408 protein-coding genes, 1 other RNA gene, 23 pseudogenes, 4 riboswitches and 4 other annotated features (2 of these 440 cut by a window edge) are annotated in these 461,373 nt (G+C 40.9%); of the genes and pseudogenes, 340 read left to right on the forward strand and 92 right to left on the reverse strand.

The annotated features are described in order from the left end of the window. The 3 genes in view from gcvT to gcvPB are tightly spaced (at most 19 nt apart) and all read left to right on the forward strand, a layout consistent with a single transcriptional unit that may run on beyond the window. Window positions 1-661, forward strand: partial view of a glycine cleavage system aminomethyltransferase GcvT gene (gene gcvT, locus N1I87_RS06195; protein WP_270583216.1) — the 3' portion only. Its footprint begins 437 nt before the window's first position; only the last 661 of its 1,098 coding nucleotides appear in the window; the start codon falls outside the window, past its left edge; it ends in the stop codon at window positions 659-661. A gap of 19 nt (window positions 662-680) precedes the next feature. After that, window positions 681-2,021, forward strand: a complete 1,341-nt coding sequence (gene gcvPA / locus N1I87_RS06200; RefSeq protein WP_341101056.1) for an aminomethyl-transferring glycine dehydrogenase subunit GcvPA — start codon at window positions 681-683, stop codon at window positions 2,019-2,021. After that, complete coding sequence (gene gcvPB, locus N1I87_RS06205; RefSeq protein WP_327824000.1) at window positions 2,021-3,481, forward strand: aminomethyl-transferring glycine dehydrogenase subunit GcvPB; 1,461 nt, start codon at window positions 2,021-2,023, stop codon at window positions 3,479-3,481. The genes gcvPA and gcvPB overlap by 1 nt, the downstream gene beginning before the upstream one ends. A gap of 263 nt (window positions 3,482-3,744) precedes the next feature. Here the strand turns inward: gcvPB and N1I87_RS06210 are convergent, their stop codons facing one another. Then, window positions 3,745-4,128 carry a rhodanese-like domain-containing protein gene (locus N1I87_RS06210; protein WP_390895380.1) on the reverse strand — a complete coding sequence of 128 codons (384 nt, stop codon included), beginning with the start codon at window positions 4,126-4,128 and terminating at the stop codon, window positions 3,745-3,747. Between the two features lie 162 nt (window positions 4,129-4,290). Here N1I87_RS06210 and N1I87_RS06215 point away from each other — a divergent pair, with 162 nt between their 5' ends. From N1I87_RS06215 to N1I87_RS06225, 3 genes are all read left to right on the forward strand, one after another. Beyond that, window positions 4,291-5,130, forward strand: coding sequence for a lipoate--protein ligase family protein (locus N1I87_RS06215; RefSeq protein ID WP_341101058.1), 840 nt, complete (start codon window positions 4,291-4,293; stop codon window positions 5,128-5,130). Between the two features lie 343 nt (window positions 5,131-5,473). Beyond that, window positions 5,474-8,038, forward strand: a complete 2,565-nt coding sequence (locus N1I87_RS06220; protein WP_270583237.1) for a vitamin B12-dependent ribonucleotide reductase — start codon at window positions 5,474-5,476, stop codon at window positions 8,036-8,038. Window positions 8,039-8,188: 150 nt separating this feature from the next. Continuing rightward, window positions 8,189-9,067: a patatin-like phospholipase family protein gene (locus tag N1I87_RS06225; RefSeq protein ID WP_048623669.1), complete on the forward strand. Its 879-nt coding sequence runs from the start codon at window positions 8,189-8,191 to the stop codon at window positions 9,065-9,067. 17 nt (window positions 9,068-9,084) lie between these two features. Here N1I87_RS06225 and N1I87_RS06230 read toward each other — a convergent pair whose 3' ends face one another. Next, window positions 9,085-9,423, reverse strand: coding sequence for an SA1362 family protein (locus tag N1I87_RS06230; protein ID WP_048623668.1), 339 nt, complete (start codon window positions 9,421-9,423; stop codon window positions 9,085-9,087). A gap of 57 nt (window positions 9,424-9,480) precedes the next feature. Then, a complete protein-coding gene (locus N1I87_RS06235; protein WP_270583238.1) occupies window positions 9,481-10,377 on the reverse strand; it encodes a DUF1385 domain-containing protein in 897 nt (298 codons plus the stop codon). Between the two features lie 357 nt (window positions 10,378-10,734). Here N1I87_RS06235 and N1I87_RS06240 point away from each other — a divergent pair, with 357 nt between their 5' ends. The 27 genes from N1I87_RS06240 (at window position 10,735) to N1I87_RS06370 (ending at window position 34,966) form a co-directional block, all read left to right on the forward strand. Next, window positions 10,735-11,310, forward strand: coding sequence for a YqhR family membrane protein (locus N1I87_RS06240; protein ID WP_328202013.1), 576 nt, complete (start codon window positions 10,735-10,737; stop codon window positions 11,308-11,310). Window positions 11,311-11,451: 141 nt separating this feature from the next. Further along, complete coding sequence (gene aroQ / locus N1I87_RS06245) at window positions 11,452-11,898, forward strand: type II 3-dehydroquinate dehydratase (RefSeq protein ID WP_341101060.1); 447 nt, start codon at window positions 11,452-11,454, stop codon at window positions 11,896-11,898. Then, complete coding sequence (locus N1I87_RS06250; RefSeq protein WP_341101061.1) at window positions 11,898-12,959, forward strand: M24 family metallopeptidase; 1,062 nt, start codon at window positions 11,898-11,900, stop codon at window positions 12,957-12,959. The genes aroQ and N1I87_RS06250 overlap by 1 nt, the downstream gene beginning before the upstream one ends. 20 nt (window positions 12,960-12,979) lie before the next feature. Further along, window positions 12,980-13,537, forward strand: a complete 558-nt coding sequence (gene efp / locus N1I87_RS06255) for an elongation factor P (protein WP_003355307.1) — start codon at window positions 12,980-12,982, stop codon at window positions 13,535-13,537. Window positions 13,538-13,701: 164 nt separating this feature from the next. Further along, window positions 13,702-14,631, forward strand: a complete 930-nt coding sequence (spoIIIAA, locus tag N1I87_RS06260; RefSeq protein ID WP_341101063.1) for a stage III sporulation protein AA — start codon at window positions 13,702-13,704, stop codon at window positions 14,629-14,631. After that, entirely contained in the window at window positions 14,628-15,140 is a 513-nt protein-coding gene (gene spoIIIAB / locus N1I87_RS06265; RefSeq protein ID WP_341101065.1) for a stage III sporulation protein SpoIIIAB, read from the forward strand. Before spoIIIAA ends, spoIIIAB begins: the two co-directional genes overlap by 4 nt. A gap of 18 nt (window positions 15,141-15,158) precedes the next feature. Next, window positions 15,159-15,362 carry a stage III sporulation protein AC gene (spoIIIAC, locus tag N1I87_RS06270; protein ID WP_003355303.1) on the forward strand — a complete coding sequence of 68 codons (204 nt, stop codon included), beginning with the start codon at window positions 15,159-15,161 and terminating at the stop codon, window positions 15,360-15,362. 26 nt (window positions 15,363-15,388) lie between these two features. Continuing rightward, window positions 15,389-15,772, forward strand: a complete 384-nt coding sequence (spoIIIAD, locus tag N1I87_RS06275) for a stage III sporulation protein AD (protein ID WP_340402347.1) — start codon at window positions 15,389-15,391, stop codon at window positions 15,770-15,772. Window positions 15,773-15,902: 130 nt separating this feature from the next. Beyond that, on the forward strand, window positions 15,903-17,096 hold the full coding sequence (gene spoIIIAE, locus N1I87_RS06280) for a stage III sporulation protein AE (RefSeq protein WP_341101067.1): 1,194 nt from the start codon (window positions 15,903-15,905) through the stop codon (window positions 17,094-17,096). Between the two features lie 9 nt (window positions 17,097-17,105). Continuing rightward, entirely contained in the window at window positions 17,106-17,723 is a 618-nt protein-coding gene (spoIIIAF, locus tag N1I87_RS06285) for a stage III sporulation protein AF (RefSeq protein ID WP_003355300.1), read from the forward strand. After that, window positions 17,707-18,351 (forward strand): stage III sporulation protein AG, encoded by a 645-nt coding sequence (gene spoIIIAG / locus N1I87_RS06290; RefSeq protein WP_445285683.1) that lies wholly within the window; start codon window positions 17,707-17,709, stop codon window positions 18,349-18,351. Before spoIIIAF ends, spoIIIAG begins: the two co-directional genes overlap by 17 nt. Window positions 18,352-18,368: 17 nt before the next feature. After that, complete coding sequence (locus N1I87_RS06295) at window positions 18,369-18,929, forward strand: SpoIIIAH-like family protein (RefSeq protein ID WP_048623662.1); 561 nt, start codon at window positions 18,369-18,371, stop codon at window positions 18,927-18,929. A gap of 580 nt (window positions 18,930-19,509) precedes the next feature. Then, window positions 19,510-20,019, forward strand: a complete 510-nt coding sequence (accB, locus tag N1I87_RS06300; protein WP_341101071.1) for an acetyl-CoA carboxylase biotin carboxyl carrier protein — start codon at window positions 19,510-19,512, stop codon at window positions 20,017-20,019. A 12-nt stretch (window positions 20,020-20,031) separates the two neighbouring features. Then, window positions 20,032-21,384 carry an acetyl-CoA carboxylase biotin carboxylase subunit gene (gene accC / locus N1I87_RS06305; RefSeq protein WP_341101072.1) on the forward strand — a complete coding sequence of 451 codons (1,353 nt, stop codon included), beginning with the start codon at window positions 20,032-20,034 and terminating at the stop codon, window positions 21,382-21,384. Window positions 21,385-21,404: 20 nt separating this feature from the next. Further along, a complete protein-coding gene (locus tag N1I87_RS06310; RefSeq protein WP_003355295.1) occupies window positions 21,405-21,815 on the forward strand; it encodes an Asp23/Gls24 family envelope stress response protein in 411 nt (136 codons plus the stop codon). Between the two features lie 221 nt (window positions 21,816-22,036). Beyond that, entirely contained in the window at window positions 22,037-22,432 is a 396-nt protein-coding gene (gene nusB, locus N1I87_RS06315; RefSeq protein WP_048623660.1) for a transcription antitermination factor NusB, read from the forward strand. Window positions 22,433-22,445: 13 nt separating this feature from the next. Next, window positions 22,446-23,312: a bifunctional methylenetetrahydrofolate dehydrogenase/methenyltetrahydrofolate cyclohydrolase FolD gene (folD, locus tag N1I87_RS06320; protein WP_327796997.1), complete on the forward strand. Its 867-nt coding sequence runs from the start codon at window positions 22,446-22,448 to the stop codon at window positions 23,310-23,312. A 115-nt stretch (window positions 23,313-23,427) separates the two neighbouring features. Beyond that, window positions 23,428-24,783: an exodeoxyribonuclease VII large subunit gene (xseA, locus tag N1I87_RS06325; RefSeq protein ID WP_327824004.1), complete on the forward strand. Its 1,356-nt coding sequence runs from the start codon at window positions 23,428-23,430 to the stop codon at window positions 24,781-24,783. Next, complete coding sequence (xseB, locus tag N1I87_RS06330; RefSeq protein WP_003355290.1) at window positions 24,773-25,003, forward strand: exodeoxyribonuclease VII small subunit; 231 nt, start codon at window positions 24,773-24,775, stop codon at window positions 25,001-25,003. The genes xseA and xseB overlap by 11 nt, the downstream gene beginning before the upstream one ends. Before the next feature lie 6 nt (window positions 25,004-25,009). Then, the gene (locus N1I87_RS06335; protein WP_340395946.1) at window positions 25,010-25,897 is read left to right on the forward strand and encodes a polyprenyl synthetase family protein; all 888 of its coding nucleotides are present in this window, start codon (window positions 25,010-25,012) and stop codon (window positions 25,895-25,897) included. Between the two features lie 581 nt (window positions 25,898-26,478). After that, on the forward strand, window positions 26,479-28,371 hold the full coding sequence (gene dxs, locus N1I87_RS06340; protein WP_341101073.1) for a 1-deoxy-D-xylulose-5-phosphate synthase: 1,893 nt from the start codon (window positions 26,479-26,481) through the stop codon (window positions 28,369-28,371). 2 nt (window positions 28,372-28,373) lie between these two features. After that, a complete protein-coding gene (locus N1I87_RS06345; RefSeq protein ID WP_003355287.1) occupies window positions 28,374-29,222 on the forward strand; it encodes a TlyA family RNA methyltransferase in 849 nt (282 codons plus the stop codon). A gap of 295 nt (window positions 29,223-29,517) precedes the next feature. Beyond that, window positions 29,518-29,967 (forward strand): transcriptional regulator AhrC/ArgR, encoded by a 450-nt coding sequence (ahrC, locus tag N1I87_RS06350; RefSeq protein ID WP_040341761.1) that lies wholly within the window; start codon window positions 29,518-29,520, stop codon window positions 29,965-29,967. Between the two features lie 22 nt (window positions 29,968-29,989). Continuing rightward, on the forward strand, window positions 29,990-31,681 hold the full coding sequence (gene recN / locus N1I87_RS06355) for a DNA repair protein RecN (protein WP_341029937.1): 1,692 nt from the start codon (window positions 29,990-29,992) through the stop codon (window positions 31,679-31,681). Window positions 31,682-31,789: 108 nt separating this feature from the next. Continuing rightward, complete coding sequence (gene spoIVB / locus N1I87_RS06360) at window positions 31,790-33,079, forward strand: SpoIVB peptidase (RefSeq protein WP_341101075.1); 1,290 nt, start codon at window positions 31,790-31,792, stop codon at window positions 33,077-33,079. A 178-nt stretch (window positions 33,080-33,257) separates the two neighbouring features. After that, entirely contained in the window at window positions 33,258-34,046 is a 789-nt protein-coding gene (gene spo0A, locus N1I87_RS06365) for a sporulation transcription factor Spo0A (RefSeq protein WP_270583233.1), read from the forward strand. A 176-nt stretch (window positions 34,047-34,222) separates the two neighbouring features. After that, complete coding sequence (locus N1I87_RS06370; protein WP_341101077.1) at window positions 34,223-34,966, forward strand: glycerophosphodiester phosphodiesterase; 744 nt, start codon at window positions 34,223-34,225, stop codon at window positions 34,964-34,966. A gap of 180 nt (window positions 34,967-35,146) precedes the next feature. Here N1I87_RS06370 and N1I87_RS06375 read toward each other — a convergent pair whose 3' ends face one another. Beyond that, window positions 35,147-35,383, reverse strand: coding sequence for a DUF2627 domain-containing protein (locus tag N1I87_RS06375; RefSeq protein WP_003355280.1), 237 nt, complete (start codon window positions 35,381-35,383; stop codon window positions 35,147-35,149). A gap of 120 nt (window positions 35,384-35,503) precedes the next feature. Between N1I87_RS06375 and N1I87_RS06380 the strand changes: the two genes are divergently transcribed. The 6 genes from N1I87_RS06380 (at window position 35,504) to N1I87_RS06405 (ending at window position 44,019) form a co-directional block, all read left to right on the forward strand. Continuing rightward, on the forward strand, window positions 35,504-37,558 hold the full coding sequence (locus N1I87_RS06380; RefSeq protein WP_341101078.1) for a sigma 54-interacting transcriptional regulator: 2,055 nt from the start codon (window positions 35,504-35,506) through the stop codon (window positions 37,556-37,558). Window positions 37,559-37,933: 375 nt separating this feature from the next. After that, a complete protein-coding gene (bcd, locus tag N1I87_RS06385; RefSeq protein ID WP_270583153.1) occupies window positions 37,934-39,031 on the forward strand; it encodes a branched-chain amino acid dehydrogenase in 1,098 nt (365 codons plus the stop codon). Between the two features lie 125 nt (window positions 39,032-39,156). After that, window positions 39,157-40,581 carry a dihydrolipoyl dehydrogenase gene (lpdA, locus tag N1I87_RS06390; RefSeq protein ID WP_341101079.1) on the forward strand — a complete coding sequence of 475 codons (1,425 nt, stop codon included), beginning with the start codon at window positions 39,157-39,159 and terminating at the stop codon, window positions 40,579-40,581. A gap of 26 nt (window positions 40,582-40,607) precedes the next feature. Then, complete coding sequence (locus tag N1I87_RS06395; protein ID WP_003355275.1) at window positions 40,608-41,606, forward strand: thiamine pyrophosphate-dependent dehydrogenase E1 component subunit alpha; 999 nt, start codon at window positions 40,608-40,610, stop codon at window positions 41,604-41,606. Window positions 41,607-41,618: 12 nt separating this feature from the next. Beyond that, window positions 41,619-42,602 carry an alpha-ketoacid dehydrogenase subunit beta gene (locus N1I87_RS06400; RefSeq protein WP_003355273.1) on the forward strand — a complete coding sequence of 328 codons (984 nt, stop codon included), beginning with the start codon at window positions 41,619-41,621 and terminating at the stop codon, window positions 42,600-42,602. 133 nt (window positions 42,603-42,735) lie between these two features. Beyond that, window positions 42,736-44,019, forward strand: coding sequence for a dihydrolipoamide acetyltransferase family protein (locus tag N1I87_RS06405; RefSeq protein WP_341101081.1), 1,284 nt, complete (start codon window positions 42,736-42,738; stop codon window positions 44,017-44,019). A gap of 156 nt (window positions 44,020-44,175) precedes the next feature. Here N1I87_RS06405 and N1I87_RS06410 read toward each other — a convergent pair whose 3' ends face one another. Further along, window positions 44,176-45,036, reverse strand: a complete 861-nt coding sequence (locus N1I87_RS06410) for a DUF1002 domain-containing protein (protein WP_048623650.1) — start codon at window positions 45,034-45,036, stop codon at window positions 44,176-44,178. Window positions 45,037-45,632: 596 nt separating this feature from the next. On the opposite strand from N1I87_RS06410, the gene N1I87_RS06415 reads away from it, so the two are divergent. The 3 genes from N1I87_RS06415 to N1I87_RS06425 all read left to right on the forward strand — a co-directional run bounded on the left by N1I87_RS06415 (window position 45,633) and on the right by N1I87_RS06425 (window position 47,983). Continuing rightward, the gene (locus N1I87_RS06415; RefSeq protein ID WP_003355270.1) at window positions 45,633-46,070 is read left to right on the forward strand and encodes a BrxA/BrxB family bacilliredoxin; all 438 of its coding nucleotides are present in this window, start codon (window positions 45,633-45,635) and stop codon (window positions 46,068-46,070) included. 290 nt (window positions 46,071-46,360) lie between these two features. Beyond that, window positions 46,361-47,353, forward strand: coding sequence for an aromatic acid exporter family protein (locus N1I87_RS06420; protein WP_341097371.1), 993 nt, complete (start codon window positions 46,361-46,363; stop codon window positions 47,351-47,353). 129 nt (window positions 47,354-47,482) lie between these two features. Beyond that, on the forward strand, window positions 47,483-47,983 hold the full coding sequence (locus N1I87_RS06425; protein ID WP_371836614.1) for a L,D-transpeptidase: 501 nt from the start codon (window positions 47,483-47,485) through the stop codon (window positions 47,981-47,983). A 56-nt stretch (window positions 47,984-48,039) separates the two neighbouring features. On the opposite strand, the gene prli42 is transcribed toward N1I87_RS06425, so the two are convergent. Further along, window positions 48,040-48,135: a stressosome-associated protein Prli42 gene (gene prli42 / locus N1I87_RS06430; protein WP_003355267.1), complete on the reverse strand. Its 96-nt coding sequence runs from the start codon at window positions 48,133-48,135 to the stop codon at window positions 48,040-48,042. 320 nt (window positions 48,136-48,455) lie between these two features. Between prli42 and N1I87_RS06435 the strand changes: the two genes are divergently transcribed. Both N1I87_RS06435 and N1I87_RS06440 read left to right on the forward strand, forming a co-directional pair. Then, complete coding sequence (locus N1I87_RS06435) at window positions 48,456-49,580, forward strand: tripeptidase T (protein ID WP_003355266.1); 1,125 nt, start codon at window positions 48,456-48,458, stop codon at window positions 49,578-49,580. A 63-nt stretch (window positions 49,581-49,643) separates the two neighbouring features. Further along, window positions 49,644-50,114 (forward strand): chemotaxis protein CheW, encoded by a 471-nt coding sequence (locus N1I87_RS06440; protein WP_341096839.1) that lies wholly within the window; start codon window positions 49,644-49,646, stop codon window positions 50,112-50,114. Between the two features lie 273 nt (window positions 50,115-50,387). Here the strand turns inward: N1I87_RS06440 and N1I87_RS06445 are convergent, their stop codons facing one another. Both N1I87_RS06445 and N1I87_RS06450 read right to left on the reverse strand, forming a co-directional pair. After that, window positions 50,388-51,596 carry an acyl-CoA dehydrogenase family protein gene (locus N1I87_RS06445; protein ID WP_327824017.1) on the reverse strand — a complete coding sequence of 403 codons (1,209 nt, stop codon included), beginning with the start codon at window positions 51,594-51,596 and terminating at the stop codon, window positions 50,388-50,390. A 15-nt stretch (window positions 51,597-51,611) separates the two neighbouring features. Further along, window positions 51,612-52,799: pseudogene (locus tag N1I87_RS06450) on the reverse strand (CaiB/BaiF CoA transferase family protein). A gap of 413 nt (window positions 52,800-53,212) precedes the next feature. On the opposite strand from N1I87_RS06450, the gene N1I87_RS06455 reads away from it, so the two are divergent. The 17 genes and pseudogenes from N1I87_RS06455 to N1I87_RS06535 all read left to right on the forward strand — a co-directional run bounded on the left by N1I87_RS06455 (window position 53,213) and on the right by N1I87_RS06535 (window position 76,050). Beyond that, window positions 53,213-54,403, forward strand: a complete 1,191-nt coding sequence (locus tag N1I87_RS06455; protein WP_341101083.1) for a DNA polymerase IV — start codon at window positions 53,213-53,215, stop codon at window positions 54,401-54,403. Between the two features lie 241 nt (window positions 54,404-54,644). Next, window positions 54,645-56,058, forward strand: a pseudogene (gene gndA / locus N1I87_RS06460) (NADP-dependent phosphogluconate dehydrogenase). A gap of 635 nt (window positions 56,059-56,693) precedes the next feature. Next, window positions 56,694-57,857 (forward strand): PucR family transcriptional regulator, encoded by a 1,164-nt coding sequence (locus N1I87_RS06465; protein ID WP_327797009.1) that lies wholly within the window; start codon window positions 56,694-56,696, stop codon window positions 57,855-57,857. 125 nt (window positions 57,858-57,982) lie between these two features. Next, on the forward strand, window positions 57,983-59,350 hold the full coding sequence (locus N1I87_RS06470) for an aminotransferase class III-fold pyridoxal phosphate-dependent enzyme (RefSeq protein ID WP_048623642.1): 1,368 nt from the start codon (window positions 57,983-57,985) through the stop codon (window positions 59,348-59,350). An 18-nt stretch (window positions 59,351-59,368) separates the two neighbouring features. Beyond that, window positions 59,369-60,520 (forward strand): iron-containing alcohol dehydrogenase family protein, encoded by a 1,152-nt coding sequence (locus tag N1I87_RS06475; protein ID WP_048624489.1) that lies wholly within the window; start codon window positions 59,369-59,371, stop codon window positions 60,518-60,520. Window positions 60,521-60,688: 168 nt separating this feature from the next. Then, a complete protein-coding gene (locus N1I87_RS06480) occupies window positions 60,689-61,915 on the forward strand; it encodes a Zn-dependent hydrolase (RefSeq protein WP_048623641.1) in 1,227 nt (408 codons plus the stop codon). 116 nt (window positions 61,916-62,031) lie between these two features. Further along, a complete protein-coding gene (locus N1I87_RS06485; RefSeq protein WP_048623640.1) occupies window positions 62,032-63,558 on the forward strand; it encodes an NCS1 family nucleobase:cation symporter-1 in 1,527 nt (508 codons plus the stop codon). 92 nt (window positions 63,559-63,650) lie between these two features. After that, window positions 63,651-65,000, forward strand: a complete 1,350-nt coding sequence (locus tag N1I87_RS06490; protein WP_340395939.1) for an NAD(P)-dependent oxidoreductase — start codon at window positions 63,651-63,653, stop codon at window positions 64,998-65,000. Window positions 65,001-65,017: 17 nt separating this feature from the next. Continuing rightward, window positions 65,018-66,298, forward strand: a complete 1,281-nt coding sequence (preA, locus tag N1I87_RS06495) for an NAD-dependent dihydropyrimidine dehydrogenase subunit PreA (RefSeq protein ID WP_048623638.1) — start codon at window positions 65,018-65,020, stop codon at window positions 66,296-66,298. A gap of 19 nt (window positions 66,299-66,317) precedes the next feature. Further along, complete coding sequence (hydA, locus tag N1I87_RS06500; RefSeq protein WP_048623637.1) at window positions 66,318-67,733, forward strand: dihydropyrimidinase; 1,416 nt, start codon at window positions 66,318-66,320, stop codon at window positions 67,731-67,733. Window positions 67,734-67,791: 58 nt separating this feature from the next. After that, window positions 67,792-68,028, forward strand: a complete 237-nt coding sequence (locus N1I87_RS06505) for a hypothetical protein (protein ID WP_048623636.1) — start codon at window positions 67,792-67,794, stop codon at window positions 68,026-68,028. Window positions 68,029-68,387: 359 nt separating this feature from the next. Continuing rightward, a complete protein-coding gene (locus N1I87_RS06510) occupies window positions 68,388-70,115 on the forward strand; it encodes an ABC transporter ATP-binding protein (protein WP_445285711.1) in 1,728 nt (575 codons plus the stop codon). Between the two features lie 163 nt (window positions 70,116-70,278). Then, a complete protein-coding gene (locus tag N1I87_RS06515) occupies window positions 70,279-71,127 on the forward strand; it encodes a MurR/RpiR family transcriptional regulator (protein ID WP_341101087.1) in 849 nt (282 codons plus the stop codon). A gap of 152 nt (window positions 71,128-71,279) precedes the next feature. After that, a complete protein-coding gene (murQ, locus tag N1I87_RS06520) occupies window positions 71,280-72,164 on the forward strand; it encodes an N-acetylmuramic acid 6-phosphate etherase (protein ID WP_048623634.1) in 885 nt (294 codons plus the stop codon). A gap of 20 nt (window positions 72,165-72,184) precedes the next feature. Continuing rightward, on the forward strand, window positions 72,185-73,564 hold the full coding sequence (locus N1I87_RS06525) for a PTS transporter subunit EIIC (RefSeq protein WP_048623633.1): 1,380 nt from the start codon (window positions 72,185-72,187) through the stop codon (window positions 73,562-73,564). Window positions 73,565-73,713: 149 nt separating this feature from the next. Continuing rightward, entirely contained in the window at window positions 73,714-74,787 is a 1,074-nt protein-coding gene (locus N1I87_RS06530) for a DUF871 domain-containing protein (protein WP_341101089.1), read from the forward strand. 393 nt (window positions 74,788-75,180) lie between these two features. Then, window positions 75,181-76,050 (forward strand): Cof-type HAD-IIB family hydrolase, encoded by an 870-nt coding sequence (locus N1I87_RS06535; protein ID WP_341101090.1) that lies wholly within the window; start codon window positions 75,181-75,183, stop codon window positions 76,048-76,050. A gap of 281 nt (window positions 76,051-76,331) precedes the next feature. Here N1I87_RS06535 and pdxK read toward each other — a convergent pair whose 3' ends face one another. The 4 genes from pdxK to zwf all read right to left on the reverse strand — a co-directional run bounded on the left by pdxK (window position 76,332) and on the right by zwf (window position 80,368). After that, a complete protein-coding gene (pdxK, locus tag N1I87_RS06540) occupies window positions 76,332-77,153 on the reverse strand; it encodes a pyridoxine/pyridoxal/pyridoxamine kinase (RefSeq protein ID WP_003355250.1) in 822 nt (273 codons plus the stop codon). 172 nt (window positions 77,154-77,325) lie between these two features. Continuing rightward, window positions 77,326-77,754, reverse strand: a complete 429-nt coding sequence (locus tag N1I87_RS06545; RefSeq protein WP_341101091.1) for a YueI family protein — start codon at window positions 77,752-77,754, stop codon at window positions 77,326-77,328. Window positions 77,755-78,064: 310 nt separating this feature from the next. Then, window positions 78,065-78,682 (reverse strand): cyclase family protein, encoded by a 618-nt coding sequence (locus tag N1I87_RS06550; RefSeq protein WP_341101092.1) that lies wholly within the window; start codon window positions 78,680-78,682, stop codon window positions 78,065-78,067. A gap of 183 nt (window positions 78,683-78,865) precedes the next feature. Further along, window positions 78,866-80,368 (reverse strand): glucose-6-phosphate dehydrogenase, encoded by a 1,503-nt coding sequence (gene zwf, locus N1I87_RS06555; RefSeq protein ID WP_341101093.1) that lies wholly within the window; start codon window positions 80,366-80,368, stop codon window positions 78,866-78,868. 331 nt (window positions 80,369-80,699) lie between these two features. On the opposite strand from zwf, the gene rnz reads away from it, so the two are divergent. Further along, entirely contained in the window at window positions 80,700-81,638 is a 939-nt protein-coding gene (rnz, locus tag N1I87_RS06560; protein WP_341101095.1) for a ribonuclease Z, read from the forward strand. Between the two features lie 41 nt (window positions 81,639-81,679). On the opposite strand, the gene namA is transcribed toward rnz, so the two are convergent. Next, the gene (gene namA / locus N1I87_RS06565; protein WP_341101096.1) at window positions 81,680-82,696 is read right to left on the reverse strand and encodes an NADPH dehydrogenase NamA; all 1,017 of its coding nucleotides are present in this window, start codon (window positions 82,694-82,696) and stop codon (window positions 81,680-81,682) included. Window positions 82,697-82,882: 186 nt separating this feature from the next. Beyond that, window positions 82,883-83,752 (reverse strand): pyrroline-5-carboxylate reductase, encoded by an 870-nt coding sequence (gene proC / locus N1I87_RS06570; RefSeq protein ID WP_341096883.1) that lies wholly within the window; start codon window positions 83,750-83,752, stop codon window positions 82,883-82,885. Window positions 83,753-83,814: 62 nt separating this feature from the next. Beyond that, window positions 83,815-84,027: a binding site (T-box leader), on the reverse strand. 257 nt (window positions 84,028-84,284) lie between these two features. On the opposite strand from proC, the pseudogene N1I87_RS06575 reads away from it, so the two are divergent. After that, window positions 84,285-85,079 (forward strand): annotated as a pseudogene (locus tag N1I87_RS06575) (SDR family NAD(P)-dependent oxidoreductase). 102 nt (window positions 85,080-85,181) lie between these two features. On the opposite strand, the gene N1I87_RS06580 reads toward N1I87_RS06575, so the two are convergent. Further along, window positions 85,182-85,358 carry a YqzH family protein gene (locus tag N1I87_RS06580; protein ID WP_003355241.1) on the reverse strand — a complete coding sequence of 59 codons (177 nt, stop codon included), beginning with the start codon at window positions 85,356-85,358 and terminating at the stop codon, window positions 85,182-85,184. 180 nt (window positions 85,359-85,538) lie between these two features. Between N1I87_RS06580 and N1I87_RS06585 the strand changes: the two genes are divergently transcribed. From N1I87_RS06585 to N1I87_RS06595, 3 genes are all read left to right on the forward strand, one after another. Next, window positions 85,539-86,795: a Y-family DNA polymerase gene (locus N1I87_RS06585; protein ID WP_327802861.1), complete on the forward strand. Its 1,257-nt coding sequence runs from the start codon at window positions 85,539-85,541 to the stop codon at window positions 86,793-86,795. A gap of 15 nt (window positions 86,796-86,810) precedes the next feature. Beyond that, entirely contained in the window at window positions 86,811-87,134 is a 324-nt protein-coding gene (locus tag N1I87_RS06590) for a YolD-like family protein (protein ID WP_270583134.1), read from the forward strand. Window positions 87,135-87,281: 147 nt separating this feature from the next. After that, window positions 87,282-87,611, forward strand: coding sequence for an iron-sulfur cluster biosynthesis family protein (locus N1I87_RS06595; protein WP_341101098.1), 330 nt, complete (start codon window positions 87,282-87,284; stop codon window positions 87,609-87,611). A 35-nt stretch (window positions 87,612-87,646) separates the two neighbouring features. Here N1I87_RS06595 and N1I87_RS06600 read toward each other — a convergent pair whose 3' ends face one another. Further along, window positions 87,647-88,561, reverse strand: a complete 915-nt coding sequence (locus tag N1I87_RS06600) for an alpha/beta hydrolase (RefSeq protein ID WP_341101100.1) — start codon at window positions 88,559-88,561, stop codon at window positions 87,647-87,649. Between the two features lie 161 nt (window positions 88,562-88,722). On the opposite strand from N1I87_RS06600, the gene N1I87_RS06605 reads away from it, so the two are divergent. Beyond that, entirely contained in the window at window positions 88,723-88,962 is a 240-nt protein-coding gene (locus N1I87_RS06605) for a YqkE family protein (protein ID WP_270583131.1), read from the forward strand. A 187-nt stretch (window positions 88,963-89,149) separates the two neighbouring features. Here N1I87_RS06605 and N1I87_RS06610 read toward each other — a convergent pair whose 3' ends face one another. Both N1I87_RS06610 and mciZ read right to left on the reverse strand, forming a co-directional pair. Further along, a complete protein-coding gene (locus N1I87_RS06610; RefSeq protein WP_340395928.1) occupies window positions 89,150-90,061 on the reverse strand; it encodes an aldo/keto reductase in 912 nt (303 codons plus the stop codon). A gap of 64 nt (window positions 90,062-90,125) precedes the next feature. Beyond that, entirely contained in the window at window positions 90,126-90,251 is a 126-nt protein-coding gene (mciZ, locus tag N1I87_RS06615; protein WP_082142307.1) for a Z-ring formation inhibitor MciZ, read from the reverse strand. Window positions 90,252-90,490: 239 nt separating this feature from the next. Here mciZ and N1I87_RS06620 point away from each other — a divergent pair, with 239 nt between their 5' ends. The 17 genes from N1I87_RS06620 (at window position 90,491) to N1I87_RS06700 (ending at window position 106,332) form a co-directional block, all read left to right on the forward strand. After that, window positions 90,491-91,042, forward strand: coding sequence for an NUDIX hydrolase (locus N1I87_RS06620; RefSeq protein ID WP_003355232.1), 552 nt, complete (start codon window positions 90,491-90,493; stop codon window positions 91,040-91,042). A gap of 217 nt (window positions 91,043-91,259) precedes the next feature. Next, the gene (gene spoIIM / locus N1I87_RS06625; RefSeq protein WP_048623618.1) at window positions 91,260-91,895 is read left to right on the forward strand and encodes a stage II sporulation protein M; all 636 of its coding nucleotides are present in this window, start codon (window positions 91,260-91,262) and stop codon (window positions 91,893-91,895) included. A 111-nt stretch (window positions 91,896-92,006) separates the two neighbouring features. Continuing rightward, window positions 92,007-92,483 carry a ferric iron uptake transcriptional regulator gene (gene fur, locus N1I87_RS06630; protein WP_003355230.1) on the forward strand — a complete coding sequence of 159 codons (477 nt, stop codon included), beginning with the start codon at window positions 92,007-92,009 and terminating at the stop codon, window positions 92,481-92,483. Between the two features lie 144 nt (window positions 92,484-92,627). After that, window positions 92,628-92,846 (forward strand): YqzK family protein, encoded by a 219-nt coding sequence (locus N1I87_RS06635; RefSeq protein ID WP_003355229.1) that lies wholly within the window; start codon window positions 92,628-92,630, stop codon window positions 92,844-92,846. A 6-nt stretch (window positions 92,847-92,852) separates the two neighbouring features. Further along, window positions 92,853-93,746, forward strand: coding sequence for a site-specific tyrosine recombinase XerD (gene xerD / locus N1I87_RS06640; RefSeq protein ID WP_003355227.1), 894 nt, complete (start codon window positions 92,853-92,855; stop codon window positions 93,744-93,746). Between the two features lie 233 nt (window positions 93,747-93,979). Then, window positions 93,980-95,185, forward strand: coding sequence for a phosphopentomutase (gene deoB, locus N1I87_RS06645; RefSeq protein WP_341101102.1), 1,206 nt, complete (start codon window positions 93,980-93,982; stop codon window positions 95,183-95,185). A gap of 133 nt (window positions 95,186-95,318) precedes the next feature. Then, window positions 95,319-96,623: a pyrimidine-nucleoside phosphorylase gene (locus N1I87_RS06650; RefSeq protein ID WP_003355225.1), complete on the forward strand. Its 1,305-nt coding sequence runs from the start codon at window positions 95,319-95,321 to the stop codon at window positions 96,621-96,623. Window positions 96,624-96,803: 180 nt separating this feature from the next. Further along, window positions 96,804-97,985 (forward strand): D-alanyl-D-alanine carboxypeptidase family protein, encoded by a 1,182-nt coding sequence (locus N1I87_RS06655; protein WP_270583127.1) that lies wholly within the window; start codon window positions 96,804-96,806, stop codon window positions 97,983-97,985. A 141-nt stretch (window positions 97,986-98,126) separates the two neighbouring features. Beyond that, entirely contained in the window at window positions 98,127-98,477 is a 351-nt protein-coding gene (gene spoIIAA, locus N1I87_RS06660) for an anti-sigma F factor antagonist (RefSeq protein WP_003355223.1), read from the forward strand. A 1-nt stretch (window position 98,478) separates the two neighbouring features. After that, window positions 98,479-98,919 carry an anti-sigma F factor gene (gene spoIIAB / locus N1I87_RS06665; RefSeq protein WP_048623616.1) on the forward strand — a complete coding sequence of 147 codons (441 nt, stop codon included), beginning with the start codon at window positions 98,479-98,481 and terminating at the stop codon, window positions 98,917-98,919. Window positions 98,920-98,931: 12 nt separating this feature from the next. Continuing rightward, window positions 98,932-99,696, forward strand: a complete 765-nt coding sequence (gene sigF / locus N1I87_RS06670) for an RNA polymerase sporulation sigma factor SigF (RefSeq protein ID WP_341101103.1) — start codon at window positions 98,932-98,934, stop codon at window positions 99,694-99,696. A 186-nt stretch (window positions 99,697-99,882) separates the two neighbouring features. Beyond that, the gene (locus tag N1I87_RS06675; RefSeq protein ID WP_040341908.1) at window positions 99,883-100,503 is read left to right on the forward strand and encodes a stage V sporulation protein AA; all 621 of its coding nucleotides are present in this window, start codon (window positions 99,883-99,885) and stop codon (window positions 100,501-100,503) included. Then, the gene (locus N1I87_RS06680) at window positions 100,496-100,915 is read left to right on the forward strand and encodes a stage V sporulation protein AB (RefSeq protein ID WP_003355218.1); all 420 of its coding nucleotides are present in this window, start codon (window positions 100,496-100,498) and stop codon (window positions 100,913-100,915) included. Before N1I87_RS06675 ends, N1I87_RS06680 begins: the two co-directional genes overlap by 8 nt. Before the next feature lie 51 nt (window positions 100,916-100,966). Then, window positions 100,967-102,454 (forward strand): spore germination protein, encoded by a 1,488-nt coding sequence (locus N1I87_RS06685; RefSeq protein WP_341101104.1) that lies wholly within the window; start codon window positions 100,967-100,969, stop codon window positions 102,452-102,454. Window positions 102,455-102,743: 289 nt separating this feature from the next. Continuing rightward, window positions 102,744-104,120, forward strand: a complete 1,377-nt coding sequence (locus tag N1I87_RS06690; RefSeq protein ID WP_341100208.1) for an ISLre2 family transposase — start codon at window positions 102,744-102,746, stop codon at window positions 104,118-104,120. Between the two features lie 319 nt (window positions 104,121-104,439). Then, window positions 104,440-105,762: a diaminopimelate decarboxylase gene (lysA, locus tag N1I87_RS06695; RefSeq protein ID WP_341101105.1), complete on the forward strand. Its 1,323-nt coding sequence runs from the start codon at window positions 104,440-104,442 to the stop codon at window positions 105,760-105,762. Between the two features lie 201 nt (window positions 105,763-105,963). Next, window positions 105,964-106,332, forward strand: coding sequence for a GNAT family N-acetyltransferase (locus tag N1I87_RS06700; RefSeq protein WP_048623612.1), 369 nt, complete (start codon window positions 105,964-105,966; stop codon window positions 106,330-106,332). Window positions 106,333-106,452: 120 nt separating this feature from the next. On the opposite strand, the gene N1I87_RS06705 is transcribed toward N1I87_RS06700, so the two are convergent. Further along, complete coding sequence (locus N1I87_RS06705) at window positions 106,453-106,995, reverse strand: DUF309 domain-containing protein (protein ID WP_341101106.1); 543 nt, start codon at window positions 106,993-106,995, stop codon at window positions 106,453-106,455. A 192-nt stretch (window positions 106,996-107,187) separates the two neighbouring features. Here N1I87_RS06705 and N1I87_RS06710 point away from each other — a divergent pair, with 192 nt between their 5' ends. From N1I87_RS06710 to N1I87_RS06770, 13 genes and pseudogenes are all read left to right on the forward strand, one after another. Then, window positions 107,188-107,931 (forward strand): segregation/condensation protein A, encoded by a 744-nt coding sequence (locus N1I87_RS06710; protein WP_327824033.1) that lies wholly within the window; start codon window positions 107,188-107,190, stop codon window positions 107,929-107,931. Window positions 107,932-107,934: 3 nt separating this feature from the next. Further along, window positions 107,935-108,525 carry an SMC-Scp complex subunit ScpB gene (gene scpB / locus N1I87_RS06715; RefSeq protein WP_327802853.1) on the forward strand — a complete coding sequence of 197 codons (591 nt, stop codon included), beginning with the start codon at window positions 107,935-107,937 and terminating at the stop codon, window positions 108,523-108,525. A 276-nt stretch (window positions 108,526-108,801) separates the two neighbouring features. Beyond that, the gene (locus tag N1I87_RS06720; RefSeq protein ID WP_341101107.1) at window positions 108,802-109,944 is read left to right on the forward strand and encodes a D-alanyl-D-alanine carboxypeptidase family protein; all 1,143 of its coding nucleotides are present in this window, start codon (window positions 108,802-108,804) and stop codon (window positions 109,942-109,944) included. Continuing rightward, on the forward strand, window positions 109,937-110,527 hold the full coding sequence (locus tag N1I87_RS06725; protein ID WP_270583121.1) for a nucleoside recognition domain-containing protein: 591 nt from the start codon (window positions 109,937-109,939) through the stop codon (window positions 110,525-110,527). The genes N1I87_RS06720 and N1I87_RS06725 overlap by 8 nt, the downstream gene beginning before the upstream one ends. Window position 110,528: 1 nt before the next feature. Further along, window positions 110,529-111,062: a spore maturation protein gene (locus N1I87_RS06730; RefSeq protein WP_048623608.1), complete on the forward strand. Its 534-nt coding sequence runs from the start codon at window positions 110,529-110,531 to the stop codon at window positions 111,060-111,062. Between the two features lie 630 nt (window positions 111,063-111,692). Further along, window positions 111,693-112,418: a pseudouridine synthase gene (locus N1I87_RS06735; protein WP_328202655.1), complete on the forward strand. Its 726-nt coding sequence runs from the start codon at window positions 111,693-111,695 to the stop codon at window positions 112,416-112,418. 276 nt (window positions 112,419-112,694) lie between these two features. Then, on the forward strand, window positions 112,695-113,228 hold the full coding sequence (gene resA / locus N1I87_RS06740) for a thiol-disulfide oxidoreductase ResA (protein ID WP_003355205.1): 534 nt from the start codon (window positions 112,695-112,697) through the stop codon (window positions 113,226-113,228). Between the two features lie 18 nt (window positions 113,229-113,246). Further along, a complete protein-coding gene (locus N1I87_RS06745) occupies window positions 113,247-114,875 on the forward strand; it encodes a cytochrome c biogenesis protein ResB (protein ID WP_341096900.1) in 1,629 nt (542 codons plus the stop codon). Next, window positions 114,872-116,056 carry a c-type cytochrome biogenesis protein CcsB gene (gene ccsB, locus N1I87_RS06750; RefSeq protein WP_340397227.1) on the forward strand — a complete coding sequence of 395 codons (1,185 nt, stop codon included), beginning with the start codon at window positions 114,872-114,874 and terminating at the stop codon, window positions 116,054-116,056. The genes N1I87_RS06745 and ccsB overlap by 4 nt, the downstream gene beginning before the upstream one ends. 122 nt (window positions 116,057-116,178) lie before the next feature. Continuing rightward, window positions 116,179-116,322: pseudogene (locus tag N1I87_RS06755) on the forward strand (zinc ribbon domain-containing protein); the annotation flags it as partial. A 261-nt stretch (window positions 116,323-116,583) separates the two neighbouring features. Further along, entirely contained in the window at window positions 116,584-117,288 is a 705-nt protein-coding gene (locus N1I87_RS06760; protein ID WP_327796659.1) for a response regulator transcription factor, read from the forward strand. Further along, window positions 117,285-119,060 (forward strand): ATP-binding protein, encoded by a 1,776-nt coding sequence (locus N1I87_RS06765; protein ID WP_341101108.1) that lies wholly within the window; start codon window positions 117,285-117,287, stop codon window positions 119,058-119,060. The genes N1I87_RS06760 and N1I87_RS06765 overlap by 4 nt, the downstream gene beginning before the upstream one ends. A 239-nt stretch (window positions 119,061-119,299) precedes the next feature. Beyond that, window positions 119,300-119,476: a hypothetical protein gene (locus tag N1I87_RS06770; RefSeq protein ID WP_003355200.1), complete on the forward strand. Its 177-nt coding sequence runs from the start codon at window positions 119,300-119,302 to the stop codon at window positions 119,474-119,476. Window positions 119,477-119,558: 82 nt separating this feature from the next. On the opposite strand, the gene N1I87_RS06775 is transcribed toward N1I87_RS06770, so the two are convergent. Further along, a complete protein-coding gene (locus N1I87_RS06775) occupies window positions 119,559-120,056 on the reverse strand; it encodes an inorganic diphosphatase (protein WP_327796629.1) in 498 nt (165 codons plus the stop codon). A 414-nt stretch (window positions 120,057-120,470) separates the two neighbouring features. Between N1I87_RS06775 and N1I87_RS18005 the strand changes: the two are divergent. Together N1I87_RS18005 and N1I87_RS18010 are read left to right on the forward strand one after the other, a co-directional pair. Further along, window positions 120,471-121,208 (forward strand): annotated as a pseudogene (locus N1I87_RS18005) (MCP four helix bundle domain-containing protein); the annotation flags it as partial. A gap of 126 nt (window positions 121,209-121,334) precedes the next feature. Further along, entirely contained in the window at window positions 121,335-122,159 is an 825-nt protein-coding gene (locus N1I87_RS18010) for a methyl-accepting chemotaxis protein (RefSeq protein WP_416333754.1), read from the forward strand. A 367-nt stretch (window positions 122,160-122,526) separates the two neighbouring features. On the opposite strand, the gene N1I87_RS06785 is transcribed toward N1I87_RS18010, so the two are convergent. Further along, on the reverse strand, window positions 122,527-122,775 hold the full coding sequence (locus tag N1I87_RS06785) for a ferredoxin (RefSeq protein ID WP_048623602.1): 249 nt from the start codon (window positions 122,773-122,775) through the stop codon (window positions 122,527-122,529). 259 nt (window positions 122,776-123,034) lie between these two features. Between N1I87_RS06785 and N1I87_RS06790 the strand changes: the two genes are divergently transcribed. The 5 genes from N1I87_RS06790 to N1I87_RS06810 all read left to right on the forward strand — a co-directional run bounded on the left by N1I87_RS06790 (window position 123,035) and on the right by N1I87_RS06810 (window position 127,242). Next, window positions 123,035-124,102, forward strand: coding sequence for a helix-turn-helix domain-containing protein (locus N1I87_RS06790; protein ID WP_341101111.1), 1,068 nt, complete (start codon window positions 123,035-123,037; stop codon window positions 124,100-124,102). Beyond that, window positions 124,092-125,573: a RecQ family ATP-dependent DNA helicase gene (locus tag N1I87_RS06795; protein ID WP_341101112.1), complete on the forward strand. Its 1,482-nt coding sequence runs from the start codon at window positions 124,092-124,094 to the stop codon at window positions 125,571-125,573. Before N1I87_RS06790 ends, N1I87_RS06795 begins: the two co-directional genes overlap by 11 nt. Continuing rightward, window positions 125,560-126,153, forward strand: coding sequence for a CPBP family intramembrane glutamic endopeptidase (locus N1I87_RS06800; RefSeq protein WP_327824040.1), 594 nt, complete (start codon window positions 125,560-125,562; stop codon window positions 126,151-126,153). The genes N1I87_RS06795 and N1I87_RS06800 overlap by 14 nt, the downstream gene beginning before the upstream one ends. A gap of 3 nt (window positions 126,154-126,156) precedes the next feature. After that, window positions 126,157-126,660 carry a LysM peptidoglycan-binding domain-containing protein gene (locus N1I87_RS06805; protein WP_341101113.1) on the forward strand — a complete coding sequence of 168 codons (504 nt, stop codon included), beginning with the start codon at window positions 126,157-126,159 and terminating at the stop codon, window positions 126,658-126,660. 126 nt (window positions 126,661-126,786) lie between these two features. After that, window positions 126,787-127,242 carry a DUF2663 family protein gene (locus N1I87_RS06810; protein WP_003355189.1) on the forward strand — a complete coding sequence of 152 codons (456 nt, stop codon included), beginning with the start codon at window positions 126,787-126,789 and terminating at the stop codon, window positions 127,240-127,242. A gap of 24 nt (window positions 127,243-127,266) precedes the next feature. On the opposite strand, the gene N1I87_RS06815 is transcribed toward N1I87_RS06810, so the two are convergent. The 3 genes from N1I87_RS06815 to N1I87_RS06825 form a co-directional block, all read right to left on the reverse strand. After that, window positions 127,267-127,836, reverse strand: coding sequence for a manganese catalase family protein (locus N1I87_RS06815; RefSeq protein WP_341101114.1), 570 nt, complete (start codon window positions 127,834-127,836; stop codon window positions 127,267-127,269). Window positions 127,837-127,945: 109 nt separating this feature from the next. After that, window positions 127,946-128,203 carry a spore coat protein CotJB gene (locus tag N1I87_RS06820; protein WP_341101116.1) on the reverse strand — a complete coding sequence of 86 codons (258 nt, stop codon included), beginning with the start codon at window positions 128,201-128,203 and terminating at the stop codon, window positions 127,946-127,948. Next, window positions 128,187-128,444 carry a spore coat associated protein CotJA gene (locus tag N1I87_RS06825; RefSeq protein WP_048623596.1) on the reverse strand — a complete coding sequence of 86 codons (258 nt, stop codon included), beginning with the start codon at window positions 128,442-128,444 and terminating at the stop codon, window positions 128,187-128,189. The genes N1I87_RS06820 and N1I87_RS06825 overlap by 17 nt, the downstream gene beginning before the upstream one ends. Before the next feature lie 163 nt (window positions 128,445-128,607). On the opposite strand from N1I87_RS06825, the gene N1I87_RS06830 reads away from it, so the two are divergent. Further along, a complete protein-coding gene (locus N1I87_RS06830) occupies window positions 128,608-128,976 on the forward strand; it encodes a hypothetical protein (RefSeq protein ID WP_341101117.1) in 369 nt (122 codons plus the stop codon). A 172-nt stretch (window positions 128,977-129,148) separates the two neighbouring features. Here the strand turns inward: N1I87_RS06830 and N1I87_RS06835 are convergent, their stop codons facing one another. Beyond that, window positions 129,149-130,336, reverse strand: coding sequence for an IS701 family transposase (locus N1I87_RS06835; RefSeq protein WP_341101118.1), 1,188 nt, complete (start codon window positions 130,334-130,336; stop codon window positions 129,149-129,151). A gap of 895 nt (window positions 130,337-131,231) precedes the next feature. Here N1I87_RS06835 and N1I87_RS06840 point away from each other — a divergent pair. The 3 genes from N1I87_RS06840 to N1I87_RS06850 all read left to right on the forward strand — a co-directional run bounded on the left by N1I87_RS06840 (window position 131,232) and on the right by N1I87_RS06850 (window position 134,826). Beyond that, the gene (locus N1I87_RS06840; RefSeq protein WP_270583498.1) at window positions 131,232-131,552 is read left to right on the forward strand and encodes a MerR family transcriptional regulator; all 321 of its coding nucleotides are present in this window, start codon (window positions 131,232-131,234) and stop codon (window positions 131,550-131,552) included. Between the two features lie 1,014 nt (window positions 131,553-132,566). Further along, entirely contained in the window at window positions 132,567-133,160 is a 594-nt protein-coding gene (locus N1I87_RS06845) for an adaptor protein MecA (protein ID WP_341101119.1), read from the forward strand. Window positions 133,161-133,851: 691 nt separating this feature from the next. Then, a complete protein-coding gene (locus N1I87_RS06850) occupies window positions 133,852-134,826 on the forward strand; it encodes a YpdA family putative bacillithiol disulfide reductase (protein WP_341101120.1) in 975 nt (324 codons plus the stop codon). 400 nt (window positions 134,827-135,226) lie between these two features. Here the strand turns inward: N1I87_RS06850 and N1I87_RS06855 are convergent. Together N1I87_RS06855 and N1I87_RS06860 are read right to left on the reverse strand one after the other, a co-directional pair. Further along, window positions 135,227-135,370, reverse strand: a pseudogene (locus tag N1I87_RS06855) (zinc ribbon domain-containing protein); the annotation flags it as partial. 166 nt (window positions 135,371-135,536) lie between these two features. Further along, complete coding sequence (locus tag N1I87_RS06860) at window positions 135,537-136,415, reverse strand: IS982-like element ISGsp1 family transposase (protein ID WP_011231214.1); 879 nt, start codon at window positions 136,413-136,415, stop codon at window positions 135,537-135,539. Between the two features lie 271 nt (window positions 136,416-136,686). On the opposite strand from N1I87_RS06860, the gene N1I87_RS06865 reads away from it, so the two are divergent. Further along, window positions 136,687-138,006 carry an MFS transporter gene (locus N1I87_RS06865; protein ID WP_341101121.1) on the forward strand — a complete coding sequence of 440 codons (1,320 nt, stop codon included), beginning with the start codon at window positions 136,687-136,689 and terminating at the stop codon, window positions 138,004-138,006. Between the two features lie 215 nt (window positions 138,007-138,221). Here the strand turns inward: N1I87_RS06865 and N1I87_RS06870 are convergent, their stop codons facing one another. From N1I87_RS06870 to N1I87_RS06880, 3 genes are all read right to left on the reverse strand, one after another. Beyond that, entirely contained in the window at window positions 138,222-138,638 is a 417-nt protein-coding gene (locus N1I87_RS06870; protein WP_048623585.1) for a CBS domain-containing protein, read from the reverse strand. Window positions 138,639-139,054: 416 nt separating this feature from the next. Next, the gene (locus N1I87_RS06875) at window positions 139,055-140,338 is read right to left on the reverse strand and encodes an IS110 family transposase (RefSeq protein ID WP_270584767.1); all 1,284 of its coding nucleotides are present in this window, start codon (window positions 140,336-140,338) and stop codon (window positions 139,055-139,057) included. A 199-nt stretch (window positions 140,339-140,537) separates the two neighbouring features. Beyond that, a complete protein-coding gene (locus N1I87_RS06880) occupies window positions 140,538-141,515 on the reverse strand; it encodes an asparaginase (protein WP_341101123.1) in 978 nt (325 codons plus the stop codon). A gap of 107 nt (window positions 141,516-141,622) precedes the next feature. Between N1I87_RS06880 and prsW the strand changes: the two genes are divergently transcribed. The 43 genes and pseudogenes from prsW (at window position 141,623) to N1I87_RS07095 (ending at window position 184,852) form a co-directional block, all read left to right on the forward strand. Further along, on the forward strand, window positions 141,623-142,297 hold the full coding sequence (gene prsW / locus N1I87_RS06885; RefSeq protein WP_341101124.1) for a glutamic-type intramembrane protease PrsW: 675 nt from the start codon (window positions 141,623-141,625) through the stop codon (window positions 142,295-142,297). Window positions 142,298-142,604: 307 nt separating this feature from the next. Next, window positions 142,605-143,513 (forward strand): polysaccharide deacetylase family protein, encoded by a 909-nt coding sequence (locus tag N1I87_RS06890; protein WP_341101126.1) that lies wholly within the window; start codon window positions 142,605-142,607, stop codon window positions 143,511-143,513. Window positions 143,514-143,619: 106 nt separating this feature from the next. Further along, on the forward strand, window positions 143,620-144,822 hold the full coding sequence (locus N1I87_RS06895; protein ID WP_096550413.1) for a transposase: 1,203 nt from the start codon (window positions 143,620-143,622) through the stop codon (window positions 144,820-144,822). A 206-nt stretch (window positions 144,823-145,028) separates the two neighbouring features. Continuing rightward, the gene (locus N1I87_RS06900; RefSeq protein ID WP_341101127.1) at window positions 145,029-145,352 is read left to right on the forward strand and encodes a polysaccharide deacetylase family protein; all 324 of its coding nucleotides are present in this window, start codon (window positions 145,029-145,031) and stop codon (window positions 145,350-145,352) included. Between the two features lie 678 nt (window positions 145,353-146,030). After that, the gene (sleB, locus tag N1I87_RS06905) at window positions 146,031-146,792 is read left to right on the forward strand and encodes a spore cortex-lytic enzyme (protein WP_327802871.1); all 762 of its coding nucleotides are present in this window, start codon (window positions 146,031-146,033) and stop codon (window positions 146,790-146,792) included. 12 nt (window positions 146,793-146,804) lie between these two features. Further along, window positions 146,805-148,151 (forward strand): germination protein YpeB, encoded by a 1,347-nt coding sequence (ypeB, locus tag N1I87_RS06910; protein ID WP_003355169.1) that lies wholly within the window; start codon window positions 146,805-146,807, stop codon window positions 148,149-148,151. Window positions 148,152-148,269: 118 nt separating this feature from the next. Further along, complete coding sequence (locus N1I87_RS06915; RefSeq protein WP_169799145.1) at window positions 148,270-148,917, forward strand: flagellar brake protein; 648 nt, start codon at window positions 148,270-148,272, stop codon at window positions 148,915-148,917. 479 nt (window positions 148,918-149,396) lie between these two features. Then, entirely contained in the window at window positions 149,397-150,077 is a 681-nt protein-coding gene (cmk, locus tag N1I87_RS06920; RefSeq protein ID WP_003355164.1) for a (d)CMP kinase, read from the forward strand. Beyond that, window positions 150,074-150,655 carry a lysophospholipid acyltransferase family protein gene (locus N1I87_RS06925; RefSeq protein WP_341101128.1) on the forward strand — a complete coding sequence of 194 codons (582 nt, stop codon included), beginning with the start codon at window positions 150,074-150,076 and terminating at the stop codon, window positions 150,653-150,655. Before cmk ends, N1I87_RS06925 begins: the two co-directional genes overlap by 4 nt. 96 nt (window positions 150,656-150,751) lie before the next feature. After that, the gene (gene rpsA, locus N1I87_RS06930) at window positions 150,752-151,888 is read left to right on the forward strand and encodes a 30S ribosomal protein S1 (protein WP_003355162.1); all 1,137 of its coding nucleotides are present in this window, start codon (window positions 150,752-150,754) and stop codon (window positions 151,886-151,888) included. Window positions 151,889-152,682: 794 nt separating this feature from the next. Beyond that, window positions 152,683-153,297 (forward strand): YphA family membrane protein, encoded by a 615-nt coding sequence (locus N1I87_RS06935; protein WP_341101129.1) that lies wholly within the window; start codon window positions 152,683-152,685, stop codon window positions 153,295-153,297. Further along, window positions 153,290-154,186: a YIEGIA family protein gene (locus N1I87_RS06940; protein ID WP_327796616.1), complete on the forward strand. Its 897-nt coding sequence runs from the start codon at window positions 153,290-153,292 to the stop codon at window positions 154,184-154,186. The genes N1I87_RS06935 and N1I87_RS06940 overlap by 8 nt, the downstream gene beginning before the upstream one ends. 2 nt (window positions 154,187-154,188) lie before the next feature. Next, window positions 154,189-154,374, forward strand: a complete 186-nt coding sequence (locus N1I87_RS06945; RefSeq protein WP_040341891.1) for a capping complex subunit for YIEGIA — start codon at window positions 154,189-154,191, stop codon at window positions 154,372-154,374. A gap of 223 nt (window positions 154,375-154,597) precedes the next feature. Continuing rightward, window positions 154,598-155,908 carry a ribosome biogenesis GTPase Der gene (der, locus tag N1I87_RS06950; RefSeq protein WP_341096964.1) on the forward strand — a complete coding sequence of 437 codons (1,311 nt, stop codon included), beginning with the start codon at window positions 154,598-154,600 and terminating at the stop codon, window positions 155,906-155,908. 19 nt (window positions 155,909-155,927) lie between these two features. Further along, complete coding sequence (locus N1I87_RS06955; RefSeq protein ID WP_327805774.1) at window positions 155,928-156,983, forward strand: NAD(P)H-dependent glycerol-3-phosphate dehydrogenase; 1,056 nt, start codon at window positions 155,928-155,930, stop codon at window positions 156,981-156,983. A gap of 646 nt (window positions 156,984-157,629) precedes the next feature. Next, the gene (locus tag N1I87_RS06960; RefSeq protein WP_341101130.1) at window positions 157,630-159,189 is read left to right on the forward strand and encodes an amidase; all 1,560 of its coding nucleotides are present in this window, start codon (window positions 157,630-157,632) and stop codon (window positions 159,187-159,189) included. A 624-nt stretch (window positions 159,190-159,813) separates the two neighbouring features. Next, complete coding sequence (locus N1I87_RS06965; RefSeq protein ID WP_003355153.1) at window positions 159,814-160,014, forward strand: DUF2768 domain-containing protein; 201 nt, start codon at window positions 159,814-159,816, stop codon at window positions 160,012-160,014. 75 nt (window positions 160,015-160,089) lie between these two features. Continuing rightward, window positions 160,090-160,797, forward strand: a complete 708-nt coding sequence (locus N1I87_RS06970) for a hypothetical protein (RefSeq protein ID WP_341101132.1) — start codon at window positions 160,090-160,092, stop codon at window positions 160,795-160,797. Between the two features lie 172 nt (window positions 160,798-160,969). Further along, window positions 160,970-162,448 (forward strand): stage IV sporulation protein A, encoded by a 1,479-nt coding sequence (gene spoIVA, locus N1I87_RS06975; protein WP_003355151.1) that lies wholly within the window; start codon window positions 160,970-160,972, stop codon window positions 162,446-162,448. Between the two features lie 156 nt (window positions 162,449-162,604). Beyond that, window positions 162,605-163,807 (forward strand): transposase, encoded by a 1,203-nt coding sequence (locus tag N1I87_RS06980; protein WP_327825349.1) that lies wholly within the window; start codon window positions 162,605-162,607, stop codon window positions 163,805-163,807. Between the two features lie 608 nt (window positions 163,808-164,415). Further along, a complete protein-coding gene (locus N1I87_RS06985) occupies window positions 164,416-164,688 on the forward strand; it encodes an HU family DNA-binding protein (RefSeq protein ID WP_003355150.1) in 273 nt (90 codons plus the stop codon). Between the two features lie 552 nt (window positions 164,689-165,240). Next, entirely contained in the window at window positions 165,241-165,810 is a 570-nt protein-coding gene (folE, locus tag N1I87_RS06990) for a GTP cyclohydrolase I FolE (protein ID WP_003355148.1), read from the forward strand. A 30-nt stretch (window positions 165,811-165,840) separates the two neighbouring features. Further along, complete coding sequence (gene mtrB, locus N1I87_RS06995) at window positions 165,841-166,065, forward strand: trp RNA-binding attenuation protein MtrB (RefSeq protein WP_003355147.1); 225 nt, start codon at window positions 165,841-165,843, stop codon at window positions 166,063-166,065. Window positions 166,066-166,253: 188 nt separating this feature from the next. Then, window positions 166,254-167,066 carry a heptaprenyl diphosphate synthase component 1 gene (locus tag N1I87_RS07000; protein WP_270584608.1) on the forward strand — a complete coding sequence of 271 codons (813 nt, stop codon included), beginning with the start codon at window positions 166,254-166,256 and terminating at the stop codon, window positions 167,064-167,066. A 3-nt stretch (window positions 167,067-167,069) separates the two neighbouring features. Continuing rightward, entirely contained in the window at window positions 167,070-167,783 is a 714-nt protein-coding gene (gene menG / locus N1I87_RS07005) for a demethylmenaquinone methyltransferase (protein ID WP_270584609.1), read from the forward strand. Between the two features lie 17 nt (window positions 167,784-167,800). Continuing rightward, complete coding sequence (gene hepT / locus N1I87_RS07010) at window positions 167,801-168,763, forward strand: heptaprenyl diphosphate synthase component II (RefSeq protein ID WP_341101133.1); 963 nt, start codon at window positions 167,801-167,803, stop codon at window positions 168,761-168,763. Between the two features lie 101 nt (window positions 168,764-168,864). After that, a complete protein-coding gene (gene ndk, locus N1I87_RS07015) occupies window positions 168,865-169,311 on the forward strand; it encodes a nucleoside-diphosphate kinase (RefSeq protein ID WP_048623568.1) in 447 nt (148 codons plus the stop codon). Window positions 169,312-169,670: 359 nt separating this feature from the next. Continuing rightward, window positions 169,671-170,444, forward strand: a complete 774-nt coding sequence (locus N1I87_RS07020) for a CheR family methyltransferase (RefSeq protein WP_048623567.1) — start codon at window positions 169,671-169,673, stop codon at window positions 170,442-170,444. Window positions 170,445-170,770: 326 nt separating this feature from the next. Beyond that, window positions 170,771-171,937 carry a chorismate synthase gene (gene aroC, locus N1I87_RS07025; RefSeq protein WP_341101134.1) on the forward strand — a complete coding sequence of 389 codons (1,167 nt, stop codon included), beginning with the start codon at window positions 170,771-170,773 and terminating at the stop codon, window positions 171,935-171,937. A 1-nt stretch (window position 171,938) separates the two neighbouring features. Next, window positions 171,939-173,030, forward strand: coding sequence for a 3-dehydroquinate synthase (aroB, locus tag N1I87_RS07030; RefSeq protein ID WP_341101136.1), 1,092 nt, complete (start codon window positions 171,939-171,941; stop codon window positions 173,028-173,030). Between the two features lie 86 nt (window positions 173,031-173,116). Next, window positions 173,117-173,500: pseudogene (gene aroH / locus N1I87_RS07035) on the forward strand (chorismate mutase). Window positions 173,501-173,576: 76 nt separating this feature from the next. Further along, window positions 173,577-174,674, forward strand: coding sequence for a histidinol-phosphate transaminase (gene hisC / locus N1I87_RS07040; RefSeq protein ID WP_341101137.1), 1,098 nt, complete (start codon window positions 173,577-173,579; stop codon window positions 174,672-174,674). A gap of 18 nt (window positions 174,675-174,692) precedes the next feature. Further along, window positions 174,693-175,802: a prephenate dehydrogenase gene (locus N1I87_RS07045; RefSeq protein WP_341101138.1), complete on the forward strand. Its 1,110-nt coding sequence runs from the start codon at window positions 174,693-174,695 to the stop codon at window positions 175,800-175,802. 20 nt (window positions 175,803-175,822) lie between these two features. After that, a complete protein-coding gene (gene aroA, locus N1I87_RS07050; RefSeq protein ID WP_003355135.1) occupies window positions 175,823-177,097 on the forward strand; it encodes a 3-phosphoshikimate 1-carboxyvinyltransferase in 1,275 nt (424 codons plus the stop codon). Between the two features lie 427 nt (window positions 177,098-177,524). Then, on the forward strand, window positions 177,525-178,781 hold the full coding sequence (locus N1I87_RS07055; RefSeq protein WP_341101139.1) for a tetratricopeptide repeat protein: 1,257 nt from the start codon (window positions 177,525-177,527) through the stop codon (window positions 178,779-178,781). Between the two features lie 38 nt (window positions 178,782-178,819). Further along, entirely contained in the window at window positions 178,820-179,362 is a 543-nt protein-coding gene (locus tag N1I87_RS07060) for a ReoY family proteolytic degradation factor (RefSeq protein ID WP_003355131.1), read from the forward strand. 239 nt (window positions 179,363-179,601) lie between these two features. Beyond that, window positions 179,602-180,063, forward strand: a complete 462-nt coding sequence (locus tag N1I87_RS07065; protein WP_341103303.1) for a YpiF family protein — start codon at window positions 179,602-179,604, stop codon at window positions 180,061-180,063. A gap of 147 nt (window positions 180,064-180,210) precedes the next feature. Beyond that, a complete protein-coding gene (locus tag N1I87_RS07070; RefSeq protein ID WP_003355129.1) occupies window positions 180,211-180,717 on the forward strand; it encodes a ubiquinol-cytochrome c reductase iron-sulfur subunit in 507 nt (168 codons plus the stop codon). A gap of 14 nt (window positions 180,718-180,731) precedes the next feature. Then, window positions 180,732-181,406 carry a menaquinol-cytochrome c reductase cytochrome b subunit gene (qcrB, locus tag N1I87_RS07075; protein WP_003355128.1) on the forward strand — a complete coding sequence of 225 codons (675 nt, stop codon included), beginning with the start codon at window positions 180,732-180,734 and terminating at the stop codon, window positions 181,404-181,406. Window positions 181,407-181,462: 56 nt separating this feature from the next. Continuing rightward, a complete protein-coding gene (locus N1I87_RS07080; RefSeq protein WP_341101141.1) occupies window positions 181,463-182,227 on the forward strand; it encodes a menaquinol-cytochrome c reductase cytochrome b/c subunit in 765 nt (254 codons plus the stop codon). 210 nt (window positions 182,228-182,437) lie between these two features. Next, complete coding sequence (locus N1I87_RS07085; RefSeq protein WP_341101143.1) at window positions 182,438-183,049, forward strand: DUF1405 domain-containing protein; 612 nt, start codon at window positions 182,438-182,440, stop codon at window positions 183,047-183,049. Window positions 183,050-183,133: 84 nt separating this feature from the next. Next, entirely contained in the window at window positions 183,134-183,925 is a 792-nt protein-coding gene (ypjB, locus tag N1I87_RS07090) for a sporulation protein YpjB (protein ID WP_270583542.1), read from the forward strand. 246 nt (window positions 183,926-184,171) lie between these two features. After that, entirely contained in the window at window positions 184,172-184,852 is a 681-nt protein-coding gene (locus N1I87_RS07095) for a zinc metallopeptidase (protein ID WP_003355124.1), read from the forward strand. A gap of 95 nt (window positions 184,853-184,947) precedes the next feature. Here the strand turns inward: N1I87_RS07095 and N1I87_RS07100 are convergent, their stop codons facing one another. After that, window positions 184,948-185,820 carry a YitT family protein gene (locus N1I87_RS07100; protein WP_048623558.1) on the reverse strand — a complete coding sequence of 291 codons (873 nt, stop codon included), beginning with the start codon at window positions 185,818-185,820 and terminating at the stop codon, window positions 184,948-184,950. Window positions 185,821-186,077: 257 nt separating this feature from the next. On the opposite strand from N1I87_RS07100, the gene N1I87_RS07105 reads away from it, so the two are divergent. The 16 genes from N1I87_RS07105 (at window position 186,078) to N1I87_RS07180 (ending at window position 201,212) form a co-directional block, all read left to right on the forward strand. After that, entirely contained in the window at window positions 186,078-186,431 is a 354-nt protein-coding gene (locus tag N1I87_RS07105) for a nucleotide pyrophosphohydrolase (protein ID WP_341101144.1), read from the forward strand. Next, window positions 186,418-187,218 carry a 4-hydroxy-tetrahydrodipicolinate reductase gene (dapB, locus tag N1I87_RS07110; RefSeq protein ID WP_341101145.1) on the forward strand — a complete coding sequence of 267 codons (801 nt, stop codon included), beginning with the start codon at window positions 186,418-186,420 and terminating at the stop codon, window positions 187,216-187,218. Before N1I87_RS07105 ends, dapB begins: the two co-directional genes overlap by 14 nt. 12 nt (window positions 187,219-187,230) lie before the next feature. Then, window positions 187,231-187,635: a methylglyoxal synthase gene (mgsA, locus tag N1I87_RS07115; RefSeq protein ID WP_048623555.1), complete on the forward strand. Its 405-nt coding sequence runs from the start codon at window positions 187,231-187,233 to the stop codon at window positions 187,633-187,635. A gap of 164 nt (window positions 187,636-187,799) precedes the next feature. Then, window positions 187,800-188,930, forward strand: a complete 1,131-nt coding sequence (gene bshA / locus N1I87_RS07120) for an N-acetyl-alpha-D-glucosaminyl L-malate synthase BshA (protein WP_341101146.1) — start codon at window positions 187,800-187,802, stop codon at window positions 188,928-188,930. A gap of 13 nt (window positions 188,931-188,943) precedes the next feature. Beyond that, window positions 188,944-190,134: a CCA tRNA nucleotidyltransferase gene (locus tag N1I87_RS07125; RefSeq protein WP_341101148.1), complete on the forward strand. Its 1,191-nt coding sequence runs from the start codon at window positions 188,944-188,946 to the stop codon at window positions 190,132-190,134. Further along, entirely contained in the window at window positions 190,119-191,090 is a 972-nt protein-coding gene (locus N1I87_RS07130) for a biotin--[acetyl-CoA-carboxylase] ligase (RefSeq protein ID WP_341101149.1), read from the forward strand. Before N1I87_RS07125 ends, N1I87_RS07130 begins: the two co-directional genes overlap by 16 nt. Before the next feature lie 263 nt (window positions 191,091-191,353). After that, the gene (gene panB, locus N1I87_RS07135) at window positions 191,354-192,193 is read left to right on the forward strand and encodes a 3-methyl-2-oxobutanoate hydroxymethyltransferase (protein WP_341101151.1); all 840 of its coding nucleotides are present in this window, start codon (window positions 191,354-191,356) and stop codon (window positions 192,191-192,193) included. Next, window positions 192,190-193,041 (forward strand): pantoate--beta-alanine ligase, encoded by an 852-nt coding sequence (gene panC, locus N1I87_RS07140; protein ID WP_327824226.1) that lies wholly within the window; start codon window positions 192,190-192,192, stop codon window positions 193,039-193,041. The genes panB and panC overlap by 4 nt, the downstream gene beginning before the upstream one ends. Before the next feature lie 13 nt (window positions 193,042-193,054). Beyond that, window positions 193,055-193,438: an aspartate 1-decarboxylase gene (gene panD / locus N1I87_RS07145; protein ID WP_003355113.1), complete on the forward strand. Its 384-nt coding sequence runs from the start codon at window positions 193,055-193,057 to the stop codon at window positions 193,436-193,438. 192 nt (window positions 193,439-193,630) lie between these two features. Continuing rightward, on the forward strand, window positions 193,631-196,438 hold the full coding sequence (dinG, locus tag N1I87_RS07150; RefSeq protein ID WP_341101153.1) for an ATP-dependent DNA helicase DinG: 2,808 nt from the start codon (window positions 193,631-193,633) through the stop codon (window positions 196,436-196,438). Window positions 196,439-196,782: 344 nt separating this feature from the next. Further along, a complete protein-coding gene (locus N1I87_RS07155) occupies window positions 196,783-196,953 on the forward strand; it encodes a YpmA family protein (protein ID WP_003355111.1) in 171 nt (56 codons plus the stop codon). Window positions 196,954-196,966: 13 nt separating this feature from the next. Further along, the gene (locus tag N1I87_RS07160; RefSeq protein ID WP_341101154.1) at window positions 196,967-197,443 is read left to right on the forward strand and encodes a cell wall elongation regulator TseB-like domain-containing protein; all 477 of its coding nucleotides are present in this window, start codon (window positions 196,967-196,969) and stop codon (window positions 197,441-197,443) included. Between the two features lie 132 nt (window positions 197,444-197,575). Then, a complete protein-coding gene (gene asnS, locus N1I87_RS07165; protein WP_048623547.1) occupies window positions 197,576-198,868 on the forward strand; it encodes an asparagine--tRNA ligase in 1,293 nt (430 codons plus the stop codon). Window positions 198,869-199,187: 319 nt separating this feature from the next. Then, complete coding sequence (locus N1I87_RS07170) at window positions 199,188-199,877, forward strand: DnaD domain-containing protein (RefSeq protein ID WP_048623546.1); 690 nt, start codon at window positions 199,188-199,190, stop codon at window positions 199,875-199,877. Window positions 199,878-200,023: 146 nt separating this feature from the next. Beyond that, window positions 200,024-200,710, forward strand: coding sequence for an endonuclease III (gene nth, locus N1I87_RS07175; protein ID WP_040341728.1), 687 nt, complete (start codon window positions 200,024-200,026; stop codon window positions 200,708-200,710). Beyond that, on the forward strand, window positions 200,676-201,212 hold the full coding sequence (locus N1I87_RS07180; RefSeq protein WP_270583534.1) for a YpoC family protein: 537 nt from the start codon (window positions 200,676-200,678) through the stop codon (window positions 201,210-201,212). Before nth ends, N1I87_RS07180 begins: the two co-directional genes overlap by 35 nt. A gap of 151 nt (window positions 201,213-201,363) precedes the next feature. Here N1I87_RS07180 and N1I87_RS07185 read toward each other — a convergent pair whose 3' ends face one another. Further along, window positions 201,364-204,108: a transglycosylase domain-containing protein gene (locus N1I87_RS07185; RefSeq protein WP_327797354.1), complete on the reverse strand. Its 2,745-nt coding sequence runs from the start codon at window positions 204,106-204,108 to the stop codon at window positions 201,364-201,366. 77 nt (window positions 204,109-204,185) lie between these two features. Next, entirely contained in the window at window positions 204,186-204,800 is a 615-nt protein-coding gene (gene recU / locus N1I87_RS07190) for a Holliday junction resolvase RecU (protein WP_048623542.1), read from the reverse strand. A 219-nt stretch (window positions 204,801-205,019) separates the two neighbouring features. On the opposite strand from recU, the pseudogene N1I87_RS07195 reads away from it, so the two are divergent. Next, window positions 205,020-205,805, forward strand: a pseudogene (locus tag N1I87_RS07195) (DUF2515 family protein). Window positions 205,806-205,961: 156 nt separating this feature from the next. Here the strand turns inward: N1I87_RS07195 and N1I87_RS07200 are convergent. Beyond that, entirely contained in the window at window positions 205,962-206,069 is a 108-nt protein-coding gene (locus N1I87_RS07200) for a spore protein (RefSeq protein ID WP_270583530.1), read from the reverse strand. A 190-nt stretch (window positions 206,070-206,259) separates the two neighbouring features. On the opposite strand from N1I87_RS07200, the gene N1I87_RS07205 reads away from it, so the two are divergent. Both N1I87_RS07205 and N1I87_RS07210 read left to right on the forward strand, forming a co-directional pair. Then, window positions 206,260-206,490: a hypothetical protein gene (locus N1I87_RS07205; RefSeq protein ID WP_327805304.1), complete on the forward strand. Its 231-nt coding sequence runs from the start codon at window positions 206,260-206,262 to the stop codon at window positions 206,488-206,490. A 283-nt stretch (window positions 206,491-206,773) separates the two neighbouring features. After that, entirely contained in the window at window positions 206,774-207,175 is a 402-nt protein-coding gene (locus N1I87_RS07210) for a YppE family protein (protein ID WP_082142380.1), read from the forward strand. Window positions 207,176-207,329: 154 nt separating this feature from the next. Here N1I87_RS07210 and yppF read toward each other — a convergent pair whose 3' ends face one another. Next, a complete protein-coding gene (yppF, locus tag N1I87_RS07215) occupies window positions 207,330-207,545 on the reverse strand; it encodes a YppF family protein (protein ID WP_003355095.1) in 216 nt (71 codons plus the stop codon). A 173-nt stretch (window positions 207,546-207,718) separates the two neighbouring features. Between yppF and N1I87_RS07220 the strand changes: the two genes are divergently transcribed. Further along, window positions 207,719-208,195, forward strand: a complete 477-nt coding sequence (locus N1I87_RS07220; protein ID WP_341101156.1) for a YppG family protein — start codon at window positions 207,719-207,721, stop codon at window positions 208,193-208,195. Window positions 208,196-208,391: 196 nt separating this feature from the next. Then, on the forward strand, window positions 208,392-209,270 hold the full coding sequence (locus N1I87_RS07225) for an IS982-like element ISGsp1 family transposase (RefSeq protein WP_011231214.1): 879 nt from the start codon (window positions 208,392-208,394) through the stop codon (window positions 209,268-209,270). Here N1I87_RS07225 and N1I87_RS07230 read toward each other — a convergent pair. Further along, window positions 209,234-209,737: an Hsp20/alpha crystallin family protein gene (locus N1I87_RS07230; RefSeq protein ID WP_341101157.1), complete on the reverse strand. Its 504-nt coding sequence runs from the start codon at window positions 209,735-209,737 to the stop codon at window positions 209,234-209,236. The two genes, N1I87_RS07225 and N1I87_RS07230, sit on opposite strands and share 37 nt — an antisense overlap. Before the next feature lie 156 nt (window positions 209,738-209,893). On the opposite strand from N1I87_RS07230, the gene N1I87_RS07235 reads away from it, so the two are divergent. The 18 genes and pseudogenes from N1I87_RS07235 (at window position 209,894) to N1I87_RS07325 (ending at window position 230,205) form a co-directional block, all read left to right on the forward strand. After that, the gene (locus N1I87_RS07235; protein ID WP_341101158.1) at window positions 209,894-212,182 is read left to right on the forward strand and encodes a DEAD/DEAH box helicase; all 2,289 of its coding nucleotides are present in this window, start codon (window positions 209,894-209,896) and stop codon (window positions 212,180-212,182) included. 5 nt (window positions 212,183-212,187) lie between these two features. Beyond that, the gene (locus N1I87_RS07240; RefSeq protein ID WP_341101159.1) at window positions 212,188-213,477 is read left to right on the forward strand and encodes a ribonuclease H-like domain-containing protein; all 1,290 of its coding nucleotides are present in this window, start codon (window positions 212,188-212,190) and stop codon (window positions 213,475-213,477) included. A gap of 285 nt (window positions 213,478-213,762) precedes the next feature. Then, entirely contained in the window at window positions 213,763-213,999 is a 237-nt protein-coding gene (locus N1I87_RS07245) for a CotD family spore coat protein (protein WP_327805297.1), read from the forward strand. Window positions 214,000-214,153: 154 nt separating this feature from the next. Beyond that, window positions 214,154-214,729: a DUF1273 domain-containing protein gene (locus N1I87_RS07250; protein ID WP_341103305.1), complete on the forward strand. Its 576-nt coding sequence runs from the start codon at window positions 214,154-214,156 to the stop codon at window positions 214,727-214,729. Window positions 214,730-214,843: 114 nt separating this feature from the next. Next, the gene (gene gpsB, locus N1I87_RS07255; RefSeq protein ID WP_003355088.1) at window positions 214,844-215,182 is read left to right on the forward strand and encodes a cell division regulator GpsB; all 339 of its coding nucleotides are present in this window, start codon (window positions 214,844-214,846) and stop codon (window positions 215,180-215,182) included. 81 nt (window positions 215,183-215,263) lie between these two features. Further along, window positions 215,264-215,664, forward strand: an RNA gene (gene rnpB, locus N1I87_RS07260) — RNase P RNA component class B. A 123-nt stretch (window positions 215,665-215,787) separates the two neighbouring features. Continuing rightward, a pseudogene (locus N1I87_RS07265) lies at window positions 215,788-216,636 on the forward strand (THUMP domain-containing class I SAM-dependent RNA methyltransferase); the annotation flags it as partial. A 98-nt stretch (window positions 216,637-216,734) separates the two neighbouring features. Further along, window positions 216,735-218,108 carry an IS1380-like element ISGsp2 family transposase gene (locus N1I87_RS07270; RefSeq protein ID WP_339195758.1) on the forward strand — a complete coding sequence of 458 codons (1,374 nt, stop codon included), beginning with the start codon at window positions 216,735-216,737 and terminating at the stop codon, window positions 218,106-218,108. A 141-nt stretch (window positions 218,109-218,249) separates the two neighbouring features. Next, window positions 218,250-218,618 (forward strand): annotated as a pseudogene (locus tag N1I87_RS07275) (class I SAM-dependent RNA methyltransferase); the annotation flags it as partial. Window positions 218,619-218,834: 216 nt separating this feature from the next. After that, window positions 218,835-220,346 carry a carboxypeptidase M32 gene (locus N1I87_RS07280; RefSeq protein ID WP_341101160.1) on the forward strand — a complete coding sequence of 504 codons (1,512 nt, stop codon included), beginning with the start codon at window positions 218,835-218,837 and terminating at the stop codon, window positions 220,344-220,346. Window positions 220,347-220,740: 394 nt separating this feature from the next. Next, a riboswitch (purine riboswitch) is annotated at window positions 220,741-220,842 on the forward strand. Window positions 220,843-220,978: 136 nt separating this feature from the next. Then, the gene (locus N1I87_RS07285) at window positions 220,979-221,563 is read left to right on the forward strand and encodes a xanthine phosphoribosyltransferase (RefSeq protein ID WP_048623532.1); all 585 of its coding nucleotides are present in this window, start codon (window positions 220,979-220,981) and stop codon (window positions 221,561-221,563) included. Further along, window positions 221,560-222,867, forward strand: a complete 1,308-nt coding sequence (locus N1I87_RS07290) for a nucleobase:cation symporter-2 family protein (protein WP_003355084.1) — start codon at window positions 221,560-221,562, stop codon at window positions 222,865-222,867. Before N1I87_RS07285 ends, N1I87_RS07290 begins: the two co-directional genes overlap by 4 nt. A gap of 230 nt (window positions 222,868-223,097) precedes the next feature. Beyond that, window positions 223,098-224,162 (forward strand): annotated as a pseudogene (locus N1I87_RS18015) (type III polyketide synthase). Between the two features lie 28 nt (window positions 224,163-224,190). Then, complete coding sequence (locus N1I87_RS07305; protein ID WP_341101165.1) at window positions 224,191-224,727, forward strand: isoprenylcysteine carboxyl methyltransferase family protein; 537 nt, start codon at window positions 224,191-224,193, stop codon at window positions 224,725-224,727. 84 nt (window positions 224,728-224,811) lie between these two features. Further along, window positions 224,812-224,976 (forward strand): hypothetical protein, encoded by a 165-nt coding sequence (locus N1I87_RS07310; RefSeq protein WP_341101168.1) that lies wholly within the window; start codon window positions 224,812-224,814, stop codon window positions 224,974-224,976. A gap of 262 nt (window positions 224,977-225,238) precedes the next feature. Next, window positions 225,239-228,865 (forward strand): dynamin family protein, encoded by a 3,627-nt coding sequence (locus N1I87_RS07315; RefSeq protein ID WP_341101170.1) that lies wholly within the window; start codon window positions 225,239-225,241, stop codon window positions 228,863-228,865. 13 nt (window positions 228,866-228,878) lie between these two features. Then, window positions 228,879-229,082 (forward strand): hypothetical protein, encoded by a 204-nt coding sequence (locus N1I87_RS07320; protein ID WP_341101171.1) that lies wholly within the window; start codon window positions 228,879-228,881, stop codon window positions 229,080-229,082. 211 nt (window positions 229,083-229,293) lie between these two features. Then, window positions 229,294-230,205 carry a 5'-3' exonuclease gene (locus tag N1I87_RS07325; RefSeq protein ID WP_341101174.1) on the forward strand — a complete coding sequence of 304 codons (912 nt, stop codon included), beginning with the start codon at window positions 229,294-229,296 and terminating at the stop codon, window positions 230,203-230,205. An 88-nt stretch (window positions 230,206-230,293) separates the two neighbouring features. On the opposite strand, the gene sspL is transcribed toward N1I87_RS07325, so the two are convergent. From sspL to N1I87_RS07350, 5 genes are all read right to left on the reverse strand, one after another. Next, window positions 230,294-230,431 carry a small, acid-soluble spore protein L gene (gene sspL / locus N1I87_RS07330; protein WP_341101176.1) on the reverse strand — a complete coding sequence of 46 codons (138 nt, stop codon included), beginning with the start codon at window positions 230,429-230,431 and terminating at the stop codon, window positions 230,294-230,296. Between the two features lie 805 nt (window positions 230,432-231,236). After that, window positions 231,237-231,677, reverse strand: a complete 441-nt coding sequence (locus N1I87_RS07335) for a hypothetical protein (protein ID WP_003354865.1) — start codon at window positions 231,675-231,677, stop codon at window positions 231,237-231,239. Between the two features lie 13 nt (window positions 231,678-231,690). Further along, on the reverse strand, window positions 231,691-232,428 hold the full coding sequence (locus tag N1I87_RS07340; protein ID WP_199426585.1) for a hypothetical protein: 738 nt from the start codon (window positions 232,426-232,428) through the stop codon (window positions 231,691-231,693). A 12-nt stretch (window positions 232,429-232,440) separates the two neighbouring features. Beyond that, window positions 232,441-233,334 (reverse strand): ABC transporter ATP-binding protein, encoded by an 894-nt coding sequence (locus tag N1I87_RS07345; RefSeq protein WP_341101178.1) that lies wholly within the window; start codon window positions 233,332-233,334, stop codon window positions 232,441-232,443. Window positions 233,335-233,407: 73 nt separating this feature from the next. Then, the gene (locus N1I87_RS07350; protein ID WP_341101179.1) at window positions 233,408-233,896 is read right to left on the reverse strand and encodes a hypothetical protein; all 489 of its coding nucleotides are present in this window, start codon (window positions 233,894-233,896) and stop codon (window positions 233,408-233,410) included. Between the two features lie 215 nt (window positions 233,897-234,111). Here N1I87_RS07350 and N1I87_RS07355 point away from each other — a divergent pair, with 215 nt between their 5' ends. Continuing rightward, window positions 234,112-235,293 carry an IS701 family transposase gene (locus tag N1I87_RS07355; RefSeq protein ID WP_003353085.1) on the forward strand — a complete coding sequence of 394 codons (1,182 nt, stop codon included), beginning with the start codon at window positions 234,112-234,114 and terminating at the stop codon, window positions 235,291-235,293. 155 nt (window positions 235,294-235,448) lie between these two features. Here N1I87_RS07355 and tnpC (N1I87_RS07360) read toward each other — a convergent pair. Both tnpC (N1I87_RS07360) and N1I87_RS07365 read right to left on the reverse strand, forming a co-directional pair. After that, window positions 235,449-236,898: pseudogene (tnpC, locus tag N1I87_RS07360) on the reverse strand (IS66 family transposase). 220 nt (window positions 236,899-237,118) lie between these two features. Then, entirely contained in the window at window positions 237,119-238,018 is a 900-nt protein-coding gene (locus N1I87_RS07365) for a DMT family transporter (RefSeq protein ID WP_341101180.1), read from the reverse strand. Window positions 238,019-238,487: 469 nt separating this feature from the next. Between N1I87_RS07365 and N1I87_RS07370 the strand changes: the two genes are divergently transcribed. Both N1I87_RS07370 and N1I87_RS07375 read left to right on the forward strand, forming a co-directional pair. Then, on the forward strand, window positions 238,488-239,141 hold the full coding sequence (locus N1I87_RS07370) for a reverse transcriptase-like protein (protein WP_270583556.1): 654 nt from the start codon (window positions 238,488-238,490) through the stop codon (window positions 239,139-239,141). A gap of 40 nt (window positions 239,142-239,181) precedes the next feature. Continuing rightward, window positions 239,182-239,355, forward strand: a complete 174-nt coding sequence (locus tag N1I87_RS07375) for a zinc-finger domain-containing protein (protein ID WP_081473103.1) — start codon at window positions 239,182-239,184, stop codon at window positions 239,353-239,355. A gap of 848 nt (window positions 239,356-240,203) precedes the next feature. Here the strand turns inward: N1I87_RS07375 and cspD are convergent. Beyond that, window positions 240,204-240,404 (reverse strand): cold-shock protein CspD, encoded by a 201-nt coding sequence (gene cspD / locus N1I87_RS07380; RefSeq protein ID WP_003355070.1) that lies wholly within the window; start codon window positions 240,402-240,404, stop codon window positions 240,204-240,206. Between the two features lie 289 nt (window positions 240,405-240,693). Between cspD and mntR the strand changes: the two genes are divergently transcribed. Continuing rightward, on the forward strand, window positions 240,694-241,119 hold the full coding sequence (mntR, locus tag N1I87_RS07385; RefSeq protein ID WP_048623526.1) for a transcriptional regulator MntR: 426 nt from the start codon (window positions 240,694-240,696) through the stop codon (window positions 241,117-241,119). Window positions 241,120-241,204: 85 nt separating this feature from the next. On the opposite strand, the gene N1I87_RS07390 is transcribed toward mntR, so the two are convergent. Then, the gene (locus N1I87_RS07390; RefSeq protein ID WP_327824216.1) at window positions 241,205-241,423 is read right to left on the reverse strand and encodes a DUF3892 domain-containing protein; all 219 of its coding nucleotides are present in this window, start codon (window positions 241,421-241,423) and stop codon (window positions 241,205-241,207) included. 120 nt (window positions 241,424-241,543) lie between these two features. On the opposite strand from N1I87_RS07390, the gene N1I87_RS07395 reads away from it, so the two are divergent. The 8 genes and pseudogenes from N1I87_RS07395 to N1I87_RS07430 form a co-directional block, all read left to right on the forward strand. After that, the gene (locus tag N1I87_RS07395) at window positions 241,544-242,233 is read left to right on the forward strand and encodes a class I SAM-dependent methyltransferase (protein WP_341101182.1); all 690 of its coding nucleotides are present in this window, start codon (window positions 241,544-241,546) and stop codon (window positions 242,231-242,233) included. 59 nt (window positions 242,234-242,292) lie between these two features. After that, window positions 242,293-243,981, forward strand: a complete 1,689-nt coding sequence (locus N1I87_RS07400; protein WP_341101183.1) for a formate--tetrahydrofolate ligase — start codon at window positions 242,293-242,295, stop codon at window positions 243,979-243,981. Between the two features lie 57 nt (window positions 243,982-244,038). Then, window positions 244,039-244,524 carry a hypothetical protein gene (locus tag N1I87_RS07405; protein WP_003355065.1) on the forward strand — a complete coding sequence of 162 codons (486 nt, stop codon included), beginning with the start codon at window positions 244,039-244,041 and terminating at the stop codon, window positions 244,522-244,524. 378 nt (window positions 244,525-244,902) lie between these two features. Next, the gene (locus tag N1I87_RS07410; RefSeq protein WP_341103308.1) at window positions 244,903-246,777 is read left to right on the forward strand and encodes an ABC-F family ATP-binding cassette domain-containing protein; all 1,875 of its coding nucleotides are present in this window, start codon (window positions 244,903-244,905) and stop codon (window positions 246,775-246,777) included. 86 nt (window positions 246,778-246,863) lie between these two features. Next, the gene (locus N1I87_RS07415; RefSeq protein WP_341101184.1) at window positions 246,864-248,006 is read left to right on the forward strand and encodes a conserved virulence factor C family protein; all 1,143 of its coding nucleotides are present in this window, start codon (window positions 246,864-246,866) and stop codon (window positions 248,004-248,006) included. Further along, entirely contained in the window at window positions 248,003-248,440 is a 438-nt protein-coding gene (locus N1I87_RS07420) for a BrxA/BrxB family bacilliredoxin (RefSeq protein WP_327797333.1), read from the forward strand. The genes N1I87_RS07415 and N1I87_RS07420 overlap by 4 nt, the downstream gene beginning before the upstream one ends. 178 nt (window positions 248,441-248,618) lie before the next feature. After that, window positions 248,619-249,368, forward strand: coding sequence for a TerC family protein (locus N1I87_RS07425; RefSeq protein WP_341101186.1), 750 nt, complete (start codon window positions 248,619-248,621; stop codon window positions 249,366-249,368). 74 nt (window positions 249,369-249,442) lie between these two features. After that, window positions 249,443-249,565: pseudogene (locus N1I87_RS07430) on the forward strand (excisionase family DNA-binding protein); the annotation flags it as partial. Window positions 249,566-249,626: 61 nt separating this feature from the next. Here N1I87_RS07430 and N1I87_RS07435 read toward each other — a convergent pair. Next, window positions 249,627-250,808 (reverse strand): IS701 family transposase, encoded by a 1,182-nt coding sequence (locus tag N1I87_RS07435; protein WP_040037972.1) that lies wholly within the window; start codon window positions 250,806-250,808, stop codon window positions 249,627-249,629. Between the two features lie 124 nt (window positions 250,809-250,932). On the opposite strand from N1I87_RS07435, the pseudogene N1I87_RS18020 reads away from it, so the two are divergent. The 11 genes and pseudogenes from N1I87_RS18020 to N1I87_RS07490 all read left to right on the forward strand — a co-directional run. Further along, window positions 250,933-251,043, forward strand: a pseudogene (locus N1I87_RS18020) (hypothetical protein); the annotation flags it as partial. A gap of 136 nt (window positions 251,044-251,179) precedes the next feature. Next, window positions 251,180-251,911, forward strand: coding sequence for an anthrax toxin lethal factor-related metalloendopeptidase (locus N1I87_RS07445; protein ID WP_341101188.1), 732 nt, complete (start codon window positions 251,180-251,182; stop codon window positions 251,909-251,911). A 215-nt stretch (window positions 251,912-252,126) separates the two neighbouring features. Further along, complete coding sequence (locus N1I87_RS07450; RefSeq protein WP_048624472.1) at window positions 252,127-252,921, forward strand: thymidylate synthase; 795 nt, start codon at window positions 252,127-252,129, stop codon at window positions 252,919-252,921. Beyond that, window positions 252,918-253,400, forward strand: coding sequence for a dihydrofolate reductase (locus N1I87_RS07455; protein ID WP_270583544.1), 483 nt, complete (start codon window positions 252,918-252,920; stop codon window positions 253,398-253,400). The genes N1I87_RS07450 and N1I87_RS07455 overlap by 4 nt, the downstream gene beginning before the upstream one ends. A gap of 162 nt (window positions 253,401-253,562) precedes the next feature. Further along, complete coding sequence (locus tag N1I87_RS07460; RefSeq protein WP_328201109.1) at window positions 253,563-254,558, forward strand: ABC transporter substrate-binding protein; 996 nt, start codon at window positions 253,563-253,565, stop codon at window positions 254,556-254,558. A 62-nt stretch (window positions 254,559-254,620) separates the two neighbouring features. Beyond that, window positions 254,621-255,640: an ABC transporter permease gene (locus N1I87_RS07465; protein WP_048623519.1), complete on the forward strand. Its 1,020-nt coding sequence runs from the start codon at window positions 254,621-254,623 to the stop codon at window positions 255,638-255,640. Then, complete coding sequence (locus tag N1I87_RS07470; RefSeq protein ID WP_341101191.1) at window positions 255,615-256,409, forward strand: ABC transporter ATP-binding protein; 795 nt, start codon at window positions 255,615-255,617, stop codon at window positions 256,407-256,409. The genes N1I87_RS07465 and N1I87_RS07470 overlap by 26 nt, the downstream gene beginning before the upstream one ends. Window positions 256,410-256,557: 148 nt before the next feature. Then, complete coding sequence (locus N1I87_RS07475) at window positions 256,558-256,809, forward strand: DUF2535 family protein (RefSeq protein ID WP_003354935.1); 252 nt, start codon at window positions 256,558-256,560, stop codon at window positions 256,807-256,809. 584 nt (window positions 256,810-257,393) lie between these two features. Then, window positions 257,394-258,200: an SGNH/GDSL hydrolase family protein gene (locus N1I87_RS07480; RefSeq protein ID WP_270584233.1), complete on the forward strand. Its 807-nt coding sequence runs from the start codon at window positions 257,394-257,396 to the stop codon at window positions 258,198-258,200. Further along, complete coding sequence (locus N1I87_RS07485; RefSeq protein ID WP_270584234.1) at window positions 258,201-258,779, forward strand: YpmS family protein; 579 nt, start codon at window positions 258,201-258,203, stop codon at window positions 258,777-258,779. Between the two features lie 319 nt (window positions 258,780-259,098). Then, a complete protein-coding gene (locus tag N1I87_RS07490) occupies window positions 259,099-260,232 on the forward strand; it encodes a zinc-dependent alcohol dehydrogenase (RefSeq protein WP_341101195.1) in 1,134 nt (377 codons plus the stop codon). Between the two features lie 81 nt (window positions 260,233-260,313). Here the strand turns inward: N1I87_RS07490 and N1I87_RS07495 are convergent, their stop codons facing one another. Continuing rightward, window positions 260,314-261,687 (reverse strand): RsmF rRNA methyltransferase first C-terminal domain-containing protein, encoded by a 1,374-nt coding sequence (locus tag N1I87_RS07495; RefSeq protein WP_341101197.1) that lies wholly within the window; start codon window positions 261,685-261,687, stop codon window positions 260,314-260,316. Window positions 261,688-261,812: 125 nt separating this feature from the next. After that, on the reverse strand, window positions 261,813-262,499 hold the full coding sequence (locus tag N1I87_RS07500) for a DUF4397 domain-containing protein (protein WP_341101199.1): 687 nt from the start codon (window positions 262,497-262,499) through the stop codon (window positions 261,813-261,815). Between the two features lie 304 nt (window positions 262,500-262,803). Here N1I87_RS07500 and msrA point away from each other — a divergent pair, with 304 nt between their 5' ends. The 5 genes from msrA (at window position 262,804) to N1I87_RS07525 (ending at window position 266,875) form a co-directional block, all read left to right on the forward strand. Continuing rightward, window positions 262,804-263,355: a peptide-methionine (S)-S-oxide reductase MsrA gene (gene msrA, locus N1I87_RS07505; protein ID WP_003354945.1), complete on the forward strand. Its 552-nt coding sequence runs from the start codon at window positions 262,804-262,806 to the stop codon at window positions 263,353-263,355. Next, window positions 263,345-263,791: a peptide-methionine (R)-S-oxide reductase MsrB gene (gene msrB, locus N1I87_RS07510; protein ID WP_003354946.1), complete on the forward strand. Its 447-nt coding sequence runs from the start codon at window positions 263,345-263,347 to the stop codon at window positions 263,789-263,791. Before msrA ends, msrB begins: the two co-directional genes overlap by 11 nt. A gap of 6 nt (window positions 263,792-263,797) precedes the next feature. Then, entirely contained in the window at window positions 263,798-264,298 is a 501-nt protein-coding gene (locus tag N1I87_RS07515; protein WP_270584237.1) for a PTS sugar transporter subunit IIA, read from the forward strand. A 109-nt stretch (window positions 264,299-264,407) separates the two neighbouring features. Beyond that, a complete protein-coding gene (locus N1I87_RS07520) occupies window positions 264,408-264,620 on the forward strand; it encodes a YjcZ family sporulation protein (RefSeq protein ID WP_270584238.1) in 213 nt (70 codons plus the stop codon). A 782-nt stretch (window positions 264,621-265,402) separates the two neighbouring features. After that, entirely contained in the window at window positions 265,403-266,875 is a 1,473-nt protein-coding gene (locus tag N1I87_RS07525) for an NAD(P)/FAD-dependent oxidoreductase (RefSeq protein ID WP_341101202.1), read from the forward strand. 109 nt (window positions 266,876-266,984) lie between these two features. On the opposite strand, the gene N1I87_RS07530 is transcribed toward N1I87_RS07525, so the two are convergent. Further along, window positions 266,985-267,215 (reverse strand): YozE family protein, encoded by a 231-nt coding sequence (locus N1I87_RS07530; protein WP_003354950.1) that lies wholly within the window; start codon window positions 267,213-267,215, stop codon window positions 266,985-266,987. Between the two features lie 476 nt (window positions 267,216-267,691). Here N1I87_RS07530 and N1I87_RS07535 point away from each other — a divergent pair, with 476 nt between their 5' ends. From N1I87_RS07535 to N1I87_RS07550, 4 genes are all read left to right on the forward strand, one after another. Next, on the forward strand, window positions 267,692-267,904 hold the full coding sequence (locus N1I87_RS07535; protein ID WP_341101205.1) for a hypothetical protein: 213 nt from the start codon (window positions 267,692-267,694) through the stop codon (window positions 267,902-267,904). A 79-nt stretch (window positions 267,905-267,983) separates the two neighbouring features. Further along, entirely contained in the window at window positions 267,984-269,267 is a 1,284-nt protein-coding gene (locus N1I87_RS07540; protein ID WP_270584767.1) for an IS110 family transposase, read from the forward strand. Between the two features lie 491 nt (window positions 269,268-269,758). Then, a complete protein-coding gene (locus tag N1I87_RS07545; RefSeq protein WP_341101207.1) occupies window positions 269,759-270,142 on the forward strand; it encodes a hypothetical protein in 384 nt (127 codons plus the stop codon). Window positions 270,143-270,269: 127 nt separating this feature from the next. Beyond that, a complete protein-coding gene (locus tag N1I87_RS07550) occupies window positions 270,270-270,452 on the forward strand; it encodes a YozD family protein (RefSeq protein ID WP_341101208.1) in 183 nt (60 codons plus the stop codon). Between the two features lie 220 nt (window positions 270,453-270,672). Here the strand turns inward: N1I87_RS07550 and N1I87_RS07555 are convergent, their stop codons facing one another. Then, entirely contained in the window at window positions 270,673-271,875 is a 1,203-nt protein-coding gene (locus N1I87_RS07555; protein ID WP_027725900.1) for a transposase, read from the reverse strand. Window positions 271,876-272,132: 257 nt separating this feature from the next. On the opposite strand from N1I87_RS07555, the gene N1I87_RS07560 reads away from it, so the two are divergent. Beyond that, window positions 272,133-272,921, forward strand: a complete 789-nt coding sequence (locus N1I87_RS07560) for a sporulation protein (RefSeq protein ID WP_003354953.1) — start codon at window positions 272,133-272,135, stop codon at window positions 272,919-272,921. 178 nt (window positions 272,922-273,099) lie between these two features. After that, window positions 273,100-273,408, forward strand: a complete 309-nt coding sequence (locus tag N1I87_RS07565; RefSeq protein ID WP_234395490.1) for a YodL domain-containing protein — start codon at window positions 273,100-273,102, stop codon at window positions 273,406-273,408. Between the two features lie 30 nt (window positions 273,409-273,438). On the opposite strand, the gene N1I87_RS07570 is transcribed toward N1I87_RS07565, so the two are convergent. Then, the gene (locus N1I87_RS07570; protein ID WP_003354956.1) at window positions 273,439-273,561 is read right to left on the reverse strand and encodes a hypothetical protein; all 123 of its coding nucleotides are present in this window, start codon (window positions 273,559-273,561) and stop codon (window positions 273,439-273,441) included. A gap of 167 nt (window positions 273,562-273,728) precedes the next feature. Here N1I87_RS07570 and deoD point away from each other — a divergent pair, with 167 nt between their 5' ends. The 7 genes from deoD (at window position 273,729) to N1I87_RS07605 (ending at window position 280,374) form a co-directional block, all read left to right on the forward strand. Next, entirely contained in the window at window positions 273,729-274,433 is a 705-nt protein-coding gene (deoD, locus tag N1I87_RS07575; RefSeq protein ID WP_048623510.1) for a purine-nucleoside phosphorylase, read from the forward strand. A 123-nt stretch (window positions 274,434-274,556) separates the two neighbouring features. Continuing rightward, entirely contained in the window at window positions 274,557-275,327 is a 771-nt protein-coding gene (locus N1I87_RS07580; protein WP_048623509.1) for a M15 family metallopeptidase, read from the forward strand. 456 nt (window positions 275,328-275,783) lie between these two features. Continuing rightward, window positions 275,784-277,265 carry a S41 family peptidase gene (locus N1I87_RS07585; RefSeq protein ID WP_341101210.1) on the forward strand — a complete coding sequence of 494 codons (1,482 nt, stop codon included), beginning with the start codon at window positions 275,784-275,786 and terminating at the stop codon, window positions 277,263-277,265. Between the two features lie 225 nt (window positions 277,266-277,490). Then, on the forward strand, window positions 277,491-277,937 hold the full coding sequence (locus N1I87_RS07590) for a MarR family winged helix-turn-helix transcriptional regulator (RefSeq protein ID WP_270584691.1): 447 nt from the start codon (window positions 277,491-277,493) through the stop codon (window positions 277,935-277,937). A gap of 165 nt (window positions 277,938-278,102) precedes the next feature. Next, window positions 278,103-278,366, forward strand: a complete 264-nt coding sequence (locus tag N1I87_RS07595; protein WP_341101212.1) for a hypothetical protein — start codon at window positions 278,103-278,105, stop codon at window positions 278,364-278,366. A 315-nt stretch (window positions 278,367-278,681) separates the two neighbouring features. Then, entirely contained in the window at window positions 278,682-279,398 is a 717-nt protein-coding gene (locus tag N1I87_RS07600) for a CAP domain-containing protein (RefSeq protein WP_341101214.1), read from the forward strand. Window positions 279,399-279,600: 202 nt separating this feature from the next. Further along, window positions 279,601-280,374, forward strand: a complete 774-nt coding sequence (locus N1I87_RS07605; protein ID WP_341101216.1) for an SDR family oxidoreductase — start codon at window positions 279,601-279,603, stop codon at window positions 280,372-280,374. Between the two features lie 66 nt (window positions 280,375-280,440). On the opposite strand, the gene N1I87_RS07610 is transcribed toward N1I87_RS07605, so the two are convergent. The 3 genes from N1I87_RS07610 to N1I87_RS07620 form a co-directional block, all read right to left on the reverse strand. Continuing rightward, complete coding sequence (locus N1I87_RS07610) at window positions 280,441-281,817, reverse strand: MATE family efflux transporter (protein WP_341101218.1); 1,377 nt, start codon at window positions 281,815-281,817, stop codon at window positions 280,441-280,443. Between the two features lie 291 nt (window positions 281,818-282,108). Further along, window positions 282,109-282,666, reverse strand: a complete 558-nt coding sequence (locus N1I87_RS07615) for a GNAT family N-acetyltransferase (RefSeq protein WP_048623505.1) — start codon at window positions 282,664-282,666, stop codon at window positions 282,109-282,111. 768 nt (window positions 282,667-283,434) lie between these two features. Then, window positions 283,435-284,031 carry a DedA family protein gene (locus N1I87_RS07620; RefSeq protein WP_341101220.1) on the reverse strand — a complete coding sequence of 199 codons (597 nt, stop codon included), beginning with the start codon at window positions 284,029-284,031 and terminating at the stop codon, window positions 283,435-283,437. Window positions 284,032-284,580: 549 nt separating this feature from the next. After that, window positions 284,581-284,726: riboswitch (FMN riboswitch) on the forward strand. 196 nt (window positions 284,727-284,922) lie between these two features. On the opposite strand from N1I87_RS07620, the gene ribD reads away from it, so the two are divergent. From ribD to N1I87_RS07650, 6 genes are all read left to right on the forward strand, one after another. After that, window positions 284,923-286,008 carry a bifunctional diaminohydroxyphosphoribosylaminopyrimidine deaminase/5-amino-6-(5-phosphoribosylamino)uracil reductase RibD gene (gene ribD, locus N1I87_RS07625; RefSeq protein ID WP_341101222.1) on the forward strand — a complete coding sequence of 362 codons (1,086 nt, stop codon included), beginning with the start codon at window positions 284,923-284,925 and terminating at the stop codon, window positions 286,006-286,008. 46 nt (window positions 286,009-286,054) lie between these two features. Continuing rightward, window positions 286,055-286,705: a riboflavin synthase gene (locus tag N1I87_RS07630; RefSeq protein ID WP_341101223.1), complete on the forward strand. Its 651-nt coding sequence runs from the start codon at window positions 286,055-286,057 to the stop codon at window positions 286,703-286,705. Window positions 286,706-286,722: 17 nt separating this feature from the next. Further along, complete coding sequence (locus N1I87_RS07635) at window positions 286,723-287,916, forward strand: bifunctional 3,4-dihydroxy-2-butanone-4-phosphate synthase/GTP cyclohydrolase II (protein ID WP_048623501.1); 1,194 nt, start codon at window positions 286,723-286,725, stop codon at window positions 287,914-287,916. Between the two features lie 37 nt (window positions 287,917-287,953). Beyond that, window positions 287,954-288,424: a 6,7-dimethyl-8-ribityllumazine synthase gene (ribH, locus tag N1I87_RS07640; RefSeq protein WP_003354975.1), complete on the forward strand. Its 471-nt coding sequence runs from the start codon at window positions 287,954-287,956 to the stop codon at window positions 288,422-288,424. A 153-nt stretch (window positions 288,425-288,577) separates the two neighbouring features. Next, window positions 288,578-289,573: a diaminopimelate epimerase gene (gene dapF / locus N1I87_RS07645; protein WP_341029804.1), complete on the forward strand. Its 996-nt coding sequence runs from the start codon at window positions 288,578-288,580 to the stop codon at window positions 289,571-289,573. Window positions 289,574-290,029: 456 nt separating this feature from the next. Then, window positions 290,030-291,232, forward strand: a complete 1,203-nt coding sequence (locus N1I87_RS07650; protein WP_063210481.1) for a transposase — start codon at window positions 290,030-290,032, stop codon at window positions 291,230-291,232. 235 nt (window positions 291,233-291,467) lie between these two features. Here the strand turns inward: N1I87_RS07650 and N1I87_RS07655 are convergent, their stop codons facing one another. Then, entirely contained in the window at window positions 291,468-293,291 is a 1,824-nt protein-coding gene (locus N1I87_RS07655; RefSeq protein WP_341101225.1) for a DNA ligase D, read from the reverse strand. A gap of 126 nt (window positions 293,292-293,417) precedes the next feature. Here N1I87_RS07655 and ku point away from each other — a divergent pair, with 126 nt between their 5' ends. The 5 genes from ku to thiE all read left to right on the forward strand — a co-directional run bounded on the left by ku (window position 293,418) and on the right by thiE (window position 297,540). Beyond that, on the forward strand, window positions 293,418-294,242 hold the full coding sequence (gene ku, locus N1I87_RS07660) for a non-homologous end joining protein Ku (protein ID WP_003354978.1): 825 nt from the start codon (window positions 293,418-293,420) through the stop codon (window positions 294,240-294,242). Window positions 294,243-294,272: 30 nt separating this feature from the next. Then, a complete protein-coding gene (locus N1I87_RS07665) occupies window positions 294,273-294,959 on the forward strand; it encodes a phosphatase PAP2 family protein (RefSeq protein ID WP_341101226.1) in 687 nt (228 codons plus the stop codon). A gap of 90 nt (window positions 294,960-295,049) precedes the next feature. Continuing rightward, window positions 295,050-295,164, forward strand: a riboswitch (TPP riboswitch). Window positions 295,165-295,280: 116 nt separating this feature from the next. Beyond that, entirely contained in the window at window positions 295,281-296,081 is an 801-nt protein-coding gene (gene thiD / locus N1I87_RS07670; protein WP_341101228.1) for a bifunctional hydroxymethylpyrimidine kinase/phosphomethylpyrimidine kinase, read from the forward strand. A gap of 27 nt (window positions 296,082-296,108) precedes the next feature. Continuing rightward, entirely contained in the window at window positions 296,109-296,918 is an 810-nt protein-coding gene (gene thiM, locus N1I87_RS07675; protein WP_341101229.1) for a hydroxyethylthiazole kinase, read from the forward strand. Continuing rightward, window positions 296,905-297,540, forward strand: coding sequence for a thiamine phosphate synthase (gene thiE / locus N1I87_RS07680; RefSeq protein WP_341101231.1), 636 nt, complete (start codon window positions 296,905-296,907; stop codon window positions 297,538-297,540). Before thiM ends, thiE begins: the two co-directional genes overlap by 14 nt. Window positions 297,541-297,939: 399 nt before the next feature. On the opposite strand, the gene N1I87_RS07685 is transcribed toward thiE, so the two are convergent. Beyond that, window positions 297,940-298,281 (reverse strand): antibiotic biosynthesis monooxygenase family protein, encoded by a 342-nt coding sequence (locus tag N1I87_RS07685; protein WP_341101233.1) that lies wholly within the window; start codon window positions 298,279-298,281, stop codon window positions 297,940-297,942. Between the two features lie 650 nt (window positions 298,282-298,931). On the opposite strand from N1I87_RS07685, the gene coxB reads away from it, so the two are divergent. From coxB to N1I87_RS07720, 7 genes and pseudogenes are all read left to right on the forward strand, one after another. Continuing rightward, window positions 298,932-299,894 carry a cytochrome c oxidase subunit II gene (gene coxB / locus N1I87_RS07690; protein WP_341101235.1) on the forward strand — a complete coding sequence of 321 codons (963 nt, stop codon included), beginning with the start codon at window positions 298,932-298,934 and terminating at the stop codon, window positions 299,892-299,894. A gap of 67 nt (window positions 299,895-299,961) precedes the next feature. Next, window positions 299,962-301,932 (forward strand): cbb3-type cytochrome c oxidase subunit I, encoded by a 1,971-nt coding sequence (locus N1I87_RS07695; protein WP_341101236.1) that lies wholly within the window; start codon window positions 299,962-299,964, stop codon window positions 301,930-301,932. Further along, the gene (gene cyoC / locus N1I87_RS07700) at window positions 301,932-302,528 is read left to right on the forward strand and encodes a cytochrome o ubiquinol oxidase subunit III (RefSeq protein ID WP_048623491.1); all 597 of its coding nucleotides are present in this window, start codon (window positions 301,932-301,934) and stop codon (window positions 302,526-302,528) included. The genes N1I87_RS07695 and cyoC overlap by 1 nt, the downstream gene beginning before the upstream one ends. A gap of 1 nt (window position 302,529) precedes the next feature. After that, window positions 302,530-302,826 carry a cytochrome o ubiquinol oxidase subunit IV gene (gene cyoD / locus N1I87_RS07705; RefSeq protein ID WP_004439978.1) on the forward strand — a complete coding sequence of 99 codons (297 nt, stop codon included), beginning with the start codon at window positions 302,530-302,532 and terminating at the stop codon, window positions 302,824-302,826. A 246-nt stretch (window positions 302,827-303,072) separates the two neighbouring features. Beyond that, window positions 303,073-303,828 carry a threonine/serine exporter family protein gene (locus N1I87_RS07710; RefSeq protein ID WP_341101237.1) on the forward strand — a complete coding sequence of 252 codons (756 nt, stop codon included), beginning with the start codon at window positions 303,073-303,075 and terminating at the stop codon, window positions 303,826-303,828. Between the two features lie 73 nt (window positions 303,829-303,901). Beyond that, a complete protein-coding gene (locus N1I87_RS07715) occupies window positions 303,902-304,384 on the forward strand; it encodes a threonine/serine exporter family protein (RefSeq protein WP_341101239.1) in 483 nt (160 codons plus the stop codon). A gap of 674 nt (window positions 304,385-305,058) precedes the next feature. After that, window positions 305,059-305,982: pseudogene (locus N1I87_RS07720) on the forward strand (aldehyde dehydrogenase family protein); the annotation flags it as partial. Between the two features lie 46 nt (window positions 305,983-306,028). On the opposite strand, the gene tnpC (N1I87_RS07725) reads toward N1I87_RS07720, so the two are convergent. From tnpC (N1I87_RS07725) to tnpA, 3 genes are all read right to left on the reverse strand, one after another. Next, window positions 306,029-307,606 (reverse strand): IS66 family transposase, encoded by a 1,578-nt coding sequence (gene tnpC / locus N1I87_RS07725; RefSeq protein WP_048623352.1) that lies wholly within the window; start codon window positions 307,604-307,606, stop codon window positions 306,029-306,031. Window positions 307,607-307,667: 61 nt separating this feature from the next. Then, on the reverse strand, window positions 307,668-308,024 hold the full coding sequence (gene tnpB / locus N1I87_RS07730) for an IS66 family insertion sequence element accessory protein TnpB (protein WP_003352857.1): 357 nt from the start codon (window positions 308,022-308,024) through the stop codon (window positions 307,668-307,670). Beyond that, window positions 308,018-308,338, reverse strand: a complete 321-nt coding sequence (gene tnpA, locus N1I87_RS07735; protein WP_003352856.1) for an IS66 family insertion sequence element accessory protein TnpA — start codon at window positions 308,336-308,338, stop codon at window positions 308,018-308,020. The genes tnpB and tnpA overlap by 7 nt, the downstream gene beginning before the upstream one ends. Before the next feature lie 85 nt (window positions 308,339-308,423). Here tnpA and N1I87_RS07740 point away from each other — a divergent pair. The 3 genes and pseudogenes from N1I87_RS07740 to N1I87_RS07750 form a co-directional block, all read left to right on the forward strand. Continuing rightward, a pseudogene (locus N1I87_RS07740) lies at window positions 308,424-309,014 on the forward strand (aldehyde dehydrogenase family protein); the annotation flags it as partial. A 294-nt stretch (window positions 309,015-309,308) separates the two neighbouring features. Further along, a complete protein-coding gene (locus N1I87_RS07745; protein ID WP_341101241.1) occupies window positions 309,309-310,091 on the forward strand; it encodes a basic amino acid ABC transporter substrate-binding protein in 783 nt (260 codons plus the stop codon). A gap of 113 nt (window positions 310,092-310,204) precedes the next feature. After that, window positions 310,205-310,861, forward strand: a complete 657-nt coding sequence (locus N1I87_RS07750) for an amino acid ABC transporter permease (protein ID WP_004439960.1) — start codon at window positions 310,205-310,207, stop codon at window positions 310,859-310,861. A 275-nt stretch (window positions 310,862-311,136) separates the two neighbouring features. Here N1I87_RS07750 and N1I87_RS07755 read toward each other — a convergent pair. After that, a protein-coding gene (locus tag N1I87_RS07755; protein WP_341101242.1) for an IS630-like element ISBs2 family transposase occupies window positions 311,137-312,181 on the reverse strand; the annotation gives its coding sequence in 2 pieces (ribosomal slippage) (window positions 311,137-311,676 and window positions 311,678-312,181; 1,044 coding nt in all). 250 nt (window positions 312,182-312,431) lie between these two features. Here N1I87_RS07755 and N1I87_RS07760 point away from each other — a divergent pair. The 4 genes from N1I87_RS07760 (at window position 312,432) to N1I87_RS07775 (ending at window position 316,997) form a co-directional block, all read left to right on the forward strand. After that, entirely contained in the window at window positions 312,432-313,793 is a 1,362-nt protein-coding gene (locus N1I87_RS07760) for an IS4 family transposase (protein WP_003353499.1), read from the forward strand. 210 nt (window positions 313,794-314,003) lie between these two features. After that, window positions 314,004-314,273: an ACT domain-containing protein gene (locus tag N1I87_RS07765; RefSeq protein WP_040342136.1), complete on the forward strand. Its 270-nt coding sequence runs from the start codon at window positions 314,004-314,006 to the stop codon at window positions 314,271-314,273. Window positions 314,274-314,287: 14 nt separating this feature from the next. Continuing rightward, window positions 314,288-315,643, forward strand: coding sequence for a PFL family protein (locus N1I87_RS07770; protein WP_048623486.1), 1,356 nt, complete (start codon window positions 314,288-314,290; stop codon window positions 315,641-315,643). Window positions 315,644-316,202: 559 nt separating this feature from the next. After that, window positions 316,203-316,997, forward strand: coding sequence for a TIGR00266 family protein (locus tag N1I87_RS07775; RefSeq protein ID WP_341101243.1), 795 nt, complete (start codon window positions 316,203-316,205; stop codon window positions 316,995-316,997). Window positions 316,998-317,745: 748 nt separating this feature from the next. On the opposite strand, the gene hpaB is transcribed toward N1I87_RS07775, so the two are convergent. Then, window positions 317,746-319,182 (reverse strand): 4-hydroxyphenylacetate 3-monooxygenase, oxygenase component, encoded by a 1,437-nt coding sequence (hpaB, locus tag N1I87_RS07780; protein ID WP_341101244.1) that lies wholly within the window; start codon window positions 319,180-319,182, stop codon window positions 317,746-317,748. A 1,038-nt stretch (window positions 319,183-320,220) separates the two neighbouring features. Here hpaB and N1I87_RS07785 point away from each other — a divergent pair. The 3 genes from N1I87_RS07785 to N1I87_RS07795 all read left to right on the forward strand — a co-directional run bounded on the left by N1I87_RS07785 (window position 320,221) and on the right by N1I87_RS07795 (window position 323,963). Then, entirely contained in the window at window positions 320,221-321,120 is a 900-nt protein-coding gene (locus N1I87_RS07785) for an aldo/keto reductase (protein ID WP_341029783.1), read from the forward strand. Window positions 321,121-322,440: 1,320 nt separating this feature from the next. Then, a complete protein-coding gene (gene cas6 / locus N1I87_RS07790) occupies window positions 322,441-323,190 on the forward strand; it encodes a CRISPR-associated endoribonuclease Cas6 (RefSeq protein ID WP_327805134.1) in 750 nt (249 codons plus the stop codon). A 584-nt stretch (window positions 323,191-323,774) separates the two neighbouring features. Then, entirely contained in the window at window positions 323,775-323,963 is a 189-nt protein-coding gene (locus N1I87_RS07795; RefSeq protein WP_004439945.1) for a preprotein translocase subunit YajC, read from the forward strand. Window positions 323,964-324,299: 336 nt separating this feature from the next. Here the strand turns inward: N1I87_RS07795 and N1I87_RS07800 are convergent, their stop codons facing one another. Together N1I87_RS07800 and N1I87_RS07805 are read right to left on the reverse strand one after the other, a co-directional pair. After that, window positions 324,300-324,467, reverse strand: coding sequence for a hypothetical protein (locus N1I87_RS07800; RefSeq protein ID WP_004439942.1), 168 nt, complete (start codon window positions 324,465-324,467; stop codon window positions 324,300-324,302). Window positions 324,468-325,549: 1,082 nt separating this feature from the next. After that, window positions 325,550-326,593 carry an IS30 family transposase gene (locus tag N1I87_RS07805; protein ID WP_048622401.1) on the reverse strand — a complete coding sequence of 348 codons (1,044 nt, stop codon included), beginning with the start codon at window positions 326,591-326,593 and terminating at the stop codon, window positions 325,550-325,552. 74 nt (window positions 326,594-326,667) lie between these two features. Here N1I87_RS07805 and N1I87_RS07810 point away from each other — a divergent pair, with 74 nt between their 5' ends. After that, window positions 326,668-327,588 (forward strand): hypothetical protein, encoded by a 921-nt coding sequence (locus tag N1I87_RS07810; RefSeq protein ID WP_341101247.1) that lies wholly within the window; start codon window positions 326,668-326,670, stop codon window positions 327,586-327,588. A gap of 376 nt (window positions 327,589-327,964) precedes the next feature. Here the strand turns inward: N1I87_RS07810 and N1I87_RS07815 are convergent, their stop codons facing one another. From N1I87_RS07815 to N1I87_RS07835, 5 genes are all read right to left on the reverse strand, one after another. Then, on the reverse strand, window positions 327,965-329,272 hold the full coding sequence (locus N1I87_RS07815) for a (Fe-S)-binding protein (protein ID WP_341101248.1): 1,308 nt from the start codon (window positions 329,270-329,272) through the stop codon (window positions 327,965-327,967). Window position 329,273: 1 nt separating this feature from the next. Continuing rightward, window positions 329,274-330,392, reverse strand: a complete 1,119-nt coding sequence (locus N1I87_RS07820) for an FAD-binding oxidoreductase (protein WP_341101250.1) — start codon at window positions 330,390-330,392, stop codon at window positions 329,274-329,276. 161 nt (window positions 330,393-330,553) lie between these two features. After that, window positions 330,554-331,723, reverse strand: coding sequence for an IS256 family transposase (locus tag N1I87_RS07825; protein ID WP_341100451.1), 1,170 nt, complete (start codon window positions 331,721-331,723; stop codon window positions 330,554-330,556). 93 nt (window positions 331,724-331,816) lie between these two features. Next, window positions 331,817-332,125: an FAD-binding oxidoreductase gene (locus N1I87_RS07830; RefSeq protein ID WP_341101251.1), complete on the reverse strand. Its 309-nt coding sequence runs from the start codon at window positions 332,123-332,125 to the stop codon at window positions 331,817-331,819. Between the two features lie 24 nt (window positions 332,126-332,149). Continuing rightward, window positions 332,150-332,857: a FadR/GntR family transcriptional regulator gene (locus N1I87_RS07835; protein ID WP_048623477.1), complete on the reverse strand. Its 708-nt coding sequence runs from the start codon at window positions 332,855-332,857 to the stop codon at window positions 332,150-332,152. Window positions 332,858-333,158: 301 nt separating this feature from the next. Between N1I87_RS07835 and N1I87_RS07840 the strand changes: the two genes are divergently transcribed. From N1I87_RS07840 to lhgO, 5 genes and pseudogenes are all read left to right on the forward strand, one after another. Beyond that, window positions 333,159-334,514 (forward strand): MFS transporter, encoded by a 1,356-nt coding sequence (locus N1I87_RS07840; protein WP_341101252.1) that lies wholly within the window; start codon window positions 333,159-333,161, stop codon window positions 334,512-334,514. An 84-nt stretch (window positions 334,515-334,598) separates the two neighbouring features. Then, window positions 334,599-335,777: an iron-containing alcohol dehydrogenase gene (locus N1I87_RS07845; protein ID WP_341101253.1), complete on the forward strand. Its 1,179-nt coding sequence runs from the start codon at window positions 334,599-334,601 to the stop codon at window positions 335,775-335,777. 125 nt (window positions 335,778-335,902) lie between these two features. Continuing rightward, window positions 335,903-337,186: pseudogene (locus N1I87_RS07850) on the forward strand (MFS transporter). 233 nt (window positions 337,187-337,419) lie between these two features. Next, a complete protein-coding gene (locus N1I87_RS07855; protein WP_341101254.1) occupies window positions 337,420-338,787 on the forward strand; it encodes an ISLre2 family transposase in 1,368 nt (455 codons plus the stop codon). 384 nt (window positions 338,788-339,171) lie between these two features. Beyond that, window positions 339,172-340,404 carry an L-2-hydroxyglutarate oxidase gene (gene lhgO / locus N1I87_RS07860; protein WP_341101255.1) on the forward strand — a complete coding sequence of 411 codons (1,233 nt, stop codon included), beginning with the start codon at window positions 339,172-339,174 and terminating at the stop codon, window positions 340,402-340,404. 175 nt (window positions 340,405-340,579) lie between these two features. Here the strand turns inward: lhgO and N1I87_RS07865 are convergent, their stop codons facing one another. Beyond that, the gene (locus N1I87_RS07865) at window positions 340,580-341,350 is read right to left on the reverse strand and encodes a TSUP family transporter (protein ID WP_341101256.1); all 771 of its coding nucleotides are present in this window, start codon (window positions 341,348-341,350) and stop codon (window positions 340,580-340,582) included. A 428-nt stretch (window positions 341,351-341,778) separates the two neighbouring features. On the opposite strand from N1I87_RS07865, the gene N1I87_RS07870 reads away from it, so the two are divergent. Beyond that, window positions 341,779-342,567, forward strand: a complete 789-nt coding sequence (locus N1I87_RS07870; RefSeq protein WP_341029750.1) for a TrmB family transcriptional regulator — start codon at window positions 341,779-341,781, stop codon at window positions 342,565-342,567. Window positions 342,568-342,897: 330 nt separating this feature from the next. Here N1I87_RS07870 and N1I87_RS18025 read toward each other — a convergent pair whose 3' ends face one another. Both N1I87_RS18025 and N1I87_RS07875 read right to left on the reverse strand, forming a co-directional pair. Next, the gene (locus N1I87_RS18025) at window positions 342,898-343,212 is read right to left on the reverse strand and encodes a class I SAM-dependent methyltransferase (RefSeq protein ID WP_445285712.1); all 315 of its coding nucleotides are present in this window, start codon (window positions 343,210-343,212) and stop codon (window positions 342,898-342,900) included. Between the two features lie 220 nt (window positions 343,213-343,432). After that, entirely contained in the window at window positions 343,433-344,770 is a 1,338-nt protein-coding gene (locus tag N1I87_RS07875) for a 5'-deoxyadenosine deaminase (protein ID WP_270583782.1), read from the reverse strand. 928 nt (window positions 344,771-345,698) lie between these two features. Between N1I87_RS07875 and N1I87_RS07880 the strand changes: the two genes are divergently transcribed. The 3 genes from N1I87_RS07880 to N1I87_RS07890 are packed head-to-tail and all read left to right on the forward strand — an operon-like array spanning window position 345,699 to window position 349,350. Next, window positions 345,699-346,574 carry an FAD binding domain-containing protein gene (locus tag N1I87_RS07880; RefSeq protein ID WP_340395878.1) on the forward strand — a complete coding sequence of 292 codons (876 nt, stop codon included), beginning with the start codon at window positions 345,699-345,701 and terminating at the stop codon, window positions 346,572-346,574. Beyond that, window positions 346,571-348,868 carry a xanthine dehydrogenase subunit D gene (gene pucD, locus N1I87_RS07885; protein ID WP_341101258.1) on the forward strand — a complete coding sequence of 766 codons (2,298 nt, stop codon included), beginning with the start codon at window positions 346,571-346,573 and terminating at the stop codon, window positions 348,866-348,868. Before N1I87_RS07880 ends, pucD begins: the two co-directional genes overlap by 4 nt. Further along, window positions 348,847-349,350 carry a (2Fe-2S)-binding protein gene (locus N1I87_RS07890; RefSeq protein WP_340395880.1) on the forward strand — a complete coding sequence of 168 codons (504 nt, stop codon included), beginning with the start codon at window positions 348,847-348,849 and terminating at the stop codon, window positions 349,348-349,350. Before pucD ends, N1I87_RS07890 begins: the two co-directional genes overlap by 22 nt. Window positions 349,351-349,469: 119 nt before the next feature. Here N1I87_RS07890 and uraH read toward each other — a convergent pair whose 3' ends face one another. From uraH to N1I87_RS07910, 4 genes are all read right to left on the reverse strand, one after another. Next, on the reverse strand, window positions 349,470-349,832 hold the full coding sequence (gene uraH, locus N1I87_RS07895; protein WP_341101260.1) for a hydroxyisourate hydrolase: 363 nt from the start codon (window positions 349,830-349,832) through the stop codon (window positions 349,470-349,472). Then, a complete protein-coding gene (gene pucL, locus N1I87_RS07900; protein WP_445285684.1) occupies window positions 349,829-351,337 on the reverse strand; it encodes a factor-independent urate hydroxylase in 1,509 nt (502 codons plus the stop codon). Before pucL ends, uraH begins: the two co-directional genes overlap by 4 nt. Before the next feature lie 12 nt (window positions 351,338-351,349). After that, window positions 351,350-352,648 carry a nucleobase:cation symporter-2 family protein gene (locus tag N1I87_RS07905; protein ID WP_341103309.1) on the reverse strand — a complete coding sequence of 433 codons (1,299 nt, stop codon included), beginning with the start codon at window positions 352,646-352,648 and terminating at the stop codon, window positions 351,350-351,352. A 235-nt stretch (window positions 352,649-352,883) separates the two neighbouring features. Further along, window positions 352,884-354,500, reverse strand: a complete 1,617-nt coding sequence (locus tag N1I87_RS07910) for a PucR family transcriptional regulator (RefSeq protein ID WP_270583779.1) — start codon at window positions 354,498-354,500, stop codon at window positions 352,884-352,886. Between the two features lie 157 nt (window positions 354,501-354,657). Here N1I87_RS07910 and N1I87_RS07915 point away from each other — a divergent pair, with 157 nt between their 5' ends. The 4 genes from N1I87_RS07915 (at window position 354,658) to N1I87_RS07930 (ending at window position 360,332) form a co-directional block, all read left to right on the forward strand. Beyond that, window positions 354,658-355,896 carry an allantoate amidohydrolase gene (locus N1I87_RS07915; protein WP_341101264.1) on the forward strand — a complete coding sequence of 413 codons (1,239 nt, stop codon included), beginning with the start codon at window positions 354,658-354,660 and terminating at the stop codon, window positions 355,894-355,896. A gap of 32 nt (window positions 355,897-355,928) precedes the next feature. Further along, window positions 355,929-357,185 (forward strand): ArgE/DapE family deacylase, encoded by a 1,257-nt coding sequence (locus tag N1I87_RS07920; protein WP_341101265.1) that lies wholly within the window; start codon window positions 355,929-355,931, stop codon window positions 357,183-357,185. A gap of 277 nt (window positions 357,186-357,462) precedes the next feature. Beyond that, window positions 357,463-358,941: an NCS1 family nucleobase:cation symporter-1 gene (locus N1I87_RS07925; protein WP_341101267.1), complete on the forward strand. Its 1,479-nt coding sequence runs from the start codon at window positions 357,463-357,465 to the stop codon at window positions 358,939-358,941. A gap of 26 nt (window positions 358,942-358,967) precedes the next feature. Beyond that, complete coding sequence (locus N1I87_RS07930; protein WP_340395885.1) at window positions 358,968-360,332, forward strand: allantoinase; 1,365 nt, start codon at window positions 358,968-358,970, stop codon at window positions 360,330-360,332. Window positions 360,333-360,771: 439 nt separating this feature from the next. Here the strand turns inward: N1I87_RS07930 and N1I87_RS07935 are convergent, their stop codons facing one another. Together N1I87_RS07935 and N1I87_RS07940 are read right to left on the reverse strand one after the other, a co-directional pair. Next, window positions 360,772-361,773, reverse strand: a complete 1,002-nt coding sequence (locus N1I87_RS07935; RefSeq protein WP_341101269.1) for an aldose 1-epimerase — start codon at window positions 361,771-361,773, stop codon at window positions 360,772-360,774. Window positions 361,774-361,791: 18 nt separating this feature from the next. After that, the gene (locus tag N1I87_RS07940; protein WP_341101271.1) at window positions 361,792-362,967 is read right to left on the reverse strand and encodes an ROK family protein; all 1,176 of its coding nucleotides are present in this window, start codon (window positions 362,965-362,967) and stop codon (window positions 361,792-361,794) included. A gap of 245 nt (window positions 362,968-363,212) precedes the next feature. On the opposite strand from N1I87_RS07940, the pseudogene N1I87_RS07945 reads away from it, so the two are divergent. Continuing rightward, window positions 363,213-364,034 (forward strand): annotated as a pseudogene (locus N1I87_RS07945) (xylose isomerase); the annotation flags it as partial. A 60-nt stretch (window positions 364,035-364,094) separates the two neighbouring features. Here the strand turns inward: N1I87_RS07945 and N1I87_RS18030 are convergent. Then, window positions 364,095-364,178, reverse strand: a pseudogene (locus N1I87_RS18030) (RNA-guided endonuclease InsQ/TnpB family protein); the annotation flags it as partial. 760 nt (window positions 364,179-364,938) lie between these two features. Between N1I87_RS18030 and N1I87_RS07950 the strand changes: the two are divergent. The 5 genes from N1I87_RS07950 (at window position 364,939) to N1I87_RS07970 (ending at window position 371,410) form a co-directional block, all read left to right on the forward strand. Then, a complete protein-coding gene (locus N1I87_RS07950) occupies window positions 364,939-366,033 on the forward strand; it encodes a CotS family spore coat protein (RefSeq protein WP_341101272.1) in 1,095 nt (364 codons plus the stop codon). Window position 366,034: 1 nt separating this feature from the next. Next, entirely contained in the window at window positions 366,035-367,483 is a 1,449-nt protein-coding gene (locus tag N1I87_RS07955) for a glycosyltransferase family 4 protein (protein WP_341101274.1), read from the forward strand. A gap of 210 nt (window positions 367,484-367,693) precedes the next feature. After that, window positions 367,694-368,581, forward strand: a complete 888-nt coding sequence (gene galU, locus N1I87_RS07960; RefSeq protein WP_341097131.1) for a UTP--glucose-1-phosphate uridylyltransferase GalU — start codon at window positions 367,694-367,696, stop codon at window positions 368,579-368,581. Between the two features lie 384 nt (window positions 368,582-368,965). Continuing rightward, a complete protein-coding gene (locus N1I87_RS07965; RefSeq protein WP_341101275.1) occupies window positions 368,966-370,279 on the forward strand; it encodes a UDP-glucose dehydrogenase family protein in 1,314 nt (437 codons plus the stop codon). Between the two features lie 144 nt (window positions 370,280-370,423). Beyond that, a complete protein-coding gene (locus N1I87_RS07970) occupies window positions 370,424-371,410 on the forward strand; it encodes an NAD-dependent epimerase (protein ID WP_341101276.1) in 987 nt (328 codons plus the stop codon). Between the two features lie 125 nt (window positions 371,411-371,535). Here N1I87_RS07970 and N1I87_RS07975 read toward each other — a convergent pair whose 3' ends face one another. Beyond that, window positions 371,536-372,915, reverse strand: coding sequence for a globin-coupled sensor protein (locus N1I87_RS07975; RefSeq protein ID WP_341101277.1), 1,380 nt, complete (start codon window positions 372,913-372,915; stop codon window positions 371,536-371,538). A gap of 176 nt (window positions 372,916-373,091) precedes the next feature. Here N1I87_RS07975 and N1I87_RS07980 point away from each other — a divergent pair, with 176 nt between their 5' ends. Continuing rightward, window positions 373,092-374,993 carry a protoglobin domain-containing protein gene (locus tag N1I87_RS07980; protein WP_341101279.1) on the forward strand — a complete coding sequence of 634 codons (1,902 nt, stop codon included), beginning with the start codon at window positions 373,092-373,094 and terminating at the stop codon, window positions 374,991-374,993. 415 nt (window positions 374,994-375,408) lie between these two features. Here the strand turns inward: N1I87_RS07980 and N1I87_RS07985 are convergent, their stop codons facing one another. After that, window positions 375,409-375,753: a hypothetical protein gene (locus N1I87_RS07985; protein WP_340397640.1), complete on the reverse strand. Its 345-nt coding sequence runs from the start codon at window positions 375,751-375,753 to the stop codon at window positions 375,409-375,411. A 639-nt stretch (window positions 375,754-376,392) separates the two neighbouring features. Here N1I87_RS07985 and N1I87_RS18035 point away from each other — a divergent pair. Both N1I87_RS18035 and N1I87_RS18040 read left to right on the forward strand, forming a co-directional pair. After that, a pseudogene (locus tag N1I87_RS18035) lies at window positions 376,393-376,923 on the forward strand (protoglobin family protein); the annotation flags it as partial. Window positions 376,924-377,163: 240 nt separating this feature from the next. Then, the gene (locus N1I87_RS18040; protein ID WP_429770346.1) at window positions 377,164-377,685 is read left to right on the forward strand and encodes a methyl-accepting chemotaxis protein; all 522 of its coding nucleotides are present in this window, start codon (window positions 377,164-377,166) and stop codon (window positions 377,683-377,685) included. Between the two features lie 312 nt (window positions 377,686-377,997). Here N1I87_RS18040 and N1I87_RS07995 read toward each other — a convergent pair whose 3' ends face one another. Further along, window positions 377,998-379,179 carry an IS701 family transposase gene (locus N1I87_RS07995; RefSeq protein ID WP_003353085.1) on the reverse strand — a complete coding sequence of 394 codons (1,182 nt, stop codon included), beginning with the start codon at window positions 379,177-379,179 and terminating at the stop codon, window positions 377,998-378,000. 155 nt (window positions 379,180-379,334) lie between these two features. Between N1I87_RS07995 and N1I87_RS08000 the strand changes: the two genes are divergently transcribed. The 4 genes from N1I87_RS08000 (at window position 379,335) to N1I87_RS08015 (ending at window position 381,070) form a co-directional block, all read left to right on the forward strand. Next, a complete protein-coding gene (locus N1I87_RS08000) occupies window positions 379,335-379,931 on the forward strand; it encodes a plastocyanin/azurin family copper-binding protein (protein WP_341101282.1) in 597 nt (198 codons plus the stop codon). Between the two features lie 119 nt (window positions 379,932-380,050). Continuing rightward, on the forward strand, window positions 380,051-380,434 hold the full coding sequence (locus N1I87_RS08005) for a DUF302 domain-containing protein (RefSeq protein WP_043968598.1): 384 nt from the start codon (window positions 380,051-380,053) through the stop codon (window positions 380,432-380,434). 240 nt (window positions 380,435-380,674) lie between these two features. Continuing rightward, the gene (locus N1I87_RS08010; protein WP_341101283.1) at window positions 380,675-380,920 is read left to right on the forward strand and encodes a hypothetical protein; all 246 of its coding nucleotides are present in this window, start codon (window positions 380,675-380,677) and stop codon (window positions 380,918-380,920) included. Between the two features lie 21 nt (window positions 380,921-380,941). Beyond that, window positions 380,942-381,070 (forward strand): hypothetical protein, encoded by a 129-nt coding sequence (locus tag N1I87_RS08015; protein ID WP_257790145.1) that lies wholly within the window; start codon window positions 380,942-380,944, stop codon window positions 381,068-381,070. 464 nt (window positions 381,071-381,534) lie between these two features. Here N1I87_RS08015 and N1I87_RS08020 read toward each other — a convergent pair whose 3' ends face one another. Then, window positions 381,535-382,497 carry a multicopper oxidase family protein gene (locus N1I87_RS08020; RefSeq protein ID WP_341101286.1) on the reverse strand — a complete coding sequence of 321 codons (963 nt, stop codon included), beginning with the start codon at window positions 382,495-382,497 and terminating at the stop codon, window positions 381,535-381,537. A gap of 301 nt (window positions 382,498-382,798) precedes the next feature. Here N1I87_RS08020 and N1I87_RS08025 point away from each other — a divergent pair. The 16 genes and pseudogenes from N1I87_RS08025 to N1I87_RS08100 form a co-directional block, all read left to right on the forward strand. Then, window positions 382,799-382,963, forward strand: a pseudogene (locus N1I87_RS08025) (DUF255 domain-containing protein); the annotation flags it as partial. Between the two features lie 71 nt (window positions 382,964-383,034). Then, on the forward strand, window positions 383,035-384,891 hold the full coding sequence (locus N1I87_RS08030) for a thioredoxin domain-containing protein (RefSeq protein WP_341101288.1): 1,857 nt from the start codon (window positions 383,035-383,037) through the stop codon (window positions 384,889-384,891). Between the two features lie 500 nt (window positions 384,892-385,391). Next, a pseudogene (locus tag N1I87_RS08035) lies at window positions 385,392-386,341 on the forward strand (acyl-CoA dehydrogenase family protein); the annotation flags it as partial. A 319-nt stretch (window positions 386,342-386,660) separates the two neighbouring features. Then, window positions 386,661-387,704, forward strand: a complete 1,044-nt coding sequence (locus N1I87_RS08040) for an IS30 family transposase (protein ID WP_341101289.1) — start codon at window positions 386,661-386,663, stop codon at window positions 387,702-387,704. Between the two features lie 328 nt (window positions 387,705-388,032). Beyond that, window positions 388,033-389,334, forward strand: a complete 1,302-nt coding sequence (locus N1I87_RS08045) for a homoserine dehydrogenase (RefSeq protein WP_004439852.1) — start codon at window positions 388,033-388,035, stop codon at window positions 389,332-389,334. Next, complete coding sequence (thrC, locus tag N1I87_RS08050) at window positions 389,331-390,392, forward strand: threonine synthase (RefSeq protein ID WP_341101291.1); 1,062 nt, start codon at window positions 389,331-389,333, stop codon at window positions 390,390-390,392. The genes N1I87_RS08045 and thrC overlap by 4 nt, the downstream gene beginning before the upstream one ends. Next, window positions 390,389-391,312 carry a homoserine kinase gene (gene thrB / locus N1I87_RS08055; protein ID WP_341101292.1) on the forward strand — a complete coding sequence of 308 codons (924 nt, stop codon included), beginning with the start codon at window positions 390,389-390,391 and terminating at the stop codon, window positions 391,310-391,312. Before thrC ends, thrB begins: the two co-directional genes overlap by 4 nt. 436 nt (window positions 391,313-391,748) lie before the next feature. After that, entirely contained in the window at window positions 391,749-392,999 is a 1,251-nt protein-coding gene (locus N1I87_RS08060) for an MFS transporter (RefSeq protein WP_341101293.1), read from the forward strand. A 287-nt stretch (window positions 393,000-393,286) separates the two neighbouring features. After that, window positions 393,287-394,639, forward strand: coding sequence for an Nramp family divalent metal transporter (locus tag N1I87_RS08065; protein WP_341101294.1), 1,353 nt, complete (start codon window positions 393,287-393,289; stop codon window positions 394,637-394,639). A 534-nt stretch (window positions 394,640-395,173) separates the two neighbouring features. Beyond that, window positions 395,174-395,416, forward strand: a binding site (T-box leader). A gap of 44 nt (window positions 395,417-395,460) precedes the next feature. After that, window positions 395,461-395,698: a binding site (T-box leader), on the forward strand. Between the two features lie 68 nt (window positions 395,699-395,766). After that, on the forward strand, window positions 395,767-397,161 hold the full coding sequence (trpE, locus tag N1I87_RS08070; RefSeq protein ID WP_445285685.1) for an anthranilate synthase component I: 1,395 nt from the start codon (window positions 395,767-395,769) through the stop codon (window positions 397,159-397,161). Continuing rightward, a complete protein-coding gene (locus N1I87_RS08075; protein WP_341101295.1) occupies window positions 397,162-398,769 on the forward strand; it encodes a bifunctional anthranilate synthase component II/anthranilate phosphoribosyltransferase in 1,608 nt (535 codons plus the stop codon). Beyond that, window positions 398,770-399,552, forward strand: coding sequence for an indole-3-glycerol phosphate synthase TrpC (gene trpC, locus N1I87_RS08080; protein ID WP_341101297.1), 783 nt, complete (start codon window positions 398,770-398,772; stop codon window positions 399,550-399,552). Window positions 399,553-399,557: 5 nt separating this feature from the next. Continuing rightward, window positions 399,558-400,172 carry a phosphoribosylanthranilate isomerase gene (locus N1I87_RS08085; RefSeq protein ID WP_341101299.1) on the forward strand — a complete coding sequence of 205 codons (615 nt, stop codon included), beginning with the start codon at window positions 399,558-399,560 and terminating at the stop codon, window positions 400,170-400,172. Continuing rightward, window positions 400,169-401,371, forward strand: a complete 1,203-nt coding sequence (gene trpB / locus N1I87_RS08090; protein ID WP_004439828.1) for a tryptophan synthase subunit beta — start codon at window positions 400,169-400,171, stop codon at window positions 401,369-401,371. The genes N1I87_RS08085 and trpB overlap by 4 nt, the downstream gene beginning before the upstream one ends. After that, window positions 401,368-402,153: a tryptophan synthase subunit alpha gene (trpA, locus tag N1I87_RS08095; protein ID WP_341101300.1), complete on the forward strand. Its 786-nt coding sequence runs from the start codon at window positions 401,368-401,370 to the stop codon at window positions 402,151-402,153. The genes trpB and trpA overlap by 4 nt, the downstream gene beginning before the upstream one ends. A 185-nt stretch (window positions 402,154-402,338) precedes the next feature. After that, a complete protein-coding gene (locus tag N1I87_RS08100; protein ID WP_004439822.1) occupies window positions 402,339-403,157 on the forward strand; it encodes a YihY/virulence factor BrkB family protein in 819 nt (272 codons plus the stop codon). 95 nt (window positions 403,158-403,252) lie between these two features. Here the strand turns inward: N1I87_RS08100 and N1I87_RS08105 are convergent, their stop codons facing one another. Further along, the gene (locus N1I87_RS08105) at window positions 403,253-404,050 is read right to left on the reverse strand and encodes an ABC transporter ATP-binding protein (RefSeq protein WP_341101302.1); all 798 of its coding nucleotides are present in this window, start codon (window positions 404,048-404,050) and stop codon (window positions 403,253-403,255) included. Between the two features lie 251 nt (window positions 404,051-404,301). Beyond that, complete coding sequence (locus tag N1I87_RS08110; protein ID WP_341101304.1) at window positions 404,302-404,796, reverse strand: spore gernimation protein GerT; 495 nt, start codon at window positions 404,794-404,796, stop codon at window positions 404,302-404,304. Between the two features lie 498 nt (window positions 404,797-405,294). Between N1I87_RS08110 and sucA the strand changes: the two genes are divergently transcribed. Further along, window positions 405,295-408,138, forward strand: a complete 2,844-nt coding sequence (gene sucA, locus N1I87_RS08115; protein ID WP_048624459.1) for a 2-oxoglutarate dehydrogenase E1 component — start codon at window positions 405,295-405,297, stop codon at window positions 408,136-408,138. Between the two features lie 196 nt (window positions 408,139-408,334). Then, window positions 408,335-409,603 (forward strand): 2-oxoglutarate dehydrogenase complex dihydrolipoyllysine-residue succinyltransferase, encoded by a 1,269-nt coding sequence (gene odhB / locus N1I87_RS08120; RefSeq protein WP_341101305.1) that lies wholly within the window; start codon window positions 408,335-408,337, stop codon window positions 409,601-409,603. Window positions 409,604-409,934: 331 nt separating this feature from the next. Here odhB and sda read toward each other — a convergent pair whose 3' ends face one another. Next, window positions 409,935-410,057 carry a sporulation histidine kinase inhibitor Sda gene (gene sda / locus N1I87_RS08125; RefSeq protein ID WP_307190439.1) on the reverse strand — a complete coding sequence of 41 codons (123 nt, stop codon included), beginning with the start codon at window positions 410,055-410,057 and terminating at the stop codon, window positions 409,935-409,937. A 328-nt stretch (window positions 410,058-410,385) separates the two neighbouring features. Further along, complete coding sequence (locus N1I87_RS08130; protein ID WP_044899598.1) at window positions 410,386-411,759, reverse strand: IS1380-like element ISGsp2 family transposase; 1,374 nt, start codon at window positions 411,757-411,759, stop codon at window positions 410,386-410,388. A gap of 253 nt (window positions 411,760-412,012) precedes the next feature. On the opposite strand from N1I87_RS08130, the gene N1I87_RS08135 reads away from it, so the two are divergent. The 5 genes from N1I87_RS08135 (at window position 412,013) to N1I87_RS08155 (ending at window position 418,108) form a co-directional block, all read left to right on the forward strand. Then, window positions 412,013-413,470 carry an NAD(P)H-hydrate dehydratase gene (locus N1I87_RS08135; RefSeq protein WP_341101306.1) on the forward strand — a complete coding sequence of 486 codons (1,458 nt, stop codon included), beginning with the start codon at window positions 412,013-412,015 and terminating at the stop codon, window positions 413,468-413,470. 4 nt (window positions 413,471-413,474) lie between these two features. After that, window positions 413,475-413,684, forward strand: coding sequence for a DUF6501 family protein (locus N1I87_RS08140; protein WP_004439805.1), 210 nt, complete (start codon window positions 413,475-413,477; stop codon window positions 413,682-413,684). Between the two features lie 896 nt (window positions 413,685-414,580). Further along, a complete protein-coding gene (locus tag N1I87_RS08145) occupies window positions 414,581-415,747 on the forward strand; it encodes an IS256 family transposase (RefSeq protein WP_341100373.1) in 1,167 nt (388 codons plus the stop codon). Between the two features lie 290 nt (window positions 415,748-416,037). Further along, on the forward strand, window positions 416,038-416,475 hold the full coding sequence (locus N1I87_RS08150) for a Rok-like winged helix domain-containing protein (protein WP_004439798.1): 438 nt from the start codon (window positions 416,038-416,040) through the stop codon (window positions 416,473-416,475). Between the two features lie 256 nt (window positions 416,476-416,731). Then, the gene (locus N1I87_RS08155; protein WP_341101307.1) at window positions 416,732-418,108 is read left to right on the forward strand and encodes an ISLre2 family transposase; all 1,377 of its coding nucleotides are present in this window, start codon (window positions 416,732-416,734) and stop codon (window positions 418,106-418,108) included. A 266-nt stretch (window positions 418,109-418,374) separates the two neighbouring features. Here the strand turns inward: N1I87_RS08155 and N1I87_RS08160 are convergent, their stop codons facing one another. Then, window positions 418,375-419,934: an IS1182 family transposase gene (locus N1I87_RS08160; protein ID WP_270584763.1), complete on the reverse strand. Its 1,560-nt coding sequence runs from the start codon at window positions 419,932-419,934 to the stop codon at window positions 418,375-418,377. 644 nt (window positions 419,935-420,578) lie between these two features. Here N1I87_RS08160 and N1I87_RS08165 point away from each other — a divergent pair. Continuing rightward, window positions 420,579-421,451 carry a MoxR family ATPase gene (locus N1I87_RS08165; protein WP_327797247.1) on the forward strand — a complete coding sequence of 291 codons (873 nt, stop codon included), beginning with the start codon at window positions 420,579-420,581 and terminating at the stop codon, window positions 421,449-421,451. A gap of 8 nt (window positions 421,452-421,459) precedes the next feature. Then, entirely contained in the window at window positions 421,460-422,197 is a 738-nt protein-coding gene (locus N1I87_RS08170; protein WP_341101308.1) for a hypothetical protein, read from the forward strand. A 194-nt stretch (window positions 422,198-422,391) separates the two neighbouring features. Here the strand turns inward: N1I87_RS08170 and N1I87_RS08175 are convergent, their stop codons facing one another. Next, window positions 422,392-423,765 (reverse strand): IS1380-like element ISGsp2 family transposase, encoded by a 1,374-nt coding sequence (locus N1I87_RS08175; RefSeq protein WP_044899598.1) that lies wholly within the window; start codon window positions 423,763-423,765, stop codon window positions 422,392-422,394. A gap of 102 nt (window positions 423,766-423,867) precedes the next feature. On the opposite strand from N1I87_RS08175, the pseudogene N1I87_RS08180 reads away from it, so the two are divergent. The 3 genes and pseudogenes from N1I87_RS08180 to brnQ form a co-directional block, all read left to right on the forward strand. Beyond that, window positions 423,868-425,052, forward strand: a pseudogene (locus N1I87_RS08180) (vWA domain-containing protein); the annotation flags it as partial. A gap of 235 nt (window positions 425,053-425,287) precedes the next feature. Next, entirely contained in the window at window positions 425,288-426,991 is a 1,704-nt protein-coding gene (locus N1I87_RS08185; RefSeq protein WP_341101309.1) for an ABC-ATPase domain-containing protein, read from the forward strand. A gap of 267 nt (window positions 426,992-427,258) precedes the next feature. Continuing rightward, window positions 427,259-427,490: a binding site (T-box leader), on the forward strand. Window positions 427,491-427,670: 180 nt separating this feature from the next. Then, window positions 427,671-428,999 carry a branched-chain amino acid transport system II carrier protein gene (brnQ, locus tag N1I87_RS08190; RefSeq protein WP_003352443.1) on the forward strand — a complete coding sequence of 443 codons (1,329 nt, stop codon included), beginning with the start codon at window positions 427,671-427,673 and terminating at the stop codon, window positions 428,997-428,999. 913 nt (window positions 429,000-429,912) lie between these two features. Here the strand turns inward: brnQ and N1I87_RS08195 are convergent. The 3 genes from N1I87_RS08195 to N1I87_RS08205 all read right to left on the reverse strand — a co-directional run bounded on the left by N1I87_RS08195 (window position 429,913) and on the right by N1I87_RS08205 (window position 431,509). After that, window positions 429,913-430,191, reverse strand: coding sequence for an acylphosphatase (locus tag N1I87_RS08195; RefSeq protein ID WP_003352441.1), 279 nt, complete (start codon window positions 430,189-430,191; stop codon window positions 429,913-429,915). Between the two features lie 226 nt (window positions 430,192-430,417). After that, window positions 430,418-431,179 (reverse strand): membrane protein insertase YidC, encoded by a 762-nt coding sequence (yidC, locus tag N1I87_RS08200; protein WP_341101311.1) that lies wholly within the window; start codon window positions 431,177-431,179, stop codon window positions 430,418-430,420. A 12-nt stretch (window positions 431,180-431,191) separates the two neighbouring features. Then, complete coding sequence (locus tag N1I87_RS08205) at window positions 431,192-431,509, reverse strand: hypothetical protein (protein WP_048623430.1); 318 nt, start codon at window positions 431,507-431,509, stop codon at window positions 431,192-431,194. Window positions 431,510-431,768: 259 nt separating this feature from the next. On the opposite strand from N1I87_RS08205, the gene N1I87_RS08210 reads away from it, so the two are divergent. From N1I87_RS08210 to N1I87_RS08235, 6 genes are all read left to right on the forward strand, one after another. Beyond that, a complete protein-coding gene (locus tag N1I87_RS08210; RefSeq protein ID WP_003352438.1) occupies window positions 431,769-431,996 on the forward strand; it encodes a FeoA family protein in 228 nt (75 codons plus the stop codon). Next, window positions 431,993-433,990, forward strand: coding sequence for a ferrous iron transport protein B (gene feoB, locus N1I87_RS08215; protein ID WP_341101312.1), 1,998 nt, complete (start codon window positions 431,993-431,995; stop codon window positions 433,988-433,990). Before N1I87_RS08210 ends, feoB begins: the two co-directional genes overlap by 4 nt. Before the next feature lie 16 nt (window positions 433,991-434,006). Continuing rightward, window positions 434,007-434,174: a FeoB-associated Cys-rich membrane protein gene (locus N1I87_RS08220; protein WP_003352435.1), complete on the forward strand. Its 168-nt coding sequence runs from the start codon at window positions 434,007-434,009 to the stop codon at window positions 434,172-434,174. A 268-nt stretch (window positions 434,175-434,442) separates the two neighbouring features. Next, window positions 434,443-434,682: a YlmC/YmxH family sporulation protein gene (locus N1I87_RS08225; RefSeq protein WP_040340808.1), complete on the forward strand. Its 240-nt coding sequence runs from the start codon at window positions 434,443-434,445 to the stop codon at window positions 434,680-434,682. 261 nt (window positions 434,683-434,943) lie between these two features. After that, window positions 434,944-435,849 carry a dipicolinic acid synthetase subunit A gene (gene dpaA, locus N1I87_RS08230; protein WP_341101314.1) on the forward strand — a complete coding sequence of 302 codons (906 nt, stop codon included), beginning with the start codon at window positions 434,944-434,946 and terminating at the stop codon, window positions 435,847-435,849. Continuing rightward, entirely contained in the window at window positions 435,846-436,445 is a 600-nt protein-coding gene (locus tag N1I87_RS08235; RefSeq protein ID WP_003352431.1) for a dipicolinate synthase subunit B, read from the forward strand. The genes dpaA and N1I87_RS08235 overlap by 4 nt, the downstream gene beginning before the upstream one ends. Before the next feature lie 179 nt (window positions 436,446-436,624). Here the strand turns inward: N1I87_RS08235 and N1I87_RS08240 are convergent, their stop codons facing one another. Then, window positions 436,625-437,827 (reverse strand): transposase, encoded by a 1,203-nt coding sequence (locus N1I87_RS08240; protein WP_096550413.1) that lies wholly within the window; start codon window positions 437,825-437,827, stop codon window positions 436,625-436,627. Window positions 437,828-438,089: 262 nt separating this feature from the next. Here N1I87_RS08240 and asd point away from each other — a divergent pair, with 262 nt between their 5' ends. The 19 genes from asd to rny all read left to right on the forward strand — a co-directional run. Next, window positions 438,090-439,136 carry an aspartate-semialdehyde dehydrogenase gene (gene asd, locus N1I87_RS08245; RefSeq protein WP_270583314.1) on the forward strand — a complete coding sequence of 349 codons (1,047 nt, stop codon included), beginning with the start codon at window positions 438,090-438,092 and terminating at the stop codon, window positions 439,134-439,136. A 32-nt stretch (window positions 439,137-439,168) separates the two neighbouring features. Beyond that, complete coding sequence (gene dapG, locus N1I87_RS08250) at window positions 439,169-440,416, forward strand: aspartate kinase (protein ID WP_003352429.1); 1,248 nt, start codon at window positions 439,169-439,171, stop codon at window positions 440,414-440,416. A 20-nt stretch (window positions 440,417-440,436) separates the two neighbouring features. Then, window positions 440,437-441,309 (forward strand): 4-hydroxy-tetrahydrodipicolinate synthase, encoded by an 873-nt coding sequence (gene dapA, locus N1I87_RS08255; RefSeq protein ID WP_003352428.1) that lies wholly within the window; start codon window positions 440,437-440,439, stop codon window positions 441,307-441,309. Between the two features lie 723 nt (window positions 441,310-442,032). After that, window positions 442,033-443,700: a ribonuclease J gene (locus N1I87_RS08260; protein ID WP_003352426.1), complete on the forward strand. Its 1,668-nt coding sequence runs from the start codon at window positions 442,033-442,035 to the stop codon at window positions 443,698-443,700. A gap of 100 nt (window positions 443,701-443,800) precedes the next feature. After that, a complete protein-coding gene (locus N1I87_RS08265) occupies window positions 443,801-444,550 on the forward strand; it encodes a ClpP family protease (RefSeq protein WP_003352424.1) in 750 nt (249 codons plus the stop codon). Then, entirely contained in the window at window positions 444,547-444,768 is a 222-nt protein-coding gene (locus tag N1I87_RS08270) for a YlzJ-like family protein (RefSeq protein WP_341101316.1), read from the forward strand. The genes N1I87_RS08265 and N1I87_RS08270 overlap by 4 nt, the downstream gene beginning before the upstream one ends. A gap of 184 nt (window positions 444,769-444,952) precedes the next feature. Further along, complete coding sequence (locus N1I87_RS08275) at window positions 444,953-446,329, forward strand: ISLre2 family transposase (protein WP_341101318.1); 1,377 nt, start codon at window positions 444,953-444,955, stop codon at window positions 446,327-446,329. A 339-nt stretch (window positions 446,330-446,668) separates the two neighbouring features. After that, the gene (locus N1I87_RS08280) at window positions 446,669-448,978 is read left to right on the forward strand and encodes an FtsK/SpoIIIE family DNA translocase (protein ID WP_327825375.1); all 2,310 of its coding nucleotides are present in this window, start codon (window positions 446,669-446,671) and stop codon (window positions 448,976-448,978) included. A 561-nt stretch (window positions 448,979-449,539) separates the two neighbouring features. Next, window positions 449,540-450,820, forward strand: coding sequence for an EF-P 5-aminopentanol modification-associated protein YfmF (yfmF, locus tag N1I87_RS08285; RefSeq protein WP_341101320.1), 1,281 nt, complete (start codon window positions 449,540-449,542; stop codon window positions 450,818-450,820). Next, window positions 450,820-452,106 carry an EF-P 5-aminopentanol modification-associated protein YfmH gene (yfmH, locus tag N1I87_RS08290; RefSeq protein WP_412677378.1) on the forward strand — a complete coding sequence of 429 codons (1,287 nt, stop codon included), beginning with the start codon at window positions 450,820-450,822 and terminating at the stop codon, window positions 452,104-452,106. The genes yfmF and yfmH overlap by 1 nt, the downstream gene beginning before the upstream one ends. Before the next feature lie 251 nt (window positions 452,107-452,357). Then, the gene (ymfI, locus tag N1I87_RS08295; protein WP_003352419.1) at window positions 452,358-453,083 is read left to right on the forward strand and encodes an elongation factor P 5-aminopentanone reductase; all 726 of its coding nucleotides are present in this window, start codon (window positions 452,358-452,360) and stop codon (window positions 453,081-453,083) included. A 113-nt stretch (window positions 453,084-453,196) separates the two neighbouring features. Beyond that, complete coding sequence (locus tag N1I87_RS08300; RefSeq protein ID WP_003352418.1) at window positions 453,197-453,454, forward strand: DUF3243 domain-containing protein; 258 nt, start codon at window positions 453,197-453,199, stop codon at window positions 453,452-453,454. Window positions 453,455-453,557: 103 nt separating this feature from the next. Further along, entirely contained in the window at window positions 453,558-454,349 is a 792-nt protein-coding gene (locus tag N1I87_RS08305) for a DUF3388 domain-containing protein (protein WP_048623417.1), read from the forward strand. An 18-nt stretch (window positions 454,350-454,367) separates the two neighbouring features. After that, on the forward strand, window positions 454,368-455,267 hold the full coding sequence (locus N1I87_RS08310) for a helix-turn-helix domain-containing protein (protein WP_341101322.1): 900 nt from the start codon (window positions 454,368-454,370) through the stop codon (window positions 455,265-455,267). A 55-nt stretch (window positions 455,268-455,322) separates the two neighbouring features. Continuing rightward, entirely contained in the window at window positions 455,323-455,901 is a 579-nt protein-coding gene (pgsA, locus tag N1I87_RS08315; protein WP_003352414.1) for a CDP-diacylglycerol--glycerol-3-phosphate 3-phosphatidyltransferase, read from the forward strand. A gap of 128 nt (window positions 455,902-456,029) precedes the next feature. Further along, complete coding sequence (locus N1I87_RS08320; protein ID WP_003352413.1) at window positions 456,030-457,265, forward strand: competence/damage-inducible protein A; 1,236 nt, start codon at window positions 456,030-456,032, stop codon at window positions 457,263-457,265. Between the two features lie 84 nt (window positions 457,266-457,349). After that, a riboswitch (SAM riboswitch) is annotated at window positions 457,350-457,464 on the forward strand. 130 nt (window positions 457,465-457,594) lie between these two features. Further along, a complete protein-coding gene (locus N1I87_RS08325; RefSeq protein WP_048623414.1) occupies window positions 457,595-458,902 on the forward strand; it encodes an O-acetylhomoserine aminocarboxypropyltransferase/cysteine synthase family protein in 1,308 nt (435 codons plus the stop codon). Window positions 458,903-459,327: 425 nt separating this feature from the next. Further along, entirely contained in the window at window positions 459,328-460,383 is a 1,056-nt protein-coding gene (recA, locus tag N1I87_RS08330) for a recombinase RecA (RefSeq protein ID WP_003352410.1), read from the forward strand. A 933-nt stretch (window positions 460,384-461,316) separates the two neighbouring features. Further along, window positions 461,317-461,373, forward strand: the 5' end (the start) of a protein-coding gene (gene rny, locus N1I87_RS08335; RefSeq protein ID WP_048623412.1) for a ribonuclease Y. 1,503 nt of this gene lie beyond the right edge of the window; only the first 57 of its 1,560 coding nucleotides appear in the window; the start codon lies at window positions 461,317-461,319; its stop codon lies beyond the right edge, outside the window.

Here is a 461,373-nt window from a genome sequence, read left to right on the forward strand (position 1 = left end):
GGCGATTCAAGGACCGTTGGCGGAAAAAGTTTTACAAAAATTAGTGGATATGGATCTTTCTAAGCTAAAAGCTTTTACGTTTCAAACGAATGTGGATATCCAAGGTTCAAAGGCGCTGGTTTCCCGGACAGGATATACGGGAGAAGACGGGTTTGAAATTTATTGCCGCGCTAGCGATTCCCCTGATATTTGGAATCATCTTTTAGAGGCCGGAAAAGAAGAAAAGGTGCTTCCTTGTGGATTAGGCGCAAGAGATACGCTCCGATTTGAAGCTTGCTTGCCGTTGTATGGCCAGGAGCTGTCGGCTGATATCACTCCGATTGAGGCCGGCATCGGGTTTGTTGTAAAACTCCATAAAGACGAGTTTATCGGAAAAGAAGCGTTAAACATTCAAAAAGAAAGAGGGACACAACGAAAAATAGTCGGTTTGGAAATGATCGATAGAGGGATCCCTCGAAATGGATATCCTGTTTTTTCGGATGATCAGCCAATAGGATATATCACATCCGGCACGCAATCGCCGACATTAAAGAAAAATATCGGGCTTGCTCTTCTAAAGAGTGAATTTGCCCATCTTGGCAGCGAGATTCAAGTGGAAATTCGCCAACAAAAGCTGGCGGCCAAGGTAGTTGAGACACCTTTTTATAAGCGTTCGAAATAGAGAAGGGGAGGAGAATGGAATGAAGCATCGTTATTTGCCTATGACAGAAACGGATCAACAAGAAATGCTGAAAGCCATCGGTGTGGAGTCGGTGGACGAACTTTTTCGTGATATACCGGAAAAAGTGCGATTCCAAGGTGAGTACAATATTAAAAAAGCGTCACCAGAATCGACGTTGAAAAAGGAATTGACCCAGCTTTCCCGTAGAAATGCGAACACAAAAGAGTATATATCCTTCTTAGGAGCGGGTGTTTACGATCATTACATTCCCGCGATTGTGGATCATGTTCTTTCACGCTCTGAATTTTATACCGCCTATACACCTTATCAGCCGGAAATTTCTCAAGGGGAATTGCAGGCCATTTTCGAGTTTCAAACAATGATCTGTGAATTAACTGGAATGGATGTAGCCAATTCTTCGATGTATGACGGGGCGACGGCTCTTGCTGAGGCGGCGCTGCTTTCCGCTGCCCAAACGAGACGCAATAAAGTGCTGATTTCTTCCGCCGTTCATCCGGAATCAAAAGAAGTTCTGAAAACGTATGCGAAAGGACGACGGCTTGAAGTGGTGGAAATCACGGCGACTGAAGGTACGACGGACGTACATGAGTTAGCCAATCAAATCGATTCGAATACTGCGGCGGTCATTGTTCAGTATCCGAATTTTTTGGGCAGAGTCGAACCGCTCGTTGAACTGGCGGATATCGCTCATTCCGAAAAGGCGATGTTTGTTGTTTCCGCCAATCCGCTTGCTCTTGGGGTTTTAGAGCCGCCTGGAAAATTCAGGGCAGACATTGTGGTCGGCGACTGCCAGCCCTTCGGAATTCCTGCAGCATTTGGGGGACCGCATTGCGGCTATTTTGCCGTCACGGAAAAATTGATGCGGAAAATCCCCGGAAGGTTAGTGGGGCAAACGGTAGATGAAGATGGCAAAAGAGGATTTGTATTAACTCTCCAAGCACGGGAACAGCATATCCGCCGCGATAAAGCGACATCCAATATTTGTTCCAACCAAGCTTTAAACGCTTTAGCAGCTAGCGTAGCGATGACGGCTCTTGGCAAAAAAGGATTAAGAGAAATGGCGGAACAAAACGTGCAAAAAGCTTATTATGCGAAAAAACAGCTTCAGAAAAATGGCGCCATCGTCGCTTTTGACGGACCCTCTTTCAATGAATTTGTCATTCGTTTAAATAAACCGGTGAAGGACGTAAATAAGCGGCTTTTTCAAAAAAAGATAATCGGCGGGTACGATTTAGGCAAAATGGATCCAATGCTTCAAAATCATATGCTGATTGCGGTAACGGAACTTCGCACAAAAGAAGAAATTGATTTATTGGTCAAAGAATTGGGGGGATTATGATGAACAAAACGGATCAGCCTCTTATTTTTGAAATTTCCAAGTCTGGCCGCATCGGATACAGTTTGCCGGAGCTGGATGTCCCTAAGGTTGACGTGGCGGACATTCTTCCAACGTCATATATAAGGCAAGAAGAGCCGGATTTGCCGGAAGTATCTGAGTTGGATATTATGCGTCACTACACGGCTCTTTCCAAACGAAACCACGGTGTTGATTCCGGGTTTTATCCGCTCGGTTCCTGTACGATGAAATATAATCCCAAAATAAATGAAGATGTCGCCCGGTTGGAAGGCTTTCGTCATATTCATCCGCTGCAGGACGAAGAAACCGTTCAAGGTTCACTGGAGTTGATGTACGATCTTCAGGAACATTTAAAAGAAATAACAGGAATGGATGAAGTGACTTTGCAGCCGGCTGCCGGAGCACACGGCGAATGGACAGGTCTTATGATGATTCGCGCCTATCACGAAGCGCGAGGCGATGACAAACGAACGAAAGTGATCATCCCCGATTCCGCTCACGGTACCAATCCCGCATCGGCGACCATTGCCGGATTTGATACCATTACGGTAAAATCGAACGAACAAGGTCTTGTCGACTTGGAAGATCTACGGAGAGTAGCGGGGGAAGATACAGCGGCCTTAATGCTGACGAATCCGAATACGTTAGGGCTCTTTGAGGAGAATATTCTTGAAATCGCTGAAATCATTCATCAAGTCGGAGGAAAGCTTTATTATGACGGCGCTAATTTAAATGCCGTTCTTTCAAAGGCGCGTCCGGGTGATATGGGCTTTGATGTAGTCCATTTGAATCTTCACAAAACTTTCACAGGACCGCATGGGGGAGGCGGACCCGGTTCTGGACCTGTCGGTGTGAAAAAGGAATTAATCCCTTATTTGCCCAAGCCCGTTTTAACAAAAAAAGATGGGATCTTTGTTTGGGATGAGGACCGTCCGTATTCTATCGGCAGAGTGAAACCGTATTACGGCAATTTCGGCATTCTTGTTCGCGCTTATACGTATATTCGTTCCATGGGGCCGGACGGTTTAAAAGCGGTCAGCGAAAATGCCGTCATTAACGCCAACTATATGATGAGAAAGCTGGCTCCATATTACGAACTGCCATATGACCGGCATTGTAAACATGAGTTTGTGCTAAGCGGAAAACGCCAGAAAAAATTGGGCGTTCGGACATTGGACATTGCGAAACGGCTGTTGGATTTTGGCTTTCATCCCCCGACCATTTATTTTCCGCTCAATGTGGAAGAATGTCTGATGATCGAACCGACGGAAACGGAATCGAAGGAAACGCTGGACTCTTTTATTGAAGCGATGATTCAAATTGCGAAAGAAGCGGAAGAACAGCCGGAAATCGTCCAAGAAGCTCCTCATACCACTGTGATCCGCCGCTTGGATGAAACGGCCGCTGCCCGAAAGCCGATTTTGCGATTTAAACGATCATAACGGTTGATGGAGTTTTCGCATTTCCATCCTTCCTTATCAAGGAAGGATGGAAATCAGGAAGACGGCCTACAAGCGAGGACGAATGGACAGAAAAAAGAACGAAACCATGGAAAACGACCAAATGGTTGAACATAAATAAGTCCGATCGTTTGCAGAAAAAAAGAGACTGGTTCAAGAAAAAGGAATATTTGGCCTATTTGCTGCGAACTCCCTTTTCTCGTCCAGTCTTTGTCATGATGTTCGTTTAAAATGACGAAATTTCGTTATTTTCCGGTTTTGATTTTCCCCGTCCATTTTTTGAAGCCGCCTTCTAACTGATAAAGTTGACGGTAACCGTGCCGGTATAAATATTGTGCAGCTCGTCCGCTTCTTAAACCGCTTTGACAATAAAGATACACCGGTTTGTCCGGACGGATTTCCTTCATTCTCATTTTGATTTGTGTGAGAGGAATGTTGCGGGCTCCCAGGATGTGACCGGCTTCAAATTCATTCGGTTCCCTGACGTCGATCAGTTGCGCTTTTCTGTAGCCGGCTTTAAATTCATCTTCTTTTAATGTTTTGACAACTCTTTTTTGTGTAAAATACACGAAGAGAAAATAAATAAGAACAACTACGATAATCGTGGCTAGCGTATACAGCAAGTTTATAGCTCCTTTCCCTTAAGATGCACTAATATTTATTATAGTCATCGCTGTTCTTTTAATCAAAATCTTTTCTATGATTTTTTGTGCAGAATTCTTTCTTTGTGTTTTCACGGATCGTTTGATAGACTAGAGAAGGAAATTTTCAGGTTAAAGAGGGTGAATGGAATGGAAAAAAAAGAAGTGTGGAAATTTATTGATTCCGGTAAATGTTCGCCTTCTTTCAATATGGCCCTTGATGAAGCTCTTTTGGATTGGCACAGCAAAGGAGACATTCCTCCTGTGATCCGCTTTTACGGATGGAATCCACCGACGTTATCGATCGGTTATTTCCAAAAAGCGGAAAAAGAAATTGATCTGGAAGCTGTTAAAAAACACGGCTTAGGATTTGTACGTCGCCCCACAGGCGGAAGAGGCGTTTTGCATGAACATGAACTTACATACAGTGTCATTGTAACGGAAGAGCATCCGCGCATGCCGAAAACCGTAACGGAAGCTTACAGGGTGATTTCCGAAGGAATCCTTAAAGGGTTCCAATACCTTGGTTTAGACGCATATTTTGCCATCCCCCATACGGAAGAAGAAAAAAACAAATTAAAGGATCCGCGTTCTTCTGTTTGTTTTGATGCCCCAAGTTGGTATGAACTAGTAGTGGAAGGACGGAAAGTGGCAGGAAGTGCTCAAACAAGGCAAAAAGGAGTCATTCTGCAGCACGGTTCCATTTTGCTTGATTTGGATGAAGAGAAACTTTTCAGTTTGTTTCGCTATCCGAGTGAAAGAGTAAAAGAACGGATGATGAAATCGTTCAAAAACAAAGCGGTGGCCATTAATGAAATCAGTGCAAATCCTGTTACCATTGAAATGGCAAAGGAAGCTTTTAAAAAAGGATTTGAAGATGGCTTAAATATCCGATTGGAACCATACGAGCTGTCCGAACAGGAAAAGGCGTTTGTGGAAAAATTAGCCAAAGAAAAATACGAATCGGATGAATGGAATTTCAGACGTTAGCTACTGGGGAGAAAGCGGAGGCCGCATCCGCTTTTTCTCTTTTTTCGTTGCCGTGCCTTCTTTTTGCTGGAGGGCAGTGGTGATACATGTTGCCTTTCATTCTGCAAGTTTCAGAAATGATCATTTTTCGGCAATTATGGTCGTTTTCCCCTAAATATCTCTATTCTCCCAACGAAACCATCTTTTTTTTCGCTTGACAAAAAAGCGAATATAAATCAATATATAGTAATAGTGGAAGGGGTAATAGCACAATATATTGTGCGGTGCGTTTTTGTGAGTATAATATATGGCTTGGGTTTGTCCAAATGAAGAAACGTTTAAAGCTAGAAAAGGAGTTGTCGATATGTCTGTTGCGTTGAATAAAAACATGACGATTAACAAGGAACGTTTAAACAAGGATATACAGCTTTTCCCTCAGGTTCATCCCATTACGGATGACATGAAAATCACCTTTAAAGGTGTATCCCGGCTGGTCATGATCGATCGATATTCGTTTAAAGATACAGAGAAAATTACTTTGGCAGAAGGGGATTTTGTCGTTTTAACGGTGAAAGAGGATCCAAAATTTCCGGCCCGCGGATTAGGGTATATCGTCGGGATTGATTGGGAAGCCAAGAAGGCAGATGTATGGATTGAAGAGGAATACCGCAGTGCCATTGACGATCCGAAAGAATTGGAAACAGGTATCGTTCGTCGGCCGCTCAATGTCATTGAAAAACCTCTGGAAGTCTATTATGAACAAATCGCAAAGAGAAACGCAACAGGCCTAGCCTCCGTTGAAAAAACGGAAGAAAAAAGAAAAGAATGGTTTGAAAAATTTTATCGCGAGCTCGTCAGTTTGAATTTTGTTCCGGCTGGACGTGTGCTGTACGGAGCGGGATCCGGAAAGGATGTTACTTATTTCAACTGCTATGTGATGCCGTTTGTAAAGGACTCCCGTGAAGGCATCTCCGAACATCGCAAACAAGTAATGGAAATTATGTCGCGAGGCGGTGGGGTCGGAACGAACGGATCAACGCTTCGTCCTCGTCATGCATTGGCAAGAGGGGTAAATGGAAAATCATCAGGATCCGTTTCTTGGCTGGATGATATTGCTAAATTAACCCACCTGGTGGAACAAGGCGGTTCAAGACGTGGAGCTCAAATGATTATGCTGGCAGACTGGCATCCTGATATTGTGGAATTTATTATATCCAAAATGCAAAATCCGCGTATTTTGCGTTTCTTAATTGAAAATTCAAACGACGAACAAATTAAAAAGGCTGCGAGCGACAAACTGAAATTCACACCGCTTACTGAACTGGAAAAAGCGATGTATCAAGGGATTCTCAATTATAAAAACATTCCGGGACAAGGCGGTTTTGGCGAAAAAATTATTCAAGAAGCCGAAGAAAAGCTTCGTACAGGTGGAGTATATTCTGTCCATAATCCGGACTTTTTGACGGGAGCGAATATTTCGGTCTGCTTAACGAAGGAATTTATGGAAGCAGTCGAAAAAGATGAAGAATATGAACTCCGTTTTCCGGCTGTGGAATCTTACGATGAAAAAGAAATGGAAATTTACAATAACGAATGGCACAAAGTCGGAGATGTGCGCGAATGGGAGAAAATGGGCCACAAAGTGAAAACATACCGTAAAATTCGTGCACGTGAATTATGGAACTTAATCAACATTTGTGCTACATACTCTGCAGAGCCGGGCATTTTCTTTATTGACAATGCTAATGAAATGACGAACGCGGTAAGCTACGGACAAAAAATAGTGGCAACCAATCCGTGTGGTGAACAGCCGCTGGCTCCGTATTCTGTGTGCAACTTGGCAGCAGTCAACCTTGCCGAAATGGTGGATAAAGAAAACAAGACGGTTGATTTTGAAAAATTAAAACAGACGGTGGAAGTGGGCGTTCGCATGCAAGACAATGTCATCGATGCCACTCCTTACTTCCTGGAAGAGAACCGAAAACAAGCCCTCGGCGAACGTCGTATCGGTTTAGGCGTGATGGGCCTGGCGGATTTGCTGATCTACTGCGAGAAAGAGTACGGTTCGGAAGAAGGCAACAAGCTGGTTGACCGGGTATTTGAAACGATTGCAACGACGGCTTACAGAACATCGATTGAATTGGCGAAAGAAAAAGGAAGCTTCCCATATTTGGTAGGAGAAACGGAAGAAGAAACGAATAAGCTTCGCGAGTCCTTTATTCAATCCGGTTATATGAAAAAAATGCCGGAAGATATCCGTCAAGATATTTTGAAATACGGAATTCGCAATTCTCATTTATTAACGGTGGCGCCGACTGGATCCACAGGAACGATGGTGGGCGTATCCACAGGATTGGAACCGTATTTCTCCTTTACTTACTACCGCAGCGGCCGGTTAGGAAAATTTATCGAGGTAAAAGCGGATATCGTACAAGAATATTTGGATCAACATCCAGAAGCTGATCCGGATCATCTGCCGCACTGGTTTGTAACGGCGATGGATTTGTCTCCGGAAGCTCATGCCGATGTACAATGTGTGATTCAACGCTGGGTAGACAGCTCGATTTCCAAAACGGTCAACGCTCCTCGCGGTTATACGGTTGAACAAGTGCAGAAAGTGTACGAGCGTCTCTATAAAGGCGGGGCAAAAGGCGGAACCGTTTATGTTGACGGAAGCCGTGATTCACAAGTATTAACGTTAAAAGCAGAAGAAAACCATCCAGAGGAAGAGCCGATTGTGAATGATGCGGAAAAATCGGAACAACATGTCGTCATACTAGATACGATTCAAGATGTTCGTTCAACATCTGTGAAAATAGGCAACGAAGTCGGCGATACATGCCCTATCTGCCGCAAAGGGACGATTGAAGAAATCGGCGGCTGCAATACTTGTACAAACTGCGGTGCACAATTAAAATGTGGACTATAAAATAAAACTTCTGCTGTTTTTCAGAGAAATCTCTTTCTAAGAGGCTGATTCGCATTTAGAGTCAGCCTCGTTTTTTGTATCCAGAAGTTCTAATTGTCGTGCCCCATTCTTAAACATATAAAAGAAAGTTTGCATCGAAGGAGGGACCGTATGAAAATCGATGGAGTTTTTTCCGGAGGGGGAATAAGAGGTTTTGCGTTAATTGGCGCTTACCAAGAACTGGAAGAGAAAGGATATCAATTTATCAGACTTGCGGGTACAAGTGCCGGTTCGATCATTGCCGGTTTTATAGCGGCCGGTTATAGAAGCAGCGAAATTTACCAATTAATAGATGAAGTGGACTTGAAGGATTTGTTGGACGATTCTCCACGATACTTTCCGGCATTTTTAAATTGGCTAAAAGTCTATTGGAAATTAGGACTTTATAAAGGAGATTCATTAGAAGCATGGTTAAGCGAAAAATTGGCGCAAAAAGGTGTTCGGACATTTGCTGATTTACCTCCCGAGACACTGAGAGTCGTCGCTTCCGATTTGACAAACGGCCAGTTAATCGTTTTGCCGGATGATCTTCAGCCCTACGGCATTTCGCCTGAGAATTTTTCCGTCGCTCGAGCGATTCGCATGAGCTGTTCGCTCCCTTATTTTTTTCAGCCGGCAAAGCTTAAAACAGCTAAGGGAACAGCGTTGATCGCAGATGGAGGCATTTTGAGCAACTTTCCCATGTGGATTTTCGGCCAGGAGGGTAGAAAACGTCCGGTGATCGGCATTAAGCTGGTTCCGCGAGATTCCGATATTCAGGAAAAAAACATTCATAATGCCATTGAGTTGTTTAGCGCCCTTTTTAAAACGATGAAAGATGCTCACGATGCCCGTTATATATCCCGTAAACTGGAGAAAAACATTGTATTTATTAAAACGAATGGAATTAGTTTGACGGAGTTTGAATTAAATGATAATGAAAAACGCGTCCTTGTGGAATTAGGACGCGAACAAACTCGGCGGTTTTTAAAAAACTGGAGCTATGGTTAATGGAAGCGAGCCAAGGGTTAAGCTCGTTTTTTCTTTTTCCCTTTTTTTCCTTCGATGACGGTCAGATGGACGTCGTTTCTTCTGCGAATCGGTTTTCTTTTTTGGGTAGAAAGTCGGGATGATTGACGTTTCCTGATTCTTTTCTTGGATTTTTTAGCTGCTCTTAAAAATGCTTGCTGGTCTTTGCGTACCGGCTTTTTGATTCCCATTCTGTAGACGATATACAGAAGACTTGCAACAAAGATTAAAAACAGGATTCGCTTTCCCAGTGCATTAGGAGAGCCTGCAAAGAAAGACAATAACCCGATGGCGGCAAGACCCGTGATTAAAAAGAAAACGAAAGTGCGAATCTTCAAGAAACCCACCTCCCTGCCAGCATGAAATTCATTGTCGATGGATGATCTATTGATAGTTTAGACAATTTTCTGTTCTTTTAATCTTTTTTCTTCCATCATTTCCAAACGGAGTAGTTCGTTAAAGGAAGCGATGGCCACTTCTACTTGATCATCACTCGGTTCTTTTGTCGTCAGCAATTGAAGCCATAAGCCAGGATAGCCTAAATATTTTAATATCGGCACTGTTCGCAGTTTGTTGGTGATCTGCAGCATTTCAAAAGACAGACCCAGCACAACAGGTATCAGAGCAATCCGGTTTACTACTCTCAGCCAAAGAGGGTGAACCGGAACAAACATATATACAAATATTCCGACAATGACGGTAAAAAGAAGAAAACTGCTGCCGCAGCGATAATGCAAGCGCGACTGAGATTGAACATTTTCAACGGTTAAATCGAGACCATTTTCAAAGGCATTGATCACTTTATGCTCTGCTCCGTGATATTGCAACACTTTTTTTACAAGGGGAGTCAACGAAATAAAATGAATATATGCTAGAAGCAGTAGAAGTTTAAACATACCTTCTATGAAAATTTGAGTCAAATCTCCGGGAAAAATGGGACGGGTGAATTCTGCCAAAAACACGGGCACAAGGGTGAAGACAAATTTGGCAAACAGAAAAGACAGAATACCGACGATCGCTGCATTTAAGGCCATCGTCCATTTTTTTGTTTCTTTTTTTGGAGCTTCATCATCCATGTCTTTTTCCCAATTGGATTCATACAGATCGGAAGAAAATTGAAGATGTTTTGAGCCGGTGGTGGTTGCGATGATGATGGCCGCGATCCCCCGCAGCAATGGGATGTGTTTGATTTTTTGAAAGATCGGTTTTTGTTCTCGAGAAAGGCGGTAAAACTCCATTTCACCGTCTTTTTTCCTGACAGCGGTGACCGTAAAGTGTCTACCCCCAAACATCACTCCTTCGATTACGGCTTGGCCTCCATATAAAGGCTTTGTTTGTTTCAATGGAATCCCTCGCTCATCGTAAACTTTTATTATCCCTATTTTAACTTTCTTTTCTGAATAAGGAAAGGTCTGCACGAAAGGACGAAAAAGTTTTTTTAGATAGGGCATATTAAAAGAGGACTTCAATAGAAGAGGCTTCGTGGTGAAGGAGGAAATAGCTTTGGTCTTGAATCATGCGTGTTTAGGAACTTCACGATGATAAATAATCCTTCCAACGACTTACAGATAGGTTAGCGAATTCATTTTGGTCATTTTTCACAAAATATCAAAGGGAATATGTCAGATGCAAGTCAGGAGAGAATCTTTATGATGAAGCGATATGTTCACGTCAAGAACCGTCAGATGGAGGTGGGCAACATGGACGGAAATGAAAACGGAAAGAATCAATCAGAACACAGTCAGCAAACGATGTCAATGTTTGCATATGTGGCCGTTACAGGCTTTTTTGGAGGATTGTTATGGAGTTTTGTGGCTTATTTTGCCTACTGGTTTCATTTTACCACGATTGAACCGAACGTTTTGCTGGAACCGTTTACTGTAGGAAAATGGCGGGAAACATGGATTGGTTTTTTCATGACATTGTTCGCTTATGGAATCGTTTCGATCCTTGCGGCCTTTATCTACTATCTTTGTTTCAAAAAAGTAAAATCTATGTGGATGGGAGTAGGGTATGGGATTGCCTTGTTTTTGGTTGTCATATTTATTTTCAATCCGATTTTTCCCGGCATAAAACATTGGAAACACATTTCTTTTCATACTTATGTGACAAGTCTTTGTCTCTATTCGCTTTATGGCTTATTTGTCGGATTTTCCATTTCTTATCAATATGGAGAAGTATATGGTCAATATTATAAAAAGCTTCAAAAACAAGAAAATAAATAATAGGTCATAGTTAAAAGCTTCCTGTTTATTATACGCTCTCCCCCAACGGAAAAGTACGGTCTTTCCGAGAAGGCTAATGAAAGATATGGGATATTTGTGATAAAATGTTTTAAAGAAATCTTTTTCAATAAGGTGGTCGCTGTGCATATACTTTTATTAAACGGCCCGAACTTAAATCGTTTAGGAAAACGAGAACCGGCGATTTATGGAACCGAAACATTGGATTCCATCGAGAAAAGAGTTCGGGAAAAAGGAAAAGAGTTTGGAGCAGAGGTGGTTTGTTTCCAATCTAGCTATGAAGGGGCCCTGATTGACCGCATTCATCAAGCAGAAGACGAAGGGATAGAAGGCGTCATTTTCAATCCAGGGGCTTTTACGCATTACAGCTATGCGCTAAGAGATGCAATAGCTTCCGTTCAAGTCCCGGTGATAGAAGTTCATTTGTCAAACATACATCGACGTGAATCCTTTCGACACCATTCTGTCATCGCTCCCGAAGCCATTGGTCAAATTGTCGGATTGGGGGCACTGGGTTATGAGTTGGCGCTTCAAGCCATTATTCAGTACATACAGGGGAGAGAATCTTAATGGAAAAAATCAAAAGACTTCGTGAACAATTTGCTCAAGCCGGTATTGATGGGATGCTAGTGACAAGCCCCTTTAATCGACGCTATATGACAAATTTCACCGGAACGAGCGGAGTAGCGCTTATTTCTGAGTTAAAAGCTTTATTTATTACTGATTTTCGCTACGTGGAACAAGCTGGGAATCAGGCAAAAGGATATGAAATTGTCCAACATGCCGTTCCCATTCATGAAGAAGTGGCGAAACAGGCTGAAAAGCTAGGCATTCAAAAATTAGGCTTTGAAAAAGATCACTTAACCTTTTCCAATTATCAAGACTATCAGAAAGCTTTTAAAGGCGAGCTAGTTCCTGTCGGTGATATCATCGAAAACTTGCGCTTGATTAAGAGCGAATCAGAGATTAAGATATTAAAGGAAGCTGCCGATATTGCCGATGCTGCGTTTAAACATATTTTGGACTTTATCAAACCGGGAATCACTGAGCTTGAAGTCGCCAATGAACTCGAGTTCTTTATGAGAAAGTGCGGGGCAACTTCTTCTTCGTTTGATACGATCGTTGCTTCAGGAAAAAGATCCGCTTTGCCACACGGAGTGGCCAGCGATAAAATCATCGAAAAAGGGGACTTAGTCACTCTTGACTACGGAGCCCTTTACAAAGGATATGTGTCCGATATCACTCGCACGGTTGCCGTTGGCGAGCCTTCCGACGATTTGAAAAACATTTATCAAATTGTTCTCGAGGCTCAATTGTTGGCGGTGGAAAAAATCAAACCGGGAATGACCGGGAAAGAAGCAGACGCGATTGCGAGAAACTACATAGCAGAAAAAGGTTTCGGCGATCGATTTGGCCATTCTCTTGGTCATGGAATTGGATTGGAAGTTCATGAAAAGCCTTTATTGTCTATGCGTTCGGATATTGTGCTGCAGCCGGGAATGGTTGTAACGGTTGAACCGGGGATCTATGTGCCCGGCCTTGGCGGAGTACGCATTGAAGACGATACGATTATCACAAGCAGCGGCAATGAAACGATCACACATTCAACAAAAGAATTGATTATTTTGTAAATTACAGGAGGAAGCCATACATGATTTCAGTAAATGATTTTCGAACAGGTTTGACGATTGAAGTTGATGGAGAAATTTGGCGCGTACTGGATTTCCAGCACGTGAAACCGGGTAAAGGAGCGGCATTTGTTCGTTCGAAGCTGCGCAATTTGCGTACAGGCGCCATTCAAGAAAAAACGTTTCGCGCCGGCGAAAAAGTAGAAAGAGCACAAATTGATAATCGAAAAATGCAATACTTGTATGCAAACGGCGATCAACACGTTTTCATGGATAATGAAACATACGAACAAATCGAATTAAGCAGCTCCCAAATCGAGTACGAATTAAAATTCTTAAAAGAAAATATGGAAGTTTTCATTATGATGTATCAAGGAGAAACAATCGGTGTGGAACTTCCGAATACAGTGGAATTGACGGTCGTGGAAACGGAACCAGGAGTTAAAGGAGATACAGCATCAGGCGGTACAAAACCAGCAACGCTTGAAACAGGGCTTGTCGTACAAGTTCCGTTCTTTGTAAATGAAGGCGACAAACTCGTTATTAACACATCAGATGGTTCCTACGTTTCAAGAGCGTAATCATACTACATTTTAAGTTGAAGGAAGCCAGATCAAGATCCTTTTATGGGTTTTGATCTGGCTTCTTTTTTTTCCTGCTTTTGGATTTGGGTGAAATGAAGTCATACTTCCTTCGATCGAAAATATATTTGTAGTAGAGGGGGCTTGTACTAGGAGGAATGAATGTGGAAGAAATTTTTGATTATTTGCCAAAGACAATTGCGGATGAAATGAAGCGACTGCCCGACAATTATTGGATGAAAGTGGAAGAGATCCGTATGAGAATTGGTCGTCCGCTTGAGATCGCTGTCAAGGGACGCCCCCTGTTTCTTTCTCATGTTGTCACGAAAGAGGACGGGGAAACGTTTTTGAGTAAAATAAGCCACCATTCTTTTTATACGCTGGAAGAAGAATTGAAACGGGGGTACATTACCATCGAAGGAGGGCATCGAGTGGGGCTGGCGGGAAAAGTCATCCTTGAAAATGGACAAGTCAAGGGATTGCGCCATTTGTCCTCTTTTAATATAAGAATTGCCCGGGAGATCATAGGGATTTCACGTCCTCTTATCCCTTTTTTATTTGAAAAAGGATGGAAACATACGATGATTATCGGGGCTCCCCAGACAGGAAAAACGACTCTTCTCCGTGATATCGCCAGAGTCGTTTCGACCGGTTGTGACCAATTGAATATTCCACCCTTAAAAGTAGGAATTGTCGATGAACGTTCCGAAATCGCCGGCTGTATGTTTGGGATTCCTCAGCTTTCCTTTGGACCAAGAGTGGATGTGTTGGATGCATGTCCAAAAGCGGAAGGCATGATGATGATGATTCGTTCGATGAGTCCAGATGTTTTAGTAGTAGATGAAATCGGGCGGGAAGAGGATCGGATGGCTGTGCTGGAAGCGGTCAATGCAGGGGTAAAGCTTGTCATGACGACACACGGAGATTCTCTTGAAGAGATTCAAAAACGCCCTCTTCTTGCTGATATTGTCAATCGGCAATTAATCGAAAGGTATGTGGAACTGACACGAGAAAAAGGTCCCGGTACTATTTCCGTCATTAGAGGAGAAAAAGGGCAACGGCTGTCCCGCCAAATGAGGGTGGAAAAAGGATGAAATGGATTGGTGCCATCTTGATTCTGGGGTCTGCTGTCTGGTTCGGATTCGAACAAGCAAAACAATTAGCCGATCGGACGAAGCAATTGAAAATGATGATCGCGGCGCTGCAGTCGTTGGAGGCGGAAATTATGTACGGGCATACCCCTTTGCATGAAGCAGCGAGAAAAATCGGTCATCAATTCGGATTCCCTGTATCCCAGTTGTTCCTTACTTTTGCCGAGACGATTTTATCAACAGAAATTTCAGTCGATGCAGCATGGAAAAACAGTCTCCATCTTATCAGAAATAAGGCAGCCTTTAAGCGGCCGGAATATGAAATTATAGAACAATTTGGCGGATCGTTAGGCAAACATGACCTTCTGACCCAGCAGAAGCACATTCTTCTGACCCTTGCCCATTTGCAAAGAGAAGAGGAAGAAGCGCGGGAAAATCAAAAAAAATACGAAAAAATGTACAAAAGTTTAAGCATTTTAGTAGGGCTGCTTTTGGTCCTTTTGCTTTTCTAAAACCAGGGGGAATCGTACATGGGGATAGATGTGGATATTATTTTTAAAATCGCCGGTGTCGGACTCGTTGTCGCCTTCTTGCATACGATTTTGGACCAAGTAGGAAAAAAAGAGTATGCCCAGTGGGTTACATTATTTGGATTTATCTATATTTTGTTTGTTGTTGCCACCATCGTTGGGGATTTGTTTGAAAAAATCAAATCTGTATTTTTGTTTCAGTAGAAAAGGGGGAGAGGAAGATTGACATAATCAAAATTGCGGGGATCGCGCTTATTACAGTATTTTTAACTCTCCTCTTAAAAGAACAAAAGCCCAATTTTGCTGTGTTGCTTGTTCTATTTGTCAGTGTTGGAATTTTTTTGTTTTTAATCGATCAAATTCAATCCATTATTCAAATGATTCGTGAAATTGCTTCCAAAACAGACATCAACATGGTGTATGTGGAGACGATTTTGAAAATTATCGGGATCGCCTATATTGCCGAACTGGCTTCTCAGATATCAAAGGATGCGGGACTTTCGTCTCTGGCATCAAAGGTTGAATTAGCAGGAAAAATCTTGATATTGGCCATGGCTGTTCCTATTATATCAGTCCTGCTCGAGACGATTATTTCTTTAATTCCGGCAAAATAAATCAATATTCATCGTCGACCATTACTCAAGAGGAAAAACTTCATCCGACTTTTAACCTGAATGCGTTATCCGGGACTTTTGTTCCGGTCGAGGAAAGCAGGACAGAGCCCTTTTAGGATGGTGAAAAAGATTGCGTGTCTATTCAATGCTTTTCGTCTTCGCTCTCTATTCTTTTGCCTTTTCTGGAACTGTTGTCCATGCGGAAGGTTCTTCGGATTCTCGTGAACACCCTTCCCAAAAGGAAATGGTGCAAACCCAGCTGGAAAACCTAGGGGTAGATGAGCTGATGCAATATTGGAAAGAAGTAGTCAATGAATATGGCGGATATCTTCCTGAATCTCAAACAGGATCCCTTATGGATTATTTAAAAGGCGAAAAGCAGTTTTCCATCCAAGCATGGTTTTCAGCCATAGTCAAATTTTCTATTCAAGAAGTATTAAAGAGTGGAAAACTTTTGGGATCGTTGATCGTGCTCACTGTTTTATGCGCCCTTCTGCAATCGCTTCAAAATGCTTTTGAGCAGGGGACCGTCAGCAAAGTGGCGTATGCCGTTGTTTTTATGGTGCTGATTGTCATTGCATTGAATAGTTTTCACATTGCCATTCAATATTCAAAAGAATCGATTGAACGGATGACTCATTTTTCATTGGCTCTTATTCCTTTGCTTCTTGCGCTTATTGCTGCATCGGGGGGAGCTGTTTCCGCTGCCTTTTTCCATCCCGTTATGATCTTTTTAATGAATACGAGCGGGTTGTTTATTCAAAACATTGTGTTTCCCCTGCTTTTTCTATCTGTCGTGGTCAGCATGGTCAGTTTGTTTTCAAAGGAGTATAAAGCCACTCAGCTTGCCTCCTTGTTAAGAAATTGGAGCATCGGCCTTTTAGGGATTTTGATGGCCGTTTTTCTGGGAGTCGTTTCCGTTCAAGGGACTGCCACCGCTGTGACGGATGGCTTGGCGGTGAGGACTGCGAAATTTGTAACGGGTAATTTTGTCCCTGTTATCGGACGGATGCTCACAGAAACGGCCGATACCGTTATCAGCGCCTCCGTGTTGTTAAAAAATACGGTCGGTATAGCCGGTATGGCGATCATACTCATTATTGCCGCTTTTCCGGCTGTAAAAATTTTGCTCATTGCCTTGATCTATAAGGTAGCCGCCGCTGTTTTGCAGCCGATTGGAGCAGGTCCCGTCATAACTTGCTTAGATATTATGAGCAAAAGCATTCTTTATGTCTTTGCCGCTTTGGCGATTGTTTCCATCATGTTTTTTCTCTGTATTACGATAATTGTGACAGCCGGAAATATCACGATGATGATGCGCTAGGAGGTTGACATGGATTTTTTTTCGAAATGGATTGCCAACATCATTCTTTTGCTTTTATTTGCTGTCACCATCGAAATGCTGCTTCCCTCTTCGACCTATCAAAAATATCTGAAAATCATCGTTGGACTTATTTTAATCGTTGTCCTGTTAACGCCGCTGCTCTCGGTGTTTTCCGGCCAATTCCAGCAAGAAATCGTTTCGGCGATCAAAACGAGCGGCGGAGAAACCTGGGAAGCAGAAAATCAATTGAATCAAAAGAAAAATGAAATACAAGCGTCTCAGCGTGAATATATTTTAAAACAGATGGCTGTCCAATTAAAACATTCGGTGGAAAAGGAGCTGATGAAGAAGTACAAAAAAGAAATTGTGGATATTCAAGTGGAAATGAAAGATCAACATGGGTATAAGCAGGAGGATATAAATAAAATCAAGGTGGTTTTAAAAGACGCAAAAGACGGAATGACAGAATCTGTTCAAGAGGTCAATATCGACATTCACGATTCTCGAAGTTCAAAGCCGCATGAAGAAGAGAAAAAAATCGCTGCTTTTTTAGCCAAACAGTGGGGAGAGGATCCGGAAAAAATCGTGGTACTGGATGAAGAGGGGACGGATGGGCATGGATTCTAAAAACAGTTCTGATAAAAAATGGCTCCCGCTAAAACTAGGCGATGGGGAGAACGATAAGAAAAAGAACAAATTGCTGTTTTTGGTGGTCGCTGCCGTTATTGGAGCCGCCTTGATGGCCGCAAGTGATATGTGGAACAAGAAAAATCAGGCAGTTACGACAACTGTGCAGCCCCCTTCGCAAAAAGATGTGGAAACCTTTGCGACAGATAAGAAAACAAAGCCGAAAAACATCCAAGATTACGAAACTCAATATGAAAATCAACTAAAAGAAGCACTTGATGAAATGCTGGGCGTCAATAATGTCACGGTTGTCGTAAATGTAGAAGCAACAGAAAAAAAAGTATTGGAAAAAAACACGAAAACCCAAAAGCAAACGACGGAAGAAAAGGATAAACAAGGAGGGAAAAGAACCATTCAAGATGAAACAAAAGAAGAAAACGTGGTGATGGTCCAAAAAGGTGAAACGGATGAACCGCTCGTCGTAGAAACGATGAAACCGAAAATACGCGGGGTTCTAGTTGTAGCGGAAGGAGCAGAAAACATTGAAGTCAAAAAATGGATTATTGAAGCGGTTACGAGGGTATTGGATGTTCCTAGCTACAGAGTGGCCGTAATGCCTAAAAAATAGAAGGAGGATTCTGAAAAATGCTTTTAAAAAAACAGACTGTATGGCTATTAACCATGCTTAGCCTAGTTGTGGTGCTATCGGTATATTACATTACTTCTCCCGAACAGCCGAAAAACGGCGGCGAATTGGCAGAACAAAAACAAACCAATCCAGCAGCGGATGAATCGGCAAAAGATAAATCGGCCAAAAACCATAATGTGGAAGTTATTACGAAATCTGCGGGGGATGAAGCATTCGAAGCTCTGCGTCTGGAAATTCAAGATGAACGCAGCAAATTGCGGGAAGAGCTGACCAACAAATTAGCTTCTTCTGATTTGTCTCCTGAAGAAAAAAACAAAGCCTATGATGAGATGGAAAAGCTGACGGAAATGGCGACAAAAGAAAATGTTCTTGAAACGCTGATCAAATCGAAAGGATATAAAGATGCGCTGGTTCGCGATGACGGAAAGCAAATATTAATTACAGTAAAATCGAATGAACATTCCGCTAAAGATGCGAACGAGATCATTCACCTTGTTGAAAAAGAAATGGATAATCAATATTTGCCAATTGCCGTGGAATTCCAGCCTTCTAAATAGCGTATAAGAACAGTCTATAGGAATGGAAAACGGCGGACGATAAATCAGTGATATTTCTCAATAGATTTTGAGAGAGGGTATGAGGTTTCACTCACCTGATTCATCTATCTTTGCTTATGAACTTGTTTTTCGGATTGTATGAAAAAGACCTCAAAGCGAGGGATGAAGAAGGAATTTCATTGAAGCCAAAAGGGATTCAAACAACAAATGTTTTCTGAATATTCCGTGTTATGGAATGGAGCCTTGTCATTCATTTTGAGACAAGGTTTTATTTGTGGGCTGAATGATTTTTCAACGTATTTCTGGTTTTCAAAGAGTGGGACTTGATCGTCTTACGAAAAAAAGTATATGAATTTTTTCTTTTTCGAAAAGCAGGATTGTCATTTGTTTTGGCGAAAACTGAAAAAGTCCGGGAGGAAGAAAAACAATCCTGATCTTTATTATTGCATGAAAAATAGCTAAAATAGGGATATTCATGGAAACATGAATAAAGCTGTTCTTGTCTTTTCACAAATTCTTATCGTATGATGTTATTAATTAGGCTTATTATTTAGTCATTATTTAGGAAAGGGTGCTAAAAATGAAAGTCCAAGAAATTAGGGAGCTAATTAAGCTTGTCGATCAATCAAGCATTGACGAGTTTGTATATGAAGAAGACGGCGCTAAAATCCAAATGAAAAAGCGTGCCGGTGTTACATATGTACAGCAAGAGCCTGTTTCTGTTCAACCTGCAGCATCTCTGCAGCCTGTTGCCGGCCAAGTAGCGGCGCCAAAAGAACAGGTGGCTTTGGAAAAAGCTTCGACAGAGACGGCACAAGAGAAAACAGAAACATCCAATACGGACTCAGCATTACATAAAATTACATCTCCAATGGTCGGAACGTTTTATCAATCTCCGTCTCCAGACGCTGATCCTTACGTAAAAGTAGGATCAAAAGTACAGAAGAATACAGTGGTTTGCATTATAGAAGCCATGAAGTTATTTAATGAAATAGAGGCAGAAGTAGATGGAGAAATTGTGGAAGTGCTAGTAAAAGACGGACAATTGGTGGAATATGGGCAACCGTTGTTTCTAGTGAAAACAGAATAAGGAGAGATCGGCATGATAAAAAAACTACTGGTTGCGAACCGTGGGGAAATTGCGGTCCGAATTATTCGCGCTTGTCGGGAATTAGGTATAGAGACCGTCGCCATTTATTCGGAAGCAGATAAAGAAGCGCTCCATGTCCAGCTTGCGGATGAAGCTTATTGCGTTGGTCCGAAGACATCAAAAGAAAGCTATTTGAACATGACGAATATCATCAGCGTAGCCACCTTGACTAACTGTGATGCGATTCACCCTGGATATGGATTTTTGTCGGAAAACGCCGATTTCGCAGAATTATGCCGTGAATGCAATATCACGTTTGTTGGCCCTTCACCGGAAGCCATTTCTAAAATGGGAACGAAAGACGTAGCGAGAGAAACGATGAAAAAAGCCGGTGTTCCAATCGTTCCGGGATCTCATGGGATTATCAAAAACATCGATGAAGCCCTATCACTGGCTGAGGAAATTGGCTATCCTGTGATTATAAAAGCGACCGCAGGCGGTGGCGGAAAAGGCATTCGCGTTGCCAGAAATCCACAGGATCTGGAAAAAGGAATCAATATTACTCAACAAGAAGCGGCTACTGCTTTTGGCAACCCCGGTGTATACATCGAAAAATACATTGAAGATTTCCGACATGTAGAAATCCAAATTTTGGCGGACCAATACGGCAACGTCATTCATTTAGGTGAACGGGATTGTTCGATACAAAGACGTCTGCAAAAATTGTTAGAAGAATCTCCATCACCTGCTTTAGACGGTGAAATTCGAAAAGAAATGGGAGAAGCGGCCGTGAAAGCGGCAAAGGCGGTTGATTATACGGGAGCCGGTACGATAGAATTTATTTATGATTATCGTAACCGCCAATTTTATTTCATGGAAATGAATACCCGGATTCAAGTGGAGCATCCTGTAACAGAACTGGTTACTGGCGTTGATCTTGTGAAAGAACAAATTCGTATCGCTTCTGGAGAACAACTTTCCCTTAAACAAGAAGACGTGACTTTTCATGGATGGGCGATTGAATGCCGTATCAATGCAGAGAATCTTGAGAAAAATTTCATGCCTTCCCCGGGCAGAATCCAAATGTATTTGCCGCCGGGAGGGCTTGGAGTTCGTGTGGATTCCGCTGCGTATCCAGGCTATATGATTCCTCCTTATTACGATTCTATGATCGCCAAATTAATTGCTTACGGCGATACCCGCGAAGAAGCGATCGCCCGGATGAAACGTGCTTTAAGCGAGTTTGTCATTGATGGTGTTCATACAACCATTCCGTTTCATTTGAAATTATTAGCGCATGAAAAGTTCGTGGAAGGAGACTTTAATACAAAGTTTCTTGAGATGTATGATGTGATGAACACATAATATGCCCGGAGGTGCAGAAAATGGTTGAAAATAACCAACTGTTGGAAATGAACAATGATGAAAATGAGCTGGGGAAAATAGAGATTGCGCCTGAAGTCATTGAAGTGATTGCCGGAATTGCCGCTTCTGAAGTAGAGGGCGTTGCTCAAATGCGCGGAAGTTTTGCGTCGGGTGTAGCGGAACGTTTAGGACGGAAAAACCATGGGAAAGGTGTAAAAGTAGAGTTGACAGACGAAAGCATGAAGGTGGACGTCTATTGTGTCGTCCATTTTGGCATCTCCATCCCGTCTGTAGCTCAAAAAGTTCAAGACAGTATTCGCCAGGCGCTGCTCAATATGACATCGCTTGAGGCTGATGAAGTAAATGTCCATATTGTAGGAGTACAATTTGAAACGAAAACGAATGACGGCGAAATTGAACAAGAAGTGTAAAAATAGCTGACCCCATGCCGAGGATCATGTCCCTCCTCATCTTTGTCTGAATAAAGACAACAATTCTTGAGTGATAAGGAGGGGCGGGTCTTTTTGGGTCGGCCTCTTTTTGTACGTGCCGTTATGCAAATGGTTGCTTAATTGGTCGGAACTTCTTTTCTCATTTTTGATTGTCTTGATATAATACCAGCAAGAAATACATAAAAAGAAGGAGAGCACGAATGAACAGAAGAGAAGCGCGCGAAAAAAGTCTGCAAGCGTTATATCAGATCGATGTAAGCGGTGCGGATCCAGCGGAAGCTATCCGAAATGTAGTCCCTGAAGAAGTGGACGACAGTTATGTGCATCAATGTGTACTCGGTACATATGAACATCTGGATGAAATAGATGGCTGCATTAAACAGCATTTGGAAAATTGGTCATTTGACCGCTTGGCAAAAGTCGACCGCAATATTTTAAGATTGGCTGTCTACGAAATGAAATATCGGGAAGATGTTCCTGCCAATGTGGCAATCAATGAGGCTGTAGAAATCGGCAAACGATTTGGAGACGAACGTTCAGGAAAATTTATTAACGGTGTTTTATCAAGAATTAAAAAGTCGCTAGAGAATAAATAGGAGGCGAAAAGCATTGGCAGGCAAACTAATTGATGGGAAAGCAGCGGCAAAGGAAATTCGTGAAGAAATAAAAAAAGAAGTGGATGAATTAAAAGCGCAAGGTGTTGTTCCGGGTCTTGCCGTGATACTGGTCGGAGATGATCCCGCATCCCATACGTATGTAAGGAATAAAGAAAAAGGCTGTAAGGAAGTAGGCATTCATTCGGAAATTTATAAATACCCTGCTGCCATTTCGGAAGCCGAGCTGCTCGATAAAATCCGCGAATTGAATGAGGATAAGCGAATTCATGGCATTCTTGTTCAGCTGCCGCTTCCTGGTCACATTTCCGAATCAAAAGTCATTGACACGATTTCTCCAGAAAAAGATGTCGATGGGTTTCATCCGGTGAACGTTGGGAAAATGGTAATAGGAAAAGAAGGGTTTTTGCCGTGTACCCCATATGGCATTATGAAACTGCTGGAAAGGGAACAGATCGATTTGCAAGGAAAACGGGCAGTTGTCATTGGGCGGAGCAACATTGTTGGAAAGCCTGCCGGACTTTTATTACTTCAGCGTAATGCGACTGTCACTTATTGTCATTCTAAAACAGAAGATCTTTCGTATCATACGAAACAAGCCGATATCATCATAGCGGCAGTTGGAAAAGCGAAATTTTTAAAAGCAGAAGATGTGAAAGAAGGGGCTGTCATCGTTGATGTCGGTATGAACCGCGACGAAAACGGAAAGCTTTGCGGGGACGTTGACTTTGAATCCGTTCGAGAAAAAGCAAGCTTCATTACTCCTGTGCCTGGTGGAGTTGGACCGATGACGATTACGATGTTGCTTTACAATACGGTTCAATCAGCCAAAAGAATGGTAAAAGATCGCATTTCCAATTGATTCATAGTACAATAATAAAAAAGAAGGCTGCCTTCCAGCGATTGGCGTGGAATGCAGCTTTTCTTATGACATTCCGGCAGCCGTAGCCGGGAAAAAGACGAAAAGGTGATTTTTTATGAATCAGCCAGCGTATTTAACGGTGAAGGCATTAACGAAATATCTCAAAAGAAAATTCGATGCGGATCCGTACCTTCGAAACGTCATGGTAAAAGGTGAAATTTCCAATTTCAAACAGCATACGAGCGGACATATGTATTTTACGTTAAAGGACGACCAGGCGAGAATTTTGGCCGTGATGTTTTCCACGATGAATAGACGATTAAAATTTCAACCTGAAAATGGCATGCAAGTGTTAGTTAAAGGGGAAATCACGGTTTATGAAGCGAGCGGCCAGTATCAAATTTATGTCAAGGAAATGCAGCCGGACGGGATTGGCGAATTGTTTCTGGCCTTTGAACAATTGAAAGAAAAATTGGAAAAAGAAGGCCTCTTTCGTCAGGAAATAAAGAAAAAAATCCCGTCATTTCCTGCGGCTGTTGGAGTCGTTACTTCTCCGACAGGAGCCGCCATTCGTGATATTATAACGACTATTAAAAGACGATTTCCCATCACTAAAGTATATGTTTATCCGGCGCTTGTTCAAGGAGAAAATGCCGCTAGTTCTGTGGCGAAAGCCATTGCTGAAGCGAATCGCAATGAAGAGATTGATGTCCTGATCGTTGGGCGCGGCGGTGGATCGATCGAAGAGCTATGGGCATTCAATGAAGAAGTGGTGGCCAGAGCCATTCACCATTCCCGCATCCCGGTTATATCCGCCGTCGGACATGAAACGGATTTCACCATCGCGGATTTCGTTGCCGATATGAGAGCGCCGACGCCAACGGGAGCCGCTGAATTGGCCGTACCGCAAATAGAGGACGTATTGGAGAAAGTGTTGACGAAAAAAATGCGCTTGATTCGGGCCGTTTCCGAAAAGGTAAATAGAGAACGAAAACGTTATGAAGCGGTGAAGGATTCTTATGTTTTGCGCAATCCGGCATCGATATACGTTCAGAAAATGGAGAAAGTGGACAGGCTGACGGAAAAATTAATAAGGGAACAGAGATTTCAGTTTCATCGTTTGCAAGATTATTATTCTTATTTGAGCAAACAACTATTCAAACATCATCCGGGAAAACGAATTCAACTAGCTTCAGAAAATGTAGAACATCAGCAGCTTGAGCTTCACAAACAAATGGTTCGCTATTTGAATGAGCATAAGAAAAAGCTGGGAAATACTTTATCGGTTTTTAGCGCCCTCAATCCTATGAAAATTATGGAAAGAGGTTATGGCGTTGTGTTTTCGGAAGATCAAACGGTCATCAAAAGCACCGAACAAGTGGATCGAGGAGACAATATTCAAATCCGTCTTTCAGACGGTCAATTGGATTGCCGAGTAACGGAAGTAAGGAGGGATCATAATGGCAATTGAGCAGGAACTATCATTTGAACAAGCGATGGAACAATTGGAGGACATTGTGAGAAAGCTGGAAGAAGGAAATGTTCCGTTGGAAGAAGCGATTTCAATCTATAAAAAAGGTATGGAACTTTCTAAGCTTTGCCATGATAAATTGCAAGATGCGGAAGAACAGGTAGCAAAGCTCATGACTGAAGAAGGCGAAAGAGAATTTCGCATTCAAGAGGAGGAGTAGAAGACATTGTCCAAATCTACGTTGGCCGATTTTATGAAAGAATACAAACAAAAAATAGAACAGAAATTAAGATTTTATATTTCCTCTTTGGACTCTCCTCCCGTTTTAAAAGAAGCAATGGATTATTCTTTACAGGCGGGCGGAAAAAGAATACGTCCGGTTCTTTTATTTGCTGCTATTAACAGTTTTGGGAAAGACCCTGAAAGGGGAATGGATGCAGCAGCCGCTCTCGAAATGATTCATACTTATTCTTTAATCCATGATGACTTGCCAAGTATGGATGATGACGATTTGCGCCGCGGAAAACCGACGAACCATAAAGTTTACGGAGAGGCAAACGCTATTTTGGCAGGAGATGCGCTATTGACGTACGCTTTTCAAATTATCGCTCAATCACCTGACTTGTATGAAAAAGAAAAAGTGGCTATCATAGAGCAATTGGCTAAAGCGGCGGGACCGGAAGGAATGGTAGCAGGGCAAGTCGCAGATATGGAAGGTGAAAAAAAAGCTCTTACTTTAGAGGAACTAGAAGCCGTTCATAGAAATAAAACCGGGCGATTGATTGCCTTTAGCGTAAGAGCCGGGGCTTTGATCGGCGGGGCAACGGAAGCAGAATTGGCTATTTTCGAAAAATATGCCTACCACATCGGAATTGCGTTTCAAATTCAAGATGATATATTGGACATAGTCGGCTCAGAAGAAAAACTCGGAAAAAGAGTCGGAAGTGATATAGCGAACCACAAAAATACGTATCCGGCTTTATTAACCGTTAGAGGGGCGAGAGAAAAATTAAAAGAACATGTCGATCAAGCGATAGAAGAGTTGAACCGTTTAGACATTGAGACAGCTCTTTTAAAAGATATTGCCCTAATGATTGCCACCAGGGACAGCTAATGACGTGAAATTTCCATCATCGGGAGTGTTTGCATCCTTCTCTGATGAGTCGAACCAATCGGGTATATCCGGTTAGTCTACATTGTTTTTCAATGGAGATTCGAGTCTCTGGATAAAGGGTTACACTATCTCTCAAAATGGTTTGTGGGGTCATTCGTTTTGTGATATGATCAAATACAAAGTGACATTGGCGTCATCGAGATGCTGTTTATTCGCTCAGGTTCCAGTCATATCAATCAATAGAGGCACTGCCGAAAAATGAAGTTTCTCATACGCAAAAAAGCGGATAAGGCTTAGTGGACGGAAGTTTTAGGAAAAGACGGCAGCTGAAAAGCCCGATTTGAATATCGGGATGATGCGGACGTTTAAGCGGTCGAAGAAAAGAGCTGCTGTCATAAAGGTGTGAGCGTTTTTGCCCAACGTCCTTGTGCTTTCCGTTCGATGTATTGAGATTTATTGCATTGAGTTTTTGAGGCAAGTGCTCCTAAACAAATGGCTTCTTCCAATGTTTAGGAAACGGTCTTAATGCCTGTTTAAGCAGAATCATTGAAATCTGAACAGAATGAAAGCGAGTGATCCTCTTGGATCTATTATCAATAAAAGACCCTTCTTTTTTACGAAATTTAAGCATACAAGACTTAGAAGCATTAAGTGCTGATATACGTCAATTCCTGATCGAAAAACTTTCTAAAACAGGCGGGCATATCGGACCCAATCTCGGGGTAGTGGAGTTAACCATTGCGCTCCATCGTTGTTTTCAAAGTCCACAGGACAAAATTCTATGGGACGTCGGCCACCAGTCTTATGTCCATAAAATTTTGACGGGACGCGCCGATCAATTTGATACGCTTCGCCAATATAAAGGCCTCTCTGGTTTTCCAAAGCATTCTGAAAGTGAACATGATGTTTGGGAAACGGGCCATAGCTCCACTTCGTTATCTGCAGCGATGGGAATGGCCATTGCCAGAGATTTAAAAAATGAATCGTCTTATATTGTACCCGTTATTGGAGACGGAGCGTTAACAGGAGGAATGGCATTAGAGGCGCTGAATCATATTGGTCACGAAAAAAAAGACATGATCGTCGTCTTAAATGACAATGAAATGTCGATCGCTCCAAATGTAGGCGCTCTTCACAGTATGTTGGGCAGATTGCGAACAGCGGGGAAATATAATCGAGTGAAGGACGAATTAGAACAATTATTGAAAAAAATCCCGGCTGTAGGCGGAAAGATTGCCCAAACGGCTGAGAGGTTAAAAGACAGCTTGAAATATTTGGTTGTCAATGGCGTTTTTTTTGAAGAACTCGGATTCAAATATTTCGGGCCGATTAACGGCCACGATTTTCATGAATTGATTGAAAATATTCAGTATGCCAAAAAAACAAAGGGACCTGTGCTTCTTCACGTCATTACGAAAAAAGGGAAAGGGTACCAGCCTGCCGAGTCGGACAGAAAAGGAACATGGCATGGAACCGGACCATATAAGATTGAAACTGGGGATATCATCAAACCGGTAGATGCTCCTCCGGCTTGGAGTGCAGTGGTCAGTGAAACCGTCCGAAAATTGGCCAGAACGGACAAACGAATTGTGGCGATTACTCCGGCGATGCCGGTCGGATCGAAATTGCTTGGGTTTGCCGAAGAATTCCCGGATCGGATGTTTGATGTTGGAATTGCAGAGCAGCATGCAGCCACGATGGCCGCCGGTTTGGCTACACAAGGCATGAAACCTTATTTAGCTATATATTCCACCTTTTTGCAAAGAGCATATGACCAGGTAGTTCATGATATATGCCGTCCTAATTTGAATGTGTTCATTGGTATTGACCGCGCCGGACTTGTGGGCGCAGACGGGGAAACGCATCAAGGCGTCTTTGATATTGCCTTTTTAAGGAGCTTGCCTAATCTTGTTTTAATGATGCCAAAGGACGAAAATGAAGGCCAAAACATGGTGTATACCGCGTTGCAATATGATGATGGCCCCATTGCGATGAGATTCCCCCGCGGAAACGGGCTAGGCGTACCAATGGACGAGGAATTTACAGCCATTCCGATTGGAACATGGGAAGTGTTGAAAGAGGGCAAAGATGCGGCTATTCTTACTTTTGGCACAACCATTCCTATGGCATTGGAGGCAGCGAAAGAATTGGAGAAGCAGGGGCAGTCTGTCAAAGTGGTCAATGCCCGCTTTATTAAGCCGCTTGATGAAGAGATGCTGCTCTCGATTTTAAAGGAAAACATCCCTATTCTCACGATCGAAGAAGCGGTTCTTCAAGGGGGATTTGGAAGCGCGGTGATGGAATTTGCCCACGACCGTGGTTTCCACCATACCGTCATTGAACGCATGGGAATACCGGACCGTTTTATTGAACATGGCAGTGTCAACAAGTTGCTGGAAGAAATGGATCTTACTTTTGAACATGCAGTGAAGATTCTTCATTCCATCATTCCAGAAAAAAAGAAAAGGGCTTGATTATGAAAGTAAAAAAACAGCGACTAGATGTGCTACTTGTGGAAAGAGGATTAATAGAGACAAGAGAAAAAGCAAAAAGAGCAATCATGGCGGGAACCGTTTTCTCCAACGAGACTAGGCTTGAAAAACCGGGAGACAAGGTTCCGGAGGACATTCCTTTAGAAATAAAGGGAAATCCGTTGCCATATGTTAGCCGTGGGGGTTTAAAGCTAGAAAAAGCATTAAAAGAATTTGATGTGGATATAAAAGGAAAAATTTTATTGGATATCGGAGCTTCTACTGGAGGATTTACGGATTGTGCTCTTCAAAACGGAGCAAAAATGTCGTATGCATTGGATGTCGGATATAATCAATTAGCATGGAAATTGAGAAAAGATGAACGCGTAGTGGTCATGGAACGTACTAATTTTCGCTATGTACAGCCGGAAAATTTTACAAAAGGCTTGCCTAATTTTGCTACCATTGATGTTTCATTTATCTCATTGCGATTGATTTTTCCGGTGTTGAAAAAAGTGCTGGTGCCTTCCAGTGATTGCATTGCCTTAATTAAACCGCAGTTTGAAGCGGGAAGGGAACAAGTAGGAAAAAAAGGAATCGTTCGTGATCCTCGCGTTCATCAAGAAGTAATCGAACAAACAATCGATTTTGCTGCCAAAGAAGGATATATAGTCAAAAATTTATCGTACTCTCCCATTACAGGAGGAGACGGAAATATTGAATTTTTGCTCCATCTTTTTTGGCCGGGAGAGAGCCGATCGATCGAGCAGGAGGATCAAAAATATCCTTTTTCGATTGAATCGATCGTAAAAGAAGCTCATGAGCAGTTCAAAAAATCAAAAGATCCATCTTAAAAACAGGAGACGGACGGAATTGCCTTGCTTCCGGGAGGCGGCCGGGTCTCCTTTTCAATGTAATGGCGGCTCTTTAATGGTAGGCCGTTTTTCTTTTTGTTTTCGCATATTTGTTTTACACAATAGGAGACACAATAGGAGATACTACAATACAGATTCTCGGCATCGGCTTTTGAAAAGAACGCGGCAGACCCGGATGCCCGGGCGAAGAACTATGACTATACTTCCTCGTTTATTTAATATATGATAAATGTATAAACAAGCATGTTTATACAAAGTTTATGGGGTGTTATACATGAATAAAGGACAACGCCATATTAAAATTCGCGAATTTATTGCACATCATGATATTGAGACTCAAGACGAGCTTGTTGAATATTTGCGAAAAGCAGGATTTAATGTTACACAGGCGACTGTTTCCAGAGATATAAAAGAATTGCACCTTGTCAAAGTGCCATTGCCGGATGGCAGATACAAATACAGTCTTCCGGCTGATCAGCGTTTTAATCCGTTGCAAAAATTGAAAAGAGCTTTGCTTGACGCTTTTGTCAGCATTGATTCCGCAGGGCATTTCGTGGTGTTGAAAACGCTCCCCGGCAATGCTCATGCTGTAGGAGCTCTGCTTGATAATTTAGATTGGGAAGAAATTTTGGGAACCATCTGCGGCGACGACACTTGCTTAATTATTTGCAGAGAACCGGAACATACAGAATTGCTGAAAAAACGATTTCTGGAAATGCTGTAATAACAGGTTTGGAGGGATGTAATTGCTGCAAGAACTATCCATCCACAATTTTGCCATTATCGATGAACTTTCCCTCTCCCTCGATAAAGGATTGACGGTTTTAACCGGTGAAACAGGGGCCGGTAAATCGATTATTATTGATGCTATTTCGCTGTTGATAGGCGGAAGAGGTTCTGCTGAGTTTGTCCGGCACGGAGAAAAAAAGGCAGAAATTGAAGGGTTGTTTTTGCTGGATAATCCCGATCATCCTTGTTATCAAAAAGCAGAGGAATTGGGAATTGACATTGAAGATGGAATGATTGTCCTTCGCCGGGAGATTTCGACTTCTGGAAAAAGTGTCTGCCGAATTAATGGGAAGCTGGTCACGATATCCATTTTGAGGGAGATTGGCGCCTCCCTCGTCGATATTCATGGTCAGCATGAGCATCAAGAACTGTTAAATCCCGCTCTCCATTTGCAATTGCTGGACGAATTTGCAGGCAAAGAATTGGAGAAAGCCAAGATGAGCTATCAAGAGCTGTATGAGCAATACGTAAAAACGAAACAAAGAATTAGCCAATTAAGCGAGAATGAACAAGAGATGGCTCATCGACTCGATCTCATTCAATTCCAACTGAATGAAATTCAAAGCGCTGACTTGCAGCTGAATGAAGATGAAAAGCTGCTGAATGAAAAACGAAAACTTTCCAATTATGAAAAGTTATATGAAGCCATTACGACAAGCTACGATGGCCTGCAAGGGGAAGGAAAAGGACTCGATTGGGTCGGCCTTGTCATGAGCTATTTAGAGACAGCTGCTGAACTGGATAGTGAATACGAACCCGTTTATAAAAATGTGTCAAACGCTTATTATATGCTGGAAGACGCTGCAAGGCAAATCAGCGGAGAAATGGATACGATCGAATTTGATCCTAACAGATTAAATGAAATTGAAGCCCGATTGAATGAAATCAATCTTCTGAAAAGAAAATACGGACAAAGCATTGAAGAGATTTTAGAGTACGGGGCCAAAATAGAAGAAGAGATCGAAACTTTAACCCATAAAGAAACCAGGCTCGAGGATTTGGAAAAAAAATTAGCGTCCATCAAACAAGATCTGTTATTGGAAGCGAAAAACTTGAGCAATTTGCGCAAAAAATGGGCAGAAACACTGACTGAAGCGATTCACCACGAATTAAAACAGCTTTATATGGACAAGACTGTATTTGAAATTCGATTCCTACCTGTGGAAGAAGACACATTCCATAAAGACGGGATCGATCAAGTGGAATTTTATATTTCAACCAATCCTGGCGAACCCTTGAAACCTTTAGCAAAAGTGGCTTCTGGAGGAGAATTGTCGCGGATTATGCTGGCGTTGAAAACGATTTTCTCCAGCCACCAAGGGGTTACTTCCATCATATTTGATGAAGTGGATACAGGGGTTAGCGGCCGCGTCGCACAGGCGATCGGCGAAAAAATTTATCAAGTATCTGTTCAATCCCAAGTTCTGTGCATTTCTCATCTGCCGCAGGTCGCGGCCATGGCGGACACTCATTTATATATTTCCAAAGAGACCGACAAAGGACGGACTAGAACGTCTGTCAAACCGTTGGAATATGAAGAAAAAGTAAAAGAGATCGGCCGGATGATTTCGGGAGTAGAAATGACCACTTTGACGAAGCAGCATGCAAAGGAACTGCTTGACTTGGCCAAATCCATTAAACAAGTTTGAAAAGCTATCCTAAATTGGATAGCTTTTTGCTGTTTACACAGTTATAAATCCATTCCGGAAAGGTCAAATTAAAAGTGTAGCCTAATAAGAAGCGAGGAGAGTGAAAAGATGAGTTTGGATCGTCTAAGGAAAATAATTGGTGGAATTCTCCTTGTTTCTTTGATCATGGCTTTGGTGTGTCAGCCTGTTGAAAAATACATGTCCATACCAAAATCGATATCTTTGCCAGAAGAAGAACAAATTTCTTTCGGCAAATCTCAAGCAGTGAGTGCATTTGCTTCTTCAAAGGACCATGTTGATGTTCATAATCGAAAAAGTGCGTTTTCTATAAAAGGAAAGGATATAGGAAAAGAAGAAGTATTGCTGGAATATGCAGGATTTCCAATGAAAAAAGTGGATATACGAGTAGTCAAAAACATTAAAATCATACCCGGCGGCCAATCGATAGGGGTAAAATTAAATTCGCTAGGCGTCCTCGTCGTAGGTCATCACTTGGTAGATTCTGCATCTGGGAAAAAATCACCTGGTGAGGAAGCCGGCATTCGAGTCGGTGACATTATAACGGAAATCAATGGTCACCCCGTAGAAAAATTAAACGATATTTCTCGATTAATAAAGCATGCCGGCATTGAAAAAAAGCCGCTGGAAGTCATAGTGATAAGAGATAACCAAAAAATCAAAACAAAACTTCTTCCACTAAAAGACAAAAACGAAAATACCTACAAACTGGGGCTTTATATCCGAGATTCAGCAGCAGGAATCGGTACGATGACCTTTTATGATCCAAAAACAAAAAAATATGGCGCTTTGGGTCATGTCATTTCCGATATGGATACAAAAAAACCGATCCTTGTTCATGATGGCAATATTGTACGATCGACCGTGACTTCTATTGAAAAAGGACGTCATGGCGATCCTGGAGAAAAGTTAGCCCAGTTTTCAGAAGATCGCCAAACGATCGGCGATATTCGCAAAAACAGCTCATTTGGCATTTTCGGCAAATTAAATCAAAATATCTCGAATGGAGTATTAAACAAGCCGATGCCAGTGGCTTTATCTTATCAAGTAAAAGAAGGACCGGCTAAAATATTGACGGTTTTAAATGGTGAAAAAGTGGAGTCTTATGATATTGAAATTGTCAGCACGATTCCGCAAAAATATCCCGCTACCAAAGGAATGGTGATCAAAATAACCGACCCGAGACTACTCGATAAAACAGGCGGAATTGTTCAAGGGATGAGCGGGAGCCCCATTATACAAGATGGAAAAATTGTGGGTGCCGTAACCCATGTTTTTGTCAACGATCCAACTTCCGGCTATGGCGTTCACATTGAATGGATGTTGCATGAAGCGGGGATCGATATTTACGGAAATAAAAATAAAAAAGCAGCAAGTTAAAAACCAGATGGAGCAATCCACCTGGTTTTTTCTTTCCGAAAACGAAAACTGCTAAAATCTTCATTAAAAATTTGAAAACTTAAAGGATTTTTTTTGGATTTGTCGAAAAAATAATTCAGAGAATGAATATAATGAGAAATATAAAAGAGAGAAATCAGGATTGAGGAGGAAACCTGTAGTGAAAAAAATAAAAGTGGCTGTTGTTGACGATAATCGCGAATTGGTGAATTTGTTGGTAGACGCTATTTCTTCTCAAGAAGATATGGAAGTAGCGGGGGTTGCTTACAATGGACATGATTGCTTGGAAATGCTCCCAAGAACGGCTCCCGATGTGTTAATATTGGATATTATCATGCCTCATTTTGATGGATTGGCTGTACTGGAAAGTATCAGGGAGAATCCTTTGGAGAAAACGCCGAATGTCATTATGCTAACAGCTTTTGGACAAGAAGATGTGACGAAAAAAGCTGTTGAATTAGGAGCTTCTTATTTTATTTTAAAGCCTTTTGATATGGAGAATTTGATCAGCCATATTCGTCAAGTAAGCGGAGCAGCACCATCGATTCTAAAAAAATCCACTCATTTTTCCCGAATGGCCTCCGAGCAAAAGCCGAAAAATTTAGATGCAAGCATTACGAGCATTATTCATGAAATTGGTGTGCCGGCTCATATTAAGGGCTATTTATATTTGCGCGAAGCTATCGCAATGGTGTACAATGACATTGAACTGTTGGGATCCATTACCAAAATCCTGTATCCGGATATCGCTAAGAAATACAATACGACCGCAAGCCGAGTGGAGCGGGCGATCCGTCATGCCATCGAAGTTGCTTGGAGCCGTGGAAATATTGAATCCATTTCTTCTTTATTTGGTTATACGGTGAGCATGTCGAAAGCAAAACCTACGAACAGTGAGTTTATCGCGATGGTAGCCGATAAGCTGAGATTGGAGCATAAAGCTTCTTAAATATCGTTTGGACGATCATTTTAACGATCGTGGCAATGTCTGATCCATTTTTACTCGGCGTTAAAGACTTCTTTCATTTTTATGTATGAACATTCTTTTTTGGTCAAATGGTAAGCCTCTGAAAGAATGTTCTTTTTTGTTTCAAAGGAAAAATGGATAAAGGGGATGAGTGGTTCGTGACTCTCATATTTGCCCATAGAGGGTTTTCCAGCATTGAGCCGGAAAATACGATGTCGGCTTTTCAAGAAGCGGAAAAATGCGGTGCTGATGGAATCGAATTAGATGTGCAATTGACAAAAGACGGCGAAGTAGTGGTTATTCATGATGAAAAGGTGGATCGTACCACCAATGGAAAAGGGTATGTAAAAGATTACACGTTGAGCGAACTGCAGCAATTGAACGCACACTATATTTTTAAAAAACAGAACGAAAAAGTGCGAATTCCAACGTTAAAAGAAGTGTTTGACTGGTTGGCCGGAAATCATTTGATTTGCAATGTAGAAATAAAAAGCCACGAATTTCAGCAATTCCATTTAGAGGAAAAAGTCATTGCATTCATCCGCCGCTATGGATTTGAAAAACGAGTGATTCTTTCTTCTTTTAATCATTACTCGATCGTTCATTGTTATCGGCTGGCGCCCGATGTGGAAACGGCCCTTTTGTATTCCTACGGGATTTATTTACCGTGGGTCTATGCGAAAGGATTACATGCAAGAGCCATTCATCCCCATTATCAGACATTAACGGAAGAAATCGTTCAAATGTCCCGTCAAAATGGAATTAAAGTACGTCCTTATACCGTTAACCTTGAGAAAGACATGAAACGCCTTTTCGCGATGGGGTGTGACGCCATTATCACGGACGAACCGAAGAAAGCACTCCGGCTGCGGCAAAGTGATGGCCAATCGTTTTCATCATAAAAAGAACGACAATGTGGATATTTTATGTACTCAATGGAAATGGATTAGATCAGTTAAATGAAACGGCTTCGAGGGAAACATTCCCTTGAAGCCGCTAATCTTGTTTGTGGACAATCTTTTCAAGCAAAATCCATTTTGCGAACACGAAGAGCAAGATGGTCATTCATGAATCCATTCTTTTTATCTTTTTTGGAATCTTTTTTGTACTTTGTTTCTTTTGCGGTCGCGGTAAAAAACAAAACCCCCTACAAACGAAAGCCCGGCTCCAAACAGTAAAAAGCCGATAAGAAATTGCAGCCATAAAGAAAGAAAGGGCGGGTGTAGAATACCGAATACCGTATCTCTCATCCACTTTATTCCCAGACCCGCGAGAAGCGCGGGGATGACCAATATTAATAGCGCAAAAATACGAGCCATGACTTTCTCCCCTTTTTTTCCGTATGACCAAATAGTATCCAACTTTTCAAAATTGTCAAGCGGATATTTTCCATTAAAATGTAAAAGATGAAAAAACTCTCAAAGCGTGGTGAAGCGACATTGCAAAAGGTGTTAATTGTCGGTGCAGGAAGAGGCGGAATGACGATCTTAAAATTTCTTCAGGAAACAGCGCTGTTTCAAATAGCGGCCATTGTCGATATCCATGAGAATGCTCCGGGCATGAAATTGGCCAGAAAGATGGGGATACGGACAGAATCCGATTGGAAGCTGCTTTTAACAGATGAAATCGGAATGGCTGTCGAAGTGACAGGGGATGAAAAGGTATTTCAAGAGATGAAAGAAGTGTGCGGAAAGCAAACGGTCTTGATTCCCGGCAATATCGCCCATATGATGGCTCGTCTGTTGCAAGAAAAAGAATCGCTCATTCTCCAGCTGAAAAATGAACAAAATAAGCATAATGTCATTTTTGATTCCACAGATGAAGGAATGGTCGGAATTGATCTTCGCGAAAAAATTATTCTCTATAATAAAAGCGCGGAACGAATCATCGGAATCAAAAAAGAACAAGCGATAGGCACTCCCGTACGGCAAATCATCCCCACAAGCCGGCTTCCTCGTATATTAAGGACAAAAAAAGCGGAAGTCAATCAAGAACAAGTATTGGCGAACGGCTTGAAAATTATTACGACGCGAATACCGATGATGGACGAAAATCAAAATATGATGGGAGCGTTCGCCGTCTTTCGGGATATTACGGAAGTACTGAACCTCGCCGAAGAGATCACCAATTTAAAAGAAGTTCAAACCATGCTCGAAGCGATTATCCATTCAAGCGACGATGCCATTTCCGTAGTGGATGAAAAAGGAAGAGGCATTTTAATCAATCCTGCCTACACAAGAATCACGGGTTTAACGGAAGAACAGGTGATCGGAAAACCGGCCAATGCGGACATATCCGAAGGGGAAAGCGTCCATATGGAGGTATTGGAGAAACGTAAACCGGTTCGAGGAGTGAAAATGAAGGTTGGTCCGAAACGGAAAGAAGTGGTGGTGAATGTAGCGCCTATTATTGTCAATGGCACACTGAAAGGAAGCGTCGGTGTGATCCATGATGTTTCAGAAATACAGGCGTTGACTCAAGAATTGAATCGGGCTAGACAAATTATTCGTACGTTGGAAGCGAAATATACGTTTGAAGACATAGTGGGTGAATCAGAAGAAATCAAATTCGCGATTGAACAGGCCAAGCTAGGTGCGAATACCCCTGCTACCGTACTATTAAGAGGGGAGTCGGGCACAGGAAAGGAATTGTTTGCTCACGCTATACATAATGCCAGTGATCGCCGCTACAATAAATTTGTCCGCGTGAATTGCGCTGCGATATCGGATACGTTGTTGGAAAGTGAATTATTTGGTTACGAAGAAGGGGCTTTTTCCGGTGCGAAAAGAGGGGGCAAGATTGGACTGTTTGAAGAAGCAAATAACGGCAGCATTTTTCTGGATGAAGTTGGAGAATTGAGCCCGAATACACAAGCCAAATTATTAAGAGTTCTTCAAGAACAGGAAATTGTTCGTGTAGGCGGCACAAAACCTATTCCCATTAATGTTCGGGTGATTGCCGCAACAAACGTTTCTTTAGAAAAAGGCATTGCGGAAGGAACATTCAGGGAAGATTTATATTATCGTTTAAATCGAATGCCCATTCAAATCCCTCCTTTGCGCCGAAGGAAGACGGATATTCCATTGCTTTGCCGATACTTGCTGGCAAAAATCAACCAGGATTACGGACGAAATGTGGAAAGAATTTCTTCGGAAGCAATGAAAAAGTTAATGGATTATGACTGGCCAGGGAATGTAAGAGAACTAGAAAACGTATTGGGAAGAGCTGTGATTTTTATGAATTATCATGAGACGATGATGGATGTCGATCATTTATTCTTTTTGCAATCCCAGCCAAAAGAATATCCTCTTGAATCCCCGATTCATGGCTTAAAAAAAGGGACAACCCTATCTTCTTTGATGGATGAATATGAAAAAAACATTATTCAAGAAACGCTTATGCAGACGGGAGGAAACAAAACCGAAGCTGCGAAAAGGTTAGGAATTTCCATTCGTAATTTGTATTACAAAATTGCAAAGTACAAACTGCAATAATTTGCATGCAAATGATGACACTTTTGCAAGAAACGGCAAAATCAAGGGGAAAGGACGACTGGAAAAACGATTTTTTCTTATTGGCATCCATTTTGCATGACAATGAATGAAGAAAGTTAGGAATCGTCTTTCTTTTTTGCGCTCATTCAGACAGTAAAAAATGGAATTAACCATGAGCGATGCTACGATTTCGGTGATTCGTACGATATCCTTTGTCGGATCTTATTCTCGATCACTATTGTTTATGCGCATACGAGCAATGGAATGATAGTCAGGAAATCCTGCATTCCCATGTAGGGACGACAAAGACGACAAGTAGTATGTTTTTGTCCTTTAGTTTATAATGGATTCAGTATCATGAGGGAGGAATAGAGAATGGAAATATTTCGCTATATGGAAAAATACGATTATGAGCAGCTATTGTTTTGCCAAGATCAAAATTCAGGTCTAAAAGCTATTATTGCCATACATGACACGACGTTGGGACCTGCCCTCGGCGGAACGAGAATGTGGACTTATGAATCGGAAGAAGCGGCAATCGAAGACGCCCTTCGATTGGCAAGAGGCATGACATATAAAAATGCAGCAGCAGGATTGAATTTGGGCGGAGGAAAAACCGTCATTATTGGCGATCCTCATAAAGATAAAAATGAAGAAATGTTTCGTGCGCTCGGACGATTTATTCAAGGTTTAAACGGGCGTTACATTACCGCGGAAGATGTCGGCACAACGGTAGCGGATATGGATATCATTCACGAAGAGACCGATTTTGTCACCGGCATTTCACCTGCTTTCGGGTCTTCAGGAAACCCCTCTCCCGTTACAGCGTACGGCTGTTATGTCGGAATGAAGGCAGCGGCAAAAGAAGCATTTGGATCAGACTCATTAGAGGGATTAACCATAGCGGTGCAAGGAGCAGGAAATGTTGCTTATCATTTATGCAAATATCTTCATGAAGAACGGGCGCGTTTGATTGTAACGGATATTCATAAAGAACCGGTTCAACGCATTGTTCAAGAGTTTGGGGCGGAAGCGGTTGATCCAAATGACATCTATTCTGTAGAAGCGGACATCTTTTCACCTTGCGCCCTTGGTGCCATTCTGAACGATGAAACCATTCCGCAATTGAAAGCGAAAGTCATCGCTGGTTCTGCCAATAATCAACTAAAAGAGGCGAAACACGGGGATATGTTATATGAAATGGGCATTGTTTATGCTCCGGATTATGTGATTAATGCCGGTGGAGTAATCAATGTTGCCGATGAACTTTACGGCTACAACCGCGAACGCGCATTAAAAAAAGTAGAACAAATTTATCAAAACATTGAAAAGGTATTCGAAATTTCTAAAAGAGACGGGATTCCGACTTATATTGCGGCCGACCGTATGGCAGAAGAAAGAATTGAAAAAATCCGCCATTCTCGGAGCCAATTTTTAACCAACAGCAAACATATACTCAATCGCCGTCGCTAAGAGATTTAAAAAGGCAGCCATATGGGCAGAATTTGTAACAACCATAATCCATAACGGAAAAAATCGATCCTTTCTATAGAACGTGAATCAGCGGCCAATTTGGTTTTGATAAGGAGGATTTCCTGATGGCAAAAGAATATGACATCGTGATTTTAGGAGGAGGGACGGGTGGATACGTAGCAGCCATACGGGCTTCCCAACTTGGATTGAAGACCGCGGTTGTCGAAAAAGAAAAACTTGGAGGCACTTGCCTTCATAAAGGATGTATTCCAAGCAAATCCCTTTTGAGAAGCGCGGAAGTTTTTGCGCAAACAAAAAACGGTGAAGAATATGGCATACTTGCCAAAGAAATTAAACTCGATTTTCAAAAAGTACAAATACGAAAGCAACGGATTGTGGATCAGCTGCATCGTGGTGTTCAACAGTTAATGAAAAAAGGAAAAATTGATCTGTATCATGGGGTCGGACGGATTTTAGGCCCTTCCATTTTTGCTCCGGTTGCCGGGACGATTTCCGTTGAAATGAACAATGGGAATGAAAACGAGATTTTGATTCCTAAACATGTCATCATCGCTACTGGTTCACGGCCAAAGACGTTGAATGGTTTGGAAATCGATGGGGACTTTATTTTGTCTTCCAACGAAGCATTGGAGTTATCCAATGTTCCGTCCTCCGTTTTGATTGTTGGTGGAGGGGCGATTGGGATAGAATGGGCCTCGATGCTAAAGGACTTTGGATCGGATGTCACGATCATCGAATATGCCAACCGTCTTCTTCCATCTGAAGATCACGATATTTCAAGAGAATTGGAAATAAGGCTGAAGAAAAAAGGAATCCAAATTGTAACAAATGCCAAAATTCTCACGGATACGGTTCAAAAAGAAAAGACAACGGCTACGGTCCAAGTAGAAGTAAACGGGGAACGACTGGCGTATTCAGCTGAAAAAATTCTGGTTTGCGTTGGCCGTCAAGCGAATATTGAAGATATCGGTTTGGAAAACACCGATATTCAAGTGAATCAGGGGGTCATTCAAGTCAACGATTATTTTCAAACAAAAGAACGCCATATTTATGCGATTGGGGACGTCATTGGAGGATTGCAATTGGCTCACGTGGCTTCCCGTGAAGGAATGATTGCAGTCGAGCATATTGCAGGCTTGAATCCTGAACCGCTTGACTATTCGCTTGTTCCGAAATGCATTTATTCATCCCCTGAAATCGCCAGTGTTGGCTGGACGGAACAAGAAGCAAAGGAAAAAGGACTGAATTTGAAAATTGGAAAATTTCCGTTCCGAGCTGTTGGAAAAGCGCTTGTTTACGGACAGTCCGATGGATTTGTCAAGTTGATTGTCGATCGGGACACGGATGACGTATTAGGAGTTCATATGATTGGACCGCATGTGACCGATATGATATCCGAAGCCGGATTGGCGCGCTTTTTAGATGCTGCTTCTTGGGAAGTGGCTCATGCCATTCATCCGCATCCGACTTTGAGTGAAGCGTTGGGAGAGGCAGCCTTTTCCGTTGATGGAAAGGCGATACATCTGTGATGAAGAGAAGGAATGGAGGGTTTCAAATGGTTCAAAACCGACATAAGGAATTGGGCCTTAGCGACGATAGAGTTTTAGAGATGTATAAAACGATGCTTATGGCTCGTAAGATAGATGAACGTATGTGGCTTCTGAATCGTTCAGGAAAGATTCCGTTTGTCGTTTCTTGCCAAGGACATGAAGCAGCCCAAGTGGGAGCAGCCTTTGCGCTTGATGCAAAAAAAGATTATGTACTCCCTTATTACAGAGGTGTAGGGATTGTACTGTCCTTTGGAATGACGGCGAAAGATTTAATGCTTTCGGGTTTTGCGAAAGCGGAAGATCCAAATTCAGGGGGCCGACAAATGCCGGGGCATTTCAGCCAAAAGAAGCTGCACATTGTCACCGGATCCTCTCCGGTCACCACGCAAGTGCCTCATGCAGTCGGCATTGCACTGGCGGGAAAAATGGAGAAAAAAGATTTAGTAGCGTTAGCAACGTTCGGCGAAGGTTCATCCAATCAAGGCGACTTTCATGAAGCGGCTAATTTTGCGGGCGTTCATAAGCTTCCAGTTATTTTTATGTGCGAAAATAATCAATATGCGATTTCTGTTCCGCTAGAAAAACAGCTTGCCTGCGAAAGAGTGTCCGATCGAGCCGTCGGTTATGGAATGCCGGGCTATACGGTGAACGGCATGGATCCGCTCGAAGTTTACAAGGTGGTAAAAGAAGCTGCGGACCGTGCCCGCAAAGGAGAAGGTCCGACCTTAATTGAAGCATTGACCTATCGGTTGACGCCGCATTCTTCAGATGACGATGACCGCAGCTATCGTTCTCCGGATGAGGTGGCGGAAGCGAAAACAAAAGATCCGATTATCGTTTTTGGCGCTTATTTAAAAGAAGCAGGTGTCATGGATGACCAGCTTGAAAAGGAAATCCATAACGAAGTAATGGAGATCGTGAATGAAGCAACGGAGTATGCGGAGCAAGCACCATATGCTTTGCCGGAAGACGCACTGAAATATGTCTATAAGGAATCATTGTAAGGGGGATTCAACATGCCTGTCATTTCCTATATTGAGGCTGTGACCATGGCGATACGCGAGGAGATGGAACGAGATCCTCGTGTATTCGTGCTTGGAGAAGATGTCGGCAAAAAGGGCGGAGTATTCAAAGCGACCCAAGGATTATTTGAACAATTTGGGGGAGAACGAGTAATCGATACCCCGTTGGCTGAATCGGCGATAGCCGGTGTAGGAATTGGAGCGGCCCTTTATGGGATGCGGCCCATTGCCGAAATGCAATTTGCTGATTTTATTTTGCCCGCTGTCAACCAAATTATTTCGGAAGCGGCTAAGATTCGCTATCGCTCGAACAATGATTGGAATTGTCCGCTTGTGATAAGAGCTCCATACGGTGGAGGAGTTCATGGCGCTCTTTACCATTCTCAATCGATGGAAGCCGTTTTTGCCAACCAGCCGGGTTTAAAAATTGTGATGCCTTCCACTCCTTATGATGTGAAAGGTCTGTTGAAAGCGGCTGTTCGCGACGATGATCCCGTTTTATTTTTTGAACATAAGCGGGCCTATCGGCTGATCAAAGGAGAAGTGCCTGAAGAGGATTATGTGCTTCCAATCGGAAAAGCGGATGTAAAACGAGAAGGAGATGATGTGACCGTTATAACGTACGGTTTATGTGTTCATTTCGCTCTTCAGGCCGCAGAAAGACTCGCGAAGGATGGAATCGAAACGTATATATTGGATTTACGAACTGTTTATCCTCTTGATAAAGAAGCGATTATAGAAGCAGCCAAAAAAACAGGAAAAGTGCTGCTTGTTACAGAAGATACGAAAGAAGGAAGCATCATGAGTGAAGTATCGGCCATCATTGCAGAGCATTGTTTATTTGATCTTGACGCTCCTATTAAGCGGCTCGCAGGACCTGATATTCCGGCAATGCCTTATGCCCCTACCATGGAAAAATTCTTTATGGTAACTCCTGAAAAAGTGGAAAACGCCATAAGAGATTTAGCTGAGTTTTAACCGCACTTTCTTTAGAACCCTTTTTCGGAAGGGCCGACATAATGCAAATCTTATCTTTTTGGAGTCTATTACACGTCTATTTTGAGTGAGTCGCATGGTTTAAGGAGCAATGAAGATACAAGGAGTGGTTACGATGGCACGGGAAAAAATGACGATGCCGCAGCTAGGCGAAAGTGTGACGGAAGGAACCATTAGCCGGTGGCTAGTAAAACCGGGTGATCATGTCAAAAAATACGATCCGATTGCGGAAGTTTTAACCGATAAAGTAAACGCTGAAGTCCCTTCTTCTTTTACCGGCACAGTCGTTGAACTTGCTGCCGATGAAGGTGAAACGCTCGAAGTGGGGAAAGTGATCTGTGTCATTGAGACAGAAGAAGAACGTTCGACACAGAAAGAAACAACAGAGCAAGAAGTGCCGGCAGCCGGAATGACAATGAAACAGAAGGCGGTGGTTTCGGAGGCAAAGACCCGTTTCTCTCCGGCTGTATTAAAGCTTTCACAAGAGTATGGGATTGATTTATCAAAAGTTCCAGGCACCGGAAAAGGGGGGCGTATTACCAGAAAAGATGTATGGAAATGGATTGAATCGCATCATCATTCGAAAACTTCTGGGGAAGCACCTGCAACTGTTCATTCGGATGCTGTGGAAGAACGACCATTGAATGATCCTGAAAAGAACGACGTGAAAAAGCACTTGCATTTGTCCGGAGCTCACGGTGATTTGGAAATACCGGTGACAGGAGTGCGCAAAGCCATTGCCCAACATATGGTTCGAAGCAAACAAGAAATCCCTCATGCTTGGACCATGATGGAAGTCGACGTTACCAATCTTGTTCAGTACCGCGATTCTATCAAAGAAGAATTTAAAGAGAGGGAAGGTTTTAATTTAACGTATTTTGCCTTTTTTGTAAAAGCAACAGCTCAAGCCTTGAAAGAATATCCGCAAATGAATTCGATATGGGCAGGGGATAAAATCATTCAGAAAAAAGATATTAACATTTCGATCGCTGTAGCGACGGATGATGCGCTGTATGTACCTGTCATAAAGCATGCAGATGAAAAAACGATCAAGGGCATCGCAAGGGAGATTCATGAATTGGCTGTGAAGGCCCGTAACGGCAGCTTAAAGCAAGAAGATGTGGAAGGCGGCACGTTTACCGTTAATAACACAGGTTCCTTTGGTTCCGTGCAATCCATGGGAATTATCAATTATCCGCAAGCCGCCATTTTGCAGGTGGAATCGATCGTCAAGAGACTCATGGTAATGGATAACGGAATGATTGCGGTTCGCGATATGGTCAATCTTTGCCTCTCTATCGATCATCGAATACTGGATGGGCTTATTGCCGGGCGTTTTTTGCAAAGGGTGAAACAAATTCTCGAAAATATTTCCAAAGAGAATACACAGATTCATTGATCATTATCTCGAATCAAATACCTTTATCTTTCAAGATTTTAATCAAAAAATGATTTCTATCAAGTAAAAGGCCAGACTCAAAAAAACAGGGCTGGTTCCTCCTATCCACGATAAGGAGGAATCAGCCCTTTCATAATGGGTCGGCCTTTTTAGAGATTATTTAAAAAGGCTTGCAATGGAGTTAACGATCGATTGCAAAAAGTCGATGATCGATTGGAGGAAGCTTTTTCCTTCGTCCGAATTTTTAAATTCATTCCATTTCTCTTTTGCTTTTTCAATTTGAGAATTGACTGCATTCCAGTTGATGTTTAAGTTTTTCATTTTGTCAAACAAAGAGACAAGCTGATCCTTTTGATCCGGTGTCAAGGAAATATTTAATTCATTGGCAACGTTATTGACGATCACTTGAATATCTTCTTTTGTTTGAGGATGTTGTTTAGCGATTTCTTCTTTGATTTTTTCGATTAATTGTGTGGCATCGTTTTTCCCGATATCATCGGCTAGTTTGGCGGTTGTCACCATTTCTTGGTTGGCCACTTGCTTTTGTGCTTCCGGAATTTGTTTGCCTGTTGTGGATTCATAGGCTTTAATGATTCCGGTAAGCGCAGCCGTTCCGGATACGTCAAAAGGTGCCGTGATATAAATATCGGCGTCTTTTACACCAGCCGTTGTCAACGCGTTCATGTACATTTCTTTCGATACCCACGTGATATGATTGGTTTGCACTTTCAGGCCATATCCACTTTCTTTAGTGGTAATTTTGCTGGAAGAAATGGCTTTCGTACCAATTTGCGAATTGGGAATATAGTTTCCCAAATATTTATGTTCTTCGGCGTTCGTAACTGTGATCGTATTGACATCACCGGATACGCCCATTTCATTTAAAACTTGCTCTTTTTGCTGAGGGGTTAAATCCGCTCCGAGAGTAACGGTTGTTTCGCCCGTAATGCTGTCAGCCTGCACAGACATGGTGAAACCCAATGTAAAGATGGCAAGCAACAAAAATAATTTTTTCATAAAATCCTCTCCTGTACAATTTACCTTTCGTTTTGGAATACAATGAGACTTCAGCTACGCTAAAGCAGTCGCTGAATGTTCATGGCGGAAGGTTGATTTTGACAGATTTGATCAAACCCGGGATTCCGCCGGCATCGTCCTTTCTCTCACCTTTCGCTTTTAATCGGATCAGCGAGGGAAAAGGACTTTTCTAATTCTTTATTTTAATCGAAATACAAATGGTTCTACAACTTTTTCTGTGATCCGTATTTCAAGTTGTTACTTTCGTCCTTTGCAGGAAATGATTTCTATAATGAAATAAGCAGGTATTTGTATGCGTATATTCATGAATGGAAAAACGATCGTCTTTTTTCGAAAAGAAGATGCCAAAGACTTACACATTGGCCCAATGAAGATCAGAAAAAACTTTGCCGGCTAAAAAAGGAGCGCCGTAGATCGACGCCCCGATGATTAGGGAGTTTAGGGTATGGATCTCGTTGTATCATGATTTTACCCTAATTTTTGATGGATAAACCTTTTATCGTACCATAAAAAATTTGAAAATTAAGGTAAATTCCTTTATGATAGGTACATGATACGGAAAGGAGGAACGTTCCATGAGCATGAATTTTAACATTTTTATGAATGATGTCGTGAATCAGTCTCGTAAAGAAATTGTCGACGCTGGTTATAGAGAACTTAGAACTCCGGAAGAAGTGGATGAAGCGTTGCAGAAGAAAGGCACGACTCTTGTGATGGTGAATTCGGTTTGCGGCTGCGCCGGGGGAATTGCACGTCCTGCTGCCGCTTATGCGATCCACTACGATAAACGTCCGGATCAGCTTGTTACAGTTTTTGCCGGACAGGATAAAGAAGCAACAGCGAAAGCTCGCAGTTATTTTACCGGCTATCCACCTTCTTCTCCATCTTTTGCACTTTTAAAAGACGGGAAACTGGTTGCCATGGTTGAACGACATGAGATTGAAGGACATGAGCCTATGGATGTTGTTCAAAAATTGCAAGCGGCTTTTGATCAATATTGCGACGAAGTGTAAGAAGTGTAAGATGGCAGCGATTTCGTTCTGCGATCACAACGTTTAAACGAAAAACGTGCCAAGGATGGAACAGAAAAATCCATGTCCGATAGATCCACTTTCATGCTGGCTCAACAAGGTCAGCCCTTTCAAATGGGAGATTTTTTTATTCTGCATTTGAAAAGGCTTTTTGAGGCTCCTTGTGATCCAGCTTTTTTATTGATTATCCGGTCCAAAGTGTGATCTTGCTTGAAAACAAAGAAAGGGTTGAGCATACTAGAGGAGAAAATAATGGATTTGAGGTTATGGATATGTTTCGAATCGGTTATCGAACGATCAAAACAGCGGTAGGTACAACATTGGCGATCATGATTTCGCAATGGCTTCACTTGCATAATTTTGTCTCTGCCGGGATCATTACAATATTATGTATCAAAAATACGAAAGTGAAATCATTTGAGGCAGCATGGACGCGTTTTTTCGCTTGTGTGCTGGCGATGATTTTTTCTGCTTGTTTCTTTGAAGGAATTGCTTTTCATCCAGTTGTGATTGGTCTCATGCTATTGTTTTTTATTCCAACAACCGTAAAGTTAAAAGTAACAGAAGGCATTGTTACAAGCAGTGTCATTATTCTTCACATTTATTCAGCCGGTCATGTCACCCTTTCTTTGTTGTTGAATGAGCTGTGCCTCATTGTTGTCGGCATCGGCATTGCTTTATTGATGAACCTTTATATGCCCAGTGCAGATGAAACGTTGTATCGCTACCAGGAAGAAATTGAAAAGAACTTCCGGAGGATTTTTGAGGAAGTGATTTCGTATTTACGCAGTCATAAAAATGATTGGGATGGAAAAGAAATAACGGAAACGGCGCGTCTGTTGAAAGAAGCAAAATCACTCGCTTTAAAAGATGCAGAAAATCATCCAACAAGAGAAGAAAACTTATTTTATCACTATTTTGTCATTCGTGAAAAACAATTTGAAATACTCGAACGATTGTTGCCGATTTTAACGTTTGTCTCCTACCAAACAAAACAATCCCACATGGTTGCCGATTTTTTGGAAGAGTTAAAAGACAATATTCATCCTGGAAATACAGCTCATTTTTATTTGAAAAAACTATACGATTTGAAGGTGGAATTTGAAAGAATGGAGTTGCCTAAAACAAGGGAGGAATTTGAAACAAGAGCGGCTCTTTTTCAATTTGTCCGAGAAATGGAACAATACTTGATCATCAAAAGTTCGTTTAAGGGTTTAAAACGAAAGGCGAATAAAAACAGCCAAAAATCCGCAACATACTCTTAAATAAACCCATCCCGGCAAGCAAAGATTGCGCTGGGGTGTTTTAGCAACATTTGATTTTCCGTTTCCCGACTGTTTTTCCATTCAAGCATCTAACGGTCGGTGAAGCGGGAAAGAAAAGTGGTGATCAAGTTGAAAAAACTTTGGTTAATTCTATTCATATTCGCTTTTTTGTTTCCGAATTCGACCTTTGCACAAGGCTCTCCTCTTATTGTCATCAATAAAAAAACAAATGAATTAGCATTTTATAACCATGGCAAGCTGCAAATGAGGGAAAAAGTGGCCACTGGAAAAACGAATGAACTGACACCGGAAGGGCTGTTCACTGTAACGGTCAAAGCGAAAAATCCTTTCTATCGGAAGAAAAATATTCCCGGCGGGCATCCAAATAACCCGCTTGGAACGAGGTGGATCGGATTTAATGCCAAAAATACCGGCGGCCGGATCTATGGTGTCCACGGAACTAATAATCCATCTTCCATCGGGCACTATATTTCCAACGGCTGCATTCGTATGAACAATCAGGCGATTGAAAGATTGTATGAAAATGTTCCCATTGGAACGAAAATCAAGGTGGTCACATCCACACAATCGTTAGACCAGATAGCCAGGCAGTACGGTGCCATTCATTAGGAAAATAACCAAAATGAAAAGCAATCGGCTTTCCAGCTGATTGCTTTTTTTCGTTTTTACAAAAACATTGTAAGCCCGGCGAGGACTGTTGTGGCAATCATTGCCAATAACATGATATAGACAACGACTTTTTGGAATTTCTTATTTCTCATGATCTCCTCTCCTTCAATTCCGCTGTCTTTATATTATCGATTTTTCCAGTTGTCATCAACATGATCCTATAGAGGGATGGGTAAGATTTTTTGAAAAAAGAGTTTTTAAAAATTATATCGAATATTGGAATGAAAAAATACTTGAACGTTGTCGCCCCTTTTGCCATTGACTTTTTATGCCGCCATACCCTAAAAATTCAAGAAAATTGATATTATTCGAAAAATAAAGCCATATGATCAGAATCTACCTTTCGTTTGTAGACTTTTTTTCAAAGGAGTATACTGAATAGTGAGTACATAAATTGGAGGTAATTTTTGCTATGGTGAATAAAGAAAGATTAGTCAATGAATTTTTGGAACTTGTACAAATTGACTCGGAAACCAAAAACGAAAGCGAGATTTCTAAAGTTTTAAAACAAAAATTTACAGAATTAGGCTTGGATGTCTATGAAGATAATGCGAAAGAAAAAACAGGGCATGGCGCCGGAAACTTGATTTGTACTTTACCGGGAAATAAAGAAGGCGTGGATCCTATTTATTTTACTTCACATATGGATACCGTCGTTCCCGGAAAAGGGGTGAAACCTTCCATTAAAGACGGTTACGTCGTCACGGACGGAACGACGATTTTAGGTGCTGATGATAAAGCCGGATTGGCGGTCATGTTTGAAGCAATCAGAATGATTAAAGAACAGAACATTTCTCATGGGACGATTCAATTTATCATAACAGTGGGGGAAGAATCCGGCTTAGTGGGAGCCAAAGAGCTTGATCCATCGCTTATTAAAGCGAAATATGGGTATGCTCTCGACAGCGATGGGAAAGTGGGAAATATTGTCGTAGCAGCTCCAACACAAGCAAAAATCAAAGCGGTGATTCTTGGAAAAACGGCTCATGCAGGTGTGGCTCCTGAGAAAGGGGTTTCCGCCATCACGATCGCCTCAAAAGCTATCGCAAGAATGCCGTTAGGACGAATCGACGAAGAAACCACTGCCAATATCGGCCGATTTGAAGGCGGGCAAGCAACGAATATCGTATGTGACCGTGTCGATATTTTGGCGGAAGCAAGATCGTTAGTTCCTGAAAAAATGGAACAACAAGTAGCCAAAATGAAAGAAGCTTTTGAAAGTGCCGCCCAAGAAATGGGAGGACGGGCAGAAATTGATGTGCAGGTTATGTACCCTGGTTTTAAATTTGGCGAAGGAGATAAAGTGGTGGAAATTGCGAAAAAAGCAGCGGCGAAAGTGGGCCGACCTTCTGAATTGCTGCAAAGCGGCGGCGGAAGCGACGCGAACGTGATTGCCGGATTAGGGATTCCTACTGTCAATTTAGCTGTAGGATATGAGGATATTCATACAGTGAATGAAAAAATGCCTATTGAAGAACTAGTGAAATTGGCAGAAATGACAGTGGCTATTGTGGAAGAAGTAGCGAATCCATCGTAATTTCTTTTGAAAAGAGAGCTCTCCGGCTCTCTTTTCGACCGTTTTCAAAAGGGGGCATAAGAAATGGAAGAAACAAAAATGGTTGTTTTTCAATCAGGCAAGGAAGAATATGCCGTTCCGATTCAATATGTCGTTTCGATTGAAAAATTGGATCATATTAATCCCATTCCTCATTTGCCTGCTTATTTAAGGGGAATTGTCAAAAATCGTGGTGAATTGATTCCGGTCATTGATTTTGAGCAAGTTCTATATTCTCAATTTATCGAAAATTTGTCTGAAAGCCGTCTGATTGTTCTTCAAGTAGAATCATTCCTTTTCGGAATATTAGTAAAAGAGGCGAAAGAAATCATTGACATTCCGATTGAACTCCAAAAACAGATCGGCCTAATGGCTTACGAGGGAACCCGTTATTTTTCAGCAGTGGCAAACATGGAGAAACGCTTAGTGACCATCATTGATCCTAAAATTCTGGTGGAATCGCTAGAAGGCATTCAAGACATACAAGAATATATGAAAACGATGCAAAATGCCTGACGGTTGAATTTCCTGTTGTTATATCCAACCGTTTTATCGCTGATCATAATATAGCAGATTCCTGCAGGCCACTTGTTATAACAGAAAAAATTGAATATAAGGAATAGCTGTTTATTTTGTCATTTGATAGAAGAAGGGAGCTAAAAGTTCCCTTCTTAGGATTGGCTCATAAAATTTGGTTGCGAAGCTACGATTTCCATTTTGTTTATCGCGATAGGCGAGTAAATGCATGGCGTTACAAGCTCTTGAAAGAATAGGTGAATCTTTATTCATTCAGCTTGAAACGGAATCCTCTGTGAACGGCCATGCGGGGAGCATTTTATGGAGCGGTTTATCCTGTCGGTAGCCGAGAGCGTATTCTGCTTGCATGATCGTATGAATCTCCCTCGTTCCTTCGTAAATAACCGGTGCTTTGGAATTTCTTAAATATCGTTCCACGGGATATTCATTGGAATATCCGTATGCGCCATGAATTTGCACCGCGTCATCCGCCGCTTTGTTGGCAAAATCACAGGCTTGCCATTTGGCTAAGGAGGTTTCGCGTGTATTGCGTCGGCCTTTGTTTTTCAATTCGCCTGCTCGATAGACAAGAAGCCGACTTATTTGCAGTCCTGCTTCCATGTTGGCGATCATTTGTTGAACGAGCTGATGGCGGCCGATTTCTTTTCCAAATGTCTTGCGTTCGTGGCAATATTTGACGCTTGCTTCCAGGCAGGCCATGATGAGGCCGCAGGCTCCGGCTGCGACAGTAAATCGACCGTTGTCAAGAGCCGACATAGCGATTTTAAATCCTTCACCTTCTTCGCCAAGCAAGTTTTCTTTTGGAACCCGGACGTTGTCAAAAAACAGTTCTCCCGTATTTCCGGCTCGAATTCCCAATTTTCCTTTAATCGCTTTGGAAGAAAATCCGGGCATGGTCCGTTCAACAATAAAGGCGGAAATCCCTTTATGTTTTTTGCTTTTGTCTGTATAGGCGAATACAAGAAAATGATCCGCCACGTCGCACAAGGAAATCCAAGTTTTTTGTCCGTTTAAAATATAGTCGTCGCCGTCTCGAGTCGCTGTCGTGCCTAAAGCGGCTACATCAGATCCTGCTCCAGGCTCAGTTAATCCAAAGGCGCCGATTTTTTCACCTTTCGCTTGAGGAACAAGATAAGTTTGTTTTTGATATTCGTTGCCCCATTGAAGAAGAGTCAGGCTATTCAGTCCGGTATGGACCGACACGGCTGTCCGAAATGCTGTATCTCCTCTTTCTAGTTCTTCGCACACAATCGCAAGCGAGTTGTAATCCATTCCGCTTCCACCATACTCTTCGGGAATACAGACACCCATCAAGCCGAGTTCAGCCAATTTTTTAATGATGTTTGTTTCAAAATGATGGTTTGCATCCCATTCGCCGATATACGGCATGATCTCTTTATCCACGAACTGGCGCACGGTTTTTCTTAATAGTTGTTGCTCTTCCGAAAATTCAAAGTTCATGGGCTCATCGCTCCTTTAAATAATTTGATTCGTTTTCAAATCTTCAATCTCTGCATCAGAATAGCCTAAATGGCTCAAAATGAGTTCGTTGTGTTCCCCGGGCAAAGGAGGATATTGATTTTGTTTTACGGGTGTTTTCGAAAGTTTTAAAGGACTGCCAACGACTTGAATAGTCCCTGCTGTTGGATGTTCCATGGAAAGAAACATTTCTCGTACTGTCAGCTAAGGGTCACAAACCATTTCATCTAATTTTTGAATAGGTCCGCACGGTATTTTTTTCTGTTGACAAGCTTCAATCCAGTAGGCGGTTGATTTCATTTGAAACCGTTTCTCTAAAATTGGGATAAGCTCTGTTCGGTGCTTCACCCGCTCCGGGTTTGTGGAAAAACGCGGATCGCTGGGAAGTTCCCGCATTTCCAACACGCTGCATAAATCTTGAAACTGCCGATCGTTCCCTACCGCAATGACCATTTCTCCATCAGCTGTGCGAAATGTTTGATAAGGTACGATATTAGGATGGCGGTTTCCCATTTTGGGCGGCACCTTTTTAGTCATGAGATAATTGCTGGCAACGTTGACTAGTGAGCTGACAGCGCAGTCATATAAAGAAAGATCGATCTTTTGCCCCCTTCCTGAACGGTCCTTTTCTAACAATGCTGCTTGAATGCCAATACAGGCGTACAGCCCGGTTAAAATATCCGTAATGGCTACTCCGGTTTTGAAGGGAGGCGTATGTTCGTCACCGGTAATTGACATAAGCCCACTCATTCCTTGAATGATAAAATCATATCCTGGCAGATCTTTATAAGGACCTGTCTCGCCAAATCCGGTAATGGAGCAGTAGATAAGTTTCGGATTGCATCGGGACAACTCCTCATATCCCAAACCGAGCCGGTCCATTGTGCCTGTTTTAAAGTTATGAATGACAACATCGCTTTTTTCCACTAGTTGATAAATGATCTTTTTTCCTCTTGGATCTTTTAAATTGACAGTTAGGCTTTTTTTATTTCGATTGGCGCATAAATAGTATGCGCTTACACCGTTTTGAAACGGAGGCCCCCATTTTCTTGTTTCATCGCTTCCGCCGGGGGCTTCTACTTTAATCACTTCCGCGCCTAAATCGCCTAAAATCATCGTACATAATGGTCCTGCAAGCACTCTTGTCAAGTCGAGAACTTTTACACCGTCTAACGCCCCAACCATCGTTATCACTCCTTTCATACGTTATAAATGAAAAAGCCGGCTTCTTTCCGGCTAATAAACTGCGGAACGAAAGAAACGGGCTCGTATCTGCCTGGATCGTACGGACAATCAAGGTTGAAAAAATGAAAAGTTTTTTGCTTCAAACTGCCTTACCATGGCGGTAAGCTGAGATGAACAAGTATAGGCGGTAAACTATTATCCCGTTCTTTTTTGTACTTTTCTACTTTATATTATTCTGAATAGTAAAAAAATAGTAGGGGATATGTTGAAAAGGAACGGAAAATCCCTTGATGGTAAGCAGGAGAAGGAAGGAAATCTTTTAGTTGCTTTCATTCATTGGAGGAGCGCTCCATTGTTTTCTTCAAGCTGACAATTGGTATAATAAATTACAGAATGAATGGAGGTGGACGGAGGTGAAGCGGTATTACCCTAAAAACGGTCGAGTGATTTTACATGTCGATATGAATAGCTTCTATGCTTCGGTTGAAATGACCTACGATCCATCCTTAAAGGGTAAACCATTAGCGATTGCAGGTGATCCTAAGCAACGAAAAGGGATTGTCGTCACATGCAGCTATGAAGCTAGAAAGTTCGGAGTAAAAACGACTATGCCAATATGGGAAGCGAAAAAACGCTGCCCGGAACTGATTGTGAAACCGCCGAATTTTGATCGGTATCGGACCTTATCTCAGGCGATATTTAACATTTTGCGTGAATACACTCATCTGGTAGAGCCTGTTTCCATCGATGAAGGGTATATGGATATTACAGAAAGCTATGAATGGGGAACGCCGATTGAAATCGCCGAAGACATCCAAAAAAGACTTCAAAACGAATTGGACTTACCTTCCAGCATAGGGATTGCTCCCAACAAATTTTTAGCGAAAATGGCTTCCAATATGAAAAAGCCGATGGGCATCACAATATTGCGCAAAAGAGATGTGCCTGTTCGATTATGGCCGCTTCCTGTTGAGGAGATGCACGGAGTGGGGGAGAAGACGGCTGCGAAATTACGAACGATTGGCATTCAGACGATTGGCGATTTGGCAAAAGCGAACGATATCCAGCTGAGATCTCTTCTAGGCATCATCGGGGTGCGTCTTCGCGAGCGGGCAAATGGTCGAGATGATCGAAAAGTGGATCCGGAGTCAGTAAATGAGCGCAAAAGCATTGGAAATTCAATGACTTTGCCTCAAGATGCGGAAAGTGAAGAGGAATTGTCCGAGGTGACTCACAAGCTGGCTGAAAAAGTCTCATCTCGTCTTAAGGAGCGGGGACTGCTCACGACCCATCTTTCGGTTATGATTCGCTTTCGAAACAGACATACGATCACGAGAAGCAAGAAATTGGACAGTCCGACGGATTCAGTGGGAGACATTCAGCGGATTTCTCGGGCGTTGGTTTTAGAACATTGGAATGGCACCCCTGTTCGTTTGCTTGGCATCACAGCACAAGATTTAGTGGAAAAAGAAGAGGCTTACAAGCAGCTGGATTTATTTACGTACCAAAAAGAAGCCAAAATAGAGCCTCTGTTGGAAACGATGGAAAAACTGAAAGAAAAATTTGGCAGCCAAATCATTCAAAAAGGGTTCCCGCGTTCTTAACAAATGAAAAAGTGGCGTTTTTCTTTTTTAAAACATCCCGATTTGGAATGAATAGTGAGAAAGGCGATTCTTTCACCATCGGGAAGATTGTCAGAAGAAATCATGGTCTCTATTTGAACGTTTTTCCGTTATATAGGAAAGACGATGGTCTGATTCAATCATTTGCAACCCACGTCGAAAATTGATACAGTAAAATAGCGATAACAGCTTTAAATATAGTGCAGAAGGGGCGTAAGAAATGATGGCAAAACAACAAATTGGTGTAATCGGATTAGCTGTTATGGGGAAAAATTTAGCACTCAATATTGAAAGCAAAGGGTACTCTGTTTCGGTTTATAATCGTTCAAGAGAAAAAACAGATGCCTTATTAGAAGAAGCAAAAGGAAAAAATATTGTCGGAACATATAGTATTGAAGAATTTATTGATTCCTTGGAAAAACCGCGGAAAATTTTGTTGATGGTCAAAGCTGGAGCTCCGACGGATGCAACGATTGAACAATTAAAACCGCATCTCGAACCGGGCGATATTTTGATTGATGGAGGAAACACTTTCTTCAAAGATACACAGCGCCGTAATAAAGAGTTGAGTGAATTAGGCATTCATTTTATCGGCACTGGGGTGTCCGGAGGAGAAGAAGGAGCATTGACCGGTCCTTCCATTATGCCCGGTGGACAAAAAGAAGCATATGATCTTGTTTCGCCCATTTTAAAGGATATTTCGGCTAAAGTGAATGGCGATCCATGTTGTACATATATTGGTCCAGACGGTGCCGGCCATTACGTGAAAAATGGTTCATAATGGCATCGAATACGGCGATATGCAGCTGATTTCAGAAGCATACTTTTTACTGAAGAATTTGCTTGGTTTAAATGCTGATGAACTGCATCAAGTTTTTGCCGAATGGAATAAAGGTGAGCTGGACAGCTATTTGATTGAAATTACTGCTGACATTTTTACGAAAAAAGATGAAGAAACCGGAAAACCGCTGGTAGATGTGATTTTGGACAAAGCGGGTCAAAAAGGAACAGGAAAATGGACCAGTCAGAGCGCGCTCGACTTGGGAATTCCGCTCCCGCTTATTACCGAGTCGGTTTTTGCCCGCTTTATTTCTGCGTTGAAAGAGGAAAGAGTAAAAGCAAGCAAGCTTTTAAAAGGGCCGGAAACAAAAGGATTCGAAGGGGATCGCAGCAAACTGATCGAATCGATCCGCAGAGCGCTTTATATGAGCAAAATCTGTTCTTACGCCCAAGGATTTGCACAAATGAGAGCAGCTTCGGAAGAATACAATTGGAATCTTCGCTATGGTGACATCGCCATGATTTTCCGTGGCGGCTGCATCATTCGCGCGCAATTTTTGCAAAAAATTAAAGAAGCATATGATCGAGATCCAAACTTAACGAATTTGCTATTAGATCCTTATTTCAAAGAGATCGTCGAAAAATATCAGTCTTCTTTGCGTGAAGTCGTTTCGTTGGCTGTCCTTCAAGGAATCCCTGTTCCTGCTTTTTCTGCTGCTTTGGCTTACTATGACAGCTATCGGACAGAAACATTGCCTGCCAACTTAATTCAGGCGCAAAGGGACTACTTCGGCGCTCACACTTATGAAAGAGTGGACAAAGAAGGCATTTTCCATACAGAATGGATAAGCAAGTAATTTTGAAAAAGAAACTTTGTTTTCATATATGAAGAGAGTCCCCTCATAGCAGAAAAATCTGTTTGCTATGAGGGGATTTTTCTATGGAAAAATTTGATCGTCTTTTAAGGTCCACTTTTTAACTGCGGCAGATCAGCGAAGATTTTTCCATTCTACCATTGAGAATAGAGTAGTTTTTTGTGAAACAGTATTTTAAGTTTAAGAGAATTTTCGAATTTCACAAATGCCCTTCAAAATCACTTTCATACTAGATAATGAAGAATCCAAACAGAATGGAATTTTAGGCAGTAATAGCTTTGACAACCATCGAAGCAAATCATGAGTATTCCTTTTATCCCGTCGCCTCAAAACAAATATACATACATACTAATGGGCTACACATGTAGAAACCTCATCCATCCCTCTTTTAACGCTGTCATAAGAAGGTTTTCAACATTCAGCAGTTTTATGAATTCGTCACATTTGGGAATTTTTACTTTCCCAACATGTCATTCTTGTTATATTATTTAACAATTAAATCATAAAAAATGGTTGTCTGTTTTACGCATGGAAGATCCATTTATAAGCATTTTACATTGGGGAATCAGTATGATTGACTGATTTTTTACTTTGAAATGAAAGGAGTTTGAACGAATGTGGTGACTTTAAAAAAAATGGTCAATTTACCTGATTTTCAAATGCTTAAGTTGGTTGCCGGAGAAAAAGGGATGGATCGTATGATCACAGGAGTAAACGTAACGGAAAGTGTAGATTGGGTGGATTTTTTCAGACCAAATGAACTAATCGTGACAACCGGAATTAATATGGAAAATAATCCGGAGAAAGTGGTGGAAATGGTTCGATCTGCCTATCGGCGCAAGGCTGTTGGCATTGTGTTAAATACGGGGCCATATATCCCCGATATTCCTGAAGAAGTTTTGCATTTTGCTGAAAAATATCAGTTTCCTGTTTTTCAAATGCCTTGGGAATATCGTGTTGCCGATTTTATAAAAATGACCGTTCAATTTTTAATTTCGGAACAACACAAACAAACGAAAGCTGAACAACTTCTTTCGGATCTGTTATTTAACCATGATATTCATGAAGGAACAGTGGCGAAAGAACTGGCCCAACTCGGATTTAAAGAAGATGCCGATTTCGGAATCATCGTATGTACACCATCCCAACGCTCTAATAAATCTTCTTCTTTCGTTCAAATTATTGAACATGCCTTTACAAATAGATATGAAAATTTTCTTTCGATTATTTATCAAGATGAAATGATCTATCTTGTAGATCGTTCAAAAGTTCGTACACCGGAAGTTCCTTTTATCAAAACGGTAGAACATATACAAATGATGATTAACAAACAAGAAGCGAATGTAAAACTGTTAGTTGGGATGGGGAATTTTTATAGAAATATTTTCGATATTCCTAAAAGTTATTTTGAAGCCAAAAAGGTTATTCATCTTGCCCGGCGTCATTCTGCCCCATTCATTTGTAAGTACAAAGATATTGGCGCTTATAAAATTATTATGGCCGTGAAAGATCGCAACATGATTGAGATGTTTCATCAAGATATGTTAGGTCTTCTTTATCGTTATGACAAGCTGCATAAAACGGATTATGTACATTTTCTTCGTGTATTTCTTGAAGAGGACGGCCAGACGACCAATATCAGTCGAAGAGAGTTCATTCATCGCAACACGGTGCTTTATAAAATGAAAAAAATAGAGTCAATATTAGATGTGGATTTATCACACTCTTATACAAAAACGAATTTATTACTCGCGTTTATGATTGAAGATATTTTGAGATAATATTCTCCTTGTCATATGTGCAAATGCACAATTTATTTTGTTTGAATATTCATTGTTTTCCGAATGATAAATAATGTATTCTTTATATGTAAGAATTAATAACATTGAATGGAGTTGCGAATCAAATGAAAACGATGGATGTGATTCAAACAAAAAAAGAAGATCAACAGTATGTCTTGCATTCATGGTCCAAACAAAAGAATATTCATCCGAAAGTCATCACGAAAGCTGAAGGCATTTTTTTCTGGGATGATGAAAACCGAAAATACTATGATATGTGTTCACAACTCGTTTACTTGAATGTTGGACATCAGCATCCTAAATTGTTGGAAGAATTTAAGCATATGGATGAAATTCCTATCGCTGCACCATCATTTGCGACACCATCAAAATCAGAACTCGCTCGCAAAATTATTGAAGTTGCGCCGGACAACATGGCGAAAGTATTTTTTGCAAACGGTGGAGCAGATTCAAATGATCATGCTATTAAAATCGCAAGGATGGTCACAGGACGTTATAAAATTTTTTCAAGGTATCGTTCGTACCACGGTGCCACATTCGGCGCCGGCAATTTAACCGGTGAAAATCGTCGATTTGCTGTTGAACCTGGGATGCCGGGTTTTATTAAATTTGATACACCTTATTTGTACCGGGAGTCTATTAATTTTGAAAATGAAGAAGCGGCAGCAAAGTTTTACCTTGATCGGTTGCACAATCAAATGCTATATGAAGGACCGGAATCCATTGCTGCTGTATTTCTTGAACCCATTCCGGGCAGCAATGGTGTTCTCATTCCGCCAAAAGGATATCTTGAAGGGGTGCGTGAATTATGTGACCGCTACGGAATTCTTATGGTTTGTGATGAAGTGATGTCGGGATTTGGAAGAACGGGAAAAATGTTCGCGGTCGATCATTTTAACTTCCAACCAGATATGATGACGTTTGCTAAAGGGGTAACAAGTGGTTATAGCCCGCTTGGCGGTGTGATTGTCAGCCGAAAAGTGGCGGAGTTTTTCGATGACCATGTATTAATGACAGGTTTAACATACAGCGGACATACCGTTTCAACCCAAATCGGGTGTGCAACGCTTGATATTTATAAAGAAGAAGGTCTCATTGAAAATGCTTCTGAAGTAGGTGAAGTGCTAGGAGCAAGATTGGAAAAACTAAGAGCGTTTAACTCAGTTGGTGATGTTCGTCATATCGGTTTATTCGCAGCCGTTGAACTTGTTAGAGACAAAAAGACAAAGGAACCGATTATATCGTATGGGATGGATTATGGAAAAGATGAAGCGGGATTAATGAAAACATTCATTCATTTATTGAATGAAAAGGGATTTTATACGTACTCGCATGAATCCAGTGTGATCATTGCACCTCCATTAATCATTACAGAACAACAGATAAATGAGGCGATGGATCTTTTCGAAGAAGCATTGACCAAGTTTGAAAAGGAGCATTTATTCTCTGCTGGAACATTGGTAACTAAATAAATGAAAGGAATTCACGGAATGGAAAAATTTTTTTATAAACAACCAGTACCGATTGATTTTGGCCCAGGCAAAATAAACTTATTACCACAAATCATAAAACGATTAAATAGGAAGCGCGGGATATTAATTAGTGCCCCGTCGATGGTTCGCAACGGTACGGCACAAAAAATTATGGATCAAGCGGAGGGGCGTATTGTAACGATATTTTCGGATATTCAAACAAACCCGACTGTGTATAACACGGATGCCTGCGCCCGCATCATTCGCGAATACAAATGTGATTTTGCCGTGGCTTTAGGAGGAGGGAGCATTTTAGACTGTGCAAAGGTTGCTTGTTTTGTGGCCGAAACGCCCTATAGTTCTGCTGACTTTTTATCTCGTGAACGTTCAGTGACGAAGCCTGGAATTCCTTTAATCGCTGTACCGACAACGGCTGGAACGGCGAGTGAAGTGACATCTGTTTCAGTGCTGACAGACACGGAAAGAAATGTGAAGGCTCCTCTCTCAAGCGATTATTTCTATCCGGCCTATGCGTTAATAGATCCTGAACTAACGGTCACTTGTCCGCCCGATGTGACTGCATCGAGCGGTCTGGATGTCCTGGCCCATTCACTGGAGGCATACTACGGAAAAAAGCATCAGCCTTTCACCGATATGGCGGCGGAAAGAGCAGCGTCGATTGTTTTCAAATATTTATTAACCGCCTATCATGAGCCTGAAAATATGGAGGCAAGAGCAAAAATGAGTGAAGCTTCCGTTACGGCAGGTCTGGCATTTAATATGACACAAACGGCTGCTGCGCATGCATGTTCTTATCCACTGACACAAGAGTTTCATATTCCTCATGGCGAGGCTTGTGCTTTTACTCTTCCTTCCTTTTGGAAAATCAATAGCCGGCTTGGGTTCGAATCGGAACGTCTTCAAGCGTTCAGTAGGAGGCTGGGTTTCAAAGATTCGGAAGACTTGGCGGATCGAATAGACGAAATGAAAAAGGAAATGGGGTTAAGAATGACATTGGAAGAAATAGGGGTGTTGACAGAAGGAGATTTAGATAAACTTGTATCTCATAGTTTTTTTCCTAATATGATGAATAATCCAGTTTTGATGACGAAAGAAAGTTTAAAAGAAATGTATAATGCTTTGCGGAAAAAAACTAAAAAAATTGTGTGATGAAATATGACATTAATTCAGCAGAATGGAAGTTTTCTTGGTTTGAATTATCGTAATTTTCTTTAAATGATTTTAGGCTGGCTATTTCTTCAATGAAGGAATAAGGAAATAGATAAAATAAGGCGATCAATACGACAATTTGAAATTGTAAATAAGGAGGACTGCCAAATGCAACAACAAAAGATCTTAATTCATTCGGACAGATTGAAAAAGACGTTAGAAACGTTTGCGGAATTTGGTCGTACAAAAAATAATGGGGTCACACGATTATCTCTTTCAAAGGAAGATATAGCGGCTAGAGATTATTTTGTTTCGTGTTGTAAAGAAATAGGAATGACAGTAAAAATGGATGATATGGCTAACATTTATGCAACGATGGCAGGTGTTGAAGACAAACCTCCTCTTGTGATGGGTTCACATTTAGATTCGGTAACGAAAGGCGGAAGGTTTGACGGTGTTCTTGGCGTGGTTGCTGCATTAGAAATTGCTCGTACGCTTCATGATCATCATATTCAACCAAAGATTCCATTTACGATTGTCAATTTTACAAATGAAGAAGGAGCAAGATTTGAACCGGCCATGATGTCTTCAGGTGTACTTTCCGGGAAGTTTGAGAAAACGGAAATGATGAAGAGCCGAGATACTGACGGGATCACATTTGGTGAAGCCTTAGCTGCTAGTGGATATAAAGGTGATATTGAAAATCGTTTGAAGGAAGCTACCGCTTTTTTAGAAATGCATATTGAACAAGGGCCGGTATTAGAAAGTGAAAATGTGAAGATTGGCATCGTAGAAGGTGTAGTTGGAATGGTGAATTATGAAATGGAAGTAACCGGTGAATCAGATCATGCCGGCACAACACCAATGAACATGAGAAAAGATGCCCTCTTTACAGCAACGGATATTATGACTGATTTGCGTAAAAAACTAAATCAATTAGACAGTGATTTAGTGTACACGGTGGGAAGAATGAACGTTCTTCCCAATATACACACGGTGATTCCGAATAAAACTATTTTTACGCTTGAAGCAAGACACAAAGATCCGAAAGTCATCCATCAAGTTGAAGAAGCCATTCAAGATTTACCGAAATCGCTAAAAGGCTGCGCTATATCCGCAAGAAAACTATGGGGGCGTGATACGGTAGTGTTCGATCAAAAACTATGTGATCGACTGGAAAAATCAGCTCAATCGCTCGGTTATTCAAGTAAAAGAATGTACAGCGGAGCGGGGCATGATGCCCAATTTATTGCCAGTTATCTGCCTACAGCTATGATATTTGTACCAAGCGTCAATGGAAAGAGCCATTGTGAAGAAGAGTTTACATCTTATGAAGAATGTGCGAATGGAGTGAATGTCGCTTTGGATACGGTTCTTTCCATTTTGGATTATTGATTCGTACCGTTGAAAAATATGTATAAATCATTGAGTGTTGATTTTTAAATCTGAATATTACGTTTATTCAAAAAACAATTTATTGATCATCATAAATTGATTAAAGGGTGAAGTCTATGAAATCGCAAATAGAAGAAAATGGCATAGTCACTTTAACCAATGAAGCAATGGATAGTATAAAAGGGAGCAACTTATGGAATGAAGACTTAAGGCCGACAACGAAAGAAGAACATTCATGGTCGGGCATGAATTTTGCTACTTTGTGGATGGGGATGTGCCTTATCATTCCTTCTTATACAATGGCCAGTGGCATGATTTCGCTGGGAATGAACTGGTGGCAGGCATTGCTCACTATTTTTCTTGGGAATTGTATCGTCTTGATTCCCATTTTATTAAATGCACATGCTGGAGCAAAATTCGGTATCCCATATCCGGTGTTTGCCAGATTATGGTTTGGTTCCAAAGGAACTCACATCCCCACCTTGGCACGTGCCATTGTTGCGGCTGGTTGGTTTGGAATTAACACATGGATTGGCACAACAAGTATAGACGCTCTTTTTGCCCGTGTTTTTTCGGGATGGGTGAATTTTCCTTTTCATACAGCGATTGTATTTATGATTTTTTGGGCGCTGAATGTTGGCATAGGAGTGAAAGGGCCTGAAGCGATCAAATGGCTAACGATCATTGCAAGTCCGATTGTCGGTCTTTCTTCCATCATCTTATTCATTTGGGCAATGACCCATATTCATGGTTGGGGGCCGATTTTAACAGCACCAAGTAAATTTCATTCTCTTGGAGAATTTTTGTCCACTTTCTTCCCTGCTTTAACGGGTGTTATAGCTTTTTGGGCAACCTTAGCCCTAAATATTCCTGATTTTGCTCGTTATGCCCGACAACAAAAATCGATGATGGTTGCACAAAGCTTGGCTCTACCCATAACTATGACGGTATTTTCTTTTATTGGGATATTTGTCACATCCGCAACCGTTGTGATTTTTGGAAAGGCTATTTGGGAACCCGTTGAATTATTAGCAAAATTTCCGACATTCATTGTTTTCCTTGGAGCCATTGTCATTGTTATTTCATCCATAACCGTAAATGTAGGGGCAAATCTTGTCGCTCCTGCCCGAGCTGCAGAAAACTTGTGGCCAAGGAGAATTACATTTTCCATTGGTGCTATACTGACCGGTTTATTTGCTATAGCGATGCAGCCATGGTATCTCATGTCGAATTTTCAAAACTTGATTTTTGGTTTTCTTGGAGGATACGGCGCTCTTCTCGGACCTATCGACGGTATTGCCATCGCAGATTATTGGATTGTTCGTCGACGCCGTTTGGCGTTGAGAGAATTATATCAAGTGAATGGACGTTATAGTTATTCTTCAGGAGTGAATAAAAACGGCATTTACGCTTTAATCATTGGAATTGTGATTCCGCTGGCAGGTTTAGTTATTCCGAGTTTGTCTTTCCTATGGAGCAATGCTTGGACGATAGGTTTGCTCGTGGCAATGGCGGTTTACAGTTATCTTATGCGCGACGATAAAAGTCTTCTATCATTAAAAGAGTATGAGGAAATAACCCTTTTTATGAACAACGATGAAACAAGTCAGAATCAATCAGCTGCGGTGAATGAGCTAAATTAAGTGACAGAGAATGAGGTCAAGGTAACAATAGATTATCAGATATTATGAAAGTTAGGAAAGGATTTAAAAAACCAGATAAAAGGGGTGTTCGAATGCAATCTTCAGTGACGTTGGATGATTTGCCATTGAATTTTCAAGAAGTAAAAAAAGATTTAAGTCCTAAAGAAGCGGTTGATGAAGCAAACCGATGTTTATATTGTTACGATGCCCCATGTACGAAGGCCTGTCCGACTGGTATTAACATTCCTGCTTTTATCAAAAAGATCGCTTCTGAAAATTTAAAAGGGTCTGCTCGTGTTATATTAGATGCTAATCCATTGGGAGCGACGTGTGCAAGGGTCTGCCCGACAGAGGAATTATGCGAAGGAGCTTGCGTTTTAAATGATATTTCAGTTCCTGTTATGATTGGGCAGTTGCAAAGGCATGCAACGAATTGGGCAATCCATCATCATCAACCGCTTTTTAAAAAAGGAAATCCTAATGGTAAGAAAGTGGCCATCATCGGAAGCGGTCCGGCGGGATTGTCTGGTGCCAGGGAACTTGCCCGATTAGGATACGAAGTAACGATTTTTGAGGCAAAAGAAAAAGCCGGGGGCTTGAACACTTATGGTATCGTGCCGTTTCGATTGCCGCAAGAAATTTCACTTTGGGAGGTAGAACAAGTAAAACAGCTGGGGGTAGAAATTCTGACTAATACAATTTTTGGTGAAGATATTATGGTAAACGAGGTGAAGGAAGATTATGATGCAGTATTGCTGGCTATTGGAATGGGAAAGGTTCCGATGCTCGGCATCCCGGGAGAAGAGCTGCATGGAGTGTATGATGCGATTCAATTAATTGAAGAAATTAAAGATGGTGATATCACTGATCGTTTTATTGGAAAGCGTGCAGCAGTGATTGGAGCGGGAAATACAGCTATCGATGCGGCTACTTGTTTAAAACGTATGGGAGCATCTAATGTAAAGATCGTTTATCGAAGAAGTGAATCTGAGATGACGGCTTATGCCAGTGAGTATGAATTTGCCAAGCAAGAAGGAGTGGAGTTTAGATGGTTGACCCAACCGACAGAGATCATTGACGACGGGAACGGAAATGTGGGGAAATTGAAATGTTCTCGAACGAAATTAGGAGAACTTGATCATTCGGGAAGACGTTCCGTTGAAATAATTGAAAATTCCGATTTTTCGATGGATGTAGATATTGTCGTGAAAGCCATTGGTCAAACCCGTCATAAAAAATTGATTGAAGAACTTGGTTTAGAACATGATCAAGGCATCGTCAAAATTGATCCCGTAACCCATCAAACCTCTAATAAAAAATTATTTGCCGCCGGGGATGTCGTTTTTGGGAAGGGACAAGGTGATGCAATGGTTGTCAGTGCCGTTGAACAAGGAAAAAAAGCAGCACGCGCCATTCATAGGCACATACAAAGCAGCTTGTAAAAAAGGGGGAAAACGAATTGGCAGATTTACGAATTCATTTTGCCGGAATTCAATCAATGAATCCTTTTTGGTTGGCATCCGCGCCGCCAACCAATTCAGGATATCAAGTTCAGAGGGCTTTTGAATCAGGTTGGGGCGGAGTCGTTTGGAAAACGTTGGGCGATCCGATTCTGAATGTTTCTTCACGTTTTGCTGCATTCAATTATAACGGTCAAGTGATGGCGGGCTTTAATAACATTGAATTAATCACTGACAGACCGTTGGAAGTCAACTTAAAAGAAATTTATGAAACAAAAAAGAAGTTTCCTAAACATGTGATCGTTGCTTCTTTAATGGTAGAACCAAATCAAGAAAAGTGGCATGAGATTGTAAAAAGGGTGGAAGACGTTGGCGTTGACGGACTTGAATTAAATTTTGGCTGTCCGCATGGCATGGCAGAAAGAGGGATGGGAGCTGCCTCGGGGCAAGTCCCTGAATTGGTTGAAAAACAAACGTATTGGGTAAAAGAAGTAGCTCAAACCCCCGTGATAGTGAAATTGACCCCCAATATTACGGATATTACAGCAACGGCCTATGCTGCTGTTCAAGGCGGCGCTGATGCCATCAGCTTGATAAACACTATTAATAGTTTGATGGGGGTTGATTTGAATACATGGAACACGATTCCGAATGTAGCGGGAAAAGGAACGCACGGCGGTTATTGCGGTCCGGCTGTTAAACCTATTGCATTAAATATGGTGGCTGAATGTGCGCGTCATCCGGATATTTCTGTACCCATTTCGGGGATCGGAGGCATATCTACTTGGAAAGACGCAGCGGAATTTATGTTGATGGGAGCGACAAATATACAGGTATGTACAGCTGTCATGCAGCATGGATTTAGTATAGTGGAAGACATGATTGATGGGATGAATAACTATCTTGAAGAAAAAGGCTTACATTCAGTTATGGATCTTATCGGCCAATCTGTACCGAAGTACACAGATTGGGGCGATCTGGATCTCAATTATAAAGTAGTTGCCCACATTAATAATGAATCATGCATTCATTGCAATAAATGTTACATTGCCTGCGAAGACGCTTCACATCAATGTATTGAAATGCTATCAGATGAAAATGGTGAAAACATCTTAAAGGTAAGAGAGGAAGATTGTGTCGGTTGTAATCTTTGCTCCATCGTTTGCCCGGCAGAGGGGGCTATTGATATGGTGGAAAAACCAAGTCCAATCCCTCTCACATGGAATGAACGGCAGAAATTAATTGACCGTTTCTTATCCAATCAAAAGATGATTAGTTAAAAGATATGGAGGGAAAAAGATGAAAAAATTAATTAAAAATGGAACTATTGTAACGGCTGTTGATACGTATCAAGCGGATATTCTCATTGAAGGAGAAAAAATTGTTCAAATAGGTTCTGACTTGCTTGCCGATGGTGCAGAAGTAATCGATGCAGAAGGCGCATACGTATTTCCTGGGGGCGTAGATCCACATACACATTTGGATATGCCGTTTAATAACACGGTGACTGATGATGATTGGGAAACGGGAACGATTGCTGCCGCGTTCGGCGGAACCACTACGATTCTTGATTTTTGTCTTTCAACGGAAGATGACACTTTGAAAAAAGCCGTTCAAAGATGGCATGAAAAGGCGAAAGGAAAAGCGGCCATTGACTATGGATTTCACTTAATGCTATCCAATTTAGATGAACAAGTCGTTCAAGAATTGCCTGAAGTGCTTGAAAGTGAAGGAATCTCTTCTATAAAAATTTTTATGGCATATGCCAAGGAATTCCAAGCAGATGATCGGACGTTGTTTCGAACTTTTCAAATAGCTAAAGAAGCAGGAGCATTAGTGATGGTTCATTGTGAAAACGGAACAGTTATTGATGAACTTGTTAATCAAGCCTTGTCGGAAGGACACACTGAACCTATCTACCATGCTCTAACCAGGCCGCCTGAAGTTGAGGGAGAAGCAACTCACCGAGCCATTGAATTGGCTAAAATCGCCGATTCACAATTGTATGTGGTCCATGTTACATGCCTGGAAGCAGTCAAACAAATTGCTGAAGCACGCGCTAAAGGATATAAAGTATGGGGAGAAACGTGCCCGCAATATTTGGTTCTTGATCAATCTTATTTAGAGAAACCGGATTTCCAAGGGGCAAAATACATTTGGTCGCCGCCTCTTCGTGAAAAATGGAATCAAGATGTTTTATGGAATGCATTAAAGTCAGGCGTGTTGCAAACAGTGGGTTCTGACCATTGCTCTTTTAATTTTAATGGGAAAAAACAACTTGGTCGCCATGATTTTTCGAAGATTCCAAATGGCGGACCCTTTATTGAGGATCGATTCAGTATTTTATTTTCTGAAGGCGTGAAAAAAGGTATTTTGACATTAAATCAATTTGTTGATATTGTTTCCACTCAAGCCGCTAAATTATTTGGAATATTCCCTCAAAAAGGCACGATCGCTGTAGGAAGTGATGCGGATATTGTCATTTTTGATCCTAATGCAAAACGCTCGATTTCCGCTAATACCCATCATATGAACGTTGATTATAGTGCGTTTGAGGATATGAAAATTGTAGGAGAACCGATTTCGGTGCTTTGTCGCGGTCATTTTATTATTAAAGATAAGCAATTTGTAGGCACATTAGGAAGCGGTAAATATTTAAAACGCAGAAAATTCAACCAGGAAATAACGCCGACGGTATCTCAAGCAAAGATATAAAAAACGTATTGATTAAAAGCTACAGTTGGTCTTACCTGTTAAACAGGAGGTGTTCGAGATGTTTGATTCTGAATTATTCAGGGATGAAAAAAGAGAGATTGATACATTATTAGAAAAAGGGTATCAAATTGTAGCTGTGACGGAAAATTTAAGCGGTGCTTTTGTCGATTTTCGAATAACAGACAATCACAAACAAACTGAAGAAATAAAAACATTGCATATTATGACACCGAATGGTAGAAAATACTACTCAACAAAAATGCTTTTAAGAAAAAAGTTTTCTGAAACGATATAAATAACTATAAAAAATAAGAAAGAAATAAATTCCCTTATAGCAGATAACTATTATTTGTTATGCTATGCAGGGAATTTTTTTATGCTCTTCAAAATATAAGAGATTCCTAGTGAAGACGAACTTCGTTTACGGTTGTTTTTCAATGTTTGAGTTTGTTTTATCGCAGTGTTCCCGCCAGCAAATCCTGTATAAGCGTATCCTTGATCTGAAACAGGATTAGTTGTTTATCTTCTCTGTTGGATCGTATTGTAAAGTGCTTAATGTTGCTTTTCCAAGAAGAGAGGAATCGATTGCAACGTTGTTGAAATATTTAGCGATAGAAGGAGTTGATTGGAGTGGAGAAAAATCGCCAAATACAAATGGACAATTGGAAAACTTTTTGGCAGTTAATCCGGAGCACGGATCCTCCCAAATGGATTTTGTTTTTGGCTGTAGCTCTCAGTTTGATCGAGACAGCGGTTGGACTCATAGTACCGTGGTTTACTAAATCTCTTGTTGACCAGATTTCTGAATCCGCGTTAAAGCCATCCATCATTCTTTTACTTGCTGCTTCATTTATCGTTCAAACGATCACTTCCGGTTTTTCTTACTACTTCCTTACCTATATTGGAGAATATGTGGTGGCGGCGATTCGTAAAAAGCTTTGGAATCAGGTTTTATTACTGCCTGTTCCTTTTTTCGACAATCACGAATCAGGAGAAACGATGAGTCGAATTACTCAAGACACCAATACGGTGAAAATGCTGATCACCCAACATTTCGTGACGTTTCTGACCGGATTCATTTCGGTGGGAGGGGCAGTCTGTATTCTCCTTATTATCGACTGGAAAATGACCCTTATGATGGTGACGGCAGTTCCGGTTTCGCTTCTTCTCCTTTGGCCGCTTGGACAAAAAATGTACAAAATTTCAAAAGCCACCCAGGATGAAATGGCCGGTTTTTCCGCTCATCTTGGCAGAGTTTTGTCCGATATTCGTCTTGTCAAAGCTTACAGTGCAGAGAAAGAGGAACAAAAAAACGGGGAACAAAGGATTCATCATTTATTTCAATTCGGTCTAAAAGAAGCGAGAATACAGTCTGTCATTTCCCCTTTTATGACATTTGTGATGATGCTTGTTTTAGTTCTATTAATCGGCTATGGCGGCGTTCGTGTAGCCTCGGGCACGCTTTCATCCGGCTCGCTTGTCGCCATCATTATTTATATGGTTCAAATCGTTGTTCCTTTTAGCCAGATGGCTGTATTTTTCACCTCATTTCAAAAAGCGATGGGCGCAACAGAACGAATCCAAAGCATTTTGTCCTTTGAGAAAGAACCGATCGACAGATTGCCGGCAGTACAAAATTACGATCAAGACATACATTTTCGAAATGTTTCCTTTTCTTATAAAAAGGGAGAGCCTGTACTCAAACAAATAACACTCACTATTCCTTCAGGAAAAACAACAGCGATCGTTGGTCCTAGCGGCGGTGGAAAAACGACTTTGTTTGCTTTGTTAGAGCGATTTTACACCCCCGACGAAGGAGAAATATTGCTAGGGAAAACCAATATTGAAGAATTTCACTTACATTCGTGGCGCCGCAATATCAGTTATGTCTCACAAGAAAGCCCGATGATGTCAGGAACGATACGAGACAATATTTGTTATGGACTAAGTAGAGACGTTTCCGATCAAGAAATCATACAAGCGGCTAAACTGGCAAACGCAGCGGAATTTATCGATCGGCTTCCAAAAGGATATTGGACTGAAGTGGGGGAACGGGGAATCAAATTATCAGGTGGACAGCGGCAGAGAATCGCCATTGCACGCGCTCTTATACGCGATCCTAAAATCCTTCTTCTGGATGAAGCGACCTCGAACTTAGACAGTTCATCGGAAGTTCTTGTTCAAAAGGCCTTGCAGCGGCTGATGGAGGGAAGAACAACCATTGTTATTGCCCATCGTCTCTCAACGGTTATCGACGCAGACCAAATGGTTGTATTAGAGAAAGGGGTTATCACCGGGATCGGCACACATAGAGAATTGCTGCAAACCCATCCGCTCTACAGAGAACTTGCCGAACAACAACTACAAACTAGTTCGGAGTAATCATAAATGATATTTTTTGGATCGCAATGTTCAGACATGCCGTATAAGAAAAATATTTGTGTTTAAAGGATAGAAACGATACTTACGATTCCTTTATCAGTTGACTCCTTTTTCAAATTCATTTTATAGTGAAACAAAGTAGTTGCATAATGGGGGAAATCATGTGAATTCGTTACTCGAGAGAATTAAGAAAGAATGGCGTAAACTTACGGATGCAGAGCGGAAAATAGGTGAGTATATTTTAGAGCATCCTGAATTGGTTCCACATATGACGACGAAAGATTTATCGGAGAAAACGGGAGTCAGTGAATCAAGTGTAGTGAGGTTTTGCAAATCCATTGGTATGACGAGTTTTAAAACGTTTAAGATGGAGCTAGTCAAACATTTAACATTATCTGAAACGAATATTTCTGATTTCTCCATTTTACAGAAAAAAGATTTACCTTATGATTTATTTCAAAAAGTGACGTATGTGAACAAGTTAGCGATTGAATCCGTACTGACATCGTTGGATCGGAGAGAATTAGACAAAGCAGTAGATGTGATGCAAAAGGCAAGAAAACTCGTTTTTTACGGTGTCGGCGGCTCAGCAACGGCTGCTTTTGATGCTCAGTACAAATTTACAAAACTGGGATTTCAATCGATCATGGCTCATGATTTTCACTACTTGCTTTCTCTTATTCCTTATTTAGATGAACGGGATGTTTTTGTGGCGATCAGTATGTCGGGGAAAACGAAGGATGTCCTTGAATTAGCTCAATTTGCCAAAAGAAAAGGCGCAACAGTGATCGCTATAACCAATATGGATAAATCTCCTCTTTATAAGAAAGCAGATATTCGGCTTTGTACACCGGTTGTCGAACAAGATTTTCGGATAGGAACCATTTCTTCAAGGATGGCACAACTTGATATTGTGGATGCCCTTTATGTAAGCGTGTTTAATCGAATTGGAGAGAAAGTAGTGGATCGGTATTATGAGGCAAGAAATGAAGCAGTGAAATTGCGTAGATAACCTTGAATCCAAAAAACATCCTTGGAAACGAAGGATGTTTTTTAATTTCTGATAAATGAAACAAAATTTCAAAAATAAAAATGTAATTATTGACATTTTATTTCAGTCATATACAATAAAATCAAAAAATAAGTTTTAAAAAGGATGATTAGATGCTTGAAAAATTGACAACAGAACAAAGAAATGCCAGCACGATGGACTTAGATTTAATGTCAACAAGAGAAATATTGGAGGTGATGAACCGAGAAGACCAAACGGTTCCGCAAGCAGTTGCGACGCAAATCCCTTTGATTGAAAAAGCTGTTCAGTTGGTGATCCGATCTTTTCAAAATGGAGGCCGATTAATTTATGTAGGGGCTGGTACAAGCGGGAGATTAGGGGTTCTCGATGCAGTAGAGTGTATGCCTACATTTAGTGCACCTAAAAACATGGTAAGTGGTATTTTAGCAGGAGGTTTGGAAGCGCTTACTAAAGCGGTGGAAGGAGCTGAGGATAACGAATCTTTAGGAAAAGATGATTTGAAATCGATTTTCTTAAATGAAAACGATACGGTCATCGGATTAGCTGCGAGTGGAAGAACGCCCTATGTAAAAGGAGCGCTGTCATATGCAAAAGAACAAAAAGCGAATACGGTGAGCATTAGCTGCAATAAACAGGCAGAGATTAGTCAGTTGGCTGATGTGGCTATTGAAGTCGAAACAGGACCGGAGGTGTTAACGGGTTCTACAAGACTAAAAGCAGGAACCGCGCAAAAGCTCGTACTGAATATGATTTCAACAGCTTCCATGATCGGAATAGGGAAAACCTATCAAAATTTAATGGTAGACGTACAACCGACGAATCAGAAGCTAGTAGAAAGATCAAAGCGAATCATTATGGAAGCGACGGATGTTGATTATGAAACAGCCAGCCAATATTTTGAAAAAGCCAATCATCATGTAAAAGCAGCCATTATTATGATTTTACTTAAATGTTCATATGAGGAAGCCATAAAAAAACTGGAGAAGGCAAAAGGGTTTATTCGCAAAGCACTTTAGATCGGCTTGGAGGGAGAAGTATGACAAAAGAAGAACAGATTGCAAAGAAGATTCTCCAATACACGGGCGGTAAAGAGAATATCCGCAAATTGGCACACTGTATGACGAGAGTACGTCTTGAATTGAAAAACGAAGAAAAAGCGGATATAGAGGCATTACGGCAAATAGAAGGCGTCATGGGGGTCGTGGATGACGGCACTTTACAAATTATTGTAGGTCCGGGAACCGTTAATAAAGTAGCCGATGCCATTAGCCGTTCGACAGGGATTAAAATAGGAGAAGAAACGGCGGAACCAGATGAATTGACTTTTGAGGAAAGAGCGGCACTTAAAAAAGCCAATATAAAATCGAAAAATCAGACGCCTTTTAAAAATTTCTTGAGGAAAATAGGGAATATTTTTATACCTTTAATCCCTGGTCTTGTAGCTTCAGGGATTATCAATGGAGCAGCGAACTTTGCAAAAAATGTTGGTGTAGATGACAAGACGACTTGGATGCAAATTTTATTGCTAGTTGGTAGTTGTATTTTTACGTATTTAGCTGTTTTAGTAGGTTGGAATACGGCAAAGGAATTTAATGGCACTCCGGTTCTTGGAGCCATTGCCGGCATGCTGTTGTTTAATCCGGGTCTTGCTGAAATTCATATTTATGGAGATGCTCTTATCCCTGGGCGAGGCGGTTTATTCGGAGTCATTTTTGCTGCTTGGTTGATGACGGTTGTAGAAAAACAAATCAGAAAGATCATGCCGAATTCAATTGATATTATTTTTACTCCACTGATTACGGTATTGATCGTTAGTATTTTAAGTCTTTATGCGATACAACCTGTTGCAGGAGTCGTGGCCGATGGCATCACGACCGGAATCAAAGCTATCTTAGATGTCGGTGGCGTTATAGCGGGTGCGATATTAGCCGGATTCTTCTTGCCGCTTGTCATGCTTGGATTGCATCAAGGATTAACGCCTATTCATCTTGAATTAATTCATGCTACAGGGAGCACCCCGTTATTGCCTGTTTTAGCCATGGCAGGCGCCGGTCAAGTTGGTGCTGCGATTGCCATATTTGTCAAAACTAAAAATAAAAAATTAAGAAGTATTATTAAAGGGGGATTACCTGCAGGCTTTCTTGGAATAGGGGAACCGTTATTGTATGGAGTTACTTTGCCGTTGGGAAGACCGTTTGTAACAGCTTGTTTAGGGGCAGCGGTTGGCGGGGCCTTTCAAGCTTTTATGAAAACAGCTGCTTCTGCTATAGGAGTATCAGGTTTGTCCCTTACACCACTTATTGTTGATAATAAATATTTTTATTATCTAATAGGCATTGTGATCGCTTATGCATGTGGCTTTATTTTCACTTACCTATTTGGTTATAAAGAAGAAATGTCGGAAAACATAAAATAATAGAAATATATTTTCATTCAATGAAGAGAGAAGTGTCTGACAGCCAATCCATCTTATATATAGGATTTTTCTATAAGAGTGGCCCCTATATAGATCGATGTCTGACACTTTTCTTTTTTATTAGTAAGATTTGAAAAGGAGCAATAGTGATGCGTGGAATATCGATTTACTTATCAGATTCAATCTCTCGTCATGAAGGATATATTGCCAAAATGAAGTCAGCGGGCTTTACTTCTATTTTTACTTCTTTGCAGATTCCTGAAGAAAATCCGGATCTGTTTGTAAAACGTCTAAAAGAGCTGGGGAAATTGGCTAAAAAATATGGGATGGAATTAACGGTAGATATATCTCCGAAATCGCTGCAGCGTTTAGGCTGCACATGGGAATCAATAGATCAGCTTACATCATGGGGATTAACGGGGTTGCGCATCGATTACGGAATCAGTGAAGAGATCATGGTTGAATTATCTCGTAAAATGAAGATAGCTTTAAATGCAAGCACATTAACGAAGGAGGGGATGAAACGTTTAAAATCGTTAGGACTTTGCATGGAAAATATAGAAGCATGGCATAATTATTATCCTCGACCTGAAACGGGATTGGATAGAAATGATTTTTCGCAGCAAAATGACTGGCTACAAAAGGAAGGAATTCTTGTTGCAGCCTTTATTCCCGGAGATGAGGAAAAGAGAGGCCCATTGTATTCAGGATTGCCGACATTGGAAGATCATCGCCGTTCTTCACCTTTTTTAGCATATCTCGATTTAAAAATAAATGAGAGCGTTGATAAAATCTTGATCGGTGATGTTCGGATCAGCGAGAAAGCATTGGAGCAGTTTTCTGCATTCAATCAAAATATTATTTTACTGCGAGCGAAACCTTTCGTTAAAAATGATATCCTACAAAAAGACATGACTGTAGTGCAAACGAATCGAGTAGATGCAGCAAGAGATGTGATCCGTTCTCAAGAATCACGCGAAAATGGGTTAGTTGGTAAACCATTATTGGAGCCTATCCATACAATCGCGCGAAAAAAAGGGTCCATTACAGTAGATAATCTTCTGTATGGACGTTATCGAGGAGAGATTCAAATCGTAAAACGCGATTTGCCGGCAGATGAGAAAGTAAATGTAATCGGAAAGGTCATCGATGAGGATTTGTCCCTTTTGCCATTTATAAAAGGCGGAACAAAGTTTAAGATCAAATGGATGGACATCGAATAGACAAATTTTTTTGCGTGAATGAAATTTATAAGTATTTTATAATTTCGTAAAAGGCCCTTAATAATTCTTTTTTAATATAGAAAGTGCAAGGAAACCAATTGATCGATTGATTTGAACCTCGAATCACTCAATCGCCCCCTTACAACAGCGTTAAATTCTTTTCATAGTCCAAGAAGGTGATTCAAAAAATGGCGGATTCAAAAGCATATTGGAAAGAAAAATGGAGTACATATGATGAAGAAATGGTGATGGATTGGTTTTCAACATTATTTAAGCAATGGGAGCTGCTGGTAAGAAAAAATTAGAAAGGAAATTCATGAACAAAGGAAAAAAGAAGATGGAGGGCAATTTGAAAAAGATCACCGAATATAAGCGAAGAAAGGTGTGGACCTCATGATTCGATGCATTGCGTCTGATATGGACGGGACCTTATTAAACTCCAAACAACAAATTAGTCCGGCAAATCGTGACGCGATTCAATTAGCTCAAGAGCAAGGAGTCGAATTTGTGATTGCAACGGGGCGTTCTTATCAAGAAGCAAAAGAGGTTTTAGACGAAGCAGGGATTCGTTGTACAGTGATTGGGTTAAACGGTGCGGAAGTAAGAAATGAAGCAGGTGAAATTACTCATAGATCTGTCATTAGCGCCAAAACTGCCTCTCAAGTGGCGGATTATCTTGAAAAATTCGGGCTTTATTATGAATTTTTTACCAATAAAGGCATTTTTACAGAAGACTATGAAACAAGCATCGAAATGTTGGTGGATATTTTCCAATCGGCTAATCCCGAAGTTTCAGAAGAAGAAATCCGCATCCATCTTAAAAATCGCGGTGATATTCGACATATCCAAAACGTATACGACTCAAAAGAAATTTTCAATGATCCTTCCATTCGTTTTTTTAAAATATTGGCATTCGATAAAAAAGAGTCGCTGTTTGAAGAGCTCAGCACCAAGCTGGAGTATGAACTGGACGATATTCACGTGACGTCGTCAGGGTTTCGCAACATTGAAATCAACCATATCTCCGCACAAAAAGGTATTGCCTTGGAACGCTTTGTGAAAGAAAAAGGAATTTCTTTACAACATACGATGGCGGTGGGAGATAATTTGAATGACCTTTCGATGTTAGAAAGAGTCGGTTTTCCGATTGCGATGGGAAACGCGGTACAAGCAGTGAAAAATCTTTGTCCGTATGAGACAATTAAAAACGATGAAGATGGCGTAGCCAAAGCGATACATAAGATTTTAGAAATCTGTAAATAACCAAGAATGGACCAGATATCTTTCATCCATGGAAAAAGAGGCTTTATGGAAGATGGCTGATCCTTTGTATTGGCGTGATTGTATTTCCAATCTTATGGCTGAAAACATTTTTATGTAGCCGTTTGTTGATCCGATTATTCAATGCACACCTACCTGATTGCTGACATCATCCAGCGGCTAAAATCAAAGATAATAACAAACATCCTAGGAAATGAAAAAAGGCATGCAGGGTTATAACATGCCTTTTTTCATCATGCATTTCTATGTGCTGGTTTAGCATTTCATACGGTTGCTTTAGAAACAAATCGGGTATAAGCACCGTGCATAACCGGGCCAACATACTGATTCAATTTAAAGCCGTGTTCAATTGCTGCATGAACAAAATCTTTTGCAAAACGGACGGCTTCTTCCACTGAGCTGCCTTTTGCTAGTTGAGCTGTGATGGCGGCGGCAAAAGTACAGCCTGCACCGTGATTATAAGTGGTATCAATTTTTTCCGATTCAAATACACGGAAGTTTTGACCATCGTAGAATAAGTCAACGGCTTTTTCGTGCTGCAGCTGTTTTCCGCCTTTGATCACGACATTTTTGGCCCCTAATTCATGGATTTTCACAGCCGCTTTTTTCATATCCTCAATCGTTTTAATAGGGCCGGTTTGTGCTAATTGCCATGCTTCAAAAAGGTTTGGAGTGACAATCGTTGCACGCGGCAGCAATAATTCGCGCATCGCGTCTGTATTTTCAGGTTGAAGAACTTCATCTTCTCCTTTACATACCATCACCGGATCAATCACGACTTTATCTAAATGATATTCATCAATTTTACGGGCGGCGAGTTCAATAATGTCTACAGATCCGAGCATACCCGTTTTCATGGCGTCAATCCCGACGGAAAGAATGGTTTCTAGTTGTGGTTCAACCGTTTTTACATCCACCGGAAAAACGTTATGATGCCAGTTGTTTTTTGGATCCATGGCAACAATGGAAGTAATGGCTGTCATTCCATAGACGCCCAGCTCTTGGAATGTTTTCAAATCAGCTTGAAGACCGGCTCCACCACTGGAATCCGAACCAGCAAGCGTAAAGGTTTTCTTTAAACTCATAACCCACATCTCCTTCATAGCAACGATTATGAATAGGACTACTCTATCTTTAGAATATATTTTTCGATTAGAAAAGACAAATATGAGATACTTTTTTTGTTTATGAAGGTATATAGGAAAAAAAGAATCTCCAATCGTTAAGCAGGATTTCATTATTGAATCATTTTTATTTTTATTTAAAGATTTTAGAAAATAATCCATTCTTTTTCTTTTTTTGTTCTGTAGAGGCTGGCTTCTTTTTGGATGCCCAAATCATCTCTTTGTCGACAGCGTGTTTATGAGCGACTACCATGCCGATATCCGTTTCCGCTTCATGATTTTGGATGATGGTATAAGAAATGTTTTGGTCGTTGGCTAGTCTGATATATTTGCTAATATGAGAATAGTCTATTTTTCCGTTTAAAAGCAGGCGGACGCCGGGTTTTCGAATCCATTCTTTCACTTCCGGATAGATGTCCAGCTCTTGTACTTGGCTAATCGTCAAGGCACCTTCCACGCGTTCTCGAAACGTTCCTAAAAATCGTTTTCGCTCTTCAGGTTTCAATTCTTTTTTTCCGTATAATCCTTCTTTTAACACGTCATCGATCTTTTTTCCAACCACCGGAACCGCCTCCTAAACTAATATTTTCAAGCCTATATTATGTTGGCTGGTTTAGTTACACCTATTCGGGATGGCTGAAAAAGGTTCAAATATCGGTCAAAATGTCCGTTTTTTCCTAAAGGTAATGGATCATGAAAAGAGTCCATTTTCATCAATAAAAGAAATTTGGCAACGATGAAGGCAAAACCTCGATGAATCTAAACGGATAGATAGGCAGGAAGTTCCAGGCGAAATGGGGATGACGAAACATGATTACCAAAAAAAGAACAGCCTGTGAAGCGCACAAGCTGCTCTTTTTCATCTCATTTCTTTATTTCCAATTATCCAGCAAAAGAACTCGGGCTGGAGAGGCATCCGTTCCTTGAATATTTAAAGGAGCCGCAATCATAAAATAGGATCCTTCTTCCACGTCCGCCAATTGAAGTCCTTCGATGACCACGATGTCTTTGTCCATCAGAGAACGATGAGTGGGGTGCTCCGGCTGAGCACGTTCTATGCCTAAGGAATCGATGCCGACTCCGGCGATTCCGATTTCCGCCAAGTAGCGGGCTGCATCTTCAGCAAGATAAATGAAATCAAAATTAAATTCTTTATCAAACGAGTTTTTCGTTTTCAATAAAATAAAGTCGTCTTTTTGAATATCCACATTTTCTACATCGGATTTCGTAATTTTTTCATGGACATGTGTCAAATCGATCACTTTGCAAGGACGAACAAGTTTTTCGATCGAGATCGTTTCAATCGTTTTTCCGTCGTTCATCATATGGAGCGGAGCATCGACATGTGTACCGGTATGTACGTCCATGCAAATTCGTGACTCCGTTACATGACCATTTGTTTGAGTAGTAATCGATGGCTGTTTTTCCGGCTTATTTTTATAAACCGGCATTCCTTCATAAATTGGAGCAGTTATGTCAATAATTTTCAATTTTGTAACCTCCTTTTCCTTTTGCACGGTTCGGCTTAACTCGTTCGGATTCTCGCTTGAAAGAGTCTTTGACGTAAAATGCCTAAGTATTGGATGGCAGTGAACGGTGGCAGTACGTGTATCCAATGATAAGCGTGTCAGCAATCATCAGCGGAAAGAAAATGACCGCTGATGATTGGATTTTTATTGACAATTGTCTACATCAAGCCGATCAATAGGCCACCAGAAGAATCCGTCTTTTTCAAGCAGTTGGTCAGCTTCTTTCGGTCCTATAGAACCGGCTTCATAATTAGGGAAATGGGCGGAAGTGTTGGCCCATACTTCAGAAATTTCATCGACAAAACGCCATGAGAGGGAAACTTCATCCCAGTGGGTAAAGTTGGTCGCATCTCCCCGAATGGCATCGTATAAAAGCTTTTCGTAGGCTTCAGGCGTGTTGATGGCGTCAAAACTGTTATTTCCAAAGCTTAGTTTGATTGGAATCATGCCTGTACTTTGACCGCTTTGTTTTGTGTTTAAATGAAGGGTGATTCCTTCCTCAGGCTGAATATGGATCACAAGCAGATTAGGGGATAACGGTTGATCCATTTTGTAATAAAGATTCATCGGGACATCTTTAAATTGGACGACAATTTTCGTTGATTTCGTAGCCATCCTTTTACCTGTTCGAATGTAAAAAGGTACGCCGGCCCAGCGGAAATTGTCTATCATGACTTTCCCGGCTACAAACGTTTCAGTATTGGAATGAGGATCGACGTTCGGTTCTTCCCGATAAGCGACCACTTCTTTGCCATTAATGACTCCTTTTCCGTATTGGCCGCGGACGAAGTACTCGTGCACTTGATCTCCTTTTATTGGACGAAGCGCGCGCAAAACTTTTACTTTTTCGCTGCGGATTTCATCTGTTGTCAATTTAATCGGTGGTTCCATGGCAAGCAGTGCCACCATTTGCAGCATATGGTTTTGGAACATATCGCGCAGTGCACCGCTGTTTTCGTAATACCGTCCCCGTTCTTCTACTCCCAGCGTTTCGCTGGAAGTCACTTGGATGTTTGAAATGTAGCGGTTGTTCCATAATGGTTCAAACAGGGCATTAGCAAAGCGGATCGCTTCAATATTTTGCACCATGACTTTTCCTAAATAGTGGTCAATCCGATAGATCTCAGATTCGGAAAAGGCCGTTCGAATTCGTTTATTCAATTCGATGGCTGATTCTAAATCATGGCCAAACGGTTTTTCGATGACGAGACGGGTGAATCCATTTGTGTCTGTCAATCCGTCTTTTTTCAAATGTTCGGCGATCGTTCCAAAAAATTCCGGAGCCATTGCCAGATAAAAGATCCGGTTCCCTTCAAGGTTGTATTGTTCATCCAATGTTTGTGCCAACTTTTTCAAAGCAACATACGACTCTGAGTCTGACACATCATGAGGCTGATAATAAAAATGGGAAATAAACTCATCGATATTGTCCACTTTTCCGATTGAAGCAATAACGGAGTCTTTTACATGGGATTGGAAGGTTTCCTTTGACCATTCTCTTCTGGCTACGCCAATGACGGCAAATCGCTCTGATAATTTCTTTTTTCGAAATAGATGGTAAAGAGAAGGAAACAGCTTTCTCTTCGCTAAATCCCCTGTTGCACCGAAAATCATAATTAAAGTTGCTGGAGATTCTGATTGTTTCACTGTATATGACCTCACTTTTTACATCTTTTATGTAACAAAAGTTTGCTGCTGTTTAAAGGATGTTCTATGCTCTGTTAGTTTTCGCCAAACAGGCTAAAACCAAACACCTCTTTTCTATTTCCAAAGCATGAACATTTTCTCCTATACAGGTATTTAATTTTAGACGTTCTGACGCCTTTAGGCAACTATTATGCGCAAGGCTTGCCGTGAAAAAGGAGATGGATGACGTTGTTTTAGATGGCAAAATTCATGTTTTGTTGGAAAAAGACGTGCATTTATGACAGAATGGAAGAACGGGAAACAGGTAGTTTGTTAAAAGGGTGTGAGTTGTTTGGAATTGTTGTTTTTAGGAACAGGAGCGGGTGTACCGGCCAAAGCAAGAAACGTCAGTGCCTTGGCTTTAAAACTCCTCGCTGAACGAGGAACGGTATGGTTGTTCGATTGTGGAGAAGGAACACAGCATCAGATTCTTCGCACATCGTTAAAACCGAGAAAAATTGAAAAAATTTTTATTACCCACTTGCACGGTGATCATATTTTCGGTCTTCCGGGGCTTTTGGGAAGCCGTTCGTTTCAGGCAGGGGAGACTCCTTTGACGGTATACGGACCTAAGGGTATTGCCGATTTCTTGCGCGTCAGCTTGGAGGTCAGCGAAACGAGGCTGCGCTATCCGCTCATCATTGAAGAAATTGAAGAGGGAATTGTTTTTGAAGATGAGCAAATGATCGTGGAAACACGGCTTTTGGAACACGGGATTCCATCGTACGGGTATCGGATTACAGAAAAGGATAAACCCGGTGTTTTGCTTGTAGATAAATTAAAAGAAATGGGAATTATGCCGGGGCCTCTTTATAAAAAAATAAAAAATGGCGAAACAGTTGTGCACGAAGACGGCCGCGTCATCGACGGAAAAGAATTTGTCGGACCTTCCAAGAAAGGAAAGGTCGTCGCCATTCTTGGCGATACCCGTCCTTGCCAAGCTGCTGTAGATCTGGCTAAGGATGCGGATATGCTAGTTCATGAAGGCACATTTTCCGCTGAAAGTGCAGAGATGGCGTATGAATATTTTCATTCGACCACGGCTCAAGCAGCTGAAATTGCTAAAAAAGCGAATGCAAAAGCGTTGTGCTTAAATCATGTCAGCTCCCGTTATCCTGTGGAGGAATGGGATCACTTGCAGAAAGAAGCGGAATCGATTTTTCAGCCGACTGTATTGGTTCATGATTTTATGGAAGTCAAAATCGAAGACATCACAAAAAAGGAAGGCTAATGTTGGCCTTCCTTTTTTCTTGAAAAGAGGGTGAGATCTTTTTACCAGCCTCGGCTGTATTGAATCGGTGCTTCGATTGCAGCATTTAATTCTTTTGCGGCTTTGCGTGGCCAATAAGGCTCGCGAAGCAATTCGCGTGCGAGGAAAACAAGATCGGCGCGATCATTTTGCAAGATTTCTTCGGCTTGAATGCTGGAAGTAATCAAGCCTACTGTTCCAACCGGTATTCCGGCTCCGTGTTTAATTTTTTCCGCAAATGGCACTTGATAGCCCGGATAAGCATGGATTTTGGCCGGAACGACTGCTCCAGAGCTGACATCGATTAAGTCCACGCCTTGTTCTTTTAATTGTTTAGCAATTTCCACGTAGTCGTCAGGGGTTAATCCTTTTTCGTGGTAGTCGTTAGCCGATACCCTTACAAACAAAGGACCATCCCAGACTTCTTTCACCGCTTTGATCGTTTCTATTAGAAAACGCAAGCGGTTTTCCGCTGAACCACCATATTCGTCCGTCCGCTTGTTGGACAGCGGGGAAAGAAATTGGTTGATTAAGTATCCGTGCGCCGCATGGATTTCAATTACGTCAAAACCGGCTTCTTTGGCCCGTCTTGCTCCTTCTTGAAAGGCGCGAATCGTTTTTTGTATATCTTCTTTTGTCATTTCTTTCGGCGTTTTGGATGTTTCGTTAAAGGCAATCGCTGACGGCGCATAAATATCGCCTTCCAAATCGGCTTTTCTGCCCGCGTGCCCTAATTGAATGCCGATTTTGGCTCCATGTTTTTGGACCATGGAAACAAGTTTGGCAAAGCCTTCAATATGGTCGTCGCTCCATATGCCCAAATCTTTAGGAGAAATTCTTCCTTCCGGCAACACGGCAGTCGATTCTACTATGATTAATCCGACTTGGCCGACTGCCCGAGTTGTGTAATGGACATAATGCCAGTCTTCCAAAAAACCTTGTTGATTTTCAGCCGAATACATGCACATCGGTGACATGACGATCCGGTTTTTGAAGGTTACATTTTTCACCGTATACGGTTCAAAAAGTTTTACCGCCATTTTATCTCCTCCTTTTTGACGTACTTTTCATTATAACAATTTTTTTCATCGATTATAAATAATTTGATTTTCCCGATCGACATAATCCAATAAGCCTAAAAGAAAAGGGCGTAATCCTTTTTTGACGGATCAGCCCTTTAAGAGAAAACATCCTCAGTATTGCAAGAATGAAAGGCAGCAGTGACTTTACCGGTTGGATATTTGTTTTAGAAAAGGAAGTCCCAGTTTTTTGGATTGAGCAGTCGCGGCTTTGATGCAATCGATCACAGCTTCTCTCATTTGTCTTTCTTCCAAGACGCGCAGGCCGGCTTCAGTGGTGCCGCCGGGACTGGTCACTGCTTTGCGCAAATCTTCTGCTTTTTGTCCGGTTGTCGAAAGCATTTTCGCTGCTCCTAATAAAGTTTGGATGATCAACGGTTTGGCGGTGTCTTCATCCAAGCCGATTTCAGCGGCTGCTTTTTCCATCGCTTCTACCAGATAATAAATATAAGCAGGGCCGCTTCCTGATAAACCGGTTACGGCATCAATCTGATCTTCTTCTACGATGGCCGTTAAGCCAATGGCTGAGAAAAGATTCAAGGTGTATTTTTGCTGCTGCTCCGTTACATGGCGGTTCAATACGATTCCAGTTGCTGATTGCCCGATTGCGGCTGAAGTATTAGGCATTGCGCGGACTACGGCGCAAGGAATTTCCAACGTTTCCTCAATAAAAGAGATGGATACACCGGCAAGCACGGAAATAACAAGTACAGTGGAAGGAACGTGAGGCTTGATCGCTTCCAGCGCCTCTTTGGCGTCTTTTGGTTTCATAGCCAAGATGACGACATCGGCTTCCCGTAAAGCTTCGTCAAGGCGGTCCCGGCCACAAGAGGAAATGCCGTACTTTTCCTCTAATTCTTGCAAACGTTTTTGGTTGGATCGATTTGTCACAATTACTTCTTCTTTTGTCAGTGCCTTTTGGCTGAGTCCGCCGGCAATGATGGCTTCTGCCATAGAACCGGCGCCGATAAAGACGACTTTCATGTTGTTTTCCTCCTTTAGAACGTTTTTAGTCAAGAGCAGATGATGGGAATATTTTTTGCTTTTTTCTATTTCAAATAAAAAAACCTTTCATCCTTTAAAAGGACGAAAGGGAATCTTCCGTGGTACCACCTTTATTTGCAAATGGAATCATTTGCACGCTCGTTTCCGTTAACGCGGGATAAACGGTCAAGTATCTTGACAGCTCATAAGGTAGGTTCAATAGAAAAGAGGATGATGAAGCTTCGCAGCCCAGGAGCTTCACTCTCTTACATCATTTTCTATTTACTGGCCTTATTCATTGCTTTTTGCTTCACACGATTATTACAAAATTATGCAAAAAAAAGACCTCATTGTCAAGGGTATTTTCGGAAAAAACTGACGATTAGAAGCGCTTTTGAATGAAGAAAACAGCACTTTTGCCACGGTTCCAATCCGATGATTATGTATGAAAAGTTGTTTCCAACGCCCTTAGACATTCTAAACATTTTGTGTTTTATTGAGCGGAAAAATGGTATGATGATGGGTAGCAATCCTGCCATATTTCCTTATGGAGGTGAAGTATTTTATGAATCCGCGGATTCACGGAAAAAACGTGGTGATAACCGGCGCTTCAAGCGGGATCGGCGAACAGATGGCGATCAAAGCGGCAGAAAGCGGGGCTAATCTTGTGCTGCTTGCTCGTCGGGTAGAAAAGCTGGAGGAACTGAAGTCTTTTCTTGAATCCCGCTATTCCAATAAAGTGTGGATCCATTCTTTGGACGTCTCTGAACGGGAAAATGTTTAAGCGGTTTTTTCGGCTATTTTTGCAGAGGCCGGAAAGATAGATGTTTTAGTCAATAATGCTGGTTTCGGGATTTTTGAAGAAGCCCATCTTGCCAAATGGGGAGACATTGAAAGGATGTTTGCTGTCAATGTGCTCGGATTAATTTCCTGTACCCAAATGGTGATTGAGCATATGCAAAAGAATCGTTCCGGCCATATTGTCAATATCGCCTCTCAGGCCGGGAAAATCGCAACACCCAAATCGAGCATTTACGCGGCGACAAAACATGCTGTTCTAGGATTTTCCAACAGTTTGCGAATGGAGCTTTCTACATACGGCGTCTTTGTGACAACGGTTAACCCCGGGCCGATTGCGACCAACTTTTTTGAAATTGCTGATCGTTCCGGCACTTATGTGCAAAATATCCAACGCTTTATGTTGAAGCCGGAAAAAGTGGCCGAAAAAGTGGTGGCTGCCATGCTCACGAATACCCGCGAAATTAATCTTCCAAGATGGATGAACGCCGGAAGCGTTTTTTATACGCTGTTTCCTCGGCTTGTAGAAAAGGTTGGCAAAAACGCCTTTTTTAAAAAATAGTTTCTTCAAAGGCTGGCTCTAGAAAGGGCTGCCTTTTTCTTTTTGAAAATATTAGAAGCGGATTGCGGTTGAAAGCCTCTTGAATTAGGGGAGGATCGCTTTTTACTTGGTTATATATTCGTAAACCACATCTTCCGTGATTTCATGCAGTTCTCCTTTCTCGGATTTCTGCCTGATCATCACTTCTTTTGCAAGATCTTTCAGTTCCTTATCGGTCAATTCCGGACTTTTATATTGCTGCAGTTTTTTTTGAATCATAAGGATAATCATCTTTTCCATCTATCTATCACCTGCCTTTATCCCGTATCCGACGGATCAATTCCTTTGATTATTATAAACCGAATTTGGCAATTATTAAGTGGTTTTCCATTGAAAATAAATTGATGCAGAACGTATATTCCCCTAGAATAAAGAATATATTAGAACAAACGTTCGCTAACAAAGGGGTGGCAAAAGCGAATGAATGATTTGGCGCTTCCAAAGGAAAATATTCTTTGTATCGATATTAAAAGCTTCTATGCCAGCTGTGCGGCTGTCATGCACGGCTTGAATCCGCTGGAGTGCTACTTGGCGGTCATTAGCGATAAAGAAAGGAAGGGAAGCCTCGTTCTGGCTGCTTCTCCAAAACTGAAAAAAGAATTTGGCATACGCACCGGTTCCAGGTTGTTTGAAATTCCGGATGATCCGAGGATTGTGTTGGTTGAGCCGAATATGGAAACGTATTTACGCATTTCAACGGAAATTACGAAAGTCTTTAATCGATACGTTCCGAAAGAATCCATTCAAACGTATAGCGTGGACGAAAGTTTTGTAAAAGTGGATGGAGCTTTTCATTTGTGGGGAGACAGCGAGACGATCGCCAGAAAAATAAAGGATGATCTTGAAAGGGAGTTTCAATTGCCTGCTGCGATTGGAATCGGCTCCAATATGCTTTTGTCAAAGCTGGCTTTGGATTTGGAAGCGAAAAAAACGGGAATTGCCAGATGGACATATGAGGATGTTCCCGAAAAATTGTGGCCGGTTTCTCCTTTGAGCAGTATGTGGGGAATCGGAAAACGACTGGAGAAAACGCTCAATCGCATGGGCATCTTTACGGTCGGACAGCTGGCGAACTACCCATTAGATGTACTGAAAGCCAAATTTGGCATCATGGGAGTTCAGCTTTACTACCATGCTTGGGGAATTGATTTGTCCCATATTGGCGCTCTTGTTTCTGAAAATCAGAAAAGTTTCGGAAACAGTCAAATTTTGCTGAAAGATTATACAAGAGAAGAAGACATTCAACACGTATTGTTGGAGATGTGTGAAGAAGTAGCCAGAAGAGCAAGGGAACATAAAAAAGTCGGAAAAACGATCAGTCTTAGCATTGGGTTTAGCCATAAAGAAAACGGAGGAGGCTTTGCCCGTTCTCGGACGAGGGAAGAGCCGACGAATTCCACAATGGAACTGTACGAAACGTGCTTGGCATTATTCCGCGAACATTACAACGGCCAGACCGTAAGGCAAATTTCTGTTTCACTCTCTCATTTGTCCGATGACGGCGAATTACAATTAAGTTTATTTGAACCAAATCGTTGGCGACAAAAACAGCTGGGCTATGTCGTCGACCGCTTGCGTCGGAAATACGGATCCCATATTTTGCTTAGGGCCGTTTCTTATACCGAAGCAGGAACATCAAGAAGGCGCGCTCGATTAATGGGCGGACACAAAATATAGAAAGAAGGGGTTGTCATGATCAAGGACAGAGGAAATATAAAATGGACATCCATGATGCTTCCTGAACATGTGGAAATGCTGCGTCAATGGGTAAAAGAAGATCAAGCGGAACCGCAGAAAGAACTGGATGAGCAGCAGCTTGAATTTTTAAACGAAGCACTGCTTGAAGCGATGGAATTTCATCATACTGTGACGATCACCTATTACTCCCACCGCCGCTATCAACAAATAACCGGTATAATCCATTCCTGCAACGAACAGGAACAAACCCTTCATTTGGCAGATCACACCGGAAAAGTTCACTCTATCCCACTCAACACGATTATTGATATATACTGATAAGAGAAGTCCTCCATCCAAATGTTCTTTCAGCAGAAAACGGTTATGGATTTTCGCGAAAGATCATTTTGCAAATGAGTTGAAAGCGGAGGTTGAATGGATCCGAAACGGGAGCACGCCTCCACTTGAAAGAAAGGGGAAAAAACGATGAACATCACCATAACGGAAAAAGCTGCAGAAGCTTTAAAACAAAAAATGAAAACACCATCCAGTTACATCAAATTGCATTATGACACAGAAGGATGCGGCTGCTCTGTCGACGGTGTGCCCGTTTTATGGCTGGTCGATTCCAAGAATCAAGAAGATGAAGTAGTCGAAACCAATAAATATCCTATTTTAGTGGAAAAATCCAAAAAACTCTTTTTTGATGATTGCTTAACGCTTGATTGGAATACAAACGGCACATTTCAATTAAAAAGTGCGAACGAGATTTTAAATGGTTGGATGACGTTAGTGGATAAGACAGGTCGAGATTAACGGGAAAAGAGGGCCTTGCAGTCAAGATGAAAGAGTTAAAGCGAAAGACCGACAGTATCGTGCAAAAACTCCCGAACCACATTTTCATATTCTTCCGGATTTTCGAGATAGGAACGGGCGTGGGCTCCATTTTTAGCCAAATACAATTTTTTAGGCCCTTTTTTCCGTTCATATAATTCTTTTGACATATCCGGAAGAATATAATCGTCTTCTTCGCTATGGATAAATAAAACCGGATGGCGAATAGCACTGACCGCGGCAAGGGGAGAAATCGATTTTAAAGAAAAACCATCCCGCCATAATACCGACCATTCCGCAAGTTGAACAAGCGGCTTAGGGGCAAATCCTAATTCTTGTTTCATTTGGCGGGCGATTTGTTTGCGAAAATCAGAGAAAGGGCAGTCAGCGATATAAAAATCGGCGCGGTCTTCAATCTCGCCTGCGTATAAAAGCGCGGTCGCGGCGCCCATCGATTCGCCGTGGATCCCGAAAAAGACGCCGTCGCCTTCCCGTTTGATCAGCTCGTCTACTACGGCTTTTAAATCATGCTTTTCATAAAATCCATAGCTAGTCGTTTTGCCGCCCGATTCTCCATGGCGGCGGTGGTCGTAAATCACGCCGTTGAAACCAAGTTTTAAAAATAAATTCAAATATTTGATTGAACTGATTTTATTTTCTGTCACACCGTGGCAAAAGATCATAAATTTTTTATGAGGATACGGGCGGATCAAGACTGCTTTTAACGAATAACCAAATGGCGACGAAATCCAAAACTCTTCTTTTGGCAGCCGGTTAAATTCCTCAGGGTGAAACTGTTTTGCATCCATTTCCCGTTTTAAAATGAACGGATCATCCTTTTTCTTTATGTATAAAAGGCGATTGGAAAAATAATATCCAACACCTGCAGCCGCAGCCAAACAAGCAGTTAATCCCGATTTCCATTTCTTCATTTTTCATCCCTCCCTAAGGTTGAACTAAGTATAGCAGATTCCCTGCACTGCCGGAAGTGGTGCTGTCGGGAAATAAAATCGATATAGCAAAGTGAAAATCTTTTGTTTGAAAGCCGAATTCGGTATGATGAAAAGAAAGAACAGAAGAAAGGAAGTTCGTCATGAGAAAGGCAAAGGAAAAGAAAGTCGATCAAGAATCCCAGCTAACATTGAAAGACGCACTCAACGAAGAAATATTAAAGCAGCTAAAGATGACGCAAAAAGAACTTGAAAAGCAGGAAGAAATGAAGAAAAAAGCAGAAGCAGAAAAAAAGCGCGAAGAAAGAAAAAGAAGAGAAAAAAATAAAAGTTTTGAAGAATTGCTGAATGAAAGCCGATTAGATTGGAAGGATTTTAAATAAAATTCCCGCCTGCACACGGCTGGCAGGCCGATCATTCCTCAACGGAAAGGAAGCGGGAATCTGCGAGATTGGCCGTTGCTTCCTTTCTTGCTGAAAAGTACATAACATGAATCAAATCAGGATATTGAAAGGGATTAAAGAGAGGCCGCGCAAAAATCTTCCACGCCTCCCATGAATCCCTTGAGGTTTAGCGGTGCTGTTCGTACAGGTCAGTTTTGGTCATCTTCTTTAAGAAAGAGTATTCTTCTTCAGAAAGCGGCGGACGATTAACAGCCCGAACATTTTCTTTCAGTTGTTCAACAGAGCTGGCTCCGACAACGACAGCAGCCACTGCGGGATGGGATAAGTTGAATTGAAGAGCAACCTCCGTTAGAGTCCGAGTGTTTTGAAAATAGTCTTCGATTGACGATAGGAGGTTTTTCAATTCCGGATAGGAATAATTTAAGTATCCGGAGTCATCTGCTTTTTCGCGCCAGCGTGTGCTCAGCAGTCCTTTGGCAACAGGGCCGCGCGTGACGACGCTGATTTGATGTTCGTGCAGAAGCGGAAGAGCTTTTTCTTCCGGTCTCCGGTCTAAAAGATTGTATTGCATCATGACGCTGACAATGTCCGAGTGTTTGGCGTATGCGCGAATCACATTCGGACGAATGGAGGAAATGCCGTAATACCGGATGATTCCTTCTGCTTTCAGCTCCTCAAAAGCTTCAATGGTCTCTTCTATCGGATCGTCGATTGTTCCTCCGTGCAATTGATAAAGGTCGATATAATCGGTGCCTAAACGGCGAAGGCTGTCTTTCACTGCTTCTTTGATATAAGATTTGCTGGGGTCCCAATGCCAGCCGTCTTTTTTATCATTCCAGCGGTTTCCCACTTTTGTTGCGATGATCACTTGATCTCGCACACTTTTTAACGTTTGTCCGACTATTTTTTCGTTTTCGCCGTAATCATATAAATCGGCCGTGTCAAAATAATTGACTCCTTCATCAAGAGCTGCTTCTATAATCGTTCTTGCTTGTTTTGCATCGGTGCCTAAAGACATGCATCCCAGCCCTAATTTGCTGACCATAAGAGCGGAACGGCCCAGCTGTCTTTTTTCCATGGTATATAACACCACCTTTTTCTTTTATAATATCGAATCGAGAAAAGAGAAGACAATGTTCTTTTTAGAGTCGCTTTTTCAGCAATTCTGTTACCCATATATGATGTTTGGCGTATTGTTTTAGCATAGAGCAAATTTCCCGCGCTTTTCCTGTCAGTATGAGTCTTTCTTCTCCTATGTACACTCTCATTTTCTATCCTCCCGGTACCGCTTATTTCCGCAAAATGTGGAGCAGCAGCCAAATCCTCCACACCGTTTTTGTTTATTTAGAGAAATGTGTTTGTTTCCATAGTGATGTCATTTTGGAAAGTTTCCGATTTTTAGCCGATATCAAGAAAACACCACAGATCGGTAATCGCTTTATGGTACACTTTATGATGGGAAAAGCAGAATAGAACAAAGGGGTCCATGAAAAGAGGAGTGGTGAAAATGTCGCGTTTGGAAGAAAAAACATTGTCAACGGAACCCATTTTTGAAGGAAAGATTATTAAAGTTCAAGTAGACGAAGTGGAACTGCCGGATGGAAAACGATCGAAGCGGGAAATTGTCAAGCATCCCGGAGCCGTAGCCATCCTTCCTATTACAAAAGATGGAAAGATTGTGATGGTGGAACAATACCGAAAGCCGTTGGAACGGACGCTCGTGGAAATTCCGGCGGGAAAACTGGAACCGGGGGAAGACCCGGAACAAACTGCTCACCGGGAATTGGAAGAAGAGACCGGCTATGTATGCGAAAAATTAACCCATATTATTTCATTCTACACGTCACCGGGATTTGCAAATGAAATCGTTCATCTGTATTTGGCAGAAGGATTAAGCAAAAAAGAGAATGCCAAAGCCGCTGATGAAGATGAATTTGTGGAATTGATGGAAATGACTTTGGAGGAAGCAGAACAATATATAAAAGAAAACAAAATAGCAGATGCGAAAACGGTTTATGCGATACAGTATTTGAAATTAAAAAAAGGCAATCGTCTCTGAACCTATCGCAAATCTTCCATAAGAAATAATAAAAAAGCAAACACCATCGAGAAGCTGGCCGAAAGTTAGGTGAGCTTCTTTTTAAACTTTTTCTTAAAGATTAAAGATATGGACGTTGTCGGACGTTTTTTAGCTTCTGATGACTCAGGACGCTTTTTGGGTATAAAACAGAATGGGACAGCATACAGTGTAGTAACTAAATTTAGGAGGAAAACATATGCAGAAAAAGACCACGTCCCATTCTATCGTTCAACATGTACAAGCCAATTCCTCAATTTATTTGTTTATCATGACGCTTTTTCTGATGGGGATCGTATTTGGCGCGGTGATTGTCAACAGCCTTTCGTACGTCCAAAAAGAAGATTTGTTTTATTATTTGCAGCGGTTTTTTGGACAAGTTTCCAAAGGAAATATCGCTGCGAGCGAAGACCTTTTTCAGCAAAGTTTTTGGCATAATTTAAAATATTTAGGGCTTATATGGGTGCTTGGCATTTCCATTATCGGCTTGCCGTTGATTTTTATATTCTTGTTTATGAAAGGAATTGTCGTCGGCTTTTCCGTCGGTTTCTTAGTGAATCAGATGGGCTGGAAGGGATTCTTAGTTAGTATTGCGGCGGTGCTTCCTCAAAATTTGTTTATCATACCCGCTTTTATTTTAATAGCGGCATCAGCTGTCGCGTTTTCTTTGCAATTGATCAAAAAAATCTTCGTCCATCAGTCAGGGCATTTTCCTATTTTGCCGATGTTTTCGCGATATGTGATCTATTTTATCATTGCGGTTGGGATCGTGACCATCGCGGCAAGTGTCGAAGCTTACTTATCGCCTAGCTTAATGAAAATGGTATTAAAATAATGATTATTAAAAAAGAATATCTTTTGCTATCAAATGAAAATGATTTTATTTTGCTTATTCCTCCCTTTTTGTTATAATAAGAAGGACATCGGCTAGGGAGGGAAAACATAAATGGAAAGCCGAATTGAACGAATCAAAAAACAATTACATTCCGCAAGTTATAAACTAACACCTCAGCGGGAAGCGACGGTTCGGGTGCTATTGGAAAATGAAGCCGACCATTTAAGCGCTGAAGATGTTTACCTCCTAGTGAAAGAGAAATCACCAGAAATAGGGCTTGCGACTGTTTACCGAACGCTGGAACTTTTAACGGAATTAAAAGTGGTAGACAAAATCAATTTTGGCGATGGCGTCTCCCGATACGATCTTCGGCAAGAAGGGGCAGCCCATTTCCATCATCACCTTGTCTGTATTGAATGTGGAGCAGTGGATGAAATCCAAGAAGATTTACTGGAAGAAGTAGAAGCGATCGTTGAAAAACGCTGGAAATTTAAGATTAAAGACCATAGGCTTACTTTTCACGGCATTTGCCATCGTTGCCAAGAAAAAGCGGAAAAAGAAAATCGTGAAAAACAGCATGCCAACTAAAAACCTTCGTTATTTGGAAGGTTTTTTTATTTTCTCCTTAAAATTTCAAGAATGATGTATAAACCTCTGTAAAATCGTCATAGCCTGTAATAAAAACGATTTGTTTTTTGGGGCAAGACAAGCTATGGTCCGGGAGGCATGTGAATGTTTCGAACGATTTGGCAGACAATTAAAGTGTTTCTACTTTTTACAGGATGCACGATTTTCTTTTACTATGGTATTATATGGATAAGTCAAGAGTATCAAACGAATCATCGATACGAAAAGCCAAAAGGTTCCGCGGTCAAAGTTTTTCAATCCGTGGAAGACAATCATGTTCATTGGCAAGATCGATTGCTACTTTTTTATCATGATGGGGAGTAATGGGCTGTGAATGACTATTTACAAGATTTTCTTCACTTTTTAATTGTGGAAAAAGGATTGGCCAAAAACACAATCGTTTCTTATGAACGGGATTTGAAAAGCTATTTGCATTACTTGCAAACGGTGGAGCAAATCACCGATGTGAATCAGATCACTAGAATTCATATCATTCAATTTCTTAACCACTTGAGAAAAGAAGGGAAATCCGCCAAAACATTGGCAAGGCATGTTGCTTCTCTTCGCTCCTTTCATCAATTTTTATTAAGAGAAAAAATGGCGGATCAAGATCCTTCTGTTCATATAGAATCCCCTCATCTTGAACGTTCCCTGCCGAAAGTGCTGACATTGTCAGAAGTGGAGGCGCTTCTAGAGGCTCCGGATAGATCTAAGCCCTCGGGATTGAGAGACGCGGCCATGCTGGAGCTGCTTTATGCTACCGGGATACGCGTGAGCGAGCTGGTAAATTTGAATTTAGACGACCTTCATCTCACAATGGGATTTTTGCGCTGCATTGGAAAGGGAAATAAAGAAAGAATTATTCCGGTCGGAAAAACGGCTCTTCATGTACTGGATCAATATTTGCAATACGGCCGTCCGAATATGCAATCAAAAAAATATCGGACAGATGCCTTATTTTTGAATCATCATGGAAACAGGCTGACAAGGCAAGGGTTTTGGAAAATTTTAAAAGGTCTGGCCAAAAAAGCGAATATTGAAAAAGAATTAACCCCCCATACGCTAAGGCACTCTTTTGCCACTCATTTGCTGGAAAACGGAGCCGATTTAAGAGCTGTACAGGAAATGCTGGGGCATGCGGATATTTCCACTACTCAAATCTATACCCATGTCACCAAAACGCGTTTGCGGGAAGTGTATTCCAAATTCCATCCGAGAGCGTAAATAACCGGTCAACCTCCATTACAAGTTGTTTTTGAAAACGGGCATAGGTTAAAATGTAAGTAGACTTGGTGGCAATGAAGAGAAACCGAGGAAGCCGGTCTTTATGAAAATGAGGAAGAAACTGCTGGATAAAGAAATGAAATCGTTTTAAAAAGGGGGCTCTTGATCCGAAATCGATTGATTAAAGCGGGTGGAAACCTGATCGACCGGTTTGCGATCAAGTCATGACATCGATGGATAAGGAGGTTGTACAGGTGGAAAAAGGTACATATAAACGTGTTCATTTAATCGTGATGGATTCTGTAGGAATAGGGGAAGCTCCCGATGCTGAAAAATTTAACGATAAAGGCGCAGATACGCTTGGACACATCGCAGAGCGTATGAATGGCTTGAACATGCCGAATATGGCGAAGTTGGGCTTAAGTAATATAAGACCGTTAAAAGGAATTCCAATAGCAGAAAAACCGCTGGCTTATTATACAAAGATGCAAGAAGCATCAAAAGGAAAAGATACGATGACAGGGCATTGGGAAATCATGGGGCTCCGAGTTGACAAGCCTTTTAAGGTATTTCCGAATGGATTTCCCGAGGAATTAATTCGCCAATTGGAAGAAAAAACAGGTCGGAAAGTGATTGGAAACAAACCGGCTAGCGGTACGGCCATTATAGAAGAACTGGGAAAAGAACATATGGAAACCGGGGCTTTGATTGTTTATACGTCTGCAGATCCGGTTTTACAAATTGCCGCCCATGAAGAGATTGTACCGTTGGATGAGTTATATAAAATTTGCGAAATTGCCCGAGAGATGACGTTAGATGAAAAATATAAAGTGGGACGGGTGATTGCACGCCCATTCATCGGTGAACCGGGCCATTTTACTAGAACGTCCAATCGCCATGACTATGCGTTAAAGCCATTTGGCCGTACTGTTATGAATGAATTGAAAGACAGCGGCTTCGATGTCATCGCGATTGGGAAAATTTCTGATATTTATAATGGCGAAGGGGTGACCGAAGCCATTCGGACCAAATCCAATATGGATGGAATGGATAAATTCATTTCGGTCTTTGATCAAGATTTTACCGGTTTGAGTTTTATCAACTTGGTAGACTTTGATGCTTTATACGGTCATCGCAGGGATCCGATCGGATACGGGAAAGCACTTGAAGAATTTGATGCCAGATTGCCTGAAGTATTCGACAAAATGACGGATGAAGACTTGTTGATTATCACAGCGGACCACGGCAATGATCCAATTCACCACGGAACGGATCATACACGCGAATTTGTGCCGTTGCTCGTTTACTCCAAACGTTTTCATGGAGGAAACGAGCTGCCGATCAGAAAAACGTTCGCAGACGTCGGGGCAACTGTGGCGGATAATTTCCAAGTCCGTATGCCGGAGCATGGGGAAAGCTTTTTACCCTATTTAAAATGAATGAACAGGATCAAATGGTTCTGCCCTCATGAAAGGGTATTGTACGGCAATTTCATCAGGAAAAGCATGAAAAAGCGATGGATGGAACGAAGTATAAAATAACATTGAAATCGTTCAAAAGCGGTGAGAACAGATGAGAATGGTAGATATTATTGAAAAAAAGAGAAACGGAAATGAGCTTTCTACAGAAGAAATTCAATTTTTTATTAACGGCTACACAAAAGGAGAAATTCCGGATTATCAAGTAAGCTCGTTGTTAATGGCCATATTTTTTCAGGGAATGACAGAAAGAGAGCGTGCAGATTTGACGATGGCGATGGTGCGTTCCGGTGATCAAATCGATTTATCGGCGATTCACGGAATCAAGGTCGATAAACACTCTACTGGAGGAGTGGGCGATACGACGACGCTTGTACTTGGACCGCTTGTGGCTTCGGTTGGCGTACCGGTTGCTAAAATGAGCGGGCGCGGTTTGGGCCACACCGGCGGCACCATTGATAAACTAGAGTCTGTACCAGGTTTTCACGTAGAAATTGACAATCAAGAATTTATAGAACTCGTAAACCGAAATAAATTGGCTGTTATTGGGCAAAGCGGGAACTTAACGCCTGCAGATAAAAAATTATATGCTCTCCGAGATGTAACGGCTACGGTAGACAGTATCCCGCTGATAGCCAGTTCCATTATGAGCAAAAAAATCGCCGCAGGTGCCGATGCCATTGTACTGGATGTCAAAACCGGGGCGGGTGCCTTTATGAAAACAAGGGAAGAGGCGCGTCAGCTTGCGGAAGCGATGGTTCGCATCGGCAATCAAGTTGGACGTAAGACGATGGCCATCATTTCGGATATGAGTCAGCCCCTTGGCTATGCGATCGGCAACGCATTGGAAGTAAAAGAGGCGATGGATACATTAAAAGGGGAAGGACCGAAAGATTTAACCGAACTTTGTTTAACTTTAGGCAGTTACATGGTCTTGCTGGCAGAACAAGCAAATACGCTGGAAGAAGCGCGTGAGAAACTGCTTACGTCCATTCAAAATGGATCAGCATTGCAAACGTTCAGAACTTTCTTGGCTGCCCAAGGAGGCGATGCTTCTGTAGTGGATCAACCGAATAAACTGCCGCAGGCAAAGTACCAAATCGACTTGCCTGCTAAGGAAGACGGTTATATAGCAGAGATGGAAGCGGACAGCATTGGAACGGCAGCAATGTGGCTGGGGGCAGGAAGAGCCACAAAAGAATCGACAATCGATCTGGCAGTGGGTCTTGTACTGAAGAAAAAAATCGGCGACGAAGTCAAAAAAGGCGAATCGATCGTCACCATATACAGCAATCGCGAAGATGTTGAAGATGTAAAAGAAAAGTTATATGAAAGCATCAAGATTTCCAAAGAAAAAGTGACGGCACCGACGTTAATATACGAAGTCATTTCAAAATAAAAACGGCTAGCATCGCTTTTATGAGGCTGGCTTCTCCCAATTCCTCAATAGACAGATCTGTCTGGGATGCGGAGAGGTCGGTCTTTTCTTTTTATTTATTTCAGGAAAACTTTGCATAAATTTTATGAAACTGGAAAAGATGGGTTTAGATAGCTTACAAAACAAATGGAGGGTAGAAAAATGAAACGATTCTTGATCGTCTTCGCGGCTTTGTTCCTATGGATATCATCTATGTCATCACTTGCTTTTGCAGAAGAAAAGCAAAAGGATGGATCAAAATCGGAACTTGCTGATGAAGCAAAATCCGCTGTTTTAATTGAAAGAGATACAGGAGCGGTTCTTTATGACAAAAACAGCCATGAACGGCTTCCTCCGGCATCTATGACCAAAATTATGACGATGATTCTCATTATGGAAGCTATACAAGAAGGGCGCCTTCATTGGAATGATAAAGTAAGAGCAAGCGAAAAAGCGGCTTCCATGGGGGGGTCACAAGTCTTCTTGGAGCCTGGTGAAGAGATGACGGTGAAAGAAATGCTAAAGGCCATCGCGGTGGGATCTGCAAATGATGCCTCTATTGCAATGGCAGAGCATATTGCGGGGAGCGAAGAAGAATTTGTGAAAATGATGAACAAAAAAGCCAAGGAGTTGGGATTGAAAGATACCAAGTTTCAAAATCCGACTGGGCTTCCGGCAAAAGGCCATTACAGTTCTGCTTACGATATGGCTTTGATGGCAAAAGAGCTGTTAAAGTACCCACAAATTACAAAATATACGGGGCTTTATGAATCCTATCTCCGTGAAAACACCGATAAAAAATTTTGGCTCGTCAATACGAATAAGCTAGTCAAACATTATCCAGGAGTAGATGGTTTGAAAACCGGTTTTACGAACGATGCGAAATATTGTTTAACTGCTACAGCGAAAAAAAATAATATGCGCGTCATCGCAGTCGTATTTGGAGCACCTACTCCAAAGTCAAGAAATACACAAATTTCCAAAATGCTGGATTATGCTTTTGCGCGCTATGAAACTTCCCCGATTTACGGACAGGGAGAAACGTTGGGGCAAGTCAAAATTTCCAAAGGTAAAAAATCCAAAATTGATGCCAAAACGGCTGAAAGCGTCTCGGTTCTTATTAAAAAAGGCGAGGCGTTGAATAAGCTGCAGAGGGATATACACCTGAAAAAAGATATAAAGGCACCTGTTCATAAAGGCGACAAAATTGGTGAACTCGTTTTGAAAAAAGATGGAAAAATTCTGTCCAAAACGCCGTTGATCAGCGAAGAGAATGTAGCAAAAGCCGGCTGGTGGCAATATTACAAGAAAGCGTTTAACTTATTCACAAAGGCAAAGGAATAGAACCTTTGATTTAGAAGATGGAGGTTTTTGTATAAAATCCACTGGTTCTGGCGAATAGATACTATTTTTGTCATGGAGAAGGATTCCATGATTCATAAGTCGAATTGACTCACTAGCAAAGGATTAAAGGAGGAAAACGCTGTGAGTCTTGCGATTGATATGGAAGTGAAAACGGATGTGCTCTGCATTCGATTAAGCGGCGAATTGGACCACCACACGGCTGAATCATTGAGAAAACAGGCGTCAGAAACCATCGAAGCATACGATATTCGTCATATTGTTTTGAATTTGGAGCATTTGTCCTTTATGGACAGCTCCGGACTCGGTGTCATATTAGGCAGATATAAGCAAATTCAGCAAAAACATGGTGAGATGGTCGTTTGCGCCATATCTCCATCTGTCAAGCGGCTGTTTGAAATGTCGGGACTGTTCAAAATCATTCGATTGGAACAATCAGAGACAGGCGCTTTGGTAAGATTGGGGGTAGCGTAGAATGCGAAATGAAATGAGTTTGCAATTTAGTGCTATTAGCGAAAATGAATCATTTGCTCGAGTGACGGTGGCTGCTTTTATTGCACAGCTGGATCCGACGATGGATGAATTGACGGAAATCAAAACGGTCGTGTCAGAAGCTGTGACGAATGCCATCATTCATGGATATGAAAACAATCCTGCAGGAATCATCTATATTTCTGTCGCCATTGAAGATGGCGTCGTCGACATGGTCATACGGGACGAAGGGATTGGGATAGCCAATATCGAAGAAGCTCGCCAACCTTTGTTTACAACAAAGCCTGAATTGGAACGCTCAGGCATGGGCTTTACGATTATGGAAAATTTTATGGATGAAGTCGAAGTGATCTCACAACCTGGAAAAGGCACCACGATTCGATTGACCAAACACATCGCCAACAGTAAAGCATTGTGTAACTAAGGAGTCGTGCCTATGGACGTGGAATTGAAAAAGGATAAAGGTAAACCATCCATCTTAAAAGATCATGAAGTGAAAGATTTGATCCAAAAGAGCCAGCAAGGCAATCAAGAGGCAAGAGAGCTCCTTGTCCAAAAAAATATGCGGCTAGTCTGGTCTGTTGTACAGCGTTTTTTAAACAGGGGATATGAACCGGATGATTTGTTTCAAATTGGCTGTATCGGATTATTAAAATCTGTAGATAAATTTGATTTGACATACGATGTGAAGTTTTCGACTTATGCGGTCCCCATGATCATCGGGGAAATACAAAGGTTTATAAGAGATGACGGTACAGTAAAAGTGAGCCGTTCCTTGAAAGAAATGGGAAACAGAGTACGCAAAGCAAAGGATGAATTAACGAAACGTTTAGGGCGGGCTCCTACAATCAACGAATTGGCAGCGCATTTAGAGCTTTCGCCGGAAGAAATCATTATGGCGCAAGAAGCTAGCAAAATGCCTACCTCTATTCATGAAACAGTGTATGAAAATGACGGTGATCCTATTACCTTGCTGGATCAAATCGCCGATCAAAATGATGAGCAATGGTTTGATAAAATGGCGCTAAAAGAGGCGATCCGTGAATTGGATGAACGGGAAAGGCTGATTGTCTATTTGCGCTATTATAAAGATCAGACGCAATCTGAAGTGGCTGAAAGGCTGGGAATATCTCAAGTGCAAGTGTCAAGGCTTGAGAAAAAGATTTTAATTCAAATGAGAACGCACATGAATCAATCATAACGATTCATGTGCTTTTTTTTGTTCAAAATGGTTGATTTCCTATCTTGCATCAAATTCCATGGGCTTTTGCCAATGGATGGATACCATATGTTTAGGATGACTGACAGTTATTGGATTGAAAAAAATAACCAAAACGGCCCATACTATGAACAGAAACAAACTGATCGCTCAGGAAGTGGTAAAACTATGGAAAAAACAATCTACATTCGGATGAGAAACAAGCTACAATGTCCCGAGTTGCAAAAACTATTATTAAAAGATCTTGCTCAAATTATTGCTCCAGAACCGTATTTGAACACTTTGCAAAACTTGCCCATTTATCAGATTAGAAAAGAGGATAAAAATTTTATTATTATCGATGTCATCAAGGTAATTGATCAAGTTTTGAAAGTATTTCCACAGGCAGATGTTCAGACCATCGGGCCGGCTCAGACGATTGTAGAAGTGATTTATAAGAAAAAGAAAGCTTCCCCGCTCTTGTTTATCAGCGTCTGGCTGCTGTTATTTATCGGAGCGGCTTTTACCATTATGAACTTTCATGAAGATGTGAGCATGGGAAAAGTTCATAGGGAGCTGTATCGAATTATCACGGGAAAAGAGGATCAAAATCCGCTGATTTTCCAAATTCCGTACTCGCTTGGTTTAGGTGTGGGAATGATTTTATTCTTCAATCATGTCTTTCAAAAACGGATTAACGAAGAACCGAGCCCTTTGGAAGTCGAAATGTTCAATTACCAGCAAGATTTAGACCAATACATGATTGTACATGAAAACAAAGAAAGCATGAAGGAACTGAAAGATGATTAAAGAGGCGATAGCAGCCTTTGTCGGGCTTGCTGGTGGCTTATCTGTCGGAGGAGGATTCGTCGCTTTTCTAAGTGTGCTGGGAATTGTGCCGCGTCTTACTCAGCTGACGAAAACCGTCAACAAGATTAGCTATTATGAATGGGCGATCGTGCTTGGAGCATTGTTCGGATGTTTGATCAGTTTATGGAAAGTGACATATTCTTTTTTTCCGGCGTTTTTGATTCCAATTGGGCTTATGTACGGGATTTTTATTGGAATGCTTGCGGCTGCGCTGACAGAAGTCACGAACGTGTTGCCGATTTTAGCGAAAAGAATAGGCGTTGATGATCAAATCGTATGGCTATTAATGGCGATCGTGATAGGAAAAGTGGCCGGATCGCTGTTTCATTGGATGTATTTTGCCCGGCTATAGCGATAAAAAATATGTTTGTTTTGTTGATACATTGGAAGGGAGTGTTTAACAATGGGAAAGCAAGATCTCAATACGAAAACCACCATTCCTAAAGACCTTTCTCATCTTGAAGAAATGATGAAAGAAAGGGTGGGATTGGGCACTAGTTTTGATCTCGGTGTTCGGAAGCTAAAAATCATCAGAAAAAACGTTCATCTATATTATGTGAACGGTCTATGCGATACTTCCTTTATAACAGGTATTTTGATGTTTTTGACTCGTCTCAACGATACAGAAAGAAATACCATTCGAGTAAAAGAAATCGTGGAAAACCGAATTGTCAATCAATCGGTTCAGAAAGTGAAAACGATTGATGAAATGGTGGATCAAGTACTATCCGGGCTTGTAGCCATTTTAGTGGAAGGGGAAGAAGAGGCCTTTATTGTCGATGTTCGGCATTATCCCGGCAGACAGCCGGAAGAGCCGGACACCGAAAAAGTTGTGCGAGGCTCCCGTGATGGCTATGTGGAAAATATCATTATGAATACGGCATTAACAAGAAGGAGAATCCGTGATGAACGATTGCGGTTCGAGTTATTGAAAATAGGGGAGCGTTCCAAAACGGATGTAGCCATTGGATATATTAAAGATGTGGCTAATCCCGACTTAGTCAACGTGATCAGGCAAGAGCTTGAAAACATTAATATCGACGGCTTGCCCATGGCCGATAAAATAGTAGAAGAATTTTTGCTGAAGCAAGGCTATACCCCATATCCACTCGTTCGTTATACAGAAAGAGCCGATATCGCTTCCGCCCATTTATTGGAAGGGCATGTGATGATTATTGTGGATACATCGCCAAGCGTTATTTTAACTCCTGCAACGTTTTTCCATCATGTCCAGCATGCCGAGGAATACCGGGAGGCAGCAGCCGTAGGGACATTTGTACGATGGACGCGCTTTATCGGCATTTTTATTTCCATCTTTCTGTTGCCTCTTTGGTATTTATGTGTGAAAGATCCATCCTTGCTTCCGGATCAAATCGATTATATAGGCCCCCACAAAAAGTCGCATATTCCTGTAGTGGTTCAGATCTTTTTAGCAGACATGGGAATCGAATTATTCAGAATAGCGGCCATTCATACACCGACGCCGTTATCAACGGCTATGGGGCTGATTGCAGCCGTGATGATCGGTGAAATTGCAGTGGAAGTTGGACTATTTGTTCCGGAAGTCATTTTATATGTATCCGTCGCAGCCATCGGGACCTTTACGACTCCCAGCTATGAATTAAGCATTGCCAATACGTTGGCAAGAATGTTTCTTCTCATTATGGTAGTCCTTTTTAAAGTTCCGGGATTTGTCATCGGTAGCACCGTTTTTCTCATCTATCTGGCCAGTATTCGTTCATTAAATACACCTTATTTATGGCCGTTTATCCCTTTTAATCCAAAAGCGTTGTTAAATGTGTTGGTAAGACGTCCGGTTCCGGGAGAAAAAATTCGTCCGAGCATTGTTCACCCGCAAGATCGATACAAACAGCCGACCAAATCATCATGATCGAAATCAGTTAAAACTTCCCTGCCATATTGATTTACTCTGTTTTGAATAGGATGAAAACAAGTAATAAATAGGCCGGAGGAACAAAGTGGTAATGTGTGAGTAAAATGTTTGTGGGAGAAATTCTTAGAATTCCCCGATGAGGGGGTTGGGAACGTAGGTTCGCAATCCCCCTCATCGGGGCCACCAAGCGAAGCGCGGTAGGATCCCAAGCAGGAAACATGAAAAAAGGACTCTCTCCCTGGTAAGATGATCATTGCCAAACCATCAAACAGGAGGAGAGAGTCCCATGAATATTCAACAACATCTTACCACAAATTCGTTGTCATGGAAAGAGATCGAACTTGATTTGTTTCGAGCCTTGCAAAACGCCTTCGCCGAACTGTTTACGGCTTTGTTGGAGGACATCGACCGACAATTGGCGGAAACCCGGGACAAGCGCCGGTACCACTTGAAAGACAAACGACGCATCACGATTCAAACCCTGTTTGGCGAAGTTACCTTTGAGCGGAACTACTATTTAGACCGGGAACAAAACCGTTACACGTTTTTGCTTGATTCCTTTTTAGCGTTTGATGGATCGCAGTCAATCAGCCCTTGTCTAGAAGAAACAGCGGTGGGATTGGCGGTGGAGTGCTCTTCTTATCGCAAAGCGGCTCGTACGCTTGCCCAGATGGTCGGGTATCCGGTGATGAGCCATGAGGCGATCCGCCAGTTGGTGCTCGAAGCTGAAGCTCCGCTGCACTGCCCGGTCAACCAGCGATATGGACGGGTGCTGTTTGTGGAGGCCGATGGACTGTTTGTTTCTCGCCAAGGGAAGGGAAAACGGGCCAAGGAAGACAAGATCCTAACCGTTCACGAAGGGTGGAAGCGCAACGGCTCACGGATCGAATTTGTCAATCAGCGCCATTACGTCCATGAGGGCAAGGGGGAGGTGTGGGAAGGCTTCGAGGAATTTTTGATAAATGAATATGCCTATGATCCGTGTCGGGATCTTCTTGTCATCAACGGGGACGGCGCTCCATGGATTACCGCGTGCCGGGAGTATTTCAAGGGACGGGTCTGCTTCCAATTGGATCGATTCCACGTGGCGCGTGAGTTGCGCCAATGCCTCTCGGGCCATCCACGGTGGCAGGCGATTCGGCAAAAGCTGGCGAAGCAGGATGAAGAGAAGCTGCTTGTGGAACTGAACAGCGCCCTCGGCACGCTGGGGGACGAAGCGAAAGAACAACAGCTGGCTGCCTTGATCCACCGGATCGAATCGATGCCGGGATGCATCCGTGATTACCGGGAATGGCTGAAGGAGCAAGGAGTGGACACAACGGGCATGTATCCGATGGGGAGGGCTGAAAGCGTGATGAGCCAGTTGGCGTATCGGGTGAAATACCGCCGCAGTTGGACAGACAAGGGACTTAGGGCGTTTTTCAAGGCAATGATTGCCCGGATGGATGGGATTCGTCTTTTCGGACGTCGTTTAGGAGAAGAATCGTCGCATCCGGCGGAGGAAACGGTGTCGACGGCATCCACCAAACAGACGATCGTGAACAAGGCGAAACAACGCGTCCGCCGTCTTTGGCCGGAGATCACGCGGAATAACGTGCCATATTTACAGCAATCGTCCGGGACACCGATCTATCATGCCCTGTCTGAACTCAAGGGATGGTAAAAAAAGGTATACATATCGGTCTGTCATGGCAAGGGATGAGAGTCCGAAAGCGCTTACGGATGATATTTAAAAAAATGGTTCGCTAACCTATGACTTACACCTGTTTTTTAGCGAACCAAAAAAGTTCCCACAAAATCTTGACTGACTCAGTGGTAATCTTGAAGTTGAGCTGATTTCAAATATATGTTATATTACATTTATCTTTTTTATGAAACGAGATCAATCGACAGTGTTCGGCTGTCGATTGTTTTCATCAATAGATTTATCAGAATCTTGCGGTGATTATATCAGAAATCGGATGACGGAATGAGGGATAAAAATGGTAGAACATGCTTCAGCTGCCATTAATGAGAAAGGGCATTTAGTATTTGGCGGCGCAGATGTGGTAGAATTGGCGAAAACATACGGTACACCGCTGTATGTATATGATGTTGCCATGATCCGAAACAGGGCGCGCGGATTTAAAAATACATTTGAACGGTTGGGGGTTAAGGCTCAGGTTGCCTACGCCAGCAAGGCATTTTCTTCCATCGCCATGCTTCAGCTGGCAGATCAGGAAGGACTATCGCTTGACGTTGTTTCTGCCGGTGAGCTGTACACGGCTATTAAAGCGGATTTTCCACGTGAAAAAATTCATTTTCATGGCAATAACAAAAGCGAAGAAGAGTTGGAAATGGCGCTTGATTACGAGATCGGGTGCATTGTCGTTGATAATTTTTATGAACTTGAACTCTTGCAGCAATTATGCAAAAAGAAAGACAAACAAGTAAATGTTTTGCTGCGCGTGACGCCTGGAGTGGAAGCTCATACTCATGACTATATTTTAACAGGGCAGGAAGATTCCAAATTTGGGTTTGATTTAAACAGCGGACAAAGCGAGGATGCGCTGAAAATGGCCCTTTGCTCACCTTATTTAAATGTTCTTGGTCTTCATTGCCACATCGGTTCTCAAATTTTCGAAACGACTGGGTTTAAGCTGGCGGCCAAAAAATTGTTGACCAAGATGGCGGAATGGAAAGAAAAGTATCAGTTTCAGCCTGAAGTTCTTAATTTAGGCGGTGGGTTCGGCATAAGATATACGAGCGAGGATGATCCGCTTGAACCGTCCCGCTATGTGGAAGAAATTATCCATGAAGTGAAACAGCAAACGGAGCTCCTTCATTTAACAATGCCGGAAATTTGGATTGAGCCGGGGCGTTCTCTTGTGGGAGATGCCGGAATGACATTGTATACAATCGGTTCAATGAAGGAAATTCCTGAAGTGAGGAAATATATGGCCATTGATGGGGGAATGTCGGATAATATTCGACCGGCTCTTTACGATGCCAAATATGAGGCCGTCATTGCCAATCGGATGAATGATCCTGTAGAAGAAACGGTATCCGTTGCGGGAAAATGCTGCGAGTCTGGCGATATGCTGATATGGGACTTGCCTGTTCCAAAACCGAACCATAAAGACATTTTAGCCGTTTTTTGTACGGGAGCATATGGTTATTCCATGGCCAACAATTATAATCGAATTCCACGGCCGGCTGTGATATTTGTCGAAAACGGAGAAGCGCGTCTTGTGATCAAAAGGGAAAGCTATGAAGATTTGGTGAAATTAGACTTACCGCTAACTGTTTCCGTTGAAAACGCGTAATGAAAGGATAGAAGAGGTGGAGAACGGGAAGAAGCATCTTACGCCTATTTTGGCTAGACGACGGATTCGTTCAGGCATATATTTCCATTTTGCAACCATAAGTTGATTCCTTCGATAAATTTTAGTAATATAGTTACAGCTATGTCATTGGATGAATGGAAAGAGTGTAGCGGAAATACACGAACTTAAGAGGGATTAAGAATGCTTATTCGTTATAAAAAGTCTTTTGAAAAAATTGCAATGGGCTTGTTATCGTTCATGCCTAATGAAAAGGACGTTAAAAAGCTACAGCAAACCATGAAAACATACGAAACTGATGATCAATGGCAGCTGTATTTATGGAAAAAAGAAGATAAAGAAGATATTGTCGGAGTCGTTGGAATTCAACTAAAAGAAGGAAATATTGCTGAAATTCAACATATTTGTGTCAATCCTTCCTATCGTCAAGAAGGAATCGGAAAAGCGATGCTGAAAGCTCTCAAAGAACTTCACAGTGATAAGCAGCTGAAACCAAACGAGTATACAGCTGCGTTCTTCGATAATTGCGAGTTAAATGAAGATGATGCTTAATCAAATGTGGTAAAAGAGTGTTCCAAAGATTGGGCACTCTTTTTTTACGCCTGCCGCCCGAAATCGTTATGGCGGATTTTTAAGAAGTTTAAAAAGATTAAAAAAGATCTTGAACGAAGTTCAGCATTTTTTCCATGCGGCGGCACCGGAATTATGCCGCTTTTCCAGTGACTTCAGACGGTTCTCAATGATACTGGAACGATCGCGCAGCGAATGTCGGTTGACAATGTACTTTCTATTGCGGATGTCACTCCAGTTGAAAATAGAAAATTGTCGGGCTAATTGCATATACTGATTTTTCACGTTGGGATTGTTCAATGGGAGAGCAAACGGCCGAAACTCTTTCTGATTCAGAATGTCATGATAACGGGATAAAAGTAAATGTGAAAGACGGTCCGGATCGATTCCGAGCTGAAAGAGTTCTTTTCGATTTTTTTTCAGCTGTGTTTGGACCTTTGACAGCAATTTACCGGCCCCCTTGAAATTTCCACGGCGATGGTGATAGCAGGAAACGGCAATTTGAATCAGCAAGACCCAAACGGAGTCGCGTTTTTGTTGTGTTTCATTTTTCCAATATTCTTCTAATATTTCATGACATTCAAAGTAATCATGATCCAGATGAAAATGGGCTAAATACAATAAGTAAGAAACGGGATAGGTCAATTCGGGTACACCTCAGATTGATTTTTCGCAATTCAAATATAGCTTAACATGAATGATGGAAAAAGTATAATGAAAATAAAACTTGGAGAACAAGCAGGGGATCCACTATACTATTAATGTTGGTATGGAGCATGTACCAATCTGATGATCTTAAAGAAGAAATATCTTCTGCTTTTTAGAATTGGTGATAATATGCAGATTAATGTAAAAGTTGAAGGTTTTGAAGGGCCTTTAGATTTGCTTCTTCATTTAATCCAGCATCTGGAAATTGATATTTACGACATTCCAATGGCGGAAATTACCGAGCAATATATGCTGTATATTCATACGATGAAAGAGCTCGAGCTCGATGTAGCCAGCGAATATTTAGTCATGGCGGCAACGCTGTTAGCGATAAAGAGTAAAATGCTGCTTCCAAAGCAAGAAGAAGAAATCGTCGATGATATTGAGGAATGGGAACCGGAAGATCCTCGAGAGGAACTAGTGACAAAGTTGATAGAATATAAACAATTTAAAGAGGCAGCTAAGCTGTTAAAAGAAAAGGAAGCAGAAAGAGGACAAATCTTCACGAAACCTCCGGCAGACTTATCATCCTATGCCAAAGAGGAGGCTCCGCTGAAAGATTTACAGGTCACCGTATATGATATGATCGCCGCTTATCACAAAATGCTCCGGAGGAAAAAACTGAAACGGCCACTTTCGGCCAAAATTGCCAGAGAAGAAATTCCGATTGAAGAAAAAATGGATGAAATTTTAAAGACGCTGCGCTCAACCGGAAAACGGCAAAAATTTTCCGAATTATTCTCTGATACCGGCAAAGAAGTGATCGTCGTGACGTTTTTGGCTATCTTGGAGTTGATGAAAAGAAACGAAATAGTGGCGGAACAGGATGAAAATTTTTCGGAAATTTTCTTGGCAGTGAAAGGAGGAGCATAACGATTGGAATTGATTCATTGGAAAAGCATCTTAGAGAGTTTGCTTTTTGCTGCCGGAGACGAAGGATTGACGTTAAAGCAAATCGCGGATGTATTGGAAATTGAAGAATACGAAGCCATGGACATTGTCAATGATCTGAAGCAAGAATATGAAAACAATGAACAACGAGGATTACAGATCATCGAGTGGGCCCATACGTTCCAGCTTGCTACTAAAAAAGAAAATGCTCCTTATTTAAAAAAGATGGTTGAAACGGCGCGGCCTCAGTCATTGTCGCAAGCGGCGCTGGAAACGCTGGCCATCGTCGCTTATAAACAACCCATAACGAAAGTAGAGATTGAGGAGATTCGCGGCGTCCAAACGGAGCGTCCTATTCAGACGCTCATATCGAAAGGATTGATAAAAGAAGTCGGAAGAAAAGAAAGCCCGGGAAGACCGATTTTGTACGGCACTACGAATGAGTTTCTCGACTACTTCGGACTGAAAGATTTAAACGAATTGCCACCGCTCCGTCAGCCTGAGGAAGAGGAATATCAGCAGGATGCGGATTTATTTTTTGAAAAATTCCAGGAAACATTACAAATTGAAGAATAATTCCTTTACGATATAGTAAATTGAAAATCAAAACATTTTTTGCAAGGGCAAAAGTGATTTTAAAATGAAATCACTTTTGCCTTTTTTATTTGTTTATGAGGAGTGAAAGAATATAGAAACATTGCCGTAAATGATTCCAATGAAAAAATAGCTGCCGGAATTCCCTCTCACTACTTGATTTTTTCCCGTTTGCGATATGAAGAATGCGACAACTTTTCATCATATGCCGATTTCTTCTGCATAGACTTGTACAAACAACAGAAGGAGAGGGCGGAAATGAAAAGGAGTTTGGTTTACATATGTTTCTCCCTTTTGCTACTTGTTCCTTTATGGCCCAAGCCGGTAGAGGCGAAACTATCGATCAGCGCTAAAAGCGCCGTTTTGATGGATCAAAACAGCGGCCGTATATTATTTGAGAAAGACCCCCACGAGATTAAGCGGATTGCCAGCATTACGAAAATCATGACGGCCATCGTGGCAATTGAATCCGGAAAATTAAATGATACAGTCAAAGTGTCTGAGCGTGCCGTTCATACAGAAGGCTCTTCCCTATATTTACAACCAGGAGAAAAAATAAAACTGAAAGACCTTGTTTATGGATTAATGCTTAGATCAGGAAATGACGCAGCTGTTGCGATTGCGGAACACGTGGGGGGAAGCGTAGAAGGATTCGTTTTTCTCATGAATCAAAAAGCGAAAGAGATCGGCATGAAAAACACTCATTTTTCGAATCCACACGGTCTTGATGATTCGGATGATCATTTTTCTACGGCTTACGATATGGCGCTGTTAACGAAATATGCAATGCAAAATAAAACCTATCGGAAAATTGCAGGTACTAAAGTGTACAAAGTGCCTGACCCCAGGGGGGATTGGGACAGGGTCTGGAAAAATAAAAACAAACTGTTGACGGAAAAATATCCATATAGTACGGGCGGAAAAACAGGATATACCAAAAAAGCGAAAAGGACGCTTGTATCTACTGCCCAAAAAGGAGACTTTGATTTAATTGCCGTCACTTTGGATGATCCAAATGATTGGGATGATCATATAAAAATGTTTGACTATGCATTTGATCGTTACGATCCAAAAGTAGTTTTGCCAAAAGGAAAAATTGACGAAGTAAAAAATTCTTTTTATAAAGGACGAGTTTACACAAAGAAAGAAGTGGTACTGCCTCTCACCAAAAAAGAAGAAAAAAAAGTAGAAGTGAATTATGAATTGCTAAAGCCTAAAAAGGCTTGGAAAAAAGGCCGAAATGTGCCTTCATTAGTAGGTCGGGCTGTTGTCTATTTTGATCATCGTCAAGTTCGGTCCATTCCGATTTACTTTGAACCAGTCAAAACAGAGAAAAAAGGTTGGATACAGTACTGGAAAGACTTGTTTGCGATGCAGATGGGTGTGAAATCAAATGGTTAACTATATATGGGTAGGAATGACGATCATTGGCTTGCTATTTGCGATGGTGAATGGAAATATGGATAAAGTGAATGAAGCCATCTTCGAAACAGCCGGCCAAGCAGTCACGTTGTGCATTGGATTGATCAGTGTATTAGTATTTTGGCTCGGCATGATGAGAATCGCCCAAGAATCCGGTTTGCTTGATAAAATGTCCAAAGCCTTTCGCCCGCTCGTGAGGCGGCTTTTTCCCGAAGTGCCTCCCGACCATCCTGCATTAGGATATATTGTATCCAATATGATGGCCAATTTATTCGGACTTGGGAATGCAGCAACACCCCTTGGAATAAAAGCGATGGAGCAGTTGAAAAAGTTGAATGGCGGAAAGGAGACAGCCAGCCGCTCGATGATTACTTTTTTGGCTATTAATACATCGAGCATTACCTTGATTCCTACGACGGTAATCGCGGTCCGTATCACTTACCATTCTTCCTCGCCGACTGAAATTGTTGGTCCAACATTAGTTTCCACTGTATTTTCCGCTATTTTTGGCATTTTAATTGACCGGTATTTTTATTATCGAAGGAAAAACGGAGTGAAATAATATGCAGTGGATATCCGCCATATCCTTATGGCTCATTCCTTTTATTATAGGTTTTATATTATTGTATGGAACAATGAAAAAAGTACCGACGTATGAAACGTTCGTGGAAGGTGGGAAAGAAGGGATTCAAATGGCTTTTTCCATTATTCCTTATTTAGTGGGGATGATGGTGTCGATAGGCATTTTTCGAGCATCCGGCGCTCTGGAATTTTTGGTTGGCTGCATAAAACCCTTATTGTTAAAAGCAGGGATTCCACCTGAAATCATACCTCTTGCCTTAATTAGACCGATTTCCGGCAATGCGGCGCTTGGAATGATGACCGATTTGATTTCGACTCACGGTCCTGATTCGTATATTGGCCGATTGGCTTCGGTTATTCAAGGAAGCACGGATACAACAATGTACGTTTTGACTGTTTATTTTGGAGCCGTTGGGGTAAAAAAAATGGGGGATGCCTTAAAAGTCGGACTTTTGGCCGATTTGGCGGGATTTATAGTGGCTATCATCGTGGTGACTCTCGTTTTTGGTTCCTGACCTCCGGTTCATATGATTTTTCGAAAAAAGTATATAAATAGTTGTTTTTTCTCGTAACCCGCATCTACTAATATCTGGATTTGGCTTAGGCGGACATGACGCTTTCCGTTTTTCCAAATGCGAGGTGAAGCAACCGGTGTCTGTTGATCTTTGAGGAACGGGTTTCAATGTCCGATCTAAACATTGCAACCTGGTATCAGCTGCCGTTTTTCATATGAACTTCTTTCATCTGCATACATGGAAAAGGCGATTTTTTTATTTGTCTCGGATAACATTTTACTGTGATGATTGCGAAGCGGGCGAGATCCCTAGCAGCGAGGGACGTGCGAGGCGTGTCACGGATCAAGACACGAAAAGCGAGTGATTTTCTCGTTCACAAATATGTTTGATAGAAAGCTTTACATCAAAAAAGGGGGCACCTCTTAGTCATTTTACTGACTATTGGGGCAGTCCCATTTTTTTATGTTGCCACTGAAATTTCAATGCATGACCCGTCCATCGAAAGATCGACGAAAAACAGTTAGACAGCGTCCCGTTTTGCGTTCATGACATTCATCTTTGCTTTTTTGGAACGATATGTGATAATGCAGTAAGGAATGTCAACTAAGGAAATCAGTAGAGGTGATGGAAATGGAAAGATTGCAAAAGGTGATTGCTCAGGCAGGAATTGCTTCAAGAAGAAAAGCCGAGCAGCTGATAGTAGAAGGAAAAGTAAAAGTAAATGGAGAAGTAGTTACGGAACTTGGTACGAAAGTTTCAGACAGCGATAAGATTGAAGTAGAAGGGATTCCTGTTGAAAGGGAAGAAAAAGTGTATTTTCTGCTGTACAAACCAAGAGGTGTGATTTCTTCGGTTCGAGATGATAAAGGACGGAAAACGGTGATCGATTTCTTTCCTCATGTGGACAAGAGGATTTATCCAATTGGACGTCTTGACTATGATACTTCAGGCCTGTTGTTGTTGACGAATGACGGAGAATTCGCCAATCTGCTCATGCATCCTCGCTATAAAATAGAAAAGACTTATATTGCCAAACTGAAAGGCATTCCTCCTCGTCCAGCCTTAAAGCAGTTGGAAAAAGGGGTGGAATTGGAAGACGGGATGACGGCACCCGCTAAAATCAAATTCTTAAGTGGCGACCGCAAAAAGAATACCGCCATTGTTGAAATCACGATTCATGAGGGAAGAAATAGGCAAGTTAGACGAATGTTTGAAAAAATTGGCTATCCTGTATTGAAATTAAGAAGAGAACGTTTTGCTTTTTTGACGCTGCAAGGTTTAAATGCCGGAGAGTTTCGTGAATTATCTCCTCATGAAGTGAAGCAGCTGAGAGAACTGGCGCTGAGAGGAGAATGAAGAGGTTTTCAAAATATAAAATTCGCGAATCTTCATTCTTCTATTCAATAAAGGAATAAATGGTATAATGAATGTAAATTCTGTGATTGTCTCATTTTTGAAAAAGATCAAACTTTTACCATAATTCAAACTATATGGCGCATCCGGCCGGACTGCCTGACAAAGGCACTGCTTTGACAACGGCCGCTTCCTTTGTTGTACATACTGAATGAACGATGTGACGGAAGCATTTTCTTCTATGAAGAAGAAATCGTTTCATCAGATGGAGGTGCTGATGTGGATAAAAAGAAAAGACGCCTTTTGGTACGGACGATCATTCTCCTCATCTTAGCCGCTGCAGTTGGCTATACACTTTATGCCAATTTAACAAGAGATGAGAAAGGGTCCGTTCAAAAGGGGGATCAAGCCCCTGATTTTGTCTTGAAAGATTTGCATGGGAAAGAACATAAGCTTTCTGATTACAAAGGAAAAGGAGTTTTTCTTAATTTTTGGGGGACATGGTGCGAGCCATGCAAAAAAGAAATGCCGGATTTGGAGAAAGTAGGAAAAGAGTATAAAAGCAAAGGAGTAGAAATCCTCGCTGTCAATGTCGGTGAACCTGATTTAGTAGTAAAAAAATTTGCCGAACAATACCATCTCACATTTCCAATCATGATTGATGGCAATAAGGAGGTGCTGAGAGCGTACGGAGTCGATCCTTTGCCGACTACTTTTCTTATTGATTCAAAAGGAAGAGTGAAAGAAGTCATCATCGGCGGGCTTCAAAATGAGGAACAAGTGCGAGAAAAATTGGCGGAAATTAAACCATAATGTTAGAGGAGAAATACTATGGAAAAGGTGAAATGTGAATGCGGCCACGTAAATCCTCATGGCACTATTCTTTGTGAAGCGTGCGGGAGAGCACTTACGGAAGAAGCGAAACAAAGCAAACTTTATAATATGCGCTACGAAGGAAGCGCTCGACGTTCCCAAACTTATCATAAAACGATCATTGATAAAATATGGAACTTTTTTTCTTCTGTTAAAGTAGGAGTTATCCTCATTATTGTCACGTTGATTGCCAGTGCCATCGGGACGATTTTTCCTCAAAAAATGTATATTCCTCAAAATGTGGACCCGGGAGATTATTACAAACAAGTCTATGGAACGTTGGGGGAAATTTATTATAAGCTTGGTTTTTACGATCTTTACAACTCTGTCTGGTATATAACGCTCATTGCTTTAATCGGAGTATCACTTGTCATCTGTAGTCTTGACAGGGTCATCCCGTTGTACCGCGCTTTAAGAAATCAAAGGGTGGTTCGACATGAGTCCTTTATGAAGAAGCAACGTTTGTTTGCTCAAAGTTCCGCCCATCACTTTCATGAAGACATCGAAAAAATCAAGAAAAAGCTGGAAAAAAAACATTACCGTATCCGAATGGATGATGAAGCCCTGTTGGCGGAAAAAGGACGCTTTTCCCGCTGGGGACCTTATGTGAATCATATCGGTTTGATCATTTTCTTATTTGGAGCTATGTTGCGTTCGGTTGACGGCATGTATGTAGACAAGCTTCTTTGGATAAGGGAAGGGGAAACCTTGGAGGTTCCGGGGACAAACGGAAAATATTATGTTCAAAATAAAAAATTTATTTTGCAGGAATACAGCAAAAAGAAAGATCCGGAAGTTTTTAACCAAGCAATTGATCGCGTTGGAAACATCGCTAAAAACTATCAATCCAATGTAGTTCTTTATAAAAATGAAAATCAAGGGCTGCCGGGAGCGCCACCGAAATTAAAAAAGATAAAGGAAGGAGCCATCCGTGTCAACCATCCAATCAAATTGGATCATTACGCGATTTACCAATCTTCCTTTAAACTGGGCGAACCAAAAGCGATGGTGTTTACTTTAACGGACAAAAAAACAGGCAAAGAGTTCGGAACGGTAAAAGTGGATCTTTTTCAACCTAAAGAAACGTATTCGTTAGGACATGGCTATAAAGTAAAATTAATGGGTTATTATCCTGATTTTTCAGGATTTGCCAATAATGGTGAGCCACAATCCAAATCTCCGATTCCGAATAATCCTGCTTTCTTATTTAAAATGTTTTCGCCTGAGCATCCTGATGGAGAAGTGAGTTTTGTAGCGATCAGGCAGACTATCGAGCCGCTTGGTACAACCGATTATAAAATGAAGTTTAAAAGCCTTGAAACACGGAATGTCTCTGCATTGACAGTCCATAAAGATTTAACTCTTTGGATTTTAGCCCTGGGGGGAGCGATTTTTATGATCGGCGTCATTCAAGGCGCTTATTGGAATCATCGCAGGATTTGGATTAGAAAAGTAGATGGCGAAGTTTATATTGCTGCTCATACAAATAAAAACTGGTATGGATTAAAAAAAGAAATTTCGTCTATTCTAGAAGGAACCCAATTGCCGGTGCCGGTTGACCAATCTGAAAAGGGGGAAGAAGCGTGACGCTAGCACATTTAAGCAGTAATTTATTATATACCGCTTTTATTCTGTATTTAGTAGCAACGCTTTTTTTTGGCGGATCCATCCGCTCTAAAAACGCTGAAATGGTAAAGGAACCTAATCGCTGGGCGAAAATAGGAATTTTGATCACCATCGTCGGTTTTATCGCTCAAGTCGGATATTTTTTTACTAGATGGGCTGCTGCCGGGCATGCACCGGTGAGTGACTTATTTGAATTTACGACGTTTTTTGGCATGATGTTAGTAGGGGCCTTTATCATTATTTATTTTATTTATCGTTTGCCTGCACTTGGCCTTTTCGCTCTTCCTGTCGCGGTCATTATCATCGCTTATGCGAGCATGTTTCCAAGAGAAATCAGTCCATTAATCCCCGCGTTGCAAAGCGATTGGCTTCATATTCATGTTACGACAGCGGCGGCAGGAGAAGGGATTTTATCCATCAGTTTTATTGCCGGGCTCATTTATTTGATCAAAGTGGTGGATCAATCAAAAGCGAGCAAACGGACTTTTTGGCTGGAAGTCATTATGTACGGACTGGTGGCGGTCATCGGCTTTGTGGCGGTGACAACCATTTTCCGGATAATGGATTATGAAGCCGCTTTTCAGTATGTCAATAAAGAAGGACAGCCGGCGGAAGTGGTATATAATCTGCCTGCTTTGATCGGTCCTCATGAGGGTGATTTGCAAACGAAAAACGTTATGAATCCACTTTTCTACGTTCCGGCTATCATTAATGCCAAAAAACTGAATACAGTGATTTGGTCGTTGATAGCAGGCACCATTCTATACGTGCTGATTCGAGTGATCACTAGAAAACGAATAGCCGCTTTACTGCAGCCTTTTGTCCAAAACATCAGCTTGGACTTAGTAGATGAAATCAGCTACCGCGCTGTTTTAATCGGTTTTCCGGTTTTCACTTTAGGCGCTTTGGTTTTTGCCATGATTTGGGCGCAAATTGCGTGGACAAGGTTTTGGGGATGGGACCCGAAAGAGGTTTGGGCTCTTATTACCTGGCTGTTTTATGCTGCTTTTTTGCATTTGCGTCTTTCCAAAGGCTGGCATGGAGAACGATCCGCATGGATGGCGGTGATCGGATTTATCATTATCATGTTTAACTTAGTGGCGGTCAATCTCGTCATAGCCGGGCTGCATTCTTATGCGTAGCAGCCGATTTTAACTTCCCTCTGAAAGAAGTGCCCTACTTCAAAACGTGAAGGTGCGGAAGCACCAGTGAAAGTGGGAGATGAATTTCGGTTAGGCGTTAGCCAAAGATTTTGGTATAATCAAAATGTTCCCGTTGTGGGAATGAAAAAGAAATGCCATTATCTGAACGTGTATATAAATGTACTTGCGGCATTGTATTAGATCGTGATCACAATTCAGCAATCAATATCAAAAATGAAGGATTGCGCTTGTTAGAATTAGCATGAAAATACAAACTCCCGGAACAGGAGGGTTAGCTCGGTCAATTTCCTGTCATGAGACAGGATTACCCGAGAAGCCCCCACTTCAAGCAACCCGAAAGGGTGGTAAGTGGAGGGTAGTTCACAAGAGGCTTTTTTCCTATTAAAATGAAGCATGTGGCCCGCCATTCAATGGAGCAAAGAGTTTCTGCTCCTCCTTACTTGTTTAGCATAAAGCGGGGATGAACAACTAGTTTAGACTAGGAGGGAAATAAAGTGGAAGAAGAGATGAAAATTTTAATTGTCGACGATGAGGAAAGAATTCGGCGACTATTGAAAATGTATTTGGAAAAGGAAAATTTTGTGATAGATGAAGCGGCCGACGGAATTACTGCGTTAGACAAAGCGTTAACCACTGATTATGATTGCATCATTCTTGATCTCATGATGCCCGGTAAAGACGGTGTGGAAGTATGCAAAGAGTTAAGAGAAAAGAAAGCTACTCCTGTCATCATGCTGACGGCTAAAGGCGAAGAAGCAAATCGTGTGCAAGGATTTGAAGTCGGAGCAGATGACTACGTCGTTAAGCCTTTTAGCCCGCGTGAAGTTGTGCTGAGGGTAAAAGCGCTGCTGAGACGTGCTTCTACGACAAGTTATTTGCATACGAACGCTTCTGCTAAGGACATGATCGTGTATCCCCATTTAGTCATTGACAATGATGCCCACCGTGTCACCGCGGACGGAAAAGAAGTGAATTTAACACCGAAAGAATACGAACTTCTGTATTTTCTGGCCAAAACGCCGGATAAAGTGTTTGATCGCGAGCACTTATTAAAGGAAGTTTGGCATTATGAGTTCTTTGGCGATTTGCGTACTGTCGACACTCACGTAAAACGGCTGCGGGAAAAGCTGAACAAAGTGTCTGAAAAAGCCGCTAAAATGATTGTAACCGTTTGGGGAGTAGGCTATAAATTCGAGGTAAAGCCTGAATGAAATTTTGGAGAAGTATTGTAGGAAAATTATGGGCGACCATCTTGCTCTTGGTGTCCTTTGTCTTATTTGTTCTTACCATTTTGCTGTTAGGTTTTTTCGAAAATTACCACGTCAATCAGGTGGAAAAGGAATTATCTAATACCGCGGAAAAAATTGCGGACATCCTGGCCCACCATCCAAATGAAAAAATCGGTACGGAAATGGCATGGGAAATTGTCGATTCACATGTTCATGTCATTATTGCTAAGAATAAGGACACCTTTTTATATTCGCCCAATATTTCTCCGAAAGATAAACTGGACCGCAGCGTCATCATACACGACAAGCAATTGTCCAAAGTTTTCAAAAATAAAAAATATGTCCAAAAAGAAATCAACATCCATGGTGGGAAAAAATTTTCCAATCGCTATGAAAATTCGATTGTAGTGGGAGTTCCTCTGAAAATGTCTCCGAATGAAAATGGAGCAGTGTTCCTTTATCAGTCGCTGGAAGTGATTAAGGAGACGTCGGAGCAGACGACTAAACTGATTATATTGGCGGCCGGCATTGCGATTTTCTTGACAACGGTGTTTGCCTTTTTCTTATCCACCCGGATTACGGCCCCTTTGCGGAAGATGAAGGAAGCAACGAGCTCTTTTGCAAAAGGAAAATTCGATGCGAAAGTTCCGATTTTAACGTCTGACGAAATCGGGGAGTTAGGCATCGCTTTTAATCACATGGCAAAACGGCTTAAGTTTAACATGAATGCTCTTAACCAGGAAAAAGAACAGCTGGCCAGCATTTTGCGCAGTATGGCAGACGGAGTGATCACTTTTAACCGAGATGGCACGATTTTGATTACGAATCCTCCGGCCGATCGTTTTTTGCAAAACTGGTATTATGAGCACAGAGAAGATGAACAACCGGAAACCGCCCCGACTCTTATTCAAGAATTATTGGGAAAAGTTTTCCGTCGGGAGGAATCAGAGCAAATAGGTGAATTGACTGTTCAAGGAAGAACGTATGTTGTCATTGTGAGCCCTTTATACAGTGGAGAAACGGTTCGGGGGGCTGTAGCGGTTGTTCGGGATATGACGGAAGAACGCAGACTGGACAAGCTCCGTAAAGATTTTATCGCCAACGTTTCCCACGAGCTGAGAACTCCTATTTCCTTGCTTCAAGGGTACAGTGAAGCCATTATTGATGACATCGCGGCGACGGATGAAGAAAAGAAGGAAATCGTGAAAATCATCTATGATGAATCATTGCGAATGAAAAGGCTGGTCAACGAATTATTAGATTTAGCGAGAATGGAAGCTGGGCATACCAACTTACAAAAAAGAGAAGTAGAAATTCCGGCTTTTATCAAAAGAGTCACGAACAAGTTTCAAGGATTGGCGAAGGATCAAGAGGTTCGTTTACTGTTCGATTGGGACAAGCCATCTTTTGCCGCCAATATCGATCCGGACCGCATTGAGCAAGTGTTGACGAATTTGATTGACAATGCTCTCCGCCATACTCCTAAAGGCGGTTTTGTCAAGGTGGATATGGAGAAAAAACAGAAAGGCGTTGTCATTTACGTAATCGATTCCGGATCGGGTATTCCGGAAGAAGATCTGCCGTTCGTGTTTGAACGCTTCTATAAAGCCGATAAAGCCAGGACTCGCGGCCGATCCGGCACTGGATTAGGGCTTTCGATTGCGAAAAACATTGTAGAAGCTCATGGAGGAAGCATCAGAGTTCAAAGCAAGTTGGGTGAAGGAACGACATTCTCCTTTTATCTTCCTTATTAATCAAACTGTCGAAAACCCATTCATATGTGGGAATGATGGCGATAAATCTTGTTACATGGGAAACATCTTCCTTTATACGGGAATAGAAAGGGTCGACCTTATTGAATCATCATCTAATCATAAAGGAGGTTGACCCTTTTTTGTTTTGAAATGGAATCGCTTACATAAAATGAAGCGGTCTAATTTGTCATTTGGAATCATAACGTTTTATGGTGAAAGAATTGCCGAGGAGGATCAGAATGCGGGATTACTTAAAGCGGTTGGTCATCGTAATAGCGATGGGGGCTTGCATCGGAATACTGATCATTGGAGGAAGGCTTGCTTATGCTAAGACCAGCAGCAGTACAGGAGAAAAACATGCTTTTAGTTTTGGTGATTACAGACTGTGGTCTGCAGAGAAAGGTACAGCTCCGTAAAAAGAAAAAGGACGCCATGAGCGTCCGTGAGTCTTTTTTGAAAAAATTGGTTTAAAAGAGAGCAGGTGAAACTTCCTGCTTTTTATTTGCTTTCTTCGTAGCGTGCTCGGCATTCTTCGATCAGTTTAGCGGCTTTTTCAGGTCCTTCCCAAGTGCCGATTTCGGTTTTTTTGCCTTGCAAATCTTTATAGCGTTCGAAGAAATGAGCGATTTCTTTTAGTTTATGCTGCGGTAAGTCGTCGATTGAATGGATTTCATCAAAACGAGGATCTTCTACAGGCACACCGATTAGTTTAGCATCTTCTTCGCCGCTGTCGATCATGTTCAAATAGCCAATGACACGAGTATCAATGACGCATCCAGGGAAAGTAGGATTTGTCACCAATACAAGAATGTCCAGTGGATCTCCATCCAAAGCCAACGTATTTTCTAAATAACCGTACTCTGCTGGGTAAAACATTGGCGAAAATAAAACACGGTCTAATTTAAAAATTCCTCGTTCTTTATCAAACTCATATTTGTTTTGGCTTCCGGTAGGAATTTCGATAAACGCCTCTACTATTTGGTTTTTCACCGTCATGAACCTAATACCTCCTATACACTATGTATACTATTTCATTATAGTGGAATAAGTAGGGAGAGGCAAACAATTCTATATATTTTCGGAATATTCACACTATAAATTCTGGCATTCAAAAGCGAAAAGATTCCGCATCAAGAGTGTTCGCAAGTGAGCAGAGGACGAATCGCGTCGGACTATGGATGGCCGTCCGCTCCCCTCGTTCTTTTTTCTAATAAGGGGTAAAGATTTTTTGCTCTATGTCGAAAAAATCAATGAAGGATCCTGTTTTAGACCGACAAACAACCCGTTTTCCGATACACGGATTCCATTTTACTTCCTTATACTCTTTTACATGGTACTATATTCCTGTTTTTATGGTAAAATAGATCGAGTCCACTTGAATGCATTTTGAAAAATGAAGGAGGGGGCATAATGTTTAAAACAATAAAAAGAAAACTATATTTAGGTTTCGGCATTTTAATCATCATGTCGACGATTATGTCCGTTATTTACTTTGTGTCTTCCCAAACCGTGAATCAGAAAACGGAGAATATGATCAAAAATCAAGTTCCCGAGCTGGTTGCGGAGCAAGAACTGCGTTTTAATATTTCGCAACGTATTGCTCTTGCCAGAGCTTATGTTCTTTATGGAGATCCTAAATATAAGGATGAGTTTAATCAATATACGGAATCTAGCAAAGCCATTTCCGACTCGATTTTAAGCGACCATCCATCGAAGGAAATGAAAGCCGTTATTGCGGACAGTAAGGAGTGGCGATCTCTAGTACTCAATGACGTCATTAAAGCCTATGATCAAGGAAAAGTAAAAGAAGCCCGGGCTGCGTTGCAACAAAAAGCGGAGCCGATCGCTCAAAAGATCATGGCTGATTTTGATTCCATTGCCCAAAAGGAAAAAAGTAATATTCACGCTAATGGAAATGAAATCGTTTCCAATAGCAATACCATAGCAGGCTGGGGTTTGACATTAGCTATCGTGATCATTGTCATCAGTTTAGTCGTCACTCAAATATTTACAAAGATCATTTCAAGTCCGATTGTTCGTGCAAAAGATCGTCTTCTGATGATTGCACAGGGCACTCTTCCAAAAGAACCATTGCAGCTAAAAAATAAAGATGAGATAGGGGAGTTGGTGGACGCTTTAAACGTGATGAACGATCATCTAAAAAGGACCATCTCCGGAGTGCAAAGCGTCTCCGCCAACTTATTAACACACAGTGAAAAAATGGCTAAATATTCATTTGACGTAAAAGAAGGTGCCGTGCAAATCGCCACAACGATGGAAGATCTTTCAAACGGCATTCAAGAACAGGCCAATTCTAACCAAAAATTATCGAGCGATATGGAAAAATTCATGAAAATGTTAATGGATTCCTCGTTAAAAGGGGAAGAAGTGAAAACAAAAGCCGAACAAATGAAAGAACTGGCCGATCAAGGCAGACAAAAAATGAACCAATCCGTAGAAGAAATGAACCACATCTCCATTACGGTAAATGAAGCGCTCCAGCTAGTGGAAGGGTTGAACAAAAAAACCGAAAACATCAGCAAATTGGTCAATGTGATTGAAGACATTTCCGAACAAACGAATTTGCTTGCTCTTAATGCAGCCATTGAGGCAGCGCGAGCAGGTGAAAGTGGACGCGGCTTTGCCGTCGTGGCGGAGGAGGTAAGAAAATTGGCAGAAGGGGTGAATCATTCGGTGGCTGACATCACAGCCATTATTTCGGAAGTGCAAAACGAAACAGGAAAAGTGGTTCAAGCGCTGAAAGCAGGATATGGAACAGTAGAAGGAGGCCGCCAATCCATTCAATCAACAGGCGAATCCTTCCATCAAATTTATCAAAGTATTGAACGGGTATTTGAGCAAGTAGAAGAAATGTCTACGAACTTATATGATATTTTAGACCATACGAAAGACATTACGTCGGCTATTGAAAATATAGCAGCAGTATCAGAAGAATCTGCCGCCGGCTTTGAACAAGTTACGGCTACTGCTGAGGAATCGTCCTCATCCATTGAACAAGTAGCCAATGGAATTCAGCAAATGGAAGCAGAAGTACAAAGCCTGGATGAAGCGATCCATCATTTTCATGTCAAACATTAGGGAAACCCCATCATTATCAGAAAGGGTGGCTATACTGTTTGGGAATGTCCGTTGGATCATGTGAAGCTGCTTTCCTGCATGTGAGAAAACGGGGATTCCTTTTGAAAGTTTGATTGTCGTCCATCGTTTTTTACATATTTTCGAATTTGAAAACGAGTCGGAACATGGATCTTTTAAGTTTTGTGTCTCATACCGGTTTTTGGTATTCAATCTTCAGCAAAAAAACCTTCCAGCTAAAAGGATGAAGCATCCTTTTAACTGAAAGGTTTTTTATTTTCAGTCGGAATGTCTTTTCGTTTTGACAGAATTGTCTGATTAGTCTTGCGATTCATCTAAGCGAAAAACGATTGAAGCAGACACTGGATTTTTATTCAAATTTCAGCGGGTCTCCATCGAAAGGTTCGTCTGCTACTTTGATGGAATCGGTAGGGCATCCTTCGAACGCATCTTGCATATCATCAAGCAGTACCTCTGGTACTTCCGCTGTTCCTTGATTATCATCCAATACTACAAATGCAAGTCCTTCGTCATCATAATCATAGATGTCAGGAGCAGCGGCCCCGCAAGCACCACATGCGATGCATGTATCTTTATCTACAATTGTATATTTTGCCATAGATTGTTCCTCCTAACAAAGCTATCTTGAGAAATTTAGTCGGATTTAACGTCTCCATCTTCATTGTAAAGCTGTTAACAAAACTTTTCAATAGAAAAGAGCCAACAATTCAATTGAAACGCTTACGATGGAGGTGATGGAACAATGGATGTCGAATTTCATGTTAAAATAGAAGACGACTGTTATTGATAGTGGAATCATAACATTTTCTTGTAAGGCCATATGGACTAAATCAACAAAGAGATGGAGGAAAAAATCTTTGAACTTGTTTCAAGCGGTTTTGCTGCATTGCTTTGAAAAAATCCATGGGGAGCGAACGGTCTATTCTATTTTTCACATTCTAAAAGGAAAAAAATCATTGCAATCCATCCAAGATGTGCATTTTTATCAATTAACAAAGTGGTTTTCCGCCGTTCCGTATTTGAATAGAAACGATTTCGAAAAAGAGATTAAGCGAATGTGTGATCAACAATGGTGCTATATGGAAAATGGCGAAAGAGCCTTTTTGCTTCCAAAAGGAAAAAGTGAATTAGAAGAATTTTGGACCAAAAACTCAGCCCTTCCGTATTTGGATGGCTGGCCTTTACATTCGATGGCGTCGGTCTTTTGGAAACGATTAAACTTGCTCGTTCAAACCGTTTCCTATTTAATTCATGAAGAATCTGTCTTTTATCCGGCAGAGAGGAATGACCAAGTTCAAATGTGGGTGAAAAAATGGCTTTTGAGCCGGAAGGTAAATCGGACGGATACAGGTGTACAACTATATCGCGAACTATATGAATTATTGCAAAGTGAAAAAGTAGAAGATCCGCGTCTGTTCGTTTTTCGCTTGTCAGGATACGAACGAATTGGAAAAACGGCGGCGCAAACAGCAAAACAATTGGGAATAGAAGAACCGGAATATTGGCTGCGATTTTCTCATTGGATTCATTTTATGATACACTCTGCGCTTCATCATCCGAAAAAATTTCCCATTTTATATGAAATGCTGCTAGATTTAAAACAGCCGGTTGTATTGACAAAATCAGCAAAAAAAACATACGAACTATTTCAGAGGGGGCTTTCTGTTGAACGGATCGCACATGTGCGCGGACTGAAGCGGAATACAATCGAAGATCACCTCGTTGAGATTGCCTTAAATGTTCCCGATTTTTCCATAGATCCATTTATTGAAAGAGAAGAGTTGGAGGCCTTTGAAAAAGTAGCAAAGACACTCACCAGTAAAAAATTAAAGGATATTAAAGAAATTCTTCCTCATTTATCTTACTTTCAAATTCGTCTTGTTCTAGCGAAGTATGGAAGGATAGTGAATCAACATGGAACTTGAACTGTTATTACGAAAACAATTTGGCTATTCGTCATTTCGAACCGGACAGAAAGAAGTCATTACTTCACTGCTTGAAGGAAAAGATACACTCGCCATGCTTCCAACCGGGACAGGGAAATCACTTTGCTACCAACTGCCGGCCTACATATTAGACGGTACATGTATTATCATTTCACCTCTTCTTTCTTTAATGCAAGATCAAATGGAACAAATGAAGATGCGAGGGGAAAAAAGGGTTATTGCTTTGAACTCTTTCCTCTCCTTTGAAGAAAAAAAACGTGCACTTTCCCGTTTAGGGCAATTTCGTTTTGTTTTTATGTCTCCTGAGATGCTTTCTAATCAACGGGTGTTGCATGAATTATCCAAAATCCGCCTTTCATTGTTTGTAGTGGACGAAGCCCACTGCATTTCCCAATGGGGGCACGATTTTCGTCCTGATTATTTAAAAATCGGCGAAGCACGTGAATTATTGAACCGGCCATTGACGCTTGCGCTGACGGCGACTGCAACAGAAGAAGTGAGAACGGACATCATGAAGTACTTACATCTTCAAGATGCGAATCAATGGATCTTTTCGGTTGACCGAGCCAATATTGCGATGAGTGTTCAACATTGCGAAAGTTATAAAGAAAAGCTGGACAGTCTTTTGGAGATTGTCAAAAACGTACAAAAACCAGGCATTATTTATTTTTCCAGCAAGAAGGCTGCCGAAGAAACGGCTTATTGGCTCGAACAAGAAGGGATAAAAAAAGTAGGCGTTTATCATGGCGGAATGGAACAGGACGAAAGAATCTTAATACAGCAGCAATTTTTATTTAACGAGTTGGAGATTATCTGTGCAACGAGCGCGTTTGGGATGGGGATCAATAAAAACGATATTCGATTCGTCGTCCATTTCCATCCACCGGGTCAAATGGAATCGTACTTGCAGGAAATTGGCCGCGCTGGTCGTGATGGTAAAAGAAGTTTGGCGATCTTGTTGTACGCCGACGGAGATGAACGCATACACGAGCGTTTGATGGAAACGGAATTGCCTACGGACAAACAAATTGAAGCATTCCTTACATATGAGCCGAACTTAAAAAAGGAAGCGGCGGCTGTTCTACAACTGACGGATGTCCAGTATCGTTATCTTCTTCACTATGAGGAACTATACAAAGATTTTTCATTCGAAAAAAAATGGGAGTATATCCAAAGAGACAAAAATGAGCAGATCCGTAAGAAGCGCAGGAAATTGAGTCAAATGGTCCAGTGGATCCATAGCACTTCTTGCCGTAGAGAAGGAGTTCTTTTATATTTTCATGAAAAGATTGGATCGAAGCCGGAAAGGTGTTGCGACTGCTGTGGGCTGAATATTCTCGATTATTATGAATCGACAGCCAGCCAGTCCAGGCAAGAAGAGATGAATGATTGGGAGGCCATTCTGCAAAAATTGCTTTTGATGGAAGGAAAAATCGATGAAAAAGAATAAGTTACTATTGATAGAGGAGTTAACGCACCAAGATATCATGAAATCTCTTTATTGGACACAATGTCTATTGCTTGCTTTTACCGGAATCGGCATCTGGCTATTATTTGATTCCTTCTCCTCTTATTTTCAATTGTTTGATTGGAGCGATCGTCGGCTTGTCTGGGGAATAATCGGAGGTTTGACCGTTGTCTTGATTGATTTTTGCTTCATGAAATGGCTTCCCCACCAATATTTTGATGATGGCGGGATCAATGAGAAAATATTTTCGAAGCTAAACATGATCTCCATCGTATGGATAACGGCTCTTATTGCTTTCAGCGAGGAAATGTTTTTTCGGGGAGTTCTTCAAACTCACTTTGGATTCGCAGCGGCAAGCATTCTTTTTGCTTTAGTCCATATTCGTTATTTAAGCAATTGGTTTCTTACAGTCAATGTTTTCGTCTTCAGTTTTTGGATTGGCTTTTTTTACGAATGGACTGAAAATTTGGCTGTAACGGTCGTCATGCATTTTGTCATCGATTGCGCATTAGGAATCATCATTCATTTTAAAGATAAAAGGGAAAAAAACGAAGAGGGATGATACATGAAGAGAGACCCTTATCGAGAATTGGCAGAAAAGCATCGAAAAGAGCTGAAATTGCAAGAATGGACCGAAATAGAAGAAGAGCCTAAAACATTAAGCAGAACAGAATATCGAAAGCAGAAAAAGCAAGAAAAAAAAATCTTTTCTATGCTTCGTACACTTCTTATTCTATTTATTTTTCTCCCGGTGGCGATTCTATTTGGTTACAACACGATAAAGGAAAAAGAACGTCCTTTGTCTTCCGTATCGGTTATTACCGAAGAAAGCGCAAGCGGACATGATCAATCGGCCAGTCCAACATCCAACCAATCAAAAAAGGAAACTTTAAAAAACAAACAAAGAAAAACGGTGACTCATATTGTCCGGCCGAATGAGACGCTTACTGATATTTCCATTCATTATTACGGTACAAAGGATGGAATCGACAAGATTAAATCGGCCAACCATTTAGAGGACAATCATATTAACGAGGGACAGGTACTCAAAATCCCATTGGAAAAATAAGTTTTTGTTTAGCCTTTCTTTTCTTTTTTTGGTAAAGAGCTGGAGCGGGTCAACATCCTTTTTCTTTCAAAATTTGATCATATCGATGAGTGCTTGTACATAGAATGAGTGTGGAGGAGGGAAAGGATGGATTCAGTTCTTTTAATGTTGGATGACGGAACAGATGAGGCTACGAAGCAAATGCTTCAAAATTTAATTGAAAGAAAAAGGAAGCTGGATAAACTTCACAAAAAGCAGATGTTTTTTTTATCACTCTTTTTCCTTTATACCTTTCTTTTTATTTATTTGTTTTATAAAAAGCTGTTGATTCCATATTCCGATTCCGCTTTTCAAATTATTTCGTCCTTTTTTGACAGTCGAATGATGCTGCTGCTGTTATTGGCGGGCGCAGCGCTTTTAGGAGCTGTAAAAATTTTTCGCGATCAAAAAGACAAAGCGGAGGAAGAGTTTCATGCGCTTCGCTGTGAAATCATTGATAAAAGCAAAGATCTTTGGAAAAATGACGCTTGGGAAAATCGGCATAAAATATTCGAAATGATGGAAAGAAAATTCGGTATTAATTTATATCACGAAAGCAAATAGCGGGAAAGCCGCTCCTTCCCGCTTTTAGAAAAACTGTTTTTTGCCCCTTTCTTCTTTAATCAATTCTACTGCTTCACGAAAACGCTGGGAATGCACAATTTCGCGTTCTCGTAAAAAACGAAGGCCATCGTTTAAATCCGGGTCATCACTTAAATTAATAATCCATTGATAAGTGGCTCGAGCTTTTTCTTCAGCTGCGATATCTTCATACAAATCGGCGATCGGATCTCCTTTGGCCTGAATATATTCCGCTTTCCAAGGATTTCCGGACGCGCTTTGATAAAATAACGCTTCGCTGTGATTCACATAATGATCCCCTAACCCCGCTTCTTTCATTTGTTCCGGTGTAGCGTCTTTGGTTAATTTGTACACCATGGCGGCAATCATTTCAAGATGAGCCAATTCTTCCGTTCCAATATCGGTTAATAGTCCAATGACTTTATCGGGAATGGTGTAGCGTTGATTTAAGTATCGGAGTGCTGCGGCTAATTCGCCATCTGCACCCCCGTATTGTTCGATGAGAAATTTCGCCAGCATCGGGTTGCAGCGGCTGACCTTTACTGGGTACTGAAGCTTTTTCTCGTACACCCACATAGAATGACAACACTCCTTTCTTGTTGTTTTCAGGCATGATTAGAAAGCCCTGCATAAAAATCAAGAAGTAGTTCGAGCATCAGGACACAGAAAAAGCGGCGAGATTGGTTTAAACTTGCCAAGGCCATGGAGCTTCTTTCCAATCCCACGGATAACGGGCATAACTGTACCCGAAGCTGGTTAAGGATCCGTGTTGAAGTTCAAAAGCTTTTTTCATCTGTTTCCGTTGTTTGATCAGCCAGTTATATTGCAGAACGGCATCGTAATCATCAGGATGGGTGTCCAAATAGAGGGCTAGTTCTAAAATGGCGAAGTCAATGGCCTGCAGATCCTCTAAATCTTTGTAATAATTAGGTGGCTTCTTCATTTTCTCTAACCCCCTTTGGTTGTTCGTATGGACCGTAATATGGATCATAGAAAATTTTAAACAATGTCCCTTTTTTTAAAGCTTCTATTGGTGAAAATTGGGGAGTATTCGGTGGCTGGAATCCTATATATAAATTCGGCGGAGTAGAATACGTTTTGATCGTCTTAGGCGGGCATGGATCAAAGGGACTAACATACGGTGTATAGCTTTTAAATGGAGTGAAGCCTTTAAAATGTGTCACACGATCACCCTCCTCGAATAGATCTCAATCTATTGTATGGAGCTGTTTTGTCCCTCATGCCAACAAATTCTGATGTCGTGGGATTTTAGCCGGATGATGCAGGCAGTTTTTTTGCGGCTTCCTCATACGATGAATATAGGAGGAGGTGGTTCCATGCCCTGGAGTGTATCGCTTTTTGTTTGCGGAACTGTTTAGTTGGATGTATATTTTTTGCTTGCCAAGTCCGGAAGCCTTTTCATGGCCTCTTTTGTTATTAGCATTTATATTAAAGCCGATGAAGTTTTTTCTCGCAGCGGTAGCGTTTATGGCGGCTTTTGTATTGAATGGAAATCTGCTTGAATGGGAAGTGAAAGGGCTGTATCGGTTGTTTATGAAGAACATCAATATTTGGGGATGTTTTTTCTTTCTGCATTTTGCTTCTTTTGTCGTGATGGCTTGGTTCTTTTTTTGGGAAACAGCCATTCTTTGCTTTTTCTCTATTCTGTATGGAATCATTTCCATAAATTTTCAAAAATTGAGAGAGATGCAATGATGGATGGTTCCAATAGTGATCAGCAGCTCTCAATTGATTGCCGTTAGGTATGAGGAATGAATGAAGTGAAATAAAATACTCTTTCATTTCTTTAAATGTTAAATTCCTTACTGTAGATGAGCATTTTTCATTACAATAATTTCCATGGTTAGAGAGACAAACAGGGTACCCCTTACGCGATACGGAGCTGTTTTTTGATCACATCAATGGGAATATCTTGCTTTGCAGCGTCATAAATGAACTCGACGACGCTGTGGTCTTTCCGCGACCGAAGAAGCTCCAGCCCGGTGGAGAGGTTTTGTCGGGATTCGGCGATGCTGTACACGCAGGCCAACAGCACCACCGCCCAATACCGTTTCACCGCCCGAATGTGGCGAACGCGGTATCCATCCAGCTTCAGTTGATCTTTCGCCTGCCGGAAAAAGCACTCGATCGTCCAGCGCTGGGCGTAGTAACGCAAGATGTCTTCGTCCCCGAGTTCCCGGTCGGTGCTCAAGATGCAATGAAGATGTTCCGGCGCCATCGGCTGATCCGCCTTCCAAGCCAGTAGCACCACCGCGTCATCGAGGCCATGGATGGCCCCCTCATAGCGATACACGCGATAACGCTCCTGCCCCACCGTGACGAGGCGGGTGTCTTTGGACTCGATATAGCGGGCGAACTGCTTGGCTTGGATGGCGATGCCTTTCGGGTAGAGAATCCGGTTCGTCTTGAGCATCGCGATGACATGGAATCCCTGTTTCAAGCAGGCTTCAATGAGCTTTTTGGACGGATACCACGAATCCATGAGCACATACACCGGCTGAGCCCGCTTCACCTTGAGCGAGGAAAGCATCTCGATCGCCAGGTCGATCTTGCTTTTTCCCGCTTTCTTGTCATACAGGCGGAACGCAAATGGGAACGCCTGCGTGAAGGTGTGCACCATCAGCCAAACGAGCGAATGCCCCCAGACCGATTGATGATCTTTATGCGAGTAGTGCCAGTCGCACCCTTGAATGGCGTGCGCAGCCCGTGACGAAGGCTTCGTTTTTTGGCAAATCGTATCATCAATCGAAACAAAAAGGGGTTGATTCTTCCGTTTGGCCAGTCGTTTGACCTGGGAAAGGATCCACTCTTGAAGCTTCCCAAGCAGCCTTTCCTCGTTCCAAGGGCTTTTCGTGAAAAAGTGACTGAGCGTCGTTCGATGATTCGGATGAAAGCTCCAGTAATGAATATCAGTCAATGTTCCCGAGAATCCCTTGGTGGTCAAGGCATCGACGATATGAATGAGATGCTTGATGACCGGTTTGGAAAGCTGCAGCGTCAACCCCAGCGTGAAGAAAAACTTGTGGATTCCTTGGTGATGTGCTAATCTATTCATGAGACATGAACCTCCTTGTGTGAATGGGTTTTGAGCACATCTATTTTACCCAAGGAGTCCGGTTCATGTCTCCTTTTTTGTTTAGTTGTCAATTTATGTCAGTGAATTTGCTCATCTACAGTTCCTTATTACTTTTTGTTCCAATCGCTGGCTGCATCCGATATGAAATAACAGCGGGGAGTAACCCCACAAAGAATCATGTTTCAAGGCAAAGTTGTACAAAGGTTCATTATCATTTTTTTGACGTCCTTACTATATGGGGGGCCTGGCATTTAGGTCTTTGCGAGAAAAATATGTCAGAAAAACTGACAAAAGTGCTGATAAATTCGTTCTGTTCCGAGGAATTTGTATCTCTCGAAGACGTCGCACCTAGTCAGAAGAATGTATCGTTATAAAAAGAGGTTTATTGCTGCTCTTCCCCTTATCAGGGAAGAGTTTTTACATTTTTTAGTACAAAGATGGGCAATCCATACACTGAACAGCAACTGGACATCTTGGCAATAACCAACAAAAGAAAATGCTTAAAATGGAGAATGGAAGCAGCAGCCAACCAATCGATCTTCACAAGTTCGATGCCGAGTACAACTAGAAGAAAGAAAATTACTTTCTGGAAAAATGATGTGAGAAAATCTTACGGTAAATTTCCCGATCAGAAATGGGATTGATGAATGAAAAATGGTGAAATATTCACCACCATTTGCACTCTTTATAAAGACCTTTAAGCCTTCTCGTTTATAAGAAATGTGTATGATATAAAATGAATTTCTGTAAATAAATCTCACTCATACTCTTTGTTCAGAAAAATATGTGATATAAAATAACATTATTATGGAAAAATTATGAATATTAACATATAATAAAAATAAGTGTAACGAGCTTAAAGGAGGGGATAACCATGAGTATAAAAAGTGAATCTTACAAAGATAAAAAAGTGATTTCCATTGGTACTGTTAGTGAGATCACAGGATTGTCGGAACGGCAAATCCGTTATTATGAGGAACGGAAATTGATTTTTCCTTATCGTACAAAGAAAGGAACAAGAAAATATTCATTCAGCGATGTGGAACGGCTGATGGAGATCGCTGAGATGATCGAAGAAGGAGTTCAGACATTTGAAATTCGAAAAAAGATATTAAAAAAAGAAAAGGAAGCTGTCCGAGAAAAAATGATTCGCGGACAATTAAATGCAAGATTCGGTGTTCTAAGATTGCCGTAACTCGATGAAAAAGTGTCATGTTCGTAGTGGTATACATCTCAACAATCAAGTTTAATCTAATATCCATTTCTCTAACAATGTATTATTTGTCATCACTCATTCCTCTTTTGCACCATCATAGGTTCGCTTGCCGTTTCAAAAGTACTAACTGCCTTCAAAAATACAATAAGGTGATCAGAGCAGGTGTTATGTTCGTCTTTTGTGCTTGTTATGCTATCATTGTGGGAATTTTTGGGTGAAAAAACAAGAATATTGCGAATGATTGCAAATTAAAAATGCAGGCGTGACAAAAAGGCGGAAAATGAGCTGACAATATGAAGGAATGGCTTAGCCTTATAAAACTGTCACGCCTTGCCAAAGAATAGGAGACAGTCCAGAATGATTTTGACAAAAGGTTTTGTCCATTCAAACACGTTCATGAATCCTGCTAAAAATTGATCCCCATTCGATTAAGAGAATATAGATACAATAAATGATGAAAACATTTTTTGTTTACCTTTTAATCATTACTTTTCCATACAAAATAGACTGGAACCACGGCTCAGCACTCTTGCGAATCGTCCTTTTTAAACAGTACACCACTCTCCTGCAAATTTTCACAACTTCGCTTTATATTGAATATTGTCAAGTAATAAAAGGGGAGCGTTCAAAGTCGTGCCGGCAGACGGATGTGAAAATTTTTATTAGATCATCTGATATTTAAATGAATACGGAGACAGAGGATAAAGTATCCTTGATGTTAAGTGGGTATACCCACGGGAAATAAATTGGGTGATTGGGTTTAGGATAGTACGGGAAAAGGAAAATGTGGAGGTAAAAATTCGATCATTTTGATCGGCAACGGCTTGGACATGATTTCTTTGAGGTTGGGATATCAGGCAGATACATATTTATTGATGAACTCCAAAGGAAAAAAGTGTTTCTTAAAGCGAAGTGATAATGCCTTTCTGACACCATCTTTGCTGCCTAACATAATATACTCATAAGAGTTCACACTCAGGGGGCAGCCATGTGATGAATATAGAGCGATTGTCAAAAAATACGGTTAAACTATCGATATCCTTTGAAGAATTGCATGAAAAAGGATTCGCTAAGAAGCAGATGGTGGAAGAGGATGCTTTTTTTTGGCATGAAGTGTTTGAAGAATTGATTGAAGAAATTGAAAAGCGTTACCATTTTGCGTATGATGGTCCGGTGGCTATTGAGATCCATACTTTAACGGAGGAAGAAGTAACACTCATATTTACACTTGACTTTTTGGATAATGACGATCATACAAATGATGCCATTGAAGAGTTGCATGCTGGATGGAAACGAGAGTTCACGCCTTTTTCCATTTATAAATGTACGGATTTTGAAGAGATTATCCAGCTTGCTCAGCGTATAACAAAAATGAGAATGGTGATTCCTTCGAGGATTTTTTGGAAAGATCCCTTTTATTATGTGGCGGTCGACTATTCTCAAGAAGGGATGAAAAAAAATCTGGAGCCTGTTATTTTGGAATATGCAGAGCGATCTCGTCTCACGATTCATTATTTGGAGGAATACGGAAAAATAATTTTTTCCAATAAAGGGATTGAAAACGTCTATAAATTATTTCCGGGATAAAAAAGAGTCTTACCAAAAGGCTCTTTTTATAAGCCTGTTTTTATTTTCTGTTTTATTCGGCTTTTTCCATGTGGCGAGGAATCATGTTTTGTAAAAATGACCGGGATCTATTCAAAACATATGATGGAAATGGGGTACATATTCCCTGCGAGCGAAAAGATGAAATTCCAATGGTCGCTTTTTGATCAGAAATCCCAGATTTTTGATTGCATTTCAAGGATTCTAGTGTATACTATGACGTGAATTATCGCGTGAGAATGGGAAGATGGATAGGACAGAATGGATTAAAAGAGCCATTTTGCATTTTTGCTGTTTTTGAAACGAATGAAACGAAAAAAAGCAATATATAAATTTCAAGTAAAATAAAGTGGTGAACGGAACGACCATACGACGTGCAATCCTTAAGGAACTGTTTTCTTGCACGAAGGAACAGTGACATATATTGAAAAAATTCCCCGATTGCCAATGATTTTTAGTGTTTTCCAATTTGTCATCACAATATTGATTGAAATGCGGGGAAACATTGGATTTACCGGGACTTTGTATATGGCGGGAGCAAAAATAGACAAATACTTTTCGATCGTTTGGAATATATGAAATGTTTTAAAGAATCCGAATGAAAAATGTCTGAATGTACTTATATCAACAGTACCGCTTCTTTGTAGTACAGTAGGAGAAAGGGTGAAATGGAATGTTGAAGGAAGAATGCATCATTATTGGAGGAGGGCCGTGCGGTTTGGCGGCGGCCATCTCGTTAAAAGAAACAGGAAAAAACCCACTCATTATTGAAAAAGGAAATATTGTGGATACGATTTATCGTTTTCCCACTCATCAAACTTTTTTCAGTTCAAGCGATAAACTGGCAATTGGCGATGTTCCTTTTATAACGGTGGAACGGAAACCAAAAAGAAACGATGCCTTAACGTATTATCGTGAAGTGGTGAAAAGAAAACAGCTTCGCATCCATCGTTTCGAAGAAGTAAAAGACGTGACGAAACAATCGAACGGAACCTTTTTCGTCAAAACGACAAAAGAAGTGTATGAAACTCCATATGTTGTTGTCGCAACTGGCTATTACGACCATCCCAATTATATGAATATACCAGGAGAAGAATTGGACAAAGTCTATCATTATTTTAAAGAAGCTCATCCGTTTTTTGATACTGATGTCGTCGTGATCGGCGGCAAAAATTCGGCTGTTGATGCTGCATTGGAGCTGCATAAATCAGGAGCGAGAGTAACGGTTTTATACAGAGGAAAACAATATTCGGAAAGTATAAAACCGTGGATTTTGCCGGAATTTGATTCCTTGATACGTCATGGAGAAATTGTGATGGAATTCAACGCCCATGTGAAAGAGATCAAGCAAAACTCAGTTCTATATACGGTTGGAAGTATTGAAAAAGAAATCGCAAATGATTTTGTATTCGCCATGACTGGGTATCATCCTGACCATGAATTCATCAGCAAAATGGGAGTGGAGATTATACCGGAAACAGGAAGGCCAAACTATAATCCCGATACGATGGAAACGAATGTTGAAGGGATCTTTATCGCAGGCGTGATTGCTGCCGGGAACAATGCCAATGAAATTTTTATAGAAAATGGCCGTTTTCATGGCGAACTCATAGCGGCGGCGATTGCAGAAAAAGAACAAGCAAGCTAAACAATGCGACCATCTGCTAGTTTCATAGAATGAAAAGGACAAATGGTATCATTGGTTTCATTTGTCCTTTTGCTGTTTCCTGAAATTGAACATGGTCATTCTACATAGGAATGGACTTGACTATTTCCGTTGGACATTCGACTTTCATTGATGATTCGGGACACAGTACCCAATAAAATAGGGATTACTGCAAAACCGAATGGAGATGAAATCTTAAAGTGTTTGCAAAATCATTCGCCTAAATTGTAAGATGTGAAAATGCCCTCGCCAGATTGTATTGTGTGAACTACCCTCCACTTACCACCCTTTCGGGTTGCTTGAAGTGGGGGCTTCTCGGGTAATCCTGTCTCATGACAGGAAATTGACCGAGCTAACCCTCCTGTTCCGGGAGTTTGTATTTTCATGCTAATTCTAACAAGCGCAATCCTTCATTTTTGATATTGATTGCTGAATTGTGATCACGATCTAATACAATGCCGCAAGTACATTTATATACACGTTCAGATAATGGCATTTCTTTTTCGTTCCCACAACGGGAACATTTTGATTATACCAAAATCTTTGGCTAACGCCAACCGAAATTCATCTCCCCACTTATCGTTGGGCTATCGCCCTTCACACGCTTGAAGTGGGAGACTTCTTTCGGAAATAATGTTAAACAACAAAATGAGTATGATAATATAAAAAAAACCCGTGGTGCTAGTTGAGTGTCAGCGCTCAACCAGCCCTAGTGTGACCAAGGAATAAGCCAACAAGATGCCATCGAGTGCCACTTCAAACCCGGCAATGGAATTCGCTCGAATGTCGGTGATCCGGTATTGGTCTACGAGAATCGAAAACACCGTCTCGATGACTTTGCGTTTTTTCCTGATCCATTCTTCCCATGCCTTGGATGGGCCGTGCTTTTGATTGTGTCGAGACGGTGTCCAGAACGCGGCTTGGTGTTCTTCGTACAGCTTTTCTCGAAGAGCGTGGCTGATGTACCCTTTGTCCCCAAAGTTGTAGGGATGAGGGATTTGAGTCATCACCGTTTCAGCGGCTTTGACGTCGTGGCAGGACGCTTCCGTCACGACATAGCCCATGGCCAGCCCTTGATTGGTCACTTGAAGATGCAGCTTGAAACCGTAGTACCATTGCTTTTTGGAAGCACAATACCCCATATCCGCGATCCCTCGAAACCGCTTGACGCGCTGCATTCTTGCGGGATGGCACAACGGAAGAGGCAAGCTGTCGACGACCGCATAAGCATGGTGTTGGCCACGTTTCGCCAGCTCATGACGGATCCATTTGATGGCGAAACCAAGCGCTCGGCAGCGGCGGTTGTATCGGGAGCGTTCAAGAAACGAGCCGTTTGTGAACAAATTTCCCGTGACAAAACGATGCCAGGCTCGTTCGGAAGAAAAGCCCAGCAGCTTCCCCAAAAGGTGAACCGCCATGACCACTTCGTCTTCTTGCTTGACCAAGTGACGGTTGCGGCGATGAAGATACATTTGAATCAACGACAGTTGGGCAGAAACAAAACAGAAAATAGCGGCATATTGTTTTTGAAGTTTGGCTGGATCTGTAGTAAAATGAAAGTGCTCTTGCATGGGGGATCTCTCCTTTCGAATGTTGGGTGACACTTTCATTCTACTGGAGATCCGCCAGCAAGGGCTATTTTTATGCTTGTCTGAGTTTTATCTAGCACCACGGGTAAAAAAATATTTTTATAACCAGGTCATCAGATGACCAGTTAACCTTTAATGATGAGTCAAAGTAAACAAGGGGGAGGACATAAAAAAGCAAGAAGTTATAACGTTATTATCAGCAAAAAAATAAGAATATTCTTATTTGATATGAACAAAGGAAAGGGAGAGAATGATGGAGAAAAGTATGTGGAGAGTTTTAATTGCAAGCATAGTTGGCAGTGCCATTGAATGGTTTGATTATTTTTTATACGGAACCGTGGCATCGCTAGTTTTTAATCAGCTCTTTTTTGTCAGCAAAAGCCCCACGATCGGTTTATTAATCGCCTATACTTCTTTTGCTTTAGCGTTTTTTCTAAGACCTGTTGGCGGGATTATCTTTAGCCATATAGGAGATAAACTCGGGAGAAAGAAAACGTTGGTCTTAACGCTTAGCTTGATGGGGATTTCAACATTTGGCATGGGGATACTGCCTACCTATCAAGTGATTGGAATATGGGCTCCTATCTTTTTAACTTGCTTACGATTTATACAAGGTTTAGCGCTTGGCGGAGAGTGGGGAGGATCCGTTTTATTAGCCGTGGAATATGCTCCAAAAGATAAAAGAGGATTGTTTGGCAGTGTTCCACAAATGGGTATTTCACTAGGGTTGATATTAGGCACGCTAGCCCTTTCAGTAATGACGTTGCTGCCGGAAAAAGATTTTATGTCATGGGGATGGCGCGTTCCTTTCTTATTAAGTGCGATATTAGTTATTTTAGGGTTATGGATTAGAAAAGGAATTGAAGAGACTCCATCCTTTAAGAAAGCCCAAGAAAAAGGAGAAGTTTCCAAAATCCCATTAGTGGATACTCTTCGCTATCATTGGAAAGAAGTATTCATTGCAATGGGTACTAAAGTAGTGGAAACGGCACCATTTTATATATTTGGTACGTTTGTTGTTTCTTATACCACTGCCAATTTACATTTTAGTAAAACGTCTGCTTTAACCGCTGTTCTTATTGGATCAGTCACTGCCACTATTTTAGCTCCTTTCATTGGAATGTTGTCTGATCGCATTGGACGTAAACCGATTTACGTTAGTGGAATTGTTTTGACTATTTTGTATGCGTTTCCATATTTTTGGTTGCTTCAACAAAAATCTGTAGCGCTATTAATTATCGCAACGGTCATCGGTCTCGGTGTGATTTGGGGATCGATTAATGCTGTCCAAGGCACGTTGTTTTCAGAGATCTTTACAGCAAAAATAAGATATACAGGCATTTCGTTAGGCTATCAACTAGGAGCGGCAATTGCGGGGGGGACAGCACCATTAGTGGCAACCGCTTTATTGGCTGAATTTCATCAATCATATGTACCTGTTGCTCTTTATATCATTTTGGCTGCATTGATCAGTTCGATTGCTATATGGACAGTGAAAGACAGATCGAATCAAGAGATAGATAAAGAACTGCAGTTTGATGCTCGTTCGAACATATCTAAGATCGAAGGTTGAGGAATGGATATTTAGATCTGTCTGTGAATGAATCGAGATGTTGAGATATATTTCGGAAATGATTCGTCGGCAGAATCTCTTCATGATCCATGGCTTTTACGCTTAAAATAAAATATGAATAATGGATAAGCGACTCAAACGTTTGTTCAAAATGGAAAACGCCATAACAAACAGGGGCTCCCTATATGGGAACCCCTATGACCATATTATGGGCATTATTGTAAATTTTGCTGAGAAATTTGAGTGAGTGCCTCTCCGGCTTTTTCATTCGATTTTTCGCTGACGGATAGGTCGCCAAGAGCAACCATGCCGACAATTTGACCGTTTTCTACGACTGGAAGACGGCGGATTTGGTGTTGTGCCATTAATTGAGCCGCTTCTTCAACAGAAGCGTCAGGACTGACTGAAACGACATTATGAGTCATGACTTGCTCTACATTTTTGTTGGCATTGTCATCAGCTACCGCACGGATAGTTACATCGCGGTCCGTAATCATTCCAGTTACTTGGCCGTTTTCTACGACTGGAAGGGCACCGATATTCAATTGTTTCATTTTAGAGGCCACTGTTTGCAAGGAATCTTGACTAGAGCAGCTTTCAATATTGGATGACATGATATCACGCACTTTCATGACATTTCCTCCCTCAATAAAGTTTATTTTTCTCCCGAATACTCGCTTTTTCTCAAAATTTCATAGACACTTAATAGAATACACACCTCATTTAATGGATATATGTTGAATTTTTTTAAATAATTTACATGGTAGGGGGCATCCTATCAACCAAATTGTATTTATTTGGTAAAAATAAGGTATAACCGTGCTTCATCATCTCCACATCACTCACGGTCGCTAACCCTCCCACATCTCTCCGGATTGAATTCCATACATTCCTTCGTCCTGCGTATCCATGAGGTGGAGGTTGGATATGCTCCTTTGCTGGGTCACATGCCCGTATGGAATAAATAAGCTCCAACTCTGCACTATTGGTGTTTGTCATTTGAGATAATTACGGTATTCTGAAATGATTTCATGAACTTAATAAAGCCTTAAGCTGCCTGTAATGAATCGATTTGAGGCAAACCTCTCAATAACTTTGAACCATCAAATTCACACTGTTTTTGACCAATGACAAATAAGACACGTAGTAATTTACAACACAAGGCAATCAGTGACTGCTGTTTCTTCAAAGGTCGATCAGGACGCTTTGTGTAGTATTGATGCAGGGCTTTAAACGTTGGATTATGGGCAACGAGTGGACGAATGGCCAAGTATAAAGCTCTTCGCAATCGACTTCGTCCTCGTTTTGTGATCTTGGTTTGCCCCTTAAACTTCCCGGAACTATGTTCACGTAATGACAGCCCTGCCAGATTTACTAATTGCTGGGGATGACTATACTTTGTTATATCCCCGACCTCAGCGAAGAATAGCGCGACTGTTGTAGGACCTAAGCCTTGAATATTGATCATTTCCTTCGCTCCAGGTATCGTTACTACAAGTGCTTCCAGATCCTTATCTAACTGTCCTAATTGCTCTTTGTATAGCTCATATTGATCGAGTAAATAATCCAATTCACGTTTAGCAAACTTGATACCAATTTGGATACCAATGCTCTTTTTCGCTGCTTCTATTAACTTTGTAGCTCGTTTGATTCCTACACCACGGTTTACTTCTTGTTTCCATTTCGCAAGAACTTCTTCTGATGTCATTTCTTTAATCTGAGAGGGGAATGGAAAGTTTCTTAATGTACAAAGAGCTGCCTTTCCTTCCCAGTCTTTAAATACATCGAAAAACTCCGGAAAGTAACGCTGGATGTGATTTTGAATACGACCTTCTGTGATCATAAGCTGCTGGATGAGCTGATCTCTTAATTTGACGCCTTCTCTTAGCTCTGCATAGATGCCATCTAAGAGATTTGGTACGGAGTATCGCCCATCTTTAATCAGCTGTGCAATCACACGTGCATCTTTCGTATCGTTTTTAGTTGGAGAGTTATCATCCAGCTCTTTAGTTTTTTTGACATGCATAGGATTGACCAAGACAAAGTCATAACCTTTAGCAGTCAAGAAATAGGCCAGACTCAGCCAGAAATGACCGGTCGGCTCAACACCAAAAATGACATGTGTTTTTTGGTGTTCCTTTTGATGCCTCGAAACCCAATCAAGCAGTTTTTGATAGCCATGTATGCGATTTTCAAAGATCAGTCTTTTTCCAAATTCGATTCCTCGATCATCCTGAGCTCGAGCGACGTGTTTGTCTTTGGCGATATCAATGCCTACAATTAATGTTGATGGTGTAATTTGCGAGATTTTACGATTTTGCGTATAATTCATCTTGAGTCCTCCTTGGTAATTATTAATTCGGGGTCAATGCATTGACACCCTGTACTATACCAAGAGGGCTCTTTTTGTTTCAAACCTCAAATTTCTTCATTACAGGAATAGCTCCTTTAATGGTGTAGTGCATACATAGTATTTGCTGCGTGTTCAAACCTATTCAAAGAATTCTTTCCTTGCGGCCTACATCTATTGATTACAATTGAAACATTTCTTCAATTTTTTGAACATCTTTCGTAATGGACAAAGCGATAAGCAATTTGATCCGGGCTTTTTGGCCGTTCAGACCATTCGAGAAAATAACGCCCAAATCTTTTAATTGTTTCCCCCCACCTTCATAGGCATACACATCCTCAGCAATTCCGTTGAAGCATCTAGAAACAAGAACGACCGGAATTCCCGCTTTCACAAGGCTTTTAATTCCGGGAACGGTAGCAGGAGGTACATTGCCTTGTCCGAGCGCTTCAATGACCACGCCATCATAATTTAAGTCTTTTAACGCATAAAACAAACTCGAATCCATGCCGGAATGAATTTTAAGTAATCCGATTTTTGGAGAAATGTCCAAAATCGGATAATGTTCCCTGGAGACGGGCGTATGATGAAAAAGAACCGTTCTTTTCGTGACAATGCCGATCGGACCGTATTGAGGACTCTGAAAAGTTGAAACATTGCTGGTATGGGTTTTGGTGACGTTTTTGGCGGCATGAATCTCATCATTTAGGACGACCAATACTCCTTTGTCTTTTGCCTCCTCGCATGACGCCACTCTAATGGAAGAAATCAGATTGTATAGTCCGTCGGCCCCGATTTCATTGCTTGACCGCATGGCTCCGGTGAACACAATGGGAATAGAAGTTTGAACGGTAAGGTCCAGAAAATAGGCCGTTTCTTCCAGCGTATCTGTTCCGTGGGTGATCACAACCCCTTCAATCACCGAATGTTCTTTCAGTTTCTCTTCAATTAAGAGTTTCAACTCATACATTTCTTTTGTCGTAATATGAGGAGATGGAAGTTGAAATGGTTCTTCGGTGATGATATTGGCATATTGGTTCAATATTTTTTCAGCTTCTGTTAAAGGATTTTTTTGCCGAGGAAGTACATTTCCTGTCTTCTTATCTTCTTGCATGGAAATGGTTCCTCCGGTATGAATGACTAATATGGTTTTTTTCAACCGAAAAACCTCCTACCTGCAATTTTTTAAATAGAAAATCATTTCATTTCTTTTCTTTACATGATAAATTTAACATGAAACTAAACAGATAGAAATGAGGACCATGTATGCTTACTGTTTTATCCGCCGGAATTGCTCCTGGACTAGCGCTCCTCTGTTATTTTTATTTAAAAGACCAGTATGAAACAGAACCTTTACTGATCGTTTTGAAAATGTTTATTTACGGTGGCTTTTTAACCTTGCCCGTCATGTTTATTCAATATGTGTTTTCCGCGGAAGGAATCGTTCATTCTGACTTTTTGCAAGCCTTTTTCTCATCGGGAATGATTGAAGAATTGTTTAAGTGGCTTGTTTTATTTTATGCCATATACGGACATGCAGAGTTTGATGAGCCATATGATGGCATTGTGTATGCAACTAGTGTGTCATTAGGGTTTGCCACTGTAGAAAATATTTTATATTTGATCGCAAATGGAGTTGAGTTTGCTTTTTCGAGAGCTTTGCTTCCGGTTTCCAGCCATGCTCTTTTTGGAGTCATAATGGGCTATTATTTGGGAAAATCGAAATTTTCCAGCCCCGGGAAAAAACGAACAGGTTTGTTTCTTTCTTTGTTTTTGCCTTTCGTTCTTCATGGGCTTTACGATTATATATTATTTTTAAAGGAGACATGGATGTATGTCATCATACCGTTCATGCTGTTTTTATGGTGGCTCGGTCTCAAAAAAGTTAAAGATGCTCGCATTGTGACGGAACATTATAAAAAAGGTCTGTTGTCAAAATAGACTTCCATTTTAGGTGAAGTGCAGCAGGATAAATAAGACTCTTCTAGTATGAAGAGCAGGTGGCTAACGGTTGCGTTTATTTAAGAAAGTTTAGAAAGAGAATAATAATTGAATACACTTGATACCAGTCCGATTATGGCTGTCCACAAGCTTTAAAAGCCCGAATTGATGAATGGAACAAATAAATACTATGATATTTATTATGAAAGATTAATATAATAGTAATTGAAATAATCATTTTACATTACAAACCATAAGTTATACTTAAAAAACGATGTAACATAAAAAACAACAAGGGTGAACAAATATGAAAAAGAAAGTAGCGCTACTTGTTTCAGTTTTCATTGTTTTTGGATTGGTCATACTCGGTTATAAAGAACTTAAACAATTTATCCAAATCAGCAGTTTAAAGAAAAAAGAACCTAAAGCCATTGTGGTTAAAAATTTAAACGTAAACGTAAACCAATATTTAAAAACTAATAAAAATAATGTTCCAATTTACGAATCTTTGGATGGAAAATTAATTGTTATTGCAACTCTAACTAAAGGACAAGAAATCAATTCAAAAGATTTTTATAATAATAATTGGTATGAGATTAGAGTTGGCAATAATTATGGCTTAATTTCCAAAAAAGATGTCGTATTATTAACCAAACCCTCACAACATTTAAAAGGTGATCTTAATAGAAATCTTATTTTAAAATACTATATTACAACAAATAACACACCTGTTTACAGCCATTACAAAGGACCATTAGTACAAATAGCATCGTTGCCAAAAGAAGAGCGTTATCCTATGTCCGTTTATAATAAAAAATGGTTAACAATTGATATCGCTGGAAAAATTGGGTATGTAAAACGCACGAGTGTCAAATTGGATCACGGTATTCCTGTATTAACGTATCATCATCTTTTAGAAAAAAGTGAGAATAAATTATTTCGACATTCAGCTGCGACTATCACGCCGGAGTCATTTAATAAACAAATGAGTTATTTGTACCAACAACATTTTACTTCCATTACTACAGGGGATTTAGCAAACTATTTAAACGGCAAGATGATTTTACCTAGGAAAACTGTGTTAATAACCTTTGATGATGGGATACAATCTGTTTATCGTTATGCTTATCCTGTTTTAAAAAAATATCACTTAAAGGCTACAGAGTTTATAATTACTGCTAGAATATCTAAAATGAGCATTTTGCATATTTTTTGACCCAAGAGCCATAAGGATTTCAAAGACATAAAAAAGGACTTCACCCCTAAAATGTAGAATTTTTGAAGTGACGAAACAACAAAAAATTCAAAAGGAGGAAGTCACTTTGTATATTCTACAAGAAAGCCTATTTTCCTTTGAAGAACTGCAAAAATTAGAGTCAAAAGAGAAATTACCTATCTTTTTTAGCTCGCTTGATTTACGCCCTTATGCTAAACAGTTGAGAAGTTCTTCACCCCGAGGGGCTGACGGTCATTCCAGAGAAGGGATTCTAAGGGCTCTCATCGCTGCCCCACTCGAAGGCATCGACACCTTTACCGCCCTTCATCATCGATTGGATAAAGACCTTCGTTTCCGTTATCAATGCGGTTTATCGATTGATCGCCCCGCACCGTCTATCTCCACTCTCAGCCGGGTTTTTGCGGCACTTACCAAAAAAAAGCTGGCTGAAAAGATCTTCCTTGACTTGGTACAGTTAGCTCAGGAGGAAGGAATAATTGACGGCAGCCACCAGGCCATCGACAGTGCCGCCATTGATGCCTATGAAAAGAAACAGCCCAAAAAGCGTAGTGAACAAACGGGTAATGCCAATTGGGGCGCAAAATATGATTCCTTCGGCAATAAAATTACCTGGTTTGGCTATAAGATGCATCTTTCAGTCGATACCGCAAGCGAACTGCCAATGGCCATAAAAGTAACCCCTGCCCATGTGAACGATGGAGAAGTCGCACCAGAATTAATAGAGCAAGTGGCAGAGCGTACCAAATCCAAAATTGAATTTCTGATCATGGATGGCGGATATGACCAACTAAAAAACTATGAATCAGCCAAAAACATTGGAGCGCAAGCCATTATCCCGCTCAATTTGCGCAACGAAAAAGAGCCTCCTGAAGGGATTTCTTCCAATGGAACTCCGCGTTGTTCCATGGGTTATGAAATGACTTATTGGGGAGCTGATAAGGACCAGCTCAAGTTCAGATGTCCTCACGCAACCGGCAAAGTGGATTGCCCATTAGGAATGGCAGCCTGTTCATCTTCCAACTATGGAATGGTGGTAAAAGTCGACATCAAAAAGGATGTGCGCCGATATTCCAATCCGCACCGTGATACAAAACGTTGGAAAGAGCTTTACAACGAGAGGACAAGTGTAGAACGCTGTAATTCAAGAATGAAAAGCTACCTTACGGCGAACTCCCTACATGTATGGGGAATTGAGAAAGTAAAGAGCCATATTTACCTGAACGCTATTGTATTACTTGTTTCAGCGCTAGCGATGGCAAAGGAAAATAAAGGGAAGAAAGCCGCTTAAAAAAATTCAATGTGAAAAATTCTGCAGGTATGCCCAAAAACAGGATTATTGTAATATTTTGTAAAATAACATGCTGGTAGCTATTTGTCGAGTGCTTTATTTTTTATACTTTTATCCAAAAAATCTAATTTTGCAAAATGCTCAAAATATCAAAGCCTTGGAATCCAAACAAAGAAAGTTTTTTATCTTATCAGGAAATGAATCAAATGAAAGACATTTTTGAATATCAAAGCCATACAAATAATCTTCATAATATAAATCATAATCAATCCGATGTCGTCACAAAGCCATACAATGTTGTCAAAGCTGATATTGCTTTAAGTCAAAAAATATTAAATGCCGATTCTTTTGCTTATCCATTTGGACAATACAATCATCGGACTATTAAGATTTTAAAAGAACTTGGATTCAAAAGTGCATTTACTACTACTGAAGGTTATGCAAAGATGGGAGATAATCCATTTTTAATCCCTCGCATCATTGTAACGCCTACTATATCACTTCCTCTATTCAAGTATTTAGTCAATTAAAAAATAAATTAAATGAAATCCATTTTGAAGTGTAAAATTAGCATAGGAAAACGCAATGATCATCCTTTCGTTTCAGACTGTCGGCAAATCCGAAAAATGCGGATTTGTCGGCAGTCTTTTTGTATAATTAAGGTACAGAGATATAAATGAGTTGGATGAAATGCTAAATAAAAATACAAAATGATAAGGCACCTAAGCAATTTGCCTATTCATTTCATGCAGCTGCGGATAGAAATAGCTTTATCCTAGTGACAATGGTTACACATTGGTAACGTTCATGATAGTTCAATGTTAAAACCTCTTCTTGAAAAGTTTACAGAGTCAAAATCATCAATGAAAATTCTATTATAAAAATGCTGAAAAATTGAAAAAGGTAACCGAATAGGACATTCAAAATGCCTTTTGTCTACAATCTGAGACGATACATTGTATCGTTCTTTTTTTTGTCTTTTTAGGGGCTGTTTTTAAGGAAGACATCAGTGACAAGAATGAGTGAAAGACAAGCGGTATAGTTTTCGTTGGTGATGGAATACAGAAGGATCTGAGCTTATTTCTATATTTTGGTGTTAGAAGTTTGGAATAAAAAGACAAGGATAACGAAAAATAGGGTTAATGTTAAAACAGGGTTTGGAGGTTTGCGACATGAAAAGTTGGAGATGGATCCTTTTAATGGGTCGGATGATGGTTATTTTAAGTTTCATTATTTTTTCCCCTTGTCAAAATCTTAGAGCAAATGCTTTTTCCAACCAGGTCATTCAAAGAGGAGCATTTGGAGATGATGTGATCGAACTTCAAGCACGGCTTCAATATATTGGATATTACCGTGGAAAAATTGATGGAGTTTTCGGGTGGGGAACTTATTGGGCGGTAAGAAATTTTCAAAATGCATTTGGGCTGCCGGTCGACGGATTGGTGGGTGATGCAACGAAACAAAAACTTGTAAAAGCTTCCAAATATGATGAAAACTATGTGAAAGAACAAATTTACAAAGGAAAAAATTTTACCTATTACGGGGGAACCGAGCAAACGAAAAATAGTAACAGCGGCCAAATAAAGCCTACTGCAGCAAATACTCCGCCCGGTTTTTCTCAAAATGATATTCAACTGATGGCAAACGCGGTGTACGGCGAGGCGAGAGGAGAGCCTTATGAAGGACAAGTAGCAGTCGCTGCTGTCATTTTAAACCGTCTGGAACATCCGTCTTTTCCAAAAACGATTTCCGGTATCATTTTCGAACCTGGAGCTTTCACCGCCGTTTCAGACGGACAAATATGGCTGACTCCAAATGAGACAGCCAAAAGAGCTGTACTGGATGCGATTAATGGATGGGATCCAAGCGATGGAGCGATTTATTATTTCAATCCGGCCACGGCTACGAGCAAATGGATTTGGTCGCGTCCGCAAATCAAGCAAATTGGTAAACATATTTTCTGTCGGTAAAGGGGTGGAAAAATGATCAGATACATTTTAGTTGTCATCTTGACATTGGGACTTGCCGGAACGGTTCTTTGGGGATACCAAGAGCATAAAGAAAAAAACGCTGTGTTGATCAACGCCGAAAATAATTATCAACGAGCTTTTCATGATTTGACGTACCAAGTAGACATGCTCCACGACAAAATTGGAGCCACGTTGGCCATGAATTCACAGAAACAGTTATCGCCTGCTTTGGCGGATGTGTGGAGGTTGACTTCTGAAGCTCATACCGACGTTGGACAACTGCCGCTTTCTTTGCTTCCGTTTAATAAAACCGAAGAATTTCTATCCAACATAGGAAACTTCAGCTATCGAACAGCGATCCGCGATTTGAATAAGCAGCCTCTTTCAGAACAAGAGTACAGTCAATTGAAAAAGTTATATAAACAGTCGGCAGACATTCAAAATGAACTGCGCCAAGTCCAGCACATGGTATTGAAAAACAATCTTCGCTGGATGGACGTCGAAATGGCGCTTGCGAATGGCAAAGAAGCCTCCGACAATACGATTATTGACGGTTTTAAGACCGTTGAGAAAACAGTAGGGGGATATGGAGAAGAAGATGTCAACGGCGTGACTTCTATTTCGACAAAAGCGAAAAAGCCGCAATTCGATCAGCTTCCGGGAAAAGAAATTTCCAGAAAAGAGGCTGTCCAGATTGCCAAATCGTTTTCTCCTTCTTCAAACATATCGAATGTGAAAGTAACCAAAAACGGGGATGGTTCGGAATTTGGATTTTATAGCGTTTCTTTTAAAAGCGACGGAGCTGAAGGCACTATGGATGTAACGAAAAAAGGCGGTTATCCGATTTGGTATATGGTGAACAGAGACGTGGCGAATCAAAAACTGAGTTTAAATGAAGCTTATTTAACAGCCCAAAGATTTTTAAAAAAACATCACTTTCAAAATCTGGAGGGAGTGGACAGCGCTCAGTATGATCATATCGGGGTGTTCACTTTCGTTTCCAACCAAAATGGAGTAAGGATCTACCCGGAAGCAGTGAAAATCAAAGTGGCCCTTGATAATGGCGAGGTGATGGGACTAGTCGCTTCCGACTATTTAAATCATCATCATAAGCGACAACTTCCAAAGCCGAAACTATCAGTCAGCGATGCGAAAAAAATGATTCATAGCAATGTGAAAATTGAAGAGAGCCGCCTTGCCGTGATAAACAATGATTTGGATGAAGAAGTGCTGTGCTATGAATTTTTGGGAACGCTTGATCAAGATACGTACCGCATTTATATTAATGCTGAAACAGGAGACGAAGAGAAAGTTGAAAAATTAGAAAACGCAGAACCTATTTACAATGATGTTCTATAAATGAAACGAGATTTTCTTTATCAGTCGTTGAAGTCGGCATTCCGCATTTCCTTATAGATTCCTCATCTTTTTCATGGCATAATAAAGATGGATTTTTGAGGAAACAGGTGATGGAATGTTGGAAATCGGGTCAATATTAACGCTGAAGACGGTCGATGAAAATGAAGAACTTTATAAATGCCGGGTAGTCGATAAAGGCCCCGGTATACTTTACGTTGATTATCCAGTCCATTTGGAGACAAATAAATCTCGCTTTTTTATGGACGGAACAATGTTCAAAGTTACGTTTATTGCGGAAAAAAATTCAGTCTATACTTTTCAGACAACGGTGATCGGAAAAGAAATAAAACAAATCCCGACCATGGTCATACAAGATCCGGGCGAAGAAAAATATATACGGATTCAACGGCGACGGTTCGTTCGGGTGGAAACCTCTGTAGATGTCTCGATTTCGAAAGAGGGGAGCGATGAAGTTTTTGCCACCATTACAAAGGACATAAGCGCAGGAGGGGCCGCTGTAATCATTCCTAAACATCTGGATTTGAAGCAGAAAGAACAATTGAATATATTGATGGTGTTGCCAATGCAGTCCGGTGAATTTCATTATTTAAAATTAAAAGGTGAAATCGTCAGAGTTTCGGATGAAGGCCATAATTCCATTGCTTATATTCAATTTTCCGATACGACTGCTTTTGAGCGCCAGCTTTTGCTCCGCTTTAGTTTTGAAAGACAGTTATTATTAAGAAAAAAAGGTCTGCTCGAATAGTGATATTCTAATGTTGTTGAATACGGACTGGATGCGCGGTATCAATGATGAAAAAGGACTTTCAAAATGCTTTTCATCCTCTCTGTGAATCCAAAACAAATGGTGGTTCACCTCCGATAGTTCGAAGGAGGAAAATGGAAAAAACATTTTTGTTTTTATTGTGAAACGTTTGGAGAAGTTGCCAGCCTTCGGATACATGCTGGAGAGTACCTTATTATTTCCCCCGCTTGCCTCAAAAGTAAAAGAATCTCCCGGCGAAGCATTCTTTTTTTCTCTTCGCACCGGGAGATTCTTTTGTTGGCTATTGGACACGAATGTTGGACGAATTAACATTAGTGTATAAAGAAAAGTAAGCTTTAAGAGAAAGAGTTCGCTTACTTTTGTGTTATGTTTTGCTTTGACTTTACATCTTTTTCAATTCATACTTTATAACATCGTTATGATAAAATAGACTTGACTGATTGTGAGAAGGTGAAAATATGGTGAAAGAGATTCAAATTGCAATTGATGGGCCGGCAGCTGCCGGAAAAAGCACCGTCGCGAAATTGGTTGCTAAAAAGTTATCATACCTATACATAGATACAGGAGCGATGTATAGAGCTCTTACATATAAGGCGCTCAAGTTAGGAGCGGATCTGGAAGATGAACAAGCATTAGCGGAGATTTTAAACAATACTAATATCGAACTTATCCAAGGGAATGCAGCACAACACGTTTTATTAGACGGAACGGATGTTACGGACGAAATACGATCTCACGAAGTTACAAAACATGTCTCCACTGTTTCCAAGCATCCATTAGTCAGAAAAGAAATGGTGGAAAGGCAGAGGGAATTAGCCCAAAAAGGCGGAATCGTCATGGATGGAAGAGACATTGGCACTCATGTGCTTCCAAACGCCGAAGTTAAGATTTTTTTAGTGGCCACTGTTGAGGAACGGGCTAAAAGACGACATCAAGAAAATTTAGCAAAAGGATTTGAATCGGATCTAGCCCAATTAATGAAAGAAATTGCTTTGCGCGATAAGATGGATTCAGAAAGAGAGGCCTCTCCTTTAAAAAAAGCGGATGACGCAATCGAATTAGATACGACTTCCTTGTCCATTGAGGAAGTGGTAGACCATATCATGGAGCTTGTAAAAGAAAGGGTTCGATTGAAGTGACGTTTTATGCGTTTGCAAAGCGGATCGTATCTCCTATCTTAAAAAAAATGTATAGAGTGGAAGTTAAAGGATTGGAACACTTTCCTGAACAAGGAGGTGTTCTCCTTTGTTCCAATCATATAGATAATATGGACCCTCCTATTTTAGGAGTAACTTGTCCACGCCCCATTTCCTTTATGGCAAAAGCTGAACTTTTCAATGTACCGATTCTAAGCGGCATCATTAAAAAGCTCAATGCTTTCCCTGTAAAAAGAGGAGGAAACGACAGAGAAGCGTTGCGAACGGGTTTGAAAGTACTTAAGGAAGGAAAAGTTCTAGGTCTGTTTCCGGAGGGAACCCGCTCTAAGACAGGCGAATTAGGCAAAGGTCTGGCCGGAGCCGGTTATTTTGCCTTGAGGACAAATGCTCAAGTCATTCCTTGTGCCATCATTGGCAGCTATAGAATATTTCAAAAAGTAAAAGTGATTTACGGGAAACCGATTGATATGTCGGAATTGCGAGAAAAAAAAGCATCTCCTGAAGAGGCGACAAATCTGATCATGACGCATATTCAGCAGCTTTTAAATGAAAATCGTTAATGCGAGATGCTTGACAAATGACAGCATTTGTTAGAAGTTAGTAAAAAGAGGTTTTTTTTCATTTTTTCGCAGTCTCGTATTAAGGAGGAGTACTTTATGACAGAGGATTTGAATAGTCTCGAAATTTCCCCGTTGAATGTGGGAGACAAAGTAAAAGGAACGGTTATAAAAGTTGAAGACAAACAAGTGCAAGTAGAAATTGAAAACAGTAAAAAAGACGGTATTATTCCTATTAGCGAGCTGTCAAGTTTACACATAGAAAAAGCATCGGATGCAGTAAATGTAGGAGATACGCTTGAATTAGTAATTACGAAAGAAGAAGATGATCTGTATGTTCTTTCGAAACGGAAAGTAGATGCAGAAAAGGCTTGGGATTTGATGCGTAAGCGCTTTGAAAACGGCGAAATATTTGAAGCCGAAGTAAAAGAAGTTGTAAAAGGCGGCCTCGTGGTTGACTTAGGCGTACGCGGGTTTGTTCCGGCGTCGTTGGTAGAAGATTATTATGTAGAAGATTTTGAAGACTACAAAGGAAAAACACTGACTTTCAAAATTGTAGAGTTGGACGAAGAAAAAAATAGGCTGATTCTTTCCCATAGGGCAGTGGTGGAAGAAGAAAAACAAAAAGCGAAGAAAAAACTTTTGGATGAAATTCAGCCTGGTGACGTACTGGAAGGAAAAGTACAAAGGCTGACGGACTTTGGAGCGTTTGTCGATATTGGTGGAGTGGACGGTCTTGTTCATATTTCGCAATTATCGCATGAACATGTAGAAAAACCTTCTGATGTGGTAAAAGAAGGCGAGATTGTCAAAGTAAAAGTACTCTCTGTCGATAGAGACAATGAACGCATTTCATTATCCATTAAAGAAACCATTCCGGGACCTTGGGAAAATATTGCAGAAAAAGCACCTGTCGGCTCCGTTTTAAAAGGAACCGTTAAACGCCTTGTTTCTTATGGCGCTTTTGTCGAAGTTTTCCCTGGGGTGGAAGGTCTCGTCCATATTTCACAAATTTCCCATAAACATATCGGCACGCCGCATGAAGTTTTAAGCGAAGGCCAAGAAGTGGAAGTAAAAGTGTTGGATGTAAATGAAAAAGAAAAACGTCTTTCTTTAAGCATAAAAGAATTAGAAAATGAACCTGTCGATACAAATGATTCTTTTGAATTGCCGGAAGAATCGAAAGGTTTCCAGTTAGGTGAAGTAATCGGCGACCAACTAAAAGGTCTTAAATAAATCCTATTGCTCGAAGGAAAAGGGGATGCCCAAAAGTCAGAAAAATGACTGAGGGGCATCCCCTTTTTTATGTAAATCTCGGGATCTCAATCCGCTCGTTTTCCGCGGACGATCCGCAAGTCTTTTCTTTCGCTCCTCGCCCGGCTCGCTTCCCCGAAACTGTCTCCCACATTTTTCGACCGTCACAGTAAAAAGCAACTTTGACAAATGCCAAAAACTCGCCTTGCCCATTCATTCGTTCGGTCATATCAAAGGCAATCAGTCATTCCGCAGATTTTATTTGCAAAAGCCGGATAAGGTACACATCGAATTCGGGCTGGCCTGTCATCTCCCATCACTTTCTGAAACTGGAGGAAGAAAACGGTCTGATTCAAAAAGAAAGTCCCGAATAGAAAAAACCCGACGAGAAAATTTTATCGTTGGGTTTTCTTGTTTAAAAGGAGATTTTGGGACAATCCCCCTTTTTTTTAGTTTTTCATTTCGGATAGGTCAGAATTCGTTCATCTTCTGTTCATGAGGATAAAAAGAAACAATTCCTTCCGTTCCAAGAAAACGCATTCGTTCGCATTGGACGATCATCATTTCGAATAATTCGATTTTCCAATAGATTGGAAATCGGAAAGCGAGGCTTTTGATGAATCTTGGCCTGGCTTTTACCATTAAGAAATGTTATCTTTGTTGTTTTCTCTATCTCTCCCCTCCTTAGTATGAAGGAAATGACGAAAACCGTGAACTTTTCCAATGAATGAAATTCATAATCCTTTCCCATAATGGTAACAATAGGAGGGCAAATGATGGAGTACATAATTTTTTTATCCGTATGCTGGGGTATATGGATAACGGCTACCTTTCTTATGGATAAATCTCATCCTCTACGGTTGAAAATAAGCATTATGAGCTTGCTGCTTTGTATTGGAGCGGGAAAATTTATCACAATCGATCATGCTGAAGTATCGTTTTCTTATCTTTTACTGACAGCGATTGGATGTTTTGCCATTCGACAATATCCATTCATACAACTGTTTTCATTATGTATATCCGCGTTGATGACCGCTATGGTATTCGCGGGGATAAAGCTTTTTGAAATGTATGAAAGGGCCTGGTTTTTAGTCGACGTCAAATGGTATATTGTGATCCTTGTTCTGCTCATTCAATTTGCGATCTATCCTAAGCCTCGACTTTGGAAAAATAGAATGATCTCTGTTTATATGGGGTTTTTAGCGGGAGAATGGTTATTGTTTAAGGTCCTTTGCCAAGCATCCTTGCCTTATAAAATAGGGGATAGCTGGTTTTTAGACTTTTTTTCTTTTTCCATGCTAATCATGGTTGGCATCCATGAATTACGGATTCTCAAATCTATATTCCACGTAAAATCTTTGCCAGTAAAGGAGAAGCAAACTTATGAATGAGTATGTGCATCCAGTGATATTCGGTGTGGTTGCCGGAACATTAACCAGGATTTACATGTTAAAAACAGATTACCGTCAGTATCCGACCTATCTGCACGGAAAAATTATTCATATTTCCATGGGATTTATTGCTTCAGCCTTAGGTTCAGTCGCGATACCGGCGATTATGGAAAAAGATTTTACAGCTATTACATTCTTATCGTTAGCTGCTCAACAATTCCGTGATGTTCGGAATATGGAGCGGAATACGTTGACAACCATCGACCAATTAGAACTAGTGCCAAGGGGCGCTACTTATATCGAAGGAATTGCTGTTGCTTTCGAAAGCAGAAATTACCTCGTGATTTTAACTTCATTTACTACAACGCTTTTGTATATTCTCTTTCACTTTTATGTCGCACTCATCGGTGCTTTTGTATGCTTGTTGATTTCAAGAAAATTAATGGCTGGTGGAAAACTGGGCGATATCGTTCATATTGAATACGTTGAGCCGCATGTGAAAGGAGCAGGCTTGTATGTGGGAGATATTTATATTATGAATATAGGACTTCCTGAAAGGCAAAAGGAAGTATTGAAATACGGCATGGGATTTATTTTGACGCCAAAAAATTTTAATGCGCGCACTACGATTGCCAACCTCGGACAGAGACAAGCGATATTACACGATATTTCCACCGCTATGGGAGTCATCCGGGATTCCGGAACGCCAGCGTTGGTTCCGTTGGCTAAAAGGGATCTGAATAACGGCCAAGTGGCTGTTTTTGTGTTGCCGCAAGAAAAAAACAAGGAAAAAGCCATCCGTATTTTAAAAGAGGTCCCGACACTTGAAAACGCGATTCGAATGCCGAGTGAGTCAAATGCCATTCAAAAGGGGGATCGGCAAAAATGACAATGATGATTGAAAATTTCATTTTGGCCGCCGTGACCACGAATCCCAAAAAAGTTCCGTCCGGCACGACTGTTTTTCACTGCGAGGATCAAAAGGAGATGGAAGTCATCGCCACGAATTTAGAGGCTATACTGGATGGAATCGCCCACCAGTTGACCGAAGAAATATTTATTATCGTGAGGCATTAGATTCTATTCGCCATTGCTAGTTTTGTGCATTATTGCTAAAATGGTGAAGTTGAACCCTTCTTTTTCGGAAGGGTTTTGTTCTTAATTGATAAAAAATCGACAGACTCGACGGGAGTCTTCCTTCCAGCTGTGCTTTCTCTTAAAATGGACATGTCTTTAGATTGAATTATGGACAAAAAATGAATGGAATATTTTCTATAACCACTGTGAAAGGATGATATAAATGGCAAAACCGGTTGTAGCGATCGTGGGGAGGCCAAATGTGGGGAAATCCACTATTTTCAACCGTATTGTTGGGGAAAGAATCTCAATAGTGGAAGATGTTCCGGGTGTTACTAGAGACCGGATTTACAGCTCTGCTGAATGGCTGACTCATGAATTTAATATTATTGACACCGGCGGGATTGAGATCGGTGATGAACCTTTTCTCGAACAAATTCGCCAGCAAGCGGAAATCGCCATTGATGAGGCGGATGTCATCATCTTTTTGACCAATGGACGGGAAGGGGTTACAGCAGCTGACGAAGAAGTGGCTAAAATTTTGTATCGTTCCAATAAACCGGTTGTGTTGGCTGTCAATAAGATCGATAATCCGGATATGAGGGATGTAATTTACGATTTCTATGCTCTTGGTTTTGGAGAGCCATTTCCTATTTCCGGCGCCCATGGTCTTGGACTTGGAGACTTGCTGGATGAAGTGGTGAAACGTTTTCCGAAGTCTTCTCAGCAAGAGTACGATGATGATGTGATTAAATTTTGCTTAATCGGCCGGCCAAATGTAGGAAAATCTTCTTTAGTCAATGCTATTTTAGGGGAAGAAAGAGTGATTGTGAGCGATGTCGCCGGCACCACTAGGGATGCGGTGGACTCTCCTTATACGTATAACGGTCAAAAGTACGTGATTATCGATACAGCCGGCATGAAGAAAAAAGGAAAAGTATATGAATCAACGGAGAAATACAGCGTGCTGCGTGCTCTTAGAGCAATTGAACGTTCAGACGTTGTATTAGTCGTGTTGAATGCAGAAGAAGGGATAAGAGAGCAAGATAAGAAGATTGCCGGCTATGCTCATGAAGCGGGAAAAGGAATTGTGATCGTCGTTAATAAATGGGATGCGGTTGAAAAAGACGAGAAAACGATGAATGAATTTGAAAAAAAGATACGCAGTCATTTCTTATTTTTGGATTATGCGCCGATCGTATTTGTGTCAGCTAAAACAAAGAAACGTCTTCATACGCTTCTTCCCGTTATAAACATGGTGAGTGAAAACCATGCGATGCGCGTTCAATCCAGCGTGCTCAATGATGTCATAATGGATGCCGTGGCGATGAATCCTACTCCTACTGAGAATCAACGGCGGCTAAAAATATTTTACGCGACTCAAGTGGCAGTCAAACCGCCGACTATTGTTATCTTCGTCAATGATCCTGAATTAATGCATTTTTCATATGAACGTTTTTTAGAGAATCGGATCAGAGATGCATTTGGATTTGAAGGAACGCCTATTAAAATCATTGCGAGATCTCGGAAATAACCAAAAGTAGGTGAAAAGCATGAATGAGACGAATATTGACACGATTACCGTTATCGGTGCAGGCAGTTGGGGAACCGCTTTGAGCATGGTACTTGCGGATAATGGATGCCATGTACGGCTTTGGGGTCATAATCCACAACAAATCGTGGAAATCAATGAACATCATACGAATAAAAAATATTTGCCGAATGTCATATTGCCCGAAAACATAAAGGGATTCGCCTCCATGGAAGAAGCGCTGAACGGTGTTGAATTGATTGTATTGGCAGTGCCGACAAAGGCGATTCGAGAAGTTGTCAGACAAATGGTCGAGGTTTTAAAAAAGCCGATTACTCTCGTCCATGTCAGTAAAGGGATTGAGCCCGATACGCTTATGAGAATTTCGGAAATGATTGAAGAAGAAATGCCTTCTCGTTTGTTAACGGATCTTATCGTCTTGTCAGGACCGAGTCACGCAGAAGAAGTAAGCCAGCGTCAGCCGACGACTGTGACGGTTTCTTCAAAAAATATAAAAGCAGCCGAGAAAATCCAAAAACTGTTTATGAATCAGCATTTCCGTGTTTATACGAACCCGGATATGATCGGCGTAGAAATTGGAGGAGCGCTAAAAAATGTCATTGCGCTTGCAGCGGGTATTTCGGATGGTTTAGGGTACGGAGATAATGCCAAAGCGGCCCTTATCACGCGAGGGCTAGCTGAAATAGCCCGTCTGGGAACAAAAATGGGGGCCAATCCTTTAACTTTTTCCGGGTTGGCCGGGCTCGGTGATTTAATTGTTACATGTACAAGCGTCCACTCGCGAAATTGGCGGGCAGGGAATTTGCTTGGAAAAGGAAAAAATTTAAACGAAGTGCTCGAAAACATGGGAATGGTGGTAGAAGGGGTAAGAACAACCAAAGCGGCTTATCAATTATCTCAAAATTATAATGTGAAAATGCCTATTACAACTGCCCTTTATCAAGTACTTTTTCATAACTATGACCCGAAAAAAGCTGTGGATGAATTGATGACCAGAATGAGAACTCATGAAATGGAAGACTTGTCCGATATTTTAGATGCAAGAATGAATGAGTAATGTGTTTTGGTTTTTGCCCCAACGTGCAAATCGAACGCAACCATTACGCGGCGATAAAGGGATTAAGCGGGGAACTTCAATAGGTTGTTGCCATTCTCGTTTCATTTGAAACAAGATACCGAGACTTGTCGGCAAAAAAAGCGGAAATTCAAGAGAATTTATGATCATTTGGGCTTTAGAAGGATGCACATCTAGTTTCTACTCATACGATACTATGAGAAAGCAGGCTTTATAAAAAGGATGGGTCGTCTTTCTAACCGGGGATATTCCCCGGTTGTACTTTCTTGAAAAAGTCTCTTGGCAATGAACAAAACAGGAATCATTTGATCAAAACCTCCTCGAAAGCAATGCATCGAGGAAATTTTTTTGTTTTTCTTTTGTGAATGGAGTTGAACGGAATGGCAAATTTTATTTAGTGTGTATGTCCGATTTTTCACTTCGGAAACAAAAACGGCAGCTGGGATTCTGAAGACACGGCCGAATTCTGTGCTTCCTTCTCTTTGAACTCGCCATCCAAAATAATCTTCACTATATTTATGTCAGATTATCTGACAAATAAATATTAAAAATAGTATGAAAATTTTAAAATATAATCAAGAAAGGTTTCGATAAGTGATAGATTATTTAGAAAAGGTGTGAAAAACTATTGAAAAAAAGTACTTTATTGAAGTCAAACGAAAAAGATTTCCTTTTTGAAGAAGTCACAGTAGAAGAACTTATAGCTGGGTATCAAAATGGTGAATATACGGCTCAAGAAGTAGTTCAGTCTTACCTTGATCGAATTCATGAATTGGAACAGTTTTATAATGCCTTTACCTTCATGAATCCTAATGCTCTTGAGGATGCTAAAAACATTGACCGGCTGCGTGAAGAAGGAGCAGAACTTGGACCTCTGGCAGGAATTCCTATTGTCATAAAGGAAGCGGTGGATGTTGCAGGGTTTCCTTCCACGTTTGGCTGGGCTCCTCTTTGTAAGGAATCTGGTGGAATCGAGTTAATGCCGGTGAAAGATGCGCCGGTCGTTGCAAGATTGAAAGAAGCGGGTGCTATCATTCTAGGAAAAACCAATATTCCGGCTTTTAGCTGTGCTTATAATGCAAACAATAGTTGGGACGGGCCCACATATAATGCAGTAAACCGCTCGATTTCACCAGGAGGAAGCAGTAGTGGTACCGCGACTGCCGTTTCAGGAAACTTTGCGGTCCTTGGCGTCGCTGAGGAAACGGCCGGATCCATTCAAGTTCCTGCTGCAGCTCAAGCTTTAGTCGGTATTAAGCCTTCTTTTGGGTTAATACCGAATGTCGGGGTCACTCCCCTAGGAGGAACGACTCGCGATGTGTTAGGACCACACGCTCGTACGGTTCAAGATGCAGCGCTTATGCTAAGCGTGATGGCCGGGTATTCAAAAGAAGATCCAAAAACCATTTCTTCAATTGGAAATATTCCTAAAAACGGATACAATTCTTTTCTTGATAAGAATTTTTTACAAGGTAAACGTTTAGGATTATACGGACCGGGATGGCGTACACAAGAACTTTCAGTGGAAACCCAAAAATTGTATTTGGCGGCCATTGAAGTATTAAAAGCCCAAGGTGCAGAAGTTGTTGAGGATCCTTTTGCAGGAACCGGACTTGCTGAATATGTATCATCTAAAGGTGGTCCGTCGGCTTTAGTGGGTCTTGGGCTGGAAACCTTTTTCTACGACTTGGAAAAATACCTTAAACATTTAAATCCGGAGGATCCTTCTCTTTCGATCAAAACAGTGTTTGATAAAGCAAAAAGTATTCCTTGGACTGAAGATGGCCCGCTTGCTTTAGTTCACGATTATGTGAATGCTGAAACAGCTGAAGCAGATCACAGCATTTTGCCAGATTTGAGTGAATTTTACGAAACAAAAGGGGAATTGCTTAGAATGATTCATCAAGTAATGGAAGACAAGGGTCTTGACGGATTTGTCTATCCACAAATGCCAGCAGCCATTCCGTCGATTCAGGAAGATGTTGTGCAATCTACCACCATATCTGAAATCAATATAAGCGGTTTACCGTTGATTACCGTTCCGGCTGGCTATTATGAAAGCGGATCGCCGTTTGCATTGGCCTTCTTCGGCAAAATGTGGAGTGAAGGCGAACTGATTGGAATGGCTTATGCTTACGAACAAGCTACAAAACATCGAAAAGCCCCTGTATTGTATCCGGAATATTAAGTCCTTGTTAACATGAAAAGCACGATAAACGCTTTTTGAACCAGCAGCAGTGAAAAATAATAAAAAGTTTAAACGGCCTTAAGCCCTATATTTCAGTGGTGTGAGGCCGTTTAATTGTTGTTATATTCTTTCGTGGCTATAAAATCGCATGTATATTTTTCAGCCGTTGTAGATCATCCTTCAAGGTATCGTACCTTTCCCCGTGAATGTGTCTCCAAAAAGATTCCATTGGATTAAATCTATACATCTCCCAACCCAACCCGGGACATACTGTGAGTCCGATTTGCTTTCTTCATCTTTCTCTTTCATCCATGCGAAGTTGCCCGCACCTACAATCGAGATAAAATAAGTGGATGTTCATCAGGAAATCATACAAAAGCTCTTGATCAAGAGTATCCAACATAAACTTATTATTATAGAATGTTTAAGAACATAACCGACGATCGTTTCATCATAAAGATCACGAATGGTACTGAAATGCAATGTTTTCAAACCATCGTTTTGTTTTATCTGAATCGGCAAAGGAAAAATGCAGCAAAAATATTTTTGAAAAATAACGAAAATTCTATGAAATATACTCGTAGCGTGATATACTATATTTGGAAAAATAGGAGGAGATATTCCATGTCACCAGGCATGATTAAAATGTGGATATCCTTTCTTGCGATGGGGTTCATGATTCTTTCTGTGTTCGCTATTTATGTCAGCCGATATAAAATGAAATTTAAGTTTCTTCGATTTCTTGTTGCTTTTTTTGCCTACATATTTTTATTTCTTGGCGGCATCATGATGATCTATGTTGTTTTCAGCGGCCCTGTCGGCTAGAAAGAAAAAGAATTTTCATTTATTCGTATCCGCTTTATTAACGTTGGATTTTTGACATAGAAAGGGAGTTTTCGATTGAGGAAGTTGCTCATATCTGTTTTATTGCTCACAACTGTTTTCTTTTTAGATGGATGCATGTTTCCGGATGAAGAGAAAGCAGAGAATAAAGTCCCTTATCAAGAACAAATTCAATCCGTTCAAAAAGCCGTTGAACAGTTTCAAAAACAAAACGGAGGCATCCTTCCCATTCAAACAAAAGATGAGAATGTTCCAATCTATCAAAAATATTTAATTGATTTTAAAAAATTAGTTCCTCAATATTTGCCGGAACCTCCGGGGAATTCGTACGAAAACGGCAGGATCTTTCAATACGTATTGTTGGATGTAGAGAAAAAACCTGTTGTCAAAATCTTTGACTTGCGTATTGCGGAAACCATAAGGGAATTGGAAATACGTATTCAATCTCACGGATATCCACCGTTTAAAAAAGAAATCGCGCCAAATGTCTATACTCTTGATTATAAAAAACTCGGCTATAAAGAAGAACCAATGGTTACGAGCCCCTACTCCCAAAAAAATCTTCCACTCGTCATTACCGGAGACGGAAAGATTTATGTCGATTACCGTATGGACTTGTATGAGGCCTTGAAAAACAACAAACATATATACAAGCCGGGAGAAGATATACGACCTTTGTTAACACAGCATTCATTTTTCGTTCCCGCTTATTCATTGCCCTATACCGTTAATGAAAAAAATGAACCGGTATTTATGAAAAAATAGGTTCTAACCCTTTTCCTTGCAAATATATTGTAGGGAAGAGGGTTTTTTATTTCGTTACTAGAAGTACACCTTATTTTGCAGTCATAACAAAGTGGGACAATGTCATACACATATATAGAAGACATATATACCAGAATATCATCCCTGGAATGAATGTTGGGAGGGAATCCTTTTGGAAAAAGTAGATCTTTTTAAAGATATTGCAGAAAGAACCGGCGGAGATATCTACTTAGGGGTAGTAGGAGCGGTCCGTACGGGAAAATCAACTTTTATAAAAAAATTCATGGAACTTGTTGTATTGCCGAATATTCAAAGTGAAGCAGACCGGGCTCGTGCTCAAGATGAACTTCCACAGAGTGCGGCGGGGAAAACAATTATGACCACCGAGCCGAAATTTGTTCCGAATCAAGCGGTGAAAGTGAGCGTTGATGAGGGGCTTGAAGTGAATATTCGCTTGGTTGATTGCGTTGGATATACGGTTCCGGGAGCAAAAGGATATGAAGATGAAAACGGACCGAGAATGATCAGCACTCCGTGGTATGAAGAGCCGATTCCTTTCCATGAAGCAGCTGAAATTGGTACAAGAAAAGTCATTCAAGAACATTCAACGATTGGTGTTGTCATTACGACAGATGGAAGTATTGGAGAAATCCCGCGCGCTGATTATATTGAAGCCGAGGAGCGCGTCATCGATGAATTAAAAGAAGTAGGGAAGCCATTTATCATGATTGTCAATTCTGCGAGGCCTTATCATCCGGAAACGGAAGCGCTTCGTTTAGAGCTTAGCGAAAAATATGATATTCCCGTATTGTCCATGTCGGTGGAAAATATGCGGGAAGGCGACGTTTTAAGTGTTTTACGTGAAGCATTATATGAATTTCCTGTGCTTGAGGTGAATGTTAATCTGCCTAGTTGGGTCATGGTATTGAAAGAAGATCATTGGCTTCGGGAAAATTATCAAGAAGCCGTGAAAGAAACGGTGAAAGATATCAAACGGCTTAGAGATGTGGAACGAGTGGTTCAGCAATTTGACGAGCTCGAATTTATTGAAAGAGCCGGTTTGGCAGGAATGGATATGGGGCAAGGGGTTGCGGAAATAGATTTATATGCACCCGATGAATTGTACGATCAAGTATTGAAAGAAATTGTCGGTGTGGAAGTGCGGGGAAAAGATCATCTGTTGGAACTGATGCAAGATTTTGCTCATGCAAAATCGGAATATGATCAAATTGCCGATGCTTTGAAAATGGTGAAACAAACCGGATACGGCATCGCCGCACCGTCTTTAACGGATATGAGTTTAGACGAACCGGAAATTATCAGGCAAGGGTCGCGATTCGGTGTCAGGCTAAAAGCCGTCGCCCCATCCATTCATATGATTAAAGTGGATGTTGAATCGGAATTTGCTCCGATCATTGGAACGGAAAAACAAAGCGAAGAATTGGTCCGGTATTTGATGCAAGACTTTGAAGATGATCCGTTATCCATTTGGAATTCCGATATATTTGGCAGAAGTTTAAGTTCGATTGTTCGAGAAGGCATACAAGCGAAACTATCATTAATGCCGGAAAATGCCCGCTATAAACTAAAAGAGACGTTGGAACGCATCATTAACGAAGGTTCCGGAGGACTTATAGCCATTATACTTTAGGCCTCTTATGTGGGAGGTCTTTTTTTATTTGAGCATTTTGCACATTTTTCAACCCAAGAGCCATAAGGTTTTCTAAAGCATAAAAAAGGACTTCACCCCTTATTTGTAGAATTTTGAAGTGACCAAACCACAAAAATCCACAAGGAGGAAGTCACTTTGTATATTCTACAAGAAAGTCTATTTTCCTTTGAAGAATTGCAAATTTTAGAGTCAAAAGAGAAATTACCGATCTTTTTTAGTGCTCTAGATTTGCGTCCTTATGCTAAACAATTGAAAAGTTCTTCACCCCAAGGGGCTGAAGGACATTCCAAAGAAGGGATATTAAGGGCTCTTATCGCTGCCCCATTAGAAGGTATTGATACTTTTACTTCTCTTCACAATCGATTGAAAAATGACCTGCGTTTTCGTTACCAATGTGGTTTAGATATTAGCAGGCCTGCACCATCCATCTCTACTCTTAGCCGAGTATTTTCTTCACTAACCAAAACTGGACTTGTGAAAAGAATCTTTCAAGATCTCGTCCAGTTAGCTCAAGAGGAAGGAGTAATTGATGGAAAACATCAGGCTATCGACAGTGCCGCCATTGATGCTTACGAAAAGAAGCAGCCTAAGAAGCGAAGTGAACAAACAGGCAACGCCAATTGGGGGGCAAAGTTTGATTCCTTCGGTAATAAAATGACTTGGTTTGGCTATAAGATGCATCTTTCCGTTGACACCAAAAGTGAATTACCAATGGCGATTGAAGTAACCCCTGCTCATATCAACGATGGGGATGTCGCACCACAATTAATTGAACAAGTAAAGAGTTGTACAAACTCTAAAATTGATTTCCTGATAATGGATGGTGGGTACGACCAGCTTAAAAACTACGAATCCGCCAAGAACATTGGGGCTCAAGCTATTATTCCACTCAATTTGCGTAATGAAAAGGAGCCTCCCGAAGGAATTGCCTCCAATGGAACCCCACGCTGTTCGATGGGGTACGAAATGACTTATTGGGGCGCCAATAAGGATCAGCTCAAATTCAGATGTCCACACGCAACCGGAAAAGTGGATTGCCCATTAGGAATGGCAGCCTGTTCATCCTCCAACTATGGAATGGTAGTAAAAATTAACGTGAATAAGGATCTTCGCCGGTACTCTAATCCACACCGCGATTCCAAACGTTGGAAAGAACTTTACAATGAGCGAACCAGTGTAGAACGGTGCAATTCAAGAATGAAAAGTGATCTTACAGCGAACTCCCTGCATGTGTGGGGAATCGATAAAGTAAAAACTCATATTTACTTGAACGCCATCGTATTACTGGTTTCAGCTCTCGCAATGGCAAAAGAGAGTAAAAAGCAACAAACCGCTTAAAAAATTTTTAAAGCGAAAAATTCTGCAAGTACGCCCAAAAAGGACAAACAGAATATTTGTAAACCAAAGATACAAAATACCCCAATTTATTTGGGTTTCTTTTAAAACTCTTTTTAATAAAAATCTAATTTTGCAAAATGCTCATTTACATTTTGACTCGGTATATGCCAATAAAGCGTTTCAACGGTTGAACGATAGAAGGGCGCCCGTTATTTGCCAACAAGGCTATGGCCAATCAGGAGACGACAAAATAAGCTAATGTATCAAGTCTTTATGTATGACGATTCTTTCTAATTTAATTTTTTCCCCAATTTGTATTCCAGTATGACTTGACAATAAAGGCGATAAAGAGTATAAAAATGGAAACCGAAAAAAATCAATAGAGTATTGGAAGAAATCCTTTATGTATGATTAAGGAAATATTGACCGAAATAAAAGAATTGTGCTTGATATGGCAATTCTTATGTGATAATCTTTTAACAGAATTGATGTGATAAACATGAATTCTATAGCGTTTCTCCCATAAAGTTTGTTTAGAAACGGAAAAAATGCGTAAAAATGAAAAATAAGCAGAAGTGCATTGTTAATTTTGGGAGGAGGTGATTGGTGTGAATAAAACAGAACTAATCAACGAAGTTGCAGAAGCAGCTGAACTTTCTAAAAAAGATGCGACAAAAGCGGTGGATGCGGTGTTTACTGCTATCCAAAATGCTCTGGCTAGCGGAGATAAAGTTCAACTTATCGGATTTGGAAATTTCGAAGTTCGCGAACGTGCTGCGCGTAAAGGACGCAACCCTCAAACAGGAGAAGAAATTGAAATCGCAGCTAGCAAAGTGCCTGCATTTAAACCTGGTAAAGCATTGAAGGATGCTGTCAAGTGAGTACATAAGTGCCGGGTATAGAAAGAAGACTCGTACTTTCGAGTCTTCTTTTTTTGTCCCGCTTTAAGCAGGCGAAAGAAGTTACAGGTGAAAGGACAGTGCCGCTAAAAGCCCGTTTGGTCCAACGAACCATCATTGGAAGAAGATGAGAAAATCTCCGCTTATGAAAGCGTTGTATCTCATTTTAAGAAGCGGTAGTTCTGCAAAGATAAGCAGTCCTAATAGGAGAAACTGATTTATAAAAAGCCGTTTCTGCAGCGGAAGAGTCTTAAACGAATCGTGGGATGCATAAACCATAAATCTTCGCTGCTTTGAAATAGTTTAAAGAGTTTCATTCTCATGGAAACGGACTTTTTGAAAGATAAAACATTTATCGAAAGGAAAAAGCTAATCCAAATCCATAAAAGTCTTTTTGGTTGTCTTTCATTTTCAATCGGCAAAAAGAATCCCTCTAGATCGCAAATTGCTTCTTTGCCCCCTTCCTATTCGTGTGCTATTATGAAGATTAGCATATGCTTGCGAATGAAAATACCTTTAGGAGTGGTTCTATACATGCAAAAAACAGAAGTCAATTTGACACAAATTGAACAAGCTGTGCGCTTGATTTTAGAAGCAATCGGAGAAGATCCCGAACGAGAAGGGTTGATTGATACACCAAAACGGGTGGCAAGAATGTATCAGGAAGTCTTTTCGGGTTTAAGACAAGATCCCGGCGAGTATTTTGAAACCATCTTTAGCGAAGACCATGAGGAGTTAGTCCTTGTCAAAGATATTCCTTTTTACTCGATGTGTGAACATCATCTTGTCCCTTTCTTCGGGAAGGCTCATGTTGCTTACATACCAAAGAACGGAAAAGTAACGGGCTTAAGCAAACTTGCTCGTGCAGTAGAAGCAGTGGCCAAACGTCCGCAGCTTCAAGAAAGAATTACAGATGAAGTCATAGAGGCCATCATGAAAAAATTAGATCCGCATGGAGCGATGGTGGTCGTAGAAGCTGAGCATATGTGTATGACGATGCGAGGAGTCAAGAAACCAGGATCTAAAACGGTTACGACTGCTGTTCGAGGGATTTTCGAACAAGATGCTCAAGCACGTGCTGAAGTATTGGCTCTTATCAAATAAACTTTTCACCATGAAGGAAGCGAGAGTGGAATGGTCAATCAAAGTGATTATGTGGTCATCAAAGCGTTGGAAAACGGAGTAAACGTCATCGGCTTAACAAGAGGGACCGATACTCGTTTTCACCATTCGGAAAAATTAGATGCAGGCGAAGTAATGATCGCGCAATTTACAGAACACACGTCCGCTATCAAAGTACGGGGGCGTGCGGAAATATGGACGAATGTTGGCCAGTTAAAAAGCGGGGACGATGAATAAAAGATGAAATAGAAAGAAGAGCAAGCTGTTTTTCATTTTAAAAGAAAAACAGCGTGTTTTCTTTCATCCAACCGCTGTTCGTAATTAAAAGGCGAGTATGATATAATATTGGTTGTTTTAAAAACTGCGCGTACATATGGGTGAATAGGATACATACTTTTATTTTTATGGGATTAAGGGGAATGCTTATGTACACTTGGTTGAAGAAAATGGCGGATATTAAAGAAGAAATTCAGCAAAAGCTGTCATATCCTTACTTGAGTCGGCATTTGGATGATCCGCATATTGATGAAGATCGGCTCTTATTTTTGTTATTGCCATTTCAAGAAGAATCGTTGAAAGAAAACGTGAAACATTATATTACAACAGCTATGCTGATTCAAATTGCCCTTGATACCCATGAAAAGGTTTCTGTGTCTAATGAAGAACCAGCGATGAAACGTCAAATCAAAGTGTTGGCAGGCGATTATTTCAGCGGGCTGTATTATCAAATTTTGGCCGATGTTCAAAATGTATCCATGATCCGAATATTTGCTAATTCCATTAAGCAAATCAATGAGCAGAAAATCGCTGTTTATCAACATGAGAATCAATCGACGGACGAAATTATAAACAGCATCAAGTTGATAGAATCAGGTGTTGCTCAAGGATTTTACTCTTATTTTCAATACGGCGCTTATTCTTCTTTCATATCTGAAATTTTATTACTCAAAAGGCTTCTGCAGGAACGGAACTTATTTTTAAAACAAAAACCGGCTTTGCTTTTTGATGCTTTGAAATCCATTCAATTTCCGACAGCTCAAGGCTCTTTGTACAGTTTGGCCGGAAGTGATCTTCGCTCCTTGCTTCACATTAGCGATCGATACATTCAAAGGACAAAACAAAAAATCGAGAAAACTCTCAACACTTGGGAGCATCGGGATCCATTGCTGATTGAAAAAGTTCGAACGTTGTTAGAAACGGAGCCGTATTCAATCAAAATACTTGCGGAAGAAGGGTAGCGAATGCATCAACCATCATCAAAAGAAGAACGTGTTTTAAATGTGTTTGAAAAAATTTATTCGAATTACGATAAAATGAATTCACTGATTAGCTTTAAGCAGCATACGCGATGGCGAAAAGATACAATGAAGCGAATGAATGTGCAGAAAGGAAAAATCGCTCTCGATGTATGCTGCGGAACGGCCGATTGGACGATAGCGTTGGCGGAAGCGGTCGGTGAAGAAGGAAAAGTGTATGGACTCGATTTCAGCAAAAATATGCTGAAAATCGGCGAACAAAAGATAAAAGAAAAAAACCTTTCCCAAGTGACGCTTCTACACGGCAATGCTATGGAGCTTCCTTTTGAAGATAATACGTTTGATTATGTCACGATCGGATTTGGGTTAAGGAATGTTCCTGATTATTTGCGCGTTTTGGAGGAGATGCACAGGGTATTGAAGCCGGGCGGGATGGCAGTCTGTCTGGATACTTCGCAGCCGACTTTATGGGGATATCGGCAGCTTTATTATTTTTATTTTCGGTTCATCATGCCTTTGTTCGGAAAAATCTTTGCCAAAAGTTATGATGAGTATTCGTGGCTTCAAGAATCCGCCCGCGAATTTCCAGGTATGAAAGAACTGGCAAAGCTGTTTGAAAAGGCAGGATTTATTAACGTCGCTTATAAACCTTATAATGGCGGTGTGGCTGCAAGCCATTTTGGATATAAACAAACGTAAGCTAGGTGGATAAAAATATGAAATTTCAATCGCTATATTCGTTTTTAAAAACGGATATTGATTTAATTGAAAGGGAACTGGAGCAGGCCATTTATTCCCGGTCCCCCATCATTTATAACTCCTCTTTAAAACTGTTGCAGGCTGGCGGAAAACGGATTCGCCCCATCTTTGTCTTGCTGGCCGCTCATTTTGGAAATTACGATATTGGAAAAATCAAAAATTTGGCTGTAGCTCTTGAGCTTATACATATGGCTTCTCTCGTTCACGATGATGTCATCGATGATTCCGATATAAGGAGAGGAAAGCCGACTGTAAAAGCTCAATGGGACAACCGAGTGGCGATGTATACAGGTGACTATCTTTTCGCTCGCTCGTTGGAATATATGACTAAGCTTGAAAATGTGGAAGTTCATAAGGTCTTGTCCGATACGATCATCGAAGTATGTATCGGCGAAATGGTACAAATGAAAGACAAGTATCGATTTGATCAAAATCTAAGGGATTACCTTCGTCGAATTAAAAGAAAAACGGCGTTGCTGATCGCGGTAAGCTGCCAGCTCGGAGCCGTTGCGTCCGGCGCCCCGCCCCATATTTGCAAAAAATTGTACCATTTCGGCTATAATGTCGGGATGTCTTATCAAATCATTGACGATATATTGGACTTCACGGGAACGGAAAAACAGTTGGGGAAACCTGCTGGAGGCGATCTTCTTCAAGGAAATGTCACCCTCCCTGTTTTATATGCCATGGAGAAGCCCGGACTGCGGGAAGCGATCTATACGGTCAATGAAAAAACATCCCAAAAAGATATCAAAAGGATCATCGAACAAATCAAGCAAAGTGATGCCATTCAGCGTTCCAACAATTTAAGCCAAAGATACTTGGATCGAGCAATCGCCATCTTGGATGATCTTCCCGACAATAAAGCAAAAAAGTCTTTGAAAGAAATCGCCAAGTATATCGGTAAAAGAAAATATTAGAAAAAGACATGGAAACGTTGTCAAATATTTGCGCGAATGATACTATTTTCTTGGGTTGTCTTTTGTGACAACAATAGTGATACATAATAGGAGTTGGGAAAATGGAAAGAACATTTTTAATGATCAAACCGGATGGAGTCCAAAGAAATTTGATTGGTGAAATTGTGTCCCGTTTTGAAAAAAAAGGATTTCAACTTGTGGGCGCTAAATTGATGACAGTCACGAAAGAGTTGGCGGAAAAACACTATCAAGAACATAAAGAACGCCCTTTTTTCGGTGAATTAGTGGAATTCATTACGTCCGGACCTGTATTTGCGATGGTTTGGGAAGGAGAAAATGTCATTGCGACAGCTCGTCAAATGATGGGAACGACCAATCCGAAAGACGCTGCTCCGGGAACCATCAGAGGAGATTTTGGACTGACTGTAAGCAAAAACGTCATTCATGGATCTGATTCTCCGGAAAGTGCAGAGCGTGAAATTGGTATTTTCTTCAAAGAAGAAGAACTCGTTGAATATTCAAAATTGATCAACCAATGGATTTATTAAGATAAAAATTTTTTCTTAAGGAAAGGGTTGCCGTGATGGCAGCTCTTTTTTGATTGTTGGGAGGAATCATTTCATTTTGACTGGGTTTCAATCGTGTGAATTTCTGCTCATTCTTGATGTCAAATTTATGATTGATTTCGTTAAATAGGAAATCGAAGCATTTTTTGCCTTCAACTGATTGCCTCCATTCGTTATAATAAAGTACAAACGAAAACTTCAATCCGTGGGAGATGGATAATGAGTGGAACCAGTTCGGGCGTAGAGGGAGTTTCAACCTTGAGGATTTCTGCCCGTATTGGTGGCTATTAAATCTTTCTGTTAAGAGGAAATGTGTGTAATTCGATGGAGAGGAAAAAGTCATGCCGGATGATTATCAAGCATTTATTGTTTCGATTAAGAAAAAAACAGGAATCGATCTTTCGTTGTATAAAGAAGCGCAAATGAAGAGAAGATTGACTTCCTTGTATCAAAAAAGGGGCTTTCGCTCTTTTCAAGAGTTTTTTCAAGCGATGAATACCAATTCCGAACTATTGAACGAATGTTTGGATCGAATGACGATTAACGTGTCGGAATTTTACCGCAACAGAAAACGATGGGAAGTTCTTGAGAAAAAGATTTTTCCAAGGATGCTGGCAGCAAACAAGCAGTTGAAAATTTGGAGTGCTGCTTGCTCGACTGGCGAAGAGCCATACACGATTGCCATGATATTGTCCCAGTTTCTCCCCTTATCGCAAATAAGGGTTCTTGCTACGGATATAGACGAAAAGGCGATTCAAAAAGCAAAAATGGGAGTATACCCGGAACGTTCTTTGGAAGAAGTTCCTTCGGAAATGAAAACAAAATACTTCACAAAAGAGGGAGATTTTTATCGCCTATCCGATGAGATAAAGCGTACGGTCCAATTTCGGAAAGAAAACTTGTTTTCAGATCCATTCGAGAAAAATTATGATTTGATCGTCTGCCGTAATGTGCTTATTTATTTTACAGAAGAAGCGAAAGATCTTTTGTATAAAAAATTTAACGCCGCATTGAAAGAAGGGGGCGTCCTATTTGTAGGGAGTACAGAGCAAATTTTTAATCCAGAAGTCTATGGCTTTGAACCGGAGGAACCTTTTTTTTATCGGAAATTATAAATGTTAGACTGTTAGTCGTAAAACGATCACGGGTCCGTAAAGGTATTGGATTTTGAAGAATAAAGAAAAAAGCTTTCATAAGGCAATATGTGGGGGCTGAAAGGCCCTCCGCTGTTTTTGGGCTGGTTTAGCTTTTTTTCGGCAAAGAGGGACGGAAATTTTTTTCAAATAAAATCAATAATAGACGGAACTATTTGAAAACAAATGATATTATGAATAATAGGCAAATAAGAAAAAGTCTTGGAAATTCATTTTTTCTATGCCAAGTCATGCGGAATATGATATATTGTTATAAACGCTTTAACGAGTTGAAGGGAGAAAGTGACATGAGATATTTAACAGCAGGAGAATCACATGGCCCTCAGCTAACTGCTATTATCGAGGGCCTTCCCGCAGGAATGCCTTTAACTGCGGAAGACATCAATATTGAATTAAGCCGTCGTCAAAAGGGCTATGGGCGAGGACGGCGAATGCAAATCGAAAAAGACCAGGTTCAGATTAAGGGCGGTGTTCGCCACGGACTGACATTAGGCTCACCTGTCGCTCTCGTTGTCGAGAACAAGGATTGGAAGCATTGGACCAACATTATGGGCATTGAAGCCCCGGAGCAACCGGAAGAAACAAAAAGAAAGGTTACGAGGCCACGTCCCGGTCATGCGGATTTAAATGGGGGAATCAAATACGGACACCGTGATATGCGAAATGTTCTTGAACGTTCGTCTGCGAGAGAAACGACCGTGCGAGTAGCAGCCGGTGCGGTTGCCAAAAAACTATTAAAACTGCTTGGAATCGAAATCGCTTCTCACGTAGTGGAAATCGGGGGAGTAAAGGCGAAAAACCTTCGCTACAAATCGATAAAAGAACTGCAAGAAGTCACTGAACAATCTCCGGTTCGTTGTTTTGACAGCGAAGCGGAAAAGGAAATGATGAAAGCGATCGACCTAGCAAAAGAAAATGGAGATTCGATCGGCGGCATAGTGGAAGTAGTCGCTGAAGGAATGCCGGCAGGAGTCGGCAGCTATGTCCATTATGACCGAAAGCTGGATGCAAAAATCGCGGCTGCGATCGTCAGCATCAATGCTTTCAAAGGCGTAGAATTCGGGATCGGCTTTGAAGCGGCCGGAAAGTTTGGCAGCGAAGTGCACGACGAAATCATTTGGGATGAAGAAAGAGGGTTTTCGCGGAAAACGAACCGTCTTGGCGGATTTGAAGGGGGAATGACAACCGGAATGCCGATAGTCGTCCGAGGAGTCATGAAGCCTATTCCAACACTTTATAAACCGCTTCAAAGTGTAGATATCGACTCGAAAGAACCGTTTTCCGCCAGCATTGAGCGTTCCGACAGCTGTGCCGTCCCTGCTGCCAGCGTGGTCGCAGAAGCGGTTGTTGCTTGGGAATTAGCAGCGGCGATCGTTGATCAATTTTACAGCGACCGTATGGATGCGTTAATTCGAAACGTCGATGAACAAAGAAAGTATGCAAGGGAGTTTTAATATGGAAAAGATGGAGGTCCATACACGAAATAAAACCTACCCGATTTGGGTGGGAGAAAATGCGCTGGAAATGATTCCGGAAATTTTTAAGGATAAGCTGTCAGATGCCACGAAAATCCTGGTGATCGCCGATAAGCATGTTTCTCATCTATATAAGGAAAAGCTAAAAAAGCATCTGCCGACCCATATCCCGTTTGCATGGAAAGAAGTGCCTCAAGGGGAAGCGGCTAAATCAATGGCTGTTTTTGAATCGTGTATAACGGAAGCACTCGAACAAAATTTGGATCGAAAATCATGTATTATCGCTTTTGGTGGAGGAGCCGCGGGAGATCTGGCCGGATATGTGGCGGCTTCCTATATGAGAGGAATCCGTTTTTTACAAGTTCCTACCACCATTCTAGCCCACGACAGCGCTGTAGGAGGAAAAGTGGCCATCAACCATCCTCTTGGAAAAAATATGATCGGGCACTTCCATCAGCCGGAAGCGGTTATTTTTGATACGAATTTTATCAATAGTTTACCAGAAAAAGAGGTTCGTTCCGGATTTGCAGAAGTGATCAAACATGCGCTGATAAAAGATAAAACATTTTTACATCAGCTAACCAGTACGCTCGTGTCCTTTGAAAAGATGGACTCTGATTTTCTGGAAATGTGCTTATGCAAAGGCATCAGCATTAAAGCGGACATTGTTTCAGAAGATGAAACGGAACAAGGAATACGGGCATTTTTAAATTTTGGGCATACATACGGCCATGCATTGGAAGCGACTATTGGCTACGGAAGAATAACTCATGGCGAAGCGGTTATGATTGGAATCGTATATGCATTGTATTTAAGCAAGAAAAAATACTCGCTTGACTTGGATTTGTCGTCTTTTGTAGATTGGATCAAACGACTGGGATATTCGTTGGATGTACCAGATACGATCTCATTTAATCAGCTTTTCTCCGCCATGAAACGAGATAAGAAAACGATTGGCAGCTCCATTCGGTTTGTGCTTCTCAAAGAAATTGGAAAGCCTGTCATTGTGGAGATGAATCAAGAAGACTTAAAAGAAGCGGATCAGTTTATTCGATCTTTCTCTAAACTTTGAACCGATCGTTATGAAGACCTTGTCCGTTTGACTAAAAAACTATTTAAGATGGCTTGGAACAGTGTATGAGAAAGGGAGGAAATGGATTGATTAGAGGGATAAGAGGGGCGACAACCGTTTAACAAAACGAGGAAACCGAGATCATCGCTGCGACCAAGCAGCTTTTGGTCGAAATGATCGAATCGAATAACATTCAACCGGAAGATGTTGCTTCTGTTTTCATTTCTGTTACAAAAGATTTATTTGCCGCTTTTCCAGCTAAGGCGCTTAGAGAAATCGAAGGTTGGACATACGTTCCTGTTATGTGTATGCAAGAAATCCCTGTTCCTGATAGTTTAGAAAAATGTATCAGGATTATGATGCATGTGGAAACGGCGGTTCCTCAGGAAGAAATCCGCCATATTTATTTGAATCACGCAACGGTTTTGCGTCCGGATTTAGCAGGATCAAATGAATCTAATCAAAAATAAACTTTAGTGCTACAATAAAGATAAGGTTTCTTTATCTTGGTAAAGAAATAAAGTGCAAAAGCAGGGAGAGATAAACATGAAATGGAAAAAACAAATATTAGATTTGGAGCCTTACCAACCTGGAAGAACAATAGAGGCAGTGAAAAAAGAATTCAATCTTGAGAAAGTAACGAAACTGGCATCCAATGAAAACCCGTTCGGCTGTTCACCGCTTGTAAAAGAGTGGCTGAAAAATTTTGATCGTTCTTTTGCCCTTTATCCAGATGGATATGCAACCGAATTGCGCAAAGAGATGGCCAAACACTTAAATATTGAAGAAAATCAACTGCTTTTTGGCAATGGATCCGACAACATCCTACAAGTCGTTTCCAGCACGATTCTTGAGCCGGGAAAAAATACTGTCATGGCGGTGCCGACTTTTTCACAATATCGTCATAACGCGGTCATTGCAGGAGCAGAAGTGAGAGAAGTTCCACTGATCAACGGAGCTCATGACTTGGACGGAATGTTAGCGGCCATTGATGAAAACACGGCCATAGTGTGGATATGCAATCCCAATAATCCAACTGGGGTCTACATCACTGAGGATGAAATGATACCATTTTTGAAAAAAGTTCCGGATCATGTTCTGGTCGTGTTAGACGAAGCGTATAGAGAATACGTTGTAGCGGACGATATTTATGATGCTGTATCGTTGGTGAAAACATTCAAAAACGTTCTTGTTACACGCACTTTTTCCAAAATATACGGTATGGCAAGCTTTCGAGTAGGCTACGCATTCGGTCACCCAGACATCATCAAGTATTTCAATGCGGTGCGCGAACCGTTTAATGTCAATACATTTGGCCAAGGAGCCGCCGTTCAAGCACTTCGCGATCAAGAATTTATCGAAGAATGCCGCAAGAAAAACCGACAAGGACTTGAGCAATTTTACGAATTTTGCCGTCAAGAAAAGTTAAACTATTTTTCTTCTCAAACCAACTTTATTTTGATTGATTTTGGCTGTAACGGTGATGATGTCTTCCATTATTTAATGACAAAAGGCTATATCGTTCGATTAGGCAATGCCCTTGGATTCCCAACATCCGTTAGGGTGACGGTTGGTTCCAAAGAACAAAATGAAGGCGTCATTGAAGCGATGCGAAGCTTTATAAAAGAAAGAGCTATTGGCTAACGTGGGGAGGATCGTTTTTTGAAAGGGACAGTTTTAATCGCCGGTATCGGTTTAATTGGAGGATCGCTAGCACTTACCATTAAAGAGGCTCATCCTCATGCAACTGTTATCGGCTTTGACATTAAAGAATCAGAGAGAAAATTGGCTAAAGCGCTGGGAGTGGTGGATGAAGAATCTGATTCTTTTATCGAGCTGGCAGCAAGAGCAGATCTCATCATTTTAGCTGTTCCTGTCAAGCAAACCGAGATTCTCATCGAGCAATTGGTCCAAAACGCGGACAAATTGAAAAAAAATGTCATTGTGACAGACACAGGCAGTACGAAAGCGAGAATCATGCAAAAAGGAAAAAAATTGAATGACTTGGGAATCTCCTTTATCGGAGGCCATCCGATGGCGGGATCCCACAAAAGCGGTGTAGCGGCTGCTAAGAAAATTCTTTTTGAAAATGCGTTTTATTTATTGACTCCCGATGAACAAACCAGTATTGAAGAGCTAAATACATTGAAGGAGTGGCTCAAAGGGACAAAAGCGAAAATGATCGAAGTGACTCCTAAAGAACATGATCAATTAACCGGAGTCATCAGCCATTTTCCTCACGTGATTGCGTCTTCCCTTGTCCATCAAGCCAGGCATTTTGACCAACAAAATCCGTTAGTGTCTAGGCTTGCGGCGGGTGGATTTCGCGATATTACACGCATTGCTTCCAGCAATCCTGAAATGTGGAAAGATGTTTCGTTGCACAACAAGGAGACGCTCATCCAGCTTTTAGAAGTATGGCAAAAAGAGATGCACAAATTTGCCGAGCTGTTGAAAGACGAAAACGGGGAAGGATTGTACGAATATTTTGCTGTGGCTAAAACGTTTCGCGATCAGCTGCCTTCTTCATCTAAAGGAGCAATTCCTGCCTTTTATGATTTATATGTGGATGTGCCCGACTATCCGGGGGTCATCTCAGAGATAACCGGCTACCTTGCCGAGGAAAGAATCAGCATCACCAATATTCGAATTATGGAAACGCGCGAAGATGTATACGGTGTTTTGGTCATCAGTTTTCAAAACGATCATGACCGTATGAAAGCAAAAAAATGTATTCAAAAACATACAAATTATGACGTATTTCTTGCGTAATAGAAAAGGATGGTAGAGACATGAGGTTGCCACATAATCATTCCCATTTACGTGGAGTCATTCATGTACCCGGAGACAAGTCGATTTCCCACCGTGCCATTATGTTTGGTTCAATCGCTCAAGGGAAAACCACAATTCGCCACTTTTTAAGAGGACAAGATTGTTTAAGCACCATAGACTGTTTTCGAAAACTAGGCGTTCATATAGAGGAAGATGGCCAACAGATCACCATTTTAGGAAAAGGTTGGGAAGGTTTGGAAGAACCAAAGGATATATTGTACACAGGAAATTCCGGCACTACGACGAGATTAATAATGGGGATTCTTGCCGGCCGCCCTTTTCATTCCGTGCTCATGGGAGATGAATCCATAGGCAGACGGCCGATGGATCGCGTCGTTCTTCCGTTACGTGAAATGGGGGCCTCCATTTCGGGAAGAGAAAATGGCAAATTTACGCCGATTTCCATTAATGGAGGATCACTTCGGTCGATTCACTATAAAATGCCGGTAGCAAGCGCCCAGGTCAAATCCGCCTTGCTATTTGCAGGCCTCCAAGCGGAGGGGACCACCGTGATTGAAGAAATGGCCCCAACTAGAGATCATACCGAAAAAATGATCAAGGAATTTGGCGGTGAATGTATCCGAGAAGGCATGACCATTTCCGTTAAAGGATCTCAATCATTTGAAGGAAGAGACATTTATGTGCCGGGAGATATATCGTCAGCTGCCTTTTTCCTGGCGGCTGGAGCGATCATTCCAGGAAGCGAGATTATTTTAAAAAATGTAGGTTTAAATCCGACTCGTTCTGGAATCATTGATGTTTTGAAGGAAATGGGAGCGGATTTGGAGTTGTCTGATCTCTCGTCTAATGGCGAAGAAACGGGTACGATTGTGATACGCTATTCCCAATTAAAAGGCATTGAAATCGGAGGCAGTTTAATTCCGCGATTGATTGATGAGATTCCTATTATCGCTTTAATGGCTACTCAAGCAGAAGGGGAAACGGTGATTAAAGATGCGGAGGAATTAAAAGTAAAGGAAACAAACCGCATCGATACCGTCGTGGGAGAATTGAAAAAATTGGGAGCGGATATTGAATCGAGAAAAGATGGGATGGTCATACGGGGAAAAACGGCATTAAAAGGCGGTAAAGTGTCCAGTTTTGGAGATCATCGTATTGGAATGATGCTCGCCATAGCTGCTTTGCTGTCAAAAGATCCGGTCGATTTAGATAACCCGGAATGCATATCTGTCTCTTACCCCAATTTCTTTGACGATTTGCAAAAGTTGATTTAAAAGTCATAGCCTCTCAAGACTTTCGGTCTTGTCGAGGCTTTTCTTATTTCTTCTATCCGAAAAGAAATCTTGCTCAATTTGCCCGCTTCCGTTTTATGGAAGAAAGATGATCCAAAGAGATGCCGCCGACACAAAGACTGATCCTGGGAATTTCGGTTTTTGGTTTTATCGAATTTATTTTTTCAAGCACATTGACGATTTTATGAAGGGAATATTCGCCGCAAAAGAGAATTATAGAAAAGTAAGAATGGCATTTTAGTTGAAGGAAAAAGAACTTTGCTTTACTATTAACAGCAGATTCATGATGATTTACAGGATGATCATTGGGTTCACCAATCTGATGGAGTTTTCCAAGAATAGTCGCTTTTCATTTTTAACATTACCTAATCCGTCAAACGAGTTTACGCTAAAAGGAGAAATACTTGTGATGAACAACGTGGAAAAAATCATCCAATTATTTGAAAATGGACAATTAGATAAAGCAAAAAAGCTTATTGATAAAGTAAAAAAAAGCGGGAGTGATGAAGAACAATATCTTCTTGCAGAAGAATTAAACCAGCTTGGATTTCCTGAAGATGCAAAGAATTTGTATCAGATTCTTCTGGAAAAATATCCTGAAGAAGGAGAATTAATTGTCCTTCTCGCCGAAACGTTCGTAGATCTCAATCAAGAAGAAGAGGCCATACTTCTTTTGGAAAAAATTGACGCATCGGATCCGTCCTACCCGCGAGCACTGCTGCTATTAGCTGATTTGTATCAAATGCAGGGATTGTATGAAGTAAGTGAGCAAAAACTGTTAATGGCCAAAGAATTAGCAAAAGATGAGCCAGTGATTGATTTTGCTCTTGGCGAACTTTATATGGAACAAGGACGGTATCGTGAAGCGGTTGATTACTATCATAAGTTAATCGATCAACAGATATACGAATTGGCGGGTACTCAAATTCGCCAACGAATCGCCGAAGCTTTAAGCGCTGCCGGGGAGTTTGAAGAGGCTTTGCCTTATTATGACGATGCATTGGATGAAAAATTAGAAGTCAATACTTTATTTGGCTTTGGGTTAACTGCCTATCAAGCCGGTTATTATCAAACGGCGATTGAAAAATTTTCGGAATTAAAAGCCCTCGATCCTGATTATCACTCATTGTATCTTTATTTAGCAAGATCCTACGAGCATGAAGAAATGCTTGAACAAGCATTGCAATCGATTAAGGAAGGAATTTCACACGATGAATTTCAAAAGGAATTGTACTTCCTTGGAGGAAAGATTGCTTTGAAATTGCAAAAAGAGGACGAAGCGGAGTCATTTTTCCAACAGGCATTGCGATTAGACCCGGGCTATTTGGAAGCAGCACTCACTCTTAATAAATTATACATGACTCAGGAACGGTACAGCGACATATTGGATATTATTAAGCAAGTGCAAAACGAAGGGGAAGACGACCCTCAGTTTTTATGGGATCAAGCGAAAGCTCTTCACGGCTTAGAGCAATATTCAGAGGCATTAAAAATGTACCAGAAAGCATATAATGATTTTAAAAACAATCAAGATTTTCTTGAAGAATACGGTTATTTTCTTTTGGAAGAAGGAAAAACGCAAAAAGCTGCAGAAATATTTCATAAGCTGTTGGAAAAGGATCCGACCAATGAAGAATGGATTCTTTTGCTGGAAAGACTTGAGTGATTCTGTGAGCTTTATTACACAGTAAGGAGGGAAAGAACATGGCAACCCCTGTTTCTGTGAATGAAAAGAAAGATTTTATTCGCTGGTTTTTAAATCATTATCAATTAAAAAGAAGAGAGTCGGTCTGGATTCTAAACTATTTAATGAGCCACGATCAATTGATGGAGAAAGTTCATTTTGTGGAAGATGCACAGTATTGCCCTAGAGGAATTGTGATGTCCACACATTGCGTAGACAGTACTCCATTTCGTTTTTTCAAAAATAATATCATGACGACAGATGCCGAAAAATCCTTTCATGATATCCGCTTGAATAAAGATGAAGATATCTATATAGAATTAAAATTTCGCGGAGCCAATACTTCTCATCAATATGCGCTTGTGCTTGAAGAAAACCCTTATATGCCGAGAAATTTAAAAATCACCGAAAAAGATCGGTTTTTAGCAGAACAGTTTCTAAAGGACAGCATCTATAAATTTCAAAAAGAAAAACTTCTGAAGGCCATTGATGAGGCATTAGACAAAAATGATAAAGAAGCTTTTCAAATTTTAACTGAAAAGTTAAAAGAACTGGAACGATAAATCCCTTTTACACGTTGTTGTTAAAGGGGTTTTTCTTTTATCTGAAAGTGAAAGAAAGCATCAAGTGTGGTATATTGGCAAGAATACCGGCCATCATATACGAGAACTTCAAATGTTGATCTTAGCATTCGTTTTTTCTTTGTCATCTGCTTTCGAAGCAGTAACGACTACTGTAATCGAAATTTTTATCGTTCTTTTGGAAAAATTTGTTATAATGGGAGAAAAAAGAGGTGAAAATAATGATATGGAATGGGAGGGACGCACGACTTTATCAACAAGAAAAGAGCTTTATTGATAGTGCCGTGATACCGCTCTTGCCGATTGGTTTTGGAAATGAAATGAGGCGATCCGCTTCACAAGGAGAATATATCCAATTGTTTTCGAGTTGTCTTGAAAAACAATTCAGAGGAAGAATCATGTTGTTTCCAGCCATTGTTTATTTATCACAAGAAATAACGGATGAAAAATCTTCACTCCTAAACCGCTGGTCTGACTTATTACATGAAGAAGGATTTGTGCATCTGTTTTTTATCACATCCGATGCCAACTGGAAATCAAGAGAAAGCCAGCTGAAAGGAACGCTCATTTGGCTTCCTGCGACCCCGATGGAGGATATGGACGATTCCTTTAAATACGATTTCATCGAAAATCAAGTCAAACAGTATGTACATAAGATTCTTGAGAAATGGGAAAAACAATAGATGATTTCTAAATATTTAGTATTTTATAAACTTTTGGACAATTGTTATTGATTTCAACTTCTGTATGATTTATCATAATGATGACTAACTTTATTGTTGTACGTAAAGGTCCGAATGGGCTTAGTTCAAAATTGAAGGAGGAAACATATGAGCAAGGAGCGTGTATCTAGACGCCAATTTCTAAATTATACGCTTACTGGTGTAGGCGGTTTCATGGCAGCTGGTGTTCTTATGCCGATGCTTCGTTTTGCCATTGATCCTGTCCTGGCAGCCGAAGGAAAAGGCAATTTTCATGCGACGAAGCAAAAGGTTGATGATTTGACAGAAACTCCAACGCGTGTAGACTTCACTTACGAGCAAAAGGATGCCTGGTATACGTCCAATGTCACTCAAACAGCCTGGGTTTATAAAACGAAGAATGGAGACATTGTGGCTCTTTCCCCTATTTGTAAGCATCTAGGCTGCACCGTCAACTGGAATGCAAACAAGTCCCACCCCAATATGTTTTTCTGTCCTTGCCACGGAGGTCTTTACCACAAAAATGGGAAAAACGTACCCGGTACTCCGCCTACAAAACCGTTAGACGTTTATCCGGTAAAAGTAAAAGACGGCTATTTGTATCTTGGAAAACCAAAGGCGAATAATCTCGTATAAAGGGGGCGTAATCCTTGCTGAACAAACTGTATGATTGGATTGATGAACGTTTAGATATTACGCCTTTATGGCGGGATATAGCAGACCATGAGGTTCCTGAGCATGTGAATCCGGCGCATCATTTTTCTGCCTTCGTGTACTGTTTTGGAGGATTGACGTTTTTTATCGTTGTCATTCAAATTCTTTCCGGCATGTTTTTAACCATGTATTATGTACCGGATATTAAAAATGCATGGCAATCGGTCTATTATTTGCAAAATGAAGTCGCTTTCGGACAAATTGTTCGCGGCATGCACCATTGGGGAGCCAGTCTTGTTATTGTCATGATCTTTTTACATACATTGCGGGTCTTTTTCCAAGGTGCATACAAAAAACCGCGCGAATTAAACTGGATAGTGGGCGTTTTGATCTTTTTTGTCATGCTGGGACTAGGCTTTACCGGTTATTTGTTGCCGTGGGATATGAAAGCGCTGTTTGCGACGAAAGTTGGTTTGCAAATTGCCGCGGCGACACCAGTGATTGGCGAGTGGCTGAAAGTATTGCTGGCCGGCCATCATGACATTGTAGGTGCACAAACTCTTACACGCTTTTTTGCCATACATGTCTTTTTCCTTCCTGCAATACTGCTCGGATTAATGGCTGCACACTTTTTGATGATCCGTAGGCAAGGCATTTCCGGCCCGCTCTAGCTCTTAGCGGATGATCGAATAAAATTAGAATCATATGACCAAAAGGAGGGGAACGTATGCATCGCGGAAAAGGGATGAAATTTGTCGGGGATTCCCGTGTTCCCGCTGAACGGAAACCGAATATTCCGAAAGATTATTCAGAGTACCCGGGAAAAACAGAAGCCTTTTGGCCGAACTTTCTTTTGAAAGAATGGATGGTCGGCGCTGTTTTCTTGGTAGGATATTTATGCTTAACGATTGCACATCCGTCGCCGCTTGAACGGATTGCAGACCCGACGGATACGGGCTATATTCCAATGCCGGATTGGTATTTTTTGTTTCTTTATCAGCTTTTGAAATACAGTTACGCGTCTGGCCCCTATGAAGTAATCGGACTGGTTATTCCCGGGATTGCTTTTGCAGCCCTGCTTTTGGCACCGTTTATCGATCGGGGGCCGCATCGCCGCCCGTTAAAACGTCCGTTTGCGACTGGATTTATGCTGCTGACGTTGGCAGCGATGATCTTTTTGACATGGCAGTCCGTCGTTACTCACGATTGGAAGGCGGCAGAAGAACAGGGGAAAATTGTTCAAGAAGTGAAAATTGACAAAAGTTCAGAAGGCTATCAGCTTTTTCAAAAAAATGGCTGTATTAACTGCCACGGCGAAAAGCTCACCGGCGGAGCAGCTGCTCCTAGTCTCGTAGACACAGGTTTAAAGCCTGAGGAAATTAAGAAAATAGCCAGAAACGGAAAAGGAAATATGCCTCCCGGTCAATTTAAAGGCACCGATCAAGAACTCGATAAATTGGCAAACTTCATTGCCAATTTAAAAACAAAATAAAGAGAGTCAAGAGTCAGCTCTTGCTGGCTCTTTTTGATTTTTCTTAGAAGATTTTACTTTTGTCGATCGAAAAGAAAAAATAGAAAGATATTGATCAGCGGAATATTTGATGGGAGAATCAATACGTGTACAAAGGTCATAATAGGTTGTTCATGATGAGATGTTCTCGTTTTGCGAGAAATCGAAAGAGAATAAGTAGGAGACAAAAAAGTGAATCGTTTATATCTTGTATTGGGTAACAAGAAGTTTTTACAATTATTATGGATTGTGAATTTAGCCGGAACCGTATACGGATATATATGGTATATTCCGCAAATGAAGAATACGGAATGGTGGTTTCTTCCGTTTGTTCCCGACAGCCCGACAGCGAGCTTGTTTTTTGTTATTGCGCTGACGGGATTTTGGCTGAAAAAAAATTGGGGGCTACCTGCTGCTTTAGCGGCCATGACCCTTTTTAAATATGGCATTTGGGCGGTTGTCATGAATTTGCTTACATTAACCGTTTCCGGATCTTTGCCTTGGCAAGGCTATATGTTGATGATATCCCATTTGGCTATGGCGATCGAAGAGATCCTTTATTCTCCCTTTTACAGGATTAAGCCATGGCATTTTGCCGTGGCGGCCATTTGGACATTGCATAACGAAATGATTGATTATGTGTTCATGCAATACCCTATATATCCGCAACTGAATTTATACATAAGACCCATTGGGTACTTTACGTTTTGGCTTAGCATCTGTTCCATTGGACTTACTTATTTCTTTAGTATGCGCAAAAAACGGATTACGTTAGCTTTTCCTTGGCATAACGGGCAGGAGTGATTCGAACGGTTGTCGCTTTAAGGAAGAGTTCTACTCTTGTCCCTCTTCACATACACTGAATTAGTAGCATTAGGGGGGACTGGAATGCTCTTTATTAGAATACTCCTGACGATCATGATTACTTTTGGATTCGTCGACGCTGTTTTGGCGGCGGAAGAATCGTCGCCGATGCAGAAGCTGGATTCGACGGTTGAAGAAGCTTTACAGATGACGAAAAGCTATCATTACACCGAAGCAAAGCAGCTCTTGAATGATTTTTCGGAAAAGTTTACGAAATCAGCCATTCTTCATCAAACATTCACCATGGATGATATTCGGATTTTAACAGTGGCGCATCATCAGGCGTTAAGAGCCTTAAATAGTACATCGATGAATCACGAACAAAGAGTAGATGCAGTCACAACCTTTCGTTTAGTAGTGGATGCGTTGACGTCTCGATATCAGCCCTTATGGTCGGAAATGAAAGAACCTGTTTTAACGGCTTTTCAACATGTGAAGGAGGCGGCCAAGATTGGTAACAAAGAAGTCTACCGCCAAACAGTCAACCATTTTTTAGAAAAGTATAGTATTATTGAACCGAGTTTAAGAGTGGATATACCGGTGGAAGAAGTTCAAAAACTGGATGCGAAAATTCAATATATCGATCAATACAGTGCTGACAATTTAAAGAAGAAAGAGGCCGTGTCCCAATTAAATGATCTTCAATCGGATTTGCAAAAATTGTTTGACAGAACGGAAGAAGACGAAGCGGATCCGTCGCTGTGGTGGGTCATTATTTCAACCGGAAGTATTATTATCGGTACATTATCCTATGTGGGATGGAGAAAATACAAAGGGGAAAAAGAAGAGAAGAAACCTCGCAAGCAGAAAGATTGACAATGCATTTATTTTAATACTAAAATAAATGCAAATACAATGCGACCGTAAATCGTGTAGAGTCCTAAGTAAATCACTGAAGAATGGACTCGAAAACGGGTTGGTCGTAAGAGGTGAAGGCAAAATGGTCGCTTCTCACTAACACTGTCCGATATTGACTTAGATCGTTTTGGCTGAATGATGGAAAATGAAAAGGTTTTATAGTTAAAATCAAATCAGAACTTAAATGGAGGTTATCAACTTAACATGTATATTCTCTATTTTATCCTGATTGCGTTAATACCCATTTGGGCACAATTTAGGGTAAAAAGAACGTATGATAAGTTTTCCGACGTCCCCTATTCTACAGGGATGACGGGAGCTGAAGTGGCTCGTCGAATTTTGGATGAAAATGGCTTGTATCACGTAAAAGTACTGGAAACGGAAGGCTTTTTAAGTGATCACTATAATCCGATAACGAAAACAGTTCATTTATCACCAAATAACTATTGGGGCAATTCGATTGCCGGCGCTTCTGTTGCGGCGCACGAAGTCGGCCACGCCATTCAAGACAAAGTAGGATATTCCTTTTTACGTTTTCGCCATGCGCTTGTTCCCATTGCTAATTTTAGTTCCAGTTTATCTTGGATCTTCATTTTCATTGGGATGTTAACCACCATGACGAAATTGTTTCTGCTCGGTATTATTTTGATGTCGGCCGGAGTACTGTTTCAAGTCATTACGCTGCCGGTGGAATTTAATGCGTCATCGCGGGCGTTGAAACAGTTAGTCTCTATAGGCATTATCCGCAACGATGAAAAAAGAGAAGCTCGTAAAGTGCTTGGCGCGGCTGCAATGACGTACGTGGCTGCCGCAGCGGTTGCCATTTTGGAACTAATTCGTTTAATTCTTGTATTTGTCGGAATGCAAAATAACGAAGATAATTAAAATGGATGAATGAGGATTTAAAAAGATCAGACTTTCGACGTTTTGGATCGAGAGTCTGATCTTTTTTCGTCCGTTCTATTCAGTTGGTGAGTGCTTCATTCTTCAAGCGGCTTTTTATTTTCATCAAGCGTAAATCCTTCCCCGAGAACTTCATGAACTTCCACGACAGAAACAAATGCATGGGGATCGACGGATGTGATAATATTGCGTAAGCGGATAATTTCATTTTTGGCTACAACGCAATATAGTACGTTTCTGTCTTTCTTTGTAAAAAATCCATGCCCCTTGAACACGGTGACGCCTCTGTCCATTTCTTCCAAAATCTTATGCGCAATTTCTTCGTTTTTTTCAGAAATAATGAATGCGCCTCTTGCTGTATACGCACCTTCTTGCATAAAATCGATCACTCTAGCGCTGACAAAAACGGCCACGAGGGTGTACATCGCTTCCCTGTAATTGATATATGTCAACAAAGAGGCGATGATCACGCACGCGTCAAAAACAAACATGGTTTTTCCCATGGAGATATGGGTGTATTTATTGACAAGCCGCGCAATAATGTCGACTCCGCCTGTCGTTCCGCCATATCGAAAGATGATGCCAAGCCCGATCCCAATAAACACTCCCGCAAACAGAGCGGCTAAAAGAAGATCGTGATGAAGAGGGATATTTAACTGAAAGCGTTGGAAGATCCATAAAAATAAGGAAAGGGCGAGTGTACCGATAATCGTGTATCGGAATGTTTTTCCTCCCAAAAGTTTCCATCCGATGATGAAAACAGGTATGTTTAAGAATAAGTTTGTATAGGAGGGATCAATGCCAAACAAATTGTATAAAATCAGCGTAATCCCGGTAAAGCCGCCTTCTGCCAAGTTGTTCTCCATATTGAAATGCACTAAGCCAAAAGCATAGATGGCGGCTCCTATACAAATGAATAAAATATTTTTTATTTTCAGCCCCAAAATCATCATGGAACCTCCTTAACATGATGGTAACGTATAGTGTCAGAAAAAAGATTCAATCCATATTGCCAAGACGAATATTAGAACGATGGAAAAGGCAGTGCAGACATCGAAACTATTATATAGAAAGCGAAAGAAACAAGCAATTTTATCCTGTATCACCTCTTAAGCGATTTCATTCAATGACGTATTGGGAGATAGAAATAGATTGTAAATAGAATAGGAATTAGCTAACATGGAAGGAGAAAGTGAGGCGGTAAAAAATGAGGAAAACGATGGCCCAAATTCAGGAAGAAGTGGACCAATATATTAGCCAGTTTAAAGAAGGCTATTTCAGTCCTTTAGCCATGCTTGCTCGATTAACAGAAGAGCTTGGTGAACTGGCCAGAGAAATCAATCATTATTACGGAGAGAAACCTAAAAAGCCAAGTGAACAAGCAAAGACAGTGGAAGAAGAACTGGGTGATTTATTATTCGTTCTTGTTTGTTTGGCGAATTCTTTACATATTGATTTGGAACAAGCGCATGATGTTGTGATGAATAAATTTCAAACGAGAGATAAAGACCGTTGGACAAAAATCAAAGCAGAGGAGGAATCGGATAATGGAAACCATTAAAATCATTGTAGCGGGTCCGAGAGGGAGAATGGGACGTGAAGCCGTTCAGCTTATTCAACGCACGGATCATTTTGAACTGAAAGCTGTCTTGGATCATAAATATAATGGCATTCTGCTAAGTGAATTAGAAGGTTTTCAAGGAATCGATGTACCGGTATACAACGATGTAGATGAATGCTTGCAAAAAACAAAAGCTGATGTATGGATTGATCTAACGGTTCCGGAAGCCGGATTCCTACATACCAAAAGGGCGCTTGAATATGGAGTGCGTCCGGTTGTCGGAACAACTGGATTTACAGAAGAACAACTGAAAGAGTTAAAAGAACTTGCCAATTCGAAGCAAATTGGCTGCATTATCGCACCTAACTTTGCCATAGGTGCTGTACTTATGATGAAATTTTCACAAATGGCTGCCAAATATTTCTCAGATGTTGAAATTATTGAACTTCACCATGATCAGAAATTGGATGCGCCTTCAGGAACAGCTGTGAAAACCGCTCAAATGATTTCAACTGTCAGGGAGCAAAAACAGCAAGGACATCCAAATGAAAAAGAAACCATTTCAGGGGCAAGAGGCGCCAATATCGATGGAATGCATATTCACAGCGTACGTCTTCCGGGCTTGATTGCGCATCAGCAAGTTATGTTTGGGGCGGAAGGACAAACACTGACGATTCGCCATGATTCCTACAATCGTGCTTCTTTTATGTCGGGGGTAAAAGTAAGCGTCGAAACCGTTACGAAATTAAATGATTTTGTCTATGGGCTTGAAAATATTTTGGAATAGGGGCAATGTGAGATGAATATCGCATTGATCGCTCACGATAAGAAAAAGGACGATATGGTCAAATTCGTCCTGGCTTATCGTGATACGTTTGCAAAACATACTTTGTACGCCACCGGCACGACAGGCTTAAGAATTCAAGAGTCAACGGGGCTTAAAGTTCATCGTTTTCAATCAGGTCCTCTTGGAGGGGATCAAGAAATTGGAGCGATGATTGCCAAGAATCAAATGGATTTAGTTTTTTTCTTCCGGGATCCTTTAACGGCCCAGCCTCATGAACCTGATGTTTCTGCATTGATCAGGCTTTGTGATGTTTATTCCGTACCGCTGGCGACCAATATGGGAACAGGCGAAGTTTTGATTAGAGGTCTTGAAAAAGGAGACATCGATTGGCGCAATTTATATAGAAACAAGCATTGATAGGAAAAACGCCGTTGCGAGTGTCGTCCTTTCTTCTTCCATCCAACTAGAAGGACAAGAAAAAAGGGTTTTTTTCATTAGGATGAAACCAGTACAATCGCCTAGCCGCCGATCGATGATGGAAATCGGCGGCCATTTCGCGAAAAAGGAAGGGGGGGCAAGAAATGAGGTTGAAAATTGGAATCACTTGTTATCCAACAGTTGGCGGTTCAGGAGTTGTGGCGACAGAACTCGGTAAACTTTTGGCAGAAAAAGGGCATGAAATTCATTTTATTACTTCGAGTGTCCCTTTCCGTCTGAACCGAATGTATCATAATATTTATTTTCATCAAGTGGAAGTGAGCCAGTATTCTGTTTTTCAATATCCGCCATATGATATCGCATTATCTAGTAAAATGGCCGAAGTCATGCGGAGAGAAAAATTGGATATTCTTCACGTTCACTATGCCATCCCTCATGCGGTTTGTGCCATACTAGGGAAGCAAATGGCCGGATCAAACAGTAAAATCGTCACTACATTGCATGGTACGGATATTACTGTTTTAGGCTATGACCCTTCTTTAACCGATGCTATCCGTTTTGGCATCGAACGTTCTGATGCTGTCACAGCGGTTTCCAATGCACTTGTTCAGGAAACATATCAATTGATCCAGCCGGAAAAGGAGATCATTCCCATTTATAATTTTATCGACGAAAGAATTTTTAAAAAGATTTCATCCAGCCATCTGAAGGAAGAGTACGGAATTCGCTCTGATGAAAAAGTGATTATCCATGTTTCCAATTTTCGATCCATCAAACGGGTGCCGGATGTTGTTAAGGTATTTGCCCGCATTTTTGAGAAGATGCCTGCGAAACTTCTTCTTGTCGGAGACGGACCGGAAATGACGGTCGTGAGTAAATTAGTCAGCGATTTAGGTTTGGATGAGGTAGTTTTCTTTTTAGGAAAACAAGATAATTTAGAAGAACTATACTCTATCAGTGATTTAATGCTTTTGCTTTCTCAAAAAGAAAGTTTCGGGCTGGCGTTGTTGGAGGCAATGGCGTGCGGAGTTCCTTGCATCGGAACCAATGTCGGCGGAATTCCGGAAGTGATTCAAAACGGCGTGAACGGGTTTATTTGTGAGCCGGGAGATCTTGCGGATATCGTCCAAAAGTCTCTGTACCTTTTGGAAAACAGCGAAATTCACAGGCAATTTTCTGAAAGGTCGGTTTTAACGGTCAAACAAAAATTTTATTCACAGAAAATTGTCAACCGTTATGAATCCATCTATTTGAGTTTGCTTCAACAAGACTAGGCAGGTGAAAAAAATGAATGACACACTTTTTCAAAAGGCTGTTCCTTTGTTGGAAAGATTGGAGCAGGCTGGCTATGAAGCCTATTTTGTCGGGGGATGCGTCCGCGACTATTATTTAGGAAGGCCGATCAGCGATATTGATATTGCCACATCTGCTTTGCCTGAAGAAGTGAAAGAAATTTTTCCAAATACAGTGGACGTGGGAATTGAACACGGGACTGTTTTAGTCCTTCACAATGGCGAAGGATATGAAGTGACAACCTTCCGGGCAGAATCGGACTACAAAGATTTTCGCCGGCCGGAAAAAGTCGTTTTTATACGGTCTTTATATGAAGATTTAAAGAGAAGAGATTTTACGATGAACGCTATGGCGATGGACCGCACTGGGAGAGTAGTGGATCCTTTTAATGGTAAGGAAGCAATCCGACACCGTCAGATCGTCACTGTGGGTAAGGCGGAAGAACGATTTTCAGAAGATGCTCTTAGGATGATGAGAGCGGCCCGATTTGCCAGCCAGCTTGGGTTTGATTTGGAAGACGGCGTATTTACGGCCATATGCCGCAATGCTGGTTTAATGCAGCATATTGCGGTGGAAAGAAAACGGAATGAGTTTGAAAAACTCATTTCAGGGCGCTTCCGAAAAAAAGGTTTGGAGTTATTACTGGAAACGGGATTGTATATTTACTTGCCTGGTCTTGAATCAAACGAAAAAGAGCTGGAAAAAATGTTGACCATTGACTGCACTTCTTTAACGCTACAGCAAATGTGGCTTTTAATTGCTGTTTTGGTTTCCGGGGATAAACCTGTCGAGTTTTTGAAAGCATGGAAACTCCCTTCCAAAACGATAAAATATTTGTTAAGCGGGTTGACTTGGATGAAAAAAAGGCGAGAAACACCATGGACGCAGTGGGATGTATACGATGCGGGACTTTCCGTTGCCGTCGATGTTGAAAAAGTTCATTCTGTCCTTTACCAAGATGAAGATATGACGGAACAAATTCAGACTCTTTATGAGAATCTTCCTATCAAACATCGAAAAGAACTAAGCGTAAACGGTTATGACTTATGCATGTGGTTTCAAAAAAAGCCGGGACCATGGCTGAGAGCCTGTCTGGAAGAGATCGAGAAAGCCGTTTTAGATCAAAAAACGATAAATGAGAAAGAAAAAATAAAGGAGTGGCTGAAGAGGTGCAATCGGTTGTAAGAACGAAGCTGTTAGAAGCATTTTCGAAAGCCGAAGGTGAGTTTCTTTCCGGCCAAGAACTTGCTGACATCATTGGGTGTTCAAGAACTGCGGTATGGAAACATATGGAAGAACTTCGGAAAGAAGGATTTGAATTGGAAGCCGTTCGCAAAAAGGGTTACCGTATCATCAGCATGCCTGACAAAGTGACAGCCAATGAAATTCTTCTTGGGCTCAAGACAAGATTTATGGGCAGAAAGATTGTCCATAAGGAAACGGTTGATTCTACTCAAATAGAAGCTCACCGCCTTTCTCAGGAAGGTTGTCCGGAGGGGACAGTCGTGATCGCGGAAGAACAAACGGCCGGGCGTGGACGCATGACAAGAGAATGGTATTCGCCCAAATCATCAGGAATTTGGATGAGCATTATTCTGAAGCCAACACTGCCTCCCCAACAAGCTCCGCAATTTACCCTTCTGACGGCTGTTGCTATTGTGGAAGCCATTGAAGAGATAACCGGTTTGCAGCCGAAAATCAAATGGCCTAATGACATTTTAATCAACGGGAAAAAAATGACGGGGATCTTAACAGAACTTCAAGCGAACGCTGACCAAATTTATGCGATCATTATCGGAATCGGCATGAATGTCAATCAATTGCAATTCCCGGATGAGTTAAAGAATATTGCCACCAGTCTTGCCATAGAAAAAGGCGAAAAAGTCTTCCGACCGAAGTTAATTCAAAGGATTTTAGAAAAGCTTGAACAGTATTACGATCTCTATTTAAATGAAGGGTTTGCTCCCATTAAAGCGTTGTGGGAACAATATGCCATATCCATCGGAAAACATATAAAGGCGAGAACGATTACAGGAGTGATAACAGGAAAAGCTCTTGGCATCACCGATGAAGGAGTATTGCAGCTTCAGGATGCGAATGGAACGATACGCAACATCTATTCTGCAGATATCGAAATTTAAAGAGTGATATTTACCGTCTGATTGGCCGAGATGTTTTGGTAGGCAAGAGTTGCGTATTTTTGGTATAATTTGAATGGGCAGTATCCAAGACGCGAACTGCACCTTGCGTAAATCAATAAAATGTTTGTCTGCCTTGATCCATAGTGACAGGGACAGAGGGTCGAAACAAATAAGTGGAAAACGAGTCCTTCTGTCGAAGGGCTTTTTATTTTGCAGTAAGTCTTCTGTTTCGTCCCCTTCCCAATAAAAAGGAGGATGGGAACGTGAAAACGACCGCTGATTTTTTGAAGATGAAGCAAAATCATGAAAAAATTGCGATGATTACGGCCTATGATTATCCGTCTGCCAAATTGGCGGAAGAGGCTGGAGCCGACATTTTGCTCGTCGGCGATTCTCTTGGTATGGTGGTGCTGGGATACGATTCGACTGTGCCGGTCACTCTCGAAGATATGATCCACCATACAAAAGCGGTAAAACGAGGAGCAAAAGATACTTTTGTCGTGACGGATCTTCCGTTTTTAACGGCGCATCTTTCCCGTGAAGAAATTTTGAAAGCGGCAGGACGAATTATGCAAGAAGCGGGTGCACAAGCCGTTAAGATGGAAGGCGGAGAAGAAATAGCTGAATCCGTTGCTGCCTTGATGAAAGCGGGTATACCGGTGGTCGGGCATATTGGGCTGACCCCTCAATCTGTCGGAGTACTGGGTGGCTATAAAGTTCAAGGAAAAACGGCGGATCAAGCGAAAAAATTAATAAAAGACGCGAAACAAATTGAAGCGGCAGGCGCTTTTATGATCGTATTGGAATGTGTTCCTTATCAGCTGGCAGAAGAGGTGACAAAAGAACTGACGATTCCGACGATCGGGATCGGAGCCGGCAGTGAAACAGACGGGCAGGTTCTTGTCTACCACGATGTTCTACAGTATGGGGTCGATCGATTAGCGAAATTTGTAAAGCCGTATGAAAATTTGAATGAAGCGGCGAGAAAAGGGATCAAAGATTATGTAAAAGAAGTAAAAAAAGGCGAATTTCCTGATCGAGATCATTCTTTTACGATGAAGCAGGAAGAGCTTAGTCATTTGTATGGAGGAGAACGCTCATGAAAGTTTTTACAAAAATAAAAGACATCCAAGAATTCCTCTCCGAGCAAAAACGAAACGGGAAGACCATTGGTTTTGTTCCAACGATGGGCTATCTGCATGAAGGGCATTTATCGCTTGTGAAAAAAGCGACTGCAGAAAATGATCTGACAGTGATGAGCATTTTTGTGAATCCTATTCAATTTGGCCCGAATGAAGATTTTGAGCGGTATCCTCGCGATTTTGACCGTGACCGAAAACTGGCTGAAGACAATGGCGTTGATGTGCTCTTTCACCCGTCTGTGGAAGAAATGTACCCTGAAGAATCTATCGTTCAAATGAACGTCAAAAAACGAAAAGATGTTTTGTGCGGACGTACTAGAAAAGGACATTTTGACGGCGTCGTTACCGTTCTCACTAAACTGTTTCATATTACAATGCCGGATAGAGCTTATTTCGGATTGAAAGATGCACAGCAATTTGCGATTGTTCAAGGATTTGTGGCGGATTTAAACTTTCCGATCGACATCATCGGCGTAGAAACGGTTCGGGAAGAAGACGGTTTGGCTAAAAGTTCCCGAAACACGTATTTATCCGCACAAGAGCGGAAGGAAGCTCCCGAAATTTATCAAGCGCTGCTGAAAGGAAAAAAAGCCGTCGAGAATGGGGTAGATGATCCTGCGGAAATCGTCCGATTGGTATCCGATCATATTCGCCAAAATACGAGCGGAGAAATCGACTATGTGGAAGTCCTTTCTTTCCCTGAATTGGATCCACTCGAAAGAATAAAAGGAAAAGTGATCATTGCCACAGCCGTACAATTTGCGTCAGCACGATTGATTGATAATGTGATACTAGATTTGTCTCGTTAAGGGGGAAACAAAAATGTTTCGTACATTAATGAACAGCAAAATCCACCGCGCCACTGTTACAGAAGCCAACTTAAATTATGTCGGCAGCATTACCATCGATGAAGACATATTGGATGCAGTTGGAATTGCTGTTAATGAAAAAGTGCAGGTCGTGAACAATAATAATGGTGCAAGACTAGAAACGTACGTTATCCCGGGTAAAAGAGGGAGCGGAGTCATTTGCCTAAATGGGGCGGCGGCAAGACTTGTTCAGCCCGGGGACACGGTCATTATTATTTCCTACGTTTTAGTTCCAGAAGAGAAAGTCAAGGAACATTCACCGAAAATCGCTATTATGGATGAGAATAACCGGATCGCCCAATTGATCACCGGCGAAAAAGAAGCGACCATTTTATAGTTTTTGACATGAAATAGTGGGTTGGCCCCTTTTAAAATCATTAGATAGGAGATCTTTGATTCTATCCTATTTCTTGATGGAGGGGGCCGGCCTTTTTATTTTGCGGACATATGACTGACATCATCGGAATTCTTGTGGTAAACTTGAAAAAAGATTGGCAAGTTTCACTTTAGAAAAAAGGTGTGCTCTTAGATGTTACCACAACGATTTGTAGTAGTTGATTTAGAGACAACGGGAAATTCTCCGAAAAAAGGGGATCGAATTATACAAGCATCCCTGGTGATTATTGAGCATGAGCAGATTATTGATCAATATACAACCTTTATCAACCCGGAGACGGCCATTCCCGCCTTTATTGAAGAATTGACGGGAATTCACGAGGATCTGGTAAAACAAGCACCGCTGTTTTCAGAAGCTGCTCAAAATATTCGTCCGCTTTTGGATCATTCGATTTTTGTTGCTCATAATACCGCTTTTGATTTAACGTTTTTACAAACAGAATTGGAAAAAGCGAACTTTCCGCTATTTAACGGGCAGACAGTAGACACGGTGGAGTTGGCCAGATTTCTGTACCCCACGCAAGACAGTTATAAGCTGTCCGATTTGGCGGAAGAACTGGGAGTTTTGCATTCTAGGCCCCACCAAGCTGACAGCGATGCTTATGTGACGGCGGAAATTTTACTTTTGATGTTGAAAAAGCTGAAGTCATTGCCGTATGTCACGCTAAAAAAATTGCATCAGCTTTCTTCTCATTTAAAATCGGATATTTCCACGGTTATACAAGCGGTGTTGGATGAAAAAGAACAATCGATCGAGTCTTTGCCGGAAGATTTGGAAGTCTATCGAAATATCGCTTTGAAAAAGAAAAAAATACAAAAAAGAGAAGACCTTCTCTACGACGTGATGTATCCCTCTTCTCCCAATGAAAAAGCAGAATATATGAAAGAATTCCCCCAGTTTCAAATAAGAGAAGCTCAATTTGAAATGATGGATTGCGTTTATGAAACGCTGGACTCTTCGAATCATGCTTTCATTGAAGCGGGAACAGGGATCGGGAAATCGCTTGCTTATTTATTGCCTGCCGCTTTTTACAGTAAACAGCATAAGGTGCCGATTGTGATTAGCACGTACACAACGGTACTTCAAGAACAGCTGATGAATAAGGATTTGGTGCTATTGAAGGCGATATTGCCATTTTCCGTTCAAACGGCCGTTTTAAAAGGACGCAGCCATTATATTGACTTGTTTCAATTTGAAAATAGCCTGAACGACGAAACGAGCAATTACGATGAAGCGTTGACTAAGATGCAGATTTTGGTTTGGCTGACGGAAACGACCACCGGGGACAAAAATGAATTGAATTTATCCTCCGGCGGTGAACTATATTGGGCTCGCATTAAGCAAGAAGATATATTTTTGAACCGCTCCAAAAACCCTTGGGTGGAAAAAGATTTTTATTTGCATGCGAGAAAACAGGCGCAACAAGCCGATATTGTCGTGACCAACCATGCCATATTGGCAAAAGACTTGTTTTCTGATCAAAATTTGATCTCTGATTACAATCAAGTCATTATAGATGAAGCCCATCATTTCGGGAATGTACTCGGAGACCAGATGGGAACTGAAATAGATTTGCGAGCATTGAAATGGATGTATCAACAGATCGGAACGATGGAGCAAAAACAACTGTTCTTTCAATGCGAAGAATTGCTGAAAAAGCACGGAAAAGAGGCAACGATTCATTTCTTTGAAACCGATCATGATTTACACCAAATTGCTTTTGAAATGAACGAATGGATGAATGCCGCTTCCGCCTTTTTCCTTCACTTGGCGAAAAAGAAGTCTAACAGTTGGAATAAAGTACAGATTCGAGTTGGCGAACAAGAACGAAAAATGAAATATTGGAAAGAATTACACTATTCAACCGAAAGATTGTATGAATTGATGAAAATGATTCATCATAGTTTGCAAGAAAGACTAATGTTGGCCAAAAAGCTGGAAACAGACTTGACTTTGGATGAAGCGGCGATGATCGAAAAGCTGTATGACTTGCTTGAAAGCTGGAAAAAGTGGATGAACGATCTCAAGAATGTAATAATAGAAGGATCGAAGCAGCCGGCTGTCATTTGGATGGAAGGCGATGTCCGAATGCCGCAAAATCATTTGAAAATTAAGTGCCGTCCCGCCGGCTTAGATCGAATCCGGATGGAACAATTTATCTATGGGAAAAAAAGCGTCATTTTTACATCCGCCACTTTATCGGTAAATCGTTCATTCCAACATTTCGCTGAGGAACTAGGGATTCCGGAAAAAAGGTTTCGACAAGCCATCTTTCCTTCCCCGTTTCATTATGAAAAAAATTGCAAGCTGATCATTCCTAATGATGTTCCTGAAATTCAGGATGTAACGAGCGAGAAATACGTGGAAGTATTGGCGGATTATTTAAGTGCTGTCGCGCAAGCTACGAATGGTAGGATGCTTGTTCTTTTTACATCCTATGATATGTTGAAGAATACGTATCTTTTGATGAAGGAAAGCGGACTCCTCGAAGATTTTGTTTTAATTGCCCAGGGAATTACGAATGGAAGTAAAGTGAGATTGACTCGCCACTTTCAAAAATTCGAAAAGGCGATTCTTTTTGGCACTAGCAGTTTTTGGGAAGGGGTTGATATTCCGGGAGAAGATCTTTCTTGCTTGGTTCTCGTTCGGCTTCCTTTCACTCCTCCGGACGATCCGCTCTTTCAAGCAAAAGGAGAGGCACTCAGAGCAGAAGGAAAAAATCCGTTCTACCATTCTTCTCTCCCGCAAGCGGTCATTCGTTTTAAACAAGGTTTTGGCAGGTTGATTCGAACAGAGCGAGATCGGGGAATCATTATCGTATTTGACCGTAGAATCACTACGGCTCGATATGGAAAAGCGTTTATACAATCGATTCCGAAAGTACCCATTCTCCATGCTTCCTTGCCGGAAGTCATTCAAGTCATTGAAGATTGGCTTTAAAAAAGGCTTTTGGAGCGTCAAGCTGAAGAGAAAAACCCCCGTAATGCTCGCGGGAGGATTCTTTTATTCGGTGGAGGACGGATAATAGAGAATTCCGCGTGAACACCTTGAAGGGTAAATGGAACGATGGGCAGTATTGCCGTTTCATGGTCTTGAACGAAGATCCGCCATGCAAAGTGCAATGGCCGACATTTTTTATGAATATTGGTTACTGATTTTTTCAAGATTCTTGTTATAATGGTATTCGGAATAAACAATCGCTTGCGGTGTCGCTGGAAGAGTGTGTCTTTCGTTCGGTTCGAGACCACTTCTTTCGAAAAGCAAAAAAGTATTGGAGGTTTCGAATGGAGAGCAAAATTGAGGTTCTGCAGACAGTGATGATTAATTATCATCCCGATTTGTACAAAATTGTCGATGCTTTGAATCGAACATTAAAGCGAAAAGATTTAATGTTCGGATTGGCGTTGGATCCAAACGATCCGAAAAAAGCTGTTTTTACAATATATCGTACCTGAATGAAGTGATACTATGAAAAAAGTTATGATGATAATCGCAATTATAGCGGTGGTGGTTTTAGCCTTTTCCATCTATATTTATGCAAGTGCTAAAAAGCCTTATCAAAAAGCGGAAGAAGAAGCTTTGAAAGTAGCCAAAGACCACGGAATCATTTTGACTGTGGATAAATTCTATTTATACAACAGTAAGAAAACGTATTATGTGCTGATCGGCGAAAATAAAAAGCATGAAAAAATGGTAGCTTGGATTCCGAAACAGCGAAAAGATAAAATCCTATATGACAAATATTCGAATGGGATTTCCGAACAAAAAGCGATAGATAAACTATATCAAGATGAGAAACCGGCCAAACTTTTATCTGTGCATCTCGGCATGGAAGAAGTCGGACCGGTATGGGAAATGGCTTATTTGGATAAAGAAGGGGACTTAAATTATTACTATGTCCTTTTCAAAAACGGCAAATGGTGGAAGAAAATGACTAATATTTAAGGCGGTGCCTGACCCCCTTTACGCTTTAAAGCGTGAAGGGGGTCAGGCACCATTGATTGACTGAAGTGGGAAATGTATAATAGAGAGCGAATGGATTTGAACGTTGTGGTACTGCTTGGAGGGAATGTATACATGAAAAGTACAATTTCAGAAGTGAGTCAATATATTGGCCAAGAAGTAACCATTGGTGCTTGGCTATCAAATAAACGTTCCAGCGGAAAGATTGCTTTTTTGCAATTGCGTGATGGAACGGGATTTATTCAAGGAGTCGTAGTGAAAAACGAAGTGGAGGAAGAAGTCTTTCAAAAAGCGAAATCTTTATCACAGGAAACGTCGCTTTACGTAACAGGAATTGTTCGAGAAGACGCCCGGTCTCCATTTGGTTATGAGTTACAAGTGAAAGACATTCAAGTGATCCATGAGGCAGTCGATTATCCGATCACCCCTAAAGAACATGGAACAGAATTTTTAATGGATCACCGCCATTTATGGCTCCGGTCGCGGAAACAACATGCCGTTATGAAAATCCGTAACGAGATTATTCGAGCTACATACGAATTTTTTAATCAGAAAGGTTTTGTGAAGATTGATCCGCCGATCTTGACAGGAAGTGCACCGGAAGGAACAACGGAGCTTTTCCATACAAAATATTTTGACGAAGACGCCTATCTGTCTCAAAGCGGCCAACTTTATATGGAAGCAGCCGCGATGGCTTTTGGAAAAGTATTTTCTTTTGGTCCTACGTTCCGGGCTGAAAAATCGAAAACACGCCGCCATCTTATTGAGTTTTGGATGATTGAACCGGAAATGGCCTTTTATGAGCATGAAGACAGTTTGAAATTGCAAGAACAATATGTATCCTATATCGTTCAATCCGTGCTGAAAAATTGTCAATTGGAATTAGGACGTTTAGAAAGAGATACGAGCAAACTGGAAAAAGTGCAAGCGCCTTTCCCACGCATTACATACGATGAAGCGATAGAACTTCTTCATGAAAAAGGATTTCAAGACATTGAATGGGGAGAAGATTTTGGGGCACCCCATGAAACCGCTATTGCCGAGCACTTTGAAAAACCGGTCTTTATCACTCATTATCCGGCTAAAATAAAACCTTTCTATATGCAGCCTGACCCTAACCGACCCGAAGTAGTTCTGTGCGCTGATTTAATCGCACCGGAAGGATACGGTGAAATTATTGGCGGATCAGAAAGAATTCATGATTATGATCTGTTAAAGAAACGCCTCGAAGAATATCACTTGTCGCTTGATGCTTATCAATGGTATTTGGACTTGAGAAAATACGGTTCTGTCCCTCATTCAGGGTTCGGTCTAGGATTGGAAAGAACAGTTGCGTGGATTAGCGGAGTGGAACATGTACGTGAAACGATTCCGTTCCCACGCTTGCTGAATCGTTTGTATCCTTAATGGAACAAAAAGATCATCCATCTTAAAATATCAGTCTGAATGAAAGAGAAGGCTGTCAGCATTTCTTTATGCTCCATTGAAGAAATGGGAGTTTTAGAAATGCTGACTGTGATGAGAAACCACATTTTCATTTTATGATGATGTGGTTTTTTCATTTGTGATTTTCAGGTGAGCAGGCCTACATATATAGCCAGCACGCGGATGAAGAGAAGAAAGCGATCGAATGGAAAAACGTTTTACATTATGACATCATGTTGCAGGGGGATTTACATTCTCTTTCTGCTATCCCCATGCTATACTATTGATTGAGGTGTCCGAAATGGATCAAAAAGAGCTGATGAAATTTTGGTTGGAAGAAGGAACGGTGAATGTTTCCAAGTTGCTTCTTACCCATTATACGAGATTGAATTTGACGGAAACAGAATTGGTGTTGCTTTTGCAGTTAAACCGTTTCATAGAAAAAGGAATCCACTTTCCTACGCCGGAAGAAATTTCGGATACAATGACCATTTCTGCAGCAGAATGCGCACGTATACTGCGAAAACTTGTTCAAATGCAATATATTGCCATTGAAGAAGGAGAAAAGCCCGGCTACGAAAGGTATTCTTTGCAGCCGCTTTGGGAAAAATTTTTGGATGTCCTATTGATGGAAAAAAGAAAAGAAGAGCTTCAAAAAACATGGGATCATGAGCAAGATTTGTACTCTTGCTTTGAGCAGGAATTCGGCAGACCCCTTTCGCCGTTAGAGTGTGAAACACTTGCGATTTGGATCGATCAAGACGGCCATACTCCCGTCATGATTAAAGCGGCTCTTCGAGAAGCGGTCATATCAGGGAAATTGAATTTCCGCTATATTGATCGAATTTTGTTTGAATGGAAAAAACAAGGAATACAATCCATCGATCAAGCAAGAGAATACAGCCAGCGTTTTCGACAAGGAAAACAACAAACCACTCAACCTAAAAAATCCCATAAAGCTGTTCCTTTTTATAATTGGCTGGAGAAATAAACATGTTTTTTCATCATTGCCCATTTTCAAAACGGTTAAAAAGAGAGCGTAAAGGGACAGGACCGTAAAAGTATTTTTGTTCGGCATCCGTACAATCTTACGGACAATGGGTCAGTCTATTTTTAGAGAGAAAGGCGGTGACGATGATGTTGACAAAATCGCAAATTCGCTACTGTTTAGACGTAATAGCCAAAATGTTTCCCAATGCGAAAGGGGAACTGAATCACCGAAATCCATTCGAGCTGCTGATCGCTGTAGTGCTGTCTGCCCAGAGCACCGATGCGCATGTTAATAAAGTCACAAAATCATTATTTCAAAAATATAAAAGACCGGAAGACTATGTTCGTGTTCCGTTAGAGGAGCTGGAACAAGATATTCGATCCATCGGGCTTTATCGCACTAAGGCAAAAAACATTCAAAAATTGTGCAAAATACTTATCGAGAAGCATCAAGGGCAAGTACCGGAAACGAAAGAGGAACTGATGGAATTGCCCGGAGTTGGAAGGAAAACCGCGAATGTCGTCGTTTCGATTGCTTTCGGACAGCCGGCCATAGCGGTGGATACTCATGTGGAAAGAGTGAGCAAGCGATTAGGAATTTGCCGCTGGAAAGATAGTGTGTGGGAAGTGGAACAAACTCTTATGAAGAAGGTTCCGAAAGAGGAATGGTCCATCACTCATCATCGGCTTATTTTTTTTGGACGGTATCACTGCAAAGCGCAATCGCCGAAATGCGAAGAATGCCCGTTATTGTCTTTGTGCCGTGAAGGAAAAAAAAGAATGAAGGGGAAGAAAGGGCTTGAAGAAGCAAAGAGAACTACCGAAGGAGCTTGAGGACGATTTTTTCTTTTTGCGCTCAAAACCGTTCGATGAAAATCAAGCACCGTTATCAGCGGCAGAACTGGAGAAATTTCCTTATTTTCTTTTTGAGTTGTCTTTTTATTGGAATAGTCCAATAGAAGAGTACCCTTGGGAAAATCCAGAAAAATCGATTCCGATTTTATTGAACAAATGGGAAAAAATTCGAGAAGGGTTAGAAAGAAAATTCTCCAAAAGAGAAAAAGTACTTAAAAGCGAGATGAGGGCAGGAATAGCGTTGTTTTTTATGTTGATGTTTTGGAGCAATTCTGCGCCGGTCGAACTTAGCAATTGGAAAGAGAAAATGGATGGATTTTATGCTAAACCCGTAAATGGAGCTGAACGGCTTCAATTTATTATGGAAAGGCCAAATAGTTATCCTGCTTTCAGGCAATTAGATGAACTGTTTACAGAACAGTATAAGCAATATGCTAAAATGGCTGCTATTCAAAAACGGAAACAAAAAGAAGCAAAGTAAAAGGACTACTCCTTCGTTTTCACAGTATCTTGGAAGACGTAAGATCATTGTGAAAAGCAAGAAGGGGTAGTCCTTTTTTTGTCATTTCTCTTGAAAATCAAATTTTAAAGACCAAGAGGAAAAATCCCCTTGGTCATGGATGCATGGTCTATTATTCGTTAGGCGGAACGCTGTTGGTCGAAGCCGAACCCTTCGTTGATTGTCCTGAAACGGGTTGTTGTTTATTTTGATTGGGTGGTGTAGATGGCTGATTCGGTTGACTTGGCTGTGTATGGTTATTGCTTCCATTACCGCCGCTTTGGTTTCCGTTTCCTGTGTTGTTACTTGGTTGCTCTGGATTTTGGTTATTGCTATTGCCATTATTGCCGTTGCTGTTGTCATTATTATTGTTACCGCCGTTCATGCCGTTATTACTGTTTTCATTTCCGTTATTGTTGTCGGTTGGGTTCTCATTTGGATTCGTCGTTCCTTGGCCTTGATTATTGCCTTGTGATTGATCCGAATTTTCTTCACCTGGAACATTTACGCTCGTAGAAGCAGGTGCACTGCGTTTGCCATCTACAATGGCCACCACTGAAAATGAATAAGTTGAACCAGGTTGGACGCCGGAAATCACGATGGACGTACCATTCGTCGTTTGAGTCGTAGTGCCTTGGCTTGAAGAGGCAGTCACTTCAAACGAGGCCGGTTGATCGTAATTCCATGATAACGTGATGCTTTGTGTTAACGGATCGTACTGTCCGCTTAAACCAGATGGTGCAGAAACGGTTTGTTCCTCCTCTTTCTTATCGTCTTTCTTTTCTTGGTTATTGTCATCTGAAGAATCATCAGAGTATTGGGTCGGTTCTTCTCCGCGGACAAATAATTCGTAATCAACCTTATCCCTCGGCACGCTTTTGCTGGCTATCCGTGGCGGATCGGATCCTGCTACAATCGGCAATTCGACAACGCTTTTCGGTTTTTTAAAGTCTTTTGTTTCCGTATTGGAGGAAACATGCGCCATCACGTTTTTAAACATTTTCTGAGCAATTTTGGATTCTTCAGGAGTTAAATAGTTTTTATTCGGTTCAGGATAGCCGGTCCAAACGGCCATTGAATATTTTGTAGTGTAGCCAACAAACCACGAATCTTTGTTGGCATAATCAGGAATACCATACTTTTGCCGCGTTTCTTCATCATAGTTGGTCGTTCCGGTTTTTCCTGCTAAAGGAAGTCCAGGTATATTCGCCGTTTGTCCTGTACCGGATTTGACGACGTCTTTCAACATATCCGTCACCATATAGGCGGTGTAGTCTTTCATGGCAATTTGCGGGTCAATCTGATTTTTGATTTCCGTTTCGCCATCGCGCAGCACTATTTTCTTAATACAATGCGGTTTATGGTAAATACCGTTATCACCAAACGCCGCGTATGCACCTGCCATTTGGAGCGGTGAAGGACCTTGATCCATTCCGCCGATGGCGTATGACTCATACATATGGTCGAAATGAATTCCCAAGTTGGAAAGGAATTCGCTTGCTTTATCAGGACCGACGGCTTGGAATGTTTTTAAAGCCGGAATATTGTAAGACCATTGCAGCGCTTTTCGAATCGATACTTGGCCTTTATAGGTGCCGTTGGCATTGCGAATCGGTTGTCCGTTTGAGTAGCTGTAAGGCTCATCGGTCAGCTGGTGGTAGGTGGACCATTTCAAGTATTCAATCGCAGGACCGTAATCGATGAGAGGCTTAATTGTAGAACCTGGCTGTCTATGGGCATCGACAGCATAGTTATAGCCTCTTCTTACTTTTTGATTTCTTCCGCCTCCGATTGCACGAATTTCACCAGTTTTCGTATCTAAAAGAACGAGCCCGGCTTGAAACTTGTCATCCGGATATTGAATGACATCATTGGTGTTCATCATATTTTCTACATAGCTTTGGGCATCCGGATCCAAAGTGGTGTAAATTTTCAATCCATCGGAATAAGCGTTGTAGCCGCCCATGTTTTTCACTTCATCCACGACAAGGTCGATAAAAGCACCATACTTGTTATCCGCCGTATCGACTTTTCGTTTGGATGGAGGGACAAGATAATGAGTGACATGATCCGCTTCCGCTTGACGCATTTGCTGTTCAGTAATTTTCCCGTGTTGTTTCATCAATGATAAAACGATATCTTTTCGTTTTTCTGCTTGTTCCGGATGTTCAAACGGATTGTAATTATTCGGGCTTTGTGGCATACCGGCCAGCATGGCTGCTTCCGTCAGATTCAATTGATTCAGATCTTTATTAAAGTAATGCTTTGCCGCTGCTTTAATTCCGAATATGCCATCAGACATATAAATTTTATTGACGTACATTTCAAAGATTTGTGCTTTTGTATATTTACGTTCTAGCTGATATGCCAGCCACCATTCTTGTACTTTTCGTTTAATCGTTTTTTCATGAGTCAAAAATGAGTTTTTGACTACTTGCTGAGTGATGGTGCTTCCGCCTTGGGAACCATAACCGTTTGTCACATTGCTGATAATGGCTTTAATGGTTCGAATAATATCGATCCCGTGATGTTGGTAGAAACGGGCATCTTCGGTGGCAATGATCGCATCTCTCACTAGTTTGGGGACCTCGTCATATTTGACATAGTCCCGATTTTCGGATCCCACCGAGGTAATATAGTGTCCATCCTTGTCGTAAATTTTGGAAGGAATGGGGTCCTTTAGCATCGATTCATTTAATTTAGGCGCGTCTTTAATGAAGTAGGCGAACGTTCCAATCCCGCCCACCAACATGACGAGACCGACAATCACCAATGATAACAGGATACGTTTGGCCAAAGAACCGCCATTTCGCTTCTTTTTTGGTTTTTTGCTTTGCTGTCTTCGTCGTTCTGTGCGTGATTTATATTGGTCAGCCATAAGCTTACTCCTCACTTTCAAAAATAAAAACCTAATCGCTTTCTACTTTGATATCATTATGGGTTTTTTGGCAGAAATTAAAAATAAGAATGGTAAAGAATGTCTACCACTTCCAAATAATCAATGCGAGGTTGATACTTAATCGGAATAGTTTTCCCATAATTTTCAATTTCTTCTTTTTTGATGGATTTCCTTCCCCCGTTTTTCATCCGTTCCCAAAATCGAAAAAGATGTTGGCTCGGAAGCAAGAACACTTCATCCGTTGTGGTGAAACGGATAATAACGAAGGAGATGCCTTTTTGTTGTTCCACTTGCATCATGTGGCGGATTTGATGTTCGTGAAAATTTTGCAGTGGAAAAGAGTGCAAGTTTTTCGTTTCTTTGGCTTCAAAGTCAATATATCTCCCCTTGTATACTCCGTTATAGTCTGTAGTGGATGGCTGTTTGAAATAAGCCTCTTTGATCACAGCGGCACTCCTTGCCGGATAATCTACTTGAACAATTTGAATAGGTGTCGGCTTTTTATGAATGACAGCATGTCCAATTTCTAAATAATACTGATTGGTCAAATTGAGATCTTCTTCGAGAGTCATTCCTCGATTGCCGTATCGTATCGGTTTTGAATGGCCTTTTTTCGCTATTTGTTGTTGAGAAGGATTGTATTTTTTTCCATTTGGATAATGAAACTCCACGATCAACACCTCGCAGACTACTACATATCATATCAGAAACCGAGCCGAAATGGGGGAATAAAAATCTGAAATTGTCGCTATCATAAGCTTATATATGGAAAAGAGGCGAGATATATGAACAAAACCTTATTTTTTCGTTGTATTTTTTCCAAAATCGTTGGCGCTGACCGTTTTTCCTCAATGGAAGACGTTATTTTAAAGGCAGTTTGGCGCCATAACATGGATAATATCAGCAGAACGAGCGCTTATTTTCATTTTTACCGCCATCACCCAGAGATAAAATGGGCTTTTTTGGCGTCGATGGTATCCAGAAATGCTGGATATAATATGTGTGATTTAAAAAGTCCACAATTGATCACGTTATTAGAAGAAGAAACAAGGGACCATATGTTTTTAGCTTATGAAAGAGCCAATTGGCTGATTTTTCGTGATGCGTATCCGCAATTGCTTCTATATCATTTCTCCAAATTAGAAAATCGCCCTCTTTTTCGAAGTTTAGATCGCTGGGGCGTTTCCCAATTTATGATTGAAGAATGGGAGCGCTTTTAGGTGGAAAAGGACGGAGATCGGCTGCTGAAAGCACTTATCATCAATGAACAAAACGTTATTCAAGAACCGATATTAAAACATCCTCTGTACAAAAAGAAAGTTTTTCGTTCATTGCTGTTTTGGGTGGAGGAATGTTTGCATTTCAGTACGGTTTTATTTCCGACGATCAATGGAAATTTATACGGTTCCAGCGTGACCTCGTTTCGCAACGTAGATGCGCGAATCGATTTAGGAAAGCGGTTGGCTCATATCCTGTTTCATACGGATCTATATCCTCATTTTTTGTTATTTGCTCGAAAGGTGGAGCATACTGGTTCGCGGAAAGATTACGAGCGTTTTATGAAGAAGCCGTTTTATAGCCAGACGCCCATGCTTCGATGGGCATTTCCGATCGTGGAACATCATATACATACATGGAGAGACTGGTCGCAAGAAGCGGTCATCAAAGATGAATAGTTTATGGATTCCGAACCTGGAAAATCCGTCCATTTAACAGAATGGTTTGTTCAAAAGCAGATTCAACTCCAATGGGCAAGCTTGATGAAAAAGATATAAAAAGAATCCAAAAAAGCAAGGAACTCCTTGCTTTTTCGGTCTTGAATGAATGATGGACTACGTTGATGGGCGGTTAGGTCCTGAGAGTTTTTTATCACCATAGGCGGATTTTGTCTCAGAACGAGTACCTTGGTTTTTCGGCTTTTGTTCTTTTTTCTCAGCCATATTGTACACCTCCCGTCCTATTGTTAGCTTTTCGGAAAGGAAAAATACGGTGAAAGAAGGAAAATAATAGCCCATTCTGTTAAAAAAATTCTTTCTTTGCCGAATGGCATCTAGTTTTGTCAAGAAGGCAGGGAATGGCAAAAAAATCAAGAATATGGGTAATACCTTGAAGGAAAGGAGAGGAAATTCTATGATACAAAGAGAAGAAATTTTAAAGTTGTTTGAGCAAATAGAAGAGAAAGTCGAAGATATGGATGATCTTTTGACGGTCAGTATTCATCAGGAGAAAGAAGCGGGATTTCAATCGATTGAAAAGCAAAAAAAATGGCTTATGGACCAATTGGCAGATATTGAAGCAAATGTGGAACACATTTCCTATACACAAATGAACCCTTCATCTGTTAGAAAACTTGCGTTGTAAAGAACAGTTTCGTTATAGTTTTTTTAGTAGCTTATAGATGATAAATAAGCTGCTTTTTTTATTCTTGTCAGCGGGAATGTCAAAGTCTTTCATATTGATTCGCCAAAAGCCGTTTTCATTATATTTTCGATATTTGGACCATCCTTTTATCTTGCGTCTTTCATTCTTTCCTTTTGTACGTATCCGCTTTGCACGAAACTTTTATTCAGTGCTTGAAACGGCAGCCCCATTGATTAAAGATGATTTGGTTAGATCTTGTTTTATGATTAAAGGGGGGATGTATATGGCTGGACAATCAAATTTATGGATATTAACTAGCGAACTGTTAAAGCTTGTTCAGCAGGCGGATGAAGTGTATGAAACCGTTCGATCAACGGGGAAAGAAATGGATTTTTATACGGAAGTGAAGCCTTTTGCAGATAAAATGAAATCGTTAAGTGATGAATGGGAAGCGGAAGCAAAAAAGTGGCTTATGAGTCAAAAACCGAAGTACATCCATAAACAACAAATAACCGCGACATTAGAAAATTTGCAAATCATCGCTGTACAAGCCTTTTTTCCAAAAACTAGCTACAGTCGTTTTAAGCAAACCGTTCATACAGTGGAGTATGTTTTAAATGAAGTAAAACGGAATGTTCATGATGGAGAATCCTCAAAAAATGTGATTAATGACAATGAATCGTAAAACTTCATTTTTCAATCATCAGACAAGGAATAGAATCATATGGGCGGAATATTTTCGTTAGGGCGCATAGAGGGAGTTTTAAGGCGGAAAACAAAAAAGAGGCGGATTTTAAAAGGGACGGACTAACCTTTTAAAATCCGCTTCTTTATTGAGATTATAAAGCGGAAGTTGTATTCCATAACGATTGTTCCAAGACAATGGGACTGATTGCTCCGGCGGTTTCTAAATCACGAACAACGTCTCTGTAGTCTCTGAGAGGCAGCTCATTCAACAAATACAAATTTCTGGCAAAATCAAGAAGCTGATTAAAATCTCGCGGCGGGTAAGATTTTTTTTCCAGAAATTTTTCTTTTAACTCGTGAATGGTCATTTTATCAACCCCCTCTTTGTTTGTTCTATGTTAACATAAATAGCCACTTATTTGGACACATTTTTGTAAAAAATAGATATACAAATATCGACATTATCGGAAAATTATGAATTCACTTTTCAACTTTTGCCACATAAAATAAATCAACAGAAATAGAGAAAGGAGAAAACATGATGCGGAGGCAAACGACTAGCGGTTATCCGTTTTTGGCTCATTATCAAGCTGATCCAGGCCAACCTTATGAAATTTTACCTCATGGCCAGTCTAGTCCCATTTTTCATCATTATGCTCACTACCCTTATCAAGCTTATGATCCTTTAAATGCGGAAAATGCCGGGAGTTCTTACGTTTATCCCGCAATCCCAAATCAGCCCCCGGCAACAACGAACAGCAGCGACTTATTTGAAAATCCGCTGCAACCTAAGAAACATACTGTCCCCACACAAATAAACTATTTGCATCCATACCCGAAAGGCAACTTAATGAAACCGCCATCAGGAGGATTTCACACGATCATGAATTCTTTCAAAAATCAGGATGGCACTTTGGATATGAACAAAATGATTAACACTGCCGGTCAGATGATGGCGGTAATGAATCAATTTTCGAGTGTGGTAAAAGGGTTTGGCAGCGTATTTAAACAATCATAGGATTCAACCCAGGAAATGAAAGAACCCGCCGTTTTGGAAGGCGGGTTTTCATACGTGGTTTGCAAAAAAATCATGTCAATCGGATAGTTCAACCCGTGGTGCTAGATAAAACTCAGACAAGCATAAAAATAGCCCTTGCTGGCGGATCTCCAGTAGAATGAAAGTGTCACCCAACATTCGAAAGGAGAGATCCCCCATGCAAGAGCACTTTCATTTTACTACAGATCCAGCCAAACTTCAAAAACAATATGCCGCTATTTTCTGTTTTGTTTCTGCCCAACTGTCGTTGATTCAAATGTATCTTCATCGCCGCAACCGTCACTTGGTCAAGCAAGAAGACGAAGTGGTCATGGCGGTTCACCTTTTGGGGAAGCTGCTGGGCTTTTCTTCCGAACGAGCCTGGCATCGTTTTGTCACGGGAAATTTGTTCACAAACGGCTCGTTTCTTGAACGCTCCCGATACAACCGCCGCTGCCGAGCGCTTGGTTTCGCCATCAAATGGATCCGTCATGAGCTGGCGAAACGTGGCCAACACCATGCTTATGCGGTCGTCGACAGCTTGCCTCTTCCGTTGTGCCATCCCGCAAGAATGCAGCGCGTCAAGCGGTTTCGAGGGATCGCGGATATGGGGTATTGTGCTTCCAAAAAGCAATGGTACTACGGTTTCAAGCTGCATCTTCAAGTGACCAATCAAGGGCTGGCCATGGGCTATGTCGTGACGGAAGCGTCCTGCCACGACGTCAAAGCCGCTGAAACGGTGATGACTCAAATCCCTCATCCCTACAACTTTGGGGACAAAGGGTACATCAGCCACGCTCTTCGAGAAAAGCTGTACGAAGAACACCAAGCCGCGTTCTGGACACCGTCTCGACACAATCAAAAGCACGGCCCATCCAAGGCATGGGAAGAATGGATCAGGAAAAAACGCAAAGTCATCGAGACGGTGTTTTCGATTCTCGTAGACCAATACCGGATCACCGACATTCGAGCGAATTCCATTGCCGGGTTTGAAGTGGCACTCGATGGCATCTTGTTGGCTTATTCCTTGGTCACACTAGGGCTGGTTGAGCGCTGACACTCAACTAGCACCACGGGTAGTTCAATTATTTTCCCTTTCTTTTTCGGTAAAATCAATGTTAGCAGGCCGTCTTTGTACTTCGCTTTTGCCATTTTTTCATTAACCAGTGCAGGGAGAGGAATCGTTCTTGATTGTCTCCTAAAAGAAGTTTGCTCTTGCACGATTTGCCGCTTCTCATTTTCCTCCAGTACATACTCTTGCTCAGAAACGGTAATAGTGACAAATTGAGCATTGATTTCTATTCCAATTTGTTCTTTCGATACACCGGGCAGTTTAGCCAATATCCAGTATTCTTTTTCTTTTTCTCTTACTTCCACCGGAAAAGAGCCGGCAAAAAACTCATCGATGTGCTTTAAAAAATTTTTCATCGGCCGCTCAGGAAAAATGCCGTTCATGGATTTCATCCAGTCGTCAAACGTATTGCGCTTTTTCGGTTTCTCTGGAAGATGGCTGTCCATCGCCATTTTCTAATCTCCTTTCTTCAATCGGTTCTCTTCATTTACAATATGCCAAAATGTTGGAGAGGTGACTGCCGTTTGCGGGTGTTATACGGTGCAACATTTTTCTTTTAAAGAGAACGTTTATTCGGTACAATAGACAGTATTGAGGTGAACGATGAAATGGAAAAGAAAAAAACGATACAAGAAGCGATTGAGTGGCTGAAAACGGATGAATCCATCAAGGATCAGATTGTACATTGGCATACCATTCCCGAAAAAGAAGCGAAAACAGCTCCCTTTCCAAAAACGCTCCATCCTTTATTGAAAGAAGGGCTTCAAAAACGGGGGATCGATCGTCTTTATACTCACCAGCTTGCAGCTTATGAGAAAGCTAGAAATGGTGAGAGTTTTGTCGTAGTGACCCCCACTGCTTCGGGAAAAACATTGTGCTACAACTTGCCTGTTCTTGAATCCATTTTGTCCGATTCTTCATCAAGAGCCCTTTATTTATTTCCGACAAAGGCGTTGTCACAAGATCAGAAAAGCGAATTAAACGAAATGATAATGGAAATTGGGGCTGATATTAATAGTTATACATATGACGGTGATACTCCGTCGGGAATCCGGCAAAAAATCCGCAAAGCCGGACATATTGTCATTACCAATCCGGACATGCTGCATTCCGGGATTTTGCCCCATCATACAAAATGGGTTTCCTTATTTGAAAATTTAAAGTTTGTCATTATTGATGAATTGCATATATATCGTGGAGTGTTTGGCAGCCACGTGGCCAATGTCATTCGACGTTTGAAGCGAATTTGCCGATTTTACGGAAGCGATCCAGTGTTTATTTGCACGTCAGCGACGATTGCGAATCCAAAGGAGTTAGCGCAAGCGATTTGCGAAACACCTATGGCTTTGATCGATAATAATGGCGCTCCAAACGGGAAAAAGCATTTTGTATTCTATAACCCGCCGGTCGTCAACAAGCCGCTGAATATTCGCAGAAGCGCGCTTTTTGAAGTTCGGAAATTAGCCGGCGAACTGTTGAAAAACAAAATTCAAACTATCGTATTCGCTAGAAGCCGAGTCCGGGTGGAACTGCTTCTTTCCTATTTGCAGGAACTAGTCCAGCATGAATTAGGTCCTAAATCCATCCGTGGTTATCGTGGCGGCTATTTGCCGTCGGAACGGCGAGAAATCGAAGAAGGTTTAAGAAAAGGAGATATTTACGGAGTAGTCAGTACGAATGCTCTGGAATTGGGTGTGGATATTGGTCAATTGCAGGCGTGTGTGATGACGGGTTATCCAGGTTCGGTATCCAGTGTTTGGCAACAAGCGGGCAGAGCCGGCAGAAGACAAGGGGAATCTTTAGTGATCATGGTAGCTACTTCCAGCCCTCTTGATCAATATATTGTCGATCACCCGGATTATTTTTTGAACAAAAAACCGGAAACAGTACGGATTAATCCAGACAATTTAATCATCTTAGTAGACCATATAAAATGTGCTGCATATGAACTTCCTTTTCAAAAAGGAGAAACGTTTGGAAATGCAGAAGTGGAAGAGATTTTGGAGTTTTTGACAGAGGAAAGAATTCTTCATTATAAAGGCGAACGTTGGTTTTGGATGAACGACTCGTTTCCGGCTCATAATATCAGCTTGCGGTCTGCTTCTCAAGAGAATGTCGTGATTATTGATACGACGGAAACAGCCAATGTCAAAGTGATTGGGGAAATGGATCGCTTTAGCGCCATGACTCTTCTTCATGAAGAAGCGATTTATCTTCATCAAGGAATTCAATATCAAGTTGAAACATTGGATTGGGATGAAAAAAAAGCGTATGTAAGAGAAGTGGATGTAGATTATTATACGGATGCCAACCTCGCGATTCAGCTTCAAGTGTTGGAAATTGACAAACAGCGGGGAAATGAACAGGCGCTAATCTCTTTTGGTGATGTAGGAATCCATATTCTCCCAACTATTTTCAAAAAAATAAAACTAGATACCCATGAAAATATTGGTTCAGGACCTATTCATCTTCCGGAAGAGGAAATTCATACGAGTGCCGCTTGGATTTCTTTGCAGCAAGATTTAAAAACTTTTTCCGAAGAACATTTAGAAGAGGGATTGATTGGCGCCGCGCATAGTTTAAAAGCCGTTATTCCGTTGCATATTCTATGCGATCCCTCGGACATTCATATAGCGCCTCAAGTAAAAGCAAATTACAATGGAAAACCGACGATCTTTATTTATGACCATTATCCGGGAGGCATTGGATTAAGCACGGAAGTGTATAACCGAATGAAAGAAATGATTTTCAGCGCAAAAGAGTTGGTTGAGAGTTGTCCTTGCGAGAACGGGTGTCCGTCCTGTATTGGAACGGATGTCGCTTCAAAGCACGGCAAAGATCATACAATACGGCTGCTAGATCTTTTCGCTAAAGCGGTCAATGAACCGATGGAGTGAGGAACATGTCGTTATCGAGTAAACTGCAACGAATGAAATCCCATTTAGTACGAGACAAAGAAGTGGTCCGATTAGATCAAAACCCGCCAAAAATGGAACAGGAAGAAGAGAAAGAGATTCCTTACCTTGATGAATGGCGAGCAGCTGGAGCTGAGCCCTATTTTTTTGACCATCAATACTGTTTGATTCGCCGATCGTTTTACAGCCTCGATCATCGCCATGGCAAGTACAGCTTCCGTGAGCTGATCGAAGCTGTCCGGCATTGGAACCAGTGGGATGGTGACCATCCTTTATCAGCCAAGGGACTATCTCATGATGAGCTGTTTTTCTTTGACACGGAAACCACGGGGCTGGGACACGGTGCGGGCAATACGATCTTTTTATTGGGCCATGCCCGTGTATTGGACCATCAAGTGGAAGTCGTTCAGCATATTTTGCCTGAACCGGGTTATGAAATTGCACTTTATCAAAGTTTTTTGGAAAATATCGATTACCAAAAATTGGTTACCTACAATGGAAAAGCGTTTGACTGGCCACAGGTGAAAACACGACATACTTTAATCCGCGAGCATGTTCCAAAGCTGCCGGAATTCGGTCATTTTGATTTATTCCATGCTGCACGGAGAATGTGGAAAGAGAAACTCGAGTCCGTTAAACTGTCCAATGTGGAAAAGAGCATTTTAGGAATTGACCGGAAGGATGACGTTCCCGGCTATTTGGCTCCGATGATTTATTTTGATTATGTAGAAAGAAAAAAGCCGGATGGAATGATAGGCATTTTAAAGCATAATGAGCATGATATACTTAGCCTCATTTCGTTATACATCCATTTAACCTATCAAATTCTGGGTCTTGTCCATCAAACAGAAAATGAAAAATACCAAGTGGCAAAATGGTTCCACTATATTGGCGAAAATAAACAGGCAATGCGATCTTTAGAAGACTTGGTGGAAGAAAAAAAGACAGATAGCAGTGTTGATTTTCGGGCAAAGCAGCTTCTGGCAAAAGAATACAAAAAGGAAAAACAGTATGAGAAAGCTGTACCGCTATGGCTTGAAATAGCGGAAAAAGGGTCTATCGCCATGAAAAAAGAAGCCCTCATTGAGCTTAGCAAGTATTATGAACATAAAGAAAAAAATTTGGAGGCTGCCTATTCCTTTGCGGAAAAAGCACTCGACCACTATAAGCGATGGCATGGAAGAACGGGAAAAGAACAAATGGAGACAAATGACCTATATAAAAGACTGGAACGGATCCGGCGCAAATTATTGAAGAATCAGGAATGGACAAGGTAATTTCCCGGGCAATCGCAAATTTCGACAAATGGTCATTTTTTCATTTGAGGATTGGTACAGATGATTATAAAATATAGACAGAACAACTAAACACAGGGGTGGTTGAAAGTGTATCGGGCATTGCTGGTTTTATTTTTTGTGTTTATTCTCGTCATGAGTGTGATGATGATTCATTTAAAAGATACTTTCTACTCTTTCCTGTAAATTAGGTTTTTGCATTAATACATGTTTCTCTTTTTTCTCATAGGCTGTTCATATAAAAACCTGAGAGAAAGGAGAAAAAACATGTATTGCAGACCAAAAGTATTACCGCCGATTATTCATCCGACAATTAATCGCGAAAATCATCTGATTCATCATTATGTAGTACCACATATCCATCCAAGTCATACAACCACTTTTAATCACCACGTTTATCAATGTCAGCGCTATTTTCCATATACAGAACCGACAGTGAATGATGCGCTTCACCAAGATTTGGTGGGATTCGGGCCGGGGCCAAGACCGCTATTTGGTCTTTAACGGAAGGTGCCAAATGATACACTTTTTATGAGTATTGCCTTATTTCGGCGGTTTAAGAGAAAAATTAGCTTCTATATTTAAGGGGAAGTGAGCGGCAAAACCGGGAAGGGTCTGGCCCCTTATGCGATAGGGGACGGACCTTGTTTTGAACTCAATGGGAGGGATTGATACGAAGGTAGCTGCTGTATCAGGATATAAGCCGATAGAATTAGGTATTTTTCATCATGATGCCAAAGCGATTGATTACATAAAAAAAGCCATTCAAAAAGAAATTCAAGAATTATTGGAAGAAGGTCTTGAATGGGTCCTGATTAGCGGTCAATTGGGAGTTGAATGCTGGACAGCGGATGTGGTATTGAACATGCGAATAGATCATCCTGATTTAAAGCTGGCTGTATTAACTCCTTTTTTAGATCAGGAGAAAAATTGGAATGAAGCGAACCAAGAGATGTATTTTGACATCCTGAACAACGCCGATTTTGTGGATTCCATTTCAAAACAGCCTTATACCGGTCCCTGGCAATTTCAAAATAAAAACAAGCTCTTTCTTCAAAAAAGCGATTGTCTAGTGCTTTTATATGATGAAGAAAAGGAAGGATCGCCAAAGTACCTTTATCAACAAGCTAAAAAATACCAAGAAATCAATCCGTCTTATAGCATTAAGCAAATCACTTTTTTTGATTTGCAGAACATTGTAGAAGAAGAACAATGGGAAAATCATGATTGGTAGGTTCATAATTGACAAAAGTCCATATATTTGAAAAAATAAAGTGTACTCTCCATACTGGATGGTCGAGTCCTGCTGGAGAAAGCGGACCTTTTGAAAATAGAGGTGATGGCTTTTATGTTATCTAATAAAGTAAAGTTAACGGCGAAAGATATTTTAGAAAAAGAATTTAAGACAAGCATGCGGGGATATAATCAAGAAGAAGTTGACCAATTTTTGGATCTTGTCATTAAAGATTACGAAACTTTTCACCAAGCCATTGAAGAATTGCAAAAAGAAAACTTAAGATTGAAAATGAAGCTTGAGAAAGCGTCTAAAGTGGAGTCTCCGTCCATGTCACGGCTTCAAACGCAGCCGGCCAGCCAGCCGCAGCCAGCTGTCACCAATTATGATATTTTGAAACGACTTTCCAATTTAGAAAAACATGTATTTGGCGATAAGCTTTATGAAGATTAACCTTTTTCGTCATGAATAAAGAAAATGACGTTGAATTTTTGCGCTGTTTCTTTTATAATAGTTCAAGCCAAAAGGATAATAACGTTCAGGTAATCGCTGCAGCCTTTAAGGTTGCAGAGGAAAGTCCATGCTCACACGGTGCTGAGATGCCCGTAGTGTTCGTGCCTGGCGAAACCATAAGCCAGGGCAGCTCGGCATTTGCTGGGCTGACGGCAGGGAAAGTACCTAAGTCCTTTTAAGGGATATGGTATGATTACCTTGAAAGTGCCACAGTGACGCAGCTTTGCGAGAAATCGCAAAGGTGGAACGAGGTAAACCCCGCGAGTGAGCAACCCAAATTATGGTAGGGGCGCCTTCTCGAAGGAAATGAACGGAGAGAAGGGCAAGTAAGACGTTCTTGCTTGCAGATAGATGATTACCGCCTGAGTACGAGACTATCCCAGTCGCTTGCAGTACGAAGGAACAGAACATGGCTTACAGAACGTTATTATCGGGAATAGGATGTATAAAAAGCTCTCCTTTTGGGAGAGCTTTTATTATGGGTTTAAGAAGTAGTCCCATTTTTTCTACATACGGATATCAATGAAAAATGAATAGGTGATGAAATGTCAACATATACCATTATTGCGACGACTGCAATGGGACTGGAAGCCATTGCGGCAAAGGAAGTCAGAAACTTGGGGTACGAATGCAAAACCGAAAACGGAAGAGTCCTGTTTCGAGGAGATGAGAAAGCCATTGCCCGTGCCAATCTTTGGTTGAGAACGGCAGACCGAATCAAAATTCGAGTCGGCCGTTTTAAAGCATTCACATTCGATGAACTTTTTGAACAAACAAAGGCGCTGTCTTGGGAACAATTTTTGCCCGTAGATGCTGAATTTCCCGTTCAAGGCAAATCCGTTAAATCCAAGCTGTACAGCGTCCCAGACTGCCAAGCGATCGTCAAAAAGGCGATTGTCGAGCGTCTGAAAAAAGCGTATCATCACCCTTCATGGCTGGAGGAAAACGGAGCATTGTTCAAAATCGAAGTGGCCATCCATAAAGATGAAGTGGAACTGTTACTGGACACTTCGGGCAGCGGACTGCATAAGAGAGGCTACCGTGCTGGACAGGGAGAAGCGCCGTTAAAAGAAACACTGGCGGCGGCATTAGTGCTGCTTACGAATTGGACGCCGGACCGTCCGTTTATCGACCCTTTTTGTGGATCGGGAACCATTCCGATTGAAGCAGCTTTAATTGGACAAAATATTGCTCCTGGATTTAATCGCAGTTTTGTTTCTGAAACATGGCCTTGGATGAATGCTGCTATTTGGGACGATGCTCGCACTGAGGTGGAAGATCTTGCTGAATACGACCGAGAATTGGATATTATGGGGACGGATATCGATCATCGGATGATCGACATTTCCAAACAAAACGCTTACGAAGCTGGCCTAGGCGAATTGATTCAGTTTAACCTGAATCCGTGACAAAACATCTTTACAATGGTCGCAAACCGTTGATACGATAAGGGAAAACGACGTTGACGATTTTTCATCAAGTAGGTGATGTGATGAAAGATTTCCCGATTCGGTTTGTATTGACAGATGAAGCGATTACCCCAAGTGCTGGGCTTGCTCTCGTTGGCTACTTACTCCATCGAACGAAACTGGATAAACGGGTAAACGCACTTCGGCTTCCAACGGTTCGTCGAGAAGTGCACATTTCCCATAGCGATGTCATTCGCTCGATGATTGGCTTGCTTGCCACAGGAAAAACGGATTTCGATCATATCGAAGCGTATCGTCAGGACGATATCTTTTCGGCATCGATGGGGATTCAGCACGTGCCTTCCTCTCCAACCTTGCGACAACGACTCGATCAGCTCGCTTGTCTTCCGATGACCGAAACGATTCTTTGGGAGGAGTCCATACGTCTGTTGATTCAACGACATGCCACTTTGTCCCCTTGTTGGACCAAAGGAAAGACGACATGGCTTCCCCTTGATATAGATGGTTCCCCATTTGACAACTCCGATACGAAAAAAGAAGGAGTCAGTCGAACGTATAAAGGATTTGACGGTTTTACACCGTTGTTTGCGTATGCAGGGAAGGAAGGGTATCTCGTTCATGCCGAGTTGCGTCCAGGGAAACAACATGTGCAAGACAACATGCCCTCGTTTTTAGTCACCGCTATCCGTCGAGCTCGTCAACTGACTTCATCTCGTCTGCTTGTTCGCATGGATGCAGGAAACGATGCAGAAGCGAATGTGCACGTATGCCTAAAGGAAGACGTGGACTTTGTCATCAAGCGAAACTTACGCCGAGAATCGAAAGCGCTTTGGTTCCAGATCGCTTCGCAAAAGGGCAAACGTGTCGATGATGGACAAAGCGAAGGAGTACAAACCTATGAGCTATGCCTTCCACAGAAGGCAGCGATCGATGGAAACACGTATACGTACGTTCAAGTCACCCAAGTGACGGAACGGACGATGGAACGCAATGGACAGCTGATGCTCGTTCCTGATTATGAAGTGGAAAGCTATTGGGTGCGGCTCAAAGGATACGAGCATGTTCGAATGAGCGATGTGCTCGCGTTGTATCATGACCATGCGACATGCGAACAGTTTCATAGCGAACTGAAGAGCGACTTAGATTTAGAGCGGCTTCCATCTGGGAAGATGAAAACGAATGCGCTCGTGTTGGTCATGGGAGCCTTCGTTTACAATCTTCTTCGTCTGATTGGACAAGATCTATTAAGCGATCCGAGACATCCGTTGCACCACAAAGTGAAACGCCGCCGCATCAAGACGATTATTCAGACGGTGATCACGATGGCAGGGCGACTCGTCCGTCGATCACGACAGATCTGGATGAAACTGACGCGAAGGAGTGGCTATAGCGAGCCCCTACTGAACGTCTATCAGAAATGGAGAGAGGTAAGATAACGAACGAATGTTCGGGCACTAATGTCCAACGTCACTCCCTGTGCTTTTTTGTCTATTTTTTTGGTTCGTATACCTAAAAAAGAGATTTGTTCCATTTTCGGAAATAGAGATGACATAGGTCATAAGCATAAAAAGGGTTTTATGGATTATCAATCCATCAAAATTACAACAAAATCAAAGTCGATTTCAATTCATCACGGATTCAGGTTTAAACAAATGCAGGTGAAAGATCTTCATACCACAAAACAATACGGAGTGATCGTCGGTAATCCTCCGTATGGTGAGCGGTTAGGAGAAAAAGCGGAAGTAGAGGCTATGTATCGGGATATGGGGAGGACTTTTGCAAAATTAGAGACTTGGTCGATTTATATTTTGACTTCCCATCGGCAATTTGAAACATTTTATGGAAAACCGGCAACGAAAAAAAGAAAATTGTTTAACGGATTTATCAGAACGGATTATTATCAATACTGGGGGCCGAAACCACCAAAAGACATGAGATCATATTAATCTGCGGGGGGGCTCCCCCGCAGATTCCTATTTGTACAAGAAAGCTCCGGTATCGAATAGACTGTATCGGATTGTTCGATTAAATAGCGAGTGGTCGGTTTTATCTACAGAAAGCAAATATACTTTTCAAAATCTTCGCACCGTTTTTAAAAGCCCGCCGATATTTTTTGGAAAATGTGGTAAAATGGGTTCATACGGAGAAAAGGGGGGACCTAAATGAATCCAATGACGAAAGAAATTGAAAACGATTTTTTGCAATATATCCAAAAAATGACCTCTTTTCAAGAGGCTTTAAATCTCCTTTATTGGGATATGCGGACAGGTGCGCCTAAAAAAGGAATTCAGCAGCGTGCCAATGTGGTGGGGGTATTGTCTTCTGAATTGTTTCAAATGTCTGTCTCCGACGAAATGGCATCTTTTATTGCCAGTTTATCCCCTCATGAAGAAAAGCTTTCGCCGACAGTTGCAAAAATACTAGAAGAATGCAAAAAGGAATATCATCGTAATAAAAAAATTCCGACTCAAGAATATAAAGAGTACATAATATTGCAGTCAAAAGCGGAGAATGCATGGGAACAAGCAAAAGAGGAAAGTCGTTTTGAACTGTTTAGACCTTATTTAGAAAAAATCGTTGAGTATAAGAAGAGATTTATTGAATATTGGGGCTATAAAGACCATCCATACAATGCATTGCTTGATTTGTACGAACCGGGAGTGACAGTGGACGTTTTAGATCCTGTTTTTAAAAAGGTCCGGACGTTTCTGGTAGATTTTGTTTCAAAAATTGAGAAGTCGCCTCATAAACCAAAAACCGATTTTTTATTCCAATATTTCCCGAAAGAAAATCAGCGCTTATTTAGCTTACAGATTTTAAAGAAAATGGGGTATGATTTAGAAGCCGGCCGATTGGACGAAACGATCCATCCCTTTGAAATAGCCTTAAATCCAGGTGATGTCCGAGTAACGATTCACTATAATGAAAAAGACTTCCGGGTCGCCATATTCGGTACGATCCATGAAGGAGGTCATGCCATTTATGAACAAAATATCCGCCGTGATCTAATTGGAACACCTCTCTGTGCCGGCACGTCAATGGGCATTCACGAATCGCAATCATTGTTTTATGAAAACTTTATCGGCCGACATCGTCATTTTTGGAAAAAGCATTTTGATCTCTTGAAGCGCTATTCCAATGGCCAGTTTGATACCGTTTCTACAGAAGAGTTTTATCGGGCGGTGAACGAAGTAAAGCCGGGATTGATTCGGATCGAAGCCGATGAATGTACTTATCTGCTCCATATCATTATTCGGTATGAAATAGAAAAAGCGCTTTTCCAAGATGAAATACAGGTGAAAGATTTACCGGAAATTTGGAATTTAAAATATAAAGAATACTTAGGCGTTTCTCCTCAAAACGATGGAGAAGGCGTGCTCCAAGATATCCACTGGGCAGGAGGAGATTTTGGTTATTTTCCTTCCTACGGTCTCGGATTTATGTATGCAGCCCAATTTTACTACAGTATGAAAAAGGATTTACCTGATTTGGAGGGGCTTCTGGAAACAGGCCAATTGCTTAAGATCAAAGAATGGCTCAATCAAAATGTCCACCAATACGGAAAATTAAAAAAACCGCTCGAAATTTTAATGGATGCGACAGGAGAAGAATTAAATCCGGAATATTTCATCCGTTACATCCGCAATAAATATACGGACATTTACCGGTTATAGCTCACCGGAAAACCGTCTGATGTTTGATTTTCTTTGAAAAAGGCATGATCTCATTTTTTAGAAGTTTATGGTTATATAGTGGATCATCCGATCAAAAAGCGTTTCATGTTTCTTGAGGAGAAAAAAGTTTCTCCTCTTTTTCTAGCTTATGGCTTTGGTGTGATACCGTTATCGTTAAATAGTAGGGGCTTGTATGAAAGCATTTTTTTAATTGTTGGGCGTAAACCATAGGTAACGTAATAGCATCGCTGCGAATCTTTCCGAAAGTATAAAAAAACAGAAAAATAAAGAATGTTCAGAATTAAGAGGAATATATCGTGGAAAGATTTATTCAAACAAAATAATGTTCGTATTCTCTATTGAAATCACTTACTAATTTGCTATAATGTTAGTAAAATTTCAAAATGCATTCACTCATATAATGGCAAGAATATGGCTTGCCAGTCTCTACCGGACTGCCGTAAACAGTCTGACTATGAGTGAGCAATGAGGCGGACCGATTTGATTTGATCTGTCCTGTTTTTCCTTGTCCCTTTAAAAGCTCAAAGGGCATTGCTTCACTCATGTTTGGGGAATGCAATGACCTGCGGGCTTTTTTCTTTTCTGCGGGTCAAAAGAAAAGGAGGACTATGATGAAGCATTTGGAAGAAAAAATTTTAAAGGAAGGTTTGGTTTTATCTGATCAGGTGCTGAAAGTCGATTCCTTCCTGAACCATCAAATCGATCCTTTCCTTGTCAAGGAAATGGGGGAAGAGTTTGCGAAAAGATTTCAAAACGAGTCCATTACAAAGGTGCTGACATTGGAATCAAGCGGTATTGCTCCGGCGGTCATGACGGCTCTTGAACTGAAAGTGCCGGCTATTTTCGCTCGCAAAAACAAATCTTTGACTTTGTCGGAAAATGTTTATTTATCAGAGGTGTACTCTTTTACAAAACGTGAGAAGAGCACCATCTATGTATCGAAAAAATATTTAAACGAAAGCGATCGTGTCCTGATTATCGACGATTTTTTGGCAAACGGACAAGCAGCTTGCGCCTTATTGGATATCTTAAAACAAGCAGGTGCACACCTCGTTGGAATAGGCATCGTGATTGAAAAGGCCTTTCAAAATGGCGGTTCCCTTCTTCGTAAGCAAAATATTCGAGTGGAGTCGCTGGTCCGAATTCAGTCATTGGAAAACGGTAAAGTACGATTCCATGAGGAGGCATTGCTATGAAAAACCGATGGATCCAAACGGCTTCGTTAGGGCTGCAGCATGTCTTGGCCATGTATGCCGGGGCGGTGATTGTTCCTTTAATTACAGGCAGTGCGTTGAAAATGACCAGCGAACAATTAACCTATCTAGTATCGATTGATATTTTTATGTGCGGGATAGCGACCTTCTTGCAAGTATGGAAAGGAAAATGGTTTGGAATCGGTTTGCCGATTGTGTTGGGATGTACATTTACGGCTGTTGCTCCGATGATCGCCATCGGACAGTCGTACGGCTTGCCGGGTGTTTATGGAGCCATTTTGGCTTCAGGGATTTTTGTCGTGCTGATTGCGCCTGTTTTCAGCAGACTTGTCCAATTTTTCCCGCCGATCGTAACGGGCTCTGTTGTTACGATAATTGGTCTTACACTAATACCTGTTGCCATGAAAAATATGGCCGGAGGAGAAGGAAGCCCCGATTTCGGTTCTCCTGCCAATATTGCCCTTTCTTTTGGAACATTAATTGTCATTATCGTACTTTATCGTTTTTTCACAGGTTTTATTCGATCCATTTCTGTTCTTCTTGGGTTATTGGCTGGTACAATGGCGGCAGCAATGATGGGAAAAGTGGATTTTTCACCCGTTTCGGAAGCATCCTGGTTCCATATGATTAAGCCGTTTGTATTGGGTGTGCCAGCTTTTCATTGGACTTCCATTTTGACCATGATTTTTGTGGCGATTGTGAGTCTTGTTGAGTCAACCGGCGTCTATTTTGCGGCGGCAGATATTTGTGAAAAGAAAGTAAATGAAGATGATCTCAAAAAAGGATATCGTTCTGAAGGGATTGCCAGTATTTTAGGATCTCTCTTTAATTCTTTTCCGTACACGGCTTTTTCGCAAAATATCGGACTTATCCAACTATCCGGCGTCAAATCAAGATCTGTTATATTCGTAACGGCGTTCATTTTAATGCTTCTTGGATTGATTCCAAAGATAGGAGCTTTTACAACGATCATCCCGTCCTCTGTTTTAGGCGGGGCAATGGTGGCGATGTTTGGCATGGTCATAGCTCAAGGAATTAAAATGCTAAGCAAAGTCGATTTTACATCGCAAGAAAATTTATTGATTATGGCTTGTTCCATTGGGATGGGTCTTGGAGTGACAGTGGTGCCGGATTTATTTGGCCAATTACCGAAAGCTCTGCAAATTTTAACAGGAAATGGAATTGTGGCGGGAAGTGTGACAGCGATTGTATTGAATATCGTGTTTCATATGATTGGCAAAAGAACAGATAAAAGCACAGCTGTGATTCAACAGAAAATTTCATAAAAATATTCAAAAATTTAGCTGGAAAAAATAAATGAAAGGCAAGGGACTCGATTCCTTGCTTTTTTATTTGGCCCTTCATACCCATTTCGGGGGATGCTGGGCTGTTGTTGTTTGCGGTGAAACTTTTGTTCTATTCACAGGATGCCCGGAGAGATTGTCTTGATTTTTGGAATCATAACTGTCAATCGGAAGGAAAAACTATTATTACTACAAAACAGGAGAGGATTCCGATGGGAATGATTGTAGCGGCGGGGCATGCCAATCCTGACTATTGTGCCTCCCAAGAGGAAGTACAAGCATTGGTAAAACAGATTTTTTCCGGTTATCCCCCTGTGGACAGGATGCTGAAAGTGTTTCAAAATGCCGAAATTGAGACTCGTTATTTTGTGAAGCCCATAGAGTGGTATCAAACATTTCATGATATGGAAGAGCGTAATCGGCTGTTTGTTGAAGAAGCAGTGCGGTTAGGGAAAGAGGCCATTCAAAATTGCCTGGACAAACAACCGCTCCATTATGAAGATATTGAGGCGATTTTTACCGTTTGCACGACGGGACTCTCCACCCCCAGCCTGGAAGCGAGGATTATGAATATACTTCCGTTCTCTTCGTCTGTGAAACGAATTCCTATATGGGGATTAGGATGCGCAGGCGGAGCATCGGGGCTGGCTCGGGCGTTTGAGTATTGCAAAGCCTTTCCAAAGGCAAATGTGCTCGTTTTGGCAGTTGAGTTATGCAGTTTGACGTTTTAATTAGATGACCGATCTAAAAGCAATTTGATCGGTACTTCTTTATTCGGTGACGGAGCGGCGTGTATGCTCGTTTGCGGCGTGGAGAGTCCAGTAGTGAAAGCGAAACAGACTCTCCCACATATTTTTGCAGCCAAAAGTGTGCTAAAAAAAGACGCACTTGATGTCATGGGATGGGATATACGCAATAACGGTCTGTATGTTATTTTTTCAAAAGATATCCCGACCCTAGTGGCAAATTGGCTTAAACCAGTTGTAGAAGATTTTTTGGCTGAGCAAAAACTTTCTTGGAACGAAATATCCCATTTTATCGCCCATCCTGGAGGGAAAAAGGTCATTCAAGCCTATGAAGAAGCTTTTGGCATTCATCGCGAAATGATAGCAGATGCTGCTTTCATTTTGAGAAAATACGGAAATATGTCTTCCCCCACCATTTTTTATGTGTTGGAACGAGTGCTGAAAAAATCGATCCGCAGCGACGAAATCGGACTTGCCTGTGCCCTTGGGCCGGGATTCAGCACAGAACTTTTGCTCATGAGGTGGACATAATGCTGTTTTTTTCGTATTAGGTTGGTTAGTGTTGCAACGGTTGATCGAACTGAGAATAGCGAAAAGGAACGAAAAACGGCTGATCGATAAAGGAGCAGTGGAATTCGGCTCTGGTCATTATCCTTGGATGGTCCTCCTGCACTGTGCTTTTTTTCTATCCCTTTTAGCTGAAGTTCAAGGGTTTGGCAAAACACCTCATCGTTATTGGATTTTTCTGTTGTTGCTGTTTTTTTGCCTTCAAATGGCAAGAATATGGATTATCACTTCATTAGGCCCTTATTGGAATACAAAAATTATCGTGCTTAAAGGAGCGGAAGCGATTGAAAAAGGACCTTACCAATGGATTAGACATCCTAATTATTGGCTTGTCACACTCGAATTGATCTTAATCCCGCTTCTGTTTCAAGCGTATATCACCTTGTTCTTGTTTTTTCTCCTCAATCAATCGATGCTCCGCATTCGCATCCGAACGGAAGAAAAAGCTCTTTTAGCCTACACAAATTATCAAGACTTGCTGGATCGCCAGCTTTGGCCAAAGCGAAAACGAAATGTACGTGAAAAATGACATTGAAAATGATTCTCGTTTATGCTATAGTCTAATTACTAATGAAAATGATTATCATGTGCATGAAAAGAGAGGAGCAAAGCCATGATCGCTATTTTCATCCTTTTAACGGTCGTTATTTGCGGATTAACATTAAAATACGTACTAAATCATGTTCTTCAGCCTGAAAGACTGCCCTCTGCTCCTCGTCCATCTCAGCAAGAATCAAAAGACGATCCCGTTTATGTCCCAATACATTCCCACCGTTAAAGGCAAACAAAATGTTTGTCTTTTTTATTGTTTGGAAATAGAAAATTTTGGCTGCCCATCCCTTTAAATCGTTCTTTCATATAAAACTGGACTGTATTAGAATAAAGGGGAATCAATGAAAAAACTATATTAGTGTTTTTCTGAAAATAAAAATATTTATGGGAATAGAGGAGAATTTCCGATAAAATAAAAAGAGAATTTTATTCTATCAGCGCCGTGCTGAACGGTTTTAGTTTAAGCGATAAAGGGGTTAAGGGAATACATGTCAACTGCACATAAACATAAGACAACGGAACAAATGATGGCGAAAAGCATGATGCTTTATGAACGGTTTCAGCAATTCGGAGACCATGAAAGGGCGGAAAAAGCAAAAAGATTTCTAAAAAAGCTCTATCGAGAGGAATTTATTATTGCTTTTTGCGGTCATTTTTCAGCTGGAAAATCAACGATGATCAATCAGCTGACAGGGGAATCGATTTTGCCGTCGAGTCCGATTCCGACAAGCGCTAATTTAGTCAAAATTCGCCATGCCGACGAGGACTTTGCGAAAATTTTGTATCGAAACCGCAAACCGCTTTTGTTCAAAGGTTCGTACGAGTTTGATACAATAAAAGAATTTTGTAAAAATGGCATGGAAGTGGAATCCATTGAAATCGGCCGCAAGCAGTCCAAGCTGCCGAAAACCTTAACGGTGATGGATACACCTGGGATTGATTCAACCGATGATGCCCATCGCATTTCCACAGAGTCGGCTTTGCATTTGGCTGATATGGTGTTTTATGTCATGGACTATAATCATGTGCAATCAGAATTGAATTTTACTTATACGAAAGAGCTCCTTTCCCATGGAGCAAAATTGTACTTAATTATTAATCAGATTGACAAGCATCATCAAGAAGAATTGTCTTTTGATGAATTTCGGCAATCAGTTTACCGTGCTTTTGATGATTGGGGAGTCCGTCCGGAAGGATTTTATTTTACAAGCTTAAAAGAGCCTGATCATCCGTTCAATGATTTTTCCGTTGTGAAAAAGCTGGTGGCAGATAGCATCCAAATGCGGGAGGAGCTATCCTTGCAGTCTGCCGAAGCGATGACGGAGCGGCTGATTGCGGAGCATTTGGAATGGTTGAAAAAAGAACAAGACGAAAAAAGAGAGCAGCTTGCGGCAATACTAGGAAACGAATGGAATGAAAAAGAGATTTTCGCAAAGGAAGAACAACTAAGAATAAAAATCGAACAAAAAGATGTTCAAAAAGCAGTGGAGGAATTGGAAAACGAACGGGAAACCATTTTAAAAAATGCTTATATCATGCCGGCGCAGACGCGGGAACTTGCCAAGTCCTTTTTAGAAGCGTACCAGCCTGATTTTAAAGTCGGCTTTTTTTTCAGCAAGAAAAAAACGGAAGAAGAAAAGACCCGTCGATTAGAGCTGTTTTTAGCTGACTTGCAGGAAAAAGTAAAGGCCCAGGTCGAATGGCATATTCGTGACTTGCAGGCAAAATGGCTGAAAAAATACAATCTCGTTCATGACGATTTAGCAATGAAGGCGGAAGAATTTAGGGTCCAATTGGATTCAGCGCTTTTAACGTCGGCGATTAAACCGGGCGCTCAAGTAACAGGTGATTCCGTGCTGCATTATTGCGACGAAGTAGCCGAAAAGCTAAAAAAGATGGCTCGGATGGCCAGCAATGAATGGCTGGAAACGGCCAAATCGATTCTGGAGCAAAAATGGCAGTCGGAGCTGGGATCATTGCAAAACGAATGGACAGAGTGGAATCAAAAGAAAAATGCTGTGCTTCAATGGAAAGAACTTGACATTCTTGAAGACGAAAGAAAAAAAGCGTTTGCAATGTTGAAAACCGGCACGTACTCTTATTCTCCGACCTTCGATGAAAGAATACGGAAATGGGAAGCCGAAGAGCAGGAAGCGGAAATTTTTACAAAAGAAGCGAATCCATCAAAAACAAAATCGATTCCAAAAATCCAAAGAAGAGAAAGCGAGTATAAAAAAGCTGAATCTGAAGCGCCGGCTTTTTCTCCTGTCATCATCGCAGAGAAAATGCATCGATGGAGCGAAGCTTTAAAAGGAATTCCGGGCTTTAAATATTTGCGGAAAGAATTGGAGGAGAAAGCGAACCGCTTAGGAAAACAAGAATTTACGATTGCATTATTCGGTGCTTTCAGTGCCGGAAAGTCTTCCTTTGCCAATGCCATGCTTGGTGAAAAAGTGCTGCCGGTTTCCCCTAATCCAACGACAGCGGCAGTCAATCGTATTCACCCACCGAATGAAATCTATCATGATCGGACAGCGGCTGTCCATTTGAAAACAAGGGAAGAAATGCTTTCCGATTTGCAGTCCTCTTTAGGTGTTTTTCATGTGATGGCGGATTCCCTTGAGGAAGGATATGAACGCATTCCAAACATTACTGCAAACGAGAATAAAAATGGAAAAGAAAATATTCATCTGTCCTTTTTAAAAGCGTTTTATGAAGGATTTCCGGAATATAAAGACCATTTAGGGGAAACGCTCGTCGTCGATTTGGATACTTTCCGGGGGTTTGTGGCCAATGAACGTCAAAGCTGTTTTGTAGAATCAATCGATCTTTATTATGATTGTGAATTTACCAGATTGGGAATCACATTGGTTGACACTCCGGGAGTTGATTCTATCAATGCCCGCCATACGGGAGTCGCCTTTGAGTATATTAAAAACTCCGATGCGATTTTATTTGTGACCTATTATAACCACGCATTTTCAAAAGCAGATCGTGAATTCTTGATTCAGCTTGGCCGGGTGAAAGACTCGTTTGAATTGGATAAAATGTTTTTTATCGTTAATGCCGTAGATCTTGCTAATGATGAGGAAGAAATGGCGGATGTTTTATCGTATGTTCAAGGTCAGTTGCTGCAGTATGGCATTCGCTTCCCGCGAATTTACGGCGTCTCAAGCCTGCTTGCTCTAGACCCGAACAAACGAATGCAATCGCGGATAGAGTCGTTTCAATCAGCATTCGAATCTTTTTTACAATATGATTTAACGAAGATTGCCGTACAATCTGCAGAACGTGATATGAAGCGTGCAGTCTTGCAGCTGGAGCAATTAATCAAAACGGCAGAGGAGAATCGGGAAAACCGAAAAGAAAAGAAAGCATTGCTGGCAAATCAAAAAGAGCAAATCAGCCAACATTTGCAAAAGGAAACTCCCGATTTTTTGTGGAAACGGTTGTGTCAAGAAATCGATGAGCTCGTGTATTATGTGAAACAACGTGTTTTTTATCGGCTTCCAGACTTTTTTAAAGAATCTTTTAATCCATCTGTTTTGCAGCCGTCAAGCGGAAAGGCAGCACTTCGTACAGCATTAGAGGACTTTTTGAGCTCTATCGGATTTGATTTGTCTCAAGAAATGCGGGCCACAAGCTTGCGAGCGGAGAAATTTCTTCACCAAGTTTTAAATGCGAAGCAAAAAAGTTTGCACGAACACTATCAAAGTATTCAAGAACAGCTTTACTTTTCTGATTTGGAATGGTCGACGAAAGAAACGCCTGAATTTCCGGCAGCGTTTCATTCTCTTCCACAAGAAACGTTTTCACCGGCGCTCGCTCTTTTCAAAAATGCCAAAACGTTTTTTGAAAAGAATGAGAAACAGCTCATGCAGAATAAATTGGAAGACATACTGTCGCCGTTAGCCGATCAATATCTTTTTAACGAAAAAGAAAAATTGAGCCAATGGATAAAAGAGACATTGGACGAACAATTCAACCGCCTGAAGAACAGCTTAGAATCTGAATGCGAGGAACAATTCTCCGCTTGGATGGAAGCGTTGGAAGCAACGGAAAATATACAGGAATGGAAAGAAGTGCTGAAGGTGCTTCAAAAAGACATCGCTTAGGAGGAGATTGGATTTGTCTGTCAACCGGTTCCACGCATGCGCCACCTGCATTCATTTTTCAGCCGAAAAAACGGAAAGTGGAATGCTTTTTCGCTGTCTCCGCTTAGGCTATGATACGAAAACTTATTATCGGTTCAACTGCTGGACACCAAAAGACCATGTAAGGAAATTGATGAAAAAAGAGAAAGGCGAGGTATTGGAACAGAGGTCGTCCTAGGAAGAAAAGAATCAGTCCGGGGCTTTCAATCGAAGCTCCGGTTTTTTTGAACAAAAAAGAGAAACACCATCATGTTAAGATGATTGAACGGCAGTTTGTCAACAATGCCGACAAGGCCATTGTTCTTTATCATGGAAAATGGAATTCTTTCTAGAATCAATGAATTATGGTAGTATGAAAGGAAGTTCATATTCAACAATGGGGTGACGGAATGAAAGAGAATGAACATCTTTTAATCGTAGACGGAATGGCGCTTTTGTTTCGGTCTTTTTACGCAACGGCTGTGACGGGACAATTTATGATCAATTCGAAAGGGATGCCGACTAATGGCGTGCAAGGATACATAAAGCATTTGCTGACAGCGGTAGAGAAGATTCAGCCGACGCATATCGCGGTATGTTGGGACATGGGTGGTAATACATTTCGAAACGACCTTTTTCCTGATTATAAAAGCAACCGTGAGACACCGCCGGTTGAGTTGATTCCTCAATTTGACCTGGCGAAGAAAGCGACTGATTTTTTTCAACTTCCGAATATTGGAGTGGAAGGTTTCGAAGCAGATGATTGCATTGGAACCATCGCTAAAAGGGAACACCCCAAAAAAGTCACGATCTTAAGCGGAGACAGAGATTTGCTGCAATTGCTGGATGAACATATCGATGTCATGCTTCTGAAAAAAGGGTATGGAAACTATGCATTTTACACATACGAAAGATTCTATGAAGAATACGGTGTGACGCCCCAACAGTTTATAGATGTCAAAGCATTGATGGGAGATCCGAGCGACGGCTACCCGGGTGTGAAAGGCATTGGAGAAAAAACGGTACTGAAATTAATACAACAATTTGGCTCTATCGAAGGAATCCTTGAAAATCTTTCTTTGCTGTCGCCTTCTCAGAAAAAGAAAATAGAAGAAGATTTAGATATGCTTTTCCTTTCGCGGAAATTAGCAACCATCCATTGTGATGCTCCAATTAGCTGGAATAAGGAACAGGCGCGTTGGGAGCCGTTTCTCGATTCTATTATGGAGTGTATCGAACAGTTTGAATTCAAAACGTTAAAACCACTTTTATTACGCTGGAACGTTCATAAATCAGCCGGACTGTTATCGAATGAGCGGTGAGCAAAATATGTTGCCCACCGCCTTTTTTTAACAGGAAATCGAAAGAAGCGCTTTTTCGTAAAAGTATTTAAATTAAAACAGTCATTGGCTATTTTTTATTCGATTTTTTGGCTGCATTTTCTAATTGACTTTTAGGATTGGGAGTAAAATCTGCATCTTGGCCATAGCCTTGCGGATTAACGCCTGGTGCCTTTGTTCCTCTTCCTCGGTTTCTGTTTTTGCTCATGATGGTCACCTCCATCTTTACTTTCTCTGGAGGGAGTTCATTTTATGCAAAGCAGCCGCTCTCTCTGAAAAGAAAAGCAGGTCAGTGAATAGGGGAAACGGCGTGTTGATGATTTTTTATACTTATCAAGATACGACGAGCAGAAACGTCTTTTTTTCACTACAGCCTCTTAATCGCATAAATGGTTCTGAAATGTTCATCTGGATGCGAAGGAACTCTCGTTATCTCAAGTTCAATCTCGATCTAATCCTGTTGGAATAACCTGTACAGGTTTTTCAACCTGATAGAATGGTAGGAAACCATTTTTTGTTGTTTGAAAACTTATACACTTGGGAGGGATGTTTCATATTATTAAAAGTTATGAAACTGGTGTTTTGTCGCACATGAACTCCCAAAAGGACAAACGAAGAGATTTGATTTGACTGTTTGAAAATATTCAGCTCACTTTATGATGTGGCTGAATAGTTACAATAAATATATATAAATACCCATATTAAAAGGCGAAGCCCTCACTCCGCCTTTTTGTTTCGTTTACCCTGAGTCCGACACAGTTTGAAGACCATTTTAGATAAACGAAAAGAAATACATGAGTCAATCGGGGAAGAAAGGATTTTTTATTTACTTTTCGAAAGTAATTTTTGAACCAACAAGACGAACGATGGCAATCTTTTTTACCATCGCTGTCGAAAATCCTCCCACCCCTAATTCCTGCGGCATTCAATGCTATTTTTAGGTTAACGATTGGATCAATGTTCACCGCTACATTGCCCATTGTACCACTCAAGAACCACAATTAAATTAAAGATTATTCTTGAGTCAAGTAATTAAAATGTTTATCAGTGATATATGTTAGATCAATGTCAAAATTCATCTTATCTAAGATAGGTTTAATATACTCTATTAAATGTGTGCCAGCCTCAAAATTATCAGGGAATTTACTAATATAAAAAGAATTATTATTATCACAATTTGGCTTATGTTCAACTAACCCTTCGATTACCTCAGCAATTTGGTCCACAATATTTTCTTCTAATTTTTTTTCTGAAATTATTACCGTGTGGATATAATTCTCCGCGCCTTCAAATGAATCCTCATCCTCTATTTCCTTTAAAATAGGAAAATCATCTAAAACACTAGGTCTTCTGTAATCTAAAATCAATAGCATACAGACAGTTTCATTATCTTGATTATCTAAACGAAACAACTCTAGGTCTCGCAATTTCAACATTCTTACCAATTTGAACATTAATATCACCTCTTTAACTTTGAATTCCCTTTTTCATTGCTATCTTTTCAAAGTAATTAAACATAATTAATCCGATTATAAAGTATACCAAAGAATTTAAAAGAACTATACTTAATGAACTAATAGGAAAATCCGATATTTTATATTCATTTAAGATTATATCCCAAATTAATCCTTTCGCATATGAAAAAGGAATAAAAATGTTTTCATTTTGTTTAAACAATAAATAAATAAATCCAACCTTAAATAAACTTATTATTGCTTTAATATCTTTAAATACAAGAGATAGACTTGAAAAAGCTATTCCTATGCCATACAAACCAATAAGTCCAGTAAAAGTAACTCCAATTAAAGATGCTAAATTTATGTTAATCTTCAATAAAATTACTATAAAAACAAGCATTATAAATACTGTAGCAGTTGTTTTGAAGCAATGAATTAAAGATCTAATTATCACAAACGTTACTAATTTATTATGAGATAATAAAAAATGATTTATTGTACCATTGTTAGCTTCAAGATAAACAATATTACTTGTAAATGAAAAAGAAGAAATTAAAATAACAAACAGTAAATAAAAAATAAATAGGTGTTGAAAATTTATACCTAAAAAATCACTATTATCCATTAATGTCCTATACAAATAGATAAAAACAATGGAGTTAATAAATAAACTTAAAAATATTTTTCCTTTATTGTTTTTTAATTCCCAAATCTCTTTTAAGATATTTATTTTTATTAAATTTAACATTCGGTATACACCTCAGGAATTTAAAATACTGCAAAAATTGTCCTCAAATGTTGCATTAGTTTCTAGGTTTTTAATTTTATATTTAGAAAGTGCTATTTCCTCTAATAAGTCATTTAAAGTGTTTATGGAAACAATCCCCTTTATAAAATTATTTTCACATTCTAAATGATTTGAGTAGTTCATTAATTTGATTTTAAAATCATCTGAAGGAGAACGATCCAACTCAATTGAAATCTTAATATTTTTTGTAATACTCTTAAATTCCTTCATTTCTCCCTTGTATTTTAAAATCCCCTTATCAAGTACTACAATATAATCTGATATGTCTTCAATTAAACTTATATCATGAGAAGTAATTATAATTATCTTCTCATCTTTCATCTTTTTCAAAGCTGTTTTTAGCATATTAACAGACTCAAAATCTAATCCTAAACTAGGTTCATCGAGCAAAAGTATTTTTGAATCCTGAACAAGGGCAATAATAATCGAAACTTTTTGTCTCATTCCGGTTGATAGATTAGAAACTAAGGTTTTCTTTTTGTTTATTAAATCAAACAACTCTAAATAATAATTCACTTCTTTTTGTTTTAGAATGAAATTTGTTCTTTTTATTTCTAAAAAGTACCTTATATTCTCCCATACCGTTAAATTATTATACAAACTTTTGCTTCCATCTAACACAAATGATATATTTTTCCTGATGTTTTTTTTATCTATGCCTTTATACTCAATTTCTCCGCCATCAGCAGTTAATAAAGTACCTATACATTTTAATAAAGTTGTTTTACCAGATCCATTAGGCCCCACAATAGATGTAATGCTGCTATTTTCTAATGTAAGAGTTATATCTTTTAACACTGGTAAATCTCCAAAGCTTTTACTAAGATTTTTAATAAAAATAGACACTAAAGTTCTTCCTTTCTACTACTCATGATAACAAATCTCTTTTAGGAGCTTGTAATTCTTATAATAAATTTAACTAGGTAAGGGCTCTTAAAAAGTTTCCCCAAGCAGCAATATCATCTCCTGGGAAAAAGAAAGTCGCTGTAGCGGCAACAACAATTCCTATAGCTATAATTATATCTGCTGTTTTCCACAAGTTAAGTTTTTTTGCTTTAATTTTTTTAGCAGCCTCATTTAATTCTTCCTGCTTCTTTTTATATTTTTTATATTCGGGATGTTCTTTAATTTTTGTTTTCACTTTATTTGGAACCTTACTTAAAGTTTTTCCGTGACTTGGTGTACCATCTAAATTTTCCACTCCTACTTGGTTTCCTTTAGGATCATAAACATGAACATGATATTTAGGATTGGTACTGGTAGGAAAATCAATTCTTACCTTCCATTTCCCTCCTTGCTCAACTGTGAATGTTTTTGAGCCAGCTGCTTCAGCCATATTAGAAACCGAAAATAATGAAATACCCAAAAGTACTACTAAACTCAAAGATAAAATTAGTAATTTTTTCACCATACACCACTCCCTTTTACCAGAATTATGTAACAAGCTCCTAAAAGAGAAGGGGACCTCCCCTCCTGATATAATACCAATAAAATCTATTTTATGTACTGTAGATGAGCAAATTCGCTAACATAAATTTACAACCAAACAAAAAAGAAGACATGAACCCGATTCCTTGGTTAGAATAGATGTGCCACAACTACTCACAAGGGGGTTCATGTCTCATGAATAGATTAGCACATCACCTAGGAATCCACAAGTTTTTGACGATGTTGGGGTTGGCACTTTATTTCTCAAAACCTGTCATGAAGCATCTCGTTCATATCGTGGATGCGATGATTACAAAGGGCTTTTCGGGAACACTGACCGATCTACATCACGGGAGTTTTCATCCGAACCATCGCACGACACTCAGCCATTTTTTCACGAAAAGCCCATGGGAAGAAGAGACGTTGCTTCGCAAACTCCAGCAGTGGGTGCTTCATCGTGTCGAACGCAGCTCGAAACGAGAGAATCAACCCATTTTTGTTTCGATCGATGATACGATTTGCCAAAAAACGAAGCCCTCGTCACGGGCAACACACGCCATTCAAGGGTGTGATTGGCACTATTCTCACGCAGAGAAAAAGTCGATCTGGGGACATTCTCTCGTTTGGCTCATGGTTCATACGATGACCCAAGCGTTTCCTTTTGCCTTTCGCCTCTACGACAAGACGGCGGGGAAAAGCAAAGGGGAACTCGCGATCGAGATGCTTTCTTCGTTGGATGTGAGTCGACCCGTTTATGTGCTCATGGACTCTTGGTATCCATCGAAAACCCTCGTGGGAGCCTGCTTGAAAAAAGGGTTCCACGTCATCGCGATGCTCAAGACGAATCGGATTCTCTATCCAAAAGGGACGGCCATTCAAGCAAAGGAATTTGCCAAATCTATGGAGCCACGGGATACCCGCCTCGTCACGGTGGGAAAAGAGCGTTATCGGGTGTATCGCTACGAAGGTGCTCTGAACGGTCTCAAGGATGCCGTGGTGCTGCTCGCATGGAAAGCCGATCAGCCGATGACACCGAAACATCTTCATTGCGTCTTGAGCACCGATCGCGAGCTAAGCGATGAAGACATCTTGTGCTACTATGCCGAGCGTTGGTCGATCGAATGTTTTTTCCGTCAAGCGAAAGACCAGCTGAAACTCGATGGATACCGCGTTCGCGGGCGTCGGGCGGTGAAACGGTATTGGATCTTGGTGCAACTTGCGTATGTGTACAGCATGTTCGAGTCGAACAGTGATGTTTCGGATGGGCTCGATCTCCTGCGCAAGAGAAAAGGACATAGCCTCGTGGAGTTCATTTATCGTGCAGCAAAACAAAATATTCCCATTGATGCCGTGAAAAAACAGCTCCACGTGGCATAAGGGGTACCCCGTTTGTCTCTTTTTCGTATGGTAATCATTGTTAATAAAAATGCTCATCTACAGTTATGTAAATAAATTATTTGTAACTATTCACCCCGATAGTAGTATGTAAAAAAGCGCAACACAAATAGGGCATCTCCGTGATAGAAAATGCCCTAAGTGGTAGAAAGAACACGATCGAGCGTTTCGCCTGTCAACAGAAGACATAACGAATCCCACACGTTTTTTTCGTGTTTCGTCAGTGTGGAAATGATGCTTCTTGTGATACAAAAAGACTGGGCGAATGTTTCTTCGCGAAATGTACCCGAAATGTTCTCTTTGACTTTAACCATGCGAAGATCGCGTTCGGCTTGGTTGTTGTCAAAGGGAACATGCACTTCACGTAAGAAACGCAACGCTTCTTCCTTTCGTTTTTGAAGGCGTCGAACAAAAGCGAGTGCTTTTTTCGGAAGAGGCGTCGCCGTTTCCAATCGGTGTTGTGCTCTTTCTAGGATGCGATCATACACTCGTTCCCATCGTTTCGCTTCTTCTTCGGAAAGCGCACCGTGATGAGCTTCGACAGCCTGTTTGGCGGCTAACAGAAACGTCGTCATGCGCGATGCCCATGTATGCCCTTGTTCGATGAAGCCTTTTAACTCACGCAAATGATGGGCGTGACAAAGGGCATGGGTGGCTTGCGTGTATTTTGGATACGTACCGAATCCATCGTGCATCATCGTCCCTTGATATCGCGGAAGAATCCCGATGTCATCGGTCGCTTTCTTTCCACGAGAAACGTGAGGAGCCCAAGTACGTATATTTCGATGTGCACGCGACATGCACCCATGCGAGTTTCCCCTTGATGCGCAAACTCGTTTCATCGACATGCAGGATGTTGGATTCAAGTAAGGCGTCTTCGATGATGTCCATATTTGATTCCAGCGCTTCACGTCCTCGTTTCACCATATTGGCAAGAGTTCCTGTACTGATTGAGTGTTGATATAACGCTTCGATTGTATCACTTAAACGCTTGTACGGGATCAATTGGATATGATGCAAATAAACAACGAGCGCCGTGAGCCGTGGACCGTATTGCACATGATTCGTGACATGGGATGGGAATTCGGCTTGTTGAACACATCGGCAATGTGGACACGATTTCACTTCACGTTCATGCTGTGTCACCTCGATCGGCACAGGAGGGACATCAAACACTTGACGGATATCGACTTTGAACGGTTTGACTTCACGCAAAGAAGCCCCACATCCTTGACACGTATGCACACGGTGGACGATGCGATGATGTGGATGTTCCACTTGATGGAGCGTCGTTCCTTGATGTCCTTCTTGTCCGCCTGGCTTGTTGCTAGATGGTTGACGAGAAGAACGTGTGTGGGCAAAACGGTCAGAAGATGGGGGCAAATGGCTATTGGAGCTGTTTTTTTTCGTGCGTGCTTCCAGCTCTTGAACGCGATACTTGAGTTGTTCATTTTCTTTGCGTAGTTGTTTGTTTTCATGACGCAAATGTTCATTTTCTTGAACGAGTTGATGAATGAGCTGTTTTTGTTGTTGAACTTTGCCGATTAAGCTCTCAACTGTAAATACAGCTTGTTGTACCGTCAACATGCGATTCACCTCCTTGTCTATCAGTATTCACATCATAGACAAGGAAAGAAGAAAATATTCAGCTCACTTTATGATGTGGCTGAATAGTTACGACTGTTTTTCCTTTTCAACAGTTTCGTGAAAGTTCTTTTCTCTATTCATTTCTAGAAGTCTAAGAAAATGATTGCTTTCCGATTGGATTAAGTGATTGCCAAAGATTAGCTTCTTTCTTTTGGTTTATTTAACCGGCCTTTTTCCGGAAAAAATACTGAAAAATAGGCACTTCTGATATCACCATACTTAGAAAAATCAATAAAGAACCGGTCACTCCTGACCATGACAGCCGTTCACCGATCCAAAAATAGGCGGTCAGGACTCCAAATACAGGTTCCATTGACAAGATGAAAGCCACCTTTGGCGGGGACGTATATTTTTGGGCGTATGTTTGAATAAAAAAAGCAGCGTCCGTTGCCAACAAGGAAGTCATCAGTAACGGATAAAAAACAGAAGGTTTTATAAGAACAGAAAGTTGAAAAGCTGTTTGCCAATTCTCCAACAGGAAGGATCCAATGAAACTAAGAATGGATACGGTGAAAAATTGGACGGTCGTTAACATCAGCACGGAAGCTTTATGGGTAAATTTTCCTGTCAATACGATATGAAATGCGAACGCAATGGCGCAAAATAAACTGAGAACATCCCCTTTATTCCAGCTACCTCCATCACCTGCCGAAGTAAGTAAATAAAGACCTAAAGCCGCTGTAAACGAGCCTACGATGGCAGAAAAAGAAGGTTTTATTTTCAAAAGAACGAAAGCCAAAAACTGAACAAAAACAACATACAATCCAGTGATAAAACTCGATTTGGCAACAGTGGTGTACAATAGCCCGACCGTTTGGAAAGCATATCCAATAAACAAGCATAATCCAAGTACACTTCCATAGCCGATCGCATTGAAAGAAAAGGTTTTTTGATCTTTTCGAAGCACGACAATGAGAAACATGACAAGCCCGGCCAAACCAAACCTTACGCCGTTAAAGAAGAGCGGCGGCAAAAAGTCAATTGCGTTTTGAATCATCACAAATGTTGAGCCCCATACAAGCGCAACTATGAATAATGAAATATCAGAAAGCCATTTCATCATACTGTCTCCTTTCATGAAGAGGAATCCAATGCAAAAATTCTCGAAAGTGGTGTAATCATTCCCCAAGAACACAATCCTTGTAAAATTAGCAGAACCGAACGCCATTTTTTTAATTTTCCAATGCGAGTATGAATGCTAAGAAATCGAAACAGACATAAAATAAAACAAATGGAAATTTGGATCGTAAAATTAACATGTTATTTGGATGATGGACTGTTGTTTCCGATAGTCATTACGGCAATCATAATCAAAACGTAAAGGCACTTGAAAAATTTTCGAACTAAAGGAAAATATATAATTATGTAAGTATTATTGGGGGCTAATGTCCCTAATGCTCGATAAGTTCAACTAACCATAAGCGGGGATGAAAAACCCCCGCTTATGGAAGTTTCACTTTATAAAATGTTCATAAAAATTATTGTACTAAACAAATGAACTTGCGAAAAGATAGGAACAGGTGAACAAGATGAAAATGAAAATAAAATGGCTATACAGCCAAAAGAAAATCCAGGAAATATGGTTTGAATCAGACTGGATGGAGAAAGAAAAAGTTCTGCCGCTGATCCAAGATTTAGAAAAAACCGGAAGATTGAAGCAAGTAGTTGTCATCGACGAGTTGCAAAATCAGTGGTCCAAAAAAGAATATATAAAATTAAACGAAAAGCTGGAGGAAGAGCCGGTTGATATCACGGTGTATTTTGACGGAGGATTTGACCGTACCACATTTACAGCAGGCACTGGTATCGTTATTTATTACACAAAAAGTGGGGTGCCCTACAGGATAAGAGCCAACCATAAGCTAGATGAACTAGAATCCAATAATGAAGCGGAATATGCAGCTTTATATCAAGCCATGCAAATGCTGGAAGAACTAGGGGTCAAAAATACGGTATGCACCATTTCCGGCGATTCATTAGGGGTATTAAAACAGTTGTCCGGGGAGTGGCCATGCTTTGAAGAAAATCTAAATAAATGGCTGGACAGGATTGAAGCGAAAATCAACGAACTGCAAATAAAGCCTCTTTACAAAGAGGTGGATAGAAAGCAAAATAAAGAAGCGGACAAATTAGCGAGCCAAGCGCTGAAAGGAATTACAATAAACAGTCATTCGAAATTATGATGATAAATAGAATCGTTCAGTACGAAGGGTGTTGACTCAATTGGATAGGAAACAGTTGTTGGAAGAGGTGGATGAATTACTACAAACATATTGTCGAGGATGTTTAGTGAAATCCACGTTGCGAAAAGAATATGGGAAAACAAGGGCTCACCGATTTTGTATTCGTGAATGTACAGTAGGAGAAAAACTAAAAGAATACGGACGGCGACTTTAAGATGGAGAGAAAGATGTTGAGGAGCTGTCCGCATGCGAAGAATTTCGTTTCTGTTTTTCCATGTTGAATCCGTTCATCAGTAAATCGCAGTAATCGAATCGCAATCTTGAAGATGTTTCATTCATTCTTTCAAGAATCGAGTAGGAGGGAGCGATTAACTCCCGTCCTCTCACACCACCGTACGTACGGTTCCGTATACGGCGGTTCAATTAAGATCATTGACGCAAGTTTTTATAACTTCCGTGAATAGCTGTTCTCTTTATGCCAGTGGTCACTCCACCCTCCAAGAGGTCTCCCACGGGATTCACCGCTTCCTCCCTCAAGTGAGGTACTACGTTTTCTGTGTTCATCATGACTCACTGAATACCAAGGGCTATTCTCTCTTAATTGTTCGGTCCTTCTTAGTTGTTCTAGACCAACTAATACTATGACCTCTGCTGACTTCTGACGGTTCAGCTACTTATCACTAAGTAGGTTATGAAGAGTACTTCACATATCCGCCAGACCTCCCCGGGTAAGTACATGCACTTTCACACCATCTATCCGCCTCATTTACTCGATATGACCTTCGACAGAAAGAGCTTTGTTTTGTTATGCAAACTCACTCAATCATACCTAGCCTTATATGAGGTTCGTGTTCCTCGGACCGGTGTTTTGCCTCCAGCTTCCTTCAGATTCCGCGTCACCACGGACACCCTTTCGTTGAGCTAACCTCTACTTCTGTCTTCGGGGTTCGGGACTTACACCCTATAGTTCATGTACATGCCGGGCGCACATCAAAAAAAGCTGGCGGAAAACCGCCAGCTTTTCATATTCACAATGGTCAAAAAGAAACCAAAATCGCGAAATTAAAGTTTTACAACATTAGCAGCTTGTGGTCCGCGGTTACCTTCAACGATTTCGAAAGAAACTGCTTGACCTTCTTCAAGTGATTTGTAACCGTCACCTTGAATAGCTGTGAAATGAACGAATACGTCGTCTCCGCCTTCAACTTCAATAAACCCATAGCCTTTTTCATTGTTAAACCATTTTACTTTACCGTTTTGCATATTATTAAATCCTCCTAAACTTTCCAAGCACATCGTGCTCAATCAAAATATTTATCAAATAACAAAATACTTCACGGCTTCCTATAGTTTGAAAGGCGGAACATATTCTGTTAATTGATAACACCAATATACAACATAAGAAGAGAGAAGTCAAGATAAGAACAGGCCTTTTAGAAAAATTTCTCTTCTCAAAGAAAGAATTCAATGATATATTTTTATTTTTGTTCATTCTTATGATAATATTCAATTGGTAGTACACTTTCCTTATCGGAAGAATTGGAGGTAGAACATGCCAACGCCGAGCATGGAGGATTACATAGAACAAATTTACTTGTTAATTGAAAATAAAGGGTATGCAAGGGTTTCGGATATCGCCGAAGCTTTGTCTGTGCACCCATCTTCTGTGACCAAAATGGTTCAGAAGTTAGATAAAGATGAATATTTGGTATATGAGAAATATCGAGGTCTTGTCCTTACTCCAAAAGGGAAAAAAATCGGGAAGAGGCTTGTCGATCGTCATGATCTGTTGGAATCGTTTTTAAGAACGATTGGTGTAAAAGAAGAGAATATTTATAACGATGTGGAAGGAATTGAGCACCATTTGAGTTGGGACTCCATTAACCGCATTGCCGATTTGCTGCAATTTTTTGAAGAAACTCCCGAACGGATTGAATCGCTTCGCATGATTCAGATGAAAAATGAAGAAGAAATGTAAAGCGCTTCCTGAGTATGGACCCGGGAAGTTTTTTTATACAGCACCTATCGGTTTCAACATAAGAAAAATTAGGAAAAACCGTCCTTTAATAAATAGAAGGGAAATCAGAAAAGTAGATGTCCTCGGACATTTTATTCAATAAAATTCGGTTGCCATCTTTGTTCCATTGGATTTCGGTGCCGCCCAACATCCCAGCTTCTGCTTCCAACAAGGCTTTTTGGTAGGAAATGATCCTTCCTTTGGAGGTTTGAACACTAACGATGTCTCCTGAAGAGTTTCTTTGGACAGCAACAATATATTCCATTGTTACCCCTCTTTCATTGTAGAATCTATTGTCTATCATGTCCTTGGAAACTGATTTTTACTAATAAATTTTTATTGTTTCGAATACACCGTTCGATTATGATTATAGTAAAAACAGGCGGTGGTTCTTTTGAAATCAAACGAGTGGACGGACTATGCGAAGGATCGATGGAATCAGAATGCGCAAAATTGGCATGCTAGAAGTAAGAATATGTGGGAAAAAGGCAGCCGAAAAGAAATATTGCCATTTTTACAAAGCGCTTTGCCAATTGGAAAAAAGATTTGCGATTTAGGGTGTGGCGACGGTTATGCCGCATTAAAATTGGCTGAAGCCGGTTATCTGGTGACGGGTATTGATCTTTCTGAACAAATGATCAGCATCGCAAAGTCTTATCAGCATCCAAACGTCCGATTTTTAGTTGGAGATCTTTCAAATGTGCCGATTCCCGATCACTCACAGGACGGGGTGCTGGCGATCAATTCTATTGAATGGACGGAGTCTCCTTTGGACGTAATACGTGAAATAGGAAGGATTTTAATACCGAAAGGAATCGCCTGTATAGGGATTTTGGGCCCAACCGCCGGTCCGAGGGAAAATGCATACCCCAGATTGTTGGGGGAAAAAGTGATGATGAATACAATGATGCCATGGGAATTTAGCAAATTAGCATCTGAGCATGGTTTTATAACATTAAAGGAACTCCATGTTCCGAAAAGGGAAACGGACAGAGCCGTATTATCCACTCTCCCAGACCCATTAAAACAGGCGATTTCTTTTATGACTGTCTTTTTGCTGCAGAAAGTGAATTGAGCACCTTTGCCAAAGGCCTTTGAAATGACAGACTTTCATTCACAATGGGGGAAAGAAAAATGGGTATACATACGAAAGTAAAGACCGATATCGAGATCGCCCAAGAGGCGGAGCTCAAGCCGATAAAAGAAGTCGCGAAATCGATTGATTTGGAAGAAGAAGATTTAGAATTTTATGGGAAATATAAAGCGAAGTTGTCCTATGAAACGTTAAAACGATTGAATACAAAACCAAACGGAAAACTAATTCTCGTTACTTCCATTAATCCGACTCCTGCGGGTGAAGGGAAATCGACGGTCACTGTTGGCTTAGGAGACGCTCTCTCGCAATTAGGCAAGAAAACGATGATTGCGTTGAGGGAACCTTCGCTAGGTCCGACGATGGGAATAAAAGGTGGAGCGGCAGGCGGGGGATATGCCCAAGTCATGCCAATGGAAGATATTAACTTGCATTTTACCGGGGACATCCATGCCATTACGACAGCGAATAATGCCTTGGCCGCTCTATTAGATAATCATATTCATCAAGGAAATGAGTTGAGAATCGACCCAAGACGGATTGTTTGGAAACGATCATTGGATTTGAACGACCGTGCGCTAAGAAAAATCGTGGTTGGATTAGGCGGTCCTTCACAGGGAGTGCCGCGCGAAGATGGCTTTGACATTACCGTTGCTTCTGAAATCATGGCGGTCCTTTGTCTCGCGACCGATTTACAGGATTTAAAAAGAAGGCTGTCGCAAATGGTAGTCGCCTACAATTACGATAAAGAGCCCGTAACCGCTGGCGATCTTGGGGCTGAAGGGGCCCTTACCCTATTGTTAAAAGATGCTCTGAAGCCGAACTTAGTCCAAACGATCGAGCATACACCTGCGCTGGTTCATGGCGGTCCTTTCGCCAATATTGCCCACGGCTGCAATAGTGTAATGGCCACAAAAGCTGCGTTGAAACTTGCGGACGTGGTCGTGACAGAAGCAGGATTTGGTGCTGATTTAGGAGCTGAAAAATTTCTCAATATCAAAACGCGCGCTGCCGGATTTCAACCGGATGCCGTCGTGATTGTCGCGACAATCCGTGCCTTGAAAATGCACGGCGGACAAGGAAAAAGCGAATTAAATCAAGAAAACCTGTCCGCTTTAAGAAAAGGCATCGCGAATTTGCAAAAACATATTGAATCCATCCAGCAATTTGACCTGCCTCTTGTCGTAGCGGTGAATCGGTTTATAACGGATACGGAAAACGAAATCAATGAACTTTTTCAATGGTGTGCCGAAAAACAAATCCCTGTGGCCTTAACGGAAGTGTGGGAAAAAGGCGGAAAAGGAGGCTTGGATTTGGCGGAAAAAGTGTTAAAAGTGATCGAGCAGTCCAATCATTCTTTCCGTCCTCTGTACTCCCTTGAACAAAGCTTGGAAGAAAAAATCTTGGCCATTGTTCAATCGATTTATGGCGGAAAAGGGGTTGAGTTTTCGGCAAAAGCTCGCAAACAATTGAAAGAGTTTGAAGAGAATGGTTGGAGTGGTTTGCCGATTTGCATGGCTAAAACTCAATACTCTTTATCGGATGATCCTGAAAAATTAGGTCGTCCAAGAGATTTTGTCATCCACGTACGGGAGCTGCTGCCAAAATTAGGTGCTGGCTTTATCGTCGCGCTGACAGGAGACCTGTTGACCATGCCCGGCCTTCCCAAACATCCTGCTGCTAATCAAATGGATGTCGATGAACAAGGAAGAGCGATCGGTTTATTTTAACAGAAAGAGCCTATTGGGTTCTTTCTTTTACTGTTTGCGTGAAAAAGAGGTGAGGGCATGTTTGATCCAACGGCTTTTGACAATATGAAAGTAGTGGCGGAAGGATTGTTCTATGATTTGGATTTAAATGGAGTCATCTCCATAAAAGAGAGAAATGATATTATAGACTTAGCTCGGCTTTCGAGAAAATATTCGCTTTCCTTTTCATTAAAGGAGCGCTCGAATATTCTTGCCACCTTCCGACTTTATGCCCGTTTGGAACAGTTGTCCGCTGAATTGCTTGCCAACGGGGCTGCCGAACAACGCGGAGCATTCCTTGAAGTGGTTTATTCCGGAAGTGAGCAAGACGTGACGAAAGAAAGAATCCGAAAATGGAAAGCAGCATGGGGACAACCAAGAATGTTCGAAACAAGAAACATTGATTCTTCTTTGTCGGGAAAATCGTGTGAATTAGTGGTCCGTTTTGAACGATTAATTACGGAAGACATGATGGACGATTTGCAACAACTGATCGAATTTTTTGTTGCGACTCTTCAAGATTGATATCACGACAATGGATTCCTTTTGGATTTCGAATTTTGATTAAAATGTCCATTGAGAATCATTCACTCGTGTTTATTCATCAAGAAAGTCGTTCAACCGGACGGATTACTGCATGTAAAATCGTTCTTTTCCGTGGAAGGATTCTGTCATTTCAAAGAATAGCGGCAAAAATGTTTGTTTTTACGTTTCATATAAATGGTTTCTGTTTACAGGCTGGAGCATTCCTCGCCGCCAAATTGGGGATTGTCGCAAACGATAGAATCATTTTCTTAAAGGCTATCGTTACGTTCAGATGAAAGGAGGAAGTATAGGAGAAAATTTGGCGAACGCTTCTGCCAACCCTCCCCTTTCGCTGTGGAGGGCTCCTGTACGTTGAATATGAAAATTTTATCCGTTGAACATTTGTCTAAATCATATGGGGATAAAGTATTGTTTCAAGATATTTCATTTACCATCGGTGAAAAAGAACGGATCGGGTTAATCGGGGTGAACGGCACAGGAAAATCGACGTTATTGAAAATTGTCGCAGGAAAGGACGTTGCGGATGAAGGGGAGATATCCGCACCGAATGATTATTCTATTGCGTATCTTCCTCAAGAACCGGAACTAATAGGAGATCGAACCGTTTTAGATCAAATTTTCCAAAGTGAAGCCGAGGTGATCCGTCTCTTAAAAGAATATGAAGCAACCGTGTCGCTGCTAGAAAAATATCCGCAAAAGATGGAATTAACGGAAAAATTGTTTGAACTACAAAAAAAGATGGACGCACTGAACGCTTGGGAAGCAAGCACGAATGCCAAAACGATTTTAACGAAGTTGGGGATCGATCATTTTGATCAAAAAATTGCGACTCTCTCCGGAGGGCAAAAGAAACGGGTTGCCCTGGCGCAAGTATTGATTGAAACACCTGATTTGCTGATCTTGGACGAACCAACGAACCATCTTGATTTTGAAACGATTCAATGGCTTCAAGATTTTTTGAACAAATATCCGAAATCTGTTTTCTTTGTTACACATGATCGCTATTTTCTCGATGCGACTGCCAATCGAATGTTTGAATTGGCAAACGGAAACATTTTTCTTTATAAAGGAAATTACCAAGATTATCTGGAAGCGAAAGCGGTGCGTGAAGAACAGGAAGAATCTCTGGAGAAAAAACGCCGCAATTTGTACAGAAGAGAATTGGCGTGGATAAAACGAGGGGCTAAAGCACGATCCACAAAACAAAAGGCACGGATTGAACGCTTTGAAAAGCTCGAAGAAAAAGTGGAAAATCGCGTCAAAAAAGAGCAGCTCGATATTCAATTGAAAGGAAGCCGCCTAGGGAAACAAGTGTTTGAATTAAAACATGCTTCTAAAGCTTTCGGCGACAAGGCCATATTGAAAAACTTTGATTGGATTGTGAAGCCGCATGACCGCATCGGGATTGTCGGACGAAACGGGAGCGGCAAATCTACCTTCTTAAATATTTTGGCTGGGAAAATTCCTTTGGATGAAGGAGAATTGGTGACTGGATCAACCGTTAAAATCGCGTTTTACACACAAGAGCGTACCGACATGGATGAAAATAAGCGGATCATCGCTTATATTCGAGAAGAAGCAGAAGTGATTGAAACAAAAAGCGGTGAACGCATTTCGGCCGCCCAAATGCTGGAAAGATTTCTTTTTCCTATGAACACGCATGGAACGCCGATTCGAAAGCTGTCCGGAGGCGAGAAGCGGCGGCTTTATTTATTAAAACTGTTAATGTCACAGCCCAATGTGCTGTTTTTAGACGAACCAACAAATGATCTTGATACGGAAACTTTAACGGTGTTGGAAGATTATTTGGAGGATTTTCCCGGCGTGGTCATAACGGTCTCCCATGATCGCTATTTTTTGGATAAAACGGCCAAAGAGCTGCTCGTTTTTGAAGGAGAGGGGAACATACGTCACTATTACGGATCTTACAGTGACTATTTGAACGAGCAGGAGGCAGCGAAAAAACCTTCTCCACCGTTGAAAGAGGAACGTAAACCTAAAGCAGCAAAATCCGAAAAGAAAAGAATGACGTATTTAGAAAAAAAAGAATGGGAGGAAATTGAAGACAAAATTGCGGATACAGAAAACAAGATCAAAGAGTTGGAACAACAACTAGAAACAACCGGAAGCGATTTTGAAAAGGCACAGTCGATCATGGAGGAACTAAATCAATTAAACGAACAGCTTGAATTTTTGATTGAACGGTGGAGCTATCTTTCGGAATTAGCCTAATAGACAAATCATTCATCGGTTGTCTCTCGTTTATGATACAATGGCATTGTTACGAATTTTCCGGTTCGATGAGGGGAGGAAGAAACTTGAAAATTGTGGCAATAGAACCTACGCCTAGCCCTAATACAATGAAAATTATATTGGATGAGGAACTTCCCTCGGGGAAAAGCCATAATTACAAGAAAGAGCAAAGTAGTGATGCGCCCCCAGTCATCGCTGACATATTAAAGATAGATGGGGTAAAAGGCGTTTATCACGTGGCAGATTTCTTGGCAGTGGAACGAAATGGAAAATATGATTGGCAAGAAATTTTGCCGAAAGTACGACGCGTATTTGGCGAAGAAGTGGAAACCAAGCCCGAAAAGAAAACGGCCAATGAACATTTTGGGGAAGTAAAAGTATCGGTTCAAATGTTTAAAGGTATTCCATTGCAGATTAAATTAAATGACGGTCAAGAAGAAAAACGATTTGGACTGCCTCAGGAATTCCTTAAAGCTTTTGAAGCTGCTCAGCAAGATGGCGACAATTTTGTTCTGCAGCGTACTTGGAAAGATTACGGTGTTCGGTATGGGGATATGGATGAAATTGGAAAAAGTATGATAGAAGAAATCACCGCACTTTACACCCAGGAAAGGCTGGATGCGCTCGTTGATCGCGCCCGACAAGGAGAACGTCAAAGTGAGTATAGGCCAGAACGGGTCAAGTTGACACCCGAGATGTTGGACGAACCGGATTGGCGGAAGCGGTATCAGCTGTTGGAACGAATGGAAGATCCTACATTGGACGATTTGCCCTTGCTTGAAAAAGCGATGAACGATGATAAAATAGCCATTCGCAGACTTGCAGTGGTCTATGTAGGCATGATCAAAGATAAAAAAGTGTTGCCGCTGCTGTATAAAGCGTTAAAAGATCCGGTGGTGGCCGTCCGCCGAACAGCAGGAGATTGTTTATCCGACCTTGGATTTAAAGAAGCGATCCCTGCAATGTGTGAAGCTCTGAAGGATAAAAGCAAAATCGTCCGATGGCGTGCTGCCATGTATTTATATGAAGTCGGAGATGAAACGGCCCTTCCGGCCTTAAAAGCGGCGGAAAATGATCCGGAGTTTGAAGTGCAAATGCAGATTAAAATGGCAATCGAACGAATAGAAGGTGGACAAGAGGGAAAAGGTTCTGTTTGGAAACAAATGACCGAAGCCCGAAAAAATGAAAAATCGGAGGAAAAGAAATGACGAATGCTTATGAAGAATATATGAAACAATTAGTGAAGCCGATGAGACAGGAATTGGTGGACGCCGGTTTTCAAGAGTTGATCACACCGGAAGAAGTCGTTCATTTCATGGACCAAGCAGAAGGAACGATACTAGTATTTGTCAATTCTATGTGCGGCTGCGCTGCGGGGCTTGCTCGTCCTGCAGCCGTTAAGGCGATCGCAGAATCAGAGAAAAAGCCGGATCATTTGGTGACGGTTTTTGCTGGACAAGATCGGGAAGCAACGGCCAAAATGCGGGAATATTTTACAGGCTATGAGCCTTCATCGCCGTCCATGGCCATATTAAAAGGCAAAGAAGTTGTTCACTTTATTCCGAGGGAAGATATCGAATACCATGAGGTTGAAGACATCGTTACCAATTTAACGAATGCCCTTCATCAGTTTTGCGATTAATGGAGAAAGGATGTCGAATAGGCATCCTTTTTCACTTACTAACCTTTCAGGATATTTGTCTTTTCCGATTAGAATATAGGTGAGTGAATTTTTTTATTACGGAAAAATCAAATGAACGCAATAGATGATAGGGATGAAAACATCCTAACCCATCATTGTTTATTACAGGAGGCTCTTCATGTCAGAGATAATTCAAGACATCACAAAGACTTATGCACAATTTTTTGAATGGGACATGTGGATGGAAGTGTTAACGGATCCCGTAAGCTGGGGACTGATCGGTACTCTCGTTGTTTTAGAGGGGCTTCTCTCTTCCGACAACGCTTTAGTATTAGCGGTGATGGTTCGCCATCTTCCCGGTGCTCAAAGAAGAAAAGCGCTGTTTTACGGACTGATTGGTGCATATCTTTTAAGATTTATTGCCATTGGGATCGGTGTTTATTTAATTAAGCTATGGTGGATTAAAGTACTTGGAGCACTTTATCTTGCCTGGTTGTCTATCCATTACTTTGTCGATAAGAGTATGGGCGAAAAAGTGGATCAAGAGGTTACCGGGATCAAGAAAAATGGCTTATTAATCAAGTTGTTCGGGCCATTTTGGGGTACGGTAGCGGCCGTGGAGATGATGGATGCGGCTTTTTCTGTTGACAGCATCTTGGCAGCTTTCGGAATCAGTGAAAAAGTATGGGTCTTGTTGATTGGCGGAATGTTGGGAGTTCTGATGATGAGAGGAGTCGCCGGGTTGTTTTTGCGGCTCATTGATCGTATTCCAGAACTGGAAACTACCGCTTACGTCATCATTATTTTTATATCCATAAAAATGCTCTTAAGTGTTTTCCATATTGAAATTGAGCATGTTTATTTCTTCGCATTTATACTCCTATGTTTTATATTGACCTTTGCAACCCATATATTAAGAAAGAATTGATGGAACGAAATACCCTTTTGTCAGTGTGGTACAGAATGGGTGCATTAGAGAGATTGATAGAAAGAGGCGAAAGGATGTATTTAACGATAAAAGAAACAGCGGATTATTTATCATTGCCGGAAAAGTATATTGAAAGCTTGATACTTCATAATAAAATCCGCGCTGTTTTTGACGGAGAACAGTATTTAATTTATAAACTGTAGTTGAGCAATTTTAATTACAATAATTACCATGTAAAAGAGACAAACAGGGTACCCCTTATGCCACGTGGAGCTGTTTTTTCACGGTATCAATGGGAATATTTTGTTTCGCTGCACGGTAAATGAACTCCACGAGGCTATGTCCTTTTCTCTTGCGCAGAAGATCGAGCCCATCAGAAAAATCGCTGTTCGACTCGAACATGCTGTACACGTAAGCAAGCTGCACCAAGATCCAGTAGCGTTTCACCGCCCGACGTCCGCGAACGCGGTATCCATCGAGTTTCAGCTGGTCTTTCGCTTGACGGAAAAAACATTCGATCGACCAACGCTGGGCATAGTAGCGCAAGATCTCTTCATCGCTTAGATCCCGGTCGGTGCTCAAGACGCAGTGAAGATGTTCCGATGTCATCGGCTGATCGGCTTTCCAAGCGAGCAGCACCACGGCATCATCGAGACCTTTGAGAGAGCCTTCGTAGCGATAAACCCGATAACGCTCTTCTCCCACCGTGACGAGGTGAGTGTCTTTCGGTTCGATGTAGCGGGCAAACTCCCTCACCTGAACCGCAATGCCTTTTGGATAAAGAAGCCGATTGGCCTTGAGCATTGCGATTACGTGGAATCCCTTTTTCAGACAAGCTTCCACGAGCGTTTGCGATGGATACCAAGAGTCCATCAGCACATAAACAGGACGGTGTACATCCAAAGAAGAAAGCATCTCGATCGCGAGTTCCCCCTTGCTTTTCCCAGCCGCCTTGTCGTAGAGGCGGAACGCAAAGGGAAAAGCCTGGGTCATCGTATGAACCATGAGCCAAACGAGAGAATGTCCCCAGATCGACTTTTTCTCTGTGTGAGAATAGTGCCAATCACACCCTTGAATGGCGTGCGTTGCCTGTGACGAAGGCTTGGTTTTTTGGCAAATCGTATCATCGATCGAAACAAAAAGGGGTTGATTCTCCTGTTTGGCGATGCGTTCGACACGACGAAGCATCCACTGTTGAAGTTTGCGAAGCAGCGTCTCTTCATCCCAAGGGCTTTTCGTGAAAAAATGGCTGAGTGTCGTGCGGTGGTTCGGATGAAAGCTCCAATGATGAAGATCGGTCAATGTTCCCGCAAATCCTTTGGTGGTCAGCGCATCCACGATATGAACGAGATGCTTCATGACAGGTTTTGAAAAATAAAGTGCCAACCCCAACATCGTGAAAAACTTGTGGATTCCTTGATGATGTGCTAATCTATTCATGAGACATGAACCTCCTTGTGAATAGTTTTGGTGACACATCTATTCTAATCAAGGAATCGGGTTCATGTCTCTTTTTTTGTTTGGTTGTAAATTTATGTTAGCGAATTTGCTCATCTATAGTTATAAAGATCAATTCAATACTCATTTAGAACAAATGGAAAAATTAAAAAAACAGTTGGAAGAATGGTACAATGAACCGATTCCGGAAGACTTGGATGTCAAAGATGAAGATTAGGTGATGGACGCGCGGTGAACTAGAAAAGAATAGGAAAAATCATCATAATATGGAAAAGGTTCAAGAAGTTGGATTGCTCTTCGCTCTCTTATTCTATGATACAATGAATGTAGTTTAATAAGGGAGGGCGATGGCCATGAAACGTATCTTGATCATTTCTCTACTCTTTTTGCTACTGTCTGTGTGGCCGCTTCACCCGCATACAAATGCTTCTATTACAGGCATGTTTCTAAAAAATTCTCATCTAGTAAACAATATTAGCCTTCGTTCGAAACAGACATTGGGAGATATTGTCGTACTTCCTGAAAAAATCGGACAGCCCATAGATGCGGAGAAAATGATCCGACACTTGGATCATCTTCCTTCGACTCTATTAAAAAAAATAGATCAAGCAGGAATCAAGATTTATCTTTTTAATGGGAAATTAACTGATATTCCTACTGCTTCCTATTTAAAAGGAGAGAGTCCCCGCGGATATGCAAATCACAACGTGAAATGGGATAATGTCCCCGGAATCGGGGGATCGAAGTGGGTGCTCGCCAAAATTGGATGCAGCGAAAAAGGAAAAGGGCACGGTTCTGTTAGTTTGGAACTTCATGAACTCGGGCATTCGGTTGATCGCTATATTTACAACGATCCTTTCGGCGACCTGCGTTTCCATGCTATCTGGAAAAAAGAAGCCCCTGTTCTTTTTCCGCATCAATCTTATTTTATCGATTATCAGGAAGAATATTTTGCAGAAACGTTTGCTATGTATTATTTAAACAGCCAAACAAAGGCTTACTTGCGCCAACATGCACCAGAAACCTATCAATATTTCGTAGATATGGAAAAAAGCCATTTTTATGTTGCTGATATATCTGTTTGATCAACATGGTTTTGAAAAATTGGATAAAAAATTAAATAGCACATTCATTTGTCTCCCCACTGTGTGGGGATTTTTTTATTAGGGACGGAGAAAAAAAGAAAAAACACTTTCGCTATCTAAGACAGACTCTCTGTGATATTATATGAAAAGTATTTTCTGATTAGACTCGCTTTTGGTACAATCAAATTGCAACAGGAAGAATCGAGGTGGAGTTCTTGAAACAATATTTAGAGTTAATTGAACATGTTTTAAACAATGGAATAAAGAAAGATGACCGGACAGGCACAGGTACCATTAGTACATTTGGCTATCAGATGAGAATTTCTCTGGAAGATGGTTTTCCTCTCTTGACAACGAAAAAGCTTCATTTAAAGTCCATTATTTATGAATTGCTTTGGTTTTTGCGGGGAGATACGAATGTTCGCTATTTGCAGGAGCATGGCGTAAGGATTTGGAACGAATGGGCCGATGAAAACGGCGACCTTGGACCGATCTACGGTTATCAATGGCGTTCTTGGAGGGGTGCGGATGGCCAAACAGTGGATCAAATTTCTCAAGTAATCGAGCAAATTAAAACGAACCCTAATTCGAGACGATTAATCGTAAGTGCTTGGAACGCAGCAGAAATTGAGAAAATGGCCTTGCCTCCATGCCATGCTTTATTTCAGTTTTACGTGGCCGACGGTAAATTATCGTGTCAATTATACCAACGGTCGGCAGATGTTTTTCTTGGTGTTCCGTTTAATATTGCTTCTTACGCTCTTTTAACGATGATGATCGCTCATGTTTGCGGCTTAAAACCGGGCGAGTTCATTCATACTTTTGGAGACGTTCATATTTATTTAAACCATCTTGAACAAGTTAAGCTGCAATTAACACGCGAGCCGCGTCCGTTGCCGAAAATGATCCTAAATCCGGAAGTGAAAAATATTTTTGATTTCCAATATGAAGATTTTCGATTGGAAGGATATGATCCACATCCACATATTCCGGGTGTTGTGAGCGTATGATTTCGTTAATTGTAGCGATGGATGAAAACGGCGTCATTGGCAATGACAACCGATTGCCTTGGCGATTGCCTGAGGATTTGAAGTTTTTTAAGCGGACGACGATGGGACATGTGATTGTGATGGGGCGAAAGACGTTTGAATCGATTGGTAAGCCGCTGCCCGGGCGAAAAAATGTGGTGCTGACCAAAAACCGCAGTTTTCGGGCGGACGACTGCACGATTGTACATTCTCCGGAAGAAGTGCTAGCGATGAACGATCAGTACGGAGAAATTTTTATTATTGGAGGAGCCGAAATTTTTCGTATCTTCCTTCCTCATGCAAAACGAATGTATATAACAAAAATCCATCACCATTTTGCTGGCGATACGTATTTTCCGGAAGTGAACTGGAACGAGTGGCAGACTGAGGAAAAGAAAAAAGGAATAAAAGACGAACAAAATCCATATGATTATGAATTCCTTCTTTTTAGCCGATCTTAAACGAATTGCAGCGGTTTCTTCCGCTGCTTTTTTAATTTCTAAAAAATCGATAAAAAAATCATTATTTTTATAAAATTTTTAAAATGCTTGATTTTGTGAATATTGTACTTCATAATTTTAATACATAACAGCGTTTGAGCAAAAAAGAATGGGGGAATTTTTGTGAAAAGGAAGTGGAAAGGGATTCTAGCTGCAGGTCTAGTCAGTACCCTGCTTTTAAGTGGATGCGGCAGCAAAGAAACAAGTAGCGGAAAAAGCGGGTCAAAACAAGAGAAAACGTATTCGATCGGTGTTACGCAAATTGTGGAGCATCCTTCTTTAAACAATGCGTTTAAAGGATTCAAGAAAGCACTGAAAGATGAGGGGATTTCGGCAAAATATGATGTTCAGATTGCGCAGGGAGACCAAAATAACAACCAGACGATTGCCAACAATTTTGCGAGCGAGGGCGTTGATTTAATTTTTGCCAACTCAACTCCTAGCGCATTAGGCGCCCTAAATGCGACAAAAGAGATTCCAATCGTTTTCACGTCGGTATCTGATCCCGTCGGCAGCGGATTAGTCAAATCGATGGAAAAACCGGGAGGCAATATAACAGGTACAACGGATATGCATCCTGAAGCGATACCGAAAACGGTTCAATTTATGGCGGAACAGTTTAAAGGAAAAAAAGTGGGAGTCATTTACAATGCCGGAGAGCCGAATTCAGTGGCGCAAATCAATCAAGTAAAAAAAGCAGCCAAAAAATACAAATTAGAAATAGTTCCCGTTACGGTTTCGACTTCTTCTGAAGTGAAGCAAGCGGCGGAATCGCTGGTCGGCAAAGCGGATTTGCTCTATATATTCACGGATAATACCGTTGTTTCAGCATTAGAATCCGTCATCAAAGTAGCGGATGACCACGATATTCCGCTATTTGTAGGTGAACTGGATTCTGTTAAACGAGGAGGTTTCGCTGCTTATGGTTTTGAATATTATGATATAGGCTATGAGGCAGGAAAAAAGGCCGCACAAATTTTAAAAGGGGAAAAGAAACCGGGTGATATATCCGTTGAACCACCGTCAAAGCTGAAATTAGTCATCAATGAAAAGGCGGCGAAAGCCATGAATATTCCCATCAAAGACGAGTGGAAAAAAGAAGCGGAATTGATTCAATAATGTTTGATGAGCGGTAAGGGTGAACAGAGCAGTTTGTTTGACTGCTTCTTGGAGGGATGAGCATGTTTACTTCTTTGTTTGGGTCTGTAGAGGCAGGCGTCATTTACGCCATTATGGCATTGGGAGTGTACATTTCTTTTCGCATATTAGACTTTCCCGATTTAACGGTTGACGGAAGCTTCGTGACTGGAGGTGCAGTGGCTTCCGTTATGATCGTTTCCGGAATAAACCCTTTTATAGCAACAGGTTGTGCCTTTCTTGCCGGCTTTTTAGCCGGATGTATAACAGGCCTCTTGCACACAAAAGGAAAGATCAATCCGCTGCTTTCCGGGATTTTAATGATGACGGCTCTTTATTCCGTTAACCTTCGCATCATGGGAAAGCCAAATGTTCCTTTACTGGCTGAAGATACGGTCATCACGATCATTTCCAAGTGGTGGAATCATCTAGGAATCGACCAAGCGATCAACCATTGGCTGGAGTTGGCGGGTCTTGGCGCATATGTTCCGAAAACGTGGGGTATATTCATCATTATGCTAGTGCTGGCTTACTGTATGAAAAAATTGATCGATTGGTTTATGCGAACCGAAATTGGTTTAAGCATTCGTGCTGTAGGAGACAACGAAAATATGATCAAAACGTTCTCGGCGAACACTGATTGGTTGAAAGTGTTAGGACTTGGTCTTTCCAACGCATTTGTTGCTTTTTCGGGAGCATTGATCGCTCAATACAACGGTTTTAACGATATTGGCATGGGAATCGGGATGATCGTCATAGGCTTGGCGTCAGTCATTATTGGCGAAGCGATCATCGGCGACAAAACTATTATTCGAGCCACTGCGGCGGTTATCGTTGGTGCGATTATTTACCGAATCATTATTGGGCTGGCACTTCGCATTCAATTTTTCGATACGGGGGATATGAAGCTGATTACAGCTGCAATCGTAGTTCTAGCGTTAATCGTTCCACAATTGATTGAAAAGTATCGAAGACATCAAATGAAGAAGCAGCGGGTTTTGATGAGGATACGTGCAGCAACGGATCGAGGTGAAACAGATGCTGGAATTAAATCAAATCTATAAAGTTTTCTATGAAGGAACTCCTGATGAAAAAGTAGCGATACATCACCTTGATCTACAATTGAAAAAAGGGGATTTTGTCACCGTGATCGGCAGCAATGGAGCGGGAAAATCTACTCTAATGAATATCATATCCGGAACGTTAGCTCCTGATTTGGGGATTGTACGTATAAACGGAGTTGATGTCACCAACGTTCCTGAACATAAGCGGGCAAGGAAAATCGGAAGAGTGTTTCAAGATCCTATGGCGGGCACTTCTCCGTCCATGACCATTGAAGAAAACCTCGCTATTGCTTACAATCGTACGAAAAGACGTACATTATCGATCGGAGTGACTAAAAAAAGAAAAGAACTGTTTAAAGAAAAATTGCAAATGCTGGAATTGGGATTGGAAAATCGGCTGCAAGCAAAGGTGGGGCTTTTATCAGGTGGGGAACGGCAAGCCTTGTCTTTGTTAATGGCTACATTTACGGAGCCCGAAATTTTATTGCTCGATGAACATACTGCAGCCCTTGATCCATCTAGAGCGGAACTGATCACCCACCTAACGAAAAGGATCGTCGAGACGTTCCATTTGACGACTCTCATGGTGACGCATAATATGCAGCAAGCTATCGATCTCGGCAATCGCTTAATTATGATGGACAAGGGACAAATTATTTTTGAAGCCGATGAAAAAGAAAAAAGGACATTAACGGTCGAAAAACTGTTGGAAGAATTCCAGAAGATAAAAGGTGAAAAATTGCTCAACGACCGCACGATTTTGGCGTAAACAGATGGCTGCTGCTTTTCCTTCGATAAAGAACATGGAGGTCTTTTTTCCAAATTTTTTTAAAAAGAAATTTTTTAGGTCATTATGCATTCTTTTAAGCTCAAAATGGAGTATAATAAAAATAAACGGGTTAAAAGAGGATGATATTTTGATACTCAAAGCGATTGAGTTTCAGACAAAGAAAGGCCAAAGGGTAAAAATCAGTGAAATTCCTGTATTGGAGGAGGATAACCCTTTCTATGTTGGCGTAAGAATTCGTTTAGAGACCATGATGACCAGAATCTACTATGCTCAGAATCCACGGCCGTTCTATTCGTTTCGCGATTACTTGAAAAAAGTTTTAAGATGGCCGGATTATGAACAACTATACGGATCCAGTATCCTGAAAAACAATGCATAATCCTATTTTTCAATTATACAAAATCAAAAGACCTTTGCGGATATGATTCCACGTTCTGTGCAAATGAATGAATCTACAAAGAGTGCAGGAAGCCATGCACTCTTTTTTGTATTTTGTCTGTATGGATAGATATATGGTATGAATTATTTCACCATTTCCTTTCCTTATTCATCCTATGAAGTATAAAACATTATTTTGGCCATTTGGTAATGTCCTTTCTATGAAACGAAAGGGGCTGCTTTTAACAGAATCATCAATCAACATGGTGATTGTGTACGGCACAGTCGTTGCAACCGTAATGACGCAGAGCCTTTTCCGACGCTTCCGGATGAGTTTTGGAAAATGAGGAAATGTTTTGAATCGTTCATTCTTCGGTTTGAAATGAAGGAAGTGTTTTGGTTGAAAAGGTGGTTTGGCTGCATCGATTTGGAGTTAATACCCGAAATGGTACGGAAATCTTATTTAGGAAACTTTTTATCGTGTTATAATAAAGTGAAACTTTTCCGTTATGAACATCATAATATGTTATTTTCATAGTGGAACCCACAGCTAAGATTTTATCTGCAGCGAGGTGAGACCATTCAGTGAAATCGGCAGCCTATATTTTCTTCGCTTTTCTTTTGCTTTTTCCGGTAGCCGGTTGTTCCTATATAGGAGGATCCGAAAAAACGGTTCAGCCACAAACCGAAAAAGTGGTACCTAAAGATTTGAAGGTGGTTGCCATTGGGGATTCCTTAACCCAAGGGGTAGGTGACAGTACGAATAAAGGTGGTTATATTCCCTATTTGAAAAAAGACTTGGAAAAATTGAAAATGGTAAAAAGCGCTGAATTTCAAAATTATGGAATTAAAGGGACGAGATCAGATCAGCTGCTCGAACGCTTGAAGTCAAGGCAAATGAAATCAGCCATAGAAAAAGCGGATATGGTATTCATTACAATCGGTGGAAATGATGTAATGAAAATCCTTCGAGATCATTTCATGGATTTAAACGCAAACGTGTTTCTACAAGAAGAAAAGCCTTATCAACAGCGGCTGTTTGCCATTTTCAAGACAATACGTCAATACAATCCTCATGTAGGGATCGTCCTTATCGGTATTTACAATCCATTTTTAGAATGGTTTTCCGATATAAGGGAAATTAATCAAGTGATTTATCATTGGAATGCAGCCAGCAAACAAGTGGTAAAAAAATTTCCTCACGCCGTTTTCGTTAACATTGATGATATTTTTTACCGTCAAAAAGAAAATTTATTATTCAATGATCATTTTCATCCGAATGATCAAGGGTACCAATTGATGGCTAATCGGATCTATCAAACTATCAAAGGGAGAAAGCTAGAAGAATTAACAAATGGGAAAATAGTGTTAGAGAAAGAGGAGAAACAGTAAATGAGTGCAAATAAGTGGAAAAGAGCTTTTTTTCTTTTATTAGGCTTGGTTCTTTTCATCATCATCGTCTTCATCGGCCTTATTTTCTGGCCGGTGGATCAAGGAGAAATTCCTAAGGAAAAAAACGTGGGCAAAACGATTCCATTTCACGTGGAAACGAATAAAGAGGATCTGAATAAAGTGATTAACTCGTATATTGCGAAAGAAAAAGGAGACACTCCCATTGATTATTATGTGAATTTAAAGGACGATGTCGAATTAACCGGAAAATTAGACCTTTTTTCTACATCGGTTCATTTTAATATGACATTTGAACCGAAAGCGTTGAAAAATGGAGATATCGTATTAAAACAAAAGGGAATGTCGCTTGGCGAGTTACATTTGCCGCCTTCCTATGTACTGAAAATTGCCCAAGAATCATATCATTTTCCGGATTGGGTACGGATATTCCCTAACCAAAAAATGATTTATGTCTCCACAAAAAGAATGAATCTGAAGAACAATGTCAGCATACGGGTAAATGAATTTAATCTTCCTAAAGATCGAATCTCGTTCACATTGCTCGTTCCCGTGCAATGAAAGAAAAAAAGACGACAGTCATCAAAAAAGGAAAATGATTGCTTTCCTTTTTGATACAAGAGGAAAACTGACATGAAACCATACAAAACCGCTCCTTTAAATGGAGTGGTTTTTTAAATTTGCGCCAACTGTTTGCCGCAATCTTATACTACTACTAGTACCGTTTTTCCGTTCCTTTTTTGACAGTCCGTTCTTAGTTTGTCTGAATGAAGAAAAGTATTGCGGGAAACACTTCTATTGATTATTCCTTCCACATTGACGATCCATAAATCAATCACAGTGGTTGGAACTAATTTTTGGATAGGAGTGTTGGGTTAAATTGAAAGCTGTAACCTATCAAGGGCCTAATCATGTAGAGGTAAAACAAGTAGAGGATCCAAAAATTCAAAAAAAAGACGATGTGATTGTTCGAATTACAACTACCGCCATTTGCGGGTCAGACCTTCATCTCTTTCAAGGAAACTCTCCGTTGCCGAAAGGTTACGTGATTGGTTATGAACCAATGGGCATTGTGGAAGAAGTTGGTCCTGAAGTGACGAAAATAAAAAAGGGAGATCGGGTCGTCGTTCCTTTTAATGTTGCTTGCGGCCATTGCTTTTATTGTGAACACGGCATGACGAGCCAATGCGATAATTCCAATGAATATTATGATTCAGGGGGGTACTTCGGCTTTGGAGAAAAGTACGGAAACCATCCAGGAGGTCAAGCTGAATATTTAAAAGTCCCTTTTGGAAATTTTACTCCTTTTGTGATCCCGGAATCGTGTGAATTAGAAGATGAATCTCTTCTCTTTTTATCCGATGTCTTGCCTACTGCTTACTGGAGTGTGGAAAATGCCGATGTGAAACCGGGTGATACCGTTATCGTTCTTGGCTGTGGACCTATCGGATTGATGGCGCAAAAGTTCGCTTGGATGAAAGGCGCTAAACGTGTGATAGCAGTTGATTATTTGGATTATCGCTTAGAACACGCAAAAAAGATCAATCATGTTGAGGTGTTTGATTTTGCTGAATACGACGATATGGGGGAATACCTAAAGGAAATCACCCGAGGAGGCGCAGACAAGGTGATTGACGCCGTCGGTATGGACGGAAAAAAAACACCGATAGAATTCGTAGGGCAAAAATTGAAACTGCAAGGCGGAACCCTTAGTCCTTTGAAGATTGCTGCAAAAGCTGTCAGGAAAAACGGTACGATTCAAATTACGGGAGTATATGGAGGCAACTACAATAATTTTGAATTAGGCGCTTTATGGATAAGAAATATTACCATTAAAATGGGACAAGCACCGGTCATTCCGATTATGCCGAAACTATTTGAAAAAATAGTGAAGAAAGAATTTGATCCGAAAGAGATTATTACTCATAAAGTATCCCTTGACGAAGCACCCAATGCTTACAAAATATTTAATGATCATCAAGATCATTGCATCAAAGTAGTTCTGAAACCGTAAAGACAACGAAAGGCAGCATTCCTTTTCATAAGGATGGCTGCCTTTTAAAAACATGAATATAAAAAACTAAGCAACGTCTATTCAAGACAGTCTTAAACCTTTTGGATAAAAATTTTTGATGATTCCTTTTGCTTCCTTGCCCCAGCCTAGCGGGAAGCCATGAATGGTTAACAGTATCCAGCCCCGGTCTTTTCCGGTTTGAATCGTTTCTCCATGCAAATAGCGTTCCCAAAGCGTTCCGTTTTGTTCGAGTTCGAAATGGTGCCGTACATCCTTTGTTTGGACGGCAAGCGCCAGAGAGTGATGCGGCTCAAATCGGTTTTTCTTAAATTCTCCAATAGGAAGTCCTATTCGGACAGCCTTTAACGATGACAAATCCGGCATTCGTTCCGGCACAAAATATAAGCGGTCATTTTTCAAAAAAAGCCGGTCCCATTCGAAAGGAAAGTGAACAAAGGTTTGTTCGATAAATTGTTGAAACAGTTTGGCTTGTGCCCTAGGCAGCTTTGCCCCTTTCATGATGGGGGCGGAATGCTCATTTCCTCCTGTTTTCCGTAATTTTGCAACGAAGTGTCCTTCTCCTTGGAGATGGTGCGGCCAAAGGCGAGCCGTCTTTGCAATGTCGGAAAAATGCGTCTTAGTCCATTCCGGACGACCGGGGGAAACACCATGACTGTGTGGAATCGGCAATATTTCCATGTCAGGAAACGTTTTGACAAATTGTTCAATGGTTTGCTCGTTTTCTTCCGGAGAAAAAGTGCACGTCGAGTAGAGAAGAATGCCTCCTTTTTTCAACATGGCATAAGCGTGAGACAAAATTTCCAACTGCAAATGATGACACGATTCCACATAATCGCCGCTCCAATATTGGCAGCTTTCCGGGTCCTTTCGAAACATCCCTTCTCCAGAACACGGAGCGTCCACGATGATTTTATCGAAACATTCTTCAAACTGAGCGGAAAGGTTTTCCGGGGTCTCATTTATCACGGCCGTGTTTGTCAGTCCGAAACGCTCGACGTTTTCTGATAATGCTTTGACCCTTTTGGCCGAAATTTCGTTTGATAGCAAAACCCCTTCGTTTCCGAGCCGTGCGGCAATGGCAGTGGTTTTTCCCCCTGGTGCTGCACATAGATCGAGAACCATATCTCCTTGTGATAGTTCGAGCTGCTCTGCCACAAACATGGCACTTGGTTCTTGTATATAATATAGGCCGGCTGCATGATATGGATGCTTTCCTGGAGCATCTTCCCGGCGGTAATAATAGCCATTTTCCACAAAGGGAATTTTATTCATCGCAAACGGAGAAATTTCCTCCCATTGTTCGAAAGAAACTTTTAACGGATTAATACGCAGGCCGGATGTTTTTTCTTGTTTATAGGTAGCGAAAAATGCTTCGCTTTCTTCTTTCAGCAATGTTTTCATTTTTTGAAGAAAGTCGGAGGGCAGATAATCCATGAGAGGGCTCCTTTCTTTTGCCTAATAAGCCCCGGCTTGCCGGGTTTTCCCGTCGCCAAAGACAAACATAATGCTATTATGTTTTTTGGAAAAAAGCAATAGGAAAGCGGCGGGACAGCCGGCCGCTAATGGTCGATGATTAACAGAAAATCAACAGGTATCTCGCTGTTTGAGGAGCCCGTGCATATCAGCGTGTAAATCCGCCCCGGATCCAGGAGTATTTCCAGTATAGAAGAATAAGACCCGTTTGCCAGTTTGAAAGTAAACTCGGCAGTCATGGGCGTCATTCCGATATATTCGGTTGTTTCTTTGAATGAAACGTCTTGAAAAAAGAGATCGCCGTTTTCGGTCACAACATCGATCGGCGGAGAATCAGGTGATAAATGAATAAAACGCAGCTTTGCTTCGTGGCGGGGAACAAAGAAATCACTCGGATATCGAATCAATTTTACTTTTTTCTGCATCCCGCATACGGCCAATAACACATGATCTCCAGGATATAATAGAATTTTTTCGCTAATTAATGGATCCCACGTTTTATCGGAGGGATATATGTCGACGAAATAAAGGCCGGGAGAAAAAAGTATCGTTTCGCTGATTTGTTGAAAGGTCAGCCGGCGCATAAGCATACGTTCATTTACATAAATGTCCAATTTCTGTGAATCGGGAGAAGCATGAAAAAAGCGGATATGCGCTAGAGGAGGAGAAGAGGCTAGCAGTTTCGAAGCTATATGATATTTTGGATAATAAGGGAAAAGCGCTTTTCGTTCTAAGTTTTGATCAGAACGAAAAAAATAGTTGCGATTTTTCATTTTTTTCACCTCCACTTTCAAAGTCATTGTACGCCGGCGAGAAGTGTGATATGCCCGTCATTTAAACCTTTAAATGAAAATGAATTTACGCTTTCTCTGAATATGTAATGAGAAGCCTTATAATTGGATATCGGTTAGTGCTCACAGGTTAACGAAAACGTTGGATGATCGGAAAAATTTTGTTTCTATTTAAAGAAATGGGAATCTTTCCATGTCCGGTTGCTTTGCTTTTCTTTTTAAGAAAAAACGCTAAAATAAGTAGCAGAAGGTATTTTGTTTTGAAAGAAAACGAGGTGAAGGACCGATGACCAACGAAAAACGTTTAGAAAAAGCGACATTTGCAGGTGGCTGTTTTTGGTGTATGGTCAAACCGTTTGACCAACTGCCGGGAATTGAAAAAATCGTTTCTGGATATACAGGCGGCCATAAGCCAAATCCTACGTATGAAGAGGTTTGCAGTGGAACGACAGGGCATCGTGAAGCGGTAGAAATCACTTATGATCCTGAACTTTTTCCTTATGAAAAATTGCTCGATATTTTCTGGATGCAAATTGATCCAACCGATGACGGCGGTCAATTTTATGATCGGGGATCTTCGTATAAAACAGCCATCTTTTACCATAATGAAGAACAGCGTAAACTAGCAGAGCAGTCAAAAAGAAAGCTTGAAGAAAGCGGTAAATTTTCTCAACCGATTGTAACAGAAATTTTGCCGGCAAAACCGTTTTATCCTGCAGAAGACTACCATCAGGATTTTTATAAAAAATTTCCTCTCAGATACAACGCTTATGTGATCGGATCCGGGCGGGAACAGTTTATCAAAAACCATTGGGGGGATCATGAAAATGAAGAATAAAGAAGAATTAAAAAAACAACTTACTCCGATTCAATACGAAGTAACGCAAAATCAAGGAACAGAACCGCCTTTTCAAAATGAATATTGGGATCACTTTGAAGATGGCATTTATGTCGATATCGTCTCCGGAAAGCCGTTATTCAGCTCGAAGGATAAATATGACGCTGGCTGCGGTTGGCCTAGTTTTACAAAGCCGATTGACGAAAAAGAGATGGTCGAAAAAGCAGATTTTAGCCATTTTATGATCAGAACGGAAGTGCGGAGCAAAACAGCTGATTCGCATTTAGGACATGTTTTCAATGATGGTCCGGCACCGACAGGCCTTCGCTACTGCATTAATTCCGCCGCTCTTCGATTTATTCCGAAAGAGAAAATGGCCGAAGAAGGATACGCTGATTATTTATATTTATTTGAGGATAAAGAAGAGAAAGGATGAACAGTCTTGTTTAAATGGCTATTTCGGAAAAAGGAGAAGCCGTCAAAAGAAATAGATGTTTACACACCTGTAAGTGGCAAAATCCTTTCACTTGAAGAAGTGCCTGATCCTGTCTTTTCTGAAAAAATGATGGGAGACGGAATGGCTATTGAACCTAGCGACGGAAGAGTAGTGGCCCCTTTTGACGGCGATATCATGCAAATATTTCCAACCAAACATGCTGTGGGAATAAAAGCTGCCAATGGGGCCGAAATCTTGATCCATGTCGGGCTGGAAACGGTCTCGATGAAAGGGGAAGGGTTTGAAAGTCATGTTTCCCAAGGCGACAAAGTAAAAAAAGGGGATCTTCTCATCACATTTGATCTAAATTTAATACGGGAAAAGGCGAATTCCACCATCACACCCATCATCGTGACGAATGGCGATATGATTGAAAACATTGCAAAAAAAGAAAATGATATTGTAACAGCCGGAGAAGAGGTATTGCTTACCGTTACAGTGAAATAACAGAAACGGATAAGAATGAATTTAGGCTAACACCCAATCCTGCCAGGGGGCAAATGCATACTTTGAACTAATGTAACAGAAAAAGCCCAATCAACGAGGAGTGAAAGGTATGCACGATCACCATGGATATGATTGCTTTTCAGGATATGAACCAGCAGGATATGGAGTTGGATCTGGTTATGGATACGGCAGCGGCTTTGGCTACGGATTCCCTTATGCTTATGGTTCTAGTTGCGGATACAACCATTGGTTTGCGCTCATCGTTGTCCTTTTTATATTGCTGATTATCATTGGGGCAACTTGCTACGGTACATCGAAATAAATCGCTAAATCCTTAAAAGGTGGCGGCGATGGCTGAATAGGTTGACAAAATGTTTCAACACTCAACCTTTACGAAGCCTTTCAATATTCCGGGAGTTTGCTTTCGCGAATGCTGTTTAAACGGCAGGCCATGATGATGAAGCAGGAAATGATAAATAAAAAGTTTGAAAAATAGGAGAACACATATTAGTCGTATATAAGTGTTCTCCTTTTATCTTATATTAAAGTTGAACAAGTTGAAGATTAAATCCACTTTTCCATAAAACTTATTCACCCCTTTTGAAGTCCTTGCTTATTGTGTAAGTCTGTACTTTTTGATTGTTCAACTCAATCAAAAGGGTGAATCTTTTCACATCCCACTTGTTTAAAACGCCATTCAAGTTTACTACACCTCTTAATTCAATTATCTCTCTAACACAAAAAAACATTCTGGGTCTTTTTTAATTTTCTTCAGAACGGGTTGGAATGAATCCAAGTCATCTAAAATAAAATTACAAAAATTTTTAAATTTCAATCTCTTTATTTCGGTATAATAATACTGTGTATTTTATAATTGTACAATTAGTGTTTTTCAATTGTTATTAAAAACCGATTCGCCTTTAAAAAGACAATATTCGTTTATAAAAGCATTATTAATTATTATTTATAGATTAATTACAAGGAAACGTTTTATTTACGAATAATAATTTCTTTATAAGAAATTATTATTCGTATTTTTATTGACGGGAATGGTGGTATTTGGTAAGGTGGTGGTAGAAAGATCGGAGAAAGAGGGAGATCAATGTGAACCATAAATACGATGTCATTGTCGTTGGAGCAGGACCGGCAGGAATATTTGCCTGCTATGAACTGTCGTTAAAATTACCTCAAGCGAAAATTTTGTTAATCGATAAAGGTCATGATATTTTCCGCAGGCACTGCCCGATTTTGGAGAAAAAAATTGAAAAATGTCCTCCGGCAGTGGGCAAAAAATCATTTGCCGGCTGCTATCCTGCATGCTCTATTACAAATGGGTTTGGAGGCGCGGGGGCGTACTCGGATGGGAAATTTAATATAACAAGTGAATTTGGCGGTTGGATGACAGATTATTTACCTGATTCCACCGTACTGGATCTCATTCATTATGTAGACAGCATTAATTTGAAACATGGTGCGACGAAATCCATTACCGATCCTTTAACGGAGGAAGTAAAAGCGATCGAACGGCGAGCATATGCCGCAGGATTAAAGCTGCTGCGCGCTCAGGTTCGCCATTTAGGCACCGAAGAAAACTTAGCCATTTTAAAAAGCATATATGAATACTTGCGAGACAAAATTGAGATGGTTTTCAAAAAAGAAGTAGAAGATCTGGCTACGGAAAAACAAGGAGATCGTCATGTAGTAAAAGGGATCGTTTTAAAAGATGGAACGACGATTGCGGCTGAAAAAGTGGTGGTGGCGCCAGGAAGAGATGGATCGACTTGGCTTGCGAAATTATTGAAAAAGCGTCGTCTGAAAATGATCAATAACCAAGTGGATATTGGCGTACGAGTGGAAACTTCGAACATTGTCATGGAAGAAATCAATACCCATCTGTATGAAGGAAAATTTGTATTTAATACTTCTGTTGGCACAAAGGTTCGAACGTTTTGCAGTAATCCGTCCGGACATGTAGTAGTGGAAAATCATACGGGAACGATGTTGGCTAATGGTCATGCCTACAAAGATCCTAAACTGGGAAGCAACAACACCAATTTTGCTTTGCTGGTGTCTCATACATTCTCAGATCCGTTCGATCAGTCGAATGAATACGCCCACGAAGTATCCAGCCTCGCCAACAAGTTGTCAAACGGCGGAATTATTGTACAAAAATACGGCGATTTACGAAAAGGTCGACGTTCCACACTGAAAAGAATCAAAGAAGGTTTTATTACTCCGACTTTAAAAGAAGCTGTCCCGGGTGATTTAGGTTTAGTGCTTCCATACAACACGATGAAAAGCTTGATCGAAATGATCGAGGCGCTCGACCATGTTACACCGGGCATCGCGTCAGAACATACTCTTTTTTATGGAGTAGAAGCGAAATTTTATTCGGCTCGTCCTAAACTGAATGATCGTTTTGAGACGGAAATTTCTGGATTATATGCGGCTGGCGACGGGGCAGGTATTACGCGTGGTTTAGCTCAAGCCAGTGCTTGTGGAGTATGGATCGCGAGAGATATTGTGGAGAAACTTGGTTCAACCAAGCAAAATGAGAAAGTTCCTCAAAATGTATAACTTTGCATCATGTACAATATATCTTTTCTGCTGTCATTCAGAACCATCCATTATCCAAAAGCCGTTGAAAAAAACGGCTTTTGGATAGGTACTCGGTTTCCTTAGACAATTAACTAATTATTCTTTCATCCTGTTTATAAAGCTCCCAGGCATCATCAAATATGGACATGCTTTTCAAATAATCGCCATTCATCTCTAAGTAATTGGAAATCTCATGATAATCTTCCGATTTTTTCGGAAAGCTATGGTCTAAGAAAAGATGATTGGCAAAACGGGAAATATCGTCCCTCGGCGGTTCTTCCCTATATTTCATCATGTAGTGATAGAATGATTTTCCCATCAAATCCCCCCTTTTTTGAAACCGTATAAGCACGGGATTGATTTTACGCATGGATCAAAAACTTCTTATCGAAACTCGACTTCCTAATAATTACTTCGTCCTGTAAATAGCCAACCTTTTCTGGAAAAGTAAGACTCTATTAGTACTGTTATTTGTTTGAACGAAGACAAGTTCGATTTTTTGATTCATTTTACTCCTCAATAGGATAAGTGGTCAATATGAAAACAAAAATGTGTGATGGCCCGTCGTAAAATATGAAAAGAAATTTTCATTTGGAGAAAAATTCCATAAGAATGACCTTTGAAAATGGGAAGATGATATGCTCTATGAACGATTTTTAGCGTGGGAAAAACTTAGGGAAAGGTTAAGCGTGAATGGACGAAAAGAACGGATGAAAAGTGAGAGGAAAGAAGTGAGCATGCCAAGTTCTTTCAGCATATAGTGTAAAAAAGGTATCTATAAGGAGATGGGAGGCCGTGAAAAAAAGAAAACGACCTAAATTTCAAATCGGTGATACGGTAGTGATTACCATATATGGAACGGTCGGCGTCGTAACCAATATGAAGCAATTGGATGGGGAAATTGTGTACGAAATTAATAAAAGCGAAGGACTGTTTAAAGAAAACACCCTTGCTTTTTTAACGGAGTATAAAGGAGCTATTCCTGTAATGAAGAAATTTGAGGTTTGAAACAAAAAGAGCCCTCTTGGTATAGTACAGGGTGTCAATGCATTGACCCCGAATTAATAATTACCAAGGAGGACTCAAGATGAATTATACGCAAAATCGTAAAATCTCGCAAATTACACCATCAACATTAATTGTAGGCATTGATATCGCCAAAGACAAACACGTCGCTCGAGCTCAGGATGATCGAGGAATCGAATTTGGAAAAAGACTGATCTTTGAAAATCGCATACATGGCTATCAAAAACTGCTTGATTGGGTTTCGAGGCATCAAAAGGAACACCAAAAAACACATGTCATTTTTGGTGTTGAGCCGACCGGTCATTTCTGGCTGAGTCTGGCCTATTTCTTGACTGCTAAAGGTTATGACTTTGTCTTGGTCAATCCTATGCATGTCAAAAAAACTAAAGAGCTGGATGATAACTCTCCAACTAAAAACGATACGAAAGATGCACGTGTGATTGCACAGCTGATTAAAGATGGGCGATACTCCGTACCAAATCTCTTAGATGGCATCTATGCAGAGCTAAGAGAAGGCGTCAAATTAAGAGATCAGCTCATCCAGCAGCTTATGATCACAGAAGGTCGTATTCAAAATCACATCCAGCGTTACTTTCCGGAGTTTTTCGATGTATTTAAAGACTGGGAAGGAAAGGCAGCTCTTTGTACATTAAGAAACTTTCCATTCCCCTCTCAGATTAAAGAAATGACATCAGAAGAAGTTCTTGCGAAATGGAAACAAGAAGTAAACCGTGGTGTAGGAATCAAACGAGCTACAAAGTTAATAGAAGCAGCGAAAAAGAGCATTGGTATCCAAATTGGTATCAAGTTTGCTAAACGTGAATTGGATTATTTACTCGATCAATATGAGCTATACAAAGAGCAATTAGGACAGTTAGATAAGGATCTGGAAGCACTTGTAGTAACGATACCTGGAGCGAAGGAAATGATCAATATTCAAGGCTTAGGTCCTACAACAGTCGCGCTATTCTTCGCTGAGGTCGGGGATATAACAAAGTATAGTCATCCCCAGCAATTAGTAAATCTGGCAGGGCTGTCATTACGTGAACATAGTTCCGGGAAGTTTAAGGGGCAAACCAAGATCACAAAACGAGGACGAAGTCGATTGCGAAGAGCTTTATACTTGGCCATTCGTCCACTCGTTGCCCATAATCCAACGTTTAAAGCCCTGCATCAATACTACACAAAGCGTCCTGATCGACCTTTGAAGAAACAGCAGTCACTGATTGCCTTGTGTTGTAAATTACTACGTGTCTTATTTGTCATTGGTCAAAAACAGTGTGAATTTGATGGTTCAAAGTTATTGAGAGGTTTGCCTCAAATCGATTCATTACAGGCAGCTTAAGGCTTTATTAAGTTCATGAAATCATTTCAGAATACCGTAATTATCTCAAATGACAAACACCAATAGTGCAGAGTTGGAGCTTATTTATTCCATACGGGCATGTGACCCAGCAAAGGAGCATATCCAACCTCCACCTCATGGATACGCAGGACGAAGGAATGTATGGAATTCAATCCGGAGAGATGTGGGAGGGTTAGCGACCGTGAGTGATGTGGAGATGATGAAGCACGGTTATACCTTATTTTTACCAAATAAATACAATTTGGTTGATAGGATGCCCCCTACCATGTAAATTATTTAAAAAAATTCAACATATATCCATTAAATGAGGTGTGTATTCTATTAAGTGTCTATGAAATTTTGAGAAAAAGCGAGTATTCGGGAGAAAAATAAACTTTATTGAGGGAGGAGAAAATCATTTAGAACGGCTCTTCATCGAGTATAAATACTCTTTTGGAGATCTTGTCAGAGTAAAGGGATGCGAAAACGATTTGTTTAAAATTATAGGATGTCGAACGGAAATATGGCGATATAAAGAAGATGCATGGGAAGATATCATATATGAATTGACTCGTATACCTGACGGAGAATGGCTGGAAGCGCAAGAAGAGGAATTAAAGCTGGTAGCGGATCATGAGGAAGCAGAAAGAATTTTGAAAAAAGCGGAATTATTGCTGATTTCATCGCAAGCGAAACGAAAAGGATTGCCTGCTCCTGAGTCCCCGGAAATATTAATTGATCGCCTGCTTGATGAATTGAATGATTATCAGCAGCTGTATCACTATTTTCAAGATGAATTTTATCGGGTGAAAGTCAAGGAAATAAAAGAAAAATTAAAACATGCCCAGTTACTTAGAAGCCAAAAATCCGAATGAGCAGAAAATGAGGAATCATAGATTGGGTGAGCGTGAATAATATGTAATAAAAGGGGGCAAGCAGGAAATTTCTAGTATAAGAGAGAAACATAACAGAAGAAAAAACAACGGGCAGGGGGGCAAATGGATGAGAGAAACAGAAGTGTATATTGATACGGAAGAGATTGCTGAATTTTTTTACGGTGAACTAGTAAAAAGAGGGTTTATTCCTAACAAGTCCGAGGTAGATGAATTAGCAGATATTACATTTGAATATCTGTTAGCGAAAAGCATCATAGAAGAAGATGAAGACGGAGATGAAAGTGAATAGCCAGAATGTAAACAGATTATGTTGAAAAAAGCGAGTTGGAATTTTGCCTTCCACTTGCTTTTTTATTTTATTTTTTGAGCATTTTGCAAAATTAGATTTTTATTAAAAAGAGTTTTAAAAGAAACCCAAATAAATTGGGGTATTTTGTATCTTTGGTTTACAAATATTCTGTTTGTCCTTTTTTGGGCGTACTTGCAGAATTTTTCGCTTTAAAAATTTTTTAAGCGGTTTGTTGCTTTTTACTCTCTTTTGCCATTGCGAGAGCTGAAACCAGTAATACGATGGCGTTCAAGTAAATATGAGTTTTTACTTTATCGATTCCCCACACATGCAGGGAGTTCGCTGTAAGATAACTTTTCATTCTTGAATTGCACCGTTCTACACTGGTTCGCTCATTGTAAAGTTCTTTCCAACGTTTGGAATCGCGGTGTGGATTAGAGTACCGGCGAAGATCCTTATTCACGTTAATTTTTACTACCATTCCATAGTTGGAGGATGAACAGGCTGCCATTCCTAATGGGCAATCCACTTTTCCGGTTGCGTGTGGACATCTGAATTTGAGCTGATCCTTATTGGCGCCCCAATAAGTCATTTCGTACCCCATCGAACAGCGTGGGGTTCCATTGGAGGCAATTCCTTCGGGAGGCTCCTTTTCATTACGCAAATTGAGTGGAATAATAGCTTGAGCCCCAATGTTCTTGGCGGATTCGTAGTTTTTAAGCTGGTCGTACCCACCATCCATTATCAGGAAATCAATTTTAGAGTTTGTACAACTCTTTACTTGTTCAATTAATTGTGGTGCGACATCCCCATCGTTGATATGAGCAGGGGTTACTTCAATCGCCATTGGTAATTCACTTTTGGTGTCAACGGAAAGATGCATCTTATAGCCAAACCAAGTAATTTTATTACCGAAGGAATCAAACTTTGCCCCCCAATTGGCGTTGCCTGTTTGTTCACTTCGCTTCTTAGGCTGCTTCTTTTCGTAAGCATCAATGGCGGCACTGTCGATAGCCTGATGTTTTCCATCAATTACTCCTTCCTCTTGAGCTAACTGGACGAGATCTTGAAAGATTCTTTTCACAAGTCCAGTTTTGGTTAGTGAAGAAAATACTCGGCTAAGAGTAGAGATGGATGGTGCAGGCCTGCTAATATCTAAACCACATTGGTAACGAAAACGCAGGTCATTTTTCAATCGATTGTGAAGAGAAGTAAAAGTATCAATACCTTCTAATGGGGCAGCGATAAGAGCCCTTAATATCCCTTCTTTGGAATGTCCTTCAGCCCCTTGGGGTGAAGAACTTTTCAATTGTTTAGCATAAGGACGCAAATCTAGAGCACTAAAAAAGATCGGTAATTTCTCTTTTGACTCTAAAATTTGCAATTCTTCAAAGGAAAATAGACTTTCTTGTAGAATATACAAAGTGACTTCCTCCTTGTGGATTTTTGTGGTTTGGTCACTTCAAAATTCTACAAATAAGGGGTGAAGTCCTTTTTTATGCTTTAGAAAACCTTATGGCTCTTGGGTTGAAAAATGTGCAAAATGCTCTTTTTAAAAAAGGAGTGTTCCAAACAGGATTCGAAAAAGTACATCCTAAGAAAGAAAATGGAAAATAAAAAAATGAAACGAATCGACTCTTGAACCGTAAGATTAGTGAAAAAGGAATAGGGGGAAAAGGAATGGCCATTTTCACAAAAGTGTTGACAAGCATTGGAATAGGAAGCGCAAGAGTGGATACGAAATTAGAATATACAAGTTACAAAGCTGGAGATCCGATACGTGGTGTTGTAGAAGTATATGGAGGGGTTACTGAGCAAACAATAGATTCTATTTATCTTACCGTCAATGCAATGTATACTTTCCAAAAGGATGGTCATCCGTATACAGAGACGGCGACTATTGAACAACATCAAATTACCGATCCGTTTTTAATGAAGGCCAATGAAACGAAAGTATTTCCTTTTTCCTTTACTCTGCCAATAGATGCTCCTTTAACATATGGTAGTACGCGTGTTTGGGTTCAAACCGGATTGGATATTAAGAATGCAGTGAATCCTCAAGACGAAGATTACATTGCCGTGCGTCCTAACCAAATGACATCCGCGGTGCTTGAGGAAATGGAGAAACTAGGTTTTCGGCTTCGAAAAGTAGAGTGTGAACAAACCTTTTTCCGTACCAGCTGCAACTATCCGTTTATTCAGGTATTCGAATTTATTCCAGGGAGCGGAATGTTTTTAGGGAAATTGGATGAATTGGAAATCGTGTTTCTGGCACAAACGGAAGATCGGATTGAGATATTCATGGAGGTGGACCGTCGGGCTCGAGGATTGGCTGGATATTTAAGCGAGGTAATAGCGATAGATGAAAATCAAATCCGGTTTTCTGTCACAAATCAAGAATTGTCCGTTTTGAGGAAACTGTTGGAACAAAAGATCATGTGTGGTTTATCCCTTAAAAGGGGTAAGTAAGACAGCAAGGATTGAATATACGCTGGTGAATCATTTTTCATGGAAAGCCCGTATCAATAGCATCCATCCATACTTTTTGACAAAATTAGTGGAATTTTGATGAAGGTATCGACAAGGTGAATGTCAAAACCTTGTGTAAATGGATGGATAAATATTAATAAGATAGGGGCGAGGAAAATTGAGTAAATGGAAAATGTTGTTGCCAAGTGTCAAAGAGTACCAAGTGACCTTATTTCAGACCCCCCATTACGGAGATACACAAGGATACGAAGCTGTTTATCATCTCCCGATAAGAGCCAAAAACCATCGGGCGGCCTTGGAAACGGTTTTTCGTATTTTTAATGTATTTGATTTATTGCCGCCCGATTTTTCTGCCCGTTTTGTAGCTACAGGTGATATCGTACAAATTTCCAAAGGTTCAAATAAGAGTTTTTATCGACTGGAATCGGGCGGCTGGCGAAAGATTGAACGGAGTTTGGTTCACTAATAGGATGGAGTGCCTTTTTGGCATTCTCTTCTATTTTCGATCTTTGCCGGAATATTCTTTTCCATGCGCATCCTGTTCGGCTAAAACAGCTTCCGGTGGAACATGATTATTTTTTTTGGTCGCTTTTATTCTGCTGCGATGTTTTTTTGCCATGGTCCATATCCCTCCTGCGGCCTTTATTTGAATTCTTCCTTTTAAATGAAAGCAGCTTTGTCAATAGGATGCCCGTTCATAGGAATTTTTCTCATGGAATCATTTGCAGACACATCCAAAAAAGCTTAAAATAGGGATGATTGAAAGCGATAAAAGGAGGAATTCATATGAGTATACATATCGGAGCAAAAGAAAATGAAATTGCGGACACAGTATTGCTTCCAGGCGATCCTCTCCGTGCTAAATATATTGCGGAAAACTTTTTAGAAAATGCGGTTTGCTACAATGAAGTTCGGAACATGTTCGGTTATACAGGTACATACAAAGGCAAAAGGATTTCTGTTCAAGGCACCGGAATGGGAGTTCCTTCGATTTCCATTTATGTGACAGAATTAATTGAAAGCTACAATGTGCAAAACTTAATTCGCGTTGGAACGTGCGGTGCCATTCAAAAAGACGTAAAACTTCGTGACGTCATATTGGCGATGTCTGCTTCCACTGATTCTCAAATAAACCGTTTAACCTTTAATGGAATTGATTATGCCCCTACCGCGAATTGGGAGCTGTTGAAAAAAGCCTATGATGTTGGAGTCGAAAAAGGTTTAGATCTAAAAGTCGGCAGTGTGTTTACAGAAGATTTATTTTATAATGACCACGCTGAACATGAAAAGTGGGCCCAATATGGAGTATTAGCTCTTGAAATGGAAACAGCGGCTCTTTATACCATTGCGGCAAAGTATGGAAGAAAGGCGCTTACTATTCTGACAGTCAGCGACCATGTGTTAACCGGTGAAGCAACGACAGCGGAGGAAAGACAAACAACATTTAATGAGATGATTGAAGTGGCATTGGAATCCGTGGTAAAAGAATAAACAAAAAGAATCGGTTATTTGGAAAAGAGAAGCCATAAAAGCTTTTCTTTTCGTTTTCCTATTCAACAATAAGAATGATACATGATAGATAATCAGTGAATTGCAGAAAAATCAGGTGGAACTATGAAAAAATGGATATTGACGATGGCCGCCGCCGTGTTGCTGGTCAGTGGATGCCAAGCGGGCGGCGAGGAAGCAAAAGGCACCAATCATCAAGAAAAAAATCACCAAGCGAGAGAATCTACAACTCCGAAAGCTGAGAAATTTACTTTCAACCAAATAAAAGAAGTCAGCGGGAAAAAGGTGATTACCAACCCGGAAAATGTGCTCGTTTTGGTTAATAAAGAGTACAATTTGCCTGAAGGTTACGCGCCGAAAGATCTCGTTAGACCGGCTGTAAAGTTTTCATTTGGAGACGAAAAAATTGAAAAAAGCTTGATGCGTAAAGAAGCAGCCGAAGCGTTGGAAAAGATGTTTGCAGCAGCAGCGAAAGACGGCGTTTATTTATATGCCGTTTCTGGCTACCGTTCTTACAACCGGCAAGTAGCGGTATTCAACAATGAAATGGCCAATTCTGGGAAAGCGAAAGCGAATCAGGCTGTCGCAACACCCGGACAAAGCGAGCATCAGACCGGATTGGCGATCGATATTTCCGGGAAAAGCGTCGGTTTTCTCTTGACGGATTCATTTGAAAACACAAAAGAGGGTCAATGGCTAGCGAAACATGCACACGAATACGGTTTTATTCTCCGTTATCCAAAGGGAAAAGAAGCGATTACCGGCTATCAATTTGAGCCATGGCATTATCGTTACGTGGGAGTAGAAGCAGCGAAGAAGATATATGAAAACGGCTGGACATTGGAAGAATTTTATCGGAATTACGGAAAAATGTAAAAAGGGGGGCCATCCCCCTTTTTTGGACGTCGAAATACGCCCAGGAGGACAGTACGCAAAAAATCATTTTCATGTAAAAGAATATACCGGCAGGCGGATGATCCTTTCATACAGGAGAATTTTTCTTTATTTAATGAAAGAAAAGTATTTCCCCAACGCCCTAAAACCTCTCCAAGTGGATGGAGGGGTTTTTTGAAGGCATTTCCGCCAATCAATCAGTCGTGTATCCCGCGGCTTCGCTTCCGATTTAAGCAGCTATGCACAAAGATAGGGATCATTCCCATCGCAGCTTTGAATTGGAGAGAGGATGCTGAAATTCCGATTCATTCGATCAATCATTCGAAAATGGTTCCCTACTAAGGTCAGCTTCTAAATAGGTTTTATCTTTCCCTAAATTTAAAAAGCTGTTAAAATAAAGTAGTTACAGAAAAATCATAAATCCGAAGAATGAGAGCAATGAAAGTGGTGACAAATGTGGAAGATGAAAAGCAAGAAAAGGAGCAGCAAAAGCAATCTTCGTCAAATTATGTGAAAATGAAGAGATTTCATTTTGTTATGCTCCTCTTTTTCATTGTTTTTATAACAGCGGGAATTACAACATTTGCTTTGGCATTTGGGGATGAAAAAGCGGTCGATGTCGGTGGTGCAAACCGTCCGGAATTTAATAAGCTTTACGATGTGTATGATAAATTAAAAAGCAATTATTACGAAAAAGTTGATGATGAAAAACTGATTAACGGGGCCATTAATGGTATGGTTCAATCTTTGGGGGATCCGTATTCTGACTATATGTCTAAAAGCGAAGCAAAACAGTTTCACGAAAGCATCGAGTCCTCTTTTGAAGGAATCGGAGCAGAAATCCAAGAGAAAGATGGAAACATCGTAATTGTTTCGCCTATTAAAGGATCCCCTGCCGAGAAAGCTGGATTGCGTCCGAACGACCGCATACTTTCCGTCAATGGTAAAAGTTTGCAGGGGATGAGTTCGACAAAAGCTGTCATGATGATACGCGGTAAGAAAGGCACCAAGGTTAAGCTGAAGATTCAGCGTCCGGGTGAGCAAGATCCGATCGAAGTGAGCATTGTAAGAGATACGATCCCTATTAAAACTGTTTATCCAGAAATGCTCGATCATGGTGTTGCCAAAATTCAAATCACAAGTTTTTCAGAAAATACGTATAAAGAGTTGAAACAAGCGATCGCCGAAATGAAGAAAAAAGGCATGACATCGCTGGTGCTTGATTTGCGGCAAAACCCGGGAGGACTTCTTGACCAAGCTATAAAAATGTCCAATATGTTCGTGCCAAAGGGGAAAATCCTGCTGCAAGTGGAAGACCGCAATGGACAGCGCGAGAAATTTATCGCTGATGGAAAGGACAAAGTAAATGTCCCAGTGGCTGTATTAATTGATGGAGGAAGCGCAAGTGCTTCGGAAATTTTTGCGTCAGCGTTGAAAGAGTCTGCCGGCGTTCCGCTGATCGGGGAAAAATCATTTGGCAAAGGAACGGTACAAACGACGGAAGATTTTAAAGACGGTTCTAATCTAAAATTCACAACCGCGAAATGGCTGACGCCAAAAGGAGAGTGGATTCATAAAAAGGGCATTAAACCGGATTATGAAGTCAAACTCCCAAGTTATGCTAATTTACCGATTGTAAATCCGGATAAAGAACTGAAAGAATCCGACCTTTCCAAGGAAGTGAAAGCAGTGGAGCAAATGCTCAGCGCTCTGGGATATAATCCGGGAAAAGTAGACGGCTATTTTGACGGTGAAACAAAAGACGCCGTTATGCGGTTCCAAAGAGATCAGAAGCTGCAAGTGACAGGAAAGGTGTCGGGAGAAACGACCATTAAATTGATGGATCAAATCAGAAAAGAAATTCAAGATCATGATACCCAGGTGAAAAAAGCAGTGGAAATTGTCACTAAAAATAAGTAATTTTCAATGGAAGAGCGGGAATTCCCCGCTCTTTTTCGTTCGAGTTGATCGTCTCATTATGTGAATGTATGAAATCCGATTGCTCCTGCCCATGTCCATCAATTTAACGGTGCCATGCAATAGGAATCATTCATGGTGAGAATATTGACAGATGAAACGTATTTCATTTATCATTAAATAGTTCATAATATAAATTATTGGATGATAAATGGAAGGTCGATCATATTGAGACAAGAAATGCTAGTAGAATTGGAACAATTACTGCGTAAGAACTATCGAATGATAAAAAACGAATTAAGAAATTACACCGGAAAATATTTGAACAGCACAGAGTTTATCGTCTTAAAAGTCATTCACGAGAATGGTCCTTTGAAAGCGTCGGATATTTCCAAGACCATTGAAGTGTCGGCAAGCCATATTACAGCTATCACAGATTCTTTAGTTGAAAAAGGCTTTATAACTAGAAAGCGTTCAGAAGTCGATCGGAGAAGAGTTGAACTGGAGATTACGGAAAAAGGAAAAGAAATGCTGAAATTTGCTGCTGAATTAAAATCTGAATATTTCCAAAAGAAATTCAGCCATTTTACAAATGAAGAACTGCAAACATTTATCCAGTTATTAAAAAAATTAAACACTCCATGCGATCACTCCGATGATTCTGAAAATAAATGATACATCATTCATGTGTTTAAATATTCGTACCAACATTTTCGCAAAGAAAAAAGGACGATATTTGTTGCGACTACCATTCGATAAACAAGCATGATGGAGAACGTTGAATGGGATCATGCAAAACGAGGTTTGATTCACTTTCGCACGTATAAAGGAGGAAAGAACGTGGAGGATTCATACTTATTGGATATATTTTTATCCTTGTGGAACAAGCGAGAAGTGAAAGTTGGCTCGAATTCTCCAACTGCCACTGTGAAAGAAATGATGAAGAGTGAATTATTAGACGAATTTAGTCACCCTCGCGTTAGGAAAACAAAAGAAGAAAAATATTTTTTAGCTGTGAAAAGGGTAATCGATTCGGATTTAAAAACTGAAGATCAAATTCGGCTGATCCGGCTTTACACGGATGTAATGGAGTCGTTCAAATAATCTTTACAATCGCAATACGTTTGTAAAGGAAGTAAATAAAGGGCTTAAATAGGAAGATTGTCAACCCTTTATTTATGGAAATAAATAAAACGGATCCTAATTAAAAGAAAGAACGGCCAATTTCAGAATGAAAGGGATTATTTAACAAACTTTAATCTTCAAGGTTTACAGCCCCTTTTTGGATGAAAATAGATGGCTATTTTTCTTTGGCTTGTTTCTCTATGAATTTGTCTTTTTCTTCCTCAAATATTACAAAAATCGCATGTTATGATGTAACCAGATCAGAGATTGAAAGAATCAAAGGAGGAAGATTAGATGAACAAAAAATCATTGATGGCAGTAGCAGTATCCTTTGGGTTATTGACTGCACCGCTTGCATCAAAGGCAAATGCGGCATCATTTCCGATAAATAGTGATAAAAATAATAACGTAGAATGTCAATTTGAAGTGAAACAATTTCCGATTTCAAAAAGCTGGTTAGATAATTGGATGAATCAGCAATATCAATATGCACTGTCGATTGCGAAACAAGCTGCCAAAGCTCAGCCGAATACAACGGTAACGGAAAAAACATCTCCATCCACTCCATCGGCTAAAACGCCTACCGAAAAGAACAATACAACGGCTCCCGCTACTTCCAAAACAGGATCTTCATTAAAAGCGTACGAACAACAAGTAGTGGATTTGACGAATAAAGAAAGAGCAAAATATGGTTTACCACCATTAAAAGTAGATCCGACTTTAAGCAAAATGGCTCGCGACAAAGCCAATGACATGGCTGTTAACCACTACTTCTCTCATACGAGTCCAACATATGGATCTCCATTTGATATGATGAAACAATATGGAATCCAGTTTACAGCCGCAGGTGAAAATATTGCAGAAGGTCAACGCACTCCGGAAGAAGTGGTCAATGGCTGGATGAACAGTGAAGGTCATCGTGCGAATATCTTAAATAAAGACTACACTCATATCGGAGTTGGGTATGTAGAAAACGGAAATATTTGGACGCAAGAATTTATTAAAAAATAAATTCTTGAAGAGAGGTTTGGAAGAATCGTCAAAAAGTGAAAGAGAGGGTCCGGAAATCATTCATTTAATTGATTTCCGGACCTTCCTTTTTTGTTCTTATCAACACCGGTTTTAAGAAATAGGATTAAATTTGCATAATTTTTTTTCTCCGCTTACTATAATGATGAGAGAAGAAAATGATATATTGGGGCGAGGGGAAGGAATGAACAAAAAAACTGCATTGATTACGGGAGCGGCTAAAGGAATTGGAAAACGTACGGCCTACGCTTTAGCGCAGGCAGGCTTTAATATGACCATCAATTATTGTTCCAGCCGGCATGAAGCTGAACAATTGGCTAATGAATTACAGGAGAAGTTTGGCGTATCAACGATTGTTGTCAGCGGTGATATTACAAAGCCGGAAGATTGCCGACAGATTGTGGCACGAACGGAAGAGCAGTTTGGCAGTGTGGATGTTTTGATCCATAACGCCGGTCCTTTTATCAAAAAGCGAAAAAAGATGGAAGAATATGATGATAGTGAATGGCAATACATAGTGAATGGAAATTTGAACAGCGCGTTTTACTTATCTAAGCTGACTCTTCCTGGAATGAGAAAGAAACATTGGGGGAGGATCATCACATTTGGCTTCGATAGGGTAGAGACCGCGCCCGGTTGGATTTATCGCTCGGCGTTTGCCGCTTCGAAAACAGGGCTTGCTTCTCTGACACGAACGATTGCTCTGGAAGAAGCGGAAAACGGCATAACGGCCAATATGATTTGTCCGGGAGATATTACGGGCGATTGGAAAGAAAAAGAGATTCATGAGGCAATGGGCGTAAAGGATGATACAGTTCCTGTTGGTCGTCCAGGCACGGGGGAGGATATAGCAAGGCTGGTCGCTTTTTTATGTTCAGAGCAGTCTGATTTTATAACAGGTGCGATCATTCCTGTAACGGGAGGAAAAGACGTATTGGGAAAAGTATTTTATGAGTAGAAGACCAAGAAAGGAACGTACAACGGGAATATCGTTTCAAAGAAAATGGCAAAGACGCAGACCGAGTCAGGATCTGCTTCTTTGCCATTTTGCATGTGGAGAATATATTTTCTTTTGCACATAAACAAGACGTGTGAACAAGGTGACAGCGCCAAATGCAAGCCCTGTAATTAACCCGATCCAGTAGCCAAAAGCTTGAAGGTCCGTTGTCTTTGCCAGCAGGAACCCTAATGGGAGACCAATAATCCAGTAAGAAACGAGTGCCATGATAAAACTAAGATTGACATCTTTATATCCGCGCAACGCGCCTTGCACCGGAGCTTGAATGGCGTCTGAAAGCTGAAAGAATGCTGCAAAAGCTAGAAACTGAGTAGTTTGTTGAATGACCGCTGGCTCATGTGAATACAGCAATGCTATTTTATCCCGAAAGATAAACAACGTCACACCGGATATAATCGATAGAGTTACAGCAGTAAAAATTCCAAGACGGCTGTACTGCTCCGCATCATGGAAGCGATCGGCTCCAACTTCAAATCCCACTACGATTGTAAGCGTCATAGAGATGCTCAGTGGGATCATATACAACAACGATGCAAAATTATTGGCAGCCTGGTGAGCTGCAATGGTGACAGAACTGTATTCACTCATCATCAGCGTGACGGCAGAAAAAATACTGGTTTCGAAAAAAATGGATAACCCAATAGGCAACCCAATTTTACAAAACTCTTTCCATTTTGGAAATGAAATGCTTGGGAGTCGACGAAAAACATTGTACTTGGAAAAAGGCGGCCGTTTATGGATGATGACCGCGGCAATGATCGTGATCAACCAATAAGTAACGGCCGTTGCGTACCCGGAGCCCACTCCCCCAAAGGCGGGAAAGCCTCCTTTTCCGTAGATAAAGAGATAGTTAAAAAACACATTAATGGGCAGCGCAAGCAGCGTAATCACCATGGAGACCTTTGTTTTCCCTAGAGAATCGATAAAACCGCGGAGTACATTGTAAACAAAGAGCGGAATGATTCCGAAAGAAAGGGCGATCAAATATTTTTCTGCTACCATCCGTACCCGATGCTCTAAATTCATTCCATTTAGAATAGGATCAAGAGCAAAACTGCCGACGATGATGATGGATATGCCTAAGGCGATGGCTATGTAAACTCCTTGAATGATGGTAAAAGTAACTTCTTTCGCGTTTTTGGCCCCCAAAAACTGGGCGGTAATCGGGGTAATAGATAATAAAATTCCACCTAGTCCAGTGTATATCGGAACCCAAATCGAGGACCCTATTGCGACTCCTGCAAGATCGCTGGAAGAATAGCGGCCCGACATCATCGTATCAAAAAAGTTCATCGAATAAATGCCGATTTGCGTTATAAAAATAGGGATTAAGATCATCAAAAATTGTTTATATTTTTCTTTGAGGCTGTGCGTCTCTTTCATTGCTGCATTCCTCCAACTCCAACGATTTTCCCGATTTTGAATGCAAGGACCGTACAATACGATTATATGAAATAAAGCGCTGATGACGGCTCAGAAAATGCACTAGTCCGAACATTTTTAAAGAGAAAATCTATGAATCATTCATTCTATAGGTACTCTAACCGTCTCTTTTTTCTCGAAATAGACGGTTTTTTGACGTGTTGGCGTCCATGATAGTCTATTAAACATGATGAAAAAATTCATCTTTTTTGAGACAAAGAATGTGGCCGGGAATATCCCCGCCCGCATTCTTTAGGCGTTCATCGCTTCCTCATTATCATCATGGGATTGTTGCCGCAACAAGTGCAAAGTGTAAAGGTCTTTTGTAATTTCAAATAAATCATAGACGGGTGCTTCTTTATTAATGGATTGATACAGATGAGGACGAGTTTCATTTGCTTTCAGCGCATACGGCAATTTTTCGGCGGCTTTCAGGGAACGGATATTTTGCTTGCGAATTCTCATATAAATGGTTTCAATTCCTAGTTGATAAAATAATTCTTGAAAGAAAGCATCTTTTGCTAAACGATTATATCCTTTTCCGTGATATGGCTTTCCGAGCCATGTGCCTAAAAACCCGGAATGGTTTTCAATATCATATAAATTGATCGTACCAATGGGGTTTCCCCATTCGTCAAGAATTGTTCTGGATATGAGTTCGCCGCGCTCCTCTGCTTCCATCATTTGTTTGGTTAAAAATAAAAATTCTTCTTGTGAATAAGCTTTATGGCGAACAAACGGGAAGACATCTGGATGCTTCATCAATTCAAAAAGTAATGGGGCTTCCTGCAGGTCTCTTTTCTTTAACAAGTAAAATCCCTCCTCAAGAGGGCAGAAGTCAGGAAAATCGATTCTTCCACCCTCGAAATTTTTCATAAACTTCATAAAAAATTTCGGGGTGGGAATCGAACCCACTAGAACCAGTCAAGACTGGTGGCGCACCATTTGCCTTCCCTAAAACTTGCTTTCTGAAATGAGAAATCATCTCTCATGATATGACCTATTCGTTAAAACTGGCTTTATCTTCCGTTCACAAAAGCATAAACGGCATGTGTCCGGAATGACATCAGTAAGCTGATTGTATATTACAAAAATAAATTGTATTTGAAAATAGTCATTTTGTTAAGTTTTTATGTCCATTTTATAAATTTTTATTGTTTTCAGTCTTTCGTTCGTTCTTTTTATGGTTTTGATCATACAAGAACATAGGGGTACAAGGCAAGAAATGAACACTTGGAAATCGTGAATTTTTATCTAAAGAGCAAACTATAATGGGGGCAGTGAAAGAATCGACATGACGGTTTTAAATAGTGTTTCTCTACTCCTGAATTAGCCTGTCACCTAAAACTGAACGCACGTTGCATAACATGAATGAAGTCATATTGATACGGATGAATAAATTTTATTAAAAAACCTTCCATAAAAAAGCGCCCCCGGGTATTTCAGCGGAGAACAACGAATGATTCCGGGGGCACAGCAACTCGAAGCTAATTGATTTTCGTTGAACTTGCAAAAGTATGAAAAGATGAATCTCACTTTCGCTTTTTTTCGTTGCGACTGCCGTATGAAAAAAGGCTTCTATGAACGTTTTTTCTGTTTGAAAGTTTTCCATCCTAAATAGAGGACCAAACTGATTACGGCCAAAATCGCAATCGGGGTCACATATTTTCCGGCAACGGATTTCACTGCTTCCCAGTGGGTGCCAAGCTGCATTCCTAAAAGCATGAACAATATAGTCCACGGTATCATGGCAGCTAATGTGTAAAGCAAAAATAATCGCAATGACATTTTGGAAAATCCGGCCGGCAAAGAGATGGCATGACGCACTACAGGTATAAATCGAGCTGTGAAAATCACGAAAGGCCCGTATTTGTTAAACCATCGTTCCGAAGCATCTATATGAGATTCTTTGATGAATAAATATTTTCCGTATTTTTGAAAAAATGGTCTTCCTGCATATTTACCTAACCAGTATAGAAAAATTTGGGCAATCGTCCCGCCGATTACACCTGCTATGAAGGCACCAACAAACGACAATTTTCCTTGGGAGACTAAAAATCCTCCATAGCTTAAAACGATTTCGCTTGGAATAATTTCGATCATCAATGCTAGAGCGATTCCAAAGTAGCCAAGATTACCTAAAAAAGTAATGAGCTGATGAGTAAACTGTTCCATTCTTTCTCTCCTCTGTAAAACTTTCATATACTGCCACAATAAATTATAATACTTACCATTCAATCATAATAGTAAAAAATAAAAAAGGCGAAAAAAGACGGAAACAGTTTGATTATGATTACAATATTCCAACCGCTAACCGTTGGAATGGTTTTAATCAATAGTAGTTTTTCCTCATTTTTCTGCACTCTTAAAAAAGCTTGTTTACGAACAAAGCCCCATTCGAACGGGGCAACTTGCATACATAAAGGAAACGATGGAGGGAACGCTAAAAAAGATTCCAGTTCGTCATTTGTCAATCCGAACGATGAGCAATGGAGCTATCAATCGGAATGAAGCAATCGAGGCAGACGGACGGATAAAGAAAAAACGGACTTGATCGTTGGATAAAGCTGTGATAGCCATCAACGTTCATTCAAGTTGCTTGCAATTATACTTGGAGAATGATAAAATTTTTATCAAAATCAAAAGTACATGGAATGTTTATACATTATCATGGCCGAAACGCCTTTTGATTAAGTAGGATATGAGCAAGGAGAAAAATTTCATATGTTCCTTCGGGGCAGGGTGAAATTCCCGACCGGCGGTGATGAACATGATGTTCAAAGCCCGTGACCCGTGCGCCTTTTCGGTGTACGGTGGATTTGGTGAAATTCCAAAGCCGACAGTGAAAGTCTGGATGGGAGAAGGAGGAAGCGTTAAAAAAAGGAGTATTTTAACGCTTATTTCGCAATGAATTTAAAAGGCCCCGCATTTTTGCGGGGCTTTTCAATTGGAAATTCCTTACTTCATAAAATTCATGTTGGACAAGGTAGGATCATTATTCTGCTCGCTTCTTTTTGACAAGCAAATAGACGGCTATTCTGTAATATGAGGAGGGTTGCTCCCCAAATGCTGAAAGAAGACTATATGAAATTCGCGTTGAAATTGGCGGAGAGTGTAAACGGCCAGACATCCCCCAATCCTCCTGTAGGCAGCGTGGTTGTGAAAAAAGGTCGAATCATCGGAATGGGCGCTCATTTAAAAGCAGGCGAACGCCATGCTGAACGGATCGCCTTGGATATGGCAGGATCCGAAGCTGAAGGCGCCGATGTGTACGTAACTTTGGAGCCTTGCTCCCACTACGGCAAAACGCCCCCGTGCGCAGATTATTTAATTGAAAAGCGTGTAAAAAGGGTTTTTGTCGCTACTCTGGATCCAAACCCGCTCGTTGCAGGAAAAGGGATTCAAAAGCTAAAAGATGCCGGAATTGAAGTAGAAACTGGCATTTGCGGTCAGGAAGCCAAACAGTTATATAGGCCATTTTTCCATTTTATTCAAACCAAAACCCCGTTTGTCACTATTAAAACAGCCGTCACGGCAGATGGGAAGATTGCAACTGCTGCTCACGACAGCAAATGGATCACAAGCGAGCAATCCCGCCAGGATGTTCATCTTCTTAGAAAAAATCATGATGCTATCCTTGTAGGCATCCATACCGTTCTTCATGACAATCCCCTCCTTACCGTTCGATTGCCCCAAGGTGAAAAGAATCCTATACGCGTCATTTTAGACACCCACTTGCGTATTCCAAATGATGCAAATGTTATAACCAATAAAGACAGCGAAACGATAGTGGTTTGTGGCTGTAATGCTTCCGAGAAAAAAGAACTTGATCTAATCCGTTTAGGTGTTACGGTCATAAGGCAAAAAAGCCAAGATGTTTCTATTGCCGAATTGCTTCAGGAGCTGGGCAGACGCGGAATCATGACGCTTCTGGTTGAAGGCGGTTCAGAGGTCAATGGATCTTTTCTTCAAGAAAAGGCTTTTCAGCGATTGATTTTATACATGGCTCCAAAAATTATTGGCGGTAGAGAAGCTCTTACATCGTTTTCTGGAAAAGGAGTAGAAAAGATAGCGGATTCCCTTCCGTTAACTTTTGAGAAAGTAGAAATGGTAGGCCCGGATGTGAAAATAACCGCATCGGTCAAAGAATAGAAAAGGTTTGACTGCATTCCATTGTGGTTCAAAAGGAGGGACGTAAGTGTTTACAGGGATCGTAGAGGAAATAGGCGTTGTTGAACAAGTGTTAAAAGGCAGTCAGTCTCTGGAGCTATTGATTCGAGCAGAAAAGATTGTAGAGGACGTACATCTTGGCGACAGCATTTCGGTGAATGGAGTTTGTTTAACCGTAACATCGTTTAGCGATACAACGTTTTCAGCTGATGTAATGCCGGAGACGTTCCGCGATACTTCGCTTCGACAGCTTGTTCCCGGCAGCAAGGTGAATCTGGAGAGAGCCATGCCGGCTAACGGCAGATTTGGCGGACATTTTGTCAGCGGACATGTGGACGGTGTGGGAACGATTGTTTCAATACAGCCGGTCGATAATGCCCTGTATATGACCATTTCAGCGCCGCCGGAGCTTTCACGCTATTTTATGAAGAAAGGATCGGTTGCGATAGACGGCACCTCACTCACCATTTTTCGCACAGGGAATGGATTATTGACCATCTCTCTCATTCCCCATACACAAGAAGAGACGATTTTAGCGTCCAAAAAAGTAGGGGATCTCGTGAATATAGAATGCGACATGTTAGCCAAGTATGTGGATCATTTGATGAGCATGGGATTGCGTTCATCAGAATCTAGAATTTCTCTGGATTTTTTGAAAGAAAACGGCTTCGCCGATTAAAGAAAGGGTGATTGAGTATGTTCGCTTCCATTGAAGAAGCTGTGGAGGATTTAAAGGCAGGAAAGGTAATCATTGTCGTGGACGATGAAGATCGAGAAAACGAAGGCGATTTTATTGGATTAGGGGAAAAAGCAACGCCGGAAATGATTAATTTTATGGCAAAAGAAGGCCGGGGCCTGATTTGCGTTCCGATTTCGGAAGAAAAAGCTCGCCAGCTTGAGCTGAAAATGATGACCAATCAAAACACGGATTCGCTCGGAACGGCGTTTACCGTCAGCATCGATCATATCAGCACCCGAACAGGAATCAGCGCATTTGAACGTGCCAAAACCGTTCAGGAGATTGTGAACGATGACACGACACAATATGATTTTAAAAAACCCGGCCACATCTTTCCGTTGATTGCAAAAGAAGGCGGTGTCTTAAAACGGGCTGGCCATACGGAAGCCGCTGTAGATTTGGCAAAATTGGCAGGAGCGAAACCCGTTGGAGTCATCTGCGAGATAATGAATGAAGATGGCACGATGGCAAGAGTGCCGCAGTTAAAAGAAATCGCTGAACGATTTTCTTTAAAGATGATTACGATACAAGATTTGATTGAATATCGGCGCAAACAAGAAAAACTGATTAAAAGAGAAGTGGAAATCGAGCTCCCAACGCATTTTGGGCATTTCCGAGCCGTTGGCTATTCGGAAGTGCTCACAGGGAAAGAACATGTGGCGCTCGTAAAAGGAGATATCGACAATGGAGAGCCCGTACTTGTGAGAGTTCATTCTGAATGTTTAACGGGCGATGTATTCGGTTCTTATCGCTGCGATTGCGGTCCCCAGCTTGCCGCTGCCCTTGAACAAATTGAAAAAGAAGGTCGAGGCGTCCTTTTGTATATGAGACAGGAAGGAAGAGGAATTGGCCTTCTCAATAAATTGAAAGCCTACAAGCTTCAAGAACAAGGTTTTGACACAGTAGAGGCAAACCATAAATTGGGATTTCCGGCTGATTTGCGCGATTACGGGATCGGAGCGCAAATTTTACGAGATTTAGGTGTGACGAAAATGCGTCTAATGACGAATAATCCGAAGAAAATCGCGGGATTAAAAGGCTATGGATTGGAAATAGTCGAGCGGGTGCCGATTGAAATGCCGCCGAAGAAAGAAAACGAAGCGTATTTGCGGACAAAAATGGAAAAAATGGGCCACCTGCTTCATATATAATCGTTGTGATACAGATAAATAAAGAGGAGGAACTATTATGGCAAAAGTTTTAGAAGGAAATTTAGTAGGAACTGGATTAAAAATCGGAATCGTCGTATCTCGTTTTAATGAATTTATAACAAGTAAGTTAGTAAGCGGAGCTGAAGATGCTCTTGTACGCCATGGTGTAAATCGAGATGATATTGAGGTTGCGTGGGTGCCTGGAGCATTTGAAATCCCATTAATCGCCAAAAAAATGGCGGAATCCGGTCGTTATGACGCCGTTATTGCTTTAGGTACCGTCATTCGCGGGGCTACTGCTCACTTTGATTATGTAAGCAGTGAAGCGACGAAAGGAGTAGCGCAGGCAAGTTTGCAAACAGAAGTTCCGGTTATTTTTGGCATCTTAACCACTGAAACCATCGAACAAGCCATTGAAAGAGCAGGAACGAAAGCAGGAAACAAAGGTGCAGAAGCAGCTGTGAGCGCCATTGAAATGGCTAATCTGTTGAAACAATTAAATCAATAACTGATCAAGCGTATGCAAGCGGCGAAGAAGCCATTTCTTTTTCACATGAAAAAGCCAGCTCCAAACAAGTTTCTTCGCCGAAATTCTCAATTGCCCTTCTTGATTGTTTGTAATATGATAATTTTATTAACCTAGAAGACGGAGGGGTTCGGAGTGAAGTTGAAATTTACGAAATGCCATGGATCCGGCAATGATTTTCTGTTGATAGACGAAGAGGAGCTGGACTATTCCTTTACAGATAAAGATCGTCAAAATTTGGCTATCGCTTTATGCGACCGTTCAAGCGGCATCGGTGCGGACGGCATCTTATTTGTCCTCCCAAGCGAGAAAGCAGATGCAAAAATGCGCATTTTTAATGCTGATGGTTCGGAAGCTTCTATGTGCGGAAACGGTTTGCGTTGTGTAGGGCGTTATGTATGTGAACGGCTAGGAAAAGATCACATTGTCGTTGAGACGATGAAAGCGGATCTTCATGTTCAAAAGAGCGAACCGATTTTTGGCGACATTCCCACTTATACAGTGGAAATTTCACCCGTCTTGTTTCAATTGGACGCATTGCCAATGAACATCGATAAGGAACAATTGATGAATGAAAAAATCCCTCAATTGTCCGATCAATTGATGTTTTCCGCCGTGGCAGTGCCGAATCCGCACTTAATCAGCGTGGTGGATACGGAACACCTTTTTACAAATGAACAAAAGCAAATTGCTGAATATGTGAACGGACCAAATGATCTCTTCCCGGATGGGGTGAATGTCAGTTTCGTAAAACCGTTGGAAAAAGGTACGATCTATGTTCGTACATATGAACGAGGTGTCGGCTTTACAAATGCTTGCGGCACAGCCATGTCAGCTTCGACTTTGATCACATGTCTGCTTGGCTACAATGAGAAGGAATCGGAAATTCAGGTCTATAACCCCGGAGGAAAAGTTCGTTGTGCCGTTCATCAAAAAAGCAACGGCGATTACTATATGGATTTAATCGGAAATGCCACTTATTTATATCATGCCGAGATCGACTTGGACGTCAAGAAACCGGAAACTTTTACATGGATCCATAAAACCGAATTAGAGGAACAACAGCAGTACGAAGAGCTGGAACAGCACGCCAAAGACTATCTCTCTCAGTTTTTGAAAGTGGAAATATAAAAAAGAGTAAAGGGGACTGCTCCATTAGTCAGTAAAATGACTCGGGGGGCACCCTTTTTTCATGTAAGCTTTCTATCAAACGTTGTGGAATATATGCGAAATTCACTCGCTTTCCGCAGGCAATCCATGAGCCTTCTCGCTTACCCCCGCAAAAAGGTCTCACCTGACTCAGCTTTTACTAGCAGGAGGCTCGCTTAATTCCCAATTATCACAGTGTAAAAGCATCGTCTTTTCCATAATGATGTAAGCGCACCTTAATACTGTGTTTGTTTCCGAAAGAAGGAATCCGACGAGAAAATAATTTTTTATTTGGTCGGTTTTTCTTGATTGAGCATTTTGCATATTTTTTGACCCAAGAGCCATAAGGATTTCAAAGACACAAAAAAGGACTTCACCCCTAAAATGTAGAATTTTTGAAGTGACGAAACCACAAAAATTCAAAAGGAGGAAGTCACTTTGTATATTCTACAAGAAAGCCTATTTTCCTTTGAAGAACTGCAAAAATTAGAGTCAAAAGAGAAATTACCTATCTTTTTTAGCTCGCTTGATTTACGCCCTTATGCTAAACAGTTGAGAAGTTCTTCACCCCGAGGGGCTGACGGTCATTCCAGAGAAGGGATTCTAAGGGCTCTCATCGCTGCCCCACTCGAAGGCATCGACACCTTTACCGCCCTTCATCATCGATTGGATAAAGACCTTCGTTTCCGTTATCAATGCGGTTTATCGATTGATCGCCCCGCACCGTCTATCTCCACTCTCAGCCGGGTTTTTGCGGCACTTACCAAAAAAAAGCTGGCTGAAAAGATCTTCCTTGACTTGGTACAGTTAGCTCAGGAGGAAGGAATAATTGACGGCAGCCACCAGGCCATCGACAGTGCCGCCATTGATGCCTATGAAAAGAAACAGCCCAAAAAGCGTAGTGAACAAACGGGTAATGCCAATTGGGGCGCAAAATATGATTCCTTCGGCAATAAAATTACCTGGTTTGGCTATAAGATGCATCTTTCAGTCGATACCGCAAGCGAACTGCCAATGGCCATAAAAGTAACCCCTGCCCATGTGAACGATGGAGAAGTCGCACCAGAATTAATAGAGCAAGTGGCAGAGCGTACCAAATCCAAAATTGAATTTCTGATCATGGATGGCGGATATGACCAACTAAAAAACTATGAATCAGCCAAAAACATTGGAGCGCAAGCCATTATCCCGCTCAATTTGCGCAACGAAAAAGAGCCTCCTGAAGGGATTTCTTCCAATGGAACTCCGCGTTGTTCCATGGGTTATGAAATGACTTATTGGGGAGCTGATAAGGACCAGCTCAAGTTCAGATGTCCTCACGCAACCGGCAAAGTGGATTGCCCATTAGGAATGGCAGCCTGTTCATCTTCCAACTATGGAATGGTGGTAAAAGTCGACATCAAAAAGGATGTGCGCCGATATTCCAATCCGCACCGTGATACAAAACGTTGGAAAGAGCTTTACAACGAGAGGACAAGTGTAGAACGCTGTAATTCAAGAATGAAAAGCTACCTTACGGCGAACTCCCTACATGTATGGGGAATTGAAAAAGTAAAGACCCATATTTACCTGAACGCTATTGTATTACTTGTTTCAGCGCTAGCGATGGCAAAGGAAAATAAAGGGAAGAAAGCCGCTTAAAAAAAATTCAATGTGAAAAATTCTGTAGGCATGCCCGAAAACAAGATTATTGTAATATTTTGTAAAATAACAAGCTGGTAGCTATTTGTCGAGTGCTTTATTTTTTATACTTTTATCCAAAAAATCTAATTTTGCAAAATGCTCGATTAAAAGGTCTTTTTTTGTATGAAAATCAATCGTTTCCTAATCAGCAATTGGAATTTCTGGCTTGTCCTTTTTGTATAAGCCAGTCTTTTTAATCCAGTTGAGGCAATGCGTTGATAATTTCGGCAAAGGGTTGATCGACTTTGGCTTCGAAAAAGAAGGCAAATGGACATAAAGTTGTTTCCATTCGTTTCAATACCCAATCGATCGTGCATTGGCTTGGTGTGAATTGATCGAGTTCTTCCCAGTATAAAGGACAAGCGACAAGACCTTTCTCGTTTCCTCTGGCTGAATAAGGTGCAATGATTGTTTTTCCTTGTCGATATTGAACGTAATCGATGTACAAGCGTCTGCCTCTTTTTTTCTTTAAACGTTCGATTGTGAACATTTCCGGTTTTTTCGATACGAGGTAGCGGGCAATTAGTTCCGTAAACGATCCCGTTTCGGCAAATGTAAATGTCTCCGGAAGCGGTATATATACTTGCAGACCTTTATTTCCTGAAAATTTGACAAACGTTTTCAAGTTTAGTTGATCAAAAATTTCTTTCATATCTTTTGCAGCCTGAACGGCCAATGAAAACTCTTTTGGACTAGGAGGGTCCAGATCAAAAACAATTTCGCTGACATAGGAGGAATGGATGGAATGAAAGGGGACATGAAATTCAATGGCCAATTGATTGCCGAGCCAAATCAGTGTTTCCAGGGAATTGCAAACAATATAATTGATTCCGTCCATTTTCTTCGTTTCGACAAAATCCGGTGCATAGTCCGGGCAGTTTTTTTGAAAAAAAGCTTCGTCCTCTACTCCATGTGGATATCGGATCACCGTTAATGCTCTATCCTTTAAGAAAGGGAGCATTCTTGGAGCCGTTTTCCGCAAGTAGGAAAGGTAATCGAGTTTTGTATAACCGCAAGCAGGCCATATGGGTTTTAATGGGTGGGTGATCTCCACTTGCTCAGGAATATGGAGGCTATCAAGGCGAAATTGTTCCCATGTACATTCCTCAGGTGTGGTGGAAAATAAAAATTGATGAAAATAAGGTTCTCTCAAGCCCTCTTTTTGCCACTCTAAATAAAATAACTCTACACAAATCCCTGGCTTTATATAATATACGTCTTCTTTTTTTTCAAAAGCATTTTGACGAATAATTTGATTTAAGGCCTCTTTTTCTTTTTTCGGAATTCCCGCTTGAAAAAGGCCGATAGGAAAAATGTTTTTATCCTTGTAAACAGCTATATCATAGTAGCCGTTCGCTTCATGAAAAGCCGTCACGAAGCAACGGGCTTTCTTCCAGTTTTTGATTTTGATCCAGTTTCCGGACCTTTTTCCTTCCCATATAGACTCCTGTTTTTTTGCTACAATTCCTTCTCCAAAATGGAGAGATACAAAATCTTTTAAGGTCGACAATTCACGGAATGATGGTATCATTTGAATTCTCGATTCGGCAGAAGGTTTCGGAGACAAGCTCCAACCGAAAGATTCGAATACTCGATAAAGTTGTTCTTTCCGTTTTTCAAAAGGTTGGCTTTTTATGGATTGTCCTTTTATTTCCAATAGATCAAAAACGAGGTATGTACAAGGGAAAAAGGATGCTTTTTCCGCTATTTTAGAAGGGGACCGCATTCGACCTCTTGTTTGCACGACAGAAAAATTGGATTTACCCTCCGATTGTAGTGCGGCCAATTCCCCATCGAACACGAGTGGCAAAAATGAAGAAGCCTTTTTTTGAAACGGCTTCAAAAAATTTTCGATTTCGGGAAATAAGGGCAAAATATTTTGGCCGTTACGACTGAGAAGCTGAACGGTTTCTTTCGTCCATATTAATTGGGCGCGAAAGCCATCATATTTTGTTTCATAAAGCCAGTTTCCTTTTTCGGGAAAAGTCATTTTTAGTTCAGGCATCATGAATTGCATGTGTCTTGCCCCTTTCTTGTCTATTTGTATCTTTTGAACGGCCGTTGTTTTTATACATAGCAAAAGTTAAAATGAATAACGTTTAAACGGCGGCGAAAAATAATAAAAAACGAAAAGAGGGTTTGTATGCATACAATTTGGAAAGGGAGCATCAGCTTCGGACTCGTGAATATCCCGATTAAATTGCACGCCGCGACTGAAGATAAAGATATTTCGTTAAGATCTTTGCATAAGGTGTGTCATACTCCAATTAAATATGAAAAAGTTTGTCCAGTCTGTGAAACGGAATTGAAACCAGAGGATATTGTCAAAGGATATGAAGTGGCAAAAGGAAAATTTGTCGTGTTAGAAGATCATGAACTGGAAGAATTAAAAAAGCAAACAGAGGAAAAAGCCGTTGAAATTATTGATTTCATCCAACTAAGTGACATAGATCCCATTTATTTTAATAAAAGTTATTATATGTCTCCCAATGAAGGGGGAGCAAAAGCGTATACGCTGCTTCGAAAAGCCCTTTTGGAATCGGAAAAAGCGGGGCTGGCTAAAATTGTGATGCGTTCTAAAGAACAATTGGCCGTCATTAGAGTTTATAATCATACATTGCTCATGGAGACGATCCACTATCCAGATGAAGTTCGAAATGCGGAGGAAGTTCCGAACGTTCCGGTCAAAGACAACATTACAAAAAAAGAGCTTGATACCGCTCTTTTACTGATTGATCAGTTGACAACTCCATTTGAGCCGGAAAAGTATGAAGACGAGTATCGCAACCGTTTGATGGAATTAATTGAATCGAAGCGGACAGGAGAAGACTTGGTTACACCAACTACAAAAGAACCAAGAGGGAATGTCACAGACTTGATGGCCGCGCTTCAAGCGTCGATCGACCGAACGAAACCGAAGACAGCTACGCCAAAACGGAAAAGAGCGGCGGCGAAAAAGAAAGCGTAGCTAGTCGTATAAATATGGGGGAACGTAAAGATGAATCAAAGAGAGAGAAACCGATCAGCGGCTTATTTTATTGCCATAACCGTTTTGTTTCTCTTTTCCGTTTGGACATTTATTGAAATTGTGGACGAACTGAAAAGACATAAAATCGAACATTTTGATACGGCTATTATCACCTTTGTGCAATCGTGGATTTCTCCTGATTTAACGGCTTTTATGAAAGGTATCACTTTTTTTGGATCGGCCAAATGGATTACAACATGCGTTATCGTGGTCAGCTTGTTGTTATGGCTGAAAAAAGAAAGGCTTTACGCTTTGTTTTTCGCTCTAACCGTTTCATTAGGGACTGCATTTAACCATTTATTAAAACAAATATTTGAAAGAAAACGACCAGATATTCAGCCGTTGATTCATGAAAAAGGATTTAGCTTCCCAAGCGGCCATTCCATGGCTTCTTTTGTGATGTACGGGACGCTTGCTTTTTTGCTGTTTGAACTTTTGGAGCATAGACCTGCGAAATGGTTTGGAGCGGTTATGGCCTCCTTGTTTATTCTGCTGGTCGGACTAAGCAGAATTTATTTAGGCGTCCATTATCCTAGCGATGTAATTGGAGGATATACAGCCGCTGCCATTTGGCTGATCTTTTCTTTGTTTATTTTTCATTTAGTAGAATTTATCGTAAAGAAAAAATTTCATAAAAGGCCTTCGGATCGTGAGTAATGGAAAGGTGGGGCATGATTGGAAAGTGAAAGCTAATCTTACATTTTGCTAGATAATATGATATAGTGATGATAGAATTGAATATATTTTCATTTACACTGGGGGAGCCAAAAATTGGTTTGGCTGAGAGTAAGGCCCGTAAAGCCTTTAACCCTTTAAACCTGATCTGGGTGATGCCAGCGTAGGGAAGTGCTTCTTGTGACGAAAACTTATTGATGTTGTTTTCGTTATTTGAAAAATAAGACCCGGACCCCAGTGTTTTGCGCTGGGGTTTTTTGCTGGCTTGTAAAAAAGATTGTGAATGTACTGGAGGCGTTCAAATTGAAAACTGCATTAACCATTGCCGGCTCTGATTCAGGTGGAGGAGCAGGAATTCAAGCCGATCTTAAAACGTTTTCCGCACTTGGAGTATACGGCATGTCGGTCATTACGGCTGTGACGGCACAAAATACGAAGGAAGTTCGATCGGTTCAAAATATTGATGTAGAAGTGATTCAAGATCAAATAGAAGCGGTTTTGGATGATTTGCCGGTAGATGGGATCAAAATTGGGATGTTGTCTACAGAAGAGATTATCAAAACCGTCTCTAAATGCCTGAAAGAGGTTCGCAATATTCCGATTGTATTAGATCCGGTGATGATATCCAAAAGCGGACATCCTTTATTAAGAGACGATGCTGTCTCCGCGTCAATTCAATTTTTGCTCCCGCTCAGCTATATCATCACACCCAATCTTCCAGAAGCAGAAGTGTTGGCGAATATGAAAATTACGGATCAAGACGATATGGTGAAAGCGGCTGAAATCATTCTGGAGAAAGGTCCAAAGTATGTTTTGGTGAAAGGCGGGCATTTGGAAGGAGAAGCAGCTGACCTTTTCTATGATGGTGAACAATATCGATGGATAAAAGGAGAACGGATTCAAACGAAAAACACCCATGGGACAGGCTGTACATTGTCATCTGCGATATGCGCTTTCTTGGCTCGAGGTGAACAGCCTTTTACGGCAGTTGAAAAGGCCAAAGATTATATTACGACCGCCATTCGCCACAGCCTGGAAATAGGCGGGGGGCACGGACCAACCCACCATTTTTATGATTTATATCAAAAAGCTGGATTATTATAGAACTCTGCAGAGGAGAAGTGATGGACGATGAAAGAAGAAATCGCAGCATTAATGGAGCAAGTTCGATCGAAAAATCCGCTTGTTCACCATATTACGAATACCGTCACGATCAATGATTGTGCGAATGTGACGCTGGCCATTGGCGGATCACCTGTCATGGCCGATTCCCCGGAGGAAGCGGCTTCTATGGTTAAGCTTGCTCAGGCGTTGGTGATCAATATGGGAACGTTGACAGAATCTACTTTTACCGCCATGGTGCGTGCATCACAAGAAGCCAATCGTCGGCAAATTCCCGTTGTATTAGATCCGGTTGGAGTCGGAGCGACGTCGTTTCGCAATGAAAAAGCAAAAGAATTTTTACAAACAGTCGAGCCGCAAATTGTCCGCGGGAATGCGAGCGAAATTTCCTCATTGATAGGCGAAGAAGCGCAGACAAGGGGAGTCGATGCCGGGAACGTTAACGAAGATCTCGCTCTCTTAGCTTCACGGGCGGCAAAGCTGTTAAAGGCAGTAGTCGTCGTCAGCGGTCCAGTGGATTACATCTCAGACGGTAATCGGACAATTGGGATTCAAAATGGTCATCCGATTTTAACAAAGGTGACGGGAACGGGCTGTATGGCTACTTCTTTAATCGGAAATTTTGCCGGAGCAACGAACGACTACTTTTACGCAGCGATTGCCGGGATTTCAGTGATGGGAATCGCAGGAGAGTTGGCATACCGCTCTTTTGGCGAATCACCGGTGGGTACTGGAAGCTTTCATATTCGCTTAATCGATGAAGTTTCTTTTATGAACAGCCGTACTTGGCAGAAAGAAGTGAACTTTGTTGAAGTTTAACGTCAAACAGGCGCTTTCTTTATATCTGGTGACCAGTGAATCAATGGAATTGGAGGAATTATTGAATAAAGTTGAAGCGGCCATTCAAGGCGGTGTGACGATGGTGCAGCTGCGAGAAAAACAATCGTCAGGCAAGCTTTTTTTGAAAAAGGCGCTTGCCTTGAAGTCGCTGACAGAAAAATATGAGATTCCGCTTGTTATCAATGACAGGGTCGATATTGCGCTGGCTGCGGGAGCGGATGGTGTTCATGTCGGACAAAGCGATCTGCCGGCAGCCTATGTGAAAAAAATCGTTCCGCCTTCCATGTTCGTAGGGGTTTCTTGCAGCACCGTAGAGGAAGCGAAAGAAGCCGAAAAACAAGGAGCCGATTATTTAGGGGTAGGAGCTGTTTTTCCGACGAATAGCAAAAAAGACGCGGAACGGTTGGAAAAGGGAATGCTGGAATCCATAGTGGAGAGTGTGAACATCCCCGTTGTTGCCATTGGCGGAATTAACCTGGAAAATGTTCAGCAGTTAAGCCATACAGGAATTGACGGTATCGCTGTTGTTTCAGCTATTCTTTCTAGCAGCAATCCAAAACTGGCAGCAGAAATGCTAAAAAGCGCACGTCTAAAAGGATAAACTGGCAGTTGAAAAGGTGAAAAACCCGTGCAGAAAACGAATGGCACGGGTTTTTCTATGTGTATTTGGCCTAATGCAGTCCGTTAACAAGAATAGAGAAACGACTCTTGAATTCTTTTAAATTTTTGTTAACAAAATTGATTGTATCCGCCCCTTTGATTTCATTAGTCAATGGACCGATTTTTAAGGGGTGGATTTTTTCATGACTTAACATAAGTCATTATCTGAAGTTTTTAACAATAGATAGGAAGGTTATGCAAAATTTCGTTCACTCAATGCTTGCCAACTACTGTCACTATATATAAATGTTACATGTATAGGTTGAAACTCCTATTTTTTTATAGAGTAGTAATATAAATTTAAGTCTTGTTTGAAATAAGATGGACAGTATGCTTTCAATTATTTAAGTTTTGCATCGGGATCAAAAATCGTTTCTCTTTCCACTTTGCATATTCTAGTAGTGAAACGTTTATACCATTCTGTTTTCCCTTTTTCTTGAGCTATTTGATGGCGAACGTTTTCTTTCCAGTTTTGGATGGAATCCAACGAATCCCAATAGGAAACTGTAATCCCCAATCCGTCTTCGTCTCTTACACTCTCTGCTCCTAGAAACCCTTTTTGTTTCGAAACTAATTCCATCATTTCATCAGCCATCTCGTCATATCCTCTGTCGATCTCAGTTCTTTCCGAAGTGAAAATGACAGCGTAGTAGGGAGTTTTTGGTGTTTTAAAAAGATTCATTTTGTTTTCTCCTAGTATTCTGCTATTCTTTATCATTTTATCAGAAATGACGGAACATTGTGAGATAAAAATAAAAAATAATGAACACTCATCAAAAAACATGGAAAAGGGTGACATTGCAATTTTTCAAAGAATGATTATTATTATAAAAAGGTGGCGGCAGGCATAATCTCTTTTCGATGAAATGATTGATGGGAAAAAGTCATGTCTTTGCAGTTTCCCAATCTATTTAATAGAAAGTGGTGTGGTGTTGAAGAGAATTTTATTAAAGAGAGCATTCTTTCATTTGAAAAGAATTTTCAATTTGTAAATTAATGGGTTTAGAGACGGGTTTGTTCAGATTCTAATACGGGACTTTTGAATCATTCGTTATTCTGAGCTATTTAAATTTTTTTCAAGAACACGGAAAGATGATGAAAGCGTTTAATATATCTATTTTACGCCTTAAATCGAGTTTTTAAATGAGAAAAATTTTCTTTTTTGAAGCATGTCAAGAAGTGTTACAAAATAGTGAACTTGAAAAATAAATGAACAATTTTGGCGGACTTTATATTATATTGATATTGTAAATAATATTTATTGTCGTCTCTTGGGATGTTCTTCAGACGTAAAATTGACAATTTCATAATTTGGGAGGAGTTGAGACACACATGATTCAAAAATGGCTGAAATGGCTGAAAGTCCTTCCAGCGGCGATTTTTGCTGCGATGACGCTGGCTGGTTGTGAAAACTATGTAGTTCTCCAGCCGAAAGGACCTGTAGCCAAAACAGAGTATGACCTTATTGTTTTTTCTGCTATAGTCTGCTTAGGTATTATCCTTGTTGTCTTTGCGTTACTTTTCTACATTATATGGCGTTACCGCGACAAACCGGATAACAAAGCACCTTATCAACCGGAATGGGACGACAACAAAACGATTGAGATAATTTGGTGGGCTATTCCGATTGTGATCTGTATGATTTTAGGTTACAGCACCGCCAAAACAACATTTGCACTGGCAAAAGGTACTGGTTTTCATGATTCCGATAAGCAGCCTGTGACGATTCAAGCTACGTCATTGGATTGGAAATGGCTGTTTACTTATCCGGATGATAAAGTAGCTTCTGTCAATGAAGTCGTGATTCCTGCCGGAGTCCCTGTCAAATTTGAACTGACAAGCGATGCGCCAATGAATTCTTTCTGGGTTCCGTCGCTTGGAGGACAGATCTATACGATGCCGGGAATGTCAATGGGACTATATTTAAAAGCAGACAAACCGGGCGTTTATTATGGTTCCGGAGCGAACTTTTCCGGTGAAGGATTTGCTCATATGAAGTTTAAAGTAATTGCAAAACCGGAAAATGAATATAAACAATGGGTAGCTCAAGTGAAAAAATCATCCCCGGCTTTAACGGAAAAAGGTTATGAAACACTTTCAAAACCGGGATTGACGGATAAAGCTTTTTATTCTTCTTATCCGAACGGTTTATTCGAAAAAATTGTGAAGAAAAATGGCGGAGATTTCTACAAAATGCACCATATGGATACTTATAAAACGCACCCGGATTTTGGAAAAGATTCCATGAAGGATGAAAATGGTGGCTCCGACATGAATATGGATATGTCTCATTAACCATTAAAGGCTGCGATGACTTTTCGATGATTCTGATCGCCTTTTAGAAGGAAAAGGAGGAAACGATATGTGGGAGAAAATCAAAGATTTCTCTTCCGGGTTCTTCGTTACAGGGGAACCAATGATATACGGGGCAGACGTTGCGATCGTATTAGTGTCCTTGGCCATCGTTTATGTGCTGACCCGATATAAAAAATGGGGATGGCTTTGGCGCGAATGGCTGACAACTGTTGACCATAAAAAAATTGGAATCATGTATATTATCGCTGCCCTCTTAATGCTCTTCCGTGGGGGAGTAGACGCTTTATTAATGCGTACGCAGTTGGCATTGCCAGGTCTGCATTTTCTTGATTCCAATCACTATAATGAAATTTTCACGACGCACGGAACGATTATGATTTTATTTATGGCGATGCCGTTGATGTTCGGATTGTTTAACATCGCCGTTCCGTTACAAATCGGTGCTCGTGATGTTGCGTATCCGTTTTTAAATGCAGTAAGCTTTTGGATGTTTTTCTTTGGAGCACTGCTGTTCAACTTATCGTTTGTTATCGGAGGTTCGCCGAACGCCGGTTGGCTAAGTTATCCTCCACTTTCTGAAATTCCTTACAGCAGCGGTCCAGGTCAAAACTTCTATGTTTGGGGTATCAATATTTCAGGTATCGGAAGTACAGCAACTGGAATTAACTTCTTAGTCACCATTTTGAAAATGAGAGCACCAGGCATGAAGCTTATGAAAATGCCGCTTTTTACTTGGTCGGTGCTTGCTTCTTGTATTTTAATTATTTTCGCGTTCCCGGTATTTACGGCTACGCTGGCCATGTTGTATATTGACCGCTTCCTTGGCGGACATTTCTTTACGATGACCGGTGCTGGAAACCCGATGATGTATATCAATCTCATTTGGATGTGGGGACATCCTGAAGTTTATATCGTTGTGTTGCCGGCATTTGGTATTTTCTCAGAAGTGGTTGCGACTTTCTCCAAAAAGAAAATTTTTGGATATAAATCAATGGTCTTTTCATTAATTCTGATCAGCGTCATTTCTTATTTCACATGGGCTCACCACTTCTTTACAATGGGTGCAGGGGCCGATGTAAATACGTTCTTTGCTATTGCGACGATGGCGATTGCCATACCGACAGGGGTTAAAATATTTAACTGGCTGTTTACGATGTATAAAGGTCGCATCGAGTTTAGCCAACCAATGTTGTGGACAATCGGCTTTATCGTGTGCTTCGTTATTGGTGGAGCCACTGGGGTTATGCTATCCATTGCTCCAGCTGATTACCAATACCATAACAGCTACTTCTTAATTGCTCACTTCCACAACACGTTGATCGGTGGAGTTGTGTTTGCTTATTTAGCTGGACTGATTTATTGGTGGCCGAAGATGTTCGGTTTTAAATTGAATGACCGTCTAGGTAAATGGGCTTTTTGGTTCTGGAACATCGGTTTCTATGTATGTTTCTTGCCGCAATATGCACTTGGATTTATGGGAATGACCCGTCGTCTTTACACATACGGCTGGGATCGCGGCTGGGCACCTTTAAACTTCGTTTCGACCATCGGAGCATTTTTGATGGGTATCGGATTTATTTTCCAAGCCGTGCAAATTATTTACAGCATCAAACATGGCGAAAAAGATACAACTGGAGATCCATGGAACGGACGTACGTTGGAATGGTCAATTCCTTCACCGGCTCCGCATTATAATTTCGCAGTCGTTCCATATGCACCTGAACAAGATGCATGGTGGGAAATGAAGAAAAAAATGCAGGATCCGGATTACAAAAAAGAAAAAGTAGAATTAGAACCGATTCACATGCCAAAAAATACTGGAATTCCGTTTATAATGTCTTTCTTCTGGTTTATAGCCGGCTTTGGATTTACCTTTGAATGGGTTTGGATGATCGTTGTCGGCTTAATTGGAGTAGCCGCTACGATGTTCGCACGTTCCTTCCAATACGATGATGATTACTATATACCGGTCGAAGAAATTAAAGAAACGGAATCCGCCATGGGGAGGGTGGTATGATGTCCGCGATTACATCCCAACATGATCATCATGTGGAAGAGCTGGAATCCATGAAAGTAATGGGATTCTGGATCTTCCTCGTGACGGACTGTTTAATTTTCGGTACGTTGTTTGCAACGTATGCCGTATTAGTTAACCATATAGCCAATGGTCCAAGCGGAAAAGAAATATTTGAACTTTCCGGAGTAACATGGGAAACGTTCATTCTATTAACAAGCAGTTTTACAAGCGGTTTGGCTATGCTTGCCATGCATAAAGGAAATAAGAAACAAATCATTAACTGGCTGATTGTCACTATTTTGTTAGGAATGTCTTTCGTCGGATTGGAAGTGCGGGAATTTGCTCATATGGTAGATGAAGGGGCAAGCATTTCTACGAGTGCATTTTTAACTGCCTTTTTCACATTAGTCGGTACACATGGATTGCACGTATCCTTAGGGATCTTGTGGATGATAGGATTGATCATTCAACTTTTCCAACGCGGTTTGAATGTGAAAACGAAACGGAAACTGACGGTGATCGGTCTTTATTGGCACTTTCTTGATGTCGTTTGGATCTTCATTTTCACGATTGTGTATTTAATGGGGGTGATGTAACATGGAAAATCACGGCTCACTCAAATCTTATGTGACAGGGTTTATTTTATCGATTATCTTAACCATCATCCCGTTGTTATTAGTGACGAATCATGCATTCAGCAAAGGGGCGCTTGTCGCCGCTATCATTACGATGGCTGTTCTGCAATTTGTCATCCAGTTAGTTTTCTTTATGCATATCCGCGAGTCTGAGAAACCGCGATATAATGTTTTTGCACTTGCGCTGGGCATTGTTTTTGTCATTACCATTGTAATAGGTTCTATATGGATTATGACATTTAACAGTGTCGTACAATAAAAATAGAACGTAAAAAAAGGGTCTAGTCCTCCAACAACCTGCCATTATTTCAAGTGGATAATGATGGTTCGGAGGGCTGGACCCTATTTTGTTGGCGATGGACAGCTTATCTACTTGTCATGAATAGCTGTAACACTTTTCTTTAAAGATTCTCATCATCTGTTTTATTTTCAATTTTTTTGTGATAAACTTCAACTGGATTGTTACTTTAGCAGGATCGAATTTGATGGATATGAGGAGAGAGATATGAAAGAGAATGGCCATTCCACATTGGAAATTATTGAAGTATGTTTACTGGCGGGAAAAATTATGCTAAGAAGCGGAGCTGAAACGTATCGTGTAGAAGATACGATGTCTCGCATCGCTGCTTCATGTGGAATTCAAAACGCCCATTGTTTTGTTGCGCCAACAGCCATTATTTTTTCCATGGATGGAATGGAACCGACCAAACTTGTCCGTATTTCGGAGCGTTCAACGGATCTCCATAAAATCGCTTTAGTGAACAATGTATCAAGAAACATAAGTGCCGGGAAATTAACGATTCGAGAAGCTTATGCACTATTAAAAGAAATGGATCAAAACGACTTTACATTTCCTCTATGGGAACAAATTCTGGCGGCCGCGATTTCAAGTGGCTGTTTTTTAATCATGTTTCAAGGAAAGTGGAACGATTTTCTAGCTGCTTGTATTGCCGGAGCTATCGGGTTTTTGTTTCTTGTGTACGTTCATCGATTTATACAAATCAAGTTTTTTGCCGAATTTTTAGCCTCTCTCATGATTGGTCTCAGTTCTGCTTTTTTTGTCAAAATAGGAATTGGACACCAATTGGATAAGATCATCATTGGTTCGGTGATGCCGCTTGTTCCCGGATTAGCCATTACCAATGCATTGAGAGATTTAATGGCAGGACACCTTGTTTCAGGATTATCAAGGGGAGCGGAAGCCTTTTTAACAGCGTTTGCGATCGGAACCGGAATAGCGGTTGTGTTTACGTTTTTATAAAAATACATACCAAAGACAAAGACTCGAAGATTTCAACGAGAAGAGATGGCTTCATGAATGAGGGGGAAAAGAGATGCTGGAGCAAATGGTTACGAGTTTTATTGCCTCCGCCGGTTTTGGAATTATATTCAATGCGCCTAAAAACTCCTTGCTTCAGTGCGGCTTGGTAGGGATGATCGGCTGGATTATCTATTTTTGGTTAGTAGAAATGCAGTATGATAGCGTGTTTGCTTCTTGTGTCGCATCCATATTTGTCGGGGTGATCAGCTACATTTGTGCCAAAATGTATAAAACACCGGTCATTATTTTCACTGTCGGAGGAATCATCCCTTTAGTACCGGGAGGGCTGGCCTATGATGCGATGAGGCATTTCGTGCAGAATGACTATAATATCGCTCTCCAATTGGCGGCAAAAGTCTTTTTGATTTCAGGTGCCATCGCCATGGGTCTCGTATTTGCGGAAGTTGTCAACCTGATTATCCGGAAATTCCTAAGTATTAAGCAAAAAGCAAGATGGCGTGATTTATACAATAAGGACACGAATATCGAAAGCTGAAAGCTATAGAATGAAAAATTTCTGCAAAAAGAAAACCGTGAATGTAAGATTTTGCTATTTTATTGTTCCATCTGGAGCGTTGGACAAATGTCCCCCCTTTTTACTTAATCTAATTACTGGCGGATTTATAATGAAAATTCTTTTTTTACTTTTTTCAATGAGGTCCATCATTTCCGGATCATCATATATCGACCCATAAAGTCTTGATTTCATTTATTCACGTCTTTTACGAGACGTGATTTTTTTATATCCTTTAAGTCAATTTGAATATTCGAACCATTTTCCTCTTTAAAAGACTTACAAAGTAATCCTCCATCGGTCAAACCATACAAATGCTTTCAATGTCTTATACAATTTGTTGCTGACAAATTGAATTTTCCGTCCAAATCTAACTAAAATGGCAAAGCGTATGACTGATAAAACCAAAATTTTTGCATGAGTTGATAAAGCGAAGATTCCATTCATATAAATGAATGACAGGCATAAACCATGCAAAATAGAAAAGAGCCCTTAAGATCAGCGGAGATGGATGAGTAGGTCTTTAAAAAACAGCAATAGCCGTTTTACTTTCATTATCTTTGATGAATTTCAAGCAAAAACGTCCGTTTGTAAACTACGTGCCATTCCGTGAAGAAGGGGCATATGCAGAGTTTCAATAAGAAAGGGGCGGGAAGATGGCAAACATACAGCTTTCAGGCGAAAAAGTCATCAACTATATTAACGGAGAATGGACTTCTTCAAAGAAAGCGAAATTTGTCCCTATCGTCAATCCGGCTAACGGTCAACCGATCGGTGAAGTATTGCAGTCTTCAAAAGAAGATGTGGATTTGGCTGTCCAAGCGGCGAAACAAGCTCAAAAAAAATGGTCACGTGTACCGGCGCCGCAACGTGCGCAATATTTATATCGGGTTGGCGAATTGTTGAGAGAACGAAAAGAACAGCTGGCTAGCATCCTCACCCAAGAAATGGGGAAAGTCATTGAGGAAGCTCGCGGTGAGGTCCAAGAAGGAATCGATATGGCCTTTTATATGGCAGGAGAAGGAAGAAGATTGTTTGGGCAAACCACGCCATCCGAATTAAGTGATAAGTTTGCCATGAGCATCCGTGTTCCGATTGGTGTCGTTGGAATTATCACTCCTTGGAATTTTCCCATTGCCATTGCTACGTGGAAATCGTTCCCTGCCATTGTTGCCGGAAATACGGTCATTTGGAAGCCGGCTACGGAAACGCCGCTAATGGCAAGAGAATTGGTGAAAATCTTGGATGAAACAGGTTTGCCAAAAGGAGTGATGAATCTTGTTTGCGGTTCTGGTTTCGAAGTCGGATCAGCCATCGTAGAACATCCTGATATCGATGTCATTTCATTTACCGGTTCCAATGAAGTAGGGCGGACGATAGCGGAAAAAGGCGGAAAACTTTTAAAACGTGTTTCGCTTGAAATGGGCGGAAAAAATGCGGTGATTGTCATGGAAGATGCCGATTTATCGCTGGCAGTGGAAGGAATCATATGGAGCGCCTTCGGTACGAGCGGACAAAGGTGTACAGCGTGCAGCCGGGTGATCGTACATGAAAACGTAAAAGCCGAACTGGAAAAACGTAAGCGTAAAATAATCCCCACCTTTTAATGATAGGGATTAAATACTATTATTGTGATAAGTTATTAAAAACCCGACAATTCAAAGGAATTGTTTTGGACCAAGGAAGTAGTTGATCAAGCTCATCCATATTGCTTATATCCATATTGGGAAGCCTTTCAAATAAGTAGCGAAGATAATAAAATGGATTTAATTTATTCTCTTTTGCTGTCTCCACAATACTGTAAATGATTGAGCTGGCCTTAGCTCCTTTCGGAGTATTGCTAAAAATCCAGTTCTTCCTACCGATCACAAATGGTTTAATGGATCGTTCACTTCGATTATTATCGATTTCTAAACGTCCATCCTCTAAAAATGCCACGAGTTTTTCCCATTGGTTGAGGCAGTATGTAATGGCTTGACCTAATAGACTCTTTGGTAAAACATTGCTTTTCTCTGTTTTTAGCCATGCTGAAAAAGCCTCCAACAATGGTTGGCTGTGTTTAAGTCGTTTTTTATATCGTTCTTCTGGTGTACATTCTTTCAAATCACGCTCGATGGCAAATAGCTGATTACAGAAATTGAGTCCTTCCCGAACTGTGACTGCTGAATGACGTTTGGATTCAGGAAGTACGTTTAAAGCCTCATCGAACTTTCTGCGGGCATGAGCCCAACATCCAACTAATGTTACGCCGGATACCTTATGGTATCCTGCATATCCATCGACATGCAGGTATCCTTTAAACCCTTTTAGGAATTCTTTGGCATGTTCTCCTGCTCTAGTTTCCTGATAGTCATAAAGGACAAGTGGTGGATCCTCTCTTCCAGTCCGATAAAGCCACATGTAAGATTTCGATGTACTTGACCTTCCAGGTTCATGTAAAACCTGAACAGTTGTTTCATCCGCATGTAGAATGTCTTTAGAGAGGAGATGCTCTTTCATTCGTTGATAAATTGGCGCAAGCCATTTTTCGGCACCATAAAGCATCCAATTGGCCATGGTTTGCCTGGATAAGATCACACCTAATCGTTTGAACTGTTGTTCTTGGCGATATAGAGGTAGCCCCTCTACATATTTTTGATTCATAATATATGCCATGCTTGACGGTGAAGCTAAACTTTTTGGATACACAGATTTTGGGGCAGGTGCTGTAACGATTGGTGTCTCTATTTCATTACGCTCACAATGACGGCATCCATAGACATATCGAACGTGTTTTAAAACTTTGACTTGAGCCGGAATAATCACTAATTCTTGTCGTACTTCTGTGCTCATTTCGTGTGTTTTTTCACCGCAACACGAACAGACCTGCTCTTCTTCGGGTAAACGATATTCAATCGTTTCCATAGGCAGGTTTTCAAACGTAGCTTGACGTTGACCACGTTTCTTTTTACGACGATATGTAATTGTTTCAACAGTTGGCTCTTCGGCTTTTACATTAGACTCTACCTCTGCTTCATTGAATAAAGGTAGTTCTAATTGATTAGGATTTGTTTTTTCGCTTGAAGAGCCAAATTTTCGTTTTTGACTAAGACGATACTGTTCTTCATACCATCGTAATTTCGCCGTCAATTCAACGATTTGCTGTTGAAGTTTTTCAATTAATTCAAATGGGTTTTGGGTAGGATTCTTTAAATTTTTCATCATGTAGTAATAATTCGACGGTTTTAGCTATTTTCCTCCAAGGTTTTTGTTAAAAGTAAAAAATTCATATAACTGTTCTAGCCTTTACTTCTGGGTGTGCTTTCTTTTGCTCCATTGCAAGACCATCCAATAACCAGCGTAATTGCCGATAACTAATTTGTATCGTTCCAGTGTCATTTTCATTTGGCCATTGAAATTTTCCTTTTTCCAATCGACGATAATAAAGCCAAAAACCATTATAGTCCCAGTGAAGAATTTTTAATTTATCTCGCTTTCGATTACAGAACACAAAATAGCTTGATGAAAAGGGATCTAAATCAAATCCCTCTTTCACCAAAGCAGCTAATCCATCAATGGATTTTCTCAAATCAGTACTTCCTTTTGCCAAGTAAACTCGTTCAGCTCTTGTACCAACTAACATGTTGATTTCAACGTCCTAACCACTTCTGAAAGAAAGGCCGGATCGAAACCAGGTTTTACTTCAATTGAAATCCCACTAATTTCAATCCGTAATGAATTTTCAACTGTTTGTGAATGATCTTCTAGGGTAACGGATGCCCATTTTGTAGACTTTCCTTGATTTTTTATTGGATTTTCAATTTTTCTTAACCAGTATTTAAACTGGTGAATACTCCATTGATTTTCCTTGCACCAGTTTACTTGAGTTTGACCGCTTTTACGATAGTCAGCGATTCGTTGTTCCCAAACCTTTCGTAATTCAGGATTCTTAGGCATAAAAAAACCTCCTTCAATTTCATCTTGAGGAGATTATCTCATGAAATTAGCACATCAAGAAGGTGTCCAAGATTTGACGCTTACGGAAAAACGTCTGCTTCAAGAAATGAAAAAACTGACAATCGGAAATGGATTAAACGAAGACGTCAAAATAGGGCCTGTTATTAACAAAAGTGCATTAAAGAAAATACATGAGTTTGTAGAAATGGGTCAAAAGGAAGGGGCCGACTTGCTTGCGGGAGGTTATATCGTTAAAGAAAAAAATCTCGACGGCGGAAATTATTATGCCCCTACTTTATTTACGAATGTTCGGCCTGATATGAGAATTGCTCAAGAGGAAATTTTTGGACCGGTGCTTTCCATCATTCCTGTTCGAAGTTTTGAAGAAGCGGTGGAAGTGAATAATAGCGTTGCTTATGGATTATCCAGTTCCATTTATACACGAAATGTCAACCGAGTGTTTGCCGCTCAGCGAGACTTAGATACGGGCATTGTGTACATTAATGCCGGAACGACCGGTGCGGAAATTCATCTGCCATTCGGCGGCACAAAAGGCACCGGCAATGGTCATCGCGATTCCGGTGTGGCAGCATTGGATGTGTTTACGGAATGGAAAAGTGTGTATGTCGATTTTAGCGGAAAATTACAGCGAGCTCAAATCGATGTGGAATCATGATATCGCTTGAAGTGAATTAGGGTGGGAAAAGAACGTTTGTCGTTTCCATTTTTATAAACTGTTCTACCAGTTTTTGAATTATACAAAATGTGAAAAACCTCATTGCAAACCTTTTGGGCCAAGAACTCTACAATTTACGTACCGTAAAAACTTTGTAGCAGCTACAGAGGCAACTTCCATGCTGACAGTTTTTGCACACTTTAAGATAAATATTATTCGCAAGTAATCGGGTGAAATCCGGGTCAAATTTTCAAAAGATCGAAAATGGCAATAAGCATAAAAGAGAGGCGGGAAATGATGAAAAAAGTTGGATCGATTATATTCGTTTTCCTTCTGGCGATTGGATTAGCGGCATGTGGCCAAAAATCGGAAAAGTCGGGAAATGGCGGCACCAAAGAAAGGACGGTTGTGTTTGCGACAGAACCTGCTATTGCCCCATTCTCATTTAAAGAAAATGGCCAGTTAAAAGGTTTTGATATTGAGATTGTTCAAGAAATTGCGAAAGAGAAGCATTACAAAGTGAAATGGAGAGAAATGAAATTTGACGGTTTGATCACGTCACTGCAGTCCAAGCAAGTGGATGGCGGAGTGGCAGCCATTACAATACGCGACGACCGAAAGAAAGTAATCGATTTTACCGAACCATATTACCAATCTGGACTGGTCTTAGTGACGAAAAAAGAAAGCGCCATCAAATCATTGAAAGATTTAAAAGGAAAAATGATCGTTGCGAAACAAGGTTCTTCCGGTTTGGAAAAAGCCAATGAGCTGAAAGCGAAGTATGGGGCCAATGTCAAAATATTAGAAGATGAACCAACTCTTTATATGGATGTAGAAAAAGGTCGTGCAGATGCGTTAGTGAACGATTTGCCGTTTGTCATGTCTAAAATTCATTCAGGAACGGCTTCCCAACTCAAGATCGTAGGCAAAAAACTAACGACAGAGGATTACGGCATTGCGATTGCTAAAGATGAATCACAACTTTTAAAAGACTTTAACGACGGGTTGGCGAAATTGAAGAAAAACGGAAAATACGATCAATTATATGAAAAATACTTTGGAACCAAGCCGAAATAAAGCAAGGGTGCACTCGCAGCACCCTTTTTCAAGTCAATGATGGAAATTTGTATCTTTTATTTTATAGTTCAAAGATGGAGAAGAGCGTGGCGATAGCTGAAGGAGGGAATATGATGAATGGATTTTTACTTGTCATGGATCAGATGCCGCTTTTATTGAAAGGAGCATGGAAAACCATTGAACTAGCGATATTTTCGCTTTTCTTTGCGGCCATTATCGGTCTCGTGTTCGGATTGTTCCGAGTCTCTCGGTCAAAACTATTGCGGGCCATTACCAAATTTTATGTCAGCTTAATCAGGGGAACTCCCCTTTACGTCCAGCTCATTTTCTTTTATTTTGGCGTTTTTCCATTGATTATCAAAGGATCGATTGAACCTACAACGGCCGGTATTTTTGTTTTGAGCATAAATGCGGGGGCGTATTTGGTGGAAATTTTCCGCGGCGGGATAGAATCTATTGACCGTGGACAAATGGAAGCAGGGAGAGCTTCGGGATTGAGTTATTGGCAGACGATGAGGCATGTAATTCTTCCGCAAGCAGTGAAACGGATGATCCCCGCCTTCTTGAATCAATTTATCATCAGCTTAAAAGATACTTCTTTGTTTGCGACTATAGGAGTGGCGGAATTAACGTATACAGCTCAAACGATTTATTCGATTAATTTTAAAGCGTTCCAGTTTTTGACGGCGATCGCAGTTATGTATTGGATCATCATCACCCTTTTAACGTGGATGGCCACTTTTTTGGAAAAAAGATGGGTGTCAGAATAATCATAGAACTTCTTTAGCATGAAATTTAGTGTGCTGGTAGGATTGTTTTTCCATTCAATTTGAATGAATGTGTAAATTTTTTTCACTCAATGCCTTATAGAAACAGGCTCCTAGCAATCTCATGAGTTGAAAAATCTGAATTTAGATTTGGTACGGTTTTTTGAAAATACGGCCATTGTTCCCTAAAAGAACGGAAAACAATGGCGCTCTTTATATTTTCCACGAAAGTCCGCCGTTATACTTTATTCCTTATCTATATAAGTTGAATTAAAGATTTACAACTGAACACACAAATGATCGATCGTTTGTTCTGGTTTCTGGTTGATTCGCTGAATAAAGGCTTGGACATTCTTTCTAATTTCTTGCACACTCGAATAGAACACGTTGTAAATCACGTCTGATTTCAGCCATTTCCATAGCCCTTCAATCAAGTTCAATTGCGGACTGTATGGTGGCAAAAAGACGAGCTCTAACCAATCTTCGTGTTCTTTTAAAAATGGCTGAATGAGTTTGGCATGGTGAATTCGAGCGTTATCTAAAATCATCACTATTTTGCCTGTGGGATAGCGTTCTAACACAAGTTGAAGAAATCGAAGAAATGTTTCCGCGTCATAGCGTTCTTCTTCGATGCAAAACACTTCCCCTGTTTCGTAGTTCAACGTGCCAATCAGCTTCAGCCCTTGATGTTTTCCAAACGTCGGAATGATTCGTTGTTTTCCTTTGACAAACCATGTTTTTTGAATCGCTTGGTAATCACGAATCATCGACTCATCTTGAAAGAGGACATGGGCGATGTTCCCATCTACCAGTTTTTTTTACTTCAGGGAAGGTGATTTCGACGAATTCTTTTTGTTTCTCTTCATCGGCATTGGCTAGTGTATAGGTCGGTTTCGTATAGCTTAGCCCTAACCGATGCAGAATGTCACTTGTTCCGCGAAGCGTGTATGTTGGCCCCCACTTTTGTTGAATGAGTTCAGCGATTATCGCAAGCGTCCAATTATATTTTGCTTCGAATCCCACATCTACGGGGAGCTGATGTTCAATGATCAAAGCCAGCTCTTTTTCCTGCTCAGGGGTCAATCGACGTGGGGCGCCAGGTGAGTATTTCATCTCCAGTCCATCAAGACCGCGCTGGGCGTAGGCATGAATATAGTTATAAATAGTTTTCTTGGATCGACCAATAATCGTTGCGATTTCTCCTTTGGTATATCCCTGCAAATGAAGATAAATCGCTTGGTAGCGTTCATATGCTCGTTTACTTTTTGCTTCTTTCATGGCAGTGGACAACTTTTCGATCTCGTCTTTGTGATTTGGCATCATATTTTCTCTCCGTTCCCCTATTTTCTCTTTGTATTTATTCGCCGTGGAACGGGAGAAAACCTTTATTTCAATTTACTCAACTTTCGCAGTGAAAAATTTATGAATAATCCTTGATTTGATAGGTTTCTTTGGGTATCTCATATTCACTTGACACTGAAAAAATTCGTCTAAAAAACAAAAAGACACCTCTTTCTTTTGGTAAACTATTGGTGACCAAACCAAAAACCAAAGAAAGAAAGGTGTCACCATTATGATAACGAAAAAAGAGTATTTTGCGCAATTACCAAAAGAAATAAAAGACGGATTTTCTGAATTACAAATTGGTAATCATTTAAGAAAAGCAGGAATTATCAAGGCTTGTGGTTATTCTTGTTTATCGATTTTTCAACTATTATTTCTTCTTGTTTTTCAATACAGAAACTGGTACCACGCCTTACAAAGCAAAAAGGCTGCCGATTTACCAGGAAAAGATACCATTTATCGTTTTTTGAACTCGTCTACGTATAACTGGAGAACCTTTTTACTATCTCTGAGCTCCGAAGTGATTCGTCGTGTGAAACAAACGATTTCGAAGCGCCGTGTTACCGTGTTTATTGTAGACGATTCGATTTATTCTCGTAACCGTAGTAAATCGGTTGAGCTTCTAGCTAAAGTATTCGATCATTCCACTCGTCAGTTTGTCAATGGTTTTCAACTATTAACGCTCGGATGGTCCGATGGCTTTACATTTGTACCTATCGATTTCGCTCTTTTGAGTTCAGCGAACCAAAAGAATCGCTTGAACGAAATCCATTCGTCCATTGATAAACGAACCACAGGCTACAAACGACGGCTCGAGGCATTGGAAGCAAAACCAAACATGGTGTTGAAATTAGTAGAACATGCATTGGATAAAGGAATTTTCGCTGATTATGTGCTCATGGATACATGGTTTACTCATGCCCCGTTGGTGGAGAAGATTCACTCCAAAGGCCTTTTTGTCATTGGTATGGTCAAACAGCTGAAACAACGGTATCTTTTCAACGGAGAACGTTTAACCTTGGAACAACTGTATCGAAAAGCGAAACGAGACATTGGCAAAAAAGAAACACTCGGCTCGATTCACGCAACCCTTCATACGGGTTTACCAGTGAAAATCGTGTTTGTGCGGAATCGAAACAACCAAAGTGAATGGCTAGCCATTTTGAGTACAGATACCACGCTGTCTAATGAAGAAATCGTTCGAATCTATGGGATGCGTTGGGACATTGAAACCTTTTTTAAATTCAGTAAATCGTTTTTACATTTAGCCAAAGAGTTTCAAGGTCGTTCCTATGACATGATGATTAGCCATACTACCATTGTCTTCACTCGGTATATCTTGATTGCTTGGCAACTTCGGAAAGAAGAGGATCCGAAGACCATGGGCAACTTATTCTTGTTTCTATGTGACGAAGTAAAGGAGATGGACTTTAAAACGGCTTTACTACAATTGATTTCTCTTTTCCAAACTTTGGCTGAAGCTAAGGTTTATTTGAGTATGGACATTTTTCAGTGTCAACTGTCCAATTGGATTACTTCTTTACCTCGTTATATCAAGGACTGTCTCCATATTTCTGTGTGCGAAAGTTGAGAATTTATATATTAAAAGTTTTTCCTTCCCCGGGCGGCTCCCCATTTGTTCCATAACCCAATTACAAGCATTGAAATTTCCTGATGAATAAATGATGCAAAATCTTTCAATCTGCGTTATTCTTGGAGTGGGGCATTAAGATAATCAGATAGTAGAGATAATAGTTTGTCGTGGCAGAGAAGAATAGTGAAAGAGAAGGAGAGAAAAATGGTGAAAGCGATATTAACCGTAATCGGAAAAGATAACATTGGTATTATTGCGGGGGTTAGCCAGCAATTAGCCGATTTGAAAATTAATATATTAGATGTCAGTCAAACGATTATGAACGGTTATTTTACAATGATGATGATGCTTGATCTATCCAAAGCATCGGAAAGTTTTGAAACGATCAAGAAAGCACTGGCTGAAAAAGGCGTAGAATTGAATGTACAAATCAAAATCCAGCATGAAGATATTTTTAACTCAATGCATAGTTTATAAGTTGGGGGTTTACGATGGAAACAAATAAAATATTAGAAACCATCCGCATGATTGAAGAAGAAAAGCTTGATATTCGCACCATTACAATGGGAATTTCTTTACTGGATTGTATTGATGCGGATGGGAAGAAAGCACGTGAAAAAATTTATGATAAAATTACGCGGAAAGCGGAACATTTAGTCAAGGTAGGTCAGGAAATCGAGACCGAATACGGGATTCCGATCATCCATAAACGAATAGCGGTGACACCGATTTCTTTAATTGCCGGAGCAACAGATGAAAAAGATTATGTGGCTTTTGCGAAAACACTCGATGAAGCGTCAAAGGCTGTAGGTGTTAATTTTGTTGGTGGTTTTTCGGCGCTGGTTCAAAAAGGTTACCATAAAGGGGATCACATTTTGATTCAATCCATCCCCGAGGCTTTAGCCACCACGGAAAGAGTATGTTCTTCTGTAAACGTTGGTTCAACACGGACAGGCATTAATATGGACGCTGTTAAAGAAATGGGAGAAGTCATAAAGAAAACGGCGGAATTAACAGCCGATGAACATGGCTTAGGCTGTGCGAAATTGGTTGTGTTTGCGAATGCTGTAGAAGATAATCCGTTTATGGCAGGAGCGTTCCACGGTGTCGGCGAAGCGGACTGTGTCATCAATGTCGGCGTCAGCGGACCCGGAGTGGTAAAACGGGCATTGGAAAAGGTAAAAGGAGAAAGCTTTGATGTTGTCGCGGAAACTGTGAAAAAGACGGCGTTTAAAATCACACGCATGGGCCAGCTCGTCGGCCAAGAAGCGTCCAAACGTTTAGGCGTGCCGTTCGGAATTGTTGATCTGTCTTTGGCTCCTACTCCGGCGATAGGAGATTCGGTTGCCCACATCTTGGAAGAAATGGGTCTGGAATCAGTGGGAACGCATGGTACGACTGCGGCACTTGCCCTTTTAAATGATGCCGTCAAAAAAGGTGGGGTCATGGCTTGCGGTCATGTAGGGGGACTAAGCGGAGCGTTTATTCCGGTGTCAGAAGATGCTGGTATGATCGACGCCGTGAACAGAGGTTCTTTGAACTTGGAAAAATTAGAAGCAATGACCGCTATTTGCTCGGTTGGTCTTGATATGATTGCCGTCCCTGGAGATACTCCTGCTGAAACGATCTCTGCCATGATCGCCGATGAAGCAGCGATTGGGGTAATTAACAACAAAACGACGGCGGTAAGGGTGATACCGGCACCAGGTAAAGCGGTTGGCGAAATGGTCGAGTTCGGAGGTCTGCTCGGGCGCGCACCGGTTATGGCCGTCAATTCTTATTCCTCCGCTGATTTCATCGCCCGCGGCGGTCACATTCCGGCACCGATCCATTCATTTAAAAATTAAATGAATCAATACAAACTATATTCTTTTTGAAGAAATCGTTTGTTTCTTTCTGGTCTCATGATTGGATAACTAGTGAGTAAAACATTCCGGTCAATGGGACCGTTTTTCCGCTTCCATGATCTACTATAAATGATGGAAGCGGATTTTTTTAACTAAATTAGGGGATCTTAACACGGATGAAAGTCAACCCGCTGTCTTGGTACAATGTACACAAAAAATAAACGAATTTCTGATCTTGAAATTCAAAGGTGCAAGCCATTAATAAAAAACCCCGTATCCACTAGAGTGACTTACAGCTAATCGTGTAAAGATGAATTTTAAAACAGCCAAGCTGCTTAGATGTTTCATTAAATCGGGATTAAGTTCAACATAAAAACATTATGTTAACTAGGAATAAGGGATCTACAACCGATTCGATATTGAACTACCGCTTAACTCTTTTCTTTTTCTTACTGTCGAAAAAAGCTCTCCTAATGGGGGACGAACGATTTGGATCATGATATAATTAGGCTACAATATGGCATTTGCACTGCCTTACAATGATGGATGAGGTGAAAAGATGAATTCTCACGAGATTGATTATGAATTGCATGGCGATGATATGCAATGTGTTGAAATTGAGCTGGATCCGCAAGAAAGTGTAGTCGCGGAAGCAGGCGGCATGATGATGATGGAAGACGGCATCGAGATGGAAACTGTCTTTGGAGATGGCAGAGAACAAAAAAGCGGGTTATTCGGCAAGTTAGTTGGTGCAGGCAAACGTTTGCTTACGGGTGAAAGTTTATTCATGACCGTTTTTACCAACCAATCATCCGATAAAAGGAGAGTTTCTTTCGCTGCTCCCTATCCTGGAAAAATTATTCCTCTTGATTTAACTCAATTCAACGGCAAAGTCATTTGTCAAAAGGATGCTTTTTTATGCGCGGCTAAAGGTGTATCCATTGGCATTGAATTTCAAAGAAAACTTGGTACCGGCTTTTTCGGTGGAGAAGGATTTATCATGCAGAAGCTGGAAGGCGATGGGCTTGCCTTTCTCCATGCCGGAGGAACGATTATCAAAAAAGATCTTTCTCCCGGAGAATTGTTGCGGGTGGATACAGGCTGTTTAGTCGCTTTAACTCAAGATGTCGACTATAATATCGAATATGTCGGAAAAGTGAAAACCGCTTTCTTTGGCGGTGAAGGCCTCTTCTTTGCAACCCTTCGTGGACCGGGAACGGTTTGGGTGCAAACATTGCCATTTAGCCGATTGGCAGACCGAGTTCTAGCCAATGCTCCTAGCCATGGCGGAGATTCGACCGGTGAGGGAAGCATACTTGGCGGACTTGGACGACTGCTGGATGGAGACGATTAATCACCTCTTTTTGAAAGAATTCTAATCACTCGTTTACCCACCCGTAATGGGTGGGCTTTTATGTGCGCCCGGCATGTACATGAACTATAGGGTGTAAGTCCCGAACCCCGAAGACAGAAGTAGAGGTTAGCTCAACGAAAGGGTGTCCGTGGTGACGCGGAATCTGAAGGAAGCTGGAGGCAAAACACCGGTCCGAGGAACACGAACCTCATATAAGGCTAGGTATGATTGAGTGAGTTTGCATAACAAAACAAAGCTCTTTCTGTCGAAGGTCATATCGAGTAAATGAGGCGGATAGATGGTGTGAAAGTGCATGTACTTACCCGGGGAGGTCTGGCGGATATGTGAAGTACTCTTCATAACCTACTTAGTGATAAGTAGCTGAACCGTCAGAAGTCAGCAGAGGTCATAGTATTAGTTGGTCTAGAACAACTAAGAAGGACCGAACAATTAAGAGAGAATAGCCCTTGGTATTCAGTGAGTCATGATGAACACAGAAAACGTAGTACCTCACTTGAGGGAGGAAGCGGTGAATCCCGTGGGAGACCTCTTGGAGGGTGGAGTGACCACTGGCATAAAGAGAACAGCTATTCACGGAAGTTATAAAGACTTGCGTCAATGATCTTAATTGAACCGCCGTATACGGAACCGTACGTACGGTGGTGTGAGAGGACGGGAGTTAATCGCTCCCTCCTACTCGATTTTATGAGGATCAACTTGTTTTCGTTTATAAAAAAATCTTTTTTGTTTAAATTAAAAAACTTTCTGCGAATTTGATATATGGTTCTTTCGGATAAGAATTATATAATCCGATGGAGAGGCGTACGGGATCTCCGAAAAAGAATCGTTCAAACTGAGTTTGCCGTGAGCCGAATGCACTCATGCATAAATCCCAAGCTAATCGGAATACCTTCACTCGATCTTCCGCTGAGGAATTGGCTCCTTGGAGATATTGGTCTAAAAATGTCCGGATAGACGACTCGAAATCTTTTTCGGTCGGAAGTGCGATCAATCCACTGCCGCTCAATAATTGAAGAATTTCCACCAGTCTAGGATAAACGCGTGGATAATAATGAATAGCGGCTTGCAGCGGATTTACATCCGGTACCATCGTTCCCCATTGATTCAACTTCGCATTTTCCCGTGAGGATATTTGGAGTCCTTTCATAATTTCAAGAGCCGTGATGATTTCGCTCGCTTTCTCTTTCACATGCTGAAACTCCCCAATTTGAATGGATTCGATAATCAGTTCGGCTAGACCAAGAATAAATTCCGTTTTGACGATCATTCGAGTGACCGCTTGATAAAGAAGGAGAGTGTGAAAATTCGTATCCTCAAGCATTTGAAAAGCGATTTGCAAATCTTTATATAAAAATACCCTTTCCCAAGGAACCAAGACATCATCGAACACCACAAGAGAGTCCATTTCTTCAAATCGGGAACTTAATGGACAATCGAACCGAGAATCGCCGCCTGTGAATGATTGGCGGCAAATAAATCTTAATCCAGGTGTATTGGAGGGAATGGAAAAGGCATAAATAAAAGATTCATCGACGAAATTGCCCCCTGATGGAAGAACAAGAATTTCGTCCGTTATACCGCCTTGAGTAGCCAGTAATCGCGCTCCCTTGATGATCAGACCATCGCTTGTTTCTTTTAACACTTTCGCCGCAATGATGTTCTTATCTGAGTCTTCAAAGTAAGCAACAGAACGATTGACTTGTGGATTGATGAATGTATGCGTAAAAGACAAATCATTCTTGCATGCGGTTTGATAAAGATTTTTTATGTTCTTCCCAAACATAGACTCGTTTTTGCCGAATAAGTCGCTGGCCGATGCCAAAGCCATAATGCCGGTATTGACGTAATCGGGCATTCTCCCCATAAGGCCGGCATTCGTTTTTGACCAAATTCTTGTAGCCGCCTCTCTTTTTTTTAAATCTTCAATGGTCTTTGGCTGATGAAAGGAAAACCCGATTTTATCCGTGGAGTCTTGCGGCTGGACCGTCAATAAATTGGTCAAGTCAGGATCATGTTGAAGATCGTAAAGAGCTGCTTTACTTTGCAGCACTCCTTTAAAAGCGGGATGCTCGGTGATTTTCCCTTTTACCCGTTCCCCATGAATCCATACTTCATTATTTAATGCGTCAATTCGTTTGAGATATTCATCACCTGTAATCACCATTTTCCTACACACCTTTGTCGTAAACTATATTCATATCTTATGCAGACAGCTTTATGACTTGTGAAAAACGAAGGGAGGATTATTTCTGAAGGATCGAGGAATAGGACAAGCGGAGTCTATCATCAACATTTGACGACGGGGCTTATAACGTCGTCTAATTCCATTCAAAAGGAAAAGAACGAGGAATAAAAAAGCAAAAGTGGAGTTTATTTTATGAAGGAAAGTCGTATCCCCATTTCTTTTACAGAACCTTTTCATTTGTCGTCGACCTTATAAAGCGCAGAAACCCCGGGGATCGACGACATTTTTCAAATGTAAGAAAAAGAGAGCAAATGAACGAAACAGAAAGTAAATCAGAGAAATTTTGATTTCTTTTCCAATGGAAAAAAGTTGTTTCCCAAAAAGCCAGTTTGTTAAAATTTCTTTAAATTTAATCATTTTTGGGGTTTAGATCTTACCTATAAGGAATTGAAACATGAGAAGATGGCCGAGCTTGCATATGACATGTATGTTTAGATCTTACCTATAAGGAATTGAAACTCGTCTCTACGATCCTCTTATTGTGGTACGCAATTGTTTAGATCTTACCTATAAGGAATTGAAACTTTCCATAAGCATCTTCGCCTGTAATTAAGGTTGGCAGTTTAGAAATTACCTATGAGGAATCGAAATCGCTTCCACCATCTCTTCTCCCAGTCATAAATATTTGTTTAGATCTTACCTATAAGGATTGAGATAGACGCAAAGAATTCGATAGGATGGTTTATCTATGGTATTGAATTTTTCAGACGTTTTCTGTGAACGTTTTTATTAAATTGGATAGGGAGGATGTTGTCGATATGGAGCGAGTAATGTTGAATGGTTCACAATCGAAATATTCTATTAATTATTTATAAACGTTCGCCGCAAATTGAAAATTTTTATTTCTAATCCTTGATTTTGGGAATTTCGCTGCTATATGGGTATAATGTGGACAGTAGAATTTTTACGGTACATTCTGCGGTGCCATTATATCCAAACAGAAAGGGCAGATTGTCGATGAGTTTACTGGATGAGAAAAAATTCACAGAAATTAGAAGCCGATTGGAAAAAAAGGTAGTGACATTGCCGGACGGTACAACGATTCCATGCTTAGGGCAAGGAACATGGTATATGGGGGAAAAGCCGAAGAGAAAAGCTGAAGAAATAAAGGCTTTGCAGCTCGGAATTGAATTAGGCATGAAACTGATTGACACAGCTGAAATGTACGGAAATGGCGATTCTGAACGTTTAGTCGGTGAAGCCATTAAAGGACGCAGAGACGATGTTTTTTTAGTTTCGAAAGTATATCCTCACAATTCGGGGATGGACAAAATTAAAATAGCTTGCGAAAACAGTTTAAAGCGTCTGGGGACAGATCATTTAGACTTATATCTTTTACACTGGCGCGGACGTGTTCCTTTAGAAGAAACGATTGAAGGAATGGAAAGATTGCGGAAAGAGGGGAAAATTTTAAGGTGGGGAGTTTCCAATTTTGATACGGATGATATGGAAGAGTTATGGAATACCCCTAATGGATCGAATTGTTCGACCAACCAAGTGTTATACCATTTAGGTTCCAGAGGAATCGATTTTGATCTCTTGCCGTGGCAGCGAGTACATCACATGCCGATCATGGCATACAGTCCCCTGGCTCAAGGAGGTTCTTTAAGAAAACAATTGTTAACGGATCCTACTATTCGTGAAATTGCAAATAAATATAAAGTGAAACCGCTGCAAATTGCACTGGCTTGGACGATTCGTACAAATGACGTGATTGCCATTCCGAAGGCTGTGCAGGAACAGCATGTGATCGAAAATGCAGAAGCGGCAACGATTGAATTAACCAAGGAAGACCTAGATAAATTGGATAAGGTGTTTCCGAAACCAACTAAAAAAATGCCTTTGGATATTATTTAAAAGAACTCATTGTGGAGTTCTTTTTTGTGGAAAAATTCGCTTTCGCATCTTATGTTGCATGATGAAAATCCGCGAATTCTGAAAAAGAAAATATTAGTCGTATATCGGCCCATCGAATATTGAAGGAAAAATAGACTTAAAAAGTTCTGGATTTCATCGCTTTTTTGTCGTCGACCTCCAATAGCGTTTACTTCCCGGGAGATCGACGACAATTTGATTCGAGAAGAAAATCGAAGAAAAGAAAAAGATTGATAAACTTTTACTGTAACTTTAAAATGGAATTAACAAAAAATTCACGATTATGAAAATGTTGCTGCATCAACGTTTTTTGGGGTTTTTATCTTAACTTGAGGAATTGAAACCTTCCTCCGGTATTACGAGGAAAAAACATCGAAAAGCGTTTTTATCTTAACTTGAGGAATTGAAACCTCATGATAAAGAAAGCAATAGCCATTTCGACTACCTGTTTTTATCTTAACTTGAGGAATTGAAACAATTGAACAGAGTATTCGCTAATTGTATCTAATAACTCGTTTTTATCTTAACTTGAGGAATTGAAACTGACAAATTGGAAGATGCCATAAAAGCAAGAAAACAGTTTTTATCTTAACTTGAGGAATTGAAACTATGAAATACTTGTCAGCGCGCGCAGATAACCCATCATGTTTTTATCTTAACTATGAGGAATTGAAACCTCAGATACTTTATGAAATATACAAACGACACAGACGTTTTTATCTTAACTATGAGGAATTGATTTAAGAGAGACGAGTTTCTTAAACACTTTGATAGATAAGTTTGTGACATGTTTGCTTTGTTCAATGGAGCTATATAGTTTTTGTGTGTTCTCTGATTCATTATTCAGTAAAAAAGTGCAAATACATAAATTGTATAATGCTAATAACAATTCAGATGTTACTATTTGAATCAGAAATTCCTTTTAAAGGAGTTTTTTAGAATACACGAATACAAAAGATTCAAACAAATGTCACGCTTTTTCATTGTTAGACTGTCTCTGGTACCTCATGCGGTGTTGTGAACAACCGTTTTTGTAACTAATTACAAATGGCTTGATCGAACGTTTGCTTCAGTTATGATCGATTAATTGACCGGCTTTTTCAAAGCCTAATAATTTTATTCCATTGACCAGGTATGGCCTTTTTGGTGAAGGCATCTTACCTGTCAGGAATAAGGAAAGGATCGTTCGTCATACAAGCAATAGGGATGGTAGTAAAAAGGGGATTATTTTGAAATAAAAGTTATATCCGTTTTGGTTTATAAAGGCAGAGACGAATTTATTTTTCGAAAGAAGGGTTTACTATGCGATTAACGGTGACGATGAAACCAAAGTATCATGATATCCTGTTGCCATTACATTATCAGTATTTGCTTCAAGGGCTGCTCTATCAATCTTTAAAAGATAAAACGTTCGCAACGTTTTTACACGAAATCGGATTTCAAAAAGGAAAACGATCATATAAATTATTTACTTTCAGCCGACTTTTTGGCCAGCATAAAATTCAATTGAATTCAAAAAAGATATTGTTTGATGATGAAATTTCTTGGCATATTTCGACTATTTTGCCTGAATTGACGCAACAGTTGGGAGAATACTTTTTATTGCAGAATGAAGTACATTTAGGCGATCAATGTCTGGAGATACAAAGTATACAATTAACGGATGATGAAGTGGCAAGTTCGGAAGTAGAAATAGAGATGCTTTCCCCTTTAACAGTCTACAGCACCTATGAAACGGTGGATGGCAAGCGGAAAACTCAGTTCTTTGATCCATATGACGAAGTGTTTTCTCATTTAGTTGAGGTGAATTTTCGCAACAAGTATGAAGCTTATTACGGAGAACTGCCAAAAGAGCGGTTGTTGATCGAACCATTGCACGTCACTCAAAAACATAAAGTCGTTACGACTTTTAAAAACTACTATATTACTGCCTGGCTGGGGAAATTTCGCTTACAGTCATCTCCAAAAAATTTAACCTTCTTATTACAAACGGGGATTGGCGGAAAAAACTCTCAAGGGTTTGGGATGTTTCGAGTCGTGCAAGAATTGTAAAGATGAATTTGTCGTCGACCCCCAATCGTGCCAAAACCCCTAGGGATCGACGACAAAATGTGTTTATAGTACAACTAGGTAAAAATGCAGAAAATATCAGTGGTAAGAGAAAATGGATAAAATTATTCTTTTACGATAAAATGAAAACAACAAACTCTATATTTTATGTCATCCCTTGATTTATCAACTATTTTTGGGGTTTGTATCTTAACTATAAGGAATTGAAAACAATTATATCCAAAAATATAAAGGAGGCGCTCTTATTAGTTTGTATCTTAACTATAAGGAATTGAAAACGGGGATTTTGGTGTCAGGATACTTGTTCCACGCTCTTGTTTGTATCTTAACTATAAGGAATTGAAAACAATGGGTCTGATCTCCAAAACAATCCGTCCGATAACACAGTTTGTATCTTAACTATAAGGAATTGAAAACCACTGACATCGGTCCGACGGAATTATGAGAAAACATTGGGAATGTGGTAGCCATTAACAACCAAACTTTTATTGCGCACAGCGAGTTTTTTGCGATGGTTGATGTTTTTATCAGGGTTATAAAAAGTTGATATATTTGGGGATGATAATATGAATAGTATTAATATCGGGGATGTGGTCTTTCAACTTATTTGTTTTGGATTATTGGTGTTATTCGTTCTGTTCATCGTGTGGCTTTTCCGTTCAAATAAAAAACGCATCCGACAACTCGATCGGATTGAAAAGAAAATCGAAGAGATGGATGAACAAATTAAGAAAGGTCATAACGGACGGCAATAGTGACCGTTTTACTAAATATTGCTTTTGAACTTGAAAACGATGTACGAGAAATTAGTAACAAATCGGATGCAGAAAATGCCTTTGTATTTTCAATATTAAATACAACTCGCTTGGTAAGATTGAATTTATATGGGGGCGTTTGTGAGTAGCTAATTGTAGTATTTAACATCAGAAACTTTGCATTAGAAGTTTTGTAAACACAGCGCTTTATATTGAATTTGGGCCCAGTTTTGTGGCTTTTTTAAAAGATGTAACAAACCAAATGCTGAAAACAACAAAGAAATGACTAGATAAAGCGAAAGTAAAATTTCATACCTTTTTTGAACTTTTCATTTCTCACTTCTCCTTTTCCCCTTGTAATAAAGCTTTGAAAATGATAACAAAAACTAGAAAAACACCAAATAAAACAGTTAAAGTAGTATTTTCTAAATCATAAATATAATTCAAAAATAATACAATTGCTAAATATATCACACAAAAAATGTAAAATATCTTTTTAGTCATAGAAGATGGCCTCCATTTTTAGTTATTTTATTAACCTTTCTGTTGGTTCTCAGCTGGTTATATGAAGGTATTCATAGATTTATCCATGTTTGCAAGTATGTATTTTATTACTTCATTTTTTATTGCCCTAGATAATCAATAAGCTGAATGATTACACTTAAAGTATGTAATCATAAAGCCGTTTTCTAGGTGTTTTTTATGACAGCATCTTCTCCTGCATCAAGGTCTTGAATCTGTCTTTTACCACTATAAATGACGTCATTTCCTACTCTTTGTTTTGACATATCCCCACTCATTTCCAAATCTGTTATAATTATAACAAATATTTAAAAAATCAGAACTTTTGTTATAAAAATTAGCTTATATTGTAATCGCTTTACCTTTTATCAACTATAAGATACCTCAATCATCTCGAAGAAAAAGGGAAAATTTCTGTTTTTTTTATGTGCCATATTAAAAAACTTATAAAAACATTAACCATTTCCGGAGTCTATCGACATTACAGTCAGTCCATGTAAAACTCTTTACTCAAAAATAGCTTGTTTTAACCACTTAGGAAAGCTGTATATGGCGTCTATCAGCGGTAAGATGACTGAACGAAAAGGTAGTGAATTAAGGGAGAATTAAGTAATAGAGGTGTCAAACAAAAGAAAATTTATTATTAAAATCGATAAAGGAGCGCATGGCATGAATTTAAAAAGGCTCATTCAATTCCTTTTATTGTTGTTCATCCCTTCAACTTCTTATGTTTATGTTCAAAGTGTTGGCAGTTTAACGGACGAAGCTAATTTTTAGTGATTACTCTTTCCTTGACGATAATATTTCCTGTTTTGTTTTGGCTTTTTTCTAAAAGGAAAATCCTCTTAAATTGCAATATTAAATGCAACAAGTATTGAAAGACCAGATAACCCATGATTAAGTAGAATCGGGACACTCTGCGCGACTTGACGTGGAGTGGTGGGCATGGTAGCCTGGTTGGCCCAGCCAGTACCGTATACCTGGCTTCATGGCTGGTAGCCATGCCCGCAGAGGCTCTTTGTCAAGTTGCTAAAAACCAACCCTTTGGGTTAGCTGGCTTAAGGTTAAGAAGCTAAGCCAGCTAACTCTATTTGGAAACACTCCTCAGGTGTACGATAATTGAGGATCTTCCTTGGAAGATGGTTACACCAATTTTCAACATAGGTAATGGTTTCGTCTGCCACAGAGGAAATGGGTCTCCCCTTTGGTATGAAGCGCCTAATAAGGCCATTATGACGCTCGTTGGTTCCTCGTTCACAGGATGTGTAAGGGTGTGTAAAATAAACCTCTGTTAGATCTTTTTCAACACTAAGGCCGAGGTCAGCAAATTCAGAACCGTTATCAGCCGTAATGGTTTTAAACACTTTAGAGAACCGATTACCATAAGACACTTTCAACTGAGATATGACTTCTGAAACGGATAGACTATCCTTGGCTGTCACTCTCAAAATTATTTCTTTACGGGTTTTGCGCTCAGTAAGAGTCAATAAGGCCTGATCTTTAGTCTTCTTGCCTATAACCGTATCAATTTCCCAGTGACCAAACTCTTGGCGTTCATTGACTTCAATTGGTCGCTCATCGATACTGCGTCCTAAGATCTTCTTATTCTTCCGGTTACGTTTTTTCTTGGTGTTCAGGGTAATTTTCATAGGTAGGTCAATGTTTTTAACGCCTATAAGTCCTAGATCAATATAGTTATAAAGGGTCTTGGTGCAAACCATTTTGTCTTTGAATTTCCCATCACGTTTGGCTCTCCCACATACCGCATCAGGAGACCATTTCTTATCAAGGATCTGAGTTTCGGCATACTTAATAAACTCGATGGCATCGTCTAGTTTTAGCTTGCGGCCACAGGCTTTCCTGTTTCTCTCATAGAGAAGTTGACCTGTGTCTGGAAAATAGACATGAACAATTTTCCCGTTGCTTTTTCTTTGTGGCACTGTACCTCTTCTTAACTCACGGGAGATGGTGCTTTTGTGACAACCAACATAATCTGCAATCTCCTGTTGAGTCTTACCAGCAGCGTGTAAGGCCGCAATTTTCCCACGGTCATAAGCCGTTAAGTGTTTGAAATGCCGAGCTCCTATGGTAGAATTAGTAATTGCCATAGATAAATCCTCCGTATCGATATTGTTTTAGTCGACTTAATCATACGTGGTTTATCTATGGTTTTTCATTTTTTATGCTTGTTGCATTTGATTATACAACTAGCCAAAGGAAAATCCTTTCTATTTTTTCAGGATTTTTTATTGGTTTCCTATTGGCCTTTCTTATTATCCCATCTACTGATAGACAATATTTTCATTACATATTAAAAGTAGCAGCGCTGGTAGAAATTTTATTTAAGGAAATTTTATTTTTGCTATTTGTCGTGAATAGTATTCGATTGACCATCAAAAAAATGAAATCTTTAAAAAATGACACGCACTTAGATTTTTGGGAGCGACAGGATGATTCTATGAGTGGTTGGATCGGAAATTCATTCGTTCGCGGTGCGGTCATCATGGAATTTAAAACATTCTATTATTCTTTGATTGTATGGTTTAAAAAGCCAAAACCCCCAAATGGCCATTTATTCAAATATCATGAAAAAACGATGTTTAAGACGTTTATTATCGTGATCTTACTTATACTTCCTTTAGATGCGGTTGTATTCCATCTGTTATTCATGCAATGGAATAAATTAGCTGCATGGATTTCCACCATCATCAATATTTACGCTTTCTTTTATGCCATCGCTCTATATAATTCGGCCAAGTACCTGCCAATCGTTGTCACATCTAATAAACTCATCATTCATAGCGGGTATACGGGAAAAATGGTGATAGACATCGACAATATTCAATCTTTAGAAACTTTTAGCATGAAAGATGATGTTATGTTTACTAAAACCAAAAAAGGCGTATTTAAAGCAACAGTAGGGATTGATGAGCCGGAATTGGAATTAAAATTAATAAATCCTGTTAAGTATTTTGGACCTTTTGGCATACAAAAACACGCACATACAGTTTTGTTTAGAGTAGACGAACCACAACAGTTTAATAAAATCATTCAAGAATCAATGGATAAACATGAATGTATTGAAGAATATAGAAAATATTAGGACGAAAACCATGATAAAGACAATAGAAAACTAAAATCGAACGAAAGAATATTCTGAAATTATAAGTGGGTTGGAAAAATACTTAAAAAGTTTTTCTGGCGTGAGAAAGGCAAACATAGAAGACTTATTCGAAAACATTAAGTTTGATATTTCAATCTTTGAAATTGCCATAAGTATGAAAGAGAAATTCCTTTCCGAATTTCTTCATTCATGATCTGCTCTCATAAAACGATCATCACTCAAAAAAGGTCGGCGATTTCCAATGGGGTCAAAACATTGGCAGCCGACACAGGATATTTAGGCAGTAGTCCGCCGTCAGTAGAATCATGGTTGGTCATCTTGTTATTTTGATTCGAGGGCTTATCATTGCAGCAAGTTAGGAAATTCCCGCTGCTTCAGCCAAATACTCGACTAGATGCAGCACACGGACAGACGAAGATAATTTCTCACGTTCAATTCCAAGCTTCATTTGCAGCAAACATCCAGGGTTGGTTGTTATAATCACTGATGCATCGGAGGCTTTCATATTCTTCATCTTTTCATCAAGAATACTCATGGATGCATCAAAATGTATGATATTGTAAATTCCCGCAGAACCGCAGCACATGTCAGCTTGGTTCATTTCAATAAAATGAACTCCTGACACGCTTTTTAAGAGATCTATTGGTTCTTGAATCACTTTTTGAACATTTGTCATATGGCAAGAGGGTTGATACGTTACACGTTCTTCTTCTTTACGTGCTTTGAGGTTCGGAAGTCCTCCGCAAGCGATCAATACCTGGCTGATATCTCTTATTTTAGCAGAGAACGTGGAGGCTTTATCAGCCCATTCTTTTTCATCCGCAAGCAAATGGTCATATTCATACAGCATAGCTCCGCATCCTCCCGCATTGTGAACGATGAAATCCACCTCTTCCTGTTCAAATGCAGCGATATTTTGTTTGGCAAGGCGCTTAGCTTCTTCTAATTCTCCGGAATGTGCGTGAAGGGCGCCGCAGCAAGTCTGATTCGGTACGACGATCACATCGCAGCCTGCTTCGGCAAGCAGTTGTACAGATAAGCGGTTAATGCGATGAAACATGGAGTCCATGATGCAGCCTGTAAAAAAAGCCACTGTTGCTTTTTTTTCACCTTTGGATTTTATTTTGACGAAATCTTGTTTGCGTTCTGAAGGTGAAACGGTTTGCGGGATGATTTTTTCGAATTCATCCAGATGATAGGGCAATTTTTTTAAAACGCCTGACTTGCGCACGACTTTTCGCATTCCGCTTTTTTCATAAAACCAAAATGCATTTCCTGACCATTTCATCATGTGACGATTTGGAATGGCTTTGTTCAGCAATGCTTTCCGCAGCAAACGGGCCGGAACGGAAAGCTTCTTGCGTTTGGCCATTGCTGCTCGAGCGGCTTCAAGAATGGATCCATATTCCACTCCGGTTGGACAAGCCGTTTCGCACGCACGACAACCAAGGCATAAATCGAGAGGTCGTTCCAGCGCAGATAAATCGGTTATTTTTCCTTCACCGACCATTTTGATGAGATGGATTCGCCCGCGTGGCGAATGTGTTTCTTTTCTCATGGTTACATATGTTGGACAGACTGGCAGACAATAGCCGCATTGAACACACCTGTTTGTTTTTTCATATAGAAATTCTTCTTTCAATTGTTCCAAAGATGATTTCATTTTAAGTCAACTCCCATTTCTGACCCTCTTCAGGGAAAATTTTTCCTGGATTCAAAATGTTGTTTGGATCCCATGCCTTTTTGATACGCTTCATCATGTCCAGACCGATGGGACCTAACTCCATTTCCATAAAAGAAGATTTCATTGTCCCGATGCCGTGTTCACCGGAAAGCGTCCCGCCAAGTTCGACGGCTGCGGTAAAAATCTCGGCGACGGCCTGTTCTACACGGCGCATTTCTTCTTTATCATTTTTATCGCAAATGATGTTGGGATGCAGGTTTCCATCCCCTGCATGACCAAACACGACAAGGTGAACCTTATATTTATCGCGAATTTCTTGCAATTTTGCGCACATTTGAGGAATTTTGCTTCGTGGTACAGTGGCATCTTCTGAAATTTTTGTCGGTTTAATCCGTGCGATTGCCGGTGAAACTAGCTTTCTGGCTTTCCAGATTTCCATTTTCTCCGCTTCATTTTGGGGAATGTGGACCGACCGTGCTCCCACCGCATGGCATAGTTCAGCGACTTTTTTGATTTCATCTTTTAATGCTAAAGGATGGCCGTCCAGCTCAATCAGTATGATGGCTTCAACATCTGTTGGTAATCCTAATGGTTCATATTGTTCGACGGCTATGATGGAGGCTTGATCCATCAGCTCCATTTTGGCAGGCAAAATTCCGGATGATAAAGTTTTGGAAATGGCGCTGCCGGCATCAACAAGGCTATCGAATACTGCCATAATCGTTTCAGAAGCAGGTGGTTTGGGAAGAAGACGCAACACGGCTTTCGTAATAATCCCAAGAGTGCCTTCTGAACCAACAATAAGTTTCGTCAAATCGTAGCCCGTTACGTTTTTTACTGTGCGTCCTCCGGTTTTTATGATGTTTCCCTCGGGGGTAATGACTTCCAAACCAATCACATAATCTTTTGTCACTCCATACTTTAAGCCTCTTGGTCCGCCTGAATTCTCGGCTAGATTGCCGCCGATTGTCGATACGTGCGCACTGCTCGGATCCGGAGGAAAAATGAATCCTTTTTGTTCAGCTGCCTTATGAATCTGGGCGGTTAAGACTCCCGGAGAAACGACAGCGACCAAATCTTCTTCATGAATTTCAAGCAAATGGTACCGTCAAGAATTTTGTGTAATGTAAATGGGGTAGGGTTTCTCTGAAATGGATTTGAATTGATAGGGGACTGATTTTCTCCACACAAGAGACTGAATATTCAGTCTCTTGCGTGGAAAGGGAGAATCCCCTTATTTTGTTTATTTACAATATTTGGTTAACAATAACGTTCTTCAAACATTCGTTGAAGAGCTTCATGCGCTTCGGCAAATCCTCGTAACTTTCTTCCTGCCCATTTCTCGTTAAAATCTTGAATCGTCAAATACACGATTTTTTCAGCGGCTTCTAAACTACTCAAACTGTTCATCGGCTTTAGACGTTTCCGAATCTCTTTGATCGTTCGTTCAATGGCATTGGTCGTGTAAATCACACTTCGAATACTGCTTGGATAATCCATAAATGTAAGGAGGACATCCAACTCATTGGCCCAAGATTGAACTTCTCTCGGATACTTGTTCGACCATTTCGACTCAAACTGTTGAAACATCTGTAACGCCATCTCCTTATTCGGTGCGCGATAAATCAGTTTGAGATCCTCTGCCACTTCAAATTGATCTTTTTTCCGAACACGATTTAGGGTGTTGCGGACTTTGTGCACGACACAGCGCTGCACATCGGCTTTCGGATACACCGCCTTAAAGGCTTCCTCCAGCCCCGGAAGGCCATCGAAGACGCCAAGAAGCACTTCCTTGACGCCTCTTTGGTAGAGGTGTTGAAGAATTTCCTGCCATACATAGGCGCTTTCTTGTCCTCCCACAAAGAAATCAAGAATTTCGCGATATCCTTCTTCGTTCACCCCTAACACCACATAAACCACTTCTTTCTCCACGGTATCGCGACGAAGTTTTACATACAAGCCGTCTAAATATAAGACAGAATAACGTTTGTGCAGGGGACGTTTGTGCCATTTCTCAATGTCTTCTTTCACGATATCGGTCATACGACTGATCGTTGAAGGAGAATAGGCCTTGCCTAAAATTCGTTCAATAAACTTGCCAATTTCACGCGTACTCATACCACTTTGATACATCTTGATGATGGCTTCCTCGAGCCAGCCCGTATGGCGTTGGTAAGGAGCGAACAATTGGGTTTGAAATTCTCCGTTTCGGTCTCTAGGGACCAAAAGACCTTCAATCCGGCCATATTGCGTATCTAGATTTCGTTGATAGTAGCCGTTTCTCATATTCGATGTTCCGGCCTGCTCTATTTCGAGGAAATTCTTGATTTCTTCCCGCATGATCAGTTCTAATTTTTCCTTTACAAACTGACGAATGACACTTTCCAGTTGATTTGCCCAGTCGACATTCGGTATACTTCTTTTAGACATAGGTAGGGTACTCCTTTCTCTAAGATTTTTGGTCCAATCAGAGAATACCCTACCTTTTTTCTTTTGATCTAGTAAAATGCTTTACACAAAATTTTATACATCATCAAGCAAATCGTCTAATACCGATAAATCGAATACCATGCCTCCTTTAACCGGCAGGGGACCGCCGCTTAAAGATGTGGCTTGACCGCGAGGATAGACGGGGATTTTTTCGCGGTTGGCAAGTTTCACAAGTTCAGCCAATTCTGCCACGCTCTTTGTTTGAATCACCACATCGGGTAAAAAGGTTCCGAAAGAAGCATCGAATGAGTAGCTAAAACGATCGCTTTCGTCTGTCCATACTTTTCCGGTTTTTACGATTTTTTTGATTTCTTCAATATGACGCGAAGTGACTACCTTCATTTGAATCTCTCACTTTCTGTACGGTTATATGTTGTAATCCTTTAAGAGCAGACTCAGTTTTCTTTCTGCATTTTTTAAATGGATAAGGCATTGGATTTTAGCAAGTTCTGGTTCTTCCGCTTCGATGGCTAATAAAATATTGCGATGTTCTTCGTGGACAGCTTTGCGTTTTTGTTTTAATTCTACGTTCGGGCGAAGTGTGATCTTTAATGTTTTTTCGTAAAGGGAGGATAAATTTTCCAGAGTTTGAATCAATACGGGATTGTGAGTAGCCAAAATAATGGAACGATGAAATTGAAGATCCGCTTCGGTTGAACTCGTTCCCTGTTCGTTCGATTCGTTTTCCATTCTTTCTAAAATTTGCTTCATTTGCTCAAGTTGCTCAGGTGTTCGTCTAAGTGAGGCTAAATAGGCTGCTTCAGGCTCTAAAATTTTTCTCATTTCAAAAAGATATTTAATACTTTCTACATCATCGCTTTCGATTCGAATTCTCTTTAATAAGGATGAAGTGGTCGATTCTTCTACATAACTTCCTCCTCCTTGACGTGAAGAGATGACACCGGCAGCACGAAGCATGCTTAAAGCCTCGCGAATCGGTACTCTGCTTACACCATATTGAGCGGCTAATTCCATTTCAGTCGGCAGCTTTGAACCAGGAGGAAACCTTCCTATTTCAATTTGGTTGAGTAATTCACGCGATATGATTTGCGAAACTTTTTCTTTTTTGGACATCATCTTGCTCCTTTCCATCATTGAAATCATAATTTGTCTAACAAGTTAAAAATTTGTATAACAATTTTCATAATATAAATATTTTAATTTTTAGAAAATAAACAATTTACAATTAATTTATTGAAGATTATAATAAACGAAAAAGACGAAAAAAACAATATAACAACATCAATTTGTTATATAAATTTGTATTACAAAAACAGAATAGCAAAACCTGTCATTTAGATTGTTTTTTTATATCATTATGAAAGCGCTTTAATATATGGCGAATTTTCAACTGAACAATAGGGGGATGGGAATGATGACTGATGCATTATCTTTTGAAAAGAAAGTGACTCAAAAAATTACAAGACGAATTGTTCCTTTTATTATTCTGTTGTACATTATTACGTTTTTGGATAGGGCCAATATAGGTTTTGCAGCACTGGAGATGAATAAGGCGCTAGGGTTGACGAGCCAAATGTTTGGAATGGCTTCCGGTATTTTTTTCATCGGCTATTTTGTTTTTGAAATCCCAAGCAACATTTTATTAGAACGCTTTGGTGCACGAAAGTGGCTGGCCCGAATCCTTGTCACTTGGGGAATCGTGGTCGTCGTAACAGGCTTTGTTCATAATGCTGTACAGCTGTATATAATAAGATTTTTACTTGGAACATTGGAAGCTGGGTTTTTTCCGGGAATTATTTTGTATCTTACTTATTGGTTTAGAGCCGGCGAGAGGGCAAAAGCTGTTGCTATGTTTATGACGGCGATCCCCATTTCGTATATTATCGGGGCACCCGTTTATACATGGATTATGGACCATATTCATTGGCTGGGGATGGAGGGATGGAGATGGATGTTTGTTTTGGAAGGGATACCATCCGTTCTGTTAGGGATTATAACTTTTTTCTATTTAACGGATCGTCCGGAACAAGCAAAGTGGCTTGCTGACGAGGAGAAGAAATGGTTAATGGAAGAATTGCAGAAAGAAAAAAATGCAAAAGCATTGTCGCATGCCAATCATCCTAGTTTGAAGCAATCTTTCATAAATCCTAAAGTATGGTATCTAGCTCTAATTTACTTTATTTTCAGCATAGGAATGTATGGAATAGGGTTCTGGCTGCCTCAAATGATTCAATTATTTTCGAATGTGTTATCTAACACCCAAATTGGATTACTGACAATGATTCCGTATGTTGCGGGTGCGATTGCTATGAACTTTTGGTCTCATCGCTCTGATCTTTCAGGGGAGAGACGTTACCATGCAGCAATCCCGCTTGTTGTAGGGGCTTTAGGATTGATCGGTTCTGGTCTGACTTCCGTTTCCTTCTTATCCATCATCATGATGGCGATAGCAGTGGCAGGCATCTATAGCTTTTATGGTCCTTTTTGGTCTTTAACAACTCAACTTCTTAGTAGTTCAGCTGCTGCAGTTGGCATCGCGGCCATTAACTCAGTTGGCAATTTAAGTGGCTTTGTGGGACCTTATGGAATAGGGATGATTCAAGAAGCTACTGGAAACGTGAAAATAGCCTTGTTCTTTCTAGGTGCTTTGCTTGTAATGGCAAGCCTGTTACTAATGGCGATAAAAAAAGAACAAACAACCACGTTTTCCAATATGACTCAAGGAGTAGGCTCGGAACAAATGAATGAAAATTTAGATAATTCAGAATGACATTTGTTTAGTTATTCGATGTTTGGAACGAAAAGAAAAAGGATCAGAAACAAGAGGACTGTTTATGAAATGGAGTGAAAAGCGATGTCTTTAAGATCTTATCGTTACTTTATGCCGACAAGAGTGGAATGTGGTTACGGAATAGCTGAAAAAACGGGGGAATGGGTGAAAGAATTAGGGATTGCTAGTGTATTGATCGTTACAGATAAAGGGATACGGGAGGCAAACTTGTTAGAAGGAATTAAAAAGTCGCTTTTAACCGAGAATATTGACTATGAAATTTTTGATGAGGTGGAGCCGAACCCGTCAGCTGAAACGATTCAAAGAGGTACGGACTATTTGAAGCAATTGAAAAGTGATGCAGTATTAGCTGTAGGAGGCGGAAGCAGCATCGACAGTGCAAAAGGAATAGCAGTGATGGCGACCAATCCCGGTAGTATTTTAGATTATGAAGGAGTAGAAAAGATCCCAAATCCTCCACTTCCCATCATTGCCATTCCGACTACAGCTGGGACGGGTAGCGAAACCACGAATTCCACCGTGATAACCAATAAAAAAACGGCCTTTAAATTAGGCGTACTCAGTTCATATTTGCATCCAAAACTGGCTATATTGGACCCGGCTCTCACTTTGCATTTACCCCAAGAGATCACGGCATCAACGGGTATGGACGCATTAACTCATGCTATTGAATCTTATACGTCCAAAGCGGCGAACCCTGTTAGTCAAGCATTGGCGATTCACGCCATTAGGATGATCGGAGAAAATGTGTTAAAAGCATACTTTGTAGGAACAGATATAGAAAGCAGGGAAAAAATGCTTGTAGCTTCCATGATCGCAGGGGTGGCTTTCTCCCAGTCGCGTTTAGGGAATGTTCATGCCATTTCACATACGTTGGGAGGAGTTTTTAATATTCCTCATGGTATTGCGAATGCTGCACTGCTCCCTTTTGTGATGAAATTTAATTTACGAGCCTGTGTAGATTCGTATAAAGAGATTGCCATCGCTTTAGGAAAAGACGTTCATGGTTTGTCTGCTATCGAGGCAGCTGATAAAGCGATCGAAGCTGTCATTGAAATGAATAAAGCGATGAAAATTCCCCTTAACGTTAAAGATTTGGGAGTTTCATTGGAAGTTTTACCAAAGCTAGTAGAGGATGCCATGAGAAGCGGAAATGTATTTGTGAATCCAAGACTTACAAAAGCCTCTGATATTCAACTGATTATTGAGAAAGCCTATCATGGTGATTTGAGTGATTACTAGTTCACGGCATTTCATTCCTGATTAAAACGTGACGCCGACATCAATTATTTTCTCAAAATATAAAGAATATGTTGATACAAACAAGATTGCTTAATGAACACTTTGACAAATCAAGAGGTGAATAGATGAAAAAAACCAATGGAAGGTGGATTATTGTTATTCTCCTTTTCTTTGCGACCACGATCAATTATATGGATCGGGCCATAATTGGGGTGGCAGGTCCTTCTATGATGGAAGATCTTTCGCTTTCCGCTGTTGAATTTGGAATATTGGGATCAGCGTTTTTTTGGTCGTATGCATTAATGCAAGTTCCGGTAGGGGTCATTGTCGATAAATTAGGAGCTCGTTTAACGTATGCGGTTGCGATCGTATGGTGGTCTTTATGTACAATATTCATTGCATTCGGCCGTTCGATTGGCACGCTTATTGGTATTCGCATTTTAATGGGAATAGGAGAAGCGCCCGCTTTTCCCACAAATACACGAGTGATTTCAGATTGGCTGCCTACACGCGAAAGAGGCATTGCCAATGGAATCTTTAATTCCGGGACTGCTATCGGCATTGGACTTACAACGCCGTTGATAGCGTGGGTGATAGAAAACTGGGGATGGAAAGCTTCATTTATTGGAATTGGATCTATTGGATTTATCTGGCTTTTATTCTTTCTGCACTATTTTAGGAATCATCCCCATCAAAGCGCAATCGCAAACGAAGCAGAAGTGGAGTATATTGAAGCCGGTAAAATCGATACAAACCAAAAAACAACGAAAATGGCTTCTCCGTTTCAATTTTTAAAATATAAAAGTGCATGAGGGCTGCTATTTGGCTTATTTGCACACAATTATCTTACTTATTTAATGATGACTTGGCTTCCTACCTACCTTGTAGTTGAAAGAAAAATGACACTTTTAAAAGCTGGTTTTTTCACTATGCTGCCTTGGATTATGTCTTTTATCGGAAATATTCTGGGAGGTTATTTGTCAGATAGTTTAATAAAAAAACAATGGAATTCGATAAAGGCTAGAAAAACGATTTTAGCTATTGGCATGCTGTTTCCTTTAGCGATCATTCCAACTATTTATATAGAAAATGCGACAATGGCGATTATTTTGCTTTCCATCGCCATTGGTGGAGAGGGATTGGCCGCGGGTATTTTATGGGCAACTGTTTCAGATGTTGCTCCAAAGGGGGCTGAAGGAAAGTTAGCCGGCTTGCAGAACTTCGTAGGGAATTTAGCCGGATGGATAGCCCCGGCTCTAACAGGATTTTTAGTTTATCAGTTTCAAAACTTTACATGGGCACTTATGATACCGGCCATGATTTGCTGCCTTGCTTCTTTTGGATACGCTTTCCTCGTTCAAAATGAAAGGATATCGATAAAAACAGATGTTGACCGCAACCTTGTATAGAGAATGGTTTGGTTTGGCGGCATATTTCTATACATTGAATGTGTGAGTAAAATGTTTGTGGGAGAAATTCTTAGAATTCCCCGATGAGGGGGTTGGGAACGTAGGTTCGCAATCCCCCTCATCGGGGCCACCAAGCGAAGCGCGGTAGGATCCCAAGCAGGAAACATGAAAAAAGGACTCTCTCCCTGGTAAGATGATCATTGCCAAACCATCAAACAGGAGGAGAGAGTCCCATGAATATTCAACAACATCTTACCACAAATTCGTTGTCATGGAAAGAGATCGAACTTGATTTGTTTCGAGCCTTGCAAAACGCCTTCGCCGAACTGTTTACGGCTTTGTTGGAGGACATCGACCGACAATTGGCGGAAACCCGGGACAAGCGCCGGTACCACTTGAAAGACAAACGACGCATCACGATTCAAACCCTGTTTGGCGAAGTTACCTTTGAGCGGAACTACTATTTAGACCGGGAACAAAACCGTTACACGTTTTTGCTTGATTCCTTTTTAGCGTTTGATGGATCGCAGTCAATCAGCCCTTGTCTAGAAGAAACAGCGGTGGGATTGGCGGTGGAGTGCTCTTCTTATCGCAAAGCGGCTCGTACGCTTGCCCAGATGGTCGGGTATCCGGTGATGAGCCATGAGGCGATCCGCCAGTTGGTGCTCGAAGCTGAAGCTCCGCTGCACTGCCCGGTCAACCAGCGATATGGACGGGTGCTGTTTGTGGAGGCCGATGGACTGTTTGTTTCTCGCCAAGGGAAGGGAAAACGGGCCAAGGAAGACAAGATCCTAACCGTTCACGAAGGGTGGAAGCGCAACGGCTCACGGATCGAATTTGTCAATCAGCGCCATTACGTCCATGAGGGCAAGGGGGAGGTGTGGGAAGGCTTCGAGGAATTTTTGATAAATGAATATGCCTATGATCCGTGTCGGGATCTTCTTGTCATCAACGGGGACGGCGCTCCATGGATTACCGCGTGCCGGGAGTATTTCAAGGGACGGGTCTGCTTCCAATTGGATCGATTCCACGTGGCGCGTGAGTTGCGCCAATGCCTCTCGGGCCATCCACGGTGGCAGGCGATTCGGCAAAAGCTGGCGAAGCAGGATGAAGAGAAGCTGCTTGTGGAACTGAACAGCGCCCTCGGCACGCTGGGGGACGAAGCGAAAGAACAACAGCTGGCTGCCTTGATCCACCGGATCGAATCGATGCCGGGATGCATCCGTGATTACCGGGAATGGCTGAAGGAGCAAGGAGTGGACACAACGGGCATGTATCCGATGGGGAGGGCTGAAAGCGTGATGAGCCAGCTGGCGTATCGGGTGAAATACCGCCGCAGTTGGACAGACAAGGGACTCAGGGCGTTTTTCAAGGCAATGATTGCCCGGATGGATGGGATTCGTCTTTTCGGACATCGTTTAGGAGAAGAATCGTCGCATCCGGCGGAGGAAACGGCATCTACCAAACAGACGATCGTGAACAAGGCGAAACAACGCATCCGCCGTCTTCTTCCAGAGGTAACGCGGAATAACGTGCCATATTTACAGCAATCGTCCGGGACACCGATCTATCATGCCCTGTCTGAACTCAAGGGATGGTAAAAAAAGGTATACATATCGGTCTGTCATGGCAAGGGATGAGAGTCCGAAAGCGCTTACGGATGAAATTCAAAAAAATGGTTCGCTAACCTATGACTTACATCTATTTTCAGCGAACCAAAAAAATTCCCACAAAGTCTTGACTGACTCACATTGAATATTTGTTGAGCAGTTAGAGTGTAAAAGGCATTAGAATTTTGAATAATTAGGAAATGATGCCGTTCCTGCATTGCTCAAGCGCTGTTTGAAGGCTTGATAATGTGTGATGGGACGACGAGAGGCTGTCAGGAAATAGACGAATATTTAGAAGTTAAGCATGTTTTCATGGATGAAAAAAAGGTGAATTACCCTTTTTGCTAAGGAATTTACTATAAAAGAGGGATATACATGTATGATTTTTCGATCATTGGCGGTGGAATTATTGGATTATCTACAGGTATGGCACTCGCAAAACGTTTTCCAAACTCAAAAATGGTGGTAATAGAAAAAGAAAACGAATTGGCTCATCATCAAACAGGTCATAATAGCGGCGTTATCCATTCGGGCATTTATTACAAACCGGGCAGCCTCAAGGCACAATTCGCCCGTAAAGGCAACAAAGCGATGGTTCATTTTTGTGAAGAACACGGCATTCCATACGAAATATGCGGCAAGGTGATCGTGGCCGCAGAAGAGAAAGAACTTCCAATTATGGAGGAGCTTTATGAACGTGGTTTGCAGAATGGATTGGATGTAAAGAAAATCGGTCCTGAAGAATTGAAAGAGATCGAGCCGCATGTAAATGGTACAGGTGCTATTCGGGTACCGAGCTGTGGAATTGTAGATTATCGAGGTGTATCTGCTGCATTTGCACGCCTCATTCAGGAAAGTGGAGGGGATATTCGTCTTGGTGTGAGAGTGGAAAACATCGTAGAAAATATGGATCATGTGACGATCGAAACAAACCGGGGTACCATACAGACACGTTTTCTCATTAATTGTGCCGGTTTGCACAGCGATCGTATGGCTAAAATGGTTGGCATGAAAACGGGGATGAAAATTGTGCCGTTTCGAGGCGAGTATTATGAGCTAGTGCCGGAAAAACGGTATCTTGTCAATCATTTGATTTACCCGGTACCAAATCCCGATTTCCCGTTTCTTGGGGTTCACTTTACCCGGATGATGAACGGAGAGGTTCATGCAGGGCCAAATGCGGTTTTGGCCTTTAAACGTGAAGGATATACGAAAAAAGATATAAACCTTAAAGATCTTTTGGAGATTTTAGCATATCCGGGTTTTTGGAAGATGGCGATGCCGAATATGAGAGAAGGCATGAAAGAAATGGTTCGTTCCTTTAGCAAACAAGCGTTTTTGCGGAGCTTGCAGCGACTCATACCGGAGTTGACGGAGAAAGATATCGTTCCTGCCCAGGCGGGGGTGCGAGCGCAGGCTATTATGCAGGATGGAAGCATGGTAGACGATTTTGCTATTTTCTCAGGGAAAAGGTCATTGCATGTATGCAATGCGCCATCTCCTGCAGCCACGGCCTCCATTCCAATAGGCGAAGCCATCGCCCAACAGATTGTTGAACGGTTTCAACATCAAAAAACATTGGTCTATAAAAAAGAGGAATCAATCTGAAAGGATGATCAGAACAAATTCATCTATGTAATAATTGTTCGTAGAAAGAAGAAAAAATTTAATATATTGACATTGTCTAAGGAGTTGTAGATGTAACGAACGTCGCTTTTTTGTCCATATGTTGAGGCTGACTCAAAAAGCCTGAGAAGATGATTTTTTGAGTCAGCCTTATTTATTAAAAAAGGTGCAAATAATCTAGAATATTTTTTCCAATAAGAAAAACAGTAACAATGATAAATAAAATTCTTACATACGATGCCCCTTTTTTAATGGCAAAGTTTGAGCCTACTAAAGCTCCGAGGATCATAGCAATCCCCATGGGAATGCCATATGCAAAATGGACGGCATCCAAGTACAGAAACATGGTGAGCGCAGCGATGTTGCTGCCAAAGTTAAGGACTTTGGCGTTGCCGGCAGATTGGATAAAATCAAATCCGATGATTAGAAAAGAAAATAGTAAAAAAGAACCTGTACCGGCACCTACAAATCCATCATAAAATCCAATCAAGAGAACGACTAATGCAAAAAGGATGCTTTTTTTCAAATTCATCCCTTGATATCGAGAGTCTTTGCCCCAATCTTTTTTTAAGATCGTGTAGATGGCAACGGCAATAAGCAACACTAGAACCAACGGTTTTAATATTTCTGATGATATATGTTTTACAACAAATGCACCTAAAAAAGAACCTATAAGAGTTAAAGGGAAAAGCTTAGATACAAGAGAAAAATTTACTTTTCCTGATTTAATAAACGAGATTGTGCTCGTTAAAGCCCCCATTGTACTGGCTAATTTATTGGTCGCAATGGCTGCGGAAGGGGGCAATCCTGTAAACATTAAAGCTGGAATTGAAATTAATCCCCCTCCGCCAACTACTGAATCTACGAAAGAAGCTATAAAACCGGAGAGTACTAAGAAGCCCAATATGTAAAAGTTGATATCGTCCATATGCATTCCTCCTAGAATAATGAAAAGCTATTGATCTATCTATTGAAAGATCAATAGCTGATTTATTTTCAATAGATGTTATCGGCGTTCTTTATCTAAGAAAATCGTTCGTAACGAAAAAAACAGATACTTCTCCAATTTAGGTTAGCAACATATCATAACGGAGACTGTTCCAAATCCCTTAACCGGATCCGTATAATATCCATGAACATTAGTAATTACTATAGTGGTAACTAAAATGATCATAACAAATGAATGTACTTTTGTGAATAAAAAATACAGACAAATATCAGGAAATAATTACACTAATAATTAGAAAAGAACTTTTATAAAAGATTGGCCATCATATAGAGGAATCATTTACTAAATCGTCCGTAAAGGATACTATAAAAGTAAATTTTGAATGGTTTGATGAGGATGGTTTCAATATGGATAAAATTTCACAAGAACTTCAGCTGCTTGGTTTTAATCAATACCAGGCGAAAGCCTATGTATCTTTGGTTCATTTAGGTACGTCCAGCGCTTACCAGATTAGCAAACATTCAGGTATACCTCGATCGCGCATTTATGAAGTTTTAGAAGGATTAGAGAAAAAAGGGATAGTGGTGAAAGAGGATGTAAACGGAGCTGCACAATTTTCCCCATTACCGGTTGATGTGTTTTTAGAATCGATTAAAAAGCAGTGGGATGTCACCTTTTCATCTATAAAAAATGAATTAAAACGGTTTGAGAAACAAGAGATCAAAGCTGATAAACGTGTGATAACGATAAAAGGAGAAGAAAACATCCTGTCATTTTGTCGTATTCTGATTCGGCGGGCCAAGCACCGAATCATATTGTCCATTTGGGATTTTATGTATGAACAACTAGTAGACGACTTGCGAGAGAAACAGAAAACTTGCAGTCTTAAGGGGATCGTCTTTCAGGTTGAGAATCCTTTAAAAGATCTGGTGGTACATCGGAAGACAGATTATGTAGAGCAGATTGGAAATAAGAAATGGTTTATCATTTCTGTAGACGGAAAAGAAATGATTTATGGCCATCCGGTAGAACAAAACGGCAATGCCTTCTATACGGATGATGATGTACATGTATCGTTATTGGAGAATTACATCTGGCATGATGTACTGGTCAATCGATTGGTTCAAGAGAGCAAAGAAAATTTACAACCTTGGATATCTGCAGAAAGAGAGAATTTCTTTAAAATGCCAAGGTAAATTCATTTCTAAAATAAGGACAGCTCGTTGTTTACGAATGAAAAGTCCGTTTAAATTTCAGAAAACAAACATAGAAAAACACCGTTCGAATAATCGAACGATGTGAAATAGTGGTTTCATTTTAGGATTTAAAGAGCATCAAAACGCTGTGCAATAACCGTCGAAAATTTGACAATCGCACTGATTCATATGATGAGGTCAACCAGATATTTTTGGTTGACCGGATATGCGCTAGAATGATCTTTATTTCAAAGCATAATGAAGGATGGAGTTGTTAGTCATTGCCCGACATTGGTTTTGGTCGCTGCCCACTTTCAATCGTTTTTAAACTCATTTTGATTTTTTAGCCACTATAATATGCGTTGGCATCCAAGGACCTGTCCACCAGCCTTTCCAACCGGCAAGCGTATGACTATTTAGATATTCCTTCGTTCTAACAATATCCACTATTACCAATGTTCCTCCTGGTTTCAAAACTCGAAAAGCCTCCCGTACGGCTTTCTCTCTGCCTTGCTTATCCTTAATATTATGAATCGCCAGGCTGCTAAACACATAATCGTATATGTTGTCTTGAAAGATAGCGTAAAAAATTTTGTGGCTCGTCACGAACTCAAACCGTTGAGCAGAAGGGAAGCATTGAAACATTTTGACAATAATAAATAAGACGACGAACACGTGCGGAACATTTAAAAAAAGCCGTTTGGTTCGAGCGATAGAAAGGGAAGTCGGTCCAAACGAAGACTTGTATGAAACAAAAAAAGCAGATAAAATGCAAAAAAAAAGAAGAACCTTGACAGAAGAACAGAGTTCATTGTTAGCTGATTTTTCAGTACCCCTGTGTCTTTATACAGCGATGATAGGTCGTTCATTTTATCATTTTGGCGAATTTTAAAAGTCTTTTTATGGAACGGTTGGCTTCATATAAAACAATGTCTTTGTCGATGGTTTTTAGCTCCTTGTTTTCCATGACAATTTGTCCGTTAATGATAGTTGTTTCCACATCATCTCTCGAAGCAGAATAAACAATACGAGAAATAGGATCGACATCATAGGATGGATAAGTATGAAAATTGTTCAAATTTAAGATCACTAAATCTGCCTTCTTTCCAACTTCAATACTGCCGATTTCATTTTCTAGACCGATTGCTTTGGCCCCGCCGATAGTCGCCATTTCGAAAACGCTTTTTGCATTCATGACAGTCGGTCCATGGGTAGGTTTTTGAATAAGTGCCGCCAGTCTCATTTCATGAAACATATTTAAATTATTATTACAAGGTGCTCCGTCTGCGCCTAGACTTAACGAAATTCCCATTTGGAGCATGTTTGGAACGTCTGCGATTCCTGATGCTAATTTTAAATTGGATCCTGGGCAATGACTAATATGAACACCTTTTTCCTTGATGATTTTCTTTTCTTGTTCATCCAGCCATATACAGTGGGCTAATATTAGCCGTTCGTTTGCCAGGCCTAGATGGTCAAGATACTCAATATTTTTCATGCCCGTTTCTTTTTGTACCAGTTCAATTTCCTTTTGATTTTCTGATGCGTGGGTATGAACCTTCACATCGTAGGTTTCCGCTAAGTTTCGAACTTCTACCAGTAATTCCTTCGTGCATGAAATGACAAAACGGGGGGAGAAGGCGTATTGAATTCTTCCGTTATCAAAAAGGTTCCACTTTTCTAGTAAATCGACACTTTCTTGGATGGAATCAGATGTCTTTTCTTGTAATCCGATTGGAACATCTTCTCCTTTATCCATCATCACTTTTCCCGATAAAGCCCTCATTCCGCTTTTGGCGATGGCTTGAAAAGCAAAATCTGTATGATGGACTGTTTCCATATCGACAATGGTAGTGGTGCCGCTTTGAATAAGTTCTCCGATGCCAAGCATTGCTGAATAATAGATGGATTCCTCATCGTGAGCGGCTTCCAATGGCCATATCCGCTTTTTCAACCAATCAAGCAGCTCTAAATCATCCCCTTTTCCTCGAAAAAGAGTTTGGCATAAGTGAATATGGGTTTGCACAAATCCCGGAATGACAGTACGATTTTCCGCATCGATGATTCGATCAACATGATCTGGATTTAATTCTGGACCGATCGAGTGAATCGTGTCATTTTTTATAAAAATATCGCCTATCATAATGTCATTAGCTGGATTCATGGTAATGATTTGAGCGTTTTTAATGAGCAAATTTTTCATTCGATCTCCTCCGTTTTGGTGGTTTGATATATTCTTTTTATTGGTTTGTTCACTTGGGATGGCCATTTCGGCCATGAGTAAAAAAGAAACAAATCGAATTTACCCCAATTATATAGATATAGTAAAAAGAAAATTAAGAAAATTCAATAAATGTGTAATATATCTTTACATAATATATGTTAGAAAATTTGGTAACAGAATTTTCTTAGTACGACATTTTGCAATATGAAAATTTCGAGAAAGATCGACCATCCAAGAAACATACGGCATACGGATTTTGTTTTATTAAAGGATTTCAAAGAATCATAAGGAGAAAATGTGTTTCACTGTTCTCTGCAATTAGCAAGGTTCGTTTTACTGTATAACAGATGTTAAACAAAAATCCAATGGATATTCATGTTATAATTTCTTACATAAAGTGTAGACCATCTTCCTTAAAATGGTTATAATATTTAAAAAAATCAAAAAATAAATTTGGGGATTTTTTGCTTTTTCATATAGTGGAAGCGACCAACATAATTTTTCGAACAATGAAGTGCTCGTTATTTAGGAGAAGCTTCTGATTTGCGGAAATAAGGAACTTCTGATTGATGGCCAAAAAAGATCATCCGTCTTAAAAAAGAGTGCATTGAGATGATTTTGTTCTTTTTGCCATCGGCAAAGGGAAAAGGGTATCCACTTTTCTATGAACCAATCATTGTCCAAAGAATTACTTGATTTTGTTTTGACAAAACTCCACGACTGATTAAAGCTGGCAAATTGCTGTAGAAAAATGTATAACGAGCAAAATGATATGGAAGTTGCAGTTTTCCTTGTCAGCGCAAATGATGATGAAATGGCGTTTCGATGATCTAAGTAGATGGAGAATCATTCTTTGATTAGGATCGATCAAAGAATGTCAACCGTCGAGAGAAGGAAGGATCTAAACATGAGTATAAGAATATTGGATGCAAAAGTTTGGACTCCCACGGATTTGAAAGAAGCATGGGCATTAAGGGAACGATTTCAGTTGCAATCAAGCTTTGTGGCAGGTGGAACTTGGCTGCAAACCCAATGGGAAAAAGGAATACCTTATCCCTCCCACTTGATTAGTTTAGAAAATATAGCTGAACTCGAAGGGGTCGATCAAAGAGAGGTCAATGGGAAGCAGTGTTTGTATATTGGAGCATTGACAAAATTGAATGCTTGTGGCCAACATCCTGCTATTCAAAAACTCTGCCCTTTGTTATCTGTTGCAATTCAACAAATTGCGGCTCCGGCTGTTCGCAATTTAGGAACGATTGGCGGAAATGTAGCTCATGGATTAGGCGATGCCATTCCTGCTCTTTTAACGATGGATGCGGAAGTGTTGTTCTTTGATGGACGAATTTTAAAATCGGAAAAATTGAAGCATTGGCTAAAAGGAAGAAAGAGAAATCAAGAAAGTCTTCTGACAGGCATCATACTTCCGGAATCCCAACATTCTTCATTTAGCAATCAATTTTTTAAAAAAGTCGGGAGAAGAGAAGCTTTTTCGGGATCTGTTGTAACAGTTTCAGGAGTGATTAGTAAAAATGAAGCGGGAGTGATCGATTTTGCTAGATTGGTTGCAGGCGGAGGAGAGAACACCCCTAAGCGGCTGCAAGAAACTGAACAGTTGCTCATCGATCAAAAGATCAATTTTTTATTATTAAAAAATGTATATAAAACAATACTTCATGAATTTCATCCAAATTCTGATGTTTTTTATTCAAATGACTATCGAAGGCGAGTAACAGCTAATATCATTGTTTCCGAATTAAGCCGATTGGGGGAAGCATCGTGAAATTCACTTATTCTAGCAATTTACAGAGATCCGCTATACGACCAGACGGAATCGATAAAGTAACAGGGAAATTAAAGTTTTTAACGGATCTTTCTTTTTCCAATATGCTACATGGGAAAATTTTACGAAGTGCGTATCCTCATGCCAAAATTATTTCCGTCTCTACCAAAAAAGCGGAGGAGCTGCCGGGAGTACGCGCTGTGGTTACTAGTAAAGATGTGCCGGGACTCAATCGATTTGGGTTAATTTTTCCTGATCAACCGGTTTTGTGCGATGAGCGGGTTCGATATGTTGGAGATGCGATTGCTGCTGTGGCGGCAGAGACGGTAGAAATTGCAGAAAAGGCGCTTCAGTTCATCGAAGTAGAATATGAGCCATTGCCCGTTATCAGTGATCCAGAACAGGCTCTCCTTCCTTCAGCACCTCAATTGCATCCTAAAGGAAATATTCTTCATCAAGCTTCCTTTCAAAAAGGAAATATAGAAGAAGCATTTCAAATCTGTGATGTGACGGTGGAAGAAACCTATGAATTGCCGCGTCAAATGCACGCCTATATGGAAACGGAGGGAGGAGTGATTGTTCCGGAAGAGAATGGCCGGATTACGGTATATGTCGGAACGCAGCATGGATATAATGATCGATTTCAATTAGCCCGAATTTTAAATATTCCTGAAAGCAAAATCAGAGTGGTTTCCAGTCCGATGGGCGGTTCTTTCGGCGGAAAAGATGAGTTGAATATTCAGCCGTACGGTGCATTATTGGCGCTCAAAACGGGATGTCCGGTGAAAATTCACCAAGATAGGCGAGAATCTGTCAGATCTGGACTAAAAAGACACCCGATGAAGATTACGATGAAAACGGGTGCCTGCCGTAATGGTAAAATTCTTGCTCATCAAGTACGAATGATCGCAGATACGGGTGCTTACGCAACATTAGGTCCGGCTGTATTAGATTTTGCAGTTGAGCATGCAACAGGACCTTATGTGATACCAAATGTAAAGGTTGAAGGGGTGAGCGTCTATACAAACAATGGTGTGGCTGGAGAGTTTAGAGGATTTGGCGGAAATCAAGTGACTTTTGCGTTGGAAGGGCAAATCGACCGTTTAGCGGTCAAACTTGGAATCTGTCCAATAGAATTGAGGAAAAGAAATCTCCGCAAAGCAGATGATCCGGGTCCTGTAGACCAACAGATTGCACCGACGGACGGAGCAGCACAAGTTTTGAAAGAGATAAGCAAAACTCCCATTTTAACTAAAAAAGATACTGAAAATAAAAAACGTATCTATGAAAAGACGCGGACAGGTGTAGGAGTCGCCATTACGATGCACGGTGGCGGACTAGGGTTTGGGCGCTTAGATCCAGCTGGGGGAAGAATATCGTTAAATGAAAAAGGAAAAATTGAAGTTGCCTTCGGTTTCGAAGAATTTGGTCAAGGATTATTAGCGGTCATTCAGCAGTTAGTGATGAAAGAAGTAGGATGCTCAGCAGATGATATCCAAATCACGATTGGCGATACGGATTGCGTTCCTCGCTCCGGTTCTTCTACAGCATCACGGGGAACGAGCATGGTGTGGCAAGCACTTCAACGGATGAAAGATCCTTTTAAAAAACAATTATTAGAAAAAGCCTCTCAATGCATCAAAGTGCCATCCACTCAATTGTATGTAGGTCCTGGTGGAATTTGGTCTTTAGATGGATCGAATGCCAAGCCCCTCATTACTTACCGGCAACTAGCCGACAAAACAAATGATGATCCCATCCAAATCGAGACGAAATTCCCTTTTCCTACGACTTCTCATTCCATTCCTGGCGGGCATTATTTATATTCTTTTGCCGCTTGTGCGGTAAAAATCGAAATAGATGAATTAACGGGAATAGTGCGAGTGAAAAATCTGGATCAGGTAGTGTCTGCAGGTCCGGTGATTTATCCAACGGGCTACTTAGGACAAATTGAAGGAGGCTCAGTTATGGCATTAGGATATTCATTACTAGAAGAAGCAATCATGAAACAGGGGAGTTACGTAACAAATAATTTCGACTCCTATCTTATTCCTACCATAAAAGACATCCCGACTTCTATGGACATAACAGCTATAGAAGAATTGTGCGAGGGAGATGAATATGGTCCGAGAGGCGTAGGTGAAATCGGAACGGTGGCGGTTGCACCGGCGATTGCAAAAGCGATTCATGACGCAATTGGCTTGTGGGTAACGAAGCTGCCTGTATCACGCGAGGAAATTATAAAAGCGCTCCATCAAAAGGAGATGAAAGAATGGCTGACCAAAAAAATATAGATGAAGTGAAGTCTCCGTTGGAGGAGAAAATAAAAGTCTCTCTTTTGGTTAATGGACATGCAAAGGAACTTCAGGTTCATGCAACGATGCGCCTTGTTGATATATTAAGAGAGGAGCTTCTATTAACGGGTACAAAAGTTTCATGCGGAATTGGCCGTTGTGGCGCTTGTTCAGTCATTATGAATGGAAAATTAGTCAATTCTTGTTTAGTGCGGGCCTATCAGGCTGATCGAAAGGAGATTATGACGATTGAAGGGTTGGGAAAGAATGGACTTCATCCGATTCAAAAGGCTTTTTTAGAAGAAGGAGGCTTTCAATGCGGATACTGCACACCGGGAATGATAATGGCTGTGACCTCCATTTTGTATCAATATGAAAACCCAACTGTGGAGCAAATTTTAGAAGGATTATCAGGAAATCTTTGTAGATGTACCGGTTATGGCGGCATAATCAGAGCGATTCAGAAACTCACAGAATCATAAGGAATAAAAGTTTTCCTGCAAGTTCGCAGGAGAGCTTTTTATTTTGTCGGTTCCATCGCGAAACAACATAACAAAAGGGGCTGATTCAGCGAAATGTGGAATCAGCCCCATATTATTTTTTAGCTTCCTCGATATACTTGGTATCCCCATGGTGATATAAGCAAAGGAATATGATAATGAGAATTAGGTTGAGAAATTCCAAAATGAACGACAACTTTATCTAAAAATAAAGGTTCGTCCAACGTGAGGCCTTTTCTCAGAAAATAATCACCGACGTAAAATAGAAGCTCATATTTCCCTGGAACGATTTCTTGCGGCTCTAATAATGGGCGGTCAACACGGCCATGTTGATTCGTGAAAGTCGTTTGCAGCAGCTGTTTTTCTGTTTCTGATTCATGATCAATCCGGAACAACTTTATTTTTACATTTTCAGCCGGTGTTCCATGGGTTAAATCTAAAATATGTGTTGTTAACCCGATCATTTAAGTGCTCCTTTATGATCGGGTTCATCAGAGAACATAAGAATGTTTTCGTGTGGCAAGTCTTCTTGTGTGACAGTAAAGCTTTGAAATCCATATGGCGGTCGCGGTTCTGTATATACTTTCCCTTCTGATTCAGGAATTTCCTCCACTATTTTATCCCATGTATGATTTTGAGATTCGAAGTAAACTTCTTGAAGTTGAGGGAATCTTTCTAATATTCTGCAGCCGATTAAATAAATTAAATGTTGGATGGAAAGCGTCTCGGTTTCATGAAATACGGAAGTGGCGATGTCGCGAATTTGTTCAGCTGCAACATAATTTTCTGGATTCGTTCCAAATGAGTCTTCCGTGTTTTTGTACTTCCATTTGATGTTTAAGTAAACAAATAGAGGGCGGTTTGAATCCTCTGGAAGAGTTGTGTATTCGTCACGAATAAAACCGACAAAGGAATTTCCGCTGACTTTTATTAATTGAAGATCAGCAAGTCCGCTTTGTTGTTCAGTAATGTTTAGGGTGTTATCTTCATTACGAACCATATTCAAATAAGCTGTGGCATATTCATTTCGTGATTTTTTAAATACTAGCTCACTAGCTGCTCTATTTCCATTCTTTACTGCAAAAGTTGTTTCAAAGGGAATTTCCTCTCCTATCAACGAAATCGTTTCAATATGAGAATATTTCTTCAAAAAAGAAGTAGCTACATATTCTAAAAAACCTTCTATCGTTGTTCCTGTATAACTAGCTAAATGTTTTTGTATAAAGTTTTTCATCGAGTCTGTTGCAACGACTAAGCTGTTATCCCCTTCCGTAAAGGAGGTCAGCAATTTTGTTCCTCCTACTGAGATTTTTACATTTACTCCAAAAAGAATGTGATCTCGTCCGGAAAAAGGAGATTCAGGAATCGTTCTAACTCCAATAAGTGGTTTTAAATAGGTACGGTAGGCAAATACGTCGCCTTTTCCATAATACATGACTCTTTCTTTATTATTGGTCATAGAAATCATCTCTCCCCCATTAATTATTTCTTGTAAACGAAACATCGCGATTTTTTTTATTTCTTCTAATGCTTGTTCAAACTCTGTTCTATAATTATTTTTTAGTCTTTCTTTTATCGTTCTATAAATATCTTGTTTGGTTTTTCCGCGAACGGCCATTACGAAAGGGAATCCAAACTTATCCATATATTCTTTGTTGAGTAGCATTAGATGATTATGTTCATCTTCTGTTAATTCATTTAATCCAGCATGTTTCTGTTCCTCTTGAGAGAAATCGGTTATTTTGGCGTTGGTGCCTAGATGCGGATGCATTTGAATTAATTTTAATTGTTCGTTATCCGAAGCGGTTTCGACAATCTCCACCATTTTATTATATAGAGATTGAAAGGAAGAGTATGGGCGATTGGGTTCTGCTCGTTCGGCCACCCATGATGAATTCTCAAAAACTCCTCCTAATAGATGGATAAATTCGGAAGCACTCATTTCATTTAATTGTTTTAATCGCATCATTTTCCCTCTTTTCTATGATTCTATGGTCGTTTCTAAAGTGCTGCTGACAGTCGGCTTTTTCTTGGATGAAAGATTAAAAAACAAGTTTAAAATAATGGCGGTCAAGCTTCCTGTTACAATACCGTCTCCTACAAGGATTCGCATGAATTGCGGCAATTTTGAAAAGAGATCAGGAACCACTGTTGCACCAAGTCCTAATGCAACGGAGCAGGCTACTGTTAATAAGTTGCTTTGTTGTTCGAAATCTACGGAACTAAGCATTTTAATGCCTGAAGAAACGACCATTCCAAACATGACAATCATGGCTCCTCCTAATACAGGAGTAGGGATAATGGTTGTAAAGGCGGCGATTTTAGGAATGAACCCAAGTAAAACAAGAAGGCTGGCAGCGGCGATTGTAACGTTTCTCGTTTTAATATTGGTCAGTTGGACAAGTCCGACATTTTGAGCAAAAGTGCTGTAAGGAAATGCGTTAAATAAACCGCCTAAAATAAAGGACAAACCTTCAGCCCGGTATCCGAGGACTAAGTCTTGTTCGTTCATATTTTGTTCACAAATTTTGCTTAGAGCAAAGAAGGAGCCTGTAGATTCGATAATGATCACAATACCAACAAGCGTCATTGTGATCATTGGTCCCCACTCGAAAGAAGGCGCACCAAAATAAAAAAGTTCAGGCATATGGAACCATGATGCTTGAGCAACGTTTGTGAAATCTACTTTTCCCATGAAAGCAGCAACAATGGTTCCGGCGATGATCCCAAGAAGAACAGATATTGTTCGAATGAATCCGTGAAAAAATCGATTAATAAGCAAAATGAAAATGAACACTCCAAAAGAGAGGAGTAAGTTTTCTGGATCTCCAAAATGAGGATTCCCTTCACCGCCTGCCATGTTTTTAATGCCGGCAGGTACAAGGGATACGCCAATAATCGTAACAACGGAGCCTGTCACAACAGGAGGAAAAAGCTTTGCCAATTTTCCAAAGAACGGTGAAAAAATGAGAATAAAGATTCCTGCTGTAATGATGGATCCATAGATAGCCCCCATTCCATACTGTGTTCCGATTCCGATTATCGGCGTCACAGCAACAAAGGATGTACCTAATACAACAGGCAATCCGATCCCGAAAAACCTGTTTTTCCAGGATTGAAGCAACGTTGCGATTCCACAGGTCAGCAAATCAATCGATACTAAGTATGCCAGCTCGTTCGACGATAGATGTAATGCTCCACCAACGATTAGAGGAACTAAAATGGCTCCGGCATACATAACTAATACATGCTGCAAACCGAGAGAAACAATTCTAGCCATTCCATAATTTTTCTTCAATGATACCCCTCCCCCTTCTTTATAAATAAAACAACATTGAATGTTATTTTATTTAACATAATAAGGCGAGAGGGCATAGATGTCATTGGTTAATGTGAACAATTTATTTTTAGATAAGTCGACAAATTGTATAAAAAACAAAAGATTCATTATAAAATGAAGCAGAGCAGGTGAGTGTCAATGTTATAAAATCTAACAATAATGAGAAAGACTTTTCTTATAAATGAAGCAAATTTTTGATTCGAAACGCTAATCGAAGGCGGAAAGTAGTATCAGGGTCTTTTAAGCTTTTTCCAATCAGCTCTTTGCAATTTTCCAAACGATAAATGACTGTATTTCGGTGAACATATAGCTTTTTCGCTGTTTCCGAAATGCGACAATGGCTTTCTAAAAAAACAAATAATGTATGCAATAAAATTTGGTTTTCATGAGTAGATTGATCGGATAATTTTTGTAATGTTTCGTCGTAAAAATCTTTTAAATCTTGCGTGGGGATCATTTGTAAAAGTTCAGAAATATCTTTTCTTCGATAGATTTGAATAAACTGACGTTTTCCAGATAGCCGGCCAGTCTGCAACGCCTCCAAAGCTTCCTTAAATCCCTTTTGGACATCCAAAAATTTTTGGCATAAGCTGCTCAGCCCGAAAGAAACAGCCTGATGATACCGATTTTTAATTTTTCTCTGCAGCTCTTCCAAAAAAGGGAGGATGATCGTATGGAGCTCTGTCCAAGATTCTGTGATAGGAAATAGCAAAACACAATTATTCCCTTTTTCAAAATGATGAACGGACTTAGAAAAGAGGTGACTCTCTTCTTCTATAAAATCAAAAATAGCATCCATTTCTTTGCGAGATTCTGTAAAACTTAACTTCGTTCTGCTCTCATCCAATTTCCCAACTGCACATATATAGGATTGGTCATTGATAATCTGAAATTCATTTGCCTTAATGATCACTTCTTCCTGGGATTGAAAGGCTCCTTCTGTAAAATTAATAAAAAATTCATTGAGCACTTTTTTTGTATATTGCTTTAATGCATTTTCTTTCATTAATTCAAAGGAAATCACATTGGCTGCTTGCTCAATGGTTAATATCATTGACGGGTTAGAAAAAGGAACCATGCCAATGACAGCTAAGCAACCGCTGTTTTCCTCATGACTGAAGATCGGAAATACAGAAATGACTTCTCGCTTCGATAGAGTGGAAAAACAAGAATAAGTAGCGTTTGGCAAGAAAAAACGGAAGCCATTTGTGTATAGTTTCCCAAGTTCATAAGAAATCTTGTTAAACGGATGGGAAGAACCGATGATGCGAAAATATTTATTCAGTAATAGAATTGGATATTTAGTCATGGAAGACAAGCTTCTTAGCAACGATGTTAGGCCTTTACCGCTCATGATATGGTTGGTGAATTTTTGATGCGCTTCAATAGCTAAGAGCAATTCATTTGTTCGTTTATCAAGGATATAACTTAATGATTGGTTGACAACTTCTCCTAACGAAATGTCCATTGGAAGTTCTATGATGGGAAATCCGATGTCATTGGCGTAGGCAAGAGCGTTTTCCGGAATTTCTTCTAAGAACCGTTTGGTTTTAATCGCAAGTCCTGCACATTGTTGTTCCAACATACTTTTGATTAACTCAAGTAAGTCGTGTGGGTTGTCTTTAAGATGATAGGCTGTCGTTACCAGTAATTCATTCGGTTTTAAGTAATGGATGATATCGGGAGCATCCATCATATTGACGCTGTACACTTCTCTTTCTTTTCCTTTATGCCCCGCAATTAATCTGGCGTTATGAAAAACAGGTATTTGTAAAATATCGGATATCTTCAAATCTCCTCGCTCCTTTTAGTCGAATTGTACAAAAGTTCATGAAATTTATAGCAATTTTACCAATGAATATGGAGAGATATCAAGATAAAATCAAATTATATAACATAATATGTTATATTTTTTAACATTCATTTTAAAAAGAAAGAGGCGAGAGGGGATGCATGCGCTTTATCAAAAAATAAATACAGAACGAATTGTACGGCGAATTGAAGAACTGGCGAAATGTAGTGTAACAAAAAAAGGGGTGACCCGCTTTTCCTTTTCAAAGGAAAACGAAATGGCTCATGAGTTGGTAGCGCAATGGATGCGAGATGCGGGCATGACCGTTCGCAGGGATGGTCTTAACAATATCATCGGTCGTTATGAAGGCAAATGGCCTGATGCACCGGCACTGCTCATTGGGTCGCACCTCGACTCTATCATTGAAGCCGGTAAATATGACGGGGTACTTGGTGTAATCGCAGGAATTGAAGTGGTCCAAACACTATATGAAAACGGAATGAGACCGAATAATCCGATGGAAGTGATCGGCTTTTGTGATGAAGAAGGTGCTAGATTTCATACAACTCTGCTTGGCAGCCGGGCAATGGCGGGTAATCTGCGTGAAGAAGAACTGTTTGCAAAAGATGGAAATGGGACCACCTTGGCAGAAGCTATGAAAGAGTTTGGCCTAGATCCCTTGCAATACAATACGGTTGCCCGTAATCCGAAAACAATCCTCGGTTATCTTGAATTGCATATTGAACAAGGTCCAATTCTTGAGCAAATGAACCAACCTTGTGGGGTCGTATCCGGAATTGCAGGACAGTCTCGATATAAATTCCGGGTAGAAGGATTGACAGGACATGCAGGAACTGTCCCGTTGTCGCTTAGAAAAGACGCGCTTGTTGGAACAGCCGAAATGATCCAGACGATTGAACGGCTCGCACTCCAATATGAAAGTCTGGTAGCTACTGTAGGAAAAATAGCTATATTTCCGGGGGCCAGCAATGTGATTCCAGGATTGGTGGAAGGAACACTGGATGTCCGGTCAGTTGACGATGGAACCAGAATGACCGCACTGAATCGAATTTTTGAGGAATGCGAGCACATTGCCAAACGCCGGGGATTAATTTGCGAGTTTACAAAAGTCATGGAATCTCCTGCCGTGATATGTTCAAGTCGTTTTATCGATGTGATTTCTTCCGTTCTCAAGGAATATAAAATGAAGTCTGTTCAACTTGTCAGTGGAGCGGGACATGATGCGATGGCATTAGCTTCTATAACTGACATTGGCATGATCTTTGTCAGATGCAAAAATGGTCTGAGTCATCATCCTGACGAATTTGTAGCAGCCGAGGACATTAAAATAGGAACCTCTGTGCTGCTGGATGTTGCTCTGAAGTTGACATCATAAAAAAGTCTTAAGATTAGAAGGGGGAATCATCAATGGCAACTATCAAATGTCAAGCGAAGCAGGAAATTTTGCAATGGATTGAATCTGAAAGGCACAACCTCATCCATTTTCTACGGGAACTGGTTGCTGTACCGTCGGACAATCCGCCGGGCGACTGTTATGCGATCGCAGAACACATCCGTAAACGGCTGCATGATTTTCAATTTGAGGATGTTGCACTGTTGGAAGTAGAGCCGGAAGAAGTCAGGGAAAAAGGGATGGTTCGAGTGGCAAACGTTGTCGCCAAAACGATCTTCGGGATCGGAAAAGGGCCTGAAATAGTTCTTAATGCTCATGGAGATGTGGTGGCGCCAGGACTTGGCTGGACATATGATCCATATGGCGGACAAATAGTGGACGGGAAGCTGTATGGTCGTGGGGCCGCCGTGTCCAAATCGGATATCGCCTCATATACTTTCGCAGTTATGGCTATTCGACAAGTGGCGGAGAAGTTGTCGGGTAAAGCGACCTTGGCGTTTAATTTCGATGAGGAGATAGGCGGAGAAATGGGGCCAAAGTGGATGATCGAAAAGGGGTATATTCAGCCGGATATGGCAATATCAGCTGGATTTACACATTCGATTGTAAACTCGCTTAGCGGATGTCTGCATCTTGAAATCCGAATTAAAGGCAAATCGGCACATGCGGCTGCACCGCATTCAGGACATGATGCCATCGAAGCGATGAGCGGTGTACTACAAGCGCTATACGATTATCGCCGGACATTGGATCAAAAGCGTTCCAGTATTCCTGGGATTGAGTCGCCCACGTTAGTAGTTGGATTGATTTCAGGAGGAATCAATACGAACGTAGTACCGGATCAATGTACCATTCGTATAGATCGCCGGTTGATCCCAGAGGAAGATGGAGAACAGGTAGAAATGGAGATTCGTGAATTGGTAGAACAGGTGGTTAATCGCTATGAAGGAACCTGGGCGGAGTTTGAGCGCATACTGCTGGCAAAAAGCTTTAAGCCAACACCGATAGAATCTCCGTTCATCCAGACGCTTATGGCAAACTGTAAAGAAATTTTGGACAGTGAACCGGTGATTCACGGAATTCCGTTATACACAGATGCCCGACATTTTGCAGAAGCAGGAATTCCTGTTGTCCTGTTTGGAGCGGGTCCTCGAACATTATTGGAAGCCAACGGACATCGGGCAGATGAACATGTCCGGATTGAAGATTTGATCAAAGCAACAAAAATTGTGGCACTTACTCTATATGATTTGCTTCGGACAGACAAATAACAATTTCTTTGCGTTTTAAACAACAAAAGAGGATCTCATAGCAGCATGAGTAGGTGGTCGTTGCAGAAAGACTCGCCTGGCAAGAAGGGTTTAAAATCTTCTTGAAAGAAAGGAGTCCAACCTTGTTTTTATCATCCGTTTTTCAACGATCTTTCTTACCGATTTGGTGTTTGAAACAAAAAGGAGAGTTCAGTTATACAGGAATGATGAGCAACATGATGTGGCCAAATCTTGTGAATCATAGTTCAGAACCGTCAAAGGGGGAGGGGAGTTATCAATGTACCATAAAATGGACAATGGGCAGGAGGAATTATTTAACGAAACTATTGCTGACTACAGTGAGCGACTCCATAACGAGGATTTGACTCCTCCAAAGGAGCGAAAATGGGGTTTTTTCAGCTTGTTATCCATGTGGATGTCTGATGTACATAGCATTGGCGGCTATACATTTGCAGCTGGATTGTTCTTTCTTGGTTTGTCGGGTTGGCAAGTTTTCATAGCGATTATTCTGGGAGCTTTGCTTGTAAATTATTTTGTCAATCTCCTTTCTGTCCCTGGAACGAAAATGGGTTTGCCGTTCCCGGTGATGGCGCGTATTTCATTCGGTGTGTTCGGAGCTAATATACCTGCACTTATACGGGGAACGATTGCTGTTTTTTGGTATGGTATACAAACATACCTTGCCTCGAATGCCGTGGTAGGTGTAATGTTGCTACTTATGCCCAGTCTGGTTACCTTAAATGATACATCTTTTCTAGGACTTTCTTTATTGGGATGGATCGGCTTCCTGATTCTCTGGGTTTTGCAGCTGCTCATTGCGGTATATGGAATGGAGAAGATTCGCAAATTTGATAATTTTGCGGGTACTGCCGTATATGTGATGATGCTGTTCTTGCTCATTTGGATCGTTAAGAAAGCGAATGGAAATATCAACATAATGGACCATTTTGTTGAAGTGTCTAGAGGCAAACAAATTCATTCATTTTTTGCAGCCATCGCACTAGTAGTAGCGTATTTCTCAACACTGATGTTAAATGCCTGTGATTTTACACGTTTTTCAATGTCAACGAAAGTAACAAAACGCGGAAATTTCTACGGTATACCTGTCAACTTGACAGCATTTTCTTTGGCCGCTGTAGTGATCACGGCTGGTACCATAACCGTTTTTGGTAAAGCGATAGTCGATCCTGTTTTGATCGTACAAAAGATTGGCAATAGTGTGGTCAATTTTATTGCGGCTATTGTTTTTATAGTTGCTACGCTAGCCATCAATATTATCGCGAACCTTGTATCTCCTGCCTATGATTTTGCCAATGTAGCACCAAAACATATAAATTTCAAGAAGGGAACGATTATGACTGCCATTTTGTCCGTTCTAGTGATGCCCTGGAAAGTTTATGGGAGCCCTGTGGCTGTCAACTATTTTTTGGGAGGGCTTGGAGCTTTCCTCGGTTCCATTTTCGGAGTTATGTTTATGGATTATTACTTAGTAAAGAAGCAAAAAGTGGATGTTCATTCTCTCTACAAGGAGGGTGCCGCTTCCCCTTATTGGTACAATAATGGCTTTAACTTGCGGGCGTTATCCGCTTTTATGATCGGTTCTACTTTCGCTGCAATTGCCGCGCTAGTTCCAATGCTTTCTTTTTTTGCTCCCTTTTCATGGTTTATTGGTGCTGTGCTATCTGCCGTTGCTTACGGTGTTTTCATGCAGCACAATCAACCAATATCAGAGAACAAAGCTCAATCTTTGTCTTAATCGTGTAAAAAAAGGGGGGGATAGGCGTGAAAGAAAATGGTTACGATCTTATTATACGCAACGGGCAGATGGTTACCGAAGATGGAATATTTCAAGGGGACATCGCCGTGTACGAGCAAAAAATCGTTCAAATAGGATCGATACCGTCAGAGAGAAAAGCGAAGCTCGAGATTAATGCTTTCGGTCTGCATATTTTGCCTGGTTTGATTGATACTCATGTCCACCTTAATGAACCCGGCCGGACGGAATGGGAAGGTTTCTACACTGGATCTCGGAGTTTGGCTGCAGGGGGAGTAACGACTTTTTTTGATATGCCTCTTAACAGCAGTCCACCGACTACATCGACATACGGATTTGAAGTGAAAAAAGAAGCCGCCATGCAAAAATCGATTCTTGATTTTGGTCTTTGGGGAGGACTGGTTCCGGGAAATCTTGATTCCTTGGAACCTCTCAAAGATTTGGGTGTTATCGGATTCAAAGGTTTTATGTCAGATAGTGGCATTGATGAGTTTCTACCCGTAGATGATAGTACTTTATTGAAAGGAATGAAAAAAATAGCTGAGCTGGGTTCCATACTGGCTCTTCATGCCGAAAACGACGTCATGACGAAGCAACTTGCCAATTGGCATCAATCACAAGGGAACTTGACCGCGCGAGATTATGTGTCTTCCCGTCCCGTTATATCGGAAATCGAAGCAGTAAACCGGGCAGCAGCTTATGCACAATTGACGGGATGCAAATTGCATATCGTACACGTAAGCAGCGGGAAAGTGATCAAGTATGTTAGTGAAGCGAAAGAAAAAGGGATTGATATCACGGTTGAAACTTGCCCCCATTATCTGACTCTTACCATTGAAGATCTCGAACGACTCGGCGGCATCGCGAAATGTGCCCCACCTCTAAGAGAACGGGAGGATGTGGAATCGCTGTGGGAGGCTTTGAAGTCTGGTAAGATTGATATGATTGGTTCAGATCATTCTCCTTCTCCCCTTAAGATGAAAATCGCTTCGCCTAACAGTGATTTTTTTCGTTTATGGGGAGGTATATCGGGGGCGCAGACAACCTTAAATGTTTTGCTTGAGGAGGGGTATTGGCGGCGTGGAATTCCCTTGGAAGTCATTGTACGAGTAACAGCAACCAATCCGGCAAAACGTTTTGGTCTGTATCCTCGGAAAGGGACAATTGCCGTTGGAAGTGATGCTGACCTGACATTGGTCGATTTGCGATCTTCTTTTGTCCTAAAAAAATCCGATCTTTTGTATCGGCACCCGCAGAGTCCATATATTGGGAAAAAATTCAGAGGTAAGGTAACACATACCATTCTGCGAGGAAGAGTTGTTTTTCGGAGAGGCGATATAATGGATAACAATATCTCTGGACAAATGGTATAAATAAAGCTTTTGCTCTTCTATTAGGAGCTTTTCACGTTTTGGAAAAATTCCTCAACATAACTCGTGAATGGAAAATTCTTGATCCTATTCTTTCATCGCTTAATGAATACGAAAAATGGTCTCTTTAGTATGGCCAAGTATGTATATAATCACTTTCGTTTTTCATTAAGATGATTCTACTTTAGTATCGAAATAAAAGGTTGTTTTTATAAACAGTTCGCAAATTCAATAGTGATGGATTCAAGGTATAGAACTTCATTGTCCTATACCTTGTTTTGTTGCTGAATGGTTCCATACATTGGAAGTACTTAATACTAACCATTCGAAATCTAATGGGATGAATTATTGTAAACAACTTCGAACAGACCAACAATCTGAATTTTACCCAGTAGATGGCATGTATAGATACATTATGTCCATACGAGCGTGATATGAGATATTACAACGGTTTCGTATAAAGGCGAGATTGAGCGGACCACTCCGAACCTCCTGATAATTCAATCATTCCGGTTTGTTCAAAGGGGAGTGGGATATTAGGCGCATTTACCATATTCGTTTGTGGTTCCGGGCAAAAAAATCCACTTTTTGCATCTTGATTAAACAGCATCCAAAAGCGAAATTCTGAACTTGTCTCATATATAAGAGAGATTTTTTCGCGTTGATCCGTTAACACCATTCGATTTTTTCCATCTTGGGCCACATAATGATGATCGAGTGGTTGATAGTACGGAGAAAAACCTTCTGTTGCGATTTTTTTCTCTTCTTCATTCAAAGGCAATAGATTTCCTGTTGGCAATGAGCGTTCATTCAATTCTACTCGATCTTTTATGGTCAATTGCAACGTATAATCTTCCGCTGTGCTGTTTTTTGAAAAAGGCGCCTTAATGGATGTGTGGAAACCAATCATTAAAGGCATGGATTCTGAACCGTTATTAATGATTTTTACTTGTTGATTTAGTCCTTCTTTCGACAGAGTATATCGCAGATGCACTTTAAAGCGATGCGGGAAATAACGAAAGACTTCGGATTGCTCGTCTATACTTTGTACTAATTCTATAAAACATTCTCGATCTGTAGATCCATGTTTAAATACTTCCCAGACAGCACTGTGAAAAAAACCGTGTAAATGATTATTCTTTGACTTTTCATTAATAGGAAAATGATACACTTTACCCGAAAAGGTAAAAGTACCGTCTTCTAAACGATTAGGTGGAAACAATACTGGAATGCCATATAAAAAAGGCTTTTGTTGAAAATCTTCCATTTCATGAATGGACGGTTCGCGAATAAAGTCATAATCCTTTTCTACATTTCGAAACGCAATCAGGTTTGCTCCAAACTTCGGAAGAATAACCGCTTGATATGGATCACAATTTAATTCATAAGCGTACATTCCATTAAAACGGGTTTCTTTGACAACATTTTTAGATACGCTGTTCATATCCCGATTCTCCCCTATTCATTCATTGGTATGAAAAGTCTCTGAATCCATAAGAAATTGATGAATCATAAAAGAGGCTGCTCCCAAAGCGGTAGCATTTCGATTTAACTGGGAAATATAAATCTGATGACTTTGATGAACATATCTAGAAATTCTGGAGGAAATCGTACTTTGTATAGAATTTAACACAATAGGATTCGCTTCGATTAAATTGCTTCTTAAAACAACCGCTTCCGGATTAAAGGCATTGATAATATTGGTTAAACCGATTCCTAGATAATGTCCGAATGTTTCCAGCGCTTTTAACGCTTCCCCGTCATTTTCTTGAATCATTTTGCTCGCCTGTTCTAAAGTTACTTTTTCCATATTCTTTAATTGGGAAAGATTGTCGTAAAACGCTTTTTCTGATGCATACAGTTCCCAACATCCATAGTTTCCACAGCCGCATTTTTTTCCATTGAAATCAATCGTCATATGCCCCATTTCACCGGAAAATCCGTCCGTTCCTCGATAAAGTTCATTGTTGACAATGATGCCGAGGCCAATTCCGTTCCCGATACTCACATAGATGCTGTTTGTGCAATGTTTGATGGAACCAAACAATTTCTCGCCGTAAGCCCCGGCGTTTGCTTCGTTATCAATCAGGACTGGACAATGAAAATGGGTTTCCAATACAGTTTTCAAATCAACATCTTTCCACTTAGAGTTTGGAGTAAATAACACCAATTGATCTTTATTCACGAATCCATGAACGCCGACCCCAATCCCGATTATGCCATACGGCGATTTTGGGGCTTTGCTGGCCACCAATTGGATTCTTTCTAATAGAATGGGTTTGACTGCTTCGAACGAATTGTCAGAGATCTCACAGTAATCGCAATAAATGACGTTTCCTTCCAAATCCGTTAATAAAGTTAAAATATAAGTGACTCCTAAATCGACTCCGATGGCATAACCTGCCTCTTTATTAAAAACCAGCAATACAGGTTTTCTCCCTCCGCTTGATGAGCCTGTACCTATCTCAGATACAAGATTTTTTTCAATTAACAATGCGGTTTGAGAAGAAATGGTCGCTTTGTTCAAATTGGTTATTTTGGATAATTTCGCTCTTGAAACTGGATAATGGTTGATGATGTTTTTTAATATAATTTTTTGATTGTGGACCTTTACAAAAGTTTGATCCGCTGTTTTCATGAACATCCTCTTTCTTAGTTTGTATAGTCGATAAACGAACTAAATTTTCATTTTTATCTTTTTCTAGACATTTTTATTGTATCGTATTTTTTATTCAAAAAAAATATTGAATTTTAAAAATGATGGTGCTAGTATGAAGGTGTACTTAGTTTATTGGTTAAACAAAGTACGCATCAATATATTTTTTTGATGCGATTTGAATTCGCTTTCATTATCTAAAACATTCAATCGAGGAGGTAATTTAAATGACTTACTTTCCTAATGTCGGCAAAATCAGTTATTCCGGAAATTCATTAAAAAGTGATCTCTCATTTCGTTATTACAATCCCGACGAAGTCATTGCGGGGAAAACGATGAAAGATCATTTACGTTTCTCGGTTGCTTATTGGCACACTTTTACCCAAGATGGATCTGATCCATTTGGTTCGGGAACGATGATTCGTCCTTGGAATCATTTAAAAGGCATGGATTTAGCAAAAGCAAGAGTAGAAGCAGATTTTGAATTTTTTGAAAAATTAGGCAACCCATATTTCTGCTTCCATGATCGCGACATCGCTCCTGAAGGGGATACGTTAAGAGAAACGAATCAAAATCTTGATGTGATCGTTTCCATGATAAAAGATTACATGAAAACTAGTCATGTAAAACTTCTATGGAACACTGCGAATATGTTTACAAATCCTAGATTTGTACATGGGGCTGCCTCTTCTTGTAACGCCGATGTTTTTGCTTATGCCGCTGCACAAGTGAAAAAAGCGCTTGAAATCGCCAAAGAATTAGGAGCGGAAAACTATGTGTTCTGGGGCGGTCGAGAAGGCTATGAATCATTGCTGAATACCGACATGAAATTTGAACAAGAGAATATGGCCAGATTCTTCCATATGGCGATTGATTATGCGAAAGAAATTGGTTTTGAAGGTCAATTTTTAATTGAACCGAAACCAAAAGAACCTACGAAACACCAATATGATTTTGATGCGGCCACTACGATAGCATTCTTGAAAACGTATGATTTAGATAAAGACTTTAAATTGAATCTGGAAGCGAACCACGCAACATTAGCGGGAATCCTGTCTCATGACAGGAAATTGACCGAGCTAACCCTCCTGTTCCGGGAGTTTGTATTTTCATGCTAATTCTAACAAGCGCAATCCTTCATTTTTGATATTGATTGCTGAATTGTGATCACGATCTAATACAATGCCGCAAGTACGCTACAGCAGTTATAAAGAAGGCATCGGCGCCGAAATTGTTTCAGATCGTTCCTCTTATCATATCTCGATCAACCGCTGTTTCTGATTGTAAACACCGTATTTCATCCGTGAATAGGCAGAAAAGAGCCTCCCCCTCAATCACCCTTTTCAAACTACTTTCCAATCGGTTTGCTTTTGTTCACCAAAAAACAAAATGAAGTGTGTATTTCTTTTTTCGGTCTACCAGAAAGATTGGATAGCATCCTTTCCGATCGTTCTTCCTTCTGTACAGTTTTGTCAGCCAAACCACTTTTCGCTATGAAAGCTATTAAGCACTCTTTCCAACCATCGTTTTTAAGTTATCATATATCCGCATGAAGAGGAGTGCTTTTTTGAATTTTCTTACAAAGTGATAGGCAGGTTAAAAGCCGTCAAGGAGAGAACTTGACGGCTATATTTTTCAAATACTGTTTAGTCATTTGAAGACGGCCATTTTACTTTATTCGGTTAATGTTTTTTGGGGAACGTGTTGATCACAACAATGAGCTGAATGGATACAATTCCTTAACAATCTCTTAATAAACGGGTCAAGTGTATTAGACAAATCTTTTTATAAATCATAATTTATAGAAAGCGTAATGGCTGATGAATTCCCATGGATGACTTAAAACGCCCAACTTCAGAAAGACAAAATCGAAGATGTCTTGACAAACTTTACACAAGATGGACGATATAGCAATCCCATGAAGATTCATTTTGATTTTATAGGAGGGATATAGTGGAGAAGACTTTCATTGAACCATGGGAAGTGAATGAAACCACTCATGAGTTTTTTGTACCTGACTATATTAACAAGTTGGCAGATAAAGTTTTAAAGCATTATGATTTTTCGGTAAAAAGCATGCAGGTCGTGACAACGAAACCTGATAAAGGGGGATGTATTTGGAAGATTGAAACGAGCAAGGGACCGAAAAGCTTAAAGCTGTTGCACAGAAGACCAACCAGGAGTTTATTTAGCTTGGGAGCTCAAGAATATTTAGTTGATGTTCGGCATGCCAGAGTACCGCCCATTGTCAAGACGAAAGATGGAGCCAATTATGTCGAGGCGGGAGGAAAGCTATGGTTCGTCGCAGAGTGGATTGAGTCGTTAACACCCGTTACAAAAGATTTAGAGGGAGCCAAATTGCTTTGTTCCGCACTAGGTGAATTTCATCGATTAAGTAAAGGCTATGTCCCCCCGCGCCAAGCAGAAACAGCTTCAAGATTGCACAAATGGCGAAGCAATTATGAAAACGTCATTATGAAAATGGATTGGTTTCGAAACATTGCTAAAGCTTATAAAGAGCTTCCCGCAAGTTCGTACTTATTAGACGTGGTAGATGAATTTGAAAAGCAAGCTCGAAGAAGTCTGGAAAAACTGGATCAATCTAAGTATTATGAATTAATCAAACATGGCAATTCCCATTGGGGCTTAGTTCATCAGGATTATGGCTGGTCTAATGGCCAAATGGGCAAGAACGGGATGTGGATTATCGACCTTGACGGTGTTGCCTATGATCTCCCGATTCGTGATTTAAGAAAGCTGATTTCGGGAACCATGGCGGACTTATATAAATGGGATGCAAAGTGGATAAGAGAGATGATTAAAGCTTATCATGAATCAAATCCCATCTCTCCTGAATTATATGAGATTCTTATGATTGATTTATCACTTCCGAATGAATTCTATAAAAATATAAAAGAAGTTGTGTATGAACCTGAATTGTTTCTAAATGAACAAACTGTACAATTAATGAAAACCATTATCGAAACGGATAAGACTAAATGGCCGGTCTTGGAGGAAATTCAAAATGATTGGAAGAGAGTGAAATGACATGAAAATTTTGATGATCTGTACGGAAAAGCTCCCTGTGCCTCCCGTACGAGGAGGAGCGATTCAAACTTATATTTCCGGTGTTCTTCCACATTTAAGCAAGCATCATGATATTACCGTTTTAGGGACTGATGATCCTTCTCTTCCTGATCAAGAAACTGTAGACGGCATTCATTATGTACGTGTACCGGGAAAAATCTTCGAAATATATCGAGAAGGTGTGATTCGATATATTGAATCAAACTCATTCGACCTTATCCACATTTTTAACCGTCCACGCCTTGTCATTCCTGTCCGTAAGGCCGCTCCTCATTCTAAGATAACTTTAAGCATGCACAATGATATGTTCAATGCGGAAAAAATCGATTCAGAAGAAGCAACCGCAGCTTTGGAAGAAGTTTCTGGTATTGTAACGGTCAGTGATTATGTTGGGAATGTCATACGTCAACTTTATCCACAAGCATCGTCAAAGATTCGCACGATTTATTCCGGAGTAGATATCGAGAGATTTTTACCCGGAAGTCATCCAAAGATGCAAAAAAAACGCAAGGAAATTCGAAAAGCGAATGGTTTAGAGGGCAAAACGGTGCTTTTATTCGCCGGAAGGCTTTCGCGCAATAAAGGGGTCGATAAATTAGTTAGAGCGTTACCGGAACTTTCGAAAAAATTTAAAGATTTAGCTCTCGTTATTGTAGGCAGCAATTGGTTTAGCCAAAATAACATAACCGATTATGTGGCTTACGTACGAGCATTAGCCAAAAAGCTGCCAGTGCCGGTTATAACAACAGGCTTTGTGGCACCGGATGAAATACAGAATTGGTTTGCTGCAGCTGATTTATTTGTATGTACTTCGCAATGGCAAGAACCGCTAGCTCGGGTGCATTATGAAGCAATGGCAGCAGGACTTCCGATCGTCACAACCGCACGGGGCGGCAACCCGGAAGTCATTCATTCAGGAGAAAATGGTCTTGTTGTAGAAAACCCGGAAGATCCCAAAGATTTCGTAGCAAAAATCTCCCGAATTTTATCTGACAAATCTTTAATGAAAAAAATGGGAGAAAGAGGAAGAGAACTGGCTGTTTCCCAGTATCAATGGGATCGGGTGGCATCCGAGATACTGGAAGTTTGGAGTCAAGCAAATCATGCGATTCCAACTTCAGAAAATGAACAAAAAAGTACAGCAAAAACGAATGCAAATGAAGCGAAACATAAAAAGGATAAAGAATCGGAACCTGAAGATAAGATTAAATACACCATATTGGATGTGGATGGAGAAACCGTTAGAAAAAGCATATGGTATTCCAAGCACTATAAACGTAGCCATGATAATAGGCATACACGCAGACGTCATAAAAGAAATTCCCACAGCTATAGTAATAGGCGTACACACAGGCGCAAAAAAAGACGCGGACGAGGAGACAGTACGAGCCGAAGACGCAGAGACAGTTAAAATGGCATATGGTTTCCCAAAACTTATGATGGCTGGAAAGAAGCATTATTAGTTTCTGTAACTGGATAGTTGACTTACCAAAAGGCAATAAGCAGCTATAAGAAATTGAGATACTGAGCAAATCTTTAAATACGTTTTGATATTTAAAATATATAAATCAATAAGTTAGGACTATCAAAAATAAAGATTTGTTTTAGAGAAGAGGTCAGGTTGATGATTCGGAAAGCGATAATACCAGCAGCAGGGCTGGGGACAAGGTTTCTTCCTGCAACAAAGGCATTGCCAAAAGAAATGCTTCCGATTGTGGATAAACCAACCATTCAATATATTGTCGAAGAGGCAATAGCTTCTGGAATAGAGGATATTATTGTCATAAGCGGACGCAGCAAACGTTCGATTGAAGATCACTTTGATAAATCGTATGAGCTAGAAGAAACTCTTTTTAAGAAAAACAAACAAATGTTGCTGAAAGAAGTACAAAAGATTTCAAACATGGCTAATATTCATTATATTCGCCAAAAGGAACCAAAAGGACTTGGCCATGCCATATACTGTGCGAAAAGTTTTGTTGGAAATGAGCCATTTGCTGTATTGCTAGGCGATGACATCGTCGACTCTTCGAAGCCTTGTTTAAAACAATTGATGGAAGTTTATGATCGTTATCATTCATCCATCGTAGGCGTTCAGCCAGTAGACGAAGATGATGTTTCCAAATACGGCATTATAAAACCGAAAGGAAATGAGATCGAAGAAAATATCTTCAATATTGAAACGCTAGTAGAAAAACCAAAAAAAGATGAAGCTCCTTCTCGATTTGCCATTATGGGACGGTATATTTTAAGATCGGAGATTTTTGATATTTTGAAAGAGTTGCCGCCGGATTCCAATGGTGAAATTCAATTAACAGATGCCATTAAAATCATGAATCAATCGCAGACAGTATTAGCCTATCAATTTCAAGGTAAGCGCTATGATATCGGGAGCAAGGCCGGGTTTATACGTGCGACGATTGATTTTGCTTTACAGCGACCAGACTTGCAAGAAGACATATTAAAGTATCTGAAAGAAGTGATTGCCCCCAAAAATTTAAACAGTTAGAACAAAGGTCGGTATGAAGGACATGGGGCGATCTTAAAAAGTTTGAACACTTCGATTGACAAGCAGCTAATGAGTAGAGTGGAACAGTTTTCACTTAGTCAGAGTGGACACTTTGATCATTGATTTGGAATGAGTATCATCTCTATCATTAGACATAAAACTGTCGAGTGCAAGATCTTTCGCTAAAAATGGGAGTCAGCCGTATAAAATAAATGATCGAGTTCGTTGCTTCGTGTAAGAGTACGCTTATCATTTGTCATAACGATTCACTTACATTCCATTCTGTCCAGTTTGATTTCGTGGGTACATGAATATATACCCATTAGCTATATAAACACAGAGTGCCTTGTTTAGAAGAAAAATAAAAGAATCGAGGTGAATCTTTTGAATATAGCCGTTATTGGGGCAGGATATGTCGGAACTACAACCAGTGTAGCGTTTGCCAATTATGGACACAAGGTATATGTCGTAGAGAATGACCAAGAAAAATTAAAAAAGTTGAAAAAGTCCATTCTCCCTTTTTATGAAGAGGGAATGGAGGAACTGTTAAAAAAACTTATTGCCGGCGGAAATCTTTTGTTTTTCCAAAATATAGAGGAAGTTATCGATCAAGTTGAAATTTTATTTATTACCGTCGGCACACCTTCCTTACCGAACGGAGAAGCGGATTTATCTTATGTAGAGGAAGCGGCACGACAGATTGGAAATTTGATGAATGAATATAAAGCCATTGTCATTAAGAGTACCGTTCCAATCGGGACCGGTGATAAAATTCATAAAATCATAAAAGCTGAACTGAAAAAAAGAAACAAAGAAATTTCTTTTGATCTCATTTCGAACCCGGAATTTTTACGAGAAGGAAAAGCATTGCAAGATGCTCTGTATCCTGAGCGAATTGTGATTGGCTGTGAAACGGAGAAAGCCGAAAAGGTCATGAAAGATTTGTATAAAGAGATCAACTCACCCGTTGTGTTTACAACGATCAAAGATGCTGAAATGATCAAGTATGCCTCAAACGCGTTTTTAGCGACTAAAATTTCGTTCATCAATGAGTTGGCGCGACTTTGCGATAAAATTGGGGCCAATGTGATTCAAGTGGCAAAAGGAATGGGGTTAGATAGCAGGATTGGTCCTCATTTTCTCCAGGCAGGAATCGGGTATGGCGGATCTTGTTTTCCGAAAGACATAAAAGCATTGCTAGCATTGGCTTCTGCAAAGAAAACTCCTTTACAAATACTTCAGGCCGTATCAGATGTGAACCAAACCCAAGCACTATGGTTTATGGAAAAAGTAGAAAAAGCGTTGGGCTCGCTGTCAGGAAAGCGCATTGCGGTTTTAGGCCTTACGTTTAAACCTCAAACGGACGATATAAGAGAAGCATCCTCACTAAAAATTATACAATACCTCATCGAAAATCATTCCTACATTTCGGCATATGATCCACAAGGAACAGAACATGTAAAAAAGATATATCCTAACGTTCATTATACTCAAACCCCATTTGAAGCTTTAAAAGGAGCAGACGCGGTATTAATTGTAACGGAGTGGAAAGAAATCGTAGAAATAGACTGGAAAAAAGCAAAAAACGTTTTATCCCAACCATACGTATTCGACGGAAGAAATTGCCTGAACTCATCTGCATTGAAGAAATTAGGCTACCATTATGAAGGAGTAGGTACGCCTAGTTTTGATGTTTGAAAATGGCTCCGTTGAAAGATGAAAAATCTGGGCTTTATGGCGAAATGCGCTAAGCTATATATCACGTAAGTTGATGAAAAATGATCCTTCATCCTGGCGTTTCACCCTTTCATCATATCCGCATCGGGGAAGGAGGTCCAAAAGGTGCAGAAGAATTCGAAATCTATTCTGGTTACTGGCTGTGCGGGCTTCATCGGGTTCCACTTGACGAAACGTTTGTTAGATGAAGGTTTTTATGTAATCGGGATAGACAATATGAATGATTATTACGATACAAGCTTAAAATATGACAGATTAAAAATGATCATGAAGCATCCTCGTTTTCAATTTGTCAAAGGCTCAATTGAGAACATGGAATTACTGGAAAATCTTTTCTATCAGCACGATTTTGATACTGTGGTCAATTTAGCCGCACAACCTGGTGTACGATACAGCTTGAAAAATCCACATAAGTATATCCAATCGAATATTGTTGGCTTTGCCAATATATTAGAATGCTGCAAAAAACATAAAATCCCTCATCTCATATATGCATCATCGAGTTCCGTCTATGGAAATAACAAGAAGATACCGTTCTCTGTAACCGATCGTGTCGACAACCCAATTAGTTTATATGCAGCAACTAAAAAAGCGAATGAGTTAATGGCTTATACGTATAGCCATTTGTATCATCTCCCTACAACAGGGTTGCGCTTTTTTACTGTCTATGGCCCTTGGGGGAGACCCGATATGGCTTTATTTAAATTTGCAAATGCCATTGTAAAACAGCAGCCAATCGAAATTTATAACTACGGAAATATGAAAAGAGACTTTACCTATATTGATGATATTACGGAATCCATTTTACGTTTAATCAATAAAGGGCCTTCTCCGAAATCTCCTTATAAAATTTATAACATAGGAAATAACCAACCCGTACAACTAAATGATTTTATTCAAGTACTGGAAAAACATTTAGGAAAGAAGGCAATCAAAAAGCTTTTGCCTATACAGCCCGGCGATGTTCCAGAAACGTTTGCGGATATTGATGAATTAGTAAAGGATATCGACTATAAACCCCAAGTATCTATTGAGGAAGGAATCGAAAAGTTTGTCGAGTGGTTTAAAGATTATTATAAAATTAGCGAGTAGGTTAATAAAAGTAGAATTTAAGAGCTAAAAACTGCAGAAAAGAATCATTCTGCAGTTTTTCTTTGACCATCTTATTTTCAATTATCCAGAAAGGTTGAATAGCAAACAGCGAAAAAAACGGTTTACTATTTTTTAAACTTTTCGGTTAATTCGTTATTTAAATAACTCAGATCCTCCGCCATTTGAGCGATCTGATGGGACGCTTTTGCAATCTCCCCGAAAGTTTGTTGAAAGTCTTCGATAAATGAAGCTAATCGATCGATTTTTTCCCCGCTGGATTTTACACTTGCAGCTTCGTCTTCAAACACTTGGATGATGCTTTCGTTCGCTTGACGGAATGCACTCGTTTCCTCGACGATACGCTGAAAAGCCGCTTCAAATTTTTGAATCGTTTGTTGAACGATATCGATATGATTCTGAATATAATCGAGAGACTGTTCCGTTTGCATGGCTAGCTTGCGCACTTCATTGGCGACGACTGAAAACCCTTTTCCATGTTCGCCGGCGCGTGCGGCTTCAATATTTGCGTTTAGGGATAAAATATTCGTCTGGTTGGAGATGTCTCTAATCGTGGTAACAATTCCATCGATTTTTTTTGAGCTGTCGGCTAGTTCAGCGGTGAGAGCTTTTGTTCCTTCAATTAATTGTGCAATGTTATCAAGTTTCGTTAATGTTTGGGCTACGTCTAATTTTCCGCTTTCTATTTTTGCGATCATTTCGCTTGACTGCGTTTGAATGGCGTTTATTGCATCGAACATTTCTTTGACGTATTTTTCCCGATCCGCGATAGAAGCAGTGGTTTCTTCAGCGTTGGAGGCAAGCATTGTAGACGACTCCGTTAGGCGATATTGGACTTTTTCGATTTCACTAAACTTCATCATGGAAGAGGTGTACGCTTCAATATATGTCATTATGGCTATTTGTATATCGAACCAACACAGTTTCATGAAAGAGAGGTATACGTCTGTTGCTTTATGCGGCGGCAGTTCTTGCATCAGCATTCGCAGCACTTCGTTTTGAATGAAGGCATAAGCCCCGAGATACCATTCAGGGAATAGTTTGATACGATTATGAACCTGCCCGATTACTTTCCGTCGCAATACGTATTGTTCGCCAACTTCCCCCGACACCATGTCCAATAAATAGGCACGAAACGTTTGCTTTAAACGGTCAATCGTCGAATAGCTTTGGATAATTTGTACTAAATTAGGCATGCTGCCGATGCGGTCGTAAAAAGCATCGACAATTTTGGATATGTGTTTCTCTAAAAGAGGACGGATATTAACTAAACGCTGCAAATCTTCAACGGTGAGTCCGACGAAAGACACTAGATTTTTATACTCTCCTTCAATAAGTTGTCGATAGTGCTCTTCGACGGCAGGGGATGACGGTGAAATGGACGAAGAAACGGATGAAACGCTCGGGATATGTTTCTCTTTTTTCCAAAATAGCTGAAAAGTCCCTGTTTCATTTTGTATAAGCCGACATAAGAGATATTTTGACATATAGTTTCCTCCAAAATTATCATTTTCCAAACAAATTATACATTGCCGGATGCGTGTACAGAATAAATGGATAGATGATTCACAAAAATTTAGAAATTTTAAGAAAGCATAGTAAAAAAGTATTATATAATGAGGATGATTAAGGAGGATTTTGTATAAAATGGAGGATTTTTGGAATGGAAAGAATACAAGTAACAAGCAAGGAACGATTGCAACAATTGCGCTATACAGGGGTGACGGAAGAAAGGTTGCAATACGTCTATGAATATAGAAATATATTACTCACACTTGTTGATCCGATCGTCGACGAATTATATGAAGAAATATCAAGGATCGATTCCTTGCGAGAGTTCATTCAACGCCATTCAACGTTAGAAAGACTAAAAACCACACAAAAACGGTATTTGCAGCAATGTTTCGAAGCGACCATTGACGATCGTTATATTCAAGCGCGATATAACATAGGCCGGGCTCACTCTGAAATTGGACTTCATTTGGAGTGGTATTTAGCCACGTACACAAAATATATAGATATTATTTATAAACATGTTTCACAAGTGCTTCCGGAGCAAACTATCCATATTTTGCTCGTCATTCAGGCGATTTTTTCATTTGATATGCAGTTGACGCTGGAAGCATATAAAGCTGCGGAAATCGAAAAAGCGGCGCACCCGTTGCGGTATGAGTTGGACAAATTGCTGCAAATAAACGGCATTACAAATCAAGACTTGGAAAACCTCGATCAATTTAGCGGATATATTTCATTTCGTATTGATAGTATTATGGAAAATTTTCATCATTCGCTTATTTGCCGATTAGGGGAGGAAAGCCACTATAGCCTTGGCTTATTACAAAAAGAACAGTATTTGGATTATGTGAGAAATTTTTTATTACAATTTTTTCAACAAAAAGTATACGATGATTTAGAAGCCTATTTTCTCATTATTCGCGATTGGAGCCGGTTGGTTATTGAGCAGCGATGTCATGAGAACTTTTTTCATATAGTAGCCGAGTCGATTTGTGAGGCGCTTAAGAAAGTGTTTTTAACAAAAGAGTATATACACGATTTTCACTTCGTTCAATATATTGATTCATTTGAACGATTTTCAAAGTTTACGTTGGCGATCATGAACGAAATCCTCCGTCCATACTTATTTTTACGTGATTTTGATTTTCTTGATATTTATGCATACGAAATTAGTACGATTGATTTTGGGCGGATAACGTGGATTGATGATAAAATGAAACGTCTTTTAAAAAAGCTTGGTATGAACGATAAGCGTCCTATCGGGCGGCGTTGTTATGAATTGCTGCATAACCGTCCTGTTCCTTGTTCAGAGTGTCCAATCCTAAAAGAAAGTGAACCGATGCTCACGACGCTTGGAAATGACAGAGGATTGAATTATTATAAAATTCGTCTGCTTCCGCAAACGAAAATTTTTGAACTTTCGCGTGCACTGATGGTGATTCAAGATGTGACGAAAGAGTCAAAGGTTATGTTCGACGTATTGGAACGATTGCTGCAGTTAGCGGACTATCGCGATGATGATACGAAAAATCATGTCCATCGCATTGGAATGCTTTCCGGAATGCTGGCCCGCTTGGCAGGGTGCAACGAACAATTTGTTTCCAATATTGAAATCGCTGCCAAATATCATGATATCGGAAAAGTCGGCATTCCTGACTACATATTGAAAAAACCCGGAAAACTGACAAAAGAAGAATGGGAGTCGATGAAAACGCATGTGGTCATCGGTCATCAAATTCTCGTCAATTTAGATTTACCTGTTATTCAAATGGCGGCGAATATCGCTCGTACACATCATGAATGGTGGAACGGCGGAGGCTATCCGAACGGTTTAAAGGGCGAAGAAATTCCGCTGGAAGGGCGGATTGTCGCGATCGTCGATGTGTTTGATGCTTTATTATCGAAAAGAATTTATAAAGACGCCTTTCCGCCCGAAAAAGTAAAAGAAATTTTATCGGATGGCCGTGGGAAACAATTTGATCCGAAGTTAACAGATTTATTTTTAGCCATGTGGGATGATTTTTTAGCAGCACGAGAAAGTTTAAAATAAGGCGAACAATGCTTTTTGTTACTCCCTTTTTTGAAATATGCAACCAGGTTGTTAACGCAGCACTGGCTTCGGATGACATGATCCAACAAATAGAGCAAATGAAAAGGCCTTTCTTCCTGGAATTAAATTGGATGAATCATTATTAAGAGTTGCCCTATGCTTCACCCCAGAATTGTCATAGAAAAATGATAAATCTGCCTATACTTAATGCTATAATGACACAAATGCAGATTTACAACGTTAAGCAAATTCGATATGAAAAGCCTAATTCTCTCATTGTTATGATGTGAAATTAGGCTTTTCCTTAATTAGACAGTATGAATTATAATGGACTAAATATTATCTACGAAATAGCACTTCAAATAGTCATTATATAGTTACTACGAAACAACCGAAATAACCAAAATAACTAAAATTACATATTTTTATTCTCATTGCATTCCTTAAGTAACTTCTCGCATAAATTCTGGCAAATTCCTTGAGAATGGTATCTATTCAATAATTCACTTAGGTTTATGAATATTTTATTTTCATTTAATATATTTTTAAAATCTTGATAAGTGAAATTTCTATTAATTTTAACTTTTCTTTCCGGGAAAAGGCTAGTTATTTTATTATTGACTTTATTAGTGAATTCTTCATTCTCAGTCACTGGGTTTTGTAATGTTGAAGCAAAAGTCAAAATTGTTTCGATAAAATGAATATCATCTTCATTTAAACCAATTTTTTTCATCCATTCACTTACAGTTAAATTTCCCACAAATATCACTCCTAAAAGAATAACACATCTGCCATACGAATAGCCCAGCTTACAGCTATTGCGATGTTTTCAGCGGTACCTTTACTCATTCTAGTATTCTCTTTTAAATAAACTGGAAGTTGTTTTCTAACCATAGTAGCTGCATCTAGACCAGCGTTTTCAAATCGTGTCAACCAATTTCCGATTTTTTTACTATTATTTTAGTTTAAACTGACACCGATTTTCCGAAAAATATCACAGGAACAGAAAAAAGAATTGTTGATCAAGGTCAAGCTTATTGATGTTATATTTTCTTGAAAGATGGAGAATTATTGATTAAGTATAAATGTCTTAGAAAATTCATTGGGTGAATCGTGAAAACCGCTTTTTCTGCTCTTGTCGATCCATTTGTATCATGGCTATCCGTGCTGATGGCGAGGAGGGATTGCAGCGGAATTAGGGGTTTTATTGGCTTATAAGCTTGTTGCTCCGAGCTGGCTGGATAGTAGGTTTCTACTAGTATTATGTATACAAATTTCAATCCGATATAAAATCTTGAGTTGAATATTAGCGGATTTTGTCATAAAATGTTAAAATGTTGTAATTTATAGGTGTTTATTCCTATTAAATACTTACATACTGTAACGGGGTGAAACATAGGTGATATTCAAAAGAACACAGCAAGAAAACTCTCATTTTCATTTTGAAAATGGGAAAGGGGATATCAGTATCGCAAAAGGCAGTGAAATTGAAAAGCAATTAATCATGATCGACCTGACAGAAAAAGATCTACATATTATTCATGCAATACAGCCATTCGTAATCGAAAAAATAGACTTTATTGTGGACAGATTTTACAAGAACTTAGAAAATGAACCTTTTTTATTAAGAATTATTAATGATTACAGTTCAATAGAGAGATTAAAAAAGACACTTAGACAACATATTATTGAAATGTTTAATGGAAGAATAGATGCGTCTTTTATCAACAAAAGGATTAAAATTGCGCATATGCATGTAAAAATAGGTCTTCAAACGAAATGGTATATGTGTGCTTTTCAAGATCTATTGTTAGCCCTAATGGATATTATCCAACAAAACATTATGGATAAGGAAGAGTGTTTTCTAGCTATAAGAGCCGTCTCAAAAATTTTAAATCTGGAACAACAGTTAGTATTAGAGGCATACGATGCTGAATCAGAAAGATTAAAGGAAGCGGTTGAGGAACAAAAAAGGTCAGCTCGTCATAACGTTGCAAGTGCTTCTCAAAATCTGGCCGCCATCTCAGAGCAAACAAATGCTTCTTTCCAACAATTAATCTCGCAATCAAATGAAATCGTTTCACTTGCAAAAAACGGAACTCAGCTGTCTTTGATCGCACAAGAACGCGCCGAAAAAGGAAAAGAACATATGCAAAAACAGGCATCCATTATGTCTAACATTTATAGTGAGGTTGATGATATATCTAACGATGTCCACGTATTATTAGAAATATCGAAACAAATGCAAGAAATAGTCGGTATTGTGACTGGCATTGCTGACCAAACCAACTTATTGTCGCTAAATGCGACGATAGAGGCCGCAAGAGCAGGAGAATCGGGTCGCGGTTTTGCTGTTGTGGCTGGCGAAGTTCGAAATTTGTCCGAGCAAACAAAGAACTCTGTTTCAAAAGTATCTTCTCTTATTCAAAATACTCAAAAACAAGTGGAGGAACTTAACAATTCGCTTGAAAAAATAAAAACAGAAGTGAATAATGGCAATCAAAACATGAATGAAACAGAGAAACGCTTTGAGCAAATTTTAGATACGATGATTGAAACAATGCGTCAAAACAATAACATAGAGACGGAATTGGTTTCCTTTGTAAATGTGATAGATGAATTAGGAAAAGCGTTTGAAGAAGTGTCTCTCTCCGCAGATAGATTAAATATGATTACACAAGAAATGAGTTAATATTTGAAAGAAAGAGATCAAAATTTTACGAAATAGGCTATGAAGATTTTTGAATTTAGGAGAAATTGTAATTATAACTGTATTTCTTTATAATCAAGTTTTTTATCTTTACAAAGAGATCGTACCTGATGTAAATCGACATGGAATAGGGAGCGAAAAGCTGCCTATATGCAAGAATCGAGCGATGTGCCGTTGGTACGTTGTCTCGGTTCTTATTTATTTGAAGGCAGGGCAGATACATATTGTATACTGTAGATGAGCATTTTTATTAACAATGATTACCATACGAAAAAGAGACAAACGGGGTACCCCTTATGCCACGTGGAGCTGTTTTTTCACGGCATCAATGGGAATATTTTGTTTTGCTGCACGATAAATGAACTCCACGAGGCTATGTCCTTTTCTCTTGCGCAGGAGATCGAGCCCATCCGAAACATCACTGTTCGACTCGAACATGCTGTACACATACGCAAGTTGCACCAAGATCCAATACCGTTTCACCGCCCGACGCCCGCGAACGCGGTATCCATCGAGTTTCAGCTGGTCTTTCGCTTGACGGAAAAAACATTCGATCGACCAACGCTCGGCATAGTAGCACAAGATGTCTTCATCGCTTAGCTCGCGATCGGTGCTCAAGACGCAATGAAGATGTTTCGGTGTCATCGGCTGATCGGCTTTCCATGCGAGCAGCACCACGGCATCCTTGAGACCGTTCAGAGCACCTTCGTAGCGATACACCCGATAACGCTCTTTTCCCACCGTGACGAGGCGGGTATCCCGTGGCTCCATAGATTTGGCAAATTCCTTTGCTTGAATGGCCGTCCCTTTTGGATAGAGAATCCGATTCGTCTTGAGCATCGCGATGACGTGGAACCCTTTTTTCAAGCAGGCTCCCACGAGGGTTTTCGATGGATACCAAGAGTCCATGAGCACATAAACGGGTCGACTCACATCCAACGAAGAAAGCATCTCGATCGCGAGTTCCCCTTTGCTTTTCCCCGCCGTCTTGTCGTAGAGGCGAAAGGCAAAAGGAAACGCTTGGGTCATCGTATGAACCATGAGCCAAACGAGAGAATGTCCCCAGATCGACTTTTTCTCTGCGTGAGAATAGTGCCAATCACACCCTTGAATGGCGTGTGTTGCCCGTGACGAGGGCTTCGTTTTTTGGCAAATCGTATCATCGATCGAAACAAAAATGGGTTGATTCTCTCGTTTCGAGCTGCGTTCGACACGATGAAGCACCCACTGCTGGAGTTTGCGAAGCAACGTCTCTTCTTCCCATGGGCTTTTCGTGAAAAAATGGCTGAGTGTCGTGCGATGGTTCGGATGAAAACTCCCGTGATGTAGATCGGTCAGTGTTCCCGAAAAGCCCTTTGTAATCATCGCATCCACGATATGAACGAGATGCTTCATGACAGGTTTTGAGAAATAAAGTGCCAACCCCAACATCGTCAAAAACTTGTGGATTCCTAGGTGATGTGCTAATCTATTCATGAGACATGAACCCCCTTGTGAGTAGTTGTGGCACATCTATTCTAACCAAGGAATCGGGTTCATGTCTTCTTTTTTGTTTGGTTGTAAATTTATGTTAGCGAATTTGCTCATCTACAGTTGTATAGTAAAAAACTGTCAAAAAGGCTGATTATACAGTGAGTGAAGCGATTCAGAAGGGGAATTATTCACCTATGTCTGTTCTGATGGATACTCAACAAGAAACCGGTTTTAACCGTTTATCTTTCATCAACAGAATATTCCATAATCCATTGTTATTATCAATCGTCTTTCTGCTGTTTTTCTACACCTATAACCACTTATACAATGAACTCGCTCAAGATCATAACGTGCCCATAAAAAATTCCCATATGAGCCAATCGATGATCCATAATAAGTCGTCTGGCTCTTCGTTGGATTTCAGTACAAAGACAAAAAAAGTAGTCATTGAAGCAACCGAATTTGCTTATTTTCCTAAAGATTTCAAACTTACTGCAGGACAACCCGTAACCTTAATTTTCAAAAATAGCGGTGAAGTTGAACATGATATCGAATTCGAAAATATGAAAGCATCCCTTTTACAACAGAGTCATCATGGGAATCATTTAAAAAATCAAACCGTTCATATTCATTCTTTACCGGGAAAAACAGCTGAAGTGAAGTTCATACCAATCGAAAGCGGTGTTTTTCGCTTTTATTGCACGGTTCCCGGACATAAAGAATCTGGTATGGTTGGATTCGTTGAAGTTTCTTAACAAAGTGAAGTAGCTGCCGAGACAATGCTCGGCTTTTTTCATTTATATTATTGTTTAGTTTTACATACAACTAAAGTGAAATAACATGCAATATGTTGGAGAAGGGCGGTTGAATGAAGGTGTTTCATTATACGATTGAAGTACAAAGGGGAATGAACGAAACGATAAAGATGTTGGAAGAAAGCTTGAAAAAAGAAGGATTTGGAGTTTTGTGGAAATTTAGTGTAACGGAAAAACTGCAGGAAAAAGGATTCGATTTTCCAATACCATTTGTGATTTTGGAAGTATGTAATCCGCAAGAAGCAGCGCGTGTGCTTTCTGAAAACTTATTAGCAGGTTATTTTCTTCCGTGCAAAATCGTGGTGTATAAAGAAAATGAAACAACAAAAATTGGTATGCCAAAACCAACCATGTTAATCAGCATGATGAATCATGAAGAACTGAAAAAACTAGCGGAAGACATTGAAAAGAGATTAATATCCTGTATTGATGAATGCAGATAAATAGCTGTTAAATGAACCGAAAATAACATTGTCTAAACCTTCGAGAAAAAGCCTTTATTAGGCTTTTTCTCTTTTATGTAAAATTTGGGAGGAGTTTAGTCCATTTTTCGAAAATATCCAATTAACAAATAATAATCCAAGACAAGAAATTGTAAATTTTTATGAACACTTTCTCCATAATTTTCCTTTATTCTAAAACCATAGTAGGAAAGTGGATGCTAACCACGAAAAAGAATTTAAGTGGGATCTTTTATTGCTACGTTAGTATTAGGAATAGGAACTGAAGTATTTGCGAATAGTAACGATGTGAGCGAAGGTACTTTGAATTTCGGTCAGATGCTTCCATTTATGAAGAAAATGCCCCCTTACTTATCTGAAAACGAGCTAAAAGACATGTATAATTCATGCTATGACACAAATGGGGCAGCACCAAGTAAAAACTTTGAACAAATAGAACCTCAAGGAATGATGATGAATAATTTTTAGATAATTTGGGAGGCGATGATCATGATGGGTGGTATGATGAGTGGTTGGGGAATGATGGGATTTTGGTTCTTCGGCTGGATCCTTAACCTGTTCATCATTGGATTGGTCGTTTATTTTGCCGTGAAACTTGCATTACGCAATAAAGACTAAAACAAGATATCTCGAAACAAAACGAGCAGGAGAGGGGGCTGGCCCTCGTTCTCTCACATCGCCGTATGTACCGTTTGGTATACGGCGGTTTCATTAAGTCTGATGTACAGATTCGTATCGTTGATAAAGACTGCTCAGTCTTTGGTTCTTCCATGGGATTTGCCGAGGGTTTTATAAAAGATAGAGCTAGAGGCCATTCGACAGTGTTTCTTTCGAGGGGTTCCCCATTCATATTCCTCTTGTTTAGGCACTTCTACATTCTGCAGTTTTAGGGGGCAATTTATCGGATTGACACCCCCGAATCATACCAAAAGAGGACTTTTTTTATTCAAGTCACCAAAAATGTTTCTAATCAGAACAGAAAACCACCAATAGCCTTTCTATATCGTTAAAACTTAAAAACTTATAACAATTCGTACCTGACTAAAAAAAGCTTATTGCCAAAACAATATCTAATAAACCAATCACTGCACATAGCGAACAACGGTAAGCATTCCACCCATATCTATAGAATGCATGTTCGTTGTATGATGTGGCTTATGACAGTGAAAAGCCCAATTTCCCGGGTTGTTTGCGAAAAATTCGATATTCCATGTTTCTCCCGGTGCGACATTAATCGTATTTCGTTTCAGTCTTGCTGTAACAGGAATTATATTGCCATCAACTGCGGTTGTAATAAAGTCATGTCCATGAAGATGCATAGGATGAGAATCCATGCTTAAATTACCAAGGCGAATGCGAACGCGTTCGCCATATCGAACAAGTAGAGGGGTTGTATCAGGATAAGCTTTGCCGTTAATCGTGAAAAAATTAAACATCATGGCCATTGGGTCAATATTATATATACTTGGAGCCAATTGTCTAGAAGTGTGATCATTCATTTGATGATCATGATTTTGCTGATGCATCTCAGTTTGCACGGCCCATTCCTGAAGTAAAAGAACATAGTCGCGATCCACTGGTTCTTCATATATACCTCGTGAAATAAGCATGCCTCCTAGCCCCATTAATTCTTGCCTTGCGTCATGGACATGACTATGATACATGAAAGTTCCAGCTTGTTGTATACGAAATTCATACGTAAAACTTTCTCCGGGACGTATAGTGGGACTGCCCCCGGGACCAGGCACCCCATCCATTCGGTTAGGAACAATTAATCCATGCCAATGAACAGATGTTGCTTCAGGCAAACGGTTTTCCACTGTAATTTGAACATAGTCTCCCTGATTCACAAGAATGGTTGGACCGGGAATACTTCCGTTGTAACCATACCCGCGAATTTTGATTCCATTTACTAGTTCATGAACAACCGGTTCCGCTCGCAAATGAAATCGTTTGACTCCGTTTTTGAGAATTTGAAACGGCGCATTTTTCACATTGGGAGTCACAATGGGAGTTTGAAGGTTTCTTGTAATGTAATCATACATTTCGCCATCCCCCTCTAGAAAAGGTATTACAATTTCAATATATGTTACTAAATGTGCCGATAGTCGTTTTACTCATCTGTAGATGAGCAAATTCCGTTACAATAATTTGGCGGATGCTGTGAAGGCGTTGCCGAGATTTCAAAGATGATACCAGCGCTTTTTTGATATTCTAAGTTCTTGATTAAAAGTTATTATTTTCAGAATATTCTCAGGTGAAATTTAGAAGTAAGTATGGTAATATTCCTTTTAGTTTGAACCAATAATGAAATAATGAAAAAAATTCAAAAGGAAGTGTTGAGAGATGTCAGTACATGAAAAAAAATACACGAATCGATTAATTCATGAAAAATCACCTTACCTTTTACAACATGCGCATAATCCAGTTAATTGGTTTCCGTGGGGACCTGAAGCTTTCCAAAGAGCCAAAAGGGAAGGTAAGCCAGTGTTCGTGTCTATTGGCTATTCCTGACCCTTCGGGGTCAATAGATGAAGATGAAAGTGAGGATGCTTATATCTACATGTCATTGGTGCCATGTAATGGAGAGGGAGTCGTTTGAGGATCCTGAGGTGGCGGAGTTGTTAAATCAATATTTTGTGGCGATTAAGGTGGATCGGGAGGAGCGGCCGGATATTGATTCGGTTTATATGACCGTGTGCCAGATGATGACCGGTCAGGGCGGATGGCCGTTGACGGTGTTTTTGACTCCGGACAAAAAGCCGTTTTATGCCGGCACCTATTTTCCAAAAAACAGTCAGTATGGCCGACCGGGGATGATGGACATTTTGCCGCAATTGCATCAAGCGTATCATCAAGATCCGGATAGAATCGCTGATATAGGCAGCCGATTAGTCGAAGCACTGAAAGAAGAGGCGGGCCGAAAGAGCGAGGGAGAGGTCACGGAAGAAGCTGTTCATAAAGGGTTTCAGCAGCTTGCCGCGAAATTCGACAGCCTTTACGGTGGATTTGGAGAGGCGCCGAAATTTCCAAGTCCCCATCAATTACTGTTTTTGTTCCGCTATTACCATATGACCGGCAAGGAATCCGCGCTCAAGATGGCGGAAAAAACGCTTGATACGATGGCTGCGGGCGGTATTTACGACCATATCGGCGGTGGTTTTTCGCGTTATTCTACGGATGGAATGTGGCTGGTTCCCCACTTTGAAAAGATGCTGTATGACAACGCACTGCTGATGTACGCTTATACGGAAGCTTATCAAATCACGAAGAACGAACGGTATCGCCGGATCGTGTTAGAAATAGCCGATTTCGTCGCCAGAGAGATGACTCATCCGGAAGGCGGATTTTATTCAGCGATTGACGCCGATAGCGAAGGAGAAGAAGGAAAATTTTATGTGTGGAGCAAAGAAGAAATCATGGATGTGTTAGGCGAGGAAACGGGAACGATTTTTTCCGAGCTGTATCATGTCACCGATCAAGGCAACTTTGAAGGAAAAAATATTCTTCATTTGCTTCAAACCGATCTTGAAACAATCGCGGCCAACCACGGGCTAAGTGTAGAAGAATTAGAAAATCTTATGTCAAAGGCGAAACAGCTTCTTTTTCAGGCAAGGGAAAAGAGAGTGAAACCACATGTCGATGATAAGGTTTTAACCTCTTGGAACGGGCTGATGATCGCCGCCCTGGCAAAGGCAGGTTCTGTTTTCGATCATCCCGGCTTGTTATCTCAAGCCCGCAAAGCAATGGCTTTTCTTGAAAAATATGTGTGGAAAGAAAAGAAATTAATGGCCCGTTTTAGAGAGGGTGAAGCGAAATACCGCGGTTATTTGGATGATTATGCTTTTTTGTTGTGGGGTACTTTGGAATTGTTTTTGGCAGAAGATGATCTTCGTATGCTCTCATTTGCGATTGAGTTGAAAAATGCCCTGTTTGAACGGTTTTGGGATGAAAACGGCGGCTTTTTCTTTACAGACTGTGACGGTGAAGAACTGTTGGTACGAGAGAAGCCAGGTTATGATGGAGCTTATCCTTCCGGGAATAGCGTTGCTGCTTATCAGCTTTGGAGATTGGCGAAATTAACGGGGGATATGGAATTAATGAAGCGTGTAGAAATGTGTGTACGCTCGTTTTCAAAAGAACTGAACGCTTTTCCTGTATCCATGCTGTATATGTTGGAGGCGGCGATGGCGTTGTTTGCCCAAGGCCGAGAAGTGATCGTAATCGGTTCTAACAGTTCAGAAAAGAGAGCTGTATTGCGACGTTGCCGAGAACAATTTCTTCCGTTTGATGTATGGTCTGGGCATCGACCGGAATGGCTGGAAGGAGCTGCAAGGCAAAAAGAGACAGATTTACTTGTTTTTATTTGTGAAAACCAGGCTTGCAAAATGCCAATGGAAGACCTTTCTACCGCTTTAAAAGCAATATCAAGGTCTTAATGTTCCAGTAAACGGTTTTACAGGAAAAATCTAATGGAATCATCATGTACTTAGAAGAACAACGGCTTACGAATTGCGTTGTTCTTTTTTTGTACCCATCTCGGGTGCAGATTATCGTTTTGATCCTATTTCGGATTCTGCAGGCAATTTTTATTAGAGTACATTTCTCATATCTTTTTTTAAAAAATGAATTGGTTCTCGACATACTATTTGTATATTTGAGGGCAAAGAATGGCGGAAAAAATCATGATTTCAAAGATAAAAGAAATGGAATAAATAGTGACAATGGAAATATGATTATAGTTAATAAGGCGTCTCCATCAATGGAAGACGAAGACCAATTTTAAAAAACGAAAGAATTGGGAGGTTTCGGAATAATCATAAAAAAGAATATGGCAGAAAAGGGGTTCAACAATTATGAAAATGCTTTCGTTTTAGGACGATGAGGTGGAGCTCATAATAGAGTCGATTCATTCAATCAAACACGTTCATGTAATAAAATACCTGAAAGAATAATCGAAATGTCGAAAGAATTAGGGTTATTTGGATGGAGCATTCCGGAAGAATATGGAGGACTTGGTATAAACATGGTTGGCAAGTGTGCTCTTTATGAAGAAATAGGAGAAACACATAACGGTTATACGACACTCATTGGAGCCCACACAGGAATTGGAACAGTCGGGATTGTAGAAATAGGAACGGAAGAACAAAAAAGAAAATATTTACCTGATATGGCTAGCGGTGAACGAATCGGAGCTTTTGCACTTACAGAGCCTGAAGCAGGGTCGAATGCAGCGAACTTAAAAACAACGGCGGTAAAAAAAGGCGATAAATATATTTTGAACGGGATAAAACATTATATTACGAATGCAACAGAGACAGATATTTTTACCGTGATGGCCGTCACCGATCCATCAAAAGGAGCGAAAGGAATTATAAGTTTTATTGTCGAAAAAGACTTCCCAGGGTTTCACGTAGGGGCGGTTGAAAACAAAATGGGATTGCGCGGCTCTCATTCTGCGGAAATTATTTTAGAAGATTGTGAGGTACCTGTACAAAATGTTCTTGGAGAAGAAGGTCAAGGATATGTGAACGCCTTAAAGATTTTAGTGAATGGCGGGCAGGCTTAGCGGCCAGAAATTTTGGATCCTGTCAAAAACTGCTAGATATGTCTATGTCTCATGCATCTGAACGCATTCAATTTGGCGTACCGATTATAGAACATCAAGCGATTGCTCATATGTTAACCGAAATGGCGATGGAAATCGAAGTGTTAAGATCTTTTACGTATAGAGTCGCTTGGATGGTAGACAAAAAAATGAAAGTCATTAAAGAAGCGGCTATGTTGAAATTATATGGCTCTGAAGTTTATAACCGTGTTGCGGATAAAGCTGTACAGATTCACGGTGGACTAGGATATATGGCCGACTATCCGATCGAGCGATTTTATTAGTGAGCTGTTTTTTGAAGATATAGATAAGAAGCGAGGGAGACAAATGTCTCCTTTTTTTTATTTTAAGGCTATTGGCAATGCAGAAGCTTGTACAGAAAGAAAATCGGTTTTTGCCAAACTTACGTAAGAAGCTATTGGTATTCATTGGATTCTTTTTTGGTACGCGGTTCGCAGCGGCGATAATACAAAATTGAATGAAAATTATTTTTTTGGCTAGTTGTATAATCAAATGCAACAAGCATAAAAAATGAAAAACCATAGATAAACCACGTATGATTAAGTCGACTAAAACAATATCGATACGGAGGATTTATCTATGGCAATTACTAATTCTACCATAGGAGCTCGGCATTTCAAACACTTAACGGCTTATGACCGTGGGAAAATTGCGGCCTTACACGCTGCTGGTAAGACTCAACAGGAGATTGCAGATTATGTTGGTTGTCACAAAAGCACCATCTCCCGTGAGTTAAGAAGAGGTACAGTGCCACAAAGAAAAAGCAACGGGAAAATTGTTCATGTCTATTTTCCAGACACAGGTCAACTTCTCTATGAGAGAAACAGGAAAGCCTGTGGCCGCAAGCTAAAACTAGACGATGCCATCGAGTTTATTAAGTATGCCGAAACTCAGATCCTTGATAAGAAATGGTCTCCTGATGCGGTATGTGGGAGAGCCAAACGTGATGGGAAATTCAAAGACAAAATGGTTTGCACCAAGACCCTTTATAACTATATTGATCTAGGACTTATAGGCGTTAAAAACATTGACCTACCTATGAAAATTACCCTGAACACCAAGAAAAAACGTAACCGGAAGAATAAGAAGATCTTAGGACGCAGTATCGATGAGCGACCAATTGAAGTCAATGAACGCCAAGAGTTTGGTCACTGGGAAATTGATACGGTTATAGGCAAGAAGACTAAAGATCAGGCCTTATTGACTCTTACTGAGCGCAAAACCCGTAAAGAAATAATTTTGAGAGTGACAGCCAAGGATAGTCTATCCGTTTCAGAAGTCATATCTCAGTTGAAAGTGTCTTATGGTAATCGGTTCTCTAAAGTGTTTAAAACCATTACGGCTGATAACGGTTCTGAATTTGCTGACCTCGGCCTTAGTGTTGAAAAAGATCTAACAGAGGTTTATTTTACACACCCTTACACATCCTGTGAACGAGGAACCAACGAGCGTCATAATGGCCTTATTAGGCGCTTCATACCAAAGGGGAGACCCATTTCCTCTGTGGCAGAAGAAACCATTACTTATGTTGAAAATTGGTGTAACCATCTTCCAAGGAAGATCCTCAATTATCGTACACCTGAGGAGTGTTTCCAAATAGAGTTAGCTGGCTTAGCTTCTTAACCTTAAGCCAGCTAACCCAAAGGGTTGGTTTTTAGCAACTTGACAAAGAGCCTCTGCGGGCATGGCTACCAGCCATGAAGCCAGGTATACGGTACTGGCTGGGCCAACCAGGCTACCATGCCCACCACTCCACGTCAAGTCGCGCAGAGTGTCCCGATTCTACTTAATCATGGGTTATCTGGTCTTTCAATACTTGTTGCATTTAATATTGCAATTTAAGAAATTATTTTTTTACAAAATTTTTATTGCAAAACAAAAGTAAGGGACGTATAATGTCTATTATATAAAAACAAATGTGCGTCATATAAAAACAAGAGGTGAAAAATAGATGAAAGAGAGTATCTCAATCGGTCTCCTTGGTCTGGGAACTGTTGGATCAGGAGTAGTGAAACTCGTTCAAAACCATCAAGAACAGCTCGTTCATCAACTTGGTTGTTCCTTGACCATCCATAAAGTGCTTGTGCGGGATATAGAAAAAGAAAGAGAAGTTGACATTCGTAGAGAAATTCTGACCACCGATTATAAAGAAGTCGTGCTCAATCCTGAGATTGACATCATTGTAGAAGTGATGGGCGGAATTGAAGACACGAAGAAATATATTTTAGAAGCTTTTCAAGCGAAAAAACATGTAGTAACCGCCAATAAAGACTTAATCGCCCTTTATGGATCCGAATTGCAAGATGCCGCGACGGCCAATGGTTGTGACTTATATTATGAGGCGAGTGTCGCCGGAGGGATTCCCATTATCCGCGGTTTGGCGGACGGCTTAGCTTCTGACAAAATCGAAAAATTGATGGGGATTGTGAATGGAACGACCAATTATATTTTGACCAAAATGGATAAAGAAGGTCTATCTTATGAAACGGCTTTGCAAAATGCACAGAAACTTGGATATGCCGAAGCGGATCCGACCGCTGACGTAGAAGGACTTGATGCGGCCAGAAAAATGGCCATTTTATCGAGATTGGCGTTTTCCATGAACATCGACCTTGAAGACGTAGAAGTGACTGGCATTTCGAAGGTGACAAAAGAAGACTTAAAATATGGCGATATGCTCGGCTATACGATGAAATTAATCGGATATGCCCATCAAGTAGACGGAAAAGCGGAAGTAAGTGTCCAGCCGACGTTCTTGTCCAAAAACCATCCGCTTTCCTCCGTGAACGATGAATACAATGCGGTTTATGTTTACGGGGAGGCGGTGGGAGAAACGATGTTTTACGGACCGGGTGCCGGAAGTTTGCCAACCGCAACATCGGTCGTCAGCGATATCGTGGCGGTTGTGAAAAATATGCGCCTTGGAGTAAACGGGAAAAACACGTTGTTGCCGCAGTATGAAAAAAACTTAAAGAAAGCGGATGAACGTCTTGCCAAGTATTTTATCCGCCTTCATGTCCGTGATGAAGTGGGGGCTTTTTCGGAACTGACAAAATTATTTTCTGCTTATTCGATCAGTTTTGAAAAAATTCTCCAACTTCCGCTGGAGGAAAAAGGACTGGCGGAAATTGTGATCGTCACGCATAAAGCAACGATGGAAAATTACCAAAGTGTATTGCAGCATATTCGAGATTTATCGGTCGTGAAAGGAATTCAAAGTTTTTATCGAGTGGAAGGAGACGGTTTAAAATGAAATGGGAAGGATTGTTAAAAAAGTATAAAGAATTTTTGCCGGTTACAGATCAAACCCCTGAATTAACCTTAATGGAAGGAAATACACCGCTTATTCCTTTAAAACGTTTGTCCCACCAATTAGATTGCCAGCTCTTTGTGAAAGTGGAAGGGGCGAATCCAACGGGATCTTTTAAAGATCGGGGAATGGTGGTGGCGGTAGCCAAAGCGAAAGAAGAGGGGAGCCAAACGATTATTTGCGCTTCGACCGGAAATACTTCCGCTTCGGCTGCGGCTTATGCGGCAAAGGCGGGATTAAAAGCGGTGATTGTGATCCCAAATGGAAAAATCGCTCTAGGAAAACTAGCTCAAGCGATGATGTACGGAGCCGAGATTGTGGCCATCGAAGGAAACTTCGATGAAGCGTTGAAAATGGTGCGTTCTATGAGTGAAAACTCTCCTATTACCTTAGTGAATTCGGTGAATCCATACCGGATAGAAGGACAAAAAACCGCAGCGTTTGAAATATGCGAACAATTAGGCAAGGCTCCGGATATATTGGCGATTCCGGTCGGTAATGCCGGAAACATTTCGGCCTATTGGAAAGGCTTTAAAGAATTTCATGAGAAACGGAAAACGGGATTGCCGAAAATGCATGGATTTGAAGCGGAAGGAGCCGCAGCGATTGTGCAAAATAGAGTGATTGAACATCCGGAGACAGTCGCGACCGCTATCCGAATCGGGAATCCTGCGAGCTGGGAAAAAGCAGTGAGGGCTCGCAATGAATCCTACGGGAAAATCGATTTTGTAACGGATCAAGAAATTTTAGAAGCATTTCAACTGTTGGCGAAAGAGGAAGGCATTTTTGCCGAACCAGCTTCAGCAGCATCGATTGCTGGCATCATAAAACAGCGGAAAACGGGTGAAATTCCGCCTGGAAGCACTATCGTTGCCGTTTTGACAGGCAATGGACTGAAAGATCCTGAAACCGCTATTCAATGCATTCAAAAGAAACCGGTCGTCCTGCCGAATGAGGAAAAGGCCGTATTTGAATACATTGAAGGGGTTGTACATGCATGAGTTCTTCGCTGACGATCACTGTGCCTGCCAGCACGGCAAACTTGGGGCCGGGGTTCGATTCCATCGGCCTCGCTCTTTCAAAATATTTGAACATTCAAGCGAGTAGAGGAGATCATTGGCATTTTGAGCATTTAAGCCCGGAGTTGAAAGAGCTGCCGAATGATGAATCTCATTTCATTTGCCAAATGGCTCAAAAAACCGCAGCTATATTTAAAGCTACTCTTCCCCCTTTAACGATCAAAATGCAAAGCGATATTCCGTTAGCAAGGGGATTAGGCAGCAGTGCGGCGGCGGTTGCAGCCGGCATTGAACTGGCCAATCAATTTTGCGGTTTATCTCTTTCAACCGAAGAAAAAATGCAAATCGGTACTCGAATGGAAGGGCATCCGGATAATATCGGCGCCTCGATTTACGGTGGCCTAGTCATCGGCGTCTATGACGGCGAGAAAACAAAATTAGTCCATATCTCCTCATTAGACGTGGATATTGTCGTTTTGATCCCTTCCTATGAATTGAAGACAGAAGAAGCTAGAAAGGTCTTGCCGAATGTATTTGAAAGAAAAAAAGCGGTTCAGGCGAGCGCGCTTTCTAATGTCTTTTTAGCGGCGTTGTTAACCGGAGATTACGAGTTGGCTGGAAATGTGATGGAAAAAGATCTTTTTCATGAACCATACCGAATCCATTTGATTGACCGCTTTGAAGAAATGAGGAAATGCGCCCGCAATAACGGGGCTTTTGGAACGGTCATAAGCGGGGCGGGGCCAGCGGTTCTTTCTTTTGCGGAAAAAGGAAAAGGCGAGAAATTGGCGCAGTCTCTTCAAGCCCGATTTTGGGACTGCGAAATCGAATTGTTATCCGTTGATCAAAACGGAATTCAAGTATCAGAATCAAGTTTTCATCATGATAGTTTAAGTTCGTAAAAATGGGGCTCACTCGTTGCAAAAAAGAGTGAGCCCCATTTTGGTGCGCATGATAGTGGGTTATATAGCCACTGCGGAACCTAGAACAAAAAGAAAAAAGCGGCCATAAAAACGGCCTTTGATTTTGTTCGTTGATTTGTCATCGGCTGGTTAAGCGATCCGAAGCTTCGTCCTTTTAGTAGGAAGTCCATCAATAGAATAAATAGGATCCGAAAGGAACGGGAATAAAAAGAAACCAGCCTCTTATAGGGAAAACTCTCTCAACTTTCATCGTGGAGGCATTTGTTGTTTAAAGTTTTGAACAGCCTTTTGGACAGTCATGATGAAATCACTTTTTTATTTTCTTTTTATTCTTTATAATCTAAATTATTGTAAAATGATGTAGTCCATACTTTTTATTATGGTGAAACAAAATTTGTTTGAAAGAGGGAACAAAGTGAATCAAAATCAATCGTTTCGGCTGCTTTGGATTAGCCAATCTATCGCTAACTTAGGGGATTCATTCTATATATTAGCTATTGTGACTTTCATTTATAATCGAACAGGTTCAGCTGCTTTCGCAGGGCTTTTTCCCATATTGCGGGTATGTGCGCAGGCGATAAGCGGCTTGGCAGCACCTTTGCTTATGGATCGCTTGCGGCTTGGCACTCTTTTATGGATGGCTGAAATGGGTCAAACCATTTGTTTCGGATCGATGTGTATTCTCTATTTTTTCTTGCCGTCCCAATGGTTGATTCCAGCGGTTCTGTTTTTAGTATTCGCCATTTCGATGCTGCATGGCTGGGCCATTCCGGTTAGAAATGCACTTGTCCCTCGCCTGGTTCCTTCTCCTTTATTAGTGAAGGCCAACAGTTTACTGGCTACCTCGGATCAAATTGTATTGCTGGTTGGCTGGTCATTAGGCGGGATTTTGGTTGCCGAATGGGGAGTCATGCGAGTGTTGGAGATAACTGCCATCATGATGCTTTTCTCTACTTTGGCTCTCCTTTTTGTGAAAGATCCTTCCGCGAACGTTTCTGCCCAGCCAGAAAGTCAAAAACGATGGGATCGTATGAAAGAAGGATGGATCACGATCTGGGAGAATCCAATCCTCCGTACTTTATCTTTTATGGAAATCATCAGTGGACTTGGAGAAAGTATATGGGCCGGATCCATTATTTTAGTGTTTGTGAAAGAAGTATTACACAAAGGAGAGGATTGGTGGGGTTTTATCAATGCCAGTAATTTTGCCGGAACCATCCTAGGAGGACTGCTCATTTGGAAACTGTCCAAAAAGATTGAAAATCGAATGTTGTTCACTATGTTGATCAGCTCTTTCAGTATCGGCGTTTTGACAATAGCCTTTACCTACTCATCCAATCCATGGTTTGCCTTAGGAGTAGCTTTGATTATGGGGCCGCCCTATCAGGCGCGAAGCATTGCACAAAGAACTCTTTTGCAATTTCATACACCTGAAGTATTATTACCGAAAGTGTTCGCTGCATTTGGAACCATCCTCTTTGTCACATTTGGATTTTCGGTTCTGTTAATGGGCTGGATGGCAGACCAATGGGGGATTCGTTTTGTTTACATGTCGACAGCCGGATTATATGTTTTATCAGCTTTTTTGACTCTGATGATGATGAAAAAAGCATCCAGGTCGATTCAAACGCAGAAAGAAGAAAGATATATGAATAAGATTGAATGATCGGACGGTTCAGTGGAGGTGAATAACATGATTGATTGAAAAAATATAGACAAAAAAGGGTGAAATGGATGATGACAATATGAATTGCCTCTTGACGTTAGGCAAGCCTTGAGATACTCAAGATAAAAGTTTCCCTTGACTAAAATTCTTTCTGTAGTACAATAAACACGAGAAACTTTTTCTGTGTGTTTGCATATATTGGGTTCTAAATGTGGAGTAATTTTTTTTACCTCAAAAGTTTCCTTTGTGCAAAATGTTTAGTACAAACCAAAAACGAGGTGATGATGATGGGTAATGAAGCGAAAAAACTGTCGCTGGCAGTGGATGAAGGCTGGAGAAAGAAAAGGACACAACCGACGTTGCCTGAAGTCTATCGAAGTTTGCGTATTCCAAAAACCGGTTCTTGGATAAAAAAGTTTCTTGCGTTTGCCGGACCAGGATACTTAGTAGCGGTGGGTTATATGGACCCAGGTAACTGGGCGACTGATATTGCGGGTGGTTCCCAGTTTGGATACACGTTGCTTTCTGTGATTTTGCTTTCCAATTTAATGGCTATATTGCTTCAATCATTAGCTGGCAAACTGGGGATTGTAACGGGTAGGGATTTGGCACAAGCGTGTCGAGACCATTATAGGAAGCCTGTGGCCATGATCTTGTGGATTTTATGCGAGTTGGCGATCGCGGCTTGTGATTTAGCGGAAGTGATCGGTTCAGCCATCGCTTTGAATTTATTGTTTGGAATTCCGTTGCTGTATGGTGTCATGATTACGGCCTTGGACGTACTCGTCGTATTGTTATTGCAGAATAAAGGTTTTCGTTATATTGAAACATTGGTGATTATTCTCATTCTAACCATTGGTGCTTGCTTTGCGACTGAATTTTTTCTTTCAAAACCAGATGTGGGGGGCGTATTAAAGGGGTTTGTTCCAAGCAAAGAGATCGTAAGCAATCCATCCATGCTCTATATCGCGATCGGTATTTTAGGCGCAACCGTCATGCCTCATAATCTTTATTTGCATTCTTCTATTGTGCAAACAAGACAATTTGAACAAACAAAATCGGGGAAACGGCAAGCAATTAAATATGCTACTTGGGATTCAACCATCGCTCTCTTCTTCGCTTTATTTATTAATGCTTCTATCCTGATTGTTTCGGCTGCTACATTTCATAAAGCAGGGATGACGAACGTGGCGGAGATTGGGGATGCTTACCACTTGCTTTCTCCACTGCTTGGAACAACGCTTGGAAGCATTCTGTTTGGGGTTGCCTTATTGGCTTCCGGCCAAAACTCGACGTTGACAGGTACTTTAGCTGGTCAGATTGTAATGGAAGGTTTTCTTAATATCCGACTTCCCGGCTGGTTAAGAAGGCTGATCACTCGATTGATTGCCATTATTCCGGCGGTCATTGTAACGGCCATTTACGGTGAAAGCGGTACGGCTCAATTGCTTATTCTAAGCCAGGTGATTCTTTCTTTGCAGCTCTCTTTTGCAGTCGTTCCTCTTGTTCAATTCACGAGCGACAAAAAGAAAATGGGGGAATTTGCTAACCCATTATGGTTAAAAGTTCTCGCCTGGATCGTTGCGATTGTGATTATCAGCTTAAATGCCTATTTATTGTTTCAAACATTCTTTCATTAAAGACTGGCTTCTAAATTTTCTTTTAAAAGCAAACTGATATACTCTCTTAATATTAAAATCTTTTTTACTAGATAACTCTAGCCATTCTCCTAAACATTTGAATCATCTCGAATTTTGGGGCACAAAAAAATCCGCTTGATGGCAAGCGGCAAAAAGAGAAAAGGCTGAGGAAACCTACTACTTACTATAATCATAATCAACATATAGTATGAATGTTATATTCTATACTATATGTTGTGTTGATTGAATTGTAACAAATGAATGACAATATTTCAATGTTTTTTCAGATAAATATTGAAAAATTTTTCAATAAAAACTATTAAATTTACCTTTTGATTGTAAATATCCCTATAAGCGGATCTCATCTTGTCCATTTTCAAGTGAGATTCGATTTGAATGGGTTCTGATTATGCGGAAAAGTGGAAATTCAGCCGTTTAAGAGAGAATTTTCTGCCCATATTGGATTTAGGTTCAAATTTATGTTTGACATTTTAAAAGAGTTTTATTAACATATGTCTTAAGAAAAATGAACGGAAATCAGCGATGAGGGAGAAGAGTAGCTTATCGTTTCTGCTCAGAGAACCGGTGGTTGGTGTAAACCGGTGAGAAATGATTAGTGAATGGGCTTCCGAGCTCCAAACCGAAATGCAGACAAAGTAGGCTTTGGCGGGTTCCACTCCGTTACAGTGGAGGATGGGTAAGACGACTACCCATCCGGTGAGTGGATTGCGTAAAAGCAATCAACAAAGGTGGCACCGCGGGCTCCTCGTCCTTTGTAGATGAGGGGTCTTTTTGTATTTCTCTTTATAAATTGAATAGAGGATAAATCGATGAGCAAGAAGAGTACGTTCAGCCGATTCGTTACAGAGAACCGGGCAAGGTGAGAGCCGGTGCGATACGCTGTTCGGAATGGCCTTGCGAGAGGCGTCCTGAACTTTTTAGTAGGGATGCCCGGGTTTCCGCCGTTAAAAGGATAGAGCATCGGAAAAGTTCCTGTGCTCGAAAAGGGGAAGCTTTTGCTTCAATTGAGGTGGCACCGCGGCGTAGTTCGTCCTCCAACCATACAGGCATTCCTGTGTGATTGGAGGACTTTTTTCTTTTAGAAAAGATGAGGAAGGTGAGTCTAGTTGAGTGTAGTGCGAGAAAAGAATTTTGTTGTGAAAGAAATTGAGGGGGATCTGCTGACCCCAGTGGCCGTGTTTAAAAAGTTAGATGGACAGAAAAAGTTTTTATTGGAAAGTTCTTTTAAACATGAAGAGAGAGGCCGTTATTCTTTTTTAGGCATGAATCCTTATATGGAATTCATTGCGGAAAATGGAAAAATAACGGTTCGTGATCTGATTGCCAAAGAAACGGAACAATCAGAAGGAGATCCTTTTAAAAAGCTGGAAAGCTATTTTCCAAAACAAGATGACGAGAACCTGCCTTTTCCTTTTATTGGAGGAGCTATCGGATACATTGGCTACGATTCCATCCGTTATGTTGAGAACATTGGAAACGTACCTCGAGATACAATTCAAATGCCGGATATGCATTTAATGTTTTATGAAAACTTCATTGTATTCGATCATCTTCTCCAAAAAGTGTATATTTTGGCAATGAGTTTAAGCCGTAAAAAGAAACCCGAAGAATTGGAGAAAGAAGTCCATCAATTAGAAAAGATGTTGGATCGTCCTGTTTCAGAAGATTCCATTGAAAGCAATGTGAAAGTTTCCTTTACCTCTAATGTGTCCAAAAGTGAATATTGCCGTATGGTGGAACGGGGGAAAGACTTCATTCGAAAAGGAGATATTTTTCAAGTGGTGCTATCCCAGCGCCTAGAGGCTCCATATAAGGGGAATCCTTTCGATTTATACAGAAAGCTTCGAAAGACGAACCCGTCTCCCTATATGTATTATTTGGACTTTTCGGACTATATTGTCGTGGGCATCTCTCCGGAAAGCTTAATCAAAGTGTCCGGACGCAAATTGATGACGAATCCGATCGCAGGAACCCGTCCGCGCGGCGCAACGGATGAGGAAGATAGAAGATTGGAAAAAGAGCTGCTTTCGGATGAAAAAGAATTGGCTGAACACCGTATGCTGGTGGATCTCGGTCGAAACGATATTGGAAAAGTAGCGGAAATTGGTTCGGTACGCGTGACGAAGGATCAAGTGGTCGAACGATACAAACATGTGATGCACATTGTTTCAGAAGTGACCGGTACGTTGAAGAATGAGGTTCATAGTTTAGAAGCATTGAAAGCGTGTTTGCCGGCCGGAACCGTTTCCGGAGCTCCCAAGATTCGAGCGATGCAAATCATCAATGATTTAGAGCCGGAAAAACGTGGATTATATTCGGGAGCGATCGGATATTTGTCCGCAAGCGGAGACTTGGATTTTGCCATTGCCATCCGCACGATGATTGTGAAAGACGAAAAAGCTTATGTTCAAGCCGGTGCAGGCATCGTCTATGATTCGGTTCCTGAGAAAGAGTATGAGGAAACGCTTAATAAAGCAAAAGCATTGCTGGAGGTAGAGTAAATGATTTTATTAATCGATAATTATGATTCTTTTACTTATAATCTTTATCAATTAATCTCGGAATTAGGGAAAAATGTTCAAGTTGTTCGTAATGATGAGATAGCTGTCGAAGAGATTGAAAAAATGGAGCCGGAAGCGATTGTGATTTCGCCGGGGCCCGGAACACCGGATAATGCCGGCATATGCCTGGAATTAATCCGCAATTATTACCACAAAATCCCGATTTTGGGCATTTGCCTCGGACATCAAGCGGTCGCTGCCGCTTTTGGAGCGAAGATTATTCAGGCAAAAACGATTAAGCACGGAAAGACGTCGCTTATCCATCATACTGGTCAAAGCATTTTTTCCGGTTTTTCTGAACCTTTGGAAGTCATGCGCTACCATTCTTTAGCTGTTGATGAAAAGACGCTCCCTTCTAAATTCGAGATTTTAGCGGAATCTACGGATGATGGAGAAATCATGGCCATCAAACATAAAGAATATCCTCTTTATGGGCTGCAGTTTCATCCCGAATCCATCGGTACAAAAAACGGAAAAGAATTGATTCGTCGATTTTTCTTGGAAACAAAAAAGGAGCGGAAGATGAATCATTACTTAAAAAAGCTGTCAGAGCGGCAATCTTTGAATCAAGAAGAAATGAGATCGGCTTCTCGGGAATTGCTGTCAGATGAAATTACAGACAGCGAAGTGGCGGCATTTTTAATGGGGCTAAAAGCGAAAGGAGAAAACGCAGATGAAGTAGCGGCGCTTGTGGAAGTTCTCCGTGAACATGCGCTAGGCATCAAGAAAAAAATTCCGAACGTCATGGATAATTGCGGAACTGGAGGAGACGGAGCCCACAGCTTTAATATTAGTACGACCAGTGCTTTTGTGTTGGCGGGAGGCGGCGTGAAGGTCGCGAAACATGGCAACCGAAGCGTCTCCAGCAAAACGGGCAGCGCCGATGTTTTAGAATATTTAGGAATCTCGCTGGATTTGCATGAAGAGGAAGTCGAAGAGCTGTTGGAAGAAAATCATATTGCATTCCTGTTTGCGCCGCACGTTCATCCGCGCATGAAAAAAATTATGAAAGTGCGCCGCGATTTAAAAATTCCTACGATTTTTAATTTAATTGGGCCGCTGACCAACCCGGTCGATTTAGATAGCCAGCTTTTGGGAATCTACCGAAGGGATATGCTTGAGATGATGGCAGATGTGCTGAAGCGTCTCGGAAGAAAACGAGCTGTCGTTCTTAACGGCGCCGGCTTTATGGATGAAGCTTCTCTTTCTGGAGAAAATCATTTAGTTCTTTTGGAAAATGGCCATGTAGAAAAAATGACGGTGACTCCGGAAAAGGTAGACCTGCCTTATTATTCGAATGAAGCTATTGTGGGCGGTGAGGCCAAAGAAAATGCTGAAATTTTAATCGGTGTACTCAAAGGAGAAAAAGGAGCTTATCGTGATACGGTACTGTTAAATGCCGGTTTAGGCTTTTTTGCGAACGGAAAAGCGAATACCATTCAAGAAGGGATTCGACTGGCGAAAGAAAGCATCGATTCCGGAAGGGCATTATCGGCATTGCAATATTTGATCGACTACAGCGAAAAAAGAAAAAGAGTGGTGATCTAAATGAGCGGAACCATTTTAGACAGAATATTAGAAAAAAAGAAGGATGAAGTGAGAAAACTAAAGGAACAATTCGACGCTGGAAATGAAAGCAAATTTCAAAAAATCTCTTTCTATGATTCCTTTATCCATGCAGACAAAATGAATATTATTGCGGAAGTGAAAAGAGCTTCCCCTTCAAAAGGAAATATCAATCTGGATGTAAATCCTGCTAAACAGGCAAAACATTATGAGGCGAGTGGGGCGAATGCCATTTCCGTTTTAACCGACGAACCTTTTTTTAAAGGAACATTAGCAGACTTAAAAGCAGTTCGCGATGTAGTGGGTTTGCCGATTTTGTGTAAAGATTTCATCATCGACCCCATCCAAATAGATGCCGCCAAACAGGCTGGAGCCAATGTGATCTTGTTGATTGCGGCCGCTTTGGATGATGAGAAACTGAAGTCTTTGTACGAGTACGCCTACAAGCAAGATTTAGAAGTTCTACTAGAAGTGCATAACGAGGAAGAAATGGAGCGGGCGCTTGTTTTGAATCCTTCTGTCATTGGCGTCAATAATCGCAATCTAAAAACGTTTGAAGTAGACTTAGGGGTCACGGAACGACTGTTGTCTCGATTTGGAAAGAATCATGACCGCATTTTTATAAGCGAGAGTGGAATCAAGACGGCGAAAGACGTAGAGCGTGTGCAAAAAGCAGGAGCTAAAGCGATTTTGGTCGGGGAAACGTTGATGCTGGCAGATGACATTCAACTAACGATGAATAAACTAAAAGTCCATTTGAGGTGAAACCGATGTTTGTGAAAATTTGCGGAATAACGGATGTAGAAACAGCGTTATTTGCCGCTGAATGCGGGGCGGATGCCATTGGCATGGTGTTTGCGAACAGCAAAAGGCGAGTTTCCTTAAAGAAAGCGAAAGAAATATCCAAAAGCTTGCCGAAAAGTGTTTGGAAAATCGGTGTCTTCGTCAATGAAGATCCTGATATTGTTCGAAACATCGCAAAAGAAGCAGATTTGGATTTTGTTCAGCTGCATGGGGAGGAGACTCCGGAATACGCGAGATCTTTAGGTGTTCCTGTCATTAAAGCCTTTGGGTTGAGCAAAGAGACAAACGAACGTGAGATGGCAGACTTTCCGGCTAGTTATTTGTTGGTAGACAGCCCAAAGGGAGCTTATTACGGAGGAAACGGAAAAACATTTGATTGGAGTTTAATAGAAGAAAAACGATTGAAAAAAGAAAATTTGATCATTGCCGGCGGGTTAAATCCGGAAAATGTTCAGCAAGCCATTCAAGCCATACAGCCATTTGGTGTCGATGTGTCAAGCGGCGTAGAGACGGAGGGGCGCAAAGACCGCCGGAAAATCAAATTGTTTATAGATGAAGCAAAAGGAGTGCAAAAAAGATGAGTATGTATGTTCAACCAGATGAAAAAGGATATTTTGGGCCGTTTGGAGGCCGCTTTGTTCCGGAAACGTTAATGAGAGCTGTCCAGGAATTGGAAATCGCTTATGAAGAAGCGAAAAACGACGAAAACTTTTTGCAAAAGCTGCGCTATTACTTAAAAGAATACGTAGGGCGACAAACGCCGCTCTACTATGCTAAAAATCTAACGGAAAAACTCGGAGGCGCGAAAATCTATTTGAAGCGCGAAGATTTGAACCATACGGGAGCCCATAAAATCAACAATACGATCGGGCAGGCGCTTCTTGCGTTGCGAATGGGAAAAAGAAAGGTGGTAGCAGAAACAGGAGCAGGCCAGCACGGTGTAGCGACGGCGACCGTTAGTGCCCTGCTAAATATGGATTGCATCATCTTTATGGGGGAAGAGGATGTTCGCCGCCAGAAGCTGAATGTGTTCCGAATGGAGCTTCTTGGGGCAAAAGTTGTCAGCGTGCGACAAGGAAGCGGCACATTGAAAGATGCGGTCAATGAAGCGCTCCGCTACTGGGTCGCGAATGTGGAAGATACTCATTATATTATGGGGTCGGTTCTTGGTCCTCATCCGTTTCCAAAAATAGTACGCGATTTTCAAAGTGTAATCGGAAAGGAAACAAAACAACAAATCATCGAAAAAGAAGGAAAGCTTCCGGATGCCATTGTTGCCTGTGTCGGCGGCGGCAGTAATGCGATGGGGATGTTTTACCCATTTTTGGAAGATGAGTCCGTCCGCTTGTTCGGTGTCGAGGCAGCCGGAAGCGGACTAGATACCGGCAAACATGCTGCTACACTCACGAAAGGATCAGTCGGAATTTTACACGGGTCGAAAATGTATTTATTGCAGGATGAAAATGGGCAAATTCAGGAAGCCCACTCCATTTCAGCGGGATTGGATTATCCCGGAGTAGGTCCCGAACATAGCTTGTTAAAAGAAATCAAAAGAGTCCATTATACATCGGTGACCGATCAAGAAGCGCTGGAAGGATTTCAAACGTTGACGAAAACGGAGGGGATTATTCCGGCGTTGGAAAGTTCCCATGCGGTGGCGCATGCATTGAAATTAGCGCCGACGATGAAGCCGGAAGAAGTGTTGGTGGTTTGTTTGTCCGGACGAGGAGATAAAGACGTTGAAACGGTTCAAGCTGTGTTGAAAGGGGAAGAAAAATGACGGCTCTATCGATTGCAGAAGCATTTCATCAATTTAAACAAAACAACGAAAAAGCGTTTGTTGCGTATATCATGGCGGGGGATGGGGGTTTGTCCAGTTTAAAAGACAAGGTGCTCTTTTTGGAAAAAGCCGGTGCCAGCATGGTAGAAATCGGCATTCCTTTTTCTGATCCCGTTGCAGACGGCCCGGTCATCCAAGAAGCGGGAAAACGGGCGCTGAAAGAGGGAGTGTCGCTTGCAAAAGTGCTTGCTGAAATTGCCGCTTTTCGTTCTAGTGTCACTATTCCTTTGATTGTGATGACGTATATAAACCCTGTGTATGCATATGGAATCGAACGCTTTGTCAACGATTGCGCCAAAGCGGGAATCAACGGAGTGATCCTTCCTGACGTTCCTTTTGAAGAACAGGGAATCCTTTCTCAAGAACTAAAAGAAAAGAATATCGATTTGATTCAACTCGTTACGTTGACGAGTCCAGAAGAGCGGAAAAAGAAGATTGCCCAAGCTTCCAATGGATTTCTATATGCGGTGACGGTGACGGGAATCACAGGACAAAGAAATAAATTGCCGGAGGAATTGTCCGGGTATTTAGAACACTTGAAAAAGATAAGCCCTGTTCCGGTGCTAGCCGGTTTTGGCATTTCCAATCACCTTCAAGTAAAAGAAGTCGGTTCCTATTGCGACGGGGTCATTGTTGGAAGCAAAATTGTCGATCTGTTTCATCAAGGAAAAGAAGAAGAAATAATCGAACTGATTGGCAAGAAAACGGAATCGATTCTTTAAACGGAGATGCATCGTCTTAAATACATTCAAGCAGCGATGTCGAAAAATGTCCGTCAGACGGAAAAAAGACGAAGAAACGGTTTTAAGAGATCTGGGTTTCCAGGTCTCTTTTTTGTGGAAAAGTGGAAAATGGAGGTTTATTTTTCTAAAATAGGGAGAAAGACGAAAAAGGAGCCGGTGGAATCATGGATGAACGAAAAATTCCGTTGCTAGTAGCAAAACGATTTTTTAACGAACGGTATTATGACCAATCCGCCCAAACCGCTTATTATTTCATGTTGTCGTTTATTCCGTTTTTAATGTTTATGTTTTCGCTCATTCGCTTTTTCCCTATCAACCAAAACGACTTTTTGGAGATCATTGAGCCCTATGCTCCGAAAAATACTTATGCATTTATTCGCCAAACGGTCGATCAAATCATGAACCAACAACCATCCCATGTTTTTTCATATAGTTTGATCGCCTCTTTTTGGATTGCCTCCGTGGCCGTTCAGTCGTTAGTCCGTTCATTAAATGATGCCTACCATATACGGAGGCGTAAATCATTTTTAGGAGGCCTTGTCAACGATCTTGTTTTAACATTCGGCCTAATGGTGATGTTGACTTCTTCCTTGTTCTTGCCCATTTTGGAAAATATCGTTCTAAGGATGTTCGATCAAACGATTTCTTTTCCATTTAATTGGTATCCATGGTGGTATATTTTAAGATGGGGAATAGGAACGGTATTTCTTTTCGGTTTTTTTCTCTTTTTTTATCATGCTGTTCCGAGCAAGCGCGTTTTATGGAAAGAGGCTTTGCCAGGTGCGATTTTTGCAACTATTGGTTGGCAAGGAGCCTCTATTGGTTTCGCTTTCTACGTCAGTTTAGGGGGATATACCAAAATTTACGGTCAATTAGGAAGTATTATCGTTCTTCTTATTTGGTTTTATTTAACGGCGGCTGTTATTTTGATCGGCGGATTATTGAATGCAACCATTTTGGAGCATCCTGTTTCAGAAAAGTAAAGATAAAAGGTCCGAGCGCTCTGAAAAAAGTGATTGTAGCTGTTGCCGGGATTCAAGCTGCATTTTTGTTTTTCTTATGAGACCCTAACGAATGTTTATTGATACTGTTTTCGTTTGACCGTGAGCCAAGGACGCTCGTCTTCCCAATGGACGCGAACGGGAATGGAAAAAGCTTCTGACAACACGTCGTCGGTCAGTACATCCTCTTTTGCTCCCGCAGCGATGACACGACCGTTTTCCAGAACAAGGACGTGGCTGATCGTTGGGATGATTTCCTCGATATGGTGGGTTACGTAAATAAGGTGGAGCTTCTTTTCTATGATAGTTTCTTGAACGGCGTTCAGCAATTCTTCGCGAGCACGGATATCCAATCCGCTGCATGGTTCGTCTAAAATGAGGATTTCAGGATTAGCCATAAACGCTCTGGCGATAAGGACACGCATTTTTTCTCCTTGGGAAAGAGATTGGTAAGCGCTCCCTTTTAAATAGCCGATTCGGAATTGTTCCATGAAAGCATCAGCTTGATCCAAGTCTTCATGGCTGACTTGTTCGTACAATCCGATGGAAGCAAATTTTCCGCTCAAAACGATTTCTTCTACTGATTCATTTTTCAAAATATCATCAAAGCGACTAAGCGAATGGCTGACGATTCCGATTTTTTTTCGCAGTTCGGGGATATTCGTTTCGCCAAAACGTCCCCCCAAAACGACAACTTCTCCTTTCGTAGGATACTGGTAGCCGCAAACAATATTCAATAAAGACGTTTTTCCTGAGCCGTTTAACCCGAGCACCGCCCATTGTTCTCCGGATGAGATCTCCCAGTTGATCGAGTCCAAAATGGTTCGGTTTCCTCTTTGCCAACTTACATTTTTAAGCGAGACGAGTTTTTTCATCGTTTTTCCCCTTTTCCAACCTTCATTCAAAAAAATTGTAGCAAAAAAGATTTGTAATTAAAAGAAAATTCCGTTAAATAAAAGGGGTTCCTCCAACGGTAAAGCATATTCAAATACTTTAAGAAACAGGGCCAACTAACTGTTTCACATGATTTGTCATTTACTTTCTAAAGTAAATATATGGGAGAACAATAACAAAAGGTTCAGAAAAACTTTTCAGTGACCGAAAGATGAAGAGATATTGAAGAATACTACGGAGATTCTTCCTTGTTATTTGGCAAATGAATTTCGGAAATTTGCCAATCTTCCATCCGCAAGAAGCAGATTTCTAAAATACCGTCTTGAAATTCAGCTTTAGCTCCTTTGCGTTTGACAAGCGCTGGTAAAACAATTTCTTGTCGTTCCCCCATTTCCGGGACATTATAAATGATCGCTTTTTGGGAAGTATGATGAATTTTTAAATGTTGCAGCCACTCTTCCTTGAGGCGCAGTCGAAGGAATACATAGTCAAACGTTTCAAAAACCTCGATAGGGATTGGAGGAGAGGGAGGAGATGTTTCTTTTTCTGGAGAAGGAGGATCTTGCTTTTCGAATTGTGAAGAGAATGGATGGGTTTGCTGCCAATTAGGAGGGATGGTTTTCTTCATCATTTCTTGTATAAACTGTTCTACGTCGGCTGGGTTGAGTTGTTTCATCCAGTCATTAGAGAGGTTTTCATTCGAAAAAAACCAGTTCCATGGAAACATGCCAATCCCCCTCGAATTCCATATTCGTTCTTCATATCTTATGTCTTGAGCCTAGGAAACGTTCAGATGGTGTTGATTGAGGAGCGGGTAAAAAAGGAAAAAACGGAATAAAGCAGAAAAAAAGATAGCCAATTTTATTTGTTCTATAAAAATTAATAATTTTGTCAAAAAGGATTGATTTTTAAAGAAAGAGTAGTAAGATGGTACATGAAAAAAATTAAACTTATTTCAGAAAAAAGGGAATAGAAGGTGAAAAAATTATTTCAGAATAATCAGGATGTTGTTACGAATTTCACAAATTGATCAATATGAAAATGAGAAGATCATTGGTCAAATCAATGAAGACAATTAGACGAAAAAGAAAGGATATTCTTTCAATTTTTACTTTAGCGTGGTAAAATGGACTTGTAAGCGTTTTTAATTATTTTTGGAATAATTTATGAATGTGGGATGACGAGAAAATCAATAACAGGACGTTACGGTTGGAGGTTTTGCATGATGAACACACAAACATCAAACCAAAGGGGACCGTGGAACCGCTTTTCTGGGCCTAACCTCGGTTATATCATGGAGATGTATGAAAAATATTTAGAAGATCCAGAAAGTATTGACTCGGATCTTAAAGAATTATTCAACCAGTGGGGAGCTCCGGTTGTCGAAGAGGGATGGGAACAATCTGCACCTAGAACGGGAACGTTTCGTCCGGCTCCGCAAGGACAAGTGGATTATCACAAAATTGTTGCTGCTGTGAAGCTGGCCGATAATATCCGCTTTTACGGTCACCTCGCGGCGGATATCAATCCTTTAAATGATCGAAATAAAGATTCACGTCGAATTGAATTAGAAGAATTTCAACTGACGGAAGAGGATTTAAAAAATATTCCAGTTGAATTTATTTGTCCAAACGCACCTTCTCATGTCCAAAACGGACTCGATGCCATCAATCATTTAAAGAAAGTTTATACGGATAAACTTGCTTTTGAATTTGCCCAAGTTCATGAAATGGAAGAAAGAAATTGGCTTCGTCAAAAAGTGGAATCAGGAAGCTTTTATCCATCTTTAAATAAAGAAGAAAAGATACAATTATTAAAGCGCTTAACGGAAGTGGAAGGCTTTGAAAAGTTTTTGCACCGTACGTTTGTTGGTCAAAAACGGTTTTCTATTGAAGGCTTGGATGTGATGGTTCCACTGATTGACGAGTTAATTCGAAAAGCAGTATCAAAAGGGGCAGAAAGCATCAATATTGGCATGGCCCACCGCGGACGTCTGAATGTGCTGGCTCACATTCTCGGTAAACCTTACGAAATGATTTTTGCTGAATTTCAGCATTCTCCTAGCAAAAAATTAATTCCTTCTGAAGGATCCATCGGAATTACATACGGTTGGACTGGTGACGTAAAATACCATCTTGGCGCCGATCGCCGTGTAAAAGAAAGCAACCAAGGACAAACACGGATCACGTTAGCCAACAATCCAAGCCACTTAGAAGTGGTAGATCCGGTTGTAGCAGGCTATACAAGAGCTGCGCAAGAAGATCGAACTCAACCTGGCTACCCAAAACAGGATGTAAAAAAATCTTTGACGATTATGATTCATGGAGACGCCGCTTTTCCGGGAGAAGGCATCGTGGCTGAAACATTGAACTTAAGCCGATTGCCTGGTTATCAAACAGGTGGTTCGATTCATGTAATCGCCAACAATATGATCGGATTTACAACAGAAAGCTACGATTCTCGATCCACACGATATGCTTCTGATATTGCGAAAGGCTTTGAAATGCCAATTGTACACGTGAACGCAGACGATCCTGAAGCTTGTCTAGCGGCGGCCATTTTAGCTTTTGAATATCGAAATACGTTCCATAAAGATTTTGTAATCGATTTAGTTGGATACCGGCGTTTTGGACATAATGAAATGGATGAACCGATGGCGACAAACCCAACCTTATATAAAATCATACAAAACCATCCAACAGTCCGAGCCATATATGCCGATCAGTTAGTTAATGAAGGGTTGATTCAAAAAGATCTGGCTTCAAAATTTGAAAAAGAAGTTGTGGATAAACTGAAAGCAGCGTATGAAAAAGTGCCGAAGAAGGATGAAAACCCGGATATTGTGATGAATCCGCCTATACAGGTGGAAAACCTTCTGCCTAATCCACAAGAAGAAATTGACGAAAATATATTGAGAGAAATTAACCAACAATTATTAGAATGGCCGAAAGATTTTCACGTATTCAACAAATTAGAGAAAATTTTAAAACGCCGTGAGGGAGTTTTTGAAGGCAAAGGGAAAATCGACTGGGCCCATGCAGAAACATTGGCGTTCGCAACCATTCTACGAGATGGAACACCTATCCGTCTTACAGGCCAAGATTCTGAGCGCGGTACGTTTGCTCAGCGGCATCTCGTTCTTCATGATATGGAAACAGGTGAAAAATATATCCCGTTGCACCATATTAAAGGTGCGAAAGCTTCATTTGTCGTTCACAACAGTCCTTTGACAGAAGCAGCTGTTGTAGGATTTGAATACGGATATAACGTGTTTGCGCCTGAAACGCTCGTTTTATGGGAAGCTCAATTTGGAGATTTTGCCAATATGGCCCAAGTGATGTTTGATCAATTTATTTCTTCCGGAAGAGCGAAATGGGGGCAAAAATCGGGACTTGTGATGCTTTTGCCGCACGGATATGAGGGCCAAGGCCCTGAGCATTCCAGCGGACGTGTTGAACGTTTCTTGCAGCTGGCTGCCGAAAACAACTGGACGGTTGCAAACTTGACGAGTACAGCTCAATATTTCCATATTTTACGACGTCAGGCAGCCGTTTTGAGAAAAGAAGAAGTAAGACCGTTAGTGATCATGACGCCAAAAAGCTTACTTCGCCATCCTTTGGCTGCATCTACCGTAGAAGAGCTTGCCCATGGCCATTTTAGTCCAATATTGGAGCAAAGCGGCTTAGGTGAAAAACCAAATAAAGTAGAACGTATTGTTCTATGCAGCGGAAAAATTGCGATTGATTTGGCTGAGCAATTGGATAAAGAAGAAAATCTTGATTGGCTTCATATTTTGAGAGTGGAAGAATTATACCCATTCCCTAGAGAAGAAATTAAAGAAGTGTTATCACGTTATCAAAATGTCAAAGAACTTGTATGGGTTCAAGAAGAACCGCAAAACATGGGTGGATGGTCTTATGTGGATCCTCGTTTAAGAGACATAGCTCCAGAAGGAGTGGAAGTTCGCTATATTGGACGTAGAAGACGTTCAAGCCCGTCTGTTGGAGATCCTGTCGTCCATCGAAAAGAACAAGATCATATTATTAAACAAGCGTTAACAAGACCATAAAACACTTTCATGCCGGTCTTTCCCCTATGGCCTATTTACGGGGAAAGATTGCGGATGCCTCCTAGGAATAAAACTTTGACTGGATGGTTTTGTCATAGATCCAGGAGGCATATCGTTTCCATTCTCCTTTTTTAGGATGATGGTGGTTCTTTTGAATAAAAAAGCTTTGGAAGGAAATTAGGAGGAGGACATCACAGTGGCTGAAATTAAAGTTCCCGAATTGGCAGAATCGATTACTGAAGGTACTATCGCACAATGGCTTAAAAAGCCTGGAGATACGGTTGAAAAGGGAGAATATATAGTTGAATTAGAAACAGATAAAGTAAATGTAGAAGTGATCAGCGAAGAATCAGGAGTTATTACAGAATTAAAAGCGAATGAAGGAGATACGGTAGAAGTTGGTCAAGTGATAGCTGTGGTGGAAGAAGGTGCTGCTGCTCCTGCTCCAGCCCCACAAGAACCAAAAGCAGAAGAACCAAAAGAAGCTCCAAAAGCAGAGGCACCAAAACAAGAAGTAAAACAAGAATCTGCAGCGATCAAAGACGATGGTCCAAAAGAACGGCCGATTGCTTCACCAGCCGCTAGGAAATTGGCCCGCGAAAAAGGAATCGACTTGTCTCAAGTCCCTACAATTGATCCGTTAGGCCGCGTTCGCAAACAAGATGTAGAATATTTTGCCAACCAACCAAAAGCCGAAGCGAAACCTGCGCCTGCGGTTTCGCAAGCAGCGCCTCAACAAGACACAGCAGCAGTTCAGGATGAAAAACCGGTCGTTCGAGAGCGTATGAGCCGCCGTCGACAAACCATTGCGAAACGCCTTGTTGAAGTGACCAATACCGCTGCCATGCTGACAACCTTCAATGAAGTCGACATGACGGCCGTAATGGACCTCCGCAAACGGTATAAAGAAAAATTCATTCAAGAATATGATGTACGTCTAGGGTTTATGTCTTTCTTTACAAAAGCCGTAGTGGCGGCATTGAAAAAATATCCTTATGTCAATGCAGAAATTCAAGGCGACGAAATTTTACTCAAAAAATATTATGATATCGGCGTAGCCGTTTCAACAGATGACGGCTTGATCGTTCCGGTTGTCCGCGACTGCGATCGTAAAAACTTCGCAGAAATCGAAAGAGACATTGCAGACTTAGCAGAAAAAGCACGCAATAAAAAATTATCGCTTAACGATCTGCAAGGCGGAACCTTTACGATTACAAACGGCGGAGTATTTGGTTCACTCATGTCCACTCCTATCATTAATGGTAATCAAGTGGGGATTTTAGGAATGCACACGATTCAACTTCGACCAGTTGCCATTGATAAAGATCGGATTGAAAACCGTCCGATGATGTATATCGCCCTTTCATACGACCATCGAATTATTGATGGAAGAGACGCTGTCGGATTCTTGAAAACTGTAAAAGAACTTTTGGAAAATCCAGAATCCCTGCTTTTAGAAGGCTGATCTCTTTTAAAAAATCGATTAAGGCTGAATTTTTATGCGCAGTTTATGAAAGGAAATTCGTTTACTCGATGTTTGTGCGACCAGACAAAAGATGCCGCCATTTGAGCGGCATCTTTTTGAATTCATTCATATTTTTTGATTTATACTATTGCCATTGTGACAATTTGGGGTCACTCCGTAACGTTTTGTTTTCTGGTTCGAAGGCTTGTGCGGCACAAGAACACCATCTTTTTTTGTGAAAAATGGTGAAGGAACAACTTGAGATGTGACAAATAAAAAAGATGGCCCGTGAAAGACCATCTTCTCATTCCGTTTATTCCATATTGCTGCACTAGTATCGTGCAGGATTTAATCCCCTCCGTTTGACTTCCTTCTTTAATAACTCAATCCATTCACGTTCCTGACCTTTTTTTAATGCGTCGCGATAGGCTGCCACCAATTGCTCATTGCTCATGATTTTCAATGACAAAACCCCTCTCGGAAAGGATTTATAATATAGAATCATCTATATTGTCTGATATTTTAACAAATTATGATTTCGTTTGCAAAGGAAAATTCGGGAAAATTTTGAAAAACCTGAATCCGTGATGAATTGAAATCGACTTTGATTTTGTTGTAATTTTGATGGATTGATAATCCATAAAACCCTTTTTATGCTTATGACCTATGTCATCTCTATTTCCGAAAATGGAACAAATCTCTTTTTTAGGTATACGAACCAAAAAAATAGACAAAAAAGCACAGGGAGTGACGTTGGACATTAGTGCCCGAACATTCGTTCGTTATCTTGCCTCTCTCCATTTCTGATAGACGTTCAGTAGGGGCTCGCTATAGCCACTCCTTCGCGTCAGTTTCATCCAGATCTGTCGTGATCGACGGACGAGTCGCCCTGCCATCGTGATCACCGTCTGAATAATCGTCTTGATGCGGCGGCGTTTCACTTTGTGGTGCAACGGATGTCTCGGATCGCTTAATAGATCTTGTCCAATCAGACGAAGAAGATTGTAAACGAAGGCTCCCATGACCAACACGAGCGCATTCGTTTTCATCTTCCCAGATGGAAGCCGCTCTAAATCTAAGTCGCTCTTCAGTTCGCTATGAAACTGTTCGCATGTCGCATGGTCATGATACAACGCGAGCACATCGCTCATTCGAACATGCTCGTATCCTTTGAGCCGCACCCAATAGCTTTCCACTTCATAATCAGGAACGAGCATCAGCTGTCCATTGCGTTCCATCGTCCGTTCCGTCACTTGGGTGACTTGAACGTACGTATACGTGTTTCCATCGATCGCTGCCTTCTGTGGAAGGCATAGCTCATAGGTTTGTACTCCTTCGCTTTGTCCATCATCGACACGTTTGCCCTTTTGCGAAGCGATCTGGAACCAAAGCGCTTTCGATTCTCGGCGTAAGTTTCGCTTGATGACAAAGTCCACGTCTTCCTTTAGGCATACGTGCACATTCGCTTCTGCATCGTTTCCTGCATCCATGCGAACAAGCAGACGAGATGAAGTCAGTTGACGAGCTCGACGGATAGCGGTGACTAAAAACGAGGGCATGTTGTCTTGCACATGTTGTTTCCCTGGACGCAACTCGGCATGAACGAGATACCCTTCCTTCCCTGCATACGCAAACAACGGTGTAAAACCGTCAAATCCTTTATACGTTCGACTGACTCCTTCTTTTTTCGTATCGGAGTTGTCAAATGGGGAACCATCTATATCAAGGGGAAGCCATGTCGTCTTTCCTTTGGTCCAACAAGGGGACAAAGTGGCATGTCGTTGAATCAACAGACGTATGGACTCCTCCCAAAGAATCGTTTCGGTCATCGGAAGACAAGCGAGCTGATCGAGTCGTTGTCGCAAGGTTGGAGAGGAAGGCACGTGCTGAATCCCCATCGATGCCGAAAAGATATCGTCCTGACGATACGCTTCGATATGATCGAAATCCGTTTTTCCTGTGGCAAGCAAGCCAATCATCGAGCGAATGACATCGCTATGGGAAATGTGCACTTCTCGACGAACCGTTGGAAGCCGAAGTGCGTTTACCCGTTTATCCAGTTTCGTTCGATGGAGTAAGTAGCCAACGAGAGCAAGCCCAGCACTTGGGGTAATCGCTTCATCTGTCAATACAAACCGAATCGGGAAATCTTTCATCACATCACCTACTTGATGAAGAATCGTCAACGTCGTTTTTCCTTATCGTATCAACGGTTTGCGACCATTGTAAAGATGTTTTGTCACGGATTCAGGAAAAATAAAAGGTGGAAAAAAATCGAAAAAACAAAGAAGTACTAGCGATTTCTATGCCGCTAAGGCGTCTTTTTCAGTCGAACTCCTTGTCTAACAGAAAAAGGAGTCATATGGTAAAATGAGAATATCATGGAACGAACGGAAAGGAGTGATGAAAATGCATATTTATACAAGCGAAGAGATTCGACGAGTGGACTCATTGGCAGAATCCAACGGCATGTCGCCGTTTACATTAATGGAAAATGCCGGAAGAGAAATATTTCGATTATTGCTTCCACACATTCATAAACAAGATCGAGTTCTGATTTTATCAGGGCGAGGCAACAACGGAGGAGACGGCATCGTCCTTGCACGCTATTTAAAGCTAAATGAAATTAAGGCCGACTTGGTCTTTCCTGTGGGTATGCCTAAAACGGCGCCGGCTATTCAGCATTTTGAATATTTCCGTTCGCTCGGATTTGATCAAAGCCCATTTCAACCTGAATTAAAATATGATATGATCATTGACGGAATCTTAGGCGTCGGGGCCAGGCTTCCGATGAAAGAAAATGTAGGGAAAATTTTAAAATGGATAAATGGACAATCTGGGAAAAAAGTGGCGATCGATATTCCAACCGGAGTCTTGGCGAATGAAGGGAAATGTGATCAAAATGCTTATCGGGCGGACATGACCATCGTGCTGCACGGATATAAGCCATCGTGTTTTTTGTTCCCGTCTTCCGACTATTACGGAAAACTATACATAGCGGATATTGGATTGCCTCATGAAAGCAAGTGGAAAGTGTGGACAAAAGCGGATGTACTGAAAAGTTGGCCTAAACCGAAGACGAATTCTCATAAAGGGACTTATGGCAACGGTTTATTAATAGCCGGCAGCGATTCGATGCCCGGCAGTGTTGCACTGGCTTCCATCGGAGCGATGAGATTCGGAATCGGAAAACTTTCGGTTGCCACATCGAAACATGCTTCGCTCTTTGTGGGGGCTCAAGTTCCAGAAGCGACTTTTATTTATGAGCCTTTACAAGATATAAAAAAGATGGAAATAGAAAAGAAATTTTCTTGCCTGGCTGTGGGTCCCGGATTAGAACCGGATGATCCATTGGAACAATTGATCACGGAGTTGCTGCCAATGGATATACCTAAAATATTGGATGCCGGTGCCTTGCGTGGTCGCGATTACAGTAAATCCCAAAACCACGTGATTGTGACGCCCCACCCAGGTGAATTTTCACGAATGACCGGTCTGGAAACGAAGATTATTCAGGAGATCCGTCTTCAAGTAGCTTCTCAATATTCAATGAAACACCGGGTAATAGTCGTGCTGAAGGGGCAGTACACGGTTATTGCGTTTCCTGACGGATCAGGATTGATTAATCTTACAGGAAATCGAGCTCTTTCCAAAGGGGGGAGCGGAGATATTTTGACCGGTATGTTGTTAGCCAGCGTAGGAATTCATTCGAACATTCAAGCTGCTGTGGCAAATGCTGTATACCTTCATGGGGCTTGTGCTGATCTTTGGGTTCAATCGAACGGCAGCGCTGCGATGACCGCCCATGATTTTCAGCGGCTGCTCCCTGTTGTTTGCAAGGAAATGGAAAAAGAATTGGAGGAATGAAGACATGATTCATCTGACATGGAGAGAAAGACCAACTTTAAAAAAAGTGAAGTGCACCAATACCAATGCTAAAAAGTATATGGTCAACAATGTGTTGACAGTGGGAAAGATTTATGAAGTGAAAAATGAAACAGAAGAATTTTATTTCGTGGTGGATAATACAAACAAAGTGGCAGGATTTTACAAACATTATTTTGAAGAAGTAGAGGCATAAGGGATTGTCCCCAAATCCATTTTTAAACACGGAAACCCGTCGAGATAAAATCATTTTCTCGTCGGGTTTTCTCTATTTCGGGATTTTTTTTGAAGCAAATAGTGGTCCTTTTCCGCCAGTTTCAAATCGGCTGATCGAACAGCCACATTATCAGAAGATATTCACGGAAAGCTTTGACGATTCTCCGTCGCGAATCAATGTTTGTTTTAATCAATAAAAATAGCTAATCAAAAAAATCGCCTCCATTTTTATTGTTAGCAGGACATAATGGAAAGGCGATATTTTTTCATTTGGCTAAGTTACGTTTTATTGATGATTGCGAAATGGACGAGACTCCTGCGGGAACAGCGAGCCAGGCGAGACCCCACAGCGAGGAACGAGCGAGAAAGCTCGCGGAAAGCGAGTGAATTTCGCGATCATCAAAATTACCCTATAGACTTGTGCAAGCCGTCAATGCCTGTAAGCAGCCGAATCATGAAGAATCGTTGCAAAACGCCCTTGAACAGGCAGCACGAGCTTGTGATCAAGTAAAAGAAAGCTTCGCAAACCAACAAAATGAAAATACTGCTATGTAACCCGGTGATACCGGGTTTTTCGCTGCTATAAAATTTATAAAATCATAAAAAGTATTTAGAAAGATAATAATTAGCAGCAATGATTAAATGAGTCCATAAATGAGTTTCCCTTATAAAAAATAAGGTGAAGAAGAGGATCGAAAAGAAAGTCTCATAACGAAAAAAATAAAAAATAAAATATGAGAAAAAAGAATAGTTTCTTTAATAATAGAAATGAAGATGATGTATAAAATTTTGTGTCAAGCATTTAGTTAGACCAAAAGAAAAAGGTAGGGTATTCTCTGATTTGGCAAAAATCTTAGAGAAAGGAGTACCCTACCTATGTCTAAAAGTATATCGAATATAGATTGGATGAATCAACTGGAAAACGTTATTCGTGAGTTTGTAAAGGAAAAATTAGAGCTGATCATGAAGGAAGAAATCCAGACTTTCCTCGAAATGGAACAAGAGGGAACGTCGAATAGAAGAAACGGCTATTACCATCGAAACCTAGACACGCAGTATGGTCGTATCGAAGGACTTTCTGTTCCAAGAGACCGAAACGGGGAATTTCAAACGCAGCTGTTTGCCCCTTACCAACGCCATACCGGCTGGCTCGAGGAAGCCGTCATCAAGATGTATCAAAGTGGGATGAGTACGCGTGAAATTGGCAAGTTTATCGAACGAATTTTAGGAAATGCCTACTCACCAACAACGATTAGCCATATCACGGATGTGGTAAGGGAAGACATCGAGAAATGGCATAATCGCCCCCTACCCAAGCGTTATTCGGTCTTATATTTGGATGGGTTGTACGTGAAACTTCGTCGAGATACGGTAGAAAAAGAGGTCATTTATGTCGTGTTAGGTGTAAACGAAGAAGGGTATCGTGAAATTCTCGACTTCTTCGTAGGAGGACAAGAAAGTGCCTATGGGTGGCAAGAGATTCTCCACAATCTCTACAAGAGAGGATTACAGGAAGTACTTCTTGGTGTATTCGATGGCCTTCCGGGACTGGAGGAAGCCTTTAAGGCTGTTTATCCGAAAGCCGATGTGCAGCGCTGTGTCGTTCACAAAGTACGTAATACCTTAAATCGTGTTCGGAAAAAAGATCAATTTGAAGTGGCAGAGGATCTCAAACTGATTTATCGCGCACCGAATAAGGAGATGGCGTTACAGATGTTTCAACAGTTTGAGTCGAAATGGTCGAACAAGTATCCGAGAGAAGTTCAATCTTGGGCCAATGAGTTGGATGTCCTCCTTACATTTATGGATTATCCAAGCAGTATTCGAAGTGTGATTTACACGACCAATGCCATTGAACGAACGATCAAAGAGATTCGGAAACGTCTAAAGCCGATGAACAGTTTGAGTAGTTTAGAAGCCGCTGAAAAAGTCGTGTATTTGACCATCCAAGATTTTAATGAGAAATGGGCAGGGCGAAAGTTGCGAGGATTTGCCGAAGCACATGAAGCCCTTCAACGAATGTTTGAAGAACGTTATAATTAACCAAATAATGTAAATCAATGAGATAAGGGGGATTCTCTCTTTCCATACAGGAGACTGAATATTCAGTCTCCCGTATGGAGGAAACCAGTCTTCCCCTCTATTCTAAATCTATTTCAGAGATACCCTATCTATCTTACATTACACAAAATTCTTGACGGTACCGAAATGAATAATTATAAATTTTTAATAGTCATGAGTGCATTTTTTTGTTAGTATAACTTTGACGCAATTTATTATATAGAATAGAAAATGGACTAATTTAAATTTAGAAATGACGGAGGGAGCAGGGGATGCTTTTTAACGAAAGAATGGCATTGAAAATTCGTTTGGAACAATTAAATAATGTGGAAGTGAAGATTTTTCAGGAGATCCGAAAAGAACGGGAAGAAATTACAAACAGATTAAGAGAATTGGATGCGATGGAAAAAAATCTTCAAGGTGATTGGCCGGTAGAAGCATACTCCCCAAATGAAGCAGCCAACGCTGTTGATTCTGAAAAAAGAATCTTAGGGAGAAGAGAAGAAGTAAGCGAAATGAGAAAAGTGGCAGTCTCCATTTTGAAAGCGCAAAATGAACCGATTCGAGGAGTTGACTTGCAAAGACAGATTGAGGCCGTCACTTCTAGGAAAATCGCGAATATGACTACTTTTATGAAAGCGCTTATGAAAGAAGAACCGCATGTTCAAAAACTGGGAAGAGGATTGTACATTTACGATTATGAAGACTGATTGTTTATACATATGATTCAATTGATCGGTAAAACGGACGATGATGCCAACAGCTTAGGCTGAGTGTGAGTAAAATGTTTGTGGGAGAAATTCTTAGAATTCCCAGATGAGGGGGTTGGGAACGTAGGTTCGCAATCCCCCTCATCGGGGCCACCAAGCGAAGCGCGGTAGGATCCCAAGCAGGAAACATGAAAAAAGGACTCTCTCCCTGGTAAGATGATCATTGCCAAACCATCAAACAGGAGGAGAGAGTCCCATGAATATTCAACAACATCTTACCACAAATTCGTTGTCATGGAAAGAGATCGAACTTGATTTGTTTCGAGCCTTGCAAAACGCCTTCGCCGAACTGTTTACGGCTTTGTTGGAGGACATCGACCGACAATTGGCGGAAACCCGGGACAAGCGCCGGTACCACTTGAAAGACAAACGACGCATCACGATTCAAACCCTGTTTGGCGAAGTTACCTTTGAGCGGAACTACTATTTAGACCGGGAACAAAACCGTTACACGTTTTTGCTTGATTCCTTTTTAGCGTTTGATGGATCGCAGTCAATCAGCCCTTGTCTAGAAGAAACGGCGATGGGATTGGCTGTGGAGTGCTCTTCCTATCGCAAAGCGGCTCATACGCTTGCCCAGATGGTCGGGTATCCGGTGATGAGCCATGAGACGATCCGCCAGTTGGTGCTCGAGGCTGAAGTTCCGCTGCACTGCCCGGTTGACCAGCGATATGGACGGGTGCTGTTTGTGGAGGCCGATGGACTGTTTGTCTCTCTCCAAGGGAAGGGAAAACGGGCCAAGGAAGACAAAATCCTGACCGTTCACGAAGGATGGAAGCGCAACGGCTCACGGATCGAATTCGTGAATCAGCGCCATTACGTCCATGAGGGCAAGGGGGAGGTGTGGGAAGGCTTCGAGGAATTTTTGATAAATGAATATGCCTATGATCCGTGTCGGGATCTTCTTGTCATCAACGGGGACGGCGCTCCATGGATTACCGCGTGCCGGGAGTATTTCAAGGGACGGGTCTGCTTCCAATTGGATCGATTCCACGTGGCGCGTGAGTTGCGCCAATGCCTCTCGGGCCATCCACGGTGGCAGGCGATTCGGCAAAAGCTGGCGAAGCAGGATGAAGAGAAGCTGCTTGTGGAACTGAACAGCGCCCTCGGCACGCTGGGGGACGAAGCGAAAGAACAACAGCTGGCTGCCTTGATCCACCGGATCGAATCGATGCCGGGATGCATCCGTGATTACCGGGAATGGCTGAAGGAGCAAGGAGTGGACACAACGGGCATGTATCCGATGGGGAGGGCTGAAAGCGTGATGAGCCAGTTGGCGTATCGGGTGAAATACCGCCGCAGTTGGACAGACAAGGGACTTAGGGCGTTTTTCAAGGCAATGATTGCCCGGATGGATGGGATTCGTCTTTTCGGACGTCGTTTAGGAGAAGAATCGTCGCATCCGGCGGAGGAAACGGTGTCGACGGCATCCACCAAACAGACGATCGTGAACAAGGCGAAACAACGCGTCCGCCGTCTTTGGCCGGAGATCACGCGGAATAACGTGCCATATTTACAGCAATCGTCCGGGACACCGATCTATCATGCCCTGTCTGAACTCAAGGGATGGTAAAAAAAGGTATACATATCGGTCTGTCATGGCAAGGGATGAGAGTCCGAAAGCGCTTACGGATGAAATTTAAAAAATGGTTCGCTAACCTATGACTTACACCTGTTTTTTAGCGAACCAAAAAAGTTCCCACAAAGTCTTGACTGACTCTTAGGAGGCTGACCCAAAAGGTCGATAAAATCGACTTTTTAGGGCTCAGCCTTTTTCTTTAGAATGATTTATTGGATATTATTGGTTGTAATTCGTGCACAGAAGATCATTCCCCTGTTTTATTCCCTCACTTTTTGTTGTTTTTCAGTGTATGTTGCCCACTTTTTCAAATTGTGGGCAACACAAATAAGACCCCATTCCACCGTTGTTTTGGAAAGGCCTCTTAATGTAAATCGTTGGAAGTGGCTGTTGTGCTTAATTTGAGCAAATACTGGCTCCACTTCTATTTTTCGTTGTCTATACTTCTTTTTCGCTTCCTCCGAGGTTAATCTTTCACGGACTTCTTGGCGCTGCTTCTGATTCTTCATGGAAACACTGATGCTTTTTGTGTTCTTTCCTTTTGCACAAGAAGATTGAAAAGGGCATCCATAGCAGTCTGTGCACATGTAAGTTCGTTTCACCGATTCATACCCATTTTCTGATTTCCGTTTTCTTTCGTAACTAAAGGTAAGTCGTTTATTATTTGCACAGATCCATTCGTCTAATTCCTCGTCATAAGTCATGTTCTCCAATTTACCGATTTGATTTTTCCAAGCTTTTGTTTGTTCCTTATCGAATGTGTTGTATTTAACCAGTGCTTCCATTTCTTCCTTTTCACAATAATCATAGTTTTCTTCGCTACCATAACCAGAATCGGCAATGAGTGTCTTTGGTTTTGGCCGATTATACTTTTTCATTAATTCAAAGTGAGGAATTAGGCAGCCGGGATCTCCGGCACGTTGATGTAGACTGAACCCTGTGATAAATTGTCCTTCCGTTCCGATTTGTACATTGTAACCAGCCTTTAATTGACCGTTCTTCATGTGGTCTTCTTTCATGCGCATGAAAGTGGCATCTTTATCCGTTTTTGAATAGCTGTTTCGGTCGCCAAATGTTGCTTTTTGTTCTTCATATTTTTGCTTTCTGGGCAAAAGATCCTTTTCCAATTGTCGTTTTGCTTTTTTCAGGGTTCGATTTGTAGGTTCCTGTTCTAATTTTTTCTCTACCTTTTTGATGGTCTCTTGGATTTTCTCGGAGGTAACAGGAGCTGCCTCCAATTTTTCTTGAAAATCCATTTCTTTTTCAGCTTGCTCATCTTCTTTCATTACTTCCTCAATCGATAAGACGATCTGTTTGTATTTCTCATCCAGCTTTGTATCGAACTTTTCTGTCGCCTTCCTCCAAACAAAAGTATATCGATTAGCGTTAGCTTCAATTTTCGTTCCATCAAAATAATAATCTTCAAGCTTTACTAACCCCTCCTGGCATAAAAGATCCACAATTCCGAAGAAGGTTTCATAAATGACATCCTTCATACGATTGGAGCGAAATCGATTGATTGTACGAAAATCAGGTTTTTGGTTTCCCGAAAGCCACATAAAATAAATGTTTTCTCCCAGTTGTTTAGCAATTTGCCGGGAAGAATAAATTCGATTGACGTAGGCATAAAGGATAATTTTTAACATCATTTTGGGATGGTAAGGCGGGCGGCCGCCACCAGGATGAAGAGAAAGAAGGATGTTTGGATTCATCTTTTCTACTGCCAAATCCACAATTCGGCAAAGATGATGTTCGGGGATTAGAACTTCTATATCCATTGGTAGAACTAATTGTCCTGTCGTGGTATAATTTATGTACATAAGAAAATCGTTCCTTTCCGGTAGATTGGTTGTAGTGACTAAATTATACCAAAAAAGAACGATTTTCTTTATTTTTTTGTACAGAGTTTCAAGATTAATTTTTCACTCTGTTGATTGGAGTGGAAGGCGCGAAGACTCCTGCGGGAGTACGGGACAGGGGAGACCCCGCAGGAGCGTAAGCGACGAGGAGGCTCCCCGGCACGCCCGCGGAAAGCGAAGCGCCTGGAACGGAAATCAACAGACCAGGTTCAAAGAACCATTCACAAAAAATGGGTGTCCCTAAAAGCTATACTTTTGGGACACCCTCTTTTTTGTTGTGGTCAAATATAATGGTCTTATGATTTTAAAGAATCTCCTGTATCATCTTTTAAATAGAATGCACGTTTGCCGACCGATCTCTTACCGTTTTAAAGCGGGCCTTACAAATAGTCTTGTTTCTTTTGGCAAGGTATAATAAAGTGTAAATTGGTTTATTCACGTCTTTTTCTTTTCAGCGTCTAGATTGAATGGAAAATATTTCGATTTAGAATGTATCAACGCTTTTTTGATAGGTGATGAAAGCAAGATATCCATCACTTAAATCTGTTATTGGTCATTTAATGAATGAAACTGTGCAAAATGCTTCATAGAAAGGATCGAGATATATGAGTTCTCTAGAATATTTGCCGCAGCCGGTTCAAGAAGAAATTCACAAACGGTCCCAGCGGTTTAAAAATAAGGAACAGCAGACAAAAATACGATACAATGCCGAAGATCCGGCTATTTTTGTTGACGCAGCCATCGCATTGGCAATGGGGAAAAATATATTACTGAAAGGACCGACTGGTTCAGGGAAGACAAGACTGGCAGAGACGTTGGCGTCATTATTTTCTCAGCCGATGCACAGCATCAATTGTTCGGTGGATCTCGACGCAGAAGCTATGCTTGGATTTAAAACGATTCAGGAAAAAAACGGAAAACAAGTCATTGAATTTATTCCCGGCCCCGTTATCCAAGCGATGACAAAAGGGCATTTATTATATATAGATGAAATTAATATGGCCAAACCGGAAACACTTCCGATATTAAACGGAGTTCTTGACTACAGACGAACCATTACAAACCCTTTTACCGGCGAAGTCGTCAAAGCGGATCATGATTTTGGCGTTATCGCTGCCATTAATGAAGGATATATCGGAACGACGCCATTAAATGAAGCTCTTAAAAACCGATTTGTCATGATTGAAGTACCTTATATTAGCGGAGAAACGTTAAAAAAGGTGTTGCTTGATCAAAGCCTCCTGAAAGAGGAACGAAAGATTGATCAATTTGTGGCCCTTTCTTCCGATTTAATCGAGCAAGCCAAAAACGGAATTATTTCAGAAGAGGCGGCTTCCATTCGAGCATTGATTGATGCCTGTGATTTAGCCGTTTTTCTGCCGCCGATCCGCGCCATTAAGCGAGCGATTATAGATAAATTGGAAGATGAGAGAGAAAAAGCAGCGGTTCAAAACATCGCTGAGACGATATTCGGGTAGGGATGGATATGGAGCGGTTTATCCAATTTAACGATGAAAAAATCGATTCGTTTTTATATATGCAGCTGACCGACTTGGCGAAGACGTTATCGAAAATGAAAGAAATGGAAGTGGAATTCGGTCCGTTTTCCTACCTTGATAGAGGCCAACAAAAAGTTTTTGTAAGCTATTTTTGGGATCATCGGCCGGCGTTTGATAAAGTCAATGGACTGAAGAGCGATGTGTATTTAAGAGCCATTGGCAGCTTGCATTATACGGACTATGAACAAGTCCGGAAGTATGTAAGAGAGGTAAAAAAGACATCCATTTCTTCTTTTGCCAAACAACTGTTTGTACTTGCTGAAGATTTGCGTCTTGAAGATATTTGCACGCGTCTTAGACCGGGTACAAAACGTTCTTTTGCCGTCCGTCGAAAATTATATAAACAGCATTTTCGAACACAGATGAATGCCAATTTAGTCAAGAGTGTCCTGACAGATGCTTTGTTTTGCAAGATTTATCTTATGCTGAATGCAGAGTCGCCTTTGGAAGCTGCCGGGAGTCTTGGTGAAAAGCTGGATTCGGTATTTCCGTTTATTGAACAAACGTTATTTCCTATTTTGGATGCGAATTCTACAAGCGACGTTAGCCGCTGTTGTTTGCAAGTGGTAGAAGTTCTTGATGAACTGTTGGAAAAAGACATGCTGAATGAGTATTTTCACCTGCCGGAAACTGTTTTCCAATTAGAAGATGACCTGAATCCGTGATGAATTGAAATCGACTTTGATTTTGTTGTAATTTTGATGGATTGATAATCCATAAAACCCTTTTTATGCTTATGACCTATGTCATCTCTATTTCCGAAAATGGAACAAATCTCTTTTTTAGGTATACGAACCAAAAAAATAGACAAAAAAGCACAGGGAGTGACGTTGGACATTAGTGCCCGAACATTCGTTCGTTATCTTGCCTCTCTCCATTTCTGATAGACGTTCAGTAGGGGCTCGCTATAGCCACTCCTTCGCGTCAGTTTCATCCAGATCTGTCGTGATCGACGGACGAGTCGCCCTGCCATCGTGATCACCGTCTGAATAATCGTCTTGATGCGGCGGCGTTTCACTTTGTGGTGCAACGGATGTCTCGGATCGCTTAATAGATCTTGTCCAATCAGACGAAGAAGATTGTAAACGAAGGCTCCCATGACCAACACGAGCGCATTCGTTTTCATCTTCCCAGATGGAAGCCGCTCTAAATCTAAGTCGCTCTTCAGTTCGCTATGAAACTGTTCGCATGTCGCATGGTCATGATACAACGCGAGCACATCGCTCATTCGAACATGCTCGTATCCTTTGAGCCGCACCCAATAGCTTTCCACTTCATAATCAGGAACGAGCATCAGCTGTCCATTGCGTTCCATCGTCCGTTCCGTTACTTGGGTGACTTGAACGTACGTATACGTGTTTCCATCGATCGCTGCCTTCTGTGGAAGGCATAGCTCATAGGTTTGTACTCCTTCGCTTTGTCCATCATCGACACGTTTGCCCTTTTGCGAAGCGATCTGGAACCAAAGCGCTTTCGATTCTCGGCGTAAGTTTCGCTTGATGACAAAGTCCACGTCTTCCTTTAGGCATACGTGCACATTCGCTTCTGCATCGTTTCCTGCATCCATGCGAACAAGCAGACGAGATGAAGTCAGTTGACGAGCTCGACGGATAGCGGTGACTAAAAACGAGGGCATGTTGTCTTGCACATGTTGTTTCCCTGGACGCAACTCGGCATGAACGAGATACCCTTCCTTCCCTGCATACGCAAACAACGGTGTAAAACCGTCAAATCCTTTATACGTTCGACTGACTCCTTCTTTTTTCGTATCGGAGTTGTCAAATGGGGAACCATCTATATCAAGGGGAAGCCATGTCGTCTTTCCTTTGGTCCAACAAGGGGACAAAGTGGCATGTCGTTGAATCAACAGACGTATGGACTCCTCCCAAAGAATCGTTTCGGTCATCGGAAGACAAGCGAGCTGATCGAGTCGTTGTCGCAAGGTTGGAGAGGAAGGCACGTGCTGAATCCCCATCGATGCCGAAAAGATATCGTCCTGACGATACGCTTCGATATGATCGAAATCCGTTTTTCCTGTGGCAAGCAAGCCAATCATCGAGCGAATGACATCGCTATGGGAAATGTGCACTTCTCGACGAACCGTTGGAAGCCGAAGTGCGTTTACCCGTTTATCCAGTTTCGTTCGATGGAGTAAGTAGCCAACGAGAGCAAGCCCAGCACTTGGGGTAATCGCTTCATCTGTCAATACAAACCGAATCGGGAAATCTTTCATCACATCACCTACTTGATGAAGAATCGTCAACGTCGTTTTTCCTTATCGTATCAACGGTTTGCGACCATTGTAAAGATGTTTTGTCACGGATTCAGGGATGAGTTATCCTGGAAGGACTTAAAAAGAATGGATCCGTTGGAATGTCATAACCGGACTGAGAAAAAGAATGATGATGAAGACTTGATGGAGGAACAGTTTCAAACTTGGCATCGGGAAACAAAAGACAAAGGAAAATCGTTTCTTCAGTTTGATTTAGACCAAGGTTCAAAGAGCGATCTGCTGGGAGATGGTGTTCGCGAAGGAGATGTGGAGGACCAAGCTCTCGGCATCGTCCAAGGATCATCGCAAAAATCCTCTCGCCATGATTTTTCCTCGCTTGAGGCCGAACAAATGCGGGATACGAAAAAACAAACAGGTAAAGCAGAATATGGAAAGGAAAATCGTTTTGCCTATCCAGTGTTTAAAAGAGCAGCCATTCCGCGTCAGGAAGAGATTCTCCATTATCAACAACTGAAATCCTCCATCGCTCCTCTTAAGAAAAAGCTGAAAAAATTGATTACAGAAATATTGGAGCGTAAAAATAGCCATCCTCGGAACCATTTGCATTTTGGACGATTGGACAAAAATCTTCTTCGCTATTTTTTGGAGGAACAGCCAAGACTCTTTTATAAAAAGCACCAGCCCTCATGGGAGATTGATGCTGCTTTTGCCCTTCTGGTCGATTGTTCTGCTTCCATGGAAGATAAAATGAACGAGACAAAGGTGGGAATTACGCTGTTTCATGAGGCGCTAAAATCCGTGAAAGTACCTCATGAGATCGCCGGTTTTTGGGAAGATGCGAATGAAGCCACTCAAAAGCGTCAGCCCAATTATTTGCAAACGGTGATCGATTATTCCTCCTCTTTAAATCCAGCAAGCGGACCCGAAATTTTGCAATTGAATGCTAAAGAAGACAACCGGGACGGTTTTGCCATTCGCATCATGACAGAACGAATCCTTCGTCGTTCGGAAAAACAAAAATTTCTGCTTGTTTTTTCGGATGGGGAACCGGCTGCCTTGAATTACGCTCAAAATGGAATCATCGATACCCATGAAGCCGTTGTGGAAGCCCGAAAACAAGGGATCGAGGTGATCAACGTGTTTCTCTCCAAAGGCGGGATTGAGGAAGGGCAAAAAAAGACGATTGAAAACATTTATGGGAAATATACCGTTCTTGTCTCTAATGTGGAAGAATTGCCGGATTTCTTGTTTCCGTTGTTGCGAAAACTGCTTATTCAAAGCATTTAATTTCAACGCACACATGTGCGCCAGATCTTTCTAGTTATTTTTAGAATTACGGTTGACATGAAAGTTTCTTCTTTAAATCGATTGAAATGCCTATTAAGATGGAGGCGAAATACTTGCTATTGGCAAAAAGAATTCCTTCTTGAATCATCAATCAATCGGTATAAAAAGCGGATTTGGCGCGCAGCTGATATCTTGTTCATGTCCGATTTTGGCTAGAGAAGAGGGAGATAATCAGATGGAACATATGAAACAAATATTGCGACAAATAGATGGAAAAGGCTATTCTTCCTACCAGCGATTACGCGGAGAGTACCGTTTTCCGGATTATACGCTCATCGTCGACCATGTCCAAAAAGACCCGTTTGCGACTCCGACGAAAATCCGGTTAATCGTTCCACTTCAAAAGTTGAATTTAAAAAAGGATCATTACAGTCAGAAGAGACGAAAGATCTATTGTGAAGATTTATTGGCGCGGAGAATAGCCCATTCATTAAAGAAAAGACGACAGACAGGAATGGGATCTGGAAAAAGCGGACAAATTCGTATTGACGTTCCGGGACAAGAAATTTTAGAAAGAACCGCTGTTCAGATTCATCAAACGCTTTCTATTTGCTTAACAGTGGGGCTGCCGGCGCGTGGCAGAACGATTTTAGGAAGAGAAGCGGAAACCATTTTCTTTCAAGATCTTCCGGAAATCGTGAAAGAAGCAGTCTATTCCGCTTCAAAAGCTGATTTTGACCAAGTGGTTCGATTATGTGACCAGCAATTTGCCATCCGCAAATGGATGAAAGAACATGATTATATTGCTTTTATTGCCAACGGATCGATTTTGCCGCGCGAGAGCGGGATAAGCGATTTGCCGGTGTCGAAAGAAAAGGCCATACCCTTTAAGAGTCCGAAAGAACTGGAAGTGAGCATTTCGCTTCCTCATCGTACGGAACCCATTGTGGGGATGGGAATTAAGAAAGGGGTGACATTAATCGTCGGCGGCGGTTTCCATGGCAAAAGCACGCTGCTTCAAGCAATTGAAAAAGGAATTTATAACCATATTGAAGGGGATGGCAGAGAGTTTGTCTTAACGGATGAAACCGCCGTGAAAATTCGGTCGGAAGATGGAAGAAGCGTGGCGTCGGTCAATATCGAACCTTTTATTCAAAATCTTCCTTTTGAAAAAGATACATTGCATTTTAGCACCGAAAATGCGAGTGGAAGTACGTCGCAAGCCGCCAATATTATGGAATCATTAGAAGCCGGTGCCAAAGTTCTTTTAATGGACGAGGATACTTCTGCGACTAATTTCATGATCCGTGATGCCAGAATGCAGGCCCTTATTTCGAAAGAACACGAACCGATCACGCCATTTGTAGATAAGGTACGTTCATTATTTACACAACATGGAGTGTCCACCATTCTCGTATTAGGTGGTTCAGGAGACTACTTGGATGTGGCCGATGTTGTCATAAAAATGGATCACTACTTGCCGTTTGATGTAACCAAGCAAGCAAAAGAAATTGCCAAACGTTTTTCTACTCAGCGTATTCGAGAAGGTGGAGAAACATTTGGAGAATTTCAAAGCCGCATCCCGTTGCCTCAATCGCTAAACTGCAGGAAAGGAAAAAAAGAGAAGGCAGCGGCAAAAGGAAAATACGAAATTCTGTACGGTCATGAATCCGTCTCTCTTCAAGCGGTGGAACAAATTGTCCACCCTAGCCAGACAGCTATGATCGCAGAAATTCTCCATTGGATAGAAAAAAAGGGATTTTTGAAAAAAAGAATGACTGTTTCTGAACTCCTGTTGATCGTGGAAAGAAAAATGAATGAGGAAGGGCTTGCTTCATTTTCAAACTATCCGGAAAACCCCGGTGAACTAGCACGGCCGAGAGCATTGGAAATTGCTGCTGCTCTCAATCGGATGCGATCATTAAAAATTCATTGTTGAATCATAGAATATTTTTAAATAATATATTAGAAAAGGCATATTGGTAAAAAAATTGAACAATAGCCACTTGAATTATATGAATCGAAAAATTTAGCTTTTGAAAAAATTCAAAAAATTATATTGACAATAATTTTAATGATTGTTATGATGATAAACAATTAGTGAAAGTCGATGAAAAGAAGAGTAAGTATAATGCGAACCATGGTTTTGTCACAAAACGGTTCGATTTATCTGCCCCTTATTATTCCGATCTCCTCTGTTTAGAGAGGGTAAGCCTGGAATAGAAAGGGCAGATAAATATCTGTTCACCAGAGAGTCGGGATAGGTGGGAGCCGATGAACAGACTTATACTGAAGATCCTCTTGGAGACGCTATGCTGAAAGAGAACAGTAAGCATTGCCGGTTTCTTCCGTTACCAAGACTAGACGTATGATGCGTCTTCTAAAGTGCCGTATATATACGGAATTAGGGTGGTACCGCGATTCGACTCGTCCCTTCAACTGGACGAGTTTTTTTATTGAAAAAATATTCTAATAGAGTACTGGAATCAGGCAGCCAGCTCATCGAAAGGAGAAAATAAAATTTTGCTTTGGCGTCTGACTTGTCGGAGTAAATGTTTTTTTAATCCAGTACCACTAATTCATCATTCAGATTACAACATAGAGAAAGGGGAAACGTTATGAAAAGAAAAGAGTTATGGGTTGTAGGGCTTATGCTTTTCGCGCTGTTTTTTGGAGCGGGAAATTTAATTTTTCCTCCTTTATTAGGAATCCAATCAGGACGGTCTTTTTGGTCAGCCATTGCTGGATTTATCATCACGGGAGTAGGGCTGCCCATTATAGCAGTGGCGGCGGTTGCGTTGTCCAGAAACGGGGTCCTTTCGATTGCTGAAAAGGTCCATCCACGTTTTGCGCTGTTTTTTGCCGTGGTGATTTATTTAGTAATTGGACCGTTTTTTGCCATTCCGCGCGGTGCGAATGTTGCATTTGAAATGGGTGTCAAACCATTTTTATCGAACGAAGCAGCTTCCTTTAGCTTATTTTTATTCAGCATCATCTTTTTTATCTTGATCCTTTGGTTAAGTTTAAATCCATCGAAAATGGTCGATCGAGTGGGCGAATTATTGACTCCGCTCCTGCTCGCCTCTATCGCTGTTTTATGTGTGACGGGTTTCTTAAAGTTGGATGGTTCCATTCAGCCGCCGTCTGCTGAGTACTCGCATGCCCCTTTAGCAAAAGGGTTTATGGAAGGTTATTTAACGATGGATGCCATTGCCGCTTTAGCATTTGGCATCGTGGTCGTCAACGCACTTAAGGAAAGAGGAATTGAAAATGGCAAGAAAATGGTGGCGATGACGGTCAAAGCCGGAGTAATCGCTGGTTCGGGATTGGCGCTTGTTTATATTGGAACAGGTTATATCGGGGTTAAAATGGCCACACACGGTTCTTTCGAAAATGGGGGAGAAATCCTGTCCAAAGCAGCTAACCTTCTTTTTGGGGCAGGAGGTAAAGTTCTTCTCGGCATCATTGTGGCGCTGGCTGTATTAACGACTTGTATTGGATTAGTGGTGGCATGTGCCCAGTTTTTTGCGGAACGATTGCCTGCTGTTTCATATAAAAAATTTGTCATTTTGATTACGATTATCAGTTTTTTGATTTCGAATATAGGCCTTAATCAAATCATTTCCATTTCCGTTCCGATTCTAAGCATGATTTACCCTTTGGCCATCGTATTAATCGTTTTGTCTTTCATAGATCATTATTCCAAAGGCATTTCTGAACGTGTTTATCAAGGGGCCATTCTTTTTACGGCCGTTTTCAGTTTATATGATGGTTTGAAAGCATTCGGATTCAATTGGGAATGGCTGAACCATTCCTTGTCTTGGGTTCCGTTGTTTTCCGTAGGATTAGGGTGGCTTTTGCCTTCGATTCTCGGAGGAATCATCGGATGGGTCTTATCTTCTTCTCGTACTAAGAAAAAATGGACACCTGCTAAAATGAAACAGTAACGTTCACACAAAACAGCATCATTTCGTTTTTGCTATATAAACGGACCATATAGAAAGAATGGCTGTCGACAAAGTCGGCAGCCATTCTTCATGTGCGCCCGGCATGTACATGAACTATAGGGTGTAAGTCCCGAACCCCGAAGACAGAAGTAGAGGTTAGCCAAGAGCAAGGGTGTCCGTGGTGACGCGGAATCTGAAGGAAGCTGGAGGCAAAACACCGGTCCGAGGAACACGAACCTCATATAAGGCTAGGTATGATTGAGTGAGTTTGCATAACAAAACAAAGCTCTTTCTGTCGAAGGTCATATCGAGTAAATGAGGCGGATAGATGGTGTGAAAGTGCATGTACTTACCCGGGGAGGTCTGGCGGATATGTGAAGTACTCTTCATAACCTACTTAGTGATAAGTAGCTGAACCGTCAGAAGTCAGCAGAGGTCATAGTATTAGTTGGTCTAGAACAACTAAGAAGGACCGAACAATTAAGAGAGAATAGCCCTTGGTATTCAGTGAGTCATGATGAACACAGAAAACGTAGTACCTCACTTGAGGGAGGAAGCGGTGAATCCCGTGGGAGACCTCTTGGAGGGTGGAGTGACCACTGGCATAAAGAGAACAGCTATTCACGGAAGTTATAAAGACTTGCGTCAATTATCTTAATTGAACCGCCGTATACGGAACCGTACGTACGGTGGTGTGAGAGGACGGGAGTCAATCGCTCCCTCCTACTCGATTCATGAGAGGCGTTGTTTCTGCATGGAACAGGTTTACAGGAAAGACGAATGATCGCCATTCGGGGGATCCCAAGAATCGTTAAATGCAGGAGGAAATGAACCTATCTGTATGATCCTGTTGTGCCAAATGGGTATAAAAACAGATTGTCATTTTTTGTGAGTTCAAGAGATTCTTTTTGAATTAGTATTGGATGGTAAATTTCTTTTCATTTTCTTTCGGTTCTTTTTCGACAACTTCGATTTGATCTACTCTTCCGTGGGGGCTGGCTCCTTTTTTGATGAAAGAAATCAACTCGGACAGAGGCATTTCATCGCCTTCGGCTTCTATTTCGACAGATCCATCCATTTCGTTTCGCACCCAGCCTTTCAGACCTAATTGTTGGGCTTTTTGTTGTGTGTAATAACGGAATCCTACACCTTGAACTTTTCCGTATACTTTAATAAAAAGTCGTTTCATCATAATCTGATCCTCCTCGTCATTGCGGGGTTTTTTTCTGTGAAACATCCTCCTAAAGAATAGAAAGGTAGAAAATTCAATTTCATAGTTTTCCGAAAATAGCACCTTGACCGAGAATTTATTTTTATTTTATCACAGGATAAAGGCTGATTGGGATCGGGAAAGCAATGAAAAACGGACTGACTTTACTAGCAGTCAGCCCGTTTATAAGTTCAAAATGAATCGTTTTTTATTGTCCTTCACGTGCTTTTTGTTTTTCGTAAAATTTCTTCGACAACCATGTTTGTCCAATTAGAAACAATCCGCTGACAGCCCAGTAAAGCGGCAGTGCAGCCGGGGTTGAGAACGAAATGAACAAAATCATCAACGGAGACATTAGCCCCATGATTTGCATTTGTTTTTTCTGGTCTTCCGGAACACCTATCATGGAAACACGGAATTGGAAATAGTACATAATTCCGGCGATAATGGCCATGGGAATATCAGGATGTCCTAATTTAAACCATAAAAAGTCCGCTTTTTTAATATCCTCAGAAATTCGGATTGCATAATAGAGAGCCATCCAAATCGGCATTTGGATCACAATCGGAAGGCAGCCCATTGAAAAAGGATTGATTTCGTGTTTTTGATATAGCTGCATCATTTCTTGCTGCAGCTTCATCTGCTCTTCTTTTGTTTTAGCCGATTTTATGCGTTTCTGAATTTTTTCCACTTCCGGTTTAATTTTATCCATTTTTTCTTTCATTTCTTGGTGTTTTTTCATGGTGTTCAACATAAGCGGCATCAATATAATTCGCACAAGCAACGTGATCACGATGATCGCTAAAGCATAATTTCCGCCCAAAAAGGAACCGATGGCATGAATCAATTTTACGAATGGTTCTACAAAGTAATCATGAAAAAAATGTCCCTTTTGTTGGGCGCTGGAACACCCGGATAAAAGAACAGAAGAAAAAAGAATAGAGGTCAATAACGAAAAGTATTTTTTCAACATACATCCTCCTCAATAAGAAAAATTCCAAACAGATGCGGCAGAAAGAGAAGGAATATAATGATCTTCGTTATCACGCGCCGATTCTTTTCGGCAAACAGACTTCGGCAGCCAAGACACAAACCGAACAGCAGGGAGAATGGTATTTTGCTTGATGGAAAGCAATACCGTTTCTTGAGTTGTCCGTTCAGCTATTGTGTAGCATGTTTTCTTCGAAGAGTACTTGACAATCCAATGAAGAGTCAGCGCGAACACAAAATGGAGAACCAAGCTCATATAGAGAGAGTAAAAGGCAAGATCCGTCAAATTATCACTCATAATCGTTATCATGGCGACTCTCCTTTTGCAAACTAAAAAAATTATACATGAAAATTCATTTGTATTCAATTAATTATGAAACATGCTGCTTGAAAGATCCCTATTGCTTTTAAAGAAAATTTCAAAAAAATGATTTTCCCTATGTTTCTTATTCGTGTTAAAATGAATTGAGAGTTATTGAGAAGTATTATCATTCTTAATTCGATTTTGTAATTTCATGAGAATCAAATGGATGAAAAGTGCTCGTTCATTTTAAAGGAAGGGTTTGGTTATGACGCTAACTGAATTGAAAGAAGGAGAAAGCGCTTATATCACTACTTTAGAAGGAGTACAGCAACTTGTGAAAAAGCGCTTATTGCATATAGGGTTAGACGAAGGATCATATGTGACATTACACCGCATTTTGCCGATTGGAGGACCATGTCTATTAGAATGCTCCGGCCAAATGATTGGAATTCGTCGCAAAGATGCCAGGAAAATTAAGGTGAAAAAGATATGAGCCAGACAGCACTCATCGGAAATCCGAATACCGGAAAAACTTCTTTGTTCAACAGCTTGACAGGTTCCTACGAACACGTGGGAAACTGGAGCGGTGTGACGATAGAGAAAAAGATTGGCAAGTTAAAAACAGAAGATGGATTTTTAATCGATTTACCGGGAGTATACTCACTTCATCCTCTATCAAAAGACGAAGCAGTTGTCATTCGATTTATGCTTCATGAACATCCGCAAACACTATTAAATATTGTAGATGCATCGTTATTGGAACGGAATTTGCAGTTGACAGTCCAACTTCTGGAATACGGAAAACCGCTTATTCTTTGCCTGAATATGGTCGATGTTGCAGAGCGGAGAGGTTTGAAAATTGATGACCGGCTTCTTTCCAAACGATTGGGTGTGCCTGTTATCCCCGTCATTGCTCGAAAAGGAGAGGGATGTCAGGAAATTAGCGTGTTATTAAATCAAACGATTCAAACAAAGCCTATTGCTATTTTCTATGGTGATATGGTAGAAAGGGCCATTGATTCGATCGTTCGTTTGTTGCCGGAGAATCTGCCTTTTTCGGCGCGGTGGCTGGCTCTGCATTTGCTTGAACAAAATCCATATGCGATGGAATTTGCTCAAGAATGGATTTCAGAAGAAGAGCTGAAACAGCAGATTGAGGCGGTCAATCAGGAGCTGAAAAAACATGGCGACTCCACGGTGAGCCGTTCGATATTCAATACAAGAAAAAATTGGATCAGTCAAATCGTCAACGAATGCGTCGTCATGGAGGAGAAAGCATCTGCCGTCAACTGGACAAAACGAATAGATGACGTTCTTACTCATAAAATTTTGGGGGTTCCGATCTTTCTCGCTTTTATGTATTTATTGTTTATGATGACGTTTAATTGGATCGGTACTCCGCTTTCGGACATGTTGGACCGTTTTTTTAACGGTCCGCTTACAAAGTGGATGGAACAATTGTTGGTTTCTATCCATGCCGGGCCGTTTGTGCGGGCGTTGGTGCTTAATGGAATTGTCGGAGGAGTCGGTGGAGTTTTAGTGTTTATACCGCAAATTTTTGTGTTATTTTTCTTTATTTCTTTCCTTGAAGATTCCGGGTATATGGCTCGAGCGGCGTTAGTGATGGACCGATTGATGGAAAAAGTCGGACTAAACGGCAAAGCTTTTATTCCGATGGTCATTGGTTTCGGTTGCAACGTCCCCGGCGTGATGGCCGCGAGAACGATCGAACAGCCGAAAGAACGGCTGCTTACGATTTTACTGACGCCTCTCATGTCCTGTTCGGCAAGGCTTCCCGTCTATGCCTTGTTTACGGGAGCGTTTTTTGATCACCATCAAGGGGAAATCGTGTTCTCATTATATGTACTTGGAATCTCGGTCGCATTCTTATTGGCAAAATTGTTCTCCAGCACCGTTCTAAAAAACGAAGCTTCCATTTTTGTCATTGAACTTCCGCCGTATCGAGTACCACAATGGAAAACGCTATGGCTCAGTACTTGGGACAAAGGCAAAGGCTTTGTACGCAAGGCAGGTACGTTTATTTTTGGAGGCTCGGTGTTTATTTGGCTGCTTTCTTATATGGGTCCCGGAGGCGTTGGGGTTTCTATGGACGAAAGCTTTTTAGCGAAAATTGGAGGTTTAATCGCTCCTTTGCTTGTTCCGCTGGGATTTGGTACTTGGCAGGCGGCTAGCAGTTTACTAACAGGTTTTCTGGCAAAAGAAGTGGTCGTGTCGACGATGAATATTATTTACCATGCGGCAAACACCTCGTCCTTAAAAGGCGTTATTACGGGGAACTTTACTCCGTTATCCGCTTATAGTTTTATCGTATTTATTTTGCTGTATGTCCCATGTGTGGCGACGGTTGCTGCCATTCGACACGAAACGGGTTCGAAAAAGTGGACATTCTTTTCGATCGGATATGGATTGGCTATTGCCTATCTATTATCTTTCATCATTTATCAAGGCGGACAACTATTCATCTAAAGGAAGTGAAGGCGTGATGATCATCAGTAGTTTCATTGGGGCAGTGGTTTTCGGCTATGCCGGTTACACTTTATATCGATATATTCAAAGAACGAAACAAGGCGGGTATTGTGCTCACTGTTCTCTAAAAGACAAATGCACAACGAAATGTGAAACGGTCAAGAAAGAGTCTATCTCTCATTGACGTTATACCAGGAATAAAAAAACACGTATGGACTTTTTATTTCATGCCATTGAAATTGTATCGGAATATGGGCGATAAAGATGATAATGGACAGAATCCGCTTAATGGCGGGTTCTTTTTTAATAAACATTTCTTCTATCAAATATAAAAGGATCAAATCTTTCAAACGTTTTGAGCGCGACAAAAAGGTTTCTTCCACTTTCGTTTCCAGTTCTAAATTTTTATTTCGGCTGATACATTGTAGTAAAAGGGATTAAAGGTGATGAATATGCGACTTAGCGAATTAAGCGGAAAAGAAATCGTCGATTTGAAAAAAGCAGAAAGACTAGGTGTCTTAGGGCAAACGGATTTGGAATTTAACGAAAAAACCGGCCAAATCTATGAATTGGTTATTCCAACCGGTAAACGGCTGGTTAAAAAACAGAATGCCGAGATTCGCGTGCCATGGCAACGTATCAAAACGATCGGCTCTGATATGATTATATTAGAAGTGCCTGAACAGTCTTAATAGATTACAAAAAGGTCTGGTTCAAATCCTTCGGGTGAACCAGATCTTTTTTTGTTTATGAAAGGAAATGCCTCCGTTTTAGACTGCATGCTGACACGCATTCTCTAGTGGGTGAAAATGAGTTTCTTTTATAAAAACACCGGAAAACGAAAAAGCTGTCCTGATTCTCCGCAAAATTCCTCCTCATTACACCTATTGATACCCATCTTCATACAATAAAAAAGTAAATATAGAGCTTATGATCATCAAAGGGGGTTCAATATGTTAACAGGCATGCAAATTGCAGTAATCGGCGGAGATGCCCGCGAATTGGAAATCATCACAAAATTAACAGAATTAGACGCCAAATTGTTTTTAGCCGGATTTGAACAATTGAATCATGCTTATCCCGGGGCTGTGAAAGAGAAAATGGAGGACATTCCTTTTTTCGAAATTGATGCCATCATATTGCCTGTAGCGGGAACCAATCATGAGGGAGTGGTTGAAACCATTTTTTCTGATGAGCGGGTTGTCCTTACAAAAGATATGCTCCAAGCCACTCCCCAACATTGCACCGTTTATTCAGGTATTAGCAATCAATACTTGAACGATTTAACCAAAAAAACAAACCGAAAATTGGTCAAATTATTTGAACGTGATGATGTCGCTATTTATAACTCGATTCCAACCGCTGAAGGAGCGATTATGATTGCTATTCAAAATACAGATTTCACGATTCACGGTTCGAATGTCGTCGTTCTCGGCTTTGGCAGAGTCGGAATGAGTGTGGCAAGAGCCTTTGATCAATTGGGGGCAAATACGAAAGTGGGGGCAAGAAAAAGTGAGCATTTAGCAAGAATATCTGAAATGGGAATGACGCCTTTCCATCTTAAAGATTTAAAAAATATGGTTCGTGATGCGGATATTGTCATCAATACTATTCCGCATTTAGTAGTAACGGCTTCCGTAATTGCCAACATGCCATCCCATACTATTATCATCGACTTAGCTTCCAAACCGGGTGGAACCGATTTTCGCTATGCGGAAAAACGAGGAATAAAAGCCATATCGGCACTCAGTCTTCCGGGAATAGTCGCACCCAAAACAGCCGGGCAAATTTTGGCCAATGTGTTGGCAAAGCTTTTAAAAGAAGATGTTTTTCAACGAAAGGAGAATATTTCCTTATGACGTTAAAAGGAAAACGAATTGGTTTCGGACTGACAGGATCGCATTGTACGTATGATGAGGTGTTTCCGGAATTGGAAAAACTGACGAACACAGGAGCAGAAGTGGTGCCGATTGTAACATATACAGTCCAAAATACATCCACGAGATTTGGTGAAGGAGAAGAATGGGTAAAGAAAATAGAGAAAGTAACAGGCAATAAAGTCATTAACACCATTGTGGAAGCGGAACCGCTCGGACCGAAAAAACCGCTCGATTGCATGATTATTGCACCGATGACGGGAAACTCGATTAGTAAATTTGCCAATGCATTGACAGATTCACCGGTGCTGATGGCGGCTAAAGCGACTCTGCGAAATCAAAAACCGGTTGTTCTTGGCATATCTACGAATGATGCTCTTGGATTAAACGGGGTGAATATTATGCGTTTAATGGCATCGAAAAATATCTTTTTTATCCCGTTTGGTCAAGATGATCCTGTCCAAAAGCCGACTTCTATGGTAGCACGTATGTCTTTGTTGCAGGAGACAGTAGAAAAAGCTTTGGAAGGAAAACAACTTCAGCCAGTGATTATTGAAAGGTTCCATGACAGCGTGTAAGTAAAATCTCCTCATTTTCAACAACTTTTTTAAATTGAGCATTTTGCAAAATTAGATTTTTTGGATAAAAGTATAAAAAATAAAGCACTCGACAAATAGCTACCAGCATGTTATTTTACAAAATATTACAATAATCCTGTTTTTGGGCATACCTGCAGAATTTTTCACATTGAATTTTTTTAAGCGGCTTTCTTCCCTTTATTTTCCTTTGCCATCGCTAGCGCTGAAACAAGTAATACAATAGCGTTCAGGTAAATATGGCTCTTTACTTTCTCAATTCCCCATACATGTAGGGAGTTCGCCGTAAGGTAGCTTTTCATTCTTGAATTACAGCGTTCTACACTTGTCCTCTCGTTGTAAAGCTCTTTCCAACGTTTTGTATCACGGTGCGGATTGGAATATCGGCGCACATCCTTTTTGATGTCGACTTTTACCACCATTCCATAGTTGGAAGATGAACAGGCTGCCATTCCTAATGGGCAATCCACTTTGCCGGTTGCGTGAGGACATCTGAACTTGAGCTGGTCCTTATCAGCTCCCCAATAAGTCATTTCATAACCCATGGAACAACGCGGAGTTCCATTGGAAGAAATCCCTTCAGGAGGCTCTTTTTCGTTGCGCAAATTGAGCGGGATAATGGCTTGCGCTCCAATGTTTTTGGCTGATTCATAGTTTTTTAGTTGGTCATATCCGCCATCCATGATCAGAAATTCAATTTTGGATTTGGTACGCTCTGCCACTTGCTCTATTAATTCTGGTGCGACTTCTCCATCGTTCACATGGGCAGGGGTTACTTTTATGGCCATTGGCAGTTCGCTTGCGGTATCGACTGAAAGATGCATCTTATAGCCAAACCAGGTAATTTTATTGCCGAAGGAATCATATTTTGCGCCCCAATTGGCATTACCCGTTTGTTCACTACGCTTTTTGGGCTGTTTCTTTTCATAGGCATCAATGGCGGCACTGTCGATGGCCTGGTGGCTGCCGTCAATTATTCCTTCCTCCTGAGCTAACTGTACCAAGTCAAGGAAGATCTTTTCAGCCAGCTTTTTTTTGGTAAGTGCCGCAAAAACCCGGCTGAGAGTGGAGATAGACGGTGCGGGGCGATCAATCGATAAACCGCATTGATAACGGAAACGAAGGTCTTTATCCAATCGATGATGAAGGGCGGTAAAGGTGTCGATGCCTTCGAGTGGGGCAGCGATGAGAGCCCTTAGAATCCCTTCTCTGGAATGACCGTCAGCCCCTCGGGGTGAAGAACTTCTCAACTGTTTAGCATAAGGGCGTAAATCAAGCGAGCTAAAAAAGATAGGTAATTTCTCTTTTGACTCTAATTTTTGCAGTTCTTCAAAGGAAAATAGGCTTTCTTGTAGAATATACAAAGTGACTTCCTCCTTTTGAATTTTTTGTTGTTTCGTCACTTCAAAAATTCTACATTTTAGGGGTGAAGTCCTTTTTTATGTCTTTGAAATCCTTATGGCTCTTGGGTCAAAAAATATGCAAAATGCTCAAATTAGTATTCTCATTATCTTTTAATGTGATAAAATAATAACAATTCAAGGAATATGTTATGTCTTAAGGAGCTGTTCGTTTCCCTTACGTTTACGACGCGTAATAAGGAGAAACTGGAAGGAGAAGATTAGATTGACGAACAATGGTTTTCACGTAGCAGTAGTTGGCGCAACAGGTGCAGTAGGACAACGAATGATTGAAACGTTGGAAAAGCGAAATTTTCCAATTCGGAGACTGACACTTTTATCTTCTTCCCGATCAGCGGGAAAGACCCTTACGTTTAAAAATGAGGAGATTACTGTTCAAGAAGCTAAGCCGGAAAGTTTTGAAGGCGTAGATATTGCATTGTTTAGCGCAGGAGGAAGCGTCTCAAAACAGCTCGCCCCGGAAGCTGCTAAAAGAGGAGCAGTTGTCATAGACAATACAAGCGCTTTTCGGATGGATCCGGAAGTTCCGTTAGTGGTACCTGAAGTGAATAAAGAAGATTTAAAGAAACATAAAGGAATTATTGCCAATCCAAACTGCTCCACTATCCAAATGGTAGTCGCGCTTGAACCGATTCGCCAAAAATACGGGCTGAAAAAAGTAATCGTTTCTACTTACCAAGCTGTATCAGGAGCGGGAGCCAAAGCCATCAACGAATTGAATGAACAAACGAAAGCCATTATCAATGGAGAAGAATTTACACCGGCCGTTTTGCCCGTTGCTTCAGATCCAAAACATTATCAAATTGCCTTTAATGCCATTCCGCAAATTGATAAATTTCAGGATAATGGCTTTACGTTTGAAGAAATGAAAATGATCAATGAAACAAAAAAAATCATGCATTTGCCTGAGTTGAAAATTGCCGCAACCTGTGTGAGATTGCCGGTAGCTGTCGGGCACTCTGAATCCGTTTATTTCGAAATTGAAAAAGAAGGAGTCACAGCCCGCGACATACAAGAGTTGATTAAGACTGCACCAGGAGCGGTTTTACAGGACGATCCAGCTGAACAAATTTATCCGATGCCTGCTGATTCCGTCGGAAAGAATGAAGTGTTTGTAGGACGAATCCGCAAAGATTTAGATGAAGAGAAAGGCTTCCATATGTGGGTCGTTTCTGATAACCTATTAAAAGGAGCAGCATGGAATTCTGTCCAAATCGCTGAAACTTTAATTGAAATGGGATTATTGAAGTAAACAACTTGAATGGAATGCCGAGGTGTAGTCAATTGAAAATAGTGGTACAAAAATTCGGCGGGACATCTGTACGTGATGAAAAGTCACGATTAAGCGCAAAAAGACATATTCAAAAAGCAATTAATGAAGGATATAAAGTAGTCGTTGTCGTTTCCGCCATGGGGCGCAAAGGAGAGCCGTATGCGACTGATACGCTCCTTTCCCTGGTGGAAGGGGCGCGGACTAAGCTAAGCAAACGCGAACAAGATTTGCTAATGTCGTGCGGAGAAATCATTTCTAGCCTTGTCTTTACGAATATGCTTCTTGAGCACGATATTTCCGCTGTCGCTCTTACAGGGGCGCAGGCCGGCTTCTTGACAAACAGCGATTATACCAATGCGAAGATTCTGGAAATGAAATGTGATCGGGTTAAAAAGGAACTGGAAACTCACGATGCGGTTGTAGTCGCCGGATTCCAAGGTGCTGACAAATATGGTGAGATCACAACGATCGGACGTGGCGGTAGTGATACGTCTGCGGCTGCGCTTGGAGCTGCATTAGGCGCAGAATGGATCGACATATTCACGGACGTGGATGGGATTATGACGGCTGATCCTCGTATTGTCGAAAATGCCCGGCCTTTATCGGTTGTTACTTATAATGAAGTGTGCAATATGGCTTATCAAGGAGCAAAAGTCATTCATCCGCGTGCAGTAGAAATTGCCATGCAGGCGAAAGTGCCAATCCGCATTCGTTCCACATACTCCGATGAAGTAGGAACGCTTGTCACAACGCTGAGCAAACAGAATAAAGGCACCGATATAAAAGAAAGGCTAGTGACTGGAATTGCTCATGTCTCTGATATAGCACAAATCAAAGTGAAAGCGAAGAAAGATCAATATGATTTGCAGTCCGAAGTGTTTAAAGCGATGGCTAATGAAAAAATCAGCGTTGATTTTATCAATATTTCGCCGACAGGTGTGGTATACACTGTACAAGAAGACATGGCAGACCGGGCTGTAACGATTTTGAAAGAACTTGGTTATGAGCCTATTGTCGAAAAAGGATGCGCGAAAGTTTCGGTTGTAGGAGCTGGAATGACGGGAGTTCCTGGAGTTACAGCGAAGATTGTGACCGCTCTGTCTGAAGAAGGAGTACGAATATTGCAATCAGCGGATAGCCATACCACCATTTGGGTGCTTGTCAAAAAAGAAGATCTTGTTAAAGCAGTAAATGCTTTGCACAGTGCTTTTCATTTAGAAGATGAACAAAATGAATACGAAGCAACCATCAACATTTAAAAAAAGAGGGGGGAAAAAAGATGGTTTCTTTAGGTCGGATTTCGACCGCAATGGTTACGCCCTTTGATTCAAAAGGAAATATAGATTTCCGAAAAACAACTCAGCTGGTCGAATATTTGATTGAAAATGGGACGGATTCTCTTGTTGTTTCAGGCACGACGGGAGAATCGCCCACTTTAACAACGGAAGAAAAAATCGCTCTGTTTCAACACGTAAAAAAAGTAGCAAACGGGCGCGTACCGATCATTGCCGGTACTGGCTCCTACAATACACAAGCTACTGTTGAGTTGACGAAAAAAGCAGAGGAAGTCGGAGTAGATGCAATTCTGCTCGTGACCCCATATTATAATAAGCCGAATCAAGAAGGGTTGTACCAACATTACAAAACGGTTGCAGAAGCAACCTCTTTGCCGATCATCCTTTACAACGTGCCGGGGAGAACAGGTGTTACGTTGCAGCCTGAAACGGTGATTAGGCTTTCTCGTATTCCTAATATAGTGGCAGTAAAAGAAGCGAGCGGAAACTTAGATGCAATGGCAGAAATTATCGCCAATACAGACGATGATTTTGCCCTTTACAGTGGAGATGATGCTTTGACGCTTCCTGTTTTAGCGATCGGAGGAAACGGAGTTATCTCGGTTGCTTCCCATATCGTGGGAAATGAAATGCAGGAAATGATTACGGCCTTTTTCGACGGTGATCTTTCCAAAGCGGCAAAACTTCATCAAAAACTTCTTCCTCTTATGCGAGGGCTGTTTGCTGCGCCGAGTCCTGTTCCGGTCAAAACAGCACTGCAAATGAAAGGAATGGATCCGGGACCTGTACGTCTTCCGCTTGTGCCGTTAACGGAAGAGGAACGAAACAAACTGGCAGAATTGCTTAATCGTTTATAAAAACTTCCGCTTTTTTATTTCTGGAATAGAGAGATTACGTGAACTGCAGGAGTCCTTCATTCGGGGAATGGACGTGTTTTTCAATCGGAATGTTTTCGTTTTTTGTCTCTTTAATTGGGATATGAAATATAAGAACAACATCGTTTGAACGTGAAGAAATGTTGCTCGTACCATGTGTGCTTAGGACGTGAAATATACTTGCGGTGATGGAAATAAGGGGAATCGACCATCATTTGGTCAAAATCAAATTAGATTCGTTCGTCACCCTGAAGAAATGGGAATATCCCGTTAGATAGATATCGTTCTCGATAAAGGTTTGGTCCTCACATTTTCTGATATAAAGAACACGAGCTTAACCAGTTCTTGTTTTTTATATGGAAACGTGAAGGATCAAGCCTTTTCATTTTTTCTAGACAACTAGATTTCTCTTCCTATAAACTCAATTATAAAGGGGATATGAATCCTTTTTTCACGGATTAATCCGAATAGACAGAATAACTCATATAAAGGTAATTCTTATGAATTCTGCTTCAACACATAAAGCGTTTGGGTTGGAAGTGGGACCTTTTCATTTATGCATTAAAAATTAAAGCTTGGAGCATTCAAAAAGTTTGTCGAATGAAAGTAGAAAGAATAGTGTTGGATTTTAAAAATGGCATCCGATATAATATTACTAATGGCAGCGGGGCGGATTAGAGAAGTCAACATAGGAGGATTTAAACATTGAGTAAAAGAAAAAATGAGAGTATTAAAGTGATCCCATTGGGAGGAGTAGGAGAAGTCGGGAAAAACATGATCGTGATCGAAGTGGATCATGAAATTTTTGTCATCGATGCCGGCTTGATGTTCCCTGAAAATGAAATGCTCGGAATCGACGTTGTCATCCCAGATATTACATACTTGGAAGAAAACAAAGACAGAGTGAAAGGCATCTTTCTTACACACGGTCATGAGGATGCTATTGGTTCACTAGGCTATGTGCTTCGGAAAATCAAAGCACCTGTTTATGGAACGAAGTTAACATTAGCTTTGGCCAAAGATCGGCTTCGTCAAGAAAAAGGGATTGAATCGGTTAAATTTTATACTATCCATTCCGATTCCCGTTTGCGGTTCGATACGGTCGACGTGACTTTTTTCCGAACGACGCACAGCATCCCTGACTCTGTCGGGATTTGCATCCATACGTCCGAAGGCGCTATTGTTCATACGGGCGAATTTAAGTTTGACCAAGAAGCAAAAGGTTTTTATAAACCGGATATTGGAAAGATGGCCGAAATTGGCGAAAAAGGAGTATTGCTGCTTTTATCGGATTCCACAGAAGCCGAAAGACCGGGACATACAGTATCGGAAGGTGTGATGGCTCGACACTTGTCTGATGCCTTTCATTCTGTCAAAGGTCGTATTATTGTAGCTTCCTATGCATCCAATCTGATCAGGATTCAGCAAGTATTCCAAGCAGCATATGAGAATCATCGGAAAGTCGCGGTTTCAGGAAAAAACCTGCAACGGGTTTATGAAATTGCTTTGAAACTCGGCTATTTAGATGTGAAGGATAATATGCTGGTCGATATTACAGAAATCAATCAGCATCCTGACAACGAACTAGTCATATTGACGACGGGCATTCAGGGAGAACCGATTGAGGCCTTGCAAAAAATGGCGAAAGGCACTCATAAATTGGTCAATATAAAAGAAGGAGATACGGTGTTTATTACCGCTAATGCAACGCCGGGGCTGGAATTGTTAATGGCCAAAACGGTGGATCTCTTGTTTCGAGCGGGAGCTAATGTTTTAACCAATCACCGCGAAGTTCACGATTCTGGCCACGGCAGCCAAGAAGATTTGAAATTTATGCTGAATCTGATGAAACCGCAATTATTTATCCCTATACAAGGCGAATATCGGATGCTGATTGCTCATGCTAAATTGGCCGAAAATGTTGGATTGAAGCAACGTCAAATTTATATTCCTGAAAAAGGGGAAGTCATTGAAATCAAGAATAAAGCTTTCAAAGTCGGCGGACGAGTGCAAGCAGGCAATGTTTTAATCGATGGCATCGGAGTTGGCGATGTTGGCAATATTGTATTGCGCGACCGCAAACTGTTATCACAAGATGGAATATTTATTGTAGTCGTCACGTTGGATAAAAAACGGAAAAAAATTGCCTCCGGTCCAGAAATTATTTCCAGAGGTTTTGTGTATGTAAGAGAATCGGAAAAGTTGATTGAAGAATCGACATCGTTAATTTCGCAAATCGTTGAAAAGAATATGGAAAACGACGTCATTGAATGGTCGAATATTAAACAAGCCATTCGTGATCAATTAAATACGTTTTTGTTTGAAAAAACGAAACGCCGTCCGATGATATTGCCGATCATTATGGAAATATAATCGATAAAATCACCGATGAAATTCGGTGATTTTTTTATGAGTATGAAAACGAAACGATCGTGAATAATAAAAGCATCACCGTTAAAAGGAGTTGCAATCCATGGCAGAGCTTGAAGGAACGAATCCAGAACCGTCCAAGCATGAGGAGGAGAATGAGCAAAATACCTCTTCCACTTTAATGGAAAAAATTCAGCAACTTGGACAAACGAATGTCCCGGAGCTTTCCAACGATTCGAATATTCACTGCCTGACAATCGTCGGCCAGATCGAAGGACATATCCAATTGCCTCCTCAGAATAAGACGACCAAATACGAACATTTAATTCCGCAGCTTGTTGCGATCGAGCAAAACCCTAAAATCGAAGGGCTGCTCGTCATATTGAATACAGTCGGCGGGGACGTGGAAGCTGGGTTGGCCATTGCTGAAATGCTTGCGTCTTTATCGAAGCCAACGGTTTCCGTTGTCCTGGGCGGGGGGCATTCCATCGGGGTGCCTATTGCGGTAAGCTGCGATTATTCTTTTATCGCGGAGACGGCCACGATGACGATACATCCTATTCGTTTAACGGGTCTTGTTATCGGAGTTCCGCAAACGTTTGAATACTTGGATAAGATGCAAGAACGAGTCATCAAGTTCGTGACAAGCCACTCTCATATTCAAGAAAAAACATTCCGGGATTTGATGTTTGCCACCGGAAATCTTACTCGTGATATTGGAACGAATGTTGTTGGCCGCGATGCAGTGGAAACAGGGTTAATCGATGAAGTAGGCGGATTAGGATCCGCCATGAAAAAACTGAATGAATTGATTGAAGCGAAGAAAAAGGCTGACAAAGGGATGATCCAATGATTTTGTATACCCCGATTCCAAAAGAACTCATTTTTCCAGCTTTACAAGAAGAATTTCAAGCCGTTGAAACGGTAACGTGGCAGGGGATTCCGTTGATGGTGCAGAAAGAAGAACAACAAATGCGTATCCTTCGTGTTTTAAGCACAAATCCAAACGATTATTTAAATCAGCAAATTGTACCGGGGCAGTATTTGCCATATCCACCAAAGTGTGAGTAAAATGTTTGTGGGAGAAATTCTTAGAATTCCCCGATGAGGGGGTTGGGAACGTAGGTTCGCAATCCCCCTCATCGGGGCCACCAAGCAAAGCGCGGTAGGATCCCAAGCAGGAAACATGAAAAAAGGACTCTCTCCCTGGTAAGATGATCATTGTTCACACCATCAAACAGGAGGAGAGAGTCCTATGAATATTCAACAACATCTTACCACAAATTCGTTGACATGGAAAGAGATCGAACTTGATTTGTTTCGAGCCTTGCAAAACGCCTTCACCGAGCTGTTTACGGCTCTGTTGGAGGACATCGACCGACAATTGGCGGAAACCCGGGACAAGCGCCGGTACCACTTGAAAGACAAACGACGCACCACGATTCAAACCTTGTTTGGCGAAGTTACCTTTGAGCGAAACTACTATTTAGACCGAGAACAAAACCGTTACACGTTTTTGCTTGATTCCTTTTTAGCGTTTGATGGATCGCAGTCAATCAGCCCTTGTCTAGAAGAAACGGCGATGGGATTGGCTGTGGAGTGCTCTTCCTATCGCAAAGCGGCTCATACGCTTGCCCAGATGGTCGGGTATCCGGTGATGAGCCATGAGACGATCCGCCAGTTGGTGCTCGAGGCTGAAGTTCCGCTGCACTGCCCGGTTGACCAGCGATATGGACGGGTGCTGTTTGTGGAGGCCGATGGACTGTTTGTCTCTCGCCAAGGGAAGGGAAAACGGGCCAAGGAAGACAAAATCCTGACCGTTCACGAAGGATGGAAGCGCAACGGCTCACGGATCGAATTCGTGAATCAGCGCCATTACGTCCATGAGGGCAAGGGGGAGGTGTGGGAAGGCTTCGAGGAATTTTTGATGAACGAATATGCCTATGATCCGTGTCGGGATCTTCTTGTCATCAACGGGGACGGCGCTCCATGGATTACCGCGTGCCGGGAGTATTTCAAAGGACGGGTCTGCTTCCAATTGGATCGATTCCACGTGGCGCGTGAGTTGCGCCAATGCCTCTCGGGCCATCCACGGTGGCAGGCGATTCGGCAAAAGCTGGCGAAGCAGGATGAAGAGAAGCTGCTTGTGGAACTGAACAGCGCCCTCGGCACGCTGGGGGACGAAGCGAAAGAACAACAGCTGGCTGCCTTGATCCACCGGATCGAATCGATGCCGGGATGCATCCGTGATTACCGGGAATGGCTGAAGGAGCAAGGAGTGGACACAACGGGCATGTATCCGATGGGGAGGGCTGAAAGCGTGATGAGCCAGCTGGCGTATCGGGTGAAATACCGCCGCAGTTGGACAGACAAGGGACTCAGGGCGTTTTTCAAGGCAATGATTGCCCGGATGGATGGGATTCGTCTTTTCGGACATCGTTTAGGAGAAGAATCGTCGCATCCGGCGGAGGAAACGGTGTCGACGGCATCCACCAAACAGACGATCGTGAACAAGGCGAAACAACGCGTCCGCCGTCTTTGGCCGGAGATCACGCGGAATAACGTGCCATATTTACAGCAATCGTCCGGGACTCCGATCTATCATGCCCTGTCTGAATTCAAGGGATGGTAAAAAAAGGTATACATATTCGTCTGTCATGGCAAGGGATGAGAGTCCGAAAGCGCTTACGGATGAAATTCAAAAAAATGGTTCGCTAACCTATGACTTACATCTATTTTCAGCGAACCAAAAAAATTCCCACAAAGTCTTGACTGACTCTCCACCAAAACAATATTAGGTAAATGCGAACAAATATGCTATAATGATAGGTGAAAATTAGCAGCCGAACTGAAGGCTGCTTTCTTTGTTCGTTTTTTACAAATAATCCATAATGATCTCGATCATCCGAAAGAATGATTTATTGGGATTTTTTTAAAATGACATACTCTGTTTAATCTAGGTGATGGTATCATGCCAAAAAAGAAAAGAAGAGCAAGACGAAAGTCGTCTCAAAAAGTTCAAGAGACATTGAAATATGAAATTGCGGGCCTTTTGCTGATTGCATTCAGTATTATTGGACTTATTCCATTGGGCGTTGGAAACTATTTTGTGTATGTTTTTCAATTTTTGCTGGGGAGATGGTATAAACTAGGATTCCTCATGGTCATTGTGTATGCTGGATTTTTAATGATCAAACGGACAAGACCCACTTATTTCAACCGGAGGCTCCTCGGATTTTATATTATCGTAGCTAGCTTGCTGCTGTTTGATCATATCGCTTCCTTTGAAAGCAGAGGATCTGTCAATCCTAGTATTATTTCTAATACTTGGGATATTTATTTGAAAGAAAAAGGTCAAGAGTTTCCAGCAGATCTTGGCAGCGGGATGATTGGAGCGGTGCTTTTAGCTGTTTCGTATTTTTTATTCGAAGCGTTAGGAACGAAAATCTTGTCATTGGTTCTTCTTATCATCGGTTTTATGCTTTTGACCAACATTTCGATTGGCGACATTTGCGGAAAATTGCTTTTCTCTATTTTGAGATTTTTAAAAGAACAATGGCAGGCCTTTTTGCAAGACATAAGAGACTGGCAGTCGGGACGTAGAGAAAGACGGAACCAATCAAATCAAGAGAAAAAAGCGAAGCCTACTGAAGATGAAAATGAAGGCAGCGTCGTGATTTTAGACCATAACCAAAACGAACCGACTCATCCAGTCATTACGGATTTTTCGGATAAAGTGGCGAACGAAGAAAACGATGATCCAACTCATTCGATCGTCAACGGAGGACCGGAAACAGAAGGAGAATCGGATGTTTATTCTGGTCCTCCAATGAACTTTAGTGAAGTAGAAAACGAAGATTATCAGCTGCCTCCTATATCTCTGTTAAAGAGACCTAAAAAGACCGACCAAAGCAACGAATATCGTTTAATTCACGAAAATGCGGCTAAATTAGAAAGGACGTTTCAAAGTTTCGGCGTCAAAGCAAAAGTCACTCAAGTACACTTAGGACCAGCTGTGACCAAATATGAGGTTCATCCAGATATTGGAGTCAAGGTTAGCAAAATTGTCAGCTTAAGCGACGATCTTGCATTGGCATTGGCGGCGAAGGATATTCGAATGGAAGCTCCAATCCCCGGAAAGTCGGCGATCGGAATCGAAGTACCGAATTCAGAAGTAGCGATGGTTAGCTTGCGGGAAGTGCTCGAAAGCAAAAACAACGATCGTCCCGATTCCAAATTATTAATCGGACTTGGACGCGATATTACCGGTGAAGCAGTGCTTGCGGAACTTAATAAAATGCCCCATCTGCTGGTTGCGGGGGCAACCGGAAGCGGTAAAAGCGTGTGCATTAATGGGATTATTACAAGTATTCTCATGCGTGCTAAGCCGCATGAAGTCAAATTAATGATGATTGATCCGAAAATGGTAGAGTTAAATGTTTATAATGGAATCCCTCACTTGCTGGCTCCTGTGGTGACCAACGCGAAAAAAGCTTCTCAAGCTCTAAAAAAAGTGGTAGGTGAAATGGAACGCCGCTATGAACTGTTTTCACACAGCGGTACGAGAAATATCGAAGGCTACAATGAACACGTAAGGCGGCATAATAGCGAAACGGGGGACAAACAACCGCTTCTTCCTTATATTGTAGTGATTGTAGACGAGCTGGCAGATTTAATGATGGTGGCTTCAAGCGATGTGGAAGACTCGATCACCCGACTTGCCCAAATGGCACGCGCGGCTGGAATTCACTTAATTATCGCTACTCAAAGACCATCTGTAGATGTCATTACCGGGGTGATTAAAGCTAATATTCCTTCACGAATTGCTTTTGCTGTTTCCTCTCAAACGGATTCGCGAACCATTTTGGACATGGGTGGCGCTGAAAAATTGCTTGGACGAGGAGATATGCTTTTTCTTCCTGTAGGTGCTTCTAAGCCGATACGGGTTCAAGGAGCTTTTCTTTCAGATGAAGAAGTCGAAGAAGTGGTGAATTTTGTCATATCGCAACAAAAAGCGCAGTATCAAGAAGATATGATTCCAGATGATTTGCCGGAAACATCGTCAGAAGTAGAGGATGAATTGTACGATGAAGCTGTTCAATTAGTTGCGGAAATGCAAACTGCTTCCGTTTCTATGCTGCAGCGGAGATTTCGAATTGGATATACGAGGGCGGCAAGATTAATTGATGAAATGGAAGCAAGAGGAGTTGTCGGTCCTTATGAAGGCAGCAAGCCACGGGCTGTGCTAGTACCAAAACCATCTGAACAACAAACCTCTTAAAAAGGCTGCAAACGCAGCCTTTTTTCATTTTTAAGGAACTTTTGTATTGGGCAAATGAAGTCATTGATGAAATTAATTAGACTGCTCGATCGCTTTTGCTCCTGTGTTTTATGGCGCTCAGCACGATATTTAAAAAAGCGTGACCATTACAACTGAAATGCGATTTTTCCACCAAACACCTCAAAGCTGCATTTTGAACTAGCATCTGAATATTTTCCGCTGTTGGATGGATCGTTGAAGCTTATTCCGTAATAGTGAATCATTCTCTAAGAAAATGTAAATGAAGGGACTTTCGGAAAAAGGCCGAGATAGTTATCATAAAAATATTATGTAAACTAAATAAGAGGAAAAACTTGCTAATCACCGTTAATAACATGTATAGTTGAATTGACTTTTCATAAAATAAAGCGAGACGAATGGGTTTTTACCGCATGGTGGGTTTAGCAGAAAAGGCTGACAATCTTTAAGGGCAAATGTCGCTGCCATCCTGAATGATGTTTTAGAACGATGAAAAACAAAATGCCTTTGATGAAGATGGAGATAAAAAAGGAGGAAATAGAGATGACAGTGGTGGATGAAATAGTCAAAAAGAAAAAGGGCTATACCCTTCATTTTGTCAAAACCGATCAATACAAAACGAATACAATTGTGTGGAAGATGAAAGCACCTCTTGAAAATGAGACGGTTACTTTAAGAGCCCTTCTCCCTAACGTGCTGCAAAACAGCTCCAAGAAATATCCGACAACCACATCCCTCCAATCTTATTTGGAAGAGCTGTATGGGGCTAATTTTTTTGTGGATGTTGGCAAAAAAGGCGAATACCACATTATGAGTTTTTCCATTGAACTCGCCAATGAAAAATTTTTAAAAGAGAAGACGCCATTATTACGTACAGGACTTGATTTTTTAGCTTCTATTTTATTTGCACCCAATGCAGAAAACGGCCGATTTCATGAATCATCCGTGACGAGTGAAAAACGGATTTTAAAACAGCGATTGCAATCGTTGTTTGACGACAAAATGCGTTATGCTAGCCAACGTCTCATAGAGGAAATGTGTGAAAATGAACCATATGCGTTGCATCCATATGGGCGCTTGGACGATGTCGATTCCATTTCTTCAGAAAGTCTGTATCAATATTATGAGAGAGCGCTCCGAGAGGACGAACTGGATTTATATGTCGTTGGTGATGTGGATTTCGAGGAAGTGGAAGGTGCTTGCGACCAATTGTTCTTACTGTCGGATCGGCAGCCAAAATTAGTGAAAAAACGCTCGATTCCTTCGCGTTCGGAAGTAAAAGTAGTGAAAGAGCAGCAATATGTAAAGCAAGGAAAATTAAATATTGGATACCGAACTCATGTGTCATTCGGCGATCCCGATTATTTTGCGCTGCAAGTATTTAATGGAATATTCGGGGGATTTTCTCATTCAAAACTGTTTTTGAACGTTCGGGAAAAAGAAAGCTTAGCTTATTATGCTTCCAGTCGTCTTGAAAGCCATAAAGGGCTAATGATGGTTATGTCCGGCATCGAAAGTAAAAATTATGAAAAAGCGGTGGCCATCATCCACGAACAGCTTGAAGCGATGAAAAACGGAGACTTTTCCGAAAAGGAAATCGAACAAACGAAAGCGGTCATTCATAATCAATTGCTGGAGACCATTGATACTCAGCGAGGTTTAATTGAAATGCTTTACCATAATGTGCTGGCGAAGAAAAATGTCACAGTGGAAGACTGGCTTCAAGGAATTGTGGAAGCATCTGATTCAGAAATTGTCAAAGTGGCCGAAAAAATTGAAATGGATACCATTTACTTTTTATCTGGACAGGAGGGGCTTAATTGATGGAAAAAATTCAATTTGATCAGCTCCAAGAAGAATTGTACTATGAAAAAATGAGCAATGGACTTGACGTTTATGTTCTCCCAAAACAAGGATTTCACAAAACTTATGCGACTTTTACAACGAAATACGGTTCTGTGGATAATGAATTTGTTCCGCTCGGTAAGGATCAATTCACCCATGTTCCGGATGGAATCGCCCATTTTCTTGAACATAAATTGTTTGAAAAGGAAGATGGCGATGTCTTTCAGCAGTTTAGCAAACAAGGAGCGTCTGCCAACGCTTTTACCACTTTCACAAGAACCACTTATCTTTTTTCCAGCACCTCCAACGTGCAGCAAAATTTGGAAACGTTGATTAATTTTGTTCAAGATCCTTATTTTACCGAAAAAACGGTAGAAAAAGAAAAAGGGATCATCGGTCAAGAAATTACCATGTATGAGGACAACCCCGATTGGCGTGTTTATTTCGGCTTAATTGAAAATATGTATCATCATCACCCGGTTCGCATCGATATTGCGGGTACGATTCAATCCATTGATAAAATCACAAAAGATCTATTGTACGAATGCTACTACACTTTTTATCATCCGAGTAACATGCTGCTCTTCGTTGTGGGGCCGGTCAATCCGGAAGAAATCATGAATCAAGTAAGGGAAAATCAATCGAAAAAGAACTATCAAAACCAGCCGGAAATCAGGCGTCACTTTGAAAAAGAACCGGAAGATGTAAAAGAAAAGCTCAGGGTTCTACCTATGGATGTAAAAACGCCGAAGTGCTATGTGGGCATAAAAGGCGCAAAGACCGATATTAAAGGAATTGAAATGCTGCGGTATGAATTATCCATCAATGTATTGTTGGAGATGCTGTTCGGAAAAAGCTCTCAAAATTATTTTGACTTGTACGAAAAAGGTTTGATTGACGATTCATTCTTTTTCGATTTCACGCAGGAAGAGGGATTTGGCTTTGCGATGATTGGCAGTGATACAATGAATCCGGATGAATTTGCTAAACGCATCCAATCCGTTTTACTGGACGCGAAAACAGGCGCTTATTTAACGGAAGATGCACTTGAAAGAACGAAAAAGAAAAAAATTGGTGCGTTTTTAAGATCGCTGAATTCTCCGGAATTTATTGCCAATCAGTTTACGCGGTACGCTTTTCATGAAATGAATCTTTTTGATGTAGTGCCAACTCTTGAACAACTGACATTTGATGACATAAAAAAAGTAGCAGCCGAATTGATTGCTCCTAATCGATTAACCACTTTTCAAGTTACACCCAAATAACGTACGATTTTATATCAGGAGTAGACAAAAAGCGCCTAACGTATCTAATTTGTGTTGAATGAATCACAACTTTTCATCCGTACGGAAAATTATTGCGGATGAAAAGTTGATTTTGTTTTTCATCCATGAGTCCATGTGTTTTGGTCTTACTACTAAGAGATGAAATTTTTCAAATTGGCTGAACAGCAAACATAGAAAATGTAAACTTATAAAGGAATTGTAGTTAAAAAATAAGGGAGTAAGTTTATAATATGAAAAAGTTTGCTTTAATTACCGGGGCGAGCGGGGGAATTGGTCAAGCAGCTGCTCGAGTATTGGCCCAAAACGGATGGAATTTGTACCTTCATTATCATCAAAACCGTGAATCCATCCAAAACTTGATGAATGATCTCAAACCATATGGTTTAGAAATCATCCCTATTCAAGCAGATTTAAGAACGGATGACGGAATCACCACTTTGGTCGAAAGCCTTTTTTCCGTTGATGCCCTCGTTTATGCGAGCGGGAATTCCTATTATGGGCTGCTTCAAGACATGTCGACTGTCGAAGTGGATGAACTTCTTGCTGTGCATGTACGAAGTCCGTTGCTGCTCATTCGATCGATATTGCCCAAAATGTCTGCGAAACGGAAAGGCCAAATTGTACTTGTCAGTTCCATTTGGGGACAGACGGGGGCCGCATATGAAGTCGCCTACTCAGCTGTAAAAGGTGCACAAATCGCTTTTGTAAAGGCGCTAAGCAAAGAAGTGGCTGCGAGTGGAATCCGCGTTAATGCAGTGGCGCCAGGAGCAGTCGCAACCAAAATGGTGACCGAACAGCTGTCGGAAGAGGAATTGTCGATTTTAAAAGAGGAAATCCCAATGAGGAGGCTTTCCGCCCCGGAGGAAGTGGCTGAAGCCATCGCGTTTTTGTTATCTGATCAATCTTCTTACATAACCGGTCAAATATTGGCGGTGAACGGTGGCTGGTACACATAATTCAAAACGAATGTCTTTTACGAACATAGATGAATAAACCCGGTTTAAGAATGTATATTTTTGTGCAGACGTTACAAACTATACTTGTATCTCACTAAAGGGAGGTTCAATGAATGTCTGTACTTGATAGCTGGGAACAATGGAAAGATTTTCTAGGAGACCGTTTAAATCAAGCGAAAGATCAAGGAATGAATCAGCAAGCAATCAGCGATATTGCTTATCAAATCGGCAACTACCTTGCAAACCAAGTAGATCCGAAAAATGAGCAGCAACGGGTGTTGGCCGATCTTTGGTCTGTCGCTTCCCCGGAAGAACAACATGCCATTGCTAATGTCATGGTAAAACTTGTGCAAAATAACGGGACTCATTAGAGAGGGAAATCCCTCTCTTTTTTTTTCTTTAAAAAATGGCGAAAATCATTTATCATAATAGCTAGATGTTTATTACCACCCGGATTGTCACTTGGAGGGTTTTATGGAAAAACAAGAGTGGTATTTAGAATACGAAATACAAAAGAACCGTCCTGGGCTCTTAGGCGATATTTCTTCATTGCTCGGCATGCTCTCAATTAATATTGTGACAATCAACGGGGTTGATCAAGGAAAACGGGGCATGCTTCTATTGGCTAAAACGGAAGAACAAATTGTCCGCCTTGAATCCATTTTGCGAACAATGGACACGATTAAAATTGTAAAACTTCGAAAGCCTAAAGTAAGAGATCGTTTGGCTGTTCGTCATGGAAGATATATCACCCATGACGCTGATGACAAAAAGACTTTTCGATTTGTGCGAGATGAATTAGGAATACTGGTTGATTTTATGGCGGAATTATTTAAACAAGAAGGCCATAAACTGGTTGGAATTCGCGGGATGCCGCGTGTAGGCAAAACAGAATCCATTGTAGCGGCAAGCGTCTGCGCCAATAAAAGATGGCTTTTTGTTTCTTCAACGCTGATTAAGCAGACTGTCCGCAGTCAATTGTTTCGGGAAGAATACAGCGACCAAAATATTTTTATTATTGACGGAGCCGTTTCGGTAAGGAAAGCAAATGAAAAACATTGGCAGCTCATTAGAGAAATTATGCGGATCCCGGCCGTAAAAGTAATTGAGCATCCTGATATTTTTGTCCAAAACAGCGAATATTCCATTGATGATTTTGACTATATCATCGAATTGCGCAATAATCCAAATGAAGAAATTACATACGACTTGATGTATAAAAATCAACTTTTTCAGAATTCTGAGTTCGAAGGATTTGACTTTTAAAATTGGAAGGTGTTTACGGTGACAGAACTAGGAAACCGCTTGAAAGAAGCAAGGGAAGCGAAGGGGCTTACCCTTGATGACGTTCAGGAAATGACCAAGATTCAAAAAAGATATTTGGCCGGCATTGAAGAAGGAAAATATGATCTGATGCCGGGAAAATTTTATGTTCGAGCCTTTATTAAGCAGTACGCGGAGGCTGTAGGGCTTGATGCTGAAGAAATTTTCAATGAATATAAAAATGAAATTCCGGACTCTCATGAAGATGAAATTCCTCAGCGAGTGACGCGGATAGAACCGTCTTCGCGAAGGACTGTTTCCGGCGGGGCTTCGGGAAAGTTTTTCGATTATTTGCCGAAGATTATTGTAGCTGTGTTTATTATCGGAGCGATTTTTCTTGTATGGGCATTGATTCCAAAAGGCGGCGGAAATGAAAAAAGCGGAAATGATCATACGGTCAAAGTGGAGCAATCCAAAAATGTAGAGCCTGTTAAGGAAAATTCCGTCAGCAAGAAGAAAGAAACGAAAAAAGAAGCGAAGAAAGAAGAAAAAACGTCTAAAACGGACAAAAAAGAAGCGAACAAAAAGGAGCAATCCGAGTTGAAAGCTGTTCAGTCTAGTGGTCGACAAACGGTTTACCAATTGACGAATGCGAAAGATTTCAAAATATCGATTGCTTCAACGGGTGAAAGCTGGATTCAAGTGACCGATGAAAGCGGAAAATCGTATTTTTCTAATTTGCTTCGAAAAGGACAAACGCAAACGTTTGATTTGAAAGGCCACAGTCAAGCGAAAATTGTGGTCGGTTTTGCACCTGCGACAGAGATTAAAGTGAATGGTCAAACCGTTCAATATAAAATCCCTGCAAATCAGGTCGTTCGCCAGGACATCATCATTCAAAATCGTACATCGGCGCAATAAATTAATTAAAATTGTTTAGGATACTGTTTTCGATGGAATAGTGGGGGTACTTCTTGTGAATTTACCAAACAAAATTACTGTATCACGTATATGTTTAATTCCAATCTTCGTTATTTTGCTTGTTGTTCCATTCAATTGGGGAAACATCACCATTCTAGGGACAACTATGCCTGTGACTCACTTCGTGGGGGCCCTTGTATTTATCCTTGCCTCGACCACCGATTGGATTGACGGACATTTTGCACGAAAGTACAACTTGGTCACGAACCTGGGAAAATTTCTTGATCCGCTTGCGGACAAATTGTTAGTTTCGGCTGCGTTTATTATACTGGTTGAATTGGGATATGCTCCTTCTTGGATCGTCATTTTGATCATCAGCCGCGAGTTTGCGGTGACAGGGCTTCGCCTTGTACTTGCTGGGGAAGGAGAAGTAGTTGCGGCCAATATGCTTGGAAAAATTAAAACATGGACGCAAATCATTGCGATTTCTGCGTTGCTTCTTCATAATATTTTGTTTGAAAATTTCTCGATTCCGTTTGCGGATTTTGCCCTTTGGGTAGCGCTCTTTTTCACGTTATGGTCAGGCTGGGATTATTTCGCCAAAAATGCACATGCATTTAAAAACTCCAAGTAAAATGAAATGAAACAACTAGAAAGGCTGGCTCATCCAAGAACTCGAAAAAGACGGTTATGCACTTTCGTTCTTGTTGAAGAGCGGCCTTTTTCTGTTTGGATCTCTATATGATTGAGGAGGACTATTTTATGAATGCTGAAATTATTTCGGTTGGTTCCGAACTTCTACTCGGCCAAATCGTCAATACGAATGCACAATTTCTTTCTCGTCATTTGGCTGAAATGGGCGTCAACGTATTTTATCAAACCGTTGTCGGGGATAACAGCGATCGGCTTCTTTCAACGATTCAAAAAGCAGAAGAAAGAGCAGATCTCATCATTTTTACAGGTGGTCTTGGCCCGACACGTGATGATTTAACAAAAGAAACCATTGCCGCGCATCTAGGCAAGAAACTCGTTTTGAACGACGAAGCGTTTAAAGGAATTCGTCAATATTTCCTTAAAATAGGCCGTGAGATGACGGAAAATAACAAAAAACAAGCTCTTGTTCTAGAGGATTGTCTTGTTTTGCCGAATGAAAACGGCATGGCTCCCGGTATGTTTGTGAAATCAAAAAATAAATTTTATATGCTTTTGCCGGGGCCGCCAAAAGAAATGCAGCCGATGTTCGAAAAATATGGAAGGCCGGCTATATTAAATGTTTTGGATCGCCAAGAAAGCATTGTTTCACGCGTATTGCGTTTCTTTGGCATCGGAGAATCGCAGTTGGAGACAGAGATTGAAGATATGATTATGAACCAAACAAACCCGACCATTGCGCCTTTAGCCGGCGACGGAGAAGTGACCATTCGACTTACGGCGAAGCACCGTTCAAAAGAGACAGCTAATGAGATGATTGACAAAGTAGAAAAAGAGATTTTAAACCGTGTTGGCGAATACTTTTATGGTTATGGACAAACTACGATTGCAGCTGAATTAGTACAGAAGCTGAAACAACAAAATAAGACGATTGCCTGCGCTGAAAGTTTGACCGGAGGACTGTTTCAAAGCATGATCACCGCTGTTGCGGGAGCAAGCGCCGTTTTAAAAGGCGGGATTGTTTGTTATACAAACGAAGCGAAAGAGCATCTGGTCGATGTTTCAAAAAAGACGCTTGATACGTTCGGAGCGGTCAGTGAGCAATGTGCGAAAGAGTTAGCTGAAAATGTACGGAAAAAGCTTAACGCTGATATTGGAATCAGCTTTACGGGAGTAGCAGGACCCGATTCTTTAGAAGAAAATCCTCCTGGAACTGTTTGGATCGGCATTTCTGAAAAAGGGAAAGAATCAAAGGTCGTATTGCTGAAGCTTGCAGGGGATCGGAATCAAATTCGTAACCGTACAGCTAAATACGGTTGTCATTTTTTGCTGAGAACTTGTCAGTAATTTGCTGAAAATGATTGACTTTTCTTTTTTATTGCGCTATTCTTTAAACAAGAGCCACACAATTCCATATAGTATAAGAATTGACTCTTATCAAGAGCGGCGGAGGGAATAGGCCCGAAGAAGCCCGGCAACCTTCAAGAATCAATGCTTGAAAAGGTGCTAATTCCTACAGATCAGGAAATGATCTGGAAGATAAGAAGGGAAATGATGAACTCAAGCCCTCTTCTTATTGGAAGAGGGCTTTTGCCGTTCCTCATCCATCAGGATGGGATCTATTCTCAGATAAGTCGCTGAAATTTCAATCTTCGAATTTTTCGGGAGGTTTTATTATGGCAAACGAGCAATGGGAAAAAGACACAAAATTATTGCATGCAGGGCAAATACCTGATCCTGCGACAGGAGCCCGTGCAGTACCGATCTATGAAACTACTTCTTATGTGTTTCCGGATACGGAACACGCGAGCGCTGTATTTGGACTAAAAAAAGAAGGGAATATTTATACCCGGATTACCAATCCAACTGTTGATGTATTTGAAAAAAGAGTGGCGGCGCTTGAAGGAGGTACTGCAGCAGTAGCATTTTCTTCAGGCATGGCAGCTATCGCGCTCTCCGTTTTAAATGTTGCGAGTGCAGGAGATGAAATTGTCGCAGCGTCTGAATTGTACGGCGGTACTTATAATTTGTTTTCTGCTACTTTTCCTAAATATGGGATTCATGTAAAATTTGTCGATGCTCAAGATCCTGAAAATTTTCGAAAAGCGATCACTCCACGAACAAAAGCTCTTTTCGGAGAAATCATCGGAAATCCAAGTCTAAATGTGTTGGATGTTGAAAAAGTTGCGGCCATTGCCCATGAAAATGGGATTCCGTTGATTGTAGACAATACGTTTGCGTCACCATATGGTTCCAATCCAATCAAATGGGGAGCCGATGTTGTCGTTCACTCGGCAACAAAATGGATTGGCGGTCATGGAACAGTTATTGGCGGAGTTGCTGTAGACGGCGGCCACTTTGATTGGAATAATGAAAAATTCCCTGATTTTATCGAACCGGACCCAACTTATCACGGTTTGCGTTATGCCGATTTAGGAGGAACTGCGTTTGCAACAAAACTCCGCGCACAGCTATTGCGTGATTTTGGGGCATCTTTAAGCCCGCATAGTGCGTTTTTGCTATTGCAAGGATTAGAAACGTTGCATCTTCGTTTGCCCAGACATCACGATAACACGAAAGTCATTGTTGACTATTTGCTGAAGCATCCAGCAGTGGAATGGGTGTCTCATCCTAGCTTAAGCGATCATCCTTCCCATGAATTGGCCAAAAAATACTTAAATAATTTCTTCGGCTCTATTGTGGTATTTGGCATTAAAGGCGGTCGAGAAAGCGGGAAAAAGCTCATTGATCACATTCAACTTTGGTCGCATCTCGCCAATGTGGGCGATGCAAAATCGTTAATAATCCATCCGGCCTCCACTACACATCAACAGCTATCAGCTGATGAGTTGAAATTAGCAGGTGTCAGTGAAGAAATGATTCGTCTTTCTGTTGGACTGGAATCTCCGAAAGATTTAATTGCCGATCTCAATCAAGCTATCGAAAAAGCAACCGGCATTTCGGCTGAAAAGCTTGAAATATAAACAATTTGAAAAGGGGGCGTATTGCTCTCTTTTTCTTCTTTTGTTTGCTTTTCATTCTGCTTTGTTTTAAAATATTCAGTAGAAAATGATCCAGACAAATTCTCTTCGTGTGACCATCCACCATTAATCCCTCTCTTGGACATTTTCCCCCCTCTTTTTTTTTACTTTCAATCCAATTTATGAACAAGAGCATTTGAATTTCAGCAATAGCTGGAAAAATTAGGATTAGCTGAACATGGTATTTTGAAAAATTATAATGACGAATAAATGTTCGATTTTTGCTTGTAAATCGTTTCAGAAACATTTATATTATTAGTAGGCTTTAACAAAAAAACAGCTCCGGAAGATACTGTTGAATAAAATCCAAAATCAATGAGGAAAAACATATGCTTTTAATAGATTGATATTTGAGGAGGAAATAGCGAGTGAATGATCGTCAAGCGGCGTTAGAAATGGCGTTAAAGCAAATAGAAAAGCAATTTGGTAAAGGATCCATTATGAAATTGGGCGAACAAACGGACCGAAAAGTATCTACTGTTCCGAGCGGTTCTCTTGCTTTGGATGCGGCGCTGGGGGTAGGTGGATATCCGCGAGGTCGGATCATCGAAATTTATGGTCCTGAAAGTTCAGGGAAAACGACGGTAGCTTTGCATGCAATTGCTGAAGTGCAAGCACAAGGTGGCCAAGCGGCTTTTATCGACGCTGAGCACGCGCTGGATCCCGTTTATGCGCAGAAACTGGGTGTCGATATTGATGAACTTTTGCTTTCACAGCCGGATACCGGTGAACAAGCGTTAGAAATCGCTGAAGCATTGGTTCGTAGTGGAGCCGTTGATATTATCGTGATCGACTCAGTGGCAGCTCTTGTTCCGAAAGCGGAGATTGAAGGAGAAATGGGTGATTCCCACGTCGGTTTGCAAGCGAGATTGATGTCCCAGGCGCTTCGCAAACTGTCCGGAGCCATTAACAAGTCCAAAACGATTGCCATTTTTATCAATCAAATCCGCGAGAAAGTAGGCGTTATGTTTGGAAATCCTGAAACGACGCCAGGCGGACGGGCGCTGAAATTCTATTCATCGATTCGTTTGGAAGTCCGCCGTGCAGAGACGCTGAAACAAGGAAATGAAATGGTCGGCAATAAAACGAGAATTAAAGTAGTGAAGAATAAAGTGGCACCGCCTTTCCGCACCGCAGATGTGGATATTATGTACGGTGAAGGAATATCGAAAGAAGGGGAAATTATCGACCTCGGCTCCGAGCTCGACATTATCCAAAAAAGCGGTTCGTGGTATTCCTACAATGAAGAAAGACTGGGGCAAGGACGTGAAAATGCCAAACAGTTTTTAAAAGAAAATCCAGAGATCCGCGATGAAATCATGTATAAAATTCGGGAACATTACGGTTTGGATACCCCTCCTGCTGAGCCGGAAAACCACGAGGAGGAACAAGAAAATTTCAGCTTGCTCGATGATGAGGCATAAAAAGCAAAGCGTTCGCTTTGCTTTTTTCAATAGGGGAGAATAATCCTTCTTCCATCTGGTTATGGTGGTACTGACTCTGTATTTGAAAAGAGCAGGGACTATTGCAGAAAGACAAAAAAGTGGAAACTTTCAGGTGGAGCTGTTCTGATGGAGCTGGTTTTGCTCAGTTGTCGCAACTGTCTGGCACTCATCTTTAGTGAATCCATTCAATTAGGAAAAAACATTGCGGGAGTTTTGAAAGTCTAACCTGTGGGTGAGACCACATTATCAGCTGACAGGCACAGTCGATGTGGCTATTTGGACAAACTTCTAAGACAAGTTTTGTTCGGAATCGATTCTGTTATAAGGGCACTACTCTTGATTTCTTGGCCTTTAATCTTATTGGATTCTCATTTTTAGCAGCGGAGTTGGAGACATGACCTATTTTAGCTGATCCATTTTTAAAGCGGGTAGTTTGAAATTTACAAGTTTTGGACGGGTATTTTTTTATGGGTGATGATTGGAGGGTGCTTTGCTGTAGCACAGGTTGGCTTTGGGGGTGCTGTACCGCAAGACAGCGAGCGATTCACTAAATGGTTTTATTCTTAGGTATTTTATTAGAGGCTTGTTTGGCAAACGAGCTCGCTTAATGTATGTTGCGGATTACATCCGTTCCTTGTCACTTTGGACGGTTTTGCTCGATCGGATGCGATTCAACACAAAGTTTCATGAATTTTCATCCTGCAGGGTCGCTCCCTTTCTCGTTTATAACCAACGCTGTATTTGACAAATGCTTGACAATGATTTTTTCCAGCCTTAAAATTAATATGTATATTTTACATTTTTTCACACTAAAATTGGCAAGCCTAGCGCGCTGTATATTGATAGGGAAACAATGTACAAGCCGACATGTTAGAAGCATGATACAAGTTCATAGCAAGAGGAGGTGAAACAATGACATCCATTATAATCATCTCCATTTTGCTTGGCCTAATCGTCGGTGTAGTTGTT

Origin of the sequence: Bacillus sp. FSL W8-0102, assembly GCF_038007225.1 — a bacterium.
Lineage (GTDB): Bacteria > Bacillota > Bacilli > Bacillales > DSM-4216 > Bacillus_O > Bacillus_O smithii.

Bases quoted from the DNA above. Each gene is read 5' to 3' on its own strand.
- N1I87_RS07890 (WP_340395880.1), top strand. From the start codon at position 348,847: ATGGCTGACCAAAAAAATATAGATGAAGTGAAGTCTCCGTTGGAGGAG.
- mtrB (WP_003355147.1), top strand. From the start codon at position 165,841: ATGGTCAATCAAAGTGATTATGTGGTCATCAAAGCGTTGGAAAACGGA.
- mgsA (WP_048623555.1), top strand. From the start codon at position 187,231: ATGAATATCGCATTGATCGCTCACGATAAGAAAAAGGACGATATGGTC.
- lysA (WP_341101105.1), top strand. From the start codon at position 104,440: ATGGTAGAACATGCTTCAGCTGCCATTAATGAGAAAGGGCATTTAGTA.
- N1I87_RS08140 (WP_004439805.1), top strand. From the start codon at position 413,475: ATGATTCATCTGACATGGAGAGAAAGACCAACTTTAAAAAAAGTGAAG.
- N1I87_RS07745 (WP_341101241.1), top strand. From the start codon at position 309,309: ATGATGAAAAAAGTTGGATCGATTATATTCGTTTTCCTTCTGGCGATT.
- msrA (WP_003354945.1), top strand. From the start codon at position 262,804: ATGACCAACGAAAAACGTTTAGAAAAAGCGACATTTGCAGGTGGCTGT.
- N1I87_RS07955 (WP_341101274.1), top strand. From the start codon at position 366,035: ATGAAAATTTTGATGATCTGTACGGAAAAGCTCCCTGTGCCTCCCGTA.
- N1I87_RS06595 (WP_341101098.1), top strand. From the start codon at position 87,282: ATGAACATCACCATAACGGAAAAAGCTGCAGAAGCTTTAAAACAAAAA.
- thrC (WP_341101291.1), top strand. From the start codon at position 389,331: ATGAAATGGGAAGGATTGTTAAAAAAGTATAAAGAATTTTTGCCGGTT.
- N1I87_RS06345 (WP_003355287.1), top strand. From the start codon at position 28,374: ATGAAAGTAAAAAAACAGCGACTAGATGTGCTACTTGTGGAAAGAGGA.
- msrB (WP_003354946.1), top strand. From the start codon at position 263,345: ATGAAGAATAAAGAAGAATTAAAAAAACAACTTACTCCGATTCAATAC.
- N1I87_RS06840 (WP_270583498.1), top strand. From the start codon at position 131,232: ATGAGTATAAAAAGTGAATCTTACAAAGATAAAAAAGTGATTTCCATT.
- N1I87_RS06775 (WP_327796629.1), bottom strand. From the start codon at position 120,056: ATGACGGTGAAAAACCAAATAGTAGAGGCGTTTATCGAAATTCCTACC.
- N1I87_RS06690 (WP_341100208.1), top strand. From the start codon at position 102,744: ATGAATATTCAACAACATCTTACCACAAATTCGTTGTCATGGAAAGAG.
- N1I87_RS07845 (WP_341101253.1), top strand. From the start codon at position 334,599: ATGTCTTTAAGATCTTATCGTTACTTTATGCCGACAAGAGTGGAATGT.
- N1I87_RS06530 (WP_341101089.1), top strand. From the start codon at position 73,714: ATGCGTGGAATATCGATTTACTTATCAGATTCAATCTCTCGTCATGAA.
- N1I87_RS06730 (WP_048623608.1), top strand. From the start codon at position 110,529: ATGCAGTGGATATCCGCCATATCCTTATGGCTCATTCCTTTTATTATA.
- N1I87_RS07600 (WP_341101214.1), top strand. From the start codon at position 278,682: ATGAACAAAAAATCATTGATGGCAGTAGCAGTATCCTTTGGGTTATTG.
- N1I87_RS07585 (WP_341101210.1), top strand. From the start codon at position 275,784: ATGAAAGTGGTGACAAATGTGGAAGATGAAAAGCAAGAAAAGGAGCAG.
- N1I87_RS08220 (WP_003352435.1), top strand. From the start codon at position 434,007: ATGATCATCAGTAGTTTCATTGGGGCAGTGGTTTTCGGCTATGCCGGT.
- N1I87_RS06610 (WP_340395928.1), bottom strand. From the start codon at position 90,061: ATGGAAAAAAGACAGCTGGGCCGTTCCGCTCTTATGGTCAGCAAATTA.
- N1I87_RS06800 (WP_327824040.1), top strand. From the start codon at position 125,560: ATGAAAAAGAATAAGTTACTATTGATAGAGGAGTTAACGCACCAAGAT.
- tnpA (WP_003352856.1), bottom strand. From the start codon at position 308,338: ATGCCTAAGAATCCTGAATTACGAAAGGTTTGGGAACAACGAATCGCT.
- deoB (WP_341101102.1), top strand. From the start codon at position 93,980: ATGGATAAGGAGGTTGTACAGGTGGAAAAAGGTACATATAAACGTGTT.
- uraH (WP_341101260.1), bottom strand. From the start codon at position 349,832: ATGATCGGGTTAACAACACATATTTTAGATTTAACCCATGGAACACCG.
- N1I87_RS07445 (WP_341101188.1), top strand. From the start codon at position 251,180: ATGAAACGTATCTTGATCATTTCTCTACTCTTTTTGCTACTGTCTGTG.
- N1I87_RS08160 (WP_270584763.1), bottom strand. From the start codon at position 419,934: ATGTACATAAATTATACCACGACAGGACAATTAGTTCTACCAATGGAT.
- yfmF (WP_341101320.1), top strand. From the start codon at position 449,540: ATGACAGTGGTGGATGAAATAGTCAAAAAGAAAAAGGGCTATACCCTT.
- N1I87_RS07710 (WP_341101237.1), top strand. From the start codon at position 303,073: ATGAAAGAGAATGGCCATTCCACATTGGAAATTATTGAAGTATGTTTA.
- xseB (WP_003355290.1), top strand. From the start codon at position 24,773: ATGGCAATTGAGCAGGAACTATCATTTGAACAAGCGATGGAACAATTG.
- N1I87_RS07210 (WP_082142380.1), top strand. From the start codon at position 206,774: ATGGCTGGACAATCAAATTTATGGATATTAACTAGCGAACTGTTAAAG.
- tnpB (WP_003352857.1), bottom strand. From the start codon at position 308,024: ATGTTAGTTGGTACAAGAGCTGAACGAGTTTACTTGGCAAAAGGAAGT.
- N1I87_RS07500 (WP_341101199.1), bottom strand. From the start codon at position 262,499: ATGAAAAATCGCAACTATTTTTTTCGTTCTGATCAAAACTTAGAACGA.
- N1I87_RS06955 (WP_327805774.1), top strand. From the start codon at position 155,928: ATGAATGAGACGAATATTGACACGATTACCGTTATCGGTGCAGGCAGT.
- thrB (WP_341101292.1), top strand. From the start codon at position 390,389: ATGAGTTCTTCGCTGACGATCACTGTGCCTGCCAGCACGGCAAACTTG.
- N1I87_RS06875 (WP_270584767.1), bottom strand. From the start codon at position 140,338: ATGAATTATACGCAAAATCGTAAAATCTCGCAAATTACACCATCAACA.
- N1I87_RS08130 (WP_044899598.1), bottom strand. From the start codon at position 411,759: ATGAAAGATTTCCCGATTCGGTTTGTATTGACAGATGAAGCGATTACC.
- bcd (WP_270583153.1), top strand. From the start codon at position 37,934: ATGGAAATATTTCGCTATATGGAAAAATACGATTATGAGCAGCTATTG.
- N1I87_RS06835 (WP_341101118.1), bottom strand. From the start codon at position 130,336: ATGAATAGATTAGCACATCACCAAGGAATCCACAAGTTTTTCTTCACG.
- N1I87_RS08155 (WP_341101307.1), top strand. From the start codon at position 416,732: ATGAATATTCAACAACATCTTACCACAAATTCGTTGTCATGGAAAGAG.
- tnpC (WP_048623352.1), bottom strand. From the start codon at position 307,606: ATGATGAAAAATTTAAAGAATCCTACCCAAAACCCATTTGAATTAATT.
- rpsA (WP_003355162.1), top strand. From the start codon at position 150,752: ATGACAGAGGATTTGAATAGTCTCGAAATTTCCCCGTTGAATGTGGGA.
- N1I87_RS07570 (WP_003354956.1), bottom strand. From the start codon at position 273,561: ATGGCAAAAAAACATCGCAGCAGAATAAAAGCGACCAAAAAAAATAAT.
- N1I87_RS07425 (WP_341101186.1), top strand. From the start codon at position 248,619: ATGTCAGAGATAATTCAAGACATCACAAAGACTTATGCACAATTTTTT.
- N1I87_RS07455 (WP_270583544.1), top strand. From the start codon at position 252,918: ATGATTTCGTTAATTGTAGCGATGGATGAAAACGGCGTCATTGGCAAT.
- N1I87_RS07315 (WP_341101170.1), top strand. From the start codon at position 225,239: ATGTCAACTGCACATAAACATAAGACAACGGAACAAATGATGGCGAAA.
- ndk (WP_048623568.1), top strand. From the start codon at position 168,865: ATGGAAAGAACATTTTTAATGATCAAACCGGATGGAGTCCAAAGAAAT.
- brnQ (WP_003352443.1), top strand. From the start codon at position 427,671: ATGAAAAGAAAAGAGTTATGGGTTGTAGGGCTTATGCTTTTCGCGCTG.
- N1I87_RS07125 (WP_341101148.1), top strand. From the start codon at position 188,944: ATGAATGACACACTTTTTCAAAAGGCTGTTCCTTTGTTGGAAAGATTG.
- accB (WP_341101071.1), top strand. From the start codon at position 19,510: ATGAAAGTCCAAGAAATTAGGGAGCTAATTAAGCTTGTCGATCAATCA.
- N1I87_RS06535 (WP_341101090.1), top strand. From the start codon at position 75,181: ATGATTCGATGCATTGCGTCTGATATGGACGGGACCTTATTAAACTCC.
- N1I87_RS06735 (WP_328202655.1), top strand. From the start codon at position 111,693: ATGGAAAGATTGCAAAAGGTGATTGCTCAGGCAGGAATTGCTTCAAGA.
- N1I87_RS08305 (WP_048623417.1), top strand. From the start codon at position 453,558: ATGGAAAAACAAGAGTGGTATTTAGAATACGAAATACAAAAGAACCGT.
- N1I87_RS07665 (WP_341101226.1), top strand. From the start codon at position 294,273: ATGAATCAAAGAGAGAGAAACCGATCAGCGGCTTATTTTATTGCCATA.
- N1I87_RS06505 (WP_048623636.1), top strand. From the start codon at position 67,792: ATGTTTGATTCTGAATTATTCAGGGATGAAAAAAGAGAGATTGATACA.
- N1I87_RS07055 (WP_341101139.1), top strand. From the start codon at position 177,525: ATGAACAACGTGGAAAAAATCATCCAATTATTTGAAAATGGACAATTA.
- N1I87_RS08225 (WP_040340808.1), top strand. From the start codon at position 434,443: ATGCGACTTAGCGAATTAAGCGGAAAAGAAATCGTCGATTTGAAAAAA.
- N1I87_RS07465 (WP_048623519.1), top strand. From the start codon at position 254,621: ATGTTTACTTCTTTGTTTGGGTCTGTAGAGGCAGGCGTCATTTACGCC.
- N1I87_RS07230 (WP_341101157.1), bottom strand. From the start codon at position 209,737: ATGGCGATGGACAGCCATCTTCCAGAGAAACCGAAAAAGCGCAATACG.
- N1I87_RS08020 (WP_341101286.1), bottom strand. From the start codon at position 382,497: ATGTATGATTACATTACAAGAAACCTTCAAACTCCCATTGTGACTCCC.
- N1I87_RS06605 (WP_270583131.1), top strand. From the start codon at position 88,723: ATGAGAAAGGCAAAGGAAAAGAAAGTCGATCAAGAATCCCAGCTAACA.
- N1I87_RS06410 (WP_048623650.1), bottom strand. From the start codon at position 45,036: ATGAAAAAATTATTTTTGTTGCTTGCCATCTTTACATTGGGTTTCACC.
- dpaA (WP_341101314.1), top strand. From the start codon at position 434,944: ATGTTAACAGGCATGCAAATTGCAGTAATCGGCGGAGATGCCCGCGAA.
- N1I87_RS18040 (WP_429770346.1), top strand. From the start codon at position 377,164: ATGTCTAACATTTATAGTGAGGTTGATGATATATCTAACGATGTCCAC.
- N1I87_RS08075 (WP_341101295.1), top strand. From the start codon at position 397,162: ATGATTTTATTAATCGATAATTATGATTCTTTTACTTATAATCTTTAT.
- spoIIAB (WP_048623616.1), top strand. From the start codon at position 98,479: ATGCGAAATGAAATGAGTTTGCAATTTAGTGCTATTAGCGAAAATGAA.
- N1I87_RS06585 (WP_327802861.1), top strand. From the start codon at position 85,539: ATGAATGATTTGGCGCTTCCAAAGGAAAATATTCTTTGTATCGATATT.
- mciZ (WP_082142307.1), bottom strand. From the start codon at position 90,251: ATGAGAGTGTACATAGGAGAAGAAAGACTCATACTGACAGGAAAAGCG.
- dapA (WP_003352428.1), top strand. From the start codon at position 440,437: ATGGTTTCTTTAGGTCGGATTTCGACCGCAATGGTTACGCCCTTTGAT.
- cyoD (WP_004439978.1), top strand. From the start codon at position 302,530: ATGGAAAATCACGGCTCACTCAAATCTTATGTGACAGGGTTTATTTTA.
- nth (WP_040341728.1), top strand. From the start codon at position 200,024: ATGTTGACAAAATCGCAAATTCGCTACTGTTTAGACGTAATAGCCAAA.
- sigF (WP_341101103.1), top strand. From the start codon at position 98,932: ATGGACGTGGAATTGAAAAAGGATAAAGGTAAACCATCCATCTTAAAA.
- spoIIIAB (WP_341101065.1), top strand. From the start codon at position 14,628: ATGAAATGGATTGGTGCCATCTTGATTCTGGGGTCTGCTGTCTGGTTC.
- N1I87_RS08105 (WP_341101302.1), bottom strand. From the start codon at position 404,050: ATGAAAAAACTCGTCTCGCTTAAAAATGTAAGTTGGCAAAGAGGAAAC.
- prsW (WP_341101124.1), top strand. From the start codon at position 141,623: ATGCTTACTGTTTTATCCGCCGGAATTGCTCCTGGACTAGCGCTCCTC.
- N1I87_RS07080 (WP_341101141.1), top strand. From the start codon at position 181,463: ATGCATCGCGGAAAAGGGATGAAATTTGTCGGGGATTCCCGTGTTCCC.
- sucA (WP_048624459.1), top strand. From the start codon at position 405,295: ATGAACACACAAACATCAAACCAAAGGGGACCGTGGAACCGCTTTTCT.
- N1I87_RS07060 (WP_003355131.1), top strand. From the start codon at position 178,820: ATGGCAACCCCTGTTTCTGTGAATGAAAAGAAAGATTTTATTCGCTGG.
- N1I87_RS07810 (WP_341101247.1), top strand. From the start codon at position 326,668: ATGCTTGTTGCATTTGATTATACAACTAGCCAAAGGAAAATCCTTTCT.
- N1I87_RS07485 (WP_270584234.1), top strand. From the start codon at position 258,201: ATGAGTGCAAATAAGTGGAAAAGAGCTTTTTTTCTTTTATTAGGCTTG.
- N1I87_RS07770 (WP_048623486.1), top strand. From the start codon at position 314,288: ATGGAAACAAATAAAATATTAGAAACCATCCGCATGATTGAAGAAGAA.
- N1I87_RS07250 (WP_341103305.1), top strand. From the start codon at position 214,154: ATGGGAGGGATTGATACGAAGGTAGCTGCTGTATCAGGATATAAGCCG.
- N1I87_RS08235 (WP_003352431.1), top strand. From the start codon at position 435,846: ATGACGTTAAAAGGAAAACGAATTGGTTTCGGACTGACAGGATCGCAT.
- N1I87_RS08150 (WP_004439798.1), top strand. From the start codon at position 416,038: ATGCTTTTTAACGAAAGAATGGCATTGAAAATTCGTTTGGAACAATTA.
- N1I87_RS07365 (WP_341101180.1), bottom strand. From the start codon at position 238,018: ATGAAATGGCTTTCTGATATTTCATTATTCATAGTTGCGCTTGTATGG.
- N1I87_RS07830 (WP_341101251.1), bottom strand. From the start codon at position 332,125: ATGAAGGTAGTCACTTCGCGTCATATTGAAGAAATCAAAAAAATCGTA.
- N1I87_RS08165 (WP_327797247.1), top strand. From the start codon at position 420,579: ATGAGTTCTCTAGAATATTTGCCGCAGCCGGTTCAAGAAGAAATTCAC.
- sda (WP_307190439.1), bottom strand. From the start codon at position 410,057: ATGAGCAATGAGCAATTGGTGGCAGCCTATCGCGACGCATTAAAAAAA.
- N1I87_RS07530 (WP_003354950.1), bottom strand. From the start codon at position 267,215: ATGGGAAAATCATTCTATCACTACATGATGAAATATAGGGAAGAACCG.
- N1I87_RS08325 (WP_048623414.1), top strand. From the start codon at position 457,595: ATGGCAAACGAGCAATGGGAAAAAGACACAAAATTATTGCATGCAGGG.
- N1I87_RS07100 (WP_048623558.1), bottom strand. From the start codon at position 185,820: ATGATTTTGGGGCTGAAAATAAAAAATATTTTATTCATTTGTATAGGA.
- N1I87_RS08280 (WP_327825375.1), top strand. From the start codon at position 446,669: ATGCCAAAAAAGAAAAGAAGAGCAAGACGAAAGTCGTCTCAAAAAGTT.
- N1I87_RS07920 (WP_341101265.1), top strand. From the start codon at position 355,929: ATGGCAACTATCAAATGTCAAGCGAAGCAGGAAATTTTGCAATGGATT.
- N1I87_RS07610 (WP_341101218.1), bottom strand. From the start codon at position 281,817: ATGAAAGAGACGCACAGCCTCAAAGAAAAATATAAACAATTTTTGATG.
- N1I87_RS06405 (WP_341101081.1), top strand. From the start codon at position 42,736: ATGGCACGGGAAAAAATGACGATGCCGCAGCTAGGCGAAAGTGTGACG.
- N1I87_RS06795 (WP_341101112.1), top strand. From the start codon at position 124,092: ATGGAACTTGAACTGTTATTACGAAAACAATTTGGCTATTCGTCATTT.
- N1I87_RS08135 (WP_341101306.1), top strand. From the start codon at position 412,013: ATGCATATTTATACAAGCGAAGAGATTCGACGAGTGGACTCATTGGCA.
- N1I87_RS07550 (WP_341101208.1), top strand. From the start codon at position 270,270: ATGAGAGAAACAGAAGTGTATATTGATACGGAAGAGATTGCTGAATTT.
- N1I87_RS07520 (WP_270584238.1), top strand. From the start codon at position 264,408: ATGCACGATCACCATGGATATGATTGCTTTTCAGGATATGAACCAGCA.
- N1I87_RS07160 (WP_341101154.1), top strand. From the start codon at position 196,967: ATGAAAAAAGTTATGATGATAATCGCAATTATAGCGGTGGTGGTTTTA.
- accC (WP_341101072.1), top strand. From the start codon at position 20,032: ATGATAAAAAAACTACTGGTTGCGAACCGTGGGGAAATTGCGGTCCGA.
- aroA (WP_003355135.1), top strand. From the start codon at position 175,823: ATGAGGTTGCCACATAATCATTCCCATTTACGTGGAGTCATTCATGTA.
- N1I87_RS07325 (WP_341101174.1), top strand. From the start codon at position 229,294: ATGAAAGAGAATGAACATCTTTTAATCGTAGACGGAATGGCGCTTTTG.
- yppF (WP_003355095.1), bottom strand. From the start codon at position 207,545: ATGACCATTCACGAGTTAAAAGAAAAATTTCTGGAAAAAAAATCTTAC.
- N1I87_RS07340 (WP_199426585.1), bottom strand. From the start codon at position 232,428: ATGTTAAATTTAATAAAAATAAATATCTTAAAAGAGATTTGGGAATTA.
- N1I87_RS07980 (WP_341101279.1), top strand. From the start codon at position 373,092: ATGGAAAGAATACAAGTAACAAGCAAGGAACGATTGCAACAATTGCGC.
- N1I87_RS06760 (WP_327796659.1), top strand. From the start codon at position 116,584: ATGAAAATTTTAATTGTCGACGATGAGGAAAGAATTCGGCGACTATTG.
- N1I87_RS07240 (WP_341101159.1), top strand. From the start codon at position 212,188: ATGTCGTTATCGAGTAAACTGCAACGAATGAAATCCCATTTAGTACGA.
- N1I87_RS06395 (WP_003355275.1), top strand. From the start codon at position 40,608: ATGGTTCAAAACCGACATAAGGAATTGGGCCTTAGCGACGATAGAGTT.
- N1I87_RS07620 (WP_341101220.1), bottom strand. From the start codon at position 284,031: ATGGAACAGTTTACTCATCAGCTCATTACTTTTTTAGGTAATCTTGGC.
- N1I87_RS07715 (WP_341101239.1), top strand. From the start codon at position 303,902: ATGCTGGAGCAAATGGTTACGAGTTTTATTGCCTCCGCCGGTTTTGGA.
- N1I87_RS06415 (WP_003355270.1), top strand. From the start codon at position 45,633: ATGAGCATGAATTTTAACATTTTTATGAATGATGTCGTGAATCAGTCT.
- cyoC (WP_048623491.1), top strand. From the start codon at position 301,932: ATGTCCGCGATTACATCCCAACATGATCATCATGTGGAAGAGCTGGAA.
- N1I87_RS07635 (WP_048623501.1), top strand. From the start codon at position 286,723: ATGTTCGCTTCCATTGAAGAAGCTGTGGAGGATTTAAAGGCAGGAAAG.
- N1I87_RS07335 (WP_003354865.1), bottom strand. From the start codon at position 231,677: ATGTTCAAATTGGTAAGAATGTTGAAATTGCGAGACCTAGAGTTGTTT.
- spoIVB (WP_341101075.1), top strand. From the start codon at position 31,790: ATGAGTTTGGATCGTCTAAGGAAAATAATTGGTGGAATTCTCCTTGTT.
- N1I87_RS07245 (WP_327805297.1), top strand. From the start codon at position 213,763: ATGTATTGCAGACCAAAAGTATTACCGCCGATTATTCATCCGACAATT.
- ribH (WP_003354975.1), top strand. From the start codon at position 287,954: ATGGCAAAAGTTTTAGAAGGAAATTTAGTAGGAACTGGATTAAAAATC.
- hisC (WP_341101137.1), top strand. From the start codon at position 173,577: ATGAAATGGAAAAAACAAATATTAGATTTGGAGCCTTACCAACCTGGA.
- N1I87_RS07655 (WP_341101225.1), bottom strand. From the start codon at position 293,291: ATGCAATTCATGATGCCTGAACTAAAAATGACTTTTCCCGAAAAAGGA.
- gcvPB (WP_327824000.1), top strand. From the start codon at position 2,021: ATGAACAAAACGGATCAGCCTCTTATTTTTGAAATTTCCAAGTCTGGC.
- spoIIM (WP_048623618.1), top strand. From the start codon at position 91,260: ATGCAGAAAAAGACCACGTCCCATTCTATCGTTCAACATGTACAAGCC.
- N1I87_RS07410 (WP_341103308.1), top strand. From the start codon at position 244,903: ATGAAAATTTTATCCGTTGAACATTTGTCTAAATCATATGGGGATAAA.
- fur (WP_003355230.1), top strand. From the start codon at position 92,007: ATGGAAAGCCGAATTGAACGAATCAAAAAACAATTACATTCCGCAAGT.
- spoIIIAG (WP_445285683.1), top strand. From the start codon at position 17,707: ATGGGCATGGATTCTAAAAACAGTTCTGATAAAAAATGGCTCCCGCTA.
- dapB (WP_341101145.1), top strand. From the start codon at position 186,418: ATGGAAACCATTAAAATCATTGTAGCGGGTCCGAGAGGGAGAATGGGA.
- N1I87_RS07580 (WP_048623509.1), top strand. From the start codon at position 274,557: ATGAAAAAATGGATATTGACGATGGCCGCCGCCGTGTTGCTGGTCAGT.
- ribD (WP_341101222.1), top strand. From the start codon at position 284,923: ATGCTGAAAGAAGACTATATGAAATTCGCGTTGAAATTGGCGGAGAGT.
- namA (WP_341101096.1), bottom strand. From the start codon at position 82,696: ATGGCGGTAAAACTTTTTGAACCGTATACGGTGAAAAATGTAACCTTC.
- N1I87_RS08320 (WP_003352413.1), top strand. From the start codon at position 456,030: ATGAATGCTGAAATTATTTCGGTTGGTTCCGAACTTCTACTCGGCCAA.
- deoD (WP_048623510.1), top strand. From the start codon at position 273,729: ATGAGTATACATATCGGAGCAAAAGAAAATGAAATTGCGGACACAGTA.
- N1I87_RS08100 (WP_004439822.1), top strand. From the start codon at position 402,339: ATGGATGAACGAAAAATTCCGTTGCTAGTAGCAAAACGATTTTTTAAC.
- N1I87_RS07760 (WP_003353499.1), top strand. From the start codon at position 312,432: ATGATAACGAAAAAAGAGTATTTTGCGCAATTACCAAAAGAAATAAAA.
- N1I87_RS06310 (WP_003355295.1), top strand. From the start codon at position 21,405: ATGGTTGAAAATAACCAACTGTTGGAAATGAACAATGATGAAAATGAG.
- N1I87_RS07825 (WP_341100451.1), bottom strand. From the start codon at position 331,723: ATGTCTAAAAGAAGTATACCGAATGTCGACTGGGCAAATCAACTGGAA.
- ku (WP_003354978.1), top strand. From the start codon at position 293,418: ATGCATACAATTTGGAAAGGGAGCATCAGCTTCGGACTCGTGAATATC.
- N1I87_RS06490 (WP_340395939.1), top strand. From the start codon at position 63,651: ATGCAATCTTCAGTGACGTTGGATGATTTGCCATTGAATTTTCAAGAA.
- N1I87_RS06435 (WP_003355266.1), top strand. From the start codon at position 48,456: ATGGTGAATAAAGAAAGATTAGTCAATGAATTTTTGGAACTTGTACAA.
- lhgO (WP_341101255.1), top strand. From the start codon at position 339,172: ATGTATGATTTTTCGATCATTGGCGGTGGAATTATTGGATTATCTACA.
- N1I87_RS06440 (WP_341096839.1), top strand. From the start codon at position 49,644: ATGGAAGAAACAAAAATGGTTGTTTTTCAATCAGGCAAGGAAGAATAT.
- N1I87_RS06480 (WP_048623641.1), top strand. From the start codon at position 60,689: ATGCAACAACAAAAGATCTTAATTCATTCGGACAGATTGAAAAAGACG.
- N1I87_RS07795 (WP_004439945.1), top strand. From the start codon at position 323,775: ATGAATAGTATTAATATCGGGGATGTGGTCTTTCAACTTATTTGTTTT.
- efp (WP_003355307.1), top strand. From the start codon at position 12,980: ATGATTTCAGTAAATGATTTTCGAACAGGTTTGACGATTGAAGTTGAT.
- N1I87_RS07815 (WP_341101248.1), bottom strand. From the start codon at position 329,272: ATGAAATCATCTTTGGAACAATTGAAAGAAGAATTTCTATATGAAAAA.
- N1I87_RS06765 (WP_341101108.1), top strand. From the start codon at position 117,285: ATGAAATTTTGGAGAAGTATTGTAGGAAAATTATGGGCGACCATCTTG.
- N1I87_RS06680 (WP_003355218.1), top strand. From the start codon at position 100,496: ATGATTAAAGAGGCGATAGCAGCCTTTGTCGGGCTTGCTGGTGGCTTA.
- der (WP_341096964.1), top strand. From the start codon at position 154,598: ATGGCAAAACCGGTTGTAGCGATCGTGGGGAGGCCAAATGTGGGGAAA.
- N1I87_RS07225 (WP_011231214.1), top strand. From the start codon at position 208,392: ATGCAAGAGCACTTTCATTTTACTACAGATCCAGCCAAACTTCAAAAA.
- N1I87_RS08065 (WP_341101294.1), top strand. From the start codon at position 393,287: ATGGGTAATGAAGCGAAAAAACTGTCGCTGGCAGTGGATGAAGGCTGG.
- murQ (WP_048623634.1), top strand. From the start codon at position 71,280: ATGCTTGAAAAATTGACAACAGAACAAAGAAATGCCAGCACGATGGAC.
- N1I87_RS06685 (WP_341101104.1), top strand. From the start codon at position 100,967: ATGGGAAAGCAAGATCTCAATACGAAAACCACCATTCCTAAAGACCTT.
- N1I87_RS06785 (WP_048623602.1), bottom strand. From the start codon at position 122,775: ATGGCAAAATATACAATTGTAGATAAAGATACATGCATCGCATGTGGT.
- N1I87_RS07235 (WP_341101158.1), top strand. From the start codon at position 209,894: ATGGAAAAGAAAAAAACGATACAAGAAGCGATTGAGTGGCTGAAAACG.
- N1I87_RS06470 (WP_048623642.1), top strand. From the start codon at position 57,983: ATGAAAACGATGGATGTGATTCAAACAAAAAAAGAAGATCAACAGTAT.
- N1I87_RS06865 (WP_341101121.1), top strand. From the start codon at position 136,687: ATGGAGAAAAGTATGTGGAGAGTTTTAATTGCAAGCATAGTTGGCAGT.
- N1I87_RS06850 (WP_341101120.1), top strand. From the start codon at position 133,852: ATGTTGAAGGAAGAATGCATCATTATTGGAGGAGGGCCGTGCGGTTTG.
- N1I87_RS06215 (WP_341101058.1), top strand. From the start codon at position 4,291: ATGGAAAAAAAAGAAGTGTGGAAATTTATTGATTCCGGTAAATGTTCG.
- cspD (WP_003355070.1), bottom strand. From the start codon at position 240,404: ATGCAAAACGGTAAAGTAAAATGGTTTAACAATGAAAAAGGCTATGGG.
- N1I87_RS07905 (WP_341103309.1), bottom strand. From the start codon at position 352,648: ATGGCTAGAATTGTTTCTCTCGGTTTGCAGCATGTATTAGTTATGTAT.
- lpdA (WP_341101079.1), top strand. From the start codon at position 39,157: ATGGCAAAAGAATATGACATCGTGATTTTAGGAGGAGGGACGGGTGGA.
- N1I87_RS18025 (WP_445285712.1), bottom strand. From the start codon at position 343,212: ATGTTTCAATGCTTCCCTTCTGCTCAACGGTTTGAGTTCGTGACGAGC.
- N1I87_RS07975 (WP_341101277.1), bottom strand. From the start codon at position 372,915: ATGTCAAAATATCTCTTATGTCGGCTTATACAAAATGAAACAGGGACT.
- gpsB (WP_003355088.1), top strand. From the start codon at position 214,844: ATGTTATCTAATAAAGTAAAGTTAACGGCGAAAGATATTTTAGAAAAA.
- N1I87_RS06445 (WP_327824017.1), bottom strand. From the start codon at position 51,596: ATGAACTTTGAATTTTCGGAAGAGCAACAACTATTAAGAAAAACCGTG.
- N1I87_RS07995 (WP_003353085.1), bottom strand. From the start codon at position 379,179: ATGAATAGATTAGCACATCACCTAGGAATCCACAAGTTTTTGACGATG.
- aroC (WP_341101134.1), top strand. From the start codon at position 170,771: ATGAGATATTTAACAGCAGGAGAATCACATGGCCCTCAGCTAACTGCT.
- hydA (WP_048623637.1), top strand. From the start codon at position 66,318: ATGAAAAAATTAATTAAAAATGGAACTATTGTAACGGCTGTTGATACG.
- N1I87_RS07870 (WP_341029750.1), top strand. From the start codon at position 341,779: ATGGATAAAATTTCACAAGAACTTCAGCTGCTTGGTTTTAATCAATAC.
- N1I87_RS06890 (WP_341101126.1), top strand. From the start codon at position 142,605: ATGAAAAAGAAAGTAGCGCTACTTGTTTCAGTTTTCATTGTTTTTGGA.
- N1I87_RS07020 (WP_048623567.1), top strand. From the start codon at position 169,671: ATGCCGGATGATTATCAAGCATTTATTGTTTCGATTAAGAAAAAAACA.
- N1I87_RS08270 (WP_341101316.1), top strand. From the start codon at position 444,547: ATGATTTTGTATACCCCGATTCCAAAAGAACTCATTTTTCCAGCTTTA.
- N1I87_RS07290 (WP_003355084.1), top strand. From the start codon at position 221,560: ATGAAAAACCGATGGATCCAAACGGCTTCGTTAGGGCTGCAGCATGTC.
- N1I87_RS06635 (WP_003355229.1), top strand. From the start codon at position 92,628: ATGTTTCGAACGATTTGGCAGACAATTAAAGTGTTTCTACTTTTTACA.
- trpB (WP_004439828.1), top strand. From the start codon at position 400,169: ATGAGTATGTATGTTCAACCAGATGAAAAAGGATATTTTGGGCCGTTT.
- ymfI (WP_003352419.1), top strand. From the start codon at position 452,358: ATGAAAAAGTTTGCTTTAATTACCGGGGCGAGCGGGGGAATTGGTCAA.
- spoIIIAC (WP_003355303.1), top strand. From the start codon at position 15,159: ATGGGGATAGATGTGGATATTATTTTTAAAATCGCCGGTGTCGGACTC.
- N1I87_RS07205 (WP_327805304.1), top strand. From the start codon at position 206,260: ATGATACAAAGAGAAGAAATTTTAAAGTTGTTTGAGCAAATAGAAGAG.
- N1I87_RS06815 (WP_341101114.1), bottom strand. From the start codon at position 127,836: ATGTGGGTGTACGAGAAAAAGCTTCAGTACCCAGTAAAGGTCAGCCGC.
- N1I87_RS07775 (WP_341101243.1), top strand. From the start codon at position 316,203: ATGAATTCTCACGAGATTGATTATGAATTGCATGGCGATGATATGCAA.
- N1I87_RS07185 (WP_327797354.1), bottom strand. From the start codon at position 204,108: ATGGCTGACCAATATAAATCACGCACAGAACGACGAAGACAGCAAAGC.
- N1I87_RS08300 (WP_003352418.1), top strand. From the start codon at position 453,197: ATGTCTGTACTTGATAGCTGGGAACAATGGAAAGATTTTCTAGGAGAC.
- N1I87_RS07220 (WP_341101156.1), top strand. From the start codon at position 207,719: ATGCGGAGGCAAACGACTAGCGGTTATCCGTTTTTGGCTCATTATCAA.
- N1I87_RS06475 (WP_048624489.1), top strand. From the start codon at position 59,369: ATGGAAAAATTTTTTTATAAACAACCAGTACCGATTGATTTTGGCCCA.
- N1I87_RS07800 (WP_004439942.1), bottom strand. From the start codon at position 324,467: ATGACTAAAAAGATATTTTACATTTTTTGTGTGATATATTTAGCAATT.
- coxB (WP_341101235.1), top strand. From the start codon at position 298,932: ATGATTCAAAAATGGCTGAAATGGCTGAAAGTCCTTCCAGCGGCGATT.
- N1I87_RS07435 (WP_040037972.1), bottom strand. From the start codon at position 250,808: ATGAATAGATTAGCACATCATCAAGGAATCCACAAGTTTTTCACGATG.
- N1I87_RS08265 (WP_003352424.1), top strand. From the start codon at position 443,801: ATGGCAGAGCTTGAAGGAACGAATCCAGAACCGTCCAAGCATGAGGAG.
- N1I87_RS07855 (WP_341101254.1), top strand. From the start codon at position 337,420: ATGAATATTCAACAACATCTTACCACAAATTCGTTGTCATGGAAAGAG.
- N1I87_RS06860 (WP_011231214.1), bottom strand. From the start codon at position 136,415: ATGCAAGAGCACTTTCATTTTACTACAGATCCAGCCAAACTTCAAAAA.
- hepT (WP_341101133.1), top strand. From the start codon at position 167,801: ATGAAATTTCAATCGCTATATTCGTTTTTAAAAACGGATATTGATTTA.
- N1I87_RS18010 (WP_416333754.1), top strand. From the start codon at position 121,335: ATGGAAGATCTTTCAAACGGCATTCAAGAACAGGCCAATTCTAACCAA.
- N1I87_RS06770 (WP_003355200.1), top strand. From the start codon at position 119,300: ATGCGGGATTACTTAAAGCGGTTGGTCATCGTAATAGCGATGGGGGCT.
- N1I87_RS06720 (WP_341101107.1), top strand. From the start codon at position 108,802: ATGAAAAGGAGTTTGGTTTACATATGTTTCTCCCTTTTGCTACTTGTT.
- trpC (WP_341101297.1), top strand. From the start codon at position 398,770: ATGAGCGGAACCATTTTAGACAGAATATTAGAAAAAAAGAAGGATGAA.
- menG (WP_270584609.1), top strand. From the start codon at position 167,070: ATGCATCAACCATCATCAAAAGAAGAACGTGTTTTAAATGTGTTTGAA.
- N1I87_RS08185 (WP_341101309.1), top strand. From the start codon at position 425,288: ATGGAACATATGAAACAAATATTGCGACAAATAGATGGAAAAGGCTAT.
- N1I87_RS06225 (WP_048623669.1), top strand. From the start codon at position 8,189: ATGAAAATCGATGGAGTTTTTTCCGGAGGGGGAATAAGAGGTTTTGCG.
- N1I87_RS07940 (WP_341101271.1), bottom strand. From the start codon at position 362,967: ATGAAAACAGCGGATCAAACTTTTGTAAAGGTCCACAATCAAAAAATT.
- N1I87_RS06700 (WP_048623612.1), top strand. From the start codon at position 105,964: ATGCTTATTCGTTATAAAAAGTCTTTTGAAAAAATTGCAATGGGCTTG.
- N1I87_RS07785 (WP_341029783.1), top strand. From the start codon at position 320,221: ATGAGTTTACTGGATGAGAAAAAATTCACAGAAATTAGAAGCCGATTG.
- bshA (WP_341101146.1), top strand. From the start codon at position 187,800: ATGAGGTTGAAAATTGGAATCACTTGTTATCCAACAGTTGGCGGTTCA.
- N1I87_RS06655 (WP_270583127.1), top strand. From the start codon at position 96,804: ATGAAACGATTCTTGATCGTCTTCGCGGCTTTGTTCCTATGGATATCA.
- folE (WP_003355148.1), top strand. From the start codon at position 165,241: ATGCAAAAAACAGAAGTCAATTTGACACAAATTGAACAAGCTGTGCGC.
- N1I87_RS06725 (WP_270583121.1), top strand. From the start codon at position 109,937: ATGGTTAACTATATATGGGTAGGAATGACGATCATTGGCTTGCTATTT.
- N1I87_RS06220 (WP_270583237.1), top strand. From the start codon at position 5,474: ATGTCTGTTGCGTTGAATAAAAACATGACGATTAACAAGGAACGTTTA.
- N1I87_RS06620 (WP_003355232.1), top strand. From the start codon at position 90,491: ATGTCGCGTTTGGAAGAAAAAACATTGTCAACGGAACCCATTTTTGAA.
- N1I87_RS07805 (WP_048622401.1), bottom strand. From the start codon at position 326,593: ATGGCAATTACTAATTCTACCATAGGAGCTCGGCATTTCAAACACTTA.
- N1I87_RS07170 (WP_048623546.1), top strand. From the start codon at position 199,188: ATGGATCAAAAAGAGCTGATGAAATTTTGGTTGGAAGAAGGAACGGTG.
- N1I87_RS07695 (WP_341101236.1), top strand. From the start codon at position 299,962: ATGTGGGAGAAAATCAAAGATTTCTCTTCCGGGTTCTTCGTTACAGGG.
- ypjB (WP_270583542.1), top strand. From the start codon at position 183,134: ATGCTCTTTATTAGAATACTCCTGACGATCATGATTACTTTTGGATTC.
- spoIIIAF (WP_003355300.1), top strand. From the start codon at position 17,106: ATGGATTTTTTTTCGAAATGGATTGCCAACATCATTCTTTTGCTTTTA.
- N1I87_RS07915 (WP_341101264.1), top strand. From the start codon at position 354,658: ATGCATGCGCTTTATCAAAAAATAAATACAGAACGAATTGTACGGCGA.
- N1I87_RS07420 (WP_327797333.1), top strand. From the start codon at position 248,003: ATGACGAATGCTTATGAAGAATATATGAAACAATTAGTGAAGCCGATG.
- panC (WP_327824226.1), top strand. From the start codon at position 192,190: ATGAAAGTTTTTACAAAAATAAAAGACATCCAAGAATTCCTCTCCGAG.
- N1I87_RS07875 (WP_270583782.1), bottom strand. From the start codon at position 344,770: ATGAAAAATTTGCTCATTAAAAACGCTCAAATCATTACCATGAATCCA.
- N1I87_RS06235 (WP_270583238.1), bottom strand. From the start codon at position 10,377: ATGTTTGGGGGTAGACACTTTACGGTCACCGCTGTCAGGAAAAAAGAC.
- N1I87_RS06965 (WP_003355153.1), top strand. From the start codon at position 159,814: ATGTCACCAGGCATGATTAAAATGTGGATATCCTTTCTTGCGATGGGG.
- N1I87_RS06710 (WP_327824033.1), top strand. From the start codon at position 107,188: ATGCAGATTAATGTAAAAGTTGAAGGTTTTGAAGGGCCTTTAGATTTG.
- asnS (WP_048623547.1), top strand. From the start codon at position 197,576: ATGAAAAGTACAATTTCAGAAGTGAGTCAATATATTGGCCAAGAAGTA.
- N1I87_RS07750 (WP_004439960.1), top strand. From the start codon at position 310,205: ATGAATGGATTTTTACTTGTCATGGATCAGATGCCGCTTTTATTGAAA.
- N1I87_RS06420 (WP_341097371.1), top strand. From the start codon at position 46,361: ATGTTTCGAATCGGTTATCGAACGATCAAAACAGCGGTAGGTACAACA.
- gcvPA (WP_341101056.1), top strand. From the start codon at position 681: ATGAAGCATCGTTATTTGCCTATGACAGAAACGGATCAACAAGAAATG.
- thiM (WP_341101229.1), top strand. From the start codon at position 296,109: ATGAAAGAAGAAATCGCAGCATTAATGGAGCAAGTTCGATCGAAAAAT.
- N1I87_RS07280 (WP_341101160.1), top strand. From the start codon at position 218,835: ATGAATCCAATGACGAAAGAAATTGAAAACGATTTTTTGCAATATATC.
- N1I87_RS07605 (WP_341101216.1), top strand. From the start codon at position 279,601: ATGAACAAAAAAACTGCATTGATTACGGGAGCGGCTAAAGGAATTGGA.
- N1I87_RS06870 (WP_048623585.1), bottom strand. From the start codon at position 138,638: ATGAAAGTGCGTGATATCATGTCATCCAATATTGAAAGCTGCTCTAGT.
- N1I87_RS06580 (WP_003355241.1), bottom strand. From the start codon at position 85,358: ATGGAAAAGATGATTATCCTTATGATTCAAAAAAAACTGCAGCAATAT.
- N1I87_RS06935 (WP_341101129.1), top strand. From the start codon at position 152,683: ATGGAGTACATAATTTTTTTATCCGTATGCTGGGGTATATGGATAACG.
- N1I87_RS08030 (WP_341101288.1), top strand. From the start codon at position 383,035: ATGGAGAGGGAGTCGTTTGAGGATCCTGAGGTGGCGGAGTTGTTAAAT.
- N1I87_RS07880 (WP_340395878.1), top strand. From the start codon at position 345,699: ATGAGTATAAGAATATTGGATGCAAAAGTTTGGACTCCCACGGATTTG.
- N1I87_RS06525 (WP_048623633.1), top strand. From the start codon at position 72,185: ATGACAAAAGAAGAACAGATTGCAAAGAAGATTCTCCAATACACGGGC.
- N1I87_RS07935 (WP_341101269.1), bottom strand. From the start codon at position 361,773: ATGAACAGCGTATCTAAAAATGTTGTCAAAGAAACCCGTTTTAATGGA.
- cas6 (WP_327805134.1), top strand. From the start codon at position 322,441: ATGCGATTAACGGTGACGATGAAACCAAAGTATCATGATATCCTGTTG.
- N1I87_RS07470 (WP_341101191.1), top strand. From the start codon at position 255,615: ATGCTGGAATTAAATCAAATCTATAAAGTTTTCTATGAAGGAACTCCT.
- panD (WP_003355113.1), top strand. From the start codon at position 193,055: ATGTTTCGTACATTAATGAACAGCAAAATCCACCGCGCCACTGTTACA.
- N1I87_RS06485 (WP_048623640.1), top strand. From the start codon at position 62,032: ATGAAATCGCAAATAGAAGAAAATGGCATAGTCACTTTAACCAATGAA.
- N1I87_RS07355 (WP_003353085.1), top strand. From the start codon at position 234,112: ATGAATAGATTAGCACATCACCTAGGAATCCACAAGTTTTTGACGATG.
- N1I87_RS07835 (WP_048623477.1), bottom strand. From the start codon at position 332,857: ATGTCCAAAAAAGAAAAAGTTTCGCAAATCATATCGCGTGAATTACTC.
- N1I87_RS08275 (WP_341101318.1), top strand. From the start codon at position 444,953: ATGAATATTCAACAACATCTTACCACAAATTCGTTGACATGGAAAGAG.
- N1I87_RS06590 (WP_270583134.1), top strand. From the start codon at position 86,811: ATGATCAAGGACAGAGGAAATATAAAATGGACATCCATGATGCTTCCT.
- sspL (WP_341101176.1), bottom strand. From the start codon at position 230,431: ATGAGCAAAAACAGAAACCGAGGAAGAGGAACAAAGGCACCAGGCGTT.
- N1I87_RS08170 (WP_341101308.1), top strand. From the start codon at position 421,460: ATGGAGCGGTTTATCCAATTTAACGATGAAAAAATCGATTCGTTTTTA.
- N1I87_RS06400 (WP_003355273.1), top strand. From the start codon at position 41,619: ATGCCTGTCATTTCCTATATTGAGGCTGTGACCATGGCGATACGCGAG.
- N1I87_RS06940 (WP_327796616.1), top strand. From the start codon at position 153,290: ATGAATGAGTATGTGCATCCAGTGATATTCGGTGTGGTTGCCGGAACA.
- N1I87_RS07095 (WP_003355124.1), top strand. From the start codon at position 184,172: ATGTATATTCTCTATTTTATCCTGATTGCGTTAATACCCATTTGGGCA.
- ahrC (WP_040341761.1), top strand. From the start codon at position 29,518: ATGAATAAAGGACAACGCCATATTAAAATTCGCGAATTTATTGCACAT.
- mntR (WP_048623526.1), top strand. From the start codon at position 240,694: ATGCCAACGCCGAGCATGGAGGATTACATAGAACAAATTTACTTGTTA.
- N1I87_RS08015 (WP_257790145.1), top strand. From the start codon at position 380,942: ATGATGGGTGGTATGATGAGTGGTTGGGGAATGATGGGATTTTGGTTC.
- N1I87_RS06375 (WP_003355280.1), bottom strand. From the start codon at position 35,383: ATGGCTCGTATTTTTGCGCTATTAATATTGGTCATCCCCGCGCTTCTC.
- N1I87_RS08175 (WP_044899598.1), bottom strand. From the start codon at position 423,765: ATGAAAGATTTCCCGATTCGGTTTGTATTGACAGATGAAGCGATTACC.
- N1I87_RS07390 (WP_327824216.1), bottom strand. From the start codon at position 241,423: ATGGAATATATTGTTGCTGTCCAAAGAAACTCTTCAGGAGACATCGTT.
- N1I87_RS07370 (WP_270583556.1), top strand. From the start codon at position 238,488: ATGAAAATGAAAATAAAATGGCTATACAGCCAAAAGAAAATCCAGGAA.
- N1I87_RS06250 (WP_341101061.1), top strand. From the start codon at position 11,898: ATGGAAAAAATCAAAAGACTTCGTGAACAATTTGCTCAAGCCGGTATT.
- N1I87_RS06745 (WP_341096900.1), top strand. From the start codon at position 113,247: ATGGAAAAGGTGAAATGTGAATGCGGCCACGTAAATCCTCATGGCACT.
- pdxK (WP_003355250.1), bottom strand. From the start codon at position 77,153: ATGAGTTTAAAGAAAACCTTTACGCTTGCTGGTTCGGATTCCAGTGGT.
- aroB (WP_341101136.1), top strand. From the start codon at position 171,939: ATGGAAAAGATGGAGGTCCATACACGAAATAAAACCTACCCGATTTGG.
- sleB (WP_327802871.1), top strand. From the start codon at position 146,031: ATGATGGTTATTTTAAGTTTCATTATTTTTTCCCCTTGTCAAAATCTT.
- trpA (WP_341101300.1), top strand. From the start codon at position 401,368: ATGACGGCTCTATCGATTGCAGAAGCATTTCATCAATTTAAACAAAAC.
- N1I87_RS06600 (WP_341101100.1), bottom strand. From the start codon at position 88,561: ATGAAGAAATGGAAATCGGGATTAACTGCTTGTTTGGCTGCGGCTGCA.
- N1I87_RS07310 (WP_341101168.1), top strand. From the start codon at position 224,812: ATGATCGCTATTTTCATCCTTTTAACGGTCGTTATTTGCGGATTAACA.
- N1I87_RS08205 (WP_048623430.1), bottom strand. From the start codon at position 431,509: ATGATAACGATTATGAGTGATAATTTGACGGATCTTGCCTTTTACTCT.
- xseA (WP_327824004.1), top strand. From the start codon at position 23,428: ATGAATCAGCCAGCGTATTTAACGGTGAAGGCATTAACGAAATATCTC.
- N1I87_RS06295 (WP_048623662.1), top strand. From the start codon at position 18,369: ATGCTTTTAAAAAAACAGACTGTATGGCTATTAACCATGCTTAGCCTA.
- N1I87_RS06510 (WP_445285711.1), top strand. From the start codon at position 68,388: ATGGACAATTGGAAAACTTTTTGGCAGTTAATCCGGAGCACGGATCCT.
- N1I87_RS07405 (WP_003355065.1), top strand. From the start codon at position 244,039: ATGTTTGATCCAACGGCTTTTGACAATATGAAAGTAGTGGCGGAAGGA.
- N1I87_RS07285 (WP_048623532.1), top strand. From the start codon at position 220,979: ATGAAGCATTTGGAAGAAAAAATTTTAAAGGAAGGTTTGGTTTTATCT.
- N1I87_RS07070 (WP_003355129.1), top strand. From the start codon at position 180,211: ATGAGCAAGGAGCGTGTATCTAGACGCCAATTTCTAAATTATACGCTT.
- ypeB (WP_003355169.1), top strand. From the start codon at position 146,805: ATGATCAGATACATTTTAGTTGTCATCTTGACATTGGGACTTGCCGGA.
- N1I87_RS07270 (WP_339195758.1), top strand. From the start codon at position 216,735: ATGAAAGATTTCCCGATTCGGTTTGTATTGACAGATGAAGCGATTACC.
- N1I87_RS06650 (WP_003355225.1), top strand. From the start codon at position 95,319: ATGAGAATGGTAGATATTATTGAAAAAAAGAGAAACGGAAATGAGCTT.
- N1I87_RS06810 (WP_003355189.1), top strand. From the start codon at position 126,787: ATGGATTCAGTTCTTTTAATGTTGGATGACGGAACAGATGAGGCTACG.
- N1I87_RS06240 (WP_328202013.1), top strand. From the start codon at position 10,735: ATGATGAAGCGATATGTTCACGTCAAGAACCGTCAGATGGAGGTGGGC.
- yfmH (WP_412677378.1), top strand. From the start codon at position 450,820: ATGGAAAAAATTCAATTTGATCAGCTCCAAGAAGAATTGTACTATGAA.
- N1I87_RS06845 (WP_341101119.1), top strand. From the start codon at position 132,567: ATGAATATAGAGCGATTGTCAAAAAATACGGTTAAACTATCGATATCC.
- N1I87_RS07865 (WP_341101256.1), bottom strand. From the start codon at position 341,350: ATGGACGATATCAACTTTTACATATTGGGCTTCTTAGTACTCTCCGGT.
- N1I87_RS08110 (WP_341101304.1), bottom strand. From the start codon at position 404,796: ATGTTTCCATGGAACTGGTTTTTTTCGAATGAAAACCTCTCTAATGAC.
- N1I87_RS07925 (WP_341101267.1), top strand. From the start codon at position 357,463: ATGTACCATAAAATGGACAATGGGCAGGAGGAATTATTTAACGAAACT.
- N1I87_RS08040 (WP_341101289.1), top strand. From the start codon at position 386,661: ATGGCAATTACTAATTCTACCATAGGAGCTCGGCATTTCAAACACTTA.
- N1I87_RS07000 (WP_270584608.1), top strand. From the start codon at position 166,254: ATGTACACTTGGTTGAAGAAAATGGCGGATATTAAAGAAGAAATTCAG.
- prli42 (WP_003355267.1), bottom strand. From the start codon at position 48,135: ATGAGAAATAAGAAATTCCAAAAAGTCGTTGTCTATATCATGTTATTG.
- N1I87_RS07105 (WP_341101144.1), top strand. From the start codon at position 186,078: ATGAGGAAAACGATGGCCCAAATTCAGGAAGAAGTGGACCAATATATT.
- N1I87_RS06900 (WP_341101127.1), top strand. From the start codon at position 145,029: ATGAAAGACATTTTTGAATATCAAAGCCATACAAATAATCTTCATAAT.
- N1I87_RS06945 (WP_040341891.1), top strand. From the start codon at position 154,189: ATGATGATTGAAAATTTCATTTTGGCCGCCGTGACCACGAATCCCAAA.
- N1I87_RS07840 (WP_341101252.1), top strand. From the start codon at position 333,159: ATGACTGATGCATTATCTTTTGAAAAGAAAGTGACTCAAAAAATTACA.
- N1I87_RS07540 (WP_270584767.1), top strand. From the start codon at position 267,984: ATGAATTATACGCAAAATCGTAAAATCTCGCAAATTACACCATCAACA.
- N1I87_RS06805 (WP_341101113.1), top strand. From the start codon at position 126,157: ATGAAGAGAGACCCTTATCGAGAATTGGCAGAAAAGCATCGAAAAGAG.
- pucL (WP_445285684.1), bottom strand. From the start codon at position 351,337: ATGATGCGATTAAAACAATTAAATGAAATGAGTGCTTCCGAATTTATC.
- dinG (WP_341101153.1), top strand. From the start codon at position 193,631: ATGTTACCACAACGATTTGTAGTAGTTGATTTAGAGACAACGGGAAAT.
- N1I87_RS07400 (WP_341101183.1), top strand. From the start codon at position 242,293: ATGGGTATACATACGAAAGTAAAGACCGATATCGAGATCGCCCAAGAG.
- N1I87_RS07200 (WP_270583530.1), bottom strand. From the start codon at position 206,069: ATGGCTGAGAAAAAAGAACAAAAGCCGAAAAACCAAGGTACTCGTTCT.
- nusB (WP_048623660.1), top strand. From the start codon at position 22,037: ATGAACAGAAGAGAAGCGCGCGAAAAAAGTCTGCAAGCGTTATATCAG.
- N1I87_RS07065 (WP_341103303.1), top strand. From the start codon at position 179,602: ATGATATGGAATGGGAGGGACGCACGACTTTATCAACAAGAAAAGAGC.
- N1I87_RS07685 (WP_341101233.1), bottom strand. From the start codon at position 298,281: ATGAATCTTTTTAAAACACCAAAAACTCCCTACTACGCTGTCATTTTC.
- N1I87_RS06675 (WP_040341908.1), top strand. From the start codon at position 99,883: ATGGAAAAAACAATCTACATTCGGATGAGAAACAAGCTACAATGTCCC.
- feoB (WP_341101312.1), top strand. From the start codon at position 431,993: ATGAGCCAGACAGCACTCATCGGAAATCCGAATACCGGAAAAACTTCT.
- N1I87_RS07495 (WP_341101197.1), bottom strand. From the start codon at position 261,687: ATGGATTATCTGCCCTCCGACTTTCTTCAAAAAATGAAAACATTGCTG.
- cmk (WP_003355164.1), top strand. From the start codon at position 149,397: ATGGTGAAAGAGATTCAAATTGCAATTGATGGGCCGGCAGCTGCCGGA.
- N1I87_RS08085 (WP_341101299.1), top strand. From the start codon at position 399,558: ATGTTTGTGAAAATTTGCGGAATAACGGATGTAGAAACAGCGTTATTT.
- N1I87_RS08045 (WP_004439852.1), top strand. From the start codon at position 388,033: ATGAAAGAGAGTATCTCAATCGGTCTCCTTGGTCTGGGAACTGTTGGA.
- N1I87_RS07560 (WP_003354953.1), top strand. From the start codon at position 272,133: ATGGCCATTTTCACAAAAGTGTTGACAAGCATTGGAATAGGAAGCGCA.
- N1I87_RS08195 (WP_003352441.1), bottom strand. From the start codon at position 430,191: ATGATGAAACGACTTTTTATTAAAGTATACGGAAAAGTTCAAGGTGTA.
- N1I87_RS08210 (WP_003352438.1), top strand. From the start codon at position 431,769: ATGACGCTAACTGAATTGAAAGAAGGAGAAAGCGCTTATATCACTACT.
- N1I87_RS06820 (WP_341101116.1), bottom strand. From the start codon at position 128,203: ATGAAGAAGCCACCTAATTATTACAAAGATTTAGAGGATCTGCAGGCC.
- hpaB (WP_341101244.1), bottom strand. From the start codon at position 319,182: ATGGTGATTACAGGTGATGAATATCTCAAACGAATTGACGCATTAAAT.
- N1I87_RS08145 (WP_341100373.1), top strand. From the start codon at position 414,581: ATGTCTAAAAGTATATCGAATATAGATTGGATGAATCAACTGGAAAAC.
- N1I87_RS07155 (WP_003355111.1), top strand. From the start codon at position 196,783: ATGGAGAGCAAAATTGAGGTTCTGCAGACAGTGATGATTAATTATCAT.